The organism is Shewanella sp. SM69 (assembly GCF_025653985.1).
Taxonomy (GTDB): Bacteria; Pseudomonadota; Gammaproteobacteria; order Enterobacterales; family Shewanellaceae; genus Shewanella; species Shewanella oncorhynchi.
Genome location: NZ_JAKKRV010000001.1, coordinates 288,358 through 749,730 on the forward strand (window position 1 = coordinate 288,358; position 461,373 = coordinate 749,730).

At 45.1% G+C, this 461,373-nt stretch carries 384 protein-coding genes, 12 tRNA genes, 1 other RNA gene, 5 pseudogenes and 1 riboswitch (2 of these 403 cut by a window edge); of the genes and pseudogenes, 163 read left to right on the forward strand and 239 right to left on the reverse strand.

All coding sequences use genetic code 11. From position 1 onward, the window contains the following. A protein-coding gene (gene speA / locus L5M37_RS01380) for a biosynthetic arginine decarboxylase (RefSeq protein WP_028760330.1) crosses the window boundary here: on the reverse strand, positions 1-1,826 show its 5' portion. The gene continues 88 nt to the left of window position 1, outside the view; only the first 1,826 of its 1,914 coding nucleotides appear in the window; it begins with the start codon at positions 1,824-1,826; its stop codon lies beyond the left edge, outside the window. A 487-nt stretch (positions 1,827-2,313) separates the two neighbouring features. Next, entirely contained in the window at positions 2,314-2,466 is a 153-nt protein-coding gene (locus L5M37_RS01385) for a hypothetical protein (protein ID WP_011846564.1), read from the reverse strand. Positions 2,467-3,064: 598 nt separating this feature from the next. On the opposite strand from L5M37_RS01385, the gene L5M37_RS01390 reads away from it, so the two are divergent. From L5M37_RS01390 to L5M37_RS01410, 5 genes are all read left to right on the forward strand, one after another. Then, entirely contained in the window at positions 3,065-3,907 is an 843-nt protein-coding gene (locus L5M37_RS01390) for a S1 RNA-binding domain-containing protein (protein WP_105252833.1), read from the forward strand. Positions 3,908-4,040: 133 nt separating this feature from the next. After that, entirely contained in the window at positions 4,041-4,712 is a 672-nt protein-coding gene (locus tag L5M37_RS01395) for a YceH family protein (RefSeq protein WP_263199109.1), read from the forward strand. Between the two features lie 161 nt (positions 4,713-4,873). Beyond that, positions 4,874-5,704: an ABC transporter permease subunit gene (locus L5M37_RS01400; protein ID WP_113938767.1), complete on the forward strand. Its 831-nt coding sequence runs from the start codon at positions 4,874-4,876 to the stop codon at positions 5,702-5,704. Continuing rightward, positions 5,701-6,615, forward strand: coding sequence for an ABC transporter ATP-binding protein (locus tag L5M37_RS01405; RefSeq protein ID WP_263199111.1), 915 nt, complete (start codon positions 5,701-5,703; stop codon positions 6,613-6,615). The genes L5M37_RS01400 and L5M37_RS01405 overlap by 4 nt, the downstream gene beginning before the upstream one ends. A 322-nt stretch (positions 6,616-6,937) precedes the next feature. Next, positions 6,938-7,237, forward strand: a complete 300-nt coding sequence (locus L5M37_RS01410; RefSeq protein WP_258547583.1) for an HU family DNA-binding protein — start codon at positions 6,938-6,940, stop codon at positions 7,235-7,237. A gap of 152 nt (positions 7,238-7,389) precedes the next feature. Here L5M37_RS01410 and bioD read toward each other — a convergent pair whose 3' ends face one another. The 4 genes from bioD to bioB all read right to left on the reverse strand — a co-directional run bounded on the left by bioD (position 7,390) and on the right by bioB (position 11,758). Then, positions 7,390-8,130, reverse strand: coding sequence for a dethiobiotin synthase (bioD, locus tag L5M37_RS01415; protein WP_263196045.1), 741 nt, complete (start codon positions 8,128-8,130; stop codon positions 7,390-7,392). A 166-nt stretch (positions 8,131-8,296) separates the two neighbouring features. Beyond that, positions 8,297-9,256: a methyltransferase domain-containing protein gene (locus L5M37_RS01420; protein ID WP_263199112.1), complete on the reverse strand. Its 960-nt coding sequence runs from the start codon at positions 9,254-9,256 to the stop codon at positions 8,297-8,299. A gap of 64 nt (positions 9,257-9,320) precedes the next feature. Continuing rightward, entirely contained in the window at positions 9,321-10,553 is a 1,233-nt protein-coding gene (locus L5M37_RS01425) for an aminotransferase class I/II-fold pyridoxal phosphate-dependent enzyme (RefSeq protein WP_263199114.1), read from the reverse strand. Positions 10,554-10,705: 152 nt separating this feature from the next. Then, positions 10,706-11,758 carry a biotin synthase BioB gene (gene bioB, locus L5M37_RS01430; protein ID WP_263199116.1) on the reverse strand — a complete coding sequence of 351 codons (1,053 nt, stop codon included), beginning with the start codon at positions 11,756-11,758 and terminating at the stop codon, positions 10,706-10,708. A gap of 122 nt (positions 11,759-11,880) precedes the next feature. Between bioB and bioA the strand changes: the two genes are divergently transcribed. Together bioA and L5M37_RS01440 are read left to right on the forward strand one after the other, a co-directional pair. Continuing rightward, positions 11,881-13,236: an adenosylmethionine--8-amino-7-oxononanoate transaminase gene (gene bioA, locus L5M37_RS01435; RefSeq protein WP_263199117.1), complete on the forward strand. Its 1,356-nt coding sequence runs from the start codon at positions 11,881-11,883 to the stop codon at positions 13,234-13,236. Between the two features lie 379 nt (positions 13,237-13,615). Continuing rightward, positions 13,616-15,217: a methyl-accepting chemotaxis protein gene (locus L5M37_RS01440; RefSeq protein ID WP_263199119.1), complete on the forward strand. Its 1,602-nt coding sequence runs from the start codon at positions 13,616-13,618 to the stop codon at positions 15,215-15,217. A 141-nt stretch (positions 15,218-15,358) separates the two neighbouring features. Here the strand turns inward: L5M37_RS01440 and L5M37_RS01445 are convergent, their stop codons facing one another. After that, complete coding sequence (locus L5M37_RS01445) at positions 15,359-18,799, reverse strand: PAS domain-containing hybrid sensor histidine kinase/response regulator (RefSeq protein WP_263199120.1); 3,441 nt, start codon at positions 18,797-18,799, stop codon at positions 15,359-15,361. A 174-nt stretch (positions 18,800-18,973) separates the two neighbouring features. Between L5M37_RS01445 and acs the strand changes: the two genes are divergently transcribed. From acs to L5M37_RS01460, 3 genes are all read left to right on the forward strand, one after another. Continuing rightward, positions 18,974-20,926, forward strand: coding sequence for an acetate--CoA ligase (gene acs, locus L5M37_RS01450; RefSeq protein ID WP_263199122.1), 1,953 nt, complete (start codon positions 18,974-18,976; stop codon positions 20,924-20,926). 222 nt (positions 20,927-21,148) lie between these two features. Then, complete coding sequence (locus L5M37_RS01455) at positions 21,149-22,903, forward strand: DEAD/DEAH box helicase (RefSeq protein WP_263199124.1); 1,755 nt, start codon at positions 21,149-21,151, stop codon at positions 22,901-22,903. A 60-nt stretch (positions 22,904-22,963) separates the two neighbouring features. Further along, positions 22,964-23,224 carry a GrxA family glutaredoxin gene (locus tag L5M37_RS01460; RefSeq protein WP_028760344.1) on the forward strand — a complete coding sequence of 87 codons (261 nt, stop codon included), beginning with the start codon at positions 22,964-22,966 and terminating at the stop codon, positions 23,222-23,224. A gap of 376 nt (positions 23,225-23,600) precedes the next feature. Here L5M37_RS01460 and L5M37_RS01465 read toward each other — a convergent pair. From L5M37_RS01465 to motY, 18 genes and pseudogenes are all read right to left on the reverse strand, one after another. Beyond that, positions 23,601-23,676 (reverse strand) — tRNA-Lys (locus tag L5M37_RS01465). A 50-nt stretch (positions 23,677-23,726) separates the two neighbouring features. Further along, positions 23,727-23,802, reverse strand: a tRNA-Lys gene (locus tag L5M37_RS01470). Positions 23,803-23,839: 37 nt separating this feature from the next. Continuing rightward, positions 23,840-23,930 (reverse strand) — tRNA-Lys (locus tag L5M37_RS01475). A 37-nt stretch (positions 23,931-23,967) separates the two neighbouring features. After that, a tRNA-Lys gene (locus L5M37_RS01480) sits at positions 23,968-24,043 on the reverse strand. Between the two features lie 37 nt (positions 24,044-24,080). Next, a tRNA-Lys gene (locus tag L5M37_RS01485) sits at positions 24,081-24,156 on the reverse strand. Positions 24,157-24,194: 38 nt separating this feature from the next. Then, positions 24,195-24,270 (reverse strand) — tRNA-Lys (locus L5M37_RS01490). 59 nt (positions 24,271-24,329) lie between these two features. Further along, a tRNA-Lys gene (locus L5M37_RS01495) sits at positions 24,330-24,405 on the reverse strand. 37 nt (positions 24,406-24,442) lie between these two features. After that, a tRNA-Lys gene (locus tag L5M37_RS01500) sits at positions 24,443-24,532 on the reverse strand. 58 nt (positions 24,533-24,590) lie between these two features. Next, positions 24,591-24,666, reverse strand: a tRNA-Lys gene (locus L5M37_RS01505). 142 nt (positions 24,667-24,808) lie between these two features. Further along, positions 24,809-25,555 (reverse strand): tol-pal system protein YbgF, encoded by a 747-nt coding sequence (gene ybgF / locus L5M37_RS01510; RefSeq protein ID WP_028760345.1) that lies wholly within the window; start codon positions 25,553-25,555, stop codon positions 24,809-24,811. A 24-nt stretch (positions 25,556-25,579) separates the two neighbouring features. Continuing rightward, on the reverse strand, positions 25,580-26,113 hold the full coding sequence (gene pal / locus L5M37_RS01515) for a peptidoglycan-associated lipoprotein Pal (protein ID WP_028760346.1): 534 nt from the start codon (positions 26,111-26,113) through the stop codon (positions 25,580-25,582). A gap of 46 nt (positions 26,114-26,159) precedes the next feature. Beyond that, positions 26,160-27,488 (reverse strand): Tol-Pal system beta propeller repeat protein TolB, encoded by a 1,329-nt coding sequence (gene tolB / locus L5M37_RS01520; RefSeq protein WP_173496539.1) that lies wholly within the window; start codon positions 27,486-27,488, stop codon positions 26,160-26,162. 9 nt (positions 27,489-27,497) lie between these two features. After that, the gene (tolA, locus tag L5M37_RS01525) at positions 27,498-28,523 is read right to left on the reverse strand and encodes a cell envelope integrity protein TolA (protein ID WP_028760348.1); all 1,026 of its coding nucleotides are present in this window, start codon (positions 28,521-28,523) and stop codon (positions 27,498-27,500) included. Then, entirely contained in the window at positions 28,524-28,958 is a 435-nt protein-coding gene (tolR, locus tag L5M37_RS01530; protein ID WP_028760349.1) for a protein TolR, read from the reverse strand. Then, positions 28,958-29,644 carry a protein TolQ gene (gene tolQ, locus L5M37_RS01535; RefSeq protein WP_028760350.1) on the reverse strand — a complete coding sequence of 229 codons (687 nt, stop codon included), beginning with the start codon at positions 29,642-29,644 and terminating at the stop codon, positions 28,958-28,960. The genes tolR and tolQ overlap by 1 nt, the downstream gene beginning before the upstream one ends. Then, positions 29,634-30,035 carry a tol-pal system-associated acyl-CoA thioesterase gene (gene ybgC / locus L5M37_RS01540; RefSeq protein ID WP_006081251.1) on the reverse strand — a complete coding sequence of 134 codons (402 nt, stop codon included), beginning with the start codon at positions 30,033-30,035 and terminating at the stop codon, positions 29,634-29,636. Before ybgC ends, tolQ begins: the two co-directional genes overlap by 11 nt. 171 nt (positions 30,036-30,206) lie before the next feature. Further along, positions 30,207-32,390, reverse strand: a pseudogene (locus L5M37_RS01545) (prolyl oligopeptidase family serine peptidase). A gap of 760 nt (positions 32,391-33,150) precedes the next feature. After that, positions 33,151-34,020, reverse strand: a complete 870-nt coding sequence (motY, locus tag L5M37_RS01550) for a flagellar protein MotY (RefSeq protein WP_263199126.1) — start codon at positions 34,018-34,020, stop codon at positions 33,151-33,153. Positions 34,021-34,161: 141 nt separating this feature from the next. Here motY and rnt point away from each other — a divergent pair, with 141 nt between their 5' ends. Next, positions 34,162-34,833 (forward strand): ribonuclease T, encoded by a 672-nt coding sequence (gene rnt / locus L5M37_RS01555; protein ID WP_105252848.1) that lies wholly within the window; start codon positions 34,162-34,164, stop codon positions 34,831-34,833. A 101-nt stretch (positions 34,834-34,934) separates the two neighbouring features. On the opposite strand, the gene L5M37_RS01560 is transcribed toward rnt, so the two are convergent. Then, complete coding sequence (locus tag L5M37_RS01560; RefSeq protein WP_006081247.1) at positions 34,935-35,540, reverse strand: peroxiredoxin C; 606 nt, start codon at positions 35,538-35,540, stop codon at positions 34,935-34,937. Positions 35,541-35,925: 385 nt separating this feature from the next. Between L5M37_RS01560 and L5M37_RS01565 the strand changes: the two genes are divergently transcribed. Next, positions 35,926-37,245: a Na+/H+ antiporter family protein gene (locus L5M37_RS01565; RefSeq protein ID WP_173496537.1), complete on the forward strand. Its 1,320-nt coding sequence runs from the start codon at positions 35,926-35,928 to the stop codon at positions 37,243-37,245. A 163-nt stretch (positions 37,246-37,408) separates the two neighbouring features. Here the strand turns inward: L5M37_RS01565 and L5M37_RS01570 are convergent, their stop codons facing one another. Next, the gene (locus tag L5M37_RS01570) at positions 37,409-38,815 is read right to left on the reverse strand and encodes a GGDEF domain-containing protein (RefSeq protein ID WP_263199127.1); all 1,407 of its coding nucleotides are present in this window, start codon (positions 38,813-38,815) and stop codon (positions 37,409-37,411) included. A gap of 253 nt (positions 38,816-39,068) precedes the next feature. Next, positions 39,069-39,695: a uracil phosphoribosyltransferase gene (gene upp, locus L5M37_RS01575; protein ID WP_011789711.1), complete on the reverse strand. Its 627-nt coding sequence runs from the start codon at positions 39,693-39,695 to the stop codon at positions 39,069-39,071. A gap of 330 nt (positions 39,696-40,025) precedes the next feature. On the opposite strand from upp, the gene purM reads away from it, so the two are divergent. The 5 genes from purM to asnB all read left to right on the forward strand — a co-directional run bounded on the left by purM (position 40,026) and on the right by asnB (position 46,795). Next, positions 40,026-41,063, forward strand: coding sequence for a phosphoribosylformylglycinamidine cyclo-ligase (gene purM, locus L5M37_RS01580; protein ID WP_006081244.1), 1,038 nt, complete (start codon positions 40,026-40,028; stop codon positions 41,061-41,063). Next, the gene (gene purN, locus L5M37_RS01585; protein ID WP_006087455.1) at positions 41,063-41,707 is read left to right on the forward strand and encodes a phosphoribosylglycinamide formyltransferase; all 645 of its coding nucleotides are present in this window, start codon (positions 41,063-41,065) and stop codon (positions 41,705-41,707) included. Before purM ends, purN begins: the two co-directional genes overlap by 1 nt. 158 nt (positions 41,708-41,865) lie before the next feature. Next, positions 41,866-42,612: an HAD-IIA family hydrolase gene (locus tag L5M37_RS01590; protein WP_028760358.1), complete on the forward strand. Its 747-nt coding sequence runs from the start codon at positions 41,866-41,868 to the stop codon at positions 42,610-42,612. A gap of 241 nt (positions 42,613-42,853) precedes the next feature. Then, positions 42,854-44,530, forward strand: coding sequence for a M28 family metallopeptidase (locus tag L5M37_RS01595; protein ID WP_263199130.1), 1,677 nt, complete (start codon positions 42,854-42,856; stop codon positions 44,528-44,530). A gap of 600 nt (positions 44,531-45,130) precedes the next feature. Then, positions 45,131-46,795, forward strand: coding sequence for an asparagine synthase B (asnB, locus tag L5M37_RS01600; RefSeq protein WP_105252850.1), 1,665 nt, complete (start codon positions 45,131-45,133; stop codon positions 46,793-46,795). A gap of 183 nt (positions 46,796-46,978) precedes the next feature. Here the strand turns inward: asnB and L5M37_RS01605 are convergent, their stop codons facing one another. From L5M37_RS01605 to L5M37_RS01615, 3 genes are all read right to left on the reverse strand, one after another. Beyond that, complete coding sequence (locus L5M37_RS01605; RefSeq protein ID WP_263199133.1) at positions 46,979-48,079, reverse strand: patatin family protein; 1,101 nt, start codon at positions 48,077-48,079, stop codon at positions 46,979-46,981. Positions 48,080-48,322: 243 nt separating this feature from the next. Further along, entirely contained in the window at positions 48,323-50,569 is a 2,247-nt protein-coding gene (locus L5M37_RS01610) for a TonB-dependent siderophore receptor (RefSeq protein WP_263199397.1), read from the reverse strand. 386 nt (positions 50,570-50,955) lie between these two features. Further along, positions 50,956-52,746 (reverse strand): acyl-CoA dehydrogenase C-terminal domain-containing protein, encoded by a 1,791-nt coding sequence (locus L5M37_RS01615; RefSeq protein WP_263199136.1) that lies wholly within the window; start codon positions 52,744-52,746, stop codon positions 50,956-50,958. A 246-nt stretch (positions 52,747-52,992) separates the two neighbouring features. Between L5M37_RS01615 and L5M37_RS01620 the strand changes: the two genes are divergently transcribed. Next, on the forward strand, positions 52,993-53,841 hold the full coding sequence (locus tag L5M37_RS01620; protein WP_263199138.1) for a D-hexose-6-phosphate mutarotase: 849 nt from the start codon (positions 52,993-52,995) through the stop codon (positions 53,839-53,841). Positions 53,842-54,044: 203 nt separating this feature from the next. Here the strand turns inward: L5M37_RS01620 and L5M37_RS01625 are convergent, their stop codons facing one another. The 11 genes from L5M37_RS01625 to yceD form a co-directional block, all read right to left on the reverse strand. Beyond that, a complete protein-coding gene (locus L5M37_RS01625; protein ID WP_263199140.1) occupies positions 54,045-54,920 on the reverse strand; it encodes an NAD(P)-dependent oxidoreductase in 876 nt (291 codons plus the stop codon). A gap of 168 nt (positions 54,921-55,088) precedes the next feature. Then, entirely contained in the window at positions 55,089-55,568 is a 480-nt protein-coding gene (locus tag L5M37_RS01630; protein ID WP_105252855.1) for an acyl-CoA thioesterase, read from the reverse strand. Positions 55,569-55,685: 117 nt separating this feature from the next. Then, a complete protein-coding gene (locus L5M37_RS01635; RefSeq protein WP_028760367.1) occupies positions 55,686-56,054 on the reverse strand; it encodes a hypothetical protein in 369 nt (122 codons plus the stop codon). Between the two features lie 232 nt (positions 56,055-56,286). Further along, positions 56,287-57,525, reverse strand: a complete 1,239-nt coding sequence (gene fabF / locus L5M37_RS01640) for a beta-ketoacyl-ACP synthase II (RefSeq protein WP_006087466.1) — start codon at positions 57,523-57,525, stop codon at positions 56,287-56,289. Positions 57,526-57,761: 236 nt separating this feature from the next. Next, the gene (acpP, locus tag L5M37_RS01645; protein WP_006081231.1) at positions 57,762-57,995 is read right to left on the reverse strand and encodes an acyl carrier protein; all 234 of its coding nucleotides are present in this window, start codon (positions 57,993-57,995) and stop codon (positions 57,762-57,764) included. Positions 57,996-58,159: 164 nt separating this feature from the next. Next, on the reverse strand, positions 58,160-58,906 hold the full coding sequence (fabG, locus tag L5M37_RS01650) for a 3-oxoacyl-ACP reductase FabG (protein ID WP_006081230.1): 747 nt from the start codon (positions 58,904-58,906) through the stop codon (positions 58,160-58,162). A 9-nt stretch (positions 58,907-58,915) separates the two neighbouring features. Then, positions 58,916-59,842, reverse strand: coding sequence for an ACP S-malonyltransferase (fabD, locus tag L5M37_RS01655; RefSeq protein WP_263199141.1), 927 nt, complete (start codon positions 59,840-59,842; stop codon positions 58,916-58,918). Between the two features lie 62 nt (positions 59,843-59,904). Further along, positions 59,905-60,864, reverse strand: coding sequence for a beta-ketoacyl-ACP synthase III (locus L5M37_RS01660; RefSeq protein WP_006081228.1), 960 nt, complete (start codon positions 60,862-60,864; stop codon positions 59,905-59,907). Between the two features lie 9 nt (positions 60,865-60,873). Next, complete coding sequence (plsX, locus tag L5M37_RS01665) at positions 60,874-61,902, reverse strand: phosphate acyltransferase PlsX (RefSeq protein WP_263199143.1); 1,029 nt, start codon at positions 61,900-61,902, stop codon at positions 60,874-60,876. A 15-nt stretch (positions 61,903-61,917) separates the two neighbouring features. Continuing rightward, positions 61,918-62,088, reverse strand: a complete 171-nt coding sequence (gene rpmF / locus L5M37_RS01670; RefSeq protein WP_006081226.1) for a 50S ribosomal protein L32 — start codon at positions 62,086-62,088, stop codon at positions 61,918-61,920. 16 nt (positions 62,089-62,104) lie between these two features. Then, positions 62,105-62,629 carry a 23S rRNA accumulation protein YceD gene (gene yceD, locus L5M37_RS01675; RefSeq protein ID WP_028760371.1) on the reverse strand — a complete coding sequence of 175 codons (525 nt, stop codon included), beginning with the start codon at positions 62,627-62,629 and terminating at the stop codon, positions 62,105-62,107. 262 nt (positions 62,630-62,891) lie between these two features. On the opposite strand from yceD, the gene L5M37_RS01680 reads away from it, so the two are divergent. Continuing rightward, positions 62,892-63,476, forward strand: coding sequence for a Maf family protein (locus L5M37_RS01680; RefSeq protein WP_263199145.1), 585 nt, complete (start codon positions 62,892-62,894; stop codon positions 63,474-63,476). Between the two features lie 163 nt (positions 63,477-63,639). On the opposite strand, the gene L5M37_RS01685 is transcribed toward L5M37_RS01680, so the two are convergent. Together L5M37_RS01685 and rluC are read right to left on the reverse strand one after the other, a co-directional pair. Further along, on the reverse strand, positions 63,640-64,356 hold the full coding sequence (locus L5M37_RS01685; RefSeq protein ID WP_263199147.1) for an HAD family hydrolase: 717 nt from the start codon (positions 64,354-64,356) through the stop codon (positions 63,640-63,642). Positions 64,357-64,378: 22 nt separating this feature from the next. Continuing rightward, on the reverse strand, positions 64,379-65,338 hold the full coding sequence (gene rluC, locus L5M37_RS01690) for a 23S rRNA pseudouridine(955/2504/2580) synthase RluC (protein ID WP_263199148.1): 960 nt from the start codon (positions 65,336-65,338) through the stop codon (positions 64,379-64,381). Between the two features lie 542 nt (positions 65,339-65,880). On the opposite strand from rluC, the gene rne reads away from it, so the two are divergent. Further along, on the forward strand, positions 65,881-69,321 hold the full coding sequence (gene rne, locus L5M37_RS01695; RefSeq protein WP_263199150.1) for a ribonuclease E: 3,441 nt from the start codon (positions 65,881-65,883) through the stop codon (positions 69,319-69,321). 1,008 nt (positions 69,322-70,329) lie between these two features. Here rne and L5M37_RS01700 read toward each other — a convergent pair. The 4 genes from L5M37_RS01700 to L5M37_RS01715 form a co-directional block, all read right to left on the reverse strand. Continuing rightward, a complete protein-coding gene (locus L5M37_RS01700) occupies positions 70,330-70,539 on the reverse strand; it encodes a cold-shock protein (RefSeq protein WP_011789734.1) in 210 nt (69 codons plus the stop codon). Between the two features lie 307 nt (positions 70,540-70,846). Then, entirely contained in the window at positions 70,847-71,662 is an 816-nt protein-coding gene (rlmA, locus tag L5M37_RS01705; RefSeq protein WP_263199152.1) for a 23S rRNA (guanine(745)-N(1))-methyltransferase, read from the reverse strand. A 41-nt stretch (positions 71,663-71,703) separates the two neighbouring features. Beyond that, positions 71,704-72,552 carry a hypothetical protein gene (locus L5M37_RS01710; protein ID WP_263199154.1) on the reverse strand — a complete coding sequence of 283 codons (849 nt, stop codon included), beginning with the start codon at positions 72,550-72,552 and terminating at the stop codon, positions 71,704-71,706. Between the two features lie 288 nt (positions 72,553-72,840). Continuing rightward, positions 72,841-73,248 carry a DUF1398 family protein gene (locus L5M37_RS01715; RefSeq protein WP_131523931.1) on the reverse strand — a complete coding sequence of 136 codons (408 nt, stop codon included), beginning with the start codon at positions 73,246-73,248 and terminating at the stop codon, positions 72,841-72,843. Positions 73,249-73,700: 452 nt separating this feature from the next. Here L5M37_RS01715 and L5M37_RS01720 point away from each other — a divergent pair, with 452 nt between their 5' ends. Then, the gene (locus tag L5M37_RS01720) at positions 73,701-74,624 is read left to right on the forward strand and encodes a hypothetical protein (RefSeq protein ID WP_263199156.1); all 924 of its coding nucleotides are present in this window, start codon (positions 73,701-73,703) and stop codon (positions 74,622-74,624) included. Between the two features lie 173 nt (positions 74,625-74,797). Here the strand turns inward: L5M37_RS01720 and L5M37_RS01725 are convergent, their stop codons facing one another. Beyond that, positions 74,798-77,044 carry a TonB-dependent receptor gene (locus tag L5M37_RS01725; protein ID WP_263199158.1) on the reverse strand — a complete coding sequence of 749 codons (2,247 nt, stop codon included), beginning with the start codon at positions 77,042-77,044 and terminating at the stop codon, positions 74,798-74,800. A 231-nt stretch (positions 77,045-77,275) separates the two neighbouring features. Here L5M37_RS01725 and L5M37_RS01730 point away from each other — a divergent pair, with 231 nt between their 5' ends. Then, positions 77,276-77,737, forward strand: a complete 462-nt coding sequence (locus tag L5M37_RS01730; RefSeq protein WP_049821724.1) for a Fur family transcriptional regulator — start codon at positions 77,276-77,278, stop codon at positions 77,735-77,737. 335 nt (positions 77,738-78,072) lie between these two features. On the opposite strand, the gene L5M37_RS01735 is transcribed toward L5M37_RS01730, so the two are convergent. Continuing rightward, positions 78,073-78,291, reverse strand: coding sequence for an Arm DNA-binding domain-containing protein (locus L5M37_RS01735; protein WP_263199159.1), 219 nt, complete (start codon positions 78,289-78,291; stop codon positions 78,073-78,075). A 952-nt stretch (positions 78,292-79,243) separates the two neighbouring features. After that, complete coding sequence (locus L5M37_RS01740) at positions 79,244-79,984, reverse strand: carbonic anhydrase (protein WP_263199161.1); 741 nt, start codon at positions 79,982-79,984, stop codon at positions 79,244-79,246. Between the two features lie 548 nt (positions 79,985-80,532). Further along, positions 80,533-80,644, forward strand: a riboswitch (yybP-ykoY riboswitch). Positions 80,645-80,655: 11 nt separating this feature from the next. Here L5M37_RS01740 and L5M37_RS01745 point away from each other — a divergent pair. The 3 genes from L5M37_RS01745 (at position 80,656) to L5M37_RS01755 (ending at position 84,190) form a co-directional block, all read left to right on the forward strand. Then, complete coding sequence (locus L5M37_RS01745; protein WP_263199162.1) at positions 80,656-81,687, forward strand: sodium:calcium antiporter; 1,032 nt, start codon at positions 80,656-80,658, stop codon at positions 81,685-81,687. A gap of 145 nt (positions 81,688-81,832) precedes the next feature. Further along, complete coding sequence (locus tag L5M37_RS01750) at positions 81,833-82,225, forward strand: GGDEF domain-containing protein (protein ID WP_263199164.1); 393 nt, start codon at positions 81,833-81,835, stop codon at positions 82,223-82,225. A gap of 243 nt (positions 82,226-82,468) precedes the next feature. Then, positions 82,469-84,190, forward strand: coding sequence for a potassium/proton antiporter (locus L5M37_RS01755; RefSeq protein ID WP_131524348.1), 1,722 nt, complete (start codon positions 82,469-82,471; stop codon positions 84,188-84,190). A gap of 196 nt (positions 84,191-84,386) precedes the next feature. Here L5M37_RS01755 and L5M37_RS01760 read toward each other — a convergent pair whose 3' ends face one another. From L5M37_RS01760 to L5M37_RS01770, 3 genes and pseudogenes are all read right to left on the reverse strand, one after another. Next, positions 84,387-84,746 (reverse strand): hypothetical protein, encoded by a 360-nt coding sequence (locus L5M37_RS01760; protein WP_173244407.1) that lies wholly within the window; start codon positions 84,744-84,746, stop codon positions 84,387-84,389. Further along, positions 84,736-84,951 carry a helix-turn-helix transcriptional regulator gene (locus tag L5M37_RS01765; RefSeq protein WP_263199165.1) on the reverse strand — a complete coding sequence of 72 codons (216 nt, stop codon included), beginning with the start codon at positions 84,949-84,951 and terminating at the stop codon, positions 84,736-84,738. The genes L5M37_RS01760 and L5M37_RS01765 overlap by 11 nt, the downstream gene beginning before the upstream one ends. A gap of 60 nt (positions 84,952-85,011) precedes the next feature. Then, positions 85,012-85,368, reverse strand: a pseudogene (locus L5M37_RS01770) (integrase); the annotation flags it as partial. On the opposite strand from L5M37_RS01770, the gene L5M37_RS01775 reads away from it, so the two are divergent. Both L5M37_RS01775 and L5M37_RS01780 read left to right on the forward strand, forming a co-directional pair. Then, positions 85,331-85,645 carry a hypothetical protein gene (locus tag L5M37_RS01775; RefSeq protein WP_263199166.1) on the forward strand — a complete coding sequence of 105 codons (315 nt, stop codon included), beginning with the start codon at positions 85,331-85,333 and terminating at the stop codon, positions 85,643-85,645. The pseudogene L5M37_RS01770 and the gene L5M37_RS01775 overlap by 38 nt on opposite strands. Positions 85,646-85,679: 34 nt before the next feature. Then, entirely contained in the window at positions 85,680-85,895 is a 216-nt protein-coding gene (locus L5M37_RS01780; protein WP_263199168.1) for a helix-turn-helix transcriptional regulator, read from the forward strand. Positions 85,896-85,966: 71 nt separating this feature from the next. Here the strand turns inward: L5M37_RS01780 and L5M37_RS01785 are convergent, their stop codons facing one another. From L5M37_RS01785 to L5M37_RS01800, 4 genes are all read right to left on the reverse strand, one after another. Further along, positions 85,967-87,088, reverse strand: a complete 1,122-nt coding sequence (locus L5M37_RS01785) for a fascin domain-containing protein (protein WP_263199170.1) — start codon at positions 87,086-87,088, stop codon at positions 85,967-85,969. A 344-nt stretch (positions 87,089-87,432) separates the two neighbouring features. Then, complete coding sequence (locus tag L5M37_RS01790; RefSeq protein ID WP_263199171.1) at positions 87,433-88,047, reverse strand: hypothetical protein; 615 nt, start codon at positions 88,045-88,047, stop codon at positions 87,433-87,435. A gap of 240 nt (positions 88,048-88,287) precedes the next feature. Continuing rightward, a complete protein-coding gene (locus tag L5M37_RS01795; protein WP_251069026.1) occupies positions 88,288-88,734 on the reverse strand; it encodes a tyrosine-type recombinase/integrase in 447 nt (148 codons plus the stop codon). Between the two features lie 545 nt (positions 88,735-89,279). Beyond that, positions 89,280-89,498, reverse strand: a complete 219-nt coding sequence (locus L5M37_RS01800; RefSeq protein ID WP_081729045.1) for an Arm DNA-binding domain-containing protein — start codon at positions 89,496-89,498, stop codon at positions 89,280-89,282. A 176-nt stretch (positions 89,499-89,674) separates the two neighbouring features. Here L5M37_RS01800 and sbcB point away from each other — a divergent pair, with 176 nt between their 5' ends. Both sbcB and cdd read left to right on the forward strand, forming a co-directional pair. Beyond that, positions 89,675-91,093 (forward strand): exodeoxyribonuclease I, encoded by a 1,419-nt coding sequence (gene sbcB, locus L5M37_RS01805; RefSeq protein WP_263138205.1) that lies wholly within the window; start codon positions 89,675-89,677, stop codon positions 91,091-91,093. 211 nt (positions 91,094-91,304) lie between these two features. Beyond that, positions 91,305-92,195: a cytidine deaminase gene (gene cdd / locus L5M37_RS01810; protein WP_212599913.1), complete on the forward strand. Its 891-nt coding sequence runs from the start codon at positions 91,305-91,307 to the stop codon at positions 92,193-92,195. Positions 92,196-92,320: 125 nt separating this feature from the next. On the opposite strand, the gene L5M37_RS01815 is transcribed toward cdd, so the two are convergent. The 3 genes from L5M37_RS01815 to L5M37_RS01825 all read right to left on the reverse strand — a co-directional run bounded on the left by L5M37_RS01815 (position 92,321) and on the right by L5M37_RS01825 (position 93,686). After that, positions 92,321-92,554 carry a DUF1289 domain-containing protein gene (locus tag L5M37_RS01815; RefSeq protein ID WP_219252077.1) on the reverse strand — a complete coding sequence of 78 codons (234 nt, stop codon included), beginning with the start codon at positions 92,552-92,554 and terminating at the stop codon, positions 92,321-92,323. Next, a complete protein-coding gene (locus L5M37_RS01820) occupies positions 92,529-92,879 on the reverse strand; it encodes a VOC family protein (RefSeq protein ID WP_105252887.1) in 351 nt (116 codons plus the stop codon). Before L5M37_RS01820 ends, L5M37_RS01815 begins: the two co-directional genes overlap by 26 nt. Positions 92,880-92,981: 102 nt before the next feature. Beyond that, complete coding sequence (locus tag L5M37_RS01825) at positions 92,982-93,686, reverse strand: DUF445 domain-containing protein (protein WP_105253144.1); 705 nt, start codon at positions 93,684-93,686, stop codon at positions 92,982-92,984. 435 nt (positions 93,687-94,121) lie between these two features. Between L5M37_RS01825 and L5M37_RS01830 the strand changes: the two genes are divergently transcribed. The 3 genes from L5M37_RS01830 (at position 94,122) to L5M37_RS01840 (ending at position 98,811) form a co-directional block, all read left to right on the forward strand. Then, on the forward strand, positions 94,122-94,502 hold the full coding sequence (locus tag L5M37_RS01830) for a VOC family protein (protein ID WP_131524339.1): 381 nt from the start codon (positions 94,122-94,124) through the stop codon (positions 94,500-94,502). Positions 94,503-94,757: 255 nt separating this feature from the next. Continuing rightward, the gene (locus tag L5M37_RS01835; RefSeq protein WP_263199175.1) at positions 94,758-98,153 is read left to right on the forward strand and encodes a DUF748 domain-containing protein; all 3,396 of its coding nucleotides are present in this window, start codon (positions 94,758-94,760) and stop codon (positions 98,151-98,153) included. A gap of 301 nt (positions 98,154-98,454) precedes the next feature. Further along, positions 98,455-98,811, forward strand: a complete 357-nt coding sequence (locus L5M37_RS01840) for a glutathione S-transferase N-terminal domain-containing protein (protein ID WP_028760396.1) — start codon at positions 98,455-98,457, stop codon at positions 98,809-98,811. Positions 98,812-98,971: 160 nt separating this feature from the next. On the opposite strand, the gene L5M37_RS01845 is transcribed toward L5M37_RS01840, so the two are convergent. Beyond that, positions 98,972-99,661 (reverse strand): energy-coupling factor ABC transporter permease, encoded by a 690-nt coding sequence (locus tag L5M37_RS01845; RefSeq protein WP_263199176.1) that lies wholly within the window; start codon positions 99,659-99,661, stop codon positions 98,972-98,974. Positions 99,662-99,792: 131 nt separating this feature from the next. Between L5M37_RS01845 and L5M37_RS01850 the strand changes: the two genes are divergently transcribed. Then, a complete protein-coding gene (locus tag L5M37_RS01850; RefSeq protein WP_263199178.1) occupies positions 99,793-100,254 on the forward strand; it encodes a hypothetical protein in 462 nt (153 codons plus the stop codon). Positions 100,255-100,391: 137 nt separating this feature from the next. Here the strand turns inward: L5M37_RS01850 and L5M37_RS01855 are convergent, their stop codons facing one another. Genes L5M37_RS01855 through L5M37_RS01870 form a run of 4 tightly spaced genes read right to left on the reverse strand, consistent with a single transcriptional unit; the run spans position 100,392 to position 105,737 of the window. Further along, a complete protein-coding gene (locus tag L5M37_RS01855) occupies positions 100,392-100,571 on the reverse strand; it encodes a Trm112 family protein (protein WP_263199180.1) in 180 nt (59 codons plus the stop codon). Next, a complete protein-coding gene (gene lpxK, locus L5M37_RS01860) occupies positions 100,558-101,577 on the reverse strand; it encodes a tetraacyldisaccharide 4'-kinase (protein ID WP_263199181.1) in 1,020 nt (339 codons plus the stop codon). Before lpxK ends, L5M37_RS01855 begins: the two co-directional genes overlap by 14 nt. Continuing rightward, entirely contained in the window at positions 101,578-103,386 is a 1,809-nt protein-coding gene (gene msbA / locus L5M37_RS01865) for a lipid A export permease/ATP-binding protein MsbA (protein WP_105252892.1), read from the reverse strand. A 32-nt stretch (positions 103,387-103,418) separates the two neighbouring features. After that, complete coding sequence (locus L5M37_RS01870) at positions 103,419-105,737, reverse strand: DNA internalization-related competence protein ComEC/Rec2 (RefSeq protein ID WP_263199183.1); 2,319 nt, start codon at positions 105,735-105,737, stop codon at positions 103,419-103,421. A gap of 32 nt (positions 105,738-105,769) precedes the next feature. Here L5M37_RS01870 and L5M37_RS01875 point away from each other — a divergent pair, with 32 nt between their 5' ends. The 5 genes from L5M37_RS01875 (at position 105,770) to L5M37_RS01895 (ending at position 108,478) form a co-directional block, all read left to right on the forward strand. After that, the gene (locus L5M37_RS01875) at positions 105,770-106,279 is read left to right on the forward strand and encodes a DUF2062 domain-containing protein (protein ID WP_028760402.1); all 510 of its coding nucleotides are present in this window, start codon (positions 105,770-105,772) and stop codon (positions 106,277-106,279) included. A gap of 257 nt (positions 106,280-106,536) precedes the next feature. Beyond that, the gene (locus L5M37_RS01880) at positions 106,537-106,941 is read left to right on the forward strand and encodes a phosphate-starvation-inducible protein PsiE (protein ID WP_263166792.1); all 405 of its coding nucleotides are present in this window, start codon (positions 106,537-106,539) and stop codon (positions 106,939-106,941) included. Positions 106,942-107,099: 158 nt separating this feature from the next. After that, positions 107,100-107,402 (forward strand): PilZ domain-containing protein, encoded by a 303-nt coding sequence (locus tag L5M37_RS01885; protein WP_105252894.1) that lies wholly within the window; start codon positions 107,100-107,102, stop codon positions 107,400-107,402. A gap of 76 nt (positions 107,403-107,478) precedes the next feature. Continuing rightward, the gene (locus L5M37_RS01890) at positions 107,479-108,147 is read left to right on the forward strand and encodes an AAA family ATPase (RefSeq protein ID WP_028760405.1); all 669 of its coding nucleotides are present in this window, start codon (positions 107,479-107,481) and stop codon (positions 108,145-108,147) included. Then, positions 108,134-108,478 (forward strand): replication protein RepA, encoded by a 345-nt coding sequence (locus L5M37_RS01895; RefSeq protein WP_263199185.1) that lies wholly within the window; start codon positions 108,134-108,136, stop codon positions 108,476-108,478. The genes L5M37_RS01890 and L5M37_RS01895 overlap by 14 nt, the downstream gene beginning before the upstream one ends. A 356-nt stretch (positions 108,479-108,834) precedes the next feature. On the opposite strand, the gene L5M37_RS01900 is transcribed toward L5M37_RS01895, so the two are convergent. Continuing rightward, the gene (locus L5M37_RS01900) at positions 108,835-109,077 is read right to left on the reverse strand and encodes a YecH family metal-binding protein (protein ID WP_028760407.1); all 243 of its coding nucleotides are present in this window, start codon (positions 109,075-109,077) and stop codon (positions 108,835-108,837) included. A 128-nt stretch (positions 109,078-109,205) separates the two neighbouring features. Here L5M37_RS01900 and L5M37_RS01905 point away from each other — a divergent pair, with 128 nt between their 5' ends. The 5 genes from L5M37_RS01905 (at position 109,206) to L5M37_RS01925 (ending at position 114,461) form a co-directional block, all read left to right on the forward strand. Then, positions 109,206-110,903: a sensor histidine kinase gene (locus L5M37_RS01905; protein WP_028760408.1), complete on the forward strand. Its 1,698-nt coding sequence runs from the start codon at positions 109,206-109,208 to the stop codon at positions 110,901-110,903. Next, on the forward strand, positions 110,900-111,610 hold the full coding sequence (gene btsR / locus L5M37_RS01910; RefSeq protein WP_263171093.1) for a two-component system response regulator BtsR: 711 nt from the start codon (positions 110,900-110,902) through the stop codon (positions 111,608-111,610). The genes L5M37_RS01905 and btsR overlap by 4 nt, the downstream gene beginning before the upstream one ends. A gap of 199 nt (positions 111,611-111,809) precedes the next feature. Next, on the forward strand, positions 111,810-113,270 hold the full coding sequence (locus L5M37_RS01915) for a carbon starvation protein A (protein ID WP_219252149.1): 1,461 nt from the start codon (positions 111,810-111,812) through the stop codon (positions 113,268-113,270). A gap of 182 nt (positions 113,271-113,452) precedes the next feature. Then, complete coding sequence (locus L5M37_RS01920; RefSeq protein WP_219252150.1) at positions 113,453-113,836, forward strand: VF530 family DNA-binding protein; 384 nt, start codon at positions 113,453-113,455, stop codon at positions 113,834-113,836. Between the two features lie 169 nt (positions 113,837-114,005). Beyond that, entirely contained in the window at positions 114,006-114,461 is a 456-nt protein-coding gene (locus tag L5M37_RS01925; protein ID WP_028760412.1) for a FlxA-like family protein, read from the forward strand. A gap of 51 nt (positions 114,462-114,512) precedes the next feature. On the opposite strand, the gene L5M37_RS01930 is transcribed toward L5M37_RS01925, so the two are convergent. The 7 genes from L5M37_RS01930 to L5M37_RS01960 all read right to left on the reverse strand — a co-directional run bounded on the left by L5M37_RS01930 (position 114,513) and on the right by L5M37_RS01960 (position 121,116). Then, on the reverse strand, positions 114,513-115,457 hold the full coding sequence (locus tag L5M37_RS01930) for a hypothetical protein (RefSeq protein WP_131524329.1): 945 nt from the start codon (positions 115,455-115,457) through the stop codon (positions 114,513-114,515). Positions 115,458-115,514: 57 nt separating this feature from the next. After that, complete coding sequence (gene ribA, locus L5M37_RS01935) at positions 115,515-116,129, reverse strand: GTP cyclohydrolase II (RefSeq protein WP_006087423.1); 615 nt, start codon at positions 116,127-116,129, stop codon at positions 115,515-115,517. Positions 116,130-116,402: 273 nt separating this feature from the next. Beyond that, a complete protein-coding gene (locus tag L5M37_RS01940; RefSeq protein ID WP_028760414.1) occupies positions 116,403-116,759 on the reverse strand; it encodes a YibL family ribosome-associated protein in 357 nt (118 codons plus the stop codon). 114 nt (positions 116,760-116,873) lie between these two features. Further along, positions 116,874-117,335: an anaerobic ribonucleoside-triphosphate reductase-activating protein gene (nrdG, locus tag L5M37_RS01945; RefSeq protein WP_263138199.1), complete on the reverse strand. Its 462-nt coding sequence runs from the start codon at positions 117,333-117,335 to the stop codon at positions 116,874-116,876. Positions 117,336-117,439: 104 nt separating this feature from the next. Beyond that, complete coding sequence (gene nrdD / locus L5M37_RS01950; protein WP_173496522.1) at positions 117,440-119,557, reverse strand: anaerobic ribonucleoside-triphosphate reductase; 2,118 nt, start codon at positions 119,555-119,557, stop codon at positions 117,440-117,442. A gap of 261 nt (positions 119,558-119,818) precedes the next feature. Further along, positions 119,819-120,508 carry a hypothetical protein gene (locus L5M37_RS01955; RefSeq protein WP_113938822.1) on the reverse strand — a complete coding sequence of 230 codons (690 nt, stop codon included), beginning with the start codon at positions 120,506-120,508 and terminating at the stop codon, positions 119,819-119,821. Positions 120,509-120,627: 119 nt separating this feature from the next. Further along, on the reverse strand, positions 120,628-121,116 hold the full coding sequence (locus L5M37_RS01960; protein ID WP_168824108.1) for a MarR family winged helix-turn-helix transcriptional regulator: 489 nt from the start codon (positions 121,114-121,116) through the stop codon (positions 120,628-120,630). 146 nt (positions 121,117-121,262) lie between these two features. Between L5M37_RS01960 and L5M37_RS01965 the strand changes: the two genes are divergently transcribed. Beyond that, the gene (locus L5M37_RS01965; RefSeq protein ID WP_263199190.1) at positions 121,263-122,273 is read left to right on the forward strand and encodes an NADP-dependent oxidoreductase; all 1,011 of its coding nucleotides are present in this window, start codon (positions 121,263-121,265) and stop codon (positions 122,271-122,273) included. Between the two features lie 134 nt (positions 122,274-122,407). On the opposite strand, the gene rssA is transcribed toward L5M37_RS01965, so the two are convergent. Continuing rightward, positions 122,408-123,355, reverse strand: coding sequence for a patatin-like phospholipase RssA (gene rssA / locus L5M37_RS01970; protein ID WP_263199192.1), 948 nt, complete (start codon positions 123,353-123,355; stop codon positions 122,408-122,410). 250 nt (positions 123,356-123,605) lie between these two features. On the opposite strand from rssA, the gene L5M37_RS01975 reads away from it, so the two are divergent. From L5M37_RS01975 to L5M37_RS01990, 4 genes are all read left to right on the forward strand, one after another. Further along, positions 123,606-124,961 carry a DEAD/DEAH box helicase gene (locus tag L5M37_RS01975; protein ID WP_173496518.1) on the forward strand — a complete coding sequence of 452 codons (1,356 nt, stop codon included), beginning with the start codon at positions 123,606-123,608 and terminating at the stop codon, positions 124,959-124,961. Between the two features lie 203 nt (positions 124,962-125,164). After that, complete coding sequence (locus L5M37_RS01980; protein WP_028760422.1) at positions 125,165-125,602, forward strand: DUF3010 family protein; 438 nt, start codon at positions 125,165-125,167, stop codon at positions 125,600-125,602. A 48-nt stretch (positions 125,603-125,650) separates the two neighbouring features. After that, complete coding sequence (locus L5M37_RS01985) at positions 125,651-126,175, forward strand: M48 family metallopeptidase (RefSeq protein WP_105252910.1); 525 nt, start codon at positions 125,651-125,653, stop codon at positions 126,173-126,175. Between the two features lie 90 nt (positions 126,176-126,265). Further along, complete coding sequence (locus L5M37_RS01990) at positions 126,266-126,721, forward strand: hypothetical protein (protein WP_105253145.1); 456 nt, start codon at positions 126,266-126,268, stop codon at positions 126,719-126,721. Between the two features lie 371 nt (positions 126,722-127,092). Here the strand turns inward: L5M37_RS01990 and L5M37_RS01995 are convergent, their stop codons facing one another. The 4 genes from L5M37_RS01995 to L5M37_RS02010 form a co-directional block, all read right to left on the reverse strand. Further along, positions 127,093-128,394, reverse strand: a complete 1,302-nt coding sequence (locus L5M37_RS01995) for a peptidoglycan DD-metalloendopeptidase family protein (RefSeq protein WP_263175939.1) — start codon at positions 128,392-128,394, stop codon at positions 127,093-127,095. A gap of 264 nt (positions 128,395-128,658) precedes the next feature. Continuing rightward, the gene (locus tag L5M37_RS02000) at positions 128,659-131,715 is read right to left on the reverse strand and encodes an AAA family ATPase (RefSeq protein ID WP_263199194.1); all 3,057 of its coding nucleotides are present in this window, start codon (positions 131,713-131,715) and stop codon (positions 128,659-128,661) included. Continuing rightward, positions 131,712-132,857, reverse strand: coding sequence for an exonuclease SbcCD subunit D (locus L5M37_RS02005; protein WP_263199196.1), 1,146 nt, complete (start codon positions 132,855-132,857; stop codon positions 131,712-131,714). Before L5M37_RS02005 ends, L5M37_RS02000 begins: the two co-directional genes overlap by 4 nt. A gap of 383 nt (positions 132,858-133,240) precedes the next feature. Beyond that, positions 133,241-134,014 carry a TSUP family transporter gene (locus L5M37_RS02010; RefSeq protein WP_028760428.1) on the reverse strand — a complete coding sequence of 258 codons (774 nt, stop codon included), beginning with the start codon at positions 134,012-134,014 and terminating at the stop codon, positions 133,241-133,243. 156 nt (positions 134,015-134,170) lie between these two features. Between L5M37_RS02010 and L5M37_RS02015 the strand changes: the two genes are divergently transcribed. Beyond that, positions 134,171-135,058 (forward strand): LysR family transcriptional regulator, encoded by an 888-nt coding sequence (locus L5M37_RS02015; RefSeq protein WP_198572210.1) that lies wholly within the window; start codon positions 134,171-134,173, stop codon positions 135,056-135,058. A gap of 153 nt (positions 135,059-135,211) precedes the next feature. Here the strand turns inward: L5M37_RS02015 and L5M37_RS02020 are convergent, their stop codons facing one another. The 5 genes from L5M37_RS02020 to L5M37_RS02040 form a co-directional block, all read right to left on the reverse strand. Further along, complete coding sequence (locus tag L5M37_RS02020; RefSeq protein WP_113938831.1) at positions 135,212-135,601, reverse strand: ribonuclease E inhibitor RraB; 390 nt, start codon at positions 135,599-135,601, stop codon at positions 135,212-135,214. 22 nt (positions 135,602-135,623) lie between these two features. Further along, entirely contained in the window at positions 135,624-135,854 is a 231-nt protein-coding gene (locus L5M37_RS02025; protein ID WP_028760431.1) for an RNA-binding S4 domain-containing protein, read from the reverse strand. A 74-nt stretch (positions 135,855-135,928) separates the two neighbouring features. Then, the gene (locus L5M37_RS02030) at positions 135,929-136,465 is read right to left on the reverse strand and encodes a GNAT family N-acetyltransferase (RefSeq protein WP_028760432.1); all 537 of its coding nucleotides are present in this window, start codon (positions 136,463-136,465) and stop codon (positions 135,929-135,931) included. 83 nt (positions 136,466-136,548) lie between these two features. Then, entirely contained in the window at positions 136,549-136,827 is a 279-nt protein-coding gene (locus tag L5M37_RS02035) for a peptidylprolyl isomerase (protein WP_028760433.1), read from the reverse strand. Positions 136,828-136,998: 171 nt separating this feature from the next. Then, positions 136,999-138,828, reverse strand: a complete 1,830-nt coding sequence (locus tag L5M37_RS02040) for a DUF885 domain-containing protein (protein WP_263199198.1) — start codon at positions 138,826-138,828, stop codon at positions 136,999-137,001. A 79-nt stretch (positions 138,829-138,907) separates the two neighbouring features. Between L5M37_RS02040 and L5M37_RS02045 the strand changes: the two genes are divergently transcribed. Next, positions 138,908-139,417: a diguanylate cyclase domain-containing protein gene (locus tag L5M37_RS02045; RefSeq protein ID WP_028760435.1), complete on the forward strand. Its 510-nt coding sequence runs from the start codon at positions 138,908-138,910 to the stop codon at positions 139,415-139,417. Between the two features lie 70 nt (positions 139,418-139,487). On the opposite strand, the gene L5M37_RS02050 is transcribed toward L5M37_RS02045, so the two are convergent. The 10 genes from L5M37_RS02050 to L5M37_RS02095 all read right to left on the reverse strand — a co-directional run bounded on the left by L5M37_RS02050 (position 139,488) and on the right by L5M37_RS02095 (position 156,185). After that, entirely contained in the window at positions 139,488-140,735 is a 1,248-nt protein-coding gene (locus tag L5M37_RS02050) for a tetratricopeptide repeat protein (protein WP_219252164.1), read from the reverse strand. Then, complete coding sequence (locus L5M37_RS02055) at positions 140,735-141,358, reverse strand: energy transducer TonB (RefSeq protein ID WP_131524316.1); 624 nt, start codon at positions 141,356-141,358, stop codon at positions 140,735-140,737. The genes L5M37_RS02050 and L5M37_RS02055 overlap by 1 nt, the downstream gene beginning before the upstream one ends. 1 nt (position 141,359) lies before the next feature. Continuing rightward, positions 141,360-141,764 carry an ExbD/TolR family protein gene (locus L5M37_RS02060; RefSeq protein WP_037428129.1) on the reverse strand — a complete coding sequence of 135 codons (405 nt, stop codon included), beginning with the start codon at positions 141,762-141,764 and terminating at the stop codon, positions 141,360-141,362. A 13-nt stretch (positions 141,765-141,777) separates the two neighbouring features. Next, the gene (locus tag L5M37_RS02065; protein ID WP_113938836.1) at positions 141,778-142,305 is read right to left on the reverse strand and encodes a MotA/TolQ/ExbB proton channel family protein; all 528 of its coding nucleotides are present in this window, start codon (positions 142,303-142,305) and stop codon (positions 141,778-141,780) included. Continuing rightward, positions 142,305-143,660 carry a MotA/TolQ/ExbB proton channel family protein gene (locus tag L5M37_RS02070; protein WP_263199199.1) on the reverse strand — a complete coding sequence of 452 codons (1,356 nt, stop codon included), beginning with the start codon at positions 143,658-143,660 and terminating at the stop codon, positions 142,305-142,307. Before L5M37_RS02070 ends, L5M37_RS02065 begins: the two co-directional genes overlap by 1 nt. After that, positions 143,660-144,442: a DUF3450 domain-containing protein gene (locus L5M37_RS02075; protein ID WP_113938838.1), complete on the reverse strand. Its 783-nt coding sequence runs from the start codon at positions 144,440-144,442 to the stop codon at positions 143,660-143,662. Before L5M37_RS02075 ends, L5M37_RS02070 begins: the two co-directional genes overlap by 1 nt. 1,141 nt (positions 144,443-145,583) lie before the next feature. Beyond that, the gene (locus L5M37_RS02080; RefSeq protein ID WP_263199200.1) at positions 145,584-148,574 is read right to left on the reverse strand and encodes a TonB-dependent receptor domain-containing protein; all 2,991 of its coding nucleotides are present in this window, start codon (positions 148,572-148,574) and stop codon (positions 145,584-145,586) included. A gap of 821 nt (positions 148,575-149,395) precedes the next feature. Continuing rightward, positions 149,396-152,032, reverse strand: a complete 2,637-nt coding sequence (locus tag L5M37_RS02085; RefSeq protein WP_028760444.1) for a TonB-dependent receptor — start codon at positions 152,030-152,032, stop codon at positions 149,396-149,398. Between the two features lie 271 nt (positions 152,033-152,303). Further along, the gene (locus tag L5M37_RS02090) at positions 152,304-153,515 is read right to left on the reverse strand and encodes a porin (RefSeq protein WP_028760445.1); all 1,212 of its coding nucleotides are present in this window, start codon (positions 153,513-153,515) and stop codon (positions 152,304-152,306) included. Positions 153,516-153,737: 222 nt separating this feature from the next. Further along, positions 153,738-156,185: a DNA polymerase II gene (locus L5M37_RS02095; RefSeq protein WP_173245591.1), complete on the reverse strand. Its 2,448-nt coding sequence runs from the start codon at positions 156,183-156,185 to the stop codon at positions 153,738-153,740. Positions 156,186-156,322: 137 nt separating this feature from the next. On the opposite strand from L5M37_RS02095, the gene dinG reads away from it, so the two are divergent. The 6 genes from dinG to L5M37_RS02125 are packed head-to-tail and all read left to right on the forward strand — an operon-like array spanning position 156,323 to position 161,798. Further along, the gene (gene dinG, locus L5M37_RS02100; protein ID WP_263199201.1) at positions 156,323-158,395 is read left to right on the forward strand and encodes an ATP-dependent DNA helicase DinG; all 2,073 of its coding nucleotides are present in this window, start codon (positions 156,323-156,325) and stop codon (positions 158,393-158,395) included. Positions 158,396-158,404: 9 nt separating this feature from the next. Then, positions 158,405-159,178: a sulfite exporter TauE/SafE family protein gene (locus L5M37_RS02105; protein ID WP_028760448.1), complete on the forward strand. Its 774-nt coding sequence runs from the start codon at positions 158,405-158,407 to the stop codon at positions 159,176-159,178. Continuing rightward, positions 159,169-159,837, forward strand: coding sequence for a primosomal replication protein (locus L5M37_RS02110; protein ID WP_411569057.1), 669 nt, complete (start codon positions 159,169-159,171; stop codon positions 159,835-159,837). The genes L5M37_RS02105 and L5M37_RS02110 overlap by 10 nt, the downstream gene beginning before the upstream one ends. Before the next feature lie 9 nt (positions 159,838-159,846). After that, positions 159,847-160,536 carry a DUF2057 domain-containing protein gene (locus L5M37_RS02115; RefSeq protein WP_173245600.1) on the forward strand — a complete coding sequence of 230 codons (690 nt, stop codon included), beginning with the start codon at positions 159,847-159,849 and terminating at the stop codon, positions 160,534-160,536. Between the two features lie 29 nt (positions 160,537-160,565). Continuing rightward, positions 160,566-161,474 (forward strand): histone deacetylase, encoded by a 909-nt coding sequence (locus L5M37_RS02120; RefSeq protein WP_263199205.1) that lies wholly within the window; start codon positions 160,566-160,568, stop codon positions 161,472-161,474. Between the two features lie 33 nt (positions 161,475-161,507). Next, positions 161,508-161,798 (forward strand): late competence development ComFB family protein, encoded by a 291-nt coding sequence (locus L5M37_RS02125; RefSeq protein ID WP_028760452.1) that lies wholly within the window; start codon positions 161,508-161,510, stop codon positions 161,796-161,798. A gap of 218 nt (positions 161,799-162,016) precedes the next feature. On the opposite strand, the gene ffs is transcribed toward L5M37_RS02125, so the two are convergent. The 8 genes from ffs to pspA form a co-directional block, all read right to left on the reverse strand. Continuing rightward, an RNA gene (ffs, locus tag L5M37_RS02130) (signal recognition particle sRNA small type) lies at positions 162,017-162,114 on the reverse strand. A 259-nt stretch (positions 162,115-162,373) separates the two neighbouring features. After that, positions 162,374-162,736 carry a ComEA family DNA-binding protein gene (locus tag L5M37_RS02135; RefSeq protein ID WP_113938844.1) on the reverse strand — a complete coding sequence of 121 codons (363 nt, stop codon included), beginning with the start codon at positions 162,734-162,736 and terminating at the stop codon, positions 162,374-162,376. Between the two features lie 226 nt (positions 162,737-162,962). Beyond that, positions 162,963-164,156, reverse strand: coding sequence for a methionine gamma-lyase (gene megL / locus L5M37_RS02140; RefSeq protein WP_173245606.1), 1,194 nt, complete (start codon positions 164,154-164,156; stop codon positions 162,963-162,965). A gap of 343 nt (positions 164,157-164,499) precedes the next feature. Next, positions 164,500-165,720: a YcjF family protein gene (locus L5M37_RS02145; protein WP_263199208.1), complete on the reverse strand. Its 1,221-nt coding sequence runs from the start codon at positions 165,718-165,720 to the stop codon at positions 164,500-164,502. Then, positions 165,717-167,177, reverse strand: a complete 1,461-nt coding sequence (locus L5M37_RS02150; protein WP_263199209.1) for a YcjX family protein — start codon at positions 167,175-167,177, stop codon at positions 165,717-165,719. Before L5M37_RS02150 ends, L5M37_RS02145 begins: the two co-directional genes overlap by 4 nt. Before the next feature lie 113 nt (positions 167,178-167,290). Then, the gene (pspC, locus tag L5M37_RS02155) at positions 167,291-167,677 is read right to left on the reverse strand and encodes an envelope stress response membrane protein PspC (protein WP_263199211.1); all 387 of its coding nucleotides are present in this window, start codon (positions 167,675-167,677) and stop codon (positions 167,291-167,293) included. Next, complete coding sequence (gene pspB, locus L5M37_RS02160) at positions 167,664-167,903, reverse strand: envelope stress response membrane protein PspB (RefSeq protein WP_006081138.1); 240 nt, start codon at positions 167,901-167,903, stop codon at positions 167,664-167,666. The genes pspC and pspB overlap by 14 nt, the downstream gene beginning before the upstream one ends. 17 nt (positions 167,904-167,920) lie before the next feature. Next, the gene (pspA, locus tag L5M37_RS02165; protein WP_028760458.1) at positions 167,921-168,604 is read right to left on the reverse strand and encodes a phage shock protein PspA; all 684 of its coding nucleotides are present in this window, start codon (positions 168,602-168,604) and stop codon (positions 167,921-167,923) included. A 177-nt stretch (positions 168,605-168,781) separates the two neighbouring features. On the opposite strand from pspA, the gene pspF reads away from it, so the two are divergent. The 8 genes from pspF to L5M37_RS02205 all read left to right on the forward strand — a co-directional run bounded on the left by pspF (position 168,782) and on the right by L5M37_RS02205 (position 176,912). Continuing rightward, a complete protein-coding gene (pspF, locus tag L5M37_RS02170; protein ID WP_263199213.1) occupies positions 168,782-169,873 on the forward strand; it encodes a phage shock protein operon transcriptional activator in 1,092 nt (363 codons plus the stop codon). A gap of 69 nt (positions 169,874-169,942) precedes the next feature. Next, a complete protein-coding gene (locus L5M37_RS02175; protein ID WP_263199215.1) occupies positions 169,943-171,568 on the forward strand; it encodes an ABC transporter substrate-binding protein in 1,626 nt (541 codons plus the stop codon). Continuing rightward, positions 171,568-172,599: an ABC transporter permease gene (locus L5M37_RS02180; RefSeq protein ID WP_113938850.1), complete on the forward strand. Its 1,032-nt coding sequence runs from the start codon at positions 171,568-171,570 to the stop codon at positions 172,597-172,599. The genes L5M37_RS02175 and L5M37_RS02180 overlap by 1 nt, the downstream gene beginning before the upstream one ends. After that, positions 172,586-173,476, forward strand: a complete 891-nt coding sequence (locus L5M37_RS02185) for an ABC transporter permease subunit (protein WP_105252931.1) — start codon at positions 172,586-172,588, stop codon at positions 173,474-173,476. The genes L5M37_RS02180 and L5M37_RS02185 overlap by 14 nt, the downstream gene beginning before the upstream one ends. Before the next feature lie 3 nt (positions 173,477-173,479). After that, on the forward strand, positions 173,480-174,487 hold the full coding sequence (locus L5M37_RS02190; RefSeq protein ID WP_113938851.1) for an oligopeptide/dipeptide ABC transporter ATP-binding protein: 1,008 nt from the start codon (positions 173,480-173,482) through the stop codon (positions 174,485-174,487). Then, positions 174,468-175,253, forward strand: a complete 786-nt coding sequence (locus L5M37_RS02195; RefSeq protein WP_263199216.1) for an ATP-binding cassette domain-containing protein — start codon at positions 174,468-174,470, stop codon at positions 175,251-175,253. Before L5M37_RS02190 ends, L5M37_RS02195 begins: the two co-directional genes overlap by 20 nt. Positions 175,254-175,358: 105 nt before the next feature. Continuing rightward, positions 175,359-176,561 (forward strand): enoyl-ACP reductase FabV, encoded by a 1,203-nt coding sequence (gene fabV, locus L5M37_RS02200; RefSeq protein WP_263199217.1) that lies wholly within the window; start codon positions 175,359-175,361, stop codon positions 176,559-176,561. Between the two features lie 138 nt (positions 176,562-176,699). Then, positions 176,700-176,912: a molybdopterin-binding protein gene (locus L5M37_RS02205; protein WP_006085368.1), complete on the forward strand. Its 213-nt coding sequence runs from the start codon at positions 176,700-176,702 to the stop codon at positions 176,910-176,912. A 193-nt stretch (positions 176,913-177,105) separates the two neighbouring features. Here L5M37_RS02205 and L5M37_RS02210 read toward each other — a convergent pair whose 3' ends face one another. The 9 genes from L5M37_RS02210 to L5M37_RS02250 all read right to left on the reverse strand — a co-directional run bounded on the left by L5M37_RS02210 (position 177,106) and on the right by L5M37_RS02250 (position 186,203). Continuing rightward, positions 177,106-178,971, reverse strand: coding sequence for a SurA N-terminal domain-containing protein (locus tag L5M37_RS02210; protein WP_263199219.1), 1,866 nt, complete (start codon positions 178,969-178,971; stop codon positions 177,106-177,108). 225 nt (positions 178,972-179,196) lie between these two features. Continuing rightward, positions 179,197-179,469, reverse strand: a complete 273-nt coding sequence (hupB, locus tag L5M37_RS02215; protein WP_006081127.1) for a nucleoid-associated protein HU-beta — start codon at positions 179,467-179,469, stop codon at positions 179,197-179,199. A 259-nt stretch (positions 179,470-179,728) separates the two neighbouring features. Then, positions 179,729-182,086 carry an endopeptidase La gene (gene lon, locus L5M37_RS02220; protein WP_105252934.1) on the reverse strand — a complete coding sequence of 786 codons (2,358 nt, stop codon included), beginning with the start codon at positions 182,084-182,086 and terminating at the stop codon, positions 179,729-179,731. Positions 182,087-182,218: 132 nt separating this feature from the next. Beyond that, positions 182,219-183,499, reverse strand: a complete 1,281-nt coding sequence (clpX, locus tag L5M37_RS02225; protein ID WP_028760467.1) for an ATP-dependent protease ATP-binding subunit ClpX — start codon at positions 183,497-183,499, stop codon at positions 182,219-182,221. 84 nt (positions 183,500-183,583) lie between these two features. Beyond that, positions 183,584-184,192 (reverse strand): ATP-dependent Clp endopeptidase proteolytic subunit ClpP, encoded by a 609-nt coding sequence (gene clpP / locus L5M37_RS02230; protein WP_063883148.1) that lies wholly within the window; start codon positions 184,190-184,192, stop codon positions 183,584-183,586. A gap of 89 nt (positions 184,193-184,281) precedes the next feature. Further along, positions 184,282-185,586, reverse strand: a complete 1,305-nt coding sequence (gene tig / locus L5M37_RS02235) for a trigger factor (RefSeq protein WP_028760469.1) — start codon at positions 185,584-185,586, stop codon at positions 184,282-184,284. Between the two features lie 261 nt (positions 185,587-185,847). Next, positions 185,848-185,923, reverse strand: a tRNA-His gene (locus L5M37_RS02240). A 9-nt stretch (positions 185,924-185,932) separates the two neighbouring features. Continuing rightward, positions 185,933-186,009 (reverse strand) — tRNA-Arg (locus L5M37_RS02245). Between the two features lie 117 nt (positions 186,010-186,126). Beyond that, positions 186,127-186,203, reverse strand: a tRNA-Pro gene (locus L5M37_RS02250). Positions 186,204-186,567: 364 nt separating this feature from the next. On the opposite strand from L5M37_RS02250, the gene folD reads away from it, so the two are divergent. Then, entirely contained in the window at positions 186,568-187,422 is an 855-nt protein-coding gene (gene folD, locus L5M37_RS02255) for a bifunctional methylenetetrahydrofolate dehydrogenase/methenyltetrahydrofolate cyclohydrolase FolD (RefSeq protein ID WP_014610292.1), read from the forward strand. A gap of 127 nt (positions 187,423-187,549) precedes the next feature. Here the strand turns inward: folD and cysS are convergent, their stop codons facing one another. After that, on the reverse strand, positions 187,550-188,929 hold the full coding sequence (cysS, locus tag L5M37_RS02260; RefSeq protein ID WP_105252936.1) for a cysteine--tRNA ligase: 1,380 nt from the start codon (positions 188,927-188,929) through the stop codon (positions 187,550-187,552). A gap of 140 nt (positions 188,930-189,069) precedes the next feature. Between cysS and L5M37_RS02265 the strand changes: the two genes are divergently transcribed. Beyond that, positions 189,070-189,564: a peptidylprolyl isomerase gene (locus L5M37_RS02265; RefSeq protein ID WP_198572192.1), complete on the forward strand. Its 495-nt coding sequence runs from the start codon at positions 189,070-189,072 to the stop codon at positions 189,562-189,564. Between the two features lie 8 nt (positions 189,565-189,572). Further along, complete coding sequence (locus L5M37_RS02270; protein WP_105252938.1) at positions 189,573-190,298, forward strand: UDP-2,3-diacylglucosamine diphosphatase; 726 nt, start codon at positions 189,573-189,575, stop codon at positions 190,296-190,298. Between the two features lie 167 nt (positions 190,299-190,465). Here the strand turns inward: L5M37_RS02270 and miaE (L5M37_RS02275) are convergent. From miaE (L5M37_RS02275) to L5M37_RS02285, 3 genes and pseudogenes are all read right to left on the reverse strand, one after another. After that, positions 190,466-191,116, reverse strand: a pseudogene (gene miaE, locus L5M37_RS02275) (tRNA isopentenyl-2-thiomethyl-A-37 hydroxylase MiaE); the annotation flags it as partial. Between the two features lie 63 nt (positions 191,117-191,179). Next, complete coding sequence (gene miaE / locus L5M37_RS02280) at positions 191,180-191,941, reverse strand: tRNA isopentenyl-2-thiomethyl-A-37 hydroxylase MiaE (protein WP_107402168.1); 762 nt, start codon at positions 191,939-191,941, stop codon at positions 191,180-191,182. Positions 191,942-192,051: 110 nt separating this feature from the next. Then, a complete protein-coding gene (locus tag L5M37_RS02285) occupies positions 192,052-193,035 on the reverse strand; it encodes a hypothetical protein (protein WP_263171049.1) in 984 nt (327 codons plus the stop codon). A gap of 906 nt (positions 193,036-193,941) precedes the next feature. On the opposite strand from L5M37_RS02285, the gene L5M37_RS02290 reads away from it, so the two are divergent. The 4 genes from L5M37_RS02290 (at position 193,942) to L5M37_RS02305 (ending at position 196,480) form a co-directional block, all read left to right on the forward strand. Further along, positions 193,942-195,654, forward strand: a complete 1,713-nt coding sequence (locus L5M37_RS02290) for a hypothetical protein (protein WP_263171048.1) — start codon at positions 193,942-193,944, stop codon at positions 195,652-195,654. A 65-nt stretch (positions 195,655-195,719) separates the two neighbouring features. Then, positions 195,720-195,887, forward strand: coding sequence for a hypothetical protein (locus tag L5M37_RS02295; RefSeq protein WP_263171046.1), 168 nt, complete (start codon positions 195,720-195,722; stop codon positions 195,885-195,887). Beyond that, positions 195,877-196,167, forward strand: a complete 291-nt coding sequence (locus L5M37_RS02300) for a hypothetical protein (RefSeq protein WP_263171044.1) — start codon at positions 195,877-195,879, stop codon at positions 196,165-196,167. The genes L5M37_RS02295 and L5M37_RS02300 overlap by 11 nt, the downstream gene beginning before the upstream one ends. Further along, on the forward strand, positions 196,148-196,480 hold the full coding sequence (locus tag L5M37_RS02305; RefSeq protein WP_263199220.1) for a hypothetical protein: 333 nt from the start codon (positions 196,148-196,150) through the stop codon (positions 196,478-196,480). Before L5M37_RS02300 ends, L5M37_RS02305 begins: the two co-directional genes overlap by 20 nt. Before the next feature lie 210 nt (positions 196,481-196,690). On the opposite strand, the gene L5M37_RS02310 is transcribed toward L5M37_RS02305, so the two are convergent. The 3 genes from L5M37_RS02310 to L5M37_RS02320 all read right to left on the reverse strand — a co-directional run bounded on the left by L5M37_RS02310 (position 196,691) and on the right by L5M37_RS02320 (position 200,743). Beyond that, positions 196,691-197,440 carry a hypothetical protein gene (locus tag L5M37_RS02310; protein WP_263171039.1) on the reverse strand — a complete coding sequence of 250 codons (750 nt, stop codon included), beginning with the start codon at positions 197,438-197,440 and terminating at the stop codon, positions 196,691-196,693. 81 nt (positions 197,441-197,521) lie between these two features. Beyond that, positions 197,522-198,619 (reverse strand): hypothetical protein, encoded by a 1,098-nt coding sequence (locus L5M37_RS02315; RefSeq protein WP_263171038.1) that lies wholly within the window; start codon positions 198,617-198,619, stop codon positions 197,522-197,524. Positions 198,620-198,877: 258 nt separating this feature from the next. Continuing rightward, a complete protein-coding gene (locus tag L5M37_RS02320; RefSeq protein WP_263199223.1) occupies positions 198,878-200,743 on the reverse strand; it encodes a zincin-like metallopeptidase domain-containing protein in 1,866 nt (621 codons plus the stop codon). 657 nt (positions 200,744-201,400) lie between these two features. On the opposite strand from L5M37_RS02320, the gene L5M37_RS02325 reads away from it, so the two are divergent. Beyond that, positions 201,401-202,330 (forward strand): hypothetical protein, encoded by a 930-nt coding sequence (locus L5M37_RS02325; RefSeq protein ID WP_263199225.1) that lies wholly within the window; start codon positions 201,401-201,403, stop codon positions 202,328-202,330. Positions 202,331-202,773: 443 nt separating this feature from the next. Continuing rightward, positions 202,774-203,172 (forward strand): hypothetical protein, encoded by a 399-nt coding sequence (locus L5M37_RS02330; protein WP_263199227.1) that lies wholly within the window; start codon positions 202,774-202,776, stop codon positions 203,170-203,172. Between the two features lie 167 nt (positions 203,173-203,339). Here the strand turns inward: L5M37_RS02330 and L5M37_RS02335 are convergent, their stop codons facing one another. From L5M37_RS02335 to miaE (L5M37_RS02380), 10 genes and pseudogenes are all read right to left on the reverse strand, one after another. After that, positions 203,340-204,338 carry a hypothetical protein gene (locus tag L5M37_RS02335; protein ID WP_263179921.1) on the reverse strand — a complete coding sequence of 333 codons (999 nt, stop codon included), beginning with the start codon at positions 204,336-204,338 and terminating at the stop codon, positions 203,340-203,342. 3 nt (positions 204,339-204,341) lie between these two features. Further along, entirely contained in the window at positions 204,342-207,596 is a 3,255-nt protein-coding gene (locus L5M37_RS02340) for a type I restriction endonuclease subunit R (protein WP_263199229.1), read from the reverse strand. A 20-nt stretch (positions 207,597-207,616) separates the two neighbouring features. Then, positions 207,617-208,315 carry a hypothetical protein gene (locus L5M37_RS02345; RefSeq protein ID WP_263199230.1) on the reverse strand — a complete coding sequence of 233 codons (699 nt, stop codon included), beginning with the start codon at positions 208,313-208,315 and terminating at the stop codon, positions 207,617-207,619. A gap of 5 nt (positions 208,316-208,320) precedes the next feature. Further along, positions 208,321-208,890, reverse strand: a complete 570-nt coding sequence (locus L5M37_RS02350) for a DUF2971 domain-containing protein (RefSeq protein WP_263199231.1) — start codon at positions 208,888-208,890, stop codon at positions 208,321-208,323. Between the two features lie 28 nt (positions 208,891-208,918). Continuing rightward, positions 208,919-210,775: a DUF262 domain-containing protein gene (locus tag L5M37_RS02355; protein ID WP_263199232.1), complete on the reverse strand. Its 1,857-nt coding sequence runs from the start codon at positions 210,773-210,775 to the stop codon at positions 208,919-208,921. Next, entirely contained in the window at positions 210,772-211,179 is a 408-nt protein-coding gene (locus L5M37_RS02360) for a restriction endonuclease subunit S (protein WP_263199233.1), read from the reverse strand. Before L5M37_RS02360 ends, L5M37_RS02355 begins: the two co-directional genes overlap by 4 nt. A gap of 54 nt (positions 211,180-211,233) precedes the next feature. Further along, positions 211,234-212,127, reverse strand: a complete 894-nt coding sequence (locus L5M37_RS02365) for a restriction endonuclease subunit S (protein ID WP_263199399.1) — start codon at positions 212,125-212,127, stop codon at positions 211,234-211,236. After that, a complete protein-coding gene (locus tag L5M37_RS02370; protein WP_263199234.1) occupies positions 212,127-214,178 on the reverse strand; it encodes a class I SAM-dependent DNA methyltransferase in 2,052 nt (683 codons plus the stop codon). The genes L5M37_RS02365 and L5M37_RS02370 overlap by 1 nt, the downstream gene beginning before the upstream one ends. A 207-nt stretch (positions 214,179-214,385) precedes the next feature. Next, positions 214,386-216,026, reverse strand: a complete 1,641-nt coding sequence (locus L5M37_RS02375) for a recombinase family protein (protein WP_263199236.1) — start codon at positions 216,024-216,026, stop codon at positions 214,386-214,388. Positions 216,027-216,072: 46 nt separating this feature from the next. Continuing rightward, a pseudogene (gene miaE / locus L5M37_RS02380) lies at positions 216,073-216,195 on the reverse strand (tRNA isopentenyl-2-thiomethyl-A-37 hydroxylase MiaE); the annotation flags it as partial. Positions 216,196-216,478: 283 nt separating this feature from the next. Here miaE (L5M37_RS02380) and L5M37_RS02385 point away from each other — a divergent pair. Then, a complete protein-coding gene (locus L5M37_RS02385) occupies positions 216,479-217,075 on the forward strand; it encodes a Yip1 family protein (RefSeq protein ID WP_105252940.1) in 597 nt (198 codons plus the stop codon). A 179-nt stretch (positions 217,076-217,254) separates the two neighbouring features. On the opposite strand, the gene glnS is transcribed toward L5M37_RS02385, so the two are convergent. The 3 genes from glnS to L5M37_RS02400 all read right to left on the reverse strand — a co-directional run bounded on the left by glnS (position 217,255) and on the right by L5M37_RS02400 (position 221,668). Then, positions 217,255-218,925 carry a glutamine--tRNA ligase gene (glnS, locus tag L5M37_RS02390; protein WP_263199238.1) on the reverse strand — a complete coding sequence of 557 codons (1,671 nt, stop codon included), beginning with the start codon at positions 218,923-218,925 and terminating at the stop codon, positions 217,255-217,257. 216 nt (positions 218,926-219,141) lie between these two features. After that, positions 219,142-221,436 (reverse strand): Fe(2+) transporter permease subunit FeoB, encoded by a 2,295-nt coding sequence (gene feoB / locus L5M37_RS02395; RefSeq protein ID WP_105252942.1) that lies wholly within the window; start codon positions 221,434-221,436, stop codon positions 219,142-219,144. After that, positions 221,429-221,668, reverse strand: coding sequence for a ferrous iron transport protein A (locus tag L5M37_RS02400; RefSeq protein ID WP_028760477.1), 240 nt, complete (start codon positions 221,666-221,668; stop codon positions 221,429-221,431). The genes feoB and L5M37_RS02400 overlap by 8 nt, the downstream gene beginning before the upstream one ends. A gap of 440 nt (positions 221,669-222,108) precedes the next feature. Between L5M37_RS02400 and L5M37_RS02405 the strand changes: the two genes are divergently transcribed. The 4 genes from L5M37_RS02405 (at position 222,109) to L5M37_RS02420 (ending at position 229,628) form a co-directional block, all read left to right on the forward strand. Next, the gene (locus tag L5M37_RS02405; RefSeq protein ID WP_263165956.1) at positions 222,109-223,068 is read left to right on the forward strand and encodes a DmsE family decaheme c-type cytochrome; all 960 of its coding nucleotides are present in this window, start codon (positions 222,109-222,111) and stop codon (positions 223,066-223,068) included. A gap of 13 nt (positions 223,069-223,081) precedes the next feature. After that, positions 223,082-225,232 (forward strand): MtrB/PioB family decaheme-associated outer membrane protein, encoded by a 2,151-nt coding sequence (locus L5M37_RS02410; RefSeq protein WP_263199240.1) that lies wholly within the window; start codon positions 223,082-223,084, stop codon positions 225,230-225,232. Between the two features lie 35 nt (positions 225,233-225,267). Next, positions 225,268-227,187, forward strand: coding sequence for an OmcA/MtrC family decaheme c-type cytochrome (locus L5M37_RS02415; protein WP_263199242.1), 1,920 nt, complete (start codon positions 225,268-225,270; stop codon positions 227,185-227,187). Positions 227,188-227,435: 248 nt separating this feature from the next. After that, positions 227,436-229,628: an OmcA/MtrC family decaheme c-type cytochrome gene (locus tag L5M37_RS02420; protein ID WP_263199243.1), complete on the forward strand. Its 2,193-nt coding sequence runs from the start codon at positions 227,436-227,438 to the stop codon at positions 229,626-229,628. Between the two features lie 42 nt (positions 229,629-229,670). Here the strand turns inward: L5M37_RS02420 and L5M37_RS02425 are convergent, their stop codons facing one another. Beyond that, a complete protein-coding gene (locus L5M37_RS02425) occupies positions 229,671-229,832 on the reverse strand; it encodes a hypothetical protein (protein WP_198572185.1) in 162 nt (53 codons plus the stop codon). A gap of 138 nt (positions 229,833-229,970) precedes the next feature. Between L5M37_RS02425 and L5M37_RS02430 the strand changes: the two genes are divergently transcribed. The 11 genes and pseudogenes from L5M37_RS02430 to L5M37_RS02480 all read left to right on the forward strand — a co-directional run bounded on the left by L5M37_RS02430 (position 229,971) and on the right by L5M37_RS02480 (position 245,096). Further along, entirely contained in the window at positions 229,971-231,923 is a 1,953-nt protein-coding gene (locus L5M37_RS02430) for an OmcA/MtrC family decaheme c-type cytochrome (protein WP_263172156.1), read from the forward strand. Positions 231,924-231,991: 68 nt separating this feature from the next. Further along, positions 231,992-232,993 (forward strand): decaheme c-type cytochrome MtrA, encoded by a 1,002-nt coding sequence (gene mtrA, locus L5M37_RS02435; protein ID WP_028760483.1) that lies wholly within the window; start codon positions 231,992-231,994, stop codon positions 232,991-232,993. Between the two features lie 12 nt (positions 232,994-233,005). After that, positions 233,006-235,093, forward strand: a pseudogene (locus L5M37_RS02440) (MtrB/PioB family decaheme-associated outer membrane protein). 216 nt (positions 235,094-235,309) lie between these two features. After that, positions 235,310-235,915 carry a hypothetical protein gene (locus L5M37_RS02445; RefSeq protein WP_263199245.1) on the forward strand — a complete coding sequence of 202 codons (606 nt, stop codon included), beginning with the start codon at positions 235,310-235,312 and terminating at the stop codon, positions 235,913-235,915. A gap of 110 nt (positions 235,916-236,025) precedes the next feature. Next, positions 236,026-236,724 (forward strand): uracil-DNA glycosylase family protein, encoded by a 699-nt coding sequence (locus L5M37_RS02450; RefSeq protein ID WP_263199401.1) that lies wholly within the window; start codon positions 236,026-236,028, stop codon positions 236,722-236,724. An 8-nt stretch (positions 236,725-236,732) separates the two neighbouring features. Continuing rightward, a complete protein-coding gene (locus tag L5M37_RS02455; RefSeq protein ID WP_263199247.1) occupies positions 236,733-237,971 on the forward strand; it encodes a sugar diacid recognition domain-containing protein in 1,239 nt (412 codons plus the stop codon). A gap of 209 nt (positions 237,972-238,180) precedes the next feature. Then, a complete protein-coding gene (locus tag L5M37_RS02460) occupies positions 238,181-239,188 on the forward strand; it encodes a catalase family peroxidase (protein ID WP_263199249.1) in 1,008 nt (335 codons plus the stop codon). A 325-nt stretch (positions 239,189-239,513) separates the two neighbouring features. Then, complete coding sequence (locus L5M37_RS02465; protein ID WP_113938868.1) at positions 239,514-240,872, forward strand: GntP family permease; 1,359 nt, start codon at positions 239,514-239,516, stop codon at positions 240,870-240,872. A 232-nt stretch (positions 240,873-241,104) separates the two neighbouring features. Beyond that, positions 241,105-242,319: a glycerate kinase gene (locus L5M37_RS02470; RefSeq protein WP_263199250.1), complete on the forward strand. Its 1,215-nt coding sequence runs from the start codon at positions 241,105-241,107 to the stop codon at positions 242,317-242,319. Positions 242,320-242,606: 287 nt separating this feature from the next. Beyond that, positions 242,607-244,256 (forward strand): pyridoxal-dependent aspartate 1-decarboxylase PanP, encoded by a 1,650-nt coding sequence (gene panP / locus L5M37_RS02475; protein WP_263199251.1) that lies wholly within the window; start codon positions 242,607-242,609, stop codon positions 244,254-244,256. Between the two features lie 636 nt (positions 244,257-244,892). Beyond that, entirely contained in the window at positions 244,893-245,096 is a 204-nt protein-coding gene (locus L5M37_RS02480) for a hypothetical protein (protein ID WP_263165926.1), read from the forward strand. A gap of 371 nt (positions 245,097-245,467) precedes the next feature. Here the strand turns inward: L5M37_RS02480 and L5M37_RS02485 are convergent, their stop codons facing one another. Next, positions 245,468-245,857: a helix-turn-helix domain-containing protein gene (locus L5M37_RS02485; RefSeq protein WP_263199252.1), complete on the reverse strand. Its 390-nt coding sequence runs from the start codon at positions 245,855-245,857 to the stop codon at positions 245,468-245,470. Between the two features lie 90 nt (positions 245,858-245,947). Between L5M37_RS02485 and L5M37_RS02490 the strand changes: the two genes are divergently transcribed. The 10 genes from L5M37_RS02490 to L5M37_RS02535 all read left to right on the forward strand — a co-directional run bounded on the left by L5M37_RS02490 (position 245,948) and on the right by L5M37_RS02535 (position 253,734). Beyond that, positions 245,948-246,094, forward strand: a complete 147-nt coding sequence (locus tag L5M37_RS02490) for a DUF2938 domain-containing protein (protein ID WP_263199254.1) — start codon at positions 245,948-245,950, stop codon at positions 246,092-246,094. After that, positions 246,076-246,417, forward strand: a complete 342-nt coding sequence (locus L5M37_RS02495; RefSeq protein WP_263199256.1) for a DUF2938 domain-containing protein — start codon at positions 246,076-246,078, stop codon at positions 246,415-246,417. The genes L5M37_RS02490 and L5M37_RS02495 overlap by 19 nt, the downstream gene beginning before the upstream one ends. Before the next feature lie 165 nt (positions 246,418-246,582). Beyond that, positions 246,583-247,035, forward strand: coding sequence for a hypothetical protein (locus L5M37_RS02500; RefSeq protein WP_263199257.1), 453 nt, complete (start codon positions 246,583-246,585; stop codon positions 247,033-247,035). A gap of 830 nt (positions 247,036-247,865) precedes the next feature. Further along, positions 247,866-248,183 carry a hypothetical protein gene (locus L5M37_RS02505; RefSeq protein WP_317630084.1) on the forward strand — a complete coding sequence of 106 codons (318 nt, stop codon included), beginning with the start codon at positions 247,866-247,868 and terminating at the stop codon, positions 248,181-248,183. 57 nt (positions 248,184-248,240) lie between these two features. Continuing rightward, complete coding sequence (locus tag L5M37_RS02510) at positions 248,241-248,756, forward strand: ClbS/DfsB family four-helix bundle protein (RefSeq protein WP_263199261.1); 516 nt, start codon at positions 248,241-248,243, stop codon at positions 248,754-248,756. Positions 248,757-248,786: 30 nt separating this feature from the next. Next, complete coding sequence (locus L5M37_RS02515; RefSeq protein ID WP_168823624.1) at positions 248,787-249,443, forward strand: Vat family streptogramin A O-acetyltransferase; 657 nt, start codon at positions 248,787-248,789, stop codon at positions 249,441-249,443. Between the two features lie 189 nt (positions 249,444-249,632). Then, entirely contained in the window at positions 249,633-250,469 is an 837-nt protein-coding gene (locus L5M37_RS02520; protein ID WP_263199263.1) for an AraC family transcriptional regulator, read from the forward strand. Between the two features lie 125 nt (positions 250,470-250,594). Next, a complete protein-coding gene (locus tag L5M37_RS02525) occupies positions 250,595-251,440 on the forward strand; it encodes an AzlC family ABC transporter permease (protein ID WP_263199264.1) in 846 nt (281 codons plus the stop codon). Continuing rightward, positions 251,437-251,739 (forward strand): AzlD domain-containing protein, encoded by a 303-nt coding sequence (locus tag L5M37_RS02530; RefSeq protein ID WP_219250232.1) that lies wholly within the window; start codon positions 251,437-251,439, stop codon positions 251,737-251,739. Before L5M37_RS02525 ends, L5M37_RS02530 begins: the two co-directional genes overlap by 4 nt. Before the next feature lie 702 nt (positions 251,740-252,441). Next, the gene (locus L5M37_RS02535; RefSeq protein WP_212599863.1) at positions 252,442-253,734 is read left to right on the forward strand and encodes an aerolysin family beta-barrel pore-forming toxin; all 1,293 of its coding nucleotides are present in this window, start codon (positions 252,442-252,444) and stop codon (positions 253,732-253,734) included. 116 nt (positions 253,735-253,850) lie between these two features. On the opposite strand, the gene L5M37_RS02540 is transcribed toward L5M37_RS02535, so the two are convergent. From L5M37_RS02540 to L5M37_RS02565, 6 genes are all read right to left on the reverse strand, one after another. Then, positions 253,851-254,564: a helix-turn-helix transcriptional regulator gene (locus L5M37_RS02540; RefSeq protein ID WP_028760503.1), complete on the reverse strand. Its 714-nt coding sequence runs from the start codon at positions 254,562-254,564 to the stop codon at positions 253,851-253,853. A 109-nt stretch (positions 254,565-254,673) separates the two neighbouring features. Beyond that, on the reverse strand, positions 254,674-255,123 hold the full coding sequence (locus L5M37_RS02545; protein WP_173497884.1) for a GyrI-like domain-containing protein: 450 nt from the start codon (positions 255,121-255,123) through the stop codon (positions 254,674-254,676). Positions 255,124-255,211: 88 nt separating this feature from the next. Then, positions 255,212-255,595, reverse strand: a complete 384-nt coding sequence (locus tag L5M37_RS02550) for a VOC family protein (RefSeq protein WP_263199266.1) — start codon at positions 255,593-255,595, stop codon at positions 255,212-255,214. Between the two features lie 174 nt (positions 255,596-255,769). Beyond that, positions 255,770-257,491: a phospho-sugar mutase gene (locus L5M37_RS02555; RefSeq protein ID WP_263199268.1), complete on the reverse strand. Its 1,722-nt coding sequence runs from the start codon at positions 257,489-257,491 to the stop codon at positions 255,770-255,772. 170 nt (positions 257,492-257,661) lie between these two features. Further along, positions 257,662-259,200 carry a hypothetical protein gene (locus L5M37_RS02560; protein WP_263199269.1) on the reverse strand — a complete coding sequence of 513 codons (1,539 nt, stop codon included), beginning with the start codon at positions 259,198-259,200 and terminating at the stop codon, positions 257,662-257,664. A gap of 195 nt (positions 259,201-259,395) precedes the next feature. Beyond that, positions 259,396-260,382 carry a TerC family protein gene (locus tag L5M37_RS02565; protein WP_131525740.1) on the reverse strand — a complete coding sequence of 329 codons (987 nt, stop codon included), beginning with the start codon at positions 260,380-260,382 and terminating at the stop codon, positions 259,396-259,398. Between the two features lie 689 nt (positions 260,383-261,071). On the opposite strand from L5M37_RS02565, the gene L5M37_RS02570 reads away from it, so the two are divergent. Beyond that, the gene (locus tag L5M37_RS02570; protein ID WP_263199271.1) at positions 261,072-262,697 is read left to right on the forward strand and encodes a peptide MFS transporter; all 1,626 of its coding nucleotides are present in this window, start codon (positions 261,072-261,074) and stop codon (positions 262,695-262,697) included. A gap of 25 nt (positions 262,698-262,722) precedes the next feature. On the opposite strand, the gene L5M37_RS02575 is transcribed toward L5M37_RS02570, so the two are convergent. The 6 genes from L5M37_RS02575 to L5M37_RS02600 all read right to left on the reverse strand — a co-directional run bounded on the left by L5M37_RS02575 (position 262,723) and on the right by L5M37_RS02600 (position 269,869). Next, positions 262,723-262,962 carry a DUF3624 domain-containing protein gene (locus tag L5M37_RS02575; RefSeq protein WP_263199273.1) on the reverse strand — a complete coding sequence of 80 codons (240 nt, stop codon included), beginning with the start codon at positions 262,960-262,962 and terminating at the stop codon, positions 262,723-262,725. A gap of 35 nt (positions 262,963-262,997) precedes the next feature. Further along, a complete protein-coding gene (gene oleD, locus L5M37_RS02580) occupies positions 262,998-264,143 on the reverse strand; it encodes a 2-alkyl-3-oxoalkanoate reductase (RefSeq protein ID WP_263199275.1) in 1,146 nt (381 codons plus the stop codon). Positions 264,144-264,292: 149 nt separating this feature from the next. Further along, positions 264,293-266,137, reverse strand: coding sequence for an olefin beta-lactone synthetase (oleC, locus tag L5M37_RS02585; RefSeq protein ID WP_263149025.1), 1,845 nt, complete (start codon positions 266,135-266,137; stop codon positions 264,293-264,295). Then, positions 266,137-267,048 (reverse strand): alpha/beta fold hydrolase, encoded by a 912-nt coding sequence (locus tag L5M37_RS02590; protein ID WP_168823602.1) that lies wholly within the window; start codon positions 267,046-267,048, stop codon positions 266,137-266,139. The genes oleC and L5M37_RS02590 overlap by 1 nt, the downstream gene beginning before the upstream one ends. Before the next feature lie 168 nt (positions 267,049-267,216). After that, positions 267,217-268,266 carry a 3-oxoacyl-ACP synthase III gene (locus tag L5M37_RS02595; protein ID WP_028760522.1) on the reverse strand — a complete coding sequence of 350 codons (1,050 nt, stop codon included), beginning with the start codon at positions 268,264-268,266 and terminating at the stop codon, positions 267,217-267,219. Positions 268,267-268,519: 253 nt separating this feature from the next. Then, positions 268,520-269,869 carry an SAM-dependent methyltransferase gene (locus tag L5M37_RS02600; RefSeq protein WP_263149028.1) on the reverse strand — a complete coding sequence of 450 codons (1,350 nt, stop codon included), beginning with the start codon at positions 269,867-269,869 and terminating at the stop codon, positions 268,520-268,522. A 233-nt stretch (positions 269,870-270,102) separates the two neighbouring features. Between L5M37_RS02600 and L5M37_RS02605 the strand changes: the two genes are divergently transcribed. After that, positions 270,103-270,336 carry a DUF1289 domain-containing protein gene (locus L5M37_RS02605; protein WP_006085323.1) on the forward strand — a complete coding sequence of 78 codons (234 nt, stop codon included), beginning with the start codon at positions 270,103-270,105 and terminating at the stop codon, positions 270,334-270,336. Between the two features lie 57 nt (positions 270,337-270,393). Here the strand turns inward: L5M37_RS02605 and L5M37_RS02610 are convergent, their stop codons facing one another. From L5M37_RS02610 to L5M37_RS02620, 3 genes are all read right to left on the reverse strand, one after another. Further along, on the reverse strand, positions 270,394-270,756 hold the full coding sequence (locus L5M37_RS02610; protein ID WP_028760525.1) for a YajD family HNH nuclease: 363 nt from the start codon (positions 270,754-270,756) through the stop codon (positions 270,394-270,396). A gap of 151 nt (positions 270,757-270,907) precedes the next feature. Continuing rightward, entirely contained in the window at positions 270,908-272,884 is a 1,977-nt protein-coding gene (locus tag L5M37_RS02615; protein WP_105249669.1) for a BCCT family transporter, read from the reverse strand. 398 nt (positions 272,885-273,282) lie between these two features. Continuing rightward, entirely contained in the window at positions 273,283-273,864 is a 582-nt protein-coding gene (locus L5M37_RS02620; RefSeq protein WP_028760527.1) for a DUF502 domain-containing protein, read from the reverse strand. A gap of 185 nt (positions 273,865-274,049) precedes the next feature. Between L5M37_RS02620 and L5M37_RS02625 the strand changes: the two genes are divergently transcribed. From L5M37_RS02625 to L5M37_RS02640, 4 genes are all read left to right on the forward strand, one after another. Continuing rightward, on the forward strand, positions 274,050-274,445 hold the full coding sequence (locus L5M37_RS02625; protein ID WP_263149029.1) for a VOC family protein: 396 nt from the start codon (positions 274,050-274,052) through the stop codon (positions 274,443-274,445). Positions 274,446-274,688: 243 nt separating this feature from the next. Continuing rightward, positions 274,689-274,946 carry a hypothetical protein gene (locus L5M37_RS02630; RefSeq protein WP_181800803.1) on the forward strand — a complete coding sequence of 86 codons (258 nt, stop codon included), beginning with the start codon at positions 274,689-274,691 and terminating at the stop codon, positions 274,944-274,946. Positions 274,947-275,067: 121 nt separating this feature from the next. After that, positions 275,068-276,027: an HNH endonuclease signature motif containing protein gene (locus L5M37_RS02635; protein WP_263149031.1), complete on the forward strand. Its 960-nt coding sequence runs from the start codon at positions 275,068-275,070 to the stop codon at positions 276,025-276,027. Between the two features lie 583 nt (positions 276,028-276,610). After that, positions 276,611-277,165, forward strand: a complete 555-nt coding sequence (locus L5M37_RS02640) for a hypothetical protein (protein WP_147250498.1) — start codon at positions 276,611-276,613, stop codon at positions 277,163-277,165. A gap of 129 nt (positions 277,166-277,294) precedes the next feature. On the opposite strand, the gene L5M37_RS02645 is transcribed toward L5M37_RS02640, so the two are convergent. The 6 genes from L5M37_RS02645 to L5M37_RS02670 all read right to left on the reverse strand — a co-directional run bounded on the left by L5M37_RS02645 (position 277,295) and on the right by L5M37_RS02670 (position 284,703). Next, positions 277,295-277,447, reverse strand: a complete 153-nt coding sequence (locus L5M37_RS02645) for a hypothetical protein (RefSeq protein ID WP_181800804.1) — start codon at positions 277,445-277,447, stop codon at positions 277,295-277,297. A gap of 95 nt (positions 277,448-277,542) precedes the next feature. Continuing rightward, positions 277,543-278,625 (reverse strand): DUF3137 domain-containing protein, encoded by a 1,083-nt coding sequence (locus L5M37_RS02650; RefSeq protein ID WP_113938899.1) that lies wholly within the window; start codon positions 278,623-278,625, stop codon positions 277,543-277,545. A 468-nt stretch (positions 278,626-279,093) separates the two neighbouring features. After that, positions 279,094-279,804, reverse strand: coding sequence for a phosphate signaling complex protein PhoU (phoU, locus tag L5M37_RS02655; RefSeq protein ID WP_028760530.1), 711 nt, complete (start codon positions 279,802-279,804; stop codon positions 279,094-279,096). A 70-nt stretch (positions 279,805-279,874) separates the two neighbouring features. Next, positions 279,875-280,693 (reverse strand): phosphate ABC transporter ATP-binding protein PstB, encoded by an 819-nt coding sequence (gene pstB, locus L5M37_RS02660; RefSeq protein WP_028760531.1) that lies wholly within the window; start codon positions 280,691-280,693, stop codon positions 279,875-279,877. A gap of 33 nt (positions 280,694-280,726) precedes the next feature. Beyond that, positions 280,727-282,385 carry a phosphate ABC transporter permease PstA gene (pstA, locus tag L5M37_RS02665; RefSeq protein ID WP_263199277.1) on the reverse strand — a complete coding sequence of 553 codons (1,659 nt, stop codon included), beginning with the start codon at positions 282,383-282,385 and terminating at the stop codon, positions 280,727-280,729. Between the two features lie 59 nt (positions 282,386-282,444). After that, positions 282,445-284,703: an ABC transporter permease subunit gene (locus L5M37_RS02670; protein WP_198572158.1), complete on the reverse strand. Its 2,259-nt coding sequence runs from the start codon at positions 284,701-284,703 to the stop codon at positions 282,445-282,447. A gap of 200 nt (positions 284,704-284,903) precedes the next feature. Here L5M37_RS02670 and L5M37_RS02675 point away from each other — a divergent pair, with 200 nt between their 5' ends. The 3 genes from L5M37_RS02675 (at position 284,904) to L5M37_RS02685 (ending at position 287,513) form a co-directional block, all read left to right on the forward strand. Further along, positions 284,904-285,404 carry a glycine cleavage system protein R gene (locus L5M37_RS02675; protein WP_028760534.1) on the forward strand — a complete coding sequence of 167 codons (501 nt, stop codon included), beginning with the start codon at positions 284,904-284,906 and terminating at the stop codon, positions 285,402-285,404. 460 nt (positions 285,405-285,864) lie between these two features. Beyond that, positions 285,865-286,518 carry a DedA family protein gene (locus L5M37_RS02680; protein ID WP_263199279.1) on the forward strand — a complete coding sequence of 218 codons (654 nt, stop codon included), beginning with the start codon at positions 285,865-285,867 and terminating at the stop codon, positions 286,516-286,518. A 173-nt stretch (positions 286,519-286,691) separates the two neighbouring features. Continuing rightward, positions 286,692-287,513 carry a DUF2797 domain-containing protein gene (locus tag L5M37_RS02685; protein WP_263199281.1) on the forward strand — a complete coding sequence of 274 codons (822 nt, stop codon included), beginning with the start codon at positions 286,692-286,694 and terminating at the stop codon, positions 287,511-287,513. 248 nt (positions 287,514-287,761) lie between these two features. Here the strand turns inward: L5M37_RS02685 and L5M37_RS02690 are convergent, their stop codons facing one another. After that, positions 287,762-288,445 (reverse strand): DUF4136 domain-containing protein, encoded by a 684-nt coding sequence (locus tag L5M37_RS02690; RefSeq protein ID WP_113938903.1) that lies wholly within the window; start codon positions 288,443-288,445, stop codon positions 287,762-287,764. A 400-nt stretch (positions 288,446-288,845) separates the two neighbouring features. Here L5M37_RS02690 and L5M37_RS02695 point away from each other — a divergent pair, with 400 nt between their 5' ends. Together L5M37_RS02695 and L5M37_RS02700 are read left to right on the forward strand one after the other, a co-directional pair. Next, complete coding sequence (locus L5M37_RS02695) at positions 288,846-289,439, forward strand: LysE family translocator (protein ID WP_113938904.1); 594 nt, start codon at positions 288,846-288,848, stop codon at positions 289,437-289,439. Between the two features lie 26 nt (positions 289,440-289,465). Then, on the forward strand, positions 289,466-290,014 hold the full coding sequence (locus L5M37_RS02700) for a DUF1415 domain-containing protein (protein ID WP_263199283.1): 549 nt from the start codon (positions 289,466-289,468) through the stop codon (positions 290,012-290,014). Between the two features lie 300 nt (positions 290,015-290,314). On the opposite strand, the gene L5M37_RS02705 is transcribed toward L5M37_RS02700, so the two are convergent. The 7 genes from L5M37_RS02705 to L5M37_RS02735 all read right to left on the reverse strand — a co-directional run bounded on the left by L5M37_RS02705 (position 290,315) and on the right by L5M37_RS02735 (position 297,406). Next, positions 290,315-291,217, reverse strand: a complete 903-nt coding sequence (locus tag L5M37_RS02705; RefSeq protein WP_107946996.1) for a cell division protein — start codon at positions 291,215-291,217, stop codon at positions 290,315-290,317. 406 nt (positions 291,218-291,623) lie between these two features. After that, positions 291,624-292,913 carry an acetyl-CoA hydrolase/transferase family protein gene (locus tag L5M37_RS02710; protein ID WP_113938909.1) on the reverse strand — a complete coding sequence of 430 codons (1,290 nt, stop codon included), beginning with the start codon at positions 292,911-292,913 and terminating at the stop codon, positions 291,624-291,626. A 169-nt stretch (positions 292,914-293,082) separates the two neighbouring features. Then, the gene (locus L5M37_RS02715) at positions 293,083-294,219 is read right to left on the reverse strand and encodes an ABC transporter permease (protein WP_263199284.1); all 1,137 of its coding nucleotides are present in this window, start codon (positions 294,217-294,219) and stop codon (positions 293,083-293,085) included. Beyond that, on the reverse strand, positions 294,209-295,165 hold the full coding sequence (locus L5M37_RS02720) for an ATP-binding cassette domain-containing protein (RefSeq protein WP_263199287.1): 957 nt from the start codon (positions 295,163-295,165) through the stop codon (positions 294,209-294,211). Before L5M37_RS02720 ends, L5M37_RS02715 begins: the two co-directional genes overlap by 11 nt. Further along, positions 295,162-296,172 (reverse strand): HlyD family secretion protein, encoded by a 1,011-nt coding sequence (locus L5M37_RS02725; RefSeq protein ID WP_263199288.1) that lies wholly within the window; start codon positions 296,170-296,172, stop codon positions 295,162-295,164. The genes L5M37_RS02720 and L5M37_RS02725 overlap by 4 nt, the downstream gene beginning before the upstream one ends. Beyond that, complete coding sequence (locus L5M37_RS02730) at positions 296,172-296,873, reverse strand: TetR/AcrR family transcriptional regulator (RefSeq protein WP_131525685.1); 702 nt, start codon at positions 296,871-296,873, stop codon at positions 296,172-296,174. The genes L5M37_RS02725 and L5M37_RS02730 overlap by 1 nt, the downstream gene beginning before the upstream one ends. A gap of 185 nt (positions 296,874-297,058) precedes the next feature. Next, the gene (locus tag L5M37_RS02735; RefSeq protein WP_113938914.1) at positions 297,059-297,406 is read right to left on the reverse strand and encodes a hypothetical protein; all 348 of its coding nucleotides are present in this window, start codon (positions 297,404-297,406) and stop codon (positions 297,059-297,061) included. A 793-nt stretch (positions 297,407-298,199) separates the two neighbouring features. Between L5M37_RS02735 and L5M37_RS02740 the strand changes: the two genes are divergently transcribed. From L5M37_RS02740 to L5M37_RS02780, 8 genes are all read left to right on the forward strand, one after another. After that, on the forward strand, positions 298,200-299,057 hold the full coding sequence (locus tag L5M37_RS02740; RefSeq protein ID WP_028760548.1) for a hypothetical protein: 858 nt from the start codon (positions 298,200-298,202) through the stop codon (positions 299,055-299,057). A gap of 11 nt (positions 299,058-299,068) precedes the next feature. After that, positions 299,069-300,397, forward strand: coding sequence for a DUF4785 domain-containing protein (locus L5M37_RS02745; RefSeq protein ID WP_263199290.1), 1,329 nt, complete (start codon positions 299,069-299,071; stop codon positions 300,395-300,397). Between the two features lie 434 nt (positions 300,398-300,831). Further along, positions 300,832-304,059 carry a winged helix-turn-helix domain-containing protein gene (locus L5M37_RS02750; RefSeq protein WP_131525682.1) on the forward strand — a complete coding sequence of 1,076 codons (3,228 nt, stop codon included), beginning with the start codon at positions 300,832-300,834 and terminating at the stop codon, positions 304,057-304,059. 20 nt (positions 304,060-304,079) lie between these two features. Next, positions 304,080-304,457, forward strand: a complete 378-nt coding sequence (locus tag L5M37_RS02755) for a DP-EP family protein (RefSeq protein WP_219250208.1) — start codon at positions 304,080-304,082, stop codon at positions 304,455-304,457. A gap of 583 nt (positions 304,458-305,040) precedes the next feature. Next, positions 305,041-306,069 carry a diguanylate cyclase gene (locus tag L5M37_RS02765; RefSeq protein WP_105249692.1) on the forward strand — a complete coding sequence of 343 codons (1,029 nt, stop codon included), beginning with the start codon at positions 305,041-305,043 and terminating at the stop codon, positions 306,067-306,069. Positions 306,070-306,245: 176 nt separating this feature from the next. Next, positions 306,246-308,840 carry an FAD-binding protein gene (locus L5M37_RS02770; protein ID WP_263199293.1) on the forward strand — a complete coding sequence of 865 codons (2,595 nt, stop codon included), beginning with the start codon at positions 306,246-306,248 and terminating at the stop codon, positions 308,838-308,840. 106 nt (positions 308,841-308,946) lie between these two features. Next, positions 308,947-309,825 carry a DMT family transporter gene (locus tag L5M37_RS02775; protein ID WP_263199294.1) on the forward strand — a complete coding sequence of 293 codons (879 nt, stop codon included), beginning with the start codon at positions 308,947-308,949 and terminating at the stop codon, positions 309,823-309,825. Positions 309,826-309,944: 119 nt separating this feature from the next. Then, entirely contained in the window at positions 309,945-310,469 is a 525-nt protein-coding gene (locus tag L5M37_RS02780) for a lipocalin family protein (RefSeq protein ID WP_263199296.1), read from the forward strand. A gap of 129 nt (positions 310,470-310,598) precedes the next feature. Here the strand turns inward: L5M37_RS02780 and L5M37_RS02785 are convergent, their stop codons facing one another. Next, positions 310,599-312,191, reverse strand: coding sequence for an ABC-F family ATPase (locus tag L5M37_RS02785; protein WP_173497118.1), 1,593 nt, complete (start codon positions 312,189-312,191; stop codon positions 310,599-310,601). A 412-nt stretch (positions 312,192-312,603) separates the two neighbouring features. Then, entirely contained in the window at positions 312,604-314,838 is a 2,235-nt protein-coding gene (locus L5M37_RS02790) for a heavy metal translocating P-type ATPase (RefSeq protein WP_263199298.1), read from the reverse strand. Between the two features lie 149 nt (positions 314,839-314,987). Between L5M37_RS02790 and L5M37_RS02795 the strand changes: the two genes are divergently transcribed. Next, positions 314,988-315,449, forward strand: coding sequence for a MerR family DNA-binding protein (locus L5M37_RS02795; protein WP_263199300.1), 462 nt, complete (start codon positions 314,988-314,990; stop codon positions 315,447-315,449). A 33-nt stretch (positions 315,450-315,482) separates the two neighbouring features. Here L5M37_RS02795 and L5M37_RS02800 read toward each other — a convergent pair whose 3' ends face one another. The 11 genes from L5M37_RS02800 to L5M37_RS02850 form a co-directional block, all read right to left on the reverse strand. Then, positions 315,483-317,531, reverse strand: coding sequence for an alpha/beta hydrolase family protein (locus L5M37_RS02800; protein WP_263199301.1), 2,049 nt, complete (start codon positions 317,529-317,531; stop codon positions 315,483-315,485). Positions 317,532-317,609: 78 nt separating this feature from the next. Further along, complete coding sequence (locus tag L5M37_RS02805; protein ID WP_263199303.1) at positions 317,610-317,852, reverse strand: hypothetical protein; 243 nt, start codon at positions 317,850-317,852, stop codon at positions 317,610-317,612. Between the two features lie 215 nt (positions 317,853-318,067). Further along, entirely contained in the window at positions 318,068-318,826 is a 759-nt protein-coding gene (locus tag L5M37_RS02810; RefSeq protein ID WP_011846385.1) for an SDR family oxidoreductase, read from the reverse strand. Positions 318,827-318,850: 24 nt separating this feature from the next. Beyond that, the gene (gene mmsB / locus L5M37_RS02815) at positions 318,851-319,753 is read right to left on the reverse strand and encodes a 3-hydroxyisobutyrate dehydrogenase (RefSeq protein ID WP_263199304.1); all 903 of its coding nucleotides are present in this window, start codon (positions 319,751-319,753) and stop codon (positions 318,851-318,853) included. 134 nt (positions 319,754-319,887) lie between these two features. Continuing rightward, positions 319,888-321,057, reverse strand: coding sequence for an enoyl-CoA hydratase/isomerase family protein (locus L5M37_RS02820; RefSeq protein WP_113938928.1), 1,170 nt, complete (start codon positions 321,055-321,057; stop codon positions 319,888-319,890). Continuing rightward, on the reverse strand, positions 321,057-321,830 hold the full coding sequence (locus tag L5M37_RS02825; protein WP_173245775.1) for an enoyl-CoA hydratase: 774 nt from the start codon (positions 321,828-321,830) through the stop codon (positions 321,057-321,059). The genes L5M37_RS02820 and L5M37_RS02825 overlap by 1 nt, the downstream gene beginning before the upstream one ends. A 59-nt stretch (positions 321,831-321,889) precedes the next feature. Next, positions 321,890-323,047 (reverse strand): acyl-CoA dehydrogenase family protein, encoded by a 1,158-nt coding sequence (locus tag L5M37_RS02830; RefSeq protein ID WP_263199306.1) that lies wholly within the window; start codon positions 323,045-323,047, stop codon positions 321,890-321,892. A gap of 79 nt (positions 323,048-323,126) precedes the next feature. Further along, positions 323,127-324,626, reverse strand: coding sequence for a CoA-acylating methylmalonate-semialdehyde dehydrogenase (locus tag L5M37_RS02835; protein ID WP_263199308.1), 1,500 nt, complete (start codon positions 324,624-324,626; stop codon positions 323,127-323,129). 162 nt (positions 324,627-324,788) lie between these two features. Continuing rightward, entirely contained in the window at positions 324,789-325,979 is a 1,191-nt protein-coding gene (locus L5M37_RS02840) for a thiolase family protein (protein ID WP_131523781.1), read from the reverse strand. Positions 325,980-326,270: 291 nt separating this feature from the next. Continuing rightward, positions 326,271-327,212 carry a homoserine O-acetyltransferase MetA gene (gene metA / locus L5M37_RS02845; RefSeq protein WP_263199310.1) on the reverse strand — a complete coding sequence of 314 codons (942 nt, stop codon included), beginning with the start codon at positions 327,210-327,212 and terminating at the stop codon, positions 326,271-326,273. 70 nt (positions 327,213-327,282) lie between these two features. Continuing rightward, positions 327,283-327,702 (reverse strand): YbaY family lipoprotein, encoded by a 420-nt coding sequence (locus tag L5M37_RS02850; protein ID WP_173245790.1) that lies wholly within the window; start codon positions 327,700-327,702, stop codon positions 327,283-327,285. Between the two features lie 117 nt (positions 327,703-327,819). Between L5M37_RS02850 and L5M37_RS02855 the strand changes: the two genes are divergently transcribed. Continuing rightward, the gene (locus L5M37_RS02855; RefSeq protein WP_263199312.1) at positions 327,820-328,563 is read left to right on the forward strand and encodes an SDR family NAD(P)-dependent oxidoreductase; all 744 of its coding nucleotides are present in this window, start codon (positions 327,820-327,822) and stop codon (positions 328,561-328,563) included. Positions 328,564-328,662: 99 nt separating this feature from the next. On the opposite strand, the gene ompW is transcribed toward L5M37_RS02855, so the two are convergent. From ompW to phhA, 8 genes are all read right to left on the reverse strand, one after another. Further along, positions 328,663-329,310 (reverse strand): outer membrane protein OmpW, encoded by a 648-nt coding sequence (gene ompW / locus L5M37_RS02860; protein ID WP_028760570.1) that lies wholly within the window; start codon positions 329,308-329,310, stop codon positions 328,663-328,665. A 476-nt stretch (positions 329,311-329,786) separates the two neighbouring features. After that, positions 329,787-330,443: a nucleotidyltransferase family protein gene (locus L5M37_RS02865; protein WP_411569061.1), complete on the reverse strand. Its 657-nt coding sequence runs from the start codon at positions 330,441-330,443 to the stop codon at positions 329,787-329,789. Positions 330,444-330,531: 88 nt separating this feature from the next. Continuing rightward, complete coding sequence (locus tag L5M37_RS02870; RefSeq protein WP_028760572.1) at positions 330,532-330,822, reverse strand: hypothetical protein; 291 nt, start codon at positions 330,820-330,822, stop codon at positions 330,532-330,534. Positions 330,823-330,908: 86 nt separating this feature from the next. After that, positions 330,909-331,553 (reverse strand): maleylacetoacetate isomerase, encoded by a 645-nt coding sequence (gene maiA / locus L5M37_RS02875; protein ID WP_219250197.1) that lies wholly within the window; start codon positions 331,551-331,553, stop codon positions 330,909-330,911. Positions 331,554-331,640: 87 nt separating this feature from the next. Beyond that, positions 331,641-332,627: a fumarylacetoacetate hydrolase family protein gene (locus L5M37_RS02880; protein WP_219250196.1), complete on the reverse strand. Its 987-nt coding sequence runs from the start codon at positions 332,625-332,627 to the stop codon at positions 331,641-331,643. A gap of 384 nt (positions 332,628-333,011) precedes the next feature. Further along, positions 333,012-334,550 carry a transcriptional regulator TyrR gene (gene tyrR / locus L5M37_RS02885; RefSeq protein ID WP_028760575.1) on the reverse strand — a complete coding sequence of 513 codons (1,539 nt, stop codon included), beginning with the start codon at positions 334,548-334,550 and terminating at the stop codon, positions 333,012-333,014. Between the two features lie 268 nt (positions 334,551-334,818). Further along, a complete protein-coding gene (locus L5M37_RS02890; protein WP_106650051.1) occupies positions 334,819-335,157 on the reverse strand; it encodes a 4a-hydroxytetrahydrobiopterin dehydratase in 339 nt (112 codons plus the stop codon). Between the two features lie 131 nt (positions 335,158-335,288). Further along, positions 335,289-336,089 (reverse strand): phenylalanine 4-monooxygenase, encoded by an 801-nt coding sequence (gene phhA, locus L5M37_RS02895; protein WP_219250194.1) that lies wholly within the window; start codon positions 336,087-336,089, stop codon positions 335,289-335,291. A gap of 321 nt (positions 336,090-336,410) precedes the next feature. Between phhA and galU the strand changes: the two genes are divergently transcribed. The 6 genes from galU (at position 336,411) to L5M37_RS02925 (ending at position 343,525) form a co-directional block, all read left to right on the forward strand. Further along, on the forward strand, positions 336,411-337,319 hold the full coding sequence (gene galU, locus L5M37_RS02900) for a UTP--glucose-1-phosphate uridylyltransferase GalU (protein ID WP_168823151.1): 909 nt from the start codon (positions 336,411-336,413) through the stop codon (positions 337,317-337,319). Next, positions 337,319-338,332: a UDP-glucose 4-epimerase GalE gene (gene galE, locus L5M37_RS02905; protein ID WP_028760579.1), complete on the forward strand. Its 1,014-nt coding sequence runs from the start codon at positions 337,319-337,321 to the stop codon at positions 338,330-338,332. The genes galU and galE overlap by 1 nt, the downstream gene beginning before the upstream one ends. Before the next feature lie 91 nt (positions 338,333-338,423). After that, a complete protein-coding gene (gene napF / locus L5M37_RS02910; protein WP_168823154.1) occupies positions 338,424-338,906 on the forward strand; it encodes a ferredoxin-type protein NapF in 483 nt (160 codons plus the stop codon). Between the two features lie 111 nt (positions 338,907-339,017). Beyond that, positions 339,018-339,467 (forward strand): polymer-forming cytoskeletal protein, encoded by a 450-nt coding sequence (locus L5M37_RS02915; protein WP_113938943.1) that lies wholly within the window; start codon positions 339,018-339,020, stop codon positions 339,465-339,467. Positions 339,468-339,785: 318 nt separating this feature from the next. After that, a complete protein-coding gene (locus L5M37_RS02920; RefSeq protein WP_113938944.1) occupies positions 339,786-340,760 on the forward strand; it encodes a LysR family transcriptional regulator in 975 nt (324 codons plus the stop codon). 467 nt (positions 340,761-341,227) lie between these two features. Further along, positions 341,228-343,525, forward strand: coding sequence for an OmcA/MtrC family decaheme c-type cytochrome (locus tag L5M37_RS02925; RefSeq protein WP_263199329.1), 2,298 nt, complete (start codon positions 341,228-341,230; stop codon positions 343,523-343,525). Between the two features lie 107 nt (positions 343,526-343,632). On the opposite strand, the gene L5M37_RS02930 is transcribed toward L5M37_RS02925, so the two are convergent. The 8 genes from L5M37_RS02930 to L5M37_RS02965 form a co-directional block, all read right to left on the reverse strand. Continuing rightward, positions 343,633-344,316 carry a DUF2982 domain-containing protein gene (locus L5M37_RS02930; RefSeq protein WP_212600041.1) on the reverse strand — a complete coding sequence of 228 codons (684 nt, stop codon included), beginning with the start codon at positions 344,314-344,316 and terminating at the stop codon, positions 343,633-343,635. Positions 344,317-344,373: 57 nt separating this feature from the next. Beyond that, on the reverse strand, positions 344,374-345,075 hold the full coding sequence (locus tag L5M37_RS02935; RefSeq protein ID WP_263199405.1) for a YdcF family protein: 702 nt from the start codon (positions 345,073-345,075) through the stop codon (positions 344,374-344,376). Between the two features lie 218 nt (positions 345,076-345,293). Next, positions 345,294-346,211: a fructokinase gene (mak, locus tag L5M37_RS02940; RefSeq protein WP_263199331.1), complete on the reverse strand. Its 918-nt coding sequence runs from the start codon at positions 346,209-346,211 to the stop codon at positions 345,294-345,296. Positions 346,212-346,272: 61 nt separating this feature from the next. Then, positions 346,273-347,079 (reverse strand): 3'(2'),5'-bisphosphate nucleotidase CysQ, encoded by an 807-nt coding sequence (gene cysQ / locus L5M37_RS02945; protein ID WP_263199334.1) that lies wholly within the window; start codon positions 347,077-347,079, stop codon positions 346,273-346,275. A gap of 367 nt (positions 347,080-347,446) precedes the next feature. After that, entirely contained in the window at positions 347,447-348,580 is a 1,134-nt protein-coding gene (locus tag L5M37_RS02950; protein WP_263199336.1) for an SDR family oxidoreductase, read from the reverse strand. Positions 348,581-348,586: 6 nt separating this feature from the next. Beyond that, positions 348,587-349,351 carry a phosphatase gene (locus tag L5M37_RS02955; protein ID WP_028760589.1) on the reverse strand — a complete coding sequence of 255 codons (765 nt, stop codon included), beginning with the start codon at positions 349,349-349,351 and terminating at the stop codon, positions 348,587-348,589. Positions 349,352-349,401: 50 nt separating this feature from the next. Next, a complete protein-coding gene (locus L5M37_RS02960; protein ID WP_263199337.1) occupies positions 349,402-352,623 on the reverse strand; it encodes a DEAD/DEAH box helicase in 3,222 nt (1,073 codons plus the stop codon). A gap of 262 nt (positions 352,624-352,885) precedes the next feature. Beyond that, a complete protein-coding gene (locus L5M37_RS02965) occupies positions 352,886-354,745 on the reverse strand; it encodes a DUF885 domain-containing protein (RefSeq protein ID WP_263199340.1) in 1,860 nt (619 codons plus the stop codon). 579 nt (positions 354,746-355,324) lie between these two features. On the opposite strand from L5M37_RS02965, the gene L5M37_RS02970 reads away from it, so the two are divergent. Then, a complete protein-coding gene (locus L5M37_RS02970) occupies positions 355,325-355,534 on the forward strand; it encodes a cold-shock protein (RefSeq protein WP_006080998.1) in 210 nt (69 codons plus the stop codon). A gap of 111 nt (positions 355,535-355,645) precedes the next feature. Here L5M37_RS02970 and L5M37_RS02975 read toward each other — a convergent pair whose 3' ends face one another. Further along, complete coding sequence (locus L5M37_RS02975) at positions 355,646-357,592, reverse strand: monovalent cation:proton antiporter family protein (protein ID WP_173245826.1); 1,947 nt, start codon at positions 357,590-357,592, stop codon at positions 355,646-355,648. A gap of 170 nt (positions 357,593-357,762) precedes the next feature. On the opposite strand from L5M37_RS02975, the gene L5M37_RS02980 reads away from it, so the two are divergent. Continuing rightward, the gene (locus tag L5M37_RS02980) at positions 357,763-358,653 is read left to right on the forward strand and encodes a GGDEF domain-containing protein (protein ID WP_105249714.1); all 891 of its coding nucleotides are present in this window, start codon (positions 357,763-357,765) and stop codon (positions 358,651-358,653) included. A gap of 140 nt (positions 358,654-358,793) precedes the next feature. On the opposite strand, the gene tilS is transcribed toward L5M37_RS02980, so the two are convergent. The 17 genes from tilS to rpsB all read right to left on the reverse strand — a co-directional run bounded on the left by tilS (position 358,794) and on the right by rpsB (position 378,795). Further along, positions 358,794-360,233, reverse strand: a complete 1,440-nt coding sequence (tilS, locus tag L5M37_RS02985; protein WP_263199341.1) for a tRNA lysidine(34) synthetase TilS — start codon at positions 360,231-360,233, stop codon at positions 358,794-358,796. A gap of 41 nt (positions 360,234-360,274) precedes the next feature. Further along, entirely contained in the window at positions 360,275-363,748 is a 3,474-nt protein-coding gene (gene dnaE, locus L5M37_RS02990; RefSeq protein ID WP_198573602.1) for a DNA polymerase III subunit alpha, read from the reverse strand. 150 nt (positions 363,749-363,898) lie between these two features. Continuing rightward, on the reverse strand, positions 363,899-364,531 hold the full coding sequence (gene rnhB, locus L5M37_RS02995; protein ID WP_263172263.1) for a ribonuclease HII: 633 nt from the start codon (positions 364,529-364,531) through the stop codon (positions 363,899-363,901). Then, the gene (gene lpxB, locus L5M37_RS03000; RefSeq protein WP_113938987.1) at positions 364,531-365,709 is read right to left on the reverse strand and encodes a lipid-A-disaccharide synthase; all 1,179 of its coding nucleotides are present in this window, start codon (positions 365,707-365,709) and stop codon (positions 364,531-364,533) included. Before lpxB ends, rnhB begins: the two co-directional genes overlap by 1 nt. Before the next feature lie 241 nt (positions 365,710-365,950). Next, entirely contained in the window at positions 365,951-366,721 is a 771-nt protein-coding gene (gene lpxA, locus L5M37_RS03005) for an acyl-ACP--UDP-N-acetylglucosamine O-acyltransferase (RefSeq protein ID WP_263199342.1), read from the reverse strand. Beyond that, positions 366,718-367,182 (reverse strand): 3-hydroxyacyl-ACP dehydratase FabZ, encoded by a 465-nt coding sequence (gene fabZ / locus L5M37_RS03010; RefSeq protein ID WP_006080990.1) that lies wholly within the window; start codon positions 367,180-367,182, stop codon positions 366,718-366,720. The genes lpxA and fabZ overlap by 4 nt, the downstream gene beginning before the upstream one ends. A gap of 31 nt (positions 367,183-367,213) precedes the next feature. Further along, positions 367,214-368,239: a UDP-3-O-(3-hydroxymyristoyl)glucosamine N-acyltransferase gene (lpxD, locus tag L5M37_RS03015; protein WP_263199344.1), complete on the reverse strand. Its 1,026-nt coding sequence runs from the start codon at positions 368,237-368,239 to the stop codon at positions 367,214-367,216. 3 nt (positions 368,240-368,242) lie between these two features. After that, complete coding sequence (locus L5M37_RS03020) at positions 368,243-368,740, reverse strand: OmpH family outer membrane protein (RefSeq protein ID WP_028760600.1); 498 nt, start codon at positions 368,738-368,740, stop codon at positions 368,243-368,245. 64 nt (positions 368,741-368,804) lie between these two features. Further along, positions 368,805-371,285 (reverse strand): outer membrane protein assembly factor BamA, encoded by a 2,481-nt coding sequence (gene bamA, locus L5M37_RS03025; RefSeq protein WP_028760601.1) that lies wholly within the window; start codon positions 371,283-371,285, stop codon positions 368,805-368,807. A 31-nt stretch (positions 371,286-371,316) separates the two neighbouring features. Further along, positions 371,317-372,687, reverse strand: a complete 1,371-nt coding sequence (rseP, locus tag L5M37_RS03030; protein WP_028760602.1) for a sigma E protease regulator RseP — start codon at positions 372,685-372,687, stop codon at positions 371,317-371,319. Positions 372,688-372,726: 39 nt separating this feature from the next. After that, a complete protein-coding gene (ispC, locus tag L5M37_RS03035) occupies positions 372,727-373,917 on the reverse strand; it encodes a 1-deoxy-D-xylulose-5-phosphate reductoisomerase (protein WP_263199347.1) in 1,191 nt (396 codons plus the stop codon). 4 nt (positions 373,918-373,921) lie between these two features. Beyond that, complete coding sequence (locus L5M37_RS03040; protein ID WP_131523803.1) at positions 373,922-374,779, reverse strand: phosphatidate cytidylyltransferase; 858 nt, start codon at positions 374,777-374,779, stop codon at positions 373,922-373,924. 20 nt (positions 374,780-374,799) lie between these two features. After that, the gene (locus L5M37_RS03045; protein ID WP_028760605.1) at positions 374,800-375,627 is read right to left on the reverse strand and encodes an isoprenyl transferase; all 828 of its coding nucleotides are present in this window, start codon (positions 375,625-375,627) and stop codon (positions 374,800-374,802) included. 81 nt (positions 375,628-375,708) lie between these two features. Beyond that, the gene (gene frr / locus L5M37_RS03050) at positions 375,709-376,266 is read right to left on the reverse strand and encodes a ribosome recycling factor (protein WP_012088724.1); all 558 of its coding nucleotides are present in this window, start codon (positions 376,264-376,266) and stop codon (positions 375,709-375,711) included. Between the two features lie 21 nt (positions 376,267-376,287). Then, a complete protein-coding gene (gene pyrH / locus L5M37_RS03055) occupies positions 376,288-377,025 on the reverse strand; it encodes a UMP kinase (RefSeq protein ID WP_006080981.1) in 738 nt (245 codons plus the stop codon). A 68-nt stretch (positions 377,026-377,093) separates the two neighbouring features. Then, positions 377,094-377,945, reverse strand: a complete 852-nt coding sequence (gene tsf / locus L5M37_RS03060) for a translation elongation factor Ts (RefSeq protein WP_028760606.1) — start codon at positions 377,943-377,945, stop codon at positions 377,094-377,096. 121 nt (positions 377,946-378,066) lie between these two features. Then, on the reverse strand, positions 378,067-378,795 hold the full coding sequence (gene rpsB, locus L5M37_RS03065) for a 30S ribosomal protein S2 (protein WP_028760607.1): 729 nt from the start codon (positions 378,793-378,795) through the stop codon (positions 378,067-378,069). A 283-nt stretch (positions 378,796-379,078) separates the two neighbouring features. Between rpsB and map the strand changes: the two genes are divergently transcribed. Genes map through dapD form a run of 3 tightly spaced genes read left to right on the forward strand, consistent with a single transcriptional unit; the run spans position 379,079 to position 383,374 of the window. Continuing rightward, positions 379,079-379,909: a type I methionyl aminopeptidase gene (gene map / locus L5M37_RS03070; protein ID WP_263199407.1), complete on the forward strand. Its 831-nt coding sequence runs from the start codon at positions 379,079-379,081 to the stop codon at positions 379,907-379,909. A 33-nt stretch (positions 379,910-379,942) separates the two neighbouring features. Continuing rightward, on the forward strand, positions 379,943-382,528 hold the full coding sequence (gene glnD / locus L5M37_RS03075; RefSeq protein ID WP_173245849.1) for a bifunctional uridylyltransferase/uridylyl-removing protein GlnD: 2,586 nt from the start codon (positions 379,943-379,945) through the stop codon (positions 382,526-382,528). Between the two features lie 21 nt (positions 382,529-382,549). After that, positions 382,550-383,374 carry a 2,3,4,5-tetrahydropyridine-2,6-dicarboxylate N-succinyltransferase gene (gene dapD / locus L5M37_RS03080; RefSeq protein ID WP_028760609.1) on the forward strand — a complete coding sequence of 275 codons (825 nt, stop codon included), beginning with the start codon at positions 382,550-382,552 and terminating at the stop codon, positions 383,372-383,374. Between the two features lie 135 nt (positions 383,375-383,509). Here the strand turns inward: dapD and L5M37_RS03085 are convergent, their stop codons facing one another. The 4 genes from L5M37_RS03085 to L5M37_RS03100 form a co-directional block, all read right to left on the reverse strand. Further along, positions 383,510-385,441 carry an HD domain-containing phosphohydrolase gene (locus tag L5M37_RS03085; protein WP_168823188.1) on the reverse strand — a complete coding sequence of 644 codons (1,932 nt, stop codon included), beginning with the start codon at positions 385,439-385,441 and terminating at the stop codon, positions 383,510-383,512. Between the two features lie 172 nt (positions 385,442-385,613). Beyond that, positions 385,614-386,480: a formyltetrahydrofolate deformylase gene (gene purU / locus L5M37_RS03090; RefSeq protein WP_173497916.1), complete on the reverse strand. Its 867-nt coding sequence runs from the start codon at positions 386,478-386,480 to the stop codon at positions 385,614-385,616. A 165-nt stretch (positions 386,481-386,645) separates the two neighbouring features. After that, positions 386,646-388,127 (reverse strand): PTS transporter subunit EIIC, encoded by a 1,482-nt coding sequence (locus L5M37_RS03095; RefSeq protein WP_173497100.1) that lies wholly within the window; start codon positions 388,125-388,127, stop codon positions 386,646-386,648. Then, positions 388,079-388,543 carry a flavodoxin gene (locus tag L5M37_RS03100; protein ID WP_113938961.1) on the reverse strand — a complete coding sequence of 155 codons (465 nt, stop codon included), beginning with the start codon at positions 388,541-388,543 and terminating at the stop codon, positions 388,079-388,081. Before L5M37_RS03100 ends, L5M37_RS03095 begins: the two co-directional genes overlap by 49 nt. Before the next feature lie 121 nt (positions 388,544-388,664). Here L5M37_RS03100 and L5M37_RS03105 point away from each other — a divergent pair, with 121 nt between their 5' ends. Continuing rightward, on the forward strand, positions 388,665-388,859 hold the full coding sequence (locus L5M37_RS03105) for a hypothetical protein (protein WP_105249725.1): 195 nt from the start codon (positions 388,665-388,667) through the stop codon (positions 388,857-388,859). A 121-nt stretch (positions 388,860-388,980) separates the two neighbouring features. Here the strand turns inward: L5M37_RS03105 and truC are convergent, their stop codons facing one another. Both truC and L5M37_RS03115 read right to left on the reverse strand, forming a co-directional pair. Further along, complete coding sequence (truC, locus tag L5M37_RS03110; RefSeq protein ID WP_263199349.1) at positions 388,981-389,826, reverse strand: tRNA pseudouridine(65) synthase TruC; 846 nt, start codon at positions 389,824-389,826, stop codon at positions 388,981-388,983. Further along, positions 389,813-390,133, reverse strand: a complete 321-nt coding sequence (locus L5M37_RS03115) for a YqcC family protein (protein ID WP_263180967.1) — start codon at positions 390,131-390,133, stop codon at positions 389,813-389,815. The genes truC and L5M37_RS03115 overlap by 14 nt, the downstream gene beginning before the upstream one ends. A gap of 162 nt (positions 390,134-390,295) precedes the next feature. Between L5M37_RS03115 and L5M37_RS03120 the strand changes: the two genes are divergently transcribed. Next, positions 390,296-391,309 (forward strand): DUF3549 family protein, encoded by a 1,014-nt coding sequence (locus tag L5M37_RS03120; protein ID WP_263199351.1) that lies wholly within the window; start codon positions 390,296-390,298, stop codon positions 391,307-391,309. Then, entirely contained in the window at positions 391,306-391,692 is a 387-nt protein-coding gene (locus tag L5M37_RS03125; RefSeq protein WP_006080967.1) for a DUF3301 domain-containing protein, read from the forward strand. Before L5M37_RS03120 ends, L5M37_RS03125 begins: the two co-directional genes overlap by 4 nt. 1,720 nt (positions 391,693-393,412) lie before the next feature. Here L5M37_RS03125 and L5M37_RS03130 read toward each other — a convergent pair. After that, positions 393,413-393,718 carry a DUF962 domain-containing protein gene (locus L5M37_RS03130; RefSeq protein ID WP_263199353.1) on the reverse strand — a complete coding sequence of 102 codons (306 nt, stop codon included), beginning with the start codon at positions 393,716-393,718 and terminating at the stop codon, positions 393,413-393,415. After that, entirely contained in the window at positions 393,702-394,349 is a 648-nt protein-coding gene (locus L5M37_RS03135) for a GNAT family N-acetyltransferase (RefSeq protein ID WP_107402277.1), read from the reverse strand. The genes L5M37_RS03130 and L5M37_RS03135 overlap by 17 nt, the downstream gene beginning before the upstream one ends. Before the next feature lie 149 nt (positions 394,350-394,498). Between L5M37_RS03135 and L5M37_RS03140 the strand changes: the two genes are divergently transcribed. Further along, positions 394,499-394,732 carry a DUF2789 domain-containing protein gene (locus tag L5M37_RS03140; RefSeq protein ID WP_028760620.1) on the forward strand — a complete coding sequence of 78 codons (234 nt, stop codon included), beginning with the start codon at positions 394,499-394,501 and terminating at the stop codon, positions 394,730-394,732. An 11-nt stretch (positions 394,733-394,743) separates the two neighbouring features. Here the strand turns inward: L5M37_RS03140 and L5M37_RS03145 are convergent, their stop codons facing one another. Continuing rightward, the gene (locus L5M37_RS03145) at positions 394,744-395,151 is read right to left on the reverse strand and encodes a DUF3192 domain-containing protein (RefSeq protein WP_263199355.1); all 408 of its coding nucleotides are present in this window, start codon (positions 395,149-395,151) and stop codon (positions 394,744-394,746) included. Positions 395,152-395,316: 165 nt separating this feature from the next. On the opposite strand from L5M37_RS03145, the gene L5M37_RS03150 reads away from it, so the two are divergent. Next, positions 395,317-395,700: a hypothetical protein gene (locus L5M37_RS03150; protein WP_263199356.1), complete on the forward strand. Its 384-nt coding sequence runs from the start codon at positions 395,317-395,319 to the stop codon at positions 395,698-395,700. Then, the gene (locus L5M37_RS03155) at positions 395,700-396,473 is read left to right on the forward strand and encodes a Zn-ribbon-containing protein (protein WP_105249732.1); all 774 of its coding nucleotides are present in this window, start codon (positions 395,700-395,702) and stop codon (positions 396,471-396,473) included. The genes L5M37_RS03150 and L5M37_RS03155 overlap by 1 nt, the downstream gene beginning before the upstream one ends. Positions 396,474-396,568: 95 nt before the next feature. On the opposite strand, the gene syd is transcribed toward L5M37_RS03155, so the two are convergent. Further along, the gene (syd, locus tag L5M37_RS03160; RefSeq protein ID WP_263199359.1) at positions 396,569-397,219 is read right to left on the reverse strand and encodes a SecY-interacting protein; all 651 of its coding nucleotides are present in this window, start codon (positions 397,217-397,219) and stop codon (positions 396,569-396,571) included. Between the two features lie 59 nt (positions 397,220-397,278). On the opposite strand from syd, the gene queF reads away from it, so the two are divergent. Beyond that, a complete protein-coding gene (gene queF, locus L5M37_RS03165) occupies positions 397,279-398,136 on the forward strand; it encodes an NADPH-dependent 7-cyano-7-deazaguanine reductase QueF (RefSeq protein WP_105249734.1) in 858 nt (285 codons plus the stop codon). Positions 398,137-398,218: 82 nt separating this feature from the next. Here queF and L5M37_RS03170 read toward each other — a convergent pair whose 3' ends face one another. Then, positions 398,219-399,160, reverse strand: a complete 942-nt coding sequence (locus tag L5M37_RS03170) for a LysR family transcriptional regulator (protein WP_131523816.1) — start codon at positions 399,158-399,160, stop codon at positions 398,219-398,221. Between the two features lie 123 nt (positions 399,161-399,283). Here L5M37_RS03170 and L5M37_RS03175 point away from each other — a divergent pair, with 123 nt between their 5' ends. Then, positions 399,284-401,272: an alkyl/aryl-sulfatase gene (locus L5M37_RS03175; protein WP_263199360.1), complete on the forward strand. Its 1,989-nt coding sequence runs from the start codon at positions 399,284-399,286 to the stop codon at positions 401,270-401,272. Positions 401,273-401,442: 170 nt separating this feature from the next. Here the strand turns inward: L5M37_RS03175 and L5M37_RS03180 are convergent, their stop codons facing one another. Further along, positions 401,443-401,988, reverse strand: a complete 546-nt coding sequence (locus L5M37_RS03180) for a hypothetical protein (RefSeq protein ID WP_105249737.1) — start codon at positions 401,986-401,988, stop codon at positions 401,443-401,445. A gap of 88 nt (positions 401,989-402,076) precedes the next feature. Then, entirely contained in the window at positions 402,077-402,946 is an 870-nt protein-coding gene (locus tag L5M37_RS03185) for a 4'-phosphopantetheinyl transferase family protein (RefSeq protein ID WP_317630085.1), read from the reverse strand. Positions 402,947-403,621: 675 nt separating this feature from the next. On the opposite strand from L5M37_RS03185, the gene L5M37_RS03190 reads away from it, so the two are divergent. The 8 genes from L5M37_RS03190 to L5M37_RS03225 all read left to right on the forward strand — a co-directional run bounded on the left by L5M37_RS03190 (position 403,622) and on the right by L5M37_RS03225 (position 425,250). Then, positions 403,622-404,491 carry a transcriptional regulator gene (locus tag L5M37_RS03190; RefSeq protein WP_263199361.1) on the forward strand — a complete coding sequence of 290 codons (870 nt, stop codon included), beginning with the start codon at positions 403,622-403,624 and terminating at the stop codon, positions 404,489-404,491. After that, positions 404,488-412,569 (forward strand): type I polyketide synthase, encoded by an 8,082-nt coding sequence (locus L5M37_RS03195; RefSeq protein ID WP_263199363.1) that lies wholly within the window; start codon positions 404,488-404,490, stop codon positions 412,567-412,569. Before L5M37_RS03190 ends, L5M37_RS03195 begins: the two co-directional genes overlap by 4 nt. Then, positions 412,566-414,890, forward strand: coding sequence for a PfaB family protein (locus L5M37_RS03200; protein ID WP_263199365.1), 2,325 nt, complete (start codon positions 412,566-412,568; stop codon positions 414,888-414,890). The genes L5M37_RS03195 and L5M37_RS03200 overlap by 4 nt, the downstream gene beginning before the upstream one ends. Then, positions 414,887-420,883, forward strand: coding sequence for a beta-ketoacyl synthase N-terminal-like domain-containing protein (locus L5M37_RS03205; RefSeq protein ID WP_411569058.1), 5,997 nt, complete (start codon positions 414,887-414,889; stop codon positions 420,881-420,883). Before L5M37_RS03200 ends, L5M37_RS03205 begins: the two co-directional genes overlap by 4 nt. Positions 420,884-421,002: 119 nt before the next feature. Beyond that, positions 421,003-422,649 carry an eicosapentaenoate synthase subunit PfaD gene (gene pfaD / locus L5M37_RS03210; protein WP_263199366.1) on the forward strand — a complete coding sequence of 549 codons (1,647 nt, stop codon included), beginning with the start codon at positions 421,003-421,005 and terminating at the stop codon, positions 422,647-422,649. A 355-nt stretch (positions 422,650-423,004) separates the two neighbouring features. Then, a complete protein-coding gene (locus L5M37_RS03215; protein ID WP_028760636.1) occupies positions 423,005-423,181 on the forward strand; it encodes a DUF1328 family protein in 177 nt (58 codons plus the stop codon). 23 nt (positions 423,182-423,204) lie between these two features. Then, positions 423,205-423,399 (forward strand): hypothetical protein, encoded by a 195-nt coding sequence (locus L5M37_RS03220; protein ID WP_028760637.1) that lies wholly within the window; start codon positions 423,205-423,207, stop codon positions 423,397-423,399. Between the two features lie 144 nt (positions 423,400-423,543). Beyond that, positions 423,544-425,250: a diacylglycerol kinase family protein gene (locus tag L5M37_RS03225; protein WP_263199367.1), complete on the forward strand. Its 1,707-nt coding sequence runs from the start codon at positions 423,544-423,546 to the stop codon at positions 425,248-425,250. Here L5M37_RS03225 and L5M37_RS03230 read toward each other — a convergent pair. The 3 genes from L5M37_RS03230 to L5M37_RS03240 all read right to left on the reverse strand — a co-directional run bounded on the left by L5M37_RS03230 (position 425,243) and on the right by L5M37_RS03240 (position 428,696). After that, complete coding sequence (locus tag L5M37_RS03230; protein ID WP_012088707.1) at positions 425,243-425,899, reverse strand: hypothetical protein; 657 nt, start codon at positions 425,897-425,899, stop codon at positions 425,243-425,245. The two genes, L5M37_RS03225 and L5M37_RS03230, sit on opposite strands and share 8 nt — an antisense overlap. A 240-nt stretch (positions 425,900-426,139) precedes the next feature. Beyond that, a complete protein-coding gene (locus L5M37_RS03235) occupies positions 426,140-427,216 on the reverse strand; it encodes an L-dopachrome tautomerase-related protein (RefSeq protein ID WP_172591388.1) in 1,077 nt (358 codons plus the stop codon). A gap of 109 nt (positions 427,217-427,325) precedes the next feature. Next, positions 427,326-428,696: a sigma-54 interaction domain-containing protein gene (locus tag L5M37_RS03240; protein ID WP_028760641.1), complete on the reverse strand. Its 1,371-nt coding sequence runs from the start codon at positions 428,694-428,696 to the stop codon at positions 427,326-427,328. Between the two features lie 246 nt (positions 428,697-428,942). Between L5M37_RS03240 and L5M37_RS03245 the strand changes: the two genes are divergently transcribed. Both L5M37_RS03245 and L5M37_RS03250 read left to right on the forward strand, forming a co-directional pair. Beyond that, positions 428,943-429,398 carry a glutamyl-tRNA reductase gene (locus L5M37_RS03245; protein WP_219253568.1) on the forward strand — a complete coding sequence of 152 codons (456 nt, stop codon included), beginning with the start codon at positions 428,943-428,945 and terminating at the stop codon, positions 429,396-429,398. Between the two features lie 276 nt (positions 429,399-429,674). Beyond that, the gene (locus L5M37_RS03250) at positions 429,675-430,229 is read left to right on the forward strand and encodes a BON domain-containing protein (RefSeq protein WP_105249747.1); all 555 of its coding nucleotides are present in this window, start codon (positions 429,675-429,677) and stop codon (positions 430,227-430,229) included. Positions 430,230-430,479: 250 nt separating this feature from the next. Here the strand turns inward: L5M37_RS03250 and L5M37_RS03255 are convergent, their stop codons facing one another. From L5M37_RS03255 to L5M37_RS03270, 4 genes are all read right to left on the reverse strand, one after another. Then, positions 430,480-430,884, reverse strand: coding sequence for a DUF3224 domain-containing protein (locus L5M37_RS03255; RefSeq protein WP_131525327.1), 405 nt, complete (start codon positions 430,882-430,884; stop codon positions 430,480-430,482). A gap of 129 nt (positions 430,885-431,013) precedes the next feature. Further along, on the reverse strand, positions 431,014-431,790 hold the full coding sequence (locus tag L5M37_RS03260; RefSeq protein ID WP_263199368.1) for a hypothetical protein: 777 nt from the start codon (positions 431,788-431,790) through the stop codon (positions 431,014-431,016). 213 nt (positions 431,791-432,003) lie between these two features. Next, positions 432,004-432,351, reverse strand: a complete 348-nt coding sequence (locus tag L5M37_RS03265; protein ID WP_263199369.1) for a carbohydrate-binding protein — start codon at positions 432,349-432,351, stop codon at positions 432,004-432,006. Beyond that, the gene (locus L5M37_RS03270) at positions 432,338-433,144 is read right to left on the reverse strand and encodes a polysaccharide deacetylase family protein (protein ID WP_263199373.1); all 807 of its coding nucleotides are present in this window, start codon (positions 433,142-433,144) and stop codon (positions 432,338-432,340) included. Before L5M37_RS03270 ends, L5M37_RS03265 begins: the two co-directional genes overlap by 14 nt. 341 nt (positions 433,145-433,485) lie before the next feature. Here L5M37_RS03270 and L5M37_RS03275 point away from each other — a divergent pair, with 341 nt between their 5' ends. Then, positions 433,486-436,122 carry a TonB-dependent receptor gene (locus L5M37_RS03275; RefSeq protein WP_263199375.1) on the forward strand — a complete coding sequence of 879 codons (2,637 nt, stop codon included), beginning with the start codon at positions 433,486-433,488 and terminating at the stop codon, positions 436,120-436,122. Between the two features lie 66 nt (positions 436,123-436,188). Then, the gene (locus tag L5M37_RS03280; protein WP_263199376.1) at positions 436,189-437,739 is read left to right on the forward strand and encodes a tryptophan halogenase family protein; all 1,551 of its coding nucleotides are present in this window, start codon (positions 436,189-436,191) and stop codon (positions 437,737-437,739) included. 9 nt (positions 437,740-437,748) lie between these two features. Here L5M37_RS03280 and L5M37_RS03285 read toward each other — a convergent pair whose 3' ends face one another. Then, positions 437,749-438,678 carry an AraC family transcriptional regulator gene (locus L5M37_RS03285; protein WP_263199378.1) on the reverse strand — a complete coding sequence of 310 codons (930 nt, stop codon included), beginning with the start codon at positions 438,676-438,678 and terminating at the stop codon, positions 437,749-437,751. A gap of 513 nt (positions 438,679-439,191) precedes the next feature. Between L5M37_RS03285 and L5M37_RS03290 the strand changes: the two genes are divergently transcribed. The 4 genes from L5M37_RS03290 (at position 439,192) to L5M37_RS03305 (ending at position 444,498) form a co-directional block, all read left to right on the forward strand. Next, positions 439,192-440,484, forward strand: a complete 1,293-nt coding sequence (locus L5M37_RS03290; protein ID WP_263199380.1) for an MFS transporter — start codon at positions 439,192-439,194, stop codon at positions 440,482-440,484. Next, positions 440,481-441,323 carry an ROK family protein gene (locus L5M37_RS03295; protein WP_263199382.1) on the forward strand — a complete coding sequence of 281 codons (843 nt, stop codon included), beginning with the start codon at positions 440,481-440,483 and terminating at the stop codon, positions 441,321-441,323. Before L5M37_RS03290 ends, L5M37_RS03295 begins: the two co-directional genes overlap by 4 nt. Next, entirely contained in the window at positions 441,320-444,061 is a 2,742-nt protein-coding gene (locus L5M37_RS03300) for a family 20 glycosylhydrolase (protein ID WP_263199384.1), read from the forward strand. Before L5M37_RS03295 ends, L5M37_RS03300 begins: the two co-directional genes overlap by 4 nt. 194 nt (positions 444,062-444,255) lie before the next feature. Continuing rightward, positions 444,256-444,498 (forward strand): hypothetical protein, encoded by a 243-nt coding sequence (locus L5M37_RS03305; protein WP_113941056.1) that lies wholly within the window; start codon positions 444,256-444,258, stop codon positions 444,496-444,498. Positions 444,499-444,627: 129 nt separating this feature from the next. Here L5M37_RS03305 and L5M37_RS03310 read toward each other — a convergent pair whose 3' ends face one another. The 3 genes from L5M37_RS03310 to L5M37_RS03320 form a co-directional block, all read right to left on the reverse strand. Beyond that, entirely contained in the window at positions 444,628-445,137 is a 510-nt protein-coding gene (locus tag L5M37_RS03310; RefSeq protein ID WP_028760654.1) for a YgjV family protein, read from the reverse strand. Positions 445,138-445,276: 139 nt separating this feature from the next. Continuing rightward, entirely contained in the window at positions 445,277-445,888 is a 612-nt protein-coding gene (locus L5M37_RS03315) for a Crp/Fnr family transcriptional regulator (RefSeq protein ID WP_263199387.1), read from the reverse strand. Positions 445,889-445,911: 23 nt separating this feature from the next. After that, entirely contained in the window at positions 445,912-446,538 is a 627-nt protein-coding gene (locus L5M37_RS03320) for a fumarylacetoacetate hydrolase family protein (RefSeq protein WP_263180932.1), read from the reverse strand. A gap of 207 nt (positions 446,539-446,745) precedes the next feature. On the opposite strand from L5M37_RS03320, the gene L5M37_RS03325 reads away from it, so the two are divergent. Then, positions 446,746-448,773 (forward strand): methyl-accepting chemotaxis protein, encoded by a 2,028-nt coding sequence (locus tag L5M37_RS03325; RefSeq protein ID WP_173497082.1) that lies wholly within the window; start codon positions 446,746-446,748, stop codon positions 448,771-448,773. A gap of 19 nt (positions 448,774-448,792) precedes the next feature. On the opposite strand, the gene L5M37_RS03330 is transcribed toward L5M37_RS03325, so the two are convergent. Both L5M37_RS03330 and L5M37_RS03335 read right to left on the reverse strand, forming a co-directional pair. After that, positions 448,793-449,806: a succinylglutamate desuccinylase/aspartoacylase family protein gene (locus tag L5M37_RS03330; RefSeq protein WP_028760658.1), complete on the reverse strand. Its 1,014-nt coding sequence runs from the start codon at positions 449,804-449,806 to the stop codon at positions 448,793-448,795. A gap of 124 nt (positions 449,807-449,930) precedes the next feature. Then, positions 449,931-450,509 carry a MarR family winged helix-turn-helix transcriptional regulator gene (locus tag L5M37_RS03335; protein WP_173245937.1) on the reverse strand — a complete coding sequence of 193 codons (579 nt, stop codon included), beginning with the start codon at positions 450,507-450,509 and terminating at the stop codon, positions 449,931-449,933. Positions 450,510-450,739: 230 nt separating this feature from the next. Here L5M37_RS03335 and L5M37_RS03340 point away from each other — a divergent pair, with 230 nt between their 5' ends. Next, complete coding sequence (locus L5M37_RS03340) at positions 450,740-451,945, forward strand: MFS transporter (RefSeq protein WP_263172309.1); 1,206 nt, start codon at positions 450,740-450,742, stop codon at positions 451,943-451,945. Positions 451,946-452,043: 98 nt separating this feature from the next. Here the strand turns inward: L5M37_RS03340 and L5M37_RS03345 are convergent, their stop codons facing one another. Further along, a complete protein-coding gene (locus tag L5M37_RS03345; RefSeq protein WP_011790067.1) occupies positions 452,044-452,607 on the reverse strand; it encodes a PhnA domain-containing protein in 564 nt (187 codons plus the stop codon). 134 nt (positions 452,608-452,741) lie between these two features. Next, positions 452,742-454,961, reverse strand: a complete 2,220-nt coding sequence (locus L5M37_RS03350; protein ID WP_263196780.1) for a TonB-dependent receptor — start codon at positions 454,959-454,961, stop codon at positions 452,742-452,744. A 350-nt stretch (positions 454,962-455,311) separates the two neighbouring features. On the opposite strand from L5M37_RS03350, the gene L5M37_RS03355 reads away from it, so the two are divergent. Further along, the gene (locus L5M37_RS03355; protein ID WP_168823266.1) at positions 455,312-456,025 is read left to right on the forward strand and encodes a DUF2461 domain-containing protein; all 714 of its coding nucleotides are present in this window, start codon (positions 455,312-455,314) and stop codon (positions 456,023-456,025) included. Positions 456,026-456,117: 92 nt separating this feature from the next. Here L5M37_RS03355 and L5M37_RS03360 read toward each other — a convergent pair whose 3' ends face one another. Next, positions 456,118-456,714, reverse strand: coding sequence for a TetR/AcrR family transcriptional regulator (locus L5M37_RS03360; RefSeq protein ID WP_263160715.1), 597 nt, complete (start codon positions 456,712-456,714; stop codon positions 456,118-456,120). A 211-nt stretch (positions 456,715-456,925) separates the two neighbouring features. Between L5M37_RS03360 and L5M37_RS03365 the strand changes: the two genes are divergently transcribed. From L5M37_RS03365 to L5M37_RS03375, 3 genes are all read left to right on the forward strand, one after another. Further along, complete coding sequence (locus L5M37_RS03365; RefSeq protein ID WP_263199389.1) at positions 456,926-457,552, forward strand: glutathione S-transferase family protein; 627 nt, start codon at positions 456,926-456,928, stop codon at positions 457,550-457,552. Between the two features lie 78 nt (positions 457,553-457,630). Beyond that, complete coding sequence (locus tag L5M37_RS03370; RefSeq protein WP_014610189.1) at positions 457,631-458,299, forward strand: glutathione S-transferase family protein; 669 nt, start codon at positions 457,631-457,633, stop codon at positions 458,297-458,299. A 238-nt stretch (positions 458,300-458,537) separates the two neighbouring features. After that, a complete protein-coding gene (locus tag L5M37_RS03375; RefSeq protein WP_263199390.1) occupies positions 458,538-459,929 on the forward strand; it encodes an RsmB/NOP family class I SAM-dependent RNA methyltransferase in 1,392 nt (463 codons plus the stop codon). Between the two features lie 155 nt (positions 459,930-460,084). Here L5M37_RS03375 and L5M37_RS03380 read toward each other — a convergent pair whose 3' ends face one another. Next, positions 460,085-460,219, reverse strand: coding sequence for a hypothetical protein (locus L5M37_RS03380; RefSeq protein WP_263180925.1), 135 nt, complete (start codon positions 460,217-460,219; stop codon positions 460,085-460,087). On the opposite strand from L5M37_RS03380, the gene L5M37_RS03385 reads away from it, so the two are divergent. Both L5M37_RS03385 and L5M37_RS03390 read left to right on the forward strand, forming a co-directional pair. Beyond that, entirely contained in the window at positions 460,218-460,379 is a 162-nt protein-coding gene (locus L5M37_RS03385; protein WP_006080915.1) for a hypothetical protein, read from the forward strand. The genes L5M37_RS03380 and L5M37_RS03385 overlap by 2 nt on opposite strands. A gap of 236 nt (positions 460,380-460,615) precedes the next feature. Beyond that, a protein-coding gene (locus L5M37_RS03390) for an NAD(P)-binding protein (protein ID WP_263199391.1) crosses the window boundary here: on the forward strand, positions 460,616-461,373 show its beginning. Its footprint extends 2,365 nt past the window's final position; the window shows 758 of its 3,123 coding nt (coding positions 1-758); the start codon lies at positions 460,616-460,618; the stop codon falls past the right edge of the window.

The following is a 461,373-nucleotide window of genomic DNA, read 5'->3' on the forward strand; positions in this document are numbered from 1 at the left end:
AGATTCACTAACTCTTCATAAGTGCGCATAAAGGCCACCGCATCTAAGTTAACGTAACGCAATACGTCAGCAACCGTGTCACCCGCCAATACAGATTCGATGTTAGTCACACCATTATCTTCGATGCGAACCACTGCTGAGTTTGTATCACCAAACAGGTTATGCATATCACCCAAGATTTCTTGGTATGCACCCACAAGGAAGAAACCAATCAGGTATGGGCTATCCGCACTCCATGCTGGCACTGGCAGCGTGGTTTCAATCCCTTGACCATCAACGTATTGATCGACAATACCGTCAGAGTCACAGGTGATATCGAGCATGACAGCACGGCGTTCAGGAGCTTTATCTAGGCCCGATAACGGCAATACTGGGAACACTTGGTCAATACCCCAAGCATCCGGTAATGACTGGAATAATGAGAAGTTAACAAAGAACTTATCGGCTAACTTTTCATTGAGTTCATCAATGATAGGTCTGTGATAACGGTTTTTCGCACTCAATAGCCCTTGCACTTCATGACACACGCGCAGGTTAGCTTGCTCAGCCCACGCACGCTCCGCTAAGGTCAATTGACCTAAAGCGAATAGCGAATGCGCTTCTTGTAAGTCACTTTGGCTATCGTGGTAAATCTCAATCAAAGCACGTTGATCGGCGCGGCCGCTGATCTCAGACCATGAATGCCACATGTTATGCAATAACTGTGGTGAATCTTCCGCTGGCGGTTGAATATCTTCAGGCTGATAAGCTTCAGTACCGATAACATCGGTGATAAGCACAGCATGGTGCGCCGTTAAGTAACGACCCGATTCTGAAATAATACGTGGCATAGGTTGCTCGTATTCATTACAGATGTCAGTCAATACGTTAACTATGTTGTTGGCGTATTCGGTCAGGCCATAGTTCATCGAGTTATTACTTTGGCTACGAGTGCCATCGTAATCCACCGCTAAACCACCACCGACGTCAAAGCAGTTAACGCTTGCGCCTAATTCACGTAATTCACAGTAGAAACGACCCGCTTCACTCACACCTTGGCGAATATCACGGATATTAGCGATTTGCGAACCTAAGTGGAAATGCAGCAATTGCAGCGAATCCAGCATATCGTGTTGCTTAAGTTGCTCTACAACCAGCAAAATTTGCGCAGCAGATAAACCGAACTTAGATTTTTCACCGCCGCTCGCCTGCCACTTGCCTTTGCCTTGGAACGCTAAACGTGCACGTAGACCTAAACGCGGTGTCACGCCCAGACGTTTAGATTCAGCTAACACCATTTTCAGTTCAGACAGTTTTTCTAAAACGATGTAAACCTTATGGCCTAACTTTTCACCAATCAGTGCTAAACGTATATATTCATTATCTTTATAACCATTACATACAATGACTGAACTGGCTTTTTGCGCCATGGCTAACACAGCCATCAGCTCAGGCTTACTGCCCGCTTCTAAACCCAGTTGTGGTACTTCTTTTGATGCCTGACTCGCCAGGATCTCTTCCACCACAGTTTGCTGTTGGTTTACTTTAATCGGGTAAACCAGCAAATAGTCCGCCTGATACTCGTACTTCTGTATCGCTTGGTCGAATGCTTGGCACAAACTGTTCACTCTGTGGTGCAGGATCTGCGGAAAACGAACTAGTACAGGTAAAGCGACTCCCGCCTTAACCATGTCTTTGGCTAGCTCATTTAAGCCAATCTTGTAATCAGGATTTTTGGGGTCCGGTGACACAGTCACCTCACCTTGATCGCTAATCCCATAAAAACCTTGGCTCCAGTGAGTAACATTGTACCCAGCACGAGCATCATCAATAGACCAATCATTCATTATTATTTAGCCCGTCTATTAAAAAATGGGTTAAACGGTTATGGCTTAATAGCACAACCGCCCGTTCGACAAACCCAGGCAAAGGGACACCTTACCTGACATACACGAAGGTAGATTTTACCTTCTCCTTAATGCCGCAACGTCACGCTAGTGTAAGTGACATTGCTGCGATTTTCATTAATAGCGCAAGAGACAACGCATCTTAGCGCAATACATCGTATCATATTGAAGGGAAAGCTTATTCCCTTACCTCAGTAAAGCTATCTTTACTTGCCTCGCTTGCATTTATCCTCAGGCTAAAGGGCGCAAATACCGCCAAAAAGCCAAATAAGATCCTGAGTCGCATCCTTAAAACATCAAGCTAATAAGTAGCTTAAAGACGTTTGAAAGAGGTTAAGACCTTCAGAAACCGATAACACAAGTAGAAAACGAAAACCGATAACACTGAACTAGCGAAAACGCTAAACCAGCTTATCGCTAGGCAAGATTATTTTAACAGGGGACTATTGGCTTCTTCGCGGCCAGAATTGATGCGGATCAACGTGAGATGCTTAAGGCCAGTATCATCGTATGGTACGACAATCGAGCGTTGGCATTGTGACACTTTTAGGCAAAGTGCAAAAAATGGATGCTTGTGCATTAGCTAATAAAAACCCTCTTAACCCCATGTAAATCGATATGTTGTCAATTACACGGTTAATGACTGGTGAACCATAAAACCTTTATTACTCACGTAATATTTGTAATGTCTGCAACGAGCGGAATCGTTGAACGGCGCAATTAAACCGCGCAATGTCACAGAATGCAAGCAAGAATCTCATTTAATCTTTTACATTAAAATATAATAAACACCTGCTTAACAACCACCCGCCTCCCATTGGTTTTAAATAGAGTAATATTAGTTAGTTAACCCATAAACGTCGTACACGTCTGTTCAATATTTTTTATATCACCTTTGTCACTTTTATTGACATTTACCCCTGCAAATATCCCTGATTTTTGTGTGTCACTCAAGTGATGCACATTTGCCAATATTAAGTGAAGCCAAACAACCAATATCACGGCGCCAAACCCCGCCACAAATCAGTGGTTCCTCCGAGACACAATGCGTGATCAAGCCTGCGCTGAGTGACGGCCCACACACGCTAAAATAAAGCTCAAAGACAATAATGCTGCAGTTTCAGCACCGAAGTGTATAATCGCAACCGAATCACATTCCATTATGCACAGAGAGATCCATGGTACAGATAGGTAAAACCTGCAAACTTGAGGTTGTAAAACAAGTCAGCTTTGGCGTGTATTTAAACGCCCACGAATTAGGGCAAGTACTGCTGCCAAACAAAGTCACCCCAAAAGACTGCCAAGTCGGTGATCTGCTTGACGTGTTTCTGTATCTAGATTCTGAAGATATCGTGATTGCTACCACGCGCCGTCCATTGGCACAGGTAGGCGAATTTGCCTATTTAAAAGCCGTTGCAACCGGCCCTTATGGCGCCTTTTTAGACTGGGGCTTAGATAAAGATTTATTACTGCCCTTCGGTGAGCAACATAAGCCTATCGAAGAAGGCCGTTCATACTTGGTCTATGTACACGCTAACCGCGCCGATGAACGCATCATGGCCTCATCAAAAATCGATAAGTTCCTCGATAAGACTGAGCCGGACTACACAGTCGGTGAGCAGGTCGATTTATACATCGGCGGCACCACAGATTTAGGCTACAAAGCCATTATTAATCATGCCCATTGGGGCGTGATTTACGAAAACGAAGTGTTCCAAAAACTGCGTTTCGGCCAAAGACTCAAAGGTTTCATCAAACAAGTGCGCCGCGATGGCAAAATCGATCTTGTGCTGCAACAAGGCAGTAAACAAGAGTTAGATAAGCATGCCCACATTATCCTGATAAAACTCAAACAGGCTGGCGGCTTCTTAGCCCTGACCGATAAAACCGATGCTGAAATCATTTACGATCAGCTTGGCATGAGTAAAAAAGCCTTCAAAAAAGCCATAGGTGGCTTGTTTAAGAATGGCCAACTGAGCATAGATAATGATGGTCTGCGTTTAACTGAAACAGCAGAATAATCAACTCTATTCAGGACTTAGCGTTAAAATTGTACAGTTTACCGCCACTAAGGCAGAGTTTGACTGACAACTCCTAGGATATTAAGCATGGCTCTGTTATAAACAAAGCCATGCTTTTTTCTTTGGAGCTTATATGGAACTCACGTTACACGAAGCCAGAGTCATCGGATGCCTGCTTGAGAAAGAAATCACCACCCCCGAGCAATATCCACTCTCGCTAAACTCATTGACCTTAGCCTGCAATCAAAAAACCAGCCGCGAGCCGGTACTCGAACTCAGCGAAACCCAAGTGCAAATCGCCGTTGATTCCCTAAATCGGAAACGTTTGATCAGCGAACAGTCGGGATTCGGCAGCCGCGTCGTTAAATACAAACACAGGTTCTGCAATACCGAATTCAGCGAACTTCAACTGTCCCCCGCCGCACTCGCCATCGTCTGTTTGTTGCTATTACGTGGCCCACAAACACCGGGAGAACTACGGACCCGCAGCAATCGACTACACGAATTTAAAGACGTGATCGACGTGGAAGATTGCATCCGTCAATTAATGAGCCGTGAAAAGCCCTTCTTAAAACAATTACCCAGAGAAGCTGGTCGCCGTGAATCCCGTTATGTGGAATTATTCTCTGCAGCGTCATCGCACGAAAGTGCTAGTCAATCCCATAGCACAAGTCATACCTTAGCCCATGTCGCTGTGTCTGTAGACGCAGAGCCGCTTGAATTAGTGAACAGAGTGACAGAGCTTGAACAACAAGTCGCCGAACTGACGCAAAAGCTCGATGAATTAATCGCCTCATTGAACTAATTAGCGATAGATAATGACTGATAAATACCGATGGATAATAAGTGCTATGTGAGCAACATGGCACTTATGGACCAATCCACTGTCTACCCAAGGGTGAGAAACTTAACCGCGCCAAGCACCATAGCCCCTGAACCTAGCGCAAAAAAGAATAGAGACAGCACATGACCAATAATCCACCCAGCAGTTTCAACAACATGTTTATTATCGCCATGTTTGAACTGCGCAAATTTTTATTTAATACCCGCGGGATCATCGCCTTGGTCGCCTTTGGTTTAGTTTGGGGTGTACTTCTGCTTTACCCCATTCAAAGTGCATCGGCCATGTTATTGCAGCCCAATGTAAAAGATATCATCGACAGCTTATTTGGTGCCAATACCCTCAATGTGCTCTTTGAGTGGCCCGTGGCCGAAATGGCAGTGTTTTGGTGTTTTGCGCTGTATTTGTTTCCACTGTTCAGTATTCTTATCGCCGCCGATCAGTTCTCATCGGATAAAACCCGCGGCACGCTGCGCTTTTTAACCATACGCACTAGCCGTGACAGCTTATTGTTCGGCCGTTTTCTCGGCCAAATTCTGATCCAAGGTTTACTGATCCTATTAACGATTATCGCCACTGTCGCCCTCGCGCTCAGCCGCGACAGCCAACTGTTTTTATCTGCGTTAACATCTGGCGCCTTGGTGGGTCTTAACCTCATCATAGTGATCTTGCCCTACACGGCTGTGATGACTTTATTGTCCCTGTATGCGCGCACGGCACGCCAAGCTATGGTGTTTGCCACCATTTTATGGACAGTGATTTCCATCACTATCGTGGTGTTAGCGAATCAATCTAGCCTACTAGCACAACTCCAGTGGGTATTACCCGGTGCTCAACTGTCGGACATGCTCAATACCAATGGACTCAATAGCTTAGTCTATGCCCCAATTCCACTGTTACAAACCGCTGTGGCCCTCTTGCTCGGCAGAATTTATATGCAAAGGAGCTCGCTATGAGTCTGATCCAATGCCAAGGGCTGTCGAAGCTTTACGGCAGCAAAAAGGCGCTGAATGATGTGAGTTTCAGTCTTGAAGCGGGTGCCCCCATTGCCCTTGTCGGTCCCAATGGCGCGGGTAAAACCACGCTTTTTAGCCTGTTATGCGGCTATTTATCACCCAGCTCTGGAACCATAACCCTACTCGGTGAAGCCCCCAATAGCCCTAAACTCTTAGGCAAGATTGCCGCTTTACCCCAAGATGCAGTGCTCGATCCCAACTTGACGATTGTCAGTCAGTTAATATTTTTCGCTCGCCTGCAGGGAATGAACGTGGAGCAAGCAAAGCAAGAGGCACTGCGCGTGTTGGCCTTGGTCGATCTAATTGATGTTGCCGAGCAAAAAACGCCTAGCCTTAGCCACGGTATGAGTAAACGTGTATCGATTGCGCAGGCGCTGATTGGCTCGCCAGAATTAGTATTATTAGATGAACCGACGGCGGGACTCGATCCTGCCAATGCGAAAAAAGTCCGTGAACTGGTCAAAGCCTTATCACCCACCACGACCTTTATGATCAGCTCCCATAATCTCGATGAGCTCGAAAAGTTGTGCGATCAAGTGTTGTATTTAGATAAAGGCCAACTGAGCCAAGCTGTGTCAATGCATGCGTCGACCGACAGCGATTACCTGACGTTAACCATGCAAAACTGTGACAGCGATGCATTGCAAGCGGAAGTGGCAAAACTGGCGGGAGTGGTGAACATCAGCTCAAAACAAAGCAATGTGTTTATTATCCAGCTAGACGACACAAATACAGAAAAAGCGCACAACAATGATATTGAGATGCGCCTATTCGCCCTCTTCAATCAGCATCAATGGCAATACAAGATGCTGCTGAAAGGTCGCACTCTGGAAGAAACGCTCTTTTCATAGGCAAGCGTTAAAAGGGATTTCTCATCATCCAACGGTTGATTAGTGTTCAATCCATAGCTTAAGCGCAATACAGCTTGCGCTTAAGCCTTTTAACTAAGGTTTTTAACTAAACCTTTCAATAAGCCTTTAAATTAAGTCAGTCACTTCGCCCAGTAAAATCAGCCCACCACTCAATCCGACAAACTTGTTCTTACTTTAGCAACACACAATCACCAAAAGCTTCACAAGCCTGTCAATAAAACACCAATCAACCGCACTGAGCTTGCTATGGCTTTCAATCTCGGGACGAGCTTGTTATAACTCCCCTTCGATTGAACCTAAGCTGACTTCAGAGGTTTCTATGAACAAAGCACAACTTATCCAACGTATTGCCGCCGAGCTCAATGCATCGCAAGCGAGCACTAAACCTGTGGTTGAGCAGATACTGCAACAGATCCACGCCGCCTTGAGCGAAGGCGAGAAAATTTTCCTGCCACAATTTGGCACCTTTGAACTCAGATACCATGTCGCTAAAACAGGGCGTAATCCACAAACGGGCGAAGCCATAGAAATCGACGGTTACAATCAGCCCAGCTTTAAAGCCTCAACCGCATTGAAGCAGCAAATCAATAGCGGCGCTTAGCTTCAATGTGCAAGCATTATTTTGCGAGATTTTGCGAACATTAGTCAGCAGCCTTGATAGAAATAAGCCTCAACATAATTTGAGGCTCATTTTTTATCAAAAGAAAAATAACCGTTCCGCTTAGGGGAAAGCCTTAAACAATTATGCAGTCGCTAAGTATTGCTCTCCTCACCTTGATAAAGTGGCGCAATATCGACATAGTCAGCAGCGTTTTCAGCACTTGGATCCTCGAAAAATGGCACACAACCGAGGAAAGGTGCTGTCATCATCTCTTTAAGGCTCGTCAGATTCTCCTCAAACATACTCATGTTCGGATCGACACGATTAGCAACCCAGCCTGCAATCTTAAGCCCATCGGCCAATATCGCCTCTTGAGTCAGCAATGCATGATTTAAGCAGCCGAGTTTCATGCCAACCACGAGGATCACTGGCAGTTCTAATCTCTGTACGACTTCCGAAAGATACCTGCCATCACCTAAGGGTAAACGCCAGCCTCCCGCGCCTTCAATCAAGCAAAAATCCGCTTGAGCAAATGCCACTAAATCTAAACTTTCAATGATAGCTTCAGGCGCTAAACTCACGCCCACTTGGGCGGCGGCAATGTGCGGTGCAATCGCAGGTTCGAAGGAAAAAGGATTGATGAGTGGATAAGCCAATTTTAACGATGATGACGTCATCAGCTGTAACGCATCGGCATTACGCAATCCTTCAGAGGTTTGCGCGCAGCCCGAGGCGATGGGTTTAACACCTAAAGTCAACATAGTGTTGGCTGCAAGAATACTCACAGCGGAGTCAGCATTGGCTATGAGCCCTAAACGATTCACAGCAGTTAATAATGCCGCCGAAACCAAAGTCTTACCGCTGTCGGTATCTGTACCTGTTACAAAATACATATTAGATCCTTATCTGTTACTATGAGTTCTGCTTTGTTAAGCCCACTCTCCATAAGCTAAATGTCCATATAGCTAACGATCTCTATACGTAATGTTAAAAATCCAACGTTTTCTAGATATTAGTGCTAATTGATAATGCCATGACTAAAGGCATAATATGTGAACTTTAAAACCTGCGCCGAGCACGTATTTGAACTATCTGGTAGGTTAAAGGCAAACCTTGGGGTAAACGTAGCGATTCAGCTTTGGCCTGCATGGCCTGCCAATCTTGACGACCACGCAGCCGTGGAGTGAATTCTGAAGCACTCACTGTTGAACCTGAAACCCGAGTTGTTGAACTGGCGACATGTACAGAAGCCCCCACACCTTTAATTGAATAGAGTAGTGCCTTAAGAGTATCAAAATACACTGTCATAGGGACGAGTTGCACTTCAAGTAATTGCCATGTATCGAGTTTAAATGCAGCCTTGAGTGCTTGCATCGTCGAAAAGTCATTCACTCTTAACCCTAATTCAGCTAATTGATTCAAACTCCCCTGCGCCACAAGGCTCAGATGACACTCGCCGTTCGGCTTAAGTACCCGCGCCATTTCGGCTACCGCAGCAGGAAAATCAGCACACCATTGCAGGGCTAGATTAGAGTAAATAACATCTATGCAGCCATTGGTAAAAGGTAAACACTGCGCATCGGCACATACGCCGAGATAATCGGGATAAGACTGTTTTAGCTTTTGTAGCATGCCAAGGGCAATATCCACGGCAAAGACTGTTGTGGATGAATTTTGCGTAGAGAGATCCGCTGGTTGAGACACACTATGGTACGCAGAAAAATCCGTGCCAGGGCCTGCCCCTATGTCTAACAGATAACCTGCTGCCGAAAACTCACTGAGTAAACTGGCAGCGCTCAGGCGTTGTAATTGATTATGATCTTGGTAACTATGGGCCGCTGCGGAAAAACGTTCAGCAATTTGAGTCCCGTGCACATTGGACACAGTCCCCGCGAGAACGCCCCCATAAGAAACGCCCGCATTAAGCTCACTCAGCTTAAGATCGCAAGCTATAAACTTGTTTGACTCATGAGCAAACTCACTACAGCTTGGATCACTAGACTTTATCAGGCTTGGCATTTTAACTAACACTCAACCATAAAAACATAACATTCAATAAAATAACGCGATCTATAGGGTACATTTATCTGTACTCATCGGCAGATTCTCGTTCACTGACAAGCGGAATACCAACACAACTGAGCACTTGGGCTAATTGCTCAACACAAGCAGCAATATCTTCAGCGGTATGGGTCGCCGTTAAGGTAATGCGTAACCGCGCCGACCCTACAGGCACCGTCGGCGGGCGAATCGCCCCACCCCAAATGCCCGCTGCTCTTAACGCTTCTGCGACTTGCAGGGTTTGCTGCGCATCGCCAATGATCAACGGCTGAATTGCGGTATCCGAACCTAAAAGGGGCACGGCAGCATCGAGGCATAACTGTTTGAATAGCGAAATATTCTCAAGCAGTTTCTGCTGTAACTCAGGATGTGCAGTGCAGTACCGAGTCGCGGCTAACGCTAATGCGGCATTGGCGGGCGATAAGGCGGTCGAATAAATATATTCGCGGGCATTACTGACCAAAAAGTCGATCAGCGCCTGACTCCCCAAAACCGCTGCGCCTTGGCAACCTAATGCCTTACCAAAGGTCACCACTTGCACATCGATAAGCTTGGCGGCTTTATCTCTTACATCACTATTTTGATAGCCATCGAGCACCGCAAAACCATGGGCATCATCAACAATCAACCAAGTATTCTGTTGACGACAAAGCGCCGATAACTGCACGATCGGCGCACAATCCCCGTCCATGCTAAACACGCTTTCTGTGATTAACGCCGATGCGTGATTTCGAGTCAGAAGCCGCTCAGCGCTCTCAAGCGAATTATGTAAAAAACGTTTTAACTGCGCACCGCTGTCCTGCAAACCATCGATAATTGAGGCATGCACAAGTTTATCGGCAATCACAGTATCTTGCTGATCAAACAAGGTTTTCATTAACGCCGTATTAGCACTAAAGCCCGAGCAGAATAGTAATCCCGCTTCATGCCCCGTTAAGGCGCAGAGTTCACGTTCAAGTGTGACATGCGCATCACTGTACCCTGTCACTAAGGGCGATGCGCCGCTACCCACACCGTAGGTCTGCGCGCCAAGGTGCAGCGCTTCAACCAACTCAGGAACGCGGGATAAGCCTAAATAATCATTACTGCTAAAATTAACATAGGATCGCCCTTCGAACACAAAGCGCGGGCTCGAAGTGGGTGCGTTAACATCAAAGCTGTGATCAACACTCAGCATTTTACGTTGCCGTAATAAACCTTGCTCACGTAAGGCTTGCTGACGGTCGGCAATTTTCATCTCGAGCAGAGAACTCATCGATTTAGCCTCAAGAATGATTGTCTTAAAAATGCTTGCTTGAAAAATGGAGTGCGGCCAATAAAGCTATCGGCCGCAATCAAAATAGGCTGCAGCCAACAAGGTTTACAGGCTATTCGACCTGTTTGTCGGACAACATGCACTCAGTGATATTACAAAGCAGCCGCGTCATAGAATTGTGCCGATGACTTATCTTGATAGGCCGCCGCTTTTGCTAAAACAGCGCTTTCTTCTTCCAGTTTTGCCGCTGCGCCCTGCTCGGGACGTAAGCCTAAACGTCGAAATAGCCCCATATCATCGCTTTCTTCTGGGTTTGGTGTGGTCAGCAATTTACAACCATAGAAAATCGAGTTAGCGCCAGCAAAGAAACACATGGCTTGCAACTCATCACTCATATTTTCGCGGCCTGCCGATAACCGCACGCGGGAAAGCGGCATTAAGATACGCGCTACGGCGATAGTGCGCACAAATTCGAGTGGGTCGAGGTCGTCAAGCTTCTCAAACGGCGTGCCCGCCACTTTAACTAACATATTGATCGGCACTGAATCAGGATGCTGCGGTAAATTAGCCAGCTGTTGTAGTAAGCCTGCACGATCCGTCGCCTTTTCACCCATGCCGACAATCCCGCCCGAGCACACTTTCATGCCAGAAGCACGCACATGTGTCAGTGTATCTAAACGATTTTGATAGGTACGTGTCGTGATCACATCGCCGTAATATTCAGGCGAAGTATCTAAATTATGGTTGTAATAATCTAAGCCAGCACTGGCTAAATCGTTCGCTTGATCTTCAGACAGCATACCAAGCGTCATACAGGTTTCCATACCTAAGGCTTTAACTTCTTGCACCATTTGTTTAAGGTACGGCATGTCTTTTTCTTTTGGATTACGCCAAGCAGCGCCCATACAGAAACGAGAAGCCCCCGCGGCTTTAGCACTGCGTGCCTCGGTCAGCACAGTTTCCATTGCCAGCAAACGCTCTTTTTCTAGACCTGTGTCATAACGGGCGCTCTGTGGGCAATATTTACAATCCTCAGGGCAAGCACCGGTTTTAATCGACAATAAACGGCTAATTTGCACTTCATTAGGATCGTATACCTCACGGTGAATACTGTGTGCTTTAAATAATAAGTCATTCATCGGCAGCGCAAATAAGGCTTCGATTTCTTCCCGTTTCCAATCATGACGAACTTGCAACTTCGACATTGAACACCCTTTTTATTCTGTTTTTTATCTTGGCTAGGATAACCTCAGCCCTTAAACTGTCAACGCCAACCAGTGAACCCAGTTTACTAATGGCTACTTTATCACCAAAAAAGTGAGCATTTATGCGCAATTTACTCGATTTTGACTTTGATAGCGCCCATATTTGGCATCCTTACACCTCAATGACCCGATCTCTTCCTGTTTTTGGTGTACACAGTGCCAAAGGCTGTGAATTGGAATTAGTTGATGGCCGCAAGTTGGTCGATGGCACTAGCTCGTGGTGGGCCTGTGTGCACGGCTATGCACATCCCGAGATATTAACCGCGATGGAAAAACAGTTGCATCAACTGAGCCATGTGATGTTTGGCGGTATCACCCATGAACCCGCCATTGAACTGTGTAAAAAACTTATCGCTATGACCTGCGAACCGCTAACAAAGGTCTTTTTGTGCGACTCTGGATCTATCTCAGTCGAAGTGGCAATTAAAATGGCGCTGCAATATTGGCAAGGTCAGAGTTGGCAAGGGCGAAGTGTACATGGAGAAGAGCGATCGCTAAAACAACGCATTCTTACCGTTAAGAAGGGTTACCACGGCGATACCTTTGCCGCGATGAGCGTGTGCGATCCCGAAGGTGGCATGCACACTATGTTTGGCGACGCAGTAACCAAGCAATCATTTGTGCCCGCGCCACAAACCGCCTTTGGCGAAGCCTTACAAGCCGATGATTTAACAGCAATGCGCGACATATTAAGCATTAATCACCATGATATTGCCGCAGTGATTATAGAGCCGATAATGCAAGGCGCTGGCGGTATGCGTTTCTACAGCGCAGATTATTTAGCGGGTCTTCGTGCCCTATGTGATGAATTTGATGTCTTGCTGATCTTAGATGAGATTGCCACTGGCTTTGGTCGAACAGGTAAGCTTTTTGCCTATGAACACGCCCATATTACCCCTGATATCTTATGTTTAGGCAAAGCGCTGACTGGCGGTTATATCAGCCTAGCGGCAACGCTATGTACCGATAAAGTTGCCCAAGGCATAAGCCAATCTCCCGCAGGCGTGTTTATGCATGGCCCTACTTTTATGGGTAACCCGCTAGCCTGCGCCGCGGCGTGTGCAAGCTTAGACATAATTAACCGTAATGAATGGCAAGCGCAAGTGGCTGCTATCGAGCAGCAAATGCGCTTAGAACTTAAGGATGCGATTGATTTGCCGAGCGTAAAAGATGTGCGAGTGCTCGGCGCTGTCGGCGTGTTAGAGATGCACGAACCCGTCAATACCGCTGAGTTACAGCAACAATTTGTTGATTTAGGCGTCTGGGTGCGTCCCTTCGCCAACCTTATCTATATCATGCCGCCCTATATCATTAGCTCAGCACAATTAAGCCAACTCACCAGTGCGATGAAGCAAGTCGCAGCAGGTATTAGCGCGGTATCAAAAAGTCTTGAGCCGCAGCTTATCAGCCACGGTTGATGCTTTAACACTTGACCATCTTTTAGCTTAACGCTCTTTCAACTCAATAAGCCTTTAACGTCGAATAAACGAACCCCTGCGCACTGTGCGCTAGGGGTTCGAACTGCTTGGCTTATATCAGACTCAGCAGCCCTTCCCTTGTTCGAATCTCGCATCCTCTCGATAGATAAACACGCTAAAGTTGCAATTGCAATATTGCTCACAATTTCCATTAAAACTCTGTAATTTAGTGCATTTATTTAATCCGCCAACTGGAAATTTTATCAAAGCCAACGATGCTTATATCACTCACTTTACACAACATATCTTTCGCCAAAAGCTGACAACAACTTGAGCAGAGGGAATGGCTTAAATCGCTATACAAAGAAAAGGAGATCATATGTTCAAACTCGCTGACATCCCCGTTAATCGAAAACTCGCACTACAACTCATTATCGCCCTCGCAGGTGCCTTAATTTTACTCACTATTTCCGTCACAGCCCTAAAGCACAACCTGATGGCAGAGCGTGAAGCACGACTTAATGCCGTATTGTCCCTCGCCAGCACCCGTATCCAAGCGTTGTCGCAATCGCTCCCCCTAGAGCAAGCACAGCAAGCCGCTAAAGACATGTTGAACGACATGCGTTTTGATGGTGATAACTACTTGTTTGTGATTGATGAATCGAGGCACGTTATCGTTCATCCCATCAAAAAAGAACTGGTTGGCCAACAAATGGGTAATCGAGGCGAAGAGAATTATTGGTTCGAAATGGTCGAACTCGGCCGTGATGGCAAACAAGGATTAGTCGAATACCGCTGGACGACGGCGAATGGCAAATCAGCGCAAAAAATCTCACTTGTCATGGGATTTAAACCTTGGGGCTGGATCTTAGGCTCAGGTATGTTACTCCAAGATATCGAAGCCACCATTTGGAATGAATACCTCACCATGGGAGGCATTACATTTGTCATTATTGTGCTTATGGCTTGGCTAGGATATGCCATTAGCCGCTCTATTACTCAGCCATTGGATGATGTGAATCTGGCTATGCTCGCCATCACAAAAGGTGATTTAACGACTCAGCTAAAAATCTATGGTAAAGATGAACTTGGCATCTTAGCCCACAATATAAACCAAAGCATAGACTCCATTCGTAGCACTTTACTTCAAGCGAGTCATAGCGCTGACAATGTTGCACAAGCCTCGGCTCGTATCGCCTCAACTGCAGAGGAAACCAATCAAGCGGTAAATAATCAGCGGGATCAACTCGCCCAACTTGCCACAGCCATGAATGAAATGAGCGCCACTATCGCCGATGTAGCGAATAATGCGGAGAGCACAGCCAAAGATACCAAAGAAGCCACTTGGGAAGCTGGCCTTGGCGACCAAGATGTTCACGCCAGCGTAGATGGTATTCATGCTCTTGCCAAAGAAGTGGAGCAAGCGACGGATCAAGTGAATATGCTTAAAGAGGAAGTCATGCAGATCAGCGAGGTCACCTCTGTTATCAGCGCGATTTCAGACCAAACCAACTTGCTGGCACTGAATGCGGCCATTGAAGCCGCCCGCGCTGGCGAACAAGGGCGAGGGTTCGCTGTAGTCGCCGATGAAGTGAGGCAACTTGCCAGTCGCACTAGGCAATCGACCGAAGAAATTCAAAACACGATTTCATTATTGCAACAACGGGCCGTGAGCGCCGCTAAGGCAATGGATGCAAGCCGTGCACTGGCAGAAAACAGTGTGAATCAATCGGCAAAAGCGGGGAAGGATTTATCGCTTATTGTTGCTCATATAAAACATGTGAGTGACATGGCAACCCATATCGCCACCGCCGCAGAAGAACAAAGTGTGGTCGCAGAAGACATGAACAGAAACGTGTGCGGGATTAATAACTCAGCGCTCGAAGTCTCTGAATCGGCAACTTATTTGGCTCAAGAAAGTGAAAGTTTGGCCGAATTATCACTGAATTTAAACAATAAACTGGCCGTATTCAAACTCTAGTCATGTATTTAGTTACACCCACAAACCTGTGTCAAACCGTTTAGCCAAGATAAGCCGCATAAAAAATTACGCGATTATCTTGGCATTTCGTTAAACGTGCAGACGTCACTAAACTCATGTTACCTAGCACGTATACCAAGCTTATTTTACCAAGCTAGAAATCAAGGCACGTAGCGCGGCAGGTTTTATCATTTTCGCCATATAGTGATAGCCGCGGCGTTGCACATCTTCCACCAACTCTTTGCGGGTATTAGCGGTGATCAAAATACCGGGTAAATCTTTGCCATACAGGGCACGAATACCGTCCATCGCATCGACGCCATTTTGGCCATCATCTAAATGGTAATCCGCGAGCACAATATCAGGCGCGACGCCTTTCAGTCCTAGTTTAATGCGTGCATCGGATAAATCTTTTGCACAGATAACCTCACACTGCCAGCGGCTTAATAGGCTTTCTAATCCAGCTAAAATGGCCTCTTCGTTGTCGATACACAACACTTTGATACCCGACAACGGCTGCAGCAGCGACGGCAACGCTTTCACTTGTGGCTGACGCACAGTTTCTCCAAGCGGAACACAAATGGAGAAGACCGAGCCGCGCCCTAAATGGGACGAAACCTGAATACCGTGTTCTAACACTTTACTGATGCGATCAGCAATCGCCAGACCTAAGCCCAAGCCGCTAACATTGTTGCTCTTAGGATTATTCAACCGCTTAAATTCTTTGAAAATTTCTTGAGTTTCTTTTTCATCAATACCACAACCCGTGTCTAACACTTGGATTTCAAGGTAATGACCTCGATGACGGCAACCAAATAACACTCTGCCACCGCGAGCATAACGGTAGGCATTGGTTAAAAAGTTTTGTAATACTCTGCGCAGTAACGAAGGATCAGAATTAACGGTTGCGCTGCATGGGACCATCTTAAAACGAATTTGGTTATCCGCTGCCATCGCCTCAAATTCCACCGATAACCCATTGATAAGTTCTGAAATCGCAAAGTCACGGCGATTAACATCCACCATACCTGAGTCGAGTTTAGAAATATCCAATAGGTCGGTGAGCAATTCGCCGGCAATTTTTAGCGAGCTATTCACATGGGATAAGGTGGTTCTGGCCTCACGATCTAGATTGGGATACTGAGATAACGACGCAGTGAACAATCGCGCAGCATTAAGTGGCTGCATTAAATCATGGCCGACGGCGGCCAAGAAGCGACTCTTAGAAGCGTTGGCGATTTCTTCCTGCGCTTTAGCCTCGAGTAACTCACTGTTCAACATGGCTAATTCATAGGTACGTTCGTTAACGCGGCTTTCTAAGGTTTCATTGGCCTCGAGCAGCGCGCGCTCCTGTTCGCGATACTGAGTAATGTCGGTAAAAGTCATCACAAAGCCGCCATCTGGCATAGGATTTCCCTGAATTTTTATCACTTTACCGTCTCTGCGATGGCGCTCAGAAGTGTGCGGTGTGCCATTACGCATATGCTGCACCCGCTGCTCAACCTGCTGTTCTATTTCCCCTTCACCACAATAACCTCGCGCCGCATTAAAGCGGATCACTTCACTGATGGGCATGCCCTGCTGCAAAAATCCATCGGGATATTGATACAGCTCCACATATTTGTAATTCCATGCCACAAGATTGAGATCGTTATCGATAACACTCATGCCTTCATAGGCGTGCTCAATCGCGCCGCGCAACATGTCTTGACTGAGCATAATCTTCGATGAGGCTTCATCGACCAGACTAAAGACTTCATCCAGCGCTAAATCGCGCCCTTGCAGCACGGAATCCATCACTAGCGCTGCGCTTGAAGCGCCGAGTACGCCCGCCAATAAACGTTCAGTGTGGGAAATCAACTCCGGCGGCGCCGCTTTATGCCAACTATCACTTTTTACCGCATCAATCGAGAAACGGCTAAAGCTCTCGTAGGCGCGTGTTGGGCTAACGAAGCGACTCGCCAGTATCAGTAAATCTTGCTGTGAAATCGGACCATTTTTCTTATTAGCGCTGTTTTTCAATTTGCCAGGGCTCACAAAAGCACTGGCCTGAATACGCTCAGCCACACCGGCTCTAAACCAAATAGAACCCAAAATATAACAGGCGATATTGGCAAAAAGAGCCGTCAGTGCATCACGCACATTGGGCGTTATCGCATCTAGCAGGCCTTTCTCGCTCGCGACACTAGACAAGAACGCCGATGAACTTTGCACATCGGTCATGCCCTGCAACATGATGTAGAACCACAGCGAAAAGCCCACGCCGAGTCCTAAAAATACCCCAGCACGATTGCCGTGTTTCCAATAGAGTCCACCGACTAAAGCTGGCGCAAGTTGGGCAAAAGCCCCAAAAGACAACATGCCTAAATGGGACAAGGAATCACTGTCTGATAATGCCAAATAGCTGCCATAGCCTAAGCCAAGAATAATCACGATCGCCAAGCGGCGGGCATTAAGTAACAGGTGCGAGAACTGACTGAAGTTTTTCTCGCGGATATGGCCTGTGCGCAGCATCACGGGCACCAGCCATTCGTTACTTACCATCACACTGATAGTCACCACCGCGACTATCACCATGCCGGTTGCCGCCGAAAGTGTGCCCAGCAGTGCAATCACCGCCAGCAAAGGTTGGTCTAAGGCGAGTGGTAGATTAATCACATAGGTATCGGCCGACACAGAATCGCCGAGGATAATTTTCCCTGCTAAAGCGAGCGGTCCAACGAATAAACCAAAAAGCGCTAAATAGATGGGAAATAGCCAACGCCCCTTTGACAACACGGACTCATCGGCGCATTCCACCACCATTACATGGAACTGCCTTGGCATACATAAAAAGGCCGCCATTCCGACGAGTAACTCAGGCATTAAAGCTTCAATACGTGGATTGGGATAATTAATTAGTGACTGCGCATTGGCCTGCTGCCAAATATCCCCAAAACCATCGAACACTCCGAAACAGATGACGATGCCGACCAACAAAAATGCGGCCAGTTTCACCAGAGACTCAAAAGCAATCGCAAGCATCATGCCGGGATTATGCTCGGTCGCATCGAGTTTGCGAGTACCAAATAAAATGGCAAATATGGCTAACAGCGAAGTGATCAGTAACGGAATCGTCACGCCATCGAGGGGATCGTCTGCGGGTTGAAACAAATTAAGGCTGAACACCATCGCCTTAAGCTGCAGGGCGATATAGGGCATGATACCAAACAAGGCGATTAAGGTGACTAAGGCGGCTAAAGTTTGAGATTTGCCATAACGGGCGGCAATAAAGTCGGCCACTGAGGTGATATTTTGCGCCTTAGACACTAATACCATCTTGCGTAACATGCCAAAACCTAGAGTAAAAATCAGAATAGGGCCGATAAAAATCGGTAAGAAAGACCAAAAATCCTTAGCCGATTGCCCAACTGTGCCTAAAAAACTCCACGAGGAGCAATAAACCGCTAAGCTCAGACCATAGATAACGACCTGAAGCTTTTTAGTGATCTGAGTAAACCAACGCTCCGCCCCCCAAGCCAATAGGAATAAAAGCGAGACATAACAGACGGCAATAACAGCAACGACTAAGGTTAAATTCATACTTTGCTCTTTTTTCTGATTATTGTGCGATAAAACCTGTCTAAAATCTAGCCGGATTTTTAATGCAACAGACTAAATATAAAGGAAAATTTAACACTAGACCAAGGTCTAATGGAGTTGCCGCCCCCTTGCATACCATACTCAGTCCACGCAATTTTTCAAAAGGGAAGCCCTATGAGCTCGCAGTCTCTCTACAAAGTCTCCGGCAATATCGCTGCCAATGCACTTGTAAACAACGATAAATATAAAACAATGTACCAAGAGTCGATTGTCAATCCTGAAGGTTTCTGGAGAGAACACGGCAAGCGTATTGATTGGATTAAACCTTATACCAAAATTAAAAAAACCTCTTTTGATGACCATAACTTATCGATCAATTGGTTTTACGATGGCACCCTGAATGCTTCTGCCAACTGTTTAGATCGTCATTTAGCCGAACACAGTGATCGCGTGGCGATTATTTGGGAAGGCGATAACGCCAGCGAACAACGCAAAATCACCTACGGTGAATTACATGCAGATGTGTGTAAGTTTGCCAACGCACTGCGCAGCCAAGGCGTGCGCCGCGGGGATATAGTCACAATTTACATGCCTATGGTGCCAGAAGCCGCAGTCGCTATGCTTGCCTGTGCCCGTATCGGTGCGGTGCACTCAGTGGTCTTCGGTGGTTTCTCACCGGATTCAATCGCCTCTCGCGTGATTGACGGAAAATCCAAAGTCATCATTACCTCCGATGAAGGTATGCGCGGTGGCCGTGCAATTCCATTAAAGCGCAATATCGATGATGCCTTAAAGCACCCTGATGTCACTACTATTGAAAAAGTTATAGTGCTGAAGCGTACTGGTGGCAAAGTAGATTGGGTAGAAGACCGTGATGTGTGGTGGCATTCACTGATGGAAACCGCATCAGAGCACTGCCAACCAGAAGAAATGGACGCAGAAGCGCCGTTATTCTTGCTTTATACCTCAGGTTCAACCGGGAATCCCAAGGGCGTATTGCACACCACTGGCGGCTACATGGTTTATGCGTCTATGACCCATGAATATGTGTTCGACTACAAAGCGGGTGAAGTGTACTGGTGTACCGCGGATGTGGGTTGGATCACTGGCCACTCTTACATGGTTTACGGCCCGCTCGCCAATGGTGCGACTGTGCTTATCCATGAAGGTGTGCCGAATCATCCAAGCCCTGCCCGTTTAGGCGAAATGATTGACCGCCATAAAGTGAACATTCTATATACAGCGCCAACGTTAATTCGCGCACTGATGGCCGAAGGTAAACAACACTTCGATAAGTTCGATGGTAGCAGCTTGAGGATCATGGGCTCGGTAGGCGAACCTATCAACCCAGAAGCGTGGCGTTGGTACCATGAGGTCATAGGTCATGAACATTGCCCTATCGTCGATACTTGGTGGCAAACTGAAACGGGCGGCATTTTGATCACGCCACTACCAGGTGCGACCGATACTAAACCTGGATCAGCTACCCGTCCGTTCTTTGGCGTTCAACCCGCCTTAGTTGATAACATGGGGAATATTTTAGAAGGTGAGAACGAAGGTAACTTAGTGTTACTCGATTCTTGGCCGGGCCAAATGCGTACTGTGTATGGCGACCATGAACGATTTGTACTGACCTACTTTAAAACCTTCCGTGGCATGTATTTTACCGGTGACGGTGCCCGCCGCGATAAGGATGGTTACTACTGGATCACAGGCCGCGTCGATGACGTGATTAACGTATCCGGCCACAGATTAGGTACAGCAGAGGTTGAAAGTGCGCTGGTATCACACGAACTGGTTGCTGAGGCTGCAGTAGTTGGCTACCCACATGATATTAAAGGCCAAGGTATTTATGCGTATGTCACGCTAACCCGCGGCACTGAAGAAACCGAAGAGCTACGTCAAGAGCTGCGTCAATGGGTCCGTAAAGAAATTGGTGCGCTGGCAACCCCAGATCTCATCCAATGGGCGACGGGCTTACCTAAGACACGTTCAGGCAAGATCATGCGCCGCTTCCTGCGTAAGATTGCCGCTAACGAAGTGACCAACTTAGGGGATGCATCAACCTTGGCCGATCCAGCGGTGATCGAGACCTTGATTGAATCACGTTTAAATCGTACTGAGTAATATCCGAGTCACGAATAACGTCCACAACGCTTAGTCTATGCCCAATAGGCTAAGCGTAACCTGAACCTCCCTTTTTAAACCTCAGGTTAAAAGTGAACCCTGTTGAGAGAGAGTGTGTGATTGCTCCTTTCTCTAGCTTGCCCCTCCAACCAGGGGCATTTTTTTTGCCTGTTATGTTAAGCTTGCGACCTCACTTTTATTCAGCATAGATTTTTTATCAGCGTGTCAGTCAAACTCAGAGACTATCAACAACAAGCGGTTAATGCCGCCATCGCCCATTTTAGGCAAAGCCAAGCTTCCGCCGTACTTGTATTGCCCACAGGCGCCGGCAAAAGCATAGTGATCGCCGAACTGGCACGCATCGCCAAAGGCAGAGTATTAGTGCTCACCCATGTGAAAGAATTAGTTGCACAAAATGCAGAGAAAGTCGGTTTACTGACAACCGAAGCCAGTATTTATGCGGCGGGACTCAATCAAAAAGCCACCGACGGAAAAACCGTTGTTGCCAGTATTCAATCGGCAGCGCGGGGATTAACGCAGTTCGATCAGCCGTTCTCGTTAGTTATTATTGATGAATGCCACAGAGTCAGCCTAGAAAAAACCAGCCAATATCAGCAAGTACTCAACCATTTACGCACGAAAAATCCCCAATTAAGATTGCTCGGTCTCACCGCCACGCCCTATCGCCTTGGCACTGGCTGGATTTATCAGCAACACTATCACGGCAAAGTGGGGTCTCCCGAACATGCCGTGTTCGAACATTGTGTGTTCGAGCTGCCCATAAGGCCGCTCATTAAGCAAGGTTACCTCACAGCGCCAACCCTGTTTGATGGCCTCAGTGCCCAGTACGATTTCAGCCAACTTAAAGCAAACGAGAATGGCGAATATGCCGAAGCCGAGGTTAACGATTTACTGGGACATTACGGCCGCGCGACCACTGCGATTGTGAAACAACTCATTGAACTGAGCCAACATAGAAAAGGCATTATCATTTTTGCGGCAACGGTGCGCCACGCTAATGAGATTTTTGGCCTACTCAACCAAGCTCACGCTGCACAAAGTGCCATTATCACAGCACAAACGCACGACAATGAACGTGACGCGACGATTGAACGCTTTAAAGCCCAAGAGCTTAAGTTTTTAGTCAACGTGGCTGTGTTGACGACAGGCTTCGACGCGCCCCATGTGGATTTGATTGCAATTTTGCGCCCTACCGCCTCAGTCAGTCTGTTTCAACAAATGATCGGCCGTGGATTGCGAATCGCTGAAGGCAAAAAAGATTGTCTTATCATCGACTATGCTGCCAATGGTTATGACTTGTATTTCCCTGAGGTCGGCCAAGCGAAACCCAACAGTAAATCGGTCCCCGTGCAAGTGCATTGCCCAGTATGCGATTTTGCCAATATATTCTGGGGACTCACGGACGACGATGGCGACATTATCGAACACTTTGGTCGCCGCTGTCAGGGCATAGTCGAACAGCAAGGTAAAAAGCTGCAGTGCGACTTTCGATTTAGATCTAAATCTTGCCCTGATTGCGGCGAAGAGAATGATATCGCGGCGCGCATTTGCCAGCACTGCCAATCGACCCTCATCGATCCCGATAAACGCCTACGCCAAGTGCTCAGCCAGCAGCACCATCATTTATTCCGCTGCCAGCATATGAGCCTCATCGACGATGACGGCAATCTGAAAGTGCAGTACCTCGATATCGACGGTAATGAATTCAATCGCCGCTTTAAATTACAAACGCCGGCCCAGTGGCGAACCCTATATGCCTTATTCATCTTTCCCCATAGCCGTACACCGGGATTAAAACCGAAAAAGTACACTAAGGTGACAGAGTTAATCAGCGATGCGGATAAATTCCGCATGCCCGATCTCTTGCTGCTGAAGAAACATAAAAAAGGCTGGGATCTGCTCGAAAGCTATTTTGATTATCAAGGTCGCTATCAAACTGAAAATAAACGCGGCTGACATTATCAATTCACTTAGGCCTATGGTATAAAACGACTAAAGTAATCCTAAGGAGCTATTATGTTCGTTGTTATTTTTGGCCGTCCTGGCTGTCCTTATTGCGTTCGTGCTGTGCAATTATCTGAGCAACTCGTTGAAAAACGTGATGACTTTAAGTTCAGATATGTCGATATCCATGCAGAAGGCATCTCTAAAGCAGATTTAGAAAAAACTGTCGGTAAGCCAGTTGAAACCGTACCGCAGATTTTTGTCGATGAGAAGCACATAGGTGGCTGCACAGATTTCGAGCAATATGTTCGTGAAAACAATCTGTTAGATTAAGCGCTATAGATATGTAATCCGCTTAATGCAAAAGGAGACCTAAGGTCTCCTTTTTAGTCTTTATCACAACCAAGTGGGATTAGAGCTTTCCATAAATAGTGCTCGGTACAAAACTGCCTAGACCCCCCCAGAATTATACGCGCCATTGTCATCATCACTGCACATAATGCCAGCTTTAATATAATCGCCAAACTCAAGATACATTTCTTTTTAAAGATGCCGCATTAGTCGAACTTGCTAATGCCAATAATTATGTTAGAAAAATATTTTGCAGTGGAATAAGTAAAACGAAGGTATTAAATTCTGTACTCAGTATTGGAGTTTAACGTGGGACATTCAGGGGGAAATTCGAGAGAGATACAGCTGAAAAAATAAGTGGTGGGTCGTGAAGGATTCGAACCTTCGACCAATTGGTTAAAAGCCAACTGCTCTACCGACTGAGCTAACGACCCATCTATTGTCTATTAAAACTGTTACTCTGATTTATACACTTTCAGTAAAGTGGTGGGTCGTGAAGGATTCGAACCTTCGACCAATTGGTTAAAAGCCAACTGCTCTACCGACTGAGCTAACGACCCATCTGATGTTGCGCTGATTTATGCACTTTCAGTAAAGTGGTGTGTCATTAAGGATTAGAACCATTCGACTGATTGGTTAAAAGCCAACTGCCCTCGCTTTATAAAAAAAGCGACTGAGCTAACGACCCATCTGGTGTTGCACTTATTTATACACTTTCAGTAAAGTGGTGGGTCGTGAAGGATTCGAACCTTCGACCAATTGGTTAAAAGCCAACTGCTCTACCGACTGAGCTAACGACCCATCTGGTGTTGAGCTGATTTATACACTTTCAGTAAAGTGGTGGGTCGTGAAGGATTCGAACCTTCGACCAATTGGTTAAAAGCCAACTGCTCTACCGACTGAGCTAACGACCCATCGAGGTATAACGCTGATTTATGCACTTTCAGTAAAGTGGTGGGTCGTGAAGGATTCGAACCTTCGACCAATTGGTTAAAAGCCAACTGCTCTACCGACTGAGCTAACGACCCATCTAGGTATTACGATAAAAATGTTCACTTATTTTGGCATCAACAATGCGAATAATAAGTGGTGGGTCGTGAAGGATTCGAACCTTCGACCAATTGGTTAAAAGCCAACTGCTCTACCGACTGAGCTAACGACCCATCTGGTGTTACGCTGATTTATGCACTTTCAGTAAAGTGGTGCGTCATTAAGGATTAGAACCATTCGACTGATTGGTTAAAAGCCAACTGCCCTAGCTTTATAAAAAAGCGACTGAGCTAACGACCCATTGTACTACTGACTATCTCATTAAATACCACTAACTTATTCTATTCATTAGAGTAAGTGGTGGGTCGTGAAGGATTCGAACCTTCGACCAATTGGTTAAAAGCCAACTGCTCTACCGACTGAGCTAACGACCCATTTACTGGTATTTCACGCCCCGAACGACCTCGCCGCTCTGAGGGCGCCTATAATACCTTTTTCATCTTCTCATGCAAGCGCAAATTCCCAATTTTTTGTCGTTTGCATGAAAAACAGACTAAGAGTATGTTTTTTAGTTAATTACGCTTTAATTGCAGCCAGTTGCTGCTGTGCAATGCGTGCTGCGGCGCTGTTTGCGTAATCTTTGACAACTTGTTGGTAGTATTGCATCGCACCAGCTTTATCACCGGTTTTCTCGGCGATCATGCCAAGCTTCACTAAACTATCTCCACGTTTATTAGAATCACTAAAACGATCAACCACAGTTTTGAAGGCTTGTTTGGCTTCTGCAAATTCGCTCTTATTAAATAATAGCTGTCCTAACCAATAGTTCGCATTCGCGGCATACACAGAGTCTGGGTATTGTTTGATAAAAGCACGGAAGGCAGGAATGGCATCGTCATACTTACGCTCTTTTAAGACTAAGTTAACGGCATTTTCATAACTTGCAGTTTCACTTAAACTACTTGCGGCAGCATTGGTCGATACCACAGAGGGGATTGATGTCGCTGCAGCTGCAGGTGCGGCAGATGCCTTTGAGGATAAATTAGCAAGCTCATCATATAACTGACGCTGACGCTCTTGCATCTGCTCAATCTGATAATTCTGTTGTTCGGTTAAACCGCGTAAATCGAGAACTTCCTGCTGCAGTGTATCAAGACGACGTTGCATCTCGAGCTCACTTTGTTGTCTCGATTTTACAATACGTTCGATACGAGCAAGTCTGTCATCACCCGAACCACCAGCAATATCTTCCACAGGAGCAGGCGCTGCAACCGCAGCGCCCGCACCAAGGAACATTGCCGTAATTAAGACGGCACGTTTCATTGTGTTACTCTCCGAGATTCAATCTTAGTAAACTAAAACTGCACGACGGTTTTTGCCAAAACCTTCATCAGTGCGAGAAAAATCAAGTGGTTTTTCTTCGCCATAGCTGACTACGCTCATTTGGCTTGGCTGTACGCCCATACCTTGTAGGTATTTAGCAACGGCTTTAGCACGACGTTCGCCCAGAGCAATGTTGTACTCAGGAGTGCCACGCTCGTCCGCATGACCTTCAATCAGTACGCGCACACTTGGGTGCTCAACTAAGTAAGTACCATGAGCTTCTAATACAGCGGCGAATTCAGTTTGAACTTCACTGCGGTCGAAATCGAAGTAAATGATGTGTTCTTTTCTCAACTCTTCTAACTGCTGACGTTGCTGCTCTTCAGATGACAACATAGCACCCACACCACCAGTTTGAATGCCACCATTCAGTTCGCTACCTGAACCGTTTGTTGAGCCCATTGCATCAGTTTCTGATTCTGAAGTTGAGCTACATGCACTAATAGCCATAATTGGAAGTGCTACCAACATAGCTTTTAACAACTTATTCAGATCCATTACGTGTTCCTTATAAAATTAAATGTGATTAAATCAAGGTATAACATTAGAGAAACGGAGACCAAGAAGGTGATTTCACCTCGCCTTGACCCACGGGTAATCTCGCTTTAAAGCGTCCATCCGTAGAAACAGCTGCTAATACTTGCTTACCTTGGTGTGTAGTGCCATATATGACCATAGTACCATTAGGCGCCACACTTGGGGATTCATCCAAGCGTGTAGAGGTTAGCACCTGCATAAAACGCGTATTTAAATCCATACGCGCAATATTAAACTTACCGTTAGTACGGTTAACAAAAATCATACTACGTCCATCTGGCGTAATTGAACCGCCAAGGTTCCATTCACCTTCAAATGTTTCACGACTCACTTTACCTGAACTTAACTCTACGCGATAAATTTGCGGTCTACCACCACGTTCAGAGGTGAAAATCAACGACTTCCCATCAGGATACCATGATGGTTCAGTATCGATAGCATAGTGATTGGTAATACGCTTAATCGCTTTTGTCGCAATATCGATAACATAGATCTCAGGCTGACCATCCTTAGACAGCGTCACAGCCAAAGATTTGCCATCAGGAGAGAAAGCCGGCGCACCGTTAATACCAGGGAAAGAGCTCACTTTAGTGCGCACTTGGGTATAAAGGTCTTGTACGAAAATCTCTGCTTTTTTATTTTCAAAGCTAACATACGCCAAACGACGCCCATCAGGCGACCAAGTAGGTGACATTAATGGCTCAGGTGAGCGCAGTAACATTTGCTCGTTAAAACCATCATAGTCAGCAACCATCAACTGATAAGGTGCTTTTTGAGTATGATTGACCACGACGTAGGAGATCCGCGTTAAGAATGCACCGCGAATACCGGTTAACTTTTCATAGACGATATCGCTAATTCTATGACCATATTGACGAAATTGCGCTGCTGAAATCACAGTTTGGCGACTGTCCATCAAAAATTCTGTAGCGCTGACTGAGCCTTTCAATGCTTGGTTTTGTGCTTTAACTAAATCGATTAAATCAAAACTCACCAAATACTGATCGGTTCCGTAAGGTTTCACAGTACCTAACACCACAGCTTCTGCGCCAACGCTAGACCATGAACTAGGTTGAAACTGAGCCAAAGCACCAATATTGCGCTGAGGTAGTCCGAGCTCGTCTAAAGGTTTAAAGGTACCGCTACGAGCCAAGTCAGACATCACCACATCAGCAATCGCTTGTGGCGGTGCGCCAGGACCTTGCCATACAAAAGGCATCACAGCGATGGGACGCGCTGCGTCAACACCTTCTGTGATCACAATATCCAATGCCGCTTTCGCGGGGGTGGCGCACAGCAGAACTGCCAGTGCTAACCATTTTGCCAATATTTTCATGGTGCTCCTTTAATTAAACGTTGGTTCAACGATTAAGTTAATTTCTTTCATCAAGTTATAAACCGCAGGATCCGGAGACACAGGCAGTTTGCCCGCTTTCAAAATCGCCGCTTTTGCTGCACGACAAACGTTGGGATCACCACCTTTTGTTTGGCTGCTGATCACAAACCCATCATTCGCTAAACGCACAGAGACAGTACAAGTCTTTCCACGCATAGATTCATCCACTACCAAATTACGTTGAATAGTTGATTTTATCATTGCCTGATACTTACCGACTTCACTCTGCATCTGCTTATTCATGGTTTGCGACAGCGCCGCTTGCTCAGCCGCTAATGCATCAGCCATTTCCTGCTCTTGATCGGCAAGGGCTTTAGCATCTGCTTTAGCTTTAGCATCTGCTTTAGCTTTAGCATCTGCTTTAGCTTTAGCATCCGCTTTAGCTTTGGCATCTGCTTTAGCTTTAGCATCTGCCTCCGCTTTAGCTTCCGCATCTGCTTTTTGCTTACGGTCAGTTTCAGCTTTCACTGCAGCAGCTTCTTCAACCTTGCGTTTTTCAGCGGCTTTTTGTGCGGCGTCTTCAGCAACCTTACGCTCCTGCTCTTTCAGCTTACGGTCAGCTTCGGCTTTGACCGCCTTTTCCTTTTCCTGCTGCTGTTTCACCTGGGCTAATTTGGTCGCTTCATTGGCTTTTTGAATCTCAATTTCCTGCTGCTTACGTTCTTGCTCTAGCTGTTTAATCTGAGCTTGTTCGCGCTCGCGTGCCTGTTTCGCTTCTTGAGCTTTGCGTTCAAGCTCGGCTTGACGTTCTTGCTCACGGCGTTCGGCATCACGCTTTTCTTGCTTAAGTTTCTCAACTTGATTAGCCACTTTTTGCTGATCAACCATAACCGCTTTGATTGCTGGTGCGCTAACTTGTTGCATAGGCTCAGGTTTGTGAGAAAAATCTATTCCTAATGCCAGAATAATTATCACGCCAATATGAATACCCGCTGAAATTGACAGAGGTAATGTTACATCTGACTTATCTGCCACCTATTTCTCCTTGGGTGAATCCGTCATCAAACCGACTGATGGCACGCCAGATTGCTGCAGTGTCACCATCAACTGAATCACTTTATCGTAAGGAATATTTCTATCGGCTTTAACCACAACAGGACGTTCAGGTTCAGTCACGATAAGTGCAGCCACTTCCGTTGCCAATTCTTCCAAATCCATAGGCACATTCGTTGAACCGCCTTTATTGAGGAAGTAATCACCATCACCATCGATTGAAGCAACAATGGGCGGCTTACTGTCATTGGGTAAAACTTCTGCCGCCCCTTGAGGCAGCTCCACTTTGACCCCTTGGGTCACTATGGGTGCTGTTACCATAAAAATAATTAACAGCACGAGCATGACGTCGATATAAGGCACCACGTTGATTTCAGCAACGGGGCGACGACGTTTGCGCTGATAAGCTGGTTGCATTATGCCCCTTCCTTCTCACTGTATGCTTGGCGATGCAAAATGCTGGAGAACTCTTCCATAAAGTTTGCGTAAGCCATTTCTAATTTATCGACTTGAGTCGAGAAACGGTTGTACGCAATTACCGCTGGAATTGCAGCAAATAAACCCATAGCCGTTGCAATCAAGGCTTCAGCAATACCGGGTGCAACCATAGCTAAGGTGGCATTTTCCATCGAACCAATAGCGATAAAAGAATTCATGATCCCCCATACAGTACCAAATAAACCGATATAAGGGCTAGTCGAACCAATCGTTGCTAATAACGGCAAGTTAGCTTCTAACTTTTCCATTTCGCGAGACAAGGTCACACGCATAGCTCGCGATGTACCATCCATGACGGCATCGGGCACTTTGCTATTTAATTTATTCAGGCGTGAATATTCCTTAAAGCCAGTCACAAATAATGACTCTAAACCGCTATTATCTGGACGAGATGATAATTCTTTATACAAACGGTTTAAATCAACACCTGACCAAAATTTGTCTTCAAACTTCGCCGATTTACTTTTTGCGGATGTCAGTAAGCTACGGCGTTGTAAAATCACCGTCCAAGACATCACCGACAAGCAAAGTAAAGTGAACATAACAAATTTCACTAATAAACTGGCTTGTAAAAATAACCCAACAATCGACATATCAGCTTGCACTGTCAAACTCCTGCACAATATTTAAGGGAATAGCTCGGGGACGCATACGTGATAGCGCAACACAAACAACCAGCACTGTGCCTTCACAATAACAGTCTCCCTGTTTATCGACCAAGCGTTGATGAAAGATCAACGAGGCCTTTTTCAACTCTATGACCTTAGTTTCAACAATAAGGTTCTGTTCAAAACGTGCTGCTTTGCGAAAATCGAGTTCCGCACGCTTTACGACAAAAGCGGTGTCGTCGGCTAATAACGCAGTCTGACTCACGCCAAGGGCTTTTAGCCACTCGGTTCGCGCGCGCTCAAAAAAGTTGAGGTAGTTCGAATGATAGACAACGCCACCAGCGTCGGTGTCTTCGTAATAGACTGAAATTGGCCAATGAAACATCATTTGAAAATAAGCAAATTTTGGTTGAAAAATTGACGCTTACTATACCTAGGGAAACAAGACTTGTGAATGACCCGATGAAGATATAGATAGGAATAGCGCGGGTTTCAGATGAATAGGGGCAATTGTAAAAGAGAATGGGGTCAAACGACCCCATTTTATTAACATAGTTAGTTATTTTGCGATAGCTTGTGGCAAGGTTAAGCCAAAACTCTGCCACAAGAAACTGTAGATGTCGGCAAATTCGTCGATCTTCATCGCCGTGGGCTTACCCGCTCCATGACCAGCATTTGACTCGATACGCATAATGACAGGTTTATTGCCCTGCTGTTTCTCCTGCAGCATAGCCGCAAACTTGAAACTGTGTAATGGCACAACACGATCATCATGATCCGCAGTCATTACCATAGTCGCAGGATAAGCTTGCGCTTTTACATTGTGATAGGGCGAATAAGCCAATAGCGCAGGGAATTGCTCTGCTTTATCGGCACTGCCGTATTCACTCGTCCAAGCCTAACCAATAGTGAACTTGTGAAAACGCAGCATATCCAAGACGCCCACCGCAGGTAATACGGCAGCAAAAAGTTCAGGACGTTGAGTCACAGCAGCGCCCATCAACAGACCACCATTACTGCGGCCATAGGCACCGAGTTTAGAGCTGTTGGTGTATTTTTCGCTTACCAGATATTCCGCAGCAGCAAAATAGTCATCAAACACATTTTGCTTTTTGTCGAACATCCCCGCTTGATGCCAGCTTTCGCCATACTCAGCGCCGCCACGTAAACTCGGCACAGCATAAATGCCACCCATGTCTAACCAAGCGATATTGGCAGGGCTAAAACGTGGTGTCATCGAAATGGCAAAACCACCATAGGCATAAAGTAATGTCGGATTTTGACCGTTTTTCACTAAGCCCTTTTTATAGGAAAGCATCATAGGCACACGCGTACCGTCTTTGCTGCTATAGAAAACCTGCTCAGAAACATAGTCATCGGGATTAAACGAGACTTTGGGTTTAGCAATGACAGTTGAACCACCAGTTTTAAAATCAAACTTATAGGTGGTTTCAGGCTGAATATAACTATTAAACACATAATAGAAATAATCTTTGCTGGCTTTACCAAAAGGCCCTGCCACATTGCCAAGACCAGGCAATGCCACATCTTGACGCTTCTGACCACCCATACTGTAAATCGATAATTGACCTAACACATCATGTAAATAACTCACCACTAAATGGTCATTAATAATGGCGACATTATTAATCGGATCTTTAGACTCAGGAATAATCGTTTGCCATTGCGATTTATCACTATTGCGGGTGTCAATCGCAATCACTTTACCATTAGGCGCCTCTAAGTCGGTTTTGAAATAAAACACTGAACCATCATTACCGAGAAACTCATATTCAGCTTCTAATTTGAGGATCAATTCCACCACTTGGGATTTAGGCTCAAATAACGATTTATAGAAGAAACGATTACGCTTATCCGTACCTTGAGAAATCGACAGTAATAAGTATTCACCTTTCTCAGAGACATCAATGCCAAAGCCCCAATCTTTATTCTGTGGACGCTCATAAATCAATAGATCTTGATGTTGGTCTGTGCCTAATTTGTGGTAATACACTTTTTGGTTAAAATTAACGTCAGCTAAGACATCCCCCCCTGCTGGGGCATCATAACGGGCGTAGAACACACCTTGATTTTCTTTATCCCACACTGCGCTAGAAAATTTAATCCATTTCAGTTCATCGGCCAGTTTCTTACCGGTTGCGATATCAACGAACTGCCATTGCTGCCAATCTGAGCCAGAATTTGAAACACCATAAGCTAAAATTTTACCGTCATTACTCACAGCAACGCCGGATAAGGCAACAGTACCATCCGCAGACAGTTTATTTGGGTCAAGAACAGGCTTTTCAACACCATCTAAACCTTTAACATACAAAACCGATTGCGCCTGTAGGCCATCATTGCGGTAGTAAAATTGATTGTCGCCGTTTTCAAACGGAGCAGAGACTTTTTCGTAATTCCAAAGTTCTGTAATACGTTCGACCACAGCTTGTTTATTGGGGATCTTAGCGAGGTAGGCTTGACCAAAGTCTTGTTGTTCTTTTACCCACTCTTCAGTTTCAGGCGTATTGGCCTCCAGATGACGATAAGGGTCGGGCACTGCGACACCATGAATGGTTTCGACGAGGTCATCTTTTTCAGTAACAGGGTAAACGAGTTTAGTTGCGCTTGCCTGCTCAGTCGAATTTTGCTCAGGTGCATTGCCACTTTGGCAGGCACCGAGTGCCATCCCCAATGTGGCCACTAACAAACCTTGCTTTGCAAGGCGAAATCTTAATGCCATCGTGTTGTCGTCCTTCTTATGGTTTCGGGCTTAAGGCCTTTTCAGCAAGTACTATACAAGCAAAAAAAATCATGGCAATGGCGTAACTTAATATGAAGTTTTTTAAGCTGTATCGTGAATTTAACAAAATAGCAGCAAGGATAAGCTTATTGAAGTGTATTATTATGCATTAATAGTGAGTTATAAGTTATTAATCAAGGTAAATAGTGACTTAAGTGATATAAATCACCTTTGTAGCCATTAGAATTACTAATGTTTATGGGCAATTTTTCTCGTTTGTTTTACAACAGGTTTCCCAATAGAATGTGCTTGTTTTCAGGAGATAACTGCTTGCAGATATCGAAAACAAAGAACTTTTAAACTGGTGTGTTCCCAACACTTCAGTTTCTTTTCTGGTTCTTATGCTTGACTTCCTTCCTTCAATTTGTTGATTGCAAATGCATTATTTTTGCGGCCCGCTTAGTTTAAGCGGGCTTTTTTTTAGCATTTCAAACACAATCCTGATTATTGCAACGGCCAAGTTTTATACTTCATCTATATTACTCGTACTTATCCCACTCTCGCTTTCTGCAGTACTTGTTGAGGTGGATATGTCATATCTACAAATTAAAAAATCTCATTATTTTTACCCATACGCGCAAATTGAGCGAATCATTCGATTAAAGTGGCATACTGCCTGAACTCTCCTTCTTTTAAAAACGACAATGCCAAGTCATAAACTTGGCATTGGAAAACACTTAAAACCTAGGTAAAACAAACACTACAAAGGTTTACTGATCCGTATAACAACACGACGGTTACGCGCCCTTTCATCCATTTCATCATTGGAAGCCACGTGACGACGCTCACCATGCCCAAATGTGACAATACGATCTTGAGGAATACCACTGGCAACAAAGAACTCTTTTACAGACGCAGCTCGTGTATCCGACACTTTCTGGTTTACTGAACGGCCGCCATAGCTGTCGGTATACGCATCCACCAGCACTAACTCTACCAAGGGATCATAGGCTAAATATTCTTGCACCCGAGACAGTTGTTGCTGGGAGAAACGAGTTAAATCGGTTCCGCCTTCATCGTAATTTAATACAGTAAAAGCGATATCTTCAAAGCTATAGGGCAATAAATGCGCTAGACAAGCTTTAAACTCAGTATATTTACGGCCAAAATTAGCTGAAGACAAACCCACAGCTATCTTATTCGACTCGTTATACCAATCAGCATAGTAAAACGTTGGTTCCATACCGCGACTCAACTCTGCCAACATAGACCAAGCTGCGCGCTTAGGCACTTCACCGTTAAAGTACTTTTGATAATGTAATGAAGTGATCTCTTTCGATACCACACCAGGACGCCACTGCGGCGCGCGGCTAATTAATTTCGCCTGCGTCACTTGATCAGGTTTTACCCACATATCTAAGGTAAAAGTCATATTCTGCTGTTTACCCGCTTCACTGGTAAAAATTGCTTTACCGTAAGAAGGAATATCATGCTCAAGGCGACAGACGATGGGAGTATTTTCACTCACTCGCCACTGGGAATCACTTAAAGAGGCGACATAATGGCGCAACTCTGCCATTGCAGTTGCTGGAACGCATAAAATTGATACTAATATCAGTTTTCGCCACATAGCCTTTACTCATGTTTAATCGGTTACATGGCTTTATCGGCAAACTATTTAGTTCCTTTAGCTCATAAAACCACCAATCAAGCATGACACACCCCAACACATTTAGCATAATAGCGCCCTGTGAATTTTCTTGAGTACTTTATGAGTGACATTTGCGACGCGAACAAATTGAAATACCGATTTCGAGGCTACTTTCCCGTAGTCATTGATGTCGAAACTGCGGGCTTCAACTCTCAAACCGATGCGTTGCTAGAAATTGCCGTCACCCTACTAAAAATGGACAATGAAGGTGTGATAGGAATCGATAAAACCCTACACTTCCACATTGAGCCCTTTGAAGGCGCAAATTTAGAACCCGAAGCGTTAGCATTCAACGGTATTGATCCCACTAATCCGTTACGGGGAGCGGTGAGCGAGAAAGAAGCCTTTTTAGAAATCTTTAAAGCCGTGAAGAAAGCCCAAAAAGCCTCCGACTGCCATCGCAGTATCATAGTGGCGCACAATGCGGCATTCGATCATGGTTTTGTGAGTAAGGCGATAGAACGTTGCGACTTAAAACGCTCGCCGTTTCATCCTTTTGCCACCTTTGACACAGCTACGCTTGCAGGACTCGCCATTGGTCATACCGTACTTGCCAAGGCATGCATTATGGCGGGTATTCCCTTCGATAATAAAGAAGCCCATTCGGCGCTATATGATACCGAACGTACCGCGGAGCTTTTTTGTCACATAGTGAATCGTTGGAAATCATTAGGTGGCTGGCCGTTACTGGCCGTGGATGCGCAGGATGCAGAAAGCGGTACTGTGGAATAAATTGAACAGTTAACAATAGATCTTCAGCAATGAAAAAACAAAAAAGCTGCCATTGGCAGCTTTTTTCATTTAACAGGCGACTGTGATTAGAAAAGTACTAATTACAGTGAGCTTGCGTTTTCAGACAGGTAAGCAGCAACACCTTCAGTGCTTGCATTCATACCTTTATCGCCTTTTTCCCAGCCAGCAGGACAAACATCACCGTGCTCTTCATGGAATTGCAGTGCATCGATCATACGTAGCATTTCATCAACGTTACGGCCTAATGGCAGATCGTTAACAACTTGGTGACGAACCATGCCTTCTTTGTCGATCAAGAATGAACCACGGAAAGCCACACCCGCTTCTGGATGCTCAACATCGTATGCTTTACAGATTTCATGTTTAACGTCAGCCACTAGCGTGTATTTAACTTGGCCAATACCGCCTTTTTCAACTGGGGTGTTACGCCATGCATTGTGGGTAAACTGAGAATCGATAGACACACCAATCACTTCTACGCCACGCTTAGTGAACTCTTCCATACGGTGATCAAAAGCGATCAACTCTGATGGGCAAACGAAAGTGAAGTCAAGTGGATAGAAGAATACGACGGCTGGTTTGCCTTTGATGGCTGCAGTCAAGTTAAAGCTATCAACGATTTCGCCAGAACCTAATACAGCTGCAGCAGTAAAATCAGGAGCCTGACGGCCTACTAATACGCTCATTTTATATCTCCATCTATGAGTTGAACTAAGTGTAAGGCAAGATGCCTTCTAGCCAGTATGTTCTCAACCTAGGTCAAGTTAAATCCTTACTGATTAAAAGGTGTTCTTACCAATCAAATCCTTAGGCATTATAAGTCGTGTGCTGTGCCTTACAACCTATTTAAGACCAATATCACATTTTTCAAGGGTATTTCCGTTTTGCCTGACTAAGGATAGAGCAATCTGCGTATCCAGTGTGCGGAGCAATCCACATTCGGCTAACAGACAAAACCCAGCATGATCACATTTTCAGATATTTTTCAGATAAGCCCTCGGCAAACTGGACATCCACTGCCTTTGCAGTCGAAAATAGCTCCTTTGGCTTAAAGAATTAAGAAAATTGATAATGAATGCAGTCGTAATTGCAGTGTGCTTAATGTTAGCACTCAGTTTAGCTAGGGTGAATGTGGTTATTGCCCTGACCGTGAGCGCCCTCGTGGCGGGATTGGTAGGCGGAATGGATCTGCACCAAACTATAGATGCCTTTAATACAGGCTTAGGTGGCGGCGCACAAATTGCGCTCAGTTATGCATTATTAGGTGCTTTCGCTGTCGCACTATCGCATTCAGGCTTAACGACGCTGATTTCTAGAAGCATCATTAGTAGCCTTGGACAAGATCCTAATCCCACAAACACTAACTGGGTACGCTGGTTACTGCTGTTATCGCTACTCGTTATGTCGATGGCTTCACAGAATATTTTACCGATCCATATCGCCTTCATTCCGATTTTAGTGCCACCACTCTTACATGTGATGACCAAACTGAACATCGACCGCCGCCTTGTGGCTTGTGTTCTAACCTTCGGCCTAGTCACCACCTATATGATTTTACCGATTGGTTTTGGTGGCATTTTCTTAAATGATATTCTGCTTTCCAACTTAACCAGCAATGGCTTAGCCGCTGCTCGCGAGCAAATTCCGCCAGCCATGTTAATTCCAGCGGCGGGTATGGTCGTAGGGTTACTCACAGCAGTATTCATCAGTTACCGTAAACCTCGGACTTACGACGAGGCAAAAGTGTTGGTCGCTGAACCTGAAGAAAATCTCAACAAACGCAATATCATCATTGCTGCACTGGCGATATTAGCCACTCTCGTCGTACAACTTGAAACTGACTCTATGATTTTTGGTGCCTTAGTCGGCTTCATGATTTTCAGTTTTTCGGGTGCCTTGAAGCATGTCGCCGACCAAGATATCTTCAACCAAGGTGTGCGAATGATGGCCAATATCGGCTTTATCATGATTTCAGCAGCTGGCTTTGCCGCTGTAGTGAAAGAAACCGGTGAAGTGGGTACGCTTGTGGCCTCGCTTAGCGACATCATTGGGGATAATAAAGCCCTCGCAGCCTTCTTGATGTTACTGGTTGGTCTACTGATCACTATGGGAATTGGGTCGTCTTTCTCCACCATTCCAATTATCGCGACGATATATGTACCATTGGCATTAAGTTTTGGTTTTTCAGTAGCGGCCACAATCGCGTTAGTTGGCACTGCCGCCGCGCTGGGTGATGCGGGCTCGCCAGCATCAGATTCCACCTTAGGTCCCACTGCAGGTTTGAATGCCGATGGTCAACACGATCACATTCGTGACAGCGTGATCCCAACATTTATCCACTACAATATTCCACTATTAGTGTTTGGTTGGATTGCAGCCATGGTGTTGTAAGTGTTATCGCAGATGTTTATATTACCGTATTAGGAAGTAACAACAGCGCGGCATTCTCCGCGCTGTTTTTTATCTCGGTATTCACTTTATTGCGGGCAGCAGGTTAACTCACTGATTCACTCGATAACTCACGTAATAATGAACGTAATAATTAACGTGATAATTAAGATGTCGGGTCAAGTTTGCGACTCCCTTGCTTATTCTTTTTATCCTCATATAACGCTTTATCCGCCGCTTGTAGCACTGCCTCAAAGGAAGCATAATCTTGCGAATCAGCTACACCGCAGGAGACTGTCAGCACATTTAAAAACTGCCGCTCTGCGACCGCCTGACGTAAATGTTCAGCCAACAATAAGGCCCGTTCAAAAGTACAATTAGCCAAGATGACGACAAACTCATCACCGCCGGTTCTGATTAACAAATCATTTTCTCGAAATACACTGCGCATCGCATCAACAATTTGCATGATCGCCATATCCCCGAGTTTATGCCCATAGGTATCATTAATGGTTTTGATTTTGTCGCCATCCACACAAATCACCGCGTAATGCCCCTTAGTTGCGACATCAAACAGTGTGGTCTCATAGACTTTCTTATTATAGGTTCGAGTAAAAGCATCCAATAACATCGCTTCACTAAACCGTTGACGCTCAGTACGAAGTTTCCTAAAACGATTGATATTAATTTGAACGAAGAAGATCACGATAGATAACAAAAACCACAGGGGCAAATTCCACACAATGAAACGAAATATACTGATTTTATATGTCAGTGAAGTCATGTTATCTAAATGATTTGTCATCGAATAAAACAAGAACTCCGGCGTCAGTTCAGCCCAAAGGCTATCTGTCGTGATCACCAACTCAGTACCATAATCCGTTTTCTGCAATTCAACATGTTTATTACGCATAAAAACCGACGTCATTAGAGCCGTGTCGGCAATAACATCACCGATGAAATGATTAGGATCATTAGATGATGAAATCGGTGATGCCATCGATAAAATGACTTTTCCACTGACTTCATCTTGATAAGGAATGGATAATACGATTCCATCGGCTAAGGACTCTGGGGTCGCGTCTTTCGCGCAATAGTGCAGACTCTGACAAAACTCATTCGTTGAAGTACGGTCTTTAATCAGCCGCGCTTTTACGTCCTCAGGAATTGGGGTGGCAAAATACATGGCATCACTGCGATAAAGTCCCACATACAGGAATATATCTTCGGCATTGGTCTTTTTACTGGAATAGAGATAATCAAAGTAGCGTAAGACTTGTTCTTCTTCTGCGGAAAGCACTCCCCCTTGCGGCAGCATTAATCTGGAAGGGTCAAGTTGAAAAAGCGCTAAAGAGGATTTATTGAAATCAATAATATCGTGCAGAGATAAGCTTTTACCGAGCAGTTCAATATAACTCGGTGTAAGTTGCTCATTTTTTACAAAAGACACAAAGGATTTATGCTCTCTATCGATTTTAATCGGTAATAGAATAAGTAGGAGTACGACAAACAAGAGGGTCGCAAATTCAAATGATCGACGCAATAATAACCAGTTGAGAGCCGAATTTCCCATAATTCCTCTTAATCCCTGTTCTACCGACAATGTACCTTGCACAAAACGTAAAGTGCGATCAATAAAATTGCAAAATAAGCCAATAAAAACAACTTCAATAGATAATTATTATTTACCTTGTCCTAAACTTTAGCAGCTTAAGATAAAGTTGTTATTATTGTGTTGAACAAAAACAAAAAGGGAGCCTAGGCTCCCTTACTGACCACATCCGCTCAATTGAGCATCAGCAACTCTAATTATTTAGCAACTTTGTCTATTTAGTACCAAAGATTTTATCGCCCGCATCACCAAGACCTGGCAGGATATAACCTTTCTCGTTTAAGCATCTATCGATAGCGGCAGTATATAATTCGATATCCGGATGCGCCGCTTCTAAGGCTTTAATGCCTTCAGGCGCAGCCACTAGCACTAAGGCCTTTATTGAAGTACAACCGCGCTTTTTCAATAAATCAACGGTCGCAATCATAGAACCACCTGTCGCCAACATAGGGTCGACAACTAAGGCGATACGCTCGTTCATGTCGCTGGCCAGCTTCTCAAAATAAGGCACAGGCTCAAGAGTCTCTTCGTCACGGTAAATACCGACAACTGAGATACGCGCACTTGGAATGTGCTCGAGTACGCCGTCCATCATCCCCAAACCCGCACGTAAAATTGGCACGACAGTGACTTTTTTACCTTTGATTTGATCGACTTCAACCGGACCGTTCCAGCCTTCAATCGTCACCGTTTCAGTTTCGAAATCTGCGGTAGCTTCATAGGTTAATAAACTACCCACTTCGGCGGCTAGTTCACGGAAACGTTTAGTGCTAATGTCACCTTCGCGCATTAAACCGATTTTGTGACGCACTAAAGGATGTTTAACCTCGACAACTTTCATTTTTCTCTCCTGCTTATTTTTCGGCGTATTATTTTAGGCAAATTTTTCAGATTCTAGTTGATTTGTTTACTAGGTAAAACAGAAAGTTTTGCCATTCGGTCTAATCGTGAGCTATCTCGCAAGAATAATCCCCAATCGTCTAAGTTACCTACTGTGATTTACTATTTTGTGACCAAACTCAAGACCTCTAAAAATAGAATATCTCGCATTCAGACCAAAAAAACTCCGCCGAGGGGCATAAATCCAAATCATGACTTTCGACCCCTAGCACAAGCTGGTAGAATACCGCCGCATAAAATCCAATAACGATGTACCCGAGAGGATCCCTCCGTGAGCACACCTACCCCACTGAGCTATAAAGATGCCGGCGTTGATATTGATGCAGGTAATGCACTGGTAAGTAACATTAAAGCAGCCGTTAAACGTACCCGTCGTCCAGAAGTTATGGGCAACTTAGGTGGTTTTGGCGCCCTGTGTGAAATCCCCACTAAATACAAACAACCGGTTTTAGTGTCTGGCACCGACGGTGTTGGGACTAAATTACGTTTAGCTATCGACTATAAAAAACATGACACTGTCGGCATAGACTTAGTCGCCATGTGTGTGAACGATCTGATCGTTCAAGGCGCTGAGCCACTGTTTTTCCTCGATTACTATGCGACAGGCAAGCTGGATGTTGAAACCGCGACGTCTGTTGTCAACGGTATCGGCGAAGGTTGTTTCCAATCTGGTTGTGCGTTAATCGGCGGTGAAACCGCTGAAATGCCAGGCATGTACGAAGGTGAAGATTACGACCTAGCAGGTTTCTGCGTGGGCGTAGTTGAAAAAGCCGACATCATTGACGGTAGCAAAGTGGCAGCGGGTGATGCGCTTATCGCATTAGCCTCGAGCGGCCCTCATTCAAATGGTTACTCTTTAGTACGTAAAGTATTAGAAGTGAGCCAAGCAGACCCTCAACAAGATCTCAATGGCAAACCGCTAATTGAACATCTACTTGAGCCAACTAAAATTTACGTGAAATCATTGCTGAAACTGATCGCAGCATCAGATGTACATGCAATGGCACACATTACTGGCGGCGGCTTCTGGGAAAACATCCCGCGCGTACTGCCAGATAATTTAAAAGCGGTTATCCAAGGCGATTCATGGCAATGGCCTGCTGTTTTCAGTTGGTTAATGGAAAATGGCAACATTGCAGAATATGAAATGTATCGCACCTTCAACTGTGGCGTCGGCATGTTAGTCGCGCTGCCAGCCGATAAAGTGGATGCAGCACTTGCATTACTGGCTGCAGAAGGCGAACAAGCTTGGCTGATCGGTGCTATCGCAGATCGTGAAGGTAATGAAGAGCAAGTGGAGATCCTGTAATGCCCCAGAGCTGTCGTGTAGTTGTATTAATTTCCGGAAATGGCAGTAACCTGCAAGCGATTATCGACGGTTGCGACGATAATCTGCAGGCCGAAGTTGTCGGAGTCATCAGTAATAAACCCGATGCCTATGGCCTAGTGCGCGCCCATCATGGCGAAATTGATACCAGCTGCGTGATAGCTCACCAAGGTGAATCTCGCTCTGAATACGATGCGCGTTTAATGACAGTGATTGAACAGTACCAACCCGATTTAATCGTGTTGGCAGGATTTATGCGGATCTTAACCGATGATTTCGTGAATCATTACCTAGGTCGCATGATCAATATCCATCCTTCACTGTTACCGAAATACACTGGCTTAAACACCCATCAACGTGCCATTGACGCTAACGACAGCGAACATGGTGCCAGCGTGCATTTTGTCACGCCAGAGCTGGATGCAGGCCCGGTGATTTTACAGGCCAAAGTGCCTGTTTATGAAGAAGATACCGCTGATATGCTCGCCGCCCGCGTGCATGAGCAAGAACATGCTATTTATCCACTCGTGGTGAAATGGTTTAGTCAGCAACGTCTTAACATGCAAAATGGCCAAGCCTATCTCGATGGCAACCTTATCGGCCCAAGCGGTTACGCGCCCGATTAGTTCCACTTGACAGTAAGTTGTACCAATCAAAAAAATAGAGACCTTCGGGTCTCTATTTTTTTAACTATTTTCAACAAAAGCATTGTTTTCTGAGGCAATGTGGCATTAGATAACTTAACGAAAAGTGATTTTTGATCGGCATGACAAGAGACTATTAGATGAAAAATATTATCTGCGATATCGATGGTGTACTACTGCACGACAATAAACTGATCCCCGGCAGCGACAAATTTATCCAGCGCATTTTAGAGCAAGGCAATCCGTTAGTGATATTGACTAACTATCCCGTACAAACGGGTAAGGATCTGCAAAACCGTTTAAGTGCCGCCGGTATTGATATTCCTGAAGAATGCTTTTACACCTCTGCCATGGCCACCGCCGACTTTTTAAAACACCAAGAAGGCAGCAAGGCCTATGTCATTGGCGAAGGCGCCCTCACCCACGAACTCTACAAAGCAGGCTTTACCATTACCGATATTAACCCCGATTTTGTGATTGTCGGTGAAACCCGCTCCTACAACTGGGAAATGATCCATAAAGCGGCAGGCTTCATCGCACGCGGCGCGCGCTTTATTGCCACTAACCCCGATACTCACGGTCCAGCCTACAGCCCTGCTTGTGGCGCACTCTGCTCACCCATCGAACGTATTACCGGTAAGAAACCTTTCTACGTGGGCAAACCGAGCGCTTGGATTATTCGCTCTGCACTTAATCATATCGATGGGCACTCGGAAGACACTGTCATCATAGGCGACAATATGCGTACCGATATTTTGGCGGGCTTCCAAGCTGGGCTTGAAACCATTCTGGTCACCAGTGGTGTGAGTAAGCTTGAAGATATTGACAAAGAACCCTTCCGCCCGAACCATGTGTTTGCCTGCGCGGGCGACATCGATGTTGTTTAAACAATTATCTAAACCTTTGTCTAACCCTGCGTAGCCAGTCATTCTACAAGTCATTCCAACATTACCCATGCAATACGCCTTACCCAAAGGCGTATTGCATAGGGTAAAGCAACATTAAGTAACACATTCACCTGCCGCTCAGCCTTGTGGCTCACAGCGGCTTGCTTCATGATAAGTCTCGCTTCTGATTGATTAACAGAAATCTAAAATACCTTAATTAAAACAACAGTAGGATTAACCTATGCGACGTCTGTATCCCCTCTGTGCGTTGGCCATGCTCAGTGCCTGTAGTCCTAATGTACCAGAGCCTGATGGCAACAGCACTTTAGCTGAACTCAAACCAGTGCAGTTTAATGAAGCGCGCTTTAGAAATGATATTAAAGCCCTGTCATCCGATGAATTTGAAGGTCGTGCGCCCACCACTCACGGTGAAAAACTCACCTTGGATTATTTGACCAAAGCCTTTACAGAGATGGGACTCAAGGGCGCGTACCAAGGCAGCTTTTTACAACCTGTGCCTATGGTGAGCTATACCGCAGATGAAGCGCAGCAAGTCACAATGGCAGGATTACCCTTTAAATACCGAAAAGATCTAGTGCTCAGCAGTCGCCACGATAACGGTGGTATTAGTATTGAGAACGCACCATTAGTCTTCGTCGGCTATGGAGTGAACGCACCCGAATATGGTTGGAATGATTACCAAGATCTCGACATGAAAGGCAAAATCGCGGTGATCTTAGTGAACGATCCCGGCTTTGCTCGCCCTGACTCGGGGAAATTCAACGGCAAAGCCATGACCTATTACGGCCGTTGGAGCTACAAATTTGAAGAGGCCAGTCGTCAAGGCGCACTCGGCGCACTGATTATCCATGATACCGAGCCCGCCTCTTACCCTTGGTCCGTGATAGAAAATAGTTGGACTGGACCACAGCAAGATCTGGTCCTCAGTAAAGCAGAACAAGATAGCCGTATCCAAGTCGAAGGCTGGCTTACATTGGACGCGGCTACGCAACTGTTCGATAAAGCCGGTTTATCACTGCCTAATTTAATGGCGCGCGCCGCCGACAGCTCAATCAATTTACCCCTTGAACAAACGGCCAACATCGCCTTTAAAAATAAAGCCGAATACGCGAATAGCTACAATGTGGTCGCCACACTCCCCGGCAGCACACAAGCCGACGAGCAAATCTTGTTTACCGCCCATTGGGATCACATAGGTAAAGACGAGACGAAAACAGGCGATAAAATTTATAACGGCGCCATGGATAATGCCTCAGGCACTGCCGGCATTCTCGAAATCGCCAGACAATTAGCCGACAATGCCAAACAAGGCCATGGTTTAGCGCGCTCGGTCACCTTTATTGCCACCACAGGTGAAGAACAGGGCTTACTCGGTTCACGCTATTACGCCGCCAATCCACTTTATCCTATCGACAAAACCGTGGCAGTGTTAAACCTCGACAGCACTAATATCTATGGCAAAACCAATGACTTTACCATCGTCGGCAAAGGTAAATCTGAGTTAGAAACTTATCTTATCGATGCGGCGAAACAACAAAACCGCATCGCCATGGGTGAGAAAAATCCCGCTTCGGGCGGTTTCTTCCGTTCAGATCATTTCAGCTTTGCCAAACTGGGCGTGCCAGCGGTATTTGCCGGCGGCGGTAGCAACCCCGTTGATGAAGCCACGGCTGCTTATAAAACCCAGATGCAAGCTACAATGAAAGGCTGTTATCACAATGTCTGCGATGAATATCGTGAAGATTGGGATTTAAGCGGCGCGCTGCAAGACTTGCAAATCTACTACCAAGTCACGCGCACATTGGGCAACAGCCAAGATTGGCCGGGATACTATCAAGGCACAGAATTCAATAGCCTGCGCCCAGCCAAAACAACACTGGTAACGGACGCAAAATAACAAGCGAAGTCTTTGGCTTCTTGTGAGAGACAGTTGGGTTAGTCGTCTCTTATTGACGCCTGCTAGTAGAACCTGCGAAATAAAGCGCCAGCTGAATAAAGCGTCTCCTCCACCAGCCAAAGCGCCAAACAAGACCTACAAGCACGTGAACCATTCACGTGCTTTTTTTGTTTTCAGCTCACAAACAATGCCGTTATCGCGAAATATCCATCCTGCCACACAATTCTGAATAGGCTTATGCCATTGGTTAATGCCAAACTCAGCGCATTAATTGATTAAAAATAAAACACTTAAACGGGACAACTCATTATTTAAGGTCTTTTTTAGCGGTTTTTCTATCATCGATACTTTTTTAAAACACATTGTGAATTCCCCAAAACCCCTCATGCCAAATCAGATAATAAAAACAAATCATCAAAAATAACGCAAATTAAATGAATTATTCTCAAATAAAATCATTAAACATAAACATCTAAATCAACAAAAACACCAATAAACAGATAAAACGTCAAAAATAGTGTTTGGCAAATGCCTAAATAGCTGGCACATTAAACCTCAATTGAGACATCCTCAAATGACAGACAGTGTGGGAGTTGTACTATGTGTTCAATCTTTTCGATTTTAGATATCCAATCTGATGCCAAAGAACTGCGCCAAGTCGCGCTAGAAATGTCTAAGCTAATGCGCCACCGTGGCCCTGACTGGTCAGGTATTTATGCCAGTGATAAGGCGATTCTTGCCCACGAACGTTTAGCGATTGTTGACATTGAACACGGTGCTCAGCCGCTGCTGACTGAAGATGGCAGTTTGATCCTCGCGGTCAACGGCGAAATCTATAACCACAAAGAATTGAAAGCCCAGCTAGGCGATAAGTACAGCTATCAAACCAACTCTGACTGCGAAGTAATCTTGGCGCTGTATCAAGAATACGGCACTGAATTTCTTGATAAATTAAACGGTATCTTCGCCTTTGTGTTATATGACAAAGCCCAAGACAGATACCTTATCGGCCGCGATCACATGGGTATCATCCCGCTATATACAGGCCGTGACGCTGCGGGTAACTTCTATGTTGCCTCCGAAATGAAAGCCTTGATGCCAGTGTGTAAAACGGTAGAGGAATTCTTACCGGGCCAATATTTGTACTCAAGCGATGCCGCCGCGGTGAAATACTACACTCGCGATTGGCAAAGCTATGATGCGGTTAAAGATAACCCTGCCAGCCAAGAAGAATTGCGTGACGCATTAGAAGCAGCGGTCAAACGTCAATTAATGTCAGACGTACCCTATGGTGTGTTGCTGTCGGGCGGCTTAGATTCATCGATCATTTCCGCCGTGACACAAACCTTTGCTAAACGCCGCATTGAAGACGATGGCGAAACCAACGCTTGGTGGCCACAGTTACATTCCTTTGCCGTCGGCCTTGAAGGTGCGCCGGATTTAATCGCCGCCAAAAAGGTCGCCGAAGCGATTGGTACGATTCACCATGAGATCCATTTCACCTTCCAAGAAGGCTTAGATGCGATTAAAGAAGTGATTTATCACTTAGAAACCTACGATGTCACCACCATACGTGCTGCCACGCCAATGTATTTAATGGCGCGTAAAATCAAAGCCATGGGCATTAAGATGGTGTTATCGGGTGAAGGTGCTGACGAGCTATTTGGCGGCTATTTATACTTCCATAAAGCGCCAAACGCACAGGCATTCCACGAGGAATTAGTCCGCAAACTCGATAAGCTGCATCTGTTCGATTGTCTGCGAGCCAACAAAGCCATGGCCGCTTGGGGATTAGAAGCTCGCGTGCCCTTCCTCGATAAAGAGTTTATGGATGTGGCAATGCGCATCAACCCTGAAGCGAAAATGTCTAAGGATGGCCGTATTGAGAAACACATTCTGCGTAAAGCCTTTGAGCATAAATTGCCAAAAGAAGTGGCATGGCGTCAAAAGGAACAATTCAGTGACGGCGTGGGCTACTCTTGGATTGACGGTTTGAAAGAACAAGCGGCAGCGCGTGTGGATGATTTACAATTGGCGAACGCGAAATTCCGTTTCCCATACAACACACCAGAAACCAAAGAAGCCTACTTCTATCGCTGCTTCTTTGAGGAACATTATCCACTGAGCGGCGCTGCAGAAACGGTTCCAGGTGGTAAATCCGTCGCCTGTTCAACGCCAGAAGCATTGGCTTGGGACGAAAGCTTACGCGGCATTATCGACCCATCAGGCCGAGCAGTGCGCTCAGTGCACACCTCAAGTTATTAATAGCCTAACCTTGAAGGACTAGGTTGATGAGCTAGATTGATGAGCTAAGTTAATTAATTAGATTGATGAACTGGTTAAAACTGCAAACCACAAGCGCCACCCTAGGGTGGCGCTTGTATTTTAATGCTTTTTACTTTTATTGCTTACTCACGTACAAAATGGTGACTTAGCTAAAATACCAAACTAGGCCGACAACGCACTGAATGGCTTGATTTGAGAGTGGGCTTGAATGTGGGTTTGAGTGTGAGCGTTGGTTTGCACTTGAGTTTGAAAATAAGCATTACCCTGCGTCAACGCCATCGGATCTAGGCTTAAAAACTGCTTTCCAGCACTCAGCCCCGCATGATAATCATGGCGTAAATCCGCATCGGTACTGCCCAGCAATTTACTTTGCAAATTTTCAGCAGCAAAAATCTGCACTATCTCCACATCCTCTGGCGGATTAGCGATGAAATCCAATTCATCCTGATAGGCTTGTTCGTGCTGCACTAAGTAATCTATGGTTTTCGGACAAAAGCCAGAAACACAAATCCAAGATTTTAATTTGTGAACCCAAGCCGATTGCGCCTGAAAATCCTCGCTCACAGTACGGATCACCACAATTTTGCGGGCACCACGACGATAGGCCTCACGCACAGGTAAAGGCGCTGCTAAACCGCCGTCGAGATAAAAATCACTATCAATACCTTCGCTTAATGCTGTGCCGTGACCAGAGGCGCTATGATTAGCCGCGCCGTTATTACAGGCGTTGTCACTCAGCCAAGGCGTGAGTTTCACCCCTTGTTTATATAAAAATGGTAATGCGCTAGAAGCTTTTAGCAATTCGCGCCACTGGCCTTTACTGCTTGGACTTAAAAAATAACCTTTGCGATCACTGGCATTAGTGGTGGTGATCAGTAACTGCCGATGACCGAGTGAGGCTGTCGCCGCGTTAAGATCTAATTTAAACATCCCTTGTCGAGTCTGCTCAAAATACCAATCTAAATCGACTACATTGCCGCCGACTAACCCGCGACCGAGTCGATAGAAGCGTTTATGGCGCGATAAACCGCGGATTAAGCGTTTGGCATAACCCTTTTGGCGGGCCAAAAAACTGCTGAGATTCTGTGAACCTGCTGAGGTACCGATAAATAAATCAAAGGGATCGAATCCGCCATCAAGCCAAGCATCGAGCACGCCTGCGGTGAATATACCGCGCTGACCACCACCTTCTGCAATCAGGGCCACCTGTGGGCTAGCGTTAGATTGAGGGTCTTTGGAGGCTAAGTGGCTGACGGCGTGCATAGGAAAACCTTATCGAATAATTCATATAAGGCGAGTCTAAACAAGCTGAATCAGAAAGGATAACGGATAGAAACTATCATCTTAATAGGTAAACACTATTAAGATGATAAGTCACACAAGGTTAATCCATGCTAAATGCACGAATACAGACAGAGAGCTACGGCGGTTATTCGCGCAAGATTAACCCATTCGCTCCAGCTTGCTCATAATCCTTAACGAACAAGCTATTTTTACATCAATGCATTAAAACTTATGACTCAGTTCAAGCGAGATATTACGCGGCTCACCGGGGAAATGGCCATTACGCTCGCTAAAACCACTGACGGCATATTCTTTATCGAAGATATTTTTAAGATTTAAGCGAACTTGAGTTTGATCCCACTGGGTCGTCCAGCTCATGTCAAAAATCGTATGGGGCTTCACCGTTTGGCCATCGAGGCTGAACTGCTCGCCCACATAGTCCATACCAAAAGCAATCGCCGAATCGAGTGCATTGATATCGTAACGGGTCCATATCCCTGCTTGATGGCGCGGCGCATTGGCAAAGTGCTTACTATCAAACGTATTGGTTAAACTATCGTTTGTTACCCCTTTAACCACTTCGGTCTCGTTATAGGCATAGTTTGCCGTGACGGTCAGGTTATCGGTTAAATCCCCCACCAGCGTCCATTCAAGGCCTTGACTGTGTACTTCACCCAAATTAAGTAAAGCGGGAATACCATCGTCATCGCCAGTATCTAAAGGGTTAGCTTGGGCGACATTTTGTTTTTCAATGCGATACACAGCAAGCGTGGTCATAAACTGGCCATCAAGCCATTCATTTTTCATCCCAAGTTCAATTTGATTGCCCGTTTCTGGATCGAGGAAACCGTCACCAATATCTTCTGCTTGATTGGTTAAAGATGCTGGATTGAAGCTCTCTGAGTAATTCAAATAAAAGGACATTGAATCAATTGGGCGATAATTAAGCCCTGCTCTTGGCGTTATCGCGTTATCGCTGAAGGAGAAACCAGTATTTTTATCATAATCATCAAACTGGCTAAAACGCAGACCAGCAATTAATGACCACTGTTCATTAAAGTGCAGATGTTCCTGTACATAAATGCCGTAACGGTTAGCGCGGGTACCATCGGTATTTTTATCCTTCAAGTTGTAACTATTAGGGTTGGTTTCACCATAGTTAAGGTCAAAAATATTCAGGTTACCAACACCATCCTTATCAGTCGCCAATTTGTACTGATATTCGGTTTCGACATAGTGATAGTCGCCGCCGAACAGGAATTCATGTTCAAAACCTAAAACATCGAATGCATAGACAAAATCATTGGTTAAACTGATTTCATCATTAGCCCGTGCTTGAACTCGGTATTCACGCTTAATGGTGCCATCACCCATAATGGGCTTTTTATTGGCATCTAAGGTCGCCCAACCTCTCGATTCATGATATTGCTGCGTCGAATCATTATTCAGATAACGGATCTGAGTCTTGACCGAGAAATTATCGGTAAATTGATGATCGAGAATCGATTGCAGCACCAGTGCATCCATCTTCTGGAAGTCACTCTTCTCATTGGCATTATAGGATGGCGCAACCAGGAAGTTACCGTCATTATCGACAGGAACGCCGCGCAGTCGATTGCCACCTAAATCCTGCTTAATAATATCGAAAGTGGTAGTAAGCTTGGTATCATCACTGATTTCGTAGAGTAACCCACCCGCCACTTCGGCATTTTGACTATCGGCATTATTTCGAAAGCTATCTTCCTGCTGATAATAGGCGCCAAAGCGATAGGCAAGATTTTGGGTTAAGCCACCGGTGAAATCCAGCGAGCCGCCCATCATATCCTCGCTGCCCGTACTTAAGGTCAGCTCTTTACTCTCGACAAAGGTTGGTTTTTTAGTGACATAGTTAATCATGCCGCCGGGTTCACCGCCGCCATAAAGTGCGGATGCAGGACCTTTTAACACTTCAACCCGCTGCACATTAAAGAGTTGCGGCACAGAAAATCCCGAATAGGGATCGCCCCTTACCCCATCATAAAAAACGTTGGCATCGTCGCGGAAACCGCGAAAGGTCACGCCCGAATAACTAAACTCACTCACGCCCGCGATAGAGCGGTATAAATCGGTAATATTGCGCGCCGCTTGGTCGACGATTAACTGCTCGGTCAGCACTTGCACCGACTGCGGCAATTCCATCACATTAATCGCCGTCTTAGTGCCAACTGTCGTTTCTTTATCGACGTACATTTGCATTGCACGGCCATGGACAGCAATACGCTCAGGTGCTGCGAGTGTTATCTCCCCATCGGCTGCGGATTGAGTCGATGCAGGACTGGGGACTGGTGAGCTCGTAGACAAGGTCTGCTGTGGAGCCTCTTTATCGAGTACGGTTTCAGCGGCAAATGCCGACTGATGTTGAGCGAGTGCAAGTGCGATTAATGAGTAGGCGAAACGAGTCTTCACAGAATGTCCCCAGCGCGAGCGCATAAAAATGGCATAAACCAAAGGGTTTACAAATGTATTCAAACGAATTGGCCGTCATTATAAAGAATGATTTACGAATAACAACGATTATCATTTGAATTTACATAAATGTGAAATCTGTTAGGTAAATAGCTAGCGTCAGCTCACAAAACCCTTGTTGTGTTTGGTTATGACTAAAACGAAAAGAGCGTCAGTAGCACGGACCTTAGATAGAAGTTTTAATGTGGGACAAGCAAGAGACTCACAGTATCGAGCTCAATACTGGCGTGGAACCTAAGAATGAAAACAAGTTAAAGATTTAAACTATACAAAAATAAAAACCAGTGACAATGCGCTGGTTTTTGAGCTGTTCTTAAGCAAAGGCTTCACTCAGCCTATAAGGTGAATGCTTAAAAGATAGCTTCATCCAATTGAGTTAGCATTTCACTCGCCTGCTCAATTTGCTTACGCAGACTGCGACCTTGCACCGCCCAGTAAGCCATGTAGAAATCAGCAGTTTTCAATTTAGCTTGGTAAAACGCGGTTTCTTCAGTGCCCTGCTCCAGCGCCGCTAATGCCACCGCGGCACTTCTGGCCCACATCCATGCCAGTGCAGTCACCCCAAACAACTCCAGATAAGCCATAGAGGCTGCGCCGATAATGTCAGGATTGGTCGCTGCTTGTGCAGCTAAATAACCGCTAGCCTTTTGCAAATCACCCGCACAATCCATTAAACCACTCACGTAGGGTTGCATCGCCGCATTGGTGCTATGTGACTTAATAAACTCAGTCACTAACGCCGACCATTGCTGCATGGCCGCGCCGCGGTCGCTAAGCAGCTTACGCCCCACTAAATCCAATGCCTGGATACCGTTAGTGCCTTCATAAATCAGTGCAATACGGCTATCACGCACAAATTGTTCCATACCCCACTCATGAATATAACCATGTCCACCAAACACTTGCTGTGCATCGACACAGGCATTAAAACCACGGTTAGTGATAAAACCTTTCACCACTGGCGTGAACAGTGCCGCTAATTGGGAGGCAACTTTGGCTTTGGCGGGATCGGTATGACGCTCAGCTTCATCGAGCCACAAAGCTTGTTGTCCAACTAAGGCTCTTGCGCCTTCATTAAAGGCTTTTTGCGACAGCAACATGCGGCGCACATCGCCGTGAACCAAAATCGGATCGGCGGCTTTTTCTGGGGCTTTGGCGCCACTTAAGGCGCGGCTCTGTAATCTGTCTTTGGCATAGGCTAGCGCATTTTGATAGGCAATCTCAGAGACACCCAGACCTTGCACGCCAACGCCTAAACGCGCTTGGTTCATCATAGTAAACATGGCGCGCAGTCCTTGGTGCGGCTCGCCGACAAGCTCACCCAGCGCAGCTTCAAATACCATCACACAAGTTGAGTTACCGTGAATGCCCATCTTATGTTCAAGGCCACTGGCATATAAAGTGTTCGGTGCGCCTAAACTACCATCGTTATTCACTAATACTTTAGGCACGGCGAACAAAGATATGCCCTTCACGCCTTCAGGTGCATCGGGCAAACGGGCTAATACGAGGTGCACTATGTTGTCGGTGAGTTGATGATCGCCTGAGGAGATAAAAATTTTTTCGCCAGTAATGGCAAAAACGCCTTCGGATACTGGCACGGCTTTCGTGCGTAATAAGGCTAAATCAGTACCCGCGTGGGACTCGGTCAAGTTCATGGTCCCAGTCCATTCACCGCTGACCAGTTTACTCAAATATTTTTGCTTAAGCGCATCACTGCCGTGGGCATAGATGGCGGCATAAGCGCCATGGGTCAAACCGGGATACATGGCAAAGGCCATGTTAGTTGCCGTTTGTATCTCAGTGGCAAAAATCCCCACTACTTCTGGCAGGCCTTGGCCGCCATATTCAGGATCGCAGGTCAGCGTTGGCCAGCCATTATCGACAAACTGCCGATAGGCATTATCAAATCCTTCCGGGGTAATCACCTTACCATCGACCAACTTACAGCCTTGCAGATCGCCGACACTATTGAGCGGCAGCATGACTTCAGTACTAAAGTCAGCCATACCTTGCAGGATCGCATCAACGAGATCTGGATCGATTTCATCGAACCCCTTGAGAGCATCTTGCTGATAAATATGTAACATTTCATCGAGGATAAATTGATAGTCGCGCAGCGGCGCTTGATAAACTGGCATAATCGCTTCCCTTTTCTTGTTAGACTGCAACTCAACTAAGTGATCTGACCACTTTGGTGCTCTGACCACTTTAGCTAAATCTGCCGAAAAAGAAAGCACCCCAACGGCCAGCAAAGACTTTTGTTTACACAAACGAACAGCGAAACCGTAAATTGATCGCAACAAAGCCTTATGTTATCGCGGAAAACTTTGTAAGCTAACTGCCTGTTTTTCTGATATGCCAGCAGAGTTAAGGATATTGTTACTATGGGTTCTGTCACTACTAAAAAGCACGCCAACGGGCTCGATTATGTCGAAGTGAATACGGCGTTATGTCAGGCAAGAATTTTTTTGCAGGGCGCGCAAATAGACTATTTTCAACCCGTAGGCAAACCACCTTTGCTGTGGGTTTCATCGGCTGACGATTATCAACCCGGTAATGGGATCCGTGGCGGTGTCCCCTTATGCTGGCCTTGGTTTGGCATGAGTAGTGAAGCGAACTTTCCCCAACACGGTTTCGCCCGTACCCGTATTTGGGCGCTGGAATCGGTAGAAATGCGTAATCAGTTAGTGGATTTACGTTTTAGCTTAAAAATCAGCGAGCAAGATAAAATCTATTGGCCGCATAACACTGAGGTCAGCGTGTTATTCACCCTGGGCGACACTCTAAACATTAGCTTAGTGAATACCAACCTAGGCGATGAAACCGTTACGCTGACCCAAGCGCTGCACAGCTATTTCCCGATTGAGGATATCCACCAACTCAAAGCCAGCGGTTTTAGTGGCGCTAAATACATCGAATTTGCCGAGGGGCCTTACCCGCAAACTACGGATGAAGTGCGCTTTGATCGCGAGACAGATCGTGTCTATACCGATCTCGGCCCTGCGCAGTTATTGCATACGCCGCAGGGGATAATTGAAGTCAGCCGCGATAACAGCCAATCCGCCGTATTATGGAATCCATGGATTGAAAAGTCACAACGCCTTGGCCGGTTTAATCCAGAGGATTATCTGACCATGGTCTGCCTAGAAGCGGCCAATGTATTAGAAGATAAAGTCGTGCTCGCGGCAGGTGAAACCCACAGTTTAGTGACCCATATTCGCTGGAAAGACTAACGATTAAATATCCTAGCTCTTAATATCCTAGTCAAAAAACGATACACAAAAATGCCCAGTCCTATTTGCCAACGCAGTCGGGACTGGGCATTTTTATCATTGCAAAACCTATCACTGCGAAACCAGAGTGTTTATCACTCCGAAACCAGAGTTTTATCACTACGAAACCTAAGTTTTTATAACGATAAAACTTAAGGTAAAGCTTATTTCGCCGTTTTTTCTAAGCGCGCCAGCAAGCTAGACGTATCCCAACGGTTACCGCCCATGCCCTGAACTTCTGAATAGAATTGATCCACCAAAGCGGTCAATGGCAAGTGTGAACCATTGCGGCGAGCTTCTTCTAAGGCTATGCCTAAGTCTTTACGCATCCAATCGACGGCAAAACCAAAATCATAGCTCTGGCCCCACATCGTCTTGTAACGATTTTCCATTTGCCAGCTTTGCGCCGCGCCTTTGCTGATCACTTCAATGACTTTCTCACCATCGAGTCCCGCTTTACGGGCAAATTGCAGCGCTTCTGCCAAACCTTGCACCACACCCGCGATACAAATTTGGTTCACCATCTTAGTTAACTGACCTGCACCAACCTCACCTAAACGCTCGGCGCAGCGGGCAAAGGCTTCAATCACGGGTTTAACACGCTCAAATACCGCTTCATTGCCGCCGACCATCACAGTCAAGGCGCCATTTTCAGCGCCCGCTTGACCGCCAGACACAGGCGCATCGAGGAAATCAATGCCCTTTTCCGCTAACACTTGATGAAGCTCACGAGCGACATCGGCCGAAGCCGTAGTATGGTCAACCAGCACAGTGCCCTTTTCCATCCCATGAATAACGCCATCACTGCCTAATACCACTTCCCGCAGGTCGTTGTCATTGCCCACGCAAGTAAACACAATATCTTGACCCTCTGCCGCTTCCTTTGGTGTTGGACAGCAGCGACCACCATAGGTGTCGACCCAAGTTTGCGCCTTGGCAAAAGTACGATTATAAACAGTGACCTCATGGCCTTTGTTCAGTAAATGCCTCGCCATGGGATATCCCATTACGCCTAAACCAATAAATGCGACTTTTGCCATGAGCTGATCCTTAAATAGATAAACAAAATGAATCGATTCAAAATAGTGGCCGCAGTTTAACATCCATCAACGGTAACGTCAGAGTGAAATCGGAGCGAGTGATAAACGCACTTTTCGCTAGAAACAACAAAGGCGCCTTAAGCGCCTTTGCTGATTTAATTTATGGGGCTATTTCACCACATGGGCTTCCATTTCGGCGCCAATCTTTTTACGCATTTCCATCAAGCGCAGTGCAGAATCCCGCAAATGAATATCATGTTCCGTCTGTGGTATCCACTCAGGCACTGGCGTAGGTAGGCCATCTTCATCAACTGCTACCATGATCACAATACAATGGGTGGTGAGATGACGCTCAGAAACTTTAGGATCGCCCGCTCGCACATCGATACCGATATGCATAGAAGTTTTACCCGTATAAATCACTTTTGCGCTAACTTCAACAATATTGCCCACCAAAATGGGTTGCACAAAACGAATACCGCCCGCATAAGCAGTAATACAATATTTACCGCTCCAGCCCGCTGCACAGGCATAGGCCGCGAGATCGATCCACTTCATCACAGCGCCGCCGTGAACTTTACCACCAAAATTCACATCCGCAGGCTCTGACAAAAATCTCAGGGTACTTTGTCTATCTATACCAGCCATATAACCTCAACTTATTCAGCCACTGTGGCTCAATGTTTCGTGCAATAGGCTGAGTTTACGATAGAAAGCCCCATTAGCGTAAAAATAATTACGATTGACCTCGTCAAAAAATTCGATTTAACCAAAGTGGCTAATAAGCACGCAGCAAAGCAATAAACTCGGCAACGCTAAACGATAAATCCATAGCTGAAATTCACTACTGACGAAACGCGTACCCTTAGCAAAAGTGTAAACGCCTAAGCCAAACATAAAGAAACCAAGCACTTCGAGGCCCGAAGACATATTGCTATCGCCACCGACGTTAATCGCCGTCACCAATAAGGCAAACCAAACCACCACGTAAGCAGCGATTGCTAAGGTAAAAGTCTTGATCCCAATGTCCATGTTTGGATGCCACACTTTAAACTCACCACGGATCAATTCGGTCAGATTGGCAGTTAATGCGCCAATGAGGGGAACAAGCGGGATCACCGCGGGATTTAACATGACACACTCCATTAAGATTGAATATGTCTGTCATTATCTGTGGTCATTAGAATTAAACAAGCTTGATGAACAAATGTTAACACTATGGATATCATACAGTTAGAAAGTGACATCAATCACAATAAAGTCATAAGATAACGGAGTTCAACTCACATGAGCAATGAATTTGCCCCATAAAAAATGCGCCCTCAGGCGCATTTTTTCACTGTTTTTTACACCATAAATGCGTGTTTTACACTTTCTTGAACAGTAATGAACCGTTAGTCCCACCAAAACCGAAGGAGTTACACAGAGCGTAATCCATCTTCACGTCACGGGCTGTATGGGCAACAAAATCTAAGTCACAACCTTCATCTGGATTATCCAAGTTGATGGTTGGCGGTACGGCTTGGTCGCGCAGTGCTAGCAAAGTGAAAATCGCTTCAACCGCGCCCGCAGCACCTAACAGGTGACCCGTCATCGATTTAGTCGAGCTAACCAGTACTTTATAAGCGTGGTCGCCAAATACTGACTTAACCGCTGCCGCTTCCGCTTTATCACCCGCTGGCGTCGACGTACCGTGGGCATTGATATAACCAATTTGCTCCAGTGATAACTTAGCGTCATTAATAGCATTGACCATAGCCGCCGCAGCGCCTGCTCCGTCGCTTGGAGGCGATGTCATGTGGAACGCATCACCGCTCATACCAAAACCGACTAATTCGCCGTAAATGGTCGCACCGCGCGCTTTTGCGTGTTCGTACTCTTCCATCACCATCACACCAGCGCCATCACCGATCACAAAACCATCACGGTCTTTATCCCATGGACGGCTCGCCGCAGTCGGATCGTCATTGCGTGTCGATAATGCTTTCGCTGCACCAAAACCTGCCACGCCTAAAGGAGAAGTGACATCCTCAGCACCGCCGGCAACCATCACGTCTGCATCACCATAGGCAATGGTACGCGCCGCGAAACCGATATTATGCACGCCCGTAGTACAAGCGGTCGTCACGGCGAAATTTGGCCCTTTCATGCCAAACATGATCGACAAGTGGCCCGAAATCATATTGATGATGGTACTAGGTACGAAAAAAGGAGAAACCTTACGCGGGCCACCATTCATCAATGCGCTGTGACCTTGTTCAATCAACCACATACCGCCCATACCCGCACCAATAGCAGTACCGACACGACCAGGGTTTTCTTTACTCATGTCCAGACCTGAGTCTTGGATAGCTTGGATGCCAGCCGCCATACCGTATTGAATAAAGAGGTCCATCTTACGGGCGTCTTTTTTCGTTACGTATTGCTCAACATCGAAATCTTTTACTGAACCACTGAAACGAGTGGTAAATTCACTGGCATCAAATTTGGTTATCGGTGCAATACCACTCTTACCCGAAAGCAAAGCCTTCCAAGTAGTATCGACAGTATTGCCCACTGGAGTTACTAACCCCAAACCGGTTACCACTACACGACGTTTAGACACGGCAGTCACCTTTAAATGCTAATTTGTTAATTCAGATAGAGGACACAGGGTTTTCTATCATTAGACAATTTCTTAAATAATTTTTATTTAGAAAAATTCGCCAATCTGCGGCGAGCATCTCGTGGATAACAATTAAAACACGATCCAGAGACGATTGAATGGCACGGAGGCAGAATTTGACGGGGGTAAAACAAAAACAGGCGGCAAAAATGCCGCCTGTCTTCAAGAATTCAGAATTACTGATTCTTAGAAACGTAGTCGATCGCTGCTTGAACAGTAGTGATCTTTTCAGCTTCTTCATCAGGGATCTCGGTATCAAACTCTTCTTCCAGAGCCATAACCAACTCAACAGTGTCCAGAGAATCTGCACCCAGATCGTCAACGAAAGATGCCGCTGGCTTAACGTCTTCTTCTTTAACGCCCAGTTGCTCTACAATGATTTTCTTTACACGTTCTTCGATGTTGCTCATTAGTTTTCTTTCCTATTCAAATTACGCACTTGCGTAAGATTGCGAGTAGTTTATTAGATTTGGCTGACAATGCAAGCTTAGTTTTCGTGGTCTAACCACGAAATTTCACTATCAATTGATACAGATCACTACTCAGTTGCGACAGAAATCCCTGCCATTCGCCCTTAAACCATGTACATGCCGCCATTCACATGCAAAGTTTCGCCTGTGATGTAAGCGGCTGAGTCCGAGGCCAAAAAGAGCACTGCATTGGCAATTTCTTGCGCTTGCCCTAATCGTTCCATCGGAACCTGTGACATGATAGCTTTTTGCTGCTCTTCGGTCAGCTCATCTGTCATATCGGTCTGGATAAATCCAGGAGCGATAGCATTAACTGTAATTTGACGAGATGCAACCTCTCTTGCAAGAGATTTTGTAAATCCAATCAAACCCGCCTTTGCTGCCGAGTAGTTAACTTGACCTGCATTGCCCATGGTGCCTACCACTGAACCGATATTGATGATTCGGCCAAAGCGCTTTTTCATCATGGTACGCATCACAGGTTTTGACAGTCTAAATAACGATGTCAGGTTGGTGTCGATAATATCCTGCCATTCATCATCTTTCATCCGCATCAGCAGATTATCACGGGTTATACCCGCGTTGTTGACTAGAATATCAACATCACCCGCTTTTTCTTTGATCGAGGCGAATAAATGTGTAACAGATTCACTATCTGTGACATTAAGCACTAAACCAAAACCTTTGTCACCCAGATATTCTTGGATCGCCGCAGCGCCCTTCTCACTGGTTGCGGTTCCAATAACCACGGCGCCCGCTTCGACCAATGTCTCAGCGATCGCACGGCCAATACCGCGGCTCGCACCTGTCACCAAAGCCACTTTGCCTGTTAAATTCAGGTTGAAACTCATATAAACTCCTTACTCAGTTAATGCTGCTAATGAAGCAACATCATTAACCGCTTGGGCTGATAGTGATTTATTAATTCGTTTTGCTAATCCTGTCAATACTTTACCAGGACCACATTCCACCAGTTGGGTAATGCCTTTTTGGGCCATTAGCTCAACAGTTTCGCTCCAGCGGACAGGACAATATAACTGACGCACTAACGCATCTTTAATGTCATCAGCAGAGGTGGGTGATGCCACATCAACGTTATTAATCACAGTAATTGTTGGGGTATTAAACTGTACATCGTTTAATGCCACGGCCAGTTTATCCGCCGCAGGTTTCATTAATGCGCAGTGTGATGGCACGCTGACAGGTAAAGCCACCGCCATTTTAGCGCCCGCGGCTTTACAAGCTGCTGCAGCGCGCTCAACTGCGTCTTTTTGACCTGCAATGACCACTTGACCAGGACTGTTAAAGTTAACTGGACTCACCACGTCACCTTGAGCCGCGTCGGCGCAGGCATTAGCGATACTCTCGTTGTCCAAACCGATAATCGCATACATAGCACCCGTGCCAGCTGGAACCGCTTGCTGCATCAGTTGACCACGTAATTCCACCAACTTAATCGCGTCTTTAAAATCCATCACACCCGCGCAAACTAAAGCAGAATACTCGCCTAAGCTGTGACCCGCGAGTATAGCTGGCATAGGTTTGCCTGAAGCCACGTAGGCACGCCAAATCGCCACGCTCGCCGCTAATAGGGCTGGTTGAGTTTTATCGGTTTCATTTAAGCTTTCAACAGGACCTTGCTGAACCAATGCCCACAGATCATAACCTAAGACGTCACTCGCCTCAGCAAAGGTTTGTCCAACAACAGCATGAGATTCGGCAAGCTCGGCTAACATGCCTAGGGCTTGTGAACCTTGACCCGGAAATACAAAAGCAACATTTTCCATATTCAAATTACCTATGGCTAACTTAATTTATTGAAAAATCATGTGGAACACACATGTAGAACTTAGAAACGAATGAGCGCACTGCCCCACGCAAACCCAGCACCAAAGGCCTCAAGCAGCAGTAGTTGTCCGCGCTGAATACGGCCATCACGTACGGCTTCATCCAATGCAATGGGCACTGACGCGGCAGAAGTATTACCGTGTTTAGCTAAGGTCAATACGACTTTATCAAGACTCATATCGAGCTTTTTAGCGGTAGCATTGATAATTCGGAAGTTAGCTTGATGTGGCACTAACCAGTCAATTTCTGACTTATCGATATTGTTAATGCGTAACGTCTCAGTCACCACATGGGACAATTGAGTCACAGCCACTTTAAAGACATCGTTGCCTTTCATGGTCATAAAACCGACCGCTTCAGAGGTTTCGCCTTGGCGTGGTGGGAAAGCGCATTTCAATAAGTCACCTTGGCGACCGTCGGCATAAATGTGGGTCGAAATGATCCCTGGCGTTTCGGATGCGCCTATCACAACCGCGCCCGCACCATCACCAAATAAAATAATCGTTGAACGATCTTCTGGCTCACATAAGCGAGACAGTACATCGGCACCAATCACTAATACTTTTTTAGCCGCGCCCGTTTTTACAAATTGATCGGCAACAGATAAAGCATAAACAAAGCCTGAACACGCCGCTGCGATATCAAAAGCTGGAATGGTATGCACGCCAAGCATGGCTTGAATTTCACAGGCCGCAGCCGGAAAAGCATTAGGAGCACTGGTGGTGCCGCAAACGATCATGTCTAAATCTGATGCTTCTATGCCAGCCATTTCTAGCGCTTTTAATGCCGCTTGGTAGCCCATAGTTGAAACGGTTTCATCGAAAGCCGCAATGCGACGTTCTGATATACCTGTACGTTCAACAATCCATTGGTCAGTGGTTTCCACCATTTTTTCCAAATCTTGATTGCTACGCACCTGCACCGGTAGATAACTACCAGTTCCGAGAATTTTTGTATGCATAAGGAGGGATCAGTTATTTATATCTAAAAGAATCGACTCCAAACGATCTTTTATCATTTCAGGGAGTCGACGTTGAGCTTCCGTTACTGCCAAACTAATTGCTTGTAAATAGGCAGTTTCATCCGCGTTTCCATGGCTTTTTACAACTATTCCGCGCAATCCTATCAGACTTGCACCGTTATAGTGGTCGGGGTTCATCTGACTAAGGACCGCCTGGATACGAGGGGCGATAAGTTTAGCCAGAAAACGAACGAATAAACCTTGGGTTAGTCCCCGTTTTAACTGATGTACTAATAACTTGGCAATACCTTCTGAGGTCTTGAGCGTGATGTTACCCACAAACCCATCACAAACAATCACATCCACATTACCGGAATAGATTTCATCCCCTTCGATAAAACCTGTGTAATTGATTTGTTCTGTGTGTTGCAGCAACTGCGCGGCTTGCTGAACTTGGTCATTACCTTTAATTTCTTCAACGCCCACATTGAGCAAGGCGACTTTTGGCCGAGATTTCTTATCTACCACTTCGCACAGGACTGAGCCCATCACGGCAAATTGAAATAAGGTTTCAGAGTCACAGGAAATATTCGCGCCCAAATCCAACAAATAAACCGGTTTTTGAGTCACCGCAGGTAAACAACTGACTAATGCGGGTCGATCAACACCAGGCAAGGTCTTCAGCAATACTTTCGCCATTGCCATCAGCGCCCCTGTGTTACCGGCACTCACACACGCTTGTGCGCGGTCGTCACGCACTAACTCAATAGCCAATCGCATGGAACTGTTTTTACGTGTACGCAAGGCATGCACAGGCCTATCGGACATACTAACGACTTCATCGGTATGAATGATTTCTATGCGCGAAAGTAAACTCGCTTCGGCTTGACGTAGATAGACATCAATTTCAGTCTTGTCACCGACTAAAATGATTTTAAGAAAAGAATGTAATTGTAGTGCCCGCAAGGCTGCAGGCACCGTGACGTGGGGGCCATGATCACCACCCATTGCATCTAACGCAAGCGTCAGATTCGTCATTAGGAAACCAACAAATTACTTGTTGATTACCTTTTTACCGCGATAGAAGCCATCTGCAGTCACATTGTGACGCATATGGATTTCACCGCTGGTAGCGTCTACAGACAGCTGAGCAGTGCTCAGTGCGTCATGTGAACGGCGCATTCCGCGCTTTGAACGTGATTTTTTGTTCTGTTGTACAGCCATTGGCCTGTCTCCTCGATTACTTGCTCTTCAGTTTTTCTAACACTGCAAACGGATTTGGACGCTCCTCTTGAGCGGGTTCTATCTCGCCTACAACCATGTCTTTAGATCCTGCACTGCAATCAATTTCTTGATGCATTGGGATTATCGGCATAGCGACTATCAATTCATCTTCGATCAATTGATGTAGACGCACTTCGCCAATTTCATTGCACTCAATTGGGTCATACGCATCCGGGAGCTCATCGATTTCTGCTTTAGTCCGACATGGACCAAAACAAAACTCGACCGTAACCTCAGTGGTAAATAGTGTCATGCAACGTTGACATATCAGAGTGAGCTCCGTCACAGCCTTCCCTTTCAGGTAGACTATCCCCTGTAAATCTACGCCACATTCAAGCGACACTGCCACATCGGAACAGTCGCCGGCACATAACTCAGTTAATCTTTTCAGTTGCACACCAGGAACAACGCCCTGATAAACTAGGCGACTCGAGGCGGCGCGAAATGGATCAATTGAAACCGGTATCTTTACTGTTTGCATAAGGCGCGCATATTATAGTTTGAAAACGCTAGAGTCAAAGAAAAAATACTAACTTAAGTCCCAGTTTGCGACTTAAGCCTTTCCCCTGCCCCAACATTGAAATTGACGGAAGCGAAATAGTACCCAAGCATGGGGCCGCATACAAGCGCAAGCCGCCTAAAATAGTCACATTCATTGAAAAGAAACCGTAAAAGACGAAACTCTTGTACTCTCCCGCATTGATTGGTCACAATATGACTCACTCTTTTGCGGATATCCTATTATGCCAACCTCATTAATCTTAGCTTCGACCTCTGTATACCGACAATCTTTACTGCAAAAACTCGGTCTTCCCTTCGAATGCTGCAATCCTAATATTGACGAAACGGCGTATCTCGAGGAATCGGCCCATGCTTTAGTGCTGCGATTAGCCAAAGCAAAAGCCGTCGCGGGAGCAGAACAATTCCCCGATGGTCTGATTATTGGCTCCGATCAAGTTGCCGTCATTGATGGCAAGATTATCGGTAAACCCCATCATTTTAATAATGCCGTCGCGCAGCTCACTCAAGCCTCAGGCAAGGCCATCACCTTTTATACTGGTCTTGCACTCTATAATGCCAAAACTGGCGCTATGGCCGCTGAGGTTGAACCCTTTACGGTTCATTTTAGGCACCTTAGCCATGCGCAGATTGTGGCTTACATTGAAAAAGAAGAGCCCTATTATTGCGCGGGCAGTTTTAAGAGTGAAGGTTTAGGTATCGCGTTATTTACAGCGCTCGAAGGTCGAGATCCCAATACCTTAGTTGGCTTACCACTGATATTACTGACGGAAATGCTGTTAGCCCAAGGTGTAGACGTTCTCGCTTAAACGTTTGCCAAGGCTTTGCTCTGTTTATTGAATCGATGACGCGTATCAAAAATACCGGGCTACTGAGTCGTTTCATCGACGAGAAGATGAGACGTAAATAAAAGTGATAAGGAAGTCTCATGCGCAGCGGCATGTATTGCCGCTCCAGCATTAAATAGCAGTGTTAGAGGTATTGCAGTAATTGCTTTGGTGAATCTATCAAGGCGATAGGTTTTGCCCGCAGCAACTTTTCGGCACTGTGAGCGCCATAGGTCACACCAACGCTATCAATCCCTGCATTGGCCGCCATGGTTAAATCCAGCAGAGAATCACCCACCATTAAGGCTCTGTTCGGGGCAATATTCAATTCTTTCAGCAAACTTGAGATCATTTCAGGATGGGGTTTGCTGTGCACTTCATCGGCGCAGCGTGATGCAACAAAGTATCGACCTAAGCCCGTTTGCGCAAAAACGCGATCAAGTCCCGCACGGGCTTTACCAGTTGCGACGGCTAACTTATAGCCCTGGCTATGCAAGTCATCAATTAACGCTGGAGTTTGTACAAACAAGGGCGTTGGCGTGGTGTCTAAATGCAAATATTGTGCTTTAAACTCAGCGCGCATCTGCTGATATTGATCATCTTCGCCTTGGCAGAATGCATTATTAGAATGTAGAGGCTGAGAATATACAGAAGAAGCGCTGCAATTAAGCCCCTGTGGGAACAGGACTCGCAGCGCTTCTGTCATAGAAAGACCAATAATATCGCGAATGTCACTTTCAGTTGGGATAGGTAACTGCAATGCCTTAGCCATATTTTCAATACAAGTGATAATTTTACCGATAGAATCCATCAAAGTGCCATCCCAATCGAAAATCACTAAATCGTATTGCTTTATCTTCATCCTTGAAACCTATCCCCGTCGATTACACACGCTTTAATTTATCGAGTAATTGCGACAAATTTTCATCTAAAGGCGCTGAAACCCGCATCACTTCATCATTTTCTGGATGAATGAACATCAATTCAGCGGCATGTAAAAAGAGTCGAGTTAAGCCTAATGAACGCATACTATCGTCAAACCCTTGCTCGCTGTACTTATCATCACAGGCGATTGGATGACCTGCAAATTGACAATGCACCCGAATTTGATGAGTACGTCCAGTGACAGGGCTTGCCTTCACTAAAGTACAACCTTGGTAACGCTGCATAATTTTAAAGCGCGTTTCTGAAGGTTTACCCTCAGCATTAACACGCACAATGCGCTCACCGGATTTGAGGGTGATTTTCAATAAAGGCTGTTTAACGGCTTTATCTTGAGCAGACCATTCACCTTTAACTAAGGCCAAATAGTCTTTCTGCATCTTTTTATACCGAAGCTGATCATGCAGATGTTTAAGCGCGCTACGCTTTTTAGCCACCAACAACACACCCGAAGTATCTTTATCGAGACGATGTACTAGCTCTAAAAACTTTTGTTGAGGACGCAGTGAACGCAATGCTTCAATCACACCGTAATCGACTCCACTACCACCATGCACGGCAATGCCAGCAGGTTTATTCAGCACGATCAAATGATTGTCTTCATGCAAAATACGGTCTTCGAGTTGCGAGACTTTACTTAAGTTCGCCGATGGTGCGGTACGGTTGTCCGGCTCTGCCACGCGGACTGGCGGAATACGTACTATGTCGCCAATCTGCAACTTGTACTCGGGTTTGATGCGTTTTTTATTAACTCGAACCTCGCCCTTGCGGACAATGCGATAGATCATGCTTTTCGGCACGCCCTTCAGCTTGGTCATTAAGTAATTATCGATACGCTGTTCGAAGTGATCTTCATCAATCGTGATCAACTGAACCTGTTGTGGGGTGGATTCTATATTCATGATGCGCCATCTAATTATAACGGTCGCCATTGTACAACAACTGAGAAGAATTGTGCCTTTCCATTGCTGAATTTTTTGATTATTGCTATATTTCACCAGCGATTAGGGATAAGCCGTGAATAAAGTGTTCACAACGCCCTGATCCCAAGCGGAAAATTTAACGGATAAAAAAATATTTTCTTGATAGCAAATCATTGATTTGCAAATCGTATACAGAGTAAAAATACCACAAATGCGTTTTTTACGATTAAATCGAGAAAGTCACCTTACTTTAATAAGGTTTACCCTAGGTTTTCCTCCCCGATTTCGAAGGATATTTTAACTTGTCGTCAGACAAACCGATTCGACTTGGGCATTACCGGAACGAAACTAAAGAATTTATGGGGTTGGTTGATGTTTTACAACGAATTCCTTGTTTTTGTAATCATTAAAAAATAAGCCATAAATAGGATGCGACACGCAGCGACTGCGTCTAACAGTAATGCGCACCTCTTGCCTAGCCACCAGCCGTGAGGCTCAGTTGACCTACTGCTAGGCCCGTAATGCAGCGAAGCGCGATGTTTGATGACCTCTATTTAAAGAAGAATGACGTCATCATGAAACGTATGTTAATCAATGCAACTCAATCAGAAGAGTTGCGTGTTGCCCTTGTTGATGGGCAACAACTGTATGATCTAGACATTGAAAGCCCAGGTCATGAGCAAAAAAAATCAAACATTTACAAAGGTAAAATTACCCGCGTAGAACCGTCTTTAGAAGCCGCTTTCGTCGACTACGGTGCCGATCGTCACGGCTTTTTACCACTGAAAGAAATCGCTAGAGAATATTTCCCGAAGGGATATTCGTTCCAAGGTCGCCCAAACATCAAAGAAGTGGTCAGTGAAGGACAGGAAGTTATTGTCCAAATTGACAAAGAAGAACGCGGCAATAAAGGTGCAGCCTTAACGACCTTCATCAGCCTTGCAGGCTCTTACTTAGTATTAATGCCAAACAACCCACGTGCTGGCGGGATTTCTCGTCGTATCGAAGGTGATGAACGCACTGAGCTAAAAGAAGCGATGGCTGACTTAGAAGTGCCTGCGGGCATGGGTCTTATCGTGCGTACTGCGGGTGTAGGCAAAGAATCTGCCGAGTTAAAGTGGGACTTAAAAGTTCTACAACACCACTGGGCGGCGATCACCGAAGCTTCACAAGTTAAAGGCGCACCTTTCTTAATTCACCAAGAAAGCAATGTGATAGTTCGCGCTATTCGTGACTATTTACGCCGTGACGTGGGCGAAATCCTCATCGATCATCCACGTATTTTTGAAGAAGCGAAGCAACATATCGCCTTAGTTCGCCCTGATTTCGTTGAGCGCGTGAAACTGTACGAAGCTGAAGTGCCATTATTCACTCACTTCCAAATCGAATCACAAATTGAATCCGCCTTCCAACGCGAAGTACGTCTGCCATCTGGCGGTTCGATTGTTATCGACCCAACTGAAGCGTTAACCTCAATCGATATCAACTCTGCCCGTGCCACTAAAGGCGGCGATATTGAAGAAACAGCACTGAACACTAACCTCGAAGCCGCCGATGAAATTGCCCGTCAATTGCGTCTCCGCGACTTAGGTGGCTTAGTGGTTATCGACTTTATCGATATGACGCCAGTGCGTCATCAGCGTGAAGTTGAAAACCGTTTACGTGATGCTGTGCACCACGATCGTGCTCGCGTGCAGTTAGGTCGCATTTCTCGTTTCGGTTTGATGGAAATGTCGCGTCAACGTCTACGCCCCTCTTTAGAAGAATCTGCAGCGCATATCTGCCCTCGCTGTCATGGCCAAGGCACGATTCGCAGTACCGAGTCTTTAGCACTGTCAATTTTACGTTTGATGGAAGAAGAAGCCATCAAAGAAAACACCTCACAAATCGAAGCGATTGTGCCTGTGGATGTTGCAGCTTTCTTGTTAAACGAGAAACGCAAAGCCATTCGCATCACAGAACAGCGTCACGATGTCGAAGTGTATGTGATACCTGACGCACACATGATGACGCCTGATTACCGCGTGATCCGTCACCGTAGTGATGATGAAATCAGTGAATCAAGCTATAAACGTATAGAGCATCCTGAAGCCAAATTATATGAGCCACGCAAACTGGAACGTACTGCGGCGCCTATTCCGGCATTAAAAGGTTTTGCTGCGCCACAGAAAGTAGAACAAGCCCCATCACCAACGGTGAAAGTTGAAGCGCCACAACCAGGCTTCTTCAGCAAGCTTGTGAGTGCAATCAGTGCCATGTTTGCGCCAAGTGAAAAAGCTGAACCCGTAAAAGTTGTTGAAGCTAAAGCAACTGATACCACTGCGGCTAACGCAAATCGCCGTAACCGTCGTAATGACACTCGCCGCCCACGCAATGCCCAAGATGCCGACAAAGCAAAAGAAGGCACTCGTGAGCCGCGTAGCCGCAATCCAAAAAAGCCGACTGATGCAGTAGTCAGCACACAAGAACGTCCAGTACGCGAAAAAGAAGAAACGGCTAAACGTCCAGCTAAAGCTGAACCTAAGCCACGCGTACAAGCGCCAAAAGATGTTGTTGCCGACATTGAAGCAGATGATGCCCCTAAGCAAGAAGTCGCCCGCGAGCGTCGTCAGCGCCGTAACATGCGTCGTAAGGTGCGTATCGATAATGGCCATAATACGCCAGATAATGCGATCCCAATTGCACCTGAAGATGCCGCAGAAGTGTTAGCGGAAATTGCAGCCCTTAACGCCGCAGCGGCAAGTACTATCAGTGTTAATGCCAAAGCTGAAGTCATTGCCCAAACGCCAGTAGAAACTAAAGCGCCAAGAACACGTCGCCAGCCTCGTAAGGAAGCTGCACCTGCTCAAGAAGCGCAAGAAAATATTGTGCTAGAAGAGACAACTGTAATTGCTACTGTAGTAGAAACACCTGCTGTTGATGCTGTTAACGTAGCTGAAAACACCTTGGTTGACACAGCAGCTCATACTGTAGCAGCGGATGCTGTATCGCAAGATAGCGAAGTTGATGCAGACAACGAAAATGCGAATGCTGATGATCAATCAAAACGCGAGCAAAGAGATGGTCAACGTCGTAGCCGTCGTAGCCCTCGCCACCTTCGTGCAGCGGGTCAACGTCGTCGTCGCGACGAAGATGACCAAGGGACATCAACGCCAGCGCAATTCGTTCCTAATGACGAATTAGGTGCGGACCAAGAGTACCCAAGCGAAATCGTCAGTGTTCGAGTGGAAACTCCTGTTGTTGCAACTCAAACAACAGCGGTAACTGAACCGGCCGTTAAAACTGCTGACGTCGAAATAGCTGAAACCAGTTCAACTCCAGCTGTTGAAGCTCCTGCTGTTGTTAAAGTAGAAGCAAAAGTTGAGCCTCAGCCTCAAGCAAATGACGTTGCAGCAGTTGAAACTCAGCAAGTTGAAACTAAACCTGTTGTGACTAAAACCACTGAAACGAAAGCGGAAGAGCCAAAGGCTGCTGACGTAAAAGTTGACCTTGCGTCAATCGTTGAAACTCAGGTGACCAGCGTTACTGCTGAAGCCGTAGTCGTTGTAGTCCCATCAGTTGAAAGCTCAGTGACTAAATCAGTAGCAGTACCCAAAGCTGAAGCAGCTAAAACCGAAACACTTGTCGAGCCAAGTGTTGCACCGAGCGCTGAAGTAAAAGAAGCCGTGAAAGCAACAGCCTCTGCGCCAATGGCCAGACCGGCAGCTATAGCTAAGCCTCAAGCCACGATACAAACGGCTCCAACAACACCGCAAATCACGGATGCAGTTATTGTCAGCAAGCCGAAAGCCGCCAGCCGCTTTGGCTCTATGGTGTCTTCGGATATGACCAAGCCTGTCGTTGAGGTGAGAGAACAAGTGGCTGTCCCTAAAGGACGAGAGTATGAGAATACTGCGAACGAAGAGTCTACTGCCAAAATCAAACTCGCTAATGGTGCAGAGTCGGATATGGCACGTCCATAATCACTTAAGCTAAACCAGAAAAGCCATGCAATTGCATGGCTTTTTTATTTACACTGTAATACTCCACAATATTTAAATTTAGCTCTATCCATTTTTCGGCTTAATCGTAGTCCCTTGAATAACATAACCCATCAAAAGATCCTCGGTATATAGTTCTCAACTTTAAGTATTCTTGTGTTGTCACTAACGTCACATTAGAAGCAATAAACATGCTAACAAAATATCAGGCCAATACCCGCGCCAGTAGAAAGGGCTCTTAATCCATTTAGTGCTAACTGTAGACCCCTCCTTTATAAGTTAGGGAAACTAGTCGAGGGAGAACATTATTCCGCTATAAAGTAGCCGATAATTAAGTTGGATTAGCAACCTAAAGCTTCCGTCGGAAATGCTTAAATGTACGAAATGCAAGGCATCTCAATAGCAATATTCATTTTTTGGTCGGCTCCAAACTACATCATAAATAAGCTAGTGTTCTTTAATATCAAGCACTAAATGCTTTGCCAGCCTCAACTCTTTACTACAAGGCTTTCAGCCTTAGGTGCAGCTTAGTATATGTAGGATAACTAAGTGCAAGAAATGTAAATGCACCAATCATATTCGGCAATATCTGAAGTCACTGATTTACAACAAATGAATGATTAGACACATTCGCGTTCGACATTGAATATAAGATTACGCAAAAAATAAACTCGATAAGAGCAAGCGTTAAGAGTTAACATATAATGGAATTGAATGTTACAGGGGTAAAAATAAGGAGAGTGTATCAAATGGTTTTATTGAAAATATTGGAGATATCAGAATTGGATTCTAACAGAGAAAGATTAGAGGATTAACTTCAGATTTAAGCATTAAATTAATGCGACATGTTAAGTGGATCTCGTCGCTTATACTGGATTCAACAATCTAAACTAAATGAAATTTTATTTTTCGCACAAATAAAAAGAGCCACGGAATTAACCATAGCCCTTTAATCCATTGCTATCAGCTCTAGGCTAACAGCACTGAAAATTAACCAATGATAGTTACGTTTTCAGCTTGTGGACCTTTTTGACCTTGAGTCACAGTGAAAGACACTTTTTGGCCTTCATCAAGAGTTTTGAAACCGTCAGAGTTGATCGCACGGAAGTGTACGAATACATCTGGACCAGATTCTTGCTCAATGAATCCGAAACCTTTGTCAGAGTTGAACCACTTAACAACACCAGTAACTTGAGACATAATATAAATCCTGTAAATAAAAAATTAAAGCCTTAACGGCGGGTGGAGCTGGAAAATGCCGGTATTACTTATGTTTACAGGACGAACTGGTCGTATTGAACACATAAATATAAGCCCAACCTTCAAGCTGATAAGACTATAAACCATTCTAAAGATAAGTCAACACACTGCGACACTTTGGATTATTTATTTTGCCTAAATCTACTTTACGGTTTTGCAACCGGCTAGCAGAACACTAGGTTCATGCTGTTTAGCAAGTACAGTTAAGCATTTTAAATAATTTATTTCAATAGCTTAATCTTATCGCTTACTTTGAAATTCGATGCACCTCAATTTGGAAATCCAATTCACAGTTCAGTCCTTGCAACGCAAATGCTTGCTTTTGGGCATGAGTAAACTTCCAAGCATAGGGCGTCATTTCTAAAAAATGAGCGATATGTTCACTGTTTACCAGCTCTAACTGGGAGATTAAGCGCTCCTGATGCAGACACTCAAATCCAGCAATATGCGCTGTGGAAACGGGGTGTAATCTTGGCTCAGCATAAATTTGTTGTTTCAACGCAAAGTGGTGTAAAGGTCCCGGAGAAACCGTTATCAGTAAGCCTCTATCAGCCATAATCCGTTGTAACTCTTCTACTTTTGAAGGGGCATAAATACGAATGGCAAGATCGACACTTTGGGATGCGATAGGCATTTCATAGGCACTTGCGACACAAAATTGCAAATTAGGGTAACGTTTAGCTGCATATTTAATTGCAGACTTAGAAATATCTATACCTTGTAAATTGCAATCATGGTGCTGGCTCAACACATGGAATAAACGTTGACTGTAGTATCCTTCCCCACAGCCTATATCGAGGATTTGTTTTGCTTCGGCACCAAACTCAAGTGCGAGCTCATTCACTCTATCACTCAAACCTTGATAGTAACCCGCGTTTAAAAATTCACGCCGAGCAAACATCATCTGTTTATTATCACCAGGATCTTTTGAGTTTTTCTTCTGTACAGGTAATAAGTTGACATAGCCTTCTTTGGCCATATCAAACTTATGTTGCTGTGAACAACCCCAAGTTCGCTCCGTTAACGTTAGTGGGGCGGCACACAGGGGACATAAATAATGCATAATGGACTCTTATCATTTAGCTAAATTTGGGTAAGAAAAGTTTACGTTTCGTCTTCCATCAATCGGTCTACCATCAGGATCAATTCCGGTGAAGCGAGTAATTCATAACACTCTAATTTTCTTAATAGCTTATCAGTGTTATCGACATCATTAGCAGCGCGGCTGTAGTTTGGACGCTCAAACATATGGGTATAGGTTCTAAATAACCATTGTTGTTTTTGCAGTAGCAAGGGATCGATCCTTAATACTTCATCAGCAAGGCTGGCGTGACATTGACCAAGCTCCCCGCGCATAAACGACTGCAATTCTAATCTAACCTGCTCGATTTCGGTCATGTAAATTGCAAGAGATTCAGATGATGCGGCATAGTCGTAGTGCCTTGCTAACAGAGCTTTAGCAACCATTAACGCTTTGGGCTCATGCAAAACCCGCAAATCCGCTTCTAAGGGTACTAACTCAAACTTTGAATTAGCTTGTAAGGCAAAAGTTAAGTAACTATTTGCACCTATTAAGTCATTATCTGCACCTAAATGACGAGTCGTATCTAAGGTAAAAGATACACCTCGCCTCAATTCTGCCGCACAAAATTTCGCAGCTGTTCCCATCCGTGTATAAAGCCTAAAACCTTGCCCAAGGCTGCGGGTTATTGGTGTATTGAAAGCCTGAGGGCTTTGCGGTAACGATTCGACCTTAAGACCCATAAACGGCTGGAAGCGGATGACTATATTTTGCTGAATTCCGGCTTCAGCTATGACGATAATCTCTAGTAAAGGGGCATTGATCGCCTGCGACACAATAAAATCACTCACATCGTCGGGTAGCCGTAATGTGAGTATTGATGCCTTTGCAACATCAAGCACCATAGGTTCATTTAGAAATTGATGGTACATAAGACATTATTCTCCTATTTAACCGCAATTGTACCGTCCAATACCAATTAAAATCACCCCGTAAACCATTACCATCGCAAGATATGACTTAATCTTCATGATGCCGTAAATCGGCATTCGAGAAATAGTAGTGACATTGCGTGGTAGCATATTTATGCCTCCAGTGATCTATAACGTTAAGCACAGGAAGATGTAAGTGACGTATACAATGAACTTCACGTAACCATTCACCCAATGTAAAACTCACGATGCACCCTGCCCAGAAAGTGGCGAGCCTAGTCAGCATTGTTAGACATCGCTCGGCTTAGCGCCAGAAAACCATTCGGTATGCTGGTCACCTTGACGGCCAAAATAGGTTACACGTTTACCTCGCAAAAACACGAAATAACCTTGAACTCCTGCATTCATAGCGCGCTGGCAGAAAAGCCGAAATTTTTGCCCATGCTGCTGACTATCCAAGATGGCAGCTCTGAGTTCAATCACATTAAAATTGTCAGCAATTAATGGAAGTCCCTCAAATGATAAAGGTGATTGTACTGTAGAACCTGCTGCGCTATAGAAAGTAAATAACTTCAAGGCATAGTCTACATAGTAATACTCGACACCTTCAGCAATAAGATTGCCGACAATTTGAGGAAATGGTATTAATCCAGACAAGGTTGCTTGTGCAGATTCTAAAATTTTATCCGAGTTCATTGATGTCCTCTCTGGGTCTTGAGTGGTCAATTTATATGTTCAACATCAGCAGTAGAGCCAAAGTGATAGCACTGTAAAAACGTGGAGCATGCGCCGGCGCTGGTTAAACGCTCAAAGCACGTTCTCATAAATGATTAACGCAATAAACACGACCTTCAAACTTCCCCCAAAATCGTTGCCAGACTACAAACACGTTTATGCATATATAACGTAAAGCCATATTAAAAACACTATGGCTAAACAACATAAGGACTTTAAAATATTCTGCGAGCCACTCGCACCCAGTGCCAACACCGTTGGGCTGTCTAAATTGATTTACAACTCACATAAACCCAAACTAAAAAAATATATCATTTACGCTTATCATCTGTTTCTTTATCCCGCAAGCCATCTAGGCTACTGCTAAAATAAGCACACCGAATCAATTTCAACCTCTAGCAATGAGTTTATTGATGGATAATTTACAGCGACTGGGCATTATTTTTTGTATTCTTTCCCTGTGGGTCTTGGCAAACATACCCGTCACTTCTGCTAATGATCAATTCATTATCAATCAGTCAGAATCCAAGCTTGATCACAGATATCAGTATACTTATGACCTTTTACAATTAGTTATTGATGTAACCAAAGCCGATTTTGGTGAAGCATCACTACAAGTCTCAGATCTAATAATGAGTCGAAATCGTATCTTCAGAGCATTACAAGAGGGTGAAACCATCAATGTTATTGCAGAAGCCTCTAACCTACAGTGGAATAAACAGCTTATTCCAATAAAAATTCCCATTAGAAAAGGCATTCAAGGATTTAGAATTTTTATTATTAAAAAGGAAAATGTACCTAGGTTAGCTCAAATCACCTCTCTAGCGCAGTTAACTGCTCTTGATACTGGTTCAGGTAGCCAATGGTCAACTAAAGTTGCCATGCAACAAGCAGGATTTAAGATTATAGAAAGCAATCAATATGACAATTTATTTAATATGTTATCAAAAGGACGGTTTATAACATTTGGCCGCGGAGTGAATGAAGTCTTTCAAGAGGTTAAGCAGTTTAATCAACAATATCCAGATCTCGTTGTTGATGAAAGCATCATGCTACATATTCCGCTAGCGACATATTATTATGTTTCACCTAACAAACCTCGCTTAGCTCAGCGAATACAAATTGGCCTCCAGAGAATTATCGATAATGGTCAATTTGACCAGTTATTTTATCAACGCCATTGCGATTTTTTGATAAAAAGTAAATTGAATCAACGATTAGTTTTTAAAATTGACAATCCTTTTATATCTGAATCAGAAATGACTTCCATTGTCGGTAAAGATTTCTTACTCAATCCAATGGATGACTTTTCCATATTATGTAAGAAATATCATTGAATAGGCTTCATCAGATAAACGCTTTGGGTCCGTCATGACTTAAAAACATCTCTCGGAAAATGGGATAAAAAATAGCAAGTCGCGGCTTGAATTGAAGGAGGTTAGATTTTTGGCCTTGGGTATCAAGAAATCAAATGAAAACCTTCAAGGCCATTAGCCTTGAAGGAAACTTTTTAGAATTGCACTCTGACACCAATAGCCGCTGAGCGGCCTGGCATAGGGGATAAATGCCTTAGGAAACTGTTATGTGGGCGCGCATCTACATCGGTAAGATTATCTAAGCTTAGGTAGAATTGAGTCGGCACTTTCGAAATGACTTGATCTAAAGTGATATTGGCTCCGAGCAAAGCATAAGATTCAGAGGGCCTCTCAAATCTGCTAACGTCACCTTGTGAATGATAGCAAACATAATCGATGGACACAGTAAGCGCATCATACTGCCAATTTAGTGCAGTGCCTGTTTTGGATTGTGGTGTTCGAGGCATTGAAGTGCCTTCTAACCTGCGGCGAAAGTATTCGTCCCGCTCACCTGCGAGAGGTGGGCGAGTACTAAAGATGTCGTAACTACCATCATATTGATATCGAGGAGTATTTCTCACTCTGTCAGTAAATGCGCTGAGCTCAAAAACTCCCCATCTTTGCCACGGGAAGGTATAGATAGCTTGTACCTCTAACCCTTGATTGTTTGTATCTGCTTGGCGCCATTCACGAACATAAGTACCATTACGCTCAAGGCCTGTACTACCAAGATAAATAAAATCATTGAATTGATTTTGATACCAACTTGCCATTAGCTGTAAATCGGCGATTTTAGCGATGGTATTTATTTCAAAGGAGTGATTAATTTCCTTTTTAAGATTTGAGCTGCCCTGTTCTTCAATTAACAGAGCATAGTGTGGGTTACTGGCGTAAAGCTCATTCATTTCAGGAGCACGCTCGGCATGAACGTAATTGACTCGTGTTGACCAATTTTGCAATATGTCCCATTGCAGTGATCCTGAGTAGCTTTGGAGATAAAAATTTCTATCTTTAACATTCGCTCCTGAGCCTCGACCTACCTTGTAACCCTCTGCGTTTACTTGGTGCTTAATCGCATCATAACGACCTCCAAACTCAAAAGTAACCGGACCAAAGTGCAGGATTTGTAGCGTATAGGCTGCATAGTTTTGACTATCGACATCAGGCATGTAATTGTCATAGCCCTCCCCTTTATAGGCTTTAGTGTCGTACTGTAATCCTAAGACACCATCGAAGTTTGATGTCCAACTATGATAGAGCTTAGGGCTAATGACCCAAGAGGTAAGTTCGAATTGGTTGACGGATACCTCTGCCATATGCTCATCATCGACTTGATTCGAATAGGCGCCATCGAGGCTAAATGAGTTTATCCAATTGTCATCCCAGTTTTCGACATACTTCATATCTACGCGATCACCACGGGAGAAAATTCGAATATTACCCCGTTGATCAAAATCCACTGGTGCACTGCTGCCACGACGCATAAATCCCGGAATACCGCGATGAGTGTCCGTATAACCATAAGCCAAGCCCAAAAGACGTTGTTGGCCAGTGTAGCTTCCGCCTGCCGAGAATGATGATGTGTGGTGGCTGCTGTTAAGTACAGTGCCATTACTGTCTATTGAGTAGTCGGTGATAATTTGTTGTTCTAAAGGTGTAGCATCTTCATAGCGTTTTAATTGATTGTTCATCTGCCACACAGGTTGCGCATATTTGATTTGGCATAGATCGGCAAACTGTGCGGCACCTACGACTTTTGACCACGTTTTACAATCGCTGTCTTTAGAATATCCAGGGATATCGTAGTCACCACGGTCTTTGTTGATCATATTCAGCGCAAAGTTAAAAGATTCATTCCCTGCGGTAAGTTTTGCCAGTGCGGTACTTGTACTATTGAAGCCAGCTTTCACTTCAGCGCGACTGTTAAACCCATTGATTGGGCTCAATGGAATACGACCATCTTGGAGATCAACAATGCCTGCCATCGCTTGCCCACCATAGGCAATCACAGCTGTAGGACCTTTAATGACCAAGATACTATCAGCAAGAAAGGGCTCGATGGGGATGTATTGATCCTCACTCACCGACGACATATCCTCAACTTGAGTTCCATTGAGCAACATTTTAACCCTGTTTCCACCAAATCCACGGATTTGTGGCCTACCCGATGAGCTACCAAAAAAACCACTGTCTACTCCCGGTAATTGGCTTAAAGTTTCTCCTAAGGTATCGGCTTTACGATTATTTAGTTCATCGCCGCTGAGTTCGATTTTACTGGCTTGTATTCTTTGGCTTAATGGTTTTTCTAAAGCATGCCCAGTGACATTGATACGTTCAATAGGTTCTGCTGAAACAGCTAAAGTGCCAACACCTAATAACAGAAGGTATTTGTGGGAATTCATTTTGTGGGTCGTCTCCATATGATTACTGCTGAAAAAATGATATGTTATAACGTATCATTATGTATCAGTCGAGTTCAATATGAATGAAAGCAAATTAAGTTACTGATTGTAAATGGCAATCAGAACAGCTCTCGGTATGGTGACTGATGATTGCTAACAAAGATTGTCATTAGAAGGGGTGGATCAGGTAAACTGTTCAAGTATGATCATTTCAAAAAAATTGGCAGTTCTATGACAGGAAAAAATCTTGATTTACTGCGTGAAGTAGTGAAAAAGTGTGAAGAAAAAGGCATCAATCTTACCAGTAAGCGCAAAAAAGTACTTATCGTATTACAGGAACATGATGTTCCTTTGTCTGCCTATGAAATTGCCGATGTGTTAAAACAAAGTTTGGGCGAGAGTTTACCCATAATGTCTATCTATCGCATGTTGGATTTCTTAGTACAGGAACAATTAGTGCATAAGTTATTAACGGTGAATAAGTATATTGCCTGCCATCATGTATGCGATCATCACATTCACAATCAATTTTTAATTTGTAATACTTGTCAAAAAGTCACGGAGATAGCATTGCCCACTGCTCTTGTTGAACAGTTACAGTTGAATGTTAGCCAAGCAGAATTTACCTTATCGAGCCCACAGCTTGAATTAGCGGGTTGGTGTCATGAATGTCAGCAGCAACATAATAGTTAAGTTATGTACATTAACTAATTTGGAACGCTATTTATCATGGTTGCTGAACTTATCCCATACTCACAGTAACGCTATAAATCCCCCAGCCTCCGACATTCTGGTCGATAATGTCCGTCTAAAATCGTGGATATGCCAGTCTTGATTTCATATCGCGGACCAGCTCATTAATGGAAGCAACATTACCCGGTCGCTTGCCGTGGGAAAGCGCCATGGCGAGTGATATAAGTTCCACTGTTCTTATAATATCTCGAGTAAAGCAGAACTGATCGGCCTTCGAATGTGTTAAGCGGTTTCCAAAACGCATGGGGATCTATAATATTTACCCATGAATTTAGTCACGCAGGGACCAGCTTACGTGCGTCAGCAAGTCCTAAATCCGGGTAGAGACCAAAGGTTAAGCACCCTGATGGATTATCAATCCTAAATCGATACTGCCATGTTATAGTCCCTGCAGGGGTAATACGAACGCTTAAGCCGTCGCGGTCTGCAAGCTCTGGTTTCTCTAAATATGGTTTGCCGTTTATTGCACGTAACCAATTGTCAGATAAAGACATTTTAATTACCCTGTGTACATGTGATTTTAGCTAATCTGACGCAGAACCCAATATATACAGATATGTACTCACATCTAAGTTGTAGCAAACTAAATTGATGTGAATGACAACGAATCCCAGTAAAGCTATTTAACTTTCAATAACATCATGTTAAATGCTTTAGAGAACGAAAATAAATGAAGATGAAAGATGATAAAGCTGGGTCAATATTTTAGCACGACTACGGAAACATGTAAGATTAACCATTGATTTATAATAAATATATGTACAAATTTCGTTTAAGAACCTTCCAATATCACAGCTGCTAAACAACAAAATCACTTCTAAATTCAATACTATTTTTAATTGCAAAAAATGTTGTCTAATTATGTTTATCTATTAAAAAGTGGTGTGTATGACAAGTGCTTAAGAACTTCCGGCTCGATACTTCTGATTACTTTAGCAGTGTGTTCTAATTCTAAATGAAGCTCAGACCAACCATCAGTGCTCATAAACTCTGCCAGTAGATAACAAATCCTAGGTGTAACGGCTCACAATCGAAATCCCTTGTGCTCGTAATTAGCGCAATCTTCGGCTCAGTAAGTGACAATAAAATCTTACTGAGCTCACATTAAGTGATAGACAGATGACGGTCAGCTTTATTGGTAGTGCTTAATTTCAATGCAGTGTTCAGTTTACAATAGTGTTCTGTCGCGCAGAGTTTGCGTCAGCAAGGCGAGCTCCTGATCTTTGCTTCAAACCCGAGCATAACCGTAAAAGGCCATTGTTATTAAAAATGTCTCGTTAGGCTTTAGATGAGGAAAACATAACATCCAAATGAGACAGAAAAACCATCTCATTTGGATGTATGCTTTAGGTATACTCAAAACATACATTAGCATCAGAGATAAAATTTAATAATCTCTTAGTAGAGTGCGAGGCTGACTTTTTGGGCTAGGGACTTATGTTGCCGTTATACCTCGAAAAACTCAATCTTACCGCCAGTAAGGTGATACATACTACCAACGATTTTAATTTTATTCTGATCTTCCAGCTGTTTCAGTACTGGGCTGTTTTTGCGGATATTCTCGATAGTCAGTTCAACATTCTTTCTTGCCACAGCATCGACAAAATCGTAATTACTCCCTTTACGCTCTCCGGTGTACTCGGTTTTTTCAATAGCAGGTTTAATTTCATTCAGCAGGCCCGTCAGGTTGCCTAGTTCTGCATTATCAATAGCGCCACGTATCGCACCACAGCGGGTATGCCCCATAACCAGCACCAATTTCGCACCAGCAAGAGCACAGGCGAATTCCATACTGCCCAATATATCGCGATTACTGATATTACCCGCAACACGAGAATTGAACGTTTCGCCGATCCCCGCATCCAGCACAATTTCCGCTGGCGCACGTGAGTCAATGCAGCTAAGGATCACTGCAGCAGGATACTGACCCGTAATACTGTTGCGTTTCTGCGCCAAATAATCATGTTTCGCCGTGCGATTCTCCCGGAAGTGCAGATTGCCCTGCTTAAAATGTTCAATCACAGCCTCAGGTGTCATGCCATCACGTTCTTCTTTACTGAGGGATGCCGCAAAAGAGATAGAGGGCACCGATAAGGCCGCCAGCCCAGTTACCGAAAGGGCCGAGACAGCAAGTGTTTGTTTCAGGATTGTCCGGCGTGAGGGTTGAGCCGGTTGGTTATTTTTCATAATGTTCTGCAGTCCAGTTTGTTGAGTTAACAAAGGTTGTTGCGATAGTACTGTTAAACAAATCACAGCTTCAACCTAATGATAGTGGAGACCCAGTCAACGCGATTAAATACGGGCGGCAGGGTTACAGGTATGGCGTTTTTCATTTGCAGTTATTGTGAGCCAGAAGCAATGGATAGCTAGCCCGAGGGATTTCGATTGCGAGCCGCCACACCTAGGTTCTTCCACTGATGCCTGTAACATTCCTGATAAACGAAATATTCCAAAATTTGTATGCATACGATTATCGAAAATTTCTTCATATGCTGCCTATAATTTCGCAGCTCAACTACCATAAGTCTAACAAAGCTAAGAGAAAGGGCGCATAAAGCAAAGATCAAAAGATCACAAAATAGATCTGTCAAAGTTGTTGTTTCCCGCATACCTACTATTTTCAACTTCTGAGAAGAAAAAAATAACAACACAAAATCAATACCATGCACAGAGTTTGAAATTATGAGCACACTAAAACCTAATGGCGACATTTACCTGCAAGAACGGTAAAATGCCCCATTGTCATTGGGGAGTAGTCATCCTTAGCCTCCCACTAAGGAGCCCACGTCAACAAAATTGAGGTCTAACACCTCATGGCGTGGTCAGCCTCTGCGAATGCGGAGAGCCAGGCGAGACCTTTGGCCGCAATACGCTTTCCCAGCCGGGCGAGCAGTGTTGTCGTGCCATTGGATTATTGCTCGCCCGGCCGGATTGCTCACATGATCCTTACTCTTACTCTGTTTTTCATCTCAGCAGGTACCATTTATTTGGCCTGCGAATACTTCGTCAACGGCATCGAATGGTTCGGCCGCCGTTTGAATCTCGGCGCGACTGCAGTGGGTTCTGTACTTGCTGCCTTCGGTACAGCACTACCTGAAACGGCGGTGACCTTCATTGCCGTTGTCTTCGGCAAAACACCAGAGCAAAAGGACATTGGCGTCGGCGCAGCCATGGGCGGTCCGCTCGTGCTCGCAACCTTAGCCTATGCAGTGGTCGGCTTGGCACTGATTTACCACCATCGCCGCCTTCAACGGGAAACGTATCATGTACGTGCCGATCACGCCCGTATGAGTCACGACCAGCTCGCCTTTCTCGCAGTGTTTGTAGTGAAAGTAGCACTTGGCCTAATCGCCTTTGCCATCAAGCCGTGGCTGGGTGTCTTGTTTCTCGCCGCCTACGCAATCTATGTCTGGCGCGAAATTAAGGAGAGCGACACGGCGCCTGAAGAAGAAGAGATTGAACCTCTCAAAATTCAACCTTCCGTGACAGAGCCATCGTTAAAATGGGCGGCGCTGCAAGCCGTGTTGTCCCTGATCGTCATAGGCATTGCATCCCATATATTCGTAGGTCAACTTGAGGCCATTGGCACAGCGCTACAATGGTCACCACACTTGGTAGCATTGCTGCTGAGTCCGGTGGCGACGGAGCTGCCCGAGATGATGAACACACTCATATGGATACGGCAAGGAAAGGAACGCTTGGCATTGGCCAATATTTCTGGTGCCATGATGATTCAGGCAACGATTCCCAGTGCGTTGGGTATCTTCTTTACGCCATGGCTTTTTGATGGCCCACTGATGGCGGCAGGAGTCATTACTGCTTTGGCTATTATTTTCTATGGCAGCTATTTCGACGAGGCGTTGTCGATGCGCGAGCATTGGTCGCAGTAAGCTCATTGTACGGCATATTTGCCTTGCTGATTGCGTTCTACTTCCCTCTCTAAGAAGCAAAGTGTTAGAGAGCGCCGTGCGGTATGGCGTTCCTATTTGGCTAAATTTGCCCTACACGCCAAGAGTGTAATGTTAAATTTTGTAAATGTTGCAAAAAATTGATTTAAATGAATTAGACTTTTCAGCGATCCTTGTAACCATCAGTAGTGATGATCAATGTATATATCTCGTCACAAAAGCACTACGCACAGCGATACACCGCCCGAACGATTTGGTTGCGCACTATGGTGGTGAGAAATTTATTTGTCTATTACCGGATACTCAGCATTTAGGCGCGATGAACATAACTCATCGTCAACGCAGTGCTCGCTTTACATTTACTCTAGTTTCCAAGCGGTCACCATTAACTGGCGTTGCGCGTATTCAACCTCATCGGCATTTGAAATGGCAAACGCTTATCGAATCCGCAGATAAGCAATCATACTTAGCTAAAAAGCATGGACGTAATCAAGTCAGCAGGGCCAGCTTGCTACGGTAAACACCATTATTGAGTGCCAATCGTAAATTTTGATTTTTTTGAAATTATCAAAGTTGAAATGTGAGATGAGTCATGTAGTGTTTGGATAAATAGAATCATTGACTACAAGACCAAAATGCATCATGCATTTGACGATTTCTAACTGACAATTAGGCTTAGTGAAGTATCTTTTTAGGGCTGGCGCAGTCATTGAAAGCTCTGTAATGGTTTAATTTCCCTACATTAATTAAAGAGAAACTATTTATGTTTGTGATCGATCAAATTATTCTCCTCGCCGCGATTTTGATTATTCTTGGTATTTTATCCAGTAAATTGTCTGCGAGATTGGGTTTACCCGTACTGGTGCTCTTTCTCATGGTGGGCATGTTAGCTGGTGAGGATGGCCCTGGAGGTATTGTTTTTGATAATGCACAAATTGCTCACGCGCTTGGGTCTTTAGCTTTAGCCATTATTTTGTTTGATGGTGGTTTGCAAACACCCATCGCATCGATTAAGCAAGTGTGGAAGCCTGCTTCTGTGTTGGCAACTTTAGGCGTATTGGTGACAGCCATGATCACTGGTGCTGCAGCGGCTTATATTCTAGATGTTTCCTTACTTTACGGTTTACTGATTGGTGCCATTGTTGGTTCAACCGATGCCGCCGCTGTTTTCTCATTACTGCGTAATGCAGGTATTCATATCAACCCACGCCTTAAAGCCACATTAGAAATTGAAAGTGCGACTAACGATCCTATGGCAATTTTTTTAACAGTTGGCTTATTGGAGGTCATGGTCAAAGGGCTTGAACCAGGGACTGGATTATTGATGCTGTTTATCCAGCAAATGGGTATCGGCTCCGCAGTGGGTTTAGCGGCAGGCTGGTTATCAGTACGTATTATTAATCGTATCCATCTGACGACCTCTGGATTATATCCTGTGATGGTCGCGGCATTTGGTTTACTGTCCTTTGGCGTAGCAGCTAATCTTGGCGGCAGCGGCTTTTTAGCTATTTTTATCGCTGGTGTGGTGATAGGGAATAGTCGTTTTGTTTTTCAGCGCAGTACCTTTTTATTTCACGATGGTTTGGCATGGTTAGGCCAGATTGTTATGTTTGTTTTTTTAGGCTTGCTGATTAATCCTTCGTCTTTGCTGGATGTCTGGCAGGAAGGACTGATGATTGCAATCGTCCTGACCTTAATCGCGCGACCCTTGTCGGTAATCCCTGTACTGAAGATTTTTGGCTTTAATGCGCGTGAAATTACCCTAGTATCCTGGGTTGGGTTACGTGGTTCGGTGCCTATTATTCTGGCTATATATCCGCTGATTTATGGCCTGCCTGGTGCCAGTCTTATTTTTAGCGTAGTGTTTTTCGTCGTGTTAATTTCAGCGACAATACAGGGGTCAACATTACCCTGGGTTGCACGCGCTTTAGGACTTACGGAACCGCCTCCTGCGACACCTGCAGCGACACTGGAAATTACTGCTTTAGGCGATGTGGATGCTGACATTGTCGAGTATCAATTGGGCGATACCTCACGCGCTTCTGGTCGCCGTTTATCCCAAATGGCTTTACCTGACGGTACAGTAGTAGCGATGATAACCAGAGGAAACAATGTAATTCCACCTAGGGGATCAACCTTCCTGTATGCTGGCGATCATTTATTTATTGTGATGAAACCCGATGTGCGTGAGTTTGTTGATCTGGTTTGCTCTGGTGTTGCAGAAGCCAATCATTATGAATTACCTACGGGTGAATTGAAGTTGAAAGGCTACACCAAAGTAGCAGATTTAAAGCACTCCTACGGTATTGAACTCTCTGCTAATGATAATTTGTCATTAGATGAAGTGCTACGTCAGAGCTTGACTGACGAGCCGACCTTAGGTGCAAGTAAAGATTTTGGTGAAGTAATATTGCATGTTCGTGAGATGGTGGGTTCGAGGATTGCGACAGTGGGTATCGTACCGAACTCAGCCAATGAAAACTGATACCAAAACAATAATTTGTAAAAGCATAGTTTCATTGTGGTCAATATAGAGATCACAACTAAGCTCAGTGCATCATTTAATCGCGAATGAGTTTGCATAGGTATCTGTCCGAACCTTTGATAAAATCCAATCAACGGGTTAGCAGTCTTGGTGGACAACCGGCTAACCCGCCAGCCCTCGTAAGAGGGCGTTCTTTCTAATTCATCCTATCTAGCAGTGCCATTTCGGCTTTTCTTAGCCAGAAGATGTAAGACTTTTTGCTGTCAAATCCCATTAAGGCCCACTGTTCTTTGCACAGGTAATGGGCGCGAATGGCGCGTTTGCAGTTTATGGATAACTGCTCAACGAGGTGGTCAAAATGGGCGACGTGGGCAGGCACGTTGAGTTCGTGCTTTAAGTTGCCACCGCCTAGCGCTTCGCCTAAACGGTCGCAGGCGCTGCGGTTTGAAAACCCCTTGCCCAATTCTTGGTACACCCAATAACGGCCCCAGCGATACAGCCCTAACCGCAACGCCTTAATGTTCATCATCTGTTCGGGTTCATCGCTAAAGCCCATTAGCCACCTCATTTATCTTCTCGATGGAAAGCTTAAACACATCAAGGCATATTGATGTCACATCGTCATAGGGCGCAGTAGTACGGCCATTTTCCCAACGTTGGTAAGTGTTGCAGCTAATGCCGTAAATCTCAGCCACTTCGTCTTGGGTCATGCCCCGTAAACGGCGCCCTACTTTCAATACATCCGCGGCCCGATTAGCCATAAATCCTCCTGCGTGAAGTCCATAACTCACTCGTTTTATTTCTAATTGTTATTGTCATCGTCATAACCACCCCACTAACATTGGCTCGTCCGGCTCACTCGGCTCAGTGGTCGATTGGCGCATTATCTCGGGCGCCACATCATCAAACCCCAGTGTGATTAAGTGTGCGTGGTAGGCATCCAACGCCATCAACATGCCCTTATCTAAGGTGCTGTTAACGTAAGTCCGCAGCAGTAGCGGCAAGGTGTGATTCAATATTCGCTCACCCACCATGGTATCTACGCCCATGTCCGCAATAATGGTGCGGCACAGTTTTCTTAGTGCATGCGATGTAAACGCCTTAAACCGAATCGTTTCACTCCAATACTGCGCAGTGCGAATGCTCACCGGCCCTACTTCGCCTGGGAACAAAAACGCTCATACGACGGACATTGAAGCGGTGATCTGCATCGGCGAGGCGTTTTATTGCAACGCGGCGGGCCATTCACAAAAGCAAGCTGACATTGCGCAGCACAATGCTAAGGCCGAAGCCTTTAAACAGCGACTGTTATCACTGCGCCCAGCTCTCACCTTCACGGCGTTTAACAGCACCAAGGAGAAATCGGCATCAAGCAATCTGCAGTCATTAAAGACGCTTTACGCCAGTGGTACACCCTGCCCCGCAAACAAGTCGGCAGCTGCCAACAATTTTTAAAACGACTCGCCGAGGAATTGGCAAAGGAAGGTAAATGATGATTTCGACCCAATCGACCGTGGATCAGCAAATGCAAGTGCCGCTCTTTCTTACCACTAAGGAAGTCATGACACTCTACCGGATTAGCTCATCAGCAACGCTTTGGAAGTTGCGGAGAAACGACGGTTTCCCTGCCCCTATCTATAATGGCCGCCATTACTTAAAAGCGTCGCTCGATAAGTGGGATGAAAAACAGCAAGTAGCTGCTTGAATTAATTTTTAAACCTTTAAGATAAAGCCCCATTTTTGGGGCTTTATTATTAGACCTTTATTGATGGACTGCTAGGCCATTACCCCCTCGCCTTCGACGCTGCAGCCTTTACTACTACCGCAGTTAGTGCCTACTGCTACAGCATCAGCGATGATAGCGGCGAGACCTGTGCCGACCAGCACTATTTGGGCAATTAACAAGACACCATCGGTTGATATCCATGCGACGACTGTAGCGATGAATGATACCACCGCGACTATGGCCCCAAACCAGCTTAGGCCACTGACGATTGTTTTAATGACGCCTTTAATAAATCCTATATTGAATAGTTGTGAGATGAACTGAAATATCAATGTCGCCTTTTTTAACGTGGTAGAAGCACTGCTTATACCCGTGATCAGTTTCTCCAAGCCTACAGCTTCAGCCCCCAGCGCCTGTACTGCCGCTTTTACCATGCTGTCAGTTCGCATAATGCGTATGCTTGCAAGTTGCAGAGCAAGCAATAACACATCAATACAGAATGTTGCGATTGATTTAGTGCAAGGTGAAATTGCCTCTAAATCAATTGCTTCTATTGCTACACTTTCGTTCTCCGTTAACGTTAAAAAACTTTGTATTTCAGTGGCAGCTTGCATTTCGACATTACTTGGCTGTTGGCCTGTGATAATGGCTGCCACAAGCTTCTCTATCTGTGCAGGTGTAGGCTGTGAGTCTGGGAACCACTGTCCAAGAGTCTCAACTGACTCTTTAAGGACTGCACCTAGATGAAATTGCTCATAAGGTCCGACAGAGGCTTGGCAATTTACGGTACCAAACCCTGCAGCATTAAACGAGGGAGATTGCTCTCCGGCCATACGAAGATAGTTACTTGGAAACGCATTTGACGCTATGGAGGTTAAGACCCCACTGGCGCTGTCTCTTAGAACTGCGACATTGAACTTTTCCCAAGGACCAATCGATGCTTGGCAGTTTACGGTTCCAAATCCATTCCCATTAAAAACTGGCGAAGCTTCACCCGCCATTCGTAAATAGTTACTCGGAAAGGCCATAGACTCAAAGGAGACAGTGCCATCGCCGTTACGAATAGCGTTAAAAATCTCCCATGGGTTTTTATCTGGATCATTTTGGTCTGCCTGACAATTAACGGTACCAAAGCCATTACCATTGAACTGTGGTGAATCCTGTCCAGACATTCTCAATAAGCATTGTGGAAATTGATTGGATCTGATCATGACAGGAAATGTTGAGGGGAATATTGGATCACTATTTGAGGCAGAAGTGTTAAACGTGCTCATAACAAAAGTCCTTTTTAGTTAACTAACAAAGCTATACATCGTCATTGATAACATAGCGTTTTAATGAGCTGAAAAACTGCATCTAGCAGCCCCTAAAAGAAGGCTGTAGCGATCAGTTCATCATTTTTAAGGTTAGTTCAAATGTGACGTTTAACAAAGGCTCACTTCGCTGGATGTTCAACAACAATCACGTTAGTGGCAATAGTGAACTGATTGAATCATTCATGCGATATTTTGATGTTTTACCGTCCCATTCTATCGGGCTGCAGCCGAGACGTTATGTACTCTAAACCTGCTTGATAGCCTGCGGTTTCTGTTGTGTCACCGTTTTTGGCTATTAAATAAGTGGCTTTAAACATCATCAGATTACAAACGGTAAGATAATAAAAATCATCGTCTTGCTTGAAAGCACAAAACTTTTTCCACGGTATGGTGATGGATTTACCGCTAGGGGGCACAAACGTTAGCGTCGAGGCTGTGGCGGTCACTGTATGGCCCCCTTCTAGGCTCGCAAGGCTCTGTAAAGTTGTGTTTTCAATCGTTCGATCCAGAGTGGTTATCTTGCCTGCAAATTTGTTAGCTTGATTTTCGGCGATGTTTTTTAATACAAATTTCCACACAAGAAGGTAAGTGATAGCGCAAATTGCGATTGCGATATATGTCTCTGGGGTGTGAATTTCTACGAAAAAATAAAACATTAGTAACGGGGATAATAACGGGACCCATAGGAGTAATGCACGAATGATAAGGGCATATAACCACTTAGCTAAACGAGCATTCTTTGCAATGCGTGCTGAATTTATTCTTTCCGCGATTGTGATTAACTGTTCCCGCGTGATTAAAAATTTTAGTTCCATGACGTCCTTGCTTAACGTTAATCCGAACACTGTGCCAAGTGCATGATTAATTGAGTTGAAATGACTAAACCATAAATAAAGCTAATATTGAACAGATAACAGTTTACCTTGTGTCGAATTGAGCTCCAATGCACCTAATTACAAAGGGGTGTTTCTGCTGCACTGCAACGCAACTGATTTACATACTGAATAAGCTCACCATTTTCTGCTGTCAGCGACAAACATGCCTACCCCTTCTTTCTAACACGACAATTTTTCTAACACGACTATTTTGCTATCACCCAGAGCGGCCAATCTCAGCTTATTTGTCCATTGTTCATAGGCCTCAGTTTGATCATCTAACCAATCATGTTTGTTGTACACCGCCATCACCCCGCCTAATAGATGGCCTAGCATCTTCTCTGCCACATGGGGCAACACCCCAGCTTCTAACATTCTGGTCGATAATGTGCGTCTAAAATCCTGAATACGCCAGTCAGGGATTTCTAGCCTTAGTTTGATCTCGCAGACCAGCTTATTTACTGAAGCGATGTTGCCTGAGCGCTTAAGATCGTTTGCTGCGGGAAAACTCCATAGTGAGTTATAGAGGTTCCACTGTTCTTGCAATATGTCGAATAAGGCGGGACTGATTGGCCTCCGGATTGACAAATTAGTTTTGCTATTATTTATCGGGAAGGTCCAGACCATCGACTCAAGGTCAAAATCAGCCCGTTTGGATTTTAATATTTCTGATATACGCCCCCGTTAGTAAACATGCCTTGATAGCATTGGTTACTGCTTTGGTCGCGCGGCATTTATCAAGCTCACGGATGATTTTGCCACACTCTAGAATGGTGAGTACTCGCGAACCGACTTTGGGCGCGGAGCCCACATCACTGACTCGTAATTGAAGAACATCAACAAGCGACATCATCTGCCGGCGAACGGACCAGCTAAGTACCGTCTTTAACTGTTTGAGTATCGCACCTGCGGTAACTCGACTATAAATTGCCTTTTATCGAGAAAATCTATCCACTCGCCGAGTGTGACACTTTCGACTTTGCGATCAGCAAAGCATCATAGAGATGTGCTCTAAAGCAGGATTGGTAAGTAGCAACAGTGCCCAGCTTAAGTGCTGCACTTCGCGCCGATAAAAACTGTTCACAACAATCCCTCAGTGTTGTCTGGTCCACAAATGTGTTGCGCTGTTTCCAAAACGCATAGGGATCTATAATATTTACCCATGAATTTAGTCACACAGGAACCAGCTTACGTGCGTCAGTAAGCTCTAAATCCGGGTAACGACCAAAAGTTAAGCACCCTGATGGATTATCAATCCTAAATCGATACTGCCATGTTATAGTCCCTGCAGGGGTAATACGAACGCTTAAGCCGTCGCGGTCTGCAAGCTCTGGTTTCTCTAAATATGGTTTGCCGTTTATTGCACGTAACCAATTGTCAGATAAAGACATTTTAATTCCCCTGTGTACATGTGATTTTAGCTAATCTGACGCAGAACCCAATATATACAGATTATGTACTCACATCGAAGAGCTGCATACTAAATTGATGTGAATGACAACGAATCCAATTAAAGCAATTTAACTACTGATAACATGAAGTTACATGCTTTAGAGAACGAAAATAAATGAAGATGAAAGACGATAAAGCAGGGTCGATTTTTTGGCACGACTACGAAACATTTGGAGCGAACCCAGCGAAAGACAGACCCTCGCAATTTGCTGGTATTCGCACGGATTTAGATCTCAATATCATCGGCGAGCCTGAGACATTCTATTGTAAGCAAGCCACTGATTATTTGCCGTCTCCGGAAGCAATATTAATCACAGGGATCACTCCACAGTTAGCTAATTTAAAAGGCATCCCTGAAACTGAGTTTATGGGACGAATTCAAGCACTATTTAGCCAACCAAACACTTGTGTTGCAGGTTATAACTCACTGCGTTTTGACGATGAAGTGACCCGTTATGGCTTTTATCGGAACTTTATCGATCCCTATGCCCGTGAATGGCAAAATGGCAACTCTCGTTGGGATATCATTGATTTAGTGCGCGCTTGTTACGCATTTAGGCCCGAAGGCATTAACTGGCCGACAAAGGAAGATGGCTCTCCGAGTTTTAAGCTAGAACATCTTACCCAAGCGAATGGTTTAAGCCATGAGAAAGCCCATGATGCTATGTCCGATGTGTATGCAACCATCGCCATGGCAAAACTCATTCGCGAGAAACAGCCTAAGTTATATCAGTACTATTTTGACCTGCGCCGTAAGCAAGCGGTTAGCGATCAAATCGATGTGCTCAATATGCAGCCTTTGGTTCACGTGAGCTCTAAAATTAGTGCGCGCAATGGTTGTGCAACGTTGATCTCACCCGTAGCGCACCATCCTACTAACAAAAATGCCGTTATTTGCGTTAATTTAGCCATGGATTTAACGCCGCTATTCGAGCTAGATGTCGAGCAAATTAAAACGCGCATGTATACGTCAAGGGCTGATCTTGCCGAAGATGAATTACCTATCGCAGTAAAACAAATTCATCTTAATAAGTGCCCTTTTATCACCTCGGCAAAAATCCTCAGTGATGAGCATGCCGCTCGTTTAGGCATAGATAAAGAATTTGCCAGAGAGCAGTATAAACGCCTAAAACGTCACCCAGAATTACGCGAAAAACTGGCGCTATTATTTGAGCACGATGACAGCAGAGTAACCACAGATCCCGATTTGATGCTGTATTCTGGTGGGTTCTTTAGCCAAGCTGATAAAGCAAAAATGGAAATCATCCGTCATACCCTACCGCAAAATCTAGCGGCGTTAGATTTGCAGTTTGATGATCCACGTATTCCTGAGATGCTGTTTCGTTACCGCGCCCGTAATTACCCTGAACTACTCGATGATACAGAATCGCAGCGCTGGCGTGAATTCTGTCAAAATCGCTTAGCCGATCAAGACTACGTACTTAAATTAGAAAATTTGCTACAAGAAACACAAGCGGATGAGACTAAGCAAAAGCTACTTGCTGCCCTTTGTCATTATTTGCGTGAACTTTAAGTTGTGTAAATTCAAGCTTAAGTCTTTTGTTTTATAGTCTTAAGCTTATTTGTGTGCACCAATAGACTCACTCTATACGTGAGTAACATAAGTTTATCACTCTCGATAGCACTGACATTGACAGCGTATAAACGCGAGCTAACTCGCATTTATGCTGTAACAAAATTACTAGAATGTTCTTCCATGAACTTAACAAATAAGGAATAGGGAAATGCAAGATAGATTCATTCGTAGCATAACCCAACTGCCAACGCCGTTAGCCGATGCACTTATCCCAATGTTGCACCAGAATTTTGCTGGACACATTGATGCGCAGCAACTTGCTACGCTAACAAGTGCAAGCAAAATGACCGAAGCAGAAGTGTTATTAGCATTACTGCCGATAGCAGCGGCATTGGCCAAACCGCCTATCAGTGAGTTTTATGTCGGCGCGATAGCCAAAGGTAAAAGTGGCGATATCTACATGGGTGCCAACTTAGAATTACCCGGTGAAGCGTTATTTCATTCTGTCCATGCAGAACAAAGCGCTATCAGCCACGCATGGCTCAGTGGTGAAAGCCAAATTGTTGATATTATAGTTAATGCCAGTCCTTGCGGTCATTGTCGTCAGTTTATGAATGAACTGGTTGAAGGGAGCAAGATCAGCATTCATCTACCCGCACAGGAAAGCCATCCTCTGGCCTATTATTTACCCTATGCTTTTGGGCCAAAAGACTTAAATGTCACTTCGCCCTTAATGGCCAAGCAACAAACTGAATTTGCGTTAGACAGTGCCGATCCTATGATCATAGAAGGCTTAGATCATGCAGGTTTAAGCTATGCACCTTACACCCAAAGTTTTGCCGCTGTGGTATTAGAAACCCATGATGGCGCAACCTATTGTGGTCGCTACGCAGAAAATGCGGCATTCAATCCTTCTATGCTGCCTATGCAGATGGCCTTATCAAACCTTGCACGCCACAATCGTGAGTTTAGCGATATCAGCCGTGCGGTTTTAATTGAGTCATCTCAAGGAAAAATCAGCTTAGTTGGCGCGACTATGGATGCGCTCCATACCGTTGCCGCCATCGAACTTGAGCACATAGTGGTAGATCCAGTGTAACTCCTGCTTCAAATGCCAAGGGTGTTTCAAAATGCCAACGGCGAAATACGTTAATGCGTATTTCGCCGTTCGATTATCCACTTAAAGCTTAAAAATCAATTATCGTAAGCAATTCTGACGGCTAGTCATACTCCATCCTGTCTTCTACTAACCACGTCATTGAACTTAACCAGATACTCCCCCTTACGCTCCTCCATCCTAATAAAACAAGCTTGCCGCTCCACTTCCGACATAACGCGCCACGCTAAAATTTCATCAAGATGCCTGAAACAACCTAAACAAATATCTTGCTGATCTAAACAACAATTTCGAATACAAGGAGTGACAGTAGGATCATTCTGACCAGACGGCATATTCATTGCCACAAGGTTCAACAAAATGGAATCGACGGCCTCCCGGAAAACTAAAGATGTCAGCTGTGATAATGCCACCAGCTGTTACGACAGCCGTCAGAGTCAATTCTAAGTTCTGGCTGTAGATCACAATCAGCGGGCAACCTTTTGCGAGGGTGAAATTCACGTCTGCTTGATAGAATCCCCCAGTAATGCCGACATCCATAAAGCAACTGTATTCAGGGCCATAATCGACATAGGTCCATCCAAAAACTTGGCTAAAAAAAGCCTTAGAACTCGCAATGTCGCGACTTGGGATTTCCAAATAATTGATACTGTGGTGACGGTTCATAGACTTCCTTGCTATTTAATCAGGACACAAAATGATGAACATAAAATGCGTAAGTAAAAATGGGAGCCAAAGCTCCCATTCTATTCGCGGCTTTAACTCAGGTTAACCTTGGATTAAGGCTGCGGCAAGTCCAATCAGACCGCCAAACACGCCGCCCCAAATCACTAACCAACCTAAGTGCGTTTGGATCATGTCCTGAACGATTTGTTTCACCATTTGCGGTGTTAACTCGTTTAATCTTTGCTCCACTATGTTAGCAATTTTAGTTTGCAGATCGGCCATCACATTTGGCTGTTCAATTTCTTGTTTCAGCAACTCGTGAAATGCATCGCTTTGTGCCATTTCAACTAAAGAAGCTTTCATCTTTACAATAAACGGCTCTTTTAACGGCAATAAGGCATCTGTGCCACCAAACATAGACAACATGCCGCCAAAGGAAGATTGGGCGACTGTGCTAATTAACGCATCAAAAGAAGGCGCTAAATCAACCTTTTCAATCACTGGGGCCAAGTCTATTTTACTCAGCCCTTCTTTTTCAGACAGGAATCGGTCGATATTTTCAGTGGTAAAAAACTGTTTCATCATCAAATGAGCAATACCCGCCTTAAACTCTTCAAAACGAGAAGGCACGACTCCCGAACCATAGAGTCCGGGGACTTTCTCAAACAACATATAAACTGCAACCCAGTTGGTAATCGCACCCGATAAAGCAAATAATCCGACATTCAGGACAATTGCCGAATTCATCAGGTAACCCACAACGACCAAAGCTGCCGCCAATAAATTCGTCACTAAACTCTTATTCAATCTCATATCCCCTAATGTGGCATCGATAAGATGCAAAACTCGCCTATATTAACAAGTTAACGGGAGTCAGGTCTAACACTCAAACCACAGTAAACAAACCCGTTTTAAAATCTGTTTTCAGTGCTAAGTCTTGGCGCAAGGGGCAAGATGAAGCCCATCAACTAAGCCGCAGCGTCACTGAGCCACAAGAAGCTGATTAGCCAGCACCGAATAAAGTGAATCTCCTTGTAGAACATTAAGTTAATTTAATGTTTGCCGACCTAAAAAACGCAAAAATTTTAATTTGCCGCTTGTGAATTATCAACTTGCCTCAACTACACTCAATCAAGATAACGCACAAAAAATATGGCTCAGAATACAGCCGGCACTGAACACTGACAGTTAACCTCGGCTCAATACACAAAATTTACCCAAAATAGAATAAAGGATGCGCTTATGGAATCGGCTTTTAACACAGCAGGGGCGTTAAGTTGGCATGAATTGACAACCCATAATACCGAAGAAGCTATGCACTTCTATGCTGAGATTTTTGGTTGGCACTTTAAAACAGTCAAAATGCCCCACGGTAATTATCATATTATTGAAAATCAGGGCGTCAGTATTGGGGGGATCACCGATAGTTTGCTCCCAACGCTTCCCTCACATTGGACCGGCTACATTACCGTTAACGATGTCGATCAAGTCGCTATCAGCGCAAAAAAGCTTGGCGGGGATATTCTGTTTGGTCCTGAAGATATTCCCGAAGTAGGCCGTTTTTGTTGGATAAAAGATCCACAAGGCGCCATTATTGCAGCGATTAGTTATTTAAATCGCTGATCAAAAATAGCCTCCAATATAGCGAGTATTGACGACTCAAATCATTAGCCATAGGCTGAAACACATGTAGTTATCAATGTAGATGATAGGTTACCACTCAGGAACGTCTTAGATCAGAAGACGTTATTGTCTGTGTAATACCAAGATTTCATTGGTAAAAATATAAATAATTTCTGGAAACATTAGCATTATTCGCTAGAATGTCCGTACTTATGGAAGTTTTTCCCTGTCTTATGCATTGGAGCCTTGATATTAATGCTGACCCAGTTATCGCAATTCAGACACTCTTTTTTTGCCCTCCCAAGATACCTGCGAGTGATTATTTACCTCACAGCAGTCTACCTTAGCTATGTCTGCACATTAGGTTTAATCCTCCCCTATGCGATAACCACGCTGGCACCAGAAAAACTCTCAACTCTGCTCGCTCGTCCCGTCACCCTCGGTGATATACGCATTAACCCTTTTAATTTCAAAGTCGAAATCGACCAACTGGCCATTAAAGAAAAAGACGACAAACCTTTTGCTGGCATTGCACAAGTCCAATTCGAAATACACTTTTGGCGATCTGTTTTTAATCGCGCCGCCGTTATCGAAAACATACACATACAAGCGCCCTACGCACATATCATTCGCGGGGAAAAAAAAGGGAAAGCTGGATTCAACTTCGACGATATTCTGCAGACCTTGAACGAGCATTCATCCACCGATACAGAAACGACACCCGCTGAAGCCAGCTCACCCGTTCGTGTCCTGCTCAGCCAATTTGTGTTGGATGCAGGACAATTTAACTTCGATGACAAAATTACCCACGCTCAAGTGAACTACCCCAATATCAATCTAAAACTCAGTTACCTTGATACTGAATATTTGATGGCGGCATCATCGGCATCGATAACACCAGCCATAAAAGTAAACAAAGTTGATAATACGACACCAAACGCTCAATCAACGTCTGACTCACCCATTGTGCCTATCAAGCACAATCACTATGCGATACAACTCAGTGATGATCATGCTGGTGAAATCAGTTTGCAGGGGCAATTCCAATTGTTCCCGCTAAAAGTTGCGGGTGACATCCAAGTCGCCAAACTGAAACTGACACCACTATGGCGATTTATCGACGATCAATTTAATCCCGTCCTCACGGATGGCGAGCTCAGTATTAAAACTCAGTATCAAGTGGATCTTGCCGAGAATGGTGAGTTACAAGTCACTAGCAACAATGGCCAGTTTATTGTTGAAAAACTTAACATTAACGACAAAGATCGCTCAGTGGTCAAGCTCCCCATGTTTGCCCTCGACGGCATTTCAGCCAACTTGAAGCAGCAGAAAGTGCATATCAACAAACTCCACAGCGATGGCCTAACAATGAGTGCCATTTTGAACCAAGACGGGCTCGATCTTGTTGGCTTATTCATGCCTAAATCGTTAAGCGCCTCCACAACGACTACGCAGCCGGTTGCTAAACCAATCGATGCTAAGCCAGCAGATGCTCAATCGCTAGAGCACGTACAAGTTGCGCAAGTGGAAGAAAAACGTCAAATAGCAGAGACTGCTACTGATGCAAGCGATAGCGCAGACAAAGCAACGGAAAGCGAATTAGCCGCAACTAACGAGAGTGATAAAACAGAACAAAAGACAGAAGCGACTGCAAATGTCACCACTAATGCCACTAAAGAAACCGCTGCAGACACCGCTTCAGAGGCAAATCCTCAACAGCCAGTCAAGCAAGCGCCTAAGACACCTTCAAAAGACACTTGGTTAGTGCAACTCGATGCGCTCAATATTGAAAACTATGACCTTAATCTATCAGAACAAAAGCTAACGGCAACGCCGCAGCAATGGCGAGTGTATCCGCTTAATTTTTCAACTAAGGTCATAACGAGTACTTTAACCGCTCCGATTGAATATGAGCTACAACTCAGCCTCAATGGTCAAGGTACTTTGAGCTCTCAAGGCCAAGTCGATGTGACGGGCGAAACCATAGATGCCAATATCCAACTCGATAAGCTGGCATTAACCCAATTTCAGCCCTATTTAGCACCCTACGTGAATATCCAGCTCAAGAGCGGTCTATTAAGCTCAGCAGGCAAGCTGACCGCCGATGCTAAAGGCAAAGCCATTTACGGTGGCAGTGTTGAGCTCGATGATTTAGCTATTCATGACAAATTGCGTAATGCTCCGCTGGTCAAATGGCAAAAAATGAATATCAATCAACTGGATTTTGACCAACAGAAAAATCAAATCAAAATTGATCACTTAGCCTTTAATCAACCCTACGCCAAAGTGGTGATAGCCAAAGATAGAACCACTAATATCAGCGATCTTATCGTTGAGGCTCCGGCTGCAAATAGCAAGACAACTAAAAACACAACCACAGCCAGTGCTAAGCAAACCGAGCTGCAAACGGCAAGCAAGACAACGCCTGAGTTAAGCCTCGATATTCAAAAAATTAGCTTTAGCCAAGGCTCGGCTTACTTTGCCGATAACTCACTGACTCCGAATTTTGCTTCGGGAATTGAGCTGCTTGAAGGCAATATCACTCACCTGTCGTCCACGCCAGGGACTAAGGCCTCGGTCGATATCAAAGGTAAGATAGACAAGTATGCGCCTGTAACTCTAAAAGGCGATATTAACCCTTTGCTAGATATGCCATATTTAGATCTCGACTTAGTCTTTAAGAGCGTTGAGTTAACCTCAGTCAATCCTTACTCAGGCACCTATGCGGGTTACTACATAGATAAAGGGCAGCTATCACTATCGCTGAACTATCAACTCGATAAGAACAAGCTCAAGGGCAGTAACCATCTGGTCATAGACCAACTGAAACTTGGTAAACCCAGTGACAGTGACCTTGCCACTAGCTTACCCATCACGCTCGCGATTGCCCTGCTGCAGGACCGTAACGGCGTGATTGATTTAGGCATGGAAGTCTCTGGCGATTTAGACTCACCTAGCTTTAGTGTCGGCAGCATCATAATGACGGCGATTACCAATGTAATCACTAAAGCCGTCACAGCGCCCTTCACTTTCTTAGCAGGACTCATAGGCTCTGACGAAACCTTAGATAAGATCAGCTTTGCCGCAGGCAAATTCAGCCTAAGTGAAGATGAGCAAAAAAGTTTAGACAAACTCGCTAGCGCCTTACTCGACAGACCTATGCTCAAGCTTAGCGTTGAAGGGGAAGTCGATGCCATCAATGACAGCCAAGCCATTGCTGAGCGCATCATGAAGCGTAAATTGGCTAAATTAGCCAATATCGAATTCAGTGCGTTACCTGATGATTTAAGTCCGAGCCAATTCCCGACCCAAGGGCCGCTTGCTGATGCGCTAGTAAAGCTTTATGAACAAGAAGTTAAAGCCGATCCTGCCCAAATCAAAGACACTGTTATCGCAGAGGCCAAAGACGCGCAGCTTTCCGATGACGAAATCACCACCCGCTGGCATATCGCTTTATATAATCTGTCGGTAAAAGCACAGAATGTTAACGATGGCATGTTGGGTAATTTGGCCCAAGAAAGAGCGAAAGCCGTTAAAGCTTACCTTGTGGACGTGAAAGAAATTGCTCCAGAGCGGATCTTCTTGCTCGAAAGCCGAGTGAGTTTAACCCAGAATGCAGCCCAAGTGAGCCTCACCATTGATGCTCAATAACTTAGCCAATTAACTTGCTTTTTATATAAAACTAAGCCCGCTAAAGTTCGACTTTAGCGGGCTTTTACCTTATGGCTAAGCGTCATAACCAATCAAAAACCATTCTTCTACAATCAAATCATCTATCTGTTAATTCACTCTAAAATGTTGGCCGTGCTTAGTGCCATAGGTTACACTCTGCGGCCTTTATACAACTGAGATCACAGTTTTTAAACGACTGGACCCAGACTCGCCGCACGCTTTCTGTGGCGCCATGACGCACAAATGTTCTTCAACAAAAATTATCATTAAGGTCAATAACATGTTTATCATTCGCTGGATTTTAGGCAGGATTATTCTGTTTTTAAACTTCGTATTTAGCCCTAAGAAGCGCCAACGTCCACTGGCTGAGCAACAAAAAATTGATGCTCAAACTCAAGCATTAGCCCTGTATCAATATCCTGCATGCCCATTTTGTGTAAAAGTCCGCCGTGCAATGCGTCGCCAAGGACTCAACATAGTGACCCACGACGCTAAAAAAGCACCGCATAAAGATGAACTCATCGCTCAAGGCGGCAAACAGCAAGTGCCTTGTCTGCGGATTGAAGAAAACGGTCAAGTACAGTGGTTATATGAATCAAAAGAAATCATTAACTACTTAGACCAACGCTTCGCCTAAATCACGGCGCAACGGTCAGCGCAAATATACAAATAAGTGCGTCCAATAACCTTTTCAATCGTCTGTTCAATGGGCTCCTTACAGAGGCTTTACGTTGGAATGACGAGGTTTCGGGCGCAGTTCTTTTATTGCGTTGTTTTATCACATTCTTTTATCGCATTTACTTACGCCACAAATATTCACGGTCAGAATAATCAAATAACCACTGGGGCTGATACACCACCAATAGCGTCACCGCCATTCCATTAAGCAATGCCTCTGGGAATGCCAGCAAAGGGATTAGCATCAGGTAGTCGTCCGCTAACACATTCCAATCGCAATCCGCTGCAGACCACAACCACATCGCCCAACTCAATTGATGAAATACAGTTGAGAGGCCCGCATTGATAAAACCACCGACGAAGATGAATACAAAAATATGCTTAGGAAATAAATGGTAACTGCGACTGTATAGGATAAAACACAGAAACAGCGGCACGGCCATAGCGAACAAACTAAAAGCACCAAAATCAGCGGGCTGCTTTAATACAAAAAGACTAAAAAAAGCGCTCGGCAACAGCAACACTAGAGTCGCAAGACGCCAGCCGAACATCAGCATACAAGTGACAATTCCCAGAAAATGCAGATGCAACCCAGTTTGAATACTGGCATTTAACGACCACAGTGCATTGATCCCCACCAACGTCAGCAACAAACGTAATTGGAGATGTTTATCCCGCCGGAGCTGCACTAACTCTTCTTTTGGCCATATGGCGTAGATCCATAACGCCAAGAACATAAGGCATATACCTTGAGTCAGGCTCATATCCCATTCGATTTGCGCCCATTTATTCGACCAAAACGCCAACATTACTCGCCCATCCTTAATCCATTACACCTATCGGCGCGTACTCAGCCAATGAGAATGCCATAAATCCATGAACTTTAGGGCCATATTAAGGTATTCTTCTGTCAGTTAATAACTAAGAGTTAAATTTGATTATGCCGTTTCGATATCTCAGCCTTGCCATCTTAAGTTGTTTCTCGCTCATCGCCTGCAGCAGTGCGCCAATTGACCCGAGTGAACTCGCCGGAAAATTACGGGATAAGTTAACGACGGATATTAAAAGCGATGGCCTTAAACTCTTCAGCTACAAAGCGCGTCTGGTCGATGAAAAGTCGACAATGAATGATACAGAGCGCCCTTTTCCACACGAGGCACGCATACGTAATATGCAAGATTCCCGTGAGCAACGTCGCGCGATGCAAGATCTACAGGACTCATTAGAAATTTGGGGGAGACAGGTTGATTTGGGTTTAATCAAAACCCTTGAAATGACGGGTTATTGCCGCGAAGGTTATATTGAATTAAGCCGAATTATCGAGCCTGGTCGAGGAGAAATCCGCGGTGAGTGCCAAGAGGGTGCAACCAATGCTGATAAACAAAAATTTATGAGCTATTAACTAAACTCAAAGTAATGAAGAAACGTGCACAGTTACCAATACAAAAAACTTAAATCGGCTAAAAATAGCTAAAACGATAATAAGCAGAATAAAAAACAAGCATGCGCGTATGAGACAATACGCGCATTCACGTCACACTAGGCTGATTCGGTCAGTGGCACAGCACGATTTTCCAATAACACAGGGATACCTTCAGTGATCGGATAAGCAAGCTTATCTGCTTTACAAATCAACTGCTGCGTCGTTTTATCGTACTCAAGTTTTCCCTTACACACAGGGCAAGCCACTATATCTAACAATTTTTTATCGAATGCCATGGAAGTTTCCTTGTTTAGCTGCAGCCACCTCGCGAAGACGTGCGAGCAGCTGTTCATCAAATTGTGGGGATAGCTTGGCATCGACCGCCAAATACCACCAGTTTTCTTGTGCAAAATCGCGACATTTAACCGCATCTTTTTCTGTCATCAACAGTGGCAAACCTTGGGCTAAATCACCTAACTGGGTTTTATCGTAGGCCTGATGGTCATCAAAACCATGGCAGAAGGCCAGTTGATAGCCTTGTGCGCGTAACGATTCAAAGAAACGCGCTGGATTACCTATGCCCGCCATCGCAACGAGCGGCTGAGACTTATCGAAAGTATTTTCACCAGACATCGCATCACATTTAACAGGCTTCACTGCCGTAGGTGTCAGTTGCATTTCGAACTGCCCTTTTGCCGCTGGGCCGCCATTACTGACGATAAAATCCACGGTATCGAGACGCCACGCGCCTTCACGCAATGGACCTGCTGGCAATAGCAAGCCATTGCCTAAACCGCGCTGACCATCAATCACCACCAGCTCAATATCGCGTGCCAGAGCATAATGCTGTAGGCCATCGTCACAGATAATGACATCAACACCAAACTCAGCAATAAGCGCATTGGCCGCATCGACCCGTTTAGCACCAACCACCATAGGCACTTGAGTACGCGCCACTATCATGGCAGGTTCATCACCCACCTCTGCCGCACTTGCACCTAAGCAAACCGATTTAACGCCTTGAATATCAACACCGTAACCACGACTGATCACACCGGGGTGAAATCCATGTTGGCGCAGCAATTCAATCAGATAAATCACAGTTGGCGTCTTACCGCTGCCACCGACGGTAATATTACCGACGACGATGACAGGTACAGGCATTACAGTTTGTGATTTCATCCCGAGGTGAAACAAAGCGCGGCGCACATAAGTGATAACCACGAATAAGCCAGATAAAGGTAACAAGAGCCATCGCAGTGGATGGCCCTGATACCAGATTTTATTCACTAAGGCCTGCATCTAACTACCAAATTGCATTTGGTATAATTTGGCGTACATGCCATCTAATTCCAATAGTGATTGGTGCGTCCCGCGCTCGACGATACGCCCCTGATCCACCACTAAAATCTGATCGGCACTCTCGATGGTCGACAACCTGTGGGCAATCACTACAGATGTGCGGTTTTGTCTGAGGTTATCTAACCCTTTTTGAATGGCTTTTTCTGACTCAGTATCCAGTGCAGAGGTCGCTTCATCGAGGATCAACACAGGCGCATCACGCAACATAGCGCGCGCAATCGCAATCCGCTGTCTTTGACCACCGGACAATAACACGCCATTCTCACCCACTTGGGTATCAAGGCCCTGGGGCAGTTGATCAATAAACTCCATCGCATAGGCCAAGGTCGCAGCTTCAATGATCTGCTCACGAGTGGCTTCACCTGGGTAGGCGTAAGCGATGTTATTGGCTATCGTGTCATTGAACAAGGTCACCTGTTGCGATACAAGTGCCACTTGATTGCGCAGCGATTTTAGCGAGTAATCGTAGATGCTGACGTCATCAAGCAGAATATCGCCGGATTCAAGGCCCGTATAAAAACGGGTCACTAAACTCGCAATAGTCGACTTACCTGAGCCAGAACGTCCAACTAAGGCTAAGGTTTGCCCAGGTTTGACTTCAAAATCGACATTCTCAAGTGCACGACGATCTTGGCTGTCATAGGTAAAACACACATTATCAAAACGTAAATGCCCCTTAGCACGCTCGACAGTATAAGTTCCCGTATCGGACTCTGGCAACGTATCCAGTAATTCAAACACTGTGGTACAAGCCGCAATACCCCGTTGAAATTCGGCATTCACTCGGGTTAAGTTTTTGATTGGCTGTAACATGGCCATCATGGCACCAAGAATCGTCGCGAAGGTACCCGCGGTAAGATCGGCTTTCATGCTGTCTAAGCTTGCCGCATAAAGTACAAAGGCTAAGGCGAATGAACCAATAATCATGATCAGAGGCTGACTAATGGCTTGTGCCACAGCTAACTTCATATTTTGATGGCGGTTTTGATCGTTTACTTTAGCAAAACGGGTTGCTTCTGTTTCCTGTCCACCAAAGGCCAGTACGTTTTTATGGCCTTTAATCATTTGCTCCGTAGTCGCACTCACTCCGCCCATGGCTGTTTGAATTTGCTTAGAGACCTTGCGGAAACGACGGCTGACTACCGCAATGACCATGCCCATGATAGGACCAATCACAAGAATACAGAGGGATAGCTTCCAAGAGTTATAGAACATCAGCACCAGCATACCAAACACAGTCACACTATCGCGGACGATGGAAATCAAAGCACTTCCCGATGCTCGAGCGATTTGCTCAGTATCAAAAGTCACTTTTGAGATCAAGTTACCGGTATTTTCCTTATCCATATAACTGACAGGCAGACTCAGATAATGCTCAAACACTTGCTGACGCATGTCCATGATCAAACGTGCACTCATATATGAAATGCCGTAAGTCGAAACAAAGTTAGCAAAGCCACGTAGGGAAAACATAACGATAACCACAAGCGGCGCCATCATAAGCACGTCGTTGTTTGCGTGGAAACCTTCACTGGTTGGCAATGCTATGCCGTTGGTCACCGCAGCAGGTGCGCCGCCGGAGAAACCCTTATCAATAAAGGGGCCGATGAAAGCGATAAAGGCGGCATCGACGAGACCATAAATAATTAATCCCGCAACTGAAAGCATAAACATGCCTTTCATCTGTTTTATATAGCCCAGTAATCGTTTGAAAACTGTCCACATTTCGTCTTTAGGAGATGTTGTCATTGATAACACTAAATTATGGCAAAGTAGGCATTCTACTCTGGATTAATCAAGTCACCAAATCTAAACAGAGAGTTGTACCAAAATGGCGCTAAATCACCACGATAGGTCTTAACCTCTCGCTCAGACTGCTGAAAAATCACACTAATCTGCCCTTCTATACCTGTAGTTAGGCCCATAATCTCCCGTTGCTGATACCGTTCAACCACTGTGGATTTTGGAAACCCCCAGCGATTAGCAAAACCAGCAGGAAACAAAACTAACTTGGGGGCAACAGCATCAATAAAGGCTTCTGTTGACGAGGTTTTACTGCCGTGGTGGGGCGCAACGAGCACTTCACTTTGTAACTCATACTCACCACTTAGGGCACGACTTAATAGCGAAGTTTCGATTTGCTTTTCGATATCCCCCGTAAACAGTAGACTCTGCCAGTCATCATCAATGCGTATGACACAGGAACCGTTATTACCCGCTAACGCTTGAGGCGGAGAAAGCAAATTCAAGCTCAGCCCTTGCCATTGAATCTGCTTTGGACGGCAATCTTGGCCGCTAAAGCCAGCCACGTCTGTGATCACTAAAGCCTTAGGGTAAGCCTCAATCAAAACAGGGGCACCACCTGCATGATCGTTATCGCTATGGCTGATAACAATATAATCAATCTCTTGAATGCCTTTGGCTTTTAGGAAAGGCAATATCACCCGCTCCGCATAACTGAAGTCATCACCAAAGGCGGCACCGGTGTCGTAAACCAGCCCTCTACCATTCTTTTCAATAACCACAGCTAAACCTTGGCCCACATCCAGTAAATGCATAGCCCATCGATTATTTTGAACGGGTGACCACAGCGTAATACAGAAAAGCAAAGCGGGAATAAACAGTAAACTCAGCAGGCTTAACCAAGAAGTATAATTTTTATTTTTAGGCACATAGCGCCATAACACACCACCGATGAGCGCGGATAACCCCAAGGCTAATATCGTATCTGAAAGCGCTAACCAATGGGCTGGCAATTGCTGGCTTATGTCTAGCAACTGCGAATAGGGTGATAAACTCCAATCACTTAGGCGAAGCAGTCCCAACCAAGAGAACCCAAACGCAGTACTAACCAACCAGCATATAAATCCCGCCATAGCTAATGGGATAACAACAAAACTAAACCATGGCACAGCTAGGATATTCATCCACAAGCTGTGTAAACTCACACCACCAAAGAGTGCTCCTTGCAGTAATCCAAGCCCAAGGCTCAAGCGCCATTGGATAGCCCAAAATTGTAAAAGCGCCGCGCCTACACGCGTCCTTCGAGTCGACACAGCCGTAAACTCTTTGGGCTGGATGACTAAGGTATATAAAATCACCCCTAAAGCACAAAACGACAGCCAAAAGCCCGCACTTAAACAAGCAAGCGGGTCGAGTAACAATACGACAAACAATGCAAACAGCAAGCGCTCCCACGCAGTAGAAAATCGCTTTAATAAACTCAGTAGCATTAACAGTAAAATCATCACGAGTGCACGCTGAGTCGACACACCAAAGCCTGCAAGATAAGCATAAAATGCGGCGCCTATACCTGCCGCGACTAACGCAAAAGTCATATTCCGTCGACTCTGATGTGACACCAAACGACTCAATCCAAACAAAAGGCAAGCGTATACCCATGCCGCGACAACGGAGAGGTGCAAACCGGAAATCGCCACTAAATGGCCAGTGCCAGTCTGCCTTAGTGCTTGCCAACGAGCTTTTGAGATCAAATGTTTATCCCCCAAAAGCAAAGCGAGTAAAATGTCACCTTGAGGTAAAGAGGCTAATTCAGGTGTCAATGCGCTTATGAGGTCGTTACGCAATGAAGGCGAAACCGCAAGTAACTGCGCCTCAATCACTCGTCCTTTACCGACAACATGTTGACTGATTAATTGTTTTTGTTCGTTGTAGCCGCCTTGATTTAGCACGCTAGCAATGCTCTTAGGTGTCAACGTAAACAGCCAAACCTGACCCACATCGACTTCTGGCGGATCTTTCCACGTGAGTCGCAATTTTGCGTTTGGCCCTAAGATTAAATTTGGTTTAATGAGCGATATATCCAAACTTAGCCAGTCGCTGTTTCGACTAACTAGTGATATGATTTCGCCCCTTACCTGTATAGGTTGTTGTAACACTGGCAAATCCTGCCTAGATAATCCTAAGCAAAAACCAGTTAGCCATGCTACCGCAAAGAGCCCACCTGCACAGACAGGGATTTTTCGGTGTAAGATTAACGCCCCAACAACAAGGTAGGGTATGTAACTGACTGGCGGCAGCGAAGGCCACAACATCGCTGATAATAAGATGGCACTAAAGCCAAACATGAATCGATTCATAGTGAATTAAGTTAAGACAGCAATTTCAGCATATGCCAAAAAAATTAATTAAAAGATTTATGCCTAAGCCTGAAACCTTGCGTGAGCATAAACACTTACGCATGTTCGGACGCTTGTTACATAATCCCAATCTATGGGCACTTAATCGAAAATCCGCCCCAGGCGCATTTGCCGTAGGGTTATTTGTCGCTTGGATCCCAATGCCATTTCAGATGGTTGTTGCAGCGGCTTTTGCCATTCTATTTAACGTTAATATTCCTGTTTCAGTTGCATTAGTATGGATAACCAATCCCTTAACTATGCCAGTGATGTTTTATGGGGCGTATTTGCTCGGAGCTAAAATACTCGGCCATGCTCCGCAAGATTTTGCCTTCGAAGCAAGTTGGCAATGGATTGAAGCATCGCTTGCGACCATAGGTCCGGCATTCTTACTCGGGTGTCTCGTGCTAGGTGTGGTTTTTTCCGCTGTCGGTTATTTGCTGATTAATAATCTGTGGAAATATTCAATTATGTTTAAGTGGCAGAAACGCAAGAATAAATAATCTTTTATATTCAAACCGCTTATGTTGGTACAACGATTGAGTCGAGGTAACAGCATAAGCGGATTAACACATTCGCTCTCGCTTCCCTTTTGTTCATCATATAAATCACCTTCTACATACAACCACGTTAACTCTACTTTGCGCCGAATTTAAGATCGTACATATCTGTGAATTAAATCACACAGCGGCACCTAGCTTTTCCCTAAAAACAGATTTTTGCTGTTACTATTTATAAAAACATCAAGTAGGGAATATCCATGCCTTTTTATCATCAATATGGTTCTAAAAGCCTTAAAGCCGTTGAACACTTAGTCCTATTTATTATTGCCATTGCCACCATCGTCGCAATAGGCCAAGAAATTGTGCATATCATCTCTGTACGTATGGTCGCACTGGCCGATTTACTCTTGTTATTTATTTTCTTAGAAGTGTTAGCCATGGTGGCTAACTACTATGAATCCGGTAAGTTACCAGTACGTATGCCGCTTTATATTGCGATTGTCGCCTTGGCCCGTTACCTAATCTTAGATATGAAGAGCATGGAAGACTGGCGTATCGCAGCAATATCATTATCGACGCTAATTTTAGCGGCAACCGTGATTGTGATTCGTTGGGGCCAATTAAAAATGCCTTATCCAAAAAATCAAGAATACGACAATTAATCAAATACCTGAGTTGGTGCTATTGAAACCTAAATCAATGGCACCTGCTGTTCTCGTTTTAAAACTATTATCAAAGACCTAGCTTTCACATTGGTATTCTGCCAAAAAGCAATTATGCTAGTTTTACTGAGATCAATAATTTACGGGGCAATTGAGTTATGGGTGACCATACTACTGGTTTTGAAGAAAAACGCACATCGCTGCGAGTCGACATGGAAGCAGAGCGCGTGGTCTTGAATTGGATCGACACTCAAGGCATGAAGCAAACAGATGAAGGTGTGTGTATCGACTTAGCAAGACGCGGCATTTTATTCGATTATAAAAATCCGTTTGCACTCGGGGAACTCATCGAAGTGACCTTTAATCCCAATTCAACCCAACAAAATACCGTTAAAGGACAAGTCTGCCGTTGCGCGAGATGCCATGACCAAAGCTACCATATTGCTATGCAACTGCTTTAATTTAACTTAAATTTCGCAGCTTTAATGGCTCTGTTCTACACTCAATGAATTGAACAATTCATTAAGGGGCGTCAGTATGATCTTGCTGGTAGGTGGTGAAAAAGGTGGTAGCGGAAAAAGTTGTCTCGCTCAAAATCTTGCCGTTTATATTAAGCAAAAATTTCAGGCAAACGTCCTCATGGTCGATTGTGATCCCCAACGCACGACTTCAGATTGGATCCAAGCAAGAAATAATGATCCAAGCCTCCCAAGTATTAATTGCATCCAACTTTACGGCAAGATTCGTAATGATTTACTCAGCCTCAATGAGCGTTTTGACTACGTAATTGTAGATTGTGGTGGCCAAGATAACTTAGCCATGCGCGCAGCTATGTCGGTAGCGACTTATGTTGTGATCCCCCTCAGACCCAAAAGACGCGATCTCAAAACATTACCCCACATGGAAGACATGCTAAGTACGTGTAAGATGGTGAATCCTAAAATGATCGCGACTATAGTGCTAACCCAATGTCCAGCGCTTCCTACACAGTTTAAACGCATTTTAGAAGCCAAAGATGTGGTGCAATCCTTTGGACTAAGAGTGCTAAATTCAGTTACATTTTGCCGAAATATTTATGATGACAGTGAAGAAAGAGGCTCTTCAGTCGTCGAAATAGAACCCGATGGAAAAGCAGCCGATGAGATCCGCGCCATCGCGGATGAGTTATTCGCAATGCCACCAGAAAATAGCTATGAGCTTAACTGATCTTAAACGTAAGAAACCTAAGCAAATCATCAAGCCGGTTTCTGTCGATGATTTCATTGAAGATGCCAATAACTACGCTTTAGGTAAGGCGAGTTTATTAGCTGCGCCCACCACACAAACCATAGTTAAGGGCTTAGATAAAAAATCGACTAAGATTTATTGCCACGCGACCTTTACCCTCACTGAAAACAGTATTTCTCAGCTTGACGCCCTATCGAAATCCACCAATATTGCAAAATCTCGATTACTGCGTATTTTGATCAATGAATTTACCCAACTCACCCCCGCACAGCAGGAGCAAATTGCAAATAAGCGCCATGATGAAGCCTAAGCTTCAACAAAATAATTACACATCTAAGTGACTAAAAACTAACCAGCCAAATAAAATGAGTACGCTATGGTCACTGTGTATTATACCAATCACATTAAATAGTTAGTCAGTTCAGAGCCTCACTGGCATCTCAATCCAAGGCGCATTGATGCAGAAATGGTCATTCCCTTTTAAGTAATGCAACACCGGAGTGGAATGCCTGTGGCTCCCGAAGGGCGGCTGATATTCACTGCATGGCAACACGCTTATACAGCGTTTAATGCTTTGGACAGAGCACCGCTATGCCTTCAAGCCTTTGCCTTGTCTAAAGCGCTTTGAGCTCCCGCTGAATGAACAGATATTTAATACGATGGGTATTAATGCTCACACTTTCGCCCTGCTACAAGTTGTATACCTTGGGACGTTTCGTAAAACTTACCTTTACCTATGAGTAACTCAATTAATGCTTCGGCACTCAAATCAGTTGCACTACAAGTATGGTATCGAGCCGCCGAGCCAAACTTTTGCTCCATCATGGAAATTAATTCAGGCTTTATAATAGCGGCCCCTTGAGCTACCATCAGCGCCATAACATCATGACCGTGAACAGAATTGGACATATGTCCTCCTAAAGATGCAATATTATTGTTCTTTATATCCTAACGGTTAAATTCGAACCCTGATCTCGCGCACAAACTTTCAAATGGGGACGACTGCGCCGACATCTGTGACGATAATGTGAGCCATTATGTCTTTGATCCTATTACTGACCCAACAGATGTCGCTGTACTTAGTGATCGTTTACTTAGTCAGTAAAACACCGCTGTTTAAACTGTTTGCTGAAACGTCTCCTCGTCTGCCACATAAGATTTTTATGTATCTGATTTTTTCGAGTTTCTGCATCATGGCCACTTATTTTGGTGAGCAAACCTCAGGAGCGATTGCCAACACTCGTGCTATGGGCGCCGTTTTAGGCGGATTATTAGGAGGACCGGTTACTGGTTTTCTGGTGGGGCTGACTGGTGGGCTACACCGCTACAGTATGGGCGGCTTTACTGATATAGCCTGCGCCATCTCCACCACCTTAGAAGGCTTATCCGCAGGGATGATAAGCTTCTACTTAAGACGCGCAGATAAAAGTGAGCTCATCTACAATCCATTACTCGTTTGCCTAGTGACTTTTTATGCTGAAATGATGCAAATGAGCATCATACTTTTGGTCGCACGCCCCTTCGATGATGCATGGGAATTGGTACGTCAAATCGCGCCGCCCATGTTGTTAGTGAACTCCGTGGGAGCGGCACTCTTTATGAGCATGATCCGTGACCAAAAAACCATGTTTGATAAACTCTCATCGAGCTTTTCGACTAAGGCATTAAAAATTGCCGAACGCAGTGTCGGATTACTATCCAAAGGATTTAACGAAGAAAGTAGTAGTCACGTCGCCCAAATCGTCATCGAAGAAACCAATGTGGGTGCAGTGGCCATCACGGACAGAGAAAAACTGTTAGCCTTTATTGGCATAGGCGCCGATCACCATCTCCCTGGTACACCGATTTCATCCAAAATCACCTTAGAAGCCATCAATCAAAATAAGGTCATGTTCGCCGATGGCGTTGAAACGCCCTATGCATGCTCTATTTCTTCTCATTGCCGTCTAGGGTCAAGTCTAGTGATCCCGCTGCGCAGTGATACCGAAGTCATTGGCACGATTAAACTCTATGAGCCTAAGAATAAACTTTTTTTGAATATCAACCGTACTTTAGGTGAAGGTATTGCCCGCCTGTTATCGAACCAAATTCTTTATGGGCGTTTTGAGCAACAGCAAAATCTACTGACTCAAGCCGAACTTAAATTGCTGCAGGCTCAGGTCAATCCGCACTTTTTATTTAATGCACTGAATACCATTAGCGCGATTATCAAACGTGATCCTGATATGTCTAAGCAGCTATTGCAGCAGTTATCGCAATTTTTACGGATCAATTTAAAGCGAACGACAGGCTTAGTGACGCTTGGGGATGAGCTAGATCACATAGCGTCCTATCTCACCATTGAAAAAGCGCGTTTTATTGATAAATTACAAGTCAGTATCGCGATACCTGAATCACTCTACCACTGTAAAGTCCCCGCCTTTACCCTGCAGCCAATTATTGAGAATGCCGTAAAGCACGGCACGTCGCACATGATTGAGCAAGGGCAGATCAAAGTGACTGGCAAGCTCGAAAATGATGTACTGGAGCTAGAAGTCACAGACAATGCCGGGTTGTATCAGCCCATTGAGGGCTCAGAAGGCCTAGGGATGAACTTAGTGCATAAGCGAATTCAAAATATTTTTGGCGAACAATACGGCGTGACAGTGGAATGCGAGCCCGATCAATTGACTCGTGTCACCATAAGATTGCCCATAGAAAGCCCTGAAACATCAAATATGGATAACCGCACGTGATCAATTGTTTAATTGTCGATGATGAGCTGTTTGCTCGTGAAGAATTAGCTGACCTTTTGGGGCAAGAACACGACATCCAAATCGTCGGTCAATGCGCCAATGCTATTGAAGCATTACAGAGCATAACCAAAGAAAAACCTCAGTTAATCTTTCTTGATATCCAAATGCCACGCATTTCGGGCATGGAACTTATTGCAATGCTCGACCCCGATGACATGCCGAAAATCGTGTTTGTCACCGCCTACGACGAGTTTGCCGTCAAAGCCTTCGACAATCATGCCTTCGATTATTTACTCAAACCCATAGATGCCGACAGACTCAGTAAAACCCTCACTCGTGTGCGTAAAAATCTAACGCCTCAGGCTATGGACTCCATTACCCCAAAGAGTCTTGAACATATTCCCTGCTACAGCGGCAATAAACTCAAAGTCATTGCAATCCAAGATGTGGAATATGTGTTCAGTGACTTAAGCGGCATCCATGTGGCCAGCACGAAAGGCAAAGTCCATACCCAGTTGACCTTGAAAGTGTTCGAAGAAAAAACCCCACTGGTGCGCTGCCATAGGCAGTATTTGATTTCACCTAAGGCGATTGCTGAAATTGAGCTGTTAGATACAGGGGCTGAAGTCACCACTCATTTAGGCGATAAAGTACCCGTATCACGCCGCTATCTTAAAAGCCTTAAACAGCTATTTGGCTTTCAATAAACACAATACCAAAGTTATCTTAGCGACGTATTTTTAGCCATAAGATGGCCAACAACACTCACCGTTAACATACAATGGTAACCACTTAAGCTCACCAATTGCCGCTCACACTGCATTTTCGACCACTCATTGAAATTACAAAGTTTTATATCAACAACTTGTTTACACTCGCCAGAACTCAAATGGGGAGATAACAAAAATGATGTGGTTCCTACTCTGTGTCGGTCTACTGATCGGCGGCTACTTTATCTACGGCGCCTTTGTCGAGAAAGTCTTCGGCATTAACGCTAATCGTCAAACACCCGCTTTCAGTCAAACTGATGGCGTCGACTTTGTGCCTATGTCTAAAGGCAAAGTCTATCTAATTCAATTATTAAACATTGCAGGCGTAGGCCCAATCTTTGGTCCTATCTTAGGTGCACTCTATGGTCCTGCAGCCATGTTGTGGATTGTAGTTGGCTGTATCTTTGCAGGTGCAGTACATGACTACTTCTCCGGTATGTTGTCAGTGCGCAATGGCGGTCAATCCGTGCCAAACCTTGCGGGTAAGTATTTAGGTAAGAGCGCCAAACACTTCATGAACGTGTTTGCTATTGTGCTGTTACTGCTCGTCGGTGTGGTCTTTATCTCTGCGCCTGCTGGCTTACTTGGCAAGCTTACTGGCTGGGATGTCAGTATCTTCGTTGGTATAATCTTCGTCTATTACCTGATTGCAACTGTGGTACCTGTCGATAAAATTATCGGTCGTCTGTACCCCTTCTTTGGCGCTTTATTGTTCTTCATGTCGTTTGGTTTAGCTTTCGCAATTATGCTATCAAGCGAGCATACCTTACTGCCTAACGTACAAGCGGGCGATTTCTTCCAAAACTTAAATCCGAACGACATGCCACTTTGGCCTGCACTATTCATCACTATTGCCTGTGGCGCAGTATCAGGTTTCCATGCAACTCAATCACCGTTAATGGCCCGCTGCGTTGAAAACGAGACGAATGGTCGCTTCGTCTTCTTTGGCGCCATGATTGGCGAAGGCATTATCGCATTGCTTTGGTGTGCCATCGCGTTGTCTTACTTTGGCGGAGTAGAAGGGTTAAGTGCGGGTATGTCAGGTAACCCTGCCAACGTCGTCTATGAGGCCTCTACTGGTCTGTTAGGCGCTATCGGTGGCTTTATGGCTATCCTAGGGGTGATTATTCTGCCGATTACCTCAGGCGATACGGCTTTTCGTTCTGCGCGTTTGATTCTGGCTGAATTTTTCAACATGCCACAAATCTCACTACCAAAGCGCTTAGTGTTAGCTCTGCCACTGTTTGTTATCGGCGGCATATTGACCCAAGTGGACTTTGGTGTGATTTGGCGCTACTTCGGTGTAGCAAACCAAGCCACTGCAGTATTAATGCTGTGGACGGCTTCGGCTTACCTGCTACGACATAACAAACTACATTGGATTGCGACAATTCCAGCGATGTTTATGACCACTGTGGTTATCACCTTCCTACTGAACTCGTCAACCTTAGGTGCCGGTTTACCTATGACGGTATCAACCATAGCGGGCATAGTCACAACCTTAGTGATTACAGCACTCTTGATTGTGAAAACCAAAGGTAAAGGCGAAATTGATTTACCGGTTGAAACTGAGCTTAAAGAGACAGTCAAAGACTAGTCAAACAATTCAAATGACCAACCTAAAACAGGCGCTTTATTGCGCCTGTTTTGATCATACTGCTCCACCAATAGCAGCTATCACAGGTTTAAGCTAGCAAGGTATTCAAGCTTGACTCGATACCATTCCACACTGTATCAGGCATACAAAACTGCTATACTCCCGCCATAGCACATTGCAACATGCATAATATGAATCAATCGAATAACCCGCTCCACAGCATTAAACTGGAAACGATCATCACTTATTTAGTCGAGAAATACGGCTGGGAAGAATTAGGTGAAAGAATTAATATCCGCTGTTTTACCCACGATCCCAGCATCAAATCCAGTTTACGTTTTTTGAGAAAAACAGAGTGGGCGCGGGATAAAGTCGAATATCTTTATTTAAGAGCCAATAAATTACCCTTGCCGCCACCCAAAGCAGACTCTAGTCAAGCGGCTAAGAAGCCTGCGGCAAAAATTGCGACGAAGAAAACCAATCAAACTCCCCCTGACAAGTCTGTTAAAAGCGATAAACCTAGCACAGATGACAAAGTAAATAGCCATATTTGGGGTAACAGTTAATCTTCGCCCTCTGCAGCCATAAAACGTGAACAGTCCTCACTTGAGGGCTGTATTGTCATCAGCAATATCGCGCTTTTTGCCAAATAAGCCAAAAATTAGCTTCAGTTTTCCAATTAATGGCCGATAGCGATTTGAGTATCAACACAGTTTGCATCTAATGGAGTATGGAATGAGCATTAATGGAATAAACAGTGCCACAATCGGCTCAACTTTCACTCCGGTATCGAGCGCATATATCGCAGCAACTCCTGCCACAACAAAAACGGCGACTAATGAATCGACAGCAGATGCGCAGGATACTCAAGACACAGTCTCCATTTCTTCAGCCGGCCGCGCCGCATTGTCCGCAGATGTAGGTGCCCCTTTAAGAGACAATGCTGCAGCAAAAAAAGATGGAACAGAAAATGATGCGTCAGAAGAGCCCATGACGTTAATCGACCAACAGATCCAGAAAATAAAAGAGCAGATCAAAGCACTACAAAAAATGCTGGCCAAACTTAAAGGAGATGACTCTGAGGTTGCGGAGCAACAGCGTAAGTTAATCCAAGAACAAATAATGCAGCTAAGTAGTCAAATAGCGACCTTGACTGATAAGAAGATGCGCGACGCGCAAAAGTCAGCTTAGACAAAATAACTGACCAATAGTCTTTGTAATACATCCCGTAATGGATGATACCTAGATAGGAAAGCTAAACATTAAACGCCAAACATTGAGCCCATCGCCACGACGATAACTGAATCCGATGCGATCAACACTTAATAATTCACCGCCTAACGGCTTAGAAAACGCGAGGGAAAAACCGGCCTCATAGCTGCCAGAAACAATAGTATCTTGCTCTATCTCGCTAATAAATCTAAGTTCATTGAAATACCAATAGCCTACGGCAAAGATCCTTGGTTGCACCTGCAGATCCCACCATTGCCAGCGTGGTGCTAACCCTAAATCAACACCTGTTTGTAGTACTGCAAATTGATCCGAAAACTTACCATAGTGCTCACTGTACCCAGCAAAGCGTAATCTCGATACCCACACAGCATCCTGCCCTGCTAAGGTAAAGTCATACAAGCTACTGATCCCTGAGGCGATAATAGCAACGTTATCGTTTTTATCGAAATTAGTGCCAAAACCGATATCTAAATACCCTTCCATTCGAGTATTTTCGCTCGCCTGCCAATGATGCTCAAAACCTGGGGTAACTGTCATAGTACCTATCGACGACGGCAACTCACCTTCAGTGATATCTTTGGCTAAATAATCAAAAAAGCCAAAGGAGATAGGTAACCGTAACCAAGTTTGGCTACCGCTATCTTTCTTCAAATCAAAGCTTAACGGAATGCTAACGACGGTCGCATTTTGGTTTGCAGCGCGGTAAACGCCAGTGCCAAGATAACTACCAAAGGCGTAAACAGAATTTGGATTAGTGCTAGTTTCTATCGGATTACTACCATTAGCATTATTAGGTGCATGATTGATAGAAAAGCCGGAATCATCCGCTTGAGATGCAGATATGAATGTATTTGTAGCAGAAATACTATCGGCAAAGGTGGTAGGAATAACGCTCAGTAATGCCAAGCACATTAGCGACAAGCTTAATAGCAACCGACTGAAAAAATGGCTCAATTGACTTAAACCTTCCTCATTTTTAACTCAATCGGTCGACTCATCATGATGACAAAACTACTTATTTTCATCCATAAAATGATATTCAGACATCATGTGTCCAAGCTCAGTGGATTTAGTTTTTAAGTACGCTTCGTTATAACGATTTTTACCAACTTGCAGTGGTACGCGCTCAACCACTTCGATGCCAAACTCCTTCATCGCTTTCACTTTACGCGGATTATTGGTCATCAAACGCACATGCTTCACCCCTATCTGTTCCAGCATAGGCTTGATCATATCGTATTTACGCATATCCGCTTCGAAACCAAGTTGCTCATTGGCTTCAACCGTGTTGGCGCCTTTATCTTGCAGCTCATAGGCGCGAATTTTATTCAGCAAACCAATGCCACGGCCTTCTTGGCGTAAATAGAGGATAAAGCCACTGCCCGTTTCAGCAATATTTTGCATGGCAGCTTGTAACTGAAAACCACAGTCACAACGCAAGCTAAATAAAGCATCGCCGGTTAAACACTCGGAATGAATACGGCCCAATACAGGTTCATCCGCACTGAGTGTACCGAATGTGAGCGCAACATGCTCTTTACCTGATTCGGTATCTTCAAAACCATGCATGGCAAACACGCCCCAAGGAGTGGGTAACTTTGACGTCGCGACATATTTTATCGACATACTTAACCTTAACGACAACTCTCATTCCATGAGACGAATAAGATCCCTAGAAACAAAACGAGGATTAGGCACTTAGCCAACTAAGCGCACTATTCTAAAGTGTTTTTGAACAATCCAGAAATACTTTAGTGTTTTAATCAACTAAACCAAACATGAATGTCTTTTCGATGGGCAGCACGAAGGAATGGATTAAAACGAAGCAGTGCATTAAATACAAGGAGCACAAACACGCGATCGACACTCGATCCCGTGCCAGTGACATCCAATCCCACATTAAAATTTTGCGGGAGCGTATCCAGTAACTTCCGTTAGCCCCATTTCACGGCCGATAGCCGTCATAGGGTGGATTACCACAAGCCCTTTGACAGACTTTTTCAGTTTGCCCATGTCTGCTTGTTCCGCTTTTGTCAAAGCACGATGGAAAGGCAAACCTTTGATATCTGACCCTTGCTTATTCAATAAGCGGGTTTGTTGCCCTTTCACACTGCCGATTTGCTTAGTGACCGCAGCGATTTCGCGTTTGAACTGGGCAATAATGACGTCATCGCCTCTTTGTTCAGCCGCAGCAAGTTTACGACGAAATTTATCTAATTTATCGTTAAGCTGCTGCAGTTCTTGCTTTAAATTCATTCTGTTACCTTAAATTACCTAAGTTAGCCACAGTAAAATCTTAGCCTGATTATGCTAGCGTCTGTGTCAAGGTCTGAGATTATAGCAGCAAGTTACAGATCCTCGTTACCGCTTTTATAACAAACGAATGATCTGATTGCTGCTACCGCGAAAGACAAGACTCGGATCGGCAAGACTTTGTTCAAATTTTCCGTCCACCAGCACATCAATATAGGCCAACACGGCGCGCTGTTCATCACTCAACTCATCGAGCACATAACCTGTCCACAGCCAAATATCCTTCCCCTTACACTCAGCCTTGACTCGTTTGACGAGCGTCAAAATGGCACTGAGATTGACAGGCAATAAAGGATCTCCGCCCGAAAGCGATAAACCACGGCGCACAATCCGCTGATCATTGAGATCGGCAATAATCCTATCTTCCATCGTCCTATCAAACACATGCCCAGAACGGGGATCCCACGTGCTTTGGTTGTAACAACCGCGGCACTGGTGCTCACAGCCAGAGACAAACAAGGTCGCACGGGTACCTGTGCCATTGACCACATCGATAGGGAAATATTGATGGTAATTCATTGATGGTCACTCATAGTGCATTTCATCTTTTAACACTGACACTCATCCCGTGGCACTATTTGATGCCACGGAATAAGTCTAACAGGCAGAATAAGGTAATAGTGTTACAAGTGTTTGATCCTGCGTTTTACTTCTTCTTGCTTGCCATAATTAAAGGGCCGCGCATCAGGACTGCCTAAGTAACCGCACACACGGCGCGTCACAGAAACCCGACTAGGCTCATGATTGCCACACTTAGGGCAAGTGAACCCTTTACTGGTACAACTAAATTCACCGGTAAAGCCACAGTCGTAGCATTCGTCGATTGGCGTGTTAGTGCCATAGTAAGGCACGCGGCTGTAGCTATAATCCCAGACGTTTTCCAGCGCTTCGAGGTTATGCTGCATATTGGGATATTCGCCATAACAAATAAAGCCACCGTTCGCGATAGCGGGATATGGCTGTTCAAAATCAATTTTATCGTAAGGGTTAACACTTTTTTCCACATCGAGGTGAAAACTATTGGTGTAATAGCCCTTATCTGTCACCCCTGTGACTAGCCCAAATTGCTTCGCATCCAGTTTACAAAAACGGCTGCAGAGACTCTCACTTGGCGTGCTATACAGACTAAAGCCATAACCTGTTTCGGCCTTCCACGCATCGGTAGCCGCTTTAAGATAAGCTACAATAGCGACGGCTTTGTCCCTTAATTGTGCATCGTCAAATACATGGGTTTGGGTGCCATAGAGTGCATTCATGGTTTCATGCAGGCCAATGTAACCGAGTGAAATCGAAGCGCGGCCATTTTTAAAGATTTGCGCCACATCATCATCAGCGCGCAAGCGTACACCACAGGCGCCTTCCATATAAAGGATAGGTGCCACGCGGGCTTTAACACCATTCAGTCGCTCAATACGGGTATCCAGCGCTTTACGGGCTAATACTAATCTGTCATCTAAAATGCGATAAAACTCAGTCTCATCGCCATTGGCTTCTAAGGCAATCCGCGGCAGGTTTAAACTGACCACTCCCAAATTATTGCGCCCTTCATGCACAAGCTCGCCATTTTCTTCATAGGTGCCTAAAAAGCTACGGCAGCCCATTGGGGTTTTAAATGAACCGGTAACTTTCTCGACTTGCTCGTAGTTGAGGATGTCGGGATACATGCGCATTGTTGCGCATTTGAGCGCCATCTGTTTTACATCGTAATTGCAATCGCCCGCTTTATGATTAATACCATCGCGAATCGCAAACACTAGCTTAGGGAATACTGCAGTCTTGCGATTTTTACCCAATCCCGCCATCCGCACTTTGAGCATAGATTGCTGAATTAAGCGTGATTCCCACGACGTACCTAAACCAAACCCAAAGGTCACGAACGGTGTTTGGCCATTGGCAGTGTGTAAGGTATTGACCTCATATTCCAAAGACTGGAATGCATCGTGACATTCTTTTTCAGTTTGCGCCGTGGCAAAGGCTTTGGCGTCGGTGATCTTCCAATTCAGGGCAATTTGGTAGTGCTTGTCGTAGCTCTTAGCGACAAATGGCGCTAACACTTCATCGATACGGTTAATAGTAGTTCCGCCATAGATATGGCTCGCCACTTGGGCAATGATCTGCGCGGTCACCGCTGTCGCTGTTGAAATAGACTTAGGGGTTTCAATTTCGGCATTACCCATTTTAAAGCCGTGGGTCAACATGCCAGCTAAATCAATCAACATGCAGTTAAACATCGGGAAAAACGGCGAGTAATCTAGGTCGTGGTAATGGATCTCGCCCGCTTCATGGGCAGCGACCACATCCTTTGGCAAAATATGACTCTTGGCGTAATGTTTGGCGACTATGCCCGCGAGTAAATCCCGCTGAGTAGGAATGACTTTTGAATCTTTATTAGCATTTTCATTGAGCAAAGCCGCATTGCTTTGCTCAACTAAACCACGGATTTCGAGGTTGAGTTTACTGGTCGCTTCACGGCACACATCTCTGTCGTGACGGTATTCGATATACACGCGCGCAAGGGACTTGTACGGCCCTTCCATCAGTAAATTCTCAACCGCATCTTGTAGATGGTGGATATCGACTTCAGCTAATGGCGCGACGCTCTGACTGATACACGCTGCCACTGTCGCTGCATAGTCGCCATCCTCTATTCCAACTGAGTTTGCAGCGGCATTCACTGCATCCCTTATCCTTGTTTCATCAAAAGGTGTGCGGCAACCATCACGCTTAATTACGACTGGCATTGTTCAGTTCCTCTCCATCTTGCCTAAAAATTAACACTACATCTAGTGATTTTAAAAGCATAAAACACAATATGTAGAGCATTAGGCTACAATGACGGTAAGGAGTCCATGATCCAGATCATAGTTTTTAGGATGAAATAAAAGAACAAACAAGAACTGCAGCTAGGCCCAATTATCTGAAAATTGCGCCTTGACCTGCTGATTAAACCCAGCTAGTTGAATGCGTGACAATTTGTGTTTATCACGCACTATGGATGTGAATTAACGTTTAGCAAGCGCAAGATAACTACTGAGTTGGCCCGATGCAGATTGATGTGCCCCCATAGATGAAGCAAGTTGCATCATAGATTTTAGCCCCTGCCACTGCTGCTTTTGAGCATCCGTAAGCGGAGGTTCAGAATTCAAATAATCCGTCAATTGGCTAAGGACTTTCGTGGCCTTCTGGGCTAGCACCGGCGACTGAGCATCATCCATATTGGTTAAGACGTTTTTAGCATCAACTAAGGTATTGATAAGAGGATTATTAGGTGATTTTTTAGCTAATGACTTGATTTCATCATCTAAAAAATCTTGCAACGATTGTTTAGTCGGCGTTGTTGTGCTCGGCACTGTAATACCGTTTTTCGATAAACGCTCGAGTTGCACATCCGATAAAATGCCATCTTTTTGTAAGCGCGACACCAATGCGGGAATATCGGCGACGCCAAATTGACCATCGGCAAAAAAATCCTTCGCCATCGATTGAATTTTCTGTGCGCGTTGCGCCCTTGGCGACAGCGCTATCTCATCGGTTTTACCGTTATCGGGTTTGGTAGCATCCGTCTGCGTTTTATTTGTTTCTATCGTAGTATCGGTTTTAGCCGTGCTCGTCTTTTGGCTATTGGCACCATAGGCATCGGCGATACTGGCACTGCTGCGATTAAGATTAAAGGCATTTAAAATAGAATTCATCGTCAAAAATTCGGCGTCTAAGACTCAATGACGGTTTTAAAGCAAAAACTAAGCCAATCAAGTATTAATCAGTGCAACCCCTGAGTTAATAGCATCACTATGCATAAACCAACTTATATCTAGGACTGTATATCTTCGATCAAGGCAAGACATTGCCGCCTTAGTAAATCGAGTGCCTCAGCGTCCATCTGCACTTTATCAAGCAAGGTTTGCTTCAAGGCAAGAGCTTCGTGCCTGATACCCTCTCCTTGACTTGTCAGAGTGATCAGCTTTTTCCGCTCATCTTCAATGCAGGCCAAACGCGTGATCAAGCCTTTTACCTCTAATCGCTTAACGATAGGCGTTAGCGTCCCCATATCGAGCTTAGTCGCCGCTGATAGCTGGGTTTGGCTACAGCCGTTTTGACGCCACAGGGTTTGCATCACCAGATATTGAGGGAAAGTTAACTCGTATGCCTCGAGTAGAGGCCGATAAGCACGCACTAATGCATTGCTCGCAGAATATAACGCGAAACAAACATTATCGGATAAACAGAGTGGATCGCTAGAAGCTTGGCTATGAGTCTGTTTTGTAGCGTCTAGCTCAGGTTGAGGTAAGCAATTCTGCACGTTTAAGCGCCTGTCATTTAAACATAACACTATCTTATCCGATCTGTCCCACCCCATCTAGTTTGCGCGCAAACTATTTGCATTCAATCTTAAAGCCACGTAGAGTTAACATCATTAGTTTGCGCACAAACAAAAAGTGATTTTTTATGAAGAGTATGACTGAAACCCGTGAAATCCATCTAGCTAGTCGCCCAGAAGGCATGCCTACAGCACAGAACTTTACTTTAGTAAATAAAGCGTTAGCACCTCTCGCTGATGGACAAGTGCTGATTAAAAATCTATGGATGTCGGTTGACCCTTACATGCGCGGGCGCATGGTTAATCGCAAGAGTTATGTTCCGCCCTTCGCCTTAAATCAAGTCTTAGAAGGCGGTGCGATTGGTGAAGTTATCGCGTCAAAAAACACCGAGTTCCCGGTTGGTACTAAAGTCAGCAGCATGCTAGGTTGGCGTGAACACGCAGTCACAGATACCGCAGGACTGACAGCTTTACCACTAACTACGCTTGATAATTCACATTTCCTCGGCGTACTCGGAATGCCAGGCATGACTGCTTGGACAGGACTGACTCACATTACAGATTTAAAAGCGGGTGAGACACTGTTCGTTTCCGCAGCCTCTGGCGCAGTAGGTAGTGTGGCTTGCCAAATTGGTAAACTAATAGGTGCCCGTGTTATAGCCTCTGTCGGTTCAGATGAAAAAGCTGAATTATTAAAAAGTTATGGTGTTGATGCGGTCATCAATTATAAGACTTGTGACAATCTCACCCAAGCGTTGACAAAAGCCGCCCCAGAAGGAATTGACGTGTATTTTGAGAACGTCGGTGGCGAGCATTTAGCCGCAGCGCTGAGCAATATGAAAGATCATGGACGTATCGCTGTTTGCGGTATGATTTCGCAATATAACAACACAACTCCAACACCTGGCCCTGACAACTTAGCCCTAATTGTAATGCGAAAACTCAAGTTGGAAGGTTTTATCGTATCCGAACATTGGGCGCATTATCCTGAGTTCACCGCAAAAATGGTTCAATGGTTAGCGGAAGACAAAGTCAAAGCAGAACAAACAATTTATCAAGGGCTTGAACAAGCACCTGATGCTTTTATCGGTCTATTTGAAGGTAAGAATCGCGGTAAAATGCTGGTAAAACTAGCCTAAGTTACCAACAAAGCGGTATAAACATCTCAATATGAGATAGCAAATAGTCGGTATCGCGAAAGTGATACCGACTTTTGTTTATCTGGCAATCAAACGCTATCTATATAAAACTTTTAACTCTACATTTTGACTCATCAGCCCTTCCAGAACGCTGCTTCAATCAAGTGGGCGACTTTCTCCACCGCCGCTTCGCCGGCGGCAATCGCCTCATCAGCACGGTGAAACTCCATAGTGCCGATATTTCCCACCTCTGGCACAATACAAATATCTGGTGGATCGCCCATCAACCGCGCCCGTTTATGCCTTTGCTCTAAAATACCCATAGATTGCGACATCACAGCAATCATCCCCGGATTCGATTTAGTGCCGAGTGAAAACTTATCGGTTAGGTTACTGACATAATCTCGGCCACGGGCAAATAAATCCATAAAGCCCGTTTCTTGTCGCGCTGGCATATCCATTTCAGCTTGGACAGTCCTTTGGCTGGTCATATTCACGGGTAACACTTGGATACGCCCAGAATGATAACCATATAAATCCACTGCAATCACTACATCAACGCCCATGGCACGGCTAACCGAAACAGGAACAGGATTCACCACAGCGCCATCGACTAACCAGCGTTCTCCTTGTCTGACAGGGGCTAAAATCCCCGGCATGGAGCAAGAGGCCCGTACCGCTTGCCGTAAATCCCCTTCAGTAAACCAAATTTCCTGACCAGAGTATAAGTCAGTCGCGACGGCTGCAAAGGGACGATTGAGATTCTCAATATTCACATCTCCTATACGTGCATGCAGCACATCGAACACCTTGTCTCCGCCGATAAGCCCGCCCTTACGCCATCGAATATCCATCAAGCCAAGCACGTCCCAACTAGAAAAACCGCGCACCCATTTTTCTAACTCGGGTAAATGATCATGGGCGTAAGCGGCACCCACTAAAGCCCCCACCGAACATCCAGCCACTTTATCGGGCTTAATACCCATGGCAGCTAAACCATTCAATACACCTATATGTGCCCAACCTTTCGCCGCCCCACTGCCCAAGGCAATACCTACCGAAGGGATTGTTCCGTTAGCCATAAATCATTTCTCCTGTAACTCAATGCAGTACACGATAACGTAAAATCCTGCCATATCCACTGTCAATCGGTAAAAACGACACAATTAAGAGGTTGTAATACCAATGTAAATAAATACAATCAACAGAGCATAAATGGCACACTTTCTACATCAATCCGTGCATGAAGCAGAGATAATCACCGATGTGGATAGCTGAGCAAGGGCGATTAAGGCTATAATCTGCCCTTACTAAGATTTAGGGGATATACCTTTGCAATTTACCGATTTTTCTCTGGACCAGCGTCTGCTTCAAAGCATAAAACATATGGGGATCACAGAACCCACCGCCATCCAGGAACAAGCACTGCCTATCGCATTGGCAGGTAAAGATTTAATGGCGTCATCAAAAACGGGCTCAGGTAAAACCTTAGCGTTTTTGTTACCCGCATTGCAAAGAGTCATTTCTACCCGCTCACTGTCGAAACGTGATCCTAGAGTCTTGATTTTATTACCGACCCGCGAACTAGCGCATCAGGTTTATAGTCAGCTTCGCCTCCTTGTCGCCAACACCCAATACAAGGCCATCAGCGTACTGGGCGGGGAAAACTTTAATGACCAAGCCAAAGCCTTAGCGAAAGAACCGCATTTTATTGTCGCGACTCCAGGCCGTATCGCCGATCATTTAGAACAGAAGCATCTTTTTCTCAATGGCTTAGAGTTATTAGTCCTCGATGAAGCCGACCGCATGTTAGATTTAGGCTTTGCCCCGCAGTTAAAAGCCATCAACGATGCAGCCGATCATAAACGCCGTCAAACTCTGATGTTTTCTGCCACGTTAGATCACGACGAAATCAATGATATCGCAGCAACATTACTAAAAAATCCAGCGCACGTGGCGATTGGCGCGGCTCACTCTGAGCATAACGATATTCATCAACGTATCTTTTTATGTGACCATTTAGACCATAAAGAAGCGTTATTAGCCCGTTTGCTCAAAGATGAAACCCATAAACAAGTGATTATTTTTACCGCGACGCGTCCAGATACTGAGCGCTTAGCCGCTAAATTAACCACGCAAGGTTTTGCAACCGCCGCACTCAGCGGTGATTTAAAGCAGGCCGCACGAAACCAAATCATGGACCAATTTGCCCGTGGCCAACAACAAGTACTAGTGACAACCGATGTCGCCTCTCGCGGCCTGGATTTGCTCAATGTGTCCTTGGTCGTTAACTTCGACATGCCTAAATTTGCCGAAGAATACGTGCATCGTATCGGCCGTACTGGTCGTGCAGGCGCAAAAGGTGATGCGATATCGCTCGTCGGGCCAAAAGATTGGGACAACTTTAAGAAAGTCCAAGTCTTCCTCAGAAAAACCTTTGAGATCAGCACAATTCCAGGCCTAGAAGCTAAATTTAGTGGTCTAAAAAGCAAAGCTAAACAAACGCCAGTAAAACGTGTTGCTAAAGCGGAGCTTGCTAAAGGTAAGAGCAAAAGAACCAAAGCAACCACACCAGCACCGTCGCGGGATAAGCGTTTCATCACGGGCGTGGATGTCGGCGATGCTCCTATGCGTAGAAAACCTGCTGCGGCACAATTACTGCAAGATAATGATACTGAAGAAGTTTAAAACTAATTTATGCATAAAGGCCGGTGGATTTAACATCAGATATTATCTCTGATACAAATCACATAGGCATGATCTAATACTGGAAATTGACATACTAAAATTATCAGTCTGTCGCCAAGCGAATCAAAAGCGCATGGTAAACACTGATCCTCATGTCATTTCCAGCTACAATAGCGCTATTATCGATATTTTGAAGGTGTAACATGAGAGTTTGTGGTGTTGAATTAAAAGGTGGCGAAGCCATTATCAGTTTATTGAGCTATGAAGGTGAAACCTTCAATGTGCCAGAATGCCGTAAGGTGTCTTTCACCGTTTCCCAATCTGCTACCACAGAAGCTATTCGTGAGTTTCACTTCGCTTTTCATAAGCTTATGCAAGATTATCGCGTTGATGAAGTTGTCATCATAGAACGTGAGCAAAAAGGTAAACTCGCGGGTTCAGCGACAAGCTTTAAACTTGAAGCAGCCATTCAATTAGGGGAATTACCTGTCAGTCTATTGTCTCCTGTCACTATCAAAGAGCAAAACAAGCGCAATCCACCCCAAGTTGATTTCGATAGTTTAGATCTTAAAAAAGTACAGCAGTTAGCTTTCGAAGCCGCTTATGCCCATCAAAATCGCCGAATTTTTGGCAAAGTATAAGTAATGTGATGAACTCAGGCTCCGAAGTCATTCGGAGCTAAATCCTCTATGAATCCATTAAAGTACTTAAACGGTTACAGCCTTGATATTCAACAGCAGGTACAGCAACATCTCGATGCTGGCACATTACCCAAGCTATTGCTGAAACGTCATCCTGTCATACATAGCGTTCGTAGCGATAAAGCGCTGTACGACTATACTCAGACGATTAAAAATCAATTTTTACGCCAGTCCTCCCCGCTCTCAAAAGTGATATTTGATGACAAAATTAATATTAGCCATCATGCACTTGGCTTGCATTCTTACGTAGCACGAGTTCAAGGCAATAAAATCAAAGCGAAGAACGAAATTCGCATTTCTTCGCGTTTAAAGCGTGTGCCAGAACCTTTGTTGCGTATGGTCGTAGTACATGAATTAGCCCATTTAAAAGAAAAAGATCACAACAAAGCTTTCTATAATTTGTGTACCCACATGGAGCCGGATTATCACCAGTTTGAATTTGATTTGCGCTTATTATTGACTTGCATCGACGCTAACATATCCCCTTATTCTACAGATAAAGTCGATACCTAACCTTCGTATATTTTTCGCCCAAAACTTGACTGATAATAGTTTTCATTTAGAATGCTGAAGTATCTCACGCAGGAGAACTCAGTAATGACAATGACGAAACAGAATATCGATAAACTTTTGAGCAAATGGTGTAAAAAACAAGCTAAAAAGTTACTCAAAACACAGGCGAAATCTGTTTCAAGTTCAGGAAAAGTGATTCCATCCTTATCTCGTCTGAACACCCTGACTGATAAATCTTTGACGAATAAAAAGGCTCAACGAAAGCACCTCACCCAATTACTCTCTAAGCATATTGCTCAGCAAGAATTTGCCCATAGCAATAAGTCAACACTCAAAAAACAATTAAAACTCGCGAAAGCTAAGTTTATTGCCGCAAATGATGCGACATTTTCATCGACTATTATTACTCGACTTTCTCCTTTACCCACGGAACACAGCTTTGCATTACGTCCCTTTAAAAAATCACCCTGTGGTGGCTGTCCCGCATTAAAAGGTAAATTGTGCAAGTGCGCATTAAAAGTGATGCAAAGGCGCCACGCAAGCTGATAGGCACTATTTAGCACTGCATATTTGGTTCTCTGTTCAGTCCTTAATAAAAAACGTTATAAGCTCTTCAGCCGCACAATTTTCCTCTTCACAACCTTTTGAATGACTCGCTATAACACTTCTAACTGAAGATCCTACCTATTTTATCCCTTATGTTTTATCGCCACGACTTCGAATCGAACAAATTTTAAGCTTTTATACAACTTGAACAGTACTCGTGATAGCAGGAAAATGTCTGCCACAATAAGCATTTTGGAAACAAAAATGCCGATGAAATTTTCATTTCATCGGCATTGATAAACTCTTCTAGAAAGTCAGTGCTATTGTTTATTCAAACTTTGATACTATAAATTCTATTAGCTTAGGTTTGGCTAACCTAAGTTCATTATAGCTTCACGACTCTTCACCATATTAGTGAATGTGCGTAAATCTTGATTCGCTAACTTGCTCGACATAGGAATATCGGCTTTCAACGGATCAACAGGTTTACCATTGATATGGAATTCATAATGCAAATGTGGACCAGTCGAACGACCTGTATTACCAGATAAAGCAATCACTTGACCGCGAGTTACACGTTGACCTTTACGCACTAACGCCTTAGACAAATGTAGGTAACGGGTACGGTACTTACCACCATGTTCAATCACAATATACTTACCGGCAAACTGATGGTCCGTCACTAAACTGACAATTCCATCACCAGGTGCAATAACTTTAGTCCCGATTGGCACGGAAAAATCTGTTCCATTATGGGGAGAAATACGCCCTGTGATTGGGTGTTTGCGATGGCTGTTAAAACGTGAACTCATACGCGGTTGTTTAGCTAACGGATAACGTTGGAATGCCCGAACTAAACTCTGGCCTTTAGCATCATAATAACTACCATCAGAATATTGATATGCACTAATTTCAGAACGACCACTTTTAATACTGACGCCTAAAATTTGGCTACTTCCCGTCGGTTCACCTTCAACATATTGATCATTTACCAAAACTGAGAATTTGTCGCCAACTCGTAAATCACGGGCAAAATTCAATTTTTCTTTGAGTAAATCTTCAATTCGCTGAATATCTGCAGCGGCTAAGCCCATTTTTTGGGCTGAAACGTAGAAAGAACCTTTAATATCGCCAGTCAAAATTCGATTTTGCCAAACACCTTCAACGTTCACTTCTTCAACATTAAAACTACCGTCTTCATAACGCGTAAAAACCACTTGGCGGGCAGCGTTAAAATAAAGTTCTAATTTTTGTAACTGGCCTTCACTATCAAGCCAAAATTGCATTCTGTTACCAGGTAACAGGGTATCAAGTGCCAAAATGTTTAAATCAGCTTCTAAAACCTTATACATAGTCTGCTGATCAACACCCGCCTTGGAAAATAACCCACTTAAGGTATCACCGGAAACGATAATTCGCTCAAACTGGGGAGCATTATTAATGAGTGCAGCTTGATCTAGGACTTCAGGTTCAGAAACTTGGGGGAGAATATTTTCAATATCGAGAACAACAGGGATACGCTGAGCAGTTGGCGTAACATGGTTATTATTCGGCATCAACATCGCAGCACCCATCAACAAACTACCCATTAATAGAATGTTCTTTTGGGTCGATGATAAGTTCTGCAAACGGGTTTGCGATAAGTTGATAAAGTTGGGTTTGCCTGTTTGCAACGCTTTTCACCTTTCGTTAACTTTGCGTTCTATTTTTGACCAGTCCCTTTGAGGGAAGCCCGAATTTTTTCCAACTTATATCAAAAAACCGATTATGACAAACGCTATTTCACTCTTTTGTTGCACCATTAATGAAAAACATGCGCTAGTTGGCATTTCCAACTCACTTTGTGTGTATTATCCGAATGTTAAACACACAGGAGATACAATAAATAACACTTATAAAACAATTTGTTATTTATCGCACTCGGTGAGAATGAGCAACTAAGGCAAAACTATCGTCATTTCGCTCCCATGTGAGGTTTTATTGATGTCGATGCGGGTATTTATCTGCTCTTTCATTTCCGACACGTGCGAGATCACCCCTATCATGCGGCCAGAGGATTGCAAATCCATCAGGGTCCGAATGGCCAGTTCTAAAGAATCTTGATCTAAACTGCCAAAGCCTTCATCGATAAATAAAGTATCGAGTTTAATACCACCTGCATAGGCTTGCACTACATCTGATAGGCCTAACGCCATAGATAATGCTGCCATAAAACTTTCACCACCGCTTAAGGTGGCCACAGGACGCACTTTGGAGGTATAAGCATCTTCTACTTCCAATTCGAGCCCAGAAGCTTTGTTACCCTTGGCCCTATCTTCCTTACGCAATAAACGATAACGCCCTTTGCTCATCAGGTGTAACCTGTAGCTTGCCTCTAACAACACATCGTCAAGCAGTACACTTAACACAAAACGTTGCAGGCTGATCTTATTACCCGTATTTCCATTAGCGACATCTGCGAGGGTACCGATAACCGCATATTCATCTTCCAAAACCTTAGCTTTTGCATCGGCAATACTCAGCTGGGTTTGGGTTTGCATCAGTAATACTGTGCGCGTGTGAAGCAACTGCCATGCCTGCTCTGCTGCGTGTAATGCTTGCTGCGCGAACTCAAGCTCAGCAGCCAGCTTAATGCTATCAGGTGGCACTTTATCTTTAAGCTTAAGCGCTAACTGCTCGCACTGTGCCTTGGTCAAAGCACTGCGCTGTTGGTAAGCCTCAATCTCGCTGGCTAATGCACGCTGTTGTTCTTCATCCAGCATGGCCTCAAATAAGGCCTGTTGATCGGCAAAACCTGCTGCGACTAATTGCTGATTGAGTTGCTGCTGTGCACGCGTTTGCTGGGCTAATGCCGCCTCAGCAGCATTTTCAGCACCATTAAGTGCCGCTTTAGCCGCAACAAAAGATTGGCCAGTCTGTTGTTGGAGATCCCTAACACTAGTGATCTGTTGCTTAATTTGGCTGATACTTTGCTGATTTTGCGCGATTGCTGCAGTTAAGGCCTCAAGCGTTGCAAGCGCAGATGGAACACTTTGCTGCATGTGCGCTAACTGCCCCTGCAATAGATCCACTTTAGATTGCAGTGCACTGTCGTGTGTTTGTCCTTGCTCTAGCTTTTGTTGTAGATGCGTTTCCTGTGCGTGCAACAATGCAATCTCTTGCTGTAACAGCTGTAACTGCTGATGGGCTTGCTCCGCTTGAGTGAGTGAGAAAGCGTATTGCGACAAGGTATGTGTATGTTCGTCTAAAGGAATATCAACCGCAGTGCCCAATTGGACCGCGAGATCTTGTGCTTGCTGTTGCAAGGTTTCTAACTGCGTTTGTAGCCCACGATATTCCGCTCTGGCTTTGCTCAGGATTTCTTGAGCATTCGTTTCAGCCTCTAGTGCTAATTGCAGCGCTTCATCACTTGGGAGCGGCTCTTGGCTTTGTGCTGGCTGTGGATGTGTTTGGCTGCCACAAACGGGGCAAGGTTCATCTTGCTGTAATTGCCGCGCTAAAATAGCGGCCTGCCCTTGGTGCCAAGTCAATAATAAGGCTTTATATGCAACCTGTGCTTGCTGATGCTGAGCACTGAGTTGTCGCCCTTTGACTTTAGCCTCAACAAGTTTTGCCTGTGTCGACGATACCCTTGCCGCCACTTGTTGCCATTGCTGATAGGTAGACAATAACTGCTGTTGCTGCTGATGCGCTTGTTGCAATGAGAGGCGAGTTTCGCTGTTGGCCTGTAGTTGCGGCAGAGCGGATTCCAATTCACGGCGTTTTTGGACTGCGGTGGTTAACTCATTTTTGCTGTTCTGAAGTTGTGTTTTCGCGCTAATGAGCTGCGTTTGCTCTTGTTCAAGGGTTTTATTAAGCCTATCCAATTCCCTGAGCTGCGGCCCTAAGGCATTCAGTTGCTGTTTAACCTGTTCCTGTTCAAGTAACGACGCTTCCAACACGGGCAAATCAGCAGCCTTAAGCTCTGCGTTATCGAAGGCTTTTTTAGCATTGGTTAATGCTGTTTTCGCATGTTCAAGGGCAAGACTTGCCGCCTTGGCTTCCTGCTCACGGGCCACAAACACCTCAAGCATGGGTGCCAAGTGCTGCGCCTGTTTAGCCAAATTCAGTTTGTAGGTTTGCGCAGCCATGTTTTCTTGCTGTGCATCAAGCGCAGAAACCGTTTGAGTTAAGGCATCAAACTGCACAAATTCGGCCAATAAATGCTGGGCGGCATCGCTGGTTTTTATCACCCATTGTTGCTGCTGTAATGCCTGTTCTTTCGCACTTTGGGCTGTTTCAAGTTCTGGCGTAAGCTTGGCTAATTCACAGCTAAGCTCGTCATCGGATGCTAAACCCGCACTTTGTAAAATGCCATCACGGCGGCTGCGTTGATCTTTCACTAAGGCGCGGATATCTGCAGCCTTACTTTTTAAGGAATCTTCAATACGTCGGTATATATGCGTTTGAAATAGCTGACTAAATATCAGTTCTCTGGCTTTAGAGTCTGCCATTAACAATTCGCGAAATTTTCCCTGCGGCAACACCATCACTTGGCGAAACTGCTCCACATCGAGGCCAGTTAAGGCTTCAATCTCAGCAGTTGCCTCTGAGACTTTGCTCGCTACAAGCAAACTTTCATTACCCTCGGCGTCTATCTTATATAACTGAGCTTCGGGCTTCTGCACCGTTGAGCCGTCACCGCTTTTTTTAACCCTGTCTTGCTCTGGCACACGGCGAATACGATAACTGCTATTACCCAACTGAAAACTAAAAGTGACTTCTGTTAGCAAACTATCATCGGCCATATCGCAGCGCATCTGGCTGCCTTCACGCTCATTACCCGTGGTTTTGCCATAGAGGGCAAAGCAAATACCATCGAGCAAGGTCGTCTTACCCGCACCTGTGGGTCCATTGATCAAAAATAACGGATTAGTGCCTAAGGCCGTAAAATCAAGTTGTTGCGTCGATGCAAAGGGGCCAAAAGCTGACATGGAAAGGCTAAGTGGTCTCATGCTTGGTGCTCCTCATTGTGTAGCTTAGTCAGGAGTTCATCCATCACGGTTTGCTGTGCTTGTGTTAATGACTCGCCGGACACTTGAGAGAAAAAGTCACGGAACATGTCCATCTCGCCTTTTTTGATATGATCTCGGCTCAAGGTGACTTGTTGCTGCCCCGCCATCAGACCCGTCCGCTCTAAATGCAGCACATTAGGGTAAACGGCTCTCAATTTCCCCATAGCATCTAAAATGGCATGTTTATCAAGGAGTCTGACCATAAGGTAGTCCTCACGCTTGATATCCATTTTACCTTGGGCGAGTAATGTGGCTAACTCCCCTTCTAAGATGCGGACATCGCGTATCGACGTTAATGGCAATAAACGGATATCTGCTGGCGTTTTTGCGCCAAGCTCGACTAAGGTCACCGACTTATGTTGATGTTGTTCGCTAAAGGAATACTTCAAAATCGATCCTGAGTAGCGCACATGCTCTGCACCTTTGTATTGCGGTCCGTGCAAATGCCCAAGGGCGACATAATCAAACTCAGTAAATAGCGTTGGCGATATTTTATCGGCGCCACCAATGCTCAGTGGCCGCTCAGATTCTGACTCGCTGCCACCATCCAAAAAACAATGGCTTATCACCACTTTCGGCAAACCTTGGCTATCGTGCTGGCGTACTTGTTCAAGCAATAGCAGCATTGCGGCCTCATGGCTTGCCGCCTCACACTCAAAAACTTGGCGCACTGTGGCAGGTTCGGCATAGGGCAAGGGATAAAACACCACATCACCGCTTGAACTCGATAAAGTAATGGGATGAATGTCAGCACTCAAAGGGCCAATAATATGTAACCCACTTGCCGCCATTTGTTTTGCTGCAAAACCTAAGCGCTCGTGACCATCGTGATTACCCGCAATCATAATGACTTGCAGACCTAAATCATGTACTAAGCGGTTAAGCACATCATCTAACAGCGCGACCGCATTCGCAGGCGGAATCGATCTGTCATAAATATCCCCCGCCACAATCACGGCATCCACCTTGTGTTCATCCGCTAGAGCAATAATTTGCTCGAGCACAAAGGCTTGATCATCCAGTAGTGATTGATTGTGTAATTGACGACCTATGTGCCAATCCGAGGTGTGGATAAATTTCATAATCGCTCTTTTAAAGAAGTGGTGGCGCTAAACCCGAGCGCACATGCCGCCCGTCGATGCAAAATAAGACTGGCAAGATAGACACTGCACTTATATCAATCGGATTAAATATGTACACAATATTTAAAATACACACCAAAACAATAAGAAGCCTAAAAAGTGTATTAAAAATGACAGGTAATACTATTCAAAAAACTTGAAAGAGTACACCTAACTCAAAGTAGGATGAGACGTTTTAAGTGGTCATTTGGCGGATCTTTTGGGTGATATCCACCTCGGCTTAACTTTTGAGCCAAGATGGACGCCACTAAGATACACTCATGCGCAGCTTAAAGAGCGTCTATTGATGAGTGAGTTTTATAAAATGCTTAATATCAAATAGTTTACGAAAATAAATTATATTGGCTCGCCAAAAGTTTAAAACTCATAGCAAGGGACATAGTCACCACCAATGGCTTGATAATCTTTGTACCTTTAGTGACCACGAGACGAGAACCTAAGGTTGCACCAATCGCTTGCCCTGCCAGCATGACTAATCCTAATAACCAAATCACTTTTCCGCCCAAGGCAAAGAAGATCAGCGAAGCAATGTTAGTGGAGAAATTAAGTAGTTTTGCGTGGGCAGTTGCCTTCGCCAAACCAAACCCCGCTAGCGATACAAAGGCCAGCGCAAAAAAGCTCCCAGTACCAGGGCCAAAAAAGCCATCGTATAATCCCACGCCCAATGCTGCAGTAAAGGCAAATGCGGTAGGTGTCAGCACTTGATGTTTATCATCTTCAGAAATCTTTTTCGAAAATAAAAAGTAACAACCAATAGCCAAAATCAAAAAAGGTAACATCAACTCCAGCACTTCAGTATCGACCAGTTGAACTAGAATCGTACCCAATGCCGCACCGATAAATGCACAAATCAAGGCTAACTTAACGGATTTAAGATCAACCAGCCCTTTACGGACAAAGTACAAACTCGCAAAAAAACTGCCGCCACAGGCCTGCAGCTTATTTGTCCCTAAGGCAACCGCAGGCGGCAAGCCTGCCCACATAAGTGCAGGAATGGTCAGCAAGCCTCCGCCACCAGCGATTGAGTCAATAAAACCAGCCACCATAGCGACGGCAAAAAGTATCGCTGCGATTTGTAGAGTCAGTTCAAATTCCATGATGATTTATTATTCTTCTGATAAAAAAGAGAGTGATTGCCGAACATTAGACTGCGTTTGCCAAATAAACGCAAAGGAGTTATTGTCGCCACAGCGTGAGATAAACTCACACAAAATCCCGAGTCCTGTTCTGATTTTCCAGCAGTAGGAAATAAAATGTTTGCCGAACTACCGCCCCTCAATTCTCTCCGTGCCTTCGAAGCCGCAGCACGTTTACAGAGCATGACATTAGCCAGCAAGGAGTTGCATGTCACCCATGGCGCAGTCAGCAAACAAATCAGAGTATTGGAGGATTATTTAGGTTTTGCGCTCTTTGTACGCTTACACAAAAAAGTCGGTTTAACCGATGAAGCCAAACGCTACTTACCCCATGTTCAAGCCGCTCTGCAAACACTATCTAGTGCTACAAGTGACTTGCGCCGTCATCCCACTAAGCCACAAACCTTAGCCATCAATGTGCTGCCAAGCTTAACCATCAATTGGCTCATTCCAAGAATGGAGCAGTTTAAATCCCGCCATCCACACTTGTATGTCGACTTATCCATTGGTGACTTTGCCGTGGATTTTAGCCAAGGTCGTTATGATATTGCGATCCGTAGTAGCACTGTTATCCCTAAGGGCGCGAATTATATCAAGCTGATGGATGAGGATTTATGCTTAGTTTGCGCGCCTTCGTTAGCGCCTAAACTGCAAAATATCGAGGACATTAATCACGTCACTTTACTGAAACACACCACCAGACCCGAACTCTGGGATTATTGGGCTGAAAAAGTAGGGCTGATATTAACCCAAGCGCAAACCTTTGGTGTCGAGCATTTTTATATGTTGAGTCAAGCGGCAGCGAGTGGCATGGGCGCAGCACTTATTCCGCGATTTTTCATCGAAGAACAACTGGCAAATGGCAGCTTAGTCATCCCCTTCGACGCCCCCTTTACCAGTCCCTATCGATATTATTTACTCACCCCAAAATCCCCAAGCCTGCCGTTAAAAGCTCAAGCTTTTATCGACTGGTTATTAGAGATTTTTGCGCCCTATCGTCATTAATCTGCATTAAGCCTATCTCAGTTCAAGCGAGGCACAATAACGCTATAAGTGCCAAACGAAGCTATTGAGATCACTAACTGAGCGCAGAAAAACACCAATAAAAAACCACCCAAAAGGTGGTTTATTAGATTCAAGGCTTAAAGCGCATCAGAATTAGTGATTGCAATGCTCACCGTGAACATGGTCATCATCGTCCATAAACTCATCGTCACCGTCTTGATGTTGCATTACGCCCCAACCGTCGGTCATGCCGCCGAATTCGGCAGCAAAATCATTTAGCATGACTTCTTGTTCAACCAATGTATCGTACTCAGGCACCATATTGAGACAAACAATGATTTCCCACTTACCAAGCTCATCATTCAGATTCAGCTCAAGCTCGCCTTCCAAGTCAGAATTTGTTAATTCTTCTAACGCAGTTTCAGCATCGCGTTGGTCATCAAAAACCAAAAAGAAATCAACATCTAACTCTTTAGTTAAATCGATTCCCGCTTCAGCCATTGCGGCCAGCATTTTACCATTGTCATCATCTGGAAATTGCATTTCTTGCTCCACTGTTTCAGGCTTATTCTGCCGCAATGATTTGAACTGATTCACCATTAAAGCTGACGATGTCGCCCGCGATAATTTTTTTACGTTTACGAGTTTCAACTTCACCATTCACAGTGACTTGACCTTCGTCGATAAAATGTTTGGCTTCACCACCCGCATTGCTCATGCCTTGCACTTTTAATACTTTGTACAATTCAATGAAATCTTCGCCAGAATGCAAAGCCAATTGATTAATTTGCGCCACTTAATACACGCCTTCTAAAAATAAACCTGCGGCATTATACCAGCACAGTACAAAATTCGCTGAAGATAATTTGGCTAGAGACGTCTTTCATCGGCGAGTAGGCCAAAGGCTGATTCATCGAGCCAGTTTTCACCTATTTTGAATTGCTGCCTGAGCAAACCTTCAAGCCGAAAACCACACTTTTCGAGTACTCGTGCCGATGCGTGATTATCTTTAGCACAATGCCCAACAAATTTATGTACATTAAAACTTAAACAGGCCCAATCAATGACCGCCATTAAGCTCTCAGTCGCATAACCTTTACCGTGGCCCTCTGCCGCCAGTAAATAACCCACTTCGGCACGCTGTTCCTCGAAACTTTGACAATAGAGGCCCGTTAAACCGATAAACTGCCCAGTATCAACGGTCTCAATCACTAAGGTCAGCCAATCGCCAGAACCGTAGAACCAAGTATCAGAACGCTGCTGAAACTTACTGCGGATCACCTCTTGCGACTCTGGAACGCGTACAAAACGATTAATCTCAGGATCATTATGCAGTGCATAAAAATGTTCCCAATCACTATCTTGTAAGCTCCTGAGTTTCAATCTATCAGTGTAGAGTTCCAGCATAGTGACTCCGTGATGAGCATATAAAACAAAACGGCAGCAAACGCTGCCGTATCAAACAAGCTGTATTAGATAAGCGGCAAAACTTACGCGCGGCTGGTCACTTCAAGTAAATGAAAGCCAAATTGCGTTTTCACGGGTCCTTGTACTTCATTTAATGGTGCACTAAAAACCACTTCATCAAACTCTCTGACCATCATGCCAGGACCAAATGACCCCAATTCGCCGCCTTGGGCACCTGATGGGCAAGAAGAGTGCGCGCGAGCAATTTGAGCAAAATCTGCGCCTTCCATTATTTGCTGTTTCAGCGCTTGACACTGCTCTTCACTGCTGACTAACAAATGTCTTGCTGTTGCCTGGACCATAGTAAAACTCCTGTAAGGATCATGAGACATTTGCCCCAAATATCATTGAGTTCCCACTAAAACATTCGTTTTAACAGGTTTGGAATCAACAGTATAAAAACTTTCTGTTGAATAAAAAAGTCTTAAAATGCCGTCACTGACAACAAAGTCAATTAACGGCATCTTACACGGCTAAGCTTGTTTCGACGCAATCCAACGATCGATCTTGTTTTCCATGACCGCCATGGGTAATGAACCTGAGGTGAGGATTTGATCGTGGAATGCTTTTAAATCAAATTTATCACCCAAGGCTTTTTCTGCGCGGGCACGCAGTGCCAAAATCTTCAACTGACCGACCTTGTAAGACAAAGCTTGACCAGGGATCGCCATATAGCGCTCCACTTCAGCGACTATGTCACTCTCAGCCATAGGCGAGTTGTCTTTCATGTACTGAATCGCCTGTTCACGACTCCAACCTTTAGAATGAAGGCCAGTATCAACCACTAAGCGCATTGCACGCAGCATTTCATCGGAAAGCTTACCAAAATACTGGTAAGGATCGGTAAATAGCCCCATCTCAATACCTAAGTATTCAGCATAAAGTGCCCAACCTTCCTCGAAAGCGGTATAACCGCTAAAACGCTGAAACTCAGGCACACCGGTCAGCTCTTGTTTGATCGCGATTTGGAAGTGATGCCCAGGAGCGGCCTCGTGCAAAGATAAAGTCGTCATCCCCCACTTAGGCTGTGCTTTGAGGTTATAAGTGTTGATATAAAACACCCCTGGACGGCTACCATCCACCGCAGGCGCTTCATAAGAGGCACCCGCTGCCGATTGTTCTCTAAAACTTTCAACCGGCTTAACCACATAATCAGCCTTTGGCATCACATTAAAGTAGTTAGGCAATACATGATTGATTTTATCTTTTAATACCATATAGCCATCAATCAAGCCTTGACGATCGCTATAGAAATACTGCGGCTCTGAAGATAAAGACGCAAAAAAAGCCTTCAAATCGCCCTTAAAACCGACCTGTTCACGCACCTTATCCATCTCAGATAAAATTCGCGCCACTTCACCTAAACCAATTTGATGAATTTCATCTACAGACATAGTGGTGGTCGTATGTGAGTTCGCCAGATGCTGATACCAAGCTTTACCGTTAGGCAAACCTGACCAACCATCAGTCGCCCGCGATTTAGGTAAATAGGTTTGCTTAAAGTAATCGCGTAAGTTCGTTAACGCTGGCACGATACGCTCGGCTATCATGGCTTGATAACGGGTGGTCAATTCCGCTTTATCTTGCTCTGAAAAACTCTCGGGGAAATGCTGGATTGGCGAGTAAAAAATGCTCTGAGTCGCATCCGTCGTTAACATAGCATCTAACTGAGGAATAATGCGCTCTACCAACACTCGAGGTAGTACCACTTTACTTTCAATGCCTTGATTCATACGATTTTCAGCAAGTGCGACCCACTTGATGAAACCATCGACTCTCTGTTCCCAATTACGGTAATCTTGGACAGTCTTAAAAGGTTGTGCACTTTCGCCACTTCCCAGCTGCACCATAGTAATGACAGTGCTATAGAACTGGCTTATCGGCATAAAGCGTGAAGGGAAAGTTTCGTCTACTAACGCCATATCACGGTCATAGACGAACAGGTCATAACTCAACTGTAGATCCGCAGGCAGTTGCTTTGGATCTATCGCACGCACCTGAGCTAAATAGTGAGTGTTAAGATCATGACGAGCCTTAAGGTAATCCTCAGTTAAATCTCCGCCGAAATCGGCGTTATAGTCATTAACGCCGACAAAAGTGGCGTAGATGGGCTCAAGCTTTAGGTAATCTTTAAAATAAGCATCCACAAGCGCTAAGTAACGCTGCTCTGCCGTTTGTGTTTCGCCCTGCACTGCTGGCGTATTGGCCGAGCTATTTTCTTGAACTGCAGTGGCTTCAGGCTTAGAACAACCTTGAAGGGTGAGGATTAACGCTATCGAACCTGCCAATAAACCCAATTTCATTTTAATATTTCTCCTTTTTGGCCCGCTATTGCAGAACTGTTTCTATACTTAGTTCAAGGTCTGCTATCGGAGTTAATCTATGATCTACTCGTTCCGCAACTCAGGTTTCAGGGATCCAGAAACTGGAGTCTATAACCAAACCTATTTCATGGAAGTATTCAACCGAGAATGGCATCGTCACATGAGAGACCACCAAAGCTTGGCACTATTGTATCTGTGCCCTCACATTCATGAAACCGTCAAACAACCCCATTTACTCGAATTCTTTACCAAACAAGTGCAAGAAGCGCTATTAAGAGCAACAGATATGATTGCTAGGCTAGATCACAATCACTTTGCGTTGGGTTTGTTCAATATAGATGAGGTGGGGACGGAAGTAGTGTTAAAACGAATAGAACAACAAATATCTGACTTTAATCAAGATTTTGGTAAACATCATAAACTGACAATCGACTATAAACTGGCTGCCTGTATTTGCCTACCTACACAGGAAAGTAAAATAGAGTCACTCTTCAGTAATGTCAGCCAACTTTCACAACAGCTTGAAAAAAATCATGATCAATCACAAGCTTTAATCCGATTACAGTAAATAGGTTTATTGATACCAAAGAAAAAGCCCCTTGCGGGGCTTTCGATTCAAACACTAAACTGCGAAGTAATTACAGCGTAATATTATGCATACGTGCTTTCTCTTTAATATAAGAGATATAGCTATTTGCACTCTTCTGTGTCTTCTTATCATTAGCAGCTAACACTGCACGGTTATAAGCCGACTTATACTGTTTCAAACTTAAATGAGCCAAAGCTAATTCAAAGTTTGCTTCACCAGGATGATCAATACCCATTGATATGGCTTTTTCAAGCACAGGGATCGCAGCTGTATATTGTTCATTCAAGTTTAATAAGCGACCTTGTTTTAAGTAAGTCTTGCCATCATTGGTGATGGCTGCAGCTTTACCGTAATACTCAGCAGCTTGCTTAAACTCTTTCGCATTTTGATAGAAACCCGCCAAAATCTCTAAAGACTTAGCGTCCTCAGCGATCATGCCTGATTTCATATGTTTCTGATAAATTTTAGCGGCTTGATAAGGAGCACCTTTTTGTGCCATTAACTGCGCTAAACGCGTAATGTTGCCCGCGCTATCTAAGAAACCATTTCTATAAGCCAAATCGTAAGTTGCAAGAGACTTGTCATAGTCTTCAACCATCAAATAAAACTGTGCTAATTGAACCCACAATCTGCCATCATCCGGGAATAAAGGCACCATGACTTCTAACACACCAACAGCTTTCTTGTACTTCTTCTGATTGAAGTAAGCTGTCAGTTTCATTTGATACAGACCTTTGTCAGGAGATTCAGCTAATGAAAGACCTTTGTCGGCCACTTCAATCACTTTATCCCACTGTTTAAGTTCTGAATGCGCAATACCAATACGGCGATACATTTGAGAATCGGATTTACAAGTAAATTCCATCCACTTGTAATAATAAGGAATCGCTTCCTTAAACTTTTTCTCTTGTAATAGCAAATCAGCATAAAGACGCATAGTTGCAGCATGATCTGTACCACCTAAAATATCAGCTTCAACAGCTTGTTTTAGGTACTTGATCGCGGTATCCATTTTGCCTTTCTCGGCATAAAAGTTACCCAACATACGTGCAACATAGGCTTTATCGAAGTCGTTCTTAGCATTTGCCTCTAGCAAAATAGCAATAGCTTCATCGACCTGACCATTGGTATAAGCTTCAAATGACTTCTGAACTTTCTTCGCCGCACCTTCGCCCACGGCTTTAGATTGACGTTTGTCGATAGCACACTTTTCTTCTGCGACTGCAGATGAAAGAGTTAATGAACCTCCACAAACAGAAAGCAATAATAGAACTGCGATTTTATTAACATTACGCATTATTGGTTGCCTCCTTTATCTAAGGTGAAGTCTAGTTGTACTGTCATACCTGGTTGTTTCAATGGCTTGCCATCAACAATCTTTGGCTTGTACTTCCACTTCTTCAGTGCACGAATAGCTTCTTTATCAAATAAGCGTTTTGGTTCTGCTTGAATAACTTCAACGTCGTCGATACCACCGAGTTCGTTAATGGTAAAACGAAGTTGTACCCAACCTTCTTTACCATCACGCGCCGCAGCAATTGGATACTGAGGTTCGATACGAACGATAGGTGTAGCATCACCATCGCGAGTCATCATATTGCCTAATTTAAAACCGGTACTTGGACCTCCAGCTTCTACACCACCCATATTGAACGACATTGCTGTGTCAATATTGCTCGAAGATTCTGGCGGCGTTGCCTCAGGCTTCTGTGGCTGTTCTGGCGGTGGTGGCGGCTTAGGCACTACCCTTGGCTTATTCTGTGCTTTTGAATCCTGTCTATCCATAGTGATTTCAATTACAGGGGTCTCGGCCGATGTTTCGCCGCGCTGTGCGCCGCCACCGACCAAGAACGCCATAAAAGCGAACAGACCAAAAGTCACAGCAGCACCAATAATGATCGATACTAGTGCTCTTAGCATATTAATCGTTCCCCGCAGATACCGAAATTTTATCTATACCAGCCGCTTTGACTTGGTCTAGAACTTTAACAACTAAGCCGTGCATTGCGTCTTTATCAGCCTGAATCAATACCGCAGCTTCAGGAGCTTCAGCCAGCATGCGCTCAACGTTTGCCGTTACACGTTCGATATCAACCTGACGGTTTTCCATCATGATCACGCCTGTTTTACTGACGCCGATAAAGATGTTAGCCGAAGGCTTTGAAGTCGCTTGCGAAGCTTTTGGTTTGTTATAATCCAAACCAGAAGGTTTCACAAATGACGTTGTTACAATGAAGAAGATCAACATGATAAACACGATGTCGAGCATCGGTGTCATATCAATTTGCGCTTCCTCGTCTACACTGGAATGCTTTTTACGTGCCATGTTCAATCTCTCTCTAGTGGTGCGGCATGCTGTCTTTTAGCTTTTCTAAACTGATTTTCATTTTTACATCCAGACGAGTACTAAAGAATACTCCCGATAATGCTGCAACCATCCCCGCCATCGTGGGCATAGTCGCCATTGAAATACCAGCCGCCATTAAACGAGCATTACTCGTCCCCTGAACTGCCATCACATCAAACACTGAAATCATACCGGTTACGGTACCTAACAAACCTATCATAGGACAAATAGCTACTAAGGTTTTAATCATCAGCATACGTGCATTCAAATCTTGCTTCGCTTGGGACAGCCAAGCTTCACGGATACGGTGTGCGTACCAAGAGGTTGTTTCCTCTCTAGCATCCCACGCAGATATGATAGCTTTATGTTGCTTTGGTGATATCCAATTAAGATACCAATAACGCTCAAGCATCAATACCCACATGAAGAACAATACAAACGCAACCAACCAAAGGACGTTTCCTCCAGCGGCCATGAAGCCCCTGACGGAATCCCATATGTCCATCAGGTATAGCATCATTAGTTAGCCCTCTTCTCAGCATGTGCTGCGATAATGCCCGCACTTTGCTCTTCCAAAATTTGGGTGATTGATTTGCTACGCGCAACGAGTATTGCATGTAGTAACATCAGTGGCAGAGCTGCAACCAGACCTTGTACTGTAGTAACCAGAGCCATAGAGATACCACCCGCCATCAGTTTAGGATCGCCAGTACCGAACAGTTGGATACTTTGGAAGGTCGCAATCATACCAGTTACTGTACCTAGCAGACCTAACATTGGGCCGATAGCTGCAATGACTTTCAAAATTGAAATTCGAGCTTCTAATGCAGGCGTTTCTTTCAGAATAGCTTCATCCAGTTTCAACTCTAATGTTTCAACATCAACATCTTTGTTTTCATGGTAAACCTTCAAGATACGACCAAGGGCATTGTTACCTGGGTTATCAACATTCTTAGCTTGGCGTTTAACTTTTGCACCGATAGCTGCCAGCACAATGAAACGCTCAACCGCAATTAATAAACCAATAGCAAGTAATATCAGAATAATATAACCAATGGTACCGCCTGACTCGATACGATCTTCCATGCTAGCTTTGTTCGTAAAGATGTTTAACAGTACGCCACGTGCAGGGTCGATATAGAAAGGTGATGTACCAGAAGCCGTTTCTTCCCATTTTGCAACAGCGCTAACTTGATAACCTTCAGGTTGTTGAGATAACTGCTGAATTAAACCTAATTCAGGGTTATATACAACGTATTTACCGTCAGCCGTTAAGTTATAAGCACCAATACGATGAATAGTCGTCGTTTTCACGTTACCATCAATTTCGGTAACAGAACCTTCAAACTTAACCACTTTGCCAGATTGCGCCATTTCAAATAGCTGCTCTTGCCAAAATTGTTCTAACTCTTCAATTTTTGGCAATTGCTTACGGGCACCTAAATCAGCGATGAATTTATCGCGATTTGGGAATTGAGCACTGATGTTTGAGCTTGCCAGTTTACCAGCGAAATCACCGGCTTCACCTTTAACTACACCAAACATTTCACCCAAGTCACCTTGAGCCGTTTTTAGATCTTCTTCTAACTGAGCAATTTTACGCTCGTTATCTAAAAACGCTTGGTTTAAATCTTTACCACGTTGCTTTTCAGCAGCTAACGCATTTTTTTCTTTTTGCAGTAAAGCGGCCTTATCGCCACGCTCTGCTTGGAACTCTTGCTCACGCTTGCTGTTGACTTTACCTTCTGCAGCGCGTTCAACTTTAACTTGTTGCAATAATTGGTCAATTGACTTAGGCGCATCAGCAGCGCTCGCCATACCAGCAGTTAAAGAGAAACTTGCAGCCAACACAGCTGTAGTAATTAACTTCTTCATTATTGTGCAGTCTCCGCAGCAGGAATTGGTAACGCGAATAGATCTAGAGCGCCTTGTTTACGGGCAATGCGGATACCTTTGGTCAGTTCACGCAAATAGCTGTCATCTAACTTATCCCAACCCTTAGATTCTGGGTTGTACATCCAGCCAGTCTTTTGATCTAAACTCTGTGCATAAAGAGCAACACGACCTAAGTTAAAGAAGTCAACCAACACTTCTTTACCATCTAGGTTTAACTTACCTTGGTTAACGGCAACAGCACTACCGTATTCACGCTCAATACTATAAGCATCAAGAATTAGACGGTATTTTTCTGCTAGTGTGACTTCGGCAGTATTAAGAAGTTTTTTCAGTTCATTAACACGATTAGTACGTATTTCAGAATTGAAAGGTAAATCTAATTGAACAAACTGTTCTAATGACTCAACCATTTTAAACATTAATGGCACAACACCTTGGCGAAGCTTATCAACACCATTGATGTCACCCTGCACTGAATCCATTGTCTTTTGTTGATCAGCGACTAAGCTTGCAACGTAATCGTTATATGATTTCAGTGATTCGCGCTCATCTGCGACAGAACCATACTCAAAAAGCATGTCTTGTGCTTGATCGAAATACTTATCAACGTTCTTTTGCGACGCAGCAGCATCAGCATGGATCATACTATCCGCTTTCTGCACGTCGGTAAGAGGATCTGCAACTACTAAGTTGCTGCTCGCTAATGCCAGCACGCCAACAAGTGCAGTAGCGATTTTTGTTCTATTGCTTACCTTGGACATAGTTCCCAACCAATTTGAAGTGAATAAAAAGGTTTAACTTACCAGCAACATAACGACAAGGGATAAATACTTGCCGAAAAAATTTCTGTAAGTTCGTCTTTCTCTTGTGATTCTTAGTTTTTTCTTCCCTTTCCTACGCCCTTACAGGCATAGACCCGCTGGCATCATTTCACAAAATGTTGACCTGTGTCAACATTTCAGACGACTAAAAACTAGTGTAAAGAAGCGCTAATAATGAAATTTTTTACGAAAGGTGTTTTTTTAGACAAAAATGAATCTTTAGGGTTATTACTTTTTGTTCCAAAAAATAATAAATTAATTTAAACTCTATAAAATCATAACGATAGCTAACGGCCAACTTTGTGTATCCTGTTTATTAAAATTAACATTTTTTAACATAAAGACGACTCAAGTAGATGCTCTTTACTCATATCCTACTCCTCTCAATCAAAATTTACTTAAGGATTAGGAGTGAAACAGTATTAAAGAAATCGAAGACCCAGTTTTTTCGAGAAATGTTAATAGTTGAAGAATTTAGAATGGATAATTTAGAGGAAGCTTTCATTAATTTGACTCATCCGAACTGCGGATAAAAGCGAACAAAACCCAATTGCAATAAAGTCATCACTCCCTAGCTGTGGCCTTACATCAGTCTGAATATAGCAATTTCAAAACCTATTTAACTGAATTTATCTGCCCGAAGCACTTCCTTAATTCACCAGCGATACCGGCATTCTTAAACTGTTATGAACAACTTTATCGCCATAAGTCTCTGTTTAACAGCTAATTCAAACAACTGTCATCGCTTTTAATAACTTAACTAAATTAAACTCAGGATAAGAATGCTTGGACTTGATGTTGCGTAACCGATTTATGATCAATAAAGTTTTTGATTAACTGAAAAATATTTCTCAGATAGTACATCTAAGGCGACGTAGTTGCCTGAGTTTTAGTGAATTTCATCAAAGGTCCAGTTGCTTATGCCTTCCAGGCTAAAAAGATGAGCATAAAAATCAACTAGAAAAGAAAATACCCATTTATAACCGATGTTAACTAACCCGCTAGCAGACAAAACCAAATTAAATACCGTAAATATAAAAAAGCCCTCTAGACATCCAGAGGGCTTTATACCAACTAAATCTTAAAACTTAAATCTTACACCCGCATAGTAACGACGACCAATTGGATCATAAGTACTCGCAGCAGTTTCTACACCAGTGCTACTATCTGGCAATCCACTGATAATTGGTGGAGGATCTTGGTCGAATAAGTTATTAATACCAACATAAAACTCAGCCATATCAAATGGACGATATGCTACATTTAAGTCATGGTAAGTAACAGAACCAACACCAACAGACTCGGGAGCTAAGTCGTAGCCTGACAGGAATGAATCATCTAGGAATGACTCACCAATATAGGTCGTATTCCAAACAATATTGAAATCACCAATTTCATAGCCTAGTGATAAGTAAAACTTATCTTGTGGAGCATTAATTTCCCCATTAAAATTATCGGGCTCAGCACCTGGCAACGGTATTTCATAACCTGTAATCACATGGGTATATGCTAGACGTGCATTGGTTTGACCGACTAAACCATAATCTTCTAAATCTTTAGCGTAAGTTATGACATAGTCAACACCCGATGTAGCATAACCACCGCTGTTGGTTACAGCAGAGTCAATATACTCTAAAGAACCAGCACTGTTCGGGCCTTCAGGTGCTTGTCGACGGGTAACAAAACTACATAATGCAGCATTACCTCCGTAACATTGATCCAAAATGTACTGACGGTCAGTACTAACTATAGCGTCTTCAATTTCAATGTCGAAATAATCAATATTAAAATCAAAGTCCTCTAATACCGCAATACCATCTGGTGAGTAGGTTACACCATAAGTCCATGACTTACCTTTTTCAGCGTCTAAATCTGGGTTACCACGGTTAAAACCACTAATACCTTGAATATCTGATTGATTTAAAGTGAATGCCCCATTTTGAGCAATGTTTGCCATCACACCAGCATCTGTTCGGCATGCCTCAGCTTGCGCGCCTGTTGTTGTTGCTGTCACCCCCTGACAAGGATCAGTTAAACCAGGTGGGAAAGTTTGGCTTGGTGGTGAATACAGCTCATTTATGTTTGGTGCTCTAGTTGATATCGCACGAATTGCCCTAAAACGAAGCTCATCAATTGGTGCCCAGTCAAGAGCAACGTTCCAGCTTTCAGTATTGCCTACGGTAGAATAATCAGAGAAACGTACTGCACCACGTAAATTTAACTGCTTAGCCATAAATGCATCAGCAATCAATGGCACATTCACCTCAGTGAAATATTCCATCACATCAAACTCGCCCTCAGTGCTTGGTATAGCATTACCCGCATTTAAGCCAGCTTGTTGTAACGCATCAAATTCACTACGAGCATATTCCTCACGGTACTCGGCCCCCACTGCAACACCGACGAAACCAGCAGGTAATTCAAAGACATCACCAGAGATATTCATACCTGCAACTGTTTGTGTTGCAAGTGTGTTTAACGAGCTAGGTGCATTCACATAATTAGCAGCTTCAGGTGACACAGTGCCTGCGCCAAATATATTGATCGGCACACAACCTTGAGCGCGAGCAGTAGCATCACGACATACTTTGTTACCATATTCATCAGTAACAGCTTCTAACGCAGATTTAAAATTCAGTACGTTAACTTGCCCAGTACCAGTTTGTCCTTCTTTACTTTGACCGTATGAGAAATAAGTATCTAAAAACCAGCCGTCAGCTAATTCGCCATCAATACTAGTCATAATACGGAATGTATCACGGTCAGCTCTGCTACCACGGTTAGCTATATCAGACATACGGCGAGTGAAAGAGATATCTCTTAAACCATCACCATTTGTATCTGTAGCTAAGTTATAAAGCTCATCAGGTATCACAGAGTTGCGAACTAAAGTACGCTCATATTCACCGGGATTAGTCGCACTTTCAATAAATTGTTCAAACTCTACAGGAAGCTGTCCACCAGAACCTTTAAAAATATCAACAGAAGACAGTGCAAAGGGTTCTAACTGGCTTTGTGTTTGAGTTGACGCATAGGTTCCTTCAAGTGTAGCGTTCCATCCATCCGCAAACTCATACTTACCTGTCGCCGCAAAAAGGTAGCGCTCCGTCGGTACCGCAATTGTACGTATAGCGTTGCGGTTATAGCCGTCAGCTTCACGGGTATCTGTTCCATTAGTTGAGAAACCAGAGATAAAGTTACCGTTCTTATCATAAGTATATGGCTTAGCATCCGCACCTTTACCCACAACAAAACGACCTTGTGGCGCGAAGCTTGAGTAGAAAGGTTGATACGGTGTAAACATATCCTCAGGCAAACCTGTCACGGCTGCACCTAAAGAAATTTGATCGATTGCCGAGCGATCACGATCGCGTGAGTAGACGGCCCCTTGGTTAGTGTAAGCACCATGCACCATGATGTTACCTTTACCGTTAGCAGATGATGTACCCATAGTAAATTGAATTTGATCATCTTCGCTATCACCTTCGGCGCTTTGACCTTTTTGAACATCAAATTCAATACCTTCAAATTCTTTTTTATAGATGATGTTAACTACACCAGCCACAGCGTCTGAACCATAAACGGCTGAAGCGCCGCCCGTCATAATCTCAACACGCTCAATAAATTGTGTTGGAATTGTATTTAAGTCAACAGCAGTATCTCCTGGTACGCCAGACACAAAGCGACGCCCATTAACCAAGACCAAGGTACGAGCTGTTCCTAGATTACGTAAGTCAACAGTAGCAACTCCAGAACCTGAAGTTAAAAAGTTAGAGTTAGTACGGCTGAGTGCGGGGGCTCCGAATGCTGGGTTTTTAAGCAGCAATTCTTGAACGTTAGCAACACTCGAAGTGTCAATCTCATCTGCGCCAATAACCTGCACAGGTGAGAAACCTTGCAAGTCTGTTGAACGAATGCGAGATCCTGTTACTTCAATTTTCTCAATTGTTTTTTCCGCAACAACTGCATCACCTTCTGCTGCAGCAACAGAAAATGTGCTTAGAGCAGCAACAGCTGCACTACCAACTAATGCGTACTTTATTGAATGGCTTAAAAAGCTGTTCTTATACATTGTCAATCTCCCTATATAAGTATGTCTTTATTATAATATTCCCATCGTCATCACACGACAGGCCACACCTAAACGCAACACAACAATCTAAATCAGCCCAATAAAATCACATTTAAAACACTTAATCAACAATTGAAACTGAAATAACACAACGATCGCTGTTTGTGAATAATTTAAAGCTGATGATTAGCCATAAGCTTTGTCTAGTGTCAAATTGAATAAAAATCATAAATACATGAAATTTAAGCACTTATTTCATAGTGATGGAGAGTTCCCCATTATCAAATTGAAAAACAACTCAAACATAAATACTTGCAAAAAATTAACACTTAAAACCACTTTTAAGTATAAGTGCTCAAAAAGCCTGACATTTTATGGCTAAATTTTGTTCAACAAAAATGGGGAGATCATTACAACTTGGGAATAATTTTCAACAAACAACCTCAGTTCTGCTTAAACATGCACTTTTAACCAAAGTGATTTTAATACCGACATTTGACTGGATTTGACTTGTCCTTGATTGCCAATAAGAACAATGACCAAAGATGTCTGTGATAGTTTACGTGTGCGGGCAGAACTGACGAGTTCTGAAAATTTGTCGAACAAATACAATAACAAAATTTGAATTACCTTCCATTTGAGAAGTACTCGTTATTTAAGGTGACCAAATTATTGAAATAAATGACTTAATCTAAATGACCATTACGCTATATACCTGTTAGTTTTCCATTTTCTTCATTCTGATGATAAAAAACCCCAAGTTGCCTCAGGGTTTTTATAATTAAAGCTGGAACAAAATAATGACTCCCGCTAACGAGGATTTAGAACTTCATACTCGCACGAACGAAGAAATAACGACCTAACATTTCATAAGTATATGGATCTGTGTTTGAGTCATTATTACCTGTGTAATAGGGAGGCTCTTTATCAAACAGGTTATTAATACCACCTGATAGACGAATATTTTGAGTTAAATCATAAGATCCTGATAGATCATGGTATATAACACTCCCAACTGTTGGTGCATAACAACTAGATTCTTTGCCTTTACAAGCAAATGAGTCCATCCCATCAATATAACGAGCTTCGTAAGTAAAGCTCCAGTCATCTGCACTAGCAGTGATGTTCATATTACTCTTAAATTTAGCATATGCTCCCGTACCGCCGGTAATGTAACCACGATAATCCACAGCAACACCATCAGGATCGAATTCTTCATATTCGGTCAGAATTGATGTATCCCAACCTGCTTTCCAATCCAATCCCAGAGCTGAAAATGCATAAGCAACATTAATGTCATAACCCGCAGTGTTCGTCGCACCGATATTTTGTAGACCATTGTCAAACTTAATACGACCACTGTTATCAATCTGAATATTAGAAGATTGACACAATACAGTATCAGTATTGATCTTATTACCTGCAGCATCTAAACATTGGTTAGCAATATAATTGTTGTCAACAGAAGTTATAGTGTTTGTTAATTCAATATCGTAGTAATCAACAGTCATAGACAGACCATCTACGAAGCTTGGTGAATAAACTAAACCTATCGTCGTAATATCGGCTTCTTCTGGGGTTAATAACCCATTACCGCCAACAGTGACTTCAGCTTGGTCTTGTTCTGTTGCAGGATGAACAATTTGTTCGAAGGATGGTGACTTACCACCATATAACTCATCAACAGTTGGAGCACGGAATGCAGTAGACAACCCCCCACGGAACATAAGGTCATCATATACTCGCCAAGTTAAGCCTAGTTTCCATGTAGTGTCATCACCAAACGTGCTGTAATCAAAATAACGCATTGCAGCACTTAGATCGAGTTGTTCCACTAGTGGTAACCCACTTAACAATGGGATAGCCAATTCAGCATAAATTTCATTAACGCTAAAATCACCACCGGTAGGTTCTACCCGAGGATCATTAGCTAACCCCTGTGCTGTTAATGAATCTGGTGTAAACTTTGCAGCTTCTTTACGATTCTCGTATCCAGCAGCAAAGCCCATCATACCCGCTGGTAACTCAACAATATCACCCGATAAGGTTGCAGCAATAATATCTAACTCACTTCCACCACTATTTACTTCGGTATAAATGAATGGAGTGATGCTCTCACCTTCCCATGAAGACTGTAAAAAAGGATCAAATTCCCCCTTTAAAACTGCTGCATTAATTGAACCTAAATTATGTAGATTTGCCAGAGTATCGACAGAGTCGTTGCGACCTTTATTATAAGAGGCATCCCAACTCCAGCCATTATCAAATTCACCTTCTACGCCTAAAACAATACGAATAGTGTCTACAACTTGACTAAAGTCACGGGTACCGGACTCAACCATGCGACGACCATAAGAGAGTTCCTCTCCAGGCTTAACCCATGGCAGCAGGTCATCGGTCATCCAACCACCAGCTGAAATAGGATTATAAACCCATGCATCGCTGTTCCAAATTGGTTGAGGAGCCATTTGTTGATTTGACCAACGCTTTGAATACATAGCCTCAGTAAAGAAACGAGTTGTATCTGTCAGCTCATAGGTTCCAGCAGCCGTGAGATTCAAGCGTTCCATTGGCGTCGATAGATAACTATCTTTCGCATAGTTATATGCATCATTTGCAGTAACATAATCATGGTAAGTACCACCTCTACCACTTAGATCTGCAGTATCGCCCCAAATATGACCACCTTGAGAATAACCACTACCACCGCAAAACAAGCTAATTTTACCACTTGCATCAGGCTTAGTTTCTGTTACAGGGCAATCAGAAAAATCACGATCAGCTTGGCTTGCCTCGCCACGCTTTGTATACTGTGCGCCTATAACGACATTGCCTTTATCAAAGGTGTTACCCAAAGTCATATCAATCGTAGACTCGTCAGCATCACCTTCTCCAGAAATGCCGGTTTGGGCGTTGACTTCAAAACCTTCAAAGTCTCTTTTCAAAATTACGTTAACCACACCAGCAATAGCATCTGTACCATAAACCGCAGAAGCACCATCTTTAAGTACTTCAACTCTTTGGATCATAGAAACTGGAATCGTATTAAGGTCAACAGTAGAAGCAGCTCCTGTACCAGAAGCAATCATTCGACGACCATTAACCAAAACTAGAGTACGGTTAGTGCCTAATCCTCTGAGGTTTATGCGAGAATTACCACCAGAACCATTATTTATGCCAGCGTTAGTCATTGCACCGCCAGCCGAAGTCATTTTCTGCAAAACATCATCAATCGATATTGCACCAGAGGAAATAATGGCTGAAGCATCAATCACGCTAACAGGGCTAGCCGTTTCCATATCTGCGCGTTTAATTCGCGAACCAGTTACAGCTATACGCTCAACTTTTGCTCCATCTTTATCATCTGCAAATGTAAAAGGTACATTTAATACCGTAGCAGTCACACCGCTAATCAGTGCAAAGCGCACAGATTTTGCTATCAAGTTTTTTTTATGCATTGTCAATCTCCCGGGAAAATCATGTTTTTATTATAATTTGCTTATTTAATAAGCAGTTTTAAACAAGGGCACCTTAAACATTCCGAAGTGCTGCGGGAGCATAAAATCATATGAGAGACATTTAATCAACAAAAAGATAACCAAATACAAACAAATAATACACAATGTCTTTTTATTACAAATTAACTTACCGTTAAAAACAAAAAAAGCCAGTCATTACTGACTGGCTTTTTGTTAAAACAGTGGTTTCTACTATATAGAAACTGGAAACTTAAAGTGTGTAACGGATACCAATGGCAACACCGTCAGATTCTGAAAGCGCCATTCTAGCTTCTTGTTCTTTATCTGCACTGGTAAAATCGCTGTAATCTTTACGTGCTTCTACGTAAAGCACTGTGTTTGGGTCCCATACAAAATGCAAACCAACCACGACAAACTGACGTTTGAACTCATCGTTAGGATCGGCATTAAAGTTAGGTTGAATGACGTAGTCTTTACCGGCATCAAGCACGTTGTAAGAAATGAATGGACGTAACCCATTGTCAAACTTGTATGAAACTAAACTTTCAATACCATAGGCGTCTTTAATCAAACGACCAATATTGTCTGTGTCATGATTTTCTTGTCTGTTAACGTTTGCAGCAGCGTATAAGCCATTGCTATCGAAGTTACCCCAAGTGATACCTGCACCGTAGATAAGATCAACCGCTGTGGTTTGTTCGCCGTTACCAAAACTCACATCAAACTCACCGCGGTTAACACCCGCAGTTAAGGTCAGCATATCAGTGGCTTTATAAGTCAGCGCGCCACCATAAGTATAATTGTATTCTACTTGTTGAGCCGCTTTATCACCGCTTTCCCAGTTCGCTTGACACTGAGCTTGTGAAATATCATCCGTTGTATCACAGGTATAGAAGCTGCTGTTTTTCAATTGTGCTTGAACTGCAAAGCTTACATCGCCAAATGCATTGCGATATTGAACTGTTTTATCACCACGACCAACACCGTTTACCGCGCCATCATCTTTATTATAAGTGTAAACACCTGCAGTGTTACCGTCCCACACAAAACCGTAGTTAGTGTTGTAAACGACATCGTACCAAGCGCCCCACTGCTTACCAATAGTCAGTGTTCCATAAGTGTCATGGGACAGACCAGCGTAACCTAAACGGTTATAAAAGAACTCTTCTTGAACAGATTCGAAGCGATTGTTATAGACGATGTCGCTACTACCAACAGGGTTCACACCCCATTCCAATTTAGCAAATGCTTTCCAACCGTCAGTCAACTCACGATTAAAACCAAAATTAATGCGAGATGCGCCGTTAACAACCTCTGTTTCCCCTTGAGTGTTGATCACGCGTGCATCAATAAAACCACCGATTTCTACGGCATTTTTATTATCTTTATAGATCTCGATAGCTGAGACTGATGGAACTAAAAAAATTGCTGCAAGCGCAGTTGCTACTAACGTCTTGTTCATTTGGTGCTTAACCTTTTTTGTTTATGTTCTGTCAACGTCATTCCGTTGTTATATTTCCTTACAATTTCCTCTTAAAGGGTAGCAAACTTTCAATATTCCCTCAAAGCTAAACCTAAAGAATATGTCGATTAACATCACAAAAACAAACCAGTTAACCTCTACAAAACAGGTTAAAACGCTACATCCGCCACCCTGCGCAACACATAAAGAACATTAAAAACACTATATTAACAGCAACTGCTTTGACGCAATATCCATGTAGTTTAGTTTCATTATCGAAAAAACAGGCTCGGCAATAGGGCCAATTTGCTTATCAATGTAGTATTGGTAATCAATTGGTGACGTTCTGTACAGTAAGGATTCCGGTCCATTTACAGTAATCAGATAATCAATCTGCGCCCCACGCTTGCCAAAAGAGGCATCTCCTGTTAAGTCGCATAATTGTTGAGCGACTTTAACATGGGGAGAAGATTTAGCCGTGTAATCTTCAATATTGCGTCGCATACGTTTGCGAAATACCAAATCATCATCCAACTCACCATCAAGCAGCTTTTCAAACACACTGGCCAAATAAACACTGATATCCCTTTGGTTAAACATCCGTTCATAGAGTGACTCTTGAACTTTGCGCGCTAAAGGGCTCCAATCACTGCGCACTTGCTCCATACCTTTAAAAGTAAGCTCAAGTTCATCGCTCGCATTACGCCACGCGCCAACATAACGTTTTTTACTGCCTTCTAACGACCTTCTTAAGGTCGGCATAAAAAACTGCTCATAGTGGCGTTCAAACTGTAACTCGAGAAAACTCTCAACTTGATGATCTTCACCGATCTTAGCCTGCCACTTAGCATTAATTTCCCGCGCCAGAGTGTTACCTAAGGCGTTAATGTCTGAGAGATCTGGCTCGCTGCCAAGCCAGACAAAGGTCGAATCCGTATCGCCGTAAATCACTTGATAGCCCATCTCTTCTATCCATGCGCGGGTTTGTTTCATGATTTGATGGCCGCGCATAGTGATCGAACTTGCTAACTTTGCATCGTGGAAAACACAACCTTGAGAACCTAAAACCCCATACAACGAGTTCATGATAATTTTTATCGCTTGGGATAAAGGCGCATTGTGCTCACGTTTGGCCTTTTCGCGCTGCTCAGATAATGTTTGGATAAGCTTAGGTAAAATGGGCTGTTGCCGACTGAAACGGCCACCGAGAAACCCCACAACACAGTCAGACTCGGGCAATTGCAAGCCTTCAATTAATCCCTTAGGGTCGATCAAAAAGGTACGAATAATGGAGGGATATAGACTTTTAAAATCGAACACTAAAATATGCTTATAAAGTCCCGGTACAGAATCCATCACATAGCCACCGGGGCTTTCGATCCCATCACTCGCAGGAGCATCGGGTGCGACATAACCGGCTCGATGTAAATGCGGTAAATACAAATGATTAAATGCCGCCACCGAAGCCCCAACCCGCCCCAACTCTAAACCTGTTAGTTCAGCTCGCGCGAGGGCGAACTCCCATAATTGAGTATGACTAAAAATATCCCACACCAGACGGCTGTCAGTAAGATTGTAATGGGCTAAGGCTTGTTTATTGGCCTTAAACAACTGATCAATTTCTTCAACGCGATTATCCACGTTATGAATGGCCTTGCCTTCACCTAATAATTTCCGCGAAACAAATTCCAACGAAAACCGCTCAAAATGATAGAAAGCCGCCTTAAGCCAATCGATACCATCGAGTACCACACGGCCCGGTAAAACTAAGGTTTCTGGCCGAAATTTATTATCGACTTTCCACTCAAGCTTTGCCCCTCCGCGGCCAATGGTGAGCGGAATACGGTGTAATAATGCCCGGCGTGACAAGAGTGCGAGGTCAAAACTCACCACTGACCAACCTATGACAAAGTCAGGATCAAACTCATGGAACCACGCGATTAATCGATGAATGAGTGCAGCCTCATCGGCCACCCATTCAATATATTCGGGAGAGTTTGATTCAGCCTCACCCACCATAATCACTTTTTCATAAGTCTGCTTGAGACTGTCTTGCTCTTCGTCTCGGCCACTGTATTGACCATATAGTGCAACTGAATAGAGTAAACCTTCAAAGCTGCATTCAAAATCCAGTGAAATACAGCGGAAATGTACAGCCGTTAAAGGGGCAATACTCTTAGCCCGCTCGGCGATAAACACGGGCAGCGAGTTAGCCTCAAGACTGTCGCTAGTCGGCGCGTGTATGTTACTCGTCGCAGAGAAATGCCCTAAAAATGCCACATCCAGCGCCACAAACCGCTCGATTAAATAACGCTGTTCGGGGCGAATGTCGGCTTCAAATAAAGGGATATCGGCATCTTTAGCGATGCGCTGTAAGGTACGTAAACTATTGCTCGATTTGGCATAAACACCACTAACCGCGCCGCCTTTAAAGCTTTTGAGCGCTAACGGTACAAACCGCAATGCTTGACCCGGCGTTTGCAACTGCAAAGCCGTGACATCAGTTTGATGACAAAAACAAATGTGTTCAGTGCCTTGCACTTCCACCAGCACAGGGCCTTGGGCGGTAGCCAGATAATACTGCAACACTAAACTCCCATGACGATGAATCGCATGGCGTGTTAAGACTCGACCTTGTACACTAACGGCCGCGGTAGCCTCTGACTTCATCGCATGGGTTCCCAAATCGCGTAGCTAGTCAATTTAGATGGTTCCTCAATTTAAATGCCGCCAAATGGCAGAAAAGTTTCTTAGGCTATGCAATCACTGTTATTATGTACAGCATTAATTCGATAAAGTAGTGACGCATGTTACCTGACAATGTAAAAACCCAGATCCGCGCCATCTATAAAGATATCGCTACTGCCTTGCCTAATTTTAGGCCGCGTCGCGAACAAAACTATATGGTGGCGGAAATCTCTAAGACCCTCGCCGGCGACTATGATAAAGATAGGCGCATCATTGTGGTCGAAGCAGGCACTGGGATCGGTAAATCATTGTCTTACATCCTCGGTACCATTCCACTGGCATTAGCGAGCAAGAAAAAAGTCTGTATCGCCACCGCGACCGTTGCCTTACAAGAACAATTACTGCATAAAGACTTGCCCTTCTTCCTTGAGCAATCCGGCTTAAATTTCCGCTTTGGCCTAGTAAAAGGTCGACAACGTTATGTGTGTCTATCGAAACTGGCGATGCTCATCGGTGACGACAACAGTACACAAATGGCCATGTGGCAAACTAAACCTGACAATAGCCAAGTGGCTATGATGCATGGCCTGTTAAAAGACTATAACGAAGGTCGCTGGAACGGCGAAATCGATACCTTAGCCGTGCCGCTGCCCGATCACCTGTGGCAACAAATCGCCTGCGACAAACACAGCTGTCATCGTCAAGTGGCCAGCCACAGAAATTGCCCGTTTCATAAAGCCCGTGAAGATGTCGATACCTGGGATGTACTCATCGCCAACCACAGCTTGTTATTCGCCGATTTAGAGCTAGGTGGCGGCGTGATTTTGCCCGATCCCGAAGACGTGTTTTATGTTATCGATGAGGCACATCACTTACCGATTGTGGCGCGGGATTTCTCCAGTGCTCAAGCCACGCTGAGGGGCGCATGCGACTGGCTCGAAAAAATTGGCAAAACCTGCGCTAAGTTGCAAAACCAAATAAAGAGCAACAACATTATTGCTCCTGCGCAGGCGATGCAGGATCACTTAGGCGATCTTATCGCCCAGCTCAATCAAGTGGCCCACTATTGCGATACCCAGACCAAACACTTTGCCAATCCTGAAAACCGTCTGCGTTTTGAGCACGGCAAACTACCAGAGTCATTACTCATTCTGGCCGAAAACCTTGCAGTGACCTCTAATCTTGCCCTCAAGCAGTTTAATAAAATGCTGTCACTGCTGGCAGAGGCGATTAAAGATGGCGACATTCCTAAACATCAATCCGAAGCACTATTAGCCGAAACTGGATTTATGCTGCAAAGGCTCGAGAATCTACAAAAATTGTGGAAGATGATGGCCAAGGAAGATAAACATAAAGGTGCACCTATGGCGCGCTGGGTTGAGCTCATCACAGGTAAACAAGTGGATTATCTGTTTAGCGCCTCACCTATCGAAGTCGGCTTTATGCTGGAATCCATGCTGTGGCAAAAGGCCGCAGGCGTAGTCTTATGTAGCGCCACGCTGCGCGCACTCAATAACTTCGACCATTTCGTACATCAGGTGGGGTTATCACTCAACGATGGCAGTCGTTATTTAGCCTTACAATCGCCCTTCGATTACCCCAATAATGCGACTCTTTATTTACCCAAAATGCGCACTGAGCCGACGGATGATGCCTATACGGCTGAACTTGCCGAACAAATCATCACCCTTATTGAAGGCGAAATGGCAACCTTAGTGCTATTCGCCTCCTACTGGCAGATGGAAAAAGTGGTTGAATTACTTGAAGGTAAACTCACCACTGAACTACTTATTCAAGGCAATGCGCCACGGCAACAATTATTAGAAAATCATAAAGCTAAATGCGATAAGGGCGAACCAAGCATCTTGTTTGGCACCGGCAGTTTTTCTGAAGGTCTCGACTTGCCCGGCGATTATCTGACTAACTTGATCGTCACTAAACTGCCCTTTGCCGTACCAACCTCGCCCGTTGAGCAAGCGCATGCAGAATATGTCAAAGTCAAAGGCGGTAATCCCTTCTTACAACTAACGATTCCAGATGCTTCACGTAAGCTTATTCAAAGTTGTGGTAGATTACTGCGTAAAGAGCAAGATTATGGCCGAGTGACCATTTTAGATAGGCGGTTAGTTACTAAACGCTATGGCAAGTCCTTACTGGACGCCTTACCGCCCTTTAGACGTGTTATAGAGTAGGATTAAAATTTGGAGTTGTTACTCGAGCCCAGTCATTGGGCCCTGTTGGCAGTCATAGGTCTTATCGCTGGATTCATTGATGCCGTCGTGGGTGGCGGTGGCCTATTGTCAATCCCCGCACTGTTAACCTTAGGCATTGCGCCGCATACCGTATTAGGCACCAATAAGTTAGCCGCAAGCTTTGGCTCTTTTATGGCGGCTTGGACCTATTATCGCAAGCACCTCTTTAAACCCTCGTTTTGGTACATGGCTTTTATCGCCACCTTTATCGGCGCGGTATTGGGCAGTTTCTTAGTCTATTTAGTCGATACTCAATGGCTCGAAAAGGTCCTACCCTTGCTGATCATTGGCATCGCCATTTACAGTTTAGTCAGCCCCAATGCGATGTCAGACGTTAACTGCCAAGCACCAACCAGCAAGCCGCCAGCCAAGCAACAATGGCTACAGGGACTGGCTTTAGGCACTTATGATGGTTTTGCAGGCCCAGGCATTGGTGCATTTTGGACCGTCACATCAGGCTCTTTGTATAAACTGCCTTTACTGCACAGTTGTGGCCTTGCCCGTGCGATGACTTTTACCAGCAACTTGACCGCATTGACTATCTTTGGCTGGCTTGGGCAGGTAGAGTGGCAAATAGGTTTGTGGATGGGATTGTGCATGATGTTAGGCTCATTTATCGGCGCCCGCTGTGCGATTAAATTTGGCATGCCCTTTATCCGCCCACTGTTTATTTTGATCGTGCTAATGATTGCAGCGAATTTGGCATGGAGCGCATGGTTGTGAACACCCAACAATTAATGGTGATGCTGAAGAATCAGCTTAAAGCCTTAGAACAAGAAGTGCTGCAACACGATAATCGACTCGCGCCGCCGCAGCGTAAACTCCTGCAAGAAACGGAGCGTTTTAATCACTCGCTGTTTGTCCAACACGGCGCCCAACTCAGCCCCTGTATTGAACAAATTCGTAGCAGTATTATGCAGCTCGAAAAACAAATTAAGCTCAAACTCGCCCCCCAGACCATTGCCCTGAGCTGTGAGCGGATCCAAGATAGATTCACCGCAGTCAAACGGGCCTTGCTGACCACTTCTATCGACATTAAGTCTAAAACTCAGCAGCGTGCCAGTAGTCGTGCCCGTTTTGCACAACGCCAGAATCAGTCTCACCAAGCCAGTGGTTTCGATTGGATCGCCAATAACGTGATGCAAAATAGTCATGAGATCTACGAAGAATTGAACAAACATCTGAATTGGGCGAAAAGATTTGAACAAAAAATTGAAGAAATGGAATCAAAACTTGAAAACTGTCATAGTGCTGACAAAATAAAATTGCAAAATGACATCCTTTTGATGCATCGTCGTCTAGGAAAATGCAGGCAAGCTATTAGTTATATAGAAGATCGCATTCAAATATTCGAACGCCCGTATCAGAGTAATAACCGTTAAGGAGTAACAATGAAATCACTTTTGCCAATTAGCAGCCTGCTAGTATTACTCGGATCTGCCTCAGCCTTCGCTGCAGATCTGAACATTCCTATGTCATTTGAGTACCTTGCTCTTGATGGTAAAAAAGTCGAGTCGAGCGTATTCAACCATAAAAGCAGCTTAGAATTGGCCCCCGGCACTCACAAAATCGCCATTCGTTATCATGAAATGGTAGAGGATGATTTTAGTGACAGCCAAACCTTTGTTAAGTCAGCACCTTTCATCGTTACTTTAGATGTTGATGGCGACCATCAATATTACCTGCAAGCGGCCGAAGGTGAAGTCGTTAAAAAGCCTAAAGTTTACGCGCAAAACCCACAAGTCAAATTAACCCGTAGTGACAAAGGCAACGTCAATTACCAAGTGGTGAATACCAATTTAGAAGAAGAAAGCTTCGTCTCTCGCCTTTTCAGTGGTAATCAAGCCGTTGACGTATCCGGTACTGCCGCAGCAGCAACCGGTGCCGCTGGAGCAGTAGTAGCTGTTGCACCAGCACCCGTGACAACATCGGCGACCGTTAACGCAACATCACTCACCGCCCCCGTAGACACCTCTAAAGCAGCAGGAGCCAACCCACAACAAATGTTGCAATACTGGTGGCTACAAGCGGATGAAAAAACCCGTAAAGAATTTATGAGCTGGGCAATTTCACAGCTATAACAACTTGCGATAACGAGGTTTAGTCAATATTGACTCTGATCCCACTGGTTTATCACGCCAGCTATTCCAAGCTGGCGCTTCCTCCCCATCACAGATTTCCCACCACTAAATACGCACATTTACGGCAGTACTTACTCGATAACCACATTGCCACGACTGCACAATTCCACACGCCAACGGCCATGACTGCAGAAGATGTAATACAAGTGCATCAACGCGAATATGTAGAGCAATTTATCGCGGGTACCTTGCCAACAGCGGCGCTTAGACGGATTGGTTTCCCATGGAGTGAAGCCTTAGTTGAGCGTACCTTGCATTCTGTGGCTGGCACCACACTCACAGCTTCATTAGCCATAAATCAGGGTATTGCCCTGCATCTCACGGGGGGCTACCATCACGCCCATTACGATTTTGGCAGCGGCTATTGTATTTTCAACGACCTTATCCTCGCGGCCAGAAATGCCATCGCGAGCCAGCAAGTACACAAGGTACTGATTTTTGATTGCGATGTGCATCAAGGTGACGGCAGTGCAACCCTCAGCCACCAACATCAAGGGATCATCAGTTGCTCGATTCACTGCAAAGAGAATTTCCCGAGTCGTAAGCAGCATTCCCACCATGATATTGAACTAACTAAAGGAGCGGACGATAGTGCGTATCTTGAAACTGTGGAGCAGACACTCGCCCTCCTTATCCGAATCCATCAACCAGATCTGATTCTTTATGATGCTGGGGCCGATATTCATCAAAATGACGATCTTGGCTTGCTCAATATCAGCCAAGAAGGACTGTTCAGACGGGATTTAACTGTGTTATCAATGGCAAAATCGGAAAATATTCCAATTGCAGCCGTGATAGGCGGCGGCTACAGCAGAGACGCACTACAATTAAGCCAAAGACACAGCCAACTTTTTATTGCGGCAAATCATTTGTGGTAGCAAACTCAATGAAAACCGTCATGGAGCATAACAATGCAACTCGAAATCCGTAATTACTACGAAGTTCTTTTAATGGAAATATTGTCAGATGAAGGACTTATGGACGAACTTCCTGAGGATTATCTCGCCGACTTATGTTGCGTGACCTTAAATCAACTGCCAGTGCGCTACATACGCCACCTCGTCGATACTTACTTCTTTGAAGACTATAACGAGCTACAGGAATTAAAGCGTGAGATCCAAACCGCACTCGAAAAGTCCCGCGCTTTTCTTAAACAAAATCTGCAAAAAAGATTACAGGAAGAAGCTGAAGCCAATCGTTGATTTAGTTAAAGGTTACTGTTGAGAGCATTTTTAGCCGTTGTAGTGGCAAGAACAGAAGCAGGCAATGGATTATCTCATTGTGCAGAAATATTAACGCTATAAATGATTAACAGCAGAAAACGGAAATAGTCTGCAAGCTAAAATATTGAATAACATAAATTGAGTAGATATAGAGAAGTACAACGGAAATAAGCAGAAGGACTGCTGAATTGGAGGTTCCCCTAGAGCCGACACCCCGGCACACGAGTCGCTTGCTGCGGTTGCTCCCTTCCGGGCCTGGCCGAGTTCACAAGTTATCATTGCGGGGGGACCCTAGGGTCACCATAACTTCGAACATTACTTTGAATGACATAGACCAAAGCATTGCTTGAACGCGAAGGATTATCCCCCATGGACCCTATGGGATCAAGCGCTAATCGATAAGATCTCTTAATATCCCACCTAACTGCACAATCTATAAGCAAATGGAGTGATTGAAATGATAAAAGCCTGCAAATGCAGACTTTTATATATGTTTTACTGAATCTCTTATCATAAAAATCAGCAGGCTACAGCGCAATCATCGCCAAAGGTGGTTACAACTTGATCAAATGGCGATTTTGCTCAATTATCTTAGCCCCAACACCAGAGACATTCGCTAAGTCATCTATAGCATTGAACTTACCATTTTTAGTGCGATAGTCGACAATCGCTTGAGCCTTTGCGGCACCAATCCCTTTGAGTACGAGTAACTGCTCGGCTGAAGCGGTATTAATGTTGACTTGAGCGGCATCTGGCATAGCTTTCTTCACATCCGATGCCATTTCACCCGCTTCAGTTTTAGCCTGTACTTTCACGGCGGCCTTGGTTGGGGTTTCTGTTGCGATTGTTGGGCTTGCCAAAAAAGCCGTTAATGCTATGGCACTCATAAAAGCAGGTATACGATTTGTGGTTTTCATAACAATTCCTCTATTCCATGATTTGCGGCCTTTCGTCCTACTTCCGTGGCCTCAAATCAAAAATAGTCTAAGCTGTCCCGAAATACCAAATCGGCGTCATAAATATTCACTATCGCTAAACTTCTGTCTTCGGCTCAATGAGCCTGTGCTTGACTATGATAAAAAGATGCAAAAAGCATCCTTTTATCATTCAAATAGCTAACGGTCTTTAAAATAACAACATTCATTAAGCTAATCGAGCTAGCGCTTGGTTCAAGTCGGCGATGATGTCGTCACAATCCTCTAAACCAATAGAGATCCGCAGCAAATTATCACCAATCCCAGCCGCCGCTCTTGCCTCTGGCGTATAAGGTGAATGCGTCATCGATGCAGGATGTTGAATCAGGGATTCAGCGTCACCTAGACTCACCGCAATTGAGAACAACTTTAGATATCCGACAAAGGCCATAGCTTCTTCTAAATTTGCCGCCAGTTCAAACGCGATAACACCACCAGCACGTTTCATCTGCTGGCCAATGAATTTATGCCCTTGATGAGATTTAAGCCCGGGATAATACACACGTGTAATGCTTGGATGTTCCGCCAAAAACTCTGCCACGCGCTGGGCACTATCGCAATGGCGCTGCAAACGCACATCTAAGGTTTTAAGGCCGCGTAAGATCAGCCAAGCATCATGTGGCGATATCACAGCGCCAATATCCTTTAAAATTTCATACTTCACTTTATGGAGCTGTTCTTCACTGCCACACACTATCCCCGCAATCACATCGCCATGGCCATTCAGATATTTAGTCGCACTGTGGATCACCAAATCAATACCAAAATCCAGCGGCCTCTGCAGTAATGGCGTCATAAAGGTATTATCGACAATACTGACCAACTGATGACGTTTGGCAATATTCGCAATTGACGCTAAATCAAATACCTGCAAATGCGGATTGACAGGGGTTTCACAGAAAATGACCTTAGTATTGGATTTAATCGCCGCTTCTATTTCTGCTTCCGATGAAAAGTCCACTAGGGACACTTCAATACCAAAGCGGGCAAACTGAGTCGTCATTAGCGCATAAGTACAACCGTATACGGCATTCGACGCCACTAAGTGATCGCCCATCTGCAAATTAGCCAGCAATGCGGCGGATACTGCGCCCATACCAGAAGCGGTTGCGGCTGCGGCCTCTGCCCCTTCTAAAATCGCCATTTTACGTTCAAGCTCGGCAGTTGTCGGATTACCTAAACGCGTGTAAATATACCCCAGCTCATTACCCGCAAATCGCTCACCACCTTGCTGTGCAGACTCAAACACAAAAGTCGCACTTTGGTAAAGCGGCGTCACTAAGGCACCAAAGGCCTCTCGCTCATGGCCGCCATGAATAACCTGTGTTGCCGCCTTCCACATCTTGCCTGACTCATCTTGCATACCTAGCTCCTTGTCATTGGCATTGAGCAGTTCCCGTTCTTGATTGATTGTTGGTGTGGAGCGCTCAATGCCCGCATTATGGATAATCTAATAGATAAGTTAATGAAACATTAGCCCTATCGAATAAGCCCTACCATAACGTGGCCAAGCACTTAAGCCAGTAGCATGACGAAAATAGCAGCGCGCCAAGTGTAATTAACTTGTTACATAGCACTTTTACGTCGCACTTAGTCATACTCGGTATCTGCAAAGAAAATCATAAAAAATGCGCCAAGGAACAAGTCCATTAGCGCATCTACTTTCGGCTATTTGAATCGTTTAATCATATGATATTCAATAGCATCTACTCTTTAGACTTATCTTTAGATGACCGCGATACCCTATCATCAACATCGGCGAACTGGCCTTTTAATGCGTCGCGACCTTCTTTGGTAAACAGCTTGCCTGAAAACTGCTTCAGTTCGATCAACAATTCCTGATACACTTTAGACAATTTAGGCCTTTGATCTTCTCTAAACACAATCGGCCGACACAGCGCCATGGCTTGATATCCAAGACGCGCCGTTAGCATACCGCCGCCTAAACCTTGGGCCAAGCGAGCAGACAATTTACCTGTCATTTCAACCGATAACAGCTGTGTTCCTAAATCGGTAACTAACTCAGTGGTGCCCGCGTAGATGATATTAATAATAATGCTGCGGATAAGTTTAATTCGGCTCCAGTAACCAAGTTCAATGCCATAACAGCGGGCGACATCGCGCAGCATACGTTGATTACGCCAGAGGATAATCGCCATATCGAGCACAGCTAACGGACTCGCCGCCAGTAACACTGCCGACTCAGCCGCATAGCGTCGCACGACTTTTTTGGCCAGTTCATCTCGCTCCGTTAGGACTAAGTCCTCGAATAACAAGACTTTCTCGGCATCATTATGTTCATCTTTTAATGAGCTGCGAAGTTGCTGCAAACCTTGGCTGTCTTCATAGTGGCAAACGATATTATCGATAAAGCTGTCTGCTTCACCCATTTGCATGCTCTGCGCTAGCCTTGCACCTGTTTCTTGAGTATCGGCGACCTGTTTGAGTCGCTTGAGCTTACGGTATTCACTGACTGCGCTCGCCAATGCCCACGCACTGACAACCCCAAGCACCACACCATAAAAACTGAACAACCAAGGGCTCTCAAGCCAAGCATCCCTCAGTCCTAATCCTGTTTGAACGACTACAAGCAGCAATAAACTCGCTACTGCCAGACGAGCGAGCCAAGACCAACGGCGTGATTTTACAAGTTGAGGCGATACCGATTTAGCATCGATCATTTTTGGATGGGATGACAACGTTTCATCCATCAATTCCTCAATATCAGCAGCCACTTCTTGCACTGGCGTATGCGGATCAAAGGCTTTCGCCCCTTTGAGCTCCTCTTTGCTGGGTTTGAGCTCCACGACTTCTGGGTCAAACAGCTGCTGCTTTTTCAGCGGCTTATGTTCAACTGAGTGTGCAAATGAGTTCGCAGAAGAATTAGAAGCCTGCTCGTTAGCGTTATCCGATAGCTTTAGCGTCATTCCAACTTATCTCCCAGTAAGTACTGCAGCAAATGATCGAGACGAATATGGTCAAAGTGCACTTGAGATGGGTCAATATTGGCATTGCTCGGCGGTGCAAAGCCGACAAAGTTAAACCCTTGTTCACGCCAAAAATCGGGCTCAGGTAAGCGAGTGGGCACTTCGCCTGGAAACAAGGTCAGGGCTTTACCGTTGAGTCCCATCCCCTGCACGACTTCCACCTCGCCCTCTTGGGTCGTTACCATGCCATGGCGAGTCGCTTTAATGGCGCTAATCGCCATAGTCTCCACTTTACAACCATCGAAACTGGCAAAATGCTGGCTGTGTTTCAACATATCGGTTAGCAGGGACAAAACATGGCTCTGCTGATCGCGAGTCACATGGTCAACCTTGCTCGCGGCAAACAACAAACGGTCGATGCGGGGGGCAAATAAACGTCGTAAATAACTCGATTGGCCAAACTGAAAGCTTTCCATAATGGCATTGAGCGCCGCGCCCATATCCTCAAATTGCTTTTTACCGCGATTCAACGCACTAAAACAGTCAACAAGTACTAACTGCCGATCAAAACCGGCAAAGTGGTTTTTATAGAAAGGCTTAACCACTTTAGCCACATATTCTTGATAACGTTTTTCAAGTACATGGAATCCACTGTGTTTATCGCTTTGCGAAAGCTCAGCAAACTTTTCATCATTAACCAATAACAGGGGGAAAAAAGCCAATAAGGGAGCCCCCTGCCATTCACCCGGCAATAACATGCGCCCAGGTTGCGCTTGGTAATAACCTTGCACGTGTACTAAATCATTGAGTAATAGCTGATATTGATCGGCAATCTGCTTTAATTGCTGCTCATCGGCGCTGGCGGCTAAATCCAATAAAATCAAAGATTGCTCAAACTCGGCATACAAGGGAGAGCTTTTAAGATTCTCGATGCGAACTTGTTGAGCACGGCACCAAGTAACAAAGTCTTGGCGCAGCATAGGTAAATCGAGTAACCATTCGCCAGGATAATCGACTATGTCTAAATACAAGGTGGCGGTATCAGAAAACTTGGCCAGTAAGCCCTTCTTAGGTTGGTATTTAATCGCCAATCGTAACTCAGAAATAGTACGGGTAGAGGCTGGCCAGGTCGCAGGTTCGGAAGTGAGCGCTAACATGGCGCCTTGATAATCAAAACTGGCGATTTCAAGATCCGGCTGCATGGCACGCTTAACACCGAGTAAACGCTGATCGCGGCTCACCTGCCACAGTGGCAAAGCGCTGTTGTTACGTGCGTGAGGTAACGTTGAGACAGGTCCAGAATTGAGTAACTGATTGACTAACCCCGTGATAAACGCCGTTTTTCCCGCACCAGAAAGCCCAGTCACGGCCAAACGTAAATGCCGGTCCGCGGTGCGATGTAACAGGGATTGGCCCTTTTGGGTTAATTTATGGAGCGAGGCATCAAGCATTCCCATAGAGACTTCCCTTATGTCGAATGATGTTAACTTATGTCAAGTGATGTTGACTATACACTGGAATGGAGCAGAGATTAAGCAACAAGGGCGGACATGGCCGCCCTTTAGAAGGGTTACAAACTATTGATTTGTCTTTTTAAATCAAAGTTGTCAGAGGTGACATGGCATTCTAAATTTTGTAGCCTGACTTCCAGACTTCGAAATTGACGACTCACGTCGCTTAGCGCTTGCTTTGCGGGTTCTCCCGACTGCCACGGCTTCTTCTTCACCTCGATATCGTCTCTATCGTAATGCTTTTGCGGTTTGATGTCTAAAATCACCCACAAAGCGACATAGATGATAAATACCACACCTGAGCCGCCGAGTAAGAAGATAGACACAGTCAGCACTCGCACTAACCAAGTTTCAATCGCAAAGTACTCGGCAATCCCTGCACATACACCCGCTATTTTGCCTGACTGGGGAATGCGGTACAAAGTACGGCCATTAGATCCTCTCATGTTTCCCCCTCCATTCGGGCGATTCTGTATCCAGAATGGCCTCTAAGGTCTCAATACGCGCCGCCATTTTATCGGCCTTGGATATCAAATCATTGAGTTGTGAAAACTCTTCCTCAGTGAGTCCCTGGCTCACTTGTCGCTTACTGCGATAATGAAGAACTAACCATATTGGCGCGACTATCACCATGAAAATAATAATCGGCGCCATTAGCACGTCCATATCCATAACTCACCTCTGAATTGTTATTCTTTTGACTTAATTGGCGCTTTACCTTTTACCTTGGCTTTGAGCGCTGCCAGTTCTGCATTCACAGAATCTTCCGCTTCTAGCGCCGCAAACTCATCGGCTAAGGTCTTCTTGCTGCCAAGATCGTAAGATTCAACTTGGGCTTCTAAGCCTTCGACACGGCGCTCATATTGCTCAAACTTGAGCATAGCATTGTCGATCTTGCTTGAATCTAGCTGCTTTTTCACTTCTAAGCGTGATGACGCGGTTTGAGTGCGCAAAATAATGGTCTTTTGACGCGCTTTTGCATCGAGCAGCTTTTCTTGCAACATGCCCACTTCATCTTTCAAGCGTGCGATATGTTCATCGATGACGGCTAACTCTTGATTCAGCGTATCTGCTAAACCGGTCGCTTTTTGTTTTTCAACTAAAGCGGCTTTCGCTAAGTCTTCACGGTCTTTGGACAGTGCCAGTTCAGCCTTATCTTGCCAATCTTGCACTTGCTCTAACACGCGGTTGATACGACGTTGCAGCTCTTTCTTTTCAGCTAACACTTTAGCTGAGGTAGAACGCACTTCAACGAGTGTGTCTTCCATTTCTTGGATAATCAGTCGAACCATTTTTTCTGGGTCTTCGGCTTTATCCAGCAATGCGCTGATATTAGAGTTAATGATATCGGCGAAACGAGAGAAAATTCCCATAATCCTATCCTCAAATTGATGTTGGTCTCGTACAAGGTAATACACTAACCGTGCCAACTTTTATTTTTTATTTAAATACAGCATCTTAAACAAAATATTAACTTTTACTTCCTTTTACGCTTCAAGCCACTTATTATCATTTTCACCAAATTTTAGCGCGAAAGACTAAAAAATATCGTGGATAATAAATTTCAGCAAGACAACCTCATCGGTCAATCCAACGCCCTACTCGAGGTGTTAGAACATGTGTCGCAAATAGCGCCTCTGTCTAAACCCGTACTGATTATAGGTGAACGTGGTACAGGTAAAGAGCTTATTGCCGAACGCTTACATTATCTGTCTAAGCGCTGGGATCAAAGTTTTATTAAGCTAAACTGTTCATCTTTGAGTGAAAATTTACTCGAGAGTGAATTATTTGGCCATGAGTCAGGAGCCTTTACTGGCGCCAAAGGCAAACACGAAGGCCGCTTTGAGCGCGCCGACGGCGGCACCTTATTCCTCGACGAATTAGCCAACACTTCAGGACTTATCCAAGAAAAGCTACTACGTGTTATTGAATACGGCGAATTTGAACGGGTCGGCGGCAGTAAAACCGTGCAGGCCGATGTCCGTTTAATCTGCGCTGCCAACGAAGATTTACCATCACTTGCTGACGCAGGCGAATTTCGTGCCGACTTGCTCGATAGACTCGCCTTCGATGTAATTACTCTACCACCGCTGCGTTGCCGCCCAGAAGACGTCATGACGCTGGCGGAATATTTCGCCGTTGGCATGGCGCGCCAATTAAAGCTGCAGCTGTTCAGCGGTTTCAGCGCCCATGCGGTCGAGCAATTAATGACCCACGACTGGCCGGGTAATATCCGTGAACTTAAAAACGTGGTCGAGCGCAGCGTTTACCGTAATGGTGGTGAAAATAGACCCATCGATCATATCACCCTCGATCCCTTTGCTTCACCGTATCGGCCTAAAACTCGGATCAAGACCCGCGAGCGTCAAATCACCTCAGTTGCGCCAACAACTGTTGCCAGTACGTCACAATCTGCGCCGATACTTGAGGCTGAAGTACAAGTCAATACTGAGTATTCAACGAATTGCTTTAATTTTCCGCTGGATTTTAAAGAGCAAACTGAGAAGTACGAAATGGATCTGATCCAGCAGGCACTCTCAAACAGCCAATATAACCAAAAGAAAACCGCCGACATGCTCGGATTAAGCTACCACCAACTGCGTGGCATCCTTAAAAAGTACAATTTACTTGATAAAGCATAAGCAGATTGCCCACGGGGGAGATGCACTGCTAAAATAGCCGTTCATAGTCGATAAAATAATGATTTATAAATGAGTGTGCTAATTAGACGCCTGTGCCTAACAACTGCAGTTTCTTGCATGAGTTGGTTGTTGGTCGCGTGTGGCCCCCAACGACTCCCTTCTGGTTTGGTGTATTGCTCCGAAGGGAACCCTGAGTCTTTTAATCCACAATTGGTGACATCTGGCACGACAATCGATGCCACCTCACATCAAATTTATAGTCGCCTAGTGGATTATGACACCCAGTCAGGCAAGCTTGTCCCTGCCTTGGCGACGAGTTGGGCCATGTCTGATGATGGTTTAAGCTATCGCTTCACTCTCAGGGAAAACGTGCAGTTCCAGCATTCAAAGCGTTTTTACCCAACTCGCCCCTTTAATGCCGACGATGTGTTGTTCTCCTTTAATCGTATTATCGATACCCAGCATCCTTATCATTTTGTCTCCCGCACGGGTTATCCCTTCTTCCAAAGTATTGGCTTTTCTCAGCAAGTTAAAGGGATAGAGAAGATAAACGATCATGAAGTGGTCTTTTACTTAACCCGCAAAGACGCTTCTTTTCTGTCGAATTTAGCCACCGACTTTGCGGTGATCTTATCCAACGAATACGCGCAGCAGCAGTTAGCTTTAGGTCATCCTGAAAACGTCGACCACTTTGCCATTGGTACAGGACCGTTCACCTTAGTGCAATACGCTAAAAACGAATATATCCGCTATCGCCGTAATCCCGATTTTTGGGGAGAGCCAGCAAAAATCGATATGCTGGTATTTGATATCACGCCCAAAAGTACAGTTAGGCTCGCTAAGCTTATCGCGGGGGATTGCAGCGTTTCTGCGCTGCCCAAAGCAGGTGAACTGCCTGTTATCAAACAGCATCAAGAATTAAACATCGAATCACAACCAGGTCTTAACGTGGCATTTTGGGCCTTTAATACGCAAAAGCCACCATTAGATGATGTTCGCGTACGTCGTGCACTGGCCTATGCTGTTGATAAACAAAATATCCTGCGAGCGGTTTATCAAAATACTGCCATTGAAGCCACGGGCGTTCTGCCGCCAGCATCATGGGCCTACGAAAATAACAAAGGACTTGTCGATTACAATCCGCAAAAAGCACGTGACCTATTAAAAGAAGCCGGTATAAAAAATCTCAGCATTGACATTTGGGCCATACCGGTTGCCCGCGCTTATAACCCCAATTCGTTGAAAACGGCCGAATTAATTCAATCCGATCTAGCAAACATCGGCGTAAAAGTGAATATCGTCAGTTACGATTGGAGCGTATTTAGTCAGAGACTGAGCCGCGACGACTATGATTCTGTGCTGATTGGCTGGAATGCCGATAACAGCGATCCCGATAACTTTTTTAATCCGCTGTTGAGCTGCGCAGCAATGCAATCGAACAACAATCGTTCTCGCTGGTGTAACCCAGAGTTTGATGCCATCTTAAACAGCGCAAGGGAAGTATCAGATCAAGCGGAACGTAAAGTGATTTATCAGCAAGCAGAAGCCTTTTTAGCTGAACAAGTACCTATGCTGAGTCTGGCCCATGCCAAACGTGTGGCGTTAACTCGCAGTGATATCAAGGATATGCAGCTTACGCCTTTTGGTGGGATTTCCTTCACCCATACTAGCCAAGCACCACAGGAGGCGAATTAATGTTTACATACCTACTGCGTCGCCTCAATCTGTTCCTCGCCACCTCTTTAGTGATGATTGGTGTATTATTTTACGCTACAGGCTTGTTTCCGGTTGAGCGCACCTATGCACTCACTGGCATACATACACCGACGGCAAGCCAACTGGTTCAAATAGAACAAGACTACAAATTAGATAAAAACCAAGCGTGGCAATTTATCGCTTACCTACAACAAAGGCTTAGCGGTAATTTAGGGATTTCAGTCACGTCACATCAAGAAGTCGCCGAAGAACTCAGTGCCGTCCTACCCGCCTCCTTCGAACTTGCGGTGATGGCGGGCATTATCGCAATTTGCTTGGGCGTGCCCTTAGGCGTGCTCGCCTCCCAGAGTCAACATAAGCTCACCCAAAATACCATTATGGCGATTACCCTAACGGGCTACTCTGTACCCGTATTCTGGTTAGGTCTGTATCTTTCGCTTTGGTTTGGCGTCGATCTTGGTTGGTTACCAATTTCGGGACAAATCAATTTGCTCTATGAAATCAAGCCCGTCACTGGCTTTATGCTAGTGGATACCTTGTTGTCAGAGTCAGAATACGGCATGTCGGCATTTAAAGATGCCCTGCTGCATATCATTTTGCCAGCCACAACACTGGCCGTGTTACCTTTTACTGTAGTGGTTCGTAGCACCCGTTCGGCAATGGTGAATGTGATGAATCAAACCTTTATCCGCGCCGCCGAAGCCAGAGGCATGCATACTGGCACGATTATACTGCGCCACGCCCTGCCCAATGCGCTGATCCCCGTACTTAAACATTTAGGGCTAATGCTTGGCTCATTTGCCAGTTATGCCATAGTGGTTGAAATGATTTTCTCTTGGCCTGGTGTAGGATCTTGGCTAGTTTCAGGGATTTACCAACGGGACTATACTGTTATCCAAGGTGGGATTTTGGCCGTGGCCCTATTGATTATCTTCCTAAGTATCTTGATTGAAGTGCTGCACACAGCCTTTAATCCACTGAGCAGAAAAGACCTTTATGCCACCAGTTAAAATTTATCAAGAAGATCAAATTGCCTCTCCGACTATGCGGGTTTGGATTAACTTTTCGGCTAATCCTTTCGCCTTAGCGGGTCTATGGACGATTGCATTTCTGCTCTTGCTAACCCTGTTTGGCCCTATGATTGCGCCCTTCCCACCAGAGGCACAAGATCCAAGAGCCTTGCTGTTGCCCCCCTCGTGGGACCCTTCAGGGACAGTGGCGCACTTTTTAGGGACTGACGATCTCGGCCGCGATATTTTCAGCCGATTATTACACGGCGCGCACTTGACCTTTGGCATGGCGCTGCTGATCGTCGTTACCGCATTATTCACAGGCTTTATCATAGGGTCACTGTCCGGCATGATGCGGGGCTTAAAATCCAGTATTCTCGGGCACTTACTCGACGCGCTGTTATCAATTCCCTCATTATTGATGGCCATTTTAGTGGTCGCTGTAATGGGACCAGGGCTTGAAAACGTGTTCTGGGCGGTCGGGATTGCCTTAACCCCACAATTTGTGCGCTCCATACACCAGTCAGTGCATGAAGAATTACAAAAAGAATATGTCACAGCTGCGCGTTTAGACGGCGCTAACTCGATGCAAATTTTTTGGTATGTCATTATGCCAAACGTGTGGGAAGTGGTGATTATTCAAACCACACTTGCCATTTCAGCTGCTATTTTAGATATCGCTGCCCTGGGTTTTTTAAGCTTGGGCGCACAGGCGCCGAGTCCAGAATGGGGCGCAATGGTCGCCCAAGGGATGGATAATTTACTAACTGCACCTTGGGCCGTAACTATCCCAGGCTTAGCGATTCTTTTCAGTGTGCTTTCCATTAACTTGGTTGGCGATGGCCTACGGTCGGCGCTTGCGCCCATCAGAAACTAACTTATGCCCTTACTCGACGTACGAAATCTAACGATTGAACTCGATACGCCCCACGGTAGAGTGCGGGCGCTAGAAAAAGTCAGCTTAACACTCAATGCGGGCGAAATTCATGGGCTAGTGGGTGAATCTGGCTCAGGACGAAGTTTGTTAGCCAGAGCAATTTTAGGCATCCCCGGCCCTAACTGGACTATCACAGCAGACCGCATGATGTGGGATGGCAATAACTTGATGGCCATGAGCTCAAAAGAGCGCCGTAACCTGATGGGTTCAGACATGGCAATGATCTTCCAAGATCCGTCTGGCAGCTTAGATCCAGCACAAACCGTTGGCAGTCAGTTAATGCAAGCTATGCCTAAAAATCCCAACGCCTATTTTTGGCAACGGCGCAGGCATGCAAGACTTACAGCACAGAAATGGCTGCATAAAGTCGGGATCAAGAATCCGCGGCAGGTGATGTCTAGCTACGCATGGGAATTATCCGAAGGCGAATGCCAAAAGGTGATGATTGCGATGGCGGTTGCTAACCAGCCTCGCCTCTTGATTGCAGACGAACCCACAAGCTCGATGGAGCTCAGCACTCAGGCGCAAATTTTCAGATTATTATCCCAATTAAATCAATTACAAAACGTATCGATTCTATTGATCAGCCACGAGCTGGAAACCTTAGCCCAATGGTGCGATCACTTATCCGTGCTCTATTGCGGTCAAGTCATGGAATCTGGGCCGACGGACGAAGTGATTAAGCAGCCTTATCATCCTTACACTAAGGCGTTACTCGAAAATATGCCCGACTATTCAGGCTCAGGTGGTCACAAGGCGATTATGCCTACCCTACCGGGTTCTGCGCCCGCCTTACAGCATTTGCCTATTGGTTGTCGTTTAGGGCCACGCTGCCCTGAAGCACAAAAAAAATGCGTTAATCAGCCAAATTTGAGTCATATCAAAGACCGCTATTTTGCCTGTCATTTCCCTTATCATGGCGAAACCCATAATGACGACCCCACTGCTTAAAGTTAATGACCTTTATAAAAGATATGATACTGGTTATAAGGGCTTTTCCCGCCAATATAACGATGCATTAGCGCCCGTATCCTTTGAACTCGAACGCGGTGAAACCTTAGCGATAGTGGGTGAGGCGGGTTCAGGTAAAAGTACCCTCGCCCGCATTTTAGTCGGTGCAGAGCCCCGCAGCGGTGGTGAGATATTTTTCGAAGGTGAAGCCTTAGACAGCCGCAATGTGAAGCAAAGATGCCGCTTAATTCGGATGATTTTCCAAGATCCGAATACTTCACTGAACCCGCGCCTAACGATTGGTCAATTACTCGATGAGCCGCTGCGTTTCAACACCCAAATGTCAGCGCAATCGCGGCACACCCAAGTGGTCGATACCTTACGAAAAGTAGGTTTATTACCTGAGCATGCGGAGTTTTATCCGCACATGATTTCCGAAGGGCAAAAACAACGAGTCGCAGTAGCACGAGCCTTAATGCTCAATCCTAAAATTATCATTGCCGATGAAGCCTTAACCGCTCTGGACCTTTCGGTGCGTTCGCAAATTCTTAATTTGCTGTTAAAACTGCAAAAAGATCTCGGCTTGTCTTATATCTTCGTGTCCCATAATCTCAATATTATTCGCCATGTCAGCGATAAAATTATGGTACTGCACAAAGGTGTAATGGTTGAAAAAGCTTATACAGAACAAATATTTAACTCACCAAAACATGAATACACCCAGAGGTTGGTCCAAGAGCAGAGTCTGTTTGTTCATAAACGCTAAACTGCTCCAACCACTTAAATAATCAGGTGAATTGGCTAAAAATAGGTGCCATTTACCCGCCGAAATATTTATCCTATTGGTCATTTTGATAGAAGAAGCTTAAACATGATTATCAAACCAAAAATTCGTGGATTCATTTGTACCACTACACACCCTGTCGGTTGTGAAGTAAACGTTCAAGAACAAATCACCTTAACTAAAGCAAAAGGCAAGATCGCTAACGGCCCGAAAAAGGTATTAGTTGTAGGTTCATCAAGTGGTTATGGTCTGTCTTCACGTATCGCAGCCGCTTTTGGTAGCGATGCCGCAACGATTGGCGTGTTCTTCGAAAAGCCAGGTACTGAAGCGAAACCAGGTACTGCAGGTTGGTACAACTCTGCCGCTTTCGACAAATTTGCTAAAGCGGAAGGTTTATATTCTAAAAGCATTAACGGCGATGCCTTTAGCCATGAAGCTAAACAAAAAGTCATCGAGCTTATCAAGCAAGATCTTGGTGAAATTGACATGGTTGTTTACTCACTGGCATCACCAGTGCGCAAACTCCCAGATTCAGGTGAGCTTATCCGATCAGCTTTAAAACCCATTGGCGAAACTTACACAGCGACTGCCGTTGATACCAATAAAGACTGCATCATTGAAGCCACCGTTGAGCCAGCAACTGAGCAAGAAATTGCTGATACTGTCACTGTTATGGGCGGCGAAGATTGGGAACTGTGGATCAAAGCCTTATCTGAAGCCGGTGTATTAGCCGATAACTGCAAAACTGTAGCCTATAGCTATATCGGTACTGAATTGACGTGGCCAATTTACTGGCACGGCGCCCTTGGCAAGGCCAAGATGGATCTGGACCGCGCAGCAAAAGCGTTAAATAAACAACTGTCAGCCACTGGCGGCAGCGCAAATGTTGCAGTGCTAAAGAGCGTTGTGACTCAAGCGAGTTCGGCCATTCCTGTCATGCCTTTATATATCGCTATGGTATTTAAGAAAATGCGTCAGGAAGGTCTCCATGAAGGTTGTATGGAGCAAATCTATCGCTTATTCAGTGAGCGCCTATTCCGTGCCGATGGTGCAAAACCTGAGACCGACAGTGATAATCGCTTACGTTTAGATGACTGGGAACTGCGTGAAGATATTCAGCAACACTGCCGTAATTTGTGGCCACAAGTGACCACAGAAAACTTATCAGAATTGACTGATTACCGTGAATACAAAGCTGAATTTATTAAGTTATTTGGTTTTGGTATCGAAGGTATTGATTACGATGCCGACGTTAACCCATACGTTGAGTTTGACGTTATCGAACTCTAATCGACTCGATAGCGAATCACTGCTTATCACAAACGTTAAACGCCACTTTTTAGTGGCGTTTTTATTTATAACTCCCAGATTAAGATGCGCTACACTAGCTGCAGTTGACCCCTAATAATCCCTCAATAAGGAAAATCAATGAAAATTAGCGCAAGAAACACCCTCAGCGGTACAATCAAATCCATAGAAATGGGCGCTGTAAACAATGAAGTGACAATAGAACTTGCACCCGGTGTCGTACTGACCTCTGTGGTGACTAAAGCTTCCTGTGAGCGCCTAGGGCTCAAAGTGGGTGATTCGGCTTATGCCCTCATCAAAGCCAGCAGCGTAATGATTGGCGTTGATGATTAACCATTCAATTCAGTAACGTGGCGATTGAAGTAATGGAATATGGAGTCTGACAGTGTTGCGATAGTGGATATCCTTCGAACTTCATTGGTAAACTTTATCGAATTAAAAAACAAAAAGGCCAAGTGAACTCACTTGGCCTTTTCTATTTAATCAGTCGGATAGTAAATTTAATAACTCACTATCCTCACTGAAATTATTCTTCTACAGGGTAAAGCACCTTGGCATTGGCTTTAAGCGAATCGATCAAGCCACGGTAGTCTGCTTCACTGTATTGTGCGTTCAGACGTTGTTTAAGTGCATTAACTAGCTCATCACTCACACCTTCTGCAGCGTTGACTTTATCCAGTGCAACCACAGCATAACCGTTTGCTAAACCAACGGTATCGACAACAGGAGTTGTACTTGGTGTTGGCATTTGGAACGCTTTGCCTACAATCGCAGCATCAACGTCTTGCGCGCCACGGCCTAGTTTCGCTTTAGACACTAAACCAAGATCAGTTGCACCCGCTTTAACTTGTGCCATCAGCTCCTGTGCTTTTGCACGGGCGGCTTCGTTTGCTTGATCTTGCTTCAAGCGCTCAGTGATGTTGGCTTTCACTTCAGCTAAGGCCAAAGTACCCGCATCGTGATGTTCTTTCACTCGGATAACAACCACATGGTTAGGTTCAAGCTCAATCACTTCACTGTTTAAACCTTTCAGCATTACAGTTTCAGAGAAGGCCGCTTTAACTAAGTCAGGCTTGTTTAGCTCAGCAGGTGCGTTATCGCGAGAAAACAGTGCTGTAGTCTTAACATCAACGCCAACAGCTTTTGCGGTTTCAGATAGTGTATCTGGCACTTCATAGCTGGTATCCGCTAATTTACTTTGTAAGCTATAGAACTGGTCAACCGCTTTCTTATCTTGCAATTGAGCCACTATCTTAGCTTTCACATCAGCAAACGGTACAGTCGCGCCAGATTGCACATCTAATAGCTTGATAATGTGGAAACCAAAGTCTGTTTTAACCACCGCAGAATGTTGGCCTTTATTTAATGCAAATAAAGCGGCATCAAATGTGGGGTCCATTACACCAGGTTCAAACCAATCCAGTTTACCGCCCTGCTCTGCACTCAAAGTATCATCAGAGTTAGCTTTAGCCAGATCAGCAAAATCGGCACCGCTATCTAATTGCTTAGCGAGATCTTCAGCCTTGGCTTTTGCTGCCGCTTCATCGTTACCTGGCATAACCAAAATATGCGCGGCAAGACGCTTCTCGTTAGAAACATATTGTGCTTTATGTTCTTCGTAATACGTTTGTGCTTCTTCATCAGAAACTGGATTATTTTTAGCAAAATCAGCAGCATTCAGTTCAACATATTCTAAGCTCACCATCTCAGGGCTCATAAACTGCCCTTGGTTTGCGTCGTAATAGTTTTTCACTTGCTCGTCAGTCACAACCGCTGTCGCTAAGAATGGTGCAGAATCGACAACAACATAGCGCACATCACGGGTTTGGCCTTGTAACTCAGCCAATTGCTTAGCTTCGCCAGGTAACACGAATTCAGTACCCACAAGGGCTGCAGTTAACTGACGACGGGTCATATCGACACGCATCATGTCTCTGAAAGTCTGTGGCTGATAACCTAACTGACGCAGAATCGCCTGATAACGATCGTTATCAAATTTGCCATCAGTTTGAAATGCCGGTTCAGCTCTCATTGCAGCAACAATTTGCTCGTCAGATACACGTAGACCCATAGCCTTAGCAGCTTGATCTATCAACTTGTCAGCCACTAAGCGTTCTAATACGCTCTGCTTAATGCTTTGTAAGTATTTTTCGTCAGCAGATAACGCAGCAAACATTTCACCTAGCTGTTGCTCCATGCGAGAGCGCTCGCTCTGGTACGCCTGCTCTAGCTCGGCTTTAGTGATCTTGTCACCGTTCACTTCTGCCGCAGGCACATCAGTTGTTGAACCTAAGTAACTACTGACTCCTGCAAATGCAAAAGATAAAATCACAAGTACGAGAATGCCTTTAGCAATCACGCCTTGCGAACCATCGCGGATCTTTTCTAACATCAGATTTCTCGCTTGTTGCGATTAACAAAATAAAAAGGCGCATCAGGTTGAGATGCGCCTTTCTGTAATTTATGGGGAATATTCAGACGCTACCACTGGTAAATTCTAAAACCCCGAGTAATGGTAGAAATTAAGCTTCATATTCCATTACTTTCAATTCGTAAAAAGCACTGATAAACAGTGCTTGTCATTACGAACGCCTTACAAAGGCTACGATATTAATGATTAATTAACAGCGTCTTTCAGTGCTTTACCAGCTTTGAATGCAGGAATTTTAGCTGCTGCGATTTTGATTTCTTCACCCGTTTGTGGGTTGCGACCAGTACGCTCAGCGCGTTCACGCACTTCAAAAGTACCAAAACCAACAAGAGAAATTTTATCACCTTCTTTCAGACCTTCGGTCACAGCAGCGATAAAAGAATCCAGTGCTCGGCCAGCAGCGGCTTTAGAAATGTCAGCACCAGATGCGATTTTCTCGATTAGTTCAGATTTGTTCATGTCATCCCCTTGAATGTAATTTTTTTGCGCCGCAACCAAATCCGTCTCTAGAGCGGTCTGCGGAGGCTTTTATAACAAGCTTGAATTCAAAGTTCAAGCTGAGTTCGAAAACCAAAGAATTAAAACTGGATACAGCTCAAAGCCAGTTGCGCCAAGGGCTTGGAGCAGCTGGCTCTCCACAGACCTAGGCTACCACAGGTCTGCGCTTTGTTAAGCCCCTTTTTTCATTTTTTTTAACGTGATAGCGCAATTTCTTGCGTTATGCCAAGTTTTTAACCACTTCGAAGCCTTCCACTGGTCTTTCTAGGGCCAGTTTTAACACTTCATCGACCCAACGCACGGGACGAATTTCTAAATCGGCAATCACATTGGCAGGAATTTCTTCCAAATCGCGCTCATTTTCTTTTGGAATAAGCACCAATTTTATGCCGCCGCGGTGTGCTGCTAGCAGTTTTTCTTTCAAACCACCGATAGGTAACACTTCACCACGTAAGGTTATTTCACCTGTCATGGCCACATCAGCACGCACGGGGTTACCCGTTAAGCTTGATACTAACGCGGTACACATTGCCGCACCTGCAGATGGACCATCTTTGGGTGTCGCACCTTCTGGCACATGCACGTGGATATCACGCTTCTCGTAGAAATCAGCATTGATACCTAATTGTTCCGCACGGGCGCGAACAACTGTCATCGCTGCTTGAATCGACTCTTGCATCACGTCGCCAAGGGAACCGGTATAGGTTAACTTCCCTTTACCTGGCACTGAGGTTGCTTCAATCGTCAGTAAGTCACCGCCCACTTGAGTCCACGCTAAGCCAGTCACTTGACCGATTTGGTTCTTAGACTCGGCTTTGCCGTAATCAAAGCGCTGCACACCAAGGAAAGACTTAAGATTCTCTTGGTTGACAGTCACAGACTTGACAGACTTATCGAGCAAAATCATTTTCACGACTTTACGGCAAATCTTAGACAATTCACGCTCGAGTGAACGCACACCCGCTTCACGGGTGTAATAACGGATAATGCCAACGATAGCACTATCATCTACTTTAATTTCAGTGGCTTTTAAACCATTGCGCTCAATTTGCTTATTCAGCAAATGTTGCTTAGCAATATTCAGCTTCTCGTCTTCGGTGTAACCCGACAAACGAATGACTTCCATACGGTCAAGAAGTGGCCCAGGAATATCCATGGAGTTTGACGTTGCAACAAACATCACATCGGATAGGTCGTAATCGACTTCGAGGTAATGATCGTTAAAGGTCGCATTTTGCTCAGGATCTAACACTTCTAATAAAGCAGAAGCCGGATCGCCGCGCATATCTGAACTCATCTTGTCGATTTCATCGAGCAAGAATAACGGGTTTTTCACGCCGACTTTAGCCATCTTTTGAATGACTTTACCCGGCATAGACCCAATGTAAGTACGGCGATGACCACGGATTTCCGCTTCATCACGCACGCCACCGAGGGCAACACGCACATACTTACGACCGGTCGCCTTAGCGATCGATTGACCTAGCGAGGTTTTACCCACACCTGGTGGCCCCACTAAACACAGGATTGGCCCTTTAAGCTGACGCACTCGGCTTTGGACTGCCAAATATTCCAAGATACGTTCTTTGACTTTTTCAAGACCAAAATGATCGGTGTCGAGTACTTCTTGGGCTTTGGCTAAATCACGTTTGATTTTAGAACGCTGGCTCCAAGGCACAGCCGTCATCCAATCGACATAACTGCGAACAACCGTCGCTTCAGCCGACATAGGTGACATCATGCGTAACTTGTTAAGCTCGGCGAGGGCTTTCTCTTTCGCCTCAGCGGGCATATTAGCCTCTTCAATCTTACGATTTAAGGCTTCAAATTCGTCATGGCCTTCATCTAAGTCACCCAGTTCTTTCTGGATGGCTTTCATCTGTTCGTTCAGATAGTACTCACGCTGACTCTTTTCCATCTGTTTTTTAACGCGAGTCCGGATACGTTTCTCAACCTGTAATAGGTCGATCTCCGATTCCATCATCGCCATTAGATATTCCAGACGTTCGCCGACGTTGACCATCTCAAGCACAGATTGCTTATCTTCAAGCTTAAGTGGCATGTGTGCGGCCATAGTATCGGCCAGACGCGCCGCTTCATCGATACCCGATAAAGAGGTCAAGACTTCTGGCGGGATCTTTTTGTTCAGCTTGATATAACCTTCAAACTGACCAATAGCACTGCGCACTAACACTTCTTCTTCTTTGTCTTCCAGCGGTTCTGATTCCAGATACTCAGCTTTAGCCACAAAGAATTCTGTTTCTTGGGTATAACGGGTAATACGGGCGCGACGACCGCCTTCAACCAGCACTTTGACTGTACCGTCTGGCAGCTTAAGTAACTGTAAAATAGAGGCAACCGTACCCACTTCGAAGATGTCATCTTTTGATGGTTCATCGAGCTCGGCATCACGCTGCGCCACTAAAATAATTTGCTTATCCTGCGCCATTGCCGTTTCGAGACATCGAATAGATTTTTCTCGTCCGACAAATAACGGAATTACCATATGGGGATAGACCACCACATCTCGCAGTGGCAGCACGGGGAGTTCGATATGCGCTTCACGCTCTTGGGTCATAGTTCGATTCCGTTTTGGTGAAATGGATTAATACTGGAGTATATTGGGACGCTTTATGGAGTTTCAATGGCTAATACGAAAAAAGGAGTCCATTGGACTCCTTGTTTTTCAGTTTATTAGCGATCAGTACAATTATTGTTCGCCTGATGCCACTTGGGCCTCATTGTGCTCGTAAATCAAGATTGGGGCAGATTCCCCTTTCACGACTGATTCATCCACAACGGCCTTCACCACACCGTCAACGGATGGGATATCGTACATGGTATCCAGCAGAATACTTTCAACGATGGAGCGTAGGCCACGGGCACCTGTCTTGCGAGACATGGCTTTGTGAGCAATCGCTTTAAGCGCATCTTCGCGGAACTCAAGCTCAACCCCTTCCATCTCAAATAACGCACTGTATTGCTTAGTTAGGGCATTTTTAGGTTGAGATAGAATTTGTACTAAAGCTTCTTCATCCAGCTCAGTCAGAGTCGCAACCACTGGTAGACGACCAATAAACTCAGGGATTAAACCGTATTTGACTAAATCGCCAGGTTCTACTTGTGATAAGGTTTCAGAAATCGTCGCCTTCTCTTTCTCGCCTTTCACCTGTGCACCAAAACCAATACCCGAGCCAACGTGCGCACGTTGCTCAATCACTTTCTCAAGCCCTGCAAACGCACCACCACAGATAAACAGGATCTTAGAAGTATCGACTTGTAAGAATTCTTGCTGTGGATGCTTACGGCCACCTTGTGGTGGAACCGCGGCAACAGTACCTTCAATCAGCTTAAGCAGCGCTTGCTGTACACCCTCACCCGATACGTCACGGGTGATTGATGGATTGTCTGACTTACGGCTAATTTTATCGATTTCATCGATATAAACGATACCACGCTGCGCCTTCTCAACATCGTAGTCGCACTTTTGCAGCAACTTTTGAATGATGTTTTCAACGTCTTCACCCACATAACCCGCTTCAGTCAGCGTAGTAGCATCTGCCATAGTGAAAGGCACATTGAGTGAGCGCGCAAGGGTTTCAGCCAGTAGGGTTTTACCGCTACCCGTTGGACCGATAAGCAAAATATTACTCTTGCCCAGCTCGATACCATCTTTAGGCGATGCATTTTTTAAACGCTTATAGTGGTTATACACTGCCACAGAAAGCACTTTTTTCGCTCTGTCTTGGCCAATAACATAATCGTCTAAATGTGCACGCAACTCATGTGGTGTCGGTAATTTATCGCTATCACGCTTTGGAGAGATTTCTTTAATCTCTTCACGAATGATGTCGTTACATAACTCAACACATTCGTCGCATACATACACTGATGGGCCAGCAATGAGTTTTCTGACTTCATGCTGGCTCTTTCCGCAAAAAGAGCAGTACAGCAATTTACCGCTGTCACCATTATTTTTGTTGTCGCCCATTAATTACCTCATTTGCAGTCTGCTCTACTGCCTGTCTTAAATTTGCTTAACTTTTACAAAGCATAGCTCAGTCAAAAGCAAAAATCAGCCACGTTTCGTCATCACAGAGTCAACTAAGCCATATTCGACGGCTTGAGTTGCACTCATGAAGTTGTCACGATCGGTATCGCGTTCAATCACTTCGAGCGGTTGACCTGTGTGTTCAGCGAGCATTAGGTTAAGCTTATTTTTAATGCCTAAGATTTCTTTGGCATGAATAGCAATATCTGATGCTTGACCTTGGAAACCACCCAGAGGTTGATGGATCATCACGCGAGAGTTTGGTAAACAGTGACGCTTACCCTTCTCACCACCGGCTAACAAGAAAGCGCCCATACTGGCGGCTTGGCCGATACAGACAGTGCTAACATTCGGTTTGATAAACTGCATGGTATCATAAATCGCCATGCCTGCGGTGACAGAACCACCAGGGGAGTTAATGTATAAAAAGATATCTTTATCTGGGCTTTCTGATTCTAAGAATAATAGTTGCGCCACGATAAGGTTTGCCATGTGTTCTTCAACTTGACCTACCAAAAAGATAATCCGCTCTTTCAACAAACGAGAATAAATATCGTATGAGCGTTCACCCTTAGCAGTCTGTTCGATCACCATAGGCACTAAAGCACTTTGTATGTCTGACGCATTATGCATTATTCACTTCCCTAAATAAAAATGGCTCGCATGAGGAGCCTCATACGAGCCATTATAAATGGCGAACAGCTAATCAAGTCAAGCTTAGCTTATGCGCGACCGGTAGCCTTGTTCATAAATTCTTCAAAAGCGACTTGTTTTTCGGTCACTTTGGCAGATTTCAACAGTGCTTCAACCGCTTGCTCTTCTAAAGCAACGTTGCGCATGTTTTGCATCAGCTCTTTGTTGCTGTTGTAATAAGCAACCACTTCACTTGGATCTTCGTAGGCTGAAGCCATAGAAGCGATCAAGCCTTGTACGCGTTCATCTTCCGCTTTCAGTTCGTTAGTCTTGATGACTTCGCCTAATAACAGACCGATTTTAACACGACGTGCAGCTTGTTCAGTGAACAATTCAGCTGGCAGTTCTGGCATGTTAGCCGATTGGCCGCCAAAACGTTGCATGGCTTGTTGACGCAGAACGTTAACTTCGCCATCGATCAATGCTTTTGGCAAAGTGATATCGTTGTTAGCTAACAGACCATTGATCACTTGCTCTTTCACGTTAGCTTTTAACGCTTGCTCAAGTTCACGGTTCATGTTTTTACGGATTTCAGTTTTAAGGGCTTCTAAGCCACCTTCGCTGATACCAAACAGAGCAGCAAACTCATCGTTTACTTCTGGCAGGTTAGCCGCTTGCACTTCTGTCAGCGTAATCGCGAACTTAGCCGCTTTACCTTTCAGGTTTTCAGCGTGATATTCTTCAGGGAAGTTCACGTCGATAACAAATTCTTCGCCCGCTTTGTGACCTAAGATACCTGCTTCAAAACCAGGGATCATACGGCCGCTACCTAATTGCAGTTCGAAATCATCAGCTTTGCCGCCTTCAAATTCTTCACCGTCAACTGAGCCAACAAAGTTCATTTTCACTTTGTCGCCATCAGCAGCTTCACGCTCAACAGCAGCGAAAGTAGCGTGTTGTTTACGTAAGGTTTCAATCATAGTGTCAACGTCAGCGTCAGTCACTTCAGCTTTTGGCTGTTCTACTTCGATTGCATCTAAGCCTTTCAGCTCAACTTCTGGATAGATTTCAAAGGTAGCGATAAATTCGAATTTTTCGCCATCAGTAGAACCAGGAACAAAAGTCGGTGCACCCGCTGGGTTTAACTTCTCAGCAATAATTGCTTCGATGAAGTTACGTTGCATCACTTCACCCATGATGTCTTGACGAATCGCTGCGCCGTAACGTTTGTTTATAACAGTAACAGGCACTTTACCAGGACGGAAACCTGGGATACGAGCACGCTTAGCTTCACGTTGTAAACTGTCTTTAACCAGCTTTTCAATTTGTTCAGCAGGAACAGAAATGGTCAGGCGACGCTCTAGGCCTTGGGTTGCTTCAACAGAAACTTGCATTGTTTTACCTCGAAATTTGTCTAACGTCCTTTGTAATAGCCGATTCATCAACTATTCAGGTATTCGTTTCTTGATCATTAAATTTGACTACAATGCCCACCACAACTGGCTTTAGGCACAGGTCGCTCATAGTTGATATCTATCAAGACGCGACATTATAGCCACCGTTTTCTGCAGAGTCGAGCCTCAACAGCCGAATCTGGGGTATAAAAAAAGCGACACAAGGTCGCTTTTTTTAATTTGTACTCAAAGTACTAAAAATGGGGTGACTGATGGGGCTCGAACCCACGACAACCGGAATCACAATCCGGGACTCTACCAACTGAGCTACAATCACCACTGAAACTGGTACGCCCGGCAGGATTCGAACCTGCGACCACCCGCTTAGAAGGCGGGTGCTCTATCCAACTGAGCTACGGGCGCATGGTTTACAGAATTTTCTGTATCCTAACCGATTTGGAAAGCATTTATGCTAACCCTATCATTTGCCTATTTTAGTTCAAATTATTTTTGAATTCATTGAAGCAAACGACAATAAAGTGGTCGGTGATAGAGGATTCGAACCTCTGACCCTCTGGTCCCAAACCAGATGCGCTACCGGACTGCGCTAATCACCGAAGGTCTTACATTTTACTTGGTATCAACTCAGAGGGTTCCCTCTGGCCCGCTCTCATCCAAAATCTGGATGCACTATCGGACTGCGCTAATCACCGAAGGTCTTATATGACAGTTTCAGCGCAAGATGAACACATCTGCCTGAGAACGGAGCGCATCTTATCCCCTCACTTTACACCCGTCAACGATTTTTTTATCGTTCGACTCTAGGTGCTGAATTATCAGGCTAATCTGTTTTTTTTTATCCACTTGGCAACGGCTTTAACCATGACACAGTAGCTGTGCCCTGTTAAAATAGCCACGATTGCCAATCTCTGTGTTAACTACTGTTTTCACCATCGCCCATATAAAGGATATCCTACACCCATGACAGCCCAAATAATCGACGGCAAGGCGATTGCTCAATCCATCCGCACTAAGCTCAGCGAAAAAGTCACCGCCCGCAAAGAGGCTGGACAACGCGTACCGGGTTTAGCCGTAATATTAGTGGGAGCCGATCCGGCATCACAAGTTTATGTTGGCAGTAAACGTAAGGCTTGTGAAGAAGTTGGATTTATTTCTCGTTCATACGATTTAGAAACAAACTGCACTGAAGATGAATTACTCAACCTGATTGATAGTCTTAATGATGATCCGACAATTGATGGCATCTTAGTGCAACTGCCATTACCCGCACATATCGAAGACTCAAAAGTCATCGAGCGTATCCGCCCAGATAAAGATGTCGATGGATTTCACCCGTACAACGTCGGCCGTTTAGCCCAGCGTATTCCGGTGCTGCGCTCTTGCACCCCAATGGGCATAATGACACTCATCAAATCCACCGGCGTTGATACCTATGGTTTAGATGCTGTTGTGGTTGGCGCATCGAATATTGTCGGCCGCCCAATGACCTTAGAGTTGCTGCTTGCTGGCTGCACCACCACTACTTGCCACCGCTTCACTAAGAATCTCGAGCAAAAAATCCGTCAGGCAGATCTCGTGGTCGTTGCGGTGGGTAAACCAGGCTTTATTCCTGGTGAGTGGATCAAGCCCGGCGCGATTGTAATAGATGTGGGAATTAACCGTTTAGATAACGGCACCTTAGTCGGCGATGTGCAATATGACATTGCAGCGCAAAATGCCAGCTTTATCACTCCAGTCCCCGGCGGTGTTGGCCCGATGACGATTGCAAGCCTATTAGAAAACACCTTATATGCCGCTGAGCAGTATCATGACTAGGTTCTAGGTTCTAGGTTCTAGGTTCTAGGTTCTAGGTTCTAGGTTCTAGCAAGCATAAAAAAACCTGCATGATGCAGGTTTTTTATTTACTGAAGATTTTCTTGAATTAAAAATATAGCGAATAAGCTTATTTCTTACGCCAAGTGGTGCCACTTGGACCATCTTCAAGCACAACGCCCAAAATATCTAAACGATTACGCGCCACATCCGCAGCAGCCCAATCCTTTTCGGTACGAGCACGGTTACGCTCAACGATTAAGGCTTCGATTTCGGCCACTTCATCGTCACTACCGCCGCCTTGAAAGAAGGCCTCTGGCTCTTGGCTTAATAGACCTAACACATCCGCTAATTGCTTCAAGGTGACCGCTAATGCCGATGCCTGTGCCATATCGGTCAGTTTTAAACGATTGATTTCACGCACCATATCAAATAGAACGGAATAGGCTTCAGGTGTATTAAAGTCATCATCCATCGCCGCTTTAAACTTAGCAATAAACTCTTCTGCAGGCGCTGCAACGACAGTTAAGTCGACATCTTTAATCGCGGTATACAAACGCTCTAAGGCTGAGCGAGCTTGTTTCAAGTTATCTTCTGAATAGTTCAGTTGGCTACGATAATGGCCAGATAACAGGAAATAACGCACAGTTTCAGCATCATAGTGACCAAGTACATCGCGAATGGTGAAGAAGTTGCCTAAGGACTTAGACATCTTTTCACGGTCAACCATCACCATGCCAGTGTGCATCCAATAGTTGACGTATGGCGTGTCATGGGCACAGCAAGACTGAGCGATTTCATTCTCATGATGTGGGAACTGTAAGTCAGAGCCGCCGCCATGGATATCAAAATGCAGACCTAAATGTTTGCTGTTCATGGCCGAACATTCGATATGCCAGCCAGGACGACCCGGTCCCCATGGGGATTCCCACGTTGGTTCACCAGGTTTCGACATTTTCCACAACACAAAATCCATTGGATTTTGCTTGGTTTCGTCCACTTCAACCCGAGCACCAGCTTGCAGTTGATCTAAATTCTGGCCCGATAAACGGCCATAATCAGGATATGAGGCCACACTGAAAAGCACATCACCATCGCTCGCCACATAGGCATGGCCACGGGCGAGTAATAACTCAACCATGTCGATGATTTCAGCAATGTGAAGGGTCGCGCGCGGTTCAAAATCGGGGCGCAACATATTTAAGGCATCGAAGTCTTGGTGCATTTCACCAATAAGACGCTCGGTTAAGGCTTCACAGCTTTCGTTATTCTCGTTAGCGCGCTTGATGATTTTGTCATCAACATCAGTAATATTGCGCTGAAAATTCACTTCATAACCCGCGTAACGCAGGTAGCGCACTATCATGTCGAAGGAAACAAAAGTACGGCCATGACCAATATGACAGAGATCGTATATGGTCACACCACACACGTACATCCCGATTTTCCCGGGATTAATTGGCTTAAATTCCTGTTTTTGGCGGGTAATACTGTTGTAAATCTTCAACATCGATATTCTCTTCAATGATACATTCAGGTGTAAAATCAAGGAGTCAGTCTATCACGGCCTGACAGGTTTTGAATACTGCACTTTGCGCGCAATCCGAGATAAGTTAGAATCGCGCCACTATTTACACTGAGTATGAAAACATGATCACATTACACACTAATTTGGGCGACATTAAACTGCAACTGAACGCTGAGAAAGCGCCGTTAACAGTAGCAAACTTCATGAAATATGTTGACGAAGGTTTCTTCGACGGCACTATCTTCCACCGTGTGATAGACGGTTTCATGATCCAAGGTGGTGGCTTCAACGAAGACATGAGCCAAAAGCGTTGTAACGAGCCAGTGAAGAACGAAGCCAATAACGGTTTATCAAACCGTACTGGTACTGTCGCGATGGCGCGTACTTCAGATCCACATTCAGCTACTGCGCAGTTCTTCATTAACGTGAACGACAACACTTTCCTCGATTTTAAATCAGAAACCTCACAGGGCTGGGGCTACTGCGTATTCGGCGAAATCGTTGAAGGCATGGACATTATCGAAAAAATCAAGGCCGTTAGCACTGGCAACCGTGGTATGCATCAAGATGTGCCATTAGAAGCCATTGTGATTGAAAAAGTCAGCGTCGCGGCATAATACGGCGAATGCGAACTCTATTTATAGGCGATCTGCACCTGAGTGCAGATCGCCTTGATATCACCCAAGCGTTCACTCGCTTTCTCGACACTGAACTCGATGATGCTGACGCCCTTTATATCCTAGGCGATTTGTTTGAAGTCTGGGTTGGTGATGATATTGCCTTGCCTTTTGCCCTAGACATCGCCGAAAAACTCAAGCAAGTATCACAAAAGTTACCCGTGTATTTTATCCATGGCAACCGTGACTTCATGCTAGGCAAACAATTTGCGCGCGCCGCAGGCATGCAAATTTTACCCGAAGTCACTCGCCTCAATTTATACGGTGTCGACACTGTAATTTTGCACGGCGACAGCTTATGTACTTTAGATAAGGCCTACCAACGCTTTCGAAAACTGCGCAGTTTATCGCTGTCTCGTTGGCTGTATGGTTGTTTATCCAAGAAAACCCGTCAGGGCATTGCTGATAAAATTCGCAGTAAGAGCAAGAACAGCAATAAGCAAAAAAGCTACACTATCATGGATGTAGAGCCCAATGCGGTCGATGTGTTATTTGCCAAGACACACACTAAGCATATGATCCACGGTCATACCCACAGACCAGCCATTCATCAACTTGCTAATGGCTGTAAGCGTATAGTGGTTGGCGATTGGTATGAACAAGGCAGTGTGCTCAGTGTGAGCGCTGAAGGGATTAATTTACAGTCCTTACCCTTCGACCCTATGATGACCTAAAGGCATTGGCTTAAGTAGGCCTCATTTAGCGTTACTTAAGCTTAAATAGCTTAAATTTTTAGCTTTAATAGCTTGAAAATACTGTGATTAACGGTTTTTTAGAACCGTTAATCGTTTCAGCTATATGGACTTAACTCTACTCGTTTGGGGAAGCAAAACCGTTCAAATTAATTTAATAGAGGCGACCCACTGTGGAAACGAAACTCATCATCCTGCGCCAAAATCAACTCCGCTTCTAACTCGCCAAAGTACTTCACTCGCTCGCTAATATCCTCAGGTGAAACCAACTGAGCTAACGCAAGATAATCTTGATAATGTCGAGCTTCAGAGCGCAGCAGTGACACATAAAACTTACTCAGCTCACCGTCTAAATAAGGCGCGAGTTTAGCGAAGCGCTCGCACGAGCGAGCCTCAATATATGCTCCTACAATCAACTTATCCCGCAAAATATCTTTCTCATGGGTTGTCACATGACTCATCATGCCCTTGGCATAACGACCCGCGCGAATATTGCGGTAATCAATACTGCGCTTGTGCATTAAATCCAATACTTGTTCAAAATGATGAAACTCTTCTTTAATCAAGCGGATTAAAGGTGAAACTAAATTCGCAGCAAACTTAAAGTTGGGCTTAGGTGTAAGGTCAGTTACCAGCTCATTCTTTTTCACATCACGGGCTAAAAAACTCTCCACATCATGTTCTTGCGAATAAATAAACTCTTCATAGGGTTTAGCCCACGCCAACAGAGCTCGACCACTGTCTTTATCTAACGCATATTTTCGTAGCAAAAAAATCGCTGTCTGAGCGGCTTTTAACTCACTTTAAGCATAGGTGTGCATACATTAATAAGTAACTGATTAACAGGTAAATAATAATTAAATTTAATTTATTGGCTTCCCGCTATGAAATTTGAAGTCTTGGTCTGGTGACAGAATAAGCTCCGCTTCAATATCTGCAAAAAATGATACCCTTGCGCAAATATCTTTGTCTGAAATCATTTCAGCGAGGTCAAGATAATCCTGATAATGACGGGCTTCTGAACGTAATAGAGAAACATAAAACTTCCCTAGTTCTGCATCTAAATGTGGAGCAAGCTTAGCAAAACGTTCACATGATCGAGCTTCAATAAATGCCCCTATAATCAATTTATCAACTAATGCATCAGGTTCGAATGGCTTAACATGCTTAAGCAAGCCTTTAGCGTATCGACCTGCATCAATCAATTCGTATTGAATATCTTTTTGCTCCATTTGCTCAATCACTTGATAAAAGTGATGTAACTCTTCCTTTATAAGTAACATCATTCTATCAACTAATTCTTGCCCATAATCAGAATCCTCACGAACAGTTACCTGCTTGATTACATTATTTTTTACCCTAAGTGACTCAATCCCTCCAATTTTTTTATAAGCATAGTCAGCATATGGTCTAACCCAGTCAGATAAGCGAATAGCACTTTCTTTATCAACGGCATATTTTCTCATGAGAGTTACTGCACTCTGAGCTGCTTTTAACTCGCAAACTAGATGATCACGTAAAATCGTAGATAAATTTTCAGGTTTAATTGCCTCTGTAACCCACTCATCGGGTGTTTTACATTTCAAAAAAGAAAGGATTGGTTCTAATAGGGCTTGTTCATACATCGCGGACATCCATTAAATCAAAAATTTGCATGTACTGTATTGTATAAGAACTAGCATCGCTATTCGACAACCATCTTCTTTGTTCTATTTAGATACACTCAATCCAAATGCTAGTAAGCCTTTGTTATTGAACGAATTATTTTAATTTTCCCATCAATTTCACAGCTATGATCAATATGTTCAAAACTGTGGATCATACCTAGTTCCTGAAGCTCTTTCAGTCCTCGCTTAAACAACTTTATATTATTACGGTTGTAAGTTAACTCTGCCTTTTCATTACTGCAATTGACTACTTTTGAGCCTTTCTTACTTAGCTTCTCATCAAGGTCTTTCAACTCTTTATCAGTAAGCAACAATTCTTTACCAAAAGATTTCAAAATCGTAGCAACGCTGAGGGTAAACTCATTCACTGATGCTTTTTTATTGTTCGTTTTCCAATTGTTAGAAACGTAAGTTAAGTAAGCGAACCGTCCTGCTTGTGAGTTAATAGATAAAAAAGTTGTCAAACTAGACTTTTGCTTTTTAGCAAGTTGCGCAAGAACTTGTAATTTTGGCGATACATGTATGGTGCAATTATCACTCTGAGAGTCATAGTGAAAATCAGAAATGAGAGTCATTGCTCCCCAACTATCGTCATTTAGTCTATAGCTAATTTGGCATTTATTGAGCTTTAGAAGTACATCTCTAAGCTCATTCCTGAATGTCTGGCGCATCTTGACAGGTGTGTCGTTAACTTTATGCCTTGGCCAGCAGGCTTTGATGAGTTTAGATGCAGAAAAACTTAACTTACCGCTATGCTCACTAAAACTGTCAATTTGAGAAAATATGTAATGAAAAACAGGGTAATCTCGTAACAGATTCAACTGTGGACCACTAATTGTCATCGTTTCTAAGCCGTTAGAAAGGGAAACATCATGCTCAACATCTTGATATCTCCTTTCATCATCACTATAGCCAATCCCAATTTGATCCTTTTTCTTTCTACTTTCGGGTAAGAAAAGCGGTGTCTCCAAAAATAGCTGCGGGATCTCAAACTCACCAGCGTCAATATTCACATAGTATTCTTTGCCATTTCTAGTTCTAATTTTTTGCATATTTTCCTCGCTAACGTGCTCATATTTATACTGTCGCATAAAAAAATAATGTTTCAATAGCCCCTTGAACTTTTTTTCAGGAAGGCGTTTAAGAGAATACAAAAGGCGTTTAAGAGAACGGAATAGGCGTTTAAGAGAATATTTTGGGCGTTTAAGAAAACACAAAAGGCGTTTAGCAGAACATACACAGAAATGCAAGCAATTGATTTAAAACTAAAAAATAGTTGAAAACCATGCCTGATAAGTTATGAAAAACACATATAAGTTATAAAAATAATAAAATATAAAATCATCGCCCTGAATTTTTAAAATGTTAGATCAATTTATTTAATTAATAGTAACGAGAAACAATAAACATTAACCATATCTAATACAATAAGAGCAAAAGCCTTATCTGTGGTAAAAGCAAAAGCACTTTAAAAGCTCAACATTAAAACATCTCTGATTTATATTCATGAGAGCTGATGGTACACAATAAAAATAATTCCATCATTTCACCATTTCACCATTTCACCAAATAGTTTTATCAATCCATCATTAACATTTTTTAACAAAAAAATATATCAATTATGAATTTTTCACTTTGCGCCTTTGTTATACCAAGTAAACACATTTTTATTTTAAACACATTCTTCAACTAAGCTAAAAAAGTTTACAAACAATAAATAAACCAATACCTAATGACTTTATTCCAAAATTCATTTCTCACTCTTTTAATCTATCGGACTTATGTTACAACTTAAGTAAGCAATGATTAGAGATTAACAAAGGAAACCCGATATAACTACTTCTCTCAAAACAAGTTTTCGATTATACGCACAAGTTTGTATAAGTAGTTTCGGTTTACTTTCACAAAAGTAACAAAGGTTGCTCTGATTGATATTTGCCAATTAAGTAGGAGTAATAATGAAAAATGACAGTGAGAAAAAAACTAAAAATGAGGTAGATTATGAACGTGGTATACGTGAAATTGCCAAACTTAAATCACGAGCCTCAATAAAAGCGGCAGAAGACCAACAAGTAAAACTTCTAGCAGAAAAAGAGCAATTAGAGTTTGATAAACTTATCAAACATGCAGCAAGTAGGTCTGCATCAACATCCAAATCAAAGAATAGAGTTCTCAACAACTTCGCTTATCGCAAAGATCTCGCTAAGATTTTTAGACATAACAACCAGACAAATGGGATACATTACAAACGAAATATCACCGTGCGCTACTCAAGTATGAATTATAACCATAGAAACAACGGGGAACTGAGCTTAAATGCCCTTAATACTTCATTGACACACAGTGCTCGCAAAGAAAAAAATCGTTGTGAAGAATGGCTAGATAATCAATCACATAAAAACATCTACTATGCAGATGGTATTTACTTAACTCATCAGGATTTTGTAAAAAACAGAGAGCAATATTTATCATTTTTTGACGAAGTTAAGCTGATATCTAACAACAAGTCTGATGATAAACACAAAAAGGAATTAGCTAAGTATTCACGCTATCGAAGCAGTTATTTTTGTAAATTGAAAAAGCTATTACCAGCAAGCCATCATAATCATGCTAAGTTTGTTGAGCAGATATCCAAGCTTGAATTACATCAGAATAAATCTTTAGATCTCGGTGAAAAAGCACATAGTGCTTCTGTTTCTAAATTGAAAGCTTACCTTTTGAGGCAATACGAACTACTAGGATTAAGCCAAAAACATCAAGAAAACAAGCTAAGAGTATTTGACAATTACCTATCTCATCGACAAAAGCACCAAGCGTTGCTTGAATCAAGAGAATGCCGAACAGTAAAGAATATCAATTCCACTACTATCTCAGAACAAGTATTCAAGATCCCTCATCGACACGGAGAGTTTAAGGAAATTGGTAAGAAAGAGATGCTTGAAGCTTGTGTTAGCTTTTTTGAAAACAACTTTGATGGTGCGAAGATTGAGCTAGCAGCGTTGCACGCTGATGAAGGGATGAGTGATGATCTGGAAACTGGTCTAAACGCCCATGTATTTATATCGCCAAACGCTAATACTCCTTGGTCGCAACAGTACATCTCTTTTGCTCAACAACAGGCTAAAGCCCATTACTCTGATCAATTTCCAGAGTTGTTGTCCATAGAACCGTCTAAAAAATTACCGCCACAAATATTAGTAGCTTGCGGCCAGATCCTCCAGCTCATGTTCATACAACATTTACAAACACAAGTCTTTGACTTACATGGCATAGGCATCAGGTTTCTTGAGGGAAGTGAGCGAAAAGAGTTCAAAAATATTGTTGGTATGATCGAAGAGAACTTGCCCATACACATGCGTACCCAATCTCGATTTAACATGCTACAAGACAAATCAAATGAACTATCGCAAAGCATAGCCCTTCTATCTGAACAGCTTGATGCAATCAATAATGCTACAGAAGAAAAACAGAAGAAGATGCTCGAAGCGATAGATATTTGGCAACTCCATCCAAGTCAAGAAACAGCCTCTCTGACTCTATTTCAGCTTGAGATGATAAATGAACTCCCTGAAGGCGTAAAAACGGCTCTATTAGATGAAATAAAGTCATTTGAGCAGAAAAATAACATCGATTCAAATGCAAAAATATCGAACAGAATCGGAAAACCATAATTTTCATTACGCTATTGCATAAATGATTTTTTGTGTAACGATGATATAAAAGAGGACAGAATAAAATGAATAAAAATAATATAAATAATATAAAAAAGGCTCTAACTTGCTTATCTAATGCTTATGAGCTTAGTACTAATCAGAAGATTATTTTAGGCTTAGATCCTGAATTAAACATGCTATCAAAAGTCATCAAGAAAAATTTATTTAAGAGAATAAATAATGAGAATTAAACATGAAAATCCAACCACTGATATCCATTTTATTGAAAACGGGATCTTCCATCTTGCTCAGATAGAAGGCCTAATAGAAAAGCCATCTGTGATCATGATGATTCAGCGATTAGAAAAGCTCATAAGCACTGATGATAACTCTGATTCATCTGAAATAAGTAGTTTACTTGAATATCCTCATTCAGAAGAAGTTGAACGAAATCTAGCTTTATTAAAGTTAGAAAACCGTAGCAAAAGCTCTAGCTCAGGAGGTAGTTACAGTGGCAAACCTAAACGTTAGTTTTCAGCGAAGCATTAATTTAATTGAAAGACACTATAAGTGCCATTCAAAGAAGATAAATGAACGAGGCAAAGAGCAAACCTTTAGTCTTGAGTATTTCATTCATTTTTATAAGATATTACTGATTGAAGAGATTAGGCTAATTTTTGATATGGATGTTGATGAGTTTTCCTCACTCACTCAGACAGGAAAATTCCAATCTGAGATCATCAACCTGCTAGATAAAGTGATAATGCTTTTAGCAAATAAAGCTCTAGATGCGAGACTTTACCCTCCTTTACGCACTTATCATAAACCAAAATTAGATCTATAATGGACATTGAAAATCAGGGTTTCATGGTAAATAATTAAATAAGATTGTTACAAATCTAATTACTATCAAAGGTTTTTCCTAAAATAGCGTTCAATAATAACATCAACCTGACTCGACTAACACAACATCTTCAAGCATGAAATATCAGTAAGAATTCTCGATCTAGATAATCTCAATCTGTCAATAACCTTCCGTATTTCAATTTTAGAGTTACTCAGCGATAAGATAGACACTACGATTAAATTCCTCTTCAGGAATAATTCTTATTTCATTTATTTTTAATAACAAATCTGCCAATTGAGATAGCTTATCTTCATTGCTAGAAGTCCAAGAGCTCCTTGGAATCCAAGTTTTAATAACAGGGTTTCCATTGCCATTATGTGTTAAAGGACAATAGGCATTTCCAGTGACAATGACATAATCATTACATTTAAGGCTATTTATTTGATTTGAAAATAATTTCGGGTCTAGATTCTCTCTTATCAGTTCAACTAAAGCACTAATACTATACTGGCTATGCCTACGCATCATTCTCACTAAAGAGTGCTCCGTAAAATAAAACAGCACTCTAATATTGCAATTATTCTCTGCTAAAATAGCAAAAGGATCCGTTGAGTCAATTGATTGACAACAGACTGGGTATAAACGTTCTCCTTTTAAATATGAAACCCCATAATCGTCAACACTAACCCAACCCAATGAAATATAATCTGACACCTCTTTTTTTGATGAGTGCTTTGTAACAATTTTATCGAAAATTGTATCACTAAGTCCATGGTCATTAACCAAACATTGCAGTTCATAAAAATTTTTATTACTTTTCTTCTTTTTCCTAAATTTAATCATGAATTGTTTATTAATCAGGATATAGTTCTCTCTAGCCTTTTTCATTTCCCCCTTTAATATCGCTCTAGCATGACTATCATCATGGACTTTTAGTTTTTCGTTACTAGTATTCATCCTTAACCCTTTTTATTTTTCATGCCAACAAATATCATGACTTATCACTAAGTGTACTCATCAGGTTAAATTACTTAATGACTATAATCCTTGCCATTTTATGTCTATAATTTCCCCATGCTTTTGCCGCAGTTCATCAATACATACCTTTAACCTCGGATCATCATCAGTTATTATCATTATATAGTGAGGCTGAGTGTTAATTTTTAAACTCAAAGAGGCGGCTTCAACAATAGGTTTAATCTGATATGATAGTTTTTCGACATCTGAAATGATAGCTTCTTGACGAGATTTAATCCCTTTCGATTTAAATGTTCTCCCTCCTTTGAATTCCATTATTGAAACCAATTCAGGTAACTTATACTTATCATTTTCAATCGTTCTTTTGTTATTTCCAAAAAGTTGAAATTGTCCGATGAATTTATCACCAAACACTGCAATATCTGGAATATAATATTGGCGTGTTCCATATTTATTACAATTAAAAAAAACTTCTGAAGCTAGCTGAGTATGTTTTAGACCTTTACGTCTAAGTATATGATAAAGCAAACCTACATGAGCACACTCTGGACTATCCTCCTCTGTGGCGACTTCATAAAAAAACTCTGTCCAAGTGGATTTCATATTAAGAAGAGCAAGAGCAGAAATATTTGATGTACAATCTGGAATGCAAAGTTTATGCTCTTTTCGTTTTTCATTCTCCCATATTTCACAATTATCATTTAACTGAGCAAGGTAAGCAAAGTGAACGCCTTGCTTATTGGATACACTAGAGTATTTATCTACATCTTTTTTAGAAAAAGCTATTCCTAGTACTAAAAGGTCTACGCATACTAGCCAAGATTCAACATGCTTACCTGTTTGCTTTTGAAGACTTAGCAGCTTATCAATGTCATGCTGTAAACCTTTCCCTGTATTCTCAACCTCTTTCATATTAGCTAGTGAGTTTCTATGCCCATTTGCACCAGCTTTAAGCTCTATAGAGATTAATCGATCCGTCTCCTCAATGACAAAATCAACTCTTCCACCGTCAACAGCTTCTTCTCTTCGAATCTGATCTTGCTTGTAATTTAATCTACACTGATGGTAAAAAATTGATTGAAAAAGTCCTTCAGAGCCACATACATCTTTTGCCTCAGAAAAAAAACCAATTATTGTTTTCTCAATTTTAGTAGTCATAAAGTGTTTCCTTACACCTGATAATCTTAACTTATTGAGTTATGTCATAAGAGTCAATAGCCTCCTCAGGGCGAGAGCACACTTTGTTAAATCAAGTAACAAGCCCGATTTTTGCTCATTAAGCACACAACCCAAGAGTAAATAGCACTTGGTTTTACACCGTGGAGTGAGCAATATTTATACCTATTGATGTTGTTTTGCTCTGCCTGCTCATTTTTTAGGTTAGTGTGCTCTCACCCTGATTTGAATGGGAAGTATTTATCTCGTAATTTTTCTTCTACAGTTTGGCTTATCACTCACATCGAATAGATATTGCTTGTCCGTCAGTTCCCTTATCGTGTCGACAGCTTCAGCATCCCCCTTCAGTTGAACACCATCAATTTCTAGCTGATAGAGATAATCAGTGATCTTATCTTTGCCATAGGATGCATGAAACTGCTTGATTAATGCATAATCATCAAACCTAACATCCACATCAGTATTGAAAATATCATTTAACGAATATTCTGAGACAATCCTTCCCGCTTGGGTAGCATCAAAAATTAAAATACTATGCTCTTTTTTCAAAAAGTCTCTAAAGTCATAATCCAACAGAAACTGCTCTTTTGAGCTTGAAAGTAGCTTACCTGTAGCCAGAAGTCGCTCAACCTCATTTAACGCATCAAATCGCTGATTTAAGAATTTATTAATCGCTTTCATAGCTGTCTTATTAAGATAATCAGCAATAAACAGCGTATCAGTATCAACATTGCTATAGCCTTTGCTCAAACAGCTTATTCTGAATTGCTCAATATCCAAGTTTTCTACAAGCTTCGCTTGATACTCTTTGGCTTTAGTTAATATAAAATCAGCAGCATTACTGCCCTGATGACAGGCAATGCTAAGAAAATCTTTAGAACCACTATCTTGCTGAGTTTTTAGCCAGTTAGCGATGTATGCGGCACTTTGTTTATCTGTGACACTTGGCAAGTTAAAGCGCTTTAAAAGTTGTAATGATGAACTTTCAGCACAAAGCTCTTCCATACCATAATTTGACGAACCGAAGTTTCCTGTAAGATTACGTTTTAGTCGTTTTTCATGACCAGTTGAATGCGATAACTCATGACAATAAGCCCCTGTGTATACTAACTCAGGATGATCAGTTATAAAGTTCTGCTCAGAAACCATCGCTATTTGATCTTTAGCTGGGCTGTAATGGCAACTTGTTGGATGTTCGATTAAATCAATCCCCATAGCCTTTCGACTTGCGTCAATCACGCATTTGGCCGCATAAATTTTTGGATCAAACAATCTTTGACGTTCTTCATCTGTTGGGCACTGTTCGAGCTTCTTCAACAGTTTTGTTTCTTTATAACTTTCAATCCAGCTTTGATAAATCTCATTGTCGCGTAATCCATTAGTAAATTGCGAATGATGAAAAATATCGAATTGCTTGATAATTTGTTGTTGGCGATAACTTTCCTGCACTTGTGGGGTTAACAACTTATACTTCTTTGTCGATATCCATTTCTCTGGATCATTACTATCTAAAGTTTCATGAACGTAAAGCTCAACTACTTTCTGACACACTGCTATACACTCACTAGGTACATCAAGATTAAGTTGTTCAATATTTGATCGATTTAGGAAAAAGGGTAAATCTAAGCCTAATTCGCCTTGCAAGAGACTTAAAAGTAGATCATTACCACCTAAATAAACTTCTCCTGATTTGGCATTTTTGGGTAAACCCAACACCAGATGATCTAACCAAGGTTTTTTGAACTTAAACTCCTCACCACTTTCGATAAAACTTCGGTAAATCTTTAGTACCTGCTCCAACACCACCTGATCATTTTTTTTCTTTTTCGGCTGTTCGATTTCAATAGACTCAAGCAGTGCTTTAACTTCAGTCAAACTTTTAGAATTTTCATCCTCTGTAGCATCAGATCCAGCTTGTTTCAAAATTTGAGTGAGTTGATGCTGTTTTAGAAATTGCGTAAATTTTTTTGCAGTCAGTTTATCGTTAGCTGTTCGCCCTCGTGATATATAAAAATCAAGTTGCTTGACTGACTTAATTGCAGATTGTGATGCTAAAAACTTCTGTTTGATGAGTGTCAACACACTAGTATTTTCGTTGTTCTCCATAAATTGATTCCGATGACACTAGTGAAAAAGCACACTAGTTAATTTCAATAAACCATAAAAAAATTAAAAGTCAAAAAATGAATCACAATTATTTTAAAAAAGCAAAAAATATTGATTTTTATAAAGCATTGTTTTTAATTGACTTGTTGAAGAATTTAAAAAATAAAAAAATATATTTTTAACTTGACTTTTAAATACACTTGACTATTTAGTTTCAGTTGATAACATGTGCAACGTTGTCAAACGTGTATTTGAAAAAACACAAGTAAATTATGAATAAGCTAATACAAATAGATAAATCATTATTGGAGGTGTGGAACTAGAATCAGATTCTGGTCGCCTACTCTTCAGCCAGAATAAAAAACAGGAGAGAAAATGATGAAACACGCCAACTCAAGCTAAATTCGAACAAACCTCGCACGTGAGTTATCGAAAGTCATTTTCTAAATGATTTACGGCTTCTTGCACCCAAAATTTAAGATAAAAATTTAATGCTGGACTCACCAGATAGGATTCTTGCGCTTCGAATTTGGTGAGACTAGAAAAATGGAGGTAACAATGAACAAAAAACATCGATGAGGCGGATCACTGATGGCTTCGAAAGTTTATTTAACCAGCAAAATCAAAATTTAACACACTAATAATTAAGGGAAAATAATGAACTACTCTATATACAAAACTCAATTAGATAGCTTTAAAAGTAACAGTCAAGGTAAAGCAGCTTTGAGAAAGATTTTTGGAAAAAAGCCCGTCAATCTTAAAGATTTATTATCTATCGTCAGGCAGAGACTCATTGAAACTGAAGGTGAAAGTGAATTTAACCTTGGTATGGGAAAAATACTTAGTGAAGAAATGTTATGGAGTGAATGCGGCTCTCCTGTCATCTTTATCGAAAACGAAGCATTGGCTAACAACCTTTTTACTGCTGAGTTCGATTTTAAAAACAACTTTACTGTTCAGCCTCCTTTTAAATCTTTTGCCTTATCATTTCCGAAAGGAACGCTAGTTAACGGTGTAAAACTAACTAGTTGCCTTGTGACCATTATGACAGAACAAGAGTTTGTTGATTTATACAAAGACAAATGTCAACCAATTTGGGGAGAGTTCGCAAGCACATATCCTAACCAGTTATGTGTCCATGTCCATTACAGAAGCGAGGAATTTAGAACGGATTCATGTTTCAGTCCTATCCCAATACTTACAGAAACACTAACAAAGAATGCTAAAAAACCTTTACCGAATCGAAGCACAGATGTTTTAGATGCTTTAACTAGAATAGCGTTGTCTTTATGCGTTTATCACTCAGCGACTGATGGTAAGAAGCTTGTTGACGGCTATCCAAAGTCAGCAGTATCACTACCAATAGGAAAGAATAGATCAGCTTTCAAAGGGTTAATACTACGCGCTCCAGTACAAAATAAATCTGCGGGTGAAGCTCGAAAAATTAAGTATCGAATCCCGTTTTACAGGAATCTTAGAGCAAAAAGATACTATCAAGGTAAGTACAAGGATCTTAAACCAGGGACACGCTGGGTTCTTGTTAAGGAGGTGGATGCAACAAACAGCATGAATACCATGCTTCAGTAACAGCACAAGAAAAGTACCTGCCGAGTTAAAGGCAGCATTTAAAGTCACGATACGTATTCGAGCCAACAAACAAATCAACGGAGAATATCTATGGATCTATCATATGAAGAACTTGCAAAAATAATAGAACAACAGCCCCGACTATATGAGTTCGTCAGGTGCTTGTATGAAGGGAAGAACTATAGACTTAATAAGTTAAAGTCTATGGATAGTATTAACTTCAGTATTGCAATCGAAATAGTGCAGTTTTACTACCCAAGCGAGTACTTCTATCGGCTTGTAATCGCAGGTAAAAAACCAATCTAAACACGTAAAAACATCCAAATAGGATACCAAATGTTTGACCAAATCTTAGTGAATTTATTACTGAGTGGGAGGTGTCACAAAACCTGATTTTGTGTCGTTAAGCCTCCTTTTGCCTAAAAAATATAAAGGAGACAAAAATGGGCTTATCAATCACCACTAAACAATCTTCAGCAGTTATCGTACCAAGTCGAATCATCAACATTTTAAAAGAATGGCATGCCGATTGGGTTTCACTTCAAAGTATCACATCAGGAAGTTCAAAGGACGTCGCGATAACATATGCAAATATGTTGCGAGACATCATTAAACAACGAAAAATAAACTTAAATTCCTGTAGTAACCTACTACTGCTTGCGCTAAAAAACATTGAAGATAGTAATTTTGAGACAACGACTAATTACTTTGCATCTTCAAGCTATCTCAGCTTGGAACAATACCTCATCGATGCAAACCGTCATCAAACTAATATTGAGTTAGAAGCTGTGAAAATCATCAGTTTTCTAGCGGATCGTTTCGATATCAGATTGATGGATTAACAGAAAGAATTAAGCACAACCAAAAACGGTTAGTTTCTGGTTGTGTTTTTAGCATCTATCTATACACAAACATGCCCCATGCTCAATTAATTGGTTTGGTGATATATTCCCATTAAAAATACTGGTTTCAGCTTACACACTAAAATATATTGGTTTTACATTAGCGTTCAGTTCATTCGTTCTAGTTTGTCAGAAATTCTAATGTTGTAAGGGTTCATCTCATCAGCTAAAAAACCATCAAACCAAACCTCTAAATCTGCTACCAGCTTATTACCAGAAATAGCGATGTCCTTTGCTTTAGTATTGAATTCTGATGGTGATACCTGCTTATCGATAGGTGAACTTCTGACAAGATTGTGAAGCGCAAAGTTTCTAAGCTGACGCCATTCATCTATTCTATGGGATAATGTATCAGGCAAGATCGCTGAAGATAAAACAACAAGTTTATTTAAGGTTTTTGATTTCGCTTTTTCGCCCCGAAGATACAACACCATCGACAACCGATCAGAGATGATACTCTCAGTAAGAGTAATCGCTTCAAGGTAAAACTCTTGCTCAATTGCCATGTTGATCCGATTGTGGGCGTACTTATGAAGTTCATCCTTTTCTTTTAAGCTTGCGGATAAACTGCCAAACTCTACACCAAAGTTCTTTGATAGATGCAGTTCCATCAGCATTGCACGCAATGAAGTAACCTGTTTCATTAGACCACGTAGCTGCGAAAAAAATGTATGCAAGTAAGTAAAAGTAAAAATATCTTCTCTTTTTAGCCAATAAGCGAAGTTAGGCACTTCAATATCGTGTGCAACCTTTAAGTACCTATCACCTATCTCGTAAATAAAATCATGAATAAAGCTAGATATTGGTGCGATATGTAGCAAAATGGTTTTCCCCTCTGGATAAAACCACTTTTTATCTTCATTCATATCCAGTATTGGAGCTTCAAAAATATGACCTTTTTCTGTTGCACAAGGAACTGCAAGCTCAAGAAGCAGATCCATAATCTCATTTGGGCGAATATTTTCATAGCCATCACGAGTCAAGCAATCATAAAGCCAATAGCTAAAGCCATACACATCAAGGTTCGGACCATGAAAGAAAGGAAAAGATTTTAGCCCCTCAATCTGTTGCAGTTGCTCCTCTTGGGTTAAGACGTCTTTCTTCATTAACTATCCCTCAGCATTCATACCAGCTTTATCAACTGACTTTCCCAAGCCCTTCATCAGCATGTCAAACATCAAGCCTGCAAAGCCTCTCGCAACGGCTTCATTGGACAATACCTTCATTGCCATTTGCTCATGAATGCCCATACTTTCAATCACTGCGGTATTAATTGACTCTGGAAACTGGCCTAACATGGCTTGTTCTTTAGTATTATTGCGCAGCTGATCCATGACGATTTCATTTTCCGATACTTTACCCGCTATGGTATTTGCATAGTTGATCATATCGGTTTCAGATAAACCATCTTCAACAAACAAATCGTTCATTCGAGCGATAATTTCATTCAATAGCTCAGTTTTCGGATCTTTGGGTGCCGCGCCAGCACCTTCCTTACTCGGCGCTAAATAAGACTTAGGCTCTTCACCTATTTTTGTTCCTAACTGCAAGTTTGCTTCACGCTGTTCATGCAAACGGTAATGTGTCATCACAACATCAGAGAGATCGACATCATCCTCCAGCATATCAAAGCGTAACAAAGGATGTAGATGCTTAGCAAAGATACTCAGCTTTTCTAGGTCGTAGTCATTAAAATCAACTATCTGAGAGCTAAACTCGTAATAGCGATAGAATGAAATTAAATCTTTCTTAAACACCTCTAAAATATCTCGGGCTTCTTTTGCATGTTTCACGCTGTTTTCAGCAAACTTAATCGCTTTATCATTCTGTACCATTTTCGCTTTTGAAAGCTCGGCCTGTGCAGTCTGCAACACAAGCGTAGCCTCTTTGTAGCGTACAGCAAAGCGTTCAACAGGTGCTTTACAGAGGTTAGCCAGTTTTGCTTGGCTGGCATGTTTACTGTTATAGGCAGTGACAAATGCTTCCACTTCAAACCACTGGTAAATGCCGACCTTTGCAAGTTTATCCATGATTTCATAAACAATATTAGGATCTGACACGCCTGAAAGTTCAGCCGTTTCAAAATACACTTTAAACTCTTTTAATACATCCTCGGGATTGTTCACAAAATCGAGCACAAAAGTCATATCCTTGCCTTTATATGTGCGGTTTAACCTTGATAACGTTTGAATACACTCAACACCTTTTAAGGGCTTATCAACGTACATAGCGACTAATTTGGGTTGATCAAAACCTGTTTGAAATTTATTGGCTACTAACATGACCTGATAATCCGTAGTATCAAATGCTTTGCGCATATCCCTACCACGCAAGTTTGGGTTCATGTTATTTTCAGTAAATGGTTGATCTGGCAAATCAGGATCATTCACCTCCCCCGAAAACGCCACCATTGCATTGATATTCTTGTAGCCTTTAGTTTGTACATACTTTTCAAACGCTAATTTATAACGTACCGCCTCTAAACGGCTACTGGTTACAACCATCGCCTTTGCTTCACCACCTAGTAAGTGTTTAATTTTACTATTGAAGTGCTCAATGATTGTTTCCACTTTCTGGCTGATATTGTAAGGATGTAACCTTATCCATTTAGCCATTTTGGAAGCGGCTTTTTTACTATCTACTTCATGGTCGGTTTCAGGGTGTTCATGTGCTAACTGATATGCGACACGATAACTGGTGTAATTCTGCAATACATCCAGAATAAAGCCTTCTTCAATGGCTTGGCGCATTGAATAAACATGGAATGCCAACGGTTTATTGGTATCACTTGCAGGGGAGTCCAGATCAGGTCTGCGGCCAAATAGCTCTAACGTCTTAGCCTTAGGCGTAGCCGTAAATGCAAAATAGCTGATGTTGTTTGAGCCTTTACGCGCTTCAAGCGATAAACGCAGCATATCTTCACTGTCTAGCTCTTCATCCCCTTCAAGTTGCTCTGACATTAACACTTCACGGAGTTTTCGAGCTGTAGTTCCCGTTTGGCTTGAGTGCGCTTCATCAGCAATAACCGCAAAGCTTCGACCAGCAAGCGTAGAGTCTTGACGAATGGCTTCTAAAACATGTGGGAAAGTTTGAATTGTTACAATAATGATTGATGTGCTGGCTTTTAATTCTCCAGCTAATTGGCTTGATTTACTGCCTTGTGATTCTTCACGATTAACACGTGCAATCATGCCTTCATTATGGTCAAACTGATAAATCGTATCTTGTAACTGGCTATCAAGTACCGTTCTGTCAGTAATCACAATTACAGAGTCAAACACCTTATCACCGACTTTTTTACCCAGTTCAGGGTGAGCGCTTTCTATCGCGGGCGAACTATAGTGTTTTGACGCAAGTTGATGTGCGAGCCACGCAATCGAATTAGATTTTCCGCTACCTGCACTATGCTGTATAAGGTATTTGTGTCCAGTACCTTCAGTATCAAGGGTGTTCAGTAGTTTAGACACTACCGCCCATTGGTGGTAACGAGGAAAAATCAGGGTTTCTTTAGTTTGGATCGACCCGTCTAATTGCTCTTCATCTTTCACTTCAAGATGAATATAACGGCTTAAAATCAATAACAAATTATCTTTCTGGAAGATTTCATTCCAAAGATAAGCGGTTGCATATTCACTTTCATTTGCAGGGATATCGTTACCTTGACCACCATCAGCGGTGCCTTGGTCAAACGGTAAAAAGTAGGTCTTTTTACCCGCCAAGCGTGTAGTCATAGCCACGTTATATTGGCTTATCGCAAAGTGAACCAATGCACCCCGTTTAAAGGTTAATAGTGGCTCTGATTTATTAGTTATAGGATCTTTAGGTTGCCTATCCTTCATGTACTGGACTTTGGCATTGTTAATCGACTGCTTAAACTCTGATTTCAGCTCACAAGTCGCAACGGGAATTCCGTTCACAAACAAGGTTAAATCTAACCGACCGTCATAGCCATTAGGTGAGTAAACTAGCTCAGGCACAACCCGCAGAATGTTTTGCTGATAACGAATCAACGCATCAGGGTTTAAATTATGATCTGGCTTGAAACTACAAAGAGTAAACTTAGCGCCCCGATCTTTTATCTGGTTACGCAATACCCATAACGTACCTTTCGCTTTTAAATCACGTTCTAATGATTTAAGTAACGCATCAGCGGTAGCTGTCGGATTACGGTCAGTGTCTGGATAGTGCTTTGATAGTTTATCCCATTGCTCAGGTTGTGTTGCCTTGGCAAAAGCAATCACATCTTCAGGATAAAGTGCTAATTGTCTGTTGTATTTTTTCGACTCACCTAGCAACCAACCGTGAGATTGCATCTGGTCAAGGATGTCGTTTTGAAATATTTTTTCTTGTGCTACATCTGACATTACTAATTCTTCCCTGACATCTATTTACTGGTCTTTGGCGAAATAAAATTTAATAAACTCATCAATTCGGTATTGAAGTAATAGCTGCCAATAGCTAAACATCCAATCACATATGGCGCTAAAATATCAAGGTTTTCTCGATGTGAGAAAAAAGATCTTATTTGCTCTTTGGCTTCTAACCATAAACAACGTAGATAGACTTGAAGACCAAATTTAGTAAAGATATTAACACTGTCCATTCGGTCTTCATCTTCGCAATCATTATACCCCCAGTAATGAACTATGAAGCGGGTAAATGGCAGGCCACATATATAGTTGTGTTCCCATCGTCTAACATCGTGATTTAAGCGTGCATCTAACTCTGAGCATCGACTATCAGCTACTATTCCACCATCTTGATTATCATAAGGGCTTCGAGAGTAGAAAAAAGAGCTATTCACTAATCGGTCAGACCAAAGTTTGTAGAGCTTGTCATGGTACTGTTTTGCATAGTTGTAATATCTAACCATCAAAAAAACAATTGATAATACCAGCAAAATTCCTAACCCATTTTGATTGGCGAACTTAATCTTGAAGATGAATGTGTTTGCTTCATCAATTGTTGCACCAGAAAAAGAAAGGCCTAGCAGAATTAAAGAGGTAACGGTTAATAGTTTTCTCTTTGATTTTAGTCCTTCATCATTATCTATAGCAGCTGTTAGCTCAGTGCTATTGTTCATTATATCTATTCACCTATTTTAGTCTTATAAACTGGTTGTGAGTGAACGTATGACATTGAGTCATCCCATTCGATAATCTCAACTGATGGATTAGCAGCTTGTACAATTTTTTTCAGTAAAGATCTTTGCGTTCTATCCGCGCGTTCTCCAAAAATTAGTTCTTTCACTTTAACGGGAATAAAGTTTCCTTTCTCCGCAAAAACTCTTATTTCATCTTCATACTGCCAAAAATCAGCTTTAAAGCTCAATACATCCTTTGCCCGTTCAATAGTTGTTGGCTTTGACGCAATAAGGTGTGAATGGGAACCATAGATCACTTCACGCATATCGTCAGATTCTTTGAACTCAACCCCAATGGCTACACCACGACAACCATTACCATAATGCGCCCACATAAGAGGGTTATTGTAGTATTTCGATAAAGAACAGAACCTTAGCGAATTTTGATGTTGTTCAAGTGCTTCAATTGATGTTTGAGGAATATCTTCGTCTGAAGTATAGAAACCTTCCATTGGGTCATTCATGGTATCGAATGCCGCTGCATACATTCGTTGGTTAACCAATATGTCTAACACAAATTGAAAGTTCTCCAACGAACGAAACTTATACAGAATCAAGAGAGTTCTCCAAGCACCATATTTGCTCTGCTATCTGACGATACAAATCACACCGCTCTTTGATATCAGCCGTTTTCATTTCTGGGTGAGCTTTAAATGCCAATCCATTGCAAGATGAAAGCTTATTGAAGTTCGGGTTGTTCTCATATGTCAGCGGATGCAAAGACTTCACCAACAAATTTTCTTTAATGTAGTGAGGAAGCTTCTCTACATAAGGTTTATCACTGTATGATTGATTTGTTCCTCGTGGTAGTAGAACCAGTGCGCCAATACTATTGCGAGCATCGTCAAAATCATTTTTTTGCTCAAACTCGTCTGTATGGTTTTCAAAGTTGTTTGCCCATAAATGCTCAATCTCAAAAGGCTTGCCATTGGCAGCGTGATAGTACGTAGCAAAGTCGGTGTTTGCACCAGCTAAACCATCTACATAACCTGATAAGCGTGAAAGTAAGTATTTAACAAAACGACCATTTTGTCCGTGTAGACGGAACCAGTCAAAACCACTCCATTGCTCATCTATTTCATCTAGCTTTTTATCAAAAATGGTGAGTAACTCGTTGTAATCTTTGTTACGTATTTCTTTAACCAAATTGTACATAGTGTAGCGAATCGAGCTGGCTGAAAAATTTCGGAAGTTAATGGTTCTACGAACACAGAAGATATCAATATACTTCGCCACTAAGTTCATTTTTTTATTTGCTAAATCAACGGAATCTGTTGTTTTTAGTGGCGCAAGCATCAAAGGGTAGCTCAGAGAGGTTGCGATACCCCACTGGTAGATGTAATGAATTGAGTCGAGTTCAGGCGTAATAGTTTCTTCTGCTTTGCGAAGGCGTTTATACGCATTCACATAGTATTTGAACTCTGTATTGATGAAGGCATCAAACTCATTTTCACCCGCTTTAGCAAGGTTCATACGAGATAAGTTATCTCTCACCCAGTTGTGGAAACGAGTACCAATTTTTTCAAAGTCTTCGTTGAGTGAGCCAGCCTTACTCTGGCGGATTGATTCGGCATACTTTGCTCTTAGCCACGCCTGAATAAAACGTTGATCTTCTTCCTTATCGAAAACTTTTAGGTCAATAATCGTTTGTTTCCAGAAATCATTAGACTGTTGTCGCTTTGCATCATTGCGATACTTTGATAGCAAGAAGCCTTTTAACATTTCTGTTGGCGTGAGGTTCATCCCTCTGTCGTTCATTGTTTCAAAAATGGTGTAGGCGTTTTCATCGCTATAAGCCACAATTTCAACCAGAACCACAAGTTCTCTTAACCAATCTAAAAAAAGCGGTAAAACGTGTTTATCAATTCTATCAACAGGGAATGCATCGCAAATATTTTGATAACGCGCAGCCATATTTAGTGTTGAGGCATCAGCATCTTCGGGGGGGGTATATTCACCTTTGTTAAACAATGCATCTAAACAAGCAGTACGTTCTGGGACATCAATATTGAAAGATTTTTGACCAAATTTCTCAGAAAAAATCATTCCTGAAATCGCTTCATTCAAGCCAATCTCTTTCTGTTTATTGTTTAAATAGATAAGAAATAGCGTGAGTGATGTCAAGCGTTGCTGACCATCAATAATACTGCGCTTACCTGACTTCTCACTTAATACAAATGGACCTAAATAATAACTGTTGTAGTCAGCAACATCTTGTCGTTGATGAGCAGAGTCATAGTTATCTAAAAAGGCACTTGATAAATCAGTCACAAGTTGCTCAATATGAGTTTGCTCCCAGCTATATTCACGTTGATAGTAATCAACCGTGTATTTTTTGTTGTCAAGTACCTCTAAGATAGAACGGTTATTGGCTTCAATTTTGTTTTCTAAACGGCTCATCCTTGAACTCCTTGCGGTTGCCAATCACGCACATCAATTTTTCCTGTAACTGCTGCGGAAATGAGGGCGGTTTTTCGTTCTTGCATTAGCGAGATAGCTTTTTGGGCTTTTTCTATAAGTGAATCAATTTGATTGATGTGCTCACGAATGAATGAAGCTATATACTTCTGTTCTTCAAGTGAAGGGAACGGTAAATCAATTAGGATAAAATTTTGATAATTCATATCTTGCCCATCACGAATAAAGTTGGCAGTAGATTGAATTGCTTGTATATATCTCACAGATTTAAATAAATATTGAAAATAATCTTTATTAATAAGTTCACTAGGTTTGATCACTACATAAGAAGACCTAATTCCTCCTTCCTCCCAAGCACGCTCAAGTCCACCTTGAAAACTTCTCATACTTATAACGAAGTCACCAACATTCACTTTTTTTCGTAGCTCTTGATTACTATTTTACTGTACTACTTTCCTTCCAGCTAATTGCATAAACCTCTTTTGGGAAATAACACCGTAATCTTGGGTTGCGGATAATTGCATATCGCTGATTGGTGCTCTGTTTTTTGATTCAGGAAACAATCTCTTAGATCGAAATATATCCCAATGCTCTGGCACTTCACCTAACCATTCTACACCAGAATCTTTCATTGGTGCATTTGGCTGCCCTTTATAAGAGATGCCTTTGGTCACTGCGTGAGAAATTACTGCTTGGCGTTTTTCTTTTAACAGCTCAATCAGCTTTTCTTGCTTGGCGATTAAGGTGTCGATCTTGGCGGTTTCGTGATCGAGGAAGCTGGCTATTTTTTGTTGTTCTTCATATGGAGGGACTGTAAAAGAAACTGACTTAAAAACATCAGTAGCTACAAGGTTTTGCATAGCACCACCTTGGGTATTATCTTTTATTTGTTTTTGAACATCCTCACTTCTAAAGATATGCTTGAAAAATGCTTTGTTTACAGCACATTCATTAATTCTCATTATTAATAGAGCTTGATTTATAATTCCTTTTTCATATGGTTCTGTAACTTCCACGATCCTGCCTATAGTCCCAGAGCAGCTCATTAGCAAGTCGCCATTAGTCACGGTAAACCGACTCAAATCACGATAAGTATCTTCTGATATATATGAATCGCCAAGTGCTACACTGTCTTGTATGCAGTTTTTTTGCTCGTAAACCTTTATACCATCAGTTGTAAAAAATTCTTTTTTCAATGCGCTACCAAAAGGACCTCTTACAAGGTCATTAAGAAAGAATTTTAATTTTTTACAATCCCAATGAATAGGAATCTCTTTTAACCACTCAACACCAGAATCTTTATATTCTTGATATGCTTTATAACGACCCGCCATCACGAATGCACCTCGTTCAATAGTTGCATAATCTCAGCCGATACCGCATCTAAATCAGCATCAATGGCTTCTAATGTTCTGGGTGGTTCATACACATAAAAATGGCGGTTAAAGGGGATTTCATACCCGACAATGCCCACTTCACCATCTTTATCATCGGTCTTTTTGGTATCAATCCACGCATCAGGTACGTGCGGTAGCACTTCACGGGCAAAGTAATCGGCAACCGTTTCAGTGAGTGGCACGTTTTCGTTATCACGCAGATCTGGGTTCGCTTCAATCTGGCCTTTTGTTTTACATACTTCAGCTTCGTCATCGTGCTCACCAAGATGTTTGACGATTAGTTTTAACTGAACAGCGCTGAGTTTGACTGCTTTGGCTGCGCTTTCTAGTTTGGTTTTTAATTGCTTGAGGAACTTATCACGAGACAAGTATTTATCTTGTTCAAAGGAAGCAAGCGCATCAAGAATGACTTGTTGAGTAATTTCATCCATTTTCGCCCAAGCGTTATCCGCTTGCAGGGCTTCAAGACGTAGTGCGTCTTTTGGGTAAATCGCCAATTGAAGTGGACGCTCAACGGTAATTCTGCGATAGCCAAACGCTTTATAGTCAAAAATCTTACTAAAATCATTTTCAACAAATTGACCATAGGTCTTAACGATAATATCAATACTTTCTTCGGTAAGTTCTTTGCGTTTACTGCCTAACGATTTACGCATCGCTTGATAAAATACATTTTCAACTTCTTCAGCAGATTCACCCCCACCACTGCGCCCACGACCGCCTGTTTTAGCTCGTTCTTTTGCGGCGTTAATCAGCTGAACCTTACCTTTGCGATTAGCTGGCTTATGGCTGGATAACACCCAAACATAAGTGGAAATACCCGTGTTGTAGAACATATCAGTAGGGAGTGCAACAATGGCTTCAAGTAGGTCATTTTCAAGAATGTAGCGTCTAATTTCACTTTCACCACTTCCTGCGCCACCTGTAAACAGTGGTGAGCCATTCAAGATAATACCGATACGTGAACCACCTTCATGCTGCGGACGCATTTTACTGACGAGGTGCATTAAGAATAATAGCGAACCGTCAGATACTCTTGGTAAACCTGCACCAAAACGACCTTCAAAGCCTTTTTCGCTCCGCTCATCATTGATGAACTTTTCGATTTTCTTCCAATCTACACCAAACGGAGGGTTTGACAGCATATAGTCAAATTTATCAGTACGGAGGAGGTCATTAGATAAGGTATTACCTAATTTAATATTATCGACCTTTTGCCCTTTAATCAGCATATCGGCTTTACAGATGGCGTATGATTCTGGGTTAAGCTCTTGACCAAAGGCTGACAATGAAGCCTTTTCATTTAGCTCATGAACATATTCCATACCTGACGATAAGAAACCACCTGTTCCTGCTGTTGGGTCATAGATAGAGCGCACTAACCCCGCTTGAGTCAGCACATCATCATCGTTACTGAAAACTAATGAAGTGGTTAAACGCACAATATCCCTTGGGGTAAAGTGCTCACCCGCGGTTTCATTGGAGCTTTCAGCAAAACGTCTGATTAACTCTTCAAACACTAAACCCATGCCATAGTTACTAATATTGTCAGGGTGTAAGTCTGTTGTGGCAAAGCGTTTGGTTACTTTATACAGTAAATCTGCTTCTGCTAATTTATCGATGGTATTAAAAAAGTCAAAATGCTCAAATATCTCACGCGCATTTGGGCTGAATGATTGAATATAACTTTCTAAGTTACTGGCCACGCCTGTTTCACCAAGGCGGTTTAAATCCATCTTAGAAGTATTGTAAAAACTGTGTTTGGCGGCGTGAGTGAGTAGTTTATCTTGCGCCTCAAAGGGCATGGCTTTTACGGCTTCATATTTGGCTAACACATCGGATTTACTTGACTCAAGCACACATTCTAAGCGTCTTAGCAGGGTGAACGGTAAAATGATCCGTCCATATTGTGATTGCTTGAAGTCTCCACGCAGAAGATCGGCCACCGACCAGAGAAACGCTGCGGTAGAAGAGAAGTTATCAGCCATAAATATCGTCCAGTAATGAAAAGTGCTGCAATGCCTGTACACGGCAACTTAATCCAAAGACGATATCACAATTTACCTATTTCTCATCAAAAAACTGATGCTTTTAATCACAAATTAGGTATCGAATACAATAAAATACAACAAAAAACGCCTACTTGATAAGCAGGCGTTCACAGATGAAAGGCAAAGGGACTAAAGGTTATGGTTCTAATCAATAATCACTTGCTTAGGGTGCAAATTAGTCAATACTTTGATATTGGCTTCTAGTTGCGTCACTTCCCCCATTTTTTCCAACATATTTGCTAATTCATCATAAGCCACAATCTGGTCATCAATGAAGATAACAGCATGTTCATCTTCTAGATCGCCCATGTCAGCGTAGTTCTTCTCAATACGGTAAGCTTCATCTTTTCTGGAGTAACCAAGATATTTAATCGTTTTTCTTAAGCCCCCATGGTCAAATGAAACTTCATCATCTTTAATCACCATCTTTGAGTCTAGTCGTTGGAATAATAGATTAAGTCGTTTTGAATCACTGGTTATATCTTTCAAGTCTACCCAGTTAAGTATGCTATTACCTGTAGCTATACTATATGCCTCTTCTCTTTGTCCTTTTAATTCATTTAGTTGCGCGGTAATCTTTTCCATAACTTTAAGTAACGAGTTTATCATCTCGTTTTCAGAACTCAGCAGCTTATTTTCAAGAACTTGTAGTTTCTCATTGCACTTGATTATTTCGATATCTAACTTTGAAACAGTTAAGTTAGCTTTTTCATTTTGACTTAACTCCATTAACCTAGCTAAAAAGAAGTGTTCAAGGTTTGACCTAAAAAAATATAAAGGCAAAAGGTAAGGGAATATTCCTTTAGAACTACATGCATTTCTAGCCAGACGTTGCTTGTAACTGCAGCGCAATACTGGCCAAGAATGTTTCGACTTTTGAATCGAACATCCATTTCCACAGTGGCCACATTGCACTAAACCGCTGAGATGCCACTCTCGGTTAGGGTTTACATTTTTATGTAGACGCTTTTCATGTACAGTTTGAGCCTTGTAATAAATCGACTCATCCACAGCAGCTTTATAAACTTTGTAACACTCAACTTCGTTGATTCGCCAGTAACCCAGAACAACATCAGATGTGATCCACTTGATAACTGTTGACGGGTTCATCCTTTGAACTTCTAGCAAATCAGGATACTTGTCCTTCAGCTGATTTAGGATATTTCGTTGCCCATTTCCAGAAAGATATAGCTCAAACATATCTTTAATAACGACATGCTTATCGTTAACAGTACCATCACTATTCAACCAGAATGGTTTTCTGATATTTGGAGTAATACCTTTTCGAGCTTCATCTCTTCGTTTATTGTAACTACCTAATACTCGTTCTTTACGATTTTGAGACTCAGAAAAAGCACCGTGAATTTCAACCAGAAGCTTAACTTGTATCCCAAGATCATCTTCTCCTTCGGGGCCATATCTTGCATCATCCTTCGCAGTTACAATGGTTACTCCAGCTTTCCAGATCTTCCGCAATAACTCTTGAGTTTCAGATACCTTCATTCGAGAAAGGCGTGAAAAACGTTCTACTAGAATAATAGAGCCATGCCTTACTCGCCCTATTTCAATATCATTAACAAGACGACCTAAGGAACCTTTATCTAAATGTGCTCCTGTATGCCCAGACAATCCTTTATCTTCATACAACCCAGCTTCTACAGCCCAATCTTTATTTCTCTCGAGCCACGCTCGCTGCTCGTCTCCTTGTCGGTACAATGAGCTACCCAACTCCTGCTTAGGACTACTGAAACGCTGATATAAATACACTTTAGTAAGATTCTTCATATTAATTGGTCGCTCAAAAAGTTTGTATGCACACCTTACCACAGTACTCACAGTTACAATGGTCGATCAGCAACTCATCCAAGGAATCTGATTTTATCGCGACATCAATCCAAGTTTGCGGTGTTTCACAATGAAGAAATGCGTGGATGGGGGCAAGAAGTTGCAGCATGGACTCACTTAATATCATTCTAAATATCGCACTATTTTACGCATATTTACTCATAAGCTATAGCATTAGGCTTAAGTAAACTTGACGCGCTGAACTTTTTGTTCAATAAATAATCTACACTCTAAAGAACTGAGATCCTGATCACACAGCCTCTCACTTCTCTATGTGTAACCAATCGATGGATAAAGAGACAGGACACTATTTTAACCTCGATTGTAGAGCTGTTATCAGCTCGTCTGACGTTTGGCGAGCCATTCATCAATGCTGAACAAGGATAATTATAATGATACTGAATCACTTAATGGGGCTATACACTCATCCAAAACAAGAGTGGCAAACAATTGAAAAAAACCATGAGGCACTGAAAAGTAGCTTAAGCCATGTAGTACTTATCGCCTTAATTCCGGCGGTGTGCAGCTATATAGCTACGGCTTACATTGGCTGGAATCCTGGCGCTGGCGATCCTATTTACCTTACACCACAAAGTGCCCTGTTTATGTCCGCAGGCATGTATTTAGGCCTAATTGCAGGCGTATTCGCCCTTGCCTATTTAGCCTATTGGATGGCAAAAACCTTCGATGCTAACCCAACTTACACCCAAGCATTAGAGCTCGCGTCCTACACTGCAACCCCATTGTTTATGGTCGGTTTAGCCGCATTATATCCAGTGCTATGGTTTATCATGATAGTAGGGTTGATTGGTTTAGCCTACTCAGTGTATTTACTGTACGCGGGGGTGCCTATCATTATGAATATCCCCGAAGAGAAAGGTTTTATCTACGCCAGCTCTATGGTGACAGCAGGCTTAGTACTCTTGGTGGGGCTAATGGCAACTAGTGTCATTTTATGGAGCTTAGGCTTTGGTCCTATGTACCAATAACCATTTTAATTCATCACAAATTTAATCAACAGCAACTCAAGCTCTGCGTCGCAATTGATTTGTAGCAGAAAATAAAAAAGAAGACCGTCAAGGCCTTCTTTTTTGAGTTGAATTAACGCTCTGAGCGATTTAGCAGATCTGTTTGACTCACTCAGTCAAACAGATCCACTTAAGCAAAATCACTCGAAAGAATCACGCAGCGCTACGGTTAAGTTAAACACTAAATTATCCGGCGATGAATCTTTGCTGTCAGCGCAGAAATAGCCTTCACGCTCAAACTGATAGGCTTGTTCCGCAGGTGCATTCACTAGGCTTGCTTCTGCAAAACCTTGTACAACGATCAATGATTCAGGGTTTAACACTTCATCCACAGTCTCTGCCGCAGCAGGATTAGGATCGGTAAATAAACGCTGATAGAGACGGAATTCAGCAGGCTTAGCTGTAGATGCCTCAACCCAATGGATCACGCCTTTAACTTTACGGCCATCAGCAGGGTTTTTACCTAAAGTTTCAGGATCATAAGTACAGTAAACCGTCGTGATATTGCCTTCGCTGTCTTTGTCACAACGTTCAGCTTTAATCACATAGGCATTACGTAAACGCACTTCTTTGCCTGTAACTAAGCGTTTGTATTGTTTATTGGCTTCTTCTTTAAAGTCAGCCACATCGATCAATATTTCTCGGCCAAAGGCTAATTCACGCGTCCCCATGCTCTCATCATTTGGATGAGCGGCCGCTTGAATGTACTCAAGTTCACCTTCAGCATAGTTTTCAATGATGACTTTCAATGGACGTAATACGGCCATCGCACGCGGTGCATGTTCGTTCAATTCTTCACGAATACACGCATCTAACATGCCGACTTCAATCATATTCTCTTGCTTAGTCACGCCGATACGTTGACAGAACTCGCGAATTGACGCCGGTGTATAACCACGGCGACGTAAGCCTGCAATCGTTGGCATACGTGGGTCATCCCAACCTGACACGAGTTTACGGGTCACAAGGTCGTTCAGCTTACGTTTAGACATCAAGGTATATTCGAGATTTAAGCGAGAAAACTCGTATTGACGAGTACGATTCGGCGCTTGAAAGTCGTTCAAATTATCCAACACCCAATCGTATAAACGACGGTTGTCTTGGAACTCTAATGTACATAAAGAGTGGGTAATATGTTCTAACGCATCAGAAATACAGTGCGTGAAGTCGTACATTGGGTAAATGCACCACTTGTCACCTGTTTGATGATGATGGGCAAAACGAATACGGTAGATGATAGGATCGCGCATACACATGAATGGCGATGCCATATCAATTTTGGCACGCAATGCGCACTCACCTTCTTTAAAACCACCGTCGCGCATCCTAGCGAATAAGGCGAGGTTTTCTTCGACTGATGTGTCGCGGAAAGGACTGTTTTTACCTGGCTCTTTTAACGTACCACGGTATTCACGGGTTTCATCTGCATTCAAAAAACACACATAAGCCAAACCTTTATTAATCAGTTCAACCGCATATTGATGTAACTGATCAAAATAGTTTGATGAATAGCGAACGTCACCATCCCACTGGAATCCAAGCCAACGCACATCCGCCTGAATAGAATTCACATAATCAATGTCTTCTTTTTCAGGATTAGTATCGTCAAAACGTAAATTACACAGACCGTTATAGTCTCGCGCTATCCCAAAATTTAAGCAGATAGATTTAGCATGACCAATATGAAGATAGCCATTCGGTTCCGGCGGGAAACGAGTCTGTACACTCGTGTGCTTACCGCTTTGTAAATCTTCATCTATGATATTACGAATAAAGTTACTCGGACGTACTTCAGTGTCCACATGACTCATGGAATTCCTCTTTGCGAACAATGGCAATTTTAAGAAAACCAGCATGATCCTACAGATCACCACTAGTTACAATGCCTAGGGTTAAAAACTCTGGTTTTTGACTGTTTGGGGTTATAACCGCGATAGTAAAACAATAAAAGCAGCCATGAAAGCTGCTTTTATCTTTGACCTAACTAAGCTGACATTTATTATTCAGTCACGCCGACTCAGTAAATCTTACTCGGTGATAATGCGGATCCCAGGAATAATCTGCTGGCTTCTTTTACCCTTACGTTTCAACCACAGATAAAAAGCGGCTAATGCAAACAAGAAGAAACCAATCCACAGACTTGATTGAACTGGGTGCTGCGTAAAGGTAGCGGCTTGATAAACTACCGTTGCAGAACCATAAGCCAGTGAGAAAGTCCACGTTGCCGCAAACGTCGCCCACCGAGAACCAAACTCATGCACTAAGGCGCCCATTGCCGCAACACAAGGAGTATAAAGTAAGATAAACAGCAAGTAGGAGAAAGCCGCAACTTTACCACTAAAACCTGCTTGTAAAGCACCAAAAGTCGATGTCGCAACACCTTGTTCTTCAGCCACGGTTTCTTTATTGGTTAAATCACCGACCGACAGTTTAAGCGGATCTTCAAGATCTAAACCAAACAAGTTAGCTGGAATCGTTGCCAGAGCCGCATTAAAGCTTTCGCTCAATGGTGCAAGCTCTTCATCTGTCGGCGCCGCGCTGCTGTATAGACTGTTTAAGGTACCAACAACCGCTTCTTTAGCGAAAATACCCGTGATAATACCGACGGTTGCAGGCCAGTTATCCTGCTCTATGCCCATAGGCGAGAAGATAGGCGTAATTTTTTGACTCGCGACACTTAGGAGTGATGCTTGGCTATCTTCATGGCCAAATGTACCATCAACACCAATAGCATTAATGAAGTTCAATAAGGTCACAACTAGAACAATCGTTTTACCTGCGCCTAATATAAAACTCTTAGTGCGTTTACCTGTACGAACCATAACAGCTTTCAGCTTAGGTAGTTCATAACTTGGCAGCTCCATCACCACAGCGCTACTGCTGCCGGGTAATAAAGTGCTTCTGAGTAATAAACCCGTACCGATAGCGGCAAAGATACCAATAATATACAGCAAGAAGACTAAATTCTGACCTGAATCAGGGAAGAAAGCCGCCGCAAATAGTGCATAAACAGGAAGACGTGCGCCACAGGACATAAATGGTGCCATCATCCCTGTCACAATACGCTCACGCTCACTGCCTAAGGTTCGCGTCGCCATAATTGCAGGCACTGAACAACCAAAACCGACAATCATAGGAACGAATGCTTTACCAGGCAGGCCAATACGACGCATTAAACCGTCAACCACAAATGCAGCGCGCGCCATGTAGCCAGAACTTTCGAGGATCGACAAACCGAGGAAAAGCGCCGCAATAACAGGAATAAAGGTTGATACGGTTTGAATGCCTTGGCCGACACCGCCCGCTAAGATAGTGACCAACCAAGCCGGAGAGCCCATGCTCGTCAAGAATGAACCGAAGTGATCGACAAACAGTGCGCCAGCAAAAACATCAAAGAAATCAATAAAAGCACTGCCAATATTAATGCTGAACATAAACATCAAATACATCACAAACAAGAACACAGGAATGCCAAGCACAGGATGTAAAACGAGTTTATCTAATTTGTCACTGAGGGTGAGGAACCCTGACTCTTTCACTGAACCTTGAAAGACTTGTTCAACGAAATTAAAGCGCGTGGTCGCCACCATCACTTCAATATCATGGCCTTGCTGAGCAATAATCTGAGTACAGGAATTCACTTCATCCTGCAGTTCAGCATTTTTACAGCTACCACAACCTGAACCATTACCTAGCATAGCCAAAGCGCGGCCGCGACTTAATTGGGCATCTTTGCTGCAGAGTAACTGCACGCCCGCTTCAATTTGTTCATCATAATGAAGCACTAATGGGGCTTCTGAGACTCGGCCTTGAAGTAAATCGAGTACCTGTGCCTGCACTTTAGCGACATCGGCAGGATCTCGCGAACACACGCCAATCACAGGGCAACCAAGCTCTTGGCTCATTTTCTTTAGATCGACTTTAATCCCACGTTTGACAGCCGAATCAATTTTATTCAGCACCACCACCATAGGGATAGCGAGTTCACGTAATTGGGCTGTGAGATATAAGTGACGTTCGATATTAGTGGCATCAACTAAATTGATAATGCCATCGACACGTTGCTCGGCAAGGTATTGCTGCGCAATTTGCTCATCAAGTGAACAATCGCAACTATTACCCGCCGGAAGAAGATCGTAAATACCCGGTAAGTCTGTCAGATAGACGTCAGCACCGTTTAAGGTGAAATGACCAGTCTTTTTTTCGACCGTAACACCAGACCAGTTACCCACTTGCTGATTTGCGCCTGTTAGCGCGTTAAAGAGTGTAGATTTACCCGCGTTAGGGTTTCCTACTGTGACGCAATGAAACTGCTTAGCCATTCGTCTTTTCCACCTCAATGATGTCTGCCAAATCTCTGCGCATACAAAGTTTACTACCACGAATATCCAGTTCGAGACCAGAACCCATAGGTGCGTATCGGATCAATAAAAAACGCGTATTTGGCGTGATCCCCATGGACAACAACTTGCGCTTCACGGTTTGTGGCAGCGCCAAACGCCCCACTTCAGAAATAAGACCGCGATCGCCGGGACTGAGTTCGCTTAACTTCATTACGTATTCCACCTTGCAACAGGTTCAGCTCGAAAAACTGCGCCCATTGTAACCGAGCGATGACACTAATAACTTTACCTAGATCAAGATTTTTGATTGGTAACGATAATAGTTTTCAATTGTGTTGGGTATTATGTGATAAAAATTCCAATGAATAAACGACCAACCGAAAATAAAAATCCGCACCTTAGCATTAGTGACTATCAAGCGATGCACAGAAGTCAAAACGCTGTAAACAAATCCCACCCGAAACAAGTGTGATCAAAATCACACTTAATCTATATCGCCTGTAAAATCATCCTTCTTTACAGTGAAAAGACCACGCAATGTTAAGCACGTGTCACACACTTGTTCTAATATTAACCGAGCTCAATAAGCTAAATTAGCAATATCGAAAGCGTAAAAATAACAAATATAAATGCACTCGGGAAAACATAACCATGGAAATAGGGCTAAAGTTCAGAAGCATAGCTAAGGCTATGCTATGTATTTTGTTATCAATCGCGAGCGTTTCGGCCTCAGCGACCCCTTGGGATGACAAAAAACCAGAAGAAGTTGTTGCGACATTAGACAAAAAATTCGCCGAAGGTAAGTATTCCGCTAAAGGCGCTGATACTTGCCTGATGTGCCACAAAAAAAGTGCCGTGGTGATGGCAATATTTGAGGGGGTTCATGGCAACCCCAATGTGAAAGATTCACCCATGGCCGATTTGCAGTGCGAAGCCTGCCACGGCCCTTTAGGGAATCATAACAAAGGTGGCAAAGAGCCGATGATCACCTTTGGCGCTAACTCCCCTGTTCCCGCGCAAAAGCAAAACAGTGTCTGCATGAGTTGCCACAATGACAGTCAACGTACCGCATGGAAAGGCAATCACCACGATAACGCCGATGTCGCCTGTAGCAGCTGCCATCAAGTGCATACCGCAAAAGATCCTATCAGCGATAAAGCCAATGAAGTCGCCATTTGTACCCAATGCCATACCCAACAAAAAGCCGATATGCACAAGCGCTCGGCGCATCCATTACAGTGGCAACAAATGGTGTGCAGTGACTGCCATAATCCCCACGGCAGTTTAAACGATTCAAGCTTGAAGCAAATGAGTGTTAATGAAAATTGCTATAGCTGTCATGCCGAAAAACGCGGCCCTAAACTGTGGGAACATGCCCCCGTCACCGACAACTGCGCTAATTGCCACAATCCCCATGGCAGCGTGAACGAAGCCATGCTGATCAGCAAACCGCCACAACTGTGTCAGCAGTGTCACGCTTCGGATGGCCATAGCAGTAATGCCTATTTTGGCAATCAAACCAATGCCTTCACTTCTGGTAATTCCTGTATGAATTGTCACGGACAAGTGCATGGCTCTAACCATCCTTCTGGCAAATTACTACAGAGATAACAAGGGAATGATCATGCGAACAGCTAAAATGTCCCACCCTAGCGCTTATTTCTCCCTCACTTTGCTGGCTTGGGCGATAAGCGGTGTTTTGACTCAAGCACACGCCGAAGGTTATGAGCTGCAAGAAGCGAATCGAAGTAACATAAAGACCGAGGCATGGAGCTGTAAGCAATGCCAACTTAAGACAGGTCATATTGGCAATGTCAGTGCCAGCCTCGCTTACAACGATAGTGAGGACAGCCGTTTCGGTAACCGCACAGGGACAGATAATGATGGTCTCGTTGGCGCCGTCGGTGCGGATATGATGTACAAAACGCAGACGGGTTATCAAACCGAGCTGGTCGCGGACAAGTTAGGCTTTGACGCTGGATCTGCCATGCTCACAACCGGAAGGCCGGGAAACTATCAAATCAACTTGGGTTATAGAGGCTTAGCAAACTATAACCATAATCAACTCAAAAGCCCCTATACCTCAGTGCAAGATAAAATATTATTGCCCGATAACTGGATAACAGGCGGCACAACGCAATCTATGCCTATGTTACAGAGCAGCCTTGTTAGCCAAGATTTAAGTATTCAACGTGATCGCTTTAGTATCGGTGGTTACTACGCTGGCAAAATATCACCTGAAGGTGACAATAACAGTCACTACAAAGCCTCGCTAAACTATCAGCATGAAGACCGCAGTGGCGCAAAAAAGACCAGTGCCAATATACTCACCAATAGCGTTATGCTAGCCCAACCAATTGATGACAGTACTGATGAAGTCGATGCGAGAGTTTATTTTAACGGTTCAGGCTGGCAAGCAGGCCTCAATAGCCAAATCAGCCAATATAAAAATGATCACCAAGCCATGCAGTGGCAATCAGCCTACACACCCACCTTTGGTGCAGCATACTTAGGCCAGAATGCGGTCGACCCCGACAATAAAGCCTACCGAGTTGCCGCAGAAGCCTCAGGGGGAGCAAATGGTCAAAATGTATTGATGCACGCAGGCTTTAGCCGTATGACCCAAGATGACACCTTTATTCCTGCCACCATCAATGGCCCATCGCCCGTCCTGCCTGCGGATACCTTAAATGGCCAAGTTGATATTGTAGAGATGGACCTTAAATATTCAGGACGGATCAACCAAGATTTAAGCATGCAGGCAAGCTACAGCTATCAAGACAGAGATAATAAAACGGCTCAATTAGACTTTCCGCAGATCGTCACCGACAGTATTAATCAAGGCACAGCCCAAAATAGCCTTTATGATAAGCGCACCAAAAAACTCGACCTTAAAAGCAAATACCGTTTTACCTCAGCGGCTTATGCCGAAGCGGGTTACAGCCATAATGAAAACGATTATGCCGAACTCGACCGCCAATCCGTCGATGAATCTGGCGTGTTTGCTAAACTAAGTTATCGCTATTCGCCCGCATGGTCAGCTTGGTTGAAAGGAGAAGCACTAGAGCGAGATGGCAGTGAATATCATCCCGTCGCAACCACTCAAAGTTCAAGTAATCCTTGGCTACGTAAATCCTACCTTGCCGATAGAAAAAGACAGAAAGTCACCTTACACACGGATTATCAGAGCGACATTGGTCTATCTCTTGGTGCCAGCTTACACAGTATTAATGACGACTATCATCATACCCTAGTAGGTCTAACAAAGGTGTCCTATCTCGGTTACGACTTGTCAGCCCAATATATGCTGAGCAGTGACCTCAATTTAACCGCCTTTGTTAACCAAGATTGGCGCGATTCAGACCAAGCGGGCAGTAATTCCTTCTCGACACCCGATTGGTACAGCACTGCCGAGGAAAAATCGACCTTGATTGGTGCAGGGCTTAGTTATCAAAACCTGTTCGATCATCACCTCGATATTGGTTTGGATTACAGCTATTCCGATGGACAGAGTGATACAGAAGTGACCTACGGCATCACCAGTCCCTATGGCGATTTTTACGCCCGCAAACACAATATTAATGCCTATGCCAAATATAAGTTTGCCGACAGTATGTCGCTGCGCGTCGATTGGTTATTCGAAAAATATCAAGATGCTAACTGGCAAAACCAAGGCACAAGCTGGGACACGATTCCCAACGTACTCAGTTTTGGTGATATGGGCCACGACTACAACGCTCACTACTTAGGCTTGACCTTAAGCTACCAAATGTAACTTAGGCACTGACAGCGCATTCCAAGGATAGAAATATGAACAAGTTTGCAAAAATTCGCACTCAATTCAGTCTTATGCTGGCCTTAGTCTCGCTATTAAGCGCCTGTGGCAGTGATAACGGCCAAGATGGTAATCCCGGTGAGCCTGCGAAACCGCCTGCATTAACGATAACTAACCTTAACATCATGGTCGATAAAGTCGCGATGACAGATGGCATTGCTCAAGTGGATTTTCAAGTGAGCAATCAAGATGATGAAGCCGTGATTGGTATCCCATCGGCGACATTTATTGCTGCGCAGCTTCTCCCCCAAGGTTATACAGGCGCGGGGAATAGCAGTGAATGGCAGCACTTTACCGCTGAAACCTGCGCGGCAACTTGCCCAGGCAGTCTCACAGATCATAAAAACGGTCACTACAGTTATACCTTCAGCGCCGCATTTAATGGCATGAATGGAGTGACGTTTATGCCCGAAGCGACCCAAAGAATGGTGGTCAAAATTGGCGGCGATAAACTTGCCGATAACACGCCCTTACCTATAACCAATCAGCATTATGACTGGCAATCTTCAGGTAGTAATGTCGCTTACACCCGCAACTTAGTCACAATAGAGACCTGTAATAGTTGCCACAGTAATCTAGCTTTCCATGGCAGTAGATATAATCAAATCGAAACCTGCGTCACCTGCCATAACAGCAAAAAAGTCAGTAACCCTGCGGATATTTTCCCACAAATGATCCACAGCAAACATTTAACCGGCTTCCCGCAACCCATTAGTGACTGCCAAACCTGTCACGTCGATAAGGCTGAGTTAACCGAACAGCAAAACTGGCGCAGAATCCCGACCATACAAGCCTGTGGTGCCTGTCATACACAGATCAATTTCCCCGCAGGCGAAGGACACCCAGTGCAAACAGATAACAGTAACTGCGTGGCGTGTCATAATGCCGACTGGACCGCAAGCGTACACAGTGATGAAGCTAAAAACGCGGCATTGATGCAATTTAGCCCAAGTATCACCAGCGCCAGTATGGATGCCAATGGCACGGTCACTGTTGCGGTTAAACTAATGAATCCAGCCACAGGAACTGTGTATAGCGAAAGTGCCAATAAGCTAAAATTTATCAATGATTTAAGGATATATGCCAACTGGGGAACCAGTTTTGATTATGCGACCCGTTCAGCTCGCTCGATTAAACTGCCGGAATCCACACCCATATCAGGCTCTAATGGCATTTATACCTATACGATAGCGGGCCTTACCGTGCCAGCAGGCACTGAAACGGATCATGGTGGACTTGCGATTCAAGGCAGAGTCTGTGCCAAAGATAAAGTACTGGTTGATTGCACGACTGAACTGGCGGAAGTGTTAGTGATTAAATCCAGCCACAGTTATTTTGATATGGCAGCATTAAGCAGTACGGGTCGCCGCACTGTTGTCAGTAATACAAGCTGCGGTAATTGCCATGGTGATCAAAAACTGAATATTCACGGCTCACGTAACGATCTCGATGGTCAATGCCAGCTATGCCATAACGCCAATATGCTGGCCGATGCGACGGCAGCCAATCCTTCAATCACGTCATTTGACTTTAAGCAGCTGATCCACGGTATTCACACCAGTCAATTCACAGGGTTTGAAAGCCTAAACTACCCAGGAAAAATCGGTAACTGTGCCCAATGCCATGTTAACGATACTGCGGGAATTTCTACCGTCGCCCTCCCCTTAAATTCAGCGGTGCAACCCCTTGCCCTCAATAACGGCACTTTTACCAGCCCAATTGCCGCTGTGTGTAGCAACTGCCATTCAGATACCAGCACTCATAACCACATGGCGCAGCAAGGTGCTGTTTTTGCAGGTACAAAATCCGATGCAACCGCAGGAACTGAAACCTGTGCTTTCTGTCATGGGCAGGGCGGAGTCGCGGACGTGTTGAAAGTGCATCCAATAGACTAACCCTATGATGCTGGCCTAAAAAGGCCAGCAACTGCAGATATAAAAGGAACTCATACGATGCAGCCATCTACTCCTAAAGAAATAGTCAGATCTCAGTCACATTACCCGCCTAAAGTGACTGATAAATACCAGTGACTTAGTTAGCCTTACAGATGGAAAACTAATTCCACACATCTTATGCGGGTAATGAGATTTATTCTTATTTGCTAAGCGTTTGATGATGATTACAACTATTGCAGGGAAATATCATGATGAAACGGTTCAATTTCAATACCGCAACAAAAGCGATGTTGGGTGCCGGTTTACTCTCTCTACTACTCGCCGGTTGCGGTGGTAGTGACGGTAAAGATGGTGAAGACGGAAAACCTGGCGTTGTCGGTGTTAATATCGATTCAACTCCTACACTGAAAGCAAGTTTCACTAACGCCACAGTCGATGCAGGTAAAGTGACTGTTAATTTCACATTAGAAAATGCGAATGGTGTGGCTGTACTTGGCTTGAATAAAGATCACGACATTCGCTTTGGTATTGCGCAACTTAGCCACGTAACAGTAGCAACAGAAGATCCAGCAAAACCCGCTGACCGCGGTTACCAATGGCAAGCCTATATCAATACGAAAAAAGAACCTGGCACAGTGCCTTCTGGCGTGGATAACCTCAATCCATCCGCTCAATATCAAGCCAACGTTGAAGCTGCAGCCAAGTGTGATACATGTTTAGTCGATCATGGTGATGGCAACTACAGTTATACCTATCAAGCCAATATCGCCAATGTCACTGAGCCCTTAGCCATCACTTACAGCGCTGAAGCGACTCAACGTGCAACCTTAGAGCTTGAGTTACCACAACTTTCAGCAAACGCACATTTTGACTGGCAGCCTTCAACAGGTAAAACAGAAGGAATCCAAACACGTAACGTTGTTTCAATAACAGCCTGTTACACCTGTCACCAACCAGAAAGTTTAGAGTTACACGGCGGCCGCAGAGTTGATATTGAGAACTGTGCATCTTGCCATACGGCAACATCTGGTGACCCTGAATCAGGCAATAGCATTGAATTTACTTACATGATTCATGCTATCCATAAAGGTGGCGAACGTCATACCTATGATGAAACTGGAGCGGAAGTTCCTGCACCATATAAAATTGTGGGGTATGGCGGTAAAGTCATTGACTATGGCAAGGTTGGTTTCCCATTAAAACCTGCCGCGGATTGTGCAGCCTGTCACGTAGAAGGAACGAACGCGCCAGCTAATGCCGATCTATTTAAGGCTGATTTAAGTAATCAAGCCTGTATTGGTTGTCACACTGAAAAACCATCTGCTCACCACAGCAGCAATGACTGTGTTGCCTGTCATAATGCAACTCAACCCTATGGTGGAACAGGCAGTGCGGCTAAACGTCATGGCGATGTGCTGAAAGCTTACTCTGACACTAAAACTATGGGTATTAAGTTCAGCAATGTAGGTGTCAACACCACAGGCAAAATCACTTTCGATGTTCAAGTTATTGATAAAGATGGCAATGCGATTGACAAAGCCTTCGTGAACCAGGGCTCGCGTGTTGTAGTAGCATGGGATTCTAATAAAGACTTCCCGAGTTCTGCTACGGCTTCTTACAGTAACCGTCGCATTGCTCTAAGTGAAGGTACCTATAACGAAGCCAATAAAACCTACTCATTGACTGGCACTAAGTTCAATTTACCCGCAGATGCAAATGGTAAAACATTCGAACTATGGTCAACATTGGAAGTATGTTTCAACAATGGTGGCTATGGCGTTGCGGATGTTGTGATGACAGATTGTGCGACAGCTAACACACACAAAGTCCCAGTCAAAGAAGCTCCTTATCACTTCGTTTGGAAAGATAATGCAGTGGATAGCACAGCTAAAGCAGCTACTCGTCGTGATATTATTGACCCAACAAAATGTCAAGGTTGTCACAATCAAGAAATTCACCACTATGACAATGGTGTAAACTGCCAAACTTGTCATACATCAGACAAAACCCTTAAAGCCGATTCAAGCTATCCTGGTGGCAAAATCCCAACTAGCTTTGCTTGGAAAGCTCACGAACGTGAAGGCCATTATCTAAAATATGCAGGCGTACAATCGGGCACTGTGCTTAAAACTGATTGTGCTACATGTCATACTGTAGATAAATCAAACGTCATTACAGGTATTACCTTAGGCCGTGCACCTGAACGCACATGGCGTTTTGGTGACATCAACAATAACGGTACCGATATTTGGGTCTCTTCTGATGCTGGCGCATGTTTAAGCTGTCACCAGAAATATCTCTCTGATGCCGCTAAATCTCATATTGAAGCTAACGGTGGTATCTTAAACGGTACTAGTGCAGCCGATGTGCAAACCCGTGCATCTGAAAGCTGTGCGACTTGCCATACACCAGCTCAATTGAGTGAAGTCCACGGTAACTAAACAGGTGTAACGCTCTCATTCAGAGCAATGTTTTTATTGTTATTAAAGAGAGAGGTTGTTACCTCTCTCTTTATATTCTTCCCTTTCAAAACCCCGCTGTTTTTTTGTTCTAAAATCATTTTTACCTCTCGCTTTAAATACCTCTTTAGAAATAGAAAGATCCAAGTCACACATTAGCAAAGGCCTTGGAGATTTTAAGGTCATGTTAGGTTAGCCTTTCCTTGGGGAATTCTATTTCCAGCATCCACTTAAGTCGCTTCTAGTGACCAAAAACACAGACATAGAATCTGTTGGCTCTAGAACATAGCGTTTAAGCAATGCCAAACCTATGCAGGGAAAAAAATGATGAACGCACAAACAACTAAAATCGCACTGCTGTTAGCAGCAAGTGCAGTCACTATGGCCTTAGCGGGCTGTGGTGGCAGCGATGGTAATGATGGTAATCCCGGTGAACCTGGTGGCGAACCTGCTCCAGCGATTCAAACCCTTAATTTCGCCTTTGACAAATCTGTCGTCACTAACGGTATTCCGAGTGTTGAGTTTACCGTCACTAACGAAAATGATTTACCCGTTGTTGGCCTACAAAAAATGCGTTTTGCCGCAGCACAATTAATCCCACAAGGTGCAACTGGTGCAGGTAATGCGTCACAATGGCAATACTTTGGTGATGAAACCTGTGATGTCGCTGCAACATGCCCAGGGACTTTCGTTGACAAGAAAAACGGTCACTACAGTTATACTTTTAGTATGAACCTGACCGCTAACACTAAAGTCACCTATAACGAACAGTTAGCTCAACGAGTATTAATCCGCGCTTATAACACTCCGCTTCCCGATGGTACTCAAGTACCAAACAGTAACGCCTTTGTCGACTTCACTGCCGATACTGGCGCACTGCCAACATACAGTCGCAAAATTGTCGCCACAGAAAGCTGTAATACTTGTCACCAAGATTTAGCCAATGTTAAACATGGCGGCGCGTATTCTGACGTTAATTACTGTGCAACTTGCCACACAGCCGGAAAAGTCGGTGTAGGTAAAGAGTTCAATGTTCTCGTTCACGCTAAACACAAAGACCTCACCTTAGGCTCATTAGAAAGCTGTCAAAGCTGTCACGCTGCAAATGAGGCTACGCCTGATTGGAGTAATTGGTCACGTATCCCAACTGCTGCCTCATGTGGAAGCTGCCATAGCGCAGTGGACTTTGCTGCCGGTAAAGGTCACTCACAACAGCTAGATAACTCTAACTGTATCGCCTGTCATAACAGCGATTGGACTGCAGAACTGCACACAGGTAAGACTGCAGACAAAAAAGCCGTTATCGCTCAGTTAGGTATGTCAGCAGCACTTGCTGGTCAAGCTGATGATACTGCAGTATTAACCGTGTCTATCTTAGACAAAGATGGTAACGCAATTGATGCGGCAACCGTTCAAGATAAGATTAAACGTTTAGAGTCCGTTACCAACGTTGGCCCTAACTTCCCGATCATGGGCTACAACCCAAGTCCAGGTAGCGGTAAAGCGAAAATAGCGAAAGACTTAGTCAAAGATGGCGCACTGCAAGAAGGTGTAACCTTAGTTGACGGTAAATTAGTCTTTACAACACCCGTTCTACCTTTCGGTGCAGGCGATACTGATACCGCCTTTACCATTATCGGTTTAGAAGTGTGTAGCACTGGTACAAGCTTAACCGCATGTACCGCAGACAGCGCAACAACGAGCATGAAAGCCGAACTGGCTTTTGGCACTAAGTCTGGTAAAGCACCGAGCATGCGTCATGTTAACTCAGTTGAGTTTGGTACCTGTCAAGGTTGTCACGGTGATAGCTTCGAAATTCACAAAGGCCACCATGCAGGTTTTGTTATGACAGAACAGCTATCACATGCAAAAGATGCCAGCGGTAAACCAATCGTCGGTGTGGATGCGTGTGTCGCTTGTCATACCCCAGATGGTACCTATGCAAGTGGTGCAAACAAAGGTGCGTTGGAGATGAAATTACACGTTGTTCATGGTAAACAAGGTGTCATCAAAGAATGTACCCAATGTCATAACGACTTCAACCTAGATGCATTCAAGGTCAAAGGCGCTCTGGCAACAACTGCGGGTAAATACACCACGCCAATCACTGCCACTTGTACTTCATGCCACGCACCAGAATCTATTGGCCACGGCTTAGAAAATATGGGCGCGATTGTGAACGGTGATTATGTTCAAGCCAATCAAGCGGCGCAGTCAGAAACCTGTTTCTACTGTCACAAACCCACACCAACAGATCACACTCAGGTGAAGATGTAATTTGCCCAAGCAGGGGGAGTTCGCTCCCCCTTTCTTGAATTTTGTTGGGACAAATTGGGAAGCCTATTATGAAGAACAGCCTAAAAATGAAAAACCTACTGCCGGCACTTGTCATCTCCATGGCAATGTCTGCAGTGATGTCTTTATGCATCACACCGAGTGCACACGCCTCAAAGTGGGATGACAAAATGACTCCAGAGCAAGTCGAAGCCACCTTAGATAAGAAGTTTGCCGAAGGCAGCTACTCCCCTAAAGGTGCTGATTCTTGTTTGATGTGCCACAAAAAATCTGAAAAAGTGATGGACCTCTTCAAAGGTGTCCATGGCGCCATTGATTCATCAAAGAGCCCAATGGCTGGCCTGCAATGTGAAGCCTGTCATGGTCCTATGGGTCAACACAATAAAGGCGGCAACGAGCCGATGATCACTTTTGGTAAGCAATCGACCTTAAGTGCAGAAAAACAAAACAGTGTCTGTATGAGCTGTCACCAAGATGATAAACGCGTATCTTGGAACGGTAGTCACCATGACAATGCCGATGTCGCTTGTGCCTCATGCCACCAAGTGCACGTCGCAAAAGATCCTGTGTTATCAAAAAACACCGAAATGGAAGTCTGTACTAGCTGTCACACTAAGCAAAAAGCAGACATGAATAAACGCTCAAGTCACCCACTAAAATGGGCTCAAATGACCTGTAGCGATTGTCATAATCCCCATGGGAGCATGACAGATTCCGATCTAAACAAGCCTAGCATTAACGAAACCTGTTACTCCTGCCACGCCGAGAAACGCGGCCCAAAACTGTGGGAACATGCACCCGTCACTGAGAACTGTGTGACTTGCCACAATCCTCACGGCAGTGTGAATGATGCCATGTTGAAAACCCGCGCACCGCAGCTGTGTCAGCAATGTCACGCTAGCGATGGCCACGCCAGCAATGCTTACTTAGGTAACACTGGTTTAGGTTCAAACGTCGGCGACAATGCCTTTACGGGTGGAAGAAGCTGTTTAAATTGCCACAGTCAGGTCCATGGTTCAAACCATCCATCTGGCAAGCTATTACAGCGCTAAGGAGACGAGAAAATGAAATTTAAACTCAATTTGATCACTCTGGCGTTACTAGCAAACACAGGTTTTGCAATAGCGGCCGACGGGTATGGCCTAGCCAATGCCAATACAGAAAAAGTCAAAATGTCCGCTTGGAGCTGTAAAGGCTGCGTTGTTGAAACGGGTACGTCTGGCACTGTGGGTGTTGGCGTAGGTTACAACAGCGAAGAGGATATTCGCTCGGCGAATGCCTTTGGGACTTCAAACGAAGTTGCGGGTAAATTTGATGCCGATGTCACCTTCCGTGGTGAGAAAGGCTATCAAGCCAGCGTTGAAGCTTATCAACTGGGCATGGATGGTGGCCGTTTAGATGTCAATGCGGGCAAACAAGGCCAGTATAATGTCAATGTAAACTATCGCCAAATCGCCACTTACAACAGTAATAGTGCCTTAACGCCCTACTCTGGTGTCGGCAGCGATAATTTAACCTTGCCAGACAACTGGGTAACTGCGGGTTCAAGCAGCCAGATGCCGTTACTGATGGACAACCTAAATGCCTTAGAACTGTCGCTCAAACGTGAGCGCACAGGGTTAGGTTTTGACTATCAAGGTGAATCCCTGTGGAGTACGCATGTGAGCTACATGCGTGAAGAAAAAACCGGCTTGAAAAAAACATCAGGTGGATTCTTTAACCAATTCATGATGTTAGCTGAGCCAGTTGATTACACCACTGACTCCATTGAAGCTGGCATTAAACTAAAAGGCGATCGTTGGTTCACTGCACTTAACTACAATGGCTCAATTTTTAAGAACGAGTACAACCAGTTAAACTTCGACAGTGCCTTCAATCCAACTTTTGGTGCTCAAACCTCTGGCACACTCGCCCTTGACCCTGACAACCAGTCACACACAGTGTCGCTCATGGGTCAATACAACGACAATACCAATGTGTTAACAGGTCGTGTGCTTGCGGGACAAATGAGTCAAGACCAAGCATTAGTCACTTCAGGCTATGGCTATCAAGTGCCAACAGAGGCCGTTGATGCCAAAGTTGACCTCACAGGGTTGAACTTAAAAGTCGTCAGTAAAGTGACTAACTCACTGCGCTTAAGTGGTAGCTACGACTATAGCGACCGTGATAACAATACTCAAATTGAAGAGTGGACCCAAGTCAGCATCAACAATGTTAATGGTAAGGTGGCCTATAACACCCCTTACGATAACACTAGCCAACGCTTCAAAGTGGCGGCGGATTATCGTATTACCCATGGACTGAAGCTTGATGGCGGCTATGACTTCAAACGTGATGACCGTAATTATCAAGACCGTGAAACCACAGATGAAAATACTGTTTGGGCACGTTTACGCGTTAACAGCTTTGAAACTTAGGATATGTGGGTTAAGGGCAGTTACGGTCAGCGTGATGGCTCGCAATATCAAGCTTCTGAATGGACATCTTCTGAAACCAACAGCCTGTTACGTAAGTACAATCTGGCTAACCGCGACAGAACCCAGATTGAAGCTCGAGTCACCCACTCGCCAATCGACAGCTTGACCATAGATTTCGGTGCCCGTTACGCATTAGATGACTACTCTGACACAGTTATTGGCTTAACTGAGTCAAAAGACACCAGTTATGATGCCAACATCAGCTACATGATCACCGATGATTTATTGGCGACAGCCTTCTACAACTATCAAATCATTGAGTCTGAACAAGCGGGAAGCAGTAATTACAGCACCCCAACATGGACAGGATTCATTGAAGACAATGTAGATGTGGTCGGGGCAGGCCTGAGCTACAACAACTTGCTTGAGAACAAGTTACGCATGGGATTGGATTACACTTATTCAAACTCCGACAGTAACACTCAAGTCAGACAAGGTATCACAGGCGACTATGGCGATTATTTTGCCAAAGTGCACAACATTAACTTATATGCTCAATATCAAGCCACCGAGAAAATGGCGCTGCGCTTGGATTATAAAATTGAGAATTATAAAGACAATGATGCCGCCAATGATATCGCCGTCGATGGGATCTGGAACGTCGTAGGCTTTGGCAGCAATAGCCATGACTACACAGCGCAAATGATCATGCTGAGCATGAGTTACAAACTCTAATCGATACTGTTGATAATACGAAAAGCCCGCATTTTGCGGGCTTTTGTTTAAGCGCAGCATTATCTTTTAAAGCGATAACATCATGGCAGATAACAGTAAAAATCTTGAATAAGATCAGACTCTGGCGCGAAAGTCCGCCCATAAAAACCTTAATCCTTGAGTTTTGGCTCACTTTAGCGGATCTTAATTCAATCTTTTAGTTAATCCTCTGAGCCAATGCGTATTTATTCTTCAATCTCCCAATCTCAGTGGCTGTTATCAATTCCCGCACTAGTGGGGCTAAGCCTATTACCCTTACCCGCCATGGCGTTCGACCCATCGGGTGGCGCAGCGAGCCTATTTATCATTTTAGGCCTAGGTGGTTTTACCTTAATCAATCTGTTTCTACAGGGCTTATTCTTTTTTGCGGGTCAGTATCGCAGCGCCACTTTTGCTAAACGCCATGTATTAAGCGCACTAATAGTGCCATTAATTGCCATTGCGTTAGCCATTTATGATCATAGAGGTTGGAGTGATTTCGCCCTTAACTTAGGTATTATCTGTGTCGGTATTGGACTGATTTTATTGCCACTACAGCTTTGCCAAATCGATAAACCCACCAATCGCAATGCCGATTGGATCATCAGCCTAGGGGCATTATTCATCTTAGCTTTGAGCTATGTGATTGCGCCATTAGCCCTCTTTACGATTGTGCTGGCCCACATTTGTTTGGCTTCAAGCACAAATCAAATTCCTAAGATATTAAGTTATATCAGTTTAATCCTTGGCTATTCTCTTTTTGGCTACTGGGTATATCAAACAGTGATGATGCTCCAATCCTGATTGAAAATGAATGAGCAACGATAAAATTAGCGATTAAATTGACTAAGACGAATCTCACTAAAACGCCATCGCCACTTTGCGTAACTGTATCGCCATCATGCTCGGCATCAATGGCCAAACTGCTGGCAAAAATCAGTGCCTGTACTTTATGTCAGGCCCATTTACCCTTAGCGCCCAAGCCGATATTGCAGGCCAGTACCCAAGCGCGGATTTTGATTGCAGGCCAAGCTCCGGGCGTGAAAACCCACCATAAAGGCATACCTTTTGACGATGCCAGCGGTGAACGGCTGCGCACTTGGTTGAATGTCACGCGGGAGCAATTCTACGACCCCAATCTTTTTGCCATTATCCCTATGGGATTTTGTTTTCCGGGCAGTATCGAAAAAAACGGTAAAAAGCAGGGTGATAAACCACCGCGCCCCGAATGTGCTGCCACTTGGCATCAGGCCTTGCTCGCCCTAATGCCGCAAATAGAGCTAATTGTGATCCTCGGCCAATATGCCATCGACTATCATCTACCGCGCGAATCGTCCAAGGCCGTAAACCCCACTTTGCCGATCACTGAGCCTCAAACAACCAGCAGTAAAATTTCGACCAGCGCTAAAGTAAAAGCCATCCCCAAACTGAAACCAATAACAGTGACCCAAGCATGCGCGCAATGGCAGCAATATTGGCCTAAGTATCTTGTCTTGCCGCACCCAAGCCCGCGTAATAATCTTTGGCTTAAGCAGCATCCTGAGTTTGAACGCGATATGCTACCCAGATTAAGAATGCGTATTGCATCCCTATTAAACCTTCAACCCCACTAGGCGCCTGTATGTATCTACTTGATTCTGTCATCGCTAAGCAAATTGTTAGTCGCACAATGAAAATCATTGGCCACAATATCAATGTGATGAACGGCCAAGGGGTGATTTTAGGCTCAGGCGACCCTAAGCGTATAGGGTCAACCCACGAAGGCGCGCTGCTGGCGATTGCCCAAAATCGCAATGTGGAGATCAGTCAAGAAGTCGCCTCAGGGCTGCATGGCGTTAAGCCAGGCATCAATTTACCCTTACATTATCAAGGACAAATTATCGGCGTTGTCGGCATTACCGGTGATCCACGTGAGCTCACCCATTATGGTGAGTTACTCAAAATGACCGCCGAAATGATTGTTGAACAAGCCAACCTGCAGGATAAATTGCAATGGGAGAATCGCCAGCGTGAAGAGTTTATTCTGCAACTGATCAAAGCAGAAACCGATGATGCACAGTTGCACCGCTGGGCAAAACAGCTCGACATTGATATCAGCCTGCCAAGAGTCGCGGCCATTATTGAGATCAGCGAGAAAAACATCCAGAAACACCATTTAAAAACCGACACAACCCCATCGGCCTTGTTCTTAGCTGAGGCATCCACTCAGCCCGCCGATGAACGCAGCCCCAGAGTCAGTGAAACCCTCAAGCAAGTGCTGCATCTATTGCAATATCCTGACCGTGGTAACTTGATTGCCATGACCTCAATGTCGCAGTTGGTGATCCTAAAGCCTGCTTTTTTAGATGGAAAACAATGGGATCCTGAGCTTGAAAATCAGCGCATCGATAAGCTGTTACAGCGCTTACCTGCCCAAATGGATTTAAACTTTAAAATTGCCCTAGGCCATTTCTTCCCCGAAAAAGGTGGGATAGCGCGCTCCTATCACACGGCTCAAGAAACTTTAGCACTCGGTAAGCAGCTCAATGCAGAAGGGAATAAATACCTATTTGAAGATTATTCTCTACAAGTGTTACTTGCAGGGCTAAAACATGACTGGCGCGGTCAGGCGCTGGCAACGCCCTATCAGCAACTCGCCAAGGCGGATAAAAACGGCCAATTACGAAAAACCTTAGCGGCTTACATCACCCACTTTGGCGATGCACAGCAATGCGCTAATGCCCTGTTTATTCATCGCAATACACTGAGATATCGCCTCGATAAAATTCAGCAAATCACCCAAGCCGACATTCAATCCCTGCATGGATTATTAAGCCTGTATCTTGGGCAATTAATTGATACTTCGACTCGCTTAACTTAACGCTCAAATGACTTAGCAACTCAACAGATTAGCCAGAAAAAAGCCCGCAGATGACGGCGCCGACCTGATGGCCAGAACAATTGAGTAAAACTTGGCCTGTACTAAAAAATTAATTGAAAGATTTATACCGTATCCCCTTTCCTATCCTTTCATATAGTATCGCGTCGATATGCTAGCGCTCTCGACTTAGTCCATTGAAAGGAATGATAATGACCTCAATCAAACTGACTTTACTCGCCAAAGCTTGTCTCATTAGCGGCATTGCGCTGACTTCACCTTCGTTAATCGCGGCCGAGAAAACCATTCCCGAACTGGTCGATGCCGTCAACGGCACACCCGATGCGGCAAGTCGCGAGGCGGGCAAAAATGTCAAACTGCGTAATCACACTAAGGGATTTTGTACCTCGGGCAGTTTTAAACCGAATCCACAATTACAACAAACGTTGGCAATTCCATTTTTTAATCAAGATAGTATCAAGGTCACAGCCCGCTTTTCCCTCGGCGGTACAAATCCGCAGATCTCAGATAAAACCGCTGGGCGCTTTATGTCACTCAAAATTGACGGCGATAAAGAAAACCTTAACTTTGTCACCACTAACGTTCCCGTTTTCTTTGCCAAAAATCTCGAAGAGTTTTTTAACTTTCAGACCAAAGTGAAACAAGGCCCTGAAGGCAAACAGTGGCTTATTGATAATCAACCCAGCGCTAAAGCTTTTTTCGACTACGTTAAACAGTTGCCTCCCAGCCCAAGTTTTGCCAACAGCCGCTACTTCGGTGTAAATAGTTTCCTGTTCAGCACGCCAAAAAACAGTGTTCAACAAGGTGAAACGGTCGCGGGTAAATGGATTTTTGAACCTGTCGCTGGTACTGCCGCGCTGTCAGCCAGTGAACTTGCCAATCACAGTGATGATTTTTTAAAGGCGGAATTACTCGAGCGCATTAAAACCCAGCCAGCACAATGGAACCTTTATATTCAACTCGCCGAAATGGGGGATGAGATTAATGACCCAACTGTGATCTGGCCTGAAACTCGCCAGCGTTTACTGGTAGGCCAAGTGATGATTAACGGTGAGCGAGACAGCGATCCCCAAGTTCAACAGTGCGATAAAGGCATATTTAACCCACTGTTATTGCCTAAGGGCATTACTGCATCTGCCGATCCCATACTCAATGCCCGCACCGCAGCCTATGTAGAATCCTTTATTCGTCGTCAATAAAGAGTCGAGTTAAGTCCCTCCTGTTTAGGATTGGCAAATAGCCCTATTTGCCAATCCTTATCGACAAGCGCCTCCCTTACCGACAAAACGCCTCCTCCTGCATTCGAATTCACCTAAGCATTTTTGTGCATGAGCACAAAAATGGCAAAACATAACGCGGTAATTCCGTGGATTTAGCCAAAGCTATTCAAACATACCTGCACAATAATAGGCTGTTCTTAAAGCAGCCCTCATTTGGACTCAGGCCCAAATAAGCACTGCGCCCTACACTATAAGTCAAAAAACTTACTCAAAAACTTCAGCCAAGAACTGAACGGGACAAACTATGAACTTAGTGCTTATTCTCATCGGCGTGATTGCATTTATTGTTATCGCGACCTCAAAATTTAAACTCCACCCCTTTTTAACCTTAATTCTGGCCGCCTTTATCGCAGCCTTCGCCTATGGCTTGCCGAGCGGAGAAATCGCTAAAACCATTACTACAGGGTTTGGCAATATTTTAGGCTATATCGGCTTAGTGATCGTCTTAGGCACTATCATAGGGATTATTCTGGAAAAAAGTGGCGCCGCCATCACCATGGCCGATGTGGTGATCAAGATATTAGGTAAACGCTTCCCGACACTCACTATGTCAATTATCGGTTATCTCGTGTCTATTCCGGTCTTTTGTGACTCGGGTTTTGTGATCTTAAACTCACTGAAACAATCGATGGCGAACCGCATGAAGGTCTCTAGTGTCTCCATGAGCGTTGCCTTAGCCACAGGTCTCTACGCCACTCACACCTTTGTACCACCAACACCAGGCCCTATCGCCGCGGCAGGCAACTTAGGCTTAGAGTCCAACTTAGGCTTAGTGATCGGTGTGGGTCTCTTTGTGGCCGCCGTTGCGGCACTCGCGGGTATGTTGTGGGCAAACCGCTTTGCCGATGTCGAGCCCGATGGTGAAGGCGCAGAAGAACTTAAAGCGCAGGCCAGTGACTATGAAACGCTGAAAAAAAGCTATGGCACGCTACCAAGTCCATTAAAAGCTTTCGCACCAATTTTTGTGCCTATCGTATTAATTTGTTTAGGTTCTATCGCTAACTTCCCTTCAGCGCCTTTGGGTAAAGAAGGTGTGTTTGATGCGCTCGTGTTCCTCGGTCAGCCCGTTAATGCCCTGATGATTGGCCTGTTTTTATCCCTGTTGCTGTTAAAGGGTGAGAATAAGATCAGCGAATTTAGCGAACGCATCAGCCAAGGGCTCGTCACTGCCGCGCCGATTATTTTAATCACAGGTGCAGGTGGTGCCTTTGGTGCGGTATTAAAAGCCACGCCTATCGGTGACTTTTTAGGTACATCACTGTCGGCACTGGGTATCGGTATCTTCATGCCATTTATCGTCGCTGCCGCGCTTAAGTCAGCGCAGGGTTCATCGACGGTAGCGTTAGTCGCAACCTCTGCACTGGTTGCGCCTATGCTTGGCGATATTGGTCTTGGTAGCGATATGGGCCGAGTATTAACAGTAATGGCGATTGGCGCAGGTGCGATGACCGTTTCCCACGCCAATGACAGCTTCTTTTGGGTCGTCACCCAATTTAGCCGCATGAGTGTCAAACAAGCCTATAAAGCCCAAACTATGGCGACCCTAATCCAAGGTGTGACGTCCATGGTAACTGTGTATGTGCTAAGCCTAGTGTTGCTCTAATATTAATGAGTTCTTGATTCAATATTGTCCCTTGGGCACATACCGTGCCCAAGATATATCTCTGTTATACGCCCTAATAATTGCAACAGATTAATGTGCCAGTGATGGATATAAATGCCCTTATATCACCTCAGTTTTAGCACAGGGATGTTGTTGCGCCCAACGTAAGTGGCCTTGGGTTTAGTGTTCAACATTGAGCCCTGTTTTATCCCATTTAGCTGTAGGATTTTTAATGAAAATAGTTATCGCCCCCGACTCATTTAAAGAAAGCTTAAGCGCGCTCGAAGTGGCCAACGCCATCGAACAAGGCTTAAAACAAGTGATACCTGACTGCGACATAATCAAAATACCCGTTGCCGATGGTGGCGAAGGCACAGTGCAATCTATGGTGGACGCCACGGGCGGCAGTATTGTCAGCTTAGAGGTCATGGGGCCACTGGGGCATAGAGTGCAAGCGCACTATGGCATCCTTGGTGAAGGCATTCTGGGCGCGGCTATGAATACAAGTTCTGCTTCAGTTTCACGTGCAGATCCAACAAGCAAATCGCCACATCAAGGCGCGATTGCCGTGATTGAAATGGCCTCAGCTTCAGGTTTGCACCATGTGCCGAGGGAGCAACGTAATCCGCTGCTTACCACAAGTTATGGGACGGGCGAGCTGATTTGTGATGCGCTTAATCGGGGGATAAAGCACATCATTTTGGGGCTAGGCGGCAGTGCCACCAACGATGGTGGCGCAGGTATGGCCCAGGCGCTGGACATTTTATTGCTCGATGACCAAGGTAAAACCTTGCCTTCTGGCGGCGCGGCACTGGTCAATCTTGCCCGTATCGATATGACCAACGCCCATCCACTACTGAGCCAATGCACTTTCGAAGTTGCCTGTGATGTTGATAACCCACTGTGCGGTGAACGCGGTGCCTCGGCGATTTTTGGTCCGCAAAAAGGTGCGACGCCTGCGATGGTTAAGCAGCTAGATGCCGCGCTCGCCCATTATGCCGATGTGATTGCCCAAAGTGGCATGAGTGATCAGCGTGAACATGCGGGTGCAGGCGCGGCGGGCGGTATGGGCCTTGGCGTAATGGCATTTTTAAATGCAGAGCTTAAACCTGGGGTTGAGATTGTAATGCAAACCGTTGGCCTTGCGGACAAAATCCGTGGCGCCGATTTAGTGATCACAGGTGAAGGCCGCATCGATGGTCAAACCGTGTTTGGTAAAACCCCAATGGGCGTGTTAAAGCAAGCCAAACTGCAGGGCATTCCCACTATCGGTATCGCGGGCTGCCTCGGTGAAAACGCTAATGCCATATTGGATCACGGTATGGCGGCTATCTTCCCTATCATCCCGCACTTAAGTCCGCTTGATGATGTGCTGGCCAATGCCAAACTAAACCTTTGCAATACCGCCCGAAATATCGGCGCGGTACTCATGTTAGGCCAGCGCTAATTTTAGGGCTAACATGAATTTTAGGGCTAATGCTCAGGCTTGATGAGTGGCTCGTCGAGTTAAACATAAAGGCGCCATAACGGCGCCTTTGCTTATTTAGGCCGCAACGCTTTGGTAACACAAAATATTAGTGCTTGATGCCTAAAAGGCCTTGCAGTAAAGTGAGCTCCCTTTTTGGTATTCCGCTGATTGAACATTTGAGAGTCACTGATCGAGCATCACTGGTCCGTTATACTCTTCGAGCCAATTTGCGGTTTCACTATAAAAATTAATAGACGGCAAGCCCCATGACCCAGAAACTTCCTCGCCAAGCCACCGCATCCGAAGCAAGTTTGCTCCGCATTTTTACTGCACCGGAAGATGCAAGCTCAACGCTGAGTATTATCGAGCAAAAGCTCTCCGAGGACTTAGCAGGCTTTTTGGGTGACAGTATCGCCGCGCTCGAAAAACCCTTGTCTGAAATTGAAACCGATTTTCAAGCCTTTGAGATCCCAACTCAGCCGCGTTTTGTCTCCGATTACACCGACGAAATCATGCAAAATTTGGTGGCGCATTCGGTACACACAGCGGCGCCAAGTTTTATCGGCCACATGACTTCGGCACTGCCCTACTTTGTGTTGCCGCTGTCAAAAATGATGGTGGGACTCAATCAAAATCTGGTCAAAATCGAAACCTCTAAGGCATTTACGCCGCTTGAACGCCAAGTGCTCGGCATGATGCACCATTTGATTTATGCCCAAGATACGGATTTTTATCAAAGCTGGATGCACAGCGCCAATCATTCCCTCGGGGCATTTTGCTCCGGCGGCACGGTTGCCAACATCACGGCCCTGTGGATTGCCCGCAACCAATTATTGAAAGCCGATGGCGAGTTTAAAGGCGTCAGCCGCGAAGGCTTACTCAAGGCACTGCGCCACTACGGCTATGACGATTTAGCGATTTTGGTCTCGGAGCGAGGCCACTACTCGCTGGGCAAAGCCGTCGATCTGCTTGGCATCGGTCGCGACAATATTATCAGCATTCCCACTGGCAGCGATAACAAGGTCGATGTCGCGAAAATGCGCCAAGCCGCCCTTGAACTTGCTAGCAAGAACATCAAAGTGTTAGCGATTGTTGGCGTGGCAGGCACCACAGAAACCGGTAATGTTGACCCACTGACAGAGTTAGCGGCGCTCGCAAAAGAGTTAAATTGTCATTTCCATGTGGATGCAGCGTGGGGCGGCGCAAGTTTATTATCCAATAAATACCGCCACTTACTCGCAGGTATCGAACTTGCGGACTCAGTCACTATCGATGCCCACAAACAAATGTACGTGCCTATGGGCGCAGGCATGGTGTTATTTAAAGACCCAGAGTTCGCCCACGCCATTGCCCACCACGCCGAGTATATTCTGCGCCGTGGTTCAAAGGATCTCGGTAGCCAAACGCTGGAAGGTTCACGCCCCGGCATGGCGATGTTAGTGCACGCTTGCTTACAGATCATCGGCCGCGATGGTTATGAAATATTAATCAATAACAGCCTTGAAAAAGCCCGCTATTTTGCCGAACAAATCAAAGCCCATGAGGATTTTGAGCTAATCACTGAGCCAGAACTTTGTCTGCTGACTTACCGTTATGTGCCCGCCAGCATCCAAGCCGCCATGCAACTTGCCTGTGAGCAAGCAGACACAGTAAAACTCGCTCGCTTTAACGAGCTGCTCGATGGCCTCACCCAGTTTATTCAAAAGCACCAACGCGAACAGGGTAAGTCTTTCGTCTCCCGTACCCGCATTCAGCCAGCCCGCTACTTTAGGCAAGCGACCGTGGTATTCCGTGTGGTACTAGCCAACCCCCTCACCAGCCATGACATTCTCAATCAAGTGCTGGTCGAACAAAGCGAAATCGCCGCACTAGATAAAGAGTTTTTACCTGCACTCATGGCGATGGTGGCTGAATAGCAAGTTTGGGATGATGAGTTTCAAATAGCGGTTTTCAGATATAAATTTTCTAATAGCAAAACAGCCGCAAAGATCTTTTCGGCTGTTTTTATTTATGGTACGAAATTAGCTGAACGTTAAAGAGACAAGATTAAGCGCTTATTCATTGTCATTTGTACGCCGAATTCAACTGCTTCCGTGACTCGCCGTGAAGCCATCCATGGCGGCTCTACGATGACATCCATGTCATCGAAGGTCACGTCAGCAGTTGAATTCGCCTTTGCTAATTTCTGCGTAATCTGCTGCATATGGAAAAATACATACCACTATCACATAGGCAGTCATGCTCCACACATAAGAGTGAAAACTAGCTTGAAAAACACCAAGGGTGTAGGTGTCTCACTCTTTAGTGAGATTAGCTTACGCGCCACTAAGACTAAGTGCCTATGGTCTTTCACTTTGAACAAATCAAACCAAAGTTTGTTAGTTTTATTTTATTTTTATATATGTTACGTTGCTCCAGTGCTTGTTTGCGGCTTGACGGGAAGTTCAGACTTTAGTTTAACTAATCCACGAAAAACACGGAGGCAGACATTTGCACCGAGAATAGTAATGTCTATGTACAAGTAAATTTTTACCAAAAAAGGATTTTATAAAATGAACATTGGAACTAAGGTTGGTCTTTTACTTTCTGTAACTGGTTGTGTGATTGGGGGATACTTCGGTCTTTCACCTGTCTATTCACTGCTACAATCAGGTGCTATATATGGACAAGAAGCTGGCTTATTTTTTGGAATTACAGGTATTGTAATTGGGAGTATGATAGCTGTGATGGCTTATTTTTCTTCGAGAAAGAATTAACAATCTAATACTATCTATATATGATGGACTAAGGCTAAAATTAATTAGCTTAGACTTAATATGAAACTTATCCATTTATTGGGCAGTATCTGGTTGGATTTGGGTTAAATACTTTTCAGAATAAATTTGTTTTCCATCACACAAGGTTGACATGGTGGGTGTTCAACGATAAGCACATCAGATCTTGTAGCACCCATTGTTTTACAGCTCCATCTATTTTAAATAAGTTTGATTAGCACGAAATAAGTTAAACGTTATTGCCAAGATTAAGTATTTATCATTCACTCCTTAGTGTGTCAAATTCAATTGCTAAATTTAAGTGACCACAATATTCCTTATACGCATAGCGAGTGATTGATTTCTATCACAGATTAAGATTCAAAAGACTTTACCGATTTCATTAGTTTTTGGAATGATGGACATTCTAAGTGATCTGATTGTGGGCAACTTGCTACATGGTTAAGACTATCTCGTATTGCTTTTAGCCGCTTAATGTTGAGATCAATATCAGATGCTTTTTTCGCCAGTAAATTACGATCAATGGTCAATTGATTCGATTCATTAAACATCGTAGTGATTTCGTTTAATGATAAACCTGCAATACGTCCAAGTGAGATAATATTCAATTTATTAATGATTTTAGGGGCATATTGACGTCTAAGTCCTTTTCTGCCAATGGATTGGATAAGTCCAATTTTTTCATAAAATCTCAATGTTGAAGGAGCTAATCCTGATTCGCGTGATACCTCTGCAATATCCATAATATTCACTCTTGACTTAAAGTCAACTTCAAGTTGTACCATGCCTGAACTATATCAATATCAGGAAAGAATACTAAGAGGGAAAACTGAATGGAAATTTCTATTTGGCTACAGTCAATATTAGTGGGTATTGGTGCCACATTAATAATGGATTCATGGTCATGGTGGCAAAAAAACGTACTTCATAATCCAACTCTTGATTATGCATTTGTGGGACGTTGGTTTATTTTTATTTAAAGAGGTCAGCTGGTTCATCGGCCTATTATGGCAACCCCATCTGTCAAAGGAGAACCTTTCTGGGTTGGTTTCTGCATTATTTTATCGGTATTATTATTGCTTTAATTCATGTATTAATCTTTGGGGAAATGTGGTTATTTGAGCCAACGTTGATACCTGCACTAATGACTGGTTTTGTTACCATAGTGTTTCCTTTCTATGTCATTCAACCTTGTCTTGGATTTAGGATTGCAGCAAATAAAACACCTTCACCATGGAAAGCTCGGTGGCTAAGTTTACTGACACATAGCGTCTATGGCCTAGGGCTATTTTTACTGCTTTAAGCCTGAAATATTTAGTTCATGTTTAAATTTAGCTATCCATTAAAAAACTTTTGTCACAATAATTTAGTTTTAGCTAAAGCAATCGCAACTTGTAAAAAACAATGCTAAGGTAATGATTCGTATAACAAGTATTGCTTTCTAAGCAGAATCTGTCGGAGAAAAAGGATGTTTATCAGATATATTTTAATGCTCACTGCCGTGCTGCTATGCCTTTACCCTGTTTGGGGATTAGTGAGCCCAGCAAGCTACTTGCAGGAGATATTAGAGGTTTATCCCGATGCGGAAGAAGCAAGTCATACTCAAGTACGAATTACGGCGGCTATTTTATGGATAAGCAATCTGACGCTATCATTTGCGTTACTATTTATTGCAAAATTCATTAAACAACCTCAAACGTACAAATTCGCGAAAATATCGTCTATTGCATTAATTAGCTATCCATTTATTCTGACGATAACAGAGGCAATTTCTCACAGTATTCTATACCGCCACCTAGAACATCCTACGTTGACAATCGAGTTTTCAGCGCAAAAATTGTTCTATTTCGTATTTGGCCTGATCATTCTGGGAATTTATCAATCCCAACAAGAGTACAAACGCGCCAAAGAGAATGGTTAATTTATCAACATATTTTGAGGAAAAACCATTGAAGTTCTTTACCTCTTTTATTTTTGCTTTTATTGGTTCAAAATTATTATTCAAATACTTCGATTTTCACTACGATATTTTTAGCGATCCTTTTGAACCATTGAAATTTATTATTGATACGGGTGTGTTCGTTGTTATTTTTATATCGACACAGATACTGTATGAAAAATATTGGGAAAAACGAATAAACAAGAACAGCCATAATTCCCCCAACTAATGCACATAAGGATAATGCACAGAGGGACCATGAATAATATATGCTGTTAACACGCTCACAAGCGCTAAGCGACCAATCGAAACCACATAGTAAGAAAGACAGGACAGGCTTGAATCTTTTAGAATTCACAGTTAACTCCGAAGTAACAGAATACACTTCCCCTCGGAGTTGCCGCAGGGCGAATAGACAAATTGTGTGAGTTCGGTCATGGATGACCGACTAGCTTTCGCAGGTGCAGGGACGCATCCTTCGGAAGCGATAGCAAATTTGGCAATGAGCACAAGGGGCTTTCAACTCCGTTGGGGCGTCTTGGAGCATCCAAGGAGGATAGGACGAGCAGTCCTCCTTGGTCGGGTGTGGGGTGAAGCCCCACGACTTTGACTTTACTTTTAAATTATTTAACGAAAAAATATTTAACGAGACACTCATTGATAAATAGTTTGAATGCACTAATTGTGAGTAACAGACTATCAGCCATACCAAAGGCTTAATGGGATTCAGGTGTGGGATGAAGCCTCACGACGTTGATTTAGCCTTTAAAAAATTAACCATCAATCACCCCCGAAATCACATAGGAACTAAGATGTTTTCCATGCGAAAGATAATTCTCCCACTGATCATGCTAAGTCTTGGCGCATTGCCTCTATATGCTCCAGCACAGGACAGCAGCGCGTTATGGGGCAAAAAATACGCTGAGGTGAAATCGAGTTTATTGGCTGCTGGCTGGGTATTAGCGCCCGTAGCAGAAGATGAAACGCCAATGACAGAAGATTACCCTGAAATAACCTGTGGTAACGGCGCGATGGCCATTTGCTCTGTCGGCTTTAAGCGAGACAATAGTACACTTGCCTTAGTTGTTGAATCTATTGAACAAGAGCTTATTGTGACAGGTGAATACTAAACAGCCCAATAGATGATGTTAAACTCAGCCTAAGCATCTAATGTAGACGAGGTAGTGATGTCATCTATCCCCCAATCAAAACAAGAACTTGAATTGGCTATTTACTCAGTTTTCCCAAAATTGATGGCAGACTATCGTTCAATCCCAGCCCAAATGTCCCGTGTGTGCAGCATAGAAGGAAACATCACAGGTACACAAATGAGTGTAAGTGATACAGTCGCTTACCTTATTGGTTGGGGTAAATTAGTGCTCAAATGGTACGAGTTAACATCGCAAGCACTCCCCGTTGATTTTCCCGATACGGGTTATAAATGGAATCAACTGGGATTATTAGCAAAGCGATTTCATCATGAATATAGCCAATGGCAATATACTGATTTACTTGATGAGTATGAAATGACAATGGAAAAATTGTCAGCGCTGATTGCGAGTCTCAGTGATCAGCAACTATACGGCATAACTTGGTACGATAAATGGACTCTGGGCCGTATGATCCAGTTCAATACTTACTCCCCGATGAAGAATATGCGTACCAAAGTACGACGATTCAAAAAAGACAATGCATTACCCTAGTAAACAACTCTTTTAAGCACGGAGGTATTCATGCCAAGTACCCACACTCACCCGCAGTTAGGTCCAAATCCCAACGATAAAGCGCCGATGAAAGGCTTTCCTCAGGTTGGCTTTCTTAAAAATTTTATTTCCCGCGAGAACATTATCGTCGGTGATTACACTTATTATGACGATCCAGCAGGTCCTGAGAGGTTCGAGTCGAATGTACTTTATCACTTTGACTTTATTGGCGATAAACTGAATATCGGTAAATTCTGCGCCATTGCGAAAGACGTGAAATTCATTATGAATGGCGCTAATCATCAAGTATCTGGCTTCTCGACTTATCCTTTTTATATCTTCGGCAATGGCTGGGAGAAAGCGGCGCCCAAGCCCGAAGATTTACCTTTTAAGGGCGACACCTGTATCGGTAACGACGTATGGATTGGTTATAACGCCACTATCATGCCTGGGGTAAAAATTGGCCACGGCGCCATTGTTGCCAGTCAATCCGTAGTAACAAAAGATGTACCACCCTACGCTGTGGTTGGCGGTAATCCTGCCACAGTGATCAAGCTGAGATTCGAGCAAACTGTGATAGATGAGCTTGTTGCCATCGCTTGGTGGGATTGGCCGATAGAGAAAATCACTCAACACCTAGAGGCTATCGCAGGTGCAGAACTCACAACATTACAGCAGGCGACCTAAATAACGCCTGTCGCGAGCAAGACTGAACGAAAAATCTCAAGCGACAAGCATTAAGCAACAAACATTAAAAAAACGCCATTAAACGCAAACAAAATCCTATATGCGCAATTTTGTACAAAAGCACTGAGGGTTTCTGGGTTACTATCAGGCACAACCCGCCCATTCATACACTAAACACGGAGGCCTAGTGTGAACACAGAACATGCGGCCTACCAGATTGCCGATGAATTAGGTGGCCTCGAGTTACTCAATGCCCACTACCATAAACAAAACTTTAGTCGGCACACCCACGAAGGTTACACAGTCGGCGTGATTGAAACGGGGGCGCAGCGTTTTTATCGCACGGGTGGCAACCATGTGGCGCCAAAGCACAGCATCATTCTCGTCAACGCCGATGAAGTCCATAATGGCTGTAGCGCCACCAAGGGCGGTTGGTCCTATCGTGCCATGTATCCAGTACCCGCGCAGTTTGCCAATATTAATAGTGAGCTAGCATCAAACCGCGGTGCACCCTATTTCCCTGAGCCCGTCGTGTACGATCCTGAATTAGCCGAATTACTGCGCTTCACCTTTACGACTTTAGATACATCGGACAATCGCTTACTGCGCGAAAGCTTGGTCTATTCAAGCTTGACACAGTTGATGACACGCCATGGCAAGAATCGCCCAAGCGATGACCTCGCTGTAATCGCTAAGCCTGCGTTAGCACTGGTGAAATCCTTTATCGACGCTCATCCTGCAGCCGACATCTCCCTTGAAGAGCTGGCAACACTCGCGGGATTAAGCCCCTATTATTTACTCAAACAATTTCAGCGTTATTACGGCTTACCGCCCCACGCTTATCAAATTCAGGCCAGAGTGAGACTCGCCAAAGGAAAAATCAAACAAGGCACACGACTACTCGATGTCGCCCTCGATTGTGGGTTTCACGATCAAAGTCACTTGAATCGACATTTTAAGAAGACAGTCGGTGTTACACCGGGGCAATTTGCCAAAGAAATAGGCCGCAATATTATCCAAGCCTAAACAACCACTTTAAGTTAATCTGCCATGCTCATTCTTGCTTTCTCCTCGATTGACTAAGCAAGCAAGCTTATCCAAGCATTTATTGTTTAACAGCAACCCCGTCGCCGCTATTTTTAGGAGCCAAAGTGACCACCGACAAGCTTATAGAACCTAATGTTTATCCTGTGCATCCATCGAAATCCAAGGCATTTTTAAAAGGTACATTAGCCATGATGCCGTTGACAATAGCGGTTGTACCTTGGGGAATTTTAGCGGGCTCCTTCGCCATTGAGGTTGGGCTAACGCCCATTGAGAGCCAAGCTATGTCGGCGATTATCTTTGCGGGCGCGGCTCAATTAGTGGCACTCGGCATGGTGAAAGCCGGTATTGGTCTGTGGAGTATCTTAATTACGACGTTACTCATCACCTCACGCCATCTGTTATATGCAATGGCGATGCGCAGTCAAATCAGTCCTTTGCCGTTAAAGTGGCGCCTGACATTGGGCTTTTTGCTCACAGATGAACTGTTTGCCATCGCTAATCAAGGCAAGTTACATAAGTTCGACCCTTGGTACGCCCTTGGCGGCGGTTTGAGTTTCTATATCGGTTGGAACATAGCCACACTACTTGGCATAGTGGCGGGCAATGCGATCGAGAATTTAGATGAGATGGGATTAGATTTTGCCATCGCAGCCACCTTCATCGCTCTGGTCGTTCCTACCATAAAAAAGCCATCGATTCTCGTCTGTGTATTAGTCTCGCTCACCCTAGCAGTAGTATGCGCCGTTTTTAAAATTCAAGCGGGACTGCTCATTGCCGCCATTGCGGGAATGACGGCAGGTGTACTTTACGCCAAAGTGACCAAGGAAGCGGAACGCGCAGAACAATCCGCCAGTCACAGTCAGCTAGCAAGCGCACAGACCAAAACAGAAGTGGATACTGGAGTTGGGACTGACATTAAGACAAAAACATTGTCAGGAGAAAAAGCATGATTTGGTTAATGATCTTTTCAATGGCGGCGGTTGTGTTTATCAGTCGTCATTTACTACTTGAGCCTAAACTACCGCTGCGATTAAGTAAGGGCACCCAAACCTTTTTAAGTTACTCGGCCCCTGCGGTACTCACTGCGATCTTTGCGCCCATAGTATTTGTGCAGGAAGGTCAGCTCGATCTGAGCCTAGACAACAGCTATCTCATCTGCGCCTTAGTCGCTACAGTGTTGGCGCTCGTCACCCGTAATACCTTACTGACAACAGTGCTGAGTATGGGACTGTTTTTCTTTATCCACTAAGTCAACAAAGAGTCAGTGTTCAGCAACGGCACTGACTCTTGCATCAATCACTTACACTGTCCCTACCACTCTTTTACACAGCCTAACCCCTCTGAGACATCGCCCCCTAGAAAATTACTTCCACGTTATCTTGATTTTCCACAATCTTCATATATTTAGACTCTTATGTCTGTGCAACTAACAGTATCGGCTTTAACGGTATTTCACACATCGACGATAATGGAAGAGTGATGATATTTATCAGCAATAACAAAGGCTCAAACAATAAAAAAAATACTTAACCTAACCATATTCAAACTATTTAGTCTCTAAAACGTCCATTCAGAAATGTTATTTACAGCATCTATTACAGCACTCATCTCAGTATAGTTCTCGGAATGAAGAGTCCATTTAAAAAGTTTTACATAATAAAATGCCGCATAAATATTAATCCACATTCAAAAACCAACCCACTAAAAATTAAAGTAAATACACTATATTATAAAGTTCTAAATACCGTTTAAAAATAAAGTGATTAACATTTTTAACCAGATTAAAACACGCCTAAAATTAATTCATTTTTATTTTGTTTAATAAAAATAAAAGTGTTAGCTTTTTAGATGTGCCTAGCAGTAATGATTATTTATATGATTCAGGACTACATATAATTGCCATCGGCGCTCTCAATGAAAGGACGTATTTTATTAAAATAAAGGAACAATCATGAGAACAAAATCTAGCCTGGGTATATTAACTTTATCCTGTTTAACCGCACTTGGAACTGTTTCTTTGTTGGCCGAAGCTGCTATTCCGAATACTATTCCAAAACTGTCAATGGTAGAACACGCAGCCCCTGATCTTGATTCGCTTAAAAATGATGCAATTAACGACCCCTCATTTATCAGCTCGTTATTCTCCTTAGGACACCATCTCGGATATGCATGGGCTGGCGGTACAGCATCCCAGTATGTTGGTGAAGACATCGAAGTCAGAAGAGAATCGAGCAACGAATACAGTCTTAAAGCCCGCTATAACGGTAATGATCCTTATGCAAGCGGCTACAGAGCGAATGAACGTTTGAAGGTAAATTTACAAAATATTCATTTCGTCACTAATCCTCAAAGTCTAAAGTTAGGTTCACCTCAAGTTTATGATCGTGAGGCTATTTATACTGCTCCTGTGGTTATCTATAACTGGGGCGATACCGAAGATACCGGTGTCGCCACTCTTAACTATGATTACACCACTAGCTGGGCCAAAACCGATAATTTCTCCTTCTCCGAAAAAATTGGCGTAACCAATAAATATGAAGTGGGTATTCCAGGAATAGGTGGAGCGAGTTCTGAAATCAGCGCCGAATTTTCTGCCAGCCAAGGTTGGAGTGAAACCGACGGCAAAAGTACAACGATTTCGAGTCAGGCGCAGTACCGCGCAATTATGCCGCCTCGCAGCAAACGTTATATTTCAATCACCCTATTTAAACAAAAGGCAGATGTCCCATACACCTCAAGTTTATATATGATGTACGATATAAAATATGAGAACTTCTTAAAATGGGGTGGTAATGCGCATATTAATCATCCGACAAATAGACCTAACTTTCCTTACACCTTTGGCGGAGCGAATGCGAATAATCTTAATGGACCAGAAGCCTTAGTCGACCAATATCTTCATCAAGATATTAACGGTTATGGTGTATGGGATTGGCCTGCAGCGATTAATTCGGCACAGTCAAAAAGTGGCTTTGAGTGGCAATTGGCGAATATTGTTAGACAACATGGCGCACCTATCAGCGGTAAATTTACAGCAATAGATTCGAGTCAATTTAATATCGATGCCAGTGAATCCTATCCACTAACGGATGAAGACATTGCTAATCGTCCTAAAAGCGCTCAAAAATTAGGACTGAGTCGTAATATTCAGGTTGCCGTCGGCGAGCTCCAAAACAATGATGAAGATGGTTTAATCAAAAAACTGAATATTTCGCAATCAAGTGAAGTCATGTTAAACAATTAAAAACGGTGAGCTTAGGCTCTCAATAACTACTATGACACCAGTATCAGAGAGATCTCGATACAACTAGCGAATTACTAGAAAGTTACTAGCAAATTAGAAATGTAATACAAAGCCACTCATTCGAGTGGCTTTTCTTTCGCTTCTGCTCGCGCCTTCGATTGCTCATCCATCAGGCAAATATAATCTTCAAGCTCTTGCCCAAGAGTGAGATCAAAATGACGGTTTAACCGCACAAGACCTGTGATGCGATCGACCCTGAAATTACGAAAATCAGCACGTAGCTCACACCATGTCAGTAAGGTCCAAGTACCACGCCAAAAATAGATGGCGAGCGGCCTAACTTCCCGCTCGGTAACATCCAGTTTGACATCTTGGTAGAAGAGTTTGACGTATTCGCGGCGCTGAGCCGCATTACGCAAGGGATCGAGGAATTGGAACTCATTGGAATCGAGGTAAAAATCCGGTGAAAACATTAGGGATTGATAGGCTTGTAATCGTTTAGGCAACACAGCTTCGACTTTAATCATCGCCTGCCTCGCGGCGCTACCAAGCTCCTTACCACCCCAAGTTTGCACCATACGCATGCCAACTTGAATCGCTTCGAGTTCGGCTTCGTTAAACATCAAGGGCGGAACATTAACCTCGTGGCGCAACAAATAGCCGACACCCGCTTCCCCTTCAATAGGAATGCCACTTAAACACAGGTCCTGCACATCACGGTAAATCGTGCGTGTAGAAACCTCTAACCGTTCAGCCAACTCTTGGGCTGTGGTCAGGCGTTTGTGTTTAAGAATTTGCACTATTTGAAATAGGCGATCAGCGCGGCGCATTAGCTCTGGTTTAACCCTTTATCTATCAATCAGTTGATTAAGTATTATTACCCTAGGTCAATCGCTGGTATGTCCTTGAATACACACTTGAGTGCTTTTACGATTTGAATCATAAAATCCCGATATAGATCTCAACCTCAGTAGCACTAAGATAGACTTCAAAATCCGTTTGATAGCGTCGCTGATGAGAGCAATCAGCCGCGCTAAAATAACCCCACACTTGTCCCCAAAGATCGATAACACACTGGGGCATATCACCCTGAGCAGTGAATTTTAGGTACTTGCCCGCGTTAAGCTCCAATGGCGTAAAATGACTTGCATCAACAGGGGCATCAATTGCCTTACCCACCAGCACAGAAAACTCGCCATTCATGTCTGACTCATAGTCATAATACACGCCATACATGGGCGAATTGAGCATAGCGGTCAGCTGGGATGATTCAAAAAAGGCTTGCCATAAACTGCCAATTTTAGCGCTATCGATAGACATTTCTGCCCGATTATTCGTGCGGGTGCTTAGTCCAAGTAACGGTCGAGCATCAATATAAACCACATCCATCTTTGTTTCTTCCATAGATATCTAAACCAATAGGTTAATGTTAGCGTCGTGCCTTAAGGGCACGACGCTAAAAATTTAACACTCGAGACTACTTATCCTTAGACCACAGACCGACTTTATTGCCTTCACTATCGGCAAATAACGCGATGTAACCACACTCTCCACCATTAATCGGCGTCACTGGCAGCAAAATATTCACATTAGCGGCAGCGAGTTTATCCACTAGCGGTTGTAAGTGGGTGCTGAAATGCAAATACACTGTGCTGCCCTGCATTGACGGCTGGCTCATACTGCACTTGACTAGCCCTATGCTCGCCGCACTCGCATCCTCAGTGACTATGCTCGCATATTCCATGCCTTCCATATCGTCACGTTTAAACTCGACCCCAAAATGCTGTTGATAAAAAGCAACGGCACGGTTCATGTCACTGACAGGAATTTCACCCCAAACTAACGGTGCAATAGATAACATTTTCACTTTCTCCTTGTTGAAAAAATATCAATGATTCAAAACCTTATTAGTACAATTCAGGACTGAATCATTAACGGGCGACAACAAGAATAAAACAAGGCTACTGACAGCATGATGTCAGTAGCCTTTTAATAAAAGTGAATTTTGGCGTTTTAACTTAACCAGCAACCAAGATTATTTTGGCAAACTGGCTTGGTGAGCCTGAATAAAATCATCCATGGCTTTGCTCGCCCTCGCTTGGGCGCTAGCTAAGGTATCTGTATCAACCATAGTTTCTACCACTTCGTAGTAGCACTTAATTTTAGGTTCAGTGCCAGATGGTCTGACGATCACCCGAGCCCCGCCCGCTAAGCAGTAAGTCAATACGTCGCTCGGTGGTAAGTCGATTTTCTCAACATTTCCATCGACAAAACGACGCTCAAGGGCCTTTAAATCATCGGTTGAGAGCACATCTAACTCACCAATCTTCACAGGTGGATGCTCGCGCAAATAGGCGCCAATATTGGGCGTGTCAGGTTTTAAGGCAATGCTCACCTGCGCATTGAGATGGAACCCATGCTCACGGTAAATTTGCTCGAGTCTGTCCCAAATCGTTTGCCCCTTCGCCACCAGCTCGGCAGTCAATTGGGCAAATGCCACCAGCGCCGACAAGCCATCTTTATCCCACACCATACTGCCAACTGTGTAGCCAAGAGCTTCTTCATAGGCAAACAGGAATTGATCCTCAGGCGAAGTTTTTGCAATCCCCACATTCATCAGCCACTTAAAGCCGGTGAGCGTGGTAAAGCTTTGCGTGCCAAAACCCTGAGCAATCTTAGATAACAGGCTCGATGACACTATCGTTGTGCCCGTAAGTCGTTGATTATCTTTAGCGTGAGATAGCAAGTAATGTCCAAAGAGCACGCCGACTTGATCGCCCGTCAACATCTGATACTCGCCATCCTCTTTACGCACTGCAACCGCAAAACGGTCGGCATCGGGATCGTTAGCACAGGCGAGCATAGCGCCGTGTTTTTTCGCCTCGGCAATCACTAAATCCATCGCCCCCTTTTCTTCAGGGTTTGGGAAGTTCACCGTCGGGAAATCGCCATCGGGTTCACGCTGGGAGGCAACCGAATACACTTGGGTGAAACCTGCATCTTTCAATACCGTTTCAGCCATTTCGGCACCCACACCGTGCATGGCGGTATAGGCTAAACTGACCTTTTCTGGAGCGGTATGGTTTTGCAGCACCTCAGCTTGCTGCACGCCATGGCGATAGCTTTGGTAAAAATCGTCCTGCAGGAGTATCAACTTACCTTGTTTTACCGCGTCATCATGCTCTAAAAACGGAATCGCTTGATTCGCGGCGCGCTCAATTTGCGCGGCAATGCCAGAGTCGTGGGGCGGAATAATCTGCGCGCCATTCTCCCAATAGACTTTATAACCATTGTATTGCGGCGGGTTATGACTCGCGGTCACCACAATGCCCGCTGCCGCATTAAAATGTTTTACCCCAAAGGCCACCAGCGGCGTTGGCGCTACTTTGGACGTTAAGCGTACCTTAATCCCCATAGCGGTGAGCACACTCGCTGCATCATGGGCAAAATTAAATGAGTCGTGGCGACCATCATAACCAATCACTACGCCACGCTCGGCGGCATCTTTAATCTGATCAAGTAGATAAGCACCAAGACCAGCAGAGGTTTGGCGGATCACCAAACGGTTCATTCCCATAGGCCCAGCACCGACGACACCGCGTAATCCTGCGGTGCCAAACTCCAAGCGACCCGCAAAGCACGCCGCGAGTTCGGCTTCATTGCCGCTATCAATTAGGGTTTGTAACTGGGCTTGAGTGCGAGGGTCTGGATCATTTTCAAGCCAATGGTTTACCTGTAACTGCAGATGGGTATTCATATCACGCCTCATTGAAAATCATTTGCAATCACCTTAGAAAAAAGCACGTAGAAGAACAAGCTAATTTGCATTAATTTCAAAATGAGCCCAGGGTTTTGCCATAAAAAACGCACTATCTAACAGGTCATGCCAGATAGTGCGTTGGTGTTAACCTTAAACAAACTTCAACATTAACGAGAGGGTAAAGTGCCATCAAATACACGTACTTTGATATTCTTTTTCAGGTTATCTTGGTCTTGTTGCCATTCTTGCCACTGGGTGAGACTGATACTGAGCTGCAATGAAAAATCAGTAGAAATCCACTGTTTTTGCCCTTGAGTATATTTAGGTGCAGGGACTATATTACTGGGTCCAACGAAGGACGCAGAACACATAAAGGTTTTGAAATACACTTGGTCAATCGATAAATCGAGGGCGCTGGGTGATGTTAAACATTGACCACTGCCCGGCTCTTGATACGAGGCAAATTGGTACAGGATTGCCGGTGTATTATTGGTACTATCAGGAACTGAAGCAGTTTGATGGCAAGATAAACAGCTACTTAATGCATTATCCGCAGGGCCATTTAGGCGCCCATTACACCCTAAGTGTCCCGCATTGGTGTGCTCATTCAAACGGCCAACGACCTCTTGAAATACGGCGCTATCCTTAAGCCCTGTGATTGGGTTTTGAGGGAATGCTGCCGCTCCCACTGTTGCTGGCGGCGTGTCATTCCCCCACATTAATCCCAGAGGTGAAATACGATCCCAAGGATTTTTCTCTTTCGCTTTAAACTGACCATCGGCGACAAAAGTTCCATAGGCCCAGCCTACGGGTGAACGGCTGTCGCGCACTGCAATATCAAACTGCAATAAGTACACATCGGCGACAGAGCGCGGGCATTGCTCTGTTTCCTGTTGGAAACTACAGGCACTGCCATCGGCGTTTTTACATACACAGAAATCACTGGCACTGATATTGGCTTGCCAAACAGGTACATTTTCAAGGAAAGGATAGTTATTAGGCGTTGCAGTAGTAAACAATAACTTGCCAATCACACTGCCTTCATTAAATGCAAAATTTTGCTGGGGCATCACAGGTGATGGTGCCCCCGTCCATACCTTGCCAATGCTGTTTGCCGCCTGAGGATTATAAAAACCCACCGCCCACATAGTGGTTTTAAGGGAGCCTTGGCCTTTTATCTCCATAGTGACGGGGGCTTCTCGGGTCAAGCCATGGATAAATTCCCGCCCACTCATGGGATCATAGGTCTGATAGGGAATATGGTACCAAGAGCGCACCTTGTTGTTACACAGATCCCAGTCTTTACTGACATCGCCTTTGTCTATGTTTCCCTCTTGGATGTACTTCATCACAGCCCAGAGGTATTGCTCAGCTTGGGTATTTTTATCACTTTCACTCAGATTTTTATCAAAGGGATTGAATTTAAGCCAAGGTGCAGCGCTATCTGGTTTGGCACTCGAATAAGCATCACTGAGGCTAAAAATAGGCCCCTTCCAGCCCGGATAGGCTTGATTGATGGTGACCTGATTATCCCACATACCTGTTTTTGTAAAAGCAGGATCTTGGAAGTAACTTGGATAGGCTCCAGTACAGGTTGAATTTGCGTTAGATCTAGTGTTGGGCGATTGCTTATCTGCAGCTTTTGCGTTGACTGTGGTCAATGAACAAACGGTGAGCAGAAGTATGGCGGTAATGTTGAGTTTCATAATATCGTCCTTGAAGAGTATTAGTCCTAAAAACTCCCTTTGTGAGCCCAAAACTAACAACGGCTCGAATTAAGCATAGACTAATTTTTAACATCTTCTGTAAAGCTTAACGATTCACATATTAAGGATATAAAAAAGGCCGTTTAGTATGACTAAACGGCCGAAACATATTGCTTATTGGACTAGCCGTCCAAGCTATTTCTCAACTTCTTGCCCGCGTGTCTTCCACAGCGAATACAAGACACCTAAGACTAACAGACCAAAAGTCACACCAAGGGACACGGCAGTTGGGATAGTAAAGTCCACTATTCCCTCGTGGTTGAAATACACTAAACCCACTTTCACCCCAATAAATACTAATACCACTGACAGCGCGTATTTAAGGTATTCAAAGCGATGCACCATAGCAGCCAACGCAAAATACAAAGCACGTAGCCCCAGAATCGCGAAGATATTCGAGGTATAGACGATGAAAGGATCTTGGGTAATCGCAAAAATAGCTGGAATACTGTCGACTGCAAACACCAAATCCGCGGTTTCCACTAAGATCAACGCCAAGAATAACGGCGTCGCCCACCATCCTTTTGTTAACTGATGATCTTCGCCACGTACCCAGAATTTTTCTTTATGCAGCGTTGGCGTAAAACGCATCTTAGTGCGTAACCATTTATAAAACTTATTGTCTTGGATATCACCGTGCTCATCGTTTGAGAAGAGCATTTTCACGCCAGTGAAAATCAAGAAGAGTCCAAATAACACAAGTACACCTTGATACTGGGCAACAAGCACAGCACCAAGACCGATCATAATGGCGCGCAACACTATTACGCCCATAATGCCCCAGAAGAGCACTCTATGTTGGTATAAACGTGGGATACCTAAGCTACTGAAGATTAACGCGATAACAAATACGTTATCCATAGACAGTGATTTTTCAATCAGATAGCCCGTTAGGTATTCCATACCGGCGGTTGAACCCTTGTACCACCAGAGCCAGGCCCCAAACAATAAGCCCATACAGATATAAAAGGCTGAAAGTTTTAAACTTTCAGCCACGGTAATTTCATGCTGCTCCTTATGCAATACGCCAAGGTCAAAGGCTAATAACGCCAGCACAAAACCGAAAAACATTAACCAAACCCAAAGCGGGTAACCCACAAATAGGGTGGTAAAAAACTCCATAAGTCTCCTTAGTAACACATAACGACTGATCTAAATCAGTAAAATTGAGCAGATAGACATTAACTCATTGTAGAAATTAAACTGTGAAATCTTATATGAAAAATGCAACTATCAAGATTAAAATTCTTTTACAATCAATATGATTATGGTGCTTATTTATACTTATGCTTCGAATAAGTTCACTTCCCAATCACAGCGCTTCCCTGAGAAAATCATCTAACCCACCCATTCGTGACATTCCTTTAGATAGCAGCCTCGAACAAGCGCGTAGATGCTCTACCAATAATGCAAAATTGCTATCAATCATAAAACTTACACTATCCATTAAACGACGAACTACAGCTAAATCAAGGCTAAAGCCGCTAACATAAAACTGCCACAGTTGAATTATGGCCACTATTTAGCACTCATTTCTTAACTGAAAATGAATTAATTTAACCGCTGAGTATTGCTATAGCGAGCCTTAAAGAACGGCTAAAAATGTTAGTTATACAAAATATTCATCACTTTCAAGACCCTTGGCTGTTCCATATCATCCGAGTGTGATTAACTGCTGCAACAGCGCCGTCTTTTAGTGATCAAAAGCGCCGCGATAATCACAAATAATGAAAAATAATTAATAAAATTCATTACGATAAAATGAATCATTAGCTGCTCGGCGCATAAAGTGCCAGCATTGGGAGTCTTAAGTGTCAATAGAACAAAACCCACTGCACGCAATGCAGGGCCCACAAGGCTCGCCCCCAGCTGAAATGCTATTTGGGCATCCTAAGGGCTTATTTGTCTGCTTTTTTACCGAAATGTGGGAACGCTTCTCTTTCTACGGTATGAAAGCATTACTGTTTCTTTACCTGATTAAATATCATCTATTTACCGATGAATTTGGTTACAACGTGATTGGTGCTTACGGTGCCTTAGTGTATGCCATGCCCGTAGTGGGTGGCTTATTGGCCGACCGCTATATCGGCATGCGCAAAGCGGTGATCTTTGGCGGTGTTTTATTGGTGCTCGGCCACTTAGGTATGGCATTTGAAGGCCATCAAGCGGTTATCGTTGCAGGTGAAGTTCAACGGGATGAACAAGCGCTGCAAGTATTCTATTTATCCCTTGCCTTAATCATTGTAGGTGTGGGCTTTTTAAAACCCAATATTTCCACCATAGTCGGTCAGCTTTATCCTAAATCATCCGCTAAGCGAGATTCTGGTTTTACCATTTTCTACGCGGGCATCAACTTAGGCGCCACCTTAGCCCCGCTGATTTGCGCTTATTTAGGTGAAACCTATGGCTGGAAGTACGGTTTTGGTTTGGCAGGTTTAGGGATGTTAGCAGGTTTGTTGGTGTTTATTCGTGGCAAGAAACATCTGCAAGGCTTCGCCGAACCCAGAGATCCTGCGCGGATTTTAAAGAAAACCGCTGGCATAACGACAGAACAATGGATTTACTTAAGCGCAATTGGCAGCGTAATCATAGTCTGGGGGTTGATTCAAACCCACTCCCTCGTACTTTCGATTAGCAGTTTATTACCCGCTGTGAGCCCAGTGATTTGGTTCTTGCACTCAGTATCACTAGTGCTCGCCCTTGGTATTGGCTGGTTCATGGTGAAACATTGTAATCCGATTGAACGTCAACAGATGTCGGCTTTGCTGCTATTCATCGTTGCGGGTTTGGTCTTCTTTGGTTTATATGAGCAGACCTATGGCTCTTGGGTAGCATTTTCGGACCGTGTGATGGACCGTAACATGCTCGGCCTCGAATGGAGTGCGGGACAGCTAACCTTCCTCGGTGCCTTCTTTGTGATCAGTTTGTCGCCTATCTTCGCTTGGCTATGGCCTGCTCTCGCCCGTAAAAATTGTGACCCGAGTAAACCGGTTAAAACCGCACTCGGTATTTTGTTCGCAGGTTTATCCTTTATGGTACTTGTGCTCGGGATCCAGATGCCGCTAAGCAATGGCTTAGTGAGTATTTGGTTCTTAGTCGCTGCTTATTTTGTATTAGAAATCGGGGAGTTATTGCTGTCGCCCATAGGCTTATCTGCCGTGACTCAGCTGTCGGTAAAACGCGTAGTCAGCCTGATGATGGGTGCTTGGTTCCTCGGCACTTCATACTCTGAAATCTTAGCCGCCGAATTAAACAAACTCGCCGCGATTGATACCCAAGGCGGCGTGATAAGTGACGTACCGAGCGCGATGGCGCTATACGAGCAACTGTTTATCTTCTCGGCGCAAATTGGCGTGGTGATGGCATTAGTCTTCTTTGCCCTTGCGCCATTAATGAAAAAAATGATGCACGAGAAAACGGCTACTAACTCAGTTTAAGCACACAAACAGAAAGTCGGTTGGCTTACTTTCGCCCTCTGAGGCGACGGTAAGCCAAGACGATAAGGTGCAAAGCAAGTAACCCCGTAAAAGCCGCGCAGAAAAACAGTAATGAAATCGAGTCTACATCCCTAGGCGCATCACGATAAAGCCACCACCACAGCGGCCAGCCGATTGCCGATAAAGCCGTAAGCTGCCACATACAGCGTTTGCAGCGACCAATCTTTTGCCTGAAAATTGACGTTTTACAATCACCGCAACTCATAAATCCCCAATACCATGATGGCAGTATATCTAAAACTAAAGCGACACTTTAAGCCTTGCCATCCCTTGATTAATAGAGACGAGCGCACGATAACCTAAATCTCGTTTAGCTGCGCTGATATCAAAATAATGGCTGCAGGATAACTGCCGTGCGACAAAACGCGTCATCATGGGCTCTTCTTGCTTCTTTAGGAGGTAATGTACACTTTCTAATACTGCGCCTGCTACATAGGCCACAGATTGAGGCACACGCTTAGTCACTGGCGGTAAAGCATCGCAGGCCAAAATCAGATTGATCATCTCGGCCATAGTGATGGGTTCATCATTACTCAGAAAATAAGCTTTCCCTTGACACTTAGGCTTTGCTTGGCAAAGTTCCAGTGCCGCCAGCACATGGGCATAGGCGGCGTTGTCTATGTAGATGGTATCAACCAGCTTATCTTCGCGGCCAACCAGTTTAAGCTTACCTAAACGCCCGCGCGACAATACCCGTGGCACTAGATGGGGATCGCCAGGCCCCCATATCAGATGCGGCCTGAGTGCGACGGTTTTTAACGCATAGGGTCCAGTGGCTTGAGTCGTCACTTGGCTAGATACTTGAGTCACACTAGGATTTTCAAGTGGCATGTCACCCACTTGATTGGCATCGAGCATCATCTTTTCAGCGATGGCTTTAGAGTGGGCATAATGATTCAGGAATCTTGTAGCATAGGGAGTAGACTCATCAATACCCGATTCATCCTGCCCTGCAAAGGTCACACTCGGGGTACTGGTGTAAACTAACTTATCTATTTTTAATGCCTTACAAGCGGCAATCACATTGGCAGCGCCCTTCACATTCGGACAAAAATAGCTGTCTCTGTCACCCCAAACACCCGCTTTAGACGCCACATGGAATACGATATCGCAGCCTTGCATCGCCTGTTGCAGCAGATCTTTATTGACTAAATCCCCTTGCAGCATGACTACGCCCAGCGCTTCAAGTTCGGGATAATGCCCACGCGCAAAACCTGTGACCTTAATGCCAGCGGCTAACAATCTCAGGCAAATCGCTTTACCTAAAAATCCCCCCGCCCCCGTGACAAAGGCGTGTTGCACCTTAAGCGCGAGCTGCGCGAGTGCCGTTTGTTCAGCCGCATCAAATTGGGCAAGCGTCGTGCTCTTGATTGGGTCTTTCGTCATTAAGGGTATCCATTTCAGCACATTTACATGAACTTAAAGTCGGTGTAATAAGTTTAAAATAAGCACAAGGGCTTAAAAATAAGCGAGTTTGTTCAAATAAACACAGAATATAACGTAAAAAATGCAGGAAAAAACCGTGGAGTTTCAAATCAACCTTTCGTTTGTGATTGTGCCCAAACGGCTAATTTTTCTCTAAAAATCTTGGCATTATGTCGCACATCCACAGGGAAATCAGGATGGATAAGAAACCGCCTTATGCCCTGAGTCTGCGTAAATTGCTCGGCGATGGCGATCAAATCTTGGTACAACTGCTGACTCTTATTGCACACCAATGACTGGTCGAGTTCGATACAAATTAACGGCTCTATCTCGTTCGCCACTTTCACTCCCACTAAAGCGGAGCGCTTCACATTGGGATGCGTATTAAAAATGCGCTCGCAGGGAATGGAATAATAACGTTTAACAAACAATCCGTTAAGAGTGGCGTCGACTCTGTGGGCCTTACGACCACACATCCACAGAAGACCTTGATCATCAAGGTACCCCAAATCGCCCATGCGGTGTCTAACGGTATTGGTTGACGAGTCCCAAATCTTGGCCGCCGCAGTCGCGCGTTTGCCTTGGCTTTCGTTTTGGCTAGCGTGCTGACTATTGTTTAGATAATAGGACTGACTCACCATAGGCCCCTGCACGACTATCTCGCCGATTTCACCGTTATTCAGCTGTAAGGCATCATCCCACTCGGGAATAACCTCTTCGCTGATAGCAATAATGCGAATCGTCACGCCATCGATAGCGCGACCGACACAGATACCACCGCCGTTATCTGTGGTGTCAGTCGTGGCAAATAACGCATCGCTAGCAATCATACTAATAGGCAAAGATTCGGTTGCGCCGTAGGAATTTAAAATCGGCACACCTTGGCTCAGCATCTTACTAAAACGGGCGATGGAGGCAATGGTGGCTGGCGCACCCGCGGAAATCACCCGCTGTACGCTGGGCAGTTTATGCTGTTTTTGTTCACCTGCGCGGCCTAAACGTTCGAGCAAAGCAGGATTAACAAAAATATTACTGCATTGATATTTCTCAATCGCGGCAAATAGAAATTCAGGATTAGCAGTAATAGGTTTGCTGGCATCCATTTCTGGAACGATAGACGCCATGCCAAGTGCGGGACCAAAGAGTGAAAACAGCGGAAACGTGGCGAGATCGCGCTCGCCATGGCAAATGCCATAATCGTTTTTTAGCGCTTGAATTTGTGCCTCAAACATACCATGGCTATACACCACACCCTTAGGCGTGCCAGTGCTGCCACTGGTAAATAAAATCGCCGCTATCTCATCAGATTTAAGCATCACCATGGGATATTCAGACTTTGGAGCAGAAGATTGTACTGAGGTGCTTTGCAGCAGAGTCGATAAACTTATCGCACCAGTACCGATACGGATTAACTTTGCCGCTAAGCCTGTTTTGCCGTCATCAACATTGAGTAATGACTTAATACTGCCCTTACCCCAACCAAATAGACGTCTAGCAATATGAGCCTTGGGAATACCAATAAAGGCATCGGGCGCGGCTTCAGCAAAACACTGTTTAAGATTGCGGATCCCCATGCCGGGATCAACTAGGATAGGAATAACCCCCGCTTTAAACAGCGCAAAAGTAAGTGCAAAAAAATCCAAACTCGGCGTGACCATAAGCACAGCCTTCATGCCGCGCTCAATGCCATGGGCGTTAAGCGCAAAGGCTATCGCATCGCTTTGTCTGTCTAGATTAAGAAAGTCCAACTCGCTGTAACGCAAATTCGCCACAGAAGCGCCCTGAGCGCTTTGTACTGCTACCGCAAGATGATGGGGAATGGCATGGGCGGCTTGCTTGAGATGACGACAAATATTGGCATCATTGATTGTTGCTGACGCAGAAGTGCCACTTAAAAGTGACTTTTCCAACGGCGTCACTAAAGGAGCAACTTCAGTCTCAAGCAAGGTCGACATTAACCTGCGGCCTGTTCGGACTGCGCCGCTTCTACGTGGTCGTCAGCCATAAAGCCTTTGATATGGGCAATCACTTCATCGCTGGCATCTTCCAAAATGTAGTGACCACAATCGGCAAATTCATGCACTGTCGCATGGGGCATGTGTTGGCGCCATTTCGCTAAAAAGTGCTTATCGAATACAAAGTCCTTGAGGCCCCAGCAAATCAGGGTCGGCACTTTGGCAAACTGCGGTAAACTCGAAGCAATATCAGAGACTAATTGATAATTTCTATCGCCTTCACGCAGCGGAATATCCTGCACAAAACGCAGCGTCGAAATGCGATTAGCCCAAGAGTTAAACGGCGCGACATACGCCTCGCGAATGTATTTCGACATCGGCTGACGCTTAACACCCACATAGGAAGCAATAGACGAAAAGGCATTGAAACCGCGTACCAACACAGTGCCTAACAGGGTATTACGACAGATCCACAGCGGCCAAGGGAATGGTTTAGTCTCGGGCAAATGGAAAGCGCCCGTGTTCAATATCACTAGGCGTTTAATGCGCTCAGGATAATGCGCCGCATAACCCATACCTATCATGCCGCCCCAGTCGTGTACGACTAAGGTAATATTTTCTTTCACATTCAGGCTATCGAGCAGGGCTTCGAGATCGTCGATACGATTCTTAAGGGTATAGTCATAACCACTATCGTCTGGCTTATCCGACAGGCCACAGCCGATATGATCCGGCACTATGCATTGGTGAGTGTCTTTTAAGGCGCTAACAAGATTGCGGTAGTAAAACGACCAGCTAGGATTACCGTGAACCATCACCACAGGCTCGCCTTGACCCTCGTTGATATAATGTAGCTTGTTGCCATTACGGCTAAGAAAATGACGTTTAAAAGGCAACAGAGTGTCTAACATGACGCTTCCTATCTTGATTCTTTATGAGAGCGAATAACGGGTTATGTACAGCTGGCTTAGCTTATCGACAGAACTAAAGACTAAGCTATCAACTGAATCATGGACTTACTGGGTTGACTCGAATGTATGCCAGCCATCAAGCAAAGGCGTGAAAAGGTGCACTGCACCCTACCACTTAATACCTAACATCATGCAATTCAATCCACTGCCTATGCCTAAAAAGCTCACTTGATCGCCCGCTTGTAAAAAGCCTTGATCGTGCGCCATCGCAGCGGTCACAGGTAACGACACTGTGCCCATATTGCCCAGCAGCTGATACGTAGGAAATTCTTTTTCGGGGGGAATATTTAACGCGCTAAGCACTTGCTTACGGTTTGAGGCACCCACTTGATGGCAAATCACTTTGTCCACTTGCTCAACCAGCCAATTACGCTGCTCAAGGAAATGCTCCCAAGTGTGCTTCGCCAATTCAACGCCTTCTTTAAGCAAGGTAACGGCATCGGTACGCATAAACTCGCGGTACAGATTGTGCCCCACTTCCTGCAGACCCCATTGACACAACTGATGATGCTCAGGCGCCGATAAGTGCGATGCACCCAGCAATTGATGCTGACGCACATTTGTCAGCGGCAAGCTGCCATCGGTAAGAATCACCGCCACGGCACCAGAACCACCGGTTAAGGTCGCCAGTGACTGGGCAAAATTCTGCATGGTCGGATCGGCCAACATGTTATCGATAGTGACATCGACAATATCCCGCGCCGACTCACAGGACACCACCATACCCGCCTTGATTTGACCCAACTCAATACGGTTCGCGATATCTAAAATACCCGATAACACCCCAAGACAAGCATTGCTGATATCGTAAATCGCAGTGTCTTTTGACACACCCAATTCGGCAGCAATACGACACGCGGTCGCGGGCTCATGTTGATCGCGGCACACGCCGGTATAGACAACCGCACCTAAATCGGCGACATCAATCCCAGTTTCAACCATGGCTTTACGGGCAGCTTTAATCGCACCGTCGGACAATTGATGTCCTTTTGGCCACCAGCGGCGTTCGGTAATCCCAGTCAATGCGGCAAGCTGTCCCATAGGAATACGGAACTTTTGATACAAAGGAGCAAGACGAGACTCTAGCTCACTACTGGAAACCACAACAGGCGCCAGTTCATAGGCCAGGCTATTAATAAATACGCGGGAATATTTCATGAAACTGTTTTATTCGCTCACTAGAATGACTGACCAGCAGGTCAGCTTTCAGTTGTTATTCGTCATTAATGCGACATTTGAACAAGAAAAGCCCGATGATTCAATAAAAAACCATCTTGAGTGTAAGACTTGTCTCACAGCGCAGGTTCCAAACACGACGGCCCTGAATTAACTATCACTAAACTTAAATGCGCTAATATAGAAATAATTCATAAAAAACATCACAGTACAGCATATTTTTAGACGCGCAAAATTATACCGCCATTTTTTGCGCTAAAATCAGCGTATTTCTTGGTGTGACGCTGTTTGCACAAAATTCACCCACGCAAACACCATATCCTTGTTCCTGCAAAAAACAAGCGCGATCTAAGATTAACCACTGCTCCAGTGCGCTGCGGAATAAATGCGCGACTAAATCAATACGGCGAGTTAATTGTTGTCTTTGTCGCCCAACGTCAAGCCAAGCTTCAAAATCCCTGTTTTTTGCAAGATTAACGGCCTTAGTCTCGGCTGCCCACAGGCAAAAATCCGTAAAACTGCCGCTCAACTGGCTCTGTTTTAACGAGGGTAAAGGCAAATATTCGTCGATTTGTCGACATTCACGTTGCAGTGCATCAAAGCCTAAGCGCCACGCAATTTCTTGATGGCGTAGCGCTTGCTGCTTGGGATTAGCGATCACACTCTGCTGCAGCGGTAACTGTAAATCATGGCGACTGAGCTTTAGGCTGCTCTGCTGAGCAAGAATGGATAACGGCTGATAATGGCTCGCTTGAATTAAATGATAGCAACAGGGAGAAATCGCCAATGCCTGCGTGCCCGCCTCGGCCGCCAGCGTTAACAGCCGAACATGCAAATCTCCGCAGGCATGCAAAGCAACTGCTTGCTGCTGAGCAGTTAAGGGATGAGTTGTTAACGGATTCGCTGCTGAGGGATGTTCAACTGGTGTTTCGACAGTGGCTATAGCCCTGTGCTCAGCGCCAATAGCAAAGGCATCGGCGCAAATAAAAGTCTGCGATAACTGCCACTTATCAGCAAAGGACTGCCCTGCTTCACACAGCGGCGCCTGCCACTCTAAGCTCACCACATCGGCGCCGCGAGCTTTAGCAATCAAGCGGCCCAAATGCCCTTTTCCTGCACACCATTCCAATACGGGTAAATTAAGCTGGGGTAAATGCTGCACAAAGGCGGTAATTTGCTGCCATTTTCGGCCTTTAATGTGAGCACTAAAGTGCGCCTCATCATCAAAGGACAAACCGCTGTCCTGCGCTTTATCTACCTTTGTGGTATCGGTAATAGTAATATCAGCAATGGCTGCGGTAAGTAATGACAAGTCCCAATCTTGGCCTAATGCCCTAAGATCGCGGTTTAATGCCGGTGACAGCGTCTTAACCAGTAAAGATTGCTCGGCATCGAGTCCATCAAGCTCATCATCAGCCAGCGCCCACACAGCTTCGGCCAACTGCGGAAAATCCTGTGCCCAAGGTAAAGAGTTCACTTCAAATGCACGCACTTGCCACAGGGCAGCACTCTTTTCAAGCAACTGATTAAGCTTGCTAAATTGCTGTGAGTAAGTGAATTGTTGCTGCAGATTATCTTGGTTCACGTCATGCCCAGTGTAAAAAATACTTGTCTCACCTTAGGCCAAGGGAATGCGCCCTAAAGATGACTTTATGCGAAAAAATGTTAGTATCGCGGCCTTTAAACACTCAACCATATCGTTAACTGAATACACGCGTTAGCGAGCATAGGTTAACGAACTTTGATTAACTGGCTTCGGTTAACTAGCTTCTATTAACTAGCATCGGTTAACTAACCTTAAGGCTCCAGAGGACACACATGCTTTCACCTTGCGTCGCACGCTGCGGTTTAAATGACGAAGACTACTGCATGGGCTGCTTTCGACATATCGATGAAATTGTCAGTTGGCGTACGAGCAGCGAAGCACAACAGGCAGCCATTTGTCAGCAACTTCCCGCCCGTAAAGCTTTATTTGAAGGCAGTGAAAACCAGCATATTTTAAGTCGTGATAAATGGTTAGCTGCCGAAGCGCGTTTAACCGACAAAGACTAAACGCCGCCTGCTAACGCCACCCTCTGCGCAAGCTCATCCTGCTAACAGCCTACAAGACTATTTTTTCAGCATTGATTTTAAGTCAGCAAAGGGATTGTAGGTCGCCGCCGCTTGCTTGGTTTCTGTGGTGCTACCGTAGCGGATCAATTCTTCAAAGCGAGAATGTTCGTTGTCATGGCAATAAAGACATAATAATTCCCAGTTTGAACCGTCTGACGGGTTGTTATCGTGGTTATGATCCCTATGATGCACAGTCAGTTCACTTAAGTTTTTTGGGGTAAATTCGCGGGTACAGCGGCCACACACCCAAGGATAGAGTTTTAACGCTTGCTCACGGTAACCGCTCTCACGCTTAGCTTTGTACTCCCGCGCATCGGCTAATACTTTATCTAACTTACTCTGGCCTGGCACTGATGACATAGTGTAATCCCTAAAACAAACCCTAAAAAAATTGCCCCAAGGATAATCCGAGTTATCACTTGGGGCAATATATCCCGCACTTTGCGGGTTAATGGTGCACGATTTGTAGACGTAAATGGCTAAGCCGACTTACGTTACAGGCTTACGTTACTTAACTTACGTGGGCATGATCGGCATTCGACAGATGCAAATAGTGTAAGTATTTTTCATACTGAGTCACCACATCCGCGAGGATTTGCTCTTCGGTATAACCCATCACATCGTAATGCTGACCACCTTGTTCAAGGTACACTTCGGCGCGGTAATACAAGGTATTTCCCTGCTCGATTTCAGTCCCTATTGGGTTAGTGATGTCAAAACAACGCGTTCGTACACCGTAAACAAAGGGTAAATTCACCTCATTGCTGATCACTAATCGCACGCGGCCATCTAAGTATTCAAGATCGGCCACTATGCCTTTAGCCATAAAGTGTTGACACACCTTAGATAAAGCGGGCGTAGCCACATTATTCAAGAACACTTGCGCTTCTTCATGGGTAGGATGCGAGACTAAAACCCCAATACGCTCTTCCCAGCTCATATTAGTTTTGGCGTATTGCACACTAGTATTGTGTAACTGCACGCTATTAATCTTCAGCCAATCATTTTTCAGGGCTTTAAATAAGCCCAGACACATGAATAGCATCACCACTAAGAACGGCATAGCACTGGCGATAGCCGCCGTTTGCAGCGCCTGTAATCCACCCGCTAACAACAATACCGAAGCAACGACCCCTTGCAACAGTGCCCAAAAGATCCTCTGCCATACGGGGGCATTGTTATCACCTCCCGAGGTAAGATTATCAATCACTAAGGATCCCGAATCCGACGAGGTCACAAAGAAAGTGACGACTAAACAAATCGCAATCCCAGAAAGTAAAGTCGGAAACGGCATGTGCTCGAAAAACACAAACAAGGCCACTGATACATCGGTATTCACCGCCTCGGCAAGATAGGTCGCGCCGTGATTCATAATCGAATCAATCGCCGTATTACCAAATACCGTCATCCACAGAAAGGTCAGCGCCGATGGCACAAATAACACACCAATCAAAAACTCACGGATGGTACGGCCGCGGCTTACACGTGCAATAAAGGTACCGACAAAAGGAGACCAGGAAATCCACCAACCCCAATAGAGCAAGGTCCAGCCTCCGAGCCAATCTTCCTTATGTTCATAAGCGTACAAGTTAAAGGTTTTACCCACTAAATCACTTAAGTAACTACCGGTATTCTGCACAAAAGCCTGCAACAGCATAACCGTAGGGCCAAGGATCAAGACGATAAGCAATAAAATAATCGCGAGACCCAGATTGAGTTCGCTTAAGCGCTTCACGCCTTTATCGAGGCCAGAAAATACCGACAGGGTCGCGAGCAAGGTAATGCCGATGATCAAGCACACCTGCACCACAGCATTATTAGGTAAACCTTCAAATAAATAACTCAACCCAGAATTGACCTGCAACACCCCAAAGCCCAGTGATGTCGCCACCCCAAACATAGTGCCAAGCACAGCAAATGTATCCACTGTATGGCCAATAGGACCATAGATGCGTTCACCAATTAAGGGATAAAGCGCACTTCGCGGCAATAACGGTAACTTATGTCGATAAGAGAAATAGGCCAGACTCAATGCCACCACAGCGTAAATCGCCCAAGCATGCAGTCCCCAATGGAAGAAAGTGATCTTCATTGCCTCTTTTGCGGCAATAAGACTCTCTGGGGTTGCATCCGGCGGCGCCAGATAGTGCATCACAGGTTCAGCGACCCCAAAAAACATCAAACCTATGCCCATACCCGCCGAAAACAACATGGCGATCCAGCTTTTATAGCTGTAGTCTGGCACTGAATGATCTGGTCCTAGTTTGATATCGCCGAAGCGACTAACCATGACAAATATGATAAAAATCAGGAAAAACGCCACACTTAGAATGTAAAGCCAACCGGCTTTCATTTCTATCCATGACTGCATTGATCTAAAAAAGGTGTTTGCCTCTGTGGGCCATACTGCGCAAATCATCACCATCAAGATGATGAAAAAGACCGACGAATAAAATACCGGCGGATTAATACTAGACTTGATTGACATTGACTCTCCCTATTTCTAGCGGGTTCACACTCCAAATATCTCAACATACCAACGGCGAGATAGGACAAAACTTATACTTAAAATTTGGTTAATACTGCGTGGCTCATCTATGACCAGTATGGGGGAAATCCCAAAGATCATGGCAACGACTCGCTATGGCTAAACGCGACAGGATCTGAACAACGGGATTAACAACACTCGACTTTTTTAAGCCAATGATTGATGGATAAACAGAATTAACACCACTAAGGCAGCTAATACCCACCTTTAGCATAAAACAAATATATTACTAGAATATTCAGCATAAAAAATGGCGACCATATTGGTCGCCAAAAAATTATACCACAAAAATCATCAAATTTAATTTTAAACGCTAAAACGCACAAACCTTCATCGGATTACTTAGTCGGTGACTGCGAGATACCTGCAGTTAAATTGAAGCGCATCGCCTCCTCAAACGACCAATCAACCATAATTAAATCATCCCGCTTAACTAAGCTCGTCACGCCCGCCATTTGATAGCTCAATTGGAACAACACAGGCACCCAATCGCCCTCTGGTAGCGCATCTAACAAGGGCTGTGGCGGCGTATCCGTCATAATAAAACCCACCACAAAACTGCCATTCGCCTGTTTCACTAACACTGTCTTTTGGCTTGTTGGCTTACCATCACGATTCATCAAAGAGGCGATATCACGGATACTGCCATAAACCGATTTAAACAATGGGAAACGCATCAACTGGCGCTCAAGCCAACCATAAAGCCACACAATCGGGCTGACCGAAAACAGCAGGCCCACGGCAAAAACTAATGCCACCACCAGCATAAATCCCGCGCCGACAAAGTGTTGGTTTATCCCTACCAACTCTAAAATTACAATTCCTAAACCATCTAACGATACAAACAACGACCAAAACAGCCACAAACTCAAGGCCATAGGTAATAGATTCATTAAGCCGCGGGCTAAGGTTTTTTTCATCACACTCTCATTCAGTCATAGGGATACAGAAGGCATAAAATATTTACGCAAAAAACGCCACAAATGCTACCACAGAGTCACTTTTGCACCAGCACATGATGTAAGGTATCTGGCAGTAATAGTCTCAAGCATAGAGACAGCGTTCAAACTCAGAGCCCACTCTGAGCCATTCTAAGGAAAGTAAAATGCGCGTAACCCGCTTAGATCATTTGGTCTTAACCGTAAAAGACATCGCCGCCAGTGTCGAATTTTATCAAACCGTGCTCGGGATGAAAAAAGTGGTATTTGGCAATCAACGTATTGCGTTAAGTTTTGGCGACCAAAAGATTAACTTGCACCAAGCGGGCGCAGAATTTGAACCTAAAGCAGAAACAGCCACGCCCGGCAGTGCCGACCTGTGTTTTGTGGTCAGCCACAATATAGAAGAAGTGATCGTCCACTTAAACGCACTTCAGATTGAAATCATTGAAGGACCAGTGCTACGAACCGGCGCCACAGGCCGGATAAACTCTGTCTATATCCGCGACCCAGATTATAACCTGCTTGAGTTATCAGAATATCTGCCCGCCTGCACTGGGTAAGCGAATTTTGGCAAAGGTAAGCGAAGTTAAGAAAGTGTAATCTGTCAGTTCTGCGAGCACGCAGCGAGCAGAACTGCAGTTGACGTTATACTGGTTCACTCCCATTTGAGATAACACTCTCGACAGTTGAGTGGCATTTATTGTCATTACTTCCCCAGTGACTCGTCGTCTCTTTATTTAACAAGAAGCATCCCTAAGGGCTCTAATAAAATATCCATGTTTTAGAAGGTCACTGGTGCAACAATGCCAATCCTCATTAACCCTTCAGCTGTTCGTTTAGCTAAAAAGATATTTGCACCAAAGCAAGATAATTTTATCGTCAGTTGTGCAGTATTCATTGTCATTGTTTCCCCTGTGACTCGCCATAAACTCGTCCCTGAGGGCTCGACGACGGCATCCATGCCGCCAACGGTCACAGTTGCAACAATGCCAATCTTAACTAACACTTCTGCTGTTCGTTTAGCTAAAAAGATATTGCCCCATTGCGAGTCAGCATCATAAATTTAGGCTAGATGTGATATACACTGATTGACCTAATTTTAGTAATGCTACAAAGTTATAAATTAAGCCGTACTAGAGATTGATCAACACTTCGAAGTCACTCCATTAAGGACAATGCTTAATGTCTGCTGCCCCAAAGAAATCCTATCCGCTCAAGAAATCGATATCATTGTCTGCTCAGAGCGGTTTTTTTACACATTTAAGTGTTAGCAGGGAGAATGAAAATGCGCGTCAAGGCATGCAACTACTGCTGTCCACCCTCCGAGACAACCAACTCACTAAAGGGCTTGCAGCTTACACTCTGAACAAAGGCAATCCATCTATCGGTTTTGGCATGGAGCGCGGAAAAACCCTATTTTCGATCAAAAAAGCTAAGCAGGACTTTTATTTTCACTTGAACGGCACTGATGAGCAACACAGAACCGAATGGGAATCGCTTACTAATGCGCTCGGGGTTAAATTCACTTTCAAGCAGACAATTTCTGTCAATGCACTTGGCAATAGCGCCACTAGCAACGATGAACTATCAAAGTTACTTCAATTCCTTGGATACTGTGAACAGTGTAACTATGTGTGCGAGTTTGTCGGTATTGAACGCCCCTCTCAGCAGGCCCAATCTGGTGCTGTTGAAGGTGATTTTTACTTTGGTCTCAATCGGAACACTAAAGAGCAACATGATTTCACTAAGGCATTACATCAAAAATATGGTGGCCGCTGCGTCGTCACTGGCTGCAATATTAGTAAGGTTCTCGAAGGGGCTCATATAAAAAGTTACGCCGATATGGATAAGCAAGATAGATTTCAATTTGAACCACACAACGGCTTGTTATTGCGCTGCGATATCCACGCATTAACGAGCGGAAAAGCTCCACTCATGGTATTCAAACCACTCAAACAAAAATACAGCCAAGGGAAAGGACGGATTAAAGTGCTGTTATCTAAAGAGTTGGATAACAGTGATTACACTCCTTTCAAAGGCAAAATATTCTCTGTAGACCTTTCCACCTACCAATACATTTCTGATGTTTACAATGATGTCCTAATCTGGGGCATTAAGGGTTTTGGCAAGCCTTTTAGTTAATGGGACGATAGCTGTATTAACACTAAAAAGCCTCGTCGAGCAACTCTTTTGATGGGATTTGAATCGCCATAACGTCATTAGACGACATATGCCCCAAAGCTTGTTTCAAAGTCTAAAATGCAAGTAGGGCGAATAAAGTTGTGGCTATAAAAAAGCTAATGTGATGAGGTTACTTTCAACCTAGAAGTCATGCCCGTCCGAACTTTCAAAAACCAGCCACTACGTTTGTCAGGATAGCCTCTCCCTCAAGACGAAGCGGAATGACCGACAGCAAAAAGCAGCCTGCCTTATAGGCGCAAGCCAGTGAGGGGATGTGATACGAGAGTTAGCCTGAGTGCGGGGCCTTTATGCTGTCTATGAAGGTCAATAATCAGTCATGCGAGAGCGTATAAGAATGAGAAAGCTAAAATGATATCAAGTGATTATCCGCTAAACTGTAAAAAAAACGCTACCGCAAAAAAGCAAATTCCTATAGCATCATTTTTACTAATCAACATGGATGTGGCAGCGGCCAAGTCCAGCAAGCGATTTATGTCCCGCAAACAACGCAGCGCATAAATGCTAAGACGTTAGCATGCCAATAATGAAACCTTACACACTTATTGTTCTTACCTTTCTGTTGGTGACGGGCTGCGCATCCAACTCGCCGAATTCGGACATTAAATTTTGCAAGATAGGCGAGTTATCTGCACTTCAAGGCACATACTCCAACGAAGCAACTAATGCACAGGATCATTTCAGAGTTTACCTCTCACAGATTATTTGGCCCGAATTAGAGGATCTCATACTGGAAGAGCATCAGGATATAGACCGTATCTCGCTTTCTATTGATTCTGCTGGGAAAGTTTTGGCTGAAGGATATTCTCAAGGTATTCTTAGAAAATCCGGTAATCCAGAATCTATACAATCCTTAGAAGACGGTGTAGTGCCCCTATATTCCCATTCAACGGTTTTGCCCCAACTAAGTGAGTTAGTCGGCTGGCACGATACACAATTATTCTTGTACAAGGACTGCGACCAAAATTTAGTTTTGGGTAGAAACAGAGTATCGACAGGACTGGCTTACCTTGTTATTCCAATGCACTTCGATAGCAGCGAGTCACTTACCTTTCGTAGGCTGGATCATGCTAGCAAGTAAAGCAACCAGACGGCTGTGCCGCCGGTTCTTTTGGCGTTACCCATAGAAATTTTAATTCGAAATTCACTAATTCGAGCTAAAAGTCTAACTCGGAAATGTCCCAAAGCATGTTGCGTATGTCTTTTAAATCTACAGATTACGCGAATGCTCGAAAGGTGTGCCATGGTGATTAGCGAGACGACCGTCCGCCCCATGGACGGGGCGGTCGAGCATCCAAGGGCGGACTTGCTGCGCGTCGGTGAGTAAATGCCATGGCAAGCCTTTATGAGTGGATACCAACAAACGCTAAGCCTTCAAGATCTGAGCAACCTCTTCTCTCGACGAATAAAAACCTGCTCAAAGTACAGTTCAAAATACAGAGAAAAGAACAGCTCTAGTTAACCCGCTAATGTATTAATCCTCTCAAGTGTCTGCTGTGTCGCCAGATTTTGCGCGGCTAGATAATCCAGTTTTAACTGTTTGATGATGCCAGTAATCAAGACTAACTCCTGCTGTAACAGCGGAATTTTCGACATATCATGGGTGGGTAAATTGATATCGACGGTATCAAATAAATTGCCAAAATAGCTCGCCATGATCAGCACTTTATTGGCTTTAAATTCGATACTTAGCCCCGACCCGCGCGCCGTTTTACGGAATAACTGTTCCAGTTCGACGAGGCGCTCCATTACGGCGGGAGACAATAGATATCGCGCGTAATGCTGGTCGTGGGAATACACTTCAAACATCGCTTCAAAGGTCACGCTTTCGAGTTTCACTCTGGGTTTCTTTATGCCTGCCATGGTGTTACCAAGGGAGCCATAGTCTTGACTGACGATGGTATGGGATTCAAAGCTAAAGGGCATCGTCATGATCACTACCCCACCTTTAAATTGGATCTTGTCTGACTTGCTGCCGCGGGATTTTAAGGTTAATTCGCAAAATTCGAAGCTGATATCCTCTACCTTGCCGCGAATATGATCCTCTGATTGTTGCTTGCTAAAACGGGGCATAAGTTCGAAATCGGCCACTGAATCAAGGTTGACACAGGAGTCGGGGCTATAACGGTAATCCCCTAGTTTTTTGAGTAAAACAGGCAAGATTTTATATTTGTAATGGCGCTTATATTGCATTTCAGGCAGATGAACCCACATCAAAATGCCGGCGAGGACGATCAGGCTCAAAATGGTTGGGTCATGGTTAGAGGCTAACGAGATTAAATCAAAAGCCAGTGCGGGCAGGCACACTAGCCACCCTAGACGCTTCGCCCATTTTTTACGGGAGAGTTTAGTTTCAAGCTTTTCAATACGATAGGCTTCTAGCGGCGCTAATAGCTGCAATAGCTCGGCTTTAGCTTCCTCGTACAGTGGCGGTAATTCAGCGCGGGGGAAATCAGCGGGTAAATTCGCTTCAGAAATATGATTTCGAATACTTTTAAGGGCTTCGAAACCTTGCTTTAAAGAATGCAATAATGGGCTCATCAACTTATCCATGTTATCGCCGACACAGCGCCCATTCCGTTGCGCTGCTAACCCCAAACCTTAGCGGTAACAAATAGGGGTGGCGGTTAAATTCTGAGGTTAACATGCTGTGATATCAATCCACAGCTAAACACAAAAACGCTAGCACTTAGGCTTCGACTACTTTCACTATCTAGGTCTACCGCCCTTTTCCAACAGCTAAAACTTATTGCAAGCATCAGATTAAACAAAGGTTAATTTATTGTAAATACAAAAATGACCTTCTTTATTCGCAGTACCGTTCCAGAATGCCAGTTCATAATCTAATTTAACTATTTAATTTAGCTATCCAATTTCACAATCCATAGCCCAAAAGCCTAGCTCGCCTCTCTATTTCACGATCCTAGCTCAGCATCCTAAAAGCAAAACGCTCCACAGAGACTGCGGAGCGTTTTATTCAGGCATCAAAACTGCAGATTAATGCTTGTGTTAGCCTTTCATGTCCTTTTCCATATCTTCGTAGGAAGTATGGCGAACGTCTTTACCTTTTACGTAGTAGATGATGTATTCACAGATATTTTTGCAGCGGTCACCGACACGCTCAACTGCACGTGCTGCCCATAATACGTCGAGTATGTCTGGGATTGAACGCGGATCTTCCATCATATAGGTCATTAACTGGCGAATAATGCCTTCATATTCACGGTCAAGCTTAGCATCTTCTTTATGCAGCTCTAACGCGGTATCGGCATCCATACGGGCCAAGGCATCTAAAGTCGCATGCAACATCCGAGTCGCATGACGCCCCATATTTTCAATGCTAACTAACAAAGGCTGCTGATTATTCAAACGTTTATCTAATGCCGCTTTTGCAATCCGCACACAGGCATCACCAATACGCTCAAGATCGGCGATAGTTTTTGAAATAGCGATAATCAAGCGTAAATCACTGGCCGCAGGTTGGCGCTTAGCAATAATACGCGTGCATTCTTCGTCAATGGAGACTTCCATCGCATTGACCTTATGATCGCCTGCAATCACCCGCTGAGCTAACTCGGCATCAAGGGCACTTAAGGCATCAATCGCTTGCTCCAGCTGACGTTCAACCAAGCCACCCATGGCGAGCACTCGATTACGGATATCATCCAGCTCAGCGGTGAACTGACCCGAAATGTGCTTACTTAAATTCATGTTTTCCATTGCGTTCCAACCTGTTACTTAACTGTTGACCCATACCAAGCCGTGGTGGCCTTATCCGATACTCAAGCGATTAACCGTAACGTCCTGTGATGTAATCTTCAGTCTTACGTTTTTTCGGCGTGGTGAAAATCGTATTAGTATCAGCATATTCAACTAATTCACCCATATACATAAAGGCCGTTTGATCCGATACCCGCGCCGCCTGTTGCATGTTGTGAGTCACGATAACTACAGTGTATTTCGTCTTAAGCTCAGTGATTAACTCTTCAATCGTCAGCGTCGAAATCGGATCGAGTGCCGATGTTGGTTCGTCGAGTAATAGCACTTCTGGCTCAATGGCTATCGCACGGGCAATCACCAGACGTTGCTGTTGACCGCCAGACAAACCAAAGGCGTTATCGTGTAATCTGTCTTTAACTTCGTCCCAAATCGCCGCGCCGCGCAATGAACGCTCAGCCGCTTCGTCGAGTTCACGACGGTTATTCAGCCCTTGCAATCTCAAGCCATAAACAACGTTTTCGTAAATCGACTTAGGGAAAGGATTTGGGCGTTGGAACACCATACCGACATTACGGCGCAGGGCCGCGACGTCGATTTTCTTGTCGTAAATATTCTGGCCGTGCAGCAATATCTCGCCGCCAATATGACAATTATCAACTAAGTCATTCATGCGGTTAATACAGCGCAATAGTGTCGATTTACCACAACCACTGGGGCCGATAAAGGCAGTGACTTGCTTCTTGGGGATCTTCATCGATACATTAAACAGCGCTTGCTTATCACCATAGCGCAAATCTAAGTTACGGATCTCCAGCGCGGTGTCGTTCTGGCTTAAGTTAGCTAAATCAAAGTTATTGGTTTTCATTGCTGTCGAATCTATAGAAATCATATTTAGTCCTAATACTTTCAGGATAATCGCTGATTAGTGCTCAAGCGAACGATATTTTTCACGTAAGTGGTTACGCACGCTAATGGCCGTCAAGTTGAGTGCCACAATCACAGACACCAGCAAGAAAGAGGTCGCATACACCAGAGGACGTGCCGCTTCAACGTTAGGACTCTGGAAACCCACATCATATATATGGAACCCTAAGTGCATGAACTTACGTTCTAAATGCACAAACGGGAAGTTAAAGTCCAGTGGTAATGTTGGCGCTAATTTAACGACACCCACCAACATCAGCGGTGCCACTTCACCGGCAGCACGAGCGACCGCTAAAATCAAACCCGTCATGATCGCTGGACTCGCCATCGGGATCACAATCCGCCACAGGGTTTCAGCCTTAGTCGCGCCCAGTGCCAAACTACCTTGACGCACCGCGCTTGGAATACGACTTAACCCTTCTTCAGTCGACACAATAACCACTGGCAGCGTCAAAATCGCGAGGGTTAATGCAGACCAAATCACCCCTGGCGAACCAAAGGTAGGAGCAGGCAAAGCTTCAGCGTAAAACAATTGGTCGATGGAACCGCCCATCATGTACACGAAGAAACCTAAACCGAATACACCATACACAATCGAGGGCACACCCGCTAAGTTGATTACCGCAATACGGATCATCTTAGTAATAGAGCCTTTCTTAGCATATTCATGTAGATAAACCGCAGCGACCACACCAAATGGCGTCACGATAACCGCCATTAACATCACCATAAATACAGTGCCGAAAATCGCGGGGAACACGCCGCCCTCAGTGTTGGCTTCACGCGGGTCGTCACTCATAAAGCGTCCAATACCGACAAACCACTTACCAATTTTTCCTATGAGTCCTAAGTGATTCACATAGGTCACATCCAGAACGGTATCGAGCTTCAGTTCAACTTCTTCACCGCGCATATCTCGGACAATAACCGAGTCACGCGCCGCATCATCACGCAGGGCAAATAACGCCTTTTCAAGCACTAAGTAATCTTCTTGCAGTTGAGCCCTCTTGGCGACCAACTCAGCTTTAATACTGTCGGTCAGTTTCCCATCCAGCTCGAAACGACGCTCCTGCAAACGCAATTTTTCAATGGCGTAGTTAATCGAACCAATATCTTGCTTCTGCAAATCAACCGCTTTGTCCGATAAGGCAACAGCGCGTTCGATATGCTCCATTAAGGAGGATTCAATCGCATCATTCACTAAATCAAGACGCTTGCCATTTTCAATCACGGCTATCGGATAACCGTAGAAGTTACCGTTTTTAGCCCGCTCGATCAGTGCGACCTCGCTTGGCACAGAACGACTAACAATGTCCGTACCTAATATCCAGCGGAAATCCAAACCCACAAATTCACGGTTACCGGTTTTCACTAAGTAACGGGTCACAAACTCGCCCGGATGTTGCTTAAACACATGGCCAGCAGCAATCAAACGCTCAGTTGGTACTTCTTCCCTATCGTAAACCTCACCAATTAAGGTCGAACGTACACCCGTGTTATCTTCAAGCTCCCACTGGTAAACGGTTGCAGGCCAAAAGTAACTTAAGCCGCGCCATGCGATTAACAATAATAAGCCTAAGACGGCAATCAAACTGATGCTCACAGCACCGCCCGTCATCCATATCCATGGCGAGCCTGATTTTACCCACTTACCCATTGCACAAACCTCTCAAGGTCACTGGCGAAATAGTATTTAATGTCATTGTCTTATCCCCGTTACAGCGAGCTATAGCGTTCACGTAGACGCTGTCTCACCACTTCTGCAATGGTGTTAAAGAAGAATGTAAAGATGAATAGTACAAACGCAGCAAGGAAGAGCACACGATAATGCGAGCTACCGATAGCCGATTCAGGCATTTCAACCGCAATGTTTGCCGCCAAGGTTCGCATCCCTTCGAACACGCTCCATTCCATGATGGCGGTGTTACCGGTGGCCATCAGTACAATCATGGTCTCGCCAACGGCACGGCCAAGGCCCATCATAATGGCCGAGAAAATCCCCGGACTTGCGGTTAACAACACTACGCGTGTCAATGTCTGCCAAGGCGTCGCACCTAAGGCTAAGCTGCCGTTAGATAAATGACGCGGTACAGAGAAAATGGCATCTTCAGCGATGGAGAAAATCGTTGGGATCACCGCAAAGCCCATGGCAATACCGACCACCAGCGCGTTACGTTGGTCGAAGGTGATCCCCAGTTCGTTAGTGATGAATTGACGGGTATTACCATCAAACAGCGCCACTTCGATGATTGGGCTGACCGCAAAAGAGAACCACCCCACGAAACAGACCACAGGGATCAACATCAGCTCTTGGTACACTTCGGGTAAACGTTGTTTCCACTTACCCGGCAACCTGCTCCAGCCATAGGCAGACGTGAGTATCGAGGTCGGCAATAAGATCAGTAGAATTAAAATGCCGGGGAGATGCTCTTCAATCAGTGGCGCTAACCACAGACCCGCCAAGAAGCCTAAAATCACCGTTGGTAATGCTTCCATGATTTCAATGGTCGGTTTCACGAAACCGCGCACCTTAGGCGACATAAAGTAAGCCGTGTAAATCGCACCAGCAACGGATAAAGGCACGGCAAATAACATGGCATAAAATGCCGCTTTCATTGTGCCGTAGGCCAATGGCATTAAGCTCAACTTAGCTTCGAAATCGTCAGAACCTGAGGTCGATTGCCATACATATTTAGGCTCTGGATAACCTTCATACCACACCTTGTCCCACATAGCGCTCCATGACACTTCTGGGTGGGAGTTTTCCACACTGAAGATATGCAGCTTTTTGTCCGCCTCAACGACTATGCCGTTTGAGCGTGGGGTAAAGCCCATTTTACCGGGATTTTTAAGGTCAAACTTTGCATCAAACAGTTCACGATGACTCGTGGTATAAAGTAGTGTTAGCTCACCCTCAGGGCTCACTGTCGCAAAACTCTTACGATAAAACTCAGAGGCAATCGAGCTGATGGGCGGTAAGTCATCAAACTGACGAATCTCTTGATATAAACGCCCTTTTTCACCATTAACTTGGAAGTACTGCGCCACAATACCTGTGTCATAACTGACCAGTAATGAACTCGCACCCGCCAGCAAAGCCACGTTATTGACTTGTGCCTTCGCACGTTCAACATCAATCACCTGCAGCAGATCTAAGCTGTCAGTATCACGGATGTCGTACACGAAAATTTTATTGCCAGTTTGCAACATCAATTGACGTTGATCGGGCGTCATCAGCTCGTGGGAGACTTTCTTCGGCGCATCTTGAATTTGTGACGTCGTAGAAACCCACTCCACTTCTTCAGTCATCATGTTCTCTTGCCCTTCGAGACGAGTGAGGCGCCAAACACCACTTTCATCTTGATAAGCAAAACTCATTTTGTCTGAGCTATAAGTGAAGGTCAGCTTATGAATCGCGCTGCCTGTCTCATCGACTGTTATGGGGGTTTCACCTGCGGGATAACGCAGTTTAGGTGTGATTAAACGTTTGTTATTGGGGTACGTTAAACCAAACTCTAGGCCCGCCACTATGACCTGACCATTACTTAATCCCAGCGCAAAACGTTGTTCGCTCGGTACAGCAACGGCGGCGCTGGTGACGGTAACACCCGCTGGTAACGTCGGGGTAAAGCTAGAAAGTAAGCTACCGTCGGCAACAGTATAGAAGTCCACTTGACCATGAACGCTCACACGGTACATCACCTCATTTTGCTCTTCAGCACCCACCATTAAGGTCGGCACATCCGCGTGTTGATAACTCACACTCTTAACGGGTGTGACATCAGCACTGTCGAAAATGGGTTTAATCACATACAACAGATAAAAGAAGATCAACAATAAGGCGACAAATACCATAGTGCCGCCGATAGTGACGCTGATTTGCGCCGCTTTATCCTTAAATGCCCTGCGATTCGAGCGTCCGCCTTTAAGCATACTGTGCGATGCAGAACCAGGTTGAGTGACCTGACTTTCCATTAAGAACCTCTATTATTAATAGCTAGCGAGTTTTTTCGCTAGGATTTGCCGAGTGCTATGCTTACACTGTTTGAACGTAAACTGAGCAATAACAACATCCTTTATTCTAAGTGCGTTGGATTATATGACGCAAAGATGACAGTTGTGTTACACCCCGTTTTAAAACAGGTGCCTTTTACAAAAAATAGGAGTCAGTCACTATGCTACGATACTTAATCACACTACAAGCACCTGATAGAAAAGGATTAGTAGAACAAATTGCCCATGCTGTGAGTCGTCATGGCGGCAACTGGCTCGACTCAGAATTACGCCATATTGACGGTGTCTTTGCCGCGATATTGTTACTCGAAGTGCCGTCACTGCGCATGGACGAGCTCATTGAGGCCCTAGAATGCATCGATAGCCTGTCCCTCACCTACTCCAAAACCTCGGTCGCCCTTAAGCCCATCAAACGCTTAAGTTACAACCTAGTGGCCTATGACAGACCCGGACTTGTGCTCGATATATCCAATAAAATCAATGCAATTGGCATCAATATCGAGCAGTTTAGTAGTCAATATGAAACCGCAGGCCACACAGGCATAGCCTTATTTCGGGCAACCATTGGCCTTGGACTCACAGATCTCGCCCAAGAAGATCAATTAGTTGAATCCCTCTATGCTCTTGGGGATGATCTCGTGCTCGATAGATTAAGCCGTTAATGCCATTAACTTTTACGGCAAGCTAACACTTAGCACACCAATACATTTAGAGAGTGCACTCGCAATGGCACTTTCAAACAGCACTTTAAGAGCGCTTAAAAGAATGTTTAAAAACCGACATTCGCGACAAGGTGTTCAAATTAAGTTAAGCCAGTGCAATCAATACTGGATAGTTGGAATGCGCATAGGAATCTGGCAAATGGGTTTGTAAGTTGATGTCATCATTCGAAATTTATTAACCCTATAATAATGCTTAATATTTTTACTATAAAAAGCCCACAAAACCCGATTACTGAACCATAAACACACTAACACCAACAAAATTTAATGTTGTAACTGCCTTTCGATTCATGCTCCCTTGGTAGAATAACCCACGAAACACCATAGCTCAGGTTCAAAATTGCCGCTTTCGAGCTTTTCCATCTTTATGTTTTATCAATTATTTTAGGGAGTAGTACGTATGGAGCAGTTATACGAACTGGCCCAAGCCATGATACACAATGATCTGGCGGTTTTAGCCAATCCTAAAATCGCCCTCATGGTCAGCGCATTAATTTGTGGTTTTTTAATGTTAGAAAATGGCTTTATTCCCACCGCATTTTTACCCGGAGATAGCCTACTCTTTCTCACTGGAGTGCTAATTTATCAAGATATTCTTCATATCGGTATTATGCCGTTATTGGTTCTAGCAACCTTTACAGGTACAGCTATAGGTTATTTACAGGGTCGATTTTTAGGGCATACCCAAATTTACCAAAAACTGCTGTCGAATATTGATATCAAACATCAGGAAAAAGCGACCCACCTTATTGATAACTATGGAGTGATAACCCTGCTACTCGCACGTTATATTCCTTTTGTTCGTACCGTTTACCCCTATATTTTAGGTGCAACGGGTATTTCTTCCCGTCGTTTTTTACTCATTAACTTCATCAGTTCAATGGTGTGGATTTTTTCCGTTGTTGGTTTTGGGTATCTCATTAGCCATACCCAATTAGCAACAAAATACCAAACACAATTTATGAGCATAATCATTTACTTACCAGTAGCCTTGCTTACTTTCGGTATTATTGCCTTAGTGTACAAATGGTTAAGTAAAACAAAAGAGGTTTAGGTGCACTCAGTCAATCAGCTCACTTATCGACTTACTTATCGAAAAATCCTATCTAAACTGGCTTGGATAATCTTGTATACTGACGGCCACGCAATGACGATATAACGAAAGCGTGCACTAGAACGCATGATGAGCGACTAAGCTGCACCAGAACGCAACACATTAGGATGACCATGTTAGGAACGCTAAAAAAGATGCGCGTGCAGTTAGATGACGCGCAACAAGTGCAATATCAACTCGTTGTCGGTGATGAGTTACTCCCGCTCAATCCATTGATAGGCAAGCAATTAACCTTGACCCACACGGGCAATATCTTCTGCTGCAACTGCGGTAAAAAGAGCAAGAAGAGTTACTCGCAGGGCCATTGTTTTGTCTGTATGCAAAAGCTGGCGAGTTGCGATATGTGCATCATGAAGCCGGAAACTTGTCATTACGACCAAGGCACTTGCCGCGAACCAGAGTGGGCCCAGAGCCACTGTTTTGTGCCGCATTATGTATATCTGTCGAATACTTCGGGCGTTAAAGTCGGCATTACCCGCCACACTCAACTGCCCACTCGTTGGATTGACCAAGGTGCTACCCAAGGTTTACCGATTTTTAAAGTCTCAACAAGGCAGATCTCAGGCTTAGTCGAAGTAGAATTGGCAAAACTGGTTAATGATAAAACCCATTGGCAAGCCATGTTAAAAGGCCATGCCGACGATATTGATTTAAATGCTAAGGCTGCGGAACTGATCCCACAAATTGAGGCTAAGTTACACGAAATCGGCATGCAAAAAGGCGATTACAGTATCGAGCGTTTGCACGAAACGATTCAGCCAATTCATTATCCAATTGACACCTTTCCGAAAAAGATCACTTCGCACAATTTCGATAAAGATGTGGTCGTCAGCGGAATTTTGCAGGGGATAAAGGGACAGTATTTAATGTTTGATACGGGCGTGATTAACATTCGTAAGTTTTCATCCTACGAGATCACAGTCGAGCACGACTGAAACAGTCTGAAATCAAAATGGAACTTCCCTCCGTTAAAATGAAAAAGCGCGGCAGTTTTCACTGTCGCGCCCTTTATTGAGATGGCTGTCACTAAAGTACCATGTCCCACAGTTCAAAAATGGGAGCTAACACCACAAACATGGGACCAAGACACCTCAATTAAGCACTAATCCCGTTTATCTGGCGAATGCTCCAACCAAAATGCTGACTCAATTCACTTAGAACTGAACTAAAGCTCAAACGCTGACTAAGGAGCCACATTAACCGACGGCATATTGGCCAACATACTGGCAATGAGACTGTCGAAATTTTCGGTTAGCTCATCCATCTTTTTAATGTTGCCAAAACCTTGGGCAAGCACTCGCCAAATTGGCTCATCAACGCCCTGTATTTTAGTGGGTTTAAAGAGCGCTATCACCACGGTACCTTTATCATACTTTTGGGTATTCACACCGTCGGTTGACAGCCCAGCGACTAACCCTGTCACTGCCAAAATTTGTTCATCACTCATTTCAGTTCCCATAGCGACGCCAAAGCCAACCTGAAAATCCGCCAGTAGTGGATCTTCGACCCAGCGATATCCCTTACTCTGCAAAGTTTGCTTTAATACGGCTTGCATGTGTTGCAACACTGGCTGCGGATCTAAGCGTTTATCTGTGATGATTTTTTGAAATTTAGGATGCCAAGTGAATGTCATTGCCGTTGACGGTAATTCACTGAGATCGCCAGACATCACGATTGTGGTTCGCAACGGCTGCGCCGCGTTATCCGTCACAGTTACGCACCCAGTAAGACCTAAAACGCTGCTAAAAAGCAGTATTAACACTCTCAAATACCGACTTAACACTCGGTCGGGAACCCAGCAAGGAACTCGACTGAGCTGTCGATTTAGCACTCCACTTAGCTCACTATGTAATGATGGATTCATCATGCCCTGTTACCTCAATCTATAAAATGCTGTCTAAGGATAGTTGCTATTACTAAAACTGAAAGCTGATATCCATCATAGTGTTAAATCAGCATATTCCAATATATCTTGATTTTCGTACTAACACAGAAAACCATCAAACTGCGCTAGCCCTATTCTCACGCCATTAATCCCATCGAGGCATGTACATATTTTGTTATTCTTTTTAGTTTATAAACTCACTATGTCGTATAGGCGCGGCAACATTTAATCGCTAGAATGCCTCGCCTGCGTTGCAATCAAATGTCGCAATTATAAATAATAGCAACACAGTATTGCGTAACGTCAGATGAGTAAATCGCAGGCTCAATGCGGCAAATAATCACAATGCCATAAAACTAAAATAAAAGGTGTGGATCTATCTATGGAGTTAATACTCGCTATCGCGTTGTTTGCCTTTTCATCGGGGATCACCCCAGGGCCTAACAATATTATGCTGATGACCTCAGGGGTAAACTTTGGCGTAAAACGCAGTATTCCGCATCTTATGGGAATAAGCCTTGGCTTCCCGACCATGATCCTCGCGATAGGTTTGGGCTTGAGCGCCCTATTCCAAAGCTATCCTATCATCCATCAAGTGATTAAAGTCGTCGGCATAGGTTACCTTTTGTATCTGTCTTGGTTGATTGCCAACAGCAGTAGCAAGATGGAAGGTAAAGCCATTGCTAAACCCTTCAGTTTTATCCAAGCCGCGGCCTTTCAATGGGTCAATCCTAAGGGCTGGATCATGGCCGTGGGCGCGATTGCGACGTTCACGTCAGTACAGCAGGATTTGACCCCGCAGGTCATCACTATCGCAACGGTATTTTTGTGCGTCGCATTTCCCTGCGCTATCGTCTGGCTAGGCTTTGGCGTAGCCCTTAAACGCATTTTGAAAAATGAGCGCCAACAGAAGATTTTTAATATCAGCATGGCGCTCTTGCTTGTAGCGTCTATCATCCCTATGATCGCCCCCTAATTTTTAAGCACGAGCAAACGACCGCCATGAACGAAATTGACATGATCACTCAACAAACCGACGACTGGGTGAAAAAAGTGATCATGAAATACAATATTTGCCCCTTTGCCAGACAAGAAGTCGAGCGCGGCAGTATTCGGTATCTGGTGGTGGAACAAACCAAAGTCAAACTCGTACTCAAGGCATTGATCGAAGAATGTCAATACCTCGACGCCCACCCCGAAGCCGAAACCACACTGTTTATTCTGCCCCGTGGTTTTGAGGGGTTTTATGCCTACCTCGACCTCATCGACATGGCAACCGATACGCTTATCGAACACGAGTACGAAGGCACCTACCAACTCGCCACCTTCCACCCAGACTATTGTTTCGATGGCGAACCACAGGACGGGGCAGCCAACTTCACCAACCGCGCGCCCTACCCAACCCTGCACATCATCCGCGAAGCCAGCATGGAGCTCGCTCTCGCCAGTTACACAGATCCCGAAACCATCCCAGAGCGCAATATCGCTTTTTGCGAACGCAAAGGCAGCGACTTTTTCGTCAAACTGTTAGCAGAGTGCATGGGGAAATAGCTTCGTTTCTTTAAACAACAGAGAGCAGTTATACAAAGCAAGACAGGATTTATTGGGCTGTTGACGTTATTCCAAGTTAGACATTAAGCACTATCATTCCAGTGACACGCCGTGAACTCGTCCATGAGGGCTCGACGACGGCATCCATGCCGCCAACGGTCACTTACATGCCAGTGCTTAATTCAGTTAACCTTTGCACATATCTTCGACCCAGCCAGAACAAATATTTAACCCAAATACACTGTCACTACCTTAACTATTTGATCTTCTTATATAAACTTATCAATAACGGCTGACACATCAACAGCGGGTCGCATTCACACCACCCTTATTATTGTTAGACTTGTTCACTTCAATTTCAGCCATTGATTCACGTTCAAACTTAAGAGCTTCGGAACGATCACCGAGATACCGAGGTAGACAACCTAATGCCATAAAGCCACCTAAACTTTGTTCGTGATGACCGACAATTAAGCCGCCGTAACAATTATGCGCATGACAACCACTGAGCAAGGTTGCATTATTTGTAATCAAAATATTACTCGGCCGCACTAAAATCTCTACCCCATTTCTTAAAAATCGGCCTCGTTTTATAACAACTTTATTTGGTGGTTTGAAGTCTATCTCTATAAGTATCTTACGATGTGCCTCCCGAATTGAAAGCCTTGTACCAACTAGCTGGATATCCCATGGTGCAGTAGAGTAATAAAGCTGATTATTTTTAATATGAAGAACTGGTGCATTAAATTCATCAAAAATAACAAGATTTAAGAGTAAATGTCCATCCGCCATAACCAGCCCAATCAAGGGAGTACCATCTACGCTAATAGGTACCATTGCGGTTCCATATCCTTGATCCTCACATGTGAAGCTATTTCCGCCAATCTCAATTTCAGCAGTTTTTCCCGAAAAATGAAGGCAGTATGGTTTAGAAACGCCTTCACGAAGATTAAATGGATCTGAATCAGCATTGCGTACCATTTCTTTGGGCAGGAACCCACCCGTTTTTTCTCTATGGTGTTGATCGCACAATAGCGTTATTTCTTCAGCGACATGGCGCTTAACGCTAGCCCATTCCTCCATATGCTCATATTCATAGAGTGGCATTCCGCAGATAACACAACCGAAGCCACAACGTTGCCTAACCTCTCGTTGAATAGGGAGAGGTATATTCCTACTATTACAATCTTGATCCTTGGTCATTCAGATTCCTTTTTGAAGCTAACCTTTAATTGATGTACTGCACGTTTACCTTAACTAAACCAACAAAATGCACACGCTCAGCCTCCAAACCTGCAGCCTGAACATCAACCTTACAATATATGATTGATTTTAAATGCCGCTAAACTTATCAATATTAATAAAAGTAAGCCCCAAAAATTTTCAAATGGTTAGCACCTCTATCAAATTAAAATTTTAACTATTCTTTAAACCGACTCAAAGATGATGATAAATATCAAATTTTATAATAAGAATCGAATGTAGTAGCTGACGTGACCTTCGATGACATGGATGTCATCGTAGAGCCGCCATGGATGGCTTCACGGCGTGTCACGGAAGCAACTGCACTCGATTTACAACAGGCAACGATTCAGATTCAAGCAATCACTCAAAGAAGTCTTAATCCCCACACATCAAAGGCATCACGACTCAGTTGTTCCCGAAAATCTGGGTGAGCGATGGCGATCAGCGCTTGTGCCCGTTCGCGCAGTGAACGGCCGCGTAGATTGGCGGCGCCGTATTCGGTCACAATGTAATGCACATGGGCCCGAGTGGTGACAACCCCTGCGCCAGGTGATAACACGCTTGCAATGCGAGAAAGCGTTCCGCCCGCAGCCGTGCTGGGCAGCGCAATAACAGAACGACCACCTTCAGATAACCCTGCTCCGCGGATGAAATCCATCTGGCCGCCAACACCGGAATAGATTTTAGTGCCAATCGAATCGGCGCACACTTGGCCTGAAAGGTCGACCTGCAACGCCGAGTTAATCGCCATCACATTGGGATTTTTACGGATAATGGCCGTGTCGTTAACTTGTTCTATGTCCATAAAGATGACCGCAGGATTATCATCAACATAGTCGTATAATTTCTGGCTACCCAAAGCAAATCCTGTGACGAGTTTCCCCGGATAAAAACGCTTCTTGCTGTTGTTAATCACGCCCTTTTCAACCAGTTGTAATATACCGTCAGAAAATAGCTCTGTGTGGACGCCTAAGTCTTTATGTTCGGTTAAACAAGACAGCACGGCATCGGGGATCGCTCCTATACCCATTTGTAAACAATCGCCATTACGCACCAATTGGGCAACATTTTTACCGATCGCCAAACTCACCGCATCCCCCGTCGCGAAGGAATGAATGGGCAACGCCGCGCTCTGCTCATACACAGCGGCAAAACGGTCGATATGGATAAAGCTGTCGCCATGGGTTCGCGGCATTTGTGGATTAATATGAGCGATGATCTTACCCGCGACTTGGCAAGCTGCGAGCGTTGCTTCAACCGAAATGCCTAAGGAACACATGCCATGCTTATCGGGTGGCGATACTTGGATAATTGCGGTATCAATTTTTTGCTCGCCGGAACGAAATAACTTAGGCACTTCAGACAGGAAAATCGGCACATAATCCGCGTCACCACTTTGCAGTAATGCCCGCGTTGGCAGCCCACCGAAAAAACATCGATGGCGTAAATGCCCCTGTAAACTGGGATGGCTTAAGGATTCGGCGCCTTCAGTATGTAACTGTAACAGGGTGAGATTTTCTTTGGTGAGTGCATGCTGCGCCAACGCATCTAATAAAATGCGCGGTGTGGCGCCCATGGAATGAGTCCACAGCGTCTCGCCGCTTTGAATTAAAGCAACCGCATCGAGCGCGCTATGACAAATGATTGGAGGCATAATGAATTCCCTTCGCTAAGCATGATGGCGGCAATCGCCCTAGCGGCAGTGTAAGGGATATCCTAATTAAGCAACATCGATTTCAATGGCTTAGCGCGACTGTTTACTGATAATTTGCGCTATATCAAAACTCAGCACTTTGCCCTTGATGATGAAACTCAGTACAGGGCTAATCCAAGCGCTTCGAAAATCTCATACTGGCAATCAATAACCCAATACAAGTAAAACCTATCATCCACAGGGCATCAAATTGCAGATCCATCACTTGGGCATCGCGCAGCACGATAGCCCGTGACATGCGCATAAAATGGGTTGCGGGTAAGGCTTCGGCAATCCACTGCGCCGCGATAGGCATGGCTTCGTAGGGGAACATAAATCCCGACAAGAGAATCGATGGCAGGAGGATAAATACCGTCATCTGCATCGATTGCAACTGGGTTTTCGCTATGGTCGAAATCACTAATCCTAAGGTTAAACTGGCGCAAATGAACAACATAGCGGCAAGGGCGATAGAATCAAGCCCGCCGCGAATGGGCACATCAAACAACAGATGCCCTGCGCTCAGGATAATGGTCACTTGCACAAAGCCAACCATCACATAGGGCACGATTTTACCCAGCATCAACTCGAGTGGCCGTACTGGCGTAGTGATCAAAAACTCCATATTGCCCTGCTCGCGCTCACGCACTATGGCGGCGGAAGTAAACATCACCATGGTCATAGTCAAAATCACTCCCAACAGGCCGGGCACTATGTTGACCACAGAACGTTGTTCTGGGTTGAAATATTGCACCACTTCAAAACTCGGTATCGCCGTTTTTAGTGCTCTTCCTGCGACTTCATCCAGTGGCATTTGCCTTAGGCTACGAATAGTTGAAGCGACAACCGTATCTGAACCATCCACCAGCCATTGGCCAGCGGGTTGTGCGATATAGGATTGGGTTAAATATTGCTGACCCACAAAGCTTGGGTGACGCACTAAACGCTCATCGAGATCGGCGGGCAAATACAGCACGGCTTTGACTTCGCCGCGAGTGATCGCCGCCTCAGCCTCCGCGGCACTTAAATAACGTTGTTTGAAATCCACCACCTGCGTTGCTTCCACCGCCTTAACCAGTGCGCGACTGTAGGCTGAATCACTTAAATTAACTAACCCAGCAGGCAGATGGCGAGCATCGGTATTGATCGCATAACCAAACAACATCAGTTGCACTAACGGGATCATGATTATCATGCCAAAGGTCATACGATCCCGCGACAACTGCCGCAGCTCTTTGACCACAATCGCAAAAATCCTACGCCACATGGTCAGTCTCTCCCTTGGAAACCCCAGCCAAGCGCTCGCCGGTGCAAGTGACAAACACATCCTCAAGGCTAGCGCGCACTTCTTCCATCGTCCGGCTGGCAACTCTTGGTTTAAGCCAAGCGAGCGGATCTTCAATATCGCTGCGCACTAACACCCGCAAACGACTGCCGATTTGCGCCGCCGACAATACCGCAGACTCGCTGATCAGTGATTGTTTTAAAGTGCGTAAGTCATCCCCTGAGATCTCAACCACCCGAGCCCCCATCGCCGCCATCAGCTGCTGGGGCGAACCGTCGGCGCGTTTTATCCCCCGCTCTAAAATCGCAAGACCATGGCAACGCTCGGCCTCATCCATATAGTGAGTCGACACAAGTATCGTGGTGCCTTGGGCACAGAGATCGAATAAGCGCTCCCAAAACTCGCGTCGATTTTCAGGATCGACCGCCGATGTCGGCTCATCGAGAAACAACAATTCGGGGTGATGTAAGGTCGCTGCCGCTAAGGCCAAACGCTGTTTCTGGCCGCCACTCATGGAGCCCGCCATTTGTTTCTCGCGGCCGACTAAATCGTATAGCGTGACTAACTCGGCTATTCGCAGCTTTGATGCTCGGCGGTTAAGGCCATAAATTTGCGCGACAAACTCTAAGTTTTCCCGCACCGAAAGATTGTCGTACAGGGAGAATTTTTGCGTCATATAGCCTATGCGGCGACGCAGTTTTTCCTCGGCGCCGGGTAAGGTTTCACCCAAAACACGAATATTCCCCGATGTTGGACTCAGCAACCCAGTCAACATGCGAATTGAAGTCGATTTTCCGCAGCCATTGGGGCCGAGAAACCCATAAATAGTGCCCTTGAGAATGGCTAGGTCGAGGTTTTCCACCGCATTGACGCCGCCAAAGGCGCGGGTCATCCCTTGGGTCTCGATAGCAAAATCAGCGCTTTTCATGGCTGCTCCACTTTTTGCTGCACTCCTTGCAGCACATCGAGTTGCAGCACATCGAGTTCAACTTCTAATGCCATGCCAGTAGGTAGATCCTGATCTGTGTCGGAAATCGTGATATCGGTCAAATACATCAGCCGCGCCCGATCACGTTCATTCAGCGCATAAAATGGCGTGTAAGCAGGTTGACTGCGAATATTGCGCACAGTGCCAGCAATCGGTATCTCGCGGCCATCCACAAGAATATTGACGCCATCGCCCGCCTTCACTCTGTCTAACCAAGTCGCGGGCAGGTAAACCCGTACATAGGGATCCTCGCTCGCCAGCAAACCAATCAACTGAGTGCCTGCGGCAATGCGATCGCCGACTCGCCAAGGCAACGTATCGACAACGGCATCACGCGCCGCCACTAAGCTCAAGTCTGCTAAGGCTTTTTGTTCGATGGCTACACTGGCGCGAGCTGCAGCCACCGCCGCTTTGGCCTGCTCTAGCTGCTCACTACGGGTGCCATTTTCTAGTAGTCGCAGGCTTTGCTCCGCCTCAGCTTGCTTGGCTAAACTGGTATCCCGCGCCGCACGGGCCGTATCTAAATCCGCTTGGCTAAGTACTTTAGTGACAAATAAACGGTTTGTTCGTTCAAAGGCTCGCTGAGCCTCTTTCACGCTGGCATTTGCCCCGTCGAGCACGGCCTTGGCGCGTTCTATATCCTCTAAACGCGCACCTGTGACCGCCTCAGAAAGTTTAGCTTTAGCCTGTTCAAGCTCGGCTTGGCGCAGGGCAAGGCGCGCATTGGCTGAGGTTGTATCGAGCTGAATTAACACCTCACCCGCCTTAACCTGTTGACCTTCAACCACATTCACTTGAGTAATCAACTCACCTACGGGCGCGGTAAGTGTCAGCCTGTCCCGCTCGACAGTGCCAAGCACTCTGGGCGGCGCTTCGGTGCAGCCGACTAATAGCAAGATCACACAACCCACACTCACGTGCGTCAGAATTTTAAAATTCACACTCATTACGACTTCCTCGGTTCACGCAGTACACCTTGGGTAAAAACCTGCATATTGTGCAGCGCTAGACGCTGTAAACCATCAGCATCGGCACTAAAAAAGCCGAACTGACGCATTAACACCGGGGGCGCAATAAGCGGAAAAACCATCAGACTCACGAAACTGAGGCGTACTAAATCGGGATCTAATCCCTCCTTCAATAGCCCCGCATTGACTAATGTGGATTCGAGCCATTGCCGCGAGAGGGATAAAATTTGCTCAAAAACAGACAACATAATGCGATAGGGTTCTGAGCCATCGCCTTCCTGTAACACCCGTATAATCAACCGTGGCAATCCCAGGTTAGGTGCCATAACGCGATAATATGTCTGCATAAGTTCACCCAAGTTATTTGGGGCATCCGCAGCGGATATTTCGCGAAAACGCGCTAATACGGGTTCAAGGGTTTCCCGCACCATTTGTTCGAACAGGCCCGCTTTTGAACCAAAATAATAACGAATAAGCGCGGCATCAACCTCGGCTTCGCGAGCAATTTCACGGGTAGAAACGCTGGGATAACTGCGATGACTGAAGAGACTTAGGGCTGCGATAATTAAGCGTTGGCGGGCATCGGAATCCCCTTTCGGACGACCAGGAGTCTGCGGCTGTGATTCAGTTTGGGCGGTAAATGGCACAACCCCCTTTGGGCGACCGGGAATAAGCGACATGGCAAGCTCCAGCAAAATTCATCTATTGATGAATATACTGAAAAGCCGCGTAAAAAGGCAGCAGTTAAATTCCTCATTTTCATTGATATTGAGGAATTTAACCCTAGCACTGCAAGGCTAAAATTTGAGTACCGTTCAATCGAAAAATTAAGCGGCCTTCTATTAAAGATTTATACAGTAAAAGCTTATGCGCCTTTCACTATCGCACTCAAACGGGTAATGAATTGCTGTACGGCTTCAACTGTGTCAAAACTAAAGGCAAGGCCATAGTGGGTTTCGGTCAAACTCTTATGTAAACGTTTGGGGAAACGTGTCATCTCGGCATTGTGGAAATAGTCGTATTTGGCATGCACGCCTGCAATAGTGGCAAGTTCGCCGGAAAAGACTTCGAATGCGGGACGAATAATCAAGTTTGGTGATTTACCGTCGAGGTGTAAATAGAAAGCCTCTTTGGTTTCTGGGAGCATGTATTCAGTAATGTTTTTTATGGTGAAATTAGTGCGACATTGCAGTCCACTTAAGCAACTCACCATCTTATTATGTTCTATCGCCAAACTTATTCTCCCGTGTTTGTTGTCTATTTAGATTAAACCTGCCCATATCGCGCTACTTTTTCTACTCCCAGTCAATCCATGGCTCAGATGACTGATTAAGATAAGAAGAATATCATCTCGGCAATGTTGGTTCTTATCCCGTTTATCCCACTTTACCTCAGCTCAGCCTAATCGGTTTAGTCTTTAAATGCACTAAAGTGATACCCATATCCCAGAGTAAATGGGCGAGTTTGAATTATTTATCACAAAAAACCTTTATATACAGAACGATAAACCTATTAACTCAAACGCTAAGCGGGTGTCACAGAAAATTCTTTTGTGTAAGCAAATCGCTATTTCAAACACGATAAAACAAAATTTAGTTTATTAGGCATTGCTTATCATTAGGTTATCAGCCTTTAGTTTGACATTAAAACGAACCGTTCAAAATGCGACCCTGCGATTGCATTTTATAATGATTGTTTTACTTGCCAGCTTAAAATGTTGCGTCTAGGTTAATAAGCTTGAGTTAAGTCCTGTTGATAATGGCTAAGTTACGGCAATCACATTTGATGCCAACGTAAACTAGCGCATTCACGCTATCCCGTCGTATTCAGGCCTTAAGTCATGTTTTACCCAAAGTGAGTAACCCGCGCTTAAGCGCCTATAAACCGAGCCATGCCAGCCAATTTCAAGCTTATTTACGGCAAATCCTGCATTAACTGACTTGCCCTAAACTGTCGCAACGGACTGGCGGCCACAATCAACAAGACCAACAACACGAGATATAGCCATGAAGATCAAAAAAGCCCTCATGCTCTTGGGTCTGTTCGCTGTCAGCCCAGTAACGTTAGCCGCAACCGGAGTCGCCTTTATCCATGGTACGGGTCACCAGACCAATGCCTTAGCCGATTACTGGACGCCCGAATTTGTTAACTCAGTGCGCCAAGGCATCCCAGTGCCAAACAATTACACAGTGATCAACTGCGACTTTGACCAATATATGTGGGAAGAAAGCGCCGCAGGTTGTCTGGCCACGCAGCTCAATAGCTTTATCCAAGCCAAAAATATCGACGACTTAATTCTGCTGACCCACTCCAATGGTGGCAACGTAGTGCGGTGGATTTTATCTAATCCAACGTGGGACAGCCGTTATCCTGCAGTGATCAACGCCACCTCAAAGGTTATCGCCATCGCGCCTTCCAGTGCTGGTACGCCGCTGGCCGATGCGGTGAACCAAGGTAATGTGTTCGAAACCAGCTTAGGCTGGCTCTTAGGCTATGGCAGCAATGCAGTGAAACAACAGCAAGTCGGTTGGATGGCAAACTACAACAACGCTTGGCTTAATGGCACAGCGGGTCGCCCATCGCTGGGTAAACCCTTCGAAGTCGTGGTGGGCTCAGATGTTGATTCCGCCATTTGGGACAGCGACAGTTACTGCGCGGGTTATCAATACCAAGTCGCGCTCGAAACCACCCAAAACTGGCTCGATAGCTGCTCCGACGGCTTCTTAAATTGCAGCTCGCAAAAAGCGGCTGGCACAGTCTGGTTTACCGATAAACAAAAGACCCGTGGCCAAGAGCCCTTAAGCCATCAGCAGAGTCGTCGTACGTGTTTCAATTTAGACACGCTGATCCGCAACCACATTTAAGGAGCACTAAGATGCACACACTCAGCAAACTTGCCAGTGTCTTGGCGCTAAGCGGACTGCTTACAGCCTGCCAAGATGAAGCCACACCCATAGATCCCAAAACCAATGCCAGCCCTATGTACGCCAAAGGATTAACCTTAGCTGCGCCGAGCGATACCGATTTAGTCGATAGCAATATTGCCAGCCCAACACTCACGCCCATCAACACCAGTACGGATTACATTAGCTTTATCACCCCGCTGTACGGTGAGTATCAAGCGAGTATGCTTAAGCTGGAGCAAGCCAGCCAAAGTGACGAGTATTGGGTCAATGTAACTGGCGCACAGCTTAATGCAGGCGTGGGCCTCACCATGAGCCAAGCGTCGAGCTTAGTGCGCATTGCACCTCGGGGCGATACCAGCTCTGGTACTTTAATGCACGCCGAGGTCATTGCCCCTGAGCGCGTACAAATTCAGCGCGTTACCCCTAATCAGTCACCCCAAGGCAAAGCAGCCAACAGCAGTGGGATAAACACCAATGAGTCACTGGTTAAATCAATGGTCAACGCCGATGCTTTGGCTAGCGCAGGGTTAACCGATGATTCCAGTGCGCTGCAAATGTCGGCGAAGGCCACACCGGGCGAATATCGCCTGCAGGTCAGCCAGCCGTTAACACCGAGCGCCAGCTACTTAGTCAATGTGAAGGAAAAAGGCTCGCCCTATCAACTGAGCGTCAAAGCCCCCACTGCCATCGCGGCGGATGCACAAACCCTTGGGCTTGAACTCGCACTCAGCCAAAGTGATAACGCCTTTGTGCCACAGGCAAAACTCAAGCAAGCCGATGGCAATATGCAACCGCTGGCGATGGTAAAACAAGGGGGGACATGGCAAGCGGTGATTCCCGCGGGCGTCGCACTTTCGAGCAGCAATGCAGGTTTCAGTGAAATTGAAATCACAGTGCAAACCCAAGTCGATGGCCGTCCAGTGCAGCGCACGGTCAAATCTGTCTTTAAGTCTTTTGTCAATTCGGCGAGCATCAAGCCCGAAGTGCTCACGATTTGGGATAAAGGTTTGCCTAACCAAATCAACTTTGAGTTATCGGTCGCCGAGGCGGGACGTTTTGGCTTAAGTGGCACGTTAACAGGCACCAATGCCGAAGGTCAAAAGGTGGCGATTCTACGCACCCAAGCGGCCAATTGGCTGACCCCAGAGTCGCCGAAGTTAAAGCTGATGTTAGATCCTAAGCTCATCCAAGCCTCGGGTTTACAGCCGCCCTTCGAACTCAATGAGTTAGAACTGCAAGATCAAGGTCAAATGGCCAGATTAAGCTATCAAGCCAAGGCACTAACCTTAACGCGCTAATCCAAAGGGACGAATGTTAAGGGGCTAACGTTAAGATACTTAGCTTAACGTGCTGATAAGTCAGGCTTGTTAGCCTTAAGTTCCTCTCTAATACAAAGTGCCCAATCACGGGCACTTTTTTATTGTTGATCTTTTGCAATCGACACCTAAAAGCCATCACCTTATTTAACATCTAGCGCAAAGCACAAACTGTTGACAGAAAAATGACAAGCTAAAGACTATTTACCACACCTCACCCTGATAAAATTTACATTGATTATCAAGGGTTATTCCTTTTAAATAACAATCATCAACGGCATAATGTCAACGTCTTGACGTCAGACCTTTGAATGACAAGCATACGGTTCTTTATAACAATACGTATAACAATAAGAGTGACTCACAGCGCAAGTTTTTACCGTGCCATGGTCAATACTCAATAAATGGACATCGTTATGAGTGACAGCACATTTTTCTTTGGTGAATGGCAAATCAATCCCAGCGCCAATAGTCTGCTCCTTGGCAAACAAGTCAAACAACTTGAGCCCAAGGCGATGGATGTGCTGCTATTTCTCTGTCAACGGGCGGGCGAAGTCGTCAGCAGTGATGAAATAGTCAGCCACTGCTGGCCAGGTGTAGATACCGGCGACAATCCACTACACAAAATTATCAATCAGTTACGTCGAGCATTAGGCGATAGCGCCACAGAACCCACCTATATAGAAACCATACGCAAACGCGGCTATCGCACCTTAGCCGAAGTGCGTTTTCCTATCGGACACCAAGCCACCGCCAGCCCACAGAGTTGGCAAGGCGGCTCGCCCTTTCCGGGACTGCAAGCCTATAGCGCTAATTATGCCGAGGTGTTTTTTGGCCGCAGTGAACAAATCAGCACTTTGCTTAACCGGATAAGCCAACAAATCCTGTTTGGCCGTGCCTTCTGCCTGATCTTAGGTCCAAGTGGCAGCGGTAAATCCTCCCTGATTAATGCGGGTGTTGTGCCCAATTTAATGAAGGGCGACGGCTATAACGGCATTGGTGTCGCGTCATTCAGCAGCTTAGATTTTGCCGATGTGAGTAAAGGGCAACTACTCACCGATCTTGCCAGTGCAATGCTCGACTGGGAAATCAACGACATCCCAGTATTCGAAGGCATGAGCGCTGAGACTCTGGCGATTCAACTCGTCGAAGATATCCAAAGCGTGATCAATCAGTGTACCCAAGCGCTCAAGGCTAAACCCTTTTCCAATCCGTTTTTTGCCTTGTTTATCGACCGATTAGAAGTGTTGCTCTCATCACCGCTATTTAGCGATACCGAACGAACCCAGTTCATAGAATTATTGGAACAACTCGCCACCTCAAAAGCCGTGATTATCATCAGTGCCTGTCGCAACGATTTTTATCCTTTATTGGTCAATTACCCAAGCTTAATGGCGGGTAAAGCCCGCGGCGCCCACTTTGACTTAGCGCCGCCAACACGCACTGAGCTATTACAAATGATCCGCCTGCCCGCGGTGGCTGCCAACTTAAGCTGGGAAGTTGACAGCGACACCGCGATGCCGCTCGACGAAATGCTCTGCAGCGATGCCGCCAGTAACCCAGATGCGTTGCCTATGTTGCAATACACGCTGCAAGCCTTGTATTTGCAACGCAGCGCCGACGATAAGTTATTAGTCTCGGTTTATCATGCACTTGGCGGTATTGAAGGGGCGATTGGCAAAAATGCCGAGCAAGCGATTTCCCATTTAAGCGATGCCGAAAAAGCCAGCCTACCGCGGATTTTATCCCTGCTAGTGACTCTGCGTGAAGATGAAAAGTCCATCACCAGCCGCACCGCTCGCTGGTCACAACTACAAAGCACCGCTGAAACCGCCCTAGTGCAAGCCATGGTCGATAGCCGCTTATTCGTGTCGCATCTGCAAAATGGTGAACCCTGTTTTAGCATCGCCCACGAAGCACTTTTACGCCGTTGGCCGCGGGCAACCGCTTGGATTAGCGAGCATAACGACAGCTTAAGCATTAAGAGTCGCCTACAGCATTTATCTAAGCGTTGGCTCAGCGAAGCCAAACACAGCGCTTATCTGCTCGCCGACGGCAAGCCGTTGAAAGAGGCCCAAAGCCTCAGCCAAAATCCGTTATTCGATTTAGACGATCCCGAAACCGCCTTTATCGCAGCCTCCAGCAAACGCGCCAATATGCTGCGCTGGACGAGGCGCCTAACCGCCACCCTATTATGCGTCCTCACCCTCACCTCCATTATCATGAGTGTACGCAGCATAGAAGCTGAAAAACTCGCCCTGCAAAAACGCCTCGCCGCCGAAGATTTACTCGGTTTCATGGTGGGCGACTTCGCCGACAAGATGCGCGGCATCGGCCGTATGGACTTACTCGACGGGATCAGCAATAAGGCACTGGAATATTTCACTGATTTTTCCAATAAAGAGGATGATGCACACTTAAGTTTTGACGCCCGCTTCCAACACGGCCAAACCTTAGAGGCCATGGGGGAAGTCGCCTATTCGCGCAATAAAATCGATGAAGCCCGCAGCGCATTACTCGCGGCGCAAGAAAAAATGTTGCCACTGCTCGAATTGCAGCCGGAAAACTTAGCCCTACTGAAAACCTTAGGTGCCAATGCCTTTTGGTTAGGACAGCTTAAGTATGATGTGAGTGATTGGGCGGCATCGCGCCCCTTCTTCGAGCAGTACTTAGCCTATAGCCAAACTATGTACGCCCTTGCGCCCGAAGATAAAGATGCGCTCATGGAACTTTCTTACGCCCATAACACTTTGGGCTCAGTTTCGATGAAGCAACAGGAATTTGCCAAAGCACAACAAGATTTTGAAGAGTCGCTAAGGCTTAAATTGCTCGCCTTGGCAAAAGCGCCTGAGGATAGTCAGCTAATTGCGGATGTGGCCAATGCACGTTCTTGGTTAGCGAGTGCGGCAGTGTCACAAGGTGATGTACTTTCAGCCATACAGATCCACACTCAACTCCAACAAGAACTAAGCAATAACATTAAACAGCCATATATATTAGATAGACTAGCAGCCAGCCATCAAATTCTTGCTAAGTTATACGATTATCAAGATCTACCAGAACAAGCCCTAAGACAAACCCGACTTGGTTTGGAAGCAATATCAAAAGCGCTAGAACAAGATCCTAAAAACGATATTTGGACAAGACAAAATTACTATTTACACTTCAATCTTCTAGCATTTGCACGCACTGATTCTAATGAGATTACAAGATTAAAATCTTTACTAGATTCAGATATTGATTTGAATTCTTCATCGAAGAGAGACGAAGTGTATGCAAGCTATTTTCTTGCATCAGCACAACACTTACAACGACAAGGTAAGTTTGATAAAAGTATAGAATATGCTGTGCTAGCAAAAAATGAATTTCTTAAGTTATCAAAAAAATTCAATCAAAATATTAACTTCATTTCAAACTTATCGGAAAGTATTCTATTTGAAGCTAAAACGGTCAAAAATTATAAAGCCAAGCATGAATTATGCAACACTTCAAAATATTTACTATTACCTATAGTAGAAAAAGATAAATCACCAAATTTCACCATTCATTATGTTAAAGCCCTTGACTGCCTTGGCGAAATTATAAGCGATGACAATCTTAAACATTTACTATTAAAATCTCATATAACCAATACCAAATTTTAACCAAAAGAAAGGAAGTTAATATGTTCGCACCACAAGGCTCGGCTCAATTTATTAAAGTCAATGTTAATCTAGAAAATGGCGAACCTGTATTTATTTATACAGATGCTAATGGTGAACAATGCCAAGGGGATGTGACTATCACCCAAGCTGGTACTGTTACCTACTTGCTAAATGATCAAACAGGAAAAGGTTTAAAATTTGTTGGGGTCGGCTTTGTTACCCCATTCGATGATATTGTCGATGCGGTAACCATCAGCAGCGATGGTATGTTAGTACAACTCGTCGATCTAGATAGAACGTCGGGAACTACTAAGTTCCAATTTGTATTGAGCAATACTACTAATACCTTACTGATATTAAGTCCTGATCCAGAAATTATCAATCGTCCTCAAAACTAATCGAAATGCCCAACCTTTAATCGGGCTGGGCAGTTTCTACACCCGAAGAAAAGGGGAAAAGCGGGGACAGCCATGTCTTTTTGTGCTTTGTCCCCTCTTATACTAGCCTTTACATTATCTTGATTGCGTCTGTTTGGAGCAGATGATGATCCCGGCCAGAAGAATGCTTATCGATGCTAATACAACGCCCTTCTATCATGTGATAAATCGCTGTGTCAGAAGAGCTTTTCTGTGCGGTGAGGATAAACTCACAGGCCGCAGTTATGAGCATAGACGTGACTGGATTGTCGATAAAATCAAAGCATTATCCACCATCTTTAGACACTAAAATCCTTTGCGCTTGCCGCTTAATAGCCAAAAATCCACTCATGGGTACCGCTCTTTCAACTTAGCCATGCCCAAAAACCTCGCACGTTTCAGCTAAACCTGAGAATTTACCGTGAGAAGAGTAAATTTAAAACCTTTATAAACAATAGATTAAATCGGAAGGTAAGCAGAAGGTATCTTTTCTTTGCGAAGAATAAAGTCATCATCAGAAAAGCGCTTAGCGCAGATGGCATTAGGTTCACGGAGAATGATAACAATGACAAGCTCACCTAAACTGACACGTTCACAACATCCATTATCACTTGTGGGTGAAGGCAATGGTTCACAGTGCACTGCGCAGCAAGGCTTGGTCGAGCCCGCATTGCCGTTAACCTTCTTCGAACATGCCTCGATTGAAACGATTCAACAGTTTATTCAGCATCTGACTGAACCGGTGATTATCGTCAATGCCCAAGGTTACATTTACTTTAGCAATAGCAAAGGTGCTGACTTACTAACATGCCCGCAGGCCAGTTTGAAGGGACAAGATTGGCGCAACTTTTTGACTGAACACCACCAAGCTCGCTATGACAATCTGCTGAGCAATGATATTAAATTAGGCAAAAATTGCGGTATCCCAGTGCAGCACTCCGCCGAAGAAATCACCCTCATTACAGCCTCAGGCAAAGCAAAAGATGTTGAGCTTTCCATTTCCTACATCCCCAGCCATGAACCTCTGTTTGTGATGATGATGCACGATTTGACGCAGCACAAAGCGGAAAATCAAAAGCTACGTAAATTGGCCGCCACAGATTCACTGACTGGGCTGGCGAACCGCCGATATTTTGATGAAATGCTGCATCACTATTGGGAAGAATGCACAGGTAAGTTGCGCCCGATCAGCGTGGTGATTATCGATGTGGATTACTTCAAAGTGTTCAACGACCAATTCGGCCATATCCAAGGCGACGAATGCCTACGTAAGATTGCCAAAGTGATTGCTGACATAGTGCCGATAGAAATTGGCCTGGCAGCGCGTTACGGCGGCGAAGAGTTCGCGCTAATTCTGCCAAGCCACAATGCCAAAATGGCACTCACCATTGCCCAAAAAGTACAGCAAGGGATTAATGACCTGCGCTTTACCGAGCAAGGGCTGCGCGATTATGTCTCTGTGAGCGCGAGCCAAGGGATTGCGAGCGAAATCAATGGCCAGTTCCGTACCTCACTCGCCATGCTGTGCGCCGCCGACACCGCATTATACCGCGCCAAAGCCGATGGTCGTGACAGGATCAATACATCGCTTTAATACCTATTAATTGCCGACTTGTTTGCCCGCAACTGATTTACCCCAAACTGATTTACCCAAAACATAGTTACCCGCGGCTTAGTTACCCACGATTGATTAACAACGGGATGAATGACCTCAGTAGCGCTTTAGCGTATTGAGGAAAACACATAAAGCACACGAAAGGACTCATGAATATGGACAAGCTTGAGGCATCAAGAAATATACGGGCAGTGATTGAAAAAAGCTTACCCGTGAGCACGTCACCCCTTGCCATATTTACTTACCAGTGTTGGGTAAAAACCAGCGCAGGTGGGCGTGTGTTCCATTATAAAACCGATCGAGAAGATACCTATTTCGCGGTGGACATTAATTCACTGGGGCATATTGAATGCGTGATTAATACCACCTTGCTGCGGGTTGAGGCAATATCAACCTTAGGTGGACTCAATGACGGCCAGTGGCACTTATTGTCTATCTGCCATGAATACCATGAAATCAATTGTTATGTGGATGGTGAAATTACCCATACACAACTCAATAATCTGTCACTGGTTGCCGACAATGAGTTTTTAATTGAAAACGTGTCTTTACCGAATCATCGCGATACACATTTCGATGGTGAAATATTTGGCATCACCTTGCTTAATCGATTATTAACCCGAACTGAAATCGTTGACTATTACCGTAATCCAGCGCAACAAAAATCGATTAGCGAAAATAACCTTTATATTTATCAGCATCAAGATGCACATAATATTCGTGGTGAAAACTTTATCCCACTTAAAAGGCAAAAAGTGCTGCTAGTTATATTTAATGATACTGAAAATCAATTCATAAAAACCACTACGGATAGCAATACCTATAATCAACAATTGCCTAAGATTATTCCGCCCCACGAACGCCGAGCCTATATTATTGAATGTAATTATAACACTTGGCCTAATTTTAGTTATTTAGTGAATTACACGGCGAGTAATCAAGCGGATATTACACTCAATATTGAAGTATTTAAATCGCTGACGGCCTATCGCTCTAATGTTAAAGTCACAGTTGCAAATGAACTCGAACGGGATTGTCTGATTATTCAATCGACCGAAGAAGAATTAAGTGCTGAAGTGCGTATTAGTGAAAACTTAGTGATCACTCAAGCCAAAAACTTTGTTAATTTCATCAATGAAGTTCGCGCACACATTCCGGCCGATAATATTATTACCGGTGGCCATTATTATAGTGAGCAGCAACTCTCGGTCAGCACGGGTAAGCAAATGATCGCCTACCAACAGGCTTGCCAACTGTTCAACCGCAGATTACAAAAAAAGCCACTGGCGATCATCAAATGCACGTCAACTGAAGAAGTCAAAATCGCCTATAAGGCGGCCATCGATTATAACTTGCCAATCAGCGTGCGCTCGGGTGGGAATGATCACGAAGGTGAAAGCACTGAAACGAATACCGTAGTGTTAGATCTGTTGAAGATGGATAGCCTCACTTTAGATCCCATCACAGGTATTGCGGCCATAGGCCCAGGCAATCGCTTTATCAATCTCACCACTGCGCTTGCCAAACAAGGCGTGATGATCCCCCATAGCACCTGTGGCAGTGTTGCCATAGCGGGATTTATTATGGGCGGCGGCTCAGGACCTTGGACCCGCAAATATGGCATGTGCTGCGAATCCCTATTACAGGCAGAAATCGTCCTCGGCATTGGTGAAACTCAAGTCGTCTCTGTTGCCAATAAACCTGAGTTACTCTGGGCGCTTAAGGGTGGCGGCGGATTAAGTTACGGCATAGTGACCCGCTTTTTTGTTCAAACCTTTCCACTACCGCCTTGCCTTATCAAGTTTGAATTAGAATGGAATTGCTACGATAAACAAACCCATGAACTCATTGAGCACACCCCAACTAAAGACATTTTACAGCGCTGGGAAGCCATCATAAATGCCGACAGCACTGGCTGTTTGATTGGCACTAATCTCAAGATTAATGCCAAACATTTACCCGTAGAACAACACAAAACACCCGACATAGACACTGAGTCAATTACGCATAACTGCTTGATGTATGGTTTTTGGGAGGGTAATTCCGCCAGCCTAAACCACTTTATCCAGACACAATTTAATGAATTTGGCCTAGTGCCCAATGATATTCGCATTGAGGGTATGGGCGGACTCACCAAAGCCTACGGTGAAAACTTAATGCCCAGTTGGGAAAGGGAATCTTTTCATCATCTGCAAGCTGACTTGCAAGGCATAAGCCGCTCACCGACGCCACCCGATTTGGATGAGCCCGCACCCCATAAAGTCACCTCGCGCTTAGTCAATCAAACGGGCCTGAGGGACGGTTATAAGCCACTGCTCGAAAGCTTAACCTCTCGCTATGTGCTTGAAGGCAATCACCAACTGGGGCTATTTACCTATGTTACCCTTGGCGCCATTGCGGGCGATTATTATCGCACTATGGGCGAAGAGCAAAAGAGTCGCAGCGCCTTCCCCTACAAGGACAGACAATACACAATTCAATATCAAACTTGGTGGAATAACGCCCTGCAAGAGAAGCAACAATTGCAGGATAGCCAAGTGTTTACCCGCATTAATCGTGCGCTCGATTGGATTGATGCCAGCCGAAACTATGACATCCCCAACACCTCGGGCGCTTTTATCAGTTTCAAAGATAAGGCCATTCCTACAGATGTGTACTTCGACCATAACTACGCCGCGTTAAAACGGATTAAGGCGGCCTACAGCCAAGATAGCTTTAACCATTTCCGCTCACGTAAAAGCATTATTTAAGTTAATACATCGGCATAGCCTAGGGTGAGTTTTTAAGGCAAAATCGACACCGTCCAAAGGACGGTGTCGACCCTTAACTCTCTGTTCACTCTGTTGTAGGTTATCTATGCCAAGCTCAGCATTAGTTATCATTTTTGCCCTATTGGCGGCCATTCTTATGGGCACAATCGGTGTATTAGCGCGCTTTGCCGCCCTGCCCGCCGAACACATTACCTTCTACCGCTTACTGCTCGGTGCCCTATTTCTATTGGCTTATATGCTGCTCACAGGTAAAGACCATCAGATTCGCCATAGACCCAGTAAACGTACCTTAGTGAATGGCATTATGCTCGCGGGTTTTATGGCGTTTTACATTGAAGCCATTCAGTACACCCAAATGGCCAATGTGATCATGATTATTTACTTAGCCCCTGTGGTGTCGGCTATTTTTGCCCATTATTTCTTTGCCGAGAAACTCACCCGCTTAAGCATGGCAAGCGTGGTCGTCGCGCTGGTGGGCTTTATGTTAATGATCCCCACAGGGCCACAGCAAGCGAGCAATCACACTGAATTATTAGGTTATTTTTATGCCCTACTCGCCTTATTAACCTACTGCGGTTTTATGTTAATCAATCGAAAACCTAGCCTGAGTTCGCCCTATCAAAGCACTTTAGTACAGCTTAGTGTCGGCGCTTTGTGCCTACTGCCCTTAGTGATAAATGCACCGCTGACGCCAAGTTTGCCGCAAATGGGTTGGTTAATTGCGATTGGATTCTTCCCCGGATTTTTAGCAATATTACTGGCGGTAAAAGCCCTGCGGCAATTGCCAGCAGTCACCTTTGGCACCCTCGCCTATGTGGAACCGGTTATCGTAGTGACGCTAGCATGGTGGATATTTGGTGAAACCTTGAGTCCCATGCAATTAAGCGGTGTCGGCTTGATTATTCTGGCCGGCATTAGCCAAGGCTTTATCAGTCAGCGTAAAGTATTGATTACGAGCGGCTAACCAACAACACTTTGCCAAGTAGCTGAAATAATGTGAAGAAAATAGTGTAAGCTCGATAGAGGATTGATTGAACATTGCACTTAAGACGTGCGACTAAGACTTAAGATCAGGAGGTCAAATTGAGAAAGCTACTGTTAGTCATCAGTATATTTTTGCTCAGCGGTTGCTTAGGCATGCCTAAACTTATTCAACCCGTGAATGATTTTGAGCTTAATAAATACTTAGGTAAATGGTACGAGATTGCACGATTAGATCATTCATTCGAAAGAGGGTTAAGCCAAGTTAGCGCAGAATACAGCCTGAAAGAGGATGGTGGTGTTAGGGTCATTAACCGTGGATTTTCAGCGGCTAAAAACGAATGGAAAGAAGCCGAAGGAAAAGCCTATTTTGTGAATGGGGACTCAGAAGGCTATTTGAAAGTCTCCTTCTTTGGGCCATTTTATGGATCGTATGTGGTCTTCGAATTAGACCATGAAAACTATCAATACGCTTTTATATCGGGACCCGACACAGGTTATTTGTGGCTATTGGCTAAAACCCCGACTGTGCCACCCGAGGTGCTGCAAAAGTTTGTTGAAATGTCTAAAGCACGCGGCTTTGATACCGACAATTTGATTTATGTGCAGCAAGTGTCAGCGCCCTAACGAGTGCCGCCAATGCGCTAAAATCGAGTGCGCGAAAGCTAATCGCTAGATAAAAAGACAACCAATGGATATAAAAACGCCGCAATACATTGCGGCGTTTTTATTTATGCAGCTAAATCACAAATAACCTTAGACTTCGATACCTTTGCTAGCAAGGAACTCATCGTAAGTGCCTCTGAAGTCATTCACACCTGTGTGAGTCACTTCGAGGATACGGTTTGCCAGAGACGATACGAATGCACGGTCATGACTCACGAAAATCAAGGTCCCTTCGTACATTTCCAGCGCGTTGTTTAATGATTCAATCGATTCCATATCCATGTGGTTGGTCGGTTCGTCGAGCACTAAAATGTTGGCTTTTTGCATGATGAGCTTGCCGAATAACATACGACCTTTCTCACCACCAGACAGCACTTTGACTGACTTTTTAATGTCGTCAGAGCCAAACAACATACGGCCTAAGATGCCACGTACCGATTGGTCGTCATCTTCTGGCTTGCGCCATTGGCTCATCCACTCGAACAGCGTCATTTCGTTAGCGAAATCAGACTCATGGTCCTGTGCATAGTAACCAATGTTAGCGTTTTCAGACCATTGGATAGTACCAGCATCTTGCGGGATGTCATGGATCAGGGTACGTAACAGGGTTGTTTTACCAACGCCGTTTTCACCCAATACCGCAATGCGCTCACCCACTTCAACAATCAAGTTTAAGTCTTTGAATAACGGAGTGTCGTAGCCTTTAGTTAGGTTTTCAATCACTAAGGCATTACGGAACAATTTCTTCTCTTGCTCGAAACGAATGAAGGGGTTCACACGGCTAGATGCTTTTACTTCATCTAACTTAATCTTGTCGATTTGACGGGCACGAGAGGTGGCTTGTTTCGCCTTAGAGGCGTTAGCCGAGAAGCGTGCTACGAAGGTTTGCAGTTCAGAGATCTGGGCTTTTTTCTTCGCATTATCAGACAATAAACGCTCGCGAGCTTGGGTAGCTGCTTGCATGTATTCGTCGTAGTTACCTGGGTAAACACGCAGTTCGCCGTAGTCTAAGTCAGCCATGTGAGTACAGACTGAGTTTAAGAAATATCTATCGTGCGAAATGATAACCATAGTACTACTACGTTGGTTCAACATGTCTTGTAACCAACGGATTGTGTCGATGTCCAAGTTGTTGGTAGGTTCGTCAAGCAGCAGCACGTCTGGATCAGAGAACAGGGCTTGTGCTAGCAATACACGTAGTTTTAAACCCGGTGCGATTTCAGACATCAAACCAAAATGGCTTTCAATACCGATACCTACACCTAACAGTAATTCGCCAGCACGAGATTCGGCGGTATAACCGTCCATCTCAGCAAAATCCATCTCTAGGTTGGCGACGGTAATACCATCTTCCTCACTCATTTCGGGTAAAGAATAAATACGATCACGTTCTTGCTTTACCTTCCACAGTTCGCGGTGGCCCATGATCACGGTGTCGATCAGGTTGAATTCTTCATAACCGAACTGGTTCTGGCTTAATTTACCCAGACGCTCATTCACATCTAACGAGACGTTACCGCTGCTAGGGTCTAGATCACCACACAGGATCTTCATGAAGGTCGATTTACCACAGCCATTCGCGCCGATAAGACCGTAACGGTTACCACCGCCAAATTTAACTGAGATGTTTTCAAACAGTGGCTTAGCGCCGAACTGCATGGTGATATTTGCTGTTGTGATCAAAATGAACTTCCAAATCGAGTAATGTTGGCCGAGCCCGCTGGCGCCGCTTTAAATAAGCATAAACCAAATAACGCTATGCCGAAGGGGTAAAAATAAACGTGGCACTATAGCAGTTTGGGCTAAATTATCAACTACCAAGGCGGATCAAAAGCCAGAGGGAATGCCGGAATCGCCGCACTATGCCTGTATGAGAAGCGTAATTGATTTTACCCTATTGGCTTAGCTTTCAATGTATTCGAGCAGAATGACAATCTGATGACCCTTAGCGTCGCAAAGCTTGGCGATGCTAAGGGACTATCTGCTTAGGGGCTATCTGCTAAGGACTTATGTGGTAAGTGTTAATGTGGACATAGCCCAGAGTTAGCTCAAGATACCCATTTCAGTATATTGAGCTTTTTTGGGCACTGGCAGCTTATAACTTCTGCCGTCTTAAGCGGTTGGCGTTCGTGACGACAGTAAGTGAAGACAAAGCCATGGCTGCCCCCGCAATCACAGGGCTTAATAACATGCCCGTAAGTGGATAAAGCACGCCCGCCGCAACCGGAATACCCAAACTGTTATACACAAAGGCGCCGAACAGATTCTGCTTAATATTGGTAATCGTCGCCCGCGATAATGCCAATAAGTTAGCAATCACTATCAACTGCTGCGACAACAAGGTGATATCCGCACTTTCAATCGCCACCTCAGTGCCCGATCCCATAGCAATCCCCACATCGGCGCTCATCAGGGCGGGCGCATCGTTAATGCCATCCCCAACCATAGCCACCACATGCCCTTGTTTTTGCAAATCCAGCACATGCTGTTGTTTTTGCTCTGGCAGTACGCCAGCAATCACTTCGGTGATGCCCACTTGGTCGGCCACTGCCTGCGCCGTTTGTGGGTTATCCCCCGTTAACAGCACGACGTGAATCCCCCTTTGCAGCATGGCCGCGATGGCGTCTTTCGCATCGGGTTTAATCGGATCGGCAAGCGCGATAGTGGCCACTAACTTGCCCGCTTTGGCGACATAAATCGGGGTTTTACCTTGATTTGCAAAGCTTAATGTCGCTTTTGGATCTAAGGCACTGCCATCGGAATTGACAATATCCAATGCCGTCATCAAGGCGAGATTACCAATCGCCAGCGATACGCCATCGACCTTGCCCTCAATCCCCTTACCTTGATGGTTAGTAAATGCCTGTGTGTCGGGCAATTGCGACAGGGATTCCTTGGCATAACTGACAATCGCCCCCGCTAACGGATGCTCAGAGTGCTGCTCAAGACTCGCAATCTCGCCCAGCAAAGTCTCTTTGTCGGCATCACTCAGCGTTTGCACTAAATTAAAATCAGTGACTTGCGGCTTGCCTAAGGTGACAGTGCCGGTTTTATCCAGTACCACACAATCAACTTTACTGGCGGTTTGCAACGCTTCGCCATTTTTAACTAACACGCCCATTTGGGCGGCGCGGCCAACGGCCACCATGATAGACATAGGTGTCGCCAGCCCCAGCGCACAGGGGCACGCTATGATGAGCACGCTCGTCAGCACCACTAACGCATGGCTTAAGGCGGGTGCTGGCCCCACAAAATACCAAATTGCCGCTGCCAACAGCGCTATAGCCACCACAGTCGGGACAAATACCGCTGAGATTCTGTCAGCCAATCGACCTATGGGTAATTTCGAGGTTTGCGCTTGCTGCACCAGTGCGATGATTTTGGCGAGCTTGGTATCTTCTTGTCCCGCCGTCACTCGATAAACTAAGCTGCCGTTGCCATTGACTGTACCCGCACTCACACTGTCGCCGCGATTTTTAAGCACGGGAATGGGTTCACCTGTGAGCATGGCTTCATCTAATAGGGATTGCCCCGTTTCGACCTCACCATCGAGGGCAACTCGGTCACCGGGGCGCAAACGCAGCTTATCGCCCAATTTCAGCTGACTTATCTCAACCTTTTCATCGCCCTTATCTGTGATCCGAATCGCAGTGGTGGATTGCAATCCAAGTAATCGCTGCACCGCTTCACTGGTTTTGCCCCGCGCTTTAAGTTCCAGTCCGTGACCTAAGTTAATCAAACCTAGAATCATCACACTCGCCTCAAAGTACACATGGCGGGTATCCATAGGGAATGCGCTCGGCATAATGACCACCAGCATGGAATAAGCCCATGCCGTACTAGTGCCCAGCACAATCAGCGTATCCATGTTGGTGGTTTTGGCTTTTAGCGCCCGCCACATGCCTTGGTAGAAATGTCCGCCCGTGGTAACAAGCAAGGCCAAGGTGACCAGTCCCATAATGCCCCAGCCAAGCTGCAAATTTGGACTGTTGATCATCATCTCGCCGCCCAATAATCCCCACAGCATCATAGGCACGCCCACAACAAGCGCAGCTATGGCTTGGCGCATCCGCAGCCGATACTCAGTGGCATCTTCTAGGCGTTTTTCTTCGGCGGCGACTTTCGCATCCACCACCACCTGCGCCGGATAACCCGCATTTGCCATCACAGTTAAGGCAGTATCGGCGCTCATCTTGCCTTCTACCGTCACTTGTTTATCGGCGAGATTAACACGCGCTTCGACGCCCGCTTGGGCGGCAAACGCCTTTTCAATTTTCGCGACGCAGCCAGCGCAATTCATATTGGCGACATAGAGTCTGGTCATAGACATGGGAGATCCCTCACTTGATGTTTTACACTATAGGTCTAAGATAAAGTCTCCCATTGCGGGAGAGTCAAGGATGAATTTGCTCGATGTGATCACATCGACAATTAATTGCTGGGCGAAAAACCATTCAGTTGCTCAAAGAAGAGGTCAAGATGAAGATAGGCGAAGTGGCGAAACAAACGGGCTTGAGCGTTAAGAGTATCCGTTATTACCATGATATTGGCTTAGTGTGCGGCGAGCGCAATGAGGCGGGTTATCGGGTTTACCGCCATCAAGATATTGAAGCGCTTAAGTTTGTGCATCAATGTCGCGACTTAGGTTTTAGCCTAGAAGATTGCAAATCCTTGCTTGGCCTTAAGGGCAATGAAAGCCGTAATGCCGAAGACGTCAAACAACTTACCCGTACTCACCTTGCCTATGTCGAAGAGCAAATCAATAAGTTGCAACAGCTTAGGGCGCAATTACAACACATGGTAACCCAATGCCAAGGCGGCGATCAGCCCCACTGCGCGATTATCGACAGCCTAAGTCACGAGACTCATGGCAGCCATAAAAATCACAAGAGCCAGCAAAATGCTGGCTCTGAGTGTTGCAGTAAAAGCCAATCGCAATAGTGATGGCCAAGTTCAATAACGGTAAATACCGCGTTATTGACTTCTCACTATGGTTGGCTTTAGCGCCGCGGCGTTATCCAATACCAGTGTTGCAAGCTTACCCGCAGGGGTAAAGTTAAACACTTGCCCATAAAATGCCAGCTCAGTTTCTAATCCTGCGGCCTTGTGCTCAGGTTTCCAACCGCCGTGGGGTTCATCCTGATAAGCGATATAAGCCGTGGGTACGCCTCTCACTTTTAACGCCTCATAAATCTGCCGCGACTGCTGTGGTGGTACGATTTGGTCGCGTAATCCTTGAAAAATTAATAAAGGCTCATTCAATCCTTCAAGGTGATGCAGGGGCGACAGTTCCCTATAGCGGGCTTGATTTTCACCATAGGGGCCGATGAGCAGATCTAAGTAGCCAGTCTCGAATTTATGGGTACTCTTGGCGAGCTGTTCAAAGTCACTGATCCCCGCATAGCTCACCCCCGCTTGAAATACATCATAAAATGCCAATGACGACATCACAGTTAACCCACCAGCGCTAACACCTCGAATCGCCAGTTTTTGTCCATCGACCCAACCCTTATCAACTAAATAACGGGCCGCATTGACCGCATCCTCCACATCAACTTGGCCCCATTTTCCGTAGATACTTTGACGATAAGCACGGCCAAAACCACTGCTACCACGGAAATTAACATCGAGAACCGCAAAGCCTCGGCTGGTCCAAAATTGAATGTCACTGCGATAAGCCAGACTCGCACGCGCCGTAGGACCGCCGTGTAACATTACAATCAAGGGCGGACGGGTATCATTAGGCGCAGTATAGTTGGGGTTAACCGGACCATAAAAATAACCGTAAGCTTGCTGGTTAGCACCTGTTTTAAAAGTAATATTTTTAGCACGGGAGATATAATTGGGATTAAGTTTTGGTAAGTTAGGGGTATACACCAACTCAGTACCACGACCGATCACTTTATAAATGCCCTTCTCTGGCGTCGCCTTAGCGCCGACAAAATAAACAGCATCTTCCCCTCGGATCACTTGGGTGATTTCACCAAAGTCGACGGCCAAAGATTCGGTCAGGCCTGAATCTAGATGCAGTCTAATTAAAACGGCCTGACTACCAAGCATATAACTGGCAATAATCGTTTTTTCGGATTCAAAGGCATAGTTATGATTGCCTAAATACCAATCAGCTACCGCAAACTCGGCCTTTTTCTTTAGCACTGGGTCTAAGGTATTTTGTGCCGTGACTCGATAGATATTCCACCAGTTACTGATATCCGATACGACATACAATTGTCCATCAGGACTAAATAATGGCTGCGACACCGAAGAGTCTGCGGGCGTGTTTACCTTACGAATATTGTGTAATTGCCCTTTACGGTCCAGATCCCCAAGCCAGAGCACGCTATTATCCCATGGCATATAGGGATGTTCCCACGTGATCCACGCCAGTTGGCTGTTATCGGGCGAGATGGCTGGCGAAGAAATAAAGTCATGGCCCGAAACAAAGGTATCGCCTTCACCGGCAAAATTAAGATTAATGGTAACAAGACTCGCCTTAGGCTCACCCGCTTGACGATGATCTTCGCGCACACAGATAATCCTCGACCCTTTGGGGTAAGCAATACAATCTGCATGGCGAGTACCATTTGGCGTTAAAGGCAAAGGGGGTTGATTAGGGGCAAAACGATAAAACAGTTGGTCCTGTGCCTTAGTGACAAACAGACTCTGACCAATCCCCAAAAAGGCGGCACCACCGTATTCATGAACGGCGGATTTAACATTAAACGCAGGCGGCACTATGTCGGTAATGTTTCCACGTTGGTCGAGGCGTTTGATCCCGACTTGGCCTTGTTTTTCACCATCAGATTCAGAGAAATAAATAGCACCATCAACGCTTTGCAACTCAGCCACATTATCGGCCTGCTCAAACACTTCAGTCGCCGATAGCGGAGACTGCCAACTACCATAGGGCGCAACTATGCGCGCGCCATTATCACTAAGATGCGGCGTCTCTTTGTTCGAGCGCTCGCAAGCACCTAAACAAAATAAGCCCCCCAGCATCCATAAATATCCATGTAGCTTCATTGTTTCTCCCCAATGTTTGCCAACTGCACAAACCGAAACAAAATATGAACTTGCAGAAATGAGTTATGTGTAAATTAGTTATTTTTTAAATTTTTTTAAGAACCAATTTACCACTTGCACTTGTTGTACTTGCGTTAAACCAAAATAAATACACACCCAAGGTGAGATAAGAAAAAACCATGGGATCACGGCCACAGAGCGGCCACTAAAGAGCAGAAAAAAGAAACCGCAATAAATCACAACCAACCCTAAGATACCCACGCTCAACATCATGCGCTTAGTGATTTTCTCAAGCCAGTGGGCTTTTTCCTGCCAAGACATCCGGATTTCAAGCTCCATTACATGTGATCAACATGTTTGTAAAGTTATGTAAAAAAACGGGAGAGCGATTGTTGAAGGTTAACAACTAAATGTCAACTCCAACAGTGAAATCTAAATAAATCCGAAAGCTAGAGTATAAGAACCATTATCTTTATTTACCCTATAAAAAAACCGAGCCTAAGCTCGGTTTTTATGCAAATCAATAAGATATCGCTCTAAAGACGGATACCACCATCGATTTCAAACACACGACCGTTAACATAATCGTTTTCAATAATAAAACGTACGGTAGAAGCTATCTCGTCGGCATGACCTAAGCGGCCAACTGGCACGAGTTTCTCTAAACGCTCCAACGCTTCTGGCTTCATTGCCGCCGTCATCTCGGTCGCGATAACGCCCGGTGCCACGGCTGCACTACGGATATTGTAGCGCGCTAACTCCTTCGCCCAACCGACGGACATAGCCGCAACACCCGCTTTTGAGGCCGCGTAATTTGATTGGCCCATATTACCCGCCTTAGCAAGGCTAGAGATGTTAACAATCACCCCCGCTTGACCCGATTCAATCATGGCCGCTGCGGCCTCACGGCCACAGAGGAAACTGCCGGTCAGGTTCACATTGATCACCGATTGGAATTGCTCGTAAGACATACGATCAGTGACTTTGCCGTCTTTGGCTTTGACTAACATGCCATCACGCAGAATACCGGCGTTGTTCACTAACACGTTCACTTGACCAAAATCTTCGAGAATATAGGCAAAACCCGCGACGACATCTTCTTCGTCGGTAATGTCTAAGGCATAACCTTGAACTTCAGTGTCCGATCCAAGCTCAGCGCAGGCTCGCTCGAGTTTTTCTTGGTCCACATCGATAAGCGCTATCTTAGCACCCGCCTGCGCAAAATTTTGCGCCATTGCTAAGCCTAAGCCACCCGCGCCGCCAGTAATGACGACAACCTTATCTTTTAAATCCATCTGGTGATCCCTTGTTATCTGTGTCTATTTTTTAAGTGGTGCAAATTGTTCAAATATACTGGAAAAATCTCGGCGACCATTGCCTTGTCTTGCATGATTAACATACAAGCTGCGGGCTAAAGCGCCCATTGGCGTGCTAGAGTTGCTCAATAATGCAGCTTCTTGTGACAGACCGAGATCTTTGACCATCAAATCTACCATAAAGCCACCCTGATAGCCCTTAGAAGAAGGCACTGTTTCCATCACCCCTGGGCAGGGATTGTACTTCTCTAGCGTCCAGTTTCCGCCACTGCTGACCTTCATAATGTCGGATAACACTTTGGGATCGAGACCATGATCGACGCCCATTTGCAGGGCTTCGGAAGTACCGACCATCAACACAGATAACAGCATGTTATTGCAGATTTTTGCGACTTGCCCCGCACCTGGACCGCCTGCGTGGAAGATATTCACACCCATAGCCTTAAGTACGGGCTGCGCACGTTCAAAAGCGTTATCCGAGCCACCACAAATAAAAGTTAAAGTACCCGCTGCCGCGCCTGCCGTGCCGCCAGAAACTGGTGCATCCATAAATTCGATGCCGCTTTTAGCCGCTTCGGCCGCCACTAATTGTGCGCTTTGCGCATCGATGGTTGAACAATCGATGAGCAAGGTATCACCCGCAACCACTTCAAGTAGGCCTTTGTCTGTTCCATTGCCTAAATATAAGTTTTTTACATGCTTGCCCGCAGGCAGCATAGTAATCACCACAGTTGCGCCCGCCGCAGCGCCGCAGGCGGTACTTGATACTAAGGCGCCTTGTTCGGCCAATTGCTGCATAGCCTCAGGGACTAAATCAAAGACGCGAACCGTCATGCCTGCTTTTAATAAATTGGCCGCCATTGGGCCGCCCATATTACCTAAACCGATAAAGGCTACTGTACTCATGCCATCACTCCTGTGTTGTTCTTTTTAGTGTTGTGATAATGCTATCAAATTGATTATGTTGTCATTATCACAGAGTAAAGCGAGCTTAGCTAAGCCGATAAATACAGCGCTTAGCCAACTCGGCCCTTAAACGCTTAACTCAGTTGGTTAAAGGGATGCGCCTCGCCCCATGGGGAAGCCAATATTTGCTCAAGTACCGCTGTGGGTACTGAGTTAACATCCTTAAAACGCCATTGCGGTTTCTTGTCTTTATCAATCAAGAGTGCACGAACGCCTTCGCAGAAATCACCGTGGGCACACACGTTAACACTTGCGGTTAACTCCCATTTGAAACATTGAGCTAAGCTAAGCTTAGTCCCTAACTGCCCTTGGATATAGACCAAGTGCCAGCTGATAGGGCTACCCGCAAGGAAGGTGTCCCGCGCTTTCATTAACCACTTTTCTTCCGATACCAGAGTTGACATACGTGTTGCAATATCCTGCAAACTGCCCGCCATAAGCCTGTCAATTATGTCTTGGCTTTCGGCTAATACACTGTCGCCCTTCGGAATATCCACTTGATTAGACAGCTCGTTAATCATGCTATCTAAACGTTGATGATTAAGTGCTGGCGTATCGCTCCAATCTAAGGTTGCCATGGCATCAAACATCAGCTCTTTGTCGTCACGGTTCAGGTAATGATCCGCAAGGCCCACATAACAGGCATCGGCGGCATTGAGTTGATAGGCGGTCAATCCCAAAAACAATCCCATCTTGCCCTGCATACGATTAAGGAAATAACTGCCGCCCACATCGGGATATAGGCCGATAGTCACCTCAGGCATAGCGATACGCGAGGTTTCGGTAACGACTCGGTGGCTCGCGCCCGCCATCAAACCGAGACCGCCGCCCATGACTATGCCATCACCCCACACCAACACAGGTTTGCCAAAGGTATGCAGTAGATAATCGAGGCGATATTCCTCTTCGAAGAAAACCTTTGCTTCCTCAGTCACTTGCCCATTAGCGGCAATGGAAGCATGGTATAAAGCGCGCACATCACCCCCGGCACAAAATGCCTTCTCACCGCTGCCATCTAATACGATGCAAGCGATAAGGGGATCTTTCTTCCACAGATTAAGCTGCGCCGTCATAGCGCGCACCATGCCTAAATCTAAGGCATTGAGGGCTTTTTCCACATTGAGTGTGACCACACCAACCAATTTGCCAGAAGCAGTGGCTAAGGTTTGAAAAACCACATTTTGTGTGGTCGTGACCTGATTTGCGACATGCTCGACCACGTCATTATCTACTACATTCGTCATTAGCGGTTTCTCCACTCAGCTTTACGTTTCCCTAAAAACGCATTCACGCCTTCGGCCTGATCTTCAGTATCAAATAATCCGACAAATAACTCACGCTCAATCGGTAGCGCTTGGCTACGCGCCATAGTGCGCCCCGCTTGAATAAGCGTCTTACACGCAGTCACGCTGCTTGGGCTTTGATTCGCCACTTTGACGGCTAAGGCAATTGCCGCATTAAGCGCTTCGCCAGTATCGACCACTTCTTCCACTAAACGTAGATTCAATGCCTGAGTCGCATCGATACGCTCGCCGCATAAAATCATCCGCTTAGCCCAACCTTCACCGACGAGTGCGGTCAGATTTTGAGTGCCACCCGCACAGGGTAATAAACCGACCGTCGCTTCGGGTAATGCCATTACAGCTTGAATTTCGGCGATACGAATATCGCAGGCCAACGCGACTTCTAAGCCGCCGCCCATGGCATAGCCGTTAATCGCGGCAATCGACACACCGCGGAATTGGCTTAAGGTTTCAAAGGCTTCACCAAAATGCTTGGCCATCGTTGCCGCATTACCTTTGTCACCATCACTAAACAGTTTTAAATCGGCGCCAGCGGAGAAGAACTTTTGCCCTTGGCCCGTTAACACTAAGGCGTAAATATCTTTATTGGCATTCAGCTCAAGCACTTTGGCTTTAAGCGCCTGCAAACTCTCGGCGGTCCAAGTGTTGGCTGGCGGATTGTTCATGGTCAGAATCGCCGTGTGGCCTTCGATACGTTCAACTAAATATTCCATCTTTATAGACTCCTTTTCAGTTATCGCCGACCTGTAAGTCACGCATATTGCGAGTTGAATTACAGGATTTGTCCTGCATTTTCATCGAGTAAACGACGGGCGATAATTAAGCGCATAATTTCGTTAGTGCCTTCTAAAATCTGGTGCACACGCACATCACGGAAATGACGTTCCAGCGGGTACTCCCTTATATAACCATATCCACCATGAATTTGCAGCGCCGCATCGCAGACTTGAAAACCCACATCAGTGGCAAAGCGTTTCGCCATAGCGCAATAAGCCGTGGCTTCAGGATCGCCACTATCGAGTTTAAAGGCCGCAAGACGCACCATTTGGCGGGCTGCGACTAATTCTGTCGCCATATCGGCAAGCTTAAATTGCAGCGCTTGGAAAGCCGCTAACGGTTTACCAAATTGCTGACGCTCATTCATATATTGAGTTGCGCGCTCTAAAGCCGACTGCGCCGTACCCACAGAACAGGTAGCGATATTGATGCGACCACCGTCTAAGCCTTTCATCGCGAAAGCAAAACCTTGGCCTTCTTCACCGAGCAAGTTCGCTACTGGCACGCGCACGTTTTCAAAGGTGATTTGACGGGTCGGCTGGGCATTCCAGCCCATTTTATCTTCGGCTTTACCGTAAATAACGCCATCGGCATCCGCCGGAATCGCAATCGCCGAAATTCCCTTAGGCCCAGCTTGGCCAGTACGGCACATCACGACTAAAAGCTCAGTGGCGCCCGCGCCTGAGATAAACATTTTCGAGCCTGAAATCACATATTCATCGCCGTCGCGCACCGCTTTGGTTTGCAAAGATGCAGCGTCCGAACCCGCACCCGGCTCAGTTAAACAATATGACGCTAACATCTGCCCAGTGGTTAACGGCTCAGACCAAGTCTGACGCAGGGTTTCAGTGCCCCAAGTCGTCACCATCCAAGTCGCCATATTGTGAATGGTCAGCATGGCCGTGGTCGCGGTGCAGCCCTTGGCAAGTTCTTCAAAAATAATCGAGGCATCGAGGCGCGATAAGCCCATGCCACCTTCAGATTCTGGCGAATACAGAGAGCAAAAACCTAGCTCACCGGCTTTTTGGATCACGTCTTTGGGGAAATGATGTTCTTCATCCCACTTGGCGGCGAACGGGGTTAATTCTTCCGCGGCGAACTGGCGCGCAAGATCGGCAAACTGACGTTGGTCATCGTTGAAATTAAAATCCATTGGGCTCTCCTATGACTCTATGGTCACTTTTTATTGAATAAATTGGGCGCCATAAAGACGCCGTGGTTTATAACCGAGCTTAGCGTAGGTTAATGCTCATATTTGGCGTTGAAGCTACGGCAATATCAGACTCGAACCAGCGTGAAGTGATGGTTTTAGTCTCGGTATAAAAACGCACCGCTTGCTTGCCATAAGCATGTTGATCGCCGTAGAAACTGCCCTTCCAACCGGTAAATGAGAAGAAAGGTAATGGCACAGGAATCGGCACGTTAATCCCCACTTGGCCGACTTCGATTTCATGTTGATATTTACGGGCAGCAGCACCACTAGCGGTAAAGATAGACGTGCCGTTGCCATAAGGGCTAGCATTGACTAATTCGATAGCGGCTTCTAAGGAGTCTGATTCCATACAACAGAGTACAGGACCAAAGATTTCTTCCTTGTAGATGCTCATCTCAGTGGTGACTTTATCGAACATGGTTGGGCCAATCCAATTACCGGATTCATAACCTTCTACGGTAAAATCGCTGCCATCGAGTAAACACTCGGCGCCTTCGGCTTTACCTTGGGCGATAAGTTTAAGCACTCGCGCCTTAGCGGCTGGGCTGATAACCGGACCATAACCCGCTTCTTTATCGTCCCATAAACCTGGGCGAACTTTGGCTAAGGCTTCTTTTAATTCTGGGATCCACTCTTTAGCGGCACCAACAAACACGGCAACCGAAATCGCCATACAACGCTGACCCGCCGCGCCCACAGAAGCGCCGACTAAGTTGTTGATCACTTGCTGTTTGTTTGCATCTGGCATGATAACGCAGTGGTTTTTCGCACCCGCAAAGGCTTGCACACGTTTTAAGTTATCGGTACCCGTTTTATAAATATATTGACCCACAGCCACAGAACCGACAAAGGAAATGGCTTTAATCGCAGGGTCTGCCAGCAGGATATCTACGGCTGCTTTATCACCATGCACTAATTGCAATACGCCTTTAGGTGCGCCCGCCTCAACAAACAGCTCAACTAGGCGCTGCGGCGTCATAGGGTCTTGTTCAGAAGGCTTTAAAATGAAAGTGTTACCGCAGGCAATCGACAATGGGAACATCCATAACGGGATCATCGCAGGAAAGTTAAATGGCGTAATACCCGCGCACACACCGAGTGGTTGAGTGTAGCTGTAAGTATCAATTGAACGCGCGACGTTCTCGACAGTTTCACCCATCAATAATGACGCCACGTTACAAGCATGTTCAGCCACTTCGATACCGCGCCATACATCGCCCTTGGCATCTTCGAAGGTTTTACCAGTTTCCTTTGCAAGAATGGTCGCCAGTTCGTCGTGATGTTCTTTTAGCAAATGTTGATAACGCAACATGACGCGCGCACGTTCAGATACTGGCACTTCTTTCCAGGTTTTAAAGGCCGCTTTTGCGCTGGCAATCGCAGCGTGAACTTCTTCGCTAGTGGCAGCATTAATCACGGCAATCGGCGAGTTATTCGCGGGATTGGTGACAATAATCTGTGATGTGCCCGTACCTTGGATAAACTCGCCGTCAATGTAATGCTTTACTTGTGTGGTCATGTTGCAATCCTTTCCTTGTAGAGTGATGGACTGGCGGTGCGATATTATGATTATCCTCAAGGGAAGTGATTGCCCTTGCCAGCCCCGTCTTGTTGATTCAAATCTAAATGATCTAAGTCTTGTTAATCTCAGTCTTGTTGATTTAACTAAAATGTTAAGCGATTAGACCTCGATGGCCATCGCTGTTGCTTCACCACCGCCGATACACAGCGAAGCGACACCGCGTTTAAGGCCGCGGGCTTTTAATGCATGGATTAAGGTCACCAGCAAACGTGAACCCGAGCAACCAATAGGATGACCTAAGGCGCAGGCACCGCCATTGACGTTAACTTTAGCCACATCTAAACCGAGCTCAGACACGGCAAGCATAGTCACCATGGCAAAGGCTTCGTTGATTTCAAATAAATCGACTTCATCCGTTGACCAACCCACATTAGCCAGCAATTTCGCCATCGCGCCAACCGGTGCAGTGGTAAAGAGTGAAGGCTCTTGGGCGTGGGTGGTGTGGCCTTTAATGGTGGCTAATACAGTTAAGCCTAAACGCTCAGCTTCGCCGCGAGAGGTCAGCATCAATGCGGCTGCGCCATCGGAAATCGAGCTAGAGTTGGCCGCTGTGATAGTGCCATCTTTGGTAAAGGCTGGGCGCAGCGTAGGAATTTTTTCAGGGCGGGCATTACCGGGTTGCTCGTCGGTATCGATAGTCACATCACCGCGACGATCACTAACTGTGACAGGCGTAATTTCGGCCTTAAAGGCACCCGAGTTAATCGCGGCATTGGCTTTTTCGAGCGAGCTTAGGGCGAAAGCATCCATCTGCTCGCGGGTGATCCCAAATTCATCGGCGGTTTTCTGGGCAAACGTTCCCATGGCGCCGCCAGTATAAGCATCCTCAAGACCATCTAAAAACATATGATCGAGCACTTTGCCGTGGCCCATGCGCATGCCGCCGCGAGCTTTATCCAAAAGATACGGCGCTTGGCTCATACTTTCCATACCGCCAGCGATCACGACTTTTGCACTGCCCGCTTTAATCAAATCGTGGGCTAACATGACCGTCTTCATGCCTGAGCCACAGACTTTGTTCACTGTGGTCGCACCAACGGATAAGGGTAATCCCGCACCTAAAGTGGCTTGACGTGCAGGCGCTTGACCTAAACCAGCGGGTAATACGCAGCCCATCAAGACTTCATCAACATGCTCACCCGCTAATTGAGTCTCCGCCAACAAGCCCTTAATGGCTGTCGCGGCTAAAGTCGGTGATGCAACAGATGACAAACTGCCTTGAAAACCACCCATAGGGGTGCGTTTAGCGGCAACAATAACAATATCTTGATTTAACGGTTCAGTACTCATGCAGGCTCCAACCCAAATTGACCACAAGGCCTAGTGCTAGCCTTGGGACGTTTAATAAAATCGACAATAAAACCACTCTGACGTTTACGCGAACGTAAAGCAAGTATTCCTTGGTCTAATGTGTCGATTTTATCGGGTAAAAATTGTCAGTAAGGATTTACAGCGAGGCAGGGATTAAGCACAGTCAAGCGTGGACAACAGCATCTAAGGGAGAGATAAATTAAGGGCTTTTGGGTATCAGCTTAGGTCACATCCATGTGACCACATCACCATAAAAGGCTAAACAAAACCTTAGCGCGATTCCCACGGTGTCATCGCCGTCATATCACTTAAGTCATAAGGCGTTAACTGGTAAACGTAATAATTGAGCCAATTACTGACCAACAAACTACCGTGGCTGTGCCAGCGGGCAATGGCTTCGGCTTCTGGATTATTATTTCGATAATAGTTTTGTGGCACATTTGGCGCTAAGCCTTGGGCTAAATCCCTATGGTATTCATCGTTTAAGGTCGATTTTTGATATTCAGGGTGACCCATTACAAACAAGTTACGGTTATTACGACTTAACACCAAATAAGCCCCGGCCTCATCGGACTGCGCTAACACTTGCAGCTGCGGGTGTTGCCTAATTTCTTCCACATCCATCTCGGCAAAACGCGAGTGGGGTGCAAAGAACTCATCATCAAAACCACGTAGCAGTGGGAAATGCTGACAAGTACGCCTATGTACAAATACGCCAGAACGCTTCTGTTGCAATATTTTTCGATTTAAACCATAGAGATGATACAAGCCCGCATGGGCTGCCCAGCATAAAAACAACACTGAGGTGACATGCTCTTGGGACCAGTCGATGATTTCACGGATATGATCCCAATAAACCACATCTTCGAAATCGATTTGCCCAAGCGGCGCGCCTGTGATGATAAGACCGTCGTAATTTTTATGGCGCACGGCTTCAAAATCACGGTAAAAAGTATTCATGTGGTCGATGGAAGTATGCTTGGACTCTTTGTCGTGAATGCGCAGTAAATCCACATCGACTTGTAAAGGCGTGTTGCCCAGTAAGCGCAGTAACTGGGTTTCTGTCTCAATTTTGTTCGGCATCAAGTTCAAAATCAGCACCTTCATTGGCCTGATATCTTGATTCGCCGCCCGCGTCTCGGACATAACGAAAATATTTTCTGACTCTAACACCCCTGCTGCGGGCAGATGATCTGGAATTCTAACCGGCATACCGCGCCTCTTCTGTTCGTAAATACTAACGGATTCGGCGCGTATGTCAGCTCACTTCTGAGCGGGCTAACTAGCCACCGACTTTCTCTAGCAGTATCGTCATTGGCTCAGTGGAATTGAGATCAATATGATAGGCTTGAGTATTAATAAACAATAACTTATCACCCAACATAATCCGGGCACCTATGGCATAAGTGTGACCGGGTTGGAACTGATCGCTACCAATCGCAAAACTGAATGGCGCGGGTGTCGCAGCACCTTGTTGCACGCGCTCCGCCATCACTATGGCTGGCACATCCATTTTTGAGACATCAAGCAGTTGCACTATGACCTTAGCATCGGCAGGTAAGGCTATCCGTTCGCGATATAAGGTCTCGCCTTTTATCTCAACGATAGCATTCGGTGTCGCACAACCCGATAACACCCCCATTACGGCCATTAATGCTAAGGCTGTTAATCTCAACGCGCTTAAACGCAACCATTTGTTCATTTTGTTTCTCCTAATCATACATAAAGACTTCTAGATGTCCATACGCCCAAGCTATAAATCTTGTCTTGGTGAACATAACTTTCTATCATAAGCCACCATTTCGTTGCCGAAAAATCTATGACCCAAGCAACTGCAATCATTGTGGGAGCTAGCTCACAATTAAGTCGTGAACTTGCAAAGCAATTGGCAGATCAACAGGTTGAATTAGTCTTATTCGCCCAAGATCCAGAATCACTGCGCGATTTTGCCTTATCCTTGCCAACAAAAGTACAAGTTTTTGCACTTCAAATTGAACAACCTCAAGCCATCATCAACCAACTTGAATCAGTCTGGCAAAGTCTTGGCGGCGCACACTTAGTCTTAGTCAATACAGGCCTCAATAGCTATGACCCCGAGTTGCCTTGGCTACCGGAGCAAGACATTATCGATGTCAATGTGCGAGGTTTTGCTGCCATCTGCAATACGGCATTTAGACTATTTCGCGAGCAAGGTTATGGACAACTGGCGGCAATCAACTCGATTGCGGGCCTGCGCGGCGGGCCGAGTGTGGCCTATCACGCCTCAAAAGCCTTTGGCCAGAATTACCTTGAGGGCTTAAGTATGCATGCTCAGCGCCTTAAGTTACCGATTACGATTACCGATATCCAACTTGGTTTGCTCGATAAAGCCGCTATGCAGCAAAGTGCAATGTGGCTTGCACCATTGCCACAAGTCGCAGTGCAAATCATCAAGGCAATGAAACAAGGCAAACGCCGCGTCTATGTGACCAAACGCTGGCGCCTCGTCGCTTGGCTTACTGTGTTATTACCCGAATTTATCTATAACACTCGCCACTGGAAAGCTAAAAAGCCAAAGCGCTAAATCGGCTTAGCCTAAGTGGAACAGAACATGGCGCGATAAAAAGTGCAGAAACGAAAAAGGAGCCTAAGGCTCCTTTTTTATGCTTATCTAATCAGTGGATTAGAAAGTGTAACCCACGCTGACCATATAAACCCATGGGTTGATATCAGTGTCGATAACCACAGTGTCGCCCGCTAATTTAAACTTCACGTCACTGCTAATTTGTGCGTACCACACTGAAGCGTTCACTAACCAGTTTTTGTTAACCTGATAGTCAACACCTGCTTGTGCCGCTAAGCCCCACGAAGTGCTCATGCTCAAGTCAGTTAACGCACCATTTAAATCGTTGGTGAACTCATTGTCGAAGAAATTAGTATAGTTAACACCGACACCCACGTATGGACGTAATTTAGATTGCGCATCACCAAAGTAGTACTGCGCCACTAAAGTGGGTGGTAAATGTTTAGTTTCAGCAATCTTACCTACGCCAGCCAAAGAAACATCGTGGCTAAAAGGTGTGGCAGCTAATAACTCAACCCCAAAGTTATCTGTCAGCATGTAGCCAAAGTTTAAACCCACTTGAGTGTTATTGCTGATTTGGAACTCGCCGTTACCCGCAACATCATCACTTGATTCATTTGGCGCAACAACCACAGCACCCGCACGAACGATAATGTCACCCGCTTGGTGAGCCGATACAGAGGCAGAAAAACCAGCGGCTAAAAGGGTGGCAGCGACCAGTGTAGAAACAGTGTTTTTATTCATCATCATACTCCATATGTACAACATAGGTTTTTGTTTTGTATTACATCCTTAACAATTGACGCCTACACTGCCAGAGATATGCGGCTGATTTATTGATCCAAATCAAAGTGAGTGAGCAATACTCACTTATAGGTACTACACATGGGAGCTGAATCACGAAATTCAAACATTTATTGACAATACCCCTTTGTTTTCTGTGAGCTAAGTGTTGCATTAGCCATCACTAATGACTACCGCAAGAGGTAGTGATCAATAACACCATAAACATTTTAGTAACAATGAAAAGCACTTAACTAAGAGGTTATTTGAACATTAAGTTCAAATTATTGAGACGAGTTAAATGAGGATAAAAACAGAAAATGGACAAATAAAAACGGCTTGAGGATGATACCTATCATGTTAGATAACTAGATTGCATGGAATGATAGTGTGAGGCGGTTAAGTCAGTTTTAGACTGAACGAATAAGAAAGTGAGAAGATTAGCTTGAGTAGCAACACGTAAGCAAAGGATAGCGAGTTAGCCAGCCCTTAGTCGCAACTCTGTGCTCAAACAGTGGTAATGATCGCTTTGGATTGGCGCTCAATTTGAGGGCAAACAGGGAGTTCAGCCCAAAGGGAACCACCAGCTCAATACCGTAATGCATGGAATGATGAGCAGTCTCTGCATCTACCTGAGTATCTGTCTCAACATGAGATTTTAAACACACCCCAACCGCGGTTTCTAACTCTGGCCAATGGGCCATAGCATCAATACAAGATGTGTAAGCCATGTCTTGATTGCGACTATGCATGCGCGCCTGATTCTTAACCGACCAAGGTAACTCAGGGGCAAGCTGATGAAGATAGGTTTCAATCGCCAGATCCCGCTCAGGGCTAATATCTAAAGGGCAAAAATAGATCAGATCGATATCGTTCAGTGGACTCAACTCAAATTCGTGCAAGCGATCCCAGACTAAATTACGGACAAATCCCGCCGCCAGACACCACTGCGGCATTGAGTGTACTTTGGCACATTGAAGCGCGAGTTCAAGCGCCCTCACCCGCTCGCAGTCTTGAGCTATCCATTCGAGTAATTGATGCTCTAGCGCTGCTTCACTCATTGCATCATTCATAACATTATTCGTAGCAACACTCATGACATTACCCCTAGCACCACTCATAACTTCATTCATAACAGTATCGCCCGCTTCAATATCAGATAAAAACACGGGAAAGACATTAGGCTTACTCCACTTCGCCATCGGTTTCTGAGCACTTTACGACCTCATGACAGAGTAAATAAACGAGACTATAAATCGGTGCCATTACCGCAAAACAAATCCAAAACCCATAGACATCTTTGTCTAGCAGATTAACGCTAACAGTAAAGATGGGCATGAACAGTAGCATCCATTTTATTACATTGAGTTTGTACAGTATCGGCTTATCACAATGGCAGCAGCGTCCTTCCTTAATCGGCACATCCTTAGCGCCGAGTTTACCTTTGCAATACGGACATTTTTTACTGAAAAGCATTTAAACTCCATCGCTGAGATTAGACTCGCAAAGCAAGTCTCATCATCCATTCTTTCTATTCGTAAAAACCGTATCCGCGCAATTCGTTACACCGCATCCGCTTGGCGCTCTGGCGCAGCATCGACAAAGGCTTCAAGCTGATTACACTCAGCCCACACGCGCATGATATTGGGATAAGGCGTTAAATCCACATTAAAACGCTGGGCGTTATACACCTGCGGCACTAAACATAAGTCGGCTAATGTCACGGCATTCCCAAAGCAATAACGACCGCTATGCCGTGTTAACAAGGTTTCTAAGGCCGTAAAACCACTTGCGACCCAATGGTGATACCAAGTATTTTTGGCGGTGTCATCAGCACCTAAGGTTTGCGTTAAATACTGCAATACCCGCAAGTTGTTTAATGGATGGATCTCACAGGCGACCGTAAGTGCCATAGCGCGCACGTGAGCACGTTCAAGAGCCGATGCAGGCAATAATGGCGACTGTGGATGTATCTCATCAAGATATTCGATAATCGCTAAAGATTGCGACAAGGCATCCAGCTCATCATCCACCACTAAGGTTGGCACTAACTCTAAAGGATTAAGCGCAATGTAGGCCGCTTTATGTTGCTCGCCGCCATCACGTACGAGATGCACTGAAAACTGTTCGGCTGAAATCCCCTTGAGATTAAGGGCAATACGAACCCGATAGGCTGCACTGGAACGCCAATAACCGTAAAGTTTCATATTTTCATGTCCTTATAAAAGTCAGTATAAAAACGGGGCAATTAAGCCCCGTTAGTTTGAGTCGGTGTCGCCCTTTAAGGGAAAGCCTTAGGCTTTGTATTCAACCACTTTTTGATCGATAGAACCAAAAATGGTTACATCATTATCATCGAGCATTTCGATACGCACCGTGTCACCAAAACGCATAAATGGCGTAGTGGCTTTGCCTTCGGCAATCACTTCTAACATACGTTTTTCCGCTAAACAGCTCGAACCTGCGCTACGGTCATAGTTAGAAATAGTACCAGAGCCTATAATCGCGCCTGCGCCCAATGGACGGGTTTTTGCAACATGCGAAACTAACTGACTGAAATTAAAGGTCATATCAACGCCTGCATTCGGACGACCAAATAATTCACCATTTAAATAGGTGATCAGCGGTAAATGCACTTTCGAATCTTCCCAACGGACACCCAATTCATCCGGTGTCACAGCCACAGGCGAAAAACTGCTCGATGGTTTAGATTGGAAAAAACCAAAGCCTTTCGCCAACTCACCAGGGATCAAGTTACGCAATGACACATCGTTAACTAGCATCAACAATTTAATGTGCTTAGCTGCATTGTCAGTGCTCACGCCCATAGGCACATCATCAGTAATAACCGCAATTTCAGATTCGAAATCGATACCCCAGTCTTCACTCGCCAGTGGAATATCGGCTTTAGGGGCAATAAAGCTGTCTGAGCCACCTTGATAAAACAACGGATCTGTCCAGAAGGTTTCTGGCATTTCTGCGCCACGGGCTTTACGGACTAACTCAACGTGATTCACATAAGCGCTACCATCGGCCCATTGGTAAGCACGCGGTAATGGCGACAAACACTTAGCTTCGTCGAACGCTTGCGCGTTATCTAACACGCCTTCATTTAACGCATCGTACAATTCTTGCAATTGCGGTCTCAGTAAATCCCAACCATCGAGTAATTGCTGCATAGTGTGGGCAATGGCAGGAACGGCAACCGTTTTAGTGAGATCGCGGCTGACTAACATCAACTGACCATCACGACGACCATTGTTATAACTTGCAAGTTTCATATTGGCTCCAGTGCTCTTCGGCTAGGTGTACAATTTTATTGTGCTGGAAAACGTGCGACGTCACCCAGCTTATATTCGGCGATTTAAATCGGACTTTTTGACTCATTAAAGGCATACACGTTACGCAGTCCGCGCCAACGAGGCATGCTTTTTTACTTGCTTTAACGTATTTGTTGCGCGTAGAAATACCCGATGCAGCTCAAGATTCCTATAGCGTGACCAAAATCACATTTAGGTTAATTATTTCACACTTTGTAAACTAATCATTACGTTTATAACCTAGTTACCGCTTATCAATATCTCGGTAAGCAATATGCCTGAAAAGTCGGCAACTAAGTGGAACGATACTGTTACATTGACTGTGTCAACCCAACGAGACTCTGACTAACGGCGCTTGGCTATCTTGTATTCACGCAGTTTATTAGCAATAGCTGTGTGTGATACACCTAGCTTTTTCGCCAACTGGCGAGTGCTCGGATAGGCCGGATATAATCGACGCAACAGACTCGCTTCAAACTGCTTCATTGCATCGTCCAGATTACCCTCAAACTCATTATCAAAGTAACCAAAACCTTCGGCATATGATGGCAATTTCAGCTGTTCTACAGTCAACTCGGCCGAGCCATCCCACATAGACACGGCTCTAAATACCGCGTTCTTTAATTGGCGTACGTTACCTGGCCAAGCGTAGGTGAGCAAATGATCGCGGCACTGGGCCGAAATCCGCCGCACTGGGCTAGACAACTGTTGACTGTAATGTTCGAGGAACATTTCCGTCAGTGGAATGATATCGACTTTACGCTCACGTAATGACGGGATGTGATAACTCAGCACATGGATGCGATAGTACAAATCTTCCCTAAACTCGCCGGTTTGGCATAATTCAGCTAAATTTTTCTGGGTCGAGCAGATAATTCGCACATCAGCACGCACTTCTTCATCGCCCCCTATGCGTCTAAAAGTGCCATCTTGCAATAGCCGTAGCAGCTTAACTTGAGCCGCCCTAGACATTTCCGCCACTTCATCGAGAAATACTGTGCCCCCCTTAGCTTCTTCAAAAAAGCCTCGTTTGACGACTTTGCCCTGACTGACGTAACCGAATAATTCTTCTTCGGCAGCGCTGTCGGGTAGAGCGGCGCAGTTGATGGCGATAAAAGGTTTTTCACGGCGCATCCCCGCATCATGGCTAGCTCTGGCCATTAATTCTTTGCCAGTACCCGTTTCACCCGTGATCAACAAAGGTGCATCGAGCTGGGCCATACGCCGCGCTTGCTTAAGCACTTCCTTCATCTTGTCACTGCTGGCTAATACATTTTCAAAGCCAGTGGTTTGGTTCTGCAGCGCGTTAAACTGTTTTCCAACGCGCGCAGGGGATTTCAGCGACACCACAGCACCAACCAAGATGGTTTTTTCATCCTCATCGGGTAGGTAAATCGGCAGCATTTCGGCAAGATACTCATTCGGACCAATTTGCACCCGCGCCGCTTGGGCCAATACTTGGCTTTCACTCAGCCAACGGCTGAAGTTAAAACCTTGTACCCAATGGTTTAACGACTCTTCGAGCACTTCGTGCTCACCCATGCCGATATTGAGCAAGGCGGACTCATTAACGATACGGATACGTGCCTTGGCATCGATAGAAAAAACGGAGTCGGGTAAGGTTTTGAGCAGGGTTTTAAGGGCGTAATGTTCTTGCTCTGAGGGCATAAATGACACCGTACGCACATCGTGCACGCTTTCCACTTTGCGGATCTGCGGCATCAAGGCACTCAAGGTTTCAAAACTAATTTCGGCAAATTGTAAGTACAGGAATCCTTGGTTACTGGCATCAATGGCAATTAAATTAATGCCATAACGCTCTAACACGACTAAGATATCTTTGGCTAAACCAACACGATCCTGACAGCTGACTTCCAAGCGCATAATGACTGATATTCCCTTTTTTGATTTGAATTTTGGGGATAAACCGTGCAGAGCTATTTTTCGCCTTAGGCTTTACAACAAAAATAACGCTTGCTAGGCAAATCGTTACCTTTGACGAAAACGTCAGCGATGAGGGGAAATAGCAGAGCCCGTATACGTTAGAAGGTTAAACTGAAAGTGGCAAGCCTAGTTTACAGTTGAATTGTAACAGGAAGAAAAAATCAGCATCATAAAACACATTAAGATGCTGATTAAATTGATTAAATAATTAACCTAGTAACTGGTCTGTCTTGGCGGCCATGATGAAGTCATTCTTATGTAGCCCCTTAATGGAGTGCGACCACCAAGTGACAGTCACTTTACCCCATTCAGTGAAAATGCCGGGATGATGGAATTCTTCTTCCGCTAAATCCGCCAGCTTATTCGTGAATGCCATCGCCAGTTTAAAGTTTTTAAACTTGTAGACGCGCTCAAGCTGCATTACGCCGTCACGCACTTGCACGCCCCAGTCAGGGATCATACGAATAAGTTCTGCCAACTCTTCATCGGTCACTTTTGGTGCATCGGCTTGGCACGCTTCACATTTCATATTCGATAACGCAGTCATACATACTCCTGTTGGCAACATTAATAGGGATATTCAGTTGCACTTTACTCATTACTTATTAATTACTTAAATCACATGACTAAATTAGATGGCGACTCAAATAAAACATCAAACCATCCATCGAATCGAGACTAGCTCGCCTTGGCTTTGGGAGGATATTTAGGAGCAAATAAACCTAACTGACGTGCCTTAGTGACATAACTCATGATGTCCATTTTGGCAATTTCATCAAGCATATCAATGTGCTCAATCACATAATAAATCGGCTGCATAATGTCGATGCGATATGGGGTTCGTAGCACATTCAATAAATCAAAGGGTTGACGTTCTGGCACATCACTTTCCATTGCATATAAAGTTTCACCAGGTGAGCTTAAAATACCGCCACCATAGATACACAAGGGGCCATCTTTAGGCTGTAGCAAGCCAAACTCAACCGTAAACCAGTATAAACGCGCTAAAAACACCCTTTCTTCTTTGCTGGCATTTAAACCTAATTGGCCATACATATGTGAAAAATTAGCAAATGAAGGGTTGGTGAGCAAAGGGCAATGACCAAAGATTTCATGAAAAATATCAGGCTCTTGCAGGTAATCAAACTCTTCCTTACGGCGAATGAATGTCGCCACAGGAAACTCTTTATTGGCCAGTAGTTCAAAGAAACGGCCGAAGGAAATAAGCGCAGGTACGGCTGCCGTTTTCCAGCCGGTGGTCGCTTGCAATACAGTATCAATTTCAGTAAGTTGCGGAATACGATCCTTTGGCATAGCCAAGGCATCTAACCCTTGCAAATACTCCTTGCAGGCACGGCCAGGCAGGTTTATCGCTTGACGGGCATAAAGCTGGCTCCAAATCTCATGTTCTTCTTGCGGGTAGTTGATAAACCCTGTGTCATCAGCTCTGTGAGCGATGTACTCTGTTCCTTTCGTCATAGTCTTCACTTAGTGGCTAGCGCTCATGGAACAATAGTGATCTAAGCCTTTAAATTTGTTAACTCCCTCACACTTTATTCTTGCACCACTACTGTGACGTAAACGTAAAGCAAATATTACAAGGGTATTAAAAATGCCATGCAAGTGCACATCACCCATGCTGGATTAGATGCTCTGTGCTACCTTTGCTAAAACTTACGTCGACTTCACTGTAAAAATACTTAAATATCCTAAGTTTTCAGCGTTTCTAAATAGCTTTTCTGTGCAGGTCATTTACAATATTGGCCATTAACCGCATCTCCTTGACCTAAAAGGTTCGCAATGAAACAACATCAAATTCGTAAAGCCGTTATTCCTGTCGCAGGCCTAGGCACTCGTATGCTTCCAGCGACCAAAGCAATTCCAAAGGAAATGTTACCCGTTGTTGATAAGCCATTGATTCAATATGTAGTCAGTGAAGCTATCGCGGCTGGGATCAAAGAAATTGTACTCGTGACCCACGCCAGTAAAAACTCTATCGAAAACCATTTCGATACCAGTTTCGAATTAGAAGCCCAATTAGAACGCCGCGTTAAACGTCAGTTACTTGAAGCAGTACAATCCATTTGTCCTAAAGATGTAACAGTGATCAGCGTGCGCCAATCTCAAGCTAAAGGCTTAGGTCATGCAATTTTGTGTGCTAAATCTGTCGTCGGCGATGCACCATTTGCCGTATTGCTACCGGATGTGATCATAGATGAAGCCAGCTGTGACCTTCGTAGCGATAACTTAGCCGCTATGGTTGCCCTGTTTGATGAAACCCAAGTCGGTCAAATCATGGTGGAAGGCGTGCCACATAACGTCGTCAACCAATACGGTATTGCCGATGTGAATGGTCATGATTTACAACCGGGTGAGTCTGAGCCATTAGTCGAACTAGTTGAAAAACCCTCTGTAGATGAAGCTCCTTCTAATTTAGCCGTTGTAGGCCGTTATGTGTTACCTGCCAGCATTTGGCCACTACTGGCTAAAACCCCTGCGGGCGCAGGCGATGAAATTCAATTAACGGATGCGATTGCGATGTTAATGAAGCAAGAAACCGTAAATGCTTACTATATGGAAGGTAAGAGCCACGACTGTGGTAACAAGCAAGGTTATATGCGTGCTAACGTTGAATATGCCCTGCGCCACAGCGAAATCGGTGAAGATTTTGCGCACTATTTAAAAACCGTTGTAAAAGGAATTAAGTAATGACGATTTTAGTGACCGGTGGTGCTGGCTATATTGGCACCCACACAGTAGTAGAACTGCTCAATGCTGGTAATGATGTGATTGTATTGGACAACTTGTCTAATTCAAGCATAGAAGCCTTAAACCGAGTCGAGCGGATCACTGGTAAATCGGTTACTTTCTATCAAGGCGATATTCTCAATAAAGCGTTATTGCAGAAAGTGTTTAACGATCATGCTATTGATTCAGTTATCCACTTTGCAGGATTAAAAGCGGTGGGAGAATCCGTCGCAAAACCCCTGAAGTATTATGAGAATAACGTTACGGGTACGCTTATCCTTTGCCAAGTCATGGCAGAATTTAAGGTAAAAAATCTCGTATTCAGCTCATCAGCAACCGTGTATGGCGATCCCGCAAGTTTACCGATCACCGAAGACTTCCCCACTGGGGCAACAAACCCTTATGGTCAGTCTAAGTTGATGGTTGAACATATACTGGCAGATGTACACAATGCCGATCCGAGCTGGAATATCGCCCGTCTGCGCTATTTTAATCCGGTTGGCGCCCATGCCAGTGGCTTAATCGGCGAAGATCCTAACGATATCCCTAACAACTTAATGCCCTTTATTGCGCAGGTTGCCGTGGGTAAACGCACCGCCTTAAGCGTGTTTGGTAATGATTATCCGACTCACGACGGTACCGGCGTGCGTGACTATATCCATGTCGTGGATTTAGCCAATGGCCATTTAAAAGCGCTCGCAAAATTGGCCACTAAGCCTGGTCTAGTGACCTATAACTTAGGCACAGGCCAAGGATATAGTGTATTAGATATGGTTAAGGCCTTTGAAAAAGCCTGTGGTAACACTATTGCCTACCAAATTGCGCCACGTCGCCCAGGGGATATTGCCGCCTGCTACGCCGATCCAACCCACGCAAGGGAAGATCTTGGCTGGCAAGCGACTCATACCCTAGAAGATATGGCCAACAGTAGCTGGCATTGGCAATCAACCAATCCCAATGGTTATAACGGCTAATAACTTGAATGGCTTGTGGAAATCTCCCAAGCCATTTTTCTTTACCCTCTAAATACCATCGCTTTACAGCATTAACCACCCGAGGAGCAACATGACTCAAAGTATTAATCACAGCCGTCGCAGCCTCTTTCGCCGGCGTAAAGATAATGCGATAAGGCCGCCTTGGGTACGTGATGATATCGAGTTTACCGATGTGTGTACTCGTTGTTCCGCCTGTCTTGAGGTTTGTGAAACTCACATTATCATCAAAGGTGATGGCGGATTTCCTGAAGTCTCCTTTAAGGACAATGAGTGCACATTTTGTACTCTGTGTGCTAAAGCTTGCCCTGAAAATATTTTCGATTTGACTCAAGCACCTTGGCAATACCAAGCCCATATTCAAGAAAGCTGCTTAACCTTTCAAGGGATCTGGTGCCAAAGTTGTAAGGATGCCTGCGAACCAAGAGCCATCAGTTTTGTGCTCAGTATTGGTCAGGCTCCGAGCCCCAAAATAGACCTTGATCTTTGTACTGGATGCGGTGCCTGCGTAGCTCCTTGCCCTAGCAAAGCCATTGAGATAAAACGACCAACTTGATAGAACACTGTAATTGCATTAACACATGCAGAGCTGTGCTTCTCATGGATTTTAAGCTAGTATCGCGCCTCTGTTGAACTCAGTTAATCCCTTCTCGAATTAAGTTAATTTATGATGATGTTTGTAAAAAAACTGTTTTTCCCGCCTAAAAAAAGTACCTCTTTTAGCTTTATTGCTCGAGGCACTAAACTCACGGGAAATATCGAATTAACAGGCGACGTGCTTGTTGGCGGTGATATCCAAGGTCAGCTGCTTTCTGAGGCCAATATCACCATAGAACAAGGCGGTATAATTCAAGGTGAAGTAAAGTGCCATGAATTTATCGTCGATGGGCACTTCAAAGGCAGACTTATTTGTGAGCGTTTAGTGATCCAACGTAATGGTGTTGTCGACGGCGAAGTGGCAAGTACCTCAATGCAAATCCTTGAGGGTGGCCAATTTATCGGGATGCGGATTAAAGAAGATGCACCAACCATTTATTCCCATGCAATAGGCCATACCCCAACAGCAGATCCACTCAACTTACCGTCCGTGCAAAACGACGTCATAGAATCTCGTTAATCCAAAATGCATCACTATCGTTTGCTCGCTGCCTTAGGTGAGCAGACTTTGACTCACTCTTTTAGCTCAATCATTCCTTATCGCTCGATGTTAAACATAGCGCCTACTCACCTAACTCCCCCCAACTCTCCTCTTTACAATGGTTAAATAATTGTTATTTTGCCGAGAGGGATCACAGTTAATCCGCATGCTGAATGTTAATCTTAGTAGTTAGTACCCATGATATTTGATCGCGGTGGTTCGGGTAATCGCAAGGACACAGAACTCCCCTAATAGCACCGCAAAAACATTTAAGACTCATACAGGGCAAAATACAAAATGAGCAACTTATTACTAAAACAGATCTGTGAACTCGATGTTTTTACCTTGCTTGTATTTAAAAGTATTTTCGACACTGGACACGCAAATAGCGCGGCCAAAGCGCTAGATGTTTCTGCCCCCAAAATAAGCCGCTGCCTCAATGCATTACGCCTAACCTTTAACGATGAACTATTTTATCGTCGTCAACAGGGGCTTAAACCGACGCCTTTAGCAGAAAGTCTCTATGTTGCTATTTGCCAGTTTACTGAATCGGTTTATCACCTCGAACAATCTGCAATCCAGATACAAAATGCGGCCATCAATACCGACTTACCGCTGCATATCGCTGCTTGTAATGGCCTGCTAAGCTTTTTAGCGCCTCAGTTAAGTACTCCTGAACTTGCCCAAAAGCTAGGACAAATACGCTTACATAAATGGCAGGAAAATAGCGCTGAGTTGATCCACGCAGGTGCGCTTGATTTTGGGATTACGTTTGAAAGTGCTGAAAATAAAGAATTAAGTTACACCAAACTTGGCTCAATCAATGGCATTTATATCGTTGCAGCCAAGCAACATCCGCTTTGGGACGTTGAGACAAATATTACCTTAGAGCAAATTTGTCGCCATCCGTTTCTATTTCAAGAACTCAAGGGCTTTAACAGTAAAATCGATCCCTTAGAATTATTTTGCCAGCGCCAAGGTATCTTATTGCCTACTGTAGAGAAAGTGATAGACAGGGAGGAATGGTATGCCCATCTATTAACCATGAAGAGTGTGGCTTTTTGTTCTAGCATTGATATGCACACAGTTAAACATATGCCCGGATTACATCTCGAGCGCCTTAGCGACACAGAGCTTAATAGACTCCACGAAACTATGATGGCGCCACATTATTATCTGATTGAGAAACCTGCAGTTCATCGGCGTTACAGCCAAAGCCAGTGTGATCTCGTCGTGCGCTCCTTACTTGCCGCACTCGAACCAGCACACTAATACAAAAATAGATTACACACTAATTTCATCAAACTAGCTTACGTCATGGATGTTAAGTGGGTTTACTGGGCTATACTTCTATTTATCCAAGGCACAATTAAATCACTTTAAAATGCCATATCTTCCCCCCATTCTCGCCCTCTTATCCCATTGCTTTTATGCTCAAAACCTTAAGATAACGACTTAAGATTTAGGCTCCCTTAACATCGTTCATTTTGCTTAACCGAAAATGAATTCATCATTTCGGCCTAAGTTTAAAGATTGAAATTGTGATGCACATCATAGGTTAGCAGCTTAATTTCACTATTTAAAATATCAAAATGCAAAGTTTAGAATTACCATTCACAGGTGTTAAATCATCGTTCACATATCAGATACAAATTTGCAAATACCACTTTATAAGTAGATGAATCCTCCTATATTAGAGGCACTGCACACGCAGTCTTATAGATAGAAAAAGGGACGCGATGATGAAAAACTACAATAAATCTCTACTGGCACTGGCTCTCGTCAGTACCTTAAGTCTTACCGCCTGCGGGGACGGAAGCGATGGTCAAGATGGGGCACCTGGCACACCAGGTACACCCGGAACACCAGGTACTCCCGGAACACCAGGTACACCCGGAGCCCCTGCGGGTTCCTTCGCAACGACAGCTCAATCCATTACAGATCTGGCATTCACGTTAAGTCCTGCTGACATTAAAGTAACCAGCAGTGAAGGCTTCAGTGTTAAATTTACTGTTACGGGTAAAAATGCAGGCAAAGTAGTCCCTTTCAAAGGACTGGATAAAATTGCAATTTATTCTTTAACAGCAAATGAAAACACCTCAGGTACTGGCGCACCGATTGAGTGGCAAAATAATGCCACGGCAAATGCCGCTGGCACTTCGTTAACTTGTACTCTAAACGGCCTGAACGGAACTAAAAACGCTTGTACTTTAACCGAAGATACAGCGACGCCAGGCACTTACACAGCAACTTGGACTTATGGTGGCGCAGCGCCAATCATTAATCCAAATGATAATCCAAACGCAGTACACAGAGTCTTTTTACGTGCTTACAACATCGCCGATAGTACAGGTGTCGTCCTATCTGACAAGATTTTGTCTGTACCCGTTGATTTTATCCCTGCAACAGATGAATTAGGTGTATCGGGTAAAGACACAGTATCTAGTGCGGCATGTAAAAACTGTCACGGTGAAGTAGACGGCCATATCGCGAAGATTGAAGCCCACCATAACTACCAAGATGTTAAAAACTGCGTAACTTGTCATAACCCTGATCTCGTTCCAAGTGACGCACAACTGGCCGAAGGTTGGGTATTTGATTTTGCTCCCATGATCCATAGGATCCACGCAGGTCATCACATCAGTGACAGCTTAAGTGGCGAAGCAAAAGAATATTTCGGTGAAGTTGGTTTCCCATCTGATTTGAAAGAATGTAAATCTTGTCATGATGGTGCACCAAGTTATAACACCAATATTTATGCACAAGCTTGTGTGGGTTGTCATATCAATGTGAACTTCACCACTGGCGAAAACCATTCAGAATTTGGTTTAGCCCAAGCTGATGATACTCAATGTAAATCTTGCCATGGCAGCGGTAGCTTAACACCTGAAGCTGTACACAGTGTCGGTAAACGCGCTGAGTATGCAAGCCTATTCAAAGTTGACTTTACCAGTGCTGCAGTAGTGACTTCAGCAGCACCTGGAATGAAAACATTGACATTAAAAGCCAATGTGACCATGAATGGCGCTGCAATTCCTAACGGAACCGATTTAAAAGTGTATAACGCGACAACTAACCCTACTGGTATGTTTGTGGCTAACGGCTTATTACTGGGTAACGTAACCACTGATGGTACTGTTTATGCTTGGAGAGATGTCAAACCAACAGCAATCGCTCTTAAGCTTGAAAATGGTACGCTGGTCGATGGTGTATTAACCTTCGTAAAAGATATTCCCGATGCCCAAGCTGTAGGTACTATCTACGTCAGTTCAGAAGCCAACGTCTGTATCAAAGCAGGTAAAGTGAGTAGCTGTAATGCCACAGGACTTGAATTTGGCCCAACAAATCCAATTGGTAACACTGCTCCTGTTAAATTCTATAGCTTAGATGCTTCTGCAGTAGTTAAAGCTCGAATGACAGATCCTGCTCGAATTACCGTAGAAGAAGCAAAATGTAACGCCTGTCACGGCACCTTAGATTATATCAAGGGCACCAGACACGGAACTTACACTTTTGATCAATGTATGAACTGTCACAACGATACAACAGGTGCATCAGGCCATAAAACAGTGGTTTCTAAAGGTGAAGACGGTAGCAAAGTCATTAATCCAGAAGTCACTTTCAATAACAAAGACCTATTCACCGTCGCCCACCGCTTCCACAGTGGTAACTTTGATGTTATCGCAGGGATCTTCCGCGATGCCAATGGTGAATTAGTCGGTTATCCATCACCAGAAACTGCATGTTCTGCATGTCACAAAGATGATGCAAAACTGTTTGCGACTGACGGTGGTTTAGCCTCTGAGAAACGTTCAATCAAAGTGGGTAGCAACTACATTAGCCCAGTAGCTGAATCATGCCGTAGCTGTCACGCTCACTCTGATGCAGCGGCTGTCGCTCACTTTAGAAGCAACGGTGCTGTGGTTGAAGCTGACGCAATGACAGATCCTAACCTACCAGTAGAATCTTGCGCAACTTGCCATGCTGAAGGTAAAACCTACGGTGTAGATAAGGTACACGCAGAGGTAACACACTAGTACCTTTGGGTTGCCCCTGCACAACCCAAACTTTAATCTCTGCAACTCATTGGGGACCCTAGGGTCCCCTTTTTTATTGCTGATGATCTTCAATTGAGATTGTAGATTTAACCAGCTGAGCGGCTACATTGTGCAATACGTTGTCTAAGTAACTTAATAAAGTCCTTAGGTTCCCTATCTAAACTGTCATGGGGAATATACAAGTGATACCCTAAACGCGTATCTAACATCACGCAGCGATGCCCAAACATAGCCAATACGCCACGATAACGATCCCCTTCTATCACTAAAGGGCCAAACTCAGCGCCGAGATAAGTTTCTAAAGTCGCTAAATCTGCATCTTGAGAGGCAGCCGTCACCAGCAAAGGTCGCTGTTCAGTTAATAATCCTGTTGCTAGACGCAGGGAAATATTATCGAGAATGGGATTTAAATGTTTCAGTTTAATGCCTAAATAAGATAACTCTATAGTATCTAAACCATTAGTCACCCGCGGAATATCGACCCGCTGAATATTATCCCAATCGATAGCCACTTTGCCGCGGCGATGAAAATAGGTCAGCCCCTTGTCATCTAGTGCTAGAGTCGTTTCCGGCTCATACACCTTGGCTAAACCGAGAATGAGTGAAATAGCGCCCAAACTAAAAAACATCAAACCGACAGCAAACAAGGCCGGCCACGTCAGAAACAGTCCCAAACCCAGCACCAGACTTAAGCCTCCCAGCCAAGTTAAGGTTAACCCATTTCGTTTCGATAAAGGACGCACAGATACTATTTCTGACTCAATTGTCATTGTTCATATTCCTGTTAAAACTCACTATCTTTAGACTGAACTTGGCAAACTACACCTTTAACTTACGGCCTTTATCCATAACCACAAACGGCCAATGTATTCGTGAATCGCCCGTTGAGAAGCCACTAAATTATCGGCGGTTAACCGCCACCAAAAATCATCTCGGCCAATAAAATCCGTTGGGGCAGCATCGGGGTGTAAGCCTTTAGTGGCAAAAATAGCCATCGCCCTTGGCATATGAGTGGCCGATGTGACTAAGCGAAAGGGCTCCTCCCCTAACTCCCACTTTAAGTATTGCGCTTCTTCTATCGTATCGCGCGCCAGTGGAAATTGAATAATTCGGCTTTTATCAACACCTAGCTCTACCGCGGCTTTAGCCATCATTTCAGCATGGGAAAATTGAGTGAGTTCACCACCCCAGCCGCTGACGATCAACATACACTCTTGACCCAACTTAAGTTGCCGAATGCCTTCAGTTAACCTTGTAAGGGCGACATCTGATAAGGATTGCACCGCAGTCGCTCCTGCTATATCAGCATGCCCTGAACCTAATACCATCACAAAACAAGCGCCTGTGATGGGCGTGGAATTAATCGGGTAAGCTGATTCTAACGGCCGCACTAAGGCATTCACACTCAGTTGACTGCTTAAAAACAGTAAGAGAAAAAAAGCGCAGGATACTAAGTATTTCGCCATACTGCGACGGCGCCATACTAGAAAAGAAATCAGTAATAACAATAGGATAAAGGGAATCGGCATCATCCCCTGTGAAACAACTTTCTTAACCCAAAACATGATATCCATGCCAAGCAATCCAAAGGAGCGCAATCATAGCATCAAAATACGGGGGGAATACATCGCACATAAAGCTAGCCCAGCGTTGTACTGGGCTATTGTTTACAAGACTCTGATATCACTAGACGTTGATTTCATAGCGTAATGAGTTCACTGGTGGAGTTTATATACTCAATAATGGATCACTTTTCCCACAACCAAGCGGCACCGCGCACACCCGATGAACAACCGTATAGATTCTGCACCACAGGCGTATGACACTCACGCCCCACCACATAATGGGCCAGCAATGCCGGTAATCTTGGGTAAATCGCCGCAACATTCGACATTCCGCCGCCCAACACTATGGCATCGGGATCGAGCATATTGATCACATGGGCGAGTGAACGAGCGAGTCTATCCATATAACGATCAAATGCAGCAACCGCAATGGCGTCACCTTTATCGACTAACAACATAATATCGGCACCTGATTTGGCAGCAGCGCGCACGGTACCCGCTGCAGTCAAAGCCGCATTATAATCACGCACAAAGCCAGTACCTGAGATAAAGGTCTCGATACAATCGGGATTGCCACAGAAACATCGGGTGGTATTGAACTCTTCCTTGGTCATCCAAGGCAAAGGATTATGACCCCATTCACCGCCGATACCATTACCACCACCGTGAACTTTGCCGTTAATTGCCACACCCGCGCCGCAGCCAGTACCAATAATCACGCCAAACACCACAGAAGCGCCAGCGGCTGCCCCATCGACCGCCTCTGATACCGCAAAACAGTTTGCATCATTGGCAACCCGCACTTCACGCTGCAACAATTCCCCTAAATGTACATCGAGGGGCTGACCATTGATCCACGTCGAGTTAGCATTTTTGACTAAACCTGAATAGGGCGATACCACACCTGGAATACCCACGCCGACAGTGCCTTTCTCGCCAAGAGTCGCTTCCGCTTCCTTGACTAAGTCAACCACCGCAGCAAGCGTGCCCTGATAGTCACGTGGCGTCGTCACACGTTTGCGAAATAGCTCATTGCCCTCATCACTCAGTGCGACTAATTCTATTTTTGTTCCGCCTAAATCGACGCCCATGCGCATCATGAATTACTACTCCAGTGTTTAGCTTGCCCTTTCATCAAGTGAGATTGATTCTAGGCAATCGTTATTTTACCCAGCCAGGAGCTGTGGCAATAAAGTAAGGGTTTAAAATGTCAGGTTTTTGATTATAAGTTAATGGTTCACCTGAGTCATAACAGACAACTGTGCCGCCTGCACTTTCGAGCACAGCTTGCGCCGCTGCGGTATCCCACTCACTGGTAGGACCCAGTCTGGGGTACAGATCGGCACTGCCTTCTGCCAACATACAAAACTTAAGCGAGCTACCCACGCTTAAGATGTCATGCTCACCAAACTGTTGTAAATATTGCGCTAAGCTAGGGCTCAAGTGCGAGCGACTGCCGACAATCATCGGCATTTCGCGTGGCGTGTTGGCGCCCAATAAGGGGCTCTCTTGACCCGCTTGTTGGCGCCATGCACCTAAATGTTTAGCGCCGTAATAATAGGTATCGAGCACAGGCGCATATACTACACCTGCGATAGCAACCCCTTGATGGATAAGCGCAATGTTGACGGTAAACTCGCCATTGCGCTTAATAAATTCCTTAGTGCCATCTAAAGGATCAATCAACCAATAGGTTTGCCATTGACGACGCACGTCCCACGCGATATCCGCCGCTTCCTCAGACATAATAGGAATACCGACAAACTGCTTTGCCAATGCCGCCACTATCACGTGGTGCGCGGCTAAATCAGCCGCCGTCACAGGGCTATCGTCCCCCTTATGGCTCACCGAAAAGTCATCTTGACCATAAACTGTCATAATGGCATTGCCTGCGGCTTTGGCAATCGCGACCACTTGCAGTAGATCTTGTTTGGTCAATGTCTGCGCTATTGTCGTCTTGTCTGTCACTGAAACTTCCTTAATGCGTTAACTATCTTGGCATTATGCCATTGTCATCCAAGGGGAATTTAGAACAAATTCATCATACATCAAGCAAAATAGACTAAGACTCGCAGCTTAAACCGCGGCGCACAAAACCACAGATAAACAAAGTGATTACGATACTAAGGCAAGCCATTGGCGCTGAGAAGAGGCTTAAGTCCAGCTGCATTCGTATTCACAGCCTATGTTTTCATATTGATAGTCTAAAGCCGTCGCTTAAATCTGATTATTGGCGGGCTTTTTGTTTTCGAAAGTGTTAATCACTGCGATGACGTAAACGCTTAACGCCTGATTAAAACTGCCTAAACCCAAATGTGAGTCACGCTCATTATCGTCAAGATAACCGCCGCAACATGCAATTCAGTTGCTGACGCCAATCTTGCCATACGACGTTATCAGGCATAGGCAGTGAGGTATTGACAGCCAAAGCGGACTGCACTTTGGCACTATTCAACACGCTATAACTCGGTCTTTTTGCCAAACTCACACCGCGATTTAATGCTTGTTTAGCATAGTGAGCGCTGGTAATCGGCTGGATAACTACTGGCAGACTTAACAGATTTAGCGCTAGGGCTTGTCGCTGGATTTCACAGGCAAACTCATACCAACTGCATTGGCCTTGAGCGCTGTAATGAAATACGCCCGAGCACTGTTGCATGAGTAATTGCCAAATCACCTTAGCGAGTGCATCACTCCACGTCGGACAGCCGATTTGATCGACTATCACCTGCAAGCTTGGTTGAGTGCGCATCAAGTTCAGCATGGTTTGGACAAAATTATGCCCATCTTGACCGTAGAGCCATGAGGTACGCACAATCGTTGCATCCTCGCCCAGAACAGCCAATACCTTCTGCTCGCCGAGCAACTTACTCGTACCGTAAGCAGACAACGGCTCGGGAGCATCGAGTTCGACTAATGGCTTTGGTACATGATCTTGGTTTTGGTTTGGAGCTGAGTCTGGGTTTTGATGTTGTTCAAGGCCAGCGTCTCTAGCATCACCAGCTGCATGAGCAATACCGCAAACAGCATGACCACCAAACACATAATCGCTCGACACATGCAGTAGGCGCGCCCCCGACAACCAACATTGCTGCGCCAGTAACTCAGGGCCAAATGCATTAACGCGATTGGCTTCGATTGCATCATGCTCAGCAGCATCCACTGCATTATAGGCCGCACAATTGATCACCCAGCTTGGTCGATATTGAGCAAACACTGCGACAATATTGGCGGCATCGGTAATGTCTAACTGACTGCGACTTAGCACATAAAGCTTAATTGGCGCGACTGAGTTTGTACTTGTGCTGGTATTTGGGGCTAGCTCGCCAATATCGGCAGCGACTCTCAGCAAGGCCTGAGCGAGCTGACTCTTCGCACCAGTGATTAACACCACTTGAGGAGTATTAGCGTCTGTGGCACTCGCCGCCCCGCATTGAAGTGGCGTCACTTTAGTTGCCACTATTTTCATCACTAATCAACAGCATGGCTCATCGTCACTGAATAAGGGGATCAAATCAGCAACGGTTTCATGGCCACGGGCGGCTAAAAAGGCTAAGAGCGCTGAAGGACTACGATTAAGTAATCGTGATGGCGGATAAGCCACTTCATCGATAATCGCTTGCGCCCGCGCAAAACCGCCTAAGCTAAAAGCCACATGGGAATCAGAGCCCATAACTAAAATCGTGCCAAATTCCTTGGCCGCTTTGGCAATCGCAGTGCAATTGGCTTCGCTGCCCTTACGGGACACTTCAAAGGAGGAATTATTAATTTCGAGCGCAACACCGTATTCAGCAGCGGCGCGGGCAACGGCTTCAATATCAATTGGATAGGCGGGGTTTCCCGGATGAGTAATGATATCAACCTTGCCGCTCTTAATCGCATTAATCATGGCCTCTGTGTGAGTCGCTTTATCTGACGGAGGATAGACGGGCTCATGAAATCCTGCGAGCACAATATCGAGCTGCTTTAAATAATCACCAAAGAAATCAATCTCGCCGTCGATATTTTTGATATTGGCTTCGATACCCCGCAAAATCCCGACGCCATCAACCATACGTGGCAGCACTCTTAAATTCACAAAGTGCCAAAAATGCGGTGCATCGGCCATCGCAGGCCCATGATCTGTGGTGGCAAATAGGCGAATCCCCTTCTGCTTTGCCACCGCTAAGTAGTCATGAATCGTGCTATAAGCATGGCTCGAAGCCACAGTATGGGTATGAGTGTCGACTTGGTACTGCATGGTTCACCTCAGTCAAATTATTCAATCAATTTAGAAAAACTGGCCACGATTTAGCTAAAGAGCGATAACAGTTCATCGGCACTTCCTTGCCATGTGCCCTTGCCTTTACCTTCGAGAATACTGTCCGCCAGACTTTGCTTATGCTGTTGCATTTCTTGGATTTTTTCTTCTACTGTACCTTCTGCAATCAGCTTATAGACAAACACGGGCTTATCTTGGCCGATACGATGGGCTCTATCCGTAGCCTGTTTTTCCGCCGCCGGATTCCACCAGGGATCATAGTGGATCACAGTATCCGCCGCGGTGAGATTAAGCCCAGTGCCGCCCGCTTTTAAGCTGATTAAGAACACCGGCGTATCGCCCTCTTGGAACTTATCTATCTGGGCTTGGCGCAGGCGAGTTTGCCCTGTGAGCTTACTGTAATCGAGCCCCAAGTCCACCAACTCAGCTTCAATCAGGCTGAGCATGCTAGTGAACTGGCTGAAGATCAATATCTTACGCCCCTCTTGCACCATCTCGGGCAAGTTCTGTTTTAGCCAGTCTAACTTAGCATTACTCTTCACTTTTTGCGCTTGCTCTAACTTCACCAAGCGCGGATCGCAGCAGGCTTGGCGTAACTTAAGTAAAGCATCGAGAAACTCAATATGACTACTACCAACGCCTTGAGTGGCAAATAAATCCCGCAGTTTTTTCTCCATTACCAGTCGAATACTCTCGTAGAGATTTCGCTGATCTTTTTCTAACTCTAAGCTCTGGGAGATTTCGGTTTTAGGGGGTAATTCACCGACCACTTCATCTTTGGTTCGGCGCAGCACAAAAGGCGCAATCCGCTGGCTCAAGATTTGCGCTTGTTCCATATCCCCATAACGTTCAATTTTGTGCCTAAAGGATTTGTTAAAGAAGGCATTAGTACCAAGTAATCCAGATAAACTAAAATCCATCAAAGACTTAAGTTCGCCTAAGTGATTTTCAAGCGGCGTACCCGACAGACACAATCTAAACGGCGCTTTAAGATCTTTAATCACTTGAGTCACTTTCGCCTGCGCATTTTTAATCTGCTGCGCTTCATCGAGCACGATATGTTCAAACACCTGCCGTTGGTAATAGTCACTGTCGCGCACAATCAGCGGATAGGTCGTCACCACAATATCAAACTCACCTAAGCGTTCGAGCAAAGGCTTACGCAAGGCGCCATGAATCACGACAAGCTTTAACGAAGGTGCAAATTTCGCGGCTTCCTTTGCCCAATTACCCACCAAGCTCGTTGGGCAAATAATGAGGCTTGGAGCATGGTTAGCCCCTACGGGTTTTAGCGCTTGCTGCTTGAGTAAAAAAGCCAAGGTTTGAATGGTTTTACCCAGCCCCATATCATCGGCTAAAATACCGCCAAGCTGATATTCCTTTAAGAAACAGAGCCAATTCAACCCTTGCTGTTGATACTGGCGTAACTCAGCATGTAAGTTGTCTGGGACAGTGACCTCTAACACACCGTTAAAATTTTCGAGCTTAGTCGCTAAACTGCGCACTCGTTCACCATTAAGCAGACGAATATCACTGTCGGCAAAATCATTTAATAGGTGGGCACGGTATTTAGGCAAAGACACGCTATTGCCTTTGTGGCTATCGAATAGTTCTAAAATAATGCTGATCAGCGGCTTAATCACGCTGGCTTTGACTTTTAACCAATCACCATTTGGGCTGGGTAACAGCAGTTCTGCATCATCGGCGGGCTCACCGTACTGCTTAAGCCAAGTGGCAATTAAGGGCAGCATAGGCACTATTTGACCATCGATGTCAGCATTCAGTGACAGAGAAAACCAACCCTCTTGCGTATCATCCAGCTCAATCGCCAGCGGAGTCTCAATGACATTTAAGCTGAAATTGTCGGCAAAATGCACTTGGTAACCTAAAGCCTCTAGCGCCGGGATTTCCTGTTGAATAAAGTGCAACCAAGCATCAATCGTTTCAGGCAGTGAACCTAACCCCCAAATACTGATATAGCTGCCACTGTTAGGGATAAAAGAAGGCGCCAGCTCCACCAGTTCCAATGCCATCAAACGATTAATCGCATCCATTTCCGCATCGAGTTGACGCGCGATTTGATAGGTTTTGCCTTGATGGGTTACTAAGGACAAGGGCTCGTCGGGATACTGACCGCCGAGCACCACATCTTGATAGATAAACTCCAGCAGCACTAATGGCTGCGCCATAGCAAACTCAGGTAAATCCTGCGAGGTTAAGGTCAACCTAACTTGAAGCGGCACTTGCAGCTCGACAAAATCAATCAAAGCCGGCGTAGGTACCGTTTTCACCGAAAAATGCTTAATCAGTTTGTGGCTCACCAGTTTAATCTGTGAGCTAGGCACTGGCGGCATCTGACTGAGTAATAACAGCTTTTCAACACTGATCTCTGTGTCCAATGCGCCAACTTTAAAATAATCTAAATCGATATAAGTCGGTGGCTCACAGGGGATCAGCTCCCAATTGTCCTTATTGGGCAGCATTAACTGCATTTGTTTATGCTCGGCATCCTTATCTAGCCAAATGAATTCGGGCTTGCTCGCTTCACCTCGGGTGAACGGTAAACGGCTCTCCTCCCAAAAACACCGCCCAGTGACGAGCATTTTTTCCAGTGCCATGGCACCTAACTGAGCTTTAAGATACAGACGAGAGGCACCGTGGCGACGGGTAGACATGATGAGATTGATGATGAGCACGTCTTCAGCGCCAATCCAAGCGGGCATGTAATATTGCACGTCGGATAAAGCGATTTTCGAGCCTTTGTTATAGCCACCATTCTTCGCCAACTTGCCTTTTCTTAGCTCAAGAAAGACACCGTTATCATCTTTAGATAACACGTACAGCACGCGATCGTCGTAGAGTAAATCAACATTTGAAACCGTGAGATCATCACTTTCGTCTAGCAGATGTAACCACTGAGCAATACGTTGATCTTCAACGGTTCTATCACTCAGTAAACTGTAAAGTACAGCAGCAATATGTTTGCAATGCCCAGTGGCGGGACATGAACAGAAGCCATTCATGATCAACTTATGGTTCATGCTGACAAGGCGAATATCCTGCCGATAGGGCTGGGATTCCGTCCCCATGACACGACCTTCAATATGACGAAAATCGGCGTTCGCTTTGGCGCTCAACACCCGTCCTTTCATCACATAATCACGGGCGCGCATTAAGGTTGGCGGCGTGAATAATGACTCAATCGTGGTTCGAGTCAATTGGATAGGATCTTGGGGGGACAAGCGATTCATGTAAAAACCTTGAAACTAAAAATATCAACTCCGAGCAATAGCAAGCCATTGCCGCGCGACATTTATCAATAAGTTGTGTGGGATTGTATTGAAAGCCTTGGCCGAAAGCCAGAATGATAGCCACGATAGACAGCCCCACCATGCCCGCAGGATAAAATAACAAACTTATCCGCAGACAGGGAACTGGCCTTACTTAGATGTAAACAATTGATAAACAATACTTTACTATTAATAGCCAAGCATTAACTGTTACTGCCAAACGCTAAATTTTCGCTTTAGCGTCAGTGGCTTTAGCCCCAGCACTTTTTTTATCAGCAATGTAGCGGTCGACCAGTGTTTCTAAGATATCCAAAGGAACTGCACCATTCTTCAGAACTACATCGTGGAAATCCCTGAGATCGAACTTATCACCTAAGGCCAACTTGGCTTTTTCGCGCAGTTCGAGAATTTTCATCATGCCGACTTTATAAGCCGTCGCTTGACCTGGCATAACGATATAACGCTCAATCTCTGCCGTGACATCACGATCGGACATGCCAGTATTTTTCTTCATATAGTCAATCGCTTGCTCGCGAGTCCAACGGCTATGATGAATACCTGTATCTACCACTAGACGCACAGCGCGGAACAACTCTGCCTGCAGACGACCAATATTATCAAAGGGATCCTTTTGAAAACCGAGCTCCCACGCCAAACGTTCGCTATATAAAGCCCAACCTTCAATGTACGCCGTAAAAGGCGCCATCTTACGAATAAGTGGCATACCTTCTAACTCCATCGCCACCGCAATTTGGAAATGATGCCCAGGGATCCCCTCGTGGTAGGCTAAAGTGCGCATACCGTATTTAGGCGTGGCCTTGATGTCATATAAATTGGCATAGAAACGCCCTGGACGGCTACCGTCAATCGCGGGCTGCTGATAATAGGCACCTGGCGCTGTTTTCTCTTTAAACTCAGGAATACGCACCACTTTCATGCCCGCTTCGGGTCGAATACGAAAGGCATCACCGAGTCCCGCATTCACTTCATCAAGAATATGTTGATAATCAACCAAAATTTGCGCCCTACCCGCATCGCTATCCTCGTAGTAAAACTTAGGATAGGCGGCTAATGCTTCAATCGCGACCGAGAAACCTTGGCTCACATCGTAACCTTCAGCGGCTAAAATAGTCATGATTTCATTTTGAATGCGATCTACCTCAGCGAGCCCTTTGGCATGGATTTCGTCCGCAGTGTAATTAGTGGTCGTGAAGAACTTCAGCAGTTGCTCATAGGCAAGGTTACCATTTGGCAGCGCCCAATAACCATCATCCGTCCCAGCTTTGGCTTGTAGCTGGGTAAGGTAGTCGATAAATAATTGATACGCTGGATGCACGTAACCTTTAATGTCCGCTTCCACCGCTGCCAATAACCGTGCTTGCTCATCGGCACTGATATCCGTGTCAGCCAATTTAGTTTTGAAGGAACTGTAGAGAATATTGTCTTGAATCGGCGTCGCGACAAAATCATTCATCTCGGTGAGCACCCGCTCAATCACGAACTTAGGCGGAATAATCCCTTTAGCCTCACGAATTTTTAAACCTTCGAGAGTTTGCGCAAACTTAAGTTTCACCTTTTGTAAACGCGACAGATAGTTTTCTGCATCGCCCACAGAATGCACTTGGTGCTGCGCCTGCATAAAGCTTGGATACCCGTTTTGCACGCCAAATAACTGATTCAGCGGATAGTTATGGTAACGATACGGCTCAGAGACCAATGCGAAATCGGCAAGATATAGGGCGATATCCTTGGAGATACGTTGATTTTCATCTAAATCCGCATCGGAATAGCTCAATAGGGTTTCACGCAGATCTCGCACTTGCGCGAAAGTCTTATCCATCGCCTCAGGACTATCGTCATCCAACTCTGCGTTATGGCCTGTAATCCCTACCGATTCCAAGAATCCCAATGAAGTCAAGGTCTCAGGGCTTTCGAAAGCCATCTTGACCACACTGCGGTCTAGAAATGCGCGAAAGAAAAACGGCTTTTTCGCAAACCATTCATGGACGGCCAGCGCCACTAATAACAGCACTAAGACTAAGCTGCCAAGTCCAATCCGTTTTAGTACTGTTTTCAACGTCATTCTCCATTCTTATTATATTCAATCTAAAGTTATCGCCCTGAATCCATAGCTCAAGCACGTTTCTATTGGATGACGAGAATACCATTAACCACAAATAAGCAACAATTCAATAACGTAACGAATCATGACAGAATCCTTACCTAAGCATATAAGCCCGCATTTAAGCCTAATGGAACGGATTGAAAGGTTAATCGCAAGTCAGTCGTGGCAAACATAAAAAAACTTTTACACTAGATAACAATCAAACATAAAACCTATTGCTTTGAATATTAAGAGTTATATCTAATTCAGCACTCAATTCAGCACTCAATAAGTCGCAAAAAAGCAGTTTCAATATGAGAAGTATTTAAAAATAAAACTATACAAACCCCTAGAGTATGTTAATCTGCACTCCGGCCTGTGATTCAGACCTATTTATAAGCAATATTATGTATTTGAAAATCTTCGCTACGCCTGTAATATTTTTTTTGCTGTCATGAAGCTTTCCACTCATAACTTATCATCAATGTAAATAATTCTATTTCTGGCTAACATACCGCATAATTGCGAATTATTTGTTTGAAAATTTTGGAGACATTCATGTCTAAAACTACTGGTGTAGTTAAATGGTTTAACGAAGATAAAGGTTTTGGTTTTATTTCTCCTGACAATGGTGGCGCTGACGCATTCGTTCATTTCCGCGCAATCGTTTCAGAAGGCTTTAAAACTCTTGCTGAAGGTCAAAAGGTTTCTTTTGACATCGAACAAGGCCAAAAAGGTCCTCAAGCTGCGAACGTAGTTATTCTGTAATTAGACTTTGTCTAATTTAAGTTAACAAGTTCCAGACAAAAATGCCGACACTATGTCGGCATTTTTTATATCTGCATTTTCATCCATCTCAAAAGAGTGACCCTCAGGCCTTTAGCCATGTAGGAGCTTAGCCTCAGCTTTCTCAAGTCGCCGTGGTTTACCCACTATCAGTAAGATATCCCCTGCACGAAAAACCCAGTCCTGCTCAGGATGTTCCACTTCGGCGCCATTGCGACGAATCGCCCTTAACTCTACTTTCAATGTTTCCCACAGGATATCGGCAACGGTTTTACCAATCGCATCAGCCCCACGCGGTAATGCCACCGCATGCAATGACTCTAAAGTAAAATCAGTTTCTGTGCCGGAAAAGAAGCCGTGTAAAAATTGATAATGATTGCGCCGCTCAGATTCTAGCCGTTTTAGGATCCGTGCCAATGGCACACCACATTGGTGTAGTACCTGCGATACTAACATCAAGCTCCCCTCTAAAGACTCTGGGATCACTTGATTAGCTCCCGCCTTTTTAAGCAAGTCTAGATCGCTGTCGTCTTTGGTTCTAACTAAAATTTTAGCCTCTGGTGCCAATAACTTACATAAAGGTAAGACTTCTTCTAAACTACGTGACTCACAAAAAGTGATAACGATCATCTTGGCCTGTTTAACGCCCATTTGTTTTAAAATTGCCCGTTTACACACATCACCGAAATAAATAGGTTCGCCCGCACGACGCGCTTCAGTGACGCGCGTTGGATCGAGATCCAATACCAGATAAGGTACAGCTTCAGTTTTTAAAAAACGGGCAATGGTTTGTCCTACTCGGCCGTAACCAAAAATCATCACCAGCTCATGATCATCCATCATCAATGGCACAGCTTCATCCACATGCTTTGCCTGACGGATCCCCAGCGCCCACTTAGCAATATCCACACTATGACGAACTAACCAAGGAGCTATTGCCATGGAAAGCACGGCGACCATGACTAATATGGTACTGATCTCATTATTTAAAAGTTGATAGTTGACCGCTAAAGCCAATACCACAAAACTGAACTCCCCCACTTGAGCTAAGCTCATAGCCGTACTCATCGCAATTCGAAAAGGCTCACCTACTAATCTTAAAATGCCATGAATGATCAGCGCCTTACCTAGCACAACAGCCACTAAGATCAGCAGTATCTGCCACCAGAAACGTATCACTAAGGTAAAGTCCAGCATCATGCCAATGGAGATGAAAAACAGCCCCATCAATAGATCACGAAACGGCCGTATATCCGCCTCAAGTTGGCGGCGATACTGGCTTTCTCCCAGCAGCATACCCGCCATAAATGCCCCCAGCGCCATAGATAATCCTAGCCACTGAGTAAAAGCCCCTGTGACAAGCGCAACGACTAAGGTCGATAATACAAACAGCTCATTGGAGCGAGAACGCGCAACCTCATCAAATATCCGCGGCAACGCCCACTTACCAAACGCCATTAAGAGGAAAAAGGCCAATATGCCTTTGAGCAAGGCAAAGGCGATATCCGCGACCATCAAAGGTTCGCCGCCATTGGCCAGTAATGGCAATAGGATCAACAACGGCACAACCGCTAAATCTTGGAACAAAAGCACGCTGACGGAGAGTTCGCCATGGCGGCGCCTCAGCCATCCCTGTTCATTGAGTAATTTAAGGACTATAGCAGTAGATGACAACGCGATGGCTGCACCGATAACCAAGGCTTCAACCCAATTCAGGCCGCACAATAGGGCAACGCCCATGGTCAACAAGGTCGTGATCACCATCTGTGCACTGCCTAAGCCAAATACGGTCCGGCGCATGGCCCACAGCCGCGGCACAGAGAACTCTAAGCCTAAGGTAAACATCAGCAGCACAACGCCAAGTTCGGCGACAGATTGCATTTGATGCTGGGTAAACCAGTGAAAACCACTCGGGCCACTCACAACCCCTGTGAGTAAATAAGCCAGAATTGCGGGTAGGCCCAAACGACGCAGCACAGCAATGGCCACAATGGCAATCACGAGCATAAGTAATACTTGGATTAAAAAGCTATGTTCCATTGGGGCTATGACTCCTGTCAAAATGCTGACGTGTCAAAAAATCTAACGCTGAGTTTTAAGCTTAACTGAATGACTAACAAAGACAAATTTTATTAACAAATATTGCGGCACGGTATTTGCTTAGACTAGGTTAGAGATGTATCGCACTAACATTTGCTGGAGTGATGATTATGGACTTTGGCCTAGCGACCGAGCTGTATCCCGACGAATATCGCTATCAAACAGAACATTATAGTCCCAATGATAATCCATTGGACTTGATACAAGTGATCCAACAACTGCACGCCAGTTTAGATCCTAGGACAGTCTTTGCCTGCTATGGCAAAGTGCTGGGACAACACTTGCCGATCCAAGGCGTGCGCTTAACCTATGGCGAGCACAAATTCAGCTGGGGCAAACGTTATGGTATCAGCGTCAAACGACAGCTCATGTGTGCAGGAATGCCATTAACGATTCAGTACCAACTGGTGACGCCATTTACGCCATCACAAACCTCAAACTTACAGGATATTGAACCGCTGTTATTGCAACCTTTATTAAATGCGTTGCAATATCAAGAAATGTCGATGCAAGCTATGTTTGACTCACTCACTGGCTTAGGCAATCGCCATTATTACAGTCAGAGTCTCAGCAATGCGACCGCAAGAGCCCATCGAAAACAAGGAGCAGTCGCTCTGATAGTGCTCGATCTTGATAACTTTAAACAACTTAATGATAAATTCGGCCATAAATGTGGTGACTATATTCTGAAGGAGTTTGGTGACATCATTCGTGCAACCATACGCAATACAGATCAAGCCTTCCGGATTGGTGGTGATGAATTCGTCATTATTGTCCAAGGCAATATTCATGCGGCTGGCTTGTTATGTGAACGGATTGTCTCGGTAATTAATCAGCACAGTAGTTTCAATCAATTTGGGGTGAGCTGTAGTTTAGGGGCGGCAGAATCACACGATACCATTGAAGCCGAACAACTTTATGAACTTGCCGATAAGGCACTTTATCAAGCCAAAGCCGCTGGACGTAACTGCTATAAACTCAGCCAAAATCAATTAGTTTAACACGCGCAGGGATGCCAAATGAAATGCGATAACTCACTCGCAGCGCGTACCCCATAAAGGTCTAAATCAAACTGACGCGCTGCGTTCCACTCTCCTCTCGCTTTCCTAGAACACACCAATATTCCAAGATTAACTCTCGACTAGAATTCCTTTGCTTCCTCAACAAACACCTGTAAACCAAGTCCATTCGACTCAACAATAAAGCCCTTTTCAACCCACAGTCCAATTGCCATCACCAGTTGCTCGCCATAAAACACAAACCCCACCTTTTCGCGTACCCAAGGCGGAATGGCAAACTCTTGCCACAGTTTCTTTAATTCTCGCCCCTTACCCCGAGAATACGGGTGGCAGCGAAATTGCCCCGCAAGTTGATAACGCACACTAACGACTTCATCAGGCCAAGGTAAACGGACTCTGGGACCTTGTTTTGTAACTATCAGCCTAATCTGCTCACCATTCGCTAAGCCCGCAGGCGACACGACTAATTCGGTACTATCTCCCTGTAATAAAGAAATCAAGTCATGCTGTGGCAACGTCCAACTCACAGGCTGAGTGTGACGTTTGTGAGTTTGATACTTGAATAAATAGACTTGATTAGCAAAGCGACGGATTTCACACTCACCCACTCGAATATGCACTTTAGCATCGTCTTTCGCGTTAAGAAGCTGAGTGATGATTTGCTTAAGCTGCACCTTTGAGGGCAAAGCAAAACCTTGGGATTCAATAAAGCCACGTAAGAGTAACGCTTGCCAGTCGACTGACTGTTCGGCAAAACCATCGAGCTTGAATACACTTTGAGTATGGTAAGGCGCTTGGGTTAACCATAAAGGTAAACGTTCACTCACCTGTAAATCCAGCGTCGCCTGTTGTTCGGCGCACAATGCCGCACTGCGACTCGCAGTTGTCGCAATACTCGGCCAACGCGCTTTTAAGCGAGGAATGATTTCTAAGCGTAAAAAATTTCGATCGTACTTATCGTCTTGATTACTTTCATCTTCGATATGCACTAAGCCTTGCTGTTTTGCGTAGGCTTCAATTTGCTCACGGCTGATATCCAATAACGGCCGCAGTTGTCTGCCATGTGCTAATGCTTGCACTTGTCCCATGGCCGCCAGCCCTTTAGGCCCCTGCCCCCGCTTGAGTGCCAGTAAGATAGTCTCAAGCTGATCGTCTTCATGGTGAGCCGTCAGCAACACATCATTGGCACTTAAATGCCGCTCAATCGCCAGATAACGCGCTTTGCGCGCTTCGGCTTCAAGGCTCAATCTTGGCCCACGATTAACCGTGACTCGCTCAACCGTCACGGGCAGATCGTAATACAGGCCCCGCTCAAGGCAATGCAGTGCCCAAGCCTCAGCGTTATCGCTTAGGCCATGGTGTACATACACTAGCTGATAATTAAACTCCGGATGTTGCCGTGCAAACTGGCTTAAACCAAAGGCCAAGACTTCGGAATCAACTCCGCCACTGTAAGCCAGCACTAACTTGCTGTCAGGCGCTAAGGATTGCGCTGCCAAAAAATCACAGATATGCGCGCTGAGATCGCCAGCAGTCAACGCTTCGTCACGCTTAGCCGACATAAGTTAACTTCATCTGTTTACACCTAAGACATTCGCCAACATTAGAATAAAATTCTCACCTTGTTTGGCCCGAGGAGCGATTCGAGCGAGAGCATCAAGTCATCGGTCGGATTCACTCGCCAAGCATCGGCTAACCTAAACTGACCTTTGGCTTGAGCTTGAGTGTAATTGATCACCACAGGCACGGCGCCGTTACGCCACGGGCTTAGGGCTTGCTCGAAAGTGTCTAACGCCGATGGCGTTAACTCGCTGCCATCCATATCAATTTCCAGCGCCTTGGCAAAGTGGCTGCGCGCCTCACTGATATCTATGATGTTACGCGCCGTCATACGGTTGCCGCCGGCAAAATCATCGTAACTCACCTCACCTTCACAAATGAGGATGCGGTCTTTCTCCAGCAGATGATTAAATTTTTCAAAGGCTTCGGTAAACAACATGATTTCAAGACGTGCGCTCTTATCATCGAGCGTCAACAGACCCATTTTCGAGCCGCGTTTGGTCAGCATCACTCGCGTTGCCACCACTAAACCCGCAGCCTTAGCGGTTTTACCGCGTTCGGTGGGATGCACATCTTTCAAACGACCGGACGTGTAATGCTTCAGCTCTTTTAAATATTGATTGATCGGATGACCAGTCAAATACAAGCCTAAGGTTTCGCGCTCGCCTTCGAGCCAAATTTTATCTGGCCATGGGGTACATTCGACAAACTGCTGCTTACTGTCTTCGGGTTCACTGTTGAGCAAACCAAACATATCGTGTTGGCCAATCGCCTCGGCTTTGGCATGTTGATCAGCAGCGCGAATCGCTTCGGGCAAGGTTGCCATCATAGACGCACGATGCGGCCCTAGAGTATCGAGTGCGCCCGCGCAGATCAGCTTTTCAATCACGCGCTTATTGAGCTTTTTCAAATCGATACGGGCACAGAAATCGAATAAATCCACGAAGGGGCCATCTTTACGCGCCTCTAAAATCGATTCAACTGGACCTTCACCCACGCCTTTAATGGCGCCAATGCCATAAACAATGCGCAAATCATCATCGACGGTAAATTTGAACAAGCCTTTGTTCACATCCGGAGGAATGAGCGGTAATCCCATACGCTCGCATTCATCGACCAAAGTCACAATTTTATCTGTGTTGTCCATATCAGCCGACATTACCGCCGCCATAAACTGCGAAGGATAATGGGTTTTTAGCCATAAGGTCTGATAAGACACAAGCGCATAGGCGGCTGAGTGAGATTTGTTAAAACCGTAGCCAGCGAACTTTTCCACTAAGTCGAAGATCTTCATCGACAAGTCGCCGTCGACGCCGTTATTGATTGCGCCCTCTTTAAAGATACTGCGCTGCTTGGCCATCTCTTCGGGCTTTTTCTTACCCATAGCACGGCGCAACATGTCGGCGCCGCCAAGGGTGTAACCCGATAACACCTGTGCAATCTGCATCACTTGCTCTTGATACAGAATAATGCCGTAGGTCGGCGATAGCAGTTCTTTTAGGGATTCATGCTGGTACTGAGAATCGGGATACGATACTTCTTCGCGCCCATGCTTACGTTCGATGAAGTTATCTACCATGCCCGATTGCAAAGGCCCAGGACGGAACAATGCCACCAGTGCGATCATGTCTTCGAAACAGTCAGGCTGCAGACGTTTAATCAAATCCTTCATACCACGGGATTCCAACTGGAATACCGCCGTGGTTTCATATTTTTGCAACAAGCGGAAAGATGCCGCATCCGTTAACGGAATCGCTTCGATGCGCACCGGTGGGCGACCGTTTTTGACCTCGACCTTGTTCACCATCTCCAGTGCCCAGTCGATAATGGTCAAAGTACGTAAACCCAAAAAGTCGAATTTAACTAAACCTGCGGTTTCGACGTCGTTTTTATCGAATTGCGTTACTGGGTTTTTGCCTTCAGCATCGCAATAGAGCGGCGCAAAATCGGTAATTTTAGTCGGTGCAATCACCACACCACCCGCGTGTTTACCCGCGTTACGCGTCACACCTTCGAGCTTGCGACACATGTCGATCAGATCTTTTACGTCTTCATCGGCATCATAGGATTCTTGCAGGGCTGGCTCGACCTCAAACGCTTTCGCCAGCGTCATCCCAGGTTCTGGTGGAATGAGTTTAGAAATTCGGTCAACGAAGCCATAGGGATGACCCAGCACACGACCCACGTCACGAATAACCGCTTTTGCCGCCATAGTTCCGAAGGTGATGATTTGCGATACCGCTTCGCGGCCGTACAATTCGGCCACATGGTCGATCACTTCATCACGTCTATCCATGCAAAAGTCGACGTCAAAGTCGGGCATAGAAACCCGCTCAGGGTTGAGGAATCGCTCGAACAGTAAGTCAAATTCCAATGGGTCTAAGTCGGTAATCTTAAGCGCATAGGCCACGAGTGAACCCGCGCCCGAGCCCCGACCAGGCCCGACTGGAATACCGTTATCTTTACCCCATTGGATGAACTCCATTACGATCAAGAAGTAACCGGGGAACCCCATCTGGTTGATCACTTTAAGTTCAATGTCGAGGCGCTCATCGTATTCGCCGCGTTTCTCGGCGCGCACCTCAGGATCAGGGAACAAAAACTCGAGCCGCTCTTCAAGGCCCTTCTTCGAACAATCGACCAGAAAGTCTTCGATGGACATATCGCCCGTCGGGAAGTTGGGCAGGAAATATTCGTACAAACGGATCGTTACATTACAGCGTTTAGCGATTTCGACACTGTTCGCCAACGCCGCAGGAATGTCGGCGAATAGTTCACACATTTCCTCTTCGCTACGCAAATACTGCTGTTCACTGTATTTTTTAGGTCGACGAGGATCTGCAAGGGTAAAGCCATCGTGAATTGCCACCCGAATTTCATGGGCATCAAAATCTTCGGGTTTAAGAAACACCACCTGATTAGTGGCCACCACAGGGATGCCCTTCTCCTGCGCTAAGGCCACAGCCATATGCAGATAACGCTCTTCATCGGGGCGACCTGTGCGGATAAGCTCGAGGAAATAACGGTCAGTGAAATGGGTCTGATAAAAGTCGCATAAAGATTCGACTTGTGTGCCATTGCCCTTGAGCAGTGCCTTACCCAGATCGCCTTCTTTGGCGCCCGATAACAGCAAAATGCCTTCGTTATAAGTGAGTAACCACTCTTGGTCTATCACTACACGGCCGGCCACTTGGCCACGCAAATAGGCTTGACTGATGATTTGGGTCAGATTTTGATAACCGACATTGTTCATCGCAATAATGGTTAAGGCGCATAATTCGCCTTCAAATCCGGGCACTTGCATCCAAAAATCGGCACCAATAATCGGCTTGATCCCCGCACCATGGCAACCACTGTAAAACTTCACCAAACCACAAAAGTTATTTTGGTCAGTCAAGGCGACCGCGGCCATTCCCTGCGCTTCAACCTGCGCCAAAATAGGCTTGACCTTGGCCACGCCATCGGTCATAGAGAAGTCACTGTGGACACGAAGATGCACAAAACGAGGATCGGACATAATTAGGATTATCTTTGAATAGCAGGTTAACAATAACTAGAAAGCAGACTAACAAAGTCACGCAGCCAGAGCCAGTGACTTTGCTGGATAACGGGAACTTATACCCAAACAACCTGAAACTCGTATCTTCAGGTAGCTTGGGAGCACAGCTTACAGTCCCAGTAATGCCTTGACGGGTTTAAAACTTTTACGATATTGGTCAAACACCCCATGTTCGGCGATGGCCTCAAAATGCGCCTTAGTCGGATAGCCCTTATGCTTAGCAAAACCGTATTGCGGATAAGCAGCATCGAGCACATCCATCTCACGATCACGCGTCACTTTGGCGATAATCGATGCGGCACTAATACTGGCAATTAAACCATCACCTTTAATGATGCTGTGACTGGTAAGCGAGACGCCATTATGGGCAACAAATGCCGGACTGCGATTGCCATCGACTAACACCAACGTAGGCGCAATCTTAAGCCCTGCAACCGCGCGCTGCATTGCCAACATAGTGGCATGCAAGATATTAAGCGTATCGATTTCAGCAGGACTTGCGCGGCCCACGTGATAACACAGGGCTTTTTCACAAATCTCATCAAACAAAGCTTCGCGGCGCTTCTCACTGAGTTTCTTGGAATCATTCAGACCACTGATGGGCTTGTTTGGATCTAAAATCACAGCCGCAGTCACTACATCGCCGACTAAAGGCCCACGGCCGACTTCATCCACACCAGCAATTAATCCCGTCGAAAAGGCCAGCAAATCGGCGTCGGTTAAACTTTTAAAAGTTGCCACTAGTTAGCCTCCAGCGATTTAGCATGACTTGGTTTAGGCTCAACCAGTGCCATTACCGCTTCAGCGGCTTTTAAGCTCGCATCACGGCGTAACACTTGGTGCAGGGCATCAAATTCAGCTTTGAGCGGCGTAAAATCTCGATTTAACTCGACTGTGACCGCCGCAGCTATTTTCTCTGGCGTGCAATCTTCTTGAATGAGCTCAGGGACGAGATCTTTTCCAGCCAGTAGATTCGGTAACGAGAAACGCTCGACCTGCATCATGCGCTTAGCAATCCAATAGGTCATAGGGCTAACACGATAAGCCACCACCATTGGACGCTTGACCAACATGGCTTCTAACGTCGCGGTGCCAGATGCTAATAAAATGCCATCGGCAGCCGCCATGACTTCGCGCGACTGACCTTCGACCATATGAATTTCGAGATCCGGTGCAAAATCCTTCAGCGCTTGCTCAAATTGCTCACGGCGTTTTTGATTTACCAGTGGCGTCACAAAACGTATATCAGGGAAGTTCTGTTTAATCAGTAAAGCCGCCTTCACGAAAGGCTCAGCCAGTTGCTTTAACTCGCCACCACGGGATCCCGGTAGAATCGCTAAATATTCTGCATCGGCATCGAGTTCAAGTAACTGACGCGCCGCCGCTTTATCGCTTCGCAACGGAATATCATCCGCTAAGGTATGACCCACAAAGGTGCAAGGTACTTGATGCTTGTCATAAAAAGCTTTCTCAAATGGCAATAACGACAACACCATATGGGTCGCCTTCGCGATTTTGAATATACGTTTTGGGCGCCATGCCCACACGGATGGGCTCACATAATGGACGGTTTTAATACCGCGCGCTTTGAGTTTAAGCTCGAGGCCTATATTAAAATCCGGTGCATCTATGCCAATAAAACAATCGGGCTTAAGCGCGGTGATCTCTTTAATCAAGGATGACCGCACTTTTAATAAGCGAGGTAGACGAGATAACACTTCAACGATTCCCATCACTGCGAGTTCTTCCATCGCAAACAGGGATTTGAAGCCTAGGGCTTCCATGCGGGGTCCACCGATACCGACAAAGCGCGCATCGGGATGGGTCTTTTGCAGCGCAGCCATTAAACCTGCACCTAAAATATCGCCTGAGAGTTCTCCGGCAACCATGGCAAACACTAATGGAGTTTTATTGCTCATAAACCAATCACGTCTCATGAATTAATGGCATTGGATGAAGAGGTAAACCGCACCTAAAATGCATCGTTCCAAGCCTACACTTATGTTAAGTTAATGATTCAATTAATGACTAAGCTCATTTATGGTCGAATGCATTGATGAATAAACACATTTTTAACGGCTACGTCTACCACAAAAAAGGCTTAAACCAATAATACAAAAGGGCATAAAAATGCCCTTTTGTTGTCATGTGGTCATCAAGTTAGCGAATAATGCCGCGACTCGATGACTTTACAAACTCAAGCAGTAATTTGACTTGCTCATCGTTCTGCGCATCTTCAGCTAATACTTCAATCGCTTCTTCTACCGTTAAACTGCTACGGTATAACGTTTTATAAGCACGACGCACGGCTAACTGGCTTTCTTTAGAAAAACCGCGACGCTTCATACCCTCACTGTTTAAGCCGCGAGGCACCGTCGGTTGACCCGCTGCCATCACAAAGGGAGGCACATCCTGCAGTACTAAAGAACAACCAGCAGTAAATGCATGGGCACCAATATGCACAAACTGATGCACACCTGTCATACCGCCTAAAATCGCCCAGTCACCGACGTGCACGTGACCTGCAATAGATGCATTATTCGCCATGATGACATTATCGCCGACCACACAGTCATGGGCGATATGCACATAGTTCATAAACAGGTTATTCGACCCAATACGGGTTTCACTGTTATCTTGAACTGTACCGCGGTGAATGGTCACGTTTTCACGGATGACGTTATTGTCACCAATGATCAGTCGTGTCGGCTCGCCAGCGTACTTTTTGTCTTGGCATTCTTCACCAACGGAGGCGAATTGAAAAATACGATTCCCTTTGCCGATAATCGTTGGGCCTTTGACCACCACATGGGAACTCAACCAACAATCATCACCAATTTCGACGCCCGCACCGATATAGGTCCAAGGGCCAATAGTGACGTTATTGCCAATTTTTGCATCGGGATGCACAAACGCTAATGTATCTATCACTGACTAATCTCTCTGCGGGCACACATGATTTCAGCGGAACAAACCACTTCACCATCCACTTTGGCCTCACCGTAGAAAACGCCAATCCCGCGGCGCTCTTTAATCATTTTGACATCAAAATGAATTTGATCTCCTGGCTCAACCACACGTCTAAAACGCGCATTATCGATACCAGCAAAGTAATACAACACACCTGGTGGTGGTACATCACTACTCATCGTTTTAAAGGCTAACAGGCCAGTTGCCTGTGCCATCGCTTCTAAAATAAGCACACCTGGCATCACAGGTTGTATCGGGAAATGTCCCTGAAAAAATGGCTCATTTATTGAAACGTTTTTGATCGCCTGCAGACTAACACCAGGAGTGTAATCAAGCACACGATCGATCAATAGGAATGGATATCTATGGGGTAGATATTTAAGTATTTCTTTAATATCCATAGTGTTCATTTGATTAGACACGAACCGAGTTCCTCAAATTGCCTTGGGGCAATTAATCTGGTGTTTTTAAATTTTTTTCCAACGTTTTAACACGCTGGAACAGTTCATCTAACTGACGGAAACGAACTGTATTTTTACGCCAAAGTTTATTGTCCATTGCCACGGTGGCAGAAGAGTATAAACCAGGCTCACGCATATTAGTGGTGATATTGGTAGCACCAGACACATGCACACCATCGGCAATGCTCAAATGACCTGCGATGGCACAGCTACCGCCAATAATACAATATTTACCAATAGTGACACTGCCAGCAACAGTAGTACTGCCTGCAATAGCAGTATTTTCGCCGATTATATCGTTATGGGCAATTTGCACTTGGTTATCAATAATCACACCGTCGTGGATCTCTGTATGGCCTAATGACCCACGATCTACCGTTGAATTAGCACCAATTTCAACCCGATCGCCAATACGCACGCCACCTGTCTGCGGAATTTTAATCCACTGACCACGTTCGTTAGCATAACCAAAACCATCTGAGCCTAATACGGCACCCGAATGGATAATACAATCCTGTCCTAAATGCACATCGTGATAGACGGTGACATTAGCCCACAAACGTGTTTTTGAGCCAATAACCACATCTTGTCCCAGCACAACACCGGCACCGATCTGCACATTTTCACCTAAAATGACGTTCGCACCAATCACAGCATTCGCGCCAATAGCGACACCTTCCCCTAAATGGGCTGAAGGATCAATTTGTGCCGAAGGATGGATACCCACCGCTGCTTTGGGTGTAGTGTCCAAATACTGAGCAACACGAGCAAAACCGACATATGGATCTTTTACAATTAACGCAGTACCTTGATAATCCTGCGCATCTTTAGCTGACAATAACACCGCACTCGCTTGAGTTGCCTCAAGCTGAGAGCGGTATTTACTGTTGGCTAAAAAAGAGATCTGACCCGCCTTGGCATTTTCTAAGGTCGCCACACTATTAATAATTAGCGTTTCGTCGCCTTGGATATCACCGTCTAATAACAGGCATAGCTCTTTTAAAGTCACACTATTCATCTATTACTTGCCTTTGCTTAAGGCTTCAACCACTTTGCCACTGATGTCAGCGTTAGGCTTAACATAAATGACAGCACCACGTTGTAATACCAAATCATATTGGTCTTTTTCAGCGATAGTGTTGATGGCTTTTTGCACTTTAACTAACAGTTTATTTTGCTCTTCACCTTGGCGACGACGTAGGTCTTCATCCAATGCTTTGCCTTTTAACTGATATTCAGATTTTAGCGATTCCATTTTACGAACCAGCTCAGTTTTTTGTGCATCGTTCATTAATGCACCATCACGTTGCTGCTTCTCCATCAGAGAACGCATTTCTTCTTGCATTTTTTGGACATCAGCTACGCGATCACCAAACTCTTTCTTCAGAGATTGAGAGATCTGTTCACGTTGTGGGAGCTGTTCAAACACAGCGCCCATATCCACTACGGCAATTTTCTCAGCATGTGCCACTAACGGCGCGCCTAACAAAACTAACGTCATCAGCGCGCAATTTACCATCTTGTTCAAAATAAACTCCTTGTTACCTTGTTATTGTCAGCAAAACTTGCCGAGTGTATGCCTTTTAAAAAGTTTTGCCAATATTGAAAGAGAAGATCTCCGTTTGGTCACCTTCATATTCTTTAAGCGGCCACGCCAAGCTGAACACCATAGGTCCCATAGGTGATAACCATTGCACACTCAAGCCCCAAGAGGCGCGCAGGCGAGCTGGATCACTATAGTCTTGTAACTTAGCAAACTCGTCCGCCGGAAGTGTTTGATATGACTCGTAATCAAACTCAGTATCCCAGACGTTACCCGCATCGACGAAGAAGCTAGTACGAACTGAGTTAGTGTAAGCCTCATCCAGGAATGGGGTTGGTACAATCAACTCCATACTTGCCGTTGCAAGGGCATTACCACCGATAGAGCGGCCAGAACTGACTTGGATACTATTAGGATCGCCAGGCAAGCTACAGCCATCGCCCGATGGATCCGGTGCACACGGCTCACTACCTCGATAGAGATAGAATGAACGTGGACCTACAGAGTTCGACTTAAAGCCACGTAGCGAGCTACTACCACCTGAGTAATAGTTTTCCCAGAAAGGTAAAATTTGGTCATTATCATTAAATTGACCATAACCGTTACCATAACCTAATCGACCACGGGCCAAGAGCACAACGCTCTGACTGCGGTTAACAGGGAAATAGTAGTTAGTGTCAAAGTCTGTCTTAAAATACTGTAAATCAGACCCTGGCGAAGTCATTTTGCCGTTCAGACGCTGGGACGAGCCATCTGTTGGGAAAGTGCCACGGTTCAAGGTGCTACGATACCAGCCCAGGCTAAGTTCAAAGTTATCAAAACTTAAGTCTGCGTTTGGATCGTCATCACGATAGATGTTATAGAAACGCAGCGCCTGCTCATAAGCTGAGATCTCAGAAATCGTGTTGTGACGATAGCCAATACCACCATTGATACGGTTGTATTCGTTAATCGGGAAACCCGAGTTAAGCGCCACACCGTAAGAACTGTTTTTATAACGTTCTAAGTTAGCTTCATTGGCGTCAAACTCACTCCAATAAACGCTCCCGCCTAAACTCACACCGTCTTTTGTCCAGTACGGATCGGTATAGGATAAGTTAACGTTTTTAGAGTACTTGTTGGTGCTCAAGCTAATACCTGCTTGATTACCTGTACCTAAGAAGTTGTTTTGCTGTACACCAAACTGCAAGCTCAGACCTGATTCAGTACCATAACCGACACCCGCGTTGAATGAGCCCGACGGCTGCTCTTTCACTTTAACCGCAACATCAACTAAGTCATCGGTACCTGGCACTTGAATGGTTTCAGTGTCAACGGTTTCAAAGAAGCCCAAACGGTTAAGACGGGCTTTAGATTGCTCAACTTGCGCTGAGTTTAACCAAGCGCCTTCCATCTGACGCAGCTCACGGCGCATCACTTCATCTTTAGTCACTGTGTTACCAGTGAAGTTAATCGCCCGTACGTAAACACGTTTACCCGGTTTAACATTGATGTTTAAGGTGACTTCTTTAGTCTTATCATCAATTTCAGGGTAGGTTTTCACTTCAGGGTAAGCATAACCGAAGCGGCCTAGATACTTGCTGTACATTTCTTCGGTGAAAGTCACATCACCGCCGTTGTACATATCACCCGCTTTGATTGGCAGAATTGATTTCATCAACTCTTCACGGCCCATCAAATCACCCGTCAGATTTACTTCTTTAACTTTATATTTCTCACCTTCATCTACGTTGATGGTGATATATAAACCTTTACGGTCAGGCGTCATAGCCACTTGAGTCGAAGTGACTTCGAAGCGGATATAACCTTTATTGTGGTAATAGGTTTTGATGGTCTCGAGATCGGCCTGCAGCTTTTGCTTCTGATAACGGCGTTCGCCGAACAGATCCCACCAAGCCACATAATCTTTAAGTTCCAGCATGCCAATCAACTCAGCATCGGTGAACTCATGATTACCGACCACGTTAATTTGGCGGATTTCGGCCGCTAAACCTTCGGTAAACTTAAATTTCAGCTCAACCCGATTACGGGGTAAGTTAATCACTTGGGCTTCCACTTTCGCGCCGTATTTACCCACGCCGTAGTAGAAATCCTGCAGACCCTTTTCAATACCGGTCAACATAGTGCGATCGAGCGACTCACCGACTTTAACGCCAGAACCGTCCAGACTTTCCTGTAACTGTTCGTCTTTAATGTCTTTGTTGCCATCGAATGTCACGGCACTGATAGTTGGACGTTCAGTGACTTTCACCACTAATACACCGCCATCTCGGCTCACGGAGACATTTTCAAAGTTAGTCGATGCATACAAGCTTTTAATCGCTTGCTGGATTCTTAACTGGTCAACAGTGTCACCTACTTTTACTGGTAAGCTTAACAAGGCAGCACCGAGTGCAACTCGTTGCAAACCTTCAACTTGGATGTCGGTCACTTCAAACGGTTGGAAAGTATCTGCCAACACAGTCCCTGAAAACGACGCACCGACGAATAACATCGAGGCAAAAAGTTTATTCAATCTCATAGAGCACTTCTAATTATTAGTCTGTCCTTGCTCAGAGTCGGGCAAAATCATTGAAAAGCGCAACGCTCATCAACATCAGCAGTATTGCTGCCCCAAATCTGAATCCTATTTCCTGCACCTTTTCAGGTACAGGTTTACCAGTTATTACTTCAATAAAGTAATACAGCAGGTGTCCCCCATCGAGCACAGGTAAAGGCAGCAAGTTAATGATGCCTAAATTGACGCTGATGAGCGCGAGGAACCCGAGAAAATAGACCAAGCCATAGTTTGCACTACTGCCCGCACCCTGTGCGATCGAAATGGGTCCACTCAGGTTTTTCACCGACACATCGCCGGTAAATAATTTGCCAATCATCTTAAAGCTCACAGCAACAAGTTGCCATGTTTTATCCGCTGCTATGCCGAAAGAATCGATTGGTCCATATTCAAGTTGTAAACGCATATTGTCTGGCCATTGTGCTTGGGTCGGGCTCACCCCGAGCATACCTATCTCTTGGCCATCGGCATTTTTACTGCTTAAGGGTGTCACTGCCACATTAAACTGTTCGCCATTGCGACGCACAGTTAAACTCACAGGCACATTGGCAGAATGTTGAATAATGTCAACAAAAGCCTGCCAATCGGTATAATTTTTACCATTTATTGCGACTAAGGTGTCACCGACTTTTAGCTCACTATTTGCAGCGGCACTGTCAGGACTAATCGCAGCAATGGTGGGGACGATTTCGGGACGATAAATACCTAACCCTAATGCCGTAATCGGGGATTCTTTTTCAGGATCAAAACGCCAATTACGCGTATCTAAGGTGTAAGACCGCGCACTAGAATCCAAACCTTGCAAACCATTCAATGGCGTTAGCGATACACTCAGACTTTCATCACCTATGTGGCCGACTAAAGCTAAATTCACTTCTTCCCAGTTACGCACAGCCTGACCGGAAATGGCCGTTATTTGCATTGGCTCTGTGATTTGAATTTGCGCAGCAGCAGTCCCGGGGGTCGTCGAGGTGATCACAGGCTTAAGTGATGGCACACCAATCAGATACATAAAATACAGGGCAACGATGGCAAAAATAAAGTTAGCAATTGGACCTGCGGCCACAATCGCAATACGTTGCCATACGGTTTTACGATTGAACGCTTGATCTTTTAATTCATCGGGAACGTCTTCAACACGCTCATCAAGCATTTTGACATAGCCGCCAAGGGGGATCATGGCTAACACATATTCAGTGCCGTCTTTACCAACACGGCGCCAAATAGCCTTACCAAAACCAATGGAGAAACGTTCGACTTTCACGCCACAACGTCGCGCGATATAGAAATGGCCGTATTCGTGGGCAGTAATTAACAGACCCAGTGCAACGATGAAAGAACCTAAGTTCCATAAAAAATCTAACATCCCACTCCTTACGTTATAAATTTCATCACTCAGCTATAGCTAAGCGATGCTTGCTAATGTCTCACGCGCATAGACGCGGGTTTGCGCATCTAAGGCTAAAATATCTTCTATGCTGCCCATAGGACGTTTAGGCACAGTGACTAAACAAGCCTCATTCACTTTTGCAATTTGCGTAAAACCAATTTTCCCCTGCAAGAATGCTTCAACAGCTACCTCATTGGCAGCATTTAATACGGTTGTAGCCTCTTGGCCTTGGGCACACGCCTCCATAGCCAAAGCCAAACAGGGGAAACGTTCAAAATCAGGTTCATAAAAGCTTAACTGTCCGACTTTGAAAAAATCTAAAGGTTCAACGCCCGAATGAATTCTTTGCGGATAAGCCATGCAATGGGCAATCGGTGTGCGCATATCAGGGTTACCCATTTGGGCGATAACCGAACCATCACGGTACTGCACCATAGAGTGGATCACGCTTTGCGGATGAATAACCACCTTAAGTTGCTCAGCCTGAGTGTTAAACAACCACCGCGCCTCAATGAACTCTAAACCCTTATTCATCATAGTGGCGGAGTCGACAGATATTTTAGGTCCCATGGACCAATTAGGATGTTTACAGGCTTGGGCAGGCGTCATAGCCGCAAGTGTCGCAAGATCCGACCGCAGGAAAGGTCCGCCAGAACCGGTCAACAAAATATGGGATATACCCGACGCAGCTAAATCGCAACGGCCGAGGTTAGCCTGCACTTCTAGGGGTAAACATTGAAAGATAGCATTATGCTCACTGTCCACGGGCAAGAGCACAGCACCAGAGCGCTTAGTCGCCTCAATAAACAACTCACCCGACATGACTAAAGCTTCTTTATTGGCCAGTAATACTCGCTTTCCCGCCTTCACGGCTTCAAGGGTTGGTACTAGCCCTGCCGCCCCGACAATCGCAGCCATTACAGTATCCACTTCGGCAGCCGTCACTAAACCGAGTAAATCGTTCATGCCAGTAGTGACTTGGATATTGAGCGCAGCGGGTAAAACGGCGCGTAACTGTTTCGCAGCCTCTTCATCCACCATATGCGCGACTTTCGGTTTATGGACTACACACAAAGCCAGCATCTTATCAACGCTCGCATTAGCCACCAATCCATAGATGCTATAAGCCAATGGATTAGCCGAAATCACGCTTAAGGTACTAGCACCAATTGAACCGGTAGCACCCAAAATCACCATATTTTGCATAGCGTTACATCCAGAATGCAATGTAGATCAGGGTAAACACTGGCAAGGCTGCAGTCAGGCTGTCGATGCGGTCGAGCACGCCGCCGTGACCGGGCAAAATAGTGCCAGAATCTTTAATACAGGCCGCACGCTTAAACATACTCTCAGATAAATCGCCCAGCGCCGACACTAAAGCAACAAATAAGGTCACTGCCACAACTAAACCCAGTTCTTGCTCTGGCGAATAATACATAACACCTGCAACCACGAGCATAGTCGTCACTAAACCACCAAGTAGGCCTTCCAAGGTTTTAGCAGGGCTCACTGCAGGCATCAGTTTCGTTTTACCTATCGCTTTACCGACGAAGTAAGCACCAGAATCAGCGGCCCACACAATCAACATCACTAACAGTACTAATACTGGGCCGTAATAGGGTGAAGTTTGTGAGCTAATGGATTTGAGTGCGATAAGAGCAACAAAGCAAGGCACTAAGGTTAACTGTCCAAACATGGACTTAAACATAGGATTCTTTTGCCAGAACTTAGCGCTTTTAGGATAAGTTACCACTAATAATAGTGATGCTAACCACCAGAATGCACCAATATAGAGAATGGCCAAATAGATAGGATGTAACTGATGGCTTAACCAAACTGCATCGATTGGCACAATAAGATTAATTGCCACCAATAAGATACCAACTGTGAAGGTAAAGCTCCACTGAGTGACATCACACTGATTATCGATAATTCTTCCCCATTCCTTTGCTGCAATAAGGAAGACGGCAACTAAGGCCCAGGCGAAGTAGCTGGCAGGGAGCAAAAATATCGCCCCTAAAACTAATGGAACTAACCAAGTTGCTGTTATTATTCGTTGTTTTAGCAAAAAAAATCCCTCATGAGGTTTTACAATGCACGCATCTCATCAATCTGACTTCCAGTCAGACCAAAACGGCGCTGGCGACTTGCAAAAATGGCTATCGCTTCATGAAAAGCCTGTTCATCGAAATCAGGCCAAAGGGTGTCGGTAAACACCAATTCTGCATAGGCCGCCTGCCACAGCACAAAATTACTGATGCGACAGTCCCCGCCCGTGCGGATCATTAAATCAACTTCACTCTGATTTTGCATGCACAAATGTGCACTTAAGGCTTCTTCGGTGAACTGACTGCTGGTCATTTCGCCAGTTTCGACCTTTTCCGCTAATTTTTGTGCTGCTTGAAGTATGTCCCAACGGCCACCATAGTTAGCCGCAACATTCAGAACCAAGCCAGTATTGCGAGATGTCTTCTCTTGAGCAGCAGCAATTTGCTTCTGTAATCGCGCCGAAAAGCGGCTGATATCGCCAATAATGTTGAGCTTAACCTGATTCTTATCCAGCAATTTAATTTCGCGCTGTAATACAGTAAAAAACAACTCCATCAGCAAGCTGACTTCTTTATCGGGTCTACGCCAATTCTCGCTAGAAAATGCGAATAAGGTTAGCGATTCAATCCCTAATTGGCTTGCCGTGCTTACGGCTCTTCTAACGGCCTTAACACCAGCCTTATGTCCCATCACTCGTGGTTTACCTTGGGTTTGTGCCCAACGCCCATTGCCATCCATGATAATAGCAACATGCTTAGGTAACGACTGTTTCACGAGTTCGGGTAATTGTCCCGGCAAGGTCGTTTGAGTGTATAAATCACTCTCACTCGTCCTAGGGTGCGGATCAAGTTCCACTGTGGATGACATCTAATACAGCCCTTTAAAATAGACAAACGCCGTGTAGTATACCCCTACACGGCGCATCAACTCTAGCTTATCGAACTGAGATTAGACTTCCATCAACTCAATTTCTTTGGCTGCTAAAATCTCATCGACCTTTTTAATGTGAGCATCGGTGAACTTTTGCACTTCTTCTTCACTGCGACGCACATCATCTTCAGTACAAGCTTTAGCTTTTTCAAGCTTTTTCACTTCAGAAATCGCATCACGACGCACGTTACGGATAGCAATACGACCGTTTTCAGCTTCGTTACGCACCACTTTGATGAAGTCTTTACGACGTTCTTCAGTCAACGCGGGTAATGGAATACGTAATGTCGCGCCAGCTGACATAGGGTTCAGACCTAAATCAGAGCTCATAATAGCCTTTTCAACGGCTTGGATAGCACTACGGTCAAACACAGTCACAGACAGAGTGCGTGAATCTTCAACGCCCACGTTAGCCACTTGGTTTAGTGGCGTCATAGTGCCGTAGTAAGAGACTTGAATGGAATCCAGCAGGCTTGGGTGGGCACGACCGGTACGCACTTTTGCCATTTGGTTTTTAGTCGCGTCAACGCATTTACCCATACGCTCTTGCGCATCTTTCTTAATGTTCTCAATCACGTTAAATGTCCTTCTTGGTCATTAAATAACTTTTTTCGCTCTGATCAGCGTGCCTTCTTCTTCACCCATGATAACGCGGCGTAGAGCGCCAGGTTTATTCATGTTGAAGACTAAAATAGGCATGTCGTGATCACGCGCCATAGTAAAGGCGGCTAAGTCCATTACTTTTAATTCTTTTTCCAGAATTTCCGCATAAGTCACTTCATCATACTTAACGGCGTCTGGGTTCTTCATTGGATCTTCGGAGTATACACCGTCGACTTTAGTGCCTTTCAATACGACTTCAGCTTCGATTTCAATGCCGCGTAAACAGGCCGCAGAATCGGTCGTGCAGAAAGGATTACCTGTACCGGCAGCAAAAATAACCACTCGGCCAGATTTTAGCAAGCTGATCGCTTCAGCCCAATTGTAATCATCACACACACCCTTTAACGGGATAGCTGACATCAGACGAGCATTAACATAGGCACGGTGCAGGGCGTCTCGCATTGCCAAGCCGTTCATAACCGTTGCCAGCATACCCATGTGATCGCCCACCACACGGTTCATGCCTGCTTTTGCTAGGCCTTCACCGCGAAACAGATTACCACCACCAATAACCACACCCACCTGAATACCCAGCTCAACCAGCTCTTTCACTTCCTGAGCCATGCGATCTAATACTTTAGGGTCGATGCCGAAGCCTTCGTCGCCCATCAGTGCTTCGCCACTTAATTTAAGAAGAATGCGTCTAAATGCGGGTTTTGGATTGGTGCTCATAATTTTTATCCTGGTCATAACAAGACCGCAGCTATTGCCGCGGTCTTGGGGGTATTTAGCGTTGGCGATTAAGCCTTTTTAGAAGCAGCGATTTGAGCAGCAACTTCAGCCGCGAAATCTTCTTCTTTCTTCTCAATACCTTCACCCACTTCTAAACGAATGAAGTTAGTGACTTTGGCGCCTTTCTCTTTCAGAATTTCGCCAACAGTTTTCTTTGGTTCCATGATGTAAGCTTGACCAGTCAGAGAAATCTCACCGGTGAACTTCTTCATACGACCAAGAACCATCTTCTCAGCGATCTCTGCCGATTTGCCTTCGTTCATTGACATTTCGATTTGCAGAGCTTGTTCTCTTGCAACGATTTCTGCAGGAACATCTTCTGGGTTCACGTATTCAGGCTTAGAAGCAGCAACGTGCATTGCGATGTGCTTTAAGGTTTCTTCGTCAGCTTCACCGGCAACAACAACACCAATGCGCTCACCGTGACGGTATGAAGATAGGTTTGCACCATCGATGTACTCAACACGACGAATGTTGATGTTTTCACCGATTTTAGTTACCAATGCAACGCGTGCATCTTCGAACTGTGCTTTTAAATCTTCAAGAGTCACTTTAGATGCAGCAGCGGCATCTAATACTGCGTTCGCGAATGCTAAGAAGTTTGAATCTTTCGCAACGAAGTCAGTTTGACAGTTAACTTCTAATAGCGCAGCGAAACCTTCGCCATTCTTGATCAGAATTGTACCGTCAGCAGCGATGTTACCCGCTTTTTTAGCCGCTTTAGCAGCGCCAGACTTGCGCATGTTGTCAATTGCTAACTCCATGTCGCCGTTAGCTTCTGTCAGAGCGTTTTTACAATCCATCATGCCTGCGCCAGTACGGTCGCGCAGTTCTTTAACTTGGGCAGCAGTAATTGCCATTGTTAAATCCTCTATAAAAAATCGACTAATTTGCAGATATAAAACAGGGGCCGAATGGCCCCTGTTAACCAATCAAAAAATCTTGGTTAATAAGGGTGATGATAATCATCCCGCCTTATTATTATTCGGCTTCTACGAAACCGTCTTGCTCAGCTTGAACAGCCAAATCTTGACCACGGCCAGCTTTTGCAGCAGCAGCAACAGAAGAAGTGTACAGGCGGATAGCACGCATAGCGTCGTCGTTACCAGGAACGATGTAGTTAACACCATCTGGCGCAGAGTTAGTATCAACAACTGCAACAACAGGGATACCCAGGTTGTTAGCTTCTTTAATAGCGATATGCTCATGGTCAGCACCAATGACGAATAATACGTCTGGCAGGCCGCCCATGTTTTTAATACCACCTAAAGATTTTTCCAGCTTTTCAAGCTCACGAGTACGCATCAGCGCTTCTTTCTTGGTCAGCTTGTCGAAAGTACCGTCTACTGATTGGCTTTCCAGTTCTTTCAGACGTTTGATTGACTGACGAACGGTTTTCCAGTTAGTCAGCATACCGCCTAACCAGCGGTGATCAACATAGTACTGGTCACAAGACAGAGCAGCTTCTTTGATCGCTTCGCCAGCAGCACGTTTAGTACCAACGAATAATACTTTACCTTTCTTTGAAGCTACGTTGCTGATGAAAGCTAGCGCTTCATTGAACATTGGCACAGTATGCTCAAGGTTGATGATGTGAACACCGTTGCGAGCACCGAAAATGAATGGCTTCATTTTTGGGTTCCAGTAACGGGTTTGGTGACCGAAGTGGACACCGGCCTGAAGCATATCGCGCATTGAAACTGTAGTCATTTCTATTACCTTAAAATTTAGGGGGTTAGACCTCCACGTATCCCATGTCTTCGACCCCTTATATAACAACTGAGGGCACCCCGAAGAATGTGTCGACACGTGTGTGATTTAGTATTTAGACAAATAGCCATGTATAATGGCCGCCATCTTTAGTCTTGCAAGTATCAAAGCAGCGCAAAAGCTGGCTTGGACAATTCATCAAGACTTAAACATAACGGCGCGCTTTATACCATAAATAGCCCTAAAGCACAAATTTTTGCATTAGGTTGCGTGGCCAACAGACATTAAAGACACAAGAGAAAACGCAATGAGTATAGTCATCAAGACCGCTGAAGAAATTGAAAAAATGCGTGCTGCGGGCAAACTAGCCGCACAGGTATTAGAAATGATCGCGCCGCATGTTAAACCGGGCGTGACCACCAATGAGCTCAATGACCTCTGCGCCAAATATACCGAAGAGCAAGGTGCGATTTCGGCGCCGCTTAACTACCATGGTTTTCCCAAATCCATTTGTACTTCTGTAAACCATGTGATTTGCCACGGCATTCCAAACGACAACCCACCATTGAAAGAAGGCGATATCCTCAATATCGACATCACAGTGATTAAAGACGGTTATCACGGCGATACCTCGATGATGTTTTTACTCGGTGAAGTGAGCGCGAAGGACAAACGTCTGTGCCGCATCGCACAAGAAAGCCTGTATTTAGCTATTCGTAAGGTTCGTCCAGGTTTAAAACTGGGTGAAATCGGCAATACTATCGAAAAATTCATCAAAGCAAGTAAAACAGGCCTTGAGAAATATTCCATCGTGCAAGATTATTGTGGCCACGGTATTGGCTCGGGTTTCCATGAAGAACCTCAGGTTATGCATTACCGTAACGGCGATAACACAGTATTACGCCCAGGCATGTGTTTCACCATTGAACCTATGATCAATGCTGGTCGCCACACGACCATACTCGATCGCGATGATAAGTGGACGGTTACCACCTCCGATGGTAAAAATTCAGCCCAGTGGGAACATACCTTACTGGTGACTGAAAAAGGGGTTGAAGTACTTACCCTGCGTGAGGATGAGGATTTTCCACGTATCATCAATCACGAGCGATAGGCCACACTAACAAGCATAAAAACAAGGGACTCGATGAATATAGCTCTGCTCGCTAAACAATCATTAATCGAACAGAATCAGATTCTTTTGGCCAGTTTTAAGGCTAAAACCCCGATTGAAGAGCTCGTCACGCAGCGCTGTCAATTTGTCGATGCCCTTGTCAAGCAAGCTTGGGAACAGCACGGTCTAAGGGAATATGATATTGCCTTGATTGCCGTGGGCGGCTATGGCCGTGGGGAGCTGCATCCCCACTCAGATGTCGACTTGCTGTTCCTGTTTAATGATATCTTGTCACCCGCCGCCGAAGCGGCACTCAGTCAGTTTATTGCCTTTCTGTGGGATGCCAATCTGGAAATCGGCCACAGTGTCCGTACGTTAAACGACACGATTATCCTCGGCCGTGAAGAAATCACCATAGCCACCAATCTGTTAGAGGCACGATTACTTGAAGGACCCGAATTTTTATTCGATCAACTTTATGATGCGATTCGTCAGAGTGACTTTTGGACTTCAAGCGATTTTTTTATCGCAAAACGGGATGAGCAAAATGCCCGCCATGCCAGAGCCAGTGCCTTCGATTTAGAACCCAATATCAAGAGTTGTCCCGGTGGTCTTAGGGATATTCAAACCATTGCTTGGGTAGCCATGCGTCACTTTGGCGCCGCTCGCCTCGAAGAATTAGTCCAATACGACTTTTTAGAGCCTGGTGAACTAGAAGAGCTGCTCGAATGCCAGCACTTTTTGTGGAAAATACGCTTTGCCCTGCACATGGTGGTCGGTCGCGATGAAAATCGCTTACTCTTTGATGTACAACGCCAAGTTGCCGAACTTATGGGGTATGAAGACGCCACCCAGCTTGCTGTTGAGCAAATGATGAAACGTTACTATCGCACGGTACGCCGAGTGATGGAGCTAAACGAAATGTTGCTGCAGCTGTTTAAACGGGCAACACTGGGCCACACAAAAGCTTTAGAAATTCAATCGATAGATAAACACTACCAGCGCCGCGGCACTTTTATTGAAGCGCTAAGCGATGATCTGTTCGATAGCGGCGAAGAAATTGTGCGGCTATTTTTGTTGGTCGCTAAAAACTCCAACATCAAAGGCATTTACGCGCCAACACTGCGTTCACTGCGCCGTGCAAGACGCGCCCAGCCGCAAGCCTTGCAAGAAAACCCGCTTTGCCGCCAAGCCTTTATGGAAATTTTGCGCCATCCTCGCGGCATTGTTGCCTTGTCTTTAATGCACAAACACGGCGTGTTATCGGCCTATTTACCGGCATGGCGAAATATTGAAGGTCAGATGCAGTTTGACCTGTTCCACGCCTACACAGTCGATGAACATACCCACAGATTGCTGCTCAATATTGAGCGTTTTTCTCAAGCCGAACAAAAAGAAGAATTTCCCTTAGGCTCGATTCTCATCAACCAACTGCCTAAAAAAGGTTTACTCGTATTAGGCGCTATCTTCCACGATATCGCCAAAGGTCGCGGTGGCGATCACAGTAAACTGGGCAGCAGCGATGCCCTCGCCTTTTGTAAGCTGCATGGATTAAATGATCACGATGGCCGTCTAGTCGCTTGGCTGGTTGAAAATCATCTGGTGATGTCTGTCACCGCCCAGCGCCGTGATATTTCCGATCCCGATGTGGTGGCCGACTTTGCCAATAAAGTCCGCGATGCCGTGCATTTAAGCTATCTGTACTGCTTAACGGTCGCTGATATCTGCGCCACCAACGAAAAAACCTGGAACAACTGGAAAGGCTCACTGCTACGCGACTTGTACTTTTCGACCCAAAGAGTGCTCGCCCGCGGTAAAGAAAAACCCGTCGATATTCGTGCCAGAGTGCGTGAATACCAAGCCAAGGCGAAAAAAGAACTGCTGCGCCGCGGATTGAAAGAGAAAGATCTCGATGCCCTGTGGCAACGTTTTAAGGCCGATTACTTTTTACGCCACCAGCCAAATCAAGTCGCGTGGCACGCCGAAGCGATTTTAAAGCACAAACAACAGGATGAGCCCTTAGTCTTAGTGTCCAAACACACCACCCGTGGTGGTACTGAGCTATTTGTCTATTGCCAAGACAGACCTAAATTGTTCGCAACTGTGATGGCGGTACTCGACAATAAAAATATCAACGTCCATGATGCCAACATCATGACCTCAAAAGACAATTATGCCCTCGATACCTTTGTGATCTTAGAGCAGGATGGTGAGCCCGTTAGCCAGCTTTCACGCATCCAAAGTATCCGTAAGGCGCTTGAGAAAGCCCTGTCGAGCGACAGTCCAAAACTGCCGCGCTTTAGAAAACTATCGCGCAAGATGAAACCTTTTAATGTGCCGACACAAGTGAGTTTCCTCGAAAGCAGTCGTCATGGTACAAGTATGATGGAGCTTATCGCCTTAGATTCGCCAGGATTACTGGCAAAAGTCGGGGATATCTTTTACCGTTGCAACACAACATTACTCGCGGCCAAAATCACCACCATTGGTGAGCGAGCCGAAGACTTTTTTATGCTGCAGACTAATGATGGCTTGCAACTTAACGAAACCCAAGAGAATACCCTCAGGGATGCTTTAATCAGTGCCCTGAGTGCAAAGAATATCGAATCAGTTAATTAACGAGACCAGTGGGAGAAGTAAATGGAGGCTTTACGCCAACGTATTGAGGCGGCTTTTGAAGCGCGCGCCGACATCACACCAAGCACAGTTGACGCAGGTGTGCGCAGCGATGTGCAAAATGTCATCAATATGCTCGATAAAGGTGAAGTCCGTGTCGCCGAGAAAATCGACGGACAATGGCATGTGCACCAATGGCTGAAAAAGGCGGTATTACTGTCCTTCCGTATTTTCGATAACGTGGTTATCGATGGCGCCGAAACCAAATACTTCGACAAAGTGCCGTTAAAATTTGCCGAATATGATGAAGCCCGCTTTAAGGCGGAAGCCATTCGTGTAGTGCCTTCGGCAACAGTACGTAAAGGCTCATTTATCGGTAAAAATACCGTGTTGATGCCATCCTATGTGAACTTAGGCGCCTATGTTGATGAAGGCACTATGGTTGACACTTGGGCAACGGTTGGCTCATGTGCACAAATCGGTAAAAACGTGCATTTATCTGGCGGAGTGGGCATTGGTGGCGTACTTGAGCCATTGCAAGCGGGCCCAACTATCATCGAAGATAACTGCTTTATCGGTGCGCGTTCTGAGATTGTTGAAGGCGTTGTGGTTGAAGAAGGCTCAGTGATTTCTATGGGCGTGTATATCGGCCAAAGTACTCGAATTTATGATCGCGAAACCGGCGAAGTGCATTACGGTCGTGTGCCAGCAGGCTCTGTGGTTGTTTCTGGCAACTTACCATCAGCCTGTGGCAAGTACAGCCTCTATGCCGCTATTATCGTTAAGAAAGTCGATGCAAAAACCCGCAGTAAAGTGGGTATCAACGAATTACTGCGTATTGTTGATTAACAGTCACAGCATTTGTTCGATAACATGAGTTCCATAAAAAAGATGCCTAAGGGCATCTTTTTTATTGTCGGTAAAATTTAGCCTACGGTTGCGCTGTCATTATCAGGCTTAAAAATAAAGTGTTTAATAAGACACTTAAATCAAACGCTCTACTTCACGGAATGCATTTCTCGTCATTGCAATGGCCCGCCAGCCGATAATCCCCAATGGCTGCTGCGCTTTGTTCACCACCACAAGATATTCTGAGTCTAGTAAATTCAACTGCAGTAATGCATCTTCCGATGTGGCCACCTCACTGATAATAGGCACTGAATGCTCCATGATCTGATGGGCTTTTTTATGTAAAGATGCCCTATCCAGTTCACGCTCAGCCGCAGTGCCAAGTAATGGGCTAAACCAATGTTCCAGTAAGCGACTCGTGATCACCCCAAGTATCTTATGTTGCTCATCCAATACCACGGCCACCTTAGCATGGGCAGTCGTAAGTAAACGCTTAATATCAACTAACTCATGGTCGAGTGAAATCGTGACTAAAGGTTCAAGCGGCGCAGCGCCGATATGATCGCTAATACTCAACTCTCGATTAATCAAAATCGCTAAACAGGTTTCGACTATCTCAGGATCAAAAAGAGTCCCTTTGCCCGCACGCAATACTTCAGTCATTTTCTCCAGCCCTAACGATGGGCGATAAGGCCTGTGGGACAATATCGAATCGGCAACATCGGCGACGGCAATAATTTTTGCCTCATATAAAATCGCCTTATCCTTTAAGCCCGCGGGATAACCTGAGCCATCGAGCCGCTCATGATGCTGTAAAATCATCTCTTTAATGGGCCAAGGAAACTCCACATCCTCAATAATTTCAGCGCCATGGAGCGGATGGGTCTGTATTAATGCGTATTCTTCTTTTGAAAGTTTTGACGGTTTTGTCAAAATCTGTGATGGAATCGCTAACTTACCAATATCATGAACTAAGGCACCAATCTTCAGCCCTTCTAAACGCAGCGGGTCTAAACCTAATTTCTCACCAATCAAATAACTTAATTGCGCCACCGACTTTTGATGCCCTGCGGTATAGGCATCTTTCAGTTCTAATGCCTCAGAAATAGCACTAATAAGCTGGGTTAACGATTGAGATAATTGCTCTTTTTGCGCTTTAATGATTTTGGACTGCCTGGATACCGCGCGCAATGTGCGTGGTAGTTCAATGCTGTGCCATAAAATGCTGGCAAAAGTCAGTAATGATCTCGCATCATTACGACTATAAGGCTCGTTACGGTCAACCACACACAGCATGCCCACTAAGCGACTGCGAAATAAAATCGGTACCGCCAAGTAACGCCCTCCAAGTAGCAGTTTATCTAAGGGCAAATCCCCTAAGCGCCTTTGGGAATCGGTTTGATTTTGGATGATCGGCTTATAATCTCGCACACATTCGAGCCATACGCGGCTTTCAAGTTCTGACACTTGGGTATTATCTTCAACAAAATCGGCTTGATTCGCCTCTGCGTGGGGATACTCAGAACGCGCGGCGAGTGTGAGTGTTTTTAACTTTTCGTTATGCAACAGAATAAAGCCATATCGACTGCCAGTGAGTGACATCGCCTTAGAAACTGCGACTTTAAATACTTCTTCTTGGGAGGATTTAATCACATCTTCAATGTGTTGCAGCCAAGCATCGCTGGCTTGAATCGCTCGACGATAATCCGAGTGCAACTCCTTCATCTGCGGATCTTCAAAATTGATGTCGGATAGAATCAAGTACCATCCCATTTCAGGCAAAGAATGCAGCGCGAGATGCACACGTATGCCGCGATGATCTTGTAATTGAAAACCTATTTCTTGGCCGCGTCGCCTCACGATATCGGCGCATAGTTCAGCATTAAAAGCACTAAACAATTGGCTAATCGGTTGATTAATGATTTGCGCCGCAGAGCGTTTGCAACGGCTATAAAAGGCTTGGCTCATCCGTAGCACACAAAACTGCTCATCTAGCTGTGCCCAAGATAAATTCAAACTATCGGGCAAGTCTTTCATTCCAACGATAAGGCTTTGACGAGTTGACATCCAGCACTCCGACCTGTAATTCGAGCATGGGTAATACACTATACCGCTATGTTCACCCCAATGTGAGCACTATAAAATCTCCAATAAACATAATGATAGCTGATTTCATGACAGACACGGGTTAAAATAAACGCCGCTGAATGTCATGCCATTGCCACGACTCACCTACATCTTAGAAAACGATCGTTTTATTGCCGTACACGACCACTTGTTCGTTGAGCACTAATTGCAGCGCTTTACTCAATACACTCTTTTCAACATCGCGCCCAGCTCGCGCCATTTCTAAGGCACTATAACTGTGGTCGACGGGAATCACGTCTTGCTTGATGATCGGCCCTTCATCGAGGCAATTATTCACAAAATGCGCCGTCGCACCGATAATTTTCACCCCGCGCTCCCAGGCTTGGCGATAGGGTGCGGCGCCGATAAAAGCAGGTAAAAAAGAATGATGAATGTTGATGATACGATTAGGATATTGCGCCACAAAATCTGGAGTTAGCACCCGCATATACTTAGCCAACACCAGATAATCTGGCTCATATTGTGATACTGCGGCCAACAGTGCTTGCTCGTGTTGAATTCGGTCTAAGCCTTCGTGACTCACCAGATGAAAAGGGATGTTAAACTTCTCTGCCAATTCACGTAGTGCATCATGGTTACCCACCACAGCGGCAATCTCGACACTTAAACCACCATAATAAGCTTTCATTAACAAATCGCCTAAACAGTGCGCTTCCTTTGTAACTAACACCACAATGCGTTTTTTACCCGCGCTAACTAACGTCATATGATTTTGCGTAGGCAGTACGTCACGCAGATCCTGCAATAACAGTTCGCTGTTAAAAATGCCCTCTAATTCAGTTCGCATAAAGAAACGCCCTTGGGCATTATCCACAAACTCACTGTTTTTGATGATATTCAGTTTATGAGTAAAACAAACACTGGTGATTTTAGCGATGAGGCCTTGGGCATCAGCGCAATCCGTCAGTAAGATTTTACGTTCTATGGATGGCGAAGTATTACCGCGAGTTTCAGTCATTTGTTGCAAAGTTGGCTCTCCTATATTGTCTCTACATCGAGTTTGCCATAGCAAATCATGCTGAACAGTATGAAAACCCTATAATGCGAAAATAAAAATGATATTTCAGAGGCTTGAATCAATAAAATGTAAAAATTAAGCAGTTAATTTTGTAAAAACACAATCCTAGCGCCGAGTATCTAAGTAACGCTGCAATACTTTACGCAGGGTTTCGGCCTTAGTGCCATAAACCACCTGCACACCTTTGCCCATAACGATCACGCCCTTAGCGCCCAACTGACTCAAACGCACCTTATTGACTAACTCGGGCTTGTGTACGCTCAAGCGTAACCGTGTCAAACAAGCATTAAGTTCAACGATATTTTCACGCCCGCCGAGCGCCGCAATAATCGCCCGTAAACTTTCTTTGGGTCCTTTACTGTCGTTATGCTCAAGCCTACCGGGAGTTTTCAAATTAAAGGCTAAAATACTCAGTCTAAACAACAGGTAATATATTATGGCGGTTAAAGGCCCAAGGAAAATAAACCAGCTGGCATTACGGGACAATGGAAATAGCAGCGTAAAGTCCACCAGCCCTTGGGAGAATACTATGCTGTGGTGAATATCCAGCATAATACAGACAAAATAAGCGAGCCCAGTGAGTAAGGCGTGAATAATAAATAGAATCGGCGCCACAAACATAAAAGCAAATTCGATAGGTTCAGTCACCCCAGTTAACCAACTGGCCGCCCCCGCCGAGAGCATAATGCCCGCCACGCGATTCCGCTCAGAGGGGTCAGCGCAGCGCCACATTGCCAGTGCAGCAGCCGGTAATCCCCACATTTTAATCAGATAACCACCGGCAAGGTTTCCAGCCTGCGGATCGCCCGCTAAATAGCGCGCCACCTCACCACGAACGACTTCATACCCCAATAACTGGTATTGGCCCACCTCTAAGTAAAAAGGCGCATTCCAAATATGATGTAAGCCAAGGGGAATAAGTAACCGCTCTAATGCGCCATACACGCCAAAGGCGATGGCCGGTTTTTGATAAACCGCCCAGTCGGATACGCGCTCAATCAATAAAGCTAAGGGTGGCCACACATGGGCGAGTACATAACCTAGGCTCATCGCTAGGGGAATAATAAGTAAAGATGCACTGCGACGTCCCTCGAAGAAAGAGAAAATCGCAGGCAAGCGAATATATTGACTCCAACGGACTGCGAGGCAAGTAATACCACCGAGCATCATGCCACCTGCAATTCCAGTATCTAAGGTATCCATTCCTAATAAAGGTTGGGTTGGAAGTCGATACAAATCAGCCAGTGCGGCTAACGTTGCCGTCATCACCCCATAACCAAACACTGCCGAAAAGGCGGCAATGCCTTGATCGCGACAAAAACCAATAGCGACAGCCACGGCAAATAACATCGGCATAATGGCGAAAATGAGTTTGCCCACCGCCAGCATCAGCACTGTCAGCTCTTCGGGCATAAAAGGAATTGGACTAACGGTTAAGCCGAGCATAACCCCAGCGGCGGGTAAAATGGCAATAGGAATAAGCAGCGCTTGGCTTAAGCGCTGGGCAAATTTAAACCACTGTAGATTGACGAAACTACCTAAGCGACGAGCTCGGTTTTGACGACTTGATTCCAGCGTTCTAGCCATTTTATCGCTTCAACCTCAGGTTCCATGGTTTCACAGGCATCAATTTCGAGTAATTCCACCAGCGGCTTAGCGCCAAGTTCACTCAAGAGTGCATCTACAGACTTACCTGCACCGCAGAAAGTCTCATAACTTGAATCACCTAGAGCTATCACACTGTATCTAAGCTCAGGTAAGTAGGGAGCTAAATGTTTAAGATTATGGTACCAAGACTGAATATCATCGGGTAAATCCCCTTGTCCGGTCGTCGAAGTCACCACCACTAACAATTCATCCTGAGGAGGAATAAAGCTTGCTACCTCATTAGGTTGCCACAATGTGACATCGTAACCTAAAACTTGCATTTCTTTCTCTAGGGTTTCAGCGGCAAATTGTGCACTACCATATACAGTGCCAAACACCAGATTCACCTTTTTCATGATACACTCCACATCGCGTTGCAAACCTTATTAGGCTGACCTTACTTTATTGTTCAGCGTATGAGCAAGCTAAGGCGCAAATTTTTTATAAATCAAGCCATTGAGCGTGAGAAAATATCTAATGCGACAGTCCACCCGCCAAAAACACCTCAAGCAGCACCACAAAACAACCCATATTCGACGTAAAAACTACTTCCACTCCGCCCAGCAAAATCTCATATCGCCACTTGCACTCACGTCTGGATTCTCAACCTTAGCTGTCATGATGCAAGAGCTGCGGCCACAAACAGCACAAACGCCACAACTCCTCGATTAAGCAATCCACCTCGTTTTTAATTCGATGACTTTAGTTTCAATAACAAAGCAAAGTGAATGCACTTAATTTTATTCACGCGGCTAAGTTGATATCACCATATCAAGCATTGGCCGCTTGCTGTTCACGCCTCTTGGGCGATGAATAACTCAGCTTGCTGACTCAAGGTCGCCTCATCCCAACCTAGCTCGGCAAACACAGTTTCCCACTCGGACTCAAGCTCGGTTTCTATGCTGAGCCGAGTTTGAGTTATTGGGTGTGTAAAGGTGAGTTTTTTCGCGATAAGCCACAGGCGATTAATACCGAAATGCTCACGAAAAAACGTATTTTGCTTACCGTCGCCATGGGTGGTATCACCGACGATGGGGTGGCGTAAATGTGCCATATGCCTTCTAAGCTGATGCTTACGCCCCGTTTTAGGACTCAAGCGTACCAGTGCGAATCGGCTAGTGGGATATCGGCCTGACTGATACGGAATTTCAGTATTGAGTAACGGCTCATACGCCGTCACAGCCTCCTGCGCCGCTTTATTAGGATCGGCATTCTTATCGCCTAATTCATCCAACTCAACCTTAAGCGCATAATCTAAAATACCGCTCTCATGCATATTACCGCGCACTAAAGCCAAATATTGTTTTTCAATCGTATGGGAGGCAAATTGCTCACACAGAGCATTGGCCACTTCACTACTCTTGGCAAACAAGAGCACGCCGGATGTCGGCCTGTCGAGACGATGTACAGGAAACACATGACAGCCCACTAAATCACGGGTCAGCTGCATGGCAAAAAATCGCTCCCGACGCGCTAAATAACTGCGGTGGACCAATAAGCCTGCGGATTTATGAATTGCCACTAAATGCTCATCTTCATAAAGAATTTCAATCTCAGGCGCCTGCTCTTCTGAATCATCCTCTTGGGATACATTCACTGCATTTTCAGGCGTTTCAAGCCAGATATCATCTTGATTCATTTAACAACATATCCAATTCATTTAATAGGCTAATTAAAGTTTGGCGCGGGGGCATATCCAGCCAAACATGTTCAGCCATAGGGGCAATCGCAATTTGAGTCGGCAATGGCGCCCCCGTTTCGATTAAAGTCTGCATTCTAGGCAGCAAAATAAACTGCAGCCACTGCTCAAGGGGCATAAGATCACAGGCAAAAGGTGCTGTGCTTGCCATTGCAGCGGGAGAAGGCGCTTGCTCAGACCACAACTCGGCCGCTTGCAGCGCGTGGGTAATCTGAGCCAATTTAGCTTGGGTTTGACTGTATAACATAGCTTTCAGATCCATTCTCATGTTAGCCATTGTGATTCAAGAACTCCCCACAATTCACTGGCCGAATAGGTCGATTAAAGTGCCGCAATCATACCATCCAGACGCACTTCCCCCTATAATGGCGCCAATTTATTGAGCCTCTTTGATTGATATGGCAGCCAAATGACTGAAATTACAACTTTAAGCCAGTTTTTAACCACAGCCAAAACCCAGTTCCAAGTGTATGATCTTGGCCGTAGGGTGCAACATATTGATATGCTCGCGTTTCACCAAATCGAATCTCTGTCAGCCCCTTATCCTTATCCCATTCAAGGGCATGCACAATTTGCTATTGTCTTTTGGGATGCTAGCCAGCAGCACTTTATTTGGTTTCTAAAACTGGCGTTAGATGAGCAAGGATTACTGTCGCCCGCACCGCGCTCACAATTTATCGAAATGATATTAGCGGCATTAGGGCAAGATCCCACTCAGCCACTTAGTGATGAGCAGCAAGAACGACTCGCAAATAATCCGTTTAACTTCAAGCCAAGCCAGGAAAAACTGGCCGTATTTAACGCACTCGTTCGTAAACAACTTGGCCAACGCGCTTCATCACAATACGAGTTTGCCGTGCAATATCTGTCAGGCCAAGTAGCCCCATCACAGTGGCAACATATTGGAATGCAAGGCATAGCCGATGTGTGTGTACGCACAAAAGAATTTGATCATGAGCAGCACTTGGTATCGAGTTTTGATACAGCCGCCATCGAAGTGCAAATCGCCCTATGTCAATGTCTTGAACACTTACTGCTTAGCGACACACTCGCCGATAAGATTCTCGCGAAACTTCAAGACGCAGCGCCAGAGCACCAAGCCTATTTCCTTCGCGCTTTGGCTTCTAGCGCCAAACACAGCCAAAAAGCGTTTGCGCATCTACACGGCCAATCCTCTTTAGATACCAATGCCCTCATCAGCATTGCCGGACGTAACTGGTCGGTATTAAAACAAGATTCAAGTCGCAGTCTTTACTTAGAAGCTCTGGCACTGCAGCCCCAAGCCTTTTTTAATCAGGTCTTTGCTGATATTGTGGCAATTCCTAGTTTGCGCAATCAACTACTAGGCGAATTAAGAAATCCCAATCGAAGTGTTCAACTATCACAAGCCATAGGTGGTTTGTTTAAGGCAGCTAGCAAATGATGTCAGATTTACTGTTAATTATTGGCCTCGTCGTGATTGCCGCATTCTTTTGGCAACTACGCCAAATGGCAGAGTTGAGCCGTATTTTTGCCGAAAAAGAATGTTGGCGACAAAAAGTGCAACTATTAGCCATAGCAATGGAAACCGCCCGCCCTAGCATTGGCGGCACCACGGGGATTTGTTGGAAAGCGAAATATTTATTTGAATTCAGCACCGACGGCATTAACCAGTACAGTGGCCATATTTGGATGCAAGGCAAGAAAATTCAAAAAATCGAATGGCCTATCTTCCCGGAGCCCGAATGGCAAGAGGCGCCGACAGCGCAGGGGAAATTTGGCGGTTGTGGTACGCAAAGCGGCTGTAGCTCAGGCAAGTGTCATTAAGTATTATCGACTATGATGCCCAAATAAGCTGTTCGCCAGAATTGAGAATAATCAGTTATTCTCTGGTGCTGCAAAATAACTCACTGTAAAAGTTATAAAAGAAAGGGCGCGGCCCTAAAGCCACGCCCTCCTATTCTCTGTTAAGCTATCCCGCTATTTTTGTGCTCCCTGCACCATCCATGCGTCAATCTGCGTCCTGCTTCATCCCTGCTCAATCCTTGAGGTCCTTGTACTCATGTACTTCCCTATCTCTTGGTCATCCAGTCCCAAGCTTGCTCTTTCCTGAGCGGTTCCATCATCATCCATGAAACGGGTATTGCATCCATTCAATTGCACTCCCTGTGCCATTGCCATCCTATGCAATGAGTCTATCAATCCTTGATAGTCTCCCTTCCTTGGTATTGGCTCTCTTTCATCCTGAAAGGCCTATATCCCTATCTTTCCTTAAGTCACATTCCTTAGTCACTGTTCGATCATCCTGATCGCCAACATCCTGTTGCCCGCAATTCCTTCTACAAGATGAATTCTACGCCAACCAACGAAAGTACTCATTGTGGATTATTTAAAATGTTAACAAAAATGGTGAACCCAACTGATAACAAACAGGTTAACCTACTGATATAAATTAAAATAATAACTAACCCAGAGACATAACCACCCTTTAGACTTACAAATTACTTACATACTTGTGAGAGATCTCTTACACGGAGGATGGCAATTCAAATCAAAAGTAAGCAAGTGCTAGATGTTCTCCCCTGAAGGACTTATGCATAAACCGCTATCGCTCAAAATTCGACAAGCATTCGGCGAATGACCAGAACACAGAGAGTAAATCATTGGGCAATAAGAGAAGTAAGACTGGTAAACATGTTTTACGGCAAGATGTCTTTAAGCAGCGTTAAGATAAAGTCTGTGTGAATAGCGTTATAGCTTGGCAAAGCCAGATTAATGCTGAAAATGAACCAAAGAAAAGGGCGCAACTAAAGTGCGCCCCATTTATCCTTTGTAAGCCGTCCTGCTCGATTTGTGCTCCCTGCACCATCCATGCGTCTGCTTGCGTCCTGCGTCGTCCCTGTAATCCCTTTTCGTCCCTGTGTATCAAACTTACGTGAGATAACACTCAGTCCCTTGACCTGTAAATCCTTTTTACAGAGCCTGTCACTTCCTATGACGTATTCCTATTGCATCCTGCAAAATTTATTTTCCATAGATTAGTACAAGCTGTTCACCCTTATACTTTATCCTTATCTCGACACATCCTATTTCGAGTTCATGCTTAATCCTTAAGCGTGTCCTGTATTCTTCCTGAAATTCATCATCCTGACGATACAACTCACTGTCCCTAATCATCCTTGAAAAGCAATCCTGCTTTTCCTTAGCCTATCCCAGACGAATGACAGTTTTCCTACCGTCAGCGATTTCAACCTTGAAATCTTAATTCGTTGCTTCTTGCGTCCCTTTGGCCTGTTTCTCTTTCCTTGCTATCCATTTGCTTTGGCCATGAGTGAATTTTACGTTAACCCTAACTTTTTTGTTCGGCTCAAAGAACGGACTACAAAATTAATTACGGACCAACCAAAGGAAAATAAATACAACCCAATGATTCTATTTAAAATTAAATGTCGCAGAACAAAAAACAATCAAAAAGAAAACATTATGTCCTACAACGTTTGTAAGCGATCTCTCACACGGGCATGGGCATCTCACTCGGGCAATTTTTTTAACGCTTAAAAAAGCCGCGGATCATCTGAGCAAACATTACCCAATCAGCCATCAAACTGTAAAAGGGATACTGAAATGTCGCGGGTCGATTCTTCTCGAATACTAAGTGTCCCACCCACGCAAAACCGTAGCCAACGACCGGAATAAACCAACATAGCCACCATGCTTGTGAAACCAAGGCAATGCCAATCAGCAGCAGGACTAAGCAACTGCCAACAAAGTGTAATTGCCGGCAAGTCGGGTGCTGGTGTTGGGATAAATAGAAAGGATAGAAATCGACGAACCGTTTATAAGAGTGAGTCATCTTGTTGAACCGAATAGAATAACAACTGGCCATGGACACTGCCGATATTGAGCTCGCCTAAAGAGACAAAGTCATGCTGGGTAAATAATTGCAGATGACTCTCCTGGGCGATAAACACACCAATGCCATCTAAATCCGGCTGCTCATCACACCAACTCACTACCGCTTGGACTAACTTATGTCCGAGTCCTTTATGCTGCTCGTTCGGTGCAAGGGCGATAAACTGCAAAATACCGCAGTGCTTACTGGGTAAGAGTTCGACAATACTGGACTCTTTTTTCATCAAAGCTTGGGTCGATTGCCAGCCAGTACCTAACAACATCTTTAAGCGCCAATGCCAGTAACGCCCTTCTCCCAAAGGCACTTCTTGCGTTACCACACAGGCTAAACCAACCAGTCTTTCATGGTCGAATAAACCAATGAGGGCTTGTTTTTGTTGCCATAACGTATTGAGTTCTTCGCGGATCGCGGCGCGCAGTTTTTGCTCGTAAGCGGCTTTATCTGAGGTGAAAAGTGAATCGACAAAAAAAGGATCATCATGGTAAGCGTTATAGAGGATAGAGGCGGCAATGCGTAAGTCTTCCGCGGTCAAATAGACTGCACGGCAGTCTTCCAAGGTTTCATTGTCCATTATTAGTATTCCTTGACTTAGCTCACACTTTTTATGAGTAACAATTAATTTACCAAGGAAACGGAAAAGTGCAAATTTTAATCATAGATTGCATTTTTCAATCAGGCGCTTACTCTAAACGAAGGCACTATACTGAAAAGGAAATAATGATGGATACAACTCCAGTAGACTTAAGCCACTTGTTTGAGCAACTCGGTTTAGACAGTAGCGACGAGGCCATAGCGCAGTTTATTGCAACCCATGATATCGACCATCACATCCATTTAAGCCAAGCGCCCTTTTGGACCCCAGCCCAAAAGAGCTTTATCATTGAAGGTTTAGAAGCCGATGCCCTCTGGACTGAGCCCATTGAGCAATTAGACACTCAGCTACGTAAACGATAAGACTCGTTGGTTCAGATTTTACCGTAAGCCGTTTCACCCCAACCCACTAAGGCATTGTTGCTCAGCACGATAGGCGTGCATTCATCCTTAGTGGTTTTTCCATCGCCATTATTACGCAGGGTACGATAAAATAACACTAAGACTTCTTTATTGGCTTCACCTTGTTGAGCACTTTGTTGAATATAGGCTTCACTAAAATCAGCGGTGCCCATTAAGATCATCACTTGGTCTTTAGGCATACCTAAGCTCAGTTTGGTTAAGTTAGTGCGATTTTTATCCTGCACTTTCTCCCAAGATTCGCTGCTATCCCAGCCCGATTCTCCATCACCGACATTGACCACGCAGCCGCTAAGACCTAAGCTTACGAGCCCTAAAAAAGTGATGGCGATAAGTTTGTTATTCAATTTATGGTTCATCATGTGACATCCTGTGTAATTATTATTGAAGCTTAAAAAATGGTATTTCGGCTGGACAATAAGCAAAATAAATGCCACAAGACAACACACTGTTTTTAAATGAAAAAATTAATTATTATTTTAATAATTGGTTTAAACAATTCAACAAATTAAGGAATTTTGCTAATTATGAGTCCCCTTGACCAAGTATTAGCGGCCGCACGTTCGCTCGAAGCCTGCGATAAAGTATCGAGCCTTGCCTTAATTAAAACCCGTTTAGGTAGTAGCCTACCTTTACCTATATTGATCCAAGGCTTACAGCAATTTAAATCTATGCCTAAGGCAGATCGCGAGCGTTTAGCTGAGTTGCAAACTATCAGCCCTACAACTGACGTTCCCGCAACTAACGATACCTTAACCCTTGCTGTGCTCGCCGAGCGCATGCAGATGCAACAGGCGTATTTTGAACGTCATGCTGAGCAGCAAAAAACAGAAATAATGCAATTAAAAAACGAACTGCTTGAACTTAAACAACGCATAAACTTATTAGAAACCCAAGGAAAAACAGCTTAATGTTTGTCACTGAACTGCGCTTCGAATGCTTCGCCGACACCACGATATCTGCCGCCGAGAAGGCCATTAATCAGCTCCTTGAAGCCTATCGAGCTAATGGCCAAATCTTAGGACGAGAATTTGCGGTCGCCTTTAATGACGGTGAGTTTAGAGTGCGTTTATTGATGCCAGAGAAAAGCAGTTTAGCGCACAAATATCACAGCCCTTGGGTCAAAAAAGCCTTAGTAGAATTAACCGACGCTAAACTACTCGCGCCGCGGGAAAAGTTTATTGGTCAGGATATCAATTCTGAAGTAAGTAATACCGAAACACCCAGCTGGCAACTGCTATACACCAGTTTTGTGCATATGTGCTCGCCCCTACGCAGCGGCGACAATTTATTGCCCATTCCCCTGTACCGTATACCCGCAACCTTTAATGGCGATCATAAACGTATTATCCGTTGGCAGAGCGAATGGCAAGCCTGCGACGAGTTGCAAATGGCGGCGGCCACTAAGGCAGAATTTGCCGCGCTAGAGGAATTATCGAGTCCTGACAGTGATTTATTTCGCAGAGGTTGGGATTTGCGCGGTCGTATCGAATATCTCACTCAGATCCCGACCTATTACTACTTATATCGCGTTGGCGGCCAAGATTTAGCCACAGAAAAAACGCGACCTTGCCCACGTTGTGGCAGTCATGATTGGAAACTCGATGAACCTTTATTGGATATGTTCCATTTTCGCTGCGAACCTTGCCGCATAGTGTCGAATCTGTCTTGGGATCATCAATAACACCTGTTTATCCCCTTGCAAAACTCAACCTAAGATAACCCATGCTTAGATTGAGTTAATACTTAGGTTGAAAATAAAAATGTCGCTCACAGAAGTTAACGTTTACCGAAAAGGTTTTGCCACATACGTTTAAAGCTGGCAAAAATACTAGGATGTTCTAATGCGGGCATAGGCAGTTCTTCATGTTTAACGGGTGGTGCTATCCGTGGCGATAATGCTTCAATAAACGCAGTCAAACTCGAGGACAATTGCTCAGATTGCACTTCACCAGGGATTTCAATCCATACGCTACCATCACTGTTATTGATGGTGAGCATTTTATCTCCCTCATCTAACAGACCGATAAACCAAGTCGGTAACTGCTTCAGTTTTTTCTTCATCATCAGATGACCAATTAAGTTTTGTTGCAGGCAGTTAAAATCGTCATCATTCCAGACTTGCAGTAACTCCCCCGTGCCCCACTTAGAGTCAAATAATACTGGGGCGGAGAAATAATGACCGTAAAAATCATTGATCTCTGGCCATAAAGTTAACTCCAGTGCATGCTCTACATTGGCGAAACTGCCTTCAACTTTGCGTTTCACTGGCTGCCAAGAAACGGCCTGTTCAAGATCCGGTTGAAATTCGCCTTGAATACACACAGAAGGCTCACCCTGTGGGTAATAACGCGGTAGTTCACCTAAACTCGTTAAGTAAGCTTGATGATAGTTTTGCAAAAATTTATCGAGTGCGGGCAGACAAGACACTTAAGCACAATCCAATTTCAGGTATAATGTGCGCCTATTTTGACATGGAAACAGTATTGATGACACAGAATCACGATCCCTATAGTGATGCGCAAGCGCTTGTTGGCCTGACTTTAGGTAAAGCCACCGACTACCAAGCCGAGTATGATGCGTCGCTGCTGCAAGGGGTTCCACGCTCACTAAACCGTAATGCTATTGCACTCACTGGGACGTTACCGTTTCATGGTGCCGATATCTGGACGGGTTATGAGCTGTCTTGGTTAAATGCCAAAGGTAAGCCTATGGTGGCCATAGCTGAATTTCATTTAAGCTATGAAAGCCTGAATCTGATTGAGTCGAAATCGTTCAAACTGTATCTCAATAGCTTTAATCAAACCAAGTTTGATAGCCTAGATTCACTGCAAAAAACCTTAGTGCAAGACTTAAGTCAGTGTGCTCAAGGTGATGTTAGCGTTAAGATTATCGAGCCAAAAAGCTTTGGTATTCAGCGTATTATTGAGTTACCAGGCACTTGTATTGACGATCTCGATATTGAAGTCAGCGATTATAGTTTTAATCCTGATTACTTAGTTAACAGTACAGACGATAAGCAAACGGTCGCGGAAACGCTTAATTCAAACCTGCTGAAATCCAACTGTTTGATCACTTCGCAACCCGATTGGGGCAGCGTGATGATCCGTTATCAAGGCCCTAAAATCGATCGCGAGAAACTGCTGCGCTATTTGATTTCTTTCCGCCAACATAACGAATTCCACGAGCAATGTGTCGAGCGAATTTTCGTCGATTTAAAACGTTTTTGCCATTGCACTAAATTGACAGTTTACGCCCGCTACACGCGTCGCGGTGGTTTAGATATCAACCCTTATCGCAGTGACTTCGAGCAACCTGGTGAAAGCCACAGACTCGCAAGACAGTAATGACCTTCTTAGGCGATTAGATTAACAATCTGAGATAGAAAATAAGGTTTAAAAACTGCAACAAAGCTCTGAATCGCTAGCCCTAGCTGCTCGCTAGATTCAGAGCTTTTTTATTCACAGTGTTTGCACTCGCATTAAGCAATAAACGCCGTAGCCATTGGTGGCTCGGGTTTTGGGTATATTTACTGCTCCACACCATATACAAATCAATTGGCCTTGTTTTCAGGGGCATCGGTAAAATCTGTAAGCCGAACATCTCAGCGTACTGACTGGCGTACCGCAAAGGCGCTATGCCTATCGCCTCACTTTTGCCGACAGTTGCAAACATACTCAATAAAGATGATTGCTCACTGTACATTTTGCGCCTTGGTAACACGCCTTCGGTAAACAAATCCCCTGCAGTCAAATTAAAACGCCGCATATTTAAAAAGACGTGTTTCTCCTCAAAATACTGCCCATGGGTGATAGCACCTTGAATACGAGGATGCTGCAAACTGACGATACAAACGAGGGTTTCGGTGAAGAGTAATTTGCTCGAGAGCAAACTTTGCTGCGCGGGCTTAATGTCTATGGCAACGGCGACCCGCTCAAGCAAAATATCGCGATATAGCTCATCCTCCTGCGGCGGCGACTCGCGGAAAATCACTTCAATATCCGCATTCTGTAACAAAGCCTGCACGCCTGATTGCAGCGCTTCGATAACCGACTCATTAGCATATACATAAAAGCGCCGCTGGCTCGTGTTGGGATCAAAATGCTCAAACCCCAGTAATACGGTTTCAATATCCGCCATGGGCTGCTCAAATTTACGGTACATCTCCCGTGCCACCGATGTAGGCTCAATTCCCCGTCCAACTCGATTAAACAGCGACTCCCCGACCCAAGCCCTGAACCGGCTTATCGCATTGCTCACGGAAGACTGAGTTAAATCTAACTCCTGTGCCGCTTGAGTGAATGAACGAGTACGGTAAACCACCATAAACACGCGTAATAAATTTAAATCTAATGGCTTTCGTGTCGGCATAAGGGAGTTCACTCATTCACGATATGAATATTACAACCCAAGCTAACTCGAGTTATCTAAATACACAAGCTGGCTATACTCAAACCATCAACGACACTATCCCACTTTTTAGTAGGTAAAATAATGCAAAAATCTTTGATGACAATGAGTATTATCGCCAGCTTCTCTTTAAGCGCCGTGGCCGCGGAACACGAGCATGAACATATTAGCCTGCACTATCAGGGAAAGCCTGCCACCGAGCAAACCATTGCGGTAAACAAAGCCACGGCAGCAAGCCTTAATTTTGCCGATAAAAAAGCCTTTGAAGAGTTTTCTAAAAATCTTATTGCTGAACTAGATGAACCAACAGCAGCCATTTTACGTGCCGATTTCAGCTTTATTGGCGACAAAACCCCAGACACAGTAAACCCTTCACTTTATCGCCAAGCCCAATTGAATATGGTGTCTAACGGCTTATACAAGGTCACAGATGGCATTTATCAAGTGCGTGGCACCGACTTATCGAACTTAACCCTTATCCGCGGTAAAACAGGCTGGATCCTTTATGACGTACTGCTGACCAAAGAGTCAGCAAAGCAATCCCTTGAGTTTGCGCTTAAACACTTGCCCGAGGGCAATGACTTACCCGTAGTCGCAATGATTTATTCCCACAGTCATGGAGATCATTTTGGCGGATCCCGCGCCATCAAAGACATGTTCCCAAACGTCAAAGTCTATGGTTCCAATAACATCACCAAAGAAATTGTCGACGAGAACGTCCTCGCTGGTAATGCCATGAGCCGCCGCGCCGCCTATCAATACGGCGCAACATTAGAGCGAAACGATCAAGGCATTGTCGATGCCGCACTTGCTAAGGGATTATCCAAAGGCGAAGTGACCTACGTTAAACCCGATGTCACCTTAAATGCCAAAGACAAGTGGGAAACACTCACCATTGATGGTATCGACATGGTGTTTATGGATGCCTCAGGCACAGAAGCCGCCTCGGAAATGGCCACCTATATTCCCTCAATGAAAGCATTGTGGACCGCAGAGCTCACCTACCACGGCATGCACAACATTTATACCTTACGCGGGGCAAAAGTCCGAGATGCGATAAAATGGTCTAAGGATATCAACGAATTACTGACTCATTTTGGTAATGATGCACAGGTTATATTCACTGCCCACTCAGCCCCCGTATTTGGCAATACTGATATAAACCAATACTTAAGAATGCAAAGGGATAACTATGGCCTAGTGCATAATCAAACCCTGCGTTTAGCCAATAATGGCGTGGGTATTCAAGATATTGGCGATGCGATTCAAACCACTATCCCTAAGGCTGTGCGCGATACTTGGTACACCAATGGTTACCATGGCACCTACAGCCATAATGCCAAAGCCGTGTACAACATGTACCTTGGCTATTTCGATATGAATCCCGCCAACTTAAACCCACTACCGACAAAAGATGAAGCGACGAAATTTGTGGAGTATATGGGCGGTGCCAAAGCCGTAGTGAAACACGCCAAAGCCGACTATGCCCAAGGCGAGTACCGTTTTGTGGCCACCGCACTCAATAAAGTCGTGATGGCAGAACCTAATAACAAAGAGGCAAGACAATTACTTGCCGATACCTATGAGCAACTGGGTTATCAAGCCGAAGGTGCTGGCTGGCGCAACATTTACCTCACTGGCGCCCAAGAGTTACGCGTAGGCATTCAACCCGGCGCGCCTAAATCGGCCTCTGCAGATATTTTAGGAGAAATGGACATATCGACCCTATTTGACTTCCTCGCCGTAAAAGTCGATAGCCTCAAAGCTGCTGAACTTGGGCTAATCAGGCTTAATGTGATTAACCCCGACACCCAAGAAACGCTCTATGTTGAACTAAGTAACGGTAATTTAAGCAATATTAAGGTTGATAAACCGATGGAGGCCGATGCCAATCTTTATATTGATAAACGCTATATTACGGGGATTTTACTCGGAAAAGTCACACTTAAAGAGTTACTGGCTAAGGGTACTGCCAAGTTAGAAGGTGATAAAGATGCCTTCGGTAAGATAGCGTCGACCTTAGTAAAGTTCGATGAAAGCTTTGAAATCGTCCCACTACCAAGCACGAAATAACCAAATCAACGCCCTGAACCTTCAGGGCGTTTTTATGGAAAAATCACACTAGCACTAACCATTCTGACACTTGGCGAGTCGTGTTCTGTAAGCAAGAGTGAAGTACGGATAGCCATTTGCACGACATGTTCTCTCGTGCAATCTTTAAAGGCCAGATTAAAGTAAGAAAATTAATTCGCAGACTCTGGCGTTGGGACTGAAGTTTTGCACTCAAGCAATAACTGCTGAAAATGCGCGCCTAAGTCTTGCTGGGCAAATTGCTCGCTCGCGGTCACCATTTGCTTAAGGCTTTGTAAGGCTTGATCTAAACCTTGTTGCTCGATAAGACTTTTAGCATAAGCCGCCGCATCGGCGCCCTTTTGTAACAAGCTCGCGACCTGATCAAAACTGATGTCTTGCTCCATTACTTTCTGTAAGTCACCCAGCAACTCTGCCACCTTAGCGGACTCCACCAGCGAGCCTTCAACATTGACTAACTTACCCAGCGGATCTTGGCTGAGTTTTTCAGCCACACAGGCCGAAACTGTGCCTGCTGCCGCGCTTTGAGCCACAACATCTAAGCCATTGGCACGAATTTGCTCAACCACTTGCTGCAACTGTGGATCTTGGGCTAACCAAGCCTGCTCTAATTGCTGCTTTTCATCGCCACCAAAATAACCACAACCAGATAGCAACACCATCATAGTGGCAGGTATTAGGCACTTAATCCGTTTCATTGCTAAACCTCATTTATTTCATTCAAATTCAAAATATTATGGGCGTTACTATACCCAGCAATGTTTAACCGAAGATGAATAAGACCAGTTAACCATAATCGGCAAGTAAGGCTTCTATGCTGCTCAGTTGCGCCGTTAGCATTATGGAAATCTCGGTGTTGCCAGCATACCCTAAGCTCACGGCAAAACGGTATTCCTCGGTCAAACGCCCAAAATAGGTTTGCCAATACAATGAACTTGCATCAATGGTTTGCAGCGGAATATTAGGATAGACACTCAGCAAAGGCGCTACACCACAGAACGGCATCAACGCAGCATCTTGGTATCTAAGCTCAACCGATCCGGCCACCAATTGTTCGAATGGCTTAAGATCAAAGCCGAAGGATTTAAGCGACTGCGCTAAACCTAGGCCAGTCGCCTTGATATAAGACTCCTTTAACGCCCATAAATCGAAAAAGCGCTGCCGCTGACTCGCTTCATCGACAAGGGTCAACAAAGCCGCAGTTTCTTGGGCGGAAAAATAATGATTTAGGATTGGATAGATATCCGTCTTCGGCCGCGATCTTTCAATATCAACCCCAAATAACCCAGACTCAACACCATGAAACTGAGTCACACCAATCAATAACCAATCGCCGCTATGGCTTAGGTTAAACTCAAGCCCTGTTTGCTGTTGCAATTTTGCCGTTAAACTCGGCTTACCCTTAGCGCCATATTCAAAACACCACTCGTGTGGCGATAAATCCGCATAGCGAGATAACACGGCCCGCAACGCTGCCCTGACCTGTAATCCCTTCATTTGCGCCTTGGGATCGCGATAACGCGCGACCTTAGCGAGTTCATTATCACTTAACCAAGACTGAGCGAGTGATGTTTGCGGCAATGAAATATCGCTCAGTGGAATAAAAAATAGATCCACATTCACGCCGTTTTTGCTAGATGTTCTGGAGTCGGTCATTTGAGAGCCTTGCAGGACAAAGCCTTGCGGCTGATGGTTATCATTGTCTGGCTTTTGGGAGAGCACTTAGCAACATTCTTATCTGGGTATTGTCTTGGTTCATCATTCTCTGATTTCATTATGCATCTTAAATAGTTTCAACTAAGCCCTATTTCAATTCTTTGCCACGCTCTAATAAGAGCAATTCTTAGCTGCACTCTAATTAGAGCAATTCTTAGAACGACTCTGAACGCCATCCTAAGCGCAAATTTTTGCTGCAATTGCGCCAAGATTTTGCGCCCAAATTAATAGGTTTAGCCGCACAGTCTCATTCATGACGAAAGGGCCAGTAAGCCAATATTGGGCTATTTTACCCCGCGAACTCAAAAAAGCGGCCTTTATCGCCCCTAAAAATTTAATTCTTCCACTATCAAAGTATTAAAAAGCCCAAGCGGTCAGCGAAAACCCAACATAACGCACAGAAAATACCATTACTCAACGAAAGCCAATAAATTCCAGTCCCAGATGATTGTATCGACCCGAAACCTCAGGTAATCTGCATCCCCATTAAGTGACACAGATGATAAGCACAGGTTTTACGATGAGTGTCACTATGTTCTTCAAGAGTGCCACAGCTGACTCAGCCAAAATGGCTTCTCAGTCCCAATAGATTATGTCGGATGATAATTATTATTAATGGCAGCTCGCGACTCTCAATCTAAAGCGCCGTCTTACGCCCCCAAGAGCACAACTCAAGCGGCGAAAAAAGACAGCGCACCTCGGCATCGAAACGCCACCACCACGCCTGAAATGCGACTCTTTATCCAGCAATCGGATCTGAGCGTCAGCCAGTTGGCAAAAATTTTAAATATTACTGAGGCAACAGTCCGTAAATGGCGGAAGCGTGAGTCCATTAGTAACAGTTCGAACACGCCCCATCACCTCAATACCACGCTCACCCCGATGGAAGAATATGTGGTGGTGGGATTACGCTATCAACTCAAACTCACCTTAGATAGATTACTTCAGGTTACCCAAACCTTTATTAATCCCAATGTGTCGCGCTCCGGCCTTGCCCGTTGCTTAAAGCGCTACGGCATATCGCGGCTCGATGAATTTGAAGCACCGCAAGTCCCCGAACGCTATTTTAATCAATTGCCTGTGACGCAAGGCAGCGATATCCAAACCTATACGGTCAATCCAGAAACCTTGGCCAAAGCCCTCGCATTGCCGAGTACCGACGGCAATACTGTGGTGCAAGTGGTGTCACTCACCATACCGCCGCAGCTCACTGAGCAAGCGCCAAGCTCAGTACTATTAGGCGTAGACACGGCAAGTGATTGGATTTACCTCGATATTTATCAAGACAGCAATACCCAAGCGACCAATAGATATATCGCCTATGTCCTCAGACATGGGCCGTTTCATTTACGAAAGTTGCTCGTTCGCAACTATCACACCTTCTTAGCCCGTTTTCCCGGTGCCCATGGCACGCCAAAGACAAGCGCGGCTAAATCCCAAAACAAGGTCACCGTATCCAGGTCGACCCGTGGAGACTCTTTATGAGCCATACCCCTTCTGTACCTAATTCTGCGACTGAGTCAAAAAAAGATAAACGACTCAACAAACGTTTAAAAGATATGCCCGTTGCCATCGTCGGCATGGCCAGCATCTTCGCTAACTCGCGTTATTTAAATAAATTTTGGGATTTGATCAGCGAAAAAATCGATGCCATTACTGACATCCCAGACACCCATTGGCGCGCCGAAGATTACTACGATGCCGACAAAAGCAAAGCCGATAAAAGCTACTGTAAACGCGGTGGTTTTTTACCAGAAGTCGACTTCAATCCAATGGAATTCGGTCTGCCGCCCAATATTCTTGAGCTGACAGATACCTCGCAACTGCTGTCGCTGATTGTCGCCAAAGAAGTGCTTGCCGACGCCAATCTGCCCACCGATTATGATCGCGATCGTATTGGCATCACGCTAGGCGTGGGCGGTGGTCAAAAAATCAGTCAGAGCTTGAACTCGCGCCTGCAATATCCAGTATTGAAAAAAGTGTTTAAAAGCAGCGGCCTGAGCGATGAAGACAGCGAAATGCTGATCAAAAAGTTCCAAGACCAATATATCCACTGGGAAGAAAACTCTTTCCCTGGGTCCTTAGGCAACGTGATTGCAGGCCGTATCGCCAACCGTTTTGATTTTGGCGGCATGAACTGTGTTGTCGATGCTGCCTGCGCGGGTTCGCTTGCCGCTATGCGTATGGCGTTGACGGAACTGACCGAAGGTCGCAGCGACATGATGATCACTGGTGGTGTCTGTACCGATAACTCGCCGTCCATGTACATGAGCTTCTCAAAAACGCCAGCCTTCACCACCAATGAAACCATTCAACCCTTTGATATCGATTCAAAAGGCATGATGATCGGCGAAGGTATTGGCATGGTCGCACTTAAGCGCCTTGAAGATGCCGAGCGCGATGGCGACCGAATTTATGCGGTCATCAAAGGCGTTGGCGCCTCATCTGACGGTAAGTTTAAGAGTATTTATGCGCCGCGCCCTGAAGGCCAAGCTAAAGCATTGGAGCGCGCTTACGACGATGCAGGTTTTGCACCGCACAGCATTGGTTTGGTTGAAGCCCACGGCACTGGTACTGCCGCAGGTGATGTGGCCGAATTCAATGGCTTAAAATCGGTATTTGCCCAAGGCAACGACACCAATCAGCATATCGCGTTAGGTTCAGTGAAATCCCAAGTGGGCCACACTAAATCAACCGCAGGTACTGCAGGGGTGATCAAAGCCGCGCTAGCGCTACACCACAAGGTATTGCCTGCGACCATTAACGTTAGCAAGCCTAATCCAAAACTGAATATCGAAAGCTCACCATTCTATTTAAATACCGAAACTCGCCCATGGTTCCAGCGCGCCGATGCAACGCCGCGCCGTGCAGGTGTAAGCTCCTTTGGTTTTGGCGGTACGAACTTCCATCTTGTATTAGAAGAATACAAACCTGAGCACAGCCGTGACGAGCAATATCGTCAGCGCAGTGTGCCGCAGACGCTATTATTTGCCGCAGCCAATAAAGCCGCGCTGCTTAGCGAGTTAAAAGCTGCGCTGAGCCAAAGCGTGAACACGAGTGCAAACGCGAATAAGAGCAGCGCTGCGAGCCTGAATGCTATCGCTCAGCAATATCCGCTGCGCGCACTGGCAAGCACAGATGCCCGTTTAGGTTTTGTGGCTAAGGATATCGCTCAGCTGCAAGCTCAGTTGAATCAAGCCATCTCTCATCTAGAAAGCAGTGCGCATTTAGAAAGCGGGCACCTAGAAACCAGTGCAAGCGAGGCGTGGCAATTACCTTCTGGGATCAGCTACCGCTCCCATGCCTTGGTCGCTAAAAATGAATCAAAGAAAGTAGCCGCCCTGTTTGCCGGTCAAGGTTCACAGTACCTGAACATGGGCCGCGAACTCGCCTGCCATTTCCCTGAAATGCGCCAACAAGTAACGGCCAGCGATAAGGTATTTGCTCACCACGGCCAAACGCCGTTATCAAACATCCTTTACCCTATTCCGGCATTCGATGCCGATGCGGTTAAAGCCCAAGAAGCGGCGCTGACCAATACCCTGTTCGCCCAAAGCGCCATAGGCGCGGTTTCAATGGCGCAATATTCGCTATTAACGCAAGCGGGTTTTGCACCCGATATGGTGGCAGGTCACAGCTTTGGTGAATTGTCAGCCCTTTGCGCGGCAGGTGTGATTTCCAATGAAGATTACGTCGAACTGGCCTTCGCCCGTGGGCATGCCATGGCGCAAGTGCCGAGCGATACTGGGACTCAAGTTGATTTAGGAACCATGTTCGCGATTATTCTTAAGCAAAAGAATGATATCGATGCGATCAATAGCTGTTTAGCCCAGTTTGATAGCGTTAAAATTGCCAACTACAACGCGCCGACGCAATTAGTCATCGCAGGTGGCACAGAGCAAACTCAGCTGGCCGCGAAAGCCATTAGTGAACTGGGCTTTAAAGCGATTGCCCTGCCTGTCTCAGGCGCGTTCCATACTCCATTGGTTGGACACGCACAAAAGCCATTTGCCAAAGCCATTGATAAAGCTAAATTCAGCGCACCTTCAATCGCGCTTTATGCCAACGGCACAGGTCAACTACACCCAAGTGATGGCAAAGCGATTAAAGCAGAATTTAAGCAACACATGCTGCAATCGGTTCGCTTTAGCGAACAACTGCAGGCCATGTATGACGCTGGCGCCCGTGTGTTTGTTGAGTTTGGCCCTAAGAACATACTGCAAAAGTTAGTTGAAAATACCTTAGGTGAACACTTAAATGAGCTTTGCCTTATCAGCATGAACCCGAATCCTAAGGGCGACAGTGACAGTCAATTACGCTTAGCCGCAGTGCAACTCGCGGTAGCCGGCGTGGCGTTAACTGAGGTTGACCCCTATCAAGCCGTCACGTCACAAGAGATTGCCGAACGTGAAGCGCCATCAGCGATGAACATCAAACTCACTGCCACTAACCATATTAGTGCAGCAACCAAAGCTAAGATGGCTAAATCCCTCGCCACAGGCAGCGTGACTAGCCAAGTGCAATATGTGGATCGCATAGTTGAAACGGTTGTCGAAAGAGAAGTCGAAAAAATCGTTGAGAAAGAAGTCATCGTCGAAAAAGTTGTTGAAAAAATAATAGAAGTGGAAGCGAATCAAGTGGCAACTGTTGAAATGAAACAAAAATCCTCAAGCGTGACGCAAGGCTTAAGCAATCACCAGCAAGCGACGGCGCAATTGAATCCAAGTACAGCAAGCGTCAGCAGCGATGCGTTAACGGCATTTTTCAGCGCACAATCTCAAGCGGCTCAGTTACATCAACAGTTTTTAGCTATCCCACAGCAATACGGCGATACTTTCACGACACTGATGACTGAACAAGCCAAGATGGCAAGCCTTGGCATTGCAATCCCTGAAAGCCTGCAACGCTCGATGGAAATGTTCCACCAGCATCAAGCGCAAACCCTGCAAAGCCACACCGAATTTATGCAGCTACAAAGCAGTAGCAGCCAAGCGGCCTTGGCGATGTTAAACAATGCGCCGATTAACTTTACTCCAGCAGTTGCAAGTCAGCCACGAGCAACTGCGCCGGCTCCAGCACCTTTTGCTGCATCGACAGTGGCGCACAATGCCGCACCAGTAGCGGCTCAGGCTGTTGCGATGAGACCAGCAATTAACACACCTGTTGCACCTGTTGTGCAAACCGCTCCCGTTGCTCATGCGCCTGCTGCGACAGTACAAGTTGCGCCAGCAGCTCCTGTTTTAGTTATGCCAGAGATGACATCTGCGACACCAGCAACGAGCGGTTTAAGCGCTGCGTTAGTACAACAAACCATGATGGCTGTGGTTGCCGATAAAACAGGCTACCCCACTGAAATGCTAGAGCTTGGCATGGATATGGAAGCCGATTTAGGTATAGATTCGATTAAGCGCGTTGAAATCTTAGGCACAGTGCAAGACGAACTGCCGGGCTTACCTGAACTCAGCCCAGAAGATTTGGCCGAGTGTCGTACCTTAGGTGAAATCGTTGACTATATGAACAGCAAATTGCCTGCGGCTGGCCAAGTTGTAGTTTCTACAACTGCGCCAACAGCTCCTGCCGCTAATGGTTTAATCGCTGCACTTGTTAAACAAACCATGATGGCTGTGGTGGCTGACAAGACAGGCTATCCGACTGAAATGCTGGAGCTCAGCATGGATATGGAAGCCGATCTCGGTATCGATTCAATTAAGCGCGTTGAAATCTTAGGCACAGTACAAGACGAACTGCCGAGTTTACCTGAGCTCAGCCCAGAAGATTTGGCTGAGTGCCGTACCTTGGGTGAAATCGTTAACTACATGAACAGCAAATTGCCAGCGGCTGGCCAAGTTGTCGTTTCTACAACAGCGCCAACAACTCCTGCCGCCAGCGGTTTAAGCGCTGCGTTAGTGCAACAAACTATGATGGCAGTGGTAGCCGACAAGACAGGCTACCCCACTGAAATGCTGGAGCTCAGCATGGATATGGAAGCCGATCTCGGTATCGACTCCATCAAGCGCGTTGAAATCTTAGGTACAGTGCAAGACGAGCTGCCAGGTTTACCTGAGCTCAGCCCAGAAGATTTGGCCGAGTGTCGCACCTTGGGTGAAATCGTTAACTACATGCAAAGTAAGCTTACACAAAATGACAAGCTGCCTGCAGCGGGCGCAGTTATCGTAGCAACTCATGTGACAACTGCCGCGCCTGCCGCCAACGGTTTAAGCGCTGCACTTGTTAAACAAACCATGATGGCTGTGGTGGCTGACAAGACAGGCTATCCGACTGAAATGCTGGAACTCAGCATGGATATGGAAGCTGATCTAGGTATCGATTCCATCAAGCGCGTTGAAATCTTAGGCACAGTTCAAGATGAGCTACCGGGCTTACCTGAGCTTAATCCTGAAGATCTGGCCGAGTGTCGCACCTTAGGCGAAATCGTTGACTACATGAACAGCAAACTACCTGCGGTTGGCTCGATTTCAACTACAACAGCAGCGCAAGTCACTGTTACCGCTACAACAAATAACGGTTTAAGCGCTGAAAAAGTCCAACAAACCATGATGGCTGTGGTGGCCGACAAGACTGGCTACCCCACTGAAATGCTGGAACTCAGCATGGATATGGAAGCCGATCTAGGTATCGATTCCATCAAGCGCGTTGAAATTTTAGGCACAGTGCAAGACGAGCTACCGGGTTTACCTGAACTCAATCCTGAAGATCTGGCCGAGTGTCGTACCTTAGGTGAAATCGTTAGCTATATGCAAGGCAAGCTAGGCCAAAACGCGGTAAGCCAGAATGCCGCGCCAGTTAGCGCTGTCGTTCAGCCTGAACCTACTATCGATTTACCGCCACACAGTGAGGTGGTGCTAAAAAAGTTGCCAGCGGCGGCTGAGCTAGCGCAACTATCGCCACAGCAATCGTCAAAGCAATCAGCGCAACAAGGTCTGCCACGCGTTTTTGCTAAAGATGCCTGCATTATCATTAGCGATGATGGTCACAATGCTGGCGTACTTGCCGAAAAATTGCATGCTCAAGGTCTAACGGTTGCGGTTGTGCGCTCGCCTGAAAGCCTTGTGGCCAGTACATCACCGCTCAATAGCCACATTACCAGCTTCACATTGGCGGCGATTGACGATGCCAGCATTGGTACAGTAATTAATGAGATCAAAAGCTTAGGTACAGTTGCAGGCTTTATTCATCTGCAACCACAACATAAAACCTCAGCCGATGCGAAAGGTTTAGTGTTGTCCAGTGCCGCCAAGGCATCCGTCGAGCAAGCGTTCTTGTTCGCCAAGCACTTACAACCGTTTTTAACAACAGCAGCGACCGCCAATACTGGTAGTAGTTTTATCAGCGTCAGTCGTATCGACGGTGGTTTTGGTTATCTTAACCACAGCCAAATTGCCCGCAGCGAGTTAAACCAAGCAGCATTGGCAGGTCTAACGAAAACCTTGAGCCACGAGTGGCCAAGCGTGCATTGCCGCGCCTTAGATATCGCGCCAGCACTTGATGCCAAGCAACTGGCCAATGCTGTGATCGCTGAGCTCTTTGCAACCGATAACGTATTGGAAGTCGGTGTTAACCAAGGCGCAGCCCAAGCACTTGAGCGTGTAACCTTAGTTGCTGGCAAGGCTGATACCCGCCACAGCGCGGCAAACTTGACGAGTGCAGATAAAATACTGGTGACCGGCGGCGCAAAAGGCGTGACCTTTGAATGTGCCTTGAGTCTGGCAAAACGCAGCAAGGCGCACTTTATCCTTGCTGGCAGAAGCAGCCAACAAGCCATTCCCGCTTGGGCACAGGGTAAGAATAACAGTGAACTTAAAGCCGCAGCTATTGCCCACATTCAAAGCTTGGGCGAGAAACCCACGCCAAAACAAGTGGATGCCTTAGTATGGCCAGTTCAAAGCAGCCTAGAAATTGCAGCCGCACTGCAAGCCTTTACCGCTGTGGGCGCGAGCGCCGAGTACTTAAGTCTCGATGTTAACAATCCCGATGCGATCGCCAGCACGATAGTGCCGATCACCGAGTTGTCGCCTATTACTGGCATCATCCATGGTGCGGGCGTACTCGCCGATAAACACATCCAAGACAAAACCTTAGATGAGTTAGCACGGGTGTATGGCACTAAGGTCACAGGTATAAGCAATCTACTTGCTGCACTGGATTTAGATAAATTAAAACTGATTGCCCTATTCTCTTCGGCGGCGGGTTTTTACGGCAATACTGGCCAAAGCGATTACGCTATGTCCAACGACATACTCAACAAAGCCGCACTGCAACTGGCGCAGCAACTGCCAAATGCCAAAGTGATGAGCTTCGATTGGGGTCCGTGGGACGGCGGCATGGTGAATCCTGCGCTGAAAAAGATGTTTATGGATCGCGGTGTTTATGTGATCCCGCTAAAGGCAGGCGCTGAGTTATTTGCTAGCCAATTACTGAGCAACACAGGCGTACAATTGCTGGTCGGTACTGATATGCAAGGCACAGTTCCAAATGACGAGCAAGCAACTCAAGGTAGCAATCTAAAAAAGCCTGAAGCGGATCTGACCACTGACTCGTCGGGTCCGCATGCTTTGCCTAACGCTGTAAAACTAAAGCGCACACTGGACACTAAGGCAATGATCTTTATTGAAGATCACTGCATTAATGGTAATCCCGTATTACCGACTGTGTGCGCGATTCAGTGGATGCGTGAAGCCGCCTTTGATGTGCTCAAGCAGCCTGTCAAAGTGCAAAGCTACAAGCTATTGAAGGGCATTATTTTCGACACTGCCGTGTTACAAAATGGAGTGTTAGAAAGTGCAGCCCCCATCACGCTGGAACTTGAACTTGCACCGATTGCGTTAACGGATAAAGCCGCGAAAGATTCTGACGAGTGCTTGAGTGGACAATTCAATGCCTTAATCAGCTTTGAAGGTCGTCCGCAATATCAAGCTATTTTAATGGTTGATGACACGGCTATTGATTACTTAGCCACTAACAGCAAAGCAATAGCCTTTGACACGCAAAGCTTGACGGGACTTTCTGTCATCACAACCGCGAGCAGCCTTTACAGCGACGGCACGCTTTTCCACGGCCCAAGACTGCAAGGTATTGAGTCTGTGGTGAAGTTTGACGATGCGAGCTTAGTCGCCAAGGTGAGCCTACCCCATGTTGCGTTAGCGGACTGCGGGAGTTTTGTGCCCAATCTGGCCCCTAAAGGCTCACAAGCCTTTGCGGAAGATTTGCTGCTGCAGGCGATGCTGGTATGGGCGAGACTCAAATATGGCGCGGCGAGTTTGCCATCAAGCATTGGTGAGTTTATTTCCCATGCGCCATTTGCCTTTGGCGATACAGGTCATCTAGTGCTCGATGTGGTAAAACACTCTGGCCGTGCCCTTGAAGCCAATATTGCGCTGTATCATCAAGATGGCCGCTTAAGCTGCGAGATGAACAACGCCAAAGTCACCATCAGCAAAAACCTTAACGGTGCATTCTTAGCCAATAAAGTTGCCAATAAAATTGCTGCTAATCAAACCGCTGCGAATAGAGCCATTGAAAGCGTGGAGGCAAAAGTCGAGTGAACTTAGCCCACCCTTTAGCAACTCTAGATAGCGGCCAAACTGAAACGTCGATAGCTGACACGGCTAGTGCAAACACAGCTAATGCAGACACAGCTATTAGTCCAAAGCTTGCCAAGCCACTGCGTATTGCAGTGTTGCTTGGCGACGCGGTCAATCTTGACTCTCACTCAGCCCAAGTATTAGGGACGTTTGCGGAACGAGAAAGCGTTCAGATTTGCGCTTTAGATGCTGCCCCATCTACAACACAAGAGCCGACAGCTCATGAACCAAGAGTGTATGAACCGTCAGAGCATAAGCAAAGCTCGCTCACTGCGTTATTAAGCCAAGCAACAACAGCCATTGAGCAAGGCAAGCTCGTTGAACTTAAATTCAATGATGGCAATCTGCCGCAGCCTTTAACTCAATCGCTGTATTTGCTCGATGGTTTAACCGCCGCCAAACTGCGTCTTCACGCCCACGCGTTTATTGCTGGTTTTGCCGCTGGCAATGAGACTACAGGTGTTGCAAATGCAGCGGCTGTTGTAAATGCAGCATTAACGGCGGCAAAGCGCAATCCAGCACAAACCGTTCAGCATCAGCTCGTCGCCAACACGCTCAACGAAGCATTTGTTGCGCTGCGCCAAGGGGTAACCGCCCTCGCCGCACGAACACAAGCGCCGCTTTATGGCAAAGAAGGGGAAAATCAGCAAACGGGCTATTGGTTTAGCGACCAACATCAAGCGCGGGTGTTGTGCCTAAATCTTGTAGCAAAAACGTCAAGTCAAACGGATGAATCTCGACATCTAAACCAAAGTATTGTGCTGACCCAAGGCTCACAAGTTATCGTGCCCAAAGCCCTTGTTGATAAAAACCGGCTGTTTGTGCCGATAAGTGATGACAGTATTTATGAGCTAAAAGCAAAGCTGTTTCAGCTGCTTAGTTCACTAGAGATTGGCGCACTAAACACGTCATTTGCATCACATCAACTCGCATTCTGGTTTGAACGCTATGATGCCAACGCACCACTGGCATTAGTCTTGATGGCGGCATCGATTGATGACCTCAAACTTGAAGCCAAAGCTATGCTTTCGGCCCTTGAAAGTGATGCTGTTCGTCATCATGGTCAACACTTTAAAACGCCAGCGGGTAGCTGTTTCACCGCTAAGCCGCTAGGGGATGCGGGGCTGACCTTTGTATACCCCGGCGTTGGCACTGTTTACGCCAATATGTTCAATAACTTGCATGAGTATTTCCCCGCGCTGTATCACCAGCTAGAACGTGAAGGCGATTTAAGCGCCATGCTGCAATCACCGCAGATTTATGCCGCAGATGTAAAAACTGCAGCGGGCATGAGCTTAAGCCAGCAAGCGATTAGTGGCGTGGGCGCCAGTTATCTATTCACTAAACTGTTGACCCAAGTCTTTAATATTAAGCCAAAAATGGCGCTCGGTTACTCAATGGGCGAAGCAGCCATGTGGGCCAGCCTAGATGTGTGGCAAACGCCCCATGCTATGATCAACGCCACAGAAAATAGCGATATTTTCAACCATGCCATTTCTGGCGAGCTAACCGCAGTCCGCCGAGCGTGGCAACTTAAGGATAATGAATCCATAGTGTGGAACAGCTTTGTGGTACGCGCTGATAGCCATGAAATCAAGGCATTATTGCCAGAGTTCCCTCGTGCTTATTTAGCCATCACCCAAGGTGATACTTGCGTCATTGCAGGCTGCGAAACAAGCTGTAAAGCTCTGCTTGCCAAGCTAGGCAAACGCGGGATTGCCGCCAATCGGGTCACGGCCATGCATACCGCGCCAGCCATGTTAGTCCATGGGCAAGTACAAGATTTCTATACTCAAGCACTTAAGCCTGAGGCACTGAAACCTAAGGCGCTGGAAGCGGCAGCACATGGCTCGCCTATTCGCTTTATTAGCGCAGCGCAAACTGTGCCAGTAACCGTGGATAGCCACAGCATTGGCCGCGCGATTGCCGATACCTTTTGTTCGCCACTCGACTTTAGTGCGCTCATTCAAAATGCCACTGAGCAAGGCGCAAGACTGTTTGTCGAAGTGGGCGCCGATAGGCAAACAAGCACACTCATAGATAAAATCAGCCACGCCCATGCAGGCCAAAGCACTGGCTGGCATCAAAGCACTGCGAACGAGGCAACAGCCGCCATTGCTTGCAATGCCAAGGGTGCCGATGCGATTACCAGCTTACTCAAGTGCTTAGCTCAGCTGATAAGCCACAGAGTGCCGCTGTCGCTCGCGCCGCTCATTAAGCCATTAAGTGCTAACGCAGCCCCTTTATCATCAGAAGTATCACCAGAAGGAGAACCCCAGTGAGTTCTCAGCATTCCCCTACTATTGATAAAACTACCGTGCCTATGATTTTGTCAAAAAGTGCGTCAAACCGCGCATCAAAAAGTGCGTCAAAAATTGCGATTGTCGGCCTCGCGACTCAGTATCCTGACGCCGATAATCCCCAAACCTTCTGGCAAAATCTGCTGGATAAAAAAGACTCACGCACCCAAATCAGCCGCGAGAAGCTCAATGCCAATCCCGCCGATTACCAAGGTGTGCAGGGGCAATCTGACCGTTTTTACTGTGATAAAGGCGGCTATATCCAATACTTTGAGTTTGATGCCAAGGGCTATCAACTGCCTGAGTCCGCCTTTGACGGTTTAGATGAAAGCTTTTTATGGGCACTCGATTGCAGTCGTAAAGCCCTTCAAGACGCAGGGATTGCCCCAAGCGATGCCGTACTGGCGCGCACTGGTATCGTAATGGGAACCTTGTCGTTCCCCACGGCCCGCTCCAACGAATTATTTTTGCCTCTGTATCATCAAACCGTTGAAAAGGCGCTGCAAAACAAACTTAACCAAAGCGCATTTCAGCTGGCTGACTTTGGCAATTCAGTTAACGATCTCAATGCCAATAGCCAAACCTTAAACGTCGCCAATGGCGCCGTTGCCCACACAGCCTCAAAGCTGGTCAGCGATGCACTCGGTTTAGGTGGCACTCAGTTAAGTCTGGACGCCGCCTGCGCCAGTTCGGTTTACGCACTTAAACTCGCCTGCGATTACCTAACAACTGGCAAGGCCGATATGATGCTTGCAGGCGCAGTATCGGGCGCAGATCCCTTCTTTATCAACATGGGATTCTCGATTTTCCACGCCTACCCAGATCACGGTATTTCGGCGCCCTTTGATAGCAACAGCAAAGGCTTATTCGCTGGAGAAGGCGCTGGGGTGTTAGTCTTAAAACGCTTAGAAGATGCCGAGCGCGATGGCGATAACATCTATGCCGTCGTTAGCGGCATTGGTTTGTCGAACGACGGTAAAGGCCAGTTTGTATTAAGCCCCAACAGCAAGGGCCAAGTGCAAGCCTTCGAGCGCGCCTATAGTGCCGCAAACACACTGCCTGCCAATATCGAAGTGATTGAATGCCATGCCACGGGCACACCGCTTGGGGATAAAGTCGAACTCGCCTCGATGGAACGCTTTTTTGAGGACAAACTCGCGGGCTCTGCGGTGCCGCTGATCGGCTCGGCAAAATCCAACTTAGGCCATTTACTCACAGCCGCGGGCATGCCGGGGATCATGAAGATGATTTTTGCCATGCGCTCGGGTCGACTGCCGCCAAGTATTAACTTATCGGCGCCGATATCTTCGCCTAAGGGCTTGTTTAGCGCTAAAAATCTGCCAACAGAATTGCATGCTTGGCCAGATAAAGCCGGCAATGACCGCCGCCACGCGGGTGTTTCCGTGTTCGGTTTTGGCGGCTGTAACGCGCATTTATTGCTGGAATCCTATGTTGCCAATACAAACAAGAAGAATGAACAAGCCGCAGCCGCAGTAAGTTACCAGCACACGCCATTAAATATCATTGGCTTAGCGTCGCACTTTGGGCCTTTATCCTCCATTAATGCATTGGATAACACGATTCATGCTCGGCAAGATGCCTTTATCCCGCTGCCCGCTAAACGCTGGAAAGGCTTAGATAAACACCCTGAGATCTTAGCTAACTTTGGCTTGCCTTCTGTACCGCAAGGCGCCTATATCGACCAGTTCGATTTTGACTTCCTGCGTTTTAAAGTGCCGCCCAATGAGGATGATCGCCTGATCTCCCAGCAACTGCTGCTGATCAAAGTGGCCGATGAAGCGATTCGTGATGCTAACTTAATGCCAGGTGGCAAGGTTGCTGTATTAGTGGCGATGGAAACAGAGCTTGAATTGCACCAGTTCCGTGGCCGAGTGAATCTGCACACCCAACTAGCAGACAGCCTTAAAAAACAAGGGATAACACTCACACAAGCTGAGTATCTCACCCTTGAAAAAATCGCAATGGACAGTGTGCTCGATGCCGCCAAACTGAACCAATACACCAGTTTTATTGGCAACATCATGGCGTCACGTATCGCATCCCTTTGGGACTTTAACGGCCCTGCCTTTACCATTTCGGCGGCGGAGCAATCGGTCGCCCGCTGTATCGATGTGGCCGAAAATCTGTTGTCCCAAGAATCCTTAGATGCCGTAGTGATCGCCGCCGTCGATTTAAGTGGCAGTTTAGAGCAAGTGATCCTTAAAAACGCCGTATCGCCAGTGGCATTTACTGCCACTGACACAGGCTGGAAAGTCGGTGAAGGTGCTGGCGCGTTAGTGCTCACAACAGCGCAATCAAGTGCAGCCCAGCCAAGTAATGCCGCTGACAATGCTAATGCCAATAGCAGCTATGGCGACAGTTATGGTCACATCAGCGGCCAAGTATTTGGCGCGATTTGTGACATACAAGGTAATAGCAACACTGCGCGTATTTGCGATGACTTGCTAACCCAAGCCAAGGTGAATAGCAGCCAGATTAACTTGATTGAAACCAGTATTGCGGTTGAGCAACTTGCCGATTCAGAGCTGGTACTCAATACCCTGTTGCCGAGTGTGAACCAGCGCAGCCAAGCTGCTGATACCCTAGGCCACAACTTTGCCGCTGCGGGTATGGCGAGTATTTTGAGCGCGCTGCTTCAGCTTAAAAATCATGGGCAGCTTAAAAATCATGGGCAATTAAAAAACCAAGTACAGCAACAAGCTAATCAAGTGCAGCACGCGCTCGTAGCGACGTTTAGCCAAGGTAAATGCTCGCAGTTACTGCTCAGCCAAAGTGCCACGCAAGCATACAGTTTGCAGCAAAGGCTTGAACAAGACTTAACGCTTTCAGAGCAAAAACACTTAATAAAACAAGTAACGCTCGGTGGCCGCGATATCTATCAGCATATCCTGGATACGCCGCTCGCAGGTCTTGATGCTATACAACAAAAAGCCCAAGCCATGACAGCACTGCCAGCGCGCAGCCAGCGCAAACATTTGGCCCAAATAGCGAGCAAAGACACGAATAGCTTTGCAACAAGCAGCCCAACCACGGCTCAACAAAAAGAGACATTAAGCAGCATGCCAATGAATGCCCTAAGCACCAATAAAAACGCCACTCAAGCAGAGCTAAAAGACGCGGCATTTTTAAGCAATCAGCAACTCGCCCGTGAAGCCCATTTAGCCTTTTTACAAAGCCGTGCTGAAGGCTTGAAACTAGCCGATGCCTTGATGAAAGCCCAGCTTGCCAGCGAGTTAGCCGTCAATGGCCAAGCTGCGCCAGTACAACAGCAAGCCATTGTTCAGGCATCTGCGACAGTGGTTCTTCCACATCCAGTGCTTTATCCCAATCATGCAAAAGTGCCTGAGTACACGCCGCCAACACCGATAAGCAAGCCTTGCATTTGGGATTATGCGGATTTAGTCGAGTACGCCGAAGGCGATATCGCTAACGTCTTTGGCCCAGATTATGCCATTATCGACAGCTATTCGCGTCGTGTACGCCTGCCAACGACTGACTATTTGCTGGTATCTCGGGTAACGAAATTAAACGCCCAGATGAACCAATATCAGCCTTGCACTATGACCACGGAATACGACATTCCTGTGGACGCGCCGTATTTGGTCGATGGCCAAATCCCTTGGGCCGTGGCGGTCGAATCGGGTCAATGCGACTTGATGCTGATCAGCTACTTAGGTATCGATTTTGAAAACAAGGGCGAGCGCGTTTATCGCCTGCTCGATTGCACCCTGACCTTCCTTGGCGACTTACCGCGCGGTGGTGACACCCTGCGCTACGACATTTCCATCAATCACTTTGCCCGCAATGGCGATACCTTGTTGTTCTTCTTCTCCTACGAATGTTTCGTGGGTGACAAGCTGATCCTTAAAATGGATGGCGGCTGTGCCGGCTTCTTCACCGATAAAGAACTGGCCGACGGTAAAGGCGTTATTCACACCGAAGCTGAAATCAAAGCGCGCAACCTCGCCTTGAATAATCCGAATAAACAGCGCTTTAATCCGCTGCTTGATTGCGCGCAAAGCCAATTTGATTACAGCCAAATCCATAAACTGCTCGGCGCCGATATCGGTGGCTGTTTTGGCGGCGCACACGCGGTGCATCAAGCCCAATATGGTTTGCAGCCCTCTTTATGTTTTGCATCCGAAAAATTCCTGATGATTGAACAAGTCAGCAATCTTGAGGTGCATGGCGGCGCGTGGGGCTTAGGCTCAGTTCAAGGCCATAAGCAGCTCGAAGCTGATCATTGGTATTTCCCGTGTCATTTCAAGGGCGACCAAGTGATGGCGGGATCCTTAATGGCCGAAGGCTGTGGTCAATTACTGCAATTCTTTATGCTGCATATTGGGATGCACCTCGGTGTAAAAGACGGTCGTTTCCAACCGCTAGAAAATGCGTCACAAAAAGTGCGCTGTCGCGGTCAAGTTTTGCCGCAATCTGGCCTGCTCACCTATCGCATGGAAATCACCGAAATCGGTATGAGCCCGCGCCCGTATGCTAAAGCGAATATCGATATTTTGCTCAATGGCAAAGTGGTCGTGGATTTCCAAAACCTTGGGGTGATGATCAAAGAAGAAGCCGAATGCACCCGCTACCTCGCGGATAATGCCAACAGCACAGCTAACAATACGACTAGAAATGTAGCTAAAAATGCTGTTTCGGCTGCGCCGTTGGTTTCAACAACATCAGTATCGTTAGCGGCGCCACTGATGGCACAGTTGCCTGATTTAACTGCGCCAACCAATAAAGGCGTAGTGCCGCTTAAGCATGTGCCTGCGCCGATTGCGCCAGCGGATTCAAAGTACGCCAACCGCGTGCCCGATACCCTGCCGTTCACGCCGTATCACATGTTCGAATTTGCCACGGGTGATATCGAAAACTGCTTCGGCCCTGATTTCAGCATCTATCGCGGCCTTATTCCACCGCGCACGCCTTGCGGTGATTTACAGCTCACCACCCGCGTCATTGCGATTGACGGCAAACGCGGCGAGCTGAAAAAGCCTTCTTCGTGTATCGCCGAATACGAAGTGCCTGCAAATGCTTGGTATTACAATAAAAACAGTCATCACGCCGTGATGCCCTATTCAGTGCTAATGGAAATATCACTGCAGCCAAACGGCTTTATCTCGGGCTATATGGGCACAACCTTGGGCTTCCCCGGCCAAGAGCTGTTCTTCCGTAACTTAGACGGTAGCGGTAAGTTGCTGCGCCACGTGGATTTACGCGGCAAAACCATAGTGAACGACTCACGTCTGTTATCGACTGTGATTGCTGGCAGCAACATTATTCAGAATTTCAGCTTCGAGTTAAGCTGCGATGGCGAGCCTTTCTACCAAGGTAAAGCGGTATTTGGTTACTTCAAGGGCGATGCGCTGAAAAACCAACTTGGCATAGACAACGGCAAGACAACTCAACCTTGGCATGTGCAAAATGGCATAGTCGCCGATAGCCAAATCAATCTGTTAGATAAACAGCATCGCAGCTTTAACGCGCCAGAAGGTCAGCCGCATTACCGTTTAGCGGGCGGTCAACTTAACTTTATCGACAAGGCTGAAATCGTAACAGCCGGCGGTAAAGCGGGCCTTGGCTATTTATACGCCGAGCGCACCATTGACCCGAGTGATTGGTTCTTCCAATTCCACTTCCATCAAGATCCGGTAATGCCAGGCTCATTAGGGGTTGAAGCCATTATCGAGCTAATGCAAACCTATGCGATTGACCAAGACCTTGGCGCTGGCTTTAAGAGTCCAAAATTCGGCCAGATATTATCGGATATCAAATGGAAGTATCGCGGCCAAATTAACCCATTAAACAAGCAGATGTCGCTGGATGTACACATTACCAGCGTGACTGACGATAATGGCAAACGCATCATTATGGGCGATGCTAACTTGAGTAAAGATGGCCTGCGGATTTATGAAGTCAAAGATATCGTCATCTGTATTGAAGAAGCTTAATGCGGTAAATTCTATTTATTGAATCACTTAAAAATAATCCTGCCGCTGCGTTGGCTTTTTACACCCGAACTTTTTACCCAGGTAAAAGCAACGCAGCAGCAATAAAAACGAGACCCAAGATGACTAGCCATACTCTAGATCAATTCAATAGTAATAACGAAAAACTCAGCCCTTGGCCGTGGCAAGTCAACGATGCCGCGCTGAGCTTTGATATCGACGCATTAGGCAAAAAACTCAAAGATTTAAGCCAAGCCTGTTACTTAGTGAATCACAGTGAAAAAGGCTTAGGCATAGCGCAAACAGCCGAAGTAACCACAAGCGACAGCCAAGCGCCAGTAGGCTCACACCCCGTCAGCGCCTTTGCGCCCGCCCTTGGCACCCAAAGTTTAGGCGACAGTAATTTTCGCCGCGTACACGGGGTTAAATACGCTTACTACGCTGGCGCTATGGCTAACGGTATTGCCTCGGAAGAACTGGTTATCGCCCTTGGCCAAGCGGGCATTTTGTGCTCATTTGGCGCGGCGGGGTTAATTCCATCCCGTGTTGAAGCGGCCATTACCCGCATTCAAGCGGCACTGCCCAATGGTCCTTATGCTTTTAACTTAATTCACAGTCCAAGCGAGCCCGCATTAGAGCGCGGCAGCGTTGAGCTGTTTTTAAAACATAAAGTGCGCACGGTCGAAGCCTCGGCATTTTTAGGCTTAACGCCACAAATCGTCTATTACCGCGCGGCGGGTTTGAGCCGCGACGAACATGGCGAGATAGTCATTGGCAACAAAGTCATAGCCAAAATCAGCCGCACCGAAGTCGCGACTAAGTTTATGGAGCCAGCGCCAGCCAAAATCCTCCAGCAATTAGTGAGTGACGGCCTTATCAGCCAAGAACAAATGGTGATGGCATTACTCGTGCCAATGGCAGACGACATCACAGCCGAAGCCGACTCAGGCGGCCATACCGACAATCGCCCGCTAGTGACGCTATTGCCGACGATTTTGGCGCTTAAAGATGAAATCCAAACTAAGTATCAATACAAAACGCCTATCCGTGTGGGTGCTGGCGGCGGTGTCGGCACTCCCGATGCAGCATTAGCCACCTTCAACATGGGTGCGGCATTCATCGTCACAGGTTCTATCAACCAAGCTTGCGTCGAAGCGGGCGCGAGTGAACACACCCGTAAGTTACTCGCCACCACAGAAATGGCCGATGTGACTATGGCGCCTGCCGCCGATATGTTCGAAATGGGCGTGAAATTACAAGTGGTTAAGCGCGGTACTTTGTTCCCGATGCGCGCCAATAAGCTTTATGAGATCTACACCCGTTACGATTCGATTGATGCCATCCCTGCGGACGAGCGTAAAAAACTCGAAGAGCAAGTGTTCCGCTCATCACTCGATGACATTTGGGCTGGCACAGTAGCCCACTTTAACGAGCGCGATCCTAAGCAAATCGAGCGCGCACTGGATAACCCCAAACGTAAGATGGCACTGATTTTCCGCTGGTATTTGGGTCTGTCGAGCCGCTGGTCAAACACAGGTGAAGTTGGCCGCGAAATGGATTACCAAATCTGGGCAGGCCCAGCGCTCGGTGCATTTAATGCGTGGGCGAAAGGCAGTTATTTAGATGACTATAAGGCCCGTAATGCGGTGGATTTAGCCAAACATTTAATGGTGGGCGCAGCATATCAATCCCGCATTAACCTGCTGTTATCCCAAGGCGCGAGCATTCCAGTTAGCCTGCAACGCTGGAAACCATTAAATCGTTTTTAAACGTATTTAGCTCATATCATCTTGTATTATAAGATCATAATATCTTCAAGCCGACACAAACTCACAGTGTCGGCTTTTATTTGTCTTTACTTATGAACGACATCAGCTCACAGTCTTTGATTCAACGTATTAGGCTGAAACTCTTACCGAAGCTTAGGTAAAAATTGCCTACCCCTCTTTTAATTCACTCACACCATTTTAAATAAAATGATTTAAATTATATTTAAAATCAATTAACTACTTAAAATTTTTAAAGTTGGCATTAAGATCGCAATCAAGTAAGAGCCATTAGCCGTTACCTTACAAGTGACACAAACGGTCATGAGAAGGATTAATACAAGGGCAGGAGGTTATTATGCTAGGTTGGACATTAGTATTTCTAGTTGTTGCCGTGATTGCCGGGTTGTTAGGATTTGCTGGGATTGCTGGCGCAGCGGCGGGAATAGCGAAAATCATTTTCTTCATATTTATTGTGTTATTAGTGATTTCTCTGCTGATCAATGCCCTTAAGGGTAAATCACCGCGACTATAATTTTTTTAGAAAAGGAGATAGATATGAAACCATTTACCCTGATGACAAGTGCAGCATTCGCATTATTACTCGCCCTAGGTTTAACGGCCTGTAGTGATAACAAAGCCGAAGACGCGGGCGAAAAAATCGATGAAGTAATGACTGATACAGGTAACGCCATCGAAGATGCCTGTGAAGAAGTCAAAGAAGGTGTTAAAGCTAAAGATACTAAGTGCTAAACAAACCTGACTTTAGGGTGGCAATAGACTCGTCTACTGCCACCCTTTTGGTTTAGACTCGCTCATTTCTGCATCTCTCATCTCGACATCTATCCATTCAAGTGCAACGATTTTAACCAAGAACAATGGCATTGGAGGACTTGCATGCTAACGAAGATCCACATCAAATATTTGTACACTGCAGGTGCAGTATTGTTAGCCTATTTTGCAGTAACAGACACTTCTCCCCTGCTCACTTTCATTTGTGCATGGACAAGTCTGTCACTATTTTTAGTCGGTTCAGCCTATTGGTTTAATCTCGCCAGTATTTTTAGAAAACGCCAAGATGGCACTATCCCTTGGTATATTCGTTGGGGTTTTATTCCCTTTTTATTAGGCAGTCGACTCTATAACCACTGGGCCAGAAAATACGATTCAGTACCGCCCATGCAAAGGATTGATGAACATCTGTATCTCGGCTGTAGACTCTTTTCCGCAGATCTGGAAAAGATTAAAGCCAATAAGATCACTGCCATTCTGGATGTCACCGCTGAATTTGATGGCTTAGATTGGTCGCAATTTGAGGATCATATCGAGTATTTAAATATTCCCATCCTCGACCATAGCGTACCGACCAGCGCCCAACTCAATCAAGCCGTTAACTGGCTGCACCGCCAAGTGCGCGCCAATAAACAGGTACTCATCCACTGTGCTATGGGTCGTGGCCGCTCAGTGCTGGTACTCGCCGCTTATTTGGTTTGTAAAGATAAACAACAGCACTTCGCCGAAGTACTGCAGCAGATAAAGCAAATCCGCAAAACCGCTGGCTTAAACAAATGGCAATTACGCGCGCTCGATCGCATGCCCAGTCAAGGGAAAATTAACATCCACAAAGTGGCGTGGATTATCGCCAACCCAGTTTCTGGTGGCGGGAAATGGCAAGAATACAGCGAGCAAATCCAAGATGAACTCAAAGCCTATTTTGACCTGACTTTAAAACTCACAACAGCAGACGAAACCGCAAATGTCTTCGCCGAGCAAGCCCGTAATGCAGGCGCTGATATCATTATCGCCTGTGGTGGCGATGGTACAGTGACTGAAGTGGCCTCTCAAATCGTCGATACAGATATCGTCTTAGGCATCATTCCTCTTGGCACAACTAATGCCCTCAGCCATGCCCTCTTTGGTTTAGGCAGTAAGCTTATTCCTATCTCTCAGGCGCTGGATAATATTATTCAAGGGCATTGCCAAGCCATTGATACCGCGCGTTGTAATGAGGCGTTAGTGTTGTTGCTTGTGGGCATAGGGTTTGAGCAACAAATGATTGAATCCGCAAACCGTGAGCGTAAAAATGCTCTCGGCCAGTTTGCCTACCTCGATGGTTTATGGCGCGCCGTCAATGCCGATGTCACTTTAACCATACAGCTCAGCTTAGATGATGCCGAGCCCACAACATTAACCACCCATAGCCTCATCGTTGCCAATGCAGCACCGTTTACCAGCGTATTAGCGCAAGGCGATGGCGAGCCAAACATGACAGATGGCCTGCTCGATATTACCTGGCTAGATGCCGGCAGTGAGCCGACAGACAAGCTCCTTAGCCTAGCCGAATTAGCCATTGCTGGATGGGTAAAGGAAGGCAATAAAGACACGCATTCAAAGCGACCTGGTACGCCATCTAGCGCGACCAAGGTCCACCACGCCCATGCGAAAAAAGTGAACATTAGCAGTCAGCCCAAGTGTAAATATGTGATTGATGGCGAAATCTTTGAACCCGCGGATCTCACCATTGAAGTCCAACCCGCATCTCTCAAGGTATTTGTGCCTTATCAAGAATCGACTGAAAATGCTATCGACCCAAAAATCATATAAATGACACTATCGCGATGTTTATTAAGATAAAAACAACAAGCGCAATAAGCACTCGCATAAAATTAAATTCACTCACTTTGGGGTGGGATTTTTGAGGACTATTGCTAAAATCCTGAAACTTACAGCCTATCGCTTGCGCGCATTGCTGCAAAACTTGCTGTAATTCCTGCTTGTCAGTGCTGTTAGCCAATTTCAGTTGACTCCCTTTAGGCTGCTGCACTTGTAAATAAGCGAGATAGTGATCTACCGTATCTTCCGCTTGGCGGTTACGGTCGAGCTGGTGCCAATGGGTTGTTTGTAGCAGATAGAGTTGCACAGCATTAATATCTGAAAAGGCATAGGCGCGCCAACGCCACAATCCAGGCAACTTCCCATTGAAGACACCTTTACCGAGCCACAATTGCTGTCGCTCGGTATCTAACCAAGATTGTTGCCGAACTAACGCTAGCGGCAGTACAGGGAACAACAGAAAAAATGCCACCCAACCAAGCACAAGCCGTAACACGGGCTCGGGTTGTAACCAGGCCGCCCTCGCACAAAGCAATCCAAGCACTAACAAGGCAATGGCAAAAAACCACAGTATAGGTCGGTACTGGGTACTCAACGCCTTGAGATAAAGCGCACTCTTAGGAGGTTGATTAAGTGTCACTGAACTTGTTCCTTGTTCCTTGTTCCTTGTTCCTTGTTCCTTGTTCCAAAAATTATCTCACCATCCCAAATTGACCTGTGCTAGTAACAATATGAGGCATTGATAGTTTACACAATCAACACCTAACTTATTTTTAGATCCTTTCGAGTTAAACCAACGACTGACATCAATGGAAATAACCGTTGCGATATCGCTCATAGTGTAACGAAAAGCTGCAACTTTGCAGTTGCAGCTAAGGTGTTATTGACCCGCAGCGGTATCCTCACCGGTCCAGAGTCGCATGATGCGATAAGGTGGTTTGGCTGTTTCAGCTTCGCCATTAAAGGCTTTTGCTTTATGCAATTGATTCACTGAAATATATAACCAGCCCGTTTCACCAAATTGCACACTATCGGGAAAATCCAGCAATGGAGAACTGACCGCTGTTGATAGCGTACCTTTGTTATCTAACATAGATATGGCATTGTGGTTCAAATTGGTGAAGTAATGATTACCTTGTTTGGACGTTGCAGCGCCATCTGACACTGGCTTAGCTCCGACTAATTTTACAGTCGCGATAATTTTATCATTATTGCCTGTTTGTAAAGCCGCAGTCGATAACTGATACCAGTGAGTGCCATTCATTGCACCATAATAGAGTGTGCTTCCATCGGCAGATAAACTGATGGGATTGACCGCGACACTAGCAACCTTGCCATTAAACAATGTTGTTTTGTTATCTATGTTCATTACTGCATCCGCTTCGGCCTGCAGCGAACTATGACCTGAAAAACGTACGGTATGACCATCGTCGATACGCACTGCTAAGAGGCCTGGGTTGGCGATATCGGCTAAATAAATCCAGCCTTTTTGTGAATCGACAACCAGATCCTGCATAAAGCTGCCTTTGGGCGCGAGTGCTTGTGGTAGGACAATTTGTTTATATAGACTGCCATCCTTAATGTTGAATCCCCAAATCCTCGTCTGACCTAATTCTAACCCCATATCTGCGGTCCAGAGGTGTCCAGCTTTGTCCTGAGCAATCCCTAATAAGGTATCAAATTGAGTCATATTGGCAGTCGAAGCTTTTTGCAAATCCATTGAAGGCCAAGCTTTGTAAGCATTGGTTTCACGATTAACTTCAATCAGTTGTAAACCTGACGGCGTATCAAGTGGATGTACCGTGGCAAAAATCCGACCTTGTGCAGTGACGCTGACATTGCCAGGTCGTATTGGCAATTCAGCGACTGTTTCAAGACTTCCTACCGCTGGGGTAGCGTTTACAAAACTACTGGCAGTCAAAGAAAGCCATAATGCTGTAGTAAATAAGTGTTTCATATTCTATCTCCGCTTTTTCTGTTTAAGGGCTGTAGAATAGGAGTTATTATTTACAAAAAAAAGAGTATAAAGTTTGGCTCTGTTTCAATATTAATTTGATAATTAATGTTTATTCAGCAGTCGTTTCACCGGTCTCGACTTGCTGCTCGTACTTGCTGAGCTTGTTGTAGAGGGTTTTAACGCTGATCCCCAGTTGTTCGGCGGTATCCGTTTTATTACCTTGAGTGGTTTCTAGTGCTTGATAAATAGCGATTCTCTCTAAATCATCTAAGCGCATGCCTTGGGGGATAACAACTTGTTCACCACCACATAAACCCACTTCATTCGTCTGAGGTAGCTGTAAATGGCTGGGTAAAATATCCTGATCGGCCAGAATATAGGCTCGCTCAATTGCATGTTTTAATTCGCGCACATTACCAGACCAAGGGTACTTAGCAATCATCTGAATACAGTCTTCAGCTAAGCTCTTATTCTGCTTTTCGGCCACGTTACGATAGGCAAGAAAATGCTGCGCAAGCCCAATAATATCCTCGCCACGTTCCCGTAAGGGCGGAACGCGAATGGGAAACTGAGCCAAACGAAAGTACAAATCTTCTCGAAATAACCCAGCCTCTATCGCCACTATGGGATCACGGTTAGTCGCTGCCACAATACGTACGTTTGCACGTTGCACTTTGTCGCCACCCACAGGACGATACTCGCTATTTTCCAACACTCTGAGTAACTTCACTTGATGATCAATCGGCATTTCGGTGACTTCATCGAGAAACAAGGTCCCGCCTTCAGCCTGTTCAAATACGCCTTTGTGATCCCGATTCGCCCCCGTAAATGCGCCTTTGACATGACCAAACAGCTCACTGTCGACCAATTCTGGGCTTAATGCACCACAGTTAATCGCAATAAAAGGCTCGTTCACCCTAGGGCTGGCAAGATGTATGGTATTAGCAACCAGTTCTTTCCCGACCCCACTTTCCCCAATAATCAGCACATTACTGCCTGTCGCAGAAACGCGACGAATTGTGCGATATAGCTTGTGCATAGGAGCTGATGAACCAACAAGCAAACCGTATTGGTCTAGCTCGCTAGCAAAAGGATGCAGTCGATTAGGCGATGATGCTAAATACTGTGCAAAATCAGCAAAAATTTCGCTGATTAGCGGCATATCGTAAGGTTTGCGAAAGTGGTAACCAGCAAAATGAGACATTAACTGATCAAGATTGGGGTTTGGCTGACCGTCGGAGAGAAAAATAAACTCAATATTTGACATGGCCGCATTATCCAGCAGCACAAGGTAATCTTCACGACTAAGACTGGATAACTCAATAATGGCAACATCGACGTGATTTGCCCCTAGCTGCTCTATCCAAGGTAAGTCATCGACACTGCGTAGCTTATTAAAGTCAGCAGCGCCAGCAAGTTCGATGATTGCTTGCTCGGCGCCAACATCCTGCAAGTGATAAAAAAGTGTCAGTCGAGCCATGCGTATCTACTCCCTGTATGAAAAACTACTGTATGTCAGCCATGAAATTTTAACAACAGCAACGGTAATAGTTGCCGATGTTCTAAGATGATATCTCGATGAACTGAGAATATCAGTCTAAAAATCAGCCTGTTAAAATATCATTAAAAACGAGAACAGAATATGCATGGTAGCTGAACGAAACAAAATCAGTTTACCCAAGCAGTTAAACAATCTATGTCGAACACTGGCATTAGGAGGCCCATAATGAAGTCTAATGTTGTGCAACATCAGACTGATATCCGCGCCGATATCATGTTGATCGATGAAATCATCAAGCTGAATCAGGAAGGACTCACATTTTACAACCAAGCGAGGAGGTATGTCGAAGACTATAATCTTAAGCGTGTTTTTTCCGCCAAAGCTAACATCCACCAACGAATGTTAACTCGGTTTGAACAGCTGAGAAGTTTGGCTGACGAGCCAATTAATGGCCTAAGTCACACCGTGCCCGTCACTTATACTCAAGCAACAGAATTGTTGCAACAGTGCCAAATTTCGCAGGCTATGACCGCCCTTGTCGACATAGAGCAGCAAGTGCTAATCCAAATAAAACAAGCAGTAAGGCAAGCGCATCAGCCACAACTTGCAAACCAACTTGCAGAGGGTGCCGCTTGGCTGCAAATGAGTTACGACGGTACGGGATCGCTCAATCACCATTAATTCCCTGTCGCTAAGTGAGCCATATTTAACCGACTCCCCTCCACTTTTACTACAGACATAATACCGCACTGATGAGTGCGGTTTTTTATGCTCGAATGATGGCTCAGCATGCCAGAAAAAATTACATTTTGTCGGTAAAAAAGACCGACCAAAAGGAAAACACCAAGGTATAAAAACGCCAGGTAAAACAATTAAAACATTAAAAATCATTACCTTAAAAACATTGGCACGATTGGCGCATTATCTAGCTTCGAGAAAACAACGGAGGATATGATTATGAAAACTACAACAGCATCAGTACTAGTGGCTTTACTTGTCGGTTCAATCAGTTTAAATGTGGCTGCCGCCCAAGATTGGAAAGGCGGAACCAAGGATGCGTGGATCGATGGTAAAGCAGAAACCACTTTACTGCTCAACACGAATCTCAATTCCTTCGACATCATTACAGATGTCAAAGATGGTAAAGTGACGTTAACAGGTAAAGTGGAAAGCAGTGTGGATAAAGCCCTCGCCACAGAGCTCATCAAGAGCTTAGATGGGGTGAAAGATGTCGATAACCAACTCACTGTGATGAATGAAAAAGAAGGCACCAGTGAAGTTGTTGCCACCTTAACTGACTCTAAAGTTGCCACAGTCATCAAAACGCGTTTACTGTTTTCAACTGACGTATCCGGCACCCAAATTAATGTGGATGTTGCCAATGGCATAGTCACATTGAAAGGTGAAGTTGCCAGCGATGCCGAACGTCAACTAGCACTGAAAATTGCCGAAAATACCGACGATGTGAAAAAGGTCGTTGATAAAATTAAAGTTGTTAAAAAAGTGTCTTAACTCTCGCGACAACGGCATTTTTTAAATTAAACGTATTTTAAGTAACAGCACGCCGATCTAGACTTAAGGTTCGATAGTGCTTTATGAAAAAAGAATCAAAAAAACCAGCCTCAGCTGGTTTTTTTTATGCCCATTTTCAGACTCAATCGAAAAGACTTACTCGCTTAAATTAAGAGGGGTGAATTAAGATGACTCGAATGATCATAAAGGAGAAGAGTTACAGAAAACTGAGCTAAAACACAGGTGTTATTCAAGCTTCAAAGCCAAACTGGAATGCATAAAAATGTTGGCCATTCTCAATATTGATGGTCATAGTACCAGTTAACCCCTGCAACTCCCCCGCCCCAGAATGGGGTACCACTTCTAAGATCAGACGATTTTGTCCATCGGTCATAATGCCAAAATGTTGTAATACAAAACTGCCCTGCTTACCGCACAAATTACCAACCACTTGTTCAATGGCCACATAGCCAGCTGAGCCCTTGACTGACGTCATAGCACTGAGCATTTCCCCTTTGCTGCGCCCCTCAAGCTCACCATAAAAGGTTTTATCTAAGCCCATACGTCCTAACGTCACACCACCAATGCCAGTAGCATAGGGGCTATCAGGAGTGAGCTTAACATCAAATTTCCCAGTGATTTTGCTAACTTGCATGACACTCTCCTTGTCGAAATCTTATGCTGACCGATTACCTGCTAACGCTTGCTACTGAAGCAAACATCACCCACTTACCGAAAAACAACTTAGCATAAGCCTGCGCAGATCCATAATGGCATTTACACGCTACTTATGTATGCTGGTCTCACTCACTATCATCTCTATGGTTTTGACTATTTCAGGGCTTTCAGACATGGGTTGGTCAGACGCTCTATCGCGATAAGTCACAGCAATTTTGAATGGGGCTTCGAAAGGATAAACAGGTTCAATACTATCCACCTCGATTCGATCGCCAAGCATGACACTGCCTAAGTGTTTCAAGCTATTGTGTTTAAAATCCAGATTAAACAATCCAAGATACCAAAATACGCCTGAACCTTGAGTCGTCACAATAAAGGGCGCCACAAAGGGCATAGTTTGCATTTTAGGATCATCTTGAATCGATGCATCACTTTGGGTGTCCGGCTCTAGAGCGGGATCGAAATTTAATGGTGTAATGCGTAAGTAATCGAGTAATGCTCGACCTTTTACCTCACCATCTTGGTAGTCGCCCATAGCAAACTCTGTTTGCTTGATCTTAATAAAATGTGTCAGTGCAACGGACTTGCCGCCCTCAGGCAGCGTTATTTCAACAGGATTGGCGGTATTTAAGCTAAAGAGTTTGAGCATCACTTCCGATGCATTCGCCACAGGCTTTACCTCAAAAGGTGTCACAGTTTCGATCTCATTCGCCTGAGCCTGAGTTTTTTTATGCGCCATGGCTTCATCGTATTGCATCACCTGTCCATCTTCCATCACCATATAAATATCATCATTGGTCATGTTGAAACGGTAAATACCCGCAGCAAGTAAGGCTAATACCACTAAGGTTGCCGCTATGGTTAATTTTACAAACGTACTCATCTTCTCTCCCCAATCGCGCTCGTTATGCGCTACTTTTCTAACACCGATAAACTTCAAATCAATGTCGGAGCAGTATTACAGATACTGAGTTAAAGCGAAGTGGGTAAAGTGTAAAAAATGCCGCTATTTTGAATTTTGTCAGGCTAAGTTCAGCAACATGCCTTTTACTCGACAAATATGATGGGCCGAGTAAATACTCAGCCCAATACATCACTACTTTTCGTTTTTCCACAAGGCTGGGGTTTGGCTTGGTTGCCAATTGCTTTGGGAGAAATGTGCTTGCACTAGGGAATAGATTTTATCTTGATAGGACACAAACTCAGGTAGTTGATAATTATGCTGATCCTGCCAAGCAGGGGCATAGTTATCTAGCGTATCAAAACGATACCCTTGACGTTGAGCTTCTTCAACAAAACGCTTAATTTTAGGCAAGTTGATGGTTGCACCTTGTCCGCGGTGAGCATTCTCAAACAGGAAGTCGTGGGTCAAGATAACCACTTTCCCGTTATGTAAACCATCACTACAATCTAAGTTCTGCGTACGACTGTTAAGCGGATTCATCGTCGTTCCTGCGCAGGTGTTGATCACTTGATTGACTTTTGCCCACCAGCTCAACCCCATCGGCTATAGATTCAGCGGGAAAGGCAACCCCCCAATCCTCTGGTCCCCAGTCTAGATCCCAGCCAAATATTTTATAGTCACTCTCGGCGAGCATGTTTTGAATTTGCACCGCAACTTGCGAACTGTTGGTCGAGGTTTCTGCGGTACAAGCAAAAGCAGGATCCCAAGGCGGCACAGTATCGGATGTCGCACACAAGCCGTCGCCTTTGAGTTTACTGGTCACTCGCCAACCATTGGTGTAAGGCAAACGTGCCAACTTAGTCATCTTGTTATTGGGATAACTGGCGGCATTAGGAATAAGTTCAACCACTTTGGCCGTGTTCGTCACAAAATAGGTGAAATCGGTGGCCGCATCTTGATAGGATTTTACAGGCCAGAGTCCAACTTGATTACAATATGCCGCCCCAGATTGCACGCCATCAGTGCAGTTATGCAGCATATGATCGTAACTGTGGTTTGCCAGAATATGACCATCGTCTAGCAAACGTTGTAGGGCAACAGCCGCTAACGCCTCGTTTTCATCCCCTTCGCCATACATATGAAACGCATTAATAAAGAACGTTGCCTTAATATTGGCATCCTTTAACGCATCTAACAGCCCTAAGGTCGCGTCAATTGGACCATCATCAAAGGTAAGGTAAATGGTTTTATCGCTGGCGTAGGCCGCACTTAAGCCAGTACTCAAGCTCGCAACACAAAGCCCAACTGCAACGGCTATCGATTTCAGTTTCATGATTTCATCCTATAAATAATGTTTAAAGATGAATAAGTTAGTTCTCTTTACGCACTGGTTAATTCATAACCTGTAGACAGCGAGTTCACTCATCCGTTTAGCTTATCTATAGTGAGTAATCCCACCAGCATTAGTTATACCATCCTAGCAACAAGCCATACTTTTCAACGCTAAGTCGATAGATTCTGCCTTTGCACCCAGTTAACCATCCTTTACCCAAGGTTTCAAAGACAATAGAAAAATACCAATCCTAGTGTGAAAAGTACCGCATCAACAATTCGATAACAGGTAAGTTAACTGGAGAAAAAAACAACATAAAAGCACTACAGGGATGCAATAACATGTCAGAAGGTCAACTATTTAAGAGCTCTTTGCTCGCATTATGTATCGCTAACGCCTTGTTCGGGATGAGCTCAACCGCAGTCGCGGCGGAGCAACAAGAGGCAACTGCAGAAAATATTGAGGTAATCCAAGTACGCGGCATACGTCGCTCGATTGAAGCCTCAATGAATACCAAACGCTTCGCCGACTCCACGGTCGATGCCATCACCTCGGAAGATATCGGTAAGTTTCCCGATAAAAACATTGGTGATGCGCTGCAGCGCATTTCTGGGGTAACGGTCGATAGGCAATACGGTGAAGTGAGTGGGGTCACCATTCGCGGTACAGCGCCAGAACAGAGTCGTATTTTGCTGAACGGTCAAACCGTTGCCAGCACCTCTTGGTATGATCTTGGTCCTGCCACTCGTACCTTCAACATGGAATTATTGTCAGCCGAGCAAGTCAGTGCGGTTGAAGTCCACAAAACGCCAACCGCTAGCCTTGAAGAAGGTGCGCTGGGCGGCACTGTCGATCTCAAAACCCGTAAGCCCTTAGATCTCGATGCTCACACTTATCAAGTGGCGGGTGAGTTGAGCCAAAGCAGCCTGTACGATGAAACAGATCCGAGTGGATCTTTCGTTGGAAGCTGGAAAAATGATGATGAAAAATTTGGTATTTTAGGCGCTTACTCAGTAGAAAAACTCACCAGTGGTCGGCATGTATTAGAATCGCTCAGCGGTTACTATGAGTACTTTTCCGCTGATCCTGCACAAAACCAAGAATCAACTGTAGGGGCGTGGGGGATTGGCTCACAAGCATTTAGGGCCGAACGTGAAAGGACCAGTGCCCAAGTTACACTGCAATTTGTACCGACTGAAAAAACAGAGTTCACCTTAGATTACTTTAATTTTGAACTCGATATCCCCCACGTAAACCATAACTTCTTAACCGTTGGCGCCCGCGGTTCGGGCTCCACCAACGTAGTAAATAACGCCCAAGGCGGCACAGCATCGGCAACGATTCTGCCAGCGTATGCGTCGATTATTTATAACCCTGTGGTACGCCACGCGGTCAATATGAAGTCTGACGTACTCAACTTAACCGGAAAATACGTCGGGGACAGTTTCACCCTTAGCGGCGTCATTGGCCAATCGACCTCAGATGGCGGCACCCAAGGCGGCTCATCTTCTTGGTGGATCCCTGCGACGGACCAAGGCGGCAAAATTGGCGATCCCGCCTTCCCTAATGGTCAAGGCAGTGTCGATGGTGGCTTTAGTTACGATGCCACAGGTCCCTATCAAGTGGTGCTCACGAGCCTAGATGCCAACGATGCTAGCCAGTTCAAGCATGCGCAGGAAGCCAACTACGAAACCACAGTGCAAGATCATAAAGTCACCTACGCCCAGTCTGACTTCGAATATCAACTCGATCATGATTTTATTAATAAAATTGCGGTCGGGATTAAGTACAACACCAGTGATTTCGAGCGTAATGCCTTCAACCGTAACCCTGCAGAAATCTTAGGTTTTGTGCCTAATGGCAACCTTGCCAACTGGAGCGATGGCGTACTGTCTGGCCTGCATTCCCAGAGCGGTGGCAATGTGCTCGACTCCTATGCCAAGTTAGATGAAGACAAATGGTGGGCGTTTATCAGCGAGAAATACGCCAATGGCGAGTTAGTGGAAGTCGCCGATCTCGGTAACACCTTCACTGTCGAAGAGGATATGTTGGCCCTGTATGCCCAAGCGGATTTCAGCGGCGAATTCTACCGTGGTAACTTTGGTTTGCGTTACGTTAACACAGACCAAACCTCAACCGGTTTTGCCGATGGCAAACCCTACAATGAATCCGTTAATTACGATAATTGGTTACCGAGTATCAACGTCGCCTTCGATCTACAAGAAGATCTAATCCTACGTGCCTCGGCCTCTGCCGTGATGGCACGTAACAACTACAGCGATCTTAAACCTGGGTTAGCGATAGCGAAAAACTTTGGTACTGCGACCGGCGGTAATCCCAATTTAAAACCCTATAAGGCGAATCAAGCTGACCTTGGCATCGAATGGTACTTCACTGAATCTTCTATGCTGTCGGCAGCCTTGTTCTACAAAGATATTGATAACGTAGTGTTTGTCACTGAGTCTACTCAATACATTGAAGGTTGCGGCGCATCAGAATCCGAGTGGGATAAATGCCGTGTCACAGCCCCAGCCAATGGCGGTAGCGGCTCTGTTACTGGGCTTGAAATCCAGCTACAACATAACTTTGAAAGCGGTTTTGGCTTCTTAACCAACTACACCTATGTTGACAGTAAAAGCACTCGCCCCGATGGCACAGAGCAGATGATTGAAGGCGTGTCAGAGAACTCTTTCAACGGTTCACTCTTCTACGAAGATGATCTGTTCAGCGCCCGTATCGCCTATAACTGGCGTTCAGAATACTTAGGCGTAGGTAATATTCAAAACGTGTTAAACGACAGCTATCAACAAGTGGATGCCTCGATTATTTGGCATGCAATGGAGAACTTAGATATCTCACTCGAAGGGGTTAACTTAACCAATGAAGTGGTGCAATCCTATGATGTTAAATACGGATTAACCCAAAACACCATCGAATTTGGTTCACGTTATTTCGTCGGTGCCAGCTACAAATTTTAATCTTGAATCACACCATAGCCGACCTTAGGGTCGGCTTTTTGCGTTGATAATGCAGAGGTATAAGCCATGAAAGTGAAGCAAGCAATCAGAAAAATCATTATCTTAGGGGGTGGAACCGCAGGTTGGATGGCAGCGGCAGCCCTCGCGAATAACCCCGTATTTGCCGCCATTGAGCTCTGTTTAGTGGAATCGGACAACATAGGCACCATAGGCGTTGGTGAAGGTTCAACGCCACACTTGAAACGCTTTATGGACAACTTAGGCATTAGCGAAAAAGATTGGATGGAACAATGCCACGCCAGCTATAAAACCGGCATCGATTTCATCAACTGGAATGGGGACGGGCAGCAATACTTTCATCCCTTCTATTTTCAACTGGATGTGAAACCCGCTGAAGTTTTCTTTATCAACGCCAATGCAAGACGCCGCGGTCATGGCAGTGCAGTAAAACCCGATGCGTTTTTCTCCAGCGGCGTACTGGCGAAACGCAATCTCAGCCCAAGGCCGAATAAAGCATTGCCCTACGCTAACGAATACGGCTATCACTTCGATGCCACTGAACTTGCCAACTACTTAAAAGAATACGCTTGCCAACGCGGCGTAAAACACCTCATCGGCGATGTCATTGAAGTTTCAACAACCCAAAACCAACATATAGACGCCTTAATGCTGGCGAATGGCGAACGACTTAACGCCGACTTTTTTATCGATGCCAGCGGCTTTAGCGCTAAGTTAATTCATAAAACCCTAGGCGTACCCTTTCAATCCTTCGCCAATGAACTGCTCAACGACAGCGCCGTCACTGTTCCTGTTCCAGCATTAATGGACACCACTCAAACACAGCAAACCCAAATGCTGCAAGCCCAAGCATTGCAAACCCAAGCACAGCAAGCCAAGTACCATACCCGCGCAACGGCGCTCAGTGCGGGCTGGCTATGGCAAATTCCCCTCACCCACAGGCTTGGCAATGGCTATGTTTATAGCAGTCGCCACCTCAGTGCCAATGCCGCGGCCAAGGAATTGTTGCACAGTGTTAATCTGCCTGAATCAACCCAAGTACGGTTTCTCAAAATGCGGGTCGGTGTCAGTGACAAGGCTTGGCACAACAATGTGCTGGCGATAGGACTTGCGCAAAGTTTTATCGAACCGCTCGAAGCCACGTCGATCATGATGACCCAATTCACCCTTGAAAAATTTATGTCGTTATTCGAGCGCTATCAATTGAATAAGCAGGCAGAGACCTTAAGTCGACAAACACTCAATCAGGCGGTCATGCAGTTAGTGCTCGGCATAAAGGATTATATTCAGGCCCATTATGTCACCAGCCAGCGCAGCGAACCCTATTGGTTGGCGGCGAGAAAAGTCACCATTTCCCAAAGGCTGACGCAACTATTGCAAGCTTGGTATCAAGGGGAAGACTTTGATTTACTGCTTTACCAATACGATCAGCAACTCGCCTACTTTCGCCCTTCTTGGTATGCGCTGTTAGCGGGAATGGATTACCGCGACCCAAAACTGAAGCGCCCATTTGAGCCGATTTCAGCGGAGATCACGGCGCAAGCGATACGCTACAGCCAAACCTTAGTGGAGCAGTATTTTCAACCTAAGCATCCGTGATAAGAATGGTTAAATTGCCCTTTGTTTACTGCTAAAGCACTGACGAAAACGACTCGGCGTGACACCTTTAAATTGAATAAAGCGCCGATTAAAATTGGATAAGTTGTTGAAACCACACTGATCGCTGATGGTTGAAATCGGGCTCTGGTTCGAGAGTAATAACTTGCACGCCTTAGCGATCCTGAGTTGATTGATAAACTCAGTTAAGGTTTTCTCGGTGCGTTTTTTAAAGAAGCGATGGAAATGATTGGTGCTCATGTGCGCTAACTTTGCCAAATCCTGTGCCGACAAGGCCTGAGTGTAATTGTCATAGATATGCTCAATCACTTTATCGAGCTTTTTCACGGTAAAGTCGAGTTTACTACCGTGGGTAAACAAGGTACTCGACAAGAGTTCTTGCTGACTATCCTGTTGTAATAACGCTAATAATTCCAATAACAAAATATAGCGTCTAAAAGGATTGGCCGTCTCCATTTCGATAAACACACTATGGGCCTTACGCGCCGTTTCCTCACTAAACAACACGCCCCGTTTGGCATGGGTCAAAAGTGAATGCAAAGACGCTAACTCACGTTGCTCATTCACAATTTGGTGTAGCCAGACCGCTGGAATTTGTGCCACATAAACGACTTCCTGCACCCTCGCATTCGAAGTGCCGTCTTTTAGCGCGTTGCCATTTGATATCTCGTCAGTTGAAACACCAAGGTTCACCTCGGATTGCCAGCCGTGGGGCATATCTGGGCCTATGATCACTAAATCATAATCGCCATAACGGGCAATATGGTCGCCCACATAACGCATACCATAACTGTTGAGGGTTAAGCAGATTTCGTACTCGGGGTGATAATGCCAATTGAGATCCATGTGGTCCCATTCATAACGAAAGTAACGCCAAGAGCTGTTTTCATCGGGGATCACTTTTTCACACAGAGGTTTCATCCATTAAACTCCAGTTGCTCATTCCTTTTCTTTAGCTTCAATCAGCCCTTACACAACAACGCATTCACTCAAGCTAGCGGTTATTCCATCCTGTTTAATTATTCAACCACTTAGTCCTTATTTTTAAATGCCAGCTGTGACCTATTTGAGCCGAGAAATAGCAGTGCCACGCGCACTATTGTCTATAGCAAGTCAGCCTTGCAGTGATACTAAAATCCGCCACTCCAATACTATTCTATCCAATGTTAATTAAAGGTAACTATTTTACAAGTAAACACATTATCAGCAGAGGCTAAAACACCGTTTTATCTATGCTCATCCGCAGCAGCTATCTGCTGCCCACTATCTACAGCAAGTATTTACAGCACCTGATGTAAATCAGCTAAATCAGCTAAATCAGCGCGAACAGGATTTGCATATGTGAGAAAAGTATCGACAGAGGCACCATTCGTATCACCGCCATAGCGAGTGTCAGTCCACAATGAATTTCACTTAATTCAATTGGCTAAGCACATGAAACACAAACTCATCATTCTGTTTGTCCTCTGTACTTTCTTTGTGATTTCCTTGATGACCAACAGTATGGGGCCGATTTTCCCTGCGTTAATTGACAGTTATGCTATCGGCCTGACGTTGGCGGGGTTATTTCCCTTTGCGTTTTTTATCGCCTACGGGGTGACATCGATTCCTGCGGGGATTTTGGTGGACAAGTACGGTGAAAAGCGGGTGATCATCTTAGCCTTTAGCCTAGCGTTTATCGGCGCCGTGACTTTTGTGTGTCTGCCCACCTTTAGCATCGCCATGTTTAGCCTGTTTTGTATTGGCACTGGCATGAGTTTATTGCAGGTGGCAGTCAATCCCTTATTGCGACAAGCTGCGGGGCCAGAGCATTTTGCCTTTTTCTCCGTACTGGCCCAACTTGCCTTTGGCGGCGCCGCGACCTTAGCGCCGCTGGTGTATCAGCATTTTGTCGCCTTAGATCAAGCCAGTGTTGCATCAGCCAACTATGTGCAACAGCTATTGCCCGAGAACATGAGTTGGCTCGCCATGTACTGGTTATTTGCCGTGGTCGCACTCGCCATGGTGCTCTTTGCCAGCCTAGTGAAGATGCCCAAAGTGGATAAATTGGCAGATGAGTCGGCAGGTGCCCTCGAGACCCATTTACGCCTTTTCAAAGATAAAACCGTTTTGAAATTCTTCTTCGCTATCGCCGCCTACGTTGCGCTTGAGCAAGGACTTGCTAACAGTATCTCAGTCTTTTTGCTGCAATATCATGGTCTTGACACCTTAAGTGTCGGCGCCAATGTGGTTAGCGATTTTTGGTTTTACATGACGCTCGGCTGCCTACTCGGTTTACTGCTACTTAAACTTATCGACAGTCAGATCTTGCTGCTCAGTTTTTCCCTTAGTTCACTGGTTTGTTTTCTAGTGGCGATTTGGGGACCGAGCCAACTAGCATTAATTTGTTTCCCATTGGTTGGCTTTTTCATTTCTATCATGTGGTCGGTGATCTTCTCGTTGGCGCTCAATTCGCGCACTCAAGATCATGGATCATTCGCCGGCATTCTCTGTACTGGCATTATCGGCGGCGCGTTTATCTCGCCGATCATTGGTTTTATCAGCGAGCTATCCGGCGAGTTACGGCTCGGGATGTTAGTGCTGTTAATCCCTATGGCTTACATAGGTTATGTGGCCCTAACGGCTCGTCCCTTGATTAAAAACACTACCCTGTTCTCAGCGAAAGCGGCATCAAAGGATGCCGTTCCTATGGCAACAAACAACACGAGAGGCAACAAGCTATTATGAGCGTCCTATGTTTAGATCTTGGGGGAACTAAACTGATGTTGGCACAGGTGGAAGGTAAAACCTTACTCGACACTTGGCGGTATCCCGTTCCCGCAGATGGCAATTTTGAACAATTATTAGATTTCCTCGTGACCTGTATCCACAGCCACCTCACGCCTGAAACCTATGGTATTTCCATCGGGGTGCCCGGCATGGTGGATATGCACAGCGGCACTTTACTCGAAGTGCTCAACATCCCTGCATTAACGGCAACGCAGTTGGCTCAGCAGCTTAAAAATACCTTTGAAATGGATGTTGTTGTGAATAACGACGCTAACCTCTTTGCCCTCGGCGAAGCTGTACTCAATCACAATCAAGACATGCTCGGGATTACCTTAGGCACTGGCGTAGGCGCTGGGGTGATTTTTAATGGTCAGCTGTATTCGGGTAAACATTGCGCCGCAGGTGAAATAGGTAGTTTGAGTTATCGTGATGGCATTATTGAGCACTACTGCTCGGGGCAATACTTCACCGTTCATCATCAAATGAGTGGCGAGCATTTGTACCAAAAAGCCTGTGAAGGTGACAGCCAAGCGCTACAAGCCTTCGCCCATTTTGGCGAACATTTGGCGCACATGATCGCCCAAACCTTACTGGTATACGATCCTAAAGATATCATCCTTGGCGGCTCAGTCAGCCAAAGCTTTCCCTTTTTTATTGAAGCGCTTAAACAGAAATTGCAAAGCTTAGTCTATGGCCCGCAACTGACAGACTTGACGATTTCAGCCAGCCAACATCACAATGCAGCCCTCATAGGTGCCGCGCAGTGGTTTTTACAACAAAAGGACTCAGCTAAGTGAAAGGACAAATAACACAGAAAGGGATGATAAAGTGGCAGAGGATTAAGACGGCCTTAGTCAGCGGCGTCATGGCAGTGCTTCCCGTGGCGTCGGTGCTTTCAATACTTGCGATGCCATCAGTACTGGCCGCCAATGCTGTGCAGGAGGCAAATCATGTCGCGCTGAATCAATTGGCCGATAAACTCCAATTAAATTATCAGTTAACCGCTAGTTATCTTGAAACCTGTCCCGCTAAAGAAACCCAATGCTATCGCTCTGCCATTGAGCTAACCCTGCCCACTCAGCTATCGAACGACAAGTTATCCAGCGAAGAGCTAAATCATGGCGACTGGCAAATTTATTTCAGCCAATTATCCCCCGTTTATTTCGTCGATGCGGGTGACTTTAGCATTGAGCATATCAATGGCGATTTACACAAAATCACTCCTAAAGCCAGCTTTAAGGGCTTCGTCGCCAATCAAGTTTATCGTATTGAGTTTTATAGCAAAGGCAGCCAAATCACCCGTTCCGAGTTTATGCCAAACTTCTTTGTCGCTATGGGCGATAAGGCGCAGGTCATAAAGAGCACTCAAACAAGGCGCGATCCAGAAACGGGTTTAGCCGAGCAAGACTACCTGGCGCCTTTTAATGCCGAGAAACAATTCTTACTGGCAAAAAACGATGCAACCCCCTTTGCCGATGGCCAGTATTTAGCCGAGCAATATCAAGCCTTAGCCGCAGACAAAGCACCTGACATTAGCGGCAAACTTATCCCCACGCCACTTCATAGCCAAAGCCTAAACTCGGCGCCTTTATCCCTTGCTAAAGGTTATCGACTCACGGCTGCAACTGTCGATTTTAAGGGACGGCAGGCGGCATTTGATTACCTCGATTCTTTAGGCTTTTCGGCCAAGGACAAAGGCACGCCGCTATTATTGCAACTCGATACTCAAGCACCTAAAGTTGCAAGCACTGGAGCCCATGTTAGTGAAATTAAAAGCAGCGAAGCCTATCGGTTAACCATAACGGCTGAGCAAATCAGTATTCGAGCGGGCAGTGAAGCAGGACTCTTCTATGGCCTACAAAGCCTAGCTGGGTTGATCAGTTTAAGTGACGATCAACTCGTCGCCATCGAGATCCAAGACCAACCTCGCTACGCCTTTCGCGGCCTGCATATCGATTTAGCCCGTAACTTTCACTCGCTCGATTTTATTAAACGCATTATCCCACAGCTCGCCGCCTATAAAATCAATAAGCTGCATTTACACTTAGCCGACGATGAAGGCTGGCGTTTAGCCATCCCCGGCTTACCTGAACTGACCGATGTGGGTGCAAAACGCTGTTTCGATTTAACCGAGCAAACCTGTTTATTGCCACAACTGGGCAGCGGCATAGCGGACGTAAACCCCGTCGATGGCTACTTAACCGTGGCGCAATACCAAGAAATATTACAACTGGCTGATGCTCACCATATCGAAGTGATCCCTTCACTGGACATGCCGGGGCATTCACGCGCAGCGATAAAATCCATGGAAGCGCGTTATCACCATTACCTAGCCAAGGGAGACAAAGCTAAGGCGGAGGAGTTTTTACTGACTGAATTTGCCGATAAAACCCAGTATTCGTCGATTCAGTATTACCACGACAACACACTCAATGTGTGTCTGCCGAGCACCTATCACTTTATCGATACTGTGATTGATGAAGTTAAAAAGATGCACCAAGCCGTAGGCGTTCCCTTAGTACATTACCACATAGGCGCCGATGAAACCGCGGGCGCTTGGGTAGAATCCCCTGCGTGTATCGCAATGAAAAAACAAAAAGCCGATGAGTTAACCGGACTGCATTCACTCAATGGTTACTTTATTGAGCGCGTTGCTAACATGTTGGCAGAGAAAGGGATTATTGCCGCTGGTTGGAATGATGGCATGGGTGAAGTGCGTCCCGAAAACATGCCAGCCCAAGTGCAATCTAACGCTTGGTCGCAGATTTCAAACAACGGCCATCAAATCGCCCATAAGCAAGCAAATCTTGGCTGGAAGGTCGTTATCTCAACGCCAGAAGTCACCTATTTCGATTTCCCCTACGCTAGCCATCCAGATGAGCGCGGCAATCATTGGGCCGCAAGGGCAATAGACAGCTTTAAGGTGTTTAGCTTTATGCCCGATAATCTGCCAGCACATGCCGAGCGCTGGCACAATAGCTTAAATCAGCCATTTGTGTCGGACGATAGCCGCAGCCAGCTCAAACCGGGATACAGTTTTTACGGCTTGCAGGGACATCTTTGGAGCGAAATGGTGCAATCGGACGAGCAAGCAGAATACATGTTATTCCCGCGCATGGTCGCCCTCGCCGAACGGGCATGGCATAGGGCGCCATGGGAATTAGCCTATGATTATCAAGGTAAAATCTATAGTCAGCAAACTCAACATTTCGCCCGCCAACTCAAGGGCCAAGCCGAGCAAGTGCTCAAACAGGATTGGCAAACCTTCGCCGCGGTTTACGCCAATAAAGTGCAACCTAAGTTAGCTAAAGCGGGAATTTTCTATCGCATATCACCGCCTGGGATACGTGTTGAAAATCAGCAGTTAGTGGTCAATAGCTTATATCCCAATGCCGAGTTGGAATACCAACTCGACTCAGGACCTTGGCTAAGCTACCGCCAAGCTTTCAAGCTTAATGATGTCAAACACATCCGCGCCAGAGTCAAAGATGGCGCACGTTACTCTCGCCCATCGACTTGGCAAAGCTCCCTCTAATCGTTCATCGCACAATGTCGGCCATCACATGTGATGGCCGATACGTTAATTGACTATTAATACCACTGGTCGATGGGTTAAGCATGAGCTTACATTGAGGCTTTTCAATAACAGCGCAACTCAGGCTATAATCTCGCTATTCGCGATGACACTCTCGTGATAACACTTTATCAAGCCTAAGGATCTGCCAACCGATGACAACTGCTTCTACTAGCACCTTTGCCGTGTTAAACCAAACCACAGCAACCTCGTTTAATGAACAGAAAAATCTGATTAAACGGGTATTTAAAGGTAAGCCAGTGCAATGTCCTAGCTGTAAACAGACACTTAAAGTCATATTGCCTGAGCAGGCAAAGGCAGAACAAGCCGCAGGAATTTACTGTGCTAAAGGCTGCACAGATATCGAACTCGATATGGAAGCCGTCGCGGGACTCTAATCATTCCAGAGCCAACCCACACTGGAATTAGCCTCACATCGACGGCCAAGCGACGATTACAACAGTCACTGTAATTCGCCGTTATAAAGTAAATATCTTTCTAATTATCAATGAGATTATTTAAACTAATCACGGCAGTTGCTTAAGCTGCCCACGAAAATAGTGTCGATAATAGCCCACCAAATTACTGCCAATAAAGAGTACCTCCATTAACACTGCCACGGGCGATCCCACTAAGGCATTGTGAACGAGCCAAAAACTGGTTCCGACTATCATAAGCAGTCTGAGATCTTTATCCCTTTGACAGAATGCGGCGCGGGTTTGAAACAAGGTGCCTATACAACTGATCACAGTCGTTACCCCATTAAAGGTCACAATGCTCATCACAAGTGCAGCAATAGAGAAACACCATAGGGCTACTTTTGAGGTGGTAAAAATACTGGTGAGATAACGCACTGTGGCTATGCCCATTAAGCCTGCGGCAGTCCATTGCTCCAGCAAACAAAAATGAATTGAAATCAAGATGCCAGACACAAAAAGGCAGGCGACTATCCGCTCCCGCGCCTTAAATTGAAACGAAATCAGATCGAAGATAATGGCTATCGCCACCAAAATTTGAGACAAAGTAAACGCAGTCAACTTATTAAGCTCCTTCGCTTTAAGCAATAATGCGCACTCTGATTGAAAGCCTTATAGACTTGAGAGCGCAACTTAAGGCGCAGCATCATGGGAATCGCGATTTAGCGCATTAACTTAAGTTAACTGGGAGCAAAAACCGTTAAAGAGAGTCTTGAAGTCGTCGGCGCATACGCGACAAACTGATTGCCGTAATGCCAATATAATTAGCTAGCTGACCTTGGCTTAACCGCTCAAGCCAAAGTGGTGAATGTTCGCGTAAATACAGATAACGTTGCTCAGGTGTGTGCAGCAGTAAAAAGGCTTCCTTTTGTTCTTTATACAATAATTGCTGTTTAAGTAACCCAAGTTGCACTGACTGCAGCGAAGTATCATCCAACACGGACAAGGGCATTTGGATAAGTTTACAGGCGCTTAAAGCCTCTAATTGGTAACGAGCGGGAATTTGCTTAAGCCAACTGACATACAAAAAACACAGTTCACCCTCGAAATAAAACTCCTTACAGCGCTCTGTGCCCTCCTGAGTATAATGGCAAGCGCGCACGATACCATCCACAACAAAATATGCCTGTGACTGCTCATCTCCTTGGCCAAGAAGCACCTCTCCCGCCGGCACGTTCAACGCTTTAAACTGTGGTAAGTAACGTTCAACAGCAGCTTGACTCGCCCCTAACGCAATCAAATATTGTTGCAGTGGCTGGCAAGTTGACACTTGCAATACAGCAGTCTTTTTTACGTCATCAGGTTCAATCATGCGAGCAACTCAGCGATTTATCACTAAACACTTAACCACTGCCATTCGAGTAAGGGTGCAGCAGTCGCTTGCAGGCCACGGCTCAGCGTGACGTTAAATACACTTTTAGCGGGAATGCTTCCCACGCCCTTAGGCGTGCCTGTCATTACAATATCGCCCTCATCGAGACTGATAAATGCCTGTAGCTCGGACAATATGGTCTGAGGTTTGTAAATCATTAAATCGATATGCCCCTCTTGGACTAGCTTGTCATTGATACTCAAGGTGAAATGCAGCTGTGCCTCCGCATCATCAATCGCCACAAACGGACTGAATAACGCTGCACCATCAAAGGCTTTTGCTCGCTCCCAAGGCAATCCCTTAGCTTTTAACTTAGTTTGCAAATCACGTTTTGTGAGATCTAAACCGACGGCGACGCTACTGAAACGGCCATTTTGAAACATAAAACACAGCTCGGTTTCATAATGCAAGGTTTCCCCTTGATGCTCAGAATGAAGCACAGTCGAAATGGCCGAGTTGGGCTTTAAAAATACCACCATATCCTCGGGGATTTCGTTACCTAATTCATGGATATGCTCAACATAGTTACGCCCAATGCAGAGAATTTTTGTCGGTACGATAAGGTTTTCACCTAACATGACTGATTTCATCTTTAATCCTTTTCAAGATAGGGTTGAAATAATTTTAAATAATAAAACCAACTAGTTAACCTAAATTAAATCTAAACGTTCAATTGAACTAATCACTGTACTTATGACGAACTCTGCTACACTTAAATCAATATTTCAACGAAAACAGCGATCTAACCATTAATAAACCCATTTTACAGGGACAGTCATAGAAGAGGTTTTCGCACTATGTTAACGCTTACCATAAAACAAAAAATCATCTTTAGTTTTAGTGCAATTGGCGCGCTGCTCATCGCTGGTAGTAGCTTTTTCTACTATTCACTCTCCCAAGTACAAACCGCCTATCAAAATATTGAAACCTTAGCCGTACCCGTGCAAAAGCAGAGTAATAGCTTACAACTAGTGCTATTAAAAATGTCACGCCTTGCCACCTTGGCCCATAGTCAGCAAGACACTGCCGCCTTAACCAAAAGTCAGCAAGCATTTACCGCGCTGCAGAAGAAATATCAAAGTATCGAAAATGAGTTAATTGAGCGAGTTGCAGATCAACCTAAGATGCAAACATCCCTAAACGAAGCGCAGGCAAGATACCAAGCCTATTTGCAGCAAAGCCAAGCCATGTTTAGCGCTAAACTCGCCAATGAACAAGCAAAACGGCAGTACCTGCAACTCTTTGAGCGCTTTAACCATGCCAAGACCAACGCCAGTAATGCGATGATTGATCTCGAAACTCTTTCCATCCCCGATAATCCGACTTTACTCGAAGAAATTGTCGGCACAGGTACTCGCATTGACGACATGCTCTATACGCTAGCCAACACTATGGGGGAACTGATCCACACTCAAAGTTTGGATGTTATTCAATCGCACCAACAGGATGTCGGTATTTTACTGGGGAACCTCACCACTAACTTTACCTTTTTAAAACAACAAACTGATGGGCTTGATACCTTAGGCCTACTGCAAACATTCGAGCAAGAATATGCGATTATCAATACCTTACTCGCAGCGCCTGCCGAACTTTATAAAGTGCAGGAAGCCGTAGTTGAGGCACAACGACAAGCAGAGCAACATTACCTCGATGCCGATAAAGAGTTTAATGCGAATAATCTCGCCTTAGATAAGTTAATCAACTTAGCCGACCGCCGATTTACCAGCCTGCAAACCATCGCCAGTAATGATATTCAACAGGGTCAAACCTTAGCGATTGTACTAGCACTGGTATTTATCATCATGGTGAGCTTTATCTCTTTCTTCACCTCCAAGGCCATGCTCAATCCCTTGGCCTTAGTGAACGGCGCACTCGCCAGTATCGCCCGAGGGGATTTATCTAAACGCATTCATAAACGCCATAATGATGAATTTGGTGCCCTAATCGATAACATGAATACCTTGAGTGACGATCTTGCCAAGCTGTTAACCAATATCAGCCAAAATGCCCATTCATTGGACAGCTCTGCCACCCAAACCAATGAGCAAGGCCAGCGCATCGCCAATGCCGCAACGGCGCAAATCAGTCGAGTCGATGAAACGAAAGCCTTGGCAGAACAGATGTTTACTAGCTCAAATCTAGTGACAGAACAGGCCAGTGAGTCGGCGAGACAAATCAGTCAAGCTTCGAAATACGGTAATCAAGTGAAGCAAATTGCCGATGATAATCGCAATAAAATTGCCGAACTGAGCGCCCGTTTAAGTAGCTCAGTTGAAGTCATGTCTCGCTTGAGCATTCAAAGCGATAATATTGGCAGCATTTTAACCACCATCAGCAGCATTGCCGAACAAACCAATTTGCTGGCACTGAACGCCGCCATTGAAGCCGCCAGAGCGGGGGAACATGGTCGTGGTTTTGCCGTCGTGGCCGATGAAGTGCGATCACTTGCTTCACGCACCCAAGCCGCCACCGCCGAAATTCAAACCATGATCACGGCCCTGCAAAAAGAAACGTCCACGGCAGCCGATGCGATTACTACGGGGCAAAATCAAGCAAATGAGTGTGTCGGACAAAGCCAAACCCTGCAGGATGCTATCGCTCACATAGAAAGCACCTTACATACCCTCAATAAAATGAGTCTAGAGATCACCCACGCCGCCCACGAGCAGTTAGATTACAGCCAACGGATTGAGTCGAGCATGAGTGAGGCGGCACAATCTGCAGACCAAAATGCCAATGAAGCCATGGACATGGCCAAACGCAGCAACGAAGTCACTCTGCTTGCCCATTCACTCACCAGCTCAGTGGAACGGTTTAAACTATAGAGGTGATGGGACCTAGAATCTAGGCATATTCCATCAGGAATTCATCGAGCTGTTCGTTGGCAATTTCAATCTCGTCACCTTCGAACTGGGCGATATGAAACATGCCCTCACCTTCGTTAGTCACAGGGATATTACTTATTCCTATGATAATACCGTCGGTTGGCGCGCGAATGGCCACACTGTCACCGCCGTGGGGACTAACGATATGGGCAATGATATAACCCTTAGTCACCCGCTGGCCGAGTTTAAGCTTCATATTCACTAAACCATCGGATTCACTGCGAACCCAATAACTGCGAATAGCACTGACACTCGCGCCTTTGTTACTCACTCGCCCTTTAAGCATATCTAAACTGCGCATCACATTGAGCACACCTTTGAGGCCAGATTTTATCGACAACTCGCTAAAACGTAACGCCTCTCCAGCCTCATATAAAATGCAAGGAATGCCCTGTTGATTAGCATAACCTCGCATAGAAACACTGCGCGCTTTAGAATGCATGATCAGCGGTGCACCAAAGGCATTCGCCATGGCCAGCATAGTCTCATCATTAGTATCACAGCGAATTTGCGGCAAATTATCCCTATGGACGGCCCCAGTATGTAAATCAATCACATGGGTTGCATGAACTAATAACTGAGTGGCAAACAGATTAGCTAAACGGCTTGCGAGCGCCCCTTTGCTAGAACCTGGAAAGCAACGATTTAAATCGCGCCGATCGGGTAAATAACGGGATTGCTGAATAAAACCAAACACATTCACTATTGGCACCACAATTAATGTGCCCGTCAGATTCTTTGGATTCACTCTGGCTAATAAACGCCGACAAATTTCGATACCATTGAGTTCATCCCCATGAATGGCGGCACAAACCAGTAAAGTCGGGCCAGGTTTGGCTCCGTGAAACACTTCCACATGAATATCGAGTTGCGTATCGGTATACAACTTAGCGGCTGGCAGCTTGATCCCTAATTGCGTCCCAGCTGTGACTCGTTTTCCCGCTAATTCAAATGCTTCACGTCTTTTTACCATGGCAACTCCCTTGTTCTATAAAATGTTATCCCGCGCGGTTGGCTCATGTTTACCGCATTTTGCCAAAGTGATCCGCTATTACATATCAGCCTACTTTAAAGACTAAAGTGGGATTTTAAACGAATTATTGCGGCTCAAATTGGTTCAGCCAAGATTTTAAAATCTGCAGTAATACAGGCCTATCTTCAACGCTCACGCCCGCGAACAACGCACTTTGACATTGAATATGCTGAGGTAATGCCTTATCAATGAGCGCCTTACCCTCAGCAGTTAACGAAACATGGACGGCGCGGCGATCTTCCTTACTGTGCTCCCGCTCAATCAGCCCCTTATTTTCGAGTCTGTCTAAACGACTGGTCATAGCGCCAGAACTTAGCATCATGCTCTGATAAAGTTGCGAAGGCGAGAGTGTGAACGGCTCTCCCGAGCGCCTTAACGTCGCGAGCACATCGAACTCCCCCTGACCTAAGCCAAATTCGGCGTGGCATTGCAGCAGTACCACTTCGATATATTTCGTTAAACGAGCGATTCGCCCGAGCACAGCCATAGGGATCAAATCCTCACTCACCCCTTGCTGTTGCCACTGTTCAACAATTCTATCGAGGCCATCTTCTTTGGTATTCGAATCCGCTTTCTTTTTATCCGTAGAACTCGCGTTAGTATCCGCAGGACTGGCATTAGTTAGCGTCATTTTAGCTGTCATAGGTTTATCTCAATATAAAGATTCTTCACATCATCCTTTACATCTTAGTCATTTTCTCGCAGAATTAAAATATCTTTATATCAAGATACATCTGAAAGAGATTCTTTTTGAATTGTAGTGATGTGGTTTCAACCTACTGTTGTTGAAAGGAAATCATCATGAGTATGCTAAATGCTGCTACAAATCACTTTTTCAGCAAATCAAACTCAGCTTATTTTTGGAGACAATCCATGCGATCCCCCCAGACAGAGAAAGCGAATTTATTGCTGCTCGGACTCGCGTTCATCCTTATTGGTCTAAATCTACGACCCATTCTCGCCTCCGTTGGGCCTTTACTGCCCAGCATACAAAAGGATATCAGCTTAAGTTTTACTTTAGCATCTATGCTGACATTGCTGCCCGTGCTCGCCATGGGACTGGGCTGTTTTGCAGGCTTTAGTATCGCCAAACGTTTAGGATTCAATACCGTAATGACAGGATCATTGCTACTGCTGATCGGCGCCACTGCAATGCGCTTCTGGGCGATAGATGCCAATTGGCTTATCTGCTCGGCATTACTGGCAGGGGTCGCAATCGCCCTCATTCAAACCATAATGCCCGCCATGATTAAGCTTAATTTTGGTGAACGGGTCCCCTTAATGATGGGGCTTTACGTCACCGCCATTATGGGTGGCGCCGCATTAGCGGCGAGTAGCGCGCCTTTTATCGGGATGAACTTAGGTTGGCGCGCGGGTCTAGGTCATTGGACTTGGCTAGGCATATTCGCACTCGTGCTGTGGCTCCTGATTAAACATAAAGCTGCACTACCGAGCCAAGCAAAAGAGCAAGCTTTGCAGCTTAACTTTTGGCGTTTTCGTCGCAGTTGGCTATTGGCGATATTTTTTGCATTAGGCACAAGTTGTTATGTCTGCGTACTTGCATGGTTAGCCCCCTACGCGGTCGAGCTAGGTTATAGCCAAACTCAATCGGGATTAGTGTTAGGTTTCTTAACCAGCATGGAAGTGATCGCGGGCTTAGTGTTTCCTTGGCTTGCCAGCAAGTCGACGGACAGACGCGCCATCATAGCCCTACTCTGCTTGCTACAACTCATTGGCTTTATGGGACTGGCACTCGCCCCTCAAGTATCGCTATTTTTATGGGCGGGACTTGCAGGATTAGGTATTGGCGGGATTTTTCCACTCGGGCTGATTGTCACTATGGATCATCAACAGAATCCTATGTTAGCAGGTAAATTAACCGCCTTCGTGCAGGGTGTGGGATATACCATAGCGGCTATCTCGCCTTGGATTGCCGGATTAATTCGCGATAATTTCAACAGCTTTAACAGTGCTTGGTTATTACTCGGTGGCTTAAGTGTGATCGCGTGGATATTATCTTGGCAATTTAATCCGCAGGGCTATGCACGCCAATATCAAATCACCCGCTGTGTATCTTAACCATCTAATTTAAAATAAAAAAACCGCCATGTCGGCTAACGATCATGGCGGTTTTTATTGTGTTGAGCTAAATAAATCGCGCTCACACTAAGCGAAACTTAAGACTTTTTAACGAAGCACGTCAGAATCACAATACGAGTACCGTTAACGCGGCCTTCGATATGCTCTGGGTTGTTGGTCAAAGCAATGTTACGCACAGCTGTGCCACGCTTAGCCACAAAGCTAGTGCCTTTCACGTTTAAGTCTTTGATGATGACCACAGTATCGCCAGCATTGAGCACTGCACCATTACTGTCTAACGTTGGCGTAGCATCGTCACCTGCTGCGGCAACTTCGGCATCACCCCACGCTTTTAAATCGTCTTCAAGATAAAGCATATCCAGCAAATCTTGCGCCCAGCTTTCGCCATTTAAGCGCTTAAGCATACGATATGACATCACTTGAACTGCCGGTACAGGACTCCACATGCTGTCATTCAGACAACGCCAGTGGTTCATGTCCATGGTATCCGGTGCCGCAATTTGGCCACTGCAGGTTTCACAAATCATGATCTCATTGTCACGGCCATCGGAGGCTGGCAGATCATAAATAGAGAGTTCAAGCTCGCTGCCACACAGTTCACACTTGCCGCCACAGCGACTTAGCAATTCATTTTCAGTCATTTTTCTGTTCTATATGCCTAGTAAAACGCGGATTATGCCATAAACTGGCATTTTTCGGCAGGGGGCTGAGGCAATATAACCCTATTTTTTATGAGCTATATATGCCTAGTCCACACAGCCTTAGTGATTAGTCTTTAAAATTCATAGGCTAAACTCAAACGAACATCACGCCCAGCTGCGGGGATCCCATCGGAGAGAAACGGCACCACTTGCAGATCCGTAAGATTTTTTACCATCAAACGCACACTTAATCCCTTTAAGATGGCTTGAGGTTCATAGGCGAGATACACATTCTGTAGGAAGTAATTTTCGCTTGGCGACTCGGCATTAAAGATATCACCGTGGGGAACATTGGTTTGCGCATCATACCAAGCGCCCTGCCAAGCGATAGAAATGTCATCTGTGATATACATGCCTAAACGCAGACGAATATCGAGCGGGGCTATGTTAGCTAAATATTCATCGTCATCTTGGCTATCTCTGAGTGACCCATTGTGCTGTCCTTGCAGCCATGAAACCGCAAGATCACTGAACACATCTTGATAGCGATATTGGGCTTCAAAATCGGCACCGTAAATATGGTAACCATCAAGATTTGTATAACCACTTTGAATTAACTGGGTTTTATCAGACTTAGCTCCGCGGCGCTGGGCAATATCATCACGACCTAAATTGGCAAACAGGGTGATTTGCGTCGACAAAGCATCCTCATTGGCAAGTACATGCTGATGCTGCGTCATTAGGCCTAATTTGAAGGCATGTAAGCGTTCGACATCAATGTCGCGACTCGTGCCGGTAATGCTGGCTTTAGCGTATTGCACGGCATAAATCTCATCCACCACAGGGGCTTGCAAGCTATAAGCGTAATCAAAGTTTAACCGAGCGTGATTTGTCAGTTGATAATCTATGCCTAATCTGGGTGAGAACCCCGAATGATGGGTTGAGCTATAGTCATGGCCCGCAGCAATATCATTGTAATCTGGTGCAATATTTGGTCGACCTATGCTGTAGATAAAGTCATATCGCAGCGAGGGAGTCACAGTTAAGTCATTAGTAAGATGAATTGCATCGCGAATATAGGCAGCATAGGTATCTTGACGGCCTTCAGGTTGGTAGTAAGGTGTGTACCAGCCAAAGTTTTTCTCGGGATTTGTTTCATAACTTTTGTTAAACACGAGCGAAGTGCGGTCGAGACTACGGTACTGTAATCCTGTGGTGATCTCATGGTCACCAATCAAGCTCAAGTTGTTAATATCAATGTAGTCACGTTTATAGTCTAGCCAAGATTCGTGACCGAAGTTGCCTACGGAAACCGTCATTTTCTCCCACGCGATATCGGGTCTTACCCAGTGGCGTGCATTCGCCGAATGGGAAATCACCACTTGGGTATCGATCAGGGGATTACTCGGCGAATAGCGATAATTTGCCGACCAAGTGTTGTCTTCATAGGTGTTGTAGGCGGTTGTGGCATACAGAGCCTGCTCGTAGGAACCGTACTTTTTGATGTTGTAGTCCGAAATTGCAGGCATAGGGCCACGGCGGTTAGCCCAAGGTTTGCGGCCCTCATCAAGATAATGGGTCACGCTCAAGGCTAATTGGTGATCGCCCTGCGCATAATCCATCTTACCTAGGTAGTTATCTTGCTCATAGCCCGAATATTCAAACTCTTCACCATTGGCTAAAGTGACATCCCCCGCATCGCGACGCGTAAGATGCAGCAAGCCAGATAGATGTGAATTCACGCGGCCATAAACGGTCCCCGTATAACCCATAGCGTCATTATTGCTGGCGTAGCTGGTTTTGACTCGAGCGCCAAGGGATTGATCATATTTAAGAAAATCATCGGCCGATTTAGTGACCACATACATGGCACCACCAAAACCGCCATTGCCCGAGCGCACATCATGGGCACCTTTAATCACTTCCACTCGCTTGATGAGATCAGGATCGAGGAAAAATGATCCGTAACGATACTGCTCAAATCCCACCGGAGCATTATCCACATAAACGTTAAAATCTTCCGTCTCGCCAAAGCCCCAAATATTAATCCGCTCACCGCCACTGCGGGTACCGCCATCGATATGCGCCCCCGCCATATCATCGATCACTTCGGCGAAAGTTGTCGCCTGCATCTCCTCGATTTGTTCCATGGAAATAATCGCTTCACCGGGTTTAGCGACTGTGATGGCCCTGCGATATTGCTGCCCATGAACCTGCAGGATCTCAATCGGCTCAACCTTAGGCTCGCCCAATACCTCAGCGGCGTACAACGGCATTGAGGGCAATATACATAATCCCATAAGCGACAGATTTCTATTCGCTTTCCACTTATCACACTTAGGCAGGCAACCCATTCAACGTCATCCTATTAACAAACCAATCTAAAAATAGGGCGGCATTATAGGCACTAACGAACAAGATAAGAATAGTTCTCACTTAGCTTTACGTGTAAATAACCGACTTATTGAAAACAAGGTAGAAGCGGCACAATGCAAAAATTTAAGTGAAGATCTTGCCGAAGGATGGCAGTATTGACACCCAACTTGGCAGTCTTAACTATCGTGTTTTAACTATAGTGTCTTAACTATCGTGAGTAAGAACGAGCGGGCGATATGGAAGGATATGTCAGCAACTCACCTTGCTCCTCAATCGGCATTAATACTGCTTATGCTCGGTTTATCTGCATTAATAAGGTTCCCTGATAATGGCCACTCTAACAACTAAAATCCCCATCGCGACTGGTGCAACGTTCAGCGCTGCGAGCCTGCAATTTTTAAATCAACTGGCACAAAACAACTCCCGCGACTGGTTTAAAGCCCATCAGGCGGAATACGAAGAAACAGTGCGAACGCCTGCGCTGCAATTTATCGAGCAAATGCAGCCCAGTATTCTCGCCCTCTCGCCTAGGCTCACTGCCGTACCAAAAAAAGTCGGCGGCAGCTTGATGCGTCCCCAGCGAGACAGCCGTTTTAGCAAAGATAAAACGCCCTATAAAACCAATGTTGGCATTCAATTTCGCCATTTTCAGGGCAAAGACGTGCATGCGCCGGGACTATATTTACACATTGCCGAAGATGGCTGTTTTATTGCCGCAGGGATTTGGCACCCAGAATCGAAAGCCTTAAATGCCATTCGCACTTGTATCGATGAGAATCCCAACGGCTATAAAAAGGCGCTACAAACCTTACAAAGTCATGGATTTAATATGGATGGCGATAGCTTAACTCGACCACCAAAGGGATTTGATAAAAACCACCCTATGCTGATAGAGCTAAAACGAAAAGATTTTATCGCAGTTAAAAATATCGCCTTTGAGGAACTCTGCCGCCCAGATGCAGCCAGTTTTTGTGCCGAGCAATTTGCACACTGTACTCAACTGATGGCCTATCTGTGTTTTGCGCTGGACTTGGACTTTTAGAAATAGGCTTTTAGAAATAAACTTTTAAAAATAGATTTCTAAAAACATGGCCTAGGCAAAAACCTAGGCCAATCAAACTATGTCATTTGCAGTTATGCAGTCTGATTAGCACTCAAACTACGTAAATAGTCTTGCAATACAACAAACGCATTGTCTAACAACTCATATTCGCCCGCCTTGCCTAACACTCTAATCCCTTGTAATTGCAGCACTAAAAAAGCAGCAACTTGATGTGGTTGCACATGGGCTAATAGCTCTCCACGCGCTTGGCAAACTTGTAACACTTGGGTGAATGAGGTCTGTAATCGACAAAATAATCGCTGACATTCCTGCAGCACACTTTCATCGTTAAGGCTCTTTTCGAGCACAGCATTTTGCATAAAACAGCCATACTTTTGCTCCCGCTGCAAAGCAACAAAGCGCGCTAAATAAGCTTCTATTTCAGCTAAGCCCGCTTTTTCATGCAGCAAAGTATCTGAAGCGCCAAAAGAATAATGATCAAGGTAAAAACTGAGGCACTCGCGGTAAAGATTCTGCTTGTCGCCGAAGCTGTTATAGAGACTAAATCGATTAATGCCTAAATGGCCGACGAGATCGGAAATCGAGGTTTCGGCAAAGCCCTTTTGCCAAAAAAGCTCCATCGCTAATATGAGTTTTTCCTGCCGATCAAAATTACAACTCCGTGCCATAGCCTGCAACCTAATCTCTTGAATACGCGTTCACGATCAGCTTTACCATTCCTCTTCACCACACTCTTCTTTACTACAGAAAGTTGAGGGGCAAATCATTCTTGACTGTTCGTTTAGATATGGCGTAAATTCTATCCTAACCGATCGTTCAGAAAAAGCCTTATATGCCCGAATCGAGCATAAAGCACTGATAAAAACTACAGGACTTTAGATGAAACTCTACGAATTAGCTCCGACTCCCAGCGCACGCCGCGTCAGTATTTTTCTTGCGGAAAAAGGCATAGAAGTGCCAAGAGTGAACGTCGATATCCGTGGAGGAGAAAATTTAAGCGCCGAGTTTAAAGCCAAAAGTGTAAATGGCCGCATTCCACTGCTCGAACTCGATGATGGCAGCTACCTGTGTGAATCTGTTGCCATTTGCCGCTATTTAGAAGAGATCCACCCGAGTGACCGCTCACTGTTTGGTAATACACCGCTTGAGCGCGCCAAAGTAGAAATGTGGCAACGTATCATAGAGTTACAAGGATTAATGGTTGGGTTTCAAGCCTTTCGTAATTTAAGCGGCGTCTATAAAGACAGGGAAAATTGTGTCGAGTCTTGGGGCGTAGAATCACGCCAAAGGGTCATTGACTTCCTACCAACCTTAGACCAACAATTGAGCAAGTCACCCTTTGTGGCAGGCGATGCATTCAGCATTGCCGATATTTCGGCTTACGTTTTTATCAGTTTTATTAAAAATTTAGACATCGAAGTGACTGATAACTTGCCGCATCTCAAGGCTTGGTTCAACACTATGGCGCAGCGTCCTGCCATAGTATCGTTAACCCCTAAAAAATAGCGGCGCTAATGCCTGATGATGAATATTCATGGGCACTAAAGTGAGTAGCTATAAGCGTTATAACCTAAAGGAATCATCATGATAGATTTATACACAGCCGCGACCCCTAACGGTTTTAAAATTTCCATCGCACTGGAAGAAATGGGACTTGAATATCGCGTCCATAAATTAGATTTCAGCACCAGTGAGCAAAAACAGCCAGAGTTTATCGCCATCAATCCCAATGGTCGCATTCCCGCCATTATCGACCGCGATAACGAGGATTTTGTGGTATTCGAATCGGGTGCGATTCTGCTGTATCTCGCCGAAAAAACAGGTAAATTCCTGCCAGCCGACCCGAAAAAGCGCTCACAGGTGATCCAATGGTTAATGTTCCAAATGAGCGGCGTCGGCCCCATGATGGGACAAGCCAACGTATTCTTTAGGTACTTCCCTGAAAAAATCCCCGCAGCCATTGACAGGTATCAAAAAGAAGGTCGACGTTTATTCGAGGTTATGAATACTCAACTAGCTACAAATCAATACCTTGCTGGTGACGAATACACGATTGCCGACATCGCAACTTGGCCTTGGGTGCGGATCCACGAGTGGAGCGGCATCAATATGGAAGGTCTGACACATTTGCAACGTTGGTTAGATGAGTTAGCACTCAGACCCGCGTGCCAAAAAGGCATAGTCACGCCACCACCGGTGGAAATGAGTGATGAAGAACGGGCTAAGCAAATCCAAAAGATGGTGACGAAATAATCACCTTCCAAGCGGTAATTGAGTGATAGTCTGCAAATAACCCTTTGGTACTGAATGCACTATGAGTCTCAGTAACTCAACCACAAAAAGCCCCGCAAGTTGATGCGACTTTGGGGCTTTTTTTCTGCCTGTTATCGAGCAAAACTGCTACACTCTGCGCCACTTATTTTTCTCCTCTGTTACAGTTATGCCTCCTACATAAGGCGCAGCCACAGAGAGCATAATTCAGGCTAAATTTATGGGTAATCCAAGCAGCTTCTCTTCCGACAAGGCATCCAACTCAAACACATCGTCAGCGTTAAATACAGAGGCGAGCACCCCAGCGCAAAAACGTGCGCTCAGTTACGCCAGTACAATTAAGCAATTATTCGATGAAATTCAAAGCAGTAAAATGCCCGCCGACCGTATTCTGGCCAACTACTTTAGAGAACATAAAAAACACGGCTCGAAGGATCGTAAAGTCATCCGTGAATCTTTGTTTAGTCTATTTCGTTGGTGGGGTTGGTTTCAGCGAATAGGCGATCAACAAGAATCAGCGACTTATTTTGCCAGCCTAAGCGCCAGTGCGTTATTGGAAGCCCATGCCTGGCAAGATATCGCCACTGCTTGGCATGAGTTATCGCAGTCGCCCATCGATTATCAACAGGCTCAAGCACTTACTATTGAAAGTTTCGACGACAAATTGGCACTGATACAGTATTTATTTCCCGCGACTGAGTTTAAGGCACAGGATTTATTACCCGACTGGTTCTGGCAAGTGTGCCCTATTGATGCGGCGCAGCAAACGCAATTAATTGCTGCTATGTCCAGTCGCCCGCCGATTTGGGGACGCGCGCAAGGGATCACGAGTCAAGATGCGGCGGCGCAGCTGCAAGCGATAGGTATCGATGCTAGTTATGGTCATTACTTTAACGATGCCATTAACCTTGGCAGCAAGAGTATGAATCTTAATGAAATAGCCCTGTATAAAGACGGCAACATTGAGATCCAAGATTTGGCTTCACAGGTCATAGGGCAAATTTGCGCGCCAGAACCCGATGCCCATTGGTGGGATGCCTGCAGTGGAGCAGGCGGCAAAACCCTGCAGCTGCGGTCTTTGATGTTGACCAAGGCTGCTGATAATAAAACACCCTCTACGGGCAGCATTATATCGTCAGATATTCGCTCCAATGCCCTAGAAGAACTGACTAAACGTGCCCAAAGAGCCCACTTTAACGGCATTAGCGTTGCCCGTTGGAAGAGTGATGCCCTGCCGGTACCAGCGGATCATTTCGACGGTGTGTTAGTCGATGCCCCGTGCAGTTGCACTGGCACTTGGCGACGTAATCCTGATATGCGTTGGTTGGATGGTGTTGAAGCAGTGGCCGATAAAGCCGCGTTACAGCTCGATATTTTAAGCCGTAGTAGCCGCGCAGTTAAAGCGGGCGGCATCCTCGTTTACGCCACGTGTTCCCTGTCGCCGCTCGAGAACCAAGATGTAGTGACAGCGTTTTTACAGCAACATCCAGAGTTCACGCTCACGCCGATACGCCATCCTTTTACGGGTGAACAAACAGAAATGTTGACCGTATGGCCCTTTGAAGCGAATAGTGATGGTATGTTTGTCGCGCGTATGCTGCGCAGCAAGTAACACTAACTCATTATTTTGTATCAAAACTTGGCGCCTTTCATTCTGGGCGCCAGTTTCAATCATATAATATAATTTCCGATGATAATCAAACTTATCCTTTAATTATCATAAAGATAACCCACGCATCCCCCATTAAAATCTCAGATACGGCCATTTCAGTGGCAAGATATAGCCTTTGGACAAAACTTTTCACCATCAGTGATGAAATATTTCGCTTTAGCTTCATCTCTCCTTTGGGTAAAAAGATCGGGTGCTGCGAATGGCACAGGTATTTTTGGAATTTTGACCATGTCACACTCCTATGAATTTGACGACGATGATGCGCCATGGGGCGATAACGTCAAAGGTAAGCAAAAGAATAAACGCGTGAAACAGCGCCGCAGAGATACTAAGCGACGTTACTCGGACGATAATACAGAGGTGGATTTCTACCAAAATAAATCGAAGTAACTAAATCTAAGTACCCTTGCTCTCCGGGTTTGTTTTACAAATTCGTTCTGTGCTAAACCTGCCAAATCTGAGCAAGTTGGATAATATCCAACTTGCTACTCAACCCCCTTATCCCCTCTCAAATACTTAATCATTCCAGTGTAAAATCAATGGGCTTAATTGCTTATTTGCCCTATGCTTTTTGGGCTATAACTCCCAAATCATTGGACTTACACTGAAATTTAAGGATGAACGCCATGGAAAAACAGCGCCCCGACTTTATTTATCCCCAAGGCAGTATGTTGATGCACTCGCCCTTAGTGCTAAATAAAGCCGATATGTACGGTTTTTTTCTTAAGGGGAAACAGGAAAACCTGCAACGATCTATTGATAAAACTCTGAATCAAGTTGCCGGCAGCGCAATGTATTTTAAGGTGCTGTCTCCCTACGTACTGACAACCTTCACTCAAATTGAAAAAGCCTACTCCGCTTATCCAAAGGACAGAGCTAAGGGCTGGATCCAAGAAACGGACATCATCACTTGGGTCATGGTCGGGCGCCAAGATAGCAGCGACAGTAAACAAATCAGCCAAGTGTATTTTCAGCCACTACACATTTGGGTGAACGATGCCATGGCCTTAATTAATGGCAGAGAACTCTTTGGTTATCCTAAGTATTTATGTGAATACACTATGCCAGCGGTTGGCGAGCCTCTGACGCGATTATCCCTTGAGACCAAAAGTTTTTTACATTTCTCACCCGAAACCGAACTTGCCCTGCATCCATTAATTGAAGTGAATTGCGATGCCAAACCCGAGGCACAGCTTTCAACCCTTGAAGCGATAGCTCAAACTTGGCAACTCTTTAAAGAACAAACCGATTTTATTCCAGAACTTGACCAGCTTGGCGAAGAACAGCTATTTCATCTGTTATTTAAACCCGCTATCGATCAAGTATTTCTAAAACAGTTCCCCGACTCGTCAGGGCAAAAAGCCATTTATCAAGCCATCGTTGC

Bases quoted from the DNA above. Each gene is read 5' to 3' on its own strand.
- L5M37_RS02560 (WP_263199269.1), bottom strand. From the start codon at position 259,200: ATGAAACTCAACATTACCGCCATACTTCTGCTCACCGTTTGTTCATTG.
- L5M37_RS03275 (WP_263199375.1), top strand. From the start codon at position 433,486: ATGTCAGAAGGTCAACTATTTAAGAGCTCTTTGCTCGCATTATGTATC.
- L5M37_RS01630 (WP_105252855.1), bottom strand. From the start codon at position 55,568: ATGGCTGGTATAGATAGACAAAGTACCCTGAGATTTTTGTCAGAGCCT.
- L5M37_RS02965 (WP_263199340.1), bottom strand. From the start codon at position 354,745: ATGACGTTGAAAACAGTACTAAAACGGATTGGACTTGGCAGCTTAGTC.
- upp (WP_011789711.1), bottom strand. From the start codon at position 39,695: ATGAAAGTTGTCGAGGTTAAACATCCTTTAGTGCGTCACAAAATCGGT.
- L5M37_RS02080 (WP_263199200.1), bottom strand. From the start codon at position 148,574: ATGTATAAGAACAGCTTTTTAAGCCATTCAATAAAGTACGCATTAGTT.
- L5M37_RS02530 (WP_219250232.1), top strand. From the start codon at position 251,437: ATGATTTGGTTAATGATCTTTTCAATGGCGGCGGTTGTGTTTATCAGT.
- L5M37_RS01830 (WP_131524339.1), top strand. From the start codon at position 94,122: ATGGAATCGGCTTTTAACACAGCAGGGGCGTTAAGTTGGCATGAATTG.
- L5M37_RS01720 (WP_263199156.1), top strand. From the start codon at position 73,701: ATGGATAATTTACAGCGACTGGGCATTATTTTTTGTATTCTTTCCCTG.
- L5M37_RS01850 (WP_263199178.1), top strand. From the start codon at position 99,793: ATGCCGTTTCGATATCTCAGCCTTGCCATCTTAAGTTGTTTCTCGCTC.
- ybgF (WP_028760345.1), bottom strand. From the start codon at position 25,555: ATGAAACGTGCCGTCTTAATTACGGCAATGTTCCTTGGTGCGGGCGCT.
- L5M37_RS01955 (WP_113938822.1), bottom strand. From the start codon at position 120,508: ATGAATTCTATTTTAAATGCCTTTAATCTTAATCGCAGCAGTGCCAGT.
- L5M37_RS01385 (WP_011846564.1), bottom strand. From the start codon at position 2,466: ATGCACAAGCATCCATTTTTTGCACTTTGCCTAAAAGTGTCACAATGC.
- L5M37_RS03100 (WP_113938961.1), bottom strand. From the start codon at position 388,543: ATGAAAAAGGTGAATCTGGTGTTTGGCACTGTATATGGTAGTGCACAA.
- L5M37_RS02110 (WP_411569057.1), top strand. From the start codon at position 159,169: ATGGTTGTGAACACCCAACAATTAATGGTGATGCTGAAGAATCAGCTT.
- L5M37_RS01565 (WP_173496537.1), top strand. From the start codon at position 35,926: ATGAATGCAGTCGTAATTGCAGTGTGCTTAATGTTAGCACTCAGTTTA.
- yceD (WP_028760371.1), bottom strand. From the start codon at position 62,629: ATGCAAACAGTAAAGATACCGGTTTCAATTGATCCATTTCGCGCCGCC.
- L5M37_RS02410 (WP_263199240.1), top strand. From the start codon at position 223,082: ATGCGAACAGCTAAAATGTCCCACCCTAGCGCTTATTTCTCCCTCACT.
- L5M37_RS03045 (WP_028760605.1), bottom strand. From the start codon at position 375,627: ATGTCATCCACAGTGGAACTTGATCCGCACCCTAGGACGAGTGAGAGT.
- hupB (WP_006081127.1), bottom strand. From the start codon at position 179,469: ATGAACAAATCTGAACTAATCGAGAAAATCGCATCTGGTGCTGACATT.
- L5M37_RS02635 (WP_263149031.1), top strand. From the start codon at position 275,068: ATGTCTGCTGCCCCAAAGAAATCCTATCCGCTCAAGAAATCGATATCA.
- L5M37_RS02320 (WP_263199223.1), bottom strand. From the start codon at position 200,743: ATGGAGAACAACGAAAATACTAGTGTGTTGACACTCATCAAACAGAAG.
- miaE (WP_107402168.1), bottom strand. From the start codon at position 191,941: ATGTATGAACAAGCCCTATTAGAACCAATCCTTTCTTTTTTGAAATGT.
- L5M37_RS02775 (WP_263199294.1), top strand. From the start codon at position 308,947: ATGCCAAGCTCAGCATTAGTTATCATTTTTGCCCTATTGGCGGCCATT.
- L5M37_RS02715 (WP_263199284.1), bottom strand. From the start codon at position 294,219: ATGTGGCGTAGGATTTTTGCGATTGTGGTCAAAGAGCTGCGGCAGTTG.
- tsf (WP_028760606.1), bottom strand. From the start codon at position 377,945: ATGGCAATTACTGCTGCCCAAGTTAAAGAACTGCGCGACCGTACTGGC.
- L5M37_RS01965 (WP_263199190.1), top strand. From the start codon at position 121,263: ATGAAGAGTATGACTGAAACCCGTGAAATCCATCTAGCTAGTCGCCCA.
- rpmF (WP_006081226.1), bottom strand. From the start codon at position 62,088: ATGGCTGTACAACAGAACAAAAAATCACGTTCAAAGCGCGGAATGCGC.
- L5M37_RS02750 (WP_131525682.1), top strand. From the start codon at position 300,832: ATGAGTGACAGCACATTTTTCTTTGGTGAATGGCAAATCAATCCCAGC.
- L5M37_RS01855 (WP_263199180.1), bottom strand. From the start codon at position 100,571: ATGGCATTCGATAAAAAATTGTTAGATATAGTGGCTTGCCCTGTGTGT.
- L5M37_RS02335 (WP_263179921.1), bottom strand. From the start codon at position 204,338: ATGAAGAAAGACGTCTTAACCCAAGAGGAGCAACTGCAACAGATTGAG.
- L5M37_RS02330 (WP_263199227.1), top strand. From the start codon at position 202,774: ATGGGCTTATCAATCACCACTAAACAATCTTCAGCAGTTATCGTACCA.
- L5M37_RS02625 (WP_263149029.1), top strand. From the start codon at position 274,050: ATGCGCGTAACCCGCTTAGATCATTTGGTCTTAACCGTAAAAGACATC.
- L5M37_RS02540 (WP_028760503.1), bottom strand. From the start codon at position 254,564: ATGCGCCGCGCTGATCGCCTATTTCAAATAGTGCAAATTCTTAAACAC.
- acs (WP_263199122.1), top strand. From the start codon at position 18,974: ATGAGCTCGCAGTCTCTCTACAAAGTCTCCGGCAATATCGCTGCCAAT.
- L5M37_RS03330 (WP_028760658.1), bottom strand. From the start codon at position 449,806: ATGGTAAAAAGACGTGAAGCATTTGAATTAGCGGGAAAACGAGTCACA.
- L5M37_RS03195 (WP_263199363.1), top strand. From the start codon at position 404,488: ATGAGCCATACCCCTTCTGTACCTAATTCTGCGACTGAGTCAAAAAAA.
- L5M37_RS02325 (WP_263199225.1), top strand. From the start codon at position 201,401: ATGAACTACTCTATATACAAAACTCAATTAGATAGCTTTAAAAGTAAC.
- L5M37_RS02000 (WP_263199194.1), bottom strand. From the start codon at position 131,715: ATGAGACCACTTAGCCTTTCCATGTCAGCTTTTGGCCCCTTTGCATCG.
- mtrA (WP_028760483.1), top strand. From the start codon at position 231,992: ATGAAGAACAGCCTAAAAATGAAAAACCTACTGCCGGCACTTGTCATC.
- L5M37_RS02820 (WP_113938928.1), bottom strand. From the start codon at position 321,057: ATGACGAATGTAGTAGATAATGACGTGGTCGAGCATGTCGCAAATCAG.
- L5M37_RS02855 (WP_263199312.1), top strand. From the start codon at position 327,820: ATGACCCAAGCAACTGCAATCATTGTGGGAGCTAGCTCACAATTAAGT.
- L5M37_RS01660 (WP_006081228.1), bottom strand. From the start codon at position 60,864: ATGCATACAAAAATTCTCGGAACTGGTAGTTATCTACCGGTGCAGGTG.
- L5M37_RS01685 (WP_263199147.1), bottom strand. From the start codon at position 64,356: ATGAAGATAAAGCAATACGATTTAGTGATTTTCGATTGGGATGGCACT.
- L5M37_RS02610 (WP_028760525.1), bottom strand. From the start codon at position 270,756: ATGTCATCAGTGCCAGGCCAGAGTAAGTTAGATAAAGTATTAGCCGAT.
- L5M37_RS02430 (WP_263172156.1), top strand. From the start codon at position 229,971: ATGATGAACGCACAAACAACTAAAATCGCACTGCTGTTAGCAGCAAGT.
- L5M37_RS03255 (WP_131525327.1), bottom strand. From the start codon at position 430,884: ATGCAAGTTAGCAAAATCACTGGGAAATTTGATGTTAAGCTCACTCCT.
- feoB (WP_105252942.1), bottom strand. From the start codon at position 221,436: ATGGCTAAGCAGTTTCATTGCGTCACAGTAGGAAACCCTAACGCGGGT.
- L5M37_RS01985 (WP_105252910.1), top strand. From the start codon at position 125,651: ATGAATCCATTAAAGTACTTAAACGGTTACAGCCTTGATATTCAACAG.
- rlmA (WP_263199152.1), bottom strand. From the start codon at position 71,662: ATGCATTATTTATGTCCCCTGTGTGCCGCCCCACTAACGTTAACGGAG.
- L5M37_RS03340 (WP_263172309.1), top strand. From the start codon at position 450,740: ATGCGATCCCCCCAGACAGAGAAAGCGAATTTATTGCTGCTCGGACTC.
- L5M37_RS02265 (WP_198572192.1), top strand. From the start codon at position 189,070: ATGATCACATTACACACTAATTTGGGCGACATTAAACTGCAACTGAAC.
- motY (WP_263199126.1), bottom strand. From the start codon at position 34,020: ATGTGGCGAAAACTGATATTAGTATCAATTTTATGCGTTCCAGCAACT.
- L5M37_RS02375 (WP_263199236.1), bottom strand. From the start codon at position 216,026: ATGAAGAATCTTACTAAAGTGTATTTATATCAGCGTTTCAGTAGTCCT.
- L5M37_RS03125 (WP_006080967.1), top strand. From the start codon at position 391,306: ATGATGTCAGATTTACTGTTAATTATTGGCCTCGTCGTGATTGCCGCA.
- ompW (WP_028760570.1), bottom strand. From the start codon at position 329,310: ATGATGAATAAAAACACTGTTTCTACACTGGTCGCTGCCACCCTTTTA.
- L5M37_RS02535 (WP_212599863.1), top strand. From the start codon at position 252,442: ATGAGAACAAAATCTAGCCTGGGTATATTAACTTTATCCTGTTTAACC.
- L5M37_RS02745 (WP_263199290.1), top strand. From the start codon at position 299,069: ATGCACACACTCAGCAAACTTGCCAGTGTCTTGGCGCTAAGCGGACTG.
- L5M37_RS02770 (WP_263199293.1), top strand. From the start codon at position 306,246: ATGGACAAGCTTGAGGCATCAAGAAATATACGGGCAGTGATTGAAAAA.
- L5M37_RS01785 (WP_263199170.1), bottom strand. From the start codon at position 87,088: ATGTCTGGACAGGATTCACCACAGTTCAATGGTAATGGCTTTGGTACC.
- L5M37_RS02805 (WP_263199303.1), bottom strand. From the start codon at position 317,852: ATGTCTTGGCAGGAAAAAGCCCACTGGCTTGAGAAAATCACTAAGCGC.
- L5M37_RS01925 (WP_028760412.1), top strand. From the start codon at position 114,006: ATGAGCATTAATGGAATAAACAGTGCCACAATCGGCTCAACTTTCACT.
- L5M37_RS01700 (WP_011789734.1), bottom strand. From the start codon at position 70,539: ATGTCTCAAGTTACTGGTGTTGTTAAGTGGTTCAACTCTGACAAAGGT.
- L5M37_RS02415 (WP_263199242.1), top strand. From the start codon at position 225,268: ATGAACAAGTTTGCAAAAATTCGCACTCAATTCAGTCTTATGCTGGCC.
- L5M37_RS03115 (WP_263180967.1), bottom strand. From the start codon at position 390,133: ATGTTATACAGTCAAACCCAAGCTAAATTGGCTCAGATTACCCACGCG.
- L5M37_RS03085 (WP_168823188.1), bottom strand. From the start codon at position 385,441: ATGTCAACTCGTCAAAGCCTTATCGTTGGAATGAAAGACTTGCCCGAT.
- L5M37_RS02935 (WP_263199405.1), bottom strand. From the start codon at position 345,075: ATGCCGATTCCCTTTATCCTATTGTTATTACTGATTTCTTTTCTAGTA.
- L5M37_RS02020 (WP_113938831.1), bottom strand. From the start codon at position 135,601: ATGCAATTTCCAGATGATGACAATGGTAAAATGCTGGCCGCAATGGCT.
- glnS (WP_263199238.1), bottom strand. From the start codon at position 218,925: ATGAGTCATGTGGACACTGAAGTACGTCCGAGTAACTTTATTCGTAAT.
- L5M37_RS02125 (WP_028760452.1), top strand. From the start codon at position 161,508: ATGCAACTCGAAATCCGTAATTACTACGAAGTTCTTTTAATGGAAATA.
- panP (WP_263199251.1), top strand. From the start codon at position 242,607: ATGACCCAGAAACTTCCTCGCCAAGCCACCGCATCCGAAGCAAGTTTG.
- L5M37_RS02765 (WP_105249692.1), top strand. From the start codon at position 305,041: ATGACAAGCTCACCTAAACTGACACGTTCACAACATCCATTATCACTT.
- clpP (WP_063883148.1), bottom strand. From the start codon at position 184,192: ATGCATAATGCGTCAGACATACAAAGTGCTTTAGTGCCTATGGTGATC.
- L5M37_RS02150 (WP_263199209.1), bottom strand. From the start codon at position 167,177: ATGGGAATGCTTGATGCCTCGCTCCATAAATTAACCCAAAAGGGCCAA.
- L5M37_RS01815 (WP_219252077.1), bottom strand. From the start codon at position 92,554: ATGAATATGCCGTCTGGTCAGAATGATCCTACTGTCACTCCTTGTATT.
- L5M37_RS01835 (WP_263199175.1), top strand. From the start codon at position 94,758: ATGCTGACCCAGTTATCGCAATTCAGACACTCTTTTTTTGCCCTCCCA.
- L5M37_RS03315 (WP_263199387.1), bottom strand. From the start codon at position 445,888: ATGATTGAACCTGATGACGTAAAAAAGACTGCTGTATTGCAAGTGTCA.
- napF (WP_168823154.1), top strand. From the start codon at position 338,424: ATGACTCAAAGTATTAATCACAGCCGTCGCAGCCTCTTTCGCCGGCGT.
- L5M37_RS03185 (WP_317630085.1), bottom strand. From the start codon at position 402,946: ATGACCGACTCCAGAACATCTAGCAAAAACGGCGTGAATGTGGATCTA.
- pstB (WP_028760531.1), bottom strand. From the start codon at position 280,693: ATGATTTCTATAGATTCGACAGCAATGAAAACCAATAACTTTGATTTA.
- L5M37_RS02730 (WP_131525685.1), bottom strand. From the start codon at position 296,873: ATGTCGCTTATTCCCGGTCGCCCAAAGGGGGTTGTGCCATTTACCGCC.
- L5M37_RS02890 (WP_106650051.1), bottom strand. From the start codon at position 335,157: ATGACTGCGTTATCGAATATGAAATGTGAAGCGTGCCAAGCCGATGCA.
- L5M37_RS02685 (WP_263199281.1), top strand. From the start codon at position 286,692: ATGTTAGGAACGCTAAAAAAGATGCGCGTGCAGTTAGATGACGCGCAA.
- L5M37_RS01680 (WP_263199145.1), top strand. From the start codon at position 62,892: ATGCCAACCTCATTAATCTTAGCTTCGACCTCTGTATACCGACAATCT.
- maiA (WP_219250197.1), bottom strand. From the start codon at position 331,553: ATGAAACTTTACGGTTATTGGCGTTCCAGTGCAGCCTATCGGGTTCGT.
- L5M37_RS03145 (WP_263199355.1), bottom strand. From the start codon at position 395,151: ATGATGAACCATAAATTGAATAACAAACTTATCGCCATCACTTTTTTA.
- L5M37_RS03095 (WP_173497100.1), bottom strand. From the start codon at position 388,127: ATGGCTAGAACGCTGGAATCAAGTCGTCAAAACCGAGCTCGTCGCTTA.
- L5M37_RS02095 (WP_173245591.1), bottom strand. From the start codon at position 156,185: ATGAAGTCAGAGGCTACCGCGGCCGTTAGTGTACAAGGTCGAGTCTTA.
- L5M37_RS02055 (WP_131524316.1), bottom strand. From the start codon at position 141,358: ATGCTAAGAGCACTAGTATCGATCATTATTGGTGCTGCTGTGACTTTT.
- L5M37_RS01915 (WP_219252149.1), top strand. From the start codon at position 111,810: ATGATGTGGTTCCTACTCTGTGTCGGTCTACTGATCGGCGGCTACTTT.
- L5M37_RS02725 (WP_263199288.1), bottom strand. From the start codon at position 296,172: ATGAGTGTGAATTTTAAAATTCTGACGCACGTGAGTGTGGGTTGTGTG.
- L5M37_RS02825 (WP_173245775.1), bottom strand. From the start codon at position 321,830: ATGGAATATTTAGTTGAACGTATCGAAGGCCACACGGCGATTCTGACC.
- L5M37_RS01590 (WP_028760358.1), top strand. From the start codon at position 41,866: ATGAAAAATATTATCTGCGATATCGATGGTGTACTACTGCACGACAAT.
- L5M37_RS01560 (WP_006081247.1), bottom strand. From the start codon at position 35,540: ATGAGCGTATTAGTAGGCCGTCAGGCTCCTGATTTTACTGCTGCAGCT.
- L5M37_RS02640 (WP_147250498.1), top strand. From the start codon at position 276,611: ATGAAACCTTACACACTTATTGTTCTTACCTTTCTGTTGGTGACGGGC.
- L5M37_RS02135 (WP_113938844.1), bottom strand. From the start codon at position 162,736: ATGAAAACCACAAATCGTATACCTGCTTTTATGAGTGCCATAGCATTA.
- L5M37_RS02790 (WP_263199298.1), bottom strand. From the start codon at position 314,838: ATGTCTATGACCAGACTCTATGTCGCCAATATGAATTGCGCTGGCTGC.
- L5M37_RS03350 (WP_263196780.1), bottom strand. From the start codon at position 454,961: ATGGGTTGCCTGCCTAAGTGTGATAAGTGGAAAGCGAATAGAAATCTG.
- L5M37_RS01840 (WP_028760396.1), top strand. From the start codon at position 98,455: ATGTTTATCATTCGCTGGATTTTAGGCAGGATTATTCTGTTTTTAAAC.
- L5M37_RS02030 (WP_028760432.1), bottom strand. From the start codon at position 136,465: ATGCTGGAACTCTACACTGATAGATTGAAACTCAGGAGCTTACAAGAT.
- dapD (WP_028760609.1), top strand. From the start codon at position 382,550: ATGGAGGCTTTACGCCAACGTATTGAGGCGGCTTTTGAAGCGCGCGCC.
- L5M37_RS02595 (WP_028760522.1), bottom strand. From the start codon at position 268,266: ATGAAATATTCCCGCGTATTTATTAATAGCCTGGCCTATGAACTGGCG.
- L5M37_RS01595 (WP_263199130.1), top strand. From the start codon at position 42,854: ATGCGACGTCTGTATCCCCTCTGTGCGTTGGCCATGCTCAGTGCCTGT.
- L5M37_RS02210 (WP_263199219.1), bottom strand. From the start codon at position 178,971: ATGTTAGAAAAGATCCGCGATGGTTCGCAAGGCGTGATTGCTAAAGGC.
- L5M37_RS01440 (WP_263199119.1), top strand. From the start codon at position 13,616: ATGTTCAAACTCGCTGACATCCCCGTTAATCGAAAACTCGCACTACAA.
- bioA (WP_263199117.1), top strand. From the start codon at position 11,881: ATGCGCAATTTACTCGATTTTGACTTTGATAGCGCCCATATTTGGCAT.
- L5M37_RS02355 (WP_263199232.1), bottom strand. From the start codon at position 210,775: ATGAGCCGTTTAGAAAACAAAATTGAAGCCAATAACCGTTCTATCTTA.
- L5M37_RS02300 (WP_263171044.1), top strand. From the start codon at position 195,877: ATGAGAATTAAACATGAAAATCCAACCACTGATATCCATTTTATTGAA.
- L5M37_RS03370 (WP_014610189.1), top strand. From the start codon at position 457,631: ATGATAGATTTATACACAGCCGCGACCCCTAACGGTTTTAAAATTTCC.
- L5M37_RS03155 (WP_105249732.1), top strand. From the start codon at position 395,700: ATGTTTGTCACTGAACTGCGCTTCGAATGCTTCGCCGACACCACGATA.
- L5M37_RS02835 (WP_263199308.1), bottom strand. From the start codon at position 324,626: ATGACCACACAAGTAAAGCATTACATTGACGGCGAGTTTATCCAAGGT.
- L5M37_RS02485 (WP_263199252.1), bottom strand. From the start codon at position 245,857: ATGGATATTGCAGAGGTATCACGCGAATCAGGATTAGCTCCTTCAACA.
- L5M37_RS02070 (WP_263199199.1), bottom strand. From the start codon at position 143,660: ATGAAGAAGTTAATTACTACAGCTGTGTTGGCTGCAAGTTTCTCTTTA.
- L5M37_RS03220 (WP_028760637.1), top strand. From the start codon at position 423,205: ATGAAACCATTTACCCTGATGACAAGTGCAGCATTCGCATTATTACTC.
- L5M37_RS02960 (WP_263199337.1), bottom strand. From the start codon at position 352,623: ATGAATCGCTTGTCCCCCCAAGATCCTATCCAATTGACTCGAACCACG.
- L5M37_RS02880 (WP_219250196.1), bottom strand. From the start codon at position 332,627: ATGAAACTTGCAAGTTATAACAATGGTCGTCGTGATGGTCAGTTGATG.
- L5M37_RS02690 (WP_113938903.1), bottom strand. From the start codon at position 288,445: ATGATGAATCCATCATTACATAGTGAGCTAAGTGGAGTGCTAAATCGA.
- oleD (WP_263199275.1), bottom strand. From the start codon at position 264,143: ATGACGAAAGACCCAATCAAGAGCACGACGCTTGCCCAATTTGATGCG.
- L5M37_RS02695 (WP_113938904.1), top strand. From the start codon at position 288,846: ATGGAGTTAATACTCGCTATCGCGTTGTTTGCCTTTTCATCGGGGATC.
- L5M37_RS01880 (WP_263166792.1), top strand. From the start codon at position 106,537: ATGCCTTTTTATCATCAATATGGTTCTAAAAGCCTTAAAGCCGTTGAA.
- L5M37_RS02545 (WP_173497884.1), bottom strand. From the start codon at position 255,123: ATGGATGTGGTTTATATTGATGCTCGACCGTTACTTGGACTAAGCACC.
- L5M37_RS03320 (WP_263180932.1), bottom strand. From the start codon at position 446,538: ATGAAATCAGTCATGTTAGGTGAAAACCTTATCGTACCGACAAAAATT.
- L5M37_RS02185 (WP_105252931.1), top strand. From the start codon at position 172,586: ATGCCACCAGTTAAAATTTATCAAGAAGATCAAATTGCCTCTCCGACT.
- L5M37_RS03250 (WP_105249747.1), top strand. From the start codon at position 429,675: ATGAAAACTACAACAGCATCAGTACTAGTGGCTTTACTTGTCGGTTCA.
- clpX (WP_028760467.1), bottom strand. From the start codon at position 183,499: ATGGGCGACAACAAAAATAATGGTGACAGCGGTAAATTGCTGTACTGC.
- L5M37_RS01885 (WP_105252894.1), top strand. From the start codon at position 107,100: ATGGGTGACCATACTACTGGTTTTGAAGAAAAACGCACATCGCTGCGA.
- L5M37_RS01775 (WP_263199166.1), top strand. From the start codon at position 85,331: ATGCTCACCGGCCCTACTTCGCCTGGGAACAAAAACGCTCATACGACG.
- L5M37_RS02420 (WP_263199243.1), top strand. From the start codon at position 227,436: ATGATGAAACGGTTCAATTTCAATACCGCAACAAAAGCGATGTTGGGT.
- L5M37_RS01395 (WP_263199109.1), top strand. From the start codon at position 4,041: ATGGAACTCACGTTACACGAAGCCAGAGTCATCGGATGCCTGCTTGAG.
- L5M37_RS01765 (WP_263199165.1), bottom strand. From the start codon at position 84,951: ATGGCTAATCGGGCCGCGGATGTATTGAAAGTAGGGCGCCGTTTACGG.
- L5M37_RS03180 (WP_105249737.1), bottom strand. From the start codon at position 401,988: ATGAAACGGATTAAGTGCCTAATACCTGCCACTATGATGGTGTTGCTA.
- L5M37_RS02620 (WP_028760527.1), bottom strand. From the start codon at position 273,864: ATGAAAAAAACCTTAGCCCGCGGCTTAATGAATCTATTACCTATGGCC.
- L5M37_RS02505 (WP_317630084.1), top strand. From the start codon at position 247,866: ATGTTTTCCATGCGAAAGATAATTCTCCCACTGATCATGCTAAGTCTT.
- L5M37_RS03280 (WP_263199376.1), top strand. From the start codon at position 436,189: ATGAAAGTGAAGCAAGCAATCAGAAAAATCATTATCTTAGGGGGTGGA.
- L5M37_RS02195 (WP_263199216.1), top strand. From the start codon at position 174,468: ATGACGACCCCACTGCTTAAAGTTAATGACCTTTATAAAAGATATGAT.
- L5M37_RS03140 (WP_028760620.1), top strand. From the start codon at position 394,499: ATGGATACAACTCCAGTAGACTTAAGCCACTTGTTTGAGCAACTCGGT.
- L5M37_RS03175 (WP_263199360.1), top strand. From the start codon at position 399,284: ATGCAAAAATCTTTGATGACAATGAGTATTATCGCCAGCTTCTCTTTA.
- L5M37_RS02810 (WP_011846385.1), bottom strand. From the start codon at position 318,826: ATGGATTTAAAAGATAAGGTTGTCGTCATTACTGGCGGCGCGGGTGGC.
- L5M37_RS02650 (WP_113938899.1), bottom strand. From the start codon at position 278,625: ATGAGCCCATTATTGCATTCTTTAAAGCAAGGTTTCGAAGCCCTTAAA.
- L5M37_RS03170 (WP_131523816.1), bottom strand. From the start codon at position 399,160: ATGCCGACACGAAAGCCATTAGATTTAAATTTATTACGCGTGTTTATG.
- L5M37_RS01635 (WP_028760367.1), bottom strand. From the start codon at position 56,054: ATGTTAAATCCCGCGGTGATCCCGCTTGTTCCCCTCATTGGCGCATTA.
- L5M37_RS02015 (WP_198572210.1), top strand. From the start codon at position 134,171: ATGTTTGCCGAACTACCGCCCCTCAATTCTCTCCGTGCCTTCGAAGCC.
- L5M37_RS03190 (WP_263199361.1), top strand. From the start codon at position 403,622: ATGGCAGCTCGCGACTCTCAATCTAAAGCGCCGTCTTACGCCCCCAAG.
- L5M37_RS02795 (WP_263199300.1), top strand. From the start codon at position 314,988: ATGAAGATAGGCGAAGTGGCGAAACAAACGGGCTTGAGCGTTAAGAGT.
- L5M37_RS02270 (WP_105252938.1), top strand. From the start codon at position 189,573: ATGCGAACTCTATTTATAGGCGATCTGCACCTGAGTGCAGATCGCCTT.
- L5M37_RS02490 (WP_263199254.1), top strand. From the start codon at position 245,948: ATGGAAATTTCTATTTGGCTACAGTCAATATTAGTGGGTATTGGTGCC.
- L5M37_RS02460 (WP_263199249.1), top strand. From the start codon at position 238,181: ATGACCTCAATCAAACTGACTTTACTCGCCAAAGCTTGTCTCATTAGC.
- galU (WP_168823151.1), top strand. From the start codon at position 336,411: ATGAAACAACATCAAATTCGTAAAGCCGTTATTCCTGTCGCAGGCCTA.
- L5M37_RS01445 (WP_263199120.1), bottom strand. From the start codon at position 18,799: ATGAATTTAACCTTAGTCGTTGCTGTTATTGCCGTCTGTTATGTCTCG.
- rluC (WP_263199148.1), bottom strand. From the start codon at position 65,338: ATGAATATAGAATCCACCCCACAACAGGTTCAGTTGATCACGATTGAT.
- L5M37_RS02345 (WP_263199230.1), bottom strand. From the start codon at position 208,315: ATGAACAATAGCACTGAGCTAACAGCTGCTATAGATAATGATGAAGGA.
- L5M37_RS03120 (WP_263199351.1), top strand. From the start codon at position 390,296: ATGACTGAAATTACAACTTTAAGCCAGTTTTTAACCACAGCCAAAACC.
- ispC (WP_263199347.1), bottom strand. From the start codon at position 373,917: ATGCAAAATATGGTGATTTTGGGTGCTACCGGTTCAATTGGTGCTAGT.
- L5M37_RS02975 (WP_173245826.1), bottom strand. From the start codon at position 357,592: ATGGAACATAGCTTTTTAATCCAAGTATTACTTATGCTCGTGATTGCC.
- L5M37_RS02145 (WP_263199208.1), bottom strand. From the start codon at position 165,720: ATGACGCTAAAGCTATCGGATAACGCTAACGAGCAGGCTTCTAATTCT.
- L5M37_RS02310 (WP_263171039.1), bottom strand. From the start codon at position 197,440: ATGAATACTAGTAACGAAAAACTAAAAGTCCATGATGATAGTCATGCT.
- acpP (WP_006081231.1), bottom strand. From the start codon at position 57,995: ATGAGCAACATCGAAGAACGTGTAAAGAAAATCATTGTAGAGCAACTG.
- L5M37_RS01390 (WP_105252833.1), top strand. From the start codon at position 3,065: ATGGTACAGATAGGTAAAACCTGCAAACTTGAGGTTGTAAAACAAGTC.
- L5M37_RS01425 (WP_263199114.1), bottom strand. From the start codon at position 10,553: ATGAGTTCTCTGCTCGAGATGAAAATTGCCGACCGTCAGCAAGCCTTA.
- rne (WP_263199150.1), top strand. From the start codon at position 65,881: ATGCAGCGAAGCGCGATGTTTGATGACCTCTATTTAAAGAAGAATGAC.
- L5M37_RS03295 (WP_263199382.1), top strand. From the start codon at position 440,481: ATGAGCGTCCTATGTTTAGATCTTGGGGGAACTAAACTGATGTTGGCA.
- tig (WP_028760469.1), bottom strand. From the start codon at position 185,586: ATGCAAGTTTCTGTTGAAGCAACCCAAGGCCTAGAGCGTCGCCTGACC.
- L5M37_RS01755 (WP_131524348.1), top strand. From the start codon at position 82,469: ATGTTTGTGATCGATCAAATTATTCTCCTCGCCGCGATTTTGATTATT.
- L5M37_RS02290 (WP_263171048.1), top strand. From the start codon at position 193,942: ATGAAAAATGACAGTGAGAAAAAAACTAAAAATGAGGTAGATTATGAA.
- L5M37_RS02755 (WP_219250208.1), top strand. From the start codon at position 304,080: ATGTTCGCACCACAAGGCTCGGCTCAATTTATTAAAGTCAATGTTAAT.
- rssA (WP_263199192.1), bottom strand. From the start codon at position 123,355: ATGGCTAACGGAACAATCCCTTCGGTAGGTATTGCCTTGGGCAGTGGG.
- L5M37_RS02480 (WP_263165926.1), top strand. From the start codon at position 244,893: ATGAACATTGGAACTAAGGTTGGTCTTTTACTTTCTGTAACTGGTTGT.
- tyrR (WP_028760575.1), bottom strand. From the start codon at position 334,550: ATGCGCTTGGAAGTCAGCTGTCAGGATCGTGTTGGTTTAGCCAAAGAT.
- L5M37_RS02735 (WP_113938914.1), bottom strand. From the start codon at position 297,406: ATGGTGAGTTGCTTAAGTGGACTGCAATGTCGCACTAATTTCACCATA.
- L5M37_RS02590 (WP_168823602.1), bottom strand. From the start codon at position 267,048: ATGTTAGACACTCTGTTGCCTTTTAAACGTCATTTTCTTAGCCGTAAT.
- L5M37_RS02050 (WP_219252164.1), bottom strand. From the start codon at position 140,735: ATGCGTAATGTTAATAAAATCGCAGTTCTATTATTGCTTTCTGTTTGT.
- L5M37_RS03135 (WP_107402277.1), bottom strand. From the start codon at position 394,349: ATGGACAATGAAACCTTGGAAGACTGCCGTGCAGTCTATTTGACCGCG.
- L5M37_RS03260 (WP_263199368.1), bottom strand. From the start codon at position 431,790: ATGAGTACGTTTGTAAAATTAACCATAGCGGCAACCTTAGTGGTATTA.
- mmsB (WP_263199304.1), bottom strand. From the start codon at position 319,753: ATGAGTACAGTAGCCTTTATCGGTTTAGGTAATATGGGCGGCCCAATG.
- pstA (WP_263199277.1), bottom strand. From the start codon at position 282,385: ATGGGTAAGTGGGTAAAATCAGGCTCGCCATGGATATGGATGACGGGC.
- L5M37_RS03240 (WP_028760641.1), bottom strand. From the start codon at position 428,696: ATGGCTCGACTGACACTTTTTTATCACTTGCAGGATGTTGGCGCCGAG.
- msbA (WP_105252892.1), bottom strand. From the start codon at position 103,386: ATGACAACATCTCCTAAAGACGAAATGTGGACAGTTTTCAAACGATTA.
- sbcB (WP_263138205.1), top strand. From the start codon at position 89,675: ATGAAGATGAAAGACGATAAAGCAGGGTCGATTTTTTGGCACGACTAC.
- L5M37_RS01625 (WP_263199140.1), bottom strand. From the start codon at position 54,920: ATGGCAAAAGTCGCATTTATTGGTTTAGGCGTAATGGGATATCCCATG.
- L5M37_RS02455 (WP_263199247.1), top strand. From the start codon at position 236,733: ATGTATCTACTTGATTCTGTCATCGCTAAGCAAATTGTTAGTCGCACA.
- L5M37_RS02550 (WP_263199266.1), bottom strand. From the start codon at position 255,595: ATGTTATCTATTGCACCGTTAGTTTGGGGTGAAATTCCTGTCAGTGAC.
- L5M37_RS01620 (WP_263199138.1), top strand. From the start codon at position 52,993: ATGGGTTCTGTCACTACTAAAAAGCACGCCAACGGGCTCGATTATGTC.
- L5M37_RS02085 (WP_028760444.1), bottom strand. From the start codon at position 152,032: ATGCATAAAAAAAACTTGATAGCAAAATCTGTGCGCTTTGCACTGATT.
- L5M37_RS02700 (WP_263199283.1), top strand. From the start codon at position 289,466: ATGAACGAAATTGACATGATCACTCAACAAACCGACGACTGGGTGAAA.
- mak (WP_263199331.1), bottom strand. From the start codon at position 346,211: ATGATGCGCATGGGCGTCGATTTAGGCGGAACAAAAATAGAATTAGTC.
- L5M37_RS02370 (WP_263199234.1), bottom strand. From the start codon at position 214,178: ATGGCTGATAACTTCTCTTCTACCGCAGCGTTTCTCTGGTCGGTGGCC.
- L5M37_RS02955 (WP_028760589.1), bottom strand. From the start codon at position 349,351: ATGCAGTACCAAGTCGACACTCATACCCATACTGTGGCTTCGAGCCAT.
- L5M37_RS03290 (WP_263199380.1), top strand. From the start codon at position 439,192: ATGAAACACAAACTCATCATTCTGTTTGTCCTCTGTACTTTCTTTGTG.
- ribA (WP_006087423.1), bottom strand. From the start codon at position 116,129: ATGTCGATAAAATATGTCGCGACGTCAAAGTTACCCACTCCTTGGGGC.
- L5M37_RS02575 (WP_263199273.1), bottom strand. From the start codon at position 262,962: ATGAGTTGCGGTGATTGTAAAACGTCAATTTTCAGGCAAAAGATTGGT.
- L5M37_RS01990 (WP_105253145.1), top strand. From the start codon at position 126,266: ATGACGAAACAGAATATCGATAAACTTTTGAGCAAATGGTGTAAAAAA.
- L5M37_RS02680 (WP_263199279.1), top strand. From the start codon at position 285,865: ATGGAGCAGTTATACGAACTGGCCCAAGCCATGATACACAATGATCTG.
- L5M37_RS02920 (WP_113938944.1), top strand. From the start codon at position 339,786: ATGAGCAACTTATTACTAAAACAGATCTGTGAACTCGATGTTTTTACC.
- queF (WP_105249734.1), top strand. From the start codon at position 397,279: ATGACACAGAATCACGATCCCTATAGTGATGCGCAAGCGCTTGTTGGC.
- L5M37_RS02090 (WP_028760445.1), bottom strand. From the start codon at position 153,515: ATGAACAAGACGTTAGTAGCAACTGCGCTTGCAGCAATTTTTTTAGTT.
- L5M37_RS02385 (WP_105252940.1), top strand. From the start codon at position 216,479: ATGATACTGAATCACTTAATGGGGCTATACACTCATCCAAAACAAGAG.
- L5M37_RS01740 (WP_263199161.1), bottom strand. From the start codon at position 79,984: ATGAAAAATAACCAACCGGCTCAACCCTCACGCCGGACAATCCTGAAA.
- plsX (WP_263199143.1), bottom strand. From the start codon at position 61,902: ATGACGAATCTGACGCTTGCGTTAGATGCAATGGGTGGTGATCATGGC.
- L5M37_RS01895 (WP_263199185.1), top strand. From the start codon at position 108,134: ATGAGCTTAACTGATCTTAAACGTAAGAAACCTAAGCAAATCATCAAG.
- L5M37_RS01940 (WP_028760414.1), bottom strand. From the start codon at position 116,759: ATGAATTTAAAGCAAGAACTGCAGCAGCTTAACGATAAATTAGATAAA.
- tilS (WP_263199341.1), bottom strand. From the start codon at position 360,233: ATGTCGGCTAAGCGTGACGAAGCGTTGACTGCTGGCGATCTCAGCGCG.
- L5M37_RS02035 (WP_028760433.1), bottom strand. From the start codon at position 136,827: ATGGTCCAGGCAACAGCAAGACATTTGTTAGTCAGCAGTGAAGAGCAG.
- phhA (WP_219250194.1), bottom strand. From the start codon at position 336,089: ATGACGAAAGGAACAGAGTACATCGCTCACAGAGCTGATGACACAGGG.
- pyrH (WP_006080981.1), bottom strand. From the start codon at position 377,025: ATGAGCACCAATCCAAAACCCGCATTTAGACGCATTCTTCTTAAATTA.
- L5M37_RS01875 (WP_028760402.1), top strand. From the start codon at position 105,770: ATGCCAAAAAAATTAATTAAAAGATTTATGCCTAAGCCTGAAACCTTG.
- bioD (WP_263196045.1), bottom strand. From the start codon at position 8,130: ATGTATTTTGTAACAGGTACAGATACCGACAGCGGTAAGACTTTGGTT.
- L5M37_RS02705 (WP_107946996.1), bottom strand. From the start codon at position 291,217: ATGACCAAGGATCAAGATTGTAATAGTAGGAATATACCTCTCCCTATT.
- oleC (WP_263149025.1), bottom strand. From the start codon at position 266,137: ATGTCGACCTTGCTTGAGACTGAAGTTGCTCCTTTAGTGACGCCGTTG.
- L5M37_RS02295 (WP_263171046.1), top strand. From the start codon at position 195,720: ATGAATAAAAATAATATAAATAATATAAAAAAGGCTCTAACTTGCTTA.
- L5M37_RS03150 (WP_263199356.1), top strand. From the start codon at position 395,317: ATGAGTCCCCTTGACCAAGTATTAGCGGCCGCACGTTCGCTCGAAGCC.
- rpsB (WP_028760607.1), bottom strand. From the start codon at position 378,795: ATGACTACAGTTTCAATGCGCGATATGCTTCAGGCCGGTGTCCACTTC.
- truC (WP_263199349.1), bottom strand. From the start codon at position 389,826: ATGAATCAAGATGATATCTGGCTTGAAACGCCTGAAAATGCAGTGAAT.
- L5M37_RS01710 (WP_263199154.1), bottom strand. From the start codon at position 72,552: ATGTACCATCAATTTCTAAATGAACCTATGGTGCTTGATGTTGCAAAG.
- dinG (WP_263199201.1), top strand. From the start codon at position 156,323: ATGTTACCTGACAATGTAAAAACCCAGATCCGCGCCATCTATAAAGAT.
- folD (WP_014610292.1), top strand. From the start codon at position 186,568: ATGACAGCCCAAATAATCGACGGCAAGGCGATTGCTCAATCCATCCGC.
- L5M37_RS03245 (WP_219253568.1), top strand. From the start codon at position 428,943: ATGAAGTCTAATGTTGTGCAACATCAGACTGATATCCGCGCCGATATC.
- L5M37_RS02040 (WP_263199198.1), bottom strand. From the start codon at position 138,828: ATGAAATTGGGTTTATTGGCAGGTTCGATAGCGTTAATCCTCACCCTT.
- L5M37_RS01900 (WP_028760407.1), bottom strand. From the start codon at position 109,077: ATGTCCAATTCTGTTCACGGTCATGATGTTATGGCGCTGATGGTAGCT.
- nrdG (WP_263138199.1), bottom strand. From the start codon at position 117,335: ATGAATTACCATCAATATTTCCCTATCGATGTGGTCAATGGCACAGGT.
- L5M37_RS01790 (WP_263199171.1), bottom strand. From the start codon at position 88,047: ATGGAACTAAAATTTTTAATCACGCGGGAACAGTTAATCACAATCGCG.
- L5M37_RS01845 (WP_263199176.1), bottom strand. From the start codon at position 99,661: ATGTTGGCGTTTTGGTCGAATAAATGGGCGCAAATCGAATGGGATATG.
- L5M37_RS03380 (WP_263180925.1), bottom strand. From the start codon at position 460,219: ATGGTCAAAATTCCAAAAATACCTGTGCCATTCGCAGCACCCGATCTT.
- L5M37_RS03235 (WP_172591388.1), bottom strand. From the start codon at position 427,216: ATGAAACACTTATTTACTACAGCATTATGGCTTTCTTTGACTGCCAGT.
- galE (WP_028760579.1), top strand. From the start codon at position 337,319: ATGACGATTTTAGTGACCGGTGGTGCTGGCTATATTGGCACCCACACA.
- L5M37_RS02315 (WP_263171038.1), bottom strand. From the start codon at position 198,619: ATGACTACTAAAATTGAGAAAACAATAATTGGTTTTTTTTCTGAGGCA.
- phoU (WP_028760530.1), bottom strand. From the start codon at position 279,804: ATGGAAAACATGAATTTAAGTAAGCACATTTCGGGTCAGTTCACCGCT.
- dnaE (WP_198573602.1), bottom strand. From the start codon at position 363,748: ATGTCCGATCCTCGTTTTGTGCATCTTCGTGTCCACAGTGACTTCTCT.
- L5M37_RS03385 (WP_006080915.1), top strand. From the start codon at position 460,218: ATGTCACACTCCTATGAATTTGACGACGATGATGCGCCATGGGGCGAT.
- tolR (WP_028760349.1), bottom strand. From the start codon at position 28,958: ATGCAACCAGCTTATCAGCGCAAACGTCGTCGCCCCGTTGCTGAAATC.
- L5M37_RS03375 (WP_263199390.1), top strand. From the start codon at position 458,538: ATGGGTAATCCAAGCAGCTTCTCTTCCGACAAGGCATCCAACTCAAAC.
- L5M37_RS03130 (WP_263199353.1), bottom strand. From the start codon at position 393,718: ATGACTCACTCTTATAAACGGTTCGTCGATTTCTATCCTTTCTATTTA.
- fabG (WP_006081230.1), bottom strand. From the start codon at position 58,906: ATGAGTTTCAACCTGAATTTAACAGGCAAAGTGGCTTTGGTGACAGGT.
- L5M37_RS01780 (WP_263199168.1), top strand. From the start codon at position 85,680: ATGATGATTTCGACCCAATCGACCGTGGATCAGCAAATGCAAGTGCCG.
- L5M37_RS02425 (WP_198572185.1), bottom strand. From the start codon at position 229,832: ATGACCTTAAAATCTCCAAGGCCTTTGCTAATGTGTGACTTGGATCTT.
- L5M37_RS02360 (WP_263199233.1), bottom strand. From the start codon at position 211,179: ATGAGAAGTTTTCAAGGTGGACTTGAGCGTGCTTGGGAGGAAGGAGGA.
- bamA (WP_028760601.1), bottom strand. From the start codon at position 371,285: ATGAGATTGAATAAACTTTTTGCCTCGATGTTATTCGTCGGTGCGTCG.
- fabD (WP_263199141.1), bottom strand. From the start codon at position 59,842: ATGGAAAATGTTGCTTTTGTATTTCCGGGTCAAGGTTCACAAGCCCTA.
- L5M37_RS01725 (WP_263199158.1), bottom strand. From the start codon at position 77,044: ATGAATTCCCACAAATACCTTCTGTTATTAGGTGTTGGCACTTTAGCT.
- L5M37_RS02175 (WP_263199215.1), top strand. From the start codon at position 169,943: ATGAGTGTGCTAATTAGACGCCTGTGCCTAACAACTGCAGTTTCTTGC.
- L5M37_RS02925 (WP_263199329.1), top strand. From the start codon at position 341,228: ATGATGAAAAACTACAATAAATCTCTACTGGCACTGGCTCTCGTCAGT.
- L5M37_RS02285 (WP_263171049.1), bottom strand. From the start codon at position 193,035: ATGCAAAAAATTAGAACTAGAAATGGCAAAGAATACTATGTGAATATT.
- pal (WP_028760346.1), bottom strand. From the start codon at position 26,113: ATGGATCTGAATAAGTTGTTAAAAGCTATGTTGGTAGCACTTCCAATT.
- L5M37_RS03020 (WP_028760600.1), bottom strand. From the start codon at position 368,740: ATGGTAAATTGCGCGCTGATGACGTTAGTTTTGTTAGGCGCGCCGTTA.
- L5M37_RS01420 (WP_263199112.1), bottom strand. From the start codon at position 9,256: ATGCCAAGCCTGATAAAGTCTAGTGATCCAAGCTGTAGTGAGTTTGCT.
- L5M37_RS02980 (WP_105249714.1), top strand. From the start codon at position 357,763: ATGGACTTTGGCCTAGCGACCGAGCTGTATCCCGACGAATATCGCTAT.
- megL (WP_173245606.1), bottom strand. From the start codon at position 164,156: ATGCAAGATGAGTCAGGCAAGATGTGGAAGGCGGCAACACAGGTTATT.
- metA (WP_263199310.1), bottom strand. From the start codon at position 327,212: ATGCCGGTTAGAATTCCAGATCATCTGCCCGCAGCAGGGGTGTTAGAG.
- L5M37_RS01800 (WP_081729045.1), bottom strand. From the start codon at position 89,498: ATGTCTTTATCTGACAATTGGTTACGTGCAATAAACGGCAAACCATAT.
- L5M37_RS01460 (WP_028760344.1), top strand. From the start codon at position 22,964: ATGTTCGTTGTTATTTTTGGCCGTCCTGGCTGTCCTTATTGCGTTCGT.
- cdd (WP_212599913.1), top strand. From the start codon at position 91,305: ATGCAAGATAGATTCATTCGTAGCATAACCCAACTGCCAACGCCGTTA.
- L5M37_RS02970 (WP_006080998.1), top strand. From the start codon at position 355,325: ATGTCTAAAACTACTGGTGTAGTTAAATGGTTTAACGAAGATAAAGGT.
- L5M37_RS02670 (WP_198572158.1), bottom strand. From the start codon at position 284,703: ATGGAAAGTCAGGTCACTCAACCTGGTTCTGCATCGCACAGTATGCTT.
- L5M37_RS03225 (WP_263199367.1), top strand. From the start codon at position 423,544: ATGCTAACGAAGATCCACATCAAATATTTGTACACTGCAGGTGCAGTA.
- L5M37_RS01890 (WP_028760405.1), top strand. From the start codon at position 107,479: ATGATCTTGCTGGTAGGTGGTGAAAAAGGTGGTAGCGGAAAAAGTTGT.
- L5M37_RS01750 (WP_263199164.1), top strand. From the start codon at position 81,833: ATGTTGCAAAAAATTGATTTAAATGAATTAGACTTTTCAGCGATCCTT.
- rnt (WP_105252848.1), top strand. From the start codon at position 34,162: ATGAGTGACATTTGCGACGCGAACAAATTGAAATACCGATTTCGAGGC.
- L5M37_RS01870 (WP_263199183.1), bottom strand. From the start codon at position 105,737: ATGAATCGATTCATGTTTGGCTTTAGTGCCATCTTATTATCAGCGATG.
- L5M37_RS02060 (WP_037428129.1), bottom strand. From the start codon at position 141,764: ATGGCACGTAAAAAGCATTCCAGTGTAGACGAGGAAGCGCAAATTGAT.
- pspA (WP_028760458.1), bottom strand. From the start codon at position 168,604: ATGGGAATTTTCTCTCGTTTCGCCGATATCATTAACTCTAATATCAGC.
- L5M37_RS01905 (WP_028760408.1), top strand. From the start codon at position 109,206: ATGTCTTTGATCCTATTACTGACCCAACAGATGTCGCTGTACTTAGTG.
- pfaD (WP_263199366.1), top strand. From the start codon at position 421,003: ATGACTAGCCATACTCTAGATCAATTCAATAGTAATAACGAAAAACTC.
- L5M37_RS03265 (WP_263199369.1), bottom strand. From the start codon at position 432,351: ATGAATCCGCTTAACAGTCGTACGCAGAACTTAGATTGTAGTGATGGT.
- L5M37_RS02500 (WP_263199257.1), top strand. From the start codon at position 246,583: ATGTTTATCAGATATATTTTAATGCTCACTGCCGTGCTGCTATGCCTT.
- L5M37_RS01405 (WP_263199111.1), top strand. From the start codon at position 5,701: ATGAGTCTGATCCAATGCCAAGGGCTGTCGAAGCTTTACGGCAGCAAA.
- lon (WP_105252934.1), bottom strand. From the start codon at position 182,086: ATGACCCAAGAGCGTGAAGCGCATATCGAACTCCCCGTGCTGCCACTG.
- lpxB (WP_113938987.1), bottom strand. From the start codon at position 365,709: ATGAGCAATAAAACTCCATTAGTGTTTGCCATGGTTGCCGGAGAACTC.
- L5M37_RS02710 (WP_113938909.1), bottom strand. From the start codon at position 292,913: ATGCCTCCAATCATTTGTCATAGCGCGCTCGATGCGGTTGCTTTAATT.
- L5M37_RS02450 (WP_263199401.1), top strand. From the start codon at position 236,026: ATGGCCAAACTGCTGGCAAAAATCAGTGCCTGTACTTTATGTCAGGCC.
- rseP (WP_028760602.1), bottom strand. From the start codon at position 372,687: ATGTTAGATTTTTTATGGAACTTAGGTTCTTTCATCGTTGCACTGGGT.
- L5M37_RS01980 (WP_028760422.1), top strand. From the start codon at position 125,165: ATGAGAGTTTGTGGTGTTGAATTAAAAGGTGGCGAAGCCATTATCAGT.
- L5M37_RS03285 (WP_263199378.1), bottom strand. From the start codon at position 438,678: ATGAAACCTCTGTGTGAAAAAGTGATCCCCGATGAAAACAGCTCTTGG.
- L5M37_RS02445 (WP_263199245.1), top strand. From the start codon at position 235,310: ATGCGTATTTATTCTTCAATCTCCCAATCTCAGTGGCTGTTATCAATT.
- L5M37_RS02515 (WP_168823624.1), top strand. From the start codon at position 248,787: ATGCCAAGTACCCACACTCACCCGCAGTTAGGTCCAAATCCCAACGAT.
- L5M37_RS02615 (WP_105249669.1), bottom strand. From the start codon at position 272,884: ATGTCAATCAAGTCTAGTATTAATCCGCCGGTATTTTATTCGTCGGTC.
- glnD (WP_173245849.1), top strand. From the start codon at position 379,943: ATGAATATAGCTCTGCTCGCTAAACAATCATTAATCGAACAGAATCAG.
- L5M37_RS02915 (WP_113938943.1), top strand. From the start codon at position 339,018: ATGATGATGTTTGTAAAAAAACTGTTTTTCCCGCCTAAAAAAAGTACC.
- L5M37_RS02180 (WP_113938850.1), top strand. From the start codon at position 171,568: ATGTTTACATACCTACTGCGTCGCCTCAATCTGTTCCTCGCCACCTCT.
- L5M37_RS02605 (WP_006085323.1), top strand. From the start codon at position 270,103: ATGCTTTCACCTTGCGTCGCACGCTGCGGTTTAAATGACGAAGACTAC.
- L5M37_RS02405 (WP_263165956.1), top strand. From the start codon at position 222,109: ATGGAAATAGGGCTAAAGTTCAGAAGCATAGCTAAGGCTATGCTATGT.
- L5M37_RS02075 (WP_113938838.1), bottom strand. From the start codon at position 144,442: ATGTCCAAGGTAAGCAATAGAACAAAAATCGCTACTGCACTTGTTGGC.
- L5M37_RS02555 (WP_263199268.1), bottom strand. From the start codon at position 257,491: ATGAATACCCATCTGCAGTTACAGGTAAACCATTGGCTTGAAAATGAT.
- pspB (WP_006081138.1), bottom strand. From the start codon at position 167,903: ATGGATATGGACGTGCTAATGGCGCCGATTATTATTTTCATGGTGATA.
- L5M37_RS02840 (WP_131523781.1), bottom strand. From the start codon at position 325,979: ATGAGTACTGAACCGTTAAATCAAGATATTGTTATTGTTGCCGCTAAA.
- lpxK (WP_263199181.1), bottom strand. From the start codon at position 101,577: ATGCAGGCCTTAGTGAATAAAATCTGGTATCAGGGCCATCCACTGCGA.
- L5M37_RS02630 (WP_181800803.1), top strand. From the start codon at position 274,689: ATGCCAATCCTCATTAACCCTTCAGCTGTTCGTTTAGCTAAAAAGATA.
- L5M37_RS01795 (WP_251069026.1), bottom strand. From the start codon at position 88,734: ATGGTCTGGACCTTCCCGATAAATAATAGCAAAACTAATTTGTCAATC.
- L5M37_RS03215 (WP_028760636.1), top strand. From the start codon at position 423,005: ATGCTAGGTTGGACATTAGTATTTCTAGTTGTTGCCGTGATTGCCGGG.
- L5M37_RS03325 (WP_173497082.1), top strand. From the start codon at position 446,746: ATGTTAACGCTTACCATAAAACAAAAAATCATCTTTAGTTTTAGTGCA.
- L5M37_RS03355 (WP_168823266.1), top strand. From the start codon at position 455,312: ATGGCCACTCTAACAACTAAAATCCCCATCGCGACTGGTGCAACGTTC.
- L5M37_RS02045 (WP_028760435.1), top strand. From the start codon at position 138,908: ATGATCTACTCGTTCCGCAACTCAGGTTTCAGGGATCCAGAAACTGGA.
- L5M37_RS02675 (WP_028760534.1), top strand. From the start codon at position 284,904: ATGCTACGATACTTAATCACACTACAAGCACCTGATAGAAAAGGATTA.
- tolB (WP_173496539.1), bottom strand. From the start codon at position 27,488: ATGAAAATATTGGCAAAATGGTTAGCACTGGCAGTTCTGCTGTGCGCC.
- L5M37_RS01730 (WP_049821724.1), top strand. From the start codon at position 77,276: ATGACAGGAAAAAATCTTGATTTACTGCGTGAAGTAGTGAAAAAGTGT.
- nrdD (WP_173496522.1), bottom strand. From the start codon at position 119,557: ATGCCAGTCGTAATTAAGCGTGATGGTTGCCGCACACCTTTTGATGAA.
- L5M37_RS02465 (WP_113938868.1), top strand. From the start codon at position 239,514: ATGAACTTAGTGCTTATTCTCATCGGCGTGATTGCATTTATTGTTATC.
- L5M37_RS03345 (WP_011790067.1), bottom strand. From the start codon at position 452,607: ATGACTGAAAATGAATTGCTAAGTCGCTGTGGCGGCAAGTGTGAACTG.
- L5M37_RS02400 (WP_028760477.1), bottom strand. From the start codon at position 221,668: ATGAAGTTAAGCGAACTCAGTCCCGGCGATCGCGGTCTTATTTCTGAA.
- L5M37_RS02340 (WP_263199229.1), bottom strand. From the start codon at position 207,596: ATGTCAGATGTAGCACAAGAAAAAATATTTCAAAACGACATCCTTGAC.
- L5M37_RS01570 (WP_263199127.1), bottom strand. From the start codon at position 38,815: ATGGGAAATTCGGCTCTCAACTGGTTATTATTGCGTCGATCATTTGAA.
- L5M37_RS02190 (WP_113938851.1), top strand. From the start codon at position 173,480: ATGCCCTTACTCGACGTACGAAATCTAACGATTGAACTCGATACGCCC.
- L5M37_RS02365 (WP_263199399.1), bottom strand. From the start codon at position 212,127: ATGGCGGGTCGTTATAAAGCATATCAAGAATATAAAGATTCTGGTGTT.
- lpxD (WP_263199344.1), bottom strand. From the start codon at position 368,239: ATGAATAGTGTGACTTTAAAAGAGCTATGCCTGTTATTAGACGGTGAT.
- L5M37_RS02720 (WP_263199287.1), bottom strand. From the start codon at position 295,165: ATGAAAAGCGCTGATTTTGCTATCGAGACCCAAGGGATGACCCGCGCC.
- L5M37_RS03270 (WP_263199373.1), bottom strand. From the start codon at position 433,144: ATGAAACTGAAATCGATAGCCGTTGCAGTTGGGCTTTGTGTTGCGAGC.
- L5M37_RS02850 (WP_173245790.1), bottom strand. From the start codon at position 327,702: ATGAACAAATGGTTGCGTTTAAGCGCGTTGAGATTAACAGCCTTAGCA.
- L5M37_RS02205 (WP_006085368.1), top strand. From the start codon at position 176,700: ATGAAAATTAGCGCAAGAAACACCCTCAGCGGTACAATCAAATCCATA.
- L5M37_RS03360 (WP_263160715.1), bottom strand. From the start codon at position 456,714: ATGGCACGGAGTTGTAATTTTGATCGGCAGGAAAAACTCATATTAGCG.
- purN (WP_006087455.1), top strand. From the start codon at position 41,063: ATGCCCCAGAGCTGTCGTGTAGTTGTATTAATTTCCGGAAATGGCAGT.
- asnB (WP_105252850.1), top strand. From the start codon at position 45,131: ATGTGTTCAATCTTTTCGATTTTAGATATCCAATCTGATGCCAAAGAA.
- L5M37_RS02830 (WP_263199306.1), bottom strand. From the start codon at position 323,047: ATGGATTTTAATTTCAACGATGACCAACGTCAGTTTGCCGATCTTGCG.
- L5M37_RS03365 (WP_263199389.1), top strand. From the start codon at position 456,926: ATGAAACTCTACGAATTAGCTCCGACTCCCAGCGCACGCCGCGTCAGT.
- purU (WP_173497916.1), bottom strand. From the start codon at position 386,480: ATGACTGAAACTCGCGGTAATACTTCGCCATCCATAGAACGTAAAATC.
- L5M37_RS03305 (WP_113941056.1), top strand. From the start codon at position 444,256: ATGACAACTGCTTCTACTAGCACCTTTGCCGTGTTAAACCAAACCACA.
- L5M37_RS01760 (WP_173244407.1), bottom strand. From the start codon at position 84,746: ATGGGCTTTAGCGATGAACCCGAACAGATGATGAACATTAAGGCGTTG.
- L5M37_RS01920 (WP_219252150.1), top strand. From the start codon at position 113,453: ATGCATAATATGAATCAATCGAATAACCCGCTCCACAGCATTAAACTG.
- L5M37_RS01615 (WP_263199136.1), bottom strand. From the start codon at position 52,746: ATGCCAGTTTATCAAGCGCCGCTGCGCGACTATCAATTTATCCTCGAT.
- L5M37_RS02010 (WP_028760428.1), bottom strand. From the start codon at position 134,014: ATGGAATTTGAACTGACTCTACAAATCGCAGCGATACTTTTTGCCGTC.
- pspC (WP_263199211.1), bottom strand. From the start codon at position 167,677: ATGAGAGGATCTAATGGCCGTACTTTGTACCGCATTCCCCAGTCAGGC.
- L5M37_RS01820 (WP_105252887.1), bottom strand. From the start codon at position 92,879: ATGAACCGTCACCACAGTATCAATTATTTGGAAATCCCAAGTCGCGAC.
- L5M37_RS02950 (WP_263199336.1), bottom strand. From the start codon at position 348,580: ATGAAAATAGTGGCAACTAAAGTGACGCCACTTCAATGCGGGGCGGCG.
- ybgC (WP_006081251.1), bottom strand. From the start codon at position 30,035: ATGATGTTTCATTGGCCAATTTCAGTCTATTACGAAGACACCGACGCT.
- L5M37_RS02800 (WP_263199301.1), bottom strand. From the start codon at position 317,531: ATGAAGCTACATGGATATTTATGGATGCTGGGGGGCTTATTTTGTTTA.
- L5M37_RS03105 (WP_105249725.1), top strand. From the start codon at position 388,665: ATGCGACAGTCCACCCGCCAAAAACACCTCAAGCAGCACCACAAAACA.
- L5M37_RS01605 (WP_263199133.1), bottom strand. From the start codon at position 48,079: ATGCACGCCGTCAGCCACTTAGCCTCCAAAGACCCTCAATCTAACGCT.
- L5M37_RS02470 (WP_263199250.1), top strand. From the start codon at position 241,105: ATGAAAATAGTTATCGCCCCCGACTCATTTAAAGAAAGCTTAAGCGCG.
- L5M37_RS01400 (WP_113938767.1), top strand. From the start codon at position 4,874: ATGACCAATAATCCACCCAGCAGTTTCAACAACATGTTTATTATCGCC.
- L5M37_RS02740 (WP_028760548.1), top strand. From the start codon at position 298,200: ATGAAGATCAAAAAAGCCCTCATGCTCTTGGGTCTGTTCGCTGTCAGC.
- cysS (WP_105252936.1), bottom strand. From the start codon at position 188,929: ATGTTGAAGATTTACAACAGTATTACCCGCCAAAAACAGGAATTTAAG.
- L5M37_RS02115 (WP_173245600.1), top strand. From the start codon at position 159,847: ATGAAATCACTTTTGCCAATTAGCAGCCTGCTAGTATTACTCGGATCT.
- L5M37_RS02510 (WP_263199261.1), top strand. From the start codon at position 248,241: ATGTCATCTATCCCCCAATCAAAACAAGAACTTGAATTGGCTATTTAC.
- L5M37_RS02065 (WP_113938836.1), bottom strand. From the start codon at position 142,305: ATGATGCTATACCTGATGGACATATGGGATTCCGTCAGGGGCTTCATG.
- L5M37_RS01715 (WP_131523931.1), bottom strand. From the start codon at position 73,248: ATGAACTCGGATAAAATTTTAGAATCTGCACAAGCAACCTTGTCTGGA.
- L5M37_RS01735 (WP_263199159.1), bottom strand. From the start codon at position 78,291: ATGTCTTTATCTGACAATTGGTTACGTGCAATAAACGGCAAACCATAT.
- L5M37_RS03335 (WP_173245937.1), bottom strand. From the start codon at position 450,509: ATGACAGCTAAAATGACGCTAACTAATGCCAGTCCTGCGGATACTAAC.
- L5M37_RS01610 (WP_263199397.1), bottom strand. From the start codon at position 50,569: ATGCGCTCGCGCTGGGGACATTCTGTGAAGACTCGTTTCGCCTACTCA.
- L5M37_RS02870 (WP_028760572.1), bottom strand. From the start codon at position 330,822: ATGCTTTTCAGTAAAAAATGTCCGTATTGCAAAGGTAAACTCGGCGCT.
- L5M37_RS02865 (WP_411569061.1), bottom strand. From the start codon at position 330,443: ATGAGTGTTGCTACGAATAATGTTATGAATGATGCAATGAGTGAAGCA.
- bioB (WP_263199116.1), bottom strand. From the start codon at position 11,758: ATGTCGAAGTTGCAAGTTCGTCATGATTGGAAACGGGAAGAAATCGAA.
- fabV (WP_263199217.1), top strand. From the start codon at position 175,359: ATGATTATCAAACCAAAAATTCGTGGATTCATTTGTACCACTACACAC.
- L5M37_RS02005 (WP_263199196.1), bottom strand. From the start codon at position 132,857: ATGAAATTTATCCACACCTCGGATTGGCACATAGGTCGTCAATTACAC.
- L5M37_RS02930 (WP_212600041.1), bottom strand. From the start codon at position 344,316: ATGACAATTGAGTCAGAAATAGTATCTGTGCGTCCTTTATCGAAACGA.
- L5M37_RS02565 (WP_131525740.1), bottom strand. From the start codon at position 260,382: ATGGAGTTTTTTACCACCCTATTTGTGGGTTACCCGCTTTGGGTTTGG.